The sequence below is a fragment of the Pseudomonas sp. R2-7-07 genome, from assembly GCF_003852355.1.
GTDB lineage: Bacteria > Pseudomonadota > Gammaproteobacteria > Pseudomonadales > Pseudomonadaceae > Aquipseudomonas.
Genome location: NZ_CP027759.1, coordinates 870,578 through 1,331,950, shown reverse-complemented (window position 1 = coordinate 1,331,950; position 461,373 = coordinate 870,578). Strand labels below are relative to the sequence as shown.

Here is a 461,373-nt window from a genome sequence, read left to right as displayed (position 1 = left end):
GCGCGTTCAACACCTGGCTCCAATTGCCCAGGCTGCTGCTGGCGTCAATCCCAAAACGCCCGCCCGTGTCCTGGCCCTGGCCGCCGTTAAGGTTCAGTTGGTTACGCACAATCAGGCCTGCGCTGCCCTCGTGGGGAAGCTCGTGGTAACGCCGGCTTTCGGTGTCGCGCTCGGCGTTCTCGGTCAGCAGTGAGACCAGGGATTTTTCCAGGTTGTAGTGCACGGCCAGCAACTGGTCGGGGCAGTTACTCTCGCAGGCGCCCAGTGGCACTTGCTGCTTGAGGTACTCGGCCCAGCGCTCACGTTCATCGTCCTTGACCGGGCTTCCTTCATGGTCGTTAAACGAAAGAAGGGTCAGGGTGTCTTCACGAGACAAGACAATCATTGCCTCCCCTACGAACTCTTGGTCACGCTCAACTCGAACGGCCAGGGGCACATCGAAAAAGTGCTCTTCAAAGTCCGCCGGCAAACCCTTGGCCTGAGCCAGCAAACTGCGCGGTGTTGTGCCATCGGCCACTGGAGCAGCTAACGCACCCGCACAAAACAACAGGGCAAGCGCTGCCGCGATGGGAGTCATCGGGAACATGAACGGAATACTCTGAATACGGATTTTCAACACAATAAAGGCCGATCAACCGACAGGGACACTGCCTGTTGATCGGTAATCGCTACCCAATAAAACGACGCTTACGGGTCAACTTATTGCGCTCACAGGGTGACGCGAGGCTCGTGGTCGAAGACCACGGTGAAGTTGGTGGTGAAGAGACCCGCATCCGTGTCGGCAGGTTTGGCTGGAACAATAACCAGGTCAGCCTGGGTACCTGGAGTGGAACTGGCATCATCGACAACTTCCAGCGGCGAGCCGGTCAGGGTGACGCCGTTGAAGGAAGTGGTCAGGGCAATGGACGCAGTGCCGTTGCTCAGGGAAGCTGGACCGCCTTCGATGTAAGCCTTGACCGAACCGTCGGTATTTTTTACCGCGTAGGTTTCGCGCAGGCTGCTCAGGTTACCGGTCACAGTGTTGTAGGTCATGGTCTCATCGCGACCGAAGTCCGGGTTGAGCGGTTGTGCATGGAACTGTTTGGTAGGAATGGTTGCCTTGATGTTGATGACGCTGGTGGCTTCACCGGCGGCAAAGACGCTGGAAGAACCGAAGGCCAACATAACCAGTGGCAGTACGAAAGCAGTTTTCTTAAGCATTATTAGGTACCTGTATATCGCTTTAATTGAGTTGAAAGCCCGATCAGCTTGCAACTTTCTCACGCATTTAAAGAGCACAGCTTTGCAAGATCCGACTGTGTCTTAGGACGCAGGCATATCTTCCACCGAATTAAAATCAAAGTAAGCCAGAGCCTTCTCTAAAGCATGTAGCCATAGGCCATATGGCCAGTGAGACAAAAACAAAAAAGCCAAATAATGCCATCAGCACCTGTAATACATGTCCTACAAAGACACTATAAACTCATGACTTTCGCGCGCTAAAAACCCGGACTGTCAGAAACGTATTACATGGCGATATAACGAGGCTTAATTAAACATCTAATTAGAGTATTAACTCAATCTTTTAATCCTGGCTTAGTTTTTTAATAACTCGGTATGTTAGTCGTTACCAGTCCGTCATCGCCTTTGGCGGCCGCCGAACCGCTCATCGGAGAAGGCCTTTACGCAGGATAAGATATATCTTAAGTTGTATCTTGATTTTTCAGAGAGCACGACAATGAAAGACCCTCACTCGCACCGCGCAACCGGTAGCGGCCGCGACATCTTTGACAAACGCTCCAGCCGCGAACGGGCCGAGCGTGGCCCGCGCGTCTTTGCGCCGGGTGATCTGAAATTGCTGCTACCGGCGCTGATCGCCGAAATGCCCTGCCACGGCTACGACCTGATCCGCCGGATCGAAACCCTGTTCGACGGCGCCTACAGCCCCAGCCCCGGGGTGATCTACCCCACGCTGACCTTTCTCGAAGAAAGCGAATTGATCACGGGCGACGCCGAGGGCGGAAAAAAACGCTACACAATCACCGATGCCGGTCGTCTGTTATTGAGCGAACAGGCGGTTGCCCTCGAAGGCATTCGCATGCGCATGGACGTAAGCAAACGCTCGCTGCGCGGCCACGACCGGCCACCGGAAATCCACGAGGCGGTGCACAACCTGCGCCATGCCTTGCATTCGCACCACGGGCGCTGGAGCCCGGACGAAATCACGCGTGTCGCGGCGCTGCTCAACCGCACCGCGCAAGCCATTGCCGACGGGAAAGACCAATGAACACACAAGCCATTCATCGCGTGACCCACGAAGTCAAACGCCGCCGCCTGCAGGTACTGCGGGTGGTGGACATCACCCCGCGCATGCGCCGCATTACGTTGGGCGGCCCGGAACTGGCGGGCTTTGTCAGCCTGGGCAGCGATGATCACATCAAGCTGCTGTTCCCGCAGAACGCCGCCGAACAAGCGGCCCTGGAAAGCCCGACGTTCACCATCAAGGGCGACGGCCCACAACCGGCGATGCGCGATTACACGCCACGGCGTTACGACCTGAGCATTGGCGAACTGGATATCGACTTCGTGCTGCACGGCGATGGCCCAGCGTCCACCTGGGCCGAGCAGGCGCAAGTCGGCCAGCACCTGTATATCGGTGGGCCACGAGGTTCGATGATCGTGCCGGATATCTTCGACAGCTACCTGCTGATCGGCGATGAAACCGCCCTGCCCGCCATCGGCCGGCGCCTGGAAGAACTGCCCGCCGGGCGCAAGGTGCTGGCGGTGATCGAAATTGCCGATGCCGCAGAGCAGCAAGTGCTGGAGAGCGCGGCGGATGTCGAGATTATCTGGGTGGTGCGCGGCGAGGCAGACCTGCTTGAGGTCGTGCGCAACCTGACGTTGCCCGGCGGAAAGTTGTACAGCTTTGTCGCGACCGAAACCAAGCTGTCGCGCCAGGTGCGGCGGGTGTTGCTGGATACGCACAAGGTCAATGAGGAGTTCTTGAAGGCGGCGGGCTACTGGCGTGCGGAAGGCAGCGAAGAAGATTAACCCTGAACTCGGTCAAAACTGTGGGAGGGGGCTTGCTCCCGATGGCGGTGGATCAGTAAATAAATTTGTTCTGACACACCGCCATCGGGAGCAAGCCCCCTCCCACACTGACTGTGCCCACTTTAGATCGTGGGTCACCTTTTCAGGCGGTTATCCAGCCCCACTACCGCCAACGCAATGACGATAAACCCCAGCAAAATCCCCCCGGCATTCAAGAACACCTGCGGGTAACCCAGGCTGCCCACATCCATGAACGGGTATTGATACTGCCCCAGCAAATGCCCGCGCAACAGCACATAGGCGAAGTACACCAGGGGGTAAACCACCCACCCGGCAATGTGCTTGAGGCGCAAGGTGCCCTTGGGCACGCACCGCCACCAAAAGATCAGAAACAGCACCGGCATCACGTCGTGCAGCAATTCATCGGCAATGAATTGAAAGCCCTCGGGGCTCCATAAGTGCCGCAGCAACAGGTTGTAGGCCAGGCTTACCACGACAATGCTCGCGGCAATACCACTGCTGATACCCGGCGCGAGGAAAAACCGCTTGCCGGCCGATTCGCGCTTGACCAGCCAATAGCTCAGCACCACGACGACCAAGGTATTGGTCAGTACCGTGAAAAAACTGAAGAAACTGATCAATCCGCCCAGCAAGCTGGCACCGCTGGACCAGCGCGAATACAGAATCAGGTATTGCTGAATCGCCAGCCCCACCCAACCGGCCAACGCGGCCGCTGTCACAAAACGCTTCACGGGCTCAGTCCAGCGGGCGTTTGGTGCGCATCAGCTTGACGTACAAGCCTTCAACTTTTTCCCGCGCCCATGGGGTCTTGCGCAGGAAGGTCAGGCTCGACTTGATGCTGGGATCGCTCTTGAAGCAGCGGATATCAATGCGTTCGGCCAGGCCTGCCCATTCGTAGTGTTCCACCAGGGTAGTGAGGACGTGTTGCAGGGTCACGCCGTGAAGTGGGTCGTTGCTTGTCGCGGTCATGCCGGGCCTTTTGCGAGAGAGAAAACACAGCCGCGCACCTTAGCGGACGGGGCGTACCGGTGGAAGCACTGCATTGAATATAGCCCGTCGGTAAAAGTTCCCCTTTTCAGCGAAAAAAGAGATGTTATATTGTAACGATACTTATCAAGATCCTGCCAAGGAATGTCCGATGTCGCTCTCCTGTCTCTGGCGCCTGTCGCCCCTCGCCGCCGCCCTGCTGATCTGCTCCGAAGCCCACGCCCTGGAACTGCCATCGCAAATCATCACTGGCAATCCCCTGGGCAGCGCGCAACTCGCCTCGCCCACCACCGTGCTGGAGGGCGACGACCTGACCCTGCAACAAAAAGGCAGCCTGGGCGAAACCCTGAACAAACAGCCGGGCGTATCGTCTTCGTACTTTGGCCCCGGTGCCAGCCGGCCGATCATTCGTGGCCAGGACGGTGACCGTATTCGCCTGCTGCGCAACGGCGTGGGCGCGCTGGATGCGTCATCACTGTCCTATGACCACGCCGTGCCGCTGGACCCGATCAACGTCGAGCGCATCGAAATCGTGCGCGGCCCGGCGGCCTTGTTATACGGCGGCAGCGCCATCGGCGGGGTGGTCAACACCTTCGACAACCGCATCCCCACCGCAGCCATCGAGGGCATCCACGGTGCCGGTGAACTGCGCTACGGCGGTGCCGACACCACGCGCAGCAGCGCGGGCAAGCTGGAAGCCGGCGACGGCACCTTCGCCTTGCACCTGGACGCCAACGCGCGGGAGTTCAACGACCTGAAAATTCCAAGTGATGCGCGCAGCCGTCATGCGCCCGAAACCGACGCAGGCCCCGGCAAAAACGGTCGCCTGGGCAACAGCGATGGGCGCCAGGATGGCGGCGCGGTGGGTGGGTCCTACACCTGGGATGATGGCTACGCGGGCCTGTCCTACAGCAACTACGACAGCAACTACGGCTCGCCCGCCGAGCAGGACGTGCGCATCCGCATGCAACAGGAGCACTACGCGTTCGCCTCCGAAATCCGCAACCTGCAAGGCCCGTTTACCTCGGTGAAAATCGACGCAGGCTACACCGACTACCAGCACCGCGAGATCGAAGGGGGCGAGACCGGCACCACCTTCAAGAACAAAGGCTATGAAGCCCGCGTGGAAGCCCGCCACCAGCCCATCGGGCCATTCGACGGCGTGGTCGGCGCGCAAGTGACCCGCAACGAATTTTCGGCCCTGGGCGAAGAAGCCTTCGTGCCCCAGACCGATACCAACGCCGGCGCACTGTTCATTCTTGAGCAGATGCACGCCACCGAGCGCCTCACCCTCAGCCTCGGCGGGCGCCTGGAACATACCAGCGTTGACCCGGATGCCAAGGGCAATGCGCGCTTCGCCAATGCCGACAAGGCCAATGCCTTCACCGCAGGCAGCCTGTCGTCCGGCGCGGTCTACAGCCTGACGCCGATCTGGTCGTTGGCCGCCACCCTGGGCTACACCGAGCGCGCCCCGACGTTCTACGAGCTGTACGCCAATGGTGCTCACGTCGCCACCGGCACTTATGAATTGGGCGACGCCAACCTGTCGAAGGAAAAAGCCGTGTCCAGCGACCTGGCCCTGCGCTTTGACAATGGCATCCACAAGGGCAGCTTTGGCGTGTTCTACAGCCGCTTCTCCAACTACATCGGTTTGCTCGGCACGGGGCGTACGTTGAACGATGAAGGTGAAGAAGACGCAGGCGGTATTCCCGAGTACACCTACTCCGGGGTACGCGCACGTTTCGCCGGCTTCGAAGCCCAGGATCACTGGAAACTTGGCGAAAGCGCCTACGGCAAGTTCGCCCTGGAGCTGTCGGGCGACTACACGCGTGCAACCAACCTGGACACCGGCGAAGCCCTGCCGCGCATTGCGCCGCTGCGCTTGAACAGCGGTTTGCTATGGGAGCTGGATCGCTGGCAGGCGCGCATCGACGTAGAACATGCCGCCGGCCAAGGGCGCGTGCCGAGTAACGAAAGCGGCACCGATGGCTATACCACCCTCGGCGCGAGCGCGGGTTATCACTTCAACGTCGGCAGCAGCCAGTGGCTGGCGTTCGTCAATGGCGAAAACCTGACCAACCAGACCGTGCGCTACGCCAGCTCGATCCTGCGCGATATTGCGCCGGCGCCGGGGCGCAGCGTGCAAGTCGGCATCCGCACCACTTTTTAAACCGCGCCGAAAATCCCCTGTGGGAGGGGGCTTGCTCCCGATAGCGGTGCGCCAGTCGGCACATTAAATGACTGACCCACCGCCATCGGGAGCAAGCCCCCTCCCACACTGTTTTGCCGCGACACTGAGTCACTGTTACCAAATCTGAAATGATGCATCTTGCGATTCACCCTTTCTCTAAACGCCCCGCCGCATTATCCTTCGCAACAACCTGAAACGCTTCACCCCCCGGTCTGACCCCATTTGCCGAATCTTCCCTTCACGCAAAGACAGCGCTGTCTTAAATCGACCTGCGCCTGGGGGTTTATTGCCCGCCTGTGGATAACCGAGTTATCCACAGAAAAAACCAAAAATAACGCTGAACCAAGCCCGCGCCGAATCGTCATCTACAGTGAGTGAAGCACGGGCTTACATAATTCCAACGTAACGGAGAAACACACTATGAGCACTGATGGTGCCTCAAGCCCAAGCCGCCTGCTGCCCAGGTTGCTAGGCGTCTTGCTGCTGATCATGGGGCTGGCCTTGCTGGCCGGTGGGGTCAAGCTGAGCATGCTCGGCGGCTCGCTGTATTACCTGCTGGCCGGTATCGGCATCGCCTTGACCGGCGTTTTGCTGCTGGCCACCCGCCGCGCTGCGCTGGGCCTGTACGCACTGGTGCTGTTCGCCAGCACGGTGTGGGCGCTATGGGAAGTCGGCTTGGACTGGTGGCAGTTGGTGCCGCGCCTGGCCCTGCTGTTCGCCTTGGGCATCGTCATGTTGTTGCCATGGTTTCGCCGTCCGTTGCTGCGTGGTCAAGCCGCGCCGTTGGGCACCGGCGCCCTGAGCGTGGCCGTGGTGCTGGCGGGCGCTGCCGCCCTGGCCAGCCAATTCACCAACCCCGGTGAAATGGTCAAGACCGGCCAACTGGACCGCGATGCGGTGCCGGGCATGGCCAGCGCTGCACCTGCCCAGGCCGATGGCGACTGGAATTCGTACGGCCGCTCGGCCTTCGGCGACCGTTACTCGCCACTGGCCCAGATCACGCCGGAAAACGCGCACAAGCTGGTGCCGGCCTGGACCTTCCGTACCGGTGACATTCCGGGCGCAGGCGATCCCGGTGAAACCACCGCGGAAAACACCCCGCTGAAAGTCAACGGCATGCTGTACGTGTGCACCCCGCACAGCCAGGTGATTGCCCTGGACCCGGACACCGGCAAGGAAATCTGGCGTTTCGACCCGAAGATCACCACCCAGGGTGCCGAGAACTTCAAGGGTTGGGCGCACATGACCTGCCGTGGCGTGTCGTATCATGATGACGCCGCCTACGCCTCCGAGCAGAGCCCGACTGGCAGCGCCAGCCCGGCCGCCGCGCCGACCGCCTGCCCGAAACGCATCTTCGTGCCGACTGCCGACACCCGCCTGATCGCCCTGAACGCCGACACCGGCAAGATGTGCGAAGACTTCGGTGACAAAGGCCAGGTCGACCTGCGTGCCAATATCGGCACCTTCGCCCCAGGCGGTTACTACTCCACCTCGCCACCGGCCGTGACCAAAAATCTGGTGGTGATCGGCGGTCACGTGACCGACAACGTCTCCACCGACGAGCCAAGCGGCGTGATCCGTGCGTTCGACGTGCACACCGGCAAGCTGGTGTGGAACTGGGACAGCGGCAACCCGGACGACACCACCCCGTTGGCCGAGGGCAAGACCTACACCCGCAACTCGCCGAACATGTGGTCCATGTTCGCCGTGGATGAAAAACTCGGCATGCTCTACCTGCCGATGGGCAACCAGATGCCCGACCAGTACGGCGGTGACCGTACCGATGACTCCGAAAAATACGCTGCCGGCCTGACCGCCCTGGACATCGACAGCGGCCACGTGAAGTGGACCTTCCAGTTCACCCACCACGACCTGTGGGACATGGACGTGGGCGGCCAGCCTTCGCTGATCGACATCAAGACCGCTGACGGCGTCAAGCAAGCGGTGATGGCGTCGACCAAGCAAGGCAGCATCTACGTGCTGGACCGTGCCACCGGCCAACCGGTAGTGCCGATCAATGAAATCCCGGTACCACAGGGCGCCGTTGCCGGCGATCGCACCTCCCCTACCCAGCCGAAGTCTGACCTGAACTTCATGCCGCCGCCGTTGAAAGAACGCGATATGTGGGGCGTGACACCGTTCGACCAGATGCTGTGCCGGATCGACTTCAAGTCGATGCGCTACGACGGCCCGTTCACGCCGCCGTCGCTGCAAGGCTCGATCGTCTACCCAGGTAACTTCGGCGTGTTCGACTGGGGCGGCATCTCGGTTGACCCGGTCCGCCAGATCGCTTTCGTGAACCCGAGCTACATGGCGTTCAAATCGAAACTGATCCCGGCCGCCGATATCGCCAAGCAAGGCCCACGTGTCAGCGAAACCCAAGGCGTACAGCCGAACAAAGGCGCGCCGTACGGTGTGATCCTCGAAGCGCTGCTCTCGCCGCTGGGCCTGCCGTGCCAGGCGCCAGCCTGGGGTTACGTGGCGGCGGTCGACCTGACCACCCACCAAACCATCTGGATGCACAAGAACGGCACCGTGCGTGACAGCTCGCCGGTTCCGATCCCGCTGACCATGGGCGTGCCAAGCCTGGGCGGTACGTTCACCACTGCAGGTGGCGTAGCGTTCCTGAGCGGCACCCTCGACCAGTACCTGCGTGCCTACGACGTAAAAAACGGCAAGCAACTGTGGGAAGGCCGCCTGCCTGCAGGCGCGCAAACCACCCCGATGACCTACACCGGCAAGGACGGCAAGCAATACGTGCTGGTCATGGCCGGCGGTCACGGTTCCCTGGGCACCAAGCAGGGTGACTACGTGATGGCGTTCAAACTGCCGGATTAAGTAAACCCGGCGGTAAAACAAAGGCGGCTACCTGATGGGTAGCCGCCTTTTTTGTGCACGCCTGATAAGCCGTCGTGGGTTTTACAGGCAACGTGCGCGCATGAAATCGCCCCAACGGCGCACCAGGTAGTTGTGCTCGTCCATCACCGAGTTCCACACCGCAATGTGCCCCATGCGCTGCTCATAGGAGCCGCCGTCGCGCACCTCGCCGATGTCGATCAATGGCAAGCCATCGCTGCCCGACAGCTCTTCACGCGCAGGCTTGCCGGCGTACCAGTAATCCCACTCCGCGCTGCTCAGATGATCGCGGGTACGCGCCGGGTTACCGATGTAGTAACCCTGGCGCGCCATCACCGCCCCAGGCCAGCCGGACAACCACCAGTTCAGGTAGGCATAGGCCGCATCCAGCACCGGCCCCTGGGCATGGCGCGACAACGACAAGCCGCCGAACCAGGCGCGATAGCCTTCGCGCGGCACGGCGAGCCGGTATTTCACCCCGGCACGGTGCAGGCGCATCAAGGTCGGCGACCACAGGCTCTGGATGTCGATGCTCGGGCTGAGCATCAATTGCGCGGCTTCTTCGTCGTCCGACCAGAACGCCGCAAAGTGCCCCTCCTTCTGCTTGCGCACCAGGATCTCGGCCAGCACATCGATCTCCTCGATGCTCATGTTGCCGATGTCCCGGAACTGCGCCAGCCCCGCACCCTGCACGGCGAGCGCGGCATCCAGGGCACCGATGGCGGCGTCGCTTTGCAGGGCGGTGCGCGCGCGCCACGCCGGGTCGAGCAGCCAGCCCCAGCTTTCGTTGCCGTGGCAGAAACCTTCGGGCAAACGCTCGGGGCGATAGGCAAAACTGTCGGCGTTGTGGGTCAGCGGCAGCATGCTGATGCGCTCGGTTACGCTGCTGCCGAGGCTGCCGTCGTGCTGCACGAACAGCCGCTCACTCGGCACGCTGCCACTGCCCAGGCGGTCGTTGGGCGAGAGTCGACCGCGCTTGGGCAAGTCGTTGATCTCATGCCACAGCGCGATGCGCCGCGTGTCGATCGGCTGGATCGCCCGCGCCGGCCACACAAAGTCGACGTTGTGGAACCACTGGTCGTAGAGGTCGTAGCTGTCCGGCTGCATCACCGCAATACGCTGGGCTTGTTCCACATCATGCACCTGGTACACCAGGCGAATGCCCAGCTCCTGCTCGGCCCGCACGCGCAGGCATTCGAGCAAGGTCACGGAGGTGCCGAGCACGCGCAGTGTGATCATGCCGCGAACCGCCGCGCGAACACGTCGAAGGAACGGCGCAACAGCGCGGGGTCGAGGCCGCGCAGGATAAACACCAGGCGCGACTGGCGCTCAGTGCCAGGCCAGGCAGGCAAATGCACCGGGGCATGCAGGCAGTGCTGTACACCATGGATGACGATGGGGGCCGAGCTTGCGTTCACGTTGAGCAGTCCTTTGACGCGAAGGATTCGTTCGCCGTGGCATCTTAGCAGCATCGACAACCACACCCCGAACCCGACCCAGTCCAGCGGTTGCTCGAAAGTCAGGCAGCACACCTGCGCCGCGCCGTGGTTGGCGGTGGCGGGTTGATGCAGTTGCCAGCGACTGACCTCGACGGCGGGCTCGGTGCCGCGCACGCCCTCGCCGAGCAGCAGTTGATCGCCGCTGTGAATCGCCTGGGTATCGAGGATCAACGTACCGCCGTTGAGGGCGTGCAGGTGCTCGCGCAGCGCGGCGCAATCGTCGACCAGGTCGGTCTTGCTCAGCAACAGCCGGTCGGCCGCCGCCACCTGGGCCAGCCACTCCGGGTGCAGGCGTTCCTGCAAGGCGGCATGGCTGGCATCGACCAGGGTGATCACCAGGCCGATATGAAAACGCCCGCGCAGTTGCATGTCGTTGTTCAGCGTGGCGAGGATCGGCGCCGGGTCGGCCAGGCCGGTGGTTTCCAGGATCACCCGTTTGAAGGCCGGGATTTCCCCGCGTTCACGGCGTTGCAACAGGCCGAGCAGTGCGTCTTTCAACTCGCCGCGAATCGAGCAGCACACACAGCCGCTGGGCAGCAGGACGGTGTCTGGTGCGACTTCCTCCACCAGCAGATGATCAATGCCGACATCGCCGAACTCATTGATCAGTAGCGCGGTGTCGCCCAGGCTTTCGCCCTGCAACAGGCGCTTGAGCAAGGTGGTTTTGCCGCTGCCGAGGAAACCGGTGATCACATTCAGAGCAATGCTCATATTTACCTCCGCCCCCTGTAGGAGCGAGCTTGCTCGCGAAAAACCCGAGAGCGCCAGGTACATCCAGACAACACGCGTTAGGGTTGACGTTTTTCGCGAGCAAGCTCGCTCCTACAGTGGGGTGTTTTCCAGGTGGTCAAGTAGACGCGGGTCAAGGGGATCCAGCGGGCGGCCGAGCATGGTTTCGGCCGCCTGCCAGAGTTGATCCAGGCCGCTGGCCAGGGCCTGCTTGCCGGTCGCGCCGAGCAACAGGTACGACGCGCCCTGGAAATCCTCGACCTTGAGCCGAAACACCGCCAGCACCTGGTTGATCGCCGCGATCCGGCGCAGGCGCTCGCGACGCCTGGGCAGTGCATCGCCCAAGGGGTCGCTCCAATGCAAGTCTTCGCCGAGCAGGCCGCAGAGTCCGCACATGGCTAAGCCCCGCTCATGGCATGACATCGCCGGCGTTCGGGCCGAGGGTCTGGCCGACGAACAGGTTACCGCCCGGGGTACTGGCCAGCAGCACGGCGGTGGGCGCGACTTCGTCCGCCAGGCCGAACCGGCCCAGGGGCAGTTCGGCGGCCTTGGCGCGTTTCCAGCTGTCGCTGATGCCGCCCACCAGCGGGGTTTCGATCGGGCCTGGGGCGATAGCGTTGACCAGCACATTGTCCTTGGCCACTTCCAGGGCCAGGGACTTGGTGAAGCCGATCACCCCGGCCTTGGCCGCGGCGTAGTGGCAAAGCTCGGCACCGCCCTTGATGCCCAGTTGCGAGGCAACGTTGATGATCCGCCCCCAGCGCTGCGCGAGCATATGCGGCAAGGCGCGTTGGCTGGCGATGAACACGCTGGTGAGGTCGACCCGCAGCATGTCGTTCCACATCTCGAGGGAGAGATCGACGCAACGCGCCTGGGTCAGCATGCCGGCATTGTTGACCAGGATGTCGATCCCGCCGAAGTGCTCGACGCACCGGTCGACACTGGCCTGGGCGCCTTCGACGGTACCGACATCGGCCAGGCACTCGAACACCTCGGCACCCAGGTTGCGACAGGTGATCGCGACTTCGGCCAGGCTCGCGGCGTTGCGGTCGGCCAACACCAGGCGAGCGCCCTCGACCGCGTAAGCCTGGGCAATGGCGGCACCGATGCCGCTGCCGGCCCCGGTGATGACGGCGCGGCGGTTAGTCAGTTGCTTCATACAAAAACTCCCGAAAAAACACAGTTCCCCTGTGGGAGGGGGCTTGCTCCCGATAGCAATGGCCCAGACAAAACATCAGCGGCTGACCCACCGCTATCGGGAGCAAGCCCCCTCCCACATTTTTCGATTGAGTACATTCAGTCAGGCCAGCGCACGGTCAGGCCGCCGTCGATGATGATGCTTTGCCCAGTTACGTAGCTCGCTGCATCACTGGTCAAGAACTGCACCAGCGACGCCACTTCATCCGCCCGCCCTACCCGACCCAGCGGGATTGCCTTGGCAGCCTTGGCCAACCCTTCAGGCCCCAGCGAATTCTTCGCATCCAATGACTGCGGCGTCTCGATCAACCCCGGGATCACCGCATTGCACCGAATGCCCCTGGCCGCCAGTTCCACCGCCAGCGAACGACACAACCCCGGCACCCCGGCCTTGGCCGCCGCGTAATGGCTGTGTTCCTGCCAGCCATACACGCCGCCGGCAATCGAAGAAATTGCCACCAGCGCGCCGCCTTCGGTCATATGCCGGGTCGCCGCGCGGAAGGTGCGCATCACCCCCGTGAGGTCGATATTGAGCATCTCATCCCACAACGCATCGCTCATTTCCAGCAACGGCGCGCGACGCAACAAGCCGGCATTGGCCACCGCGTAATCGAGGCGCCCAAAATGCTGCACCGCTTGCTCGGCCATGGCATCCACCGAGGCGCTGTCGCCCACGTCCAGCGCCAGCATCAGGCATTCGCCGCCGGCTGCTTCCACCAGGGCAACCGTGCTTTGCGGGTCATGGGGATCGGCCGGGTAATACCCTCCCACCACCGCCACGCCGCTGCGCCCGTAGGCCACGGCAAGGGCTTGGCCGATGCCGCTGGCAGCACCGGTAATCAAGGCAACTTTACGGCTCATCGAGAACTCCTTACTGAACGGTTTCCGGACGCACATGGCGCGCGGCAAACATCAACGCGCCGGACAAGAAGCACGGCAGCGCGCCGAACCACAGCGCGGCGGTCTGCCAGTCGCTGCCGGCGGACAACACCTGGGTGGCGCCAAACCCGGCCAACACGGCGCCAATCGGGCCCATGGCATGGATGATCGCGCCACCGGTGGCGCGGATGCTGGTGGGGAAGCTTTCGCTGATGAAGAACAGCGCTGCCGAGTACGGCCCGATCAGGAAGAACAGGCCCAGGCTGTACAGCCCGACCACCATCGGCATATTGCTCGGGCCGAACAGCATCCCGGCGAATGCCAGGCCGCCGAGCATCCAGCCCAGGCCGATCACGTTGCGCCGCCCGATCTTGTCGCCCATCCAGCCGTGGCTGAGGTACCCGCAATAGCCCACCAGGTTCGACAGCACGAGGATGATCAGCGAGTTCTCGAACGAGATGTGGTGCACGCTGATGATCACGGAGGTGCCCAGCACGCTGAACACCTGAATCGCCGCCCAGTTGAGCAACAGCGCGGCGCCGATCACCAGGGTGGCGCGCCGCGCCGGGCCCCGGAATGCAGCCTTGAGGCCGGCCTTGCTGTGTTCGTCATAATCCACGCCGTAGGTCACGGCGACGTTCTGCGCCTCGCTCACCGCACCGCGTTTACGCAGTTGGCTGATGCGCTGGTGAATCTGGAACTGCGGGCTCTCCTTGAGCTTGCGCGCCATGATCGCGATCACAATGGCCGGGATCGCGGCGAAGACGAAACAGCCCTGCCAGCCGATAATCGGCAGCAGCAGCGCGGTCAACCCCGCGGCGATCAAGGCCCCGACCGGCCAGCCGCCTTGTACCAGGCTGTAAATGAAACCGCGACGCTTGGTCAGTTTCGGGTCTTGCGAGGCGCCGTACAGCTCACTCAGATACGTCGCATTGACGGTTTCCTCGGCATACCCCAAGCCACCCAGCGAGCGAATCAGGATCAGCGGCGACTTGCCCCACGCCCCGCCAATCGCGGTGAGCGCCGAGCACAGCGCGGAGCCGGCCACGGTCAGAATAATCCCCTGGCGGCGCCCCAGTTTATCGACGACGGGACCAATGGCGAACGCGACCACCGCCGTGCCCACCGCCACCCAGGTCGCGATTTGCGCCTGCTCCACTTCACCCCAGCCAAAGTGCCGGCCGATCTCCGGCAGCAAGGTGCCGAACAGGATGAAGTCATACACCGCGAACACCCAGGCGAAAAACGCGATCCAGGTGGCGAAGCGCACTTCCTGGGACGTCAGTTGCCGGGGTTTCCAGCCAGTCAGGTCAAGCTTGTTGTAGATAGACATGGAGCGCGCCTCGGGGTGGGGGTCAGGTGCGGGGTTGACGGCGGATAAAGTCGTCGGCGATTTCATCGAAGGTGACGAAGCGCACACCGGCATGGCTCTGGATGTGTTCGATCAAACGCTCAAGCATCAGCAGCACTTGCGGGCGGCCGGACACGTCGGGGTGGATGGTCATGGTGAACACCGCGTGTTCATGTTCGCGGTAGACCCAGTCGAACTGGTCGCGCCACATTTCTTCCAGGTGACGCGGGTTGACGAAGCCGTGGCTGTTGGGGGCTTTCTTGATGAACATCATTGGCGGCAGGTCGTCGAGGTACCAGTTGGCCGGGATTTCCACCAGGTCGGTTTCCTCGCCGCGCACCAGGGGTTTCATCCAGGTGTCGGGGTGCTGGCTGTAGTCGATCTTGGTCCAGCTATCGCCCTTGCGCACGTAGTAGGGATGGAAGTCGTTGTGCATCAGGCTGTGGTCGTACTTGATGCCTTTCTTCAGCAGCAGCTCGTTGGTGACTTTGCTGAATTCCCACCACGGCGCGACGTAGCCGGTGGGGCGCTTGCCGGTGACCTGGGTGATCAGTTCGATGGATTTATCGAGGACGATTTCCTCCTGCTCGGCGGTCATCGCGATGGGGTTTTCGTGACTGTAGCCGTGCACGCCGATTTCATGGCCGGCGTCGGCCACGGCCTTCATCTGCTCGGGGAAGGTTTCCATCGAGTGGCCGGGGATAAACCACGTGGTGCGCAGGCCGTAGCGCTCGAACAATTTGAGCAGGCGCGGCGCGCCGATTTCACCGGCGAACAGGCCGCGGGAGATGTCGTCCGGCGAGTCTTCGCCGCCGTAGGACCCGAGCCAGCCGGCGACGGCGTCAACGTCGACGCCAAATGCACAGAGGATGTCTTTAGCCATGGTGTGTCTCCTTAGGGTTGAGGGCGGTTTCGACCGACAGCGCGGCCCTGAGCAAGCGCGCGTCTTCGCCGCAAGGGGCGCTGAGCAGCAGCCCGGTGGGCAGGCCCAGGGCATCGCGGCCGCTGGGCAGGCTGACGCCCGGCATGTCGAGCAGGCTGCCGGGCATGGTCAGGCGCAGGGTTGCCAGGTTGGTGCTGACGAACAATTCGTCGTCGGCCTCCAGCGGCGCCAGCGCCGGGGCGACGTGAGCGACGGTCGGGGTGATCAGCAGAGCGCCGTCGAGGTCGTCGCTCAGTTGGTTCTGCAGACGTCTGCGGGCGTCGGTCAGGTGGATCAGTTGGCTGGCTGGCAAGCCGCGCGCGGCTTCGAGGCGGCGACGCACGCGGGGGTCGAGCTGCTCGGCGTCAGGGCTGTCGAGCAGGGCCTGGTGCAGGGCGAAGGCTTCGAAAGCGCCAAGCCAGCCGTGCTGCCGGATCAGGTCGAGGGCGGCCTGGAAGGCGGCGCAGGGGCGCAGGTCGATCAACGCGCCGGCAGCCTTGAGCTGGTCCACCGCGCGCAGCAGGTTATCGCGCACCGCCGGTTCAATGCCTTCCAGCGCGCCTTGCTCGAGCACGAAACGCTGGCCCTTCAGGCTGCGGGCAACGTGGGTTTGCGCACGGCCATGGAGCAGGTCGTCGATGGCCAGCGCATCGCGCACGCTGCGGGTCAGCGGGCCGAGGCTGTCGAGGCTGCGGGCCAATGGAAACACGCCGTCGCGGCTGTAGCGGCGGCAGCTACTGCGGTAGCCCACCACGCCATTCAGGGCGGCGGGAATGCGGATCGAGCCAGCGGTGTCGGTGCCCATGGCAATCGGCACGATCCCGGCTGCCACGGCCACGGCCGAACCGGATGACGAACCGCCGGGAATCCGCGGCTGGTCGCTGCTGTTGGGGTTGTGGGGCGTGCCGAAATGCGGGTTCAGGCCCAGGCCCGAATACGCCAGCTCACTGAGGTTGGTCTTGCCCACGCTGACCATCCCGGCGCGGCACAACAGCCCCACGCTTGGCGCATCGAGCAAAGCGGCCGGCGCCTCGCGGCGATAAGCGGCGCCTGCGGTGGTGATGCTGCCGGCCACGTCAAACAAGTCCTTCCAGGCCAGGGGCACACCGTCGAACACACTCAGCGGCTGACCGGCACGCCAGCGCGCGGCGGACGCTTGCGCCTCACGCAAGGCACGCTCGGTGCACAGCGAGATGAACACGCTGGGCGCCGTGCTCGCGCGGGCAAGCGCTTGTTCGAGCACTTGCACCGGGTCGCTGCGACCGGTGGCGAACGCTTCGGCCATTGACGTGGCGTCTGACATGAAGATCACCTCATAAAACGTATATATTTATAAAATGTACGTTTTGTAGAGGCAGCTTTCGTGCCAGTCTCTTTGTGTGTCCGCGCGTATTATTTCGGCTTTTCGCCAATATCCACGGGATAGAGGCTTTTGTAAGAAGCAAAATATTTGAAGGTCAGCGGTGGGTCTGCCCTTCAATGAAATAACGTATCTTTAATTAATACATACATTTTGGTGCAAAAAAGTAACAACCCGGTGCCAAAGGCCCCAAAAAAGTGCCACCGACGTGGCGCGGAGTGACAGGCCCATCTATGAGAGAATCCCCAGCCATCGTCACGCCCTAGCACTCATGACCCAGAGAAGCAGATGAAACCAGTGTCCGCCCCGGCATCCCGTTACGCGATGATTCACAAGGTAATGCGTGACGCAATCGTCAACGGCACCGCGCGCCACGGGCTTGTGCTGCTGGAGGCGCCGCTGGCCGAGCTGTTCGGCACCAGCCGCGTGCCGGTGCGCAAGGCGCTGGACCTGCTGCACGATGAGGGCCTGATCTGCCGCTTCAACGGCCGTGGCTACCTGATCAATCCCGAAGGCCTGGCCGTGGAGCCGCTGCGCCTGCCCCTGAGCCACGCGCACCTGGGCCTCAACGGCGACGACGAACTGGTGGACACCCGGCCCCTGGGCGAGCGGATCGTCGAGGAAATCGGCGCAGCACTGTCCACCTGCATCGCCTTTGGCCATTACCGCCTGGACGAACAAGCCGCCGCCGACCACTACGGCGTCAGCCGCGCCGTGGTCCGCGAAGCGCTGATGCGCCTGCGCGACCGTGGCCTGGTGGAGAAAGAGCCCTACTCCCAATGGTTGGCCGGGCCGTTGACCGCGCGGGAAGTCACCGAAGACTACGAACTGCGCGCCTGCCTGGAACCCGAGGCCTTGCGCCAGAGCGCGCCGGGCCTCGACCGGGAAGTCCTCGAAGCCATGTTGCAGCGGGTCACGGCGGCCCAGCAGAACCCGCAATGCAGCCTGGAAGCCATCGAGCAGATCGAAGAGGACTTGCACCAGCGCTGCCTGGCCGGCCTGCAGAACCGCAAGATCGCCGCGCTGATCCGCCAGGGCCAGAGCCCGATGATCATCAGTCGGATTTTCCATCGATTGCTGGGAATCGGCGCCGATCCGGCCATGCTCGCCGAACATCGCCTGATCCTGGAGCTTTTGCTCCACGGCGCCTTCGATGCCGCCGCGCTGAACCTGCGCGAACACCTGCAACGGGCGCGGCAGCGAATGTTGCAGCGCTTGAAGGTGCTCTCGGTACTGCCCGAGCAGCCACTGCCGGCCTACCTCCACAAAATCAGCTGACCGCGTCGCTGCAGTAACTTTATGTAATATGTTCCTATCTCACCCCTACCATTGAAACCACCGCTGCCCTGCCCCATCTAAGCTGCATACTTCCTTATGCAGGTGCCCCATGAGCGACCAGCAAGACGTCCCTGATTACGACCTGAACGACTACGCCGACCCCGAAAACGCTGAAACTTCGTCCAACACCGGCCTGGCCCTGCCTGGGCAAAACCTGCCGGACAAGGTCTACATCATCCCGATCCACAACCGGCCGTTTTTTCCGGCGCAGGTGTTGCCGGTCATCGTCAATGAAGAACCCTGGGCCGAAACCCTGGAACTGGTGAGCAAATCCGACCACCATTCCCTCGCCCTGTTTTTCATGGATACACCGCCCGAAGACCCGCGCCATTTCGACACCTCTGCCCTGCCGCTGTACGGCACCCTGGTCAAGGTGCACCACGCCAGCCGCGAAAACGGCAAGCTGCAATTCGTGGCCCAGGGCCTGACGCGCGTGCGCATCAAGACCTGGCTCAAGCACCACCGCCCACCGTACCTGGTGGAGGTCGAATACCCGCACCAGCCGAGCGAGCCGACCGACGAGGTCAAGGCCTACGGCATGGCGCTGATCAATGCGATCAAGGAACTGCTGCCGCTCAACCCGCTGTACAGCGAAGAGTTGAAGAACTACCTCAACCGCTTCAGCCCCAACGACCCGTCACCGCTCACCGACTTCGCCGCTGCGCTGACCTCGGCCACCGGTAACGAGTTGCAGGAAGTGCTCGATTGCGTGCCCATGCTCAAACGCATGGAAAAAGTTTTGCCGATGCTGCGCAAAGAGGTCGAAGTCGCGCGCCTGCAAAAAGAACTCTCCGCCGAAGTGAACCGCAAGATCGGCGAGCATCAGCGCGAGTTCTTCCTCAAGGAACAGCTCAAGGTCATCCAGCAAGAGCTGGGCCTGACCAAGGACGACCGCAGCGCCGATGTCGAACAATTCGAGCAGCGACTGGTGGGCAAGACGCTGCCGGCCCAGGCGCAGAAACGTATCGATGAAGAACTCAACAAGCTGTCGATCCTCGAAACCGGCTCGCCGGAATACGCCGTCACCCGTAACTACCTGGACTGGGCCACTTCGGTACCGTGGGGCGTGTATGGCGAAGACAAACTCGACCTGAAACACGCGCGCAAGGTGTTGGATAAGCATCATGCGGGCCTGGATGACATCAAGAGCCGCATCCTCGAGTTCCTCGCGGTAGGCGCCTATAAAGGTGAGGTCGCCGGTTCCATCGTGCTGCTGGTGGGCCCGCCGGGCGTGGGCAAGACCAGCGTCGGTAAATCCATCGCCGAGTCCCTGGGGCGGCCGTTCTACCGCTTCAGTGTCGGCGGCATGCGCGACGAGGCCGAGATCAAGGGCCACCGCCGCACCTACATCGGCGCGCTGCCGGGCAAGCTGGTGCAGGCGCTCAAGGATGTGGAAGTGATGAACCCGGTGATCATGCTCGACGAGATCGACAAGATGGGCCAGAGCTTCCAGGGCGACCCGGCCTCGGCGCTGCTTGAAACCCTCGATCCCGAGCAGAACGTCGAATTCCTCGACCACTACCTGGACCTGCGCCTGGACCTGTCCAAGGTGCTGTTCGTGTGCACCGCCAACACCCTGGACTCGATCCCCGGCCCGTTGCTCGACCGCATGGAAGTGATTCGCCTGTCGGGCTACATCACCGAAGAAAAAGTCGCCATCGCCAAGCGCCACCTGTGGCCCAAGCAGCTGGAAAAAGCCGGCGTGGCAAAAACCAGCCTGAGCATCAGCGACGGCGCCCTGCGTGCGTTGATCGATGGCTATGCGCGGGAAGCCGGCGTGCGTCAGTTGGAGAAACAGCTGGGCAAACTGGTGCGCAAGGCGGTGGTCAAGCTGCTGGATGAGCCGAATTCGGTGATCAAGATCGCTAACAAGGACCTGGAAGCCTCCCTGGGCATGCCGGTGTTTCGCAATGAACAAGTGCTGTCGGGCACCGGTGTGATTACCGGCCTGGCCTGGACCAGCATGGGTGGCGCGACCTTGCCGATCGAAGCGACGCGCATCCACACGCTCAATCGCGGCTTCAAGCTCACCGGGCAACTGGGTGACGTGATGAAGGAATCCGCAGAAATCGCCTACAGCTTCATCAGCTCCAACCTGAAGTCGTTTGGCGGTGATCCGAAGTTCTTCGATGAAGCCTTCGTCCATTTGCACGTACCGGAAGGCGCCACGCCAAAAGACGGGCCGAGCGCGGGCGTGACCATGGCCAGCGCGCTGCTGTCCCTGGCACGCAACCAGCCGCCGAAAAAAGGCGTGGCCATGACCGGCGAACTGACGTTGACCGGGCATGTGCTGCCGATTGGCGGCGTGCGGGAAAAGGTGATCGCGGCGCGGCGCCAGAAGATTCACGAGTTGATCTTGCCGGAGCCCAATCGTGGCAGTTTTGAGGAGTTGCCGGAGTACCTTAAGGAAGGGATGACGGTGCACTTTGCCAAGCGCTTTGCGGATGTGGCCAAAGTGTTGTTCTGACAGTTATGTAGTGTCTGAGCTGGCGCTATCGGGGGCAAGCTGAACTGGTCAAGTAATCCCGGACACCGATTACGGTGTTTATGCCGCTTTTTGCTCCATGGCTATTGGCGACAGGTAGTTGTTGTAGCTGTGGAGCCTGATTCGGTTGTATCGCATGAAGAAGCTGGTCATATCCTGCTTGGCTTCTTCAACTGTCATATAGCCCTTGGTGGGCACCCACTCTGATTTGAGCGTCCCAAAGAAACGCTCTGTTGGTGCATTGTCCCAGCACTGCCCTCTGCGGCTCATGCTTTGGGTTATCCCATACTCCAGCAACGCGGACTGAAAGAGCTGGCTGGTGTATTGGCAGCCTTGATCCGAATGAAACATCAAGCCTGCATGTTTGCCTCGAACCTCCACCGCCATTCTCAGCGCCTTGCTAACCAGGTTGGCGTCATTGATCAGAGAAAACGCCCAGCCAACGATTCGGCGGGCGAACAGATCAATGACCACTGCCAAGTGATACCAGCGTTTCCCAACCATTAGGCTGGTAACGTCGCCGCACCAGACTTGATTAATTGCGGTTGGCTCGAAGTTACGCTCAAGCAGGTTCTTGGCCACAAATGCTTCAACGCCTCTAGAGCGATATTGATGGCGGCGGCGCTGTCTGCTGGCCAGATTTGCCTCCGCCATGAGTTTTCCGGCCAGATGCCGACCTACCTTGATCTGCTGGGCCTTCAAGTGCTGAGAGATCATCCGTGCACCTGCACTTCCCCGGCTTTCGTCATGCAGTTGCACGACTTTTGCTCTAAGCGCGTCACGCTTGGTATTCGGCTCTGAGCGACGCTTAAGCCAGTCATAAAGCGCGCTGCGGGAAACGTTCAGCGCACTACAAAGAAGGCGGGTCGGATATGAGCTCGACTCTCTCAGCTCCTCGATCAGGAAAAACGATCGGGATCCGACATCAAGAGAGCCGTAGCTTTTTTTAAGATTTCAGCCTCGGTCTCCAGGCGCTTGACCTTGGCTCGCAGCTGTTGAAGCTCTCGCTGTTCGTCGCTGATTGCCTTGGTACCTGCCACTGGCTGCCCTTTCTGACGCTCTTTGCGAACCTGATCAATCCAACGGCGCAGAGCCGTAGGCCCAACGCTCATCGACGCGCAGACGTCAGGAACTGAGCAGTTATCATCAAGAACCATACTTGCAGCACGTTGCTTGAACTCGCGGGTGTAGGTCTTTCGTTCTTGCATGGAACCTCCTGATTGGGCGAATCATATCGCCCTTAAGAGGTGTCCGGGATCATTAGGCCAGTTCAAGCCCCCTCCCACATTTTGACCGCATTCCAAAGAATGTACCCGGTCAAGTGTGGGAGGGGGCTTGCTCCCGATGAGGCCAGACCTGCCAACACAACCCCCCTCCTGTCACACCTTGTCTCATCTTCGGTTATGCTCGCCCTTCGTCGTGTACAACCGGAGCCCCCATGACCGTTGCCCGCCTGTTTCTCCCCTTGAGCCTTGCCCTGCTGGCCGCATGCGCCAGCGCGCCGAAGCAAAACATCAGCGTGGACGACCAGAGCGCCTGCCCGCTCCAGCTCACTTCCGGTCAGAACCTGATCCTCACCCTGCCCAGCAACCCCACCACCGGCTACCGCTGGGCCATCCAGGACTCCGCCGGCGGCGTGTTGCGGGCGCTGAGCCCGGAGGTGTACAGCAGCAGCGAATCCGGCGTGATCGGTGGCGGCGGCCAGTCCACCTGGCGTTTCCAGGCCTTTACCGCCGGGCAAGGCCGTTTGCGCCTGACCTCCCAGCAACCGTGGGAGCCGGAGGCCGAACCCGCCCAGACGTTCGACTGCGCCATTACGGTGAACTGACGGGCTGACCTCAGCCGCTGCCGGCCTCGGCTTTCCATCAGACAACCCGCGCATCCGCGGGCCAACTTGGCTAAAATGCCGGCCTTTCCTTCCTCGTCGCCGGAACAACCGTGAGCAAAGAACCCGATCGCCTATTCGCCCAGCCCCTGCCCCAGGTGCCGGACTTCGCCTTTAACGAAGACGTGGTGCGGGTGTTCCCGGACATGATCAAGCGCTCGGTGCCCGGTTACCCGACCATCGTTGAGAACCTCGGCGTGCTCGCCGCCCAGTTCGCCCAGCCGGGCAGTGTGCTGTATGACCTGGGCTCGTCCCTGGGCGCCGTGACCCAGGCCCTGCGCCGCCATGTGCGTACCGACGGGTGCCGGGTGATCGCGGTGGATAACTCGACGGCGATGGTCGAACGCTGCCGCGAATACCTCAATGGCCAGGATTCGATGTTCCAGGAATTGCTGCCGGTGGAGGTGATCGAGGGCGATATCCTCGCCCTGCACTTCCAGCCGGCCTCGGTGGTCGCGCTGAACTTCACCCTGCAATTCATCGCCCCCGATGAACGCCTGGCGTTGCTCGGGCGCATCCGTCAGTCGCTGCTGCCGGGCGGTGCACTGATCCTCTCGGAAAAGCTGCGCTTCAACGATGCCCAGGAACAGGCGCTGCTGACCGACCTGCATATCGCGTTCAAACGCGCCAACGGCTACAGCGAACTGGAAATCGCCCAGAAGCGCAGCGCCATCGAAAACGTCATGAAGCCCGACAGCCTCGAAGAACACCGCGAACGCCTGCTGGCGGCCGGGTTCTCGAAAGTCGTGCCGTGGTTCCAGTGTCTTAACTTTGCCTCGTTGATTGCCTTGCCATGATTGATTTGTCTCCCCTCGCCCGCCATCTGGTCGGCACTCCCTTGGCCGTGTGGGCCCAGGGCCTGCAAGCGCAGCTCGATAGCAAAATGGAAAAAGGCCATGGCGACCTGGAGCGCTGGCAAAGTGCATTGGACGCATTGCCCAACATCCAGCCCAGCCACGTCGACTTGCTCACAGGCCTGGTGTTGGACACTGAATGCGATGACGCCACCCGTGCGCAAATGCACACCGCGCTGATGGGCCTGAGCCCGTGGCGCAAGGGGCCATTCCACCTGTTCGGCGTGCATGTGGACACCGAATGGCGCTCGGACTGGAAGTGGTCGCGGGTGGCGCCGCACCTGGATTTGAACGGCAAGCGCATCCTCGACGTGGGCTGCGGCAACGGCTATTACATGTGGCGCATGCTCGGCGCCGGCGCGGACAGCGTGATTGGCGTCGACCCGAACTGGCTGTTTTTCTGCCAGTTCCAGGCGGTGCAGCGGTACCTGTCAGCACCCAGGGCCTGGCACCTGCCGTTCCCGTTCGAAGACTTGCCGGCGAACCTTGAAGGCTTCGACACGGTGTTTTCCATGGGCGTGTTCTATCACCGTCGTTCGCCGATCGAACATCTGCTGGCGCTGAAAGACACCCTGGTCAAGGGCGGCGAACTGGTACTGGAAACCCTGGTGGTGGAAGGCGACCAGCAACAAGTGCTGGTACCGGAAGACCGCTACGCGCAGATGCGTAACGTATGGTTCCTGCCCTCGGTCCCGGCATTGATGCTCTGGCTGCGCCGCGCTGGTTTCAGTGATGTGCGTTGCGTGGATGTGAGCGTGACCACGGTGGAGGAACAGCGTGGGACAGCTTGGATGAAATATCAGTCGCTGAGTGATTTTCTCGATTCAGAAGATCCCAGCAAGACGATTGAGGGGCTGCCGGCGCCGATGCGGGCGGTGATCATCGCCAGAAAGTAACCCGATCTCCCTGAAACAACATGGATCTAAATGTGGGAGGGGGCTTGCTCCCGATGGCGGTGGGTCAGCTACAACCATGCTGACTGACACACTGCTATCGGGAGCAAGCCCCCTCCCACATTTGCTTATCAGTGTTCTAGAGCGGTGGCTTGGCTCGGCGGGCCTTGAAGAACTCGCTCAATACCGTTCCACACTCTTCAGCCAGCACCCCACCCTCAAACAACACCCGATGGTTCAGAAAGCCCTGGGTAAAAAACTGCCCCTGGCTCTGCACAATCCCGGCCTTGGGCTCCAGCGCGCCATACACCACCCGTGCAACCCGCGAATGCACGATCAGGCCGGCGCACATGCTGCACGGCTCCAACGTCACATACAGCGTGCTGCGCACCAGGCGATAGTTGCTGATCGCTTGCGCAGCGGCGCGGATGGCGACCATCTCGGCATGCGCGCTGGGGTCATTGCCGCTGATCGGGCAGTTGAAACCGCGGCCAATGATCTCACCGTTTTGCACCAGGACCGCGCCCACCGGCACTTCACCCAGCGCCGCGCCCTGGGCGGCAAGTGCCAGGGCTTCGCGCATGAAGGTTTGGTCGCGGCTGCGGTCGATGATCGCCGGGCGAATCTGGCGCATCACGCCACCTCGATGGCGGCCATCAGGCCGGTTTCCATATGGTCGATCACATGGCAGTGGAACATCCACACGCCCGGGTTATCCGCCACCAACGCCACGCGGGCGCGTTCGTTCTTGCCCAGCAGGTAGGTGTCGGTGAAATACGGGATGACCTTGTGGCGGTTCGAGGCAATCACCTTGAAACTCATGCCGTGCAGGTGGATCGGGTGCTGGTACTGGGTCATGTTCTTCAATTCGAAAATATAGCTCTTGCCCTTCTCCAACTTGGCGATCGGGCGGTCGGCGCAGGTTTTGTCGGTGATGTCCCAGGCCTGGCCGTTGATCTGCCACAAGCTCGGTGGCTTGCCGTTGTCGACGTTGACCGACACCGAACCGACCCACTCGAAGTTGAAGTTGAGTTTCTCTGCATTGGCCAGGTCCGGTTCGGCAACCGGGTTGGGCGGCAATGCGGGCGGCCATTCGCTCGGCGCGTCGGTATTGGCCACCGAGCGGAACGTACCCAGACGCACCGGGCCATTGCGGATCGACAGCTCTTCGCCCGCCGGCGGCGCCTTGATCGCCAGGCAAATACGCATGCCAGGGCCCAGCCAGTATTCCTTGCCCAGCGGGCGCGGCTCGATGGGGTTGCCGTCCAGCGCGTAGATCTGCGCTTCGACATCCGGGATGTTGAGGCGATAAGTCAGGGTGTTGTCGAGGTTGAGCAGGCGCACTCGGGTGATCTGCCCGGCCGGCAGGTCGATCACCGCCTGGGCCACGCCGTTGATGGTGGACAGACGCCCTGCCGTACCGCCACGCGCCGCCTCACGGGGAATACTGAACGCCACGAAGGCGCCCTCTTCGTCCACGTGCCAGCTTTTCAGGCTGAGGGTGCGCTCGTGCTTGAAGCCGGTGGGCTCACGCTCTTCGATGATCAACGGCCCGACCAGGCCACGGCCGAGTTCTTCGCTGCTGTTCACATGGGGGTGGTACCAGTAGCTGCCGGCGTCGGGCACGCGGAACTTGTAATCGAAGTATTCCCCTGGCAATACCGGCAATTGCGAGACGTAGGGCACGCCGTCCATTTCCAGCGGCAGGCGGATGCCATGCCAGTGGATGGTGGTGGCGACCGGCAGGTGGTTGATAAAGCGCACCCGCAGCCATTCGCCCTGGCGTACGCGCAGCTCGGTGCCAGGCGCAGAGGGGCCGAACGCCCAGGCTTGGGTGGTGTGGCCCGGCACCAGTTCCACATCGAGCGGCGCGGCGATCAGTTGGTAGTCGCTTCCTGCGTTGGCATCGGCAACCTTGCCCAGCCAGTAGCGATAGGCGCCACCGGCGCCCACACCTACGACGGCCAGGCCGGCAAGGCCACCGAGGATCTGTCGACGGGAAAACGATTGGGACACAACAACCTCACGTATCGGTCGCAGGCCAGGGCCCGCAAAGGGCAGATACGATACACCTGCGCGGGCTAAACAGTAAGGGTTCGCATGTGAGAGGGGGCTTGCCCCCGATGGCGGTGTATCAGCCATAGGTGTGTGGCTGACACTCTGCTATCGGGAGCAAGCCCCCTCCCACATTGGATTTGCATTGTTTTCTAGTGCTTGGCGGCGGCCAGGATCAGGGCTTTCATCTCGGCCACGGCGCCTTTGAACCCGACGAACAGCGCATGAGCCACCAGCGCATGCCCGATGTTCAGTTCGTTGATGCCCTTGATCGCGGCCACGGCTTCGACGTTGTGGTAGTGCAGGCCATGGCCGGCGTTGACGATCAGGCCTTCAGTGAGGCCGCAGTTCACACCGTCGATGATGCGTTGCAGCTCCTCGGCCACTTCGGTCGGCGTGGTGGCATCGGCGTAGCGGCCGGTGTGCAATTCGATCGCCGGCGCGCCGACACGGCGCGAGGCTTCGATCTGGCGCTCGTCGGCGTCGATGAACAAGGACACTTCGCTGCCGATCTTCGACAGGCGCTCCACGGCAGCCTTGATCCGCGCTTCCTGGCCAGCCACGTCGAGGCCGCCTTCGGTGGTCAGTTCCTGACGAGTCTCCGGCACCAGGCAAATGTGCGCCGGGCGGATGCGCTCGGCGAACGCCATCATTTCCTCGGTGACGCCCATTTCGAAGTTCATGCGGGTCTGCAGCACGTCCTTGAGCAGCAGCACATCGCGCTCCTGGATGTGGCGGCGGTCTTCGCGCAGGTGCACGGTGATGCCGTCGGCACCCGCTTCTTCGGCGTCCAGTGCAGCCTTGACCGGGTCAGGGTAACGGGTGCCCCGGGCCTGGCGCAGGGTGGCGACGTGGTCGATGTTGACGCCAAGAAGAATGCGATTGCTGGTGCTCACGGAAGCGCTCCTGAAAAGGGAAAGAATCGGTGCACAGCATACACGGGGATGTCAGGGCTTTCGAAACAACTCGCGACTGACCAGCGGCCGTCCGCCCAGGTGCACGGCCAGGGCCTGGCGCATCAGGCGCTTGGCGGCGGACAAGGCGCCGGGGGCCGTCCAGTCCGCCTCGCTCATGGCCAGCAGTTCGGTGCCCTGGAACAGACCGGGTTGCAACAAGTACACACGTTCAAGGCCTGCGTCCACTTGCAGGCGATACATGCCATCGGCGGCGACGGGATCACCGTGCAGGTCGTTGTGCAGTTCAAAACCGTAGCCCAGATCATCCAGCAGGCACCATTCGAAGGCGCGCAGCAGCGGCTCCAGGGGACGGCCTTCAGCGAGGGCGAGCAAGGTGGCGGCGTAGTGATCGAAGACCGCCGGGTGCGGGTCTTCGGCGGGCAACAGGCGGATCAGCAGCTCATTGAGATAGAGCCCGCTGAACAGCGCATCGCCATTGAGCCAGGCAGAGGTGCCAACGCTTTCCAGGCGGCCGACGTTCTTCAACTCGCCCTTGCCACGAAACTCCACGTCCAGCGCCACGAAGGGCCGCGCCAACGTGCCGGCCTTGCCCCGCGCACTGCGCAAAACCGCGCGCAGGCGACCTTGAGGCGTGAGGAAATCCACCAGCGCGCTGGTCTCACGGTAGGCGCGGCTGTGCAGGACGTAGGCGAGCTGGCTGGGGGGTGGGGTTGGGGACATGGGTTCTCGATCTTGAAAACAACACAAACCTAATGTGGGAGGGGGCTTGCTCCCGATAGCGGTGGGTCAGTTAACACATAAGTGACTGACAGACTGCCATCGGGAGCAAGCCCCCTCCCACATTTTTTATCCTGCGGTGTGCTTACAGGTCGCCGTAGCCGAGGGAGCGCAACGCACGCTCATCATCGGACCAGCCACCCTTAACCTTCACCCACAGGTTAAGCATGATCTTGGAATCGAACAGCAATTCCATGTCCTTGCGCGCTTCGGTGCCGATGCGCTTGATGCGCTCGCCCTTGTCGCCAATGATGATTTTCTTCTGGCCGTCACGCTCAACGAGGATCAAGGCATGAATGTGCAGGGTTTTGCCCTGCTGCTTGAACTCTTCGATTTCAACGGTGATCTGGTACGGCAGCTCGGCGCCCATCTGGCGCATGATTTTCTCGCGCACCAGTTCGGCGGCAAGGAAGCGGCTGCTGCGGTCGGTGATCTGATCTTCCGGGAAGAAATGCTCGTTCTCCGGCAGGTAGCCGGCGATCACGCGCTCCAGGGCTTCGAGGTTGTGGCCGTGCTGCGCCGAGATCGGCATGATCTGGGCGTTCGGCAGTTGCTCCTGCAGCCAGCTCAGGTGCGGCATCAGCTCGGCTTTGTCTTCGATGCGGTCGGTCTTGTTCAGCGCGACGATCAAGGGGCCGGTGACGTACTGCACACGCTCGAGGACCATCTGGTCTTCGTCGGTCCACTTGGTGCGGTCAACCACGAAGATCACCACGTCGACGTCTTTCAACGCCGCCGAAGCGGTCTTGTTCATGTAGCGGTTAAGCGCTTTTTCGCCGCCTTTGTGCATGCCGGGGGTGTCCACATAGACCGCTTGCACGTTGCCTTCGGTCTTGATGCCCAGCATGTTGTGGCGGGTGGTCTGCGGCTTGCGCGAGGTGATCGCGAGCTTCTGGCCGAGGATGTGGTTCAGCAGCGTGGACTTGCCCACGTTCGGGCGGCCGACGATGGCAACATAGCCACAGCGTGTTGCGGTTGAATCAGTCATGGCCATTCTCCACGCCCAGGGCAATCAGTGCTGCAGCGGCCGCTACCTGTTCGGCAATACGACGGCTCACACCCTGACCTCGGCTTTTTTCGTTCAGTAAGGTGATTTCACATTCCACGAAGAACACGCGGCAATGCGGCTCACCCTGGATATCCACCACTTCGTAGCGTGGCAGTTCGCAACCGCGCGATTGCAGGTATTCCTGCAGGCGGGTCTTGGGATCTTTGTTGGTGTCGACCAGCGTCAGGCTCTCGATTTCCGACGCCAGCCAGGCGACCACGCGCTCCTTGGCCGTTTCCATCCCGGCATCGAGGTAGATCGCACCGATCAATGCTTCCAGGGCATCAGCCAGGATCGACTCGCGCCGGAAACCGCCGCTTTTCAATTCACCGGAGCCCAGCCGCAGGTACTCGCCCAGGCCGAAACCTCGGGCCAGCACGGCCAGGGTCTCGCCTTTCACAAGGCGTGCACGCAGGCGCGAAAGCTGGCCTTCACGGGCCTGGGGAAAACGCTCGAAGAGCGCCTCACCGGCGGCGAAGTTGAGGATGGCGTCACCAAGGAATTCCAGGCGCTCGTTATTGCGCCCCGCGAAGCTGCGGTGTGTGAGGGCAAGGACCATCAATTCCTGGTCCTTGAAGGTGTAGCCGAGCTGACGCTCGAGACGACTGAGAGAAACGGTCACGGTTTATCCATATCTAGTTGGTGGCACCGGCGGCCATCGACGATTGACGCAGTGTTCAAATTCAAATCCTGATGGGTGCTGCGGGGCAGCGGAAAATGTCCAAGCCCCAGAAAAGCATTCGGCGCTGTGTTCACAGCGCCGCTTGTATTACTTGATCAGCCCTACCCGCGAGAAGTTCGGCAGGTGGCTGAGCTTGGGTTCCGGCCAACTCATCCAGACCGCGAAGGCTTTGCCGACAATATTCTCGTCGGGCACCATGCCCAGCAGGTCCTTGGGAATACTGGGGTCGTCCCAGTAGCGGCTGTCATTGGAGTTGTCGCGGTTGTCGCCCATCATGAAATAGTGCCCGGCTGGCACTTTCCACTGACCATCGGGCATCGCGCGGTAGCGGCTCATTTCCTTGCGGATCTGGTGCTCTACCGTACCGAGTTTTTCCTGGTACAGCTCGGCGCTGCCCAAGGTATTCGGCTCGGCGCCCAGCAGTTTCTCGGCCACTGACTCACCGTTGACGAACAGGCGCTTGTCGCTGGTGTAGCGGATCACGTCGCCCGGCAGGCCGACCACCCGCTTGATGTAGTTGACGTTCGGGTCGCTTGGGTAGCGGAACACCATCACATCACCGCGCTGGGGGTCACCGACTTCGATGACCTTCTTGTCGATCACCGGCAAGCGGATCCCGTAGGAAAACTTGTTCACCAGGATAAAGTCGCCCACGTCCAGGGTAGGTTTCATCGACCCCGATGGGATCTGGAACGGCTCCACCAGGAACGAACGCAGCACCAGCACGATGAACAACACCGGGAAGAACGACTTGCCGTATTCAACCAGCAAGGGCTCCTTGTTCAGCTTCTCGACCACCACCGCATCAGGCTGGCTGACGCTGCCCTGATAGGAGGCGATAGCCGCCCGCCGACGCGGGGCGAAGAACACCAGATCGAGCAACGCCAGGAGGCCGCAAACGGCGACGGCGATGACCAGCAACAGCGGGAAATTTAGTGACATAGGACCTAACTATCCAACCTGAGCACCGCAAGGAAGGCTTCTTGTGGAATTTCCACGTTGCCCACTTGCTTCATGCGTTTTTTACCGGCCTTTTGCTTCTCAAGCAGCTTGCGCTTACGGCTTACGTCACCGCCGTAGCATTTGGCCAGTACGTTCTTTCTGAGTGCCTTGACGGAGGTCCGCGCAATGATCTGGCCGCCGATGGCGGCCTGGATCGCGACGTCGAACATCTGGCGCGGAATCAGTTCTTTCATCTTCTCGGTCAACTGGCGACCTTTGTAGTGCGCATTGTCCTTGTGCACGATCAGTGCCAGGGCATCGACCTTGTCGCCGTTGATCAGCACATCCAGTTTCACCAGATTAGCCGATTGGTAACGATCGAAATGGTAATCCAGCGAAGCATAGCCGCGGCTGGTGGATTTGAGACGGTCGAAGAAGTCCAGGACCACTTCGTTCATCGGCAAATCGTAGGTCACTTGCACCTGGGTACCGAGGAACAACATGTCGTGCTGCACGCCACGTTTTTCGATACACAGGGTGATGACGTTGCCCAGGTGCTCCTGCGGAACCAGGATATTGGCCCGCACGATCGGCTCGCGCATATCTTCGATGGAAGACAGATCCGGAAGCTTGGACGGGTTGTCGACGTAAATCGTTTCACCGGTTTTCAGCGCCAGCTCAAAAATAACCGTCGGCGCGGTGGTGATCAGGTCCAGGTCGTATTCGCGCTCCAGGCGCTCCTGGATGATCTCCATGTGCAGCATGCCCAGGAACCCGCACCGGAAGCCGAAGCCCAGGGCGTCGGAGCTTTCCGGGGTGTACTGCAGGGACGAGTCGTTGAGGGTCAGCTTCTGCAGGGCTTCGCGGAAGTCTTCGAAGTCGTCGGAGCTGACCGGGAACAGGCCGGCGTAGACCTGCGGCTGGATGCGTTTGAAGCCCGGCAGCACGTCGACATCGGGGGTGGAACTCAAGGTCAGGGTGTCACCTACCGGCGCGCCGTGAATGTCCTTGATACCGGCGATGATGAAGCCCACTTCACCGGCTTTCAGGTCCGTGGTGGCGGTGTGCTTGGGGTTGAACACACCGACGCTGTCCACCAGGTGGATCTTGCCGGTGGATTTGACCAGGATCTTGTCGCCCTTCTTAACGCGGCCGTGGCGTACGCGCACCAGGGACACGACGCCCAGGTAGTTGTCGAACCAGGAATCGATGATCAACGCCTGCAGCGGATCTTCGTAGTTACCGGTAGGGGCCGGGATGGTCTTGACCAGGCGCTCGAGCACTTCGTCGACGCCAAGGCCCGTCTTGGCGCTGCACTCGACGGCGTCGGTGGCGTCAATGCCGATGATTTTTTCGATTTCTTCTTTTACGCGGTCCGGATCGGCCTGGGGCAGGTCGATCTTGTTCAGCACCGGCATGACCTCCAGGCCCTGCTCGATGGCGGTATAGCAGTTGGCTACGGACTGGGCCTCGACGCCCTGGCCGGCGTCGACCACCAGCAAGGCACCTTCACAGGCCGCCAGCGAGCGGCTGACTTCGTAGGTGAAGTCAACATGGCCGGGGGTGTCAATGAAGTTCAGCTGGTACTTGATACCGTCTTTGGCGGTGTAGTACAGGGTGACGCTATGGGCCTTGATGGTGATCCCGCGTTCACGCTCGAGGTCCATGGAGTCCAGGACCTGGGCTTCCATCTCACGCTCGGCAAGGCCGCCGCACATCTGGATGAATCGATCGGCCAGCGTCGACTTGCCATGGTCAATGTGGGCGATGATGGAGAAATTGCGGATATGACTCAAATCACTCACGGATCAACACTCAAAAAGGCTGCAGGCAGATTGCCCGCTGAAAAATAGCCGGGAATTGTACCTGATGCTCAGGCCAGACGTCATCTTTGCTGACCAGAACAAAAATGCCCCGCTGGGATAAGCGGGGCATTTTTTATGCATAAGCGCGCAATCAACCGGCTCGGCGCAACAACCAGAACCCGGCCACGGCGCAGATAAACGTCGGCACCAGCACCGCAAACAGCGGCGAGAAGCCGAATACCAGGCTCGACGGCCCCAGCAGGTCCTGGGCGATGCGGAAGGTGAAGCCCACCAGCACGCCGGTGAATACCCGCTGGCCGAGGGTCACGGAACGCAACGGGCCGAAGATAAAGGAGATCGCCATCAACACCAGCGCGGCGGTGACCACCGGCTGCAGCACCTTGACCCAGAACGCCAGCCAGTAGCGGCCATTGTTCAGGCCCTGGTCCTTGAGGTAGTGGATGTAGCTCCAAAGCCCCGAGATCGGCAGGGTTTCCGGGACCATGATCACGGTATTGAGCAGTTCCGGCTTGAGCGCGATGTCCCATGCCTGGGTGGGCTCATTGACCACTTCGGTACTGGACTTGATGCCCTGGCCCACGTTATGGAAGAGCGTGGTGGTGACGTCGCTCAGTTGCCATTTTTCACCGTCATACTGCGCGCGCTTGGCGAAACTGGAGCTCAGCATGTGCCGCTCCTTGTCGAACGTGTAGCGCGTCACCCCGACCAACAACCCACCGGGCTGCACGGCGTTGATGTGGATGAACTGGTCACCCTGGCGATGCCACAGGCCGTGCTTGGAACTTTGCGCATCACCCGAACCCTGAGCCAGGGCGCGATTGGCCTGGGCGGTGGCTTCGGACGGTGGCGCGACGTATTCGCCGATCAGCACGCTGCACGCCATCAGCAGCAGCATTGGCTTCATCACCGCCCAGACGATACGCCCGATGGACACGCCCGCCGCGCGCATGATGGTCAATTCGCTGTTGCTGGCCAGGGTGCCCAGGCCGATCAGGCAGCCAATCAGGCCGGCCATCGGCATCATGTCGTAGAGCCGGCGCGGCGCGGTCAGCGCCACGAAGCTCAGCACGTCGGTGACCGTGTAGGTATCGGTGACGTTGCCCACTTCGTCGATGAACGCAAACAGCGAGGCCAGGCCCAGGATGATGCCCAATACCGCCAGAATGGCGATCAGTACGCTGCTACCAATGTAGCGATCGAGCTTAGCCACGAGCCAACTCCTTCAGGCCACGACGGCTCTTCATTTTCAAACGGATAGGCTCCCAATAGAGAAGCCCCAGGCCGATCACCAGGAAAATCCCGTGGACCCACCACAGGCCCAGGACGGGCGAAATCTTGCCCTTCTCCAGGGAGCCACGAGCGGAAATCAGGATGGTCAGGTACGCCATATACAACAGGATTGCCGGCAGCAGCTTGAGGAATCGGCCCTGACGCGGGTTGACGCGCGACAGCGGCACGGCCATCAAGGTCACGATGAATACCAGCAGCGGCAGCGACAGGCGCCATTGCAGCTCGGCGATGGAGCGCAGCTCCTGGCTACCGAACAGCGATGCGGTCGGGAGCGCATCGCGGTCGGTGACTTCGTCGCTGATATCGGGCTTGGGCAGCATGACGCCGTAGGTGTCGTACTTGATCACACGGTAATCGGCCAACCCCGGGCTGCCATCATAGCGATAGCCGTTGTCCAGGATCAGGTAGCGGCTGCCGTCGGGGCGCACTTCCTGGCGGCCGCCGTCGGCCACCAGGATCGAGATGCCCCGGTCTTTTTGGTCCTTGCCGAGGTTTTTCTGGGAAATGAACACGCCGCTCAGGTTGGAACGGTCTTCGGTCATTTCTTCGGTATAGGTCACGCGCGTGCCGTCGTTGAGCGCCTGGAAGCGCCCGGGTTCGAGGGTGTCGAACTCGGTCATCGCGTCCTGTTTGTTCAGCAACAGCTGAAACTGCATGGCCCCCTGAGGCGCCAGGCTCAGGCTCAACCAGGCCACCAACAGGGCAACGCCGGCGGCCGGCACCATGGTCATGGCCAGCAGGCGCTGCTGGCTCATGCCGGTGGCCGACAGCACGGTCATCTCGCTTTCGAGATACAGCCGGCCATATGCCAGCAGGATGCCAAGGAACAGGCCGAGCGGCAGGATCAGTTGCAAGAAGCCCGGCAGGCGAAAGCCCATGATCAGGAACAAAGAGCCCGGATCCAGGGCACCCGAGGCGGCCTGCGCAAGGAATTTAACGAAACGACCACTCATGATGATGACCAGCAATACCGCACTCACGGCACTCAGGGTCAACAGGACTTCGCGGGATAGATAACGGAAGACGATCAAACCAGACACTCCAGGGTTGTCAGGCTAAGGCGGCCAAACAAGCAAGCATACCGAGTCGACCCGTTTGCGCGGGCCGGCTAAAAAGATGGCGCATTATCCTGTGATTGACCGCGCCTGTCACTGCGCAACCTCATGCGCACGCACAAAGCGTGCTTCGAGGGTTGTCAGGCTCCGCCGCCGAGGTTCAAACTGCGGCCTTTGTCGCTGGCGGTTTACAAGGCTGCCACGCTTTAAAGCCTGGGTACACATGCCAGGCTCACCGACCGTATAAGGGACCCGAAAATGGAATTGGTTGTAAAAAGCGTTAGCCCCGAAACGTTGAAAACCGCCACCCTCGTGGTCGCTGTCGGCGAAGGCCGCAAACTCGGCGTTGCCGCCAAGCAACTCGATGAACTGAGCGGCGGCGCCATCAGCGCCGTGCTCAAGCGCGGCGACCTGGCCGGCAAAGTCGGCCAGAGCCTGCTGCTGCAGAGCCTGCCGAACCTCAAGGCTGAGCGCGTATTGCTGGTGGGCGTGGGCAAGGACGCCGAACTGGGCGACCGTCCGTTCCGCAAGATCATCAGCGCCATCCTTACCACCCTTAAAGGCCTGGGCGGCAGCGATGCGGCACTGGCACTCGATGAAATCGTCGTAAAAGGCCGTGACAGCTACGGCAAGACCCGTCTGCTGGCCGAAAGCCTGGTGGACGGCGGCTACGTTTTCGACCAGTTCAAGAGCCAGAAAGCCGAACCGCGCGCGCTGAAAAAAATCACCCTGCTGACCATCAAGGCTGCCCAGGCTGAAGTCGAGCGCGCCGTCACTCATGCAACGGCTATCGCCAACGGCATGTCGTTCACCCGCGACCTGGGCAACCTGCCGCCGAACATCTGCCACCCAACCTTCCTCGGCGAACAGGCCAAGGCGCTGGGCAAAGAATTCAAGGGCCTCAAGGTCGAAGTGCTGGACGAGAAAAAGATCAAGGACCTGGGCATGGGCTCCTTCTATGCCGTAGGCCAGGGCAGCGACCAGCCGCCACGCCTGATCGTGATGCAGTACAACGGCGGCAAGAAGTCCGAGAAGCCGTACGCGCTGGTCGGCAAGGGCATCACCTTCGACACCGGCGGCATCAGCCTCAAGCCGGGCGCCGGCATGGATGAGATGAAATACGACATGGGCGGCGCCGCCAGCGTGTTCGGCACCCTGCGCGCCGTGCTGGAACTCAAGCTGCCGATCAACCTGGTGTGCATCCTGGCCTGCGCCGAGAACATGCCGAGCGGCGGTGCTGCGCGCCCAGGCGATATCGTCACGACCATGAGCGGCCAGACCGTGGAAATCCTCAACACCGACGCCGAAGGCCGCCTGGTGCTGTGCGACGCGCTGACCTACGCCGAACGCTTCAAGCCGCAAGCGGTGATCGACATCGCCACCCTGACCGGTGCCTGCGTGGTTGCCCTGGGCGCCCACACATCGGGCCTGCTGGGCAATAACGACGAGCTGATCGAGCAATTGCTCAGCGCCGGCAAGGCCGCCGACGACCGCGCCTGGCAACTGCCGCTGTTCGACGAGTACCAGGAGCAACTGGACAGCCCGTTCGCCGACATCGCCAACATCGGTGGCCCGAAAGCCGGCACCATCACCGCAGCGTGCTTCCTGTCGCGATTTGCCAAGAACTTCAACTGGGTGCACCTGGACATCGCCGGTACTGCATGGACCAGCGGCGGCAAGGTCAAGGGCGCTACTGGCCGTCCGGTCCCCCTGCTGACCCAGTACCTGCTGGACCGCGCCAAGGCCTGAAACTGAAGATCCCGGGCGGCTATTCATATAGCCGCCTCGGGCTCCAGGAACCGCAATGACCCAAGTCGATTTCTACATCCTGCCCAGCGCCGATCCTTCAGCGCGGCTGGACTTTGCCTGCAAGCTCACCGAAAAAGCCTGGCGCATGGGCCATCGCATCTACCTGCATTGCAGCGATGCCGCCCAACGCGAGGACCTCGATGCCCGCCTCTGGCGCTTCAAGGGCGAAAGCTTCGTGCCCCACGGCCCCGCCGAATCCGAACCCGACGGCTTGGTCGTGCTGGGTCTGGGCGACAGTTGCGGCGACCACCATGACCTGCTGGTCAACCTCGACCTGAAAGTGCCGGCCTTCGCCAAGGACTTCGCCCGTGTGGCGGAAGTGGTGGTGGAGGACCCGGCTATTCGTCAGGCCGCGCGGGAGAGTTTCCGTTTCTACCGCGAACAGGGCTATTCTCTGCAGGATCACCGGCTACAACGACTTTGAGTACATGATGGACACGCCCAACCCGATGAAAAAAGACGACCACTTGCTGGACGACCTCGAGTCCATCCGTCAGTTGCTCGGTGATGATGACCTGCAACCGCCGCTGTTGACCGAATCGGTCGAGGCCGGGGTACAGATTCCATTGTTGTCCGACATGGTCGACCACCAGCCGGCTGCGCCCAAGCCCGTGGCCACGCCGCCCGCTCCCGCCGCAGAAAAAGCGCCCGACGCATTGCTGCTGCACCTGGACAACGAACTGCGCGCCGCCGCGCAACTGATCATGCAAGACGTGATCGCCGACTTTGCCCCGCACATCGAAGCCGAGATCAAGCGGCGGATGGATGCGCGGATGGAGCGACTGCTGAGTCAGTACCAATCCTGAGCCAGACAAAGATCCAATGTGGGAGGGGGCTTGCTCCCGATAGCTGAGTGTCAGTCAGTGATGTTGTGACTGATCCACCGCTATCGGGAGCAAGCCCCCTCCCACATTGGATCGCGTGCACCTCAAGCCTGTCTTCGCCTCGCCCTTCGCCCTATCCCCCGTTATACTTGCCGGCTTTCCTGAATAAATGCCAACTAGGGTCCCGCCGCGCATGGATAAGACCTATCAGCCCCACGCTATCGAAACTTCCTGGTACAACACCTGGGAGTCCGAGAACTATTTCGCCCCACAAGGTGCGGGCGACTCGTACACCATCATGATCCCACCGCCGAACGTCACTGGCAGCCTGCACATGGGCCATGGCTTCAACAATGCGATCATGGATGCGTTGATCCGTTTCCGCCGCATGCAAGGCCGTAACACGCTGTGGCAGCCGGGCACCGACCACGCCGGCATCGCCACCCAGATGCTGGTGGAACGCCAGCTGGAAGCCACCGGCCAAAGCCGTCACGACCTGGGCCGCGAGAAATTCCTGGAGAAAATCTGGGAATGGAAAGACCAGTCCGGCGGCAATATCAGCCGTCAGATCCGTCGCCTGGGTTCGTCCGTGGACTGGAGCCGCGAGCGTTTCACCATGGATGACGGCCTCTCGGAAGCGGTGAAGGAAGCCTTCGTGCGCTTGCATGAAGACGGCCTGATCTACCGCGGCAAGCGCCTGGTCAACTGGGACACCAAGCTGCACACGGCGATTTCCGACCTCGAAGTGGAGAACCACGACGAGAAAGGCTTCCTGTGGAACCTCAAGTATCCGCTGGCTGACGGCGCCAAGACCGCTGAAGGCAACGCTTACCTGATCGTCGCCACCACCCGTCCGGAAACCATGCTCGGCGACGCCGCTGTCGCGGTTAACCCGAACGACGCGCGCTACCAGGCCCTGATCGGCAAGTTCGTCGAGCTGCCGCTGGTAGGCCGGCGCATCCCGATCATCGCTGATGACTACTGCGACCCTGAATTCGGCACCGGCTGCGTGAAAATCACCCCGGCCCACGATTTCAACGACTACGAAGTCGGCAAGCGCCACAACCTGCCGCTGCTCAATATCTTCGACAAGAACGCCGCCGTACTGCCGGCCTGCCAGGTATTCAACCTGGACGGTACGCTGAACGAGAGCATCGACGGCAAGATCCCGGCCGAATACGCCGGCCTCGACCGTTTCGAAGCACGCAAGCAGATCGTTGCCGCTTTCGATGCCGCAGGTTTGCTGGTGAGCGTGGACGACCACGGCCTGAAAGTGCCGAAGGGCGACCGCTCCGGCACTGTGATCGAGCCGTGGTTGACCGACCAGTGGTACGTGTCGACCAAGCCGCTGGCCGAGCCTGCGATTGCCGCCGTTGAAGACGGTCGCATCCAGTTCGTGCCCAAACAGTACGAGAACATGTACTTCTCGTGGATGCGCGACATCCAGGATTGGTGCATCAGCCGTCAGTTGTGGTGGGGCCACCGCATTCCGGCCTGGTACGACGAGTCGGGCAAGGTCTACGTAGGCCGCGACGAAGCCGAAGTGCGTGCCAAGCACAACCTCGGCGCCGACATCGCGCTGCAACAGGACAACGATGTACTGGACACCTGGTTCAGCTCCGGCCTGTGGACCTTCTCCACCCTGGGCTGGCCGCAACAGACCGAATTCCTGAAGAAATTCCACTCCACCGACGTGCTGGTCACCGGCTTCGACATCATTTTCTTCTGGGTTGCCCGGATGATCATGCTGACCATGCATTTGGTGAAGAACGAAGACGGCACGCCGCAGGTACCGTTCAAGACCGTCTACGTGCACGGTCTGGTACGCGATGGCCAGGGCCAGAAGATGTCCAAGTCCAAGGGCAACGTCCTGGACCCGCTGGACATCATCGACGGCATCGACCTGGAAACCCTGGTGCAGAAACGCACCTCGGGCCTGATGCAGCCGAAGCTGGCGAAAAAGATCGAAAAGCAGACCCGCGACGAGTTCGCCGACGGCATCGCCAGCTACGGCACCGACGCCCTGCGTTTCACGTTCTGCTCGCTGGCGTCCACCGGCCGCGACATCAAGTTCGACATGGGCCGCGTCGAAGGCTATCGCAACTTCTGCAACAAGATCTGGAACGCCGCGCGCTATGTGCTGGATAAAGGCGAAGACTGCGGCCAGAACGGCGAAGCCTTTGAGCTGAGCCTGGCCGACCGCTGGATCATCTCGCAGCTGCAGCGTACCGAAGCCGAAGTGACCCGCCAGCTCGACCAGTTCCGGTTCGACCTGGCCGCACAAGCCTTGTACGAGTTCATCTGGAACCAGTATTGCGACTGGTACCTGGAACTGTCCAAGCCAGTGCTGTGGGACGAAAACGCGCCGCTCGAGCGCCAGCGCGGCACCCGTCGCACCCTGGTGCGCGTGCTGGAAGTGGCGTTGCGCCTGGCGCATCCGTTCATGCCGTTCATCACCGAAGAAATCTGGCAGCGCCTGGCGCCGCTGGCCGGTATCGAAGGCAAGACCATCATGCTGCAACCTTGGCCTGTGGCCAACGAAGCACGTATCGATGAGGCCGCCGAAAGCGATATCGAATGGCTCAAGACCTTGATGCTCGGCACGCGCAACATCCGCGCCGAGATGAATATCGGTCCGGGCAAGCCGCTGGCCGTGTTCGTCAAGAACGCCAGTGCCGAAGACCAGCGTCGCCTCAGCGAGAACGATGCGCTGCTCAAGAAGCTGGCGAAACTGGAGTCGATTACCGTATTGGCTGATGGCGCCGAAGCACCGCTGTCGGCGACCGCGCTGGTCGGCGACATGGAAGTACTGGTGCCGATGGCCGGCCTGATCGACAAGGGCGCGGAACTGGCCCGACTCGACAAGGAAATCGCCCGCCTGCAAGGCGAAGTGCAGCGAGTGGGCGGCAAGCTGTCCAACGCGGCCTTCGTCGACAAGGCGCCGGCCGAAGTGATCGACAAAGAACGCGCCAAGTTGGCCGAGGCTGAACAAGCCCTGGGCAAGCTGGCGGAACAACATGCACGGATTGCCAGCCTGTAAGGGCCAAACCGTGTGAAAAAAAAGAGACCTTCGGGTCTCTTTTTTTGTGCATGCGGTCAATGTGGGAGGGGGCTTGCTCCCGATGGCGGTGGGTCAGCTGGCAGATAAATGACTGACATACTGCCATCGGGAGCAAGCCCCCTCCCACATTTGAACGAGTTGGGCTCAGGATGTGTGACAATGCCCATCACTTTGAGCCAACACCAGAATCATCATGACCGCCCCCACTACGCCAAAACCTCCACGCAAGAAGCCTAAAACCGCAGCCACGGCCAAACCCGTCGCGCCGCGCAAAGAGGCTACCCTGCACCCGCGCAACCGCCACACCGGCCGTTACGACTTCCCGGCGCTGATCAAGACCACGCCGGAACTGGCGCAATTCGTGATCATCAACCCCTACGGCAAGGAAAGCATCGACTTCGCCAACCCGGACGCGGTGCGGGTGTTCAACCGGGCGCTGCTCAAGGCTTTCTATGGCATCCAGCACTGGGACATCCCGGCCGATTACCTGTGCCCGCCGGTGCCGGGGCGTGCCGACTACGTGCACTGCCTGGCCGACCTGCTGGCCAGCGTCAACGACGGCAAGATTCCGCGCGGTTCCATCGTCAAGGTGCTGGACATCGGCATGGGCGCCAATTGCGTCTACCCGCTGATTGGCTATATGGAGTACCGCTGGAACTTCCTGGGCTCGGAGGTCGATCCTATCGCCGTGGCCGCCGCCAAGGCCATCGTGCAGTCCAACGACCTGAGCAAAGTCATCCAGCTGCGCCTGCAACCCAACCCCAAGCATATTCTGCTGGGCCTGCTGGAGCCTGCCGAGCGCTTTGACCTGACCATGTGCAACCCGCCGTTCCATGCCTCGATGGATGAAGCGACCAAGGGCAGCGAGCGTAAATGGCGCGCCTTGGGCAGAGCCGATCCCAAGCGCAAGTTGCCGGTGTTGAACTTCGGCGGCCAATCGGCCGAGCTGTGGTGCGAGGGCGGTGAAGCGCGTTTCGTCACGCAATTGATCGCTGAAAGTGCGCACTTTGCCCACAAGGTGTTGTGGTTCAGCACCCTGGTGTCAAAAGCGTCAAACCTGCCGGCGATCGAGACCGCGCTGAAAAAAGCCGGCGTGTTGGAAAGCCAGGTGGTGGAAATGTCCCAGGGGCAGAAGCAAAGCCGGTTCGTCGCCTGGACCTTCCAGACCAAGAACGAACAGCAGCTCTGGCGCCAGCGCTGGGTTCGCGACTAGCCCCTCATCCCAGAAAAACCGCAGGCAACAAAAAACCGTGCCCGGATCGCTCCGGTGCACGGTTTTTTTTACTGCGTCTTACTTGTTAACAGCGTCGGTCAGGCCTTTGGCCACAACCAGCTTGATAACTTTCTTGGCAGCGATTTCGATGGCAGCGCCAGTCGAAGGGTTACGGCCAGTACGGGCAGGACGCTCGGTCACTTTCAGTTTGCCAACGCCTGGCAGAGTGATTTCGCCGCCGTTTTCCAGCTGATCAGCAACAACCTGGCTCAGTTGGTCCAGCAGAGCGCGCACGGTAGTTTTCGGTGCGTCTACTGCTTCAGCCAGGTCGGCGATCAGTTGGTCTTTAGTAATAGCCATTGTGGTGTTCCTTCCCTATCAAATTCATATGGATTGCAGAGTGCAGTGTCAGCCGTCGAGCCCGACCTTCTTGGCCTGGCACCCCGGCTATAACCTCGGAGAACGGGGTTATAGATGCTTGAAACGGGGATTGGTTCGACCTGACAAATGCTGAATGCACGCTTAACGCCGAGACTTGGCGTAAGACCGGGCAAAACTAGCACAGAGACGGGGAAATATCCGCCTCAACATACCCATTTGGTCAGCTTTATCGCTCTAAACCGTGAAAAAAAGGCATATACCCGGTCGGACAACGTCCAAAACGCCCTTCCAGGCGCGTCTTGACCAATGGGTGCGGTACACTGGGCAACTTTTTGGGGAGGCTCACCGCTCCCCTTCAACCAGCCGAGAAGCCTATGCCGATCCGTCATTGCATCGTCCACCTGATCGACAAAAAACCCGACGGCACACCCGCAGTTCTGCATGCCCGTGACTCGGAGCTGTCCGAATCCGCCGCCATCGAGAACATGCTCGCCGACCTCAACGAGAGCTACAACGCCAAACAAGGCAAGGCCTGGGGTTTCTTCCATGCCGAGTCCGGCGCGCACCCGTTCAGCGGCTGGTTGAAGGAATACTTTGACGGTGGTCAGGATTTCACCGCTTTCAGCCGTACGGCTGTGGAGCATCTGCAGAAGCTGATGGAAGAGTCCAACCTGTCCACTGGCGGCCATGTGCTGTTTGCCCACTACCAGCAAGGCATGACCGACTACCTGGCCATCGCCCTGCTGCACCACAGCGAAGGTGTGGCGGTGACCGACGAGCTGGACGTGACTCCCTCGCGCCACCTGGACCTGGGCCAACTGCACCTGGCGGCGCGGATCAACGTCTCCGAGTGGCAGAACAACAAGCAGTCCAAGCAATACATCTCCTTTATCAAAGGCAAGAACGGCAAGAAGGTCTCGGAGTATTTCCGCGACTTTATCGGCTGCCAGGAAGGTGTCGACGGCCCGGGCGAAACCCGCACCCTGCTCAAGGCGTTCAGCGACTTCGTTGAAAGTGAAGACCTGCCTGACGAATCGGCCCGCGAGAAAACCAAGACCCTGGTGGACTACGCCAGCAGCCAGGCCAAGCTCGGCGAGCCCATGGGCCTGGAAGAGCTGTCCGGTTTGATCGATGAAGATCGGCCCAAGGCGTTCTACGACCACATTCGCAACAAGGACTACGGCCTGTCGCCGGAAATCCCTGCCGACAAACGCACCCTCAACCAGTTCCGCCGTTTCACCGGCCGCGCCGAAGGCTTGTCCATTAGCTTTGAAGCGCACCTGCTGGGTGACAAGATCGAGTACGACGAAGCCGCCGGTACCTTGATCATCAAAGGCCTGCCGACCCAACTGACCGATCAGCTCAAGCGCCGTAACTGATGCTTGGCGGCGTGCTCAAGAAAGTCCTGCTGGTGCTGCTGGTGGTCGTGGTGATTCAGAACTGGGGCAAGATCGAGCGGCTGTTCAACCCCTCGCAGGTTGTTTCGGAGCAGGTACGCGCCTCGGCGCGCGTGGTGCTCTACGCCACCGAGTGGTGCGGCTATTGCAAGCAGACCCGGCGTTTCCTGGACCAGAAAGGCATTCCTTACCAGGCCTTCGATATCGAGAAGGACGCCCAGGCGCGCAAGGCGTATGAAGCGTTGGGTGGGGGCGGGATTCCGTTTGTCGACGTCAATGGCACGTTGATCCGCGACTACAACCCGGATGCGATCATGGCCGCGTTGAAGTAACACCGCAGATCAAATGTGGGAGGGGGCTTGCCCCCGATAGCAGTCTGTCAGCCAGCCTATGGGTAGCTGACCCACCGCAATCGGGGGCAAGCCCCCTCCCACATTGGTTTTGTGGTGAGGGCTTAACGCACCACAATCATCCGGCCCAGCACTGTGTGCTGCTCAAAGCCCAGCACCGCTTGCAGGGCGTTGAGCACCGCTAGCGGGTCCTTGCTTGGAAAGCTGCCGCTGACGCGTTTGGCGCCCATCTCGTCATTGAGCAACAGGATGCGGCCGGGATAATAGCGCGCCAAATCCTCGATCACCTCGGCCAGCGGCGCCTTGTAGTAATTGAGCCATCCATCGCGCCAGGCCAGGCGTGCTTCGCTGTCTACCGCATGCAGCGGCTCGGCTACACCCTCGGCGTAGGCTACTTGCTGGCCTGCCGTCAGAATTTGCTGCGGCGCCTGTTTGGAGGGCGTCACCCCAACCCGGCCGGACAACACGGTCACCTGTGCCCCCGCCGGTTGCAGGCGCACTTCGAACTGCGTGCCCAGCACCCGCGTTTCTCCGCTGCCCGCCTCGACCATAAACGGCTGGCCGGTGTGGACAACTTGGAAAAACCCGGCCCCTCGACGCAGCTGGACATGCCGCTCGCCGTGGCTGAAATCCACGGCAATGGCGCTGTCGGCGTCGAGGGTAACCTGGGACTGATCGGCCAGGGTGACGGTGCGCACCTCCCCTGGCGCCGTCACATAATCGGCGCCGAAGTCATCGACCCAACGCGACGGCTGCCAACCCGCGCCCATCGCCACCATCAACAACACACAGGCGGCCATGGCCAAGGCGCCAGACCAACGCAACGTGCGCGAGCGCGTGGAACGGTTCATCGCATAGAGATAGCCCTGCAACGCCTGCGCGTCTTCGTCCGCCAAGGCGCGTGCCGGTACTTCGCTCAACTCCCACAGCACCTGAGCCTGGGAATAGGCGTGGACATGGGCGGGGTCGGCCCGCAACCATTGGCTGAAGCTGGCTTGATCGCCACTGCTGGGCTGGTCGTGCAGCAGGCTCAGCCAGGCGAGCGCGGCCTGTTCCTGGGCGGGCGTGGGCGTCACGTTCATGGTGCTTTCCCTGGCGTGCGGGAGGGCGACGGTTCGCTCAGGCTCGCCTTGCAGGCTTGGAGGGCACGCATCATGTGTTTCTCCACAGCGCTTTGGGACACGCCCATCGCCTTGGCGATTTGCGCGTATTTGCGGCCGTGGATGCGGTTGAGCAGGAAAATCTGACGGGTGCGCTCGGGCAAACTACGCAAGGCGGCTTCGACATGGCGCAAATCATTGCCCGCTTCGAGGGCCGCCTGGGGTTCGCAGCCCTGGTTGCCCTGCTGTTCCGGCAGCCAGCCTTCATTACTGCGCACGCGGGCGCCTTCGCTGCGCAAATGGTCGATGGCGATATTGCTGGCGCAGCGCAGCAGGTAGGTGCTGAGCTCTTCGACCTGCACCAGCGGGCGACGCCAGAAGCGCAGGAACAGGTCCTGGACCAGATCCGCCGCCGTGGCGCGGCAACCGACACGGCGGCTGACCAGCGCCTCCATCTGCGAACGCTGGGACAGGAACACCTGCAGGAAATGAGCCCGCCCACCGGCGGCGTCCGGGTGCGAACGGTCTTGAGGTTTCGGCGCAGGGCTGATCATCATGGGCAACTCAGAACAGACCGAACGCCGCGACCGGGCTGGCCAGCAGGCCTACGCCCGCGAGGCTCAACGCCAGCCGAGGCCGATACGGCAGCAACAGCACCAGCAGCAAGGCGCTGAGCATCAACACCGCGCACCACTCCACCAACCCCTGGCCCCACCCCGTGACGGCCACCGCCGGCCAGGGCGACAGCGTCAGCAGCAACCAACCGGCCGCACGCAACCCCAGACGCCGTAAAGGCGAAGGCTTGCTGCGCAGCAACTCGCCGTGATGACGGTCGGTCGACAGGCACAGCGCGGTAAACCCGGCGTAGCACATGAGCAGCGCGAGCAGCATTCAGCTGGCCTCCTGTTTGAACGTCAATGCACCTGCGCGCGGCGCCTTGGGCTGCGTCGCCGCGCGGCGCTGCATCTTCCAGGCGGCCCAGCCCAGAAACAGGCCGCAGGCCAGGCACGTCAGGTCGAAGCCGGCCATGGCCCAGTCGCCACTCACCAGGGAAACGCCCAAATGGTGGGAGGTGGTCAGTGCATTGACCAACGGGATGGCCACCAACAGCAGCGCCCCCACGCTCAATTGCTCGACCCACGCCGGGCGGCCGCGCCGCAACAGCGCGTGCAGCAGGCTCAGGGCCCAGGCGATAAAGAAGGCGCGCACTTCCCAGTCGGAACGCGCGGAGAAGCTCACCGGCAACAACCGGTTCGCCCAGAAGAACAGTGCGATGGCGATCACCAGGCCGGACATGCTGGCGACATTCAGCACTTCCACCAGGCGCAGCTCAAACGGCATCACGCCGGTTTTGGCGTGCTTGAGCTGGCGCTTGCCCAGCCAGATCACCAGCCCGGTGCCGATCATCGCCGTGCCGGCCAGGCCACAGACAAAGTACAGCCAGCGCAGCACCGGGCCGGCGAAATGGCCCATGTGCAAACCGTAGAAACCGCCGCCGATGACCGCCGGCAACGACGGCTCGCTACTGGCCCGCAACAGCTCGCCCGTGGTGCCGCTGAACGATAGGCTGCTGGCGAAATTCTGCACCACGCTGTCGGACCCGGCGCGGAACACATTCACCGAGGCGTTGACGTCACTCGGATTATTCACCGCCAAGCGTCCGACATGCCCACCCGCCCACTGTTGCTGCGCCTGCTGATACATCGGCCACAATGCCAGCAAGGTGCCCGGCTGGCCGAGCGCCGGCGCATTATCGGAACTGGGGAACACCTCATTGAAGAACGCACGGCTGTCGCTGCCATACGAGGCCATGATCGGCGCCGGCATCACCATGTTCATGAAAATCACCAGGCTGCTATAGGTGATCATCAGGTGGAACGGCAACACCAGCACGCCCACCGCGTTGTGCCCGTCCAGCCAGGAACGCTGGCCTTTGCGCGGACGGAAGGTGAAGAAGTCCTTGAAGATTTTCTTGTGGGTGATGATGCCGGTGATCAGCGCGACGAACATCACCATGGCGGCGATGGTCGACAGCCAGCGGCCCCACGGGTAAGGCATTTGCAGCTGGAAATGGAAACGGTAGAAGAATTCGCCGCCCATGCTTTCACGGGCTTGCACCGCTTGGCCACTGGCCGGGTCGAGGATTTTCTGGGTGAAATTGCCGCGCTTGCCGGGGTCGACCTTGTCTTGCCACATCACCGACAGGCCGGGGTCGCGGCGGGTGGGCAAGGTGATGAACCAACGCGCGGCGGTGGGCGCCTGTTGCTGCAGATAGCGCTGCGCCACGCCGAGGCTGCGCGCGTCGTCCAACGGGTGGGCCTGCACTTCGGGCTGCATCCAGTGGGTTATTTCGTCCTTGAAATAAGCCAGGGTGCCGGTCAGGAAAATCGCGAACAGCAGCCAGCCGAAGATCAACCCCGCCCAGGTATGCAGCCAGGCCATGGCTTGGCGAAAGCCTTCCTTCATGTGCGCGCCACCCAGAAACCGATGCCCGCCAGGGTGGCGAACAGCGCGCTTGGCAGCATCACCCCCACCCAGGCACGCCATGCCGTGCGGCAGGCAAAACACCAGAGCACCGCCAGCAGGTAGAACACGAACGAACTCATCATGCCGGTGATCACCGCATCGGCGCGGGCCGTGGGCAGCCACAGTGCGAGGCAGATAGCGGCGAGGGAGGCCATCAGATAACCGCCGACCACCGCCGCCAACACCCGGGAGGTGACGGCAAGGCGATAGGACGCGGGCAGTGGGGTTTTGCTGTTCATGCGACAGGCGCCAAGTTCATCAGCACGCAATATTAATGATAAATATTCTCATAAGCAAAAGAGAACGGATGAATCACCGGCTTCGCGGATTGCCGAACCGCGCCCCCGCCCCTACAATGCGAACAATTCTTGTTCTCTAAAGCATGCCGATGCTGATGGAGTGATCCCGTTGCCGCCGTCCAACACCGTCGAAGTTCTGTATAACGACCATCATCACTGGCTTACCGGCTGGTTGCGACGCAAGCTCGGCTGCCCGGAAAGCGCCGCCGACCTGGCCCAGGACACCTTCATCCGTGTACTCAGCGCACGGGAAGCGCCAACGCTGAACGAGCCCCGCGCCTTTCTCACCACTGTCGCCAAGCGCGTGCTGTTCAACTTTTACCGTCGCCAGGACCTGGAACGCGCCTACCTCGATGCCCTGGCACAATTGCCGGAGCAGGTGACGCCGTCTGAGGAAGACCGCGCCATCATCCTGCAAACCCTGGTGGAGTTGGACCAATTGCTCGACGGCTTGCCGGTCCAGGTCAAGCGCGCCTTCCTGCTGGCCCAGCTCGATGGCCTTACCTATGCGCAAATCGGTGCGCAGCTGGGCATCTCCATTGCCACGGTCAAACGCCATCTGCATAAAGCCGCCCTGCGCTGCTACTTCGCCCTATGAACATCTCGCCCCCCGTCGCCGAACAAGCCGTGCACTGGTTGCTGCAAATGCAGCAAGGCACGCTCGACCCGCGCCAACAGGCCGCCTGGCAGCAATGGCTGGATGCGCACAGCGAGCACCAGCGCGCGTGGGACCAGATCCAGCGCGTCAACCAGCGCCTGCGCGGCGTGCCTTCGCCCCTGGCGCACGCGGCGTTGAATGCACCGACGTCCAACAGCCGGCGCCAGGCGCTGAAGCTGTTGTTGATCCTCGGCGCCGGTTCGGCGGCAGCCTGGAGCCTGCGCCAGCAGCGTATTCTGCCGCCGCTGACCGCCGACTACCGCAGCCCCGTCGGCCAGCGCCGCACCGTGCAGTTGGCCGACGGCAGCCAGTTGCAGCTCAACACCGGCAGCGCGGTGGATGTGCATGTCGATAGCCAGCAGCGACTGATCCGCCTGCTCGAAGGTGAAATCCTGCTGACCGCCCGCGCCGGTGCCACGCCGCTGCGCGTACTCACCAGCCAGGGTCTGCTCAGCAGCCAGGCGGCGCGCCTGAACGTGCGGCAGTTCAGCGACCATACTCAATTGGCGGTGCTCGACGGCCGGGTCGATGTGATGCCCAACCACTACAGCGGCCTGCCGCTGAGCGTCGAGACCGCGCATCAGGTCAATTACACCCGCAAAGGCTGGGACAGCCCTCGCCCCACTGACGCCAACAGCGGTGCCTGGGCAGACGGCATGCTGGTGGCTGCGCATATGCGCCTGGAGGATTTTCTCGGCGAACTCGGGCGCTACCGTCGCGGCCAGCTCAATTGCGACCCGCAGGTGGCAAACCTGTTGCTGTCGGGCAGCTATCCACTGGATGACAGCGAACGCATCCTCGACCTGTTGGAAGTCAGCCTGCCGGTCACCGTGCGACGCTTCACCCGCTACTGGGTGACGGTTCAGGCCCGCGCCTGAAATTATTCAGAAAAACAGTGAGCCGTTTTCCCGTCCTCGCGTGACAGAGAAGGAAAGCCATCTTGATCCTTCCTTCTCAGGACCGCCCTTCATGCCCCTGCAACCGACGCTTCTTGCCCGTACCCTGCGCCAATTCCTCCTCGGCGCCAGCCTCAGCCTGACCGCGCTGCCCCCAGTGATGGCGGCCGAAGCCAAGGCCTATCACATCGCACCGACGAGTCTGGAAGCGGCCCTGAACCAGTTCGGCCGTGAAGCCTCGGTGCTGGTGTCTTTCGGCTCCGAGGTCACCGCCGGCCTGCAAAGCCCCGGCTTGTCGGGCACCTACAGCGCCGCCGAAGGCCTGAATAAACTGTTGGAAGGCAGCGGCCTGCAAGCCCGCGCCGAGGGCGACAACGCCTACAGCCTGCAGCCGGCCAGCGCCCCGGCTACTCTAGAACTGCAGACCTCTAACGTGGTCGGCGACTGGCTTGGCGATGCGGCGCAGACCAACGTGTTCGAACACCCCGGCGCGCGCGATGTGATCCGCCGCGAAGCCTTCGAACGCCAGGGCGCGACCCAGGCCCGCGACGTGCTCAACCGCATCCCCGGCGTCAACGCCCCGGACAACAACGGCACCGGCAGCCACGACATGGCGCTGAACTTCGGTATTCGCGGGCTCAACCCACGCCTGGCGTCGCGCTCCACGGTATTGATGGACGGCATTCCCGTGCCTTTCGCACCATATGGCCAGCCGCAACTGTCATTCGCACCGATCAGCATGGGCAACATGGACGCGGTCGACGTGGTACGCGGCGGCGGCGCGGTGCGCTACGGCCCGCAAAACGTCGGCGGCATCGTCAACTTCGTGACCCGTGCGATCCCGGATGCGCCCACCGTCAAAGGCGGCCTGCAAACCGAAACCAGCCCGTCCTCCAGCCACGACGGCTTCAAGACCACCGGCAACCTGCTGGCCGGTGGCACCGCCGACAATGGCCTGGGCGGCGCGCTCCTGTACTCCGGCACCCGTGGCGGCGACTGGCGCGAAAACAGTGACACGCGCATCGACGACCTGATCCTCAAGGGCAAATACCAACTGGACGACGCCAACAGCTTCAACGCCATGGCGCAGTACTACGAAGGTCAGGCCGATATGCCCGGCGGCTTGAACGTCAAGGACTACAAGGCTGACCCGTACCAGTCGACCCGCCCCTACGATAAGTTCTGGGGCCGCCGTACGATGGTCAACTTAGGCTACCGCTACGAGCAGGACCGCCGTGAGTTCACGGTCAACAGCTTCTTCACCAAGACGCTGCGCAGCGGTTACCTCGACCAGGGCAACTTCCTCTCGCTGTCACCGCGCGAGTACTGGGTACGCGGCCTGGAAACCCGCTTCGCCCAAGGCTTCGACCTCGGCCCCACCACACACGAAGTCGGCGTCGGCTACCGCTACATCAATGAAGCCGGCCACGAGCTGCGCTACCGCACGCCGATTGCGGCCAACCAGCAAATCCCGACCACCGACAGCCGCAACGACCGCGACACGCGCGGCGGCACCGAGGCCAATGCGTTCTTCATCGACGACCGCATCGATATCGGCAAGTGGACCCTCACGCCGGGCATCCGCTACGAGATGATCAAGTCCCAGCAGACCAACAACCTGAGCAACGTCAACTACAAGGGCGACTACAACACTGCGCTGCCGGCGTTGAACGTGCTCTACCACCTCACCGACGACTGGAACCTCTACGCCAACACTGAAGGCTCGTTCGGCAGCGTGCAGTACAGCCAGATGCCCAACCGCGTGAGCAGCGGCGAAGTGAAACCGGAAAAAGCCCGCACCTGGGAGCTCGGTACGCGCTATGACAACGGCAGCCTGCGCGCGGAAATCGGTGCGTTCCTGATCAATTTCGACAACCAATACGACAGCAACCAAACCAATGACACCGTGATCGCACGCGGTGAAACGCGGCACCAGGGCATCGAGTCGAGCATCAACTATGCCCTCGACGGCTTGAACCCGGCACTGGCCGGCTTCGATTTGTACGCCACCTATGCGTATGTCGACGCGACCATCCGCGAAGACGGCCCGAACAAAGGCAACCGCGTGCCCTTCTCGTCCAGGCACAAAGGCACCCTCGGCGTGGGTTACACCGAAGGCCCGTGGAAGCTCAACCTGGACAGCAGCTACCAGAGCAGCCAATTCGCCAACAACGCCAACACCCAGGCCGAAAGCGCCGACGGCGCGAATGGACGCATCCCCGGCTACATGCTGTTCAGCAGCCGCGCAGCGTATGACTTCGGCCCACAGCTGTCGGATTTGAACGTCGCGGTCGGCGTGAAAAATATCTTCAACAAGCAGTACTACACGCGCTCGTTCGACGATAACAACAAGGGCAAGTACGTGGGTGAGCCGCGCACGGTGTACGTGCAAACGTCTATCGCGTTCTGACTGCCTGCCTTTGTAGATCACAACAAATCCAAATGTGGGAGGGGGCTTGCTCCCGATGGCGGAGTGTCAGTCAGTATATTTTTAACTGACCCACCGCTATCGGGAGCAAGCCCCCTCCCACATTTGGACCGAGTACCGCTTAGAGATCCGATGAGGTCCTTTAACTCCCCGCCAGGCAACTGGGGGTGGCCGCGACCAGCGCATCAATGGCGCATCGGGTCTTGGCCGGCATGTGCGGCGCCGTCGGCCAGATCACATGGATGGGGGCCGGCTGTTCGCGGAAATCGGCCAGCACCGCCGCCAGTTGCCCGCGCAGCGCATAGTGGGCGATCAACCAACTCGGCAACCAGGCCAGCCCCACACCCGCGATGGCCGCATCGGCCACGGCCTGGAGGTCGTCCAGCACCAAGGGCGTGATCAGCCGCGAGCGATAGGCGCTGTTGCTGCGGTAAGCAATGCCGCGATGAGCCGACAAGTCTTCAATCCGTTCAATGGGCTCCGCGCACTGCAAATACGCGGGCGACGCCGCCAGGCCCATGACCTGCTCGCCCAGGCGCCGCGCACTCAGGCGGTCGGTATCTGGCAGTGGGCCGATGCGCACGGCAAGATCGAAGCCTTCCTGCGCCAGATCTATCATGCGGTCGGAGAAACTGATATCGATCTCCAATTGCGGATAGCGGTCCATCAAGCCCCACAGCGCAGGCGCGGCATAGTGGTGACCAAACGCCAGTGGCAAACTCGCCCGCAAGCGCCCGCGTGGCTGCTGGCGGCCGCTTTCCAGCACCGACTCGGCCGCCTCCAGCTCTGCCAGCGCGCGCAGACAGTGTTCGTAGTACGCCTGCCCATCCTCGGTCAGACGCTGGCGGCGCGTAGAGCGTTGCAACAGGCAAGTGCCCAGCCGCGCTTCCAACCGCGCCAGGCCCTTGCCCACTGCCGAACGGGTGAGATTCAGGCGCTCGGCGGCTGCGCTCAGGCTGCCGCTCTCGACGATTTGCACGAACAGTTCGACGCCATCAAAACGTGGAGTAGTCATGTTAATTTGTCGCCCTGTATTCCCTTATCCATGGAAAAATCATCGCAAATAAAGAACCAGATTCCCGAGAGAATAATCCCTCCCCCTCTCGAAAGGAACATCCCATGCCACCCGTCGCCACGCTATCGGCCCTCAGCCCACCGCATGTCGCCAGAAACGGTCTGGCGCTCACCGCCGTATGCCTTGTGGCCCTGATGTTCGGCCTGGAAATCTCCAGCGTGCCGGTCACCCTGCCCACCCTGGAACGCGAACTGGGCACGGGGTTTCAAGATGCCCAATGGATCATGAATGCTTACACCCTGGCCTGCACCAGCGTGCTGATGGCGGCGGGCACCCTGGCCGATCGCTTTGGGCGTCGACGCATGCTGGTGCTGTGCCTGTGGGTCTTCGGCCTGGCCTCGCTGGCCTGTGGCTTGGCCAACGACGCACCGACGCTGATCGTGGCGCGTTTCGTCCAGGGCATCGGCGCCGGCGCGATGATGATCTGCCAGTTCGCGATACTGTCGCACTTGTTTCGGGAACCGGCGGCACGCGCCCGGGCATTCGCGATCTGGGGCGTGATTGCCGGCGTGGGCCTGGGGTTCGGGCCGATGGTCGGTGCGCTGATCCTGGCAGTCGCGGACTGGCGCTGGGTGTTTCTTGCGCATGTGCCGCTCACCCTGTTCACCTTGGTGCTGTTGCGCATCAGCGTGCAGGAATCCCGCGACCCGGCCAGCCATCGCCTCGATATCGCCGGCATGCTGACCTTGACGCTGGCGGTGTTCGCCCTGGTGTACTTCATCACCCAGGGCACCGAGCATGGCTTCACCACACCGGGCATGCTCGGCTGGGCGGGTTTGGCGCTGGTGGCGTTGCTGCTGTTCATCGTGGTTGAAAAACGCAGCGCCCATCCGATGTTCGATTTTTCGGTGTTGTGCATCCAGCGCTTCACCGGTGCACTGATGGGCTCGATCGGCATGAACTTCAGCTTCTGGCCGTTCATGATCTACCTGCCGCTGTATTTCCAGGCCGGCCTGGGCTACGACACCCTGACCACCGGCGGCGCCCTGCTCGCCTACACCTTGCCCACCTTGCTGGTGCCGCCGCTGGCCGAGCGCCTGGCCCTGCGCTACGGCGCCGAACGCATCATCCCGGTGGGCCTGGCGACGATGGGCGCGGGGTTTCTGGCAATGGCCGCCGCCAATGGCGCCGCGCAGCCAAGCGCGCTGATGGTACTGCTCAGTTGCGTGATCGCCGGCATCGGCCTGGCGCTGACCAACTCGCCGACCACCAACACCACTACGGGCGCCGTCTCGGCTGACCGCGCGGGCATGGCCTCAGGTATCGACTTCAGCGCACGGCTGATCACCCTGGCGCTCAACATCGCGTTGATGGGCCTGGTGCTGTTGCTGGGGATCAGCCATTACCTGGCCGAGGTATTGCCGCCAAGCACGGCAATGGATTGGCCGGCCCTCAGCCAGCACATCGCGGCGGGCAAGCTGGACGCGCCGGGATTGGCGTTCAACGAGGCCCAGGCGGCGCTGCGCAACGGCGCCGGCTGGGCCATGCTCTTTGCAGGGTTGGGTGCTTGCGGGCTGGCGATGCTTAGCGGGTATTTCTTCAAACAGCGCCGTTAAACGAAAAACGGGCCTGCATGTGCAGGCCCGTTTTCAATGGGGAGTGAAAAAAACTATCAGCCGTTGAATACGGCCCGTTCTTTTTCCAGAAACTCCTGTTCAAGCTCATCTTCATTGACTTTGGTGGTCGGCTGGTTTTTACCGGCAGCGCGGGGCTTGCCTTGCAGTTTGCCGAACAGATGGTCCAGCGCGTGGTCGAGCTTGGTGGCCGCGCCATCGATCGCTTGTTCCAGCGTATCGGCTTTATGGCAGACCGAAATCGCTTGATGGCCTTTTGGACGTGCCTCCAGACGGCAACTTAAATCGTGGGGACCGGGCTTGTCGCCGTTCTCATCCCGCAGGTAGACCTCGACACGGGTCAGGTCTTCTTCATAACGTTCGAGCGTGCTCTCAATGGTAGTACGTACCCACTCCTCCAGTCGGATGCTGCTTTCAATATGGTTATCGCTATTGACTTGGATTTGCATAGTTCTTCCCTTATTTCAGCTAGCTCGCCAGAGATCACAAACTGCAACACCGGGGTGGTGAAACCATGACCTCCTGATTACACAATTGAGCACTCGCTGAAACAATTCAACCCCTTTGCAAAGATAAATCCTACATTACAAATTAACCCTGACGACAAGCAGAAACGCTGTTAGGGTGGGGAGTTAGTTACATCTTCTTACCCCTGAAGATCCTCACAATTGCCCCGCTCCCATTGGGTGCAATGCCCGGAAAACCCCCGCCTCCTCCACCAGCCAATCATGCACTGCGCGCACGCCCGGATGGTTCAATGCGCCTGGCGCATACAGCAGCACGTAGCGTTTGTGGTTGGGCACGGCCAGGCCGAACGGCACGATCAGGCTGCCGCGTTCCAGTTCATCGTTGAGCAATGTGCGTCGCGCAATCGCGACGCCCATACCGGCGATGGCGGCTTCGATGGTCAGGTGGTTGCGGTTGAAGGTGTGCCCGCGGCGTACATCGGCGTCGTGGTAACCAATGGCATCCAGGTAAAACTCCCACTCGGCATACTCATAACTCCCACGCCAGGCGGTGATGTCGTGCAACAGCGGGAAATGCACAAGGTCCGCCGGCCCATGCAGCGGCGGGCGCCCGCGTAGCAGGCTGGGGGCGCAGACCGGAAAGATCTGTTCGTCCAGCAGCGCTGTGGATAACAGGCCTGGGTAGCTACCGTCGTTCAGGTCGATGGCCAGGTCGAAGTCGCCCTCGTGCAGGGCGATGCTGCTGTCTTCGGCGACCAGGCGCAGTTGAATGTCTGGAAAGCGCTGCTGCAAGCGTGGCAGACGCGGGGTCAGCCATTTGCCAAGAAACGACGGGATCGAACGCAGGCGCAAGGTGCCGCTGATCATCCCGGCGTCCAGACGCTGTAATTCGGCGTCAATGCTGCCATAGGCCTCCCCCACCACCGCCGCCAGGCGTTGCCCTTCGGCGCTGAGCTCCACGCCCCTGGCGCGCCGATGAAACAGTCGAAAGCCCAGGCGCTCCTCCAACTGGCGAATCTGCTGGCTCACCGCCCCCGGCGTGATGTGCAGTTCTTCGGCGCAGCGGGTGAACGACAAATGCCGTGCAGCGCATGAAAACACATGCAGCCAGACATACGTCTGGCCATGAAGGGGACGGGTCATAGCGTTTAGTCCTGCTAAAGAGTGTCTTAGGATAATTCGTTGGTCAGTGCCGATCCAGAGGCTCAGTATCGCGTCAATCCCGACTGCTCTACAAACATGGCAGCGATTTCTACTCCATTGCTTGTAAGGCTTTAGCATGGCTATCAGCGTTTTCGATCTATTCAAGGTGGGCATTGGCCCGTCCAGCTCCCATACCGTCGGCCCGATGCGCGCTGCGGCGACCTTTGCTCAGGCGCTGACCGACCAACGATTGCTCAGTGAAACCCGCCGCGTCGAAGTGCGTTTATACGGTTCGCTGTCAGCTACCGGCGTCGGCCACGCTACCGACCGCGCCTGTGTGATGGGCTTGATGGGAGAATGGCCGGATCGCATCGACCCCACCTCGATCAACGCACGCATCCAGCAACTGCGCGAGTCCGGCCAACTGCTCCTCGCCGGCCAGCAGAACATTGCCTTCGACTGGCACACCGACCTGCTGCTGCTCGACGAAAGCCTGCCCTACCACCCCAACGCCATGTCCCTGCACGCCTATGGCGACAGCGGCCTGCTAAGCGAGCAAACCTATTATTCGGTGGGCGGTGGTTTCATCATCGAAGCTGCCGAAGCCGCGTCGGGCATTGCGCCCACCAGCGATGTGCAATTGCCCTACGAGTTTTCCAGCGCCGTCGAGCTGTTGGCCTTGTGCAACCAGCACGGCCTGCGGGTTTCGCAGTTGATGATGGCCAACGAACGGGCATGGCGCAGCGACGCAGACATCCGCAGCGGCCTGCTGCATATCTGGTCGGTGATGCGCGAGTGTGTGGAACAAGGCCTGCGCGATGAAGGCATTCTGCCCGGCGGCCTGGATGTACCGCGTCGCGCTGCGAAATTGCACCGCAGCCTGTTGGAAATCGGCAAGCCCAACGTGATCACTTCGACCTTATCAGCCATGGAGTGGGTCAACCTGTTCGCCCTCGCCGTCAACGAAGAAAACGCCGCTGGCGGACGCATGGTCACCGCACCGACCAATGGCGCGGCAGGGATCATCCCGGCGGTGCTGCATTACTACATGAAGTTCAACGCCGACGCGTGCGATGACGACGTCGTCAATTTCTTTCTGGCTGCCGCCGCCGTCGGCATCCTCTGCAAGAAGAACGCCTCGATCTCCGGTGCCGAAGTCGGCTGCCAGGGCGAAGTCGGCTCGGCCTGCGCCATGGCCGCCGCCGGGCTGGCAGAGATCCTCGGCGCTACACCTGAGCAACTGGAAAACGCCGCCGAAATCGGCCTGGAACACAACCTCGGCCTGACCTGTGACCCGGTTGGCGGGCTCGTGCAGGTGCCGTGCATCGAGCGCAACGCCATCGCGGCGGTCAAAGCGATCAATGCCACCCAAATGGCCCTGCGCGGCGACGGCAAGCACTTCATTTCCCTCGACCGGGTGATCCGCACCATGCGCGATACCGGCGCCGACATGCATGATAAATACAAAGAAACGTCACGGGGCGGCCTGGCGGTCAGCTGGGTGGAGTGCTGACCGGGATGACTGCGCCGTCAGCGGTCGTTTTTTGCGTACTGCCCTGAAACGGATCACCGTTCCCAGGCACAACCTGTATCAAATGTGAGAGGGGGCTTGCCCCCGATAGCGGTGTGTCAGCCAATAAATGCTCGGCTGGAAGACCGCTATCGGGGGCAAGCCCCCTCCCACATGGGTTGCTGATCGTCTGGCAGTGCGCTGTACGGCACGGCCCTTGCTGTACAGCCTCTGAGGAAAACGGACTTTGGCCGGTGGTCAGGCACCACGAACTATTCCCGACACCGGTCGTCAATGACTGCATGTTCTTATCAGGCGGTAACGCACCATGGACAACCCTTTTCAGATCATCACCGACACCTTCAGCCCGCAATACCGCGTCAACCTGAGCATCCAGCGGCTGGACGGCAGCATCATGCTCACCCTCTCCGATGACAGCGGCGTAGTGGCCAAACGCATGATCAGCGCCGAACAACGCAACGACCCGCAACGGCTCAAGCGCCTGGTGCAAAGCATCCAGTTCGGCATCGCCATCGAGCAGGGTCACAGCGCCATGGAAATCCTCGCGGTGATGACCGATGGCGACAATCACAAGCTCTTGCAGCCACCGCCCACCCGTAACCTGCCGTTCAGCGTCGGGCTTTAAAGCTCGCCCTTCTCGGTTTCCAGGCTCGCCTCCCCCTTGCGACGCGGGCCTTCGACCTTCACCGACGGAAAGGCCGACGACGCGTAGCGCACCACCAGAATCGCGAAGGCCAGCAGCAGAATCCCACCGCACAGGTAGATAATGCCCACGTCCGGCGGGTTGTGATGGGACACGTTGGAGATCAGCAGACGCGTCAGCGCGGTGATTGCCACGTAGATCAGGAAACGCACCGGCATGTGGTTGGTCTTGAAATAGATCCCGACCATGGCGCCCAATTCCAGGTAGATGAACAGCAGCAAGATGTCATCGATCTTGATATGCCCGTTCTCCAGCATCCCGAGAAACTCCATCACCGCCGCCCAGGCAGTGACCGCCCCGATGGCGAACAGCGCCAGGTAGTGGAACGACTCCACAAACAGATTGCCCAGCGACTCGGCCAGCCCATGGACTTGTTGACGCAGCTTTTCGGCCCAGTTGATTTTCACGATGATGTTTCCTTAGGTCGGCTCGACCGGATAATGCGGGAGGGACGTGACGGTTGTTCTGCATGCAGAAAAAAGGCCAGAGGCCGGGTAGTGAGATGGTGGCAGGCTGATATTAGGCACTTAATCGGCTTGATGGAGTGAAAGCTTCGACTCGATGAGTGCGTTCATCTCGCTCATGACTTCTTCATGAGAAATGCCTGAGCATGGGTCATCCAAGGCTTTTTGCACCTTGGCTCGAAACCATTGGTCGTAGGCCGGCTCGTCATCCCAGCTTTGAGGGCTTTCAAAACACTCATTTTTCATATGAACGCCTCTTGTGTGGCGAGGGAGCTTGCTCCCGATGGGTGCGCAGCGCCCCCAATGCCTGTCACTGTGATCTCTCTCGAAGTACACCTTTGCCTGAATTGGGGCTGCTGCGCAGCCAGCGCGAGCAAGCTCGCTCGCCACAACCAACTCGCTCGGCAAAGGTGTTGAGGGCCTCAGACGGGCGCGACTTGTTCCAGCGCCCGGTCCACCAACAAACCGCCTAGTTCTAACAGTTGGTGAATAGCCAACGCCAAGCTTCGTTGAGGACCTTCAAGGTCGAAGGCCAGCGTGTCGGCCATTTCACGGGCGCTGTTCAAGGTTTCACTGGCGTTGGCCAGCAAAGTTTCCGTGTCATTGTTAGGGGTTACACTGAAAAGCGTGACAGGCGGCTCTAGATTCAGATGGTCGGTATTGACTGAGGTATTTCTTTCCATGGTACGACTCCAAAAGTAAACACGTAGGTTCTCCTTCCCTTAAATCGAGCCGCCAAGCTCGGCCATGCGAATGCAAAGCCCGTGAAAGGTAAGCCACCGTAGGATTGCTCAGCAACCTCGACGTGCTGTGCGAAATTTCCGCTGTAGCAACCCCCCATTTCCCAACTACATTAAAAACCTACTATCCAAACCCCGGCGTTTGGCTTATGCTTTTCGCTGTATATAAATACAGTAGTCGCAAAAGACAACTATCGTGAAGGCATGTGAGGTGGTGAATGGCCGTCGAAGTGGTATACCGCAGCAGCCGAGATCTGGAGCGTTTGTTCATGGATAAAGCCGAAGCTGACCGTCATGACAAGATGCTTGAACTCGCTGAGTTGCTGGCAGAAGTGTTGCAAAAAGCCGTGCCGTCCTTGAGCGAGCAGCAGGTGGAGGAAGCCGGGATCTACATGGCGAAGAACCGCGATGTATTTGCCAAGGCGTTCAAGAGCCAGCCGGACGCGTTGTCCGAGTTGCTGAACGCGGCGGCGGAATAAAGCCCGAATTGAACAGGCCCTGAATCATGGATTCAGGGCCTTTTTAATGCCTGGTCATTGGTACAGCAGGCGCTCGGCGAGTTCGTCCGCGACCCGTGCCGGGGAGCGTTTTTCGGCTTGGGCATGAGCGTAGACTTCGGTCAGGCGCTTGCCGATGTTGGACAGGTGCGCGGTGATGCTCGGCAGCTCCGCGCCGCTGTGTTTGAGCGCGACGTAGATCAGGCCGCCGGAATTGATCACGTAGTCAGGGGCGTAGAGGATGCCGCGCCCTTCCAGTTGGTCGGCCACTTGCAGGTTGGTCAATTGCGCGCTGGCGGAGCCGGCCACGGCGGCGCAGCGCAGCTGGCCGACGCTCTGGCGATTGAACACCGCACCCAGGCCGCAAGGCGCGAGGATGTCGCAGGGCGTGCTGAGCAAAGCGTCGTTGGCGATGGGGTGGGCGCCCAATTGCTCCATGGCCAGTTGCACCTTGCCGTGGTCGATGTCGCTGACCAGCAGTTCGGCGCCTGCCGCGTGCAGTTGTTCGGCCAGGGCGTAACCGACATTGCCCAGGCCCTGCACCGCCACGCGCAGACCTTCGAGGTTGTCGCTGCCCAAGCGGGCCATGGCGGTGGCGCGGATGCCGGTGAACACCCCCATGGCCGCATGCGGTGCAGGGTCGCCGGCGGCCGTGGTGCTGGTGACGAACCGGGTGTGTTGGGCGATGCAATCCATGTCGGCGACCGAGGTGCCGCTGTCGATGGCGGTAATGTAGCGCCCGCCCAGTTGCTCCACACAGCGACCGAAGGCTTCAAACAGGCTTGCGCGGCTCTCCACATGGGCGGGGCGCAGGATCACCGCCGTGCCGCCGCCCACCGGCAAGCCCGCCAAAGCGGCCTTGTAGCTCATGCCTTGAGCCAGGCGCGCGGCATCCGCCACGGCACTTTCATCATCGGGGTAGGCAAGATAGCGGCAGCCGCCCAGGGCCGGGCCCAGGCGGCTGTTATGAATGGCGATGATCGCCTTCAGCCCGCTCACCGGGTCGACGCTCAGGTGCAGCGATTCCAGGCGGGTGCTGTGCATGAGCGCAAACATCGTCGTGCTCCCGAATCACTTCTGGTAGTGGCCCAAGTATAGGCTGACAACAGCAAACTGCTCGATCGCACTGGAATAAGCGTCCCCGTTTCGTGGGACTCGCGGCATAAGAGCGTGGGATATTTACTTAAGATGCTGGACGAAAATTCGCAGCAAGGCTAAAACGAGGGCATCCGCCGGAGAATGCAATGAATCCCCGCACAGCCTTTTTCGCCTGCCTGGACCGTTCACCCCCTGCGCTGTTCGAAGCCGCGCTGTGGATTGCGGCCGAGCATGATGCTGGCGTACAGCCACAACTGATCCTGCAGGCGTTCGGCCTGCTGCAACAACAGGTCAGCCTGGGCATGCCCACGTTGCCGGCCGATGAACTGGGCCAGCCGCTGCTGCGCTGCATGAACGACCTGGGCTTTGCCCAGGATGACTTCACCCCGCTGCGCCCCGCCGCCGCGTTGCTGGACAAGGTATTGCAACGTAAACGCGGGCAACCCCTGGCCCTGGGCCTGATCGCGCTGGAGCTGGCGCGGCGCCTGGAGATACCCCTGGTCGGGGTGAATTTCCCCGGCCACTTCCTGCTGCGGGTACCCGGCGCCGATCACCTGCTGGACCCCTGCGGCGGTCGGCGGCTGTACCCCAACGACTGTCGCGAACTGCTGCACCGCCAGTACGGAGCCAATCTCAAACTGCAGGCAGAGCACCTGCACAGCGCCGATCCGCGCGCGATCCTGCAGCGGCTGTCACGTAACCTGCGCCAGCTGTACCTCGCCAACGACGAACCACTGGCCGCCCTGGCGGATGCCGAGCGTGTGCTCGAACTGGGCAATGCCAGCGCCGCCGACTACCTGGCGCGGGCCAGCCTGTATCAGCGCCTGGACTGCCCGAGCGCCGAGCGGTTTGACCTGGAACACGCGCTGATGCTCAGCGAAGACCCTATCCAGCGCCTGCGCCTGACCGAGCGGCTGGGGCACCTGCCGCCCAATTCAGTGGGGCATTAACGCGCCTTGAGCAGGTCGCCCGGCGACGGCTTCATGGCTTCGCTCACGCCGGGCGATCGCACCTGAATAATCAACAGCGCCGCAATCACTGCTGGGATCGCACAGAAGAAGAAAATCTGCTGCACCGGAATATGCATCGCCAGCAGCAGGCTGCCGAACAACGGCCCCAGGATCGAGCCGAATCGCCCCACACCCAATGCCCAGCCCGTGCCGGTGGCGCGCACGTGCGCCGGGTAGAAATTACTGGCGAACGCATTGAGGGTCAGTTGCCCGCCGATGATGCAGAACCCGGCGGCAAACACGCACGCCACCAGGTAACGCGGATTGTCATGGTTCAGGCCCAGCAGCACAGTGCACACCGCCGCCGCTGCCAGCACAGCGGACAACAGGCGCACTTTGCTTTTCAGCCGATCGGCGAACCAGGCCATGCCGATGGCGCCCACTGTGCCGGCAAACAGGAACAGCGAGGTCACCAGGTTGGCCTGGTTCAGCGCCAGCCCGCTTTCAAGCAACAGCGACGGCAGCCAGCTGATCATGAAATACAGCAGGATCAGGCTGACGAAAAAGGTCGCCCAGATCAGCACCGTGGGGCGCGCGTAGCCGTTACGGAACAGCTCCACCACGGTCAACCGGCCGCCCTGCTCCTGGCGATTCTGCGCCTCGCTCGCCAGGGGCGCCCGCCAATCGGGCAACATGCGCGCCGTGACCTTGTGCAAGCGCGCGTAGGGCGGCGCATCGCGCAGCAAGCGCGGCAGGGATTCGGGCAACCGCCACACCAGGAACGGAAACAACAGCAGCGGCGTAACACCGCCCGCCAGGAACACCGCCTGCCAACCGAAACCGTCGATAAACCCCGCCGCCACAAACCCACCGGCCGCGCCGCCGAACGAGAAGCCACAGGCTGCCAGGGTCACCATCAGGGTGCGCATGCGTGGCGGCGAATATTCCGACATCAAGGCCATGGCGCTGGGCATCGCGCCGCCCATGCCGATGCCGCAGATAAAGCGTGCGGCCATCAGCGTGGTCAGGGAGTTGGCGAACACCATCAATACGGTGAGGCTGGCGTAGATCAGCACACAGGCCAGTAGAATGCGCCGCACACCGAACCGGTCCGCCAGTGGCGTCACCAGCAGCGAGCCCACTGTGAGGCCGAGCAGGTTGGCGCTGAATACCGGGCCGAACGCGGCTTTTTCCAGGCCCCAGTCCTTGGCCAATGCCGGCACGACATAGCCGAGCACCTGGGCGTCGTAGCCATCGGTCACCAGTAGCAATGCCAATAGCAGGAGAATCAACCACTGATAGCGCGACACCGGACGGGCGTCGAGTGCCGCGCGAAAGCTGGCAATCTGATTGTGCATCGCAAGGTACCTTTCATTATTTTTATTGGCTGGCGCTGATCAAAAACTGTGGGAGGGGGCTTGCTCCCGATGGCGGTGTGCCAGTCGACATATTCATAGCTGGCACACCGCTATCGGGGGCAAGCCCCCTCCCACATTTTGTTTCTGTGCAAGTTATGGGAATTATGGTGTGTCAGGTTGATTGGCCGGGTGCGCCTGCACGAACGCCGGATGCTGCGCCGCCAGTGCGGCCACCCGCCCGATACGCGGGTACGCCGCCAACGGCACCTTGAAACGCTCGGCTGCATACAGCTGCGGGATCAGGAACGCATCGGCCATGCCCGGCTGTTCGCCAAAGCAGAACCCGTGATCGCCAATCAACTGCTCCACCGCACCGAGTCCCTGGCTGATCCAATGCGCGATCCACTCGAGCAATTGCGCCTCATCATGGCCCCACTGGCGCAGCAGGTTCTGGGTGCTGGAGTTGTGCAACGGGTGAATATCACAGGCGATGATCGATGCCACGGCGCGTTCGTGGGCACGCGCCGCCAGGTCTTTGGAGAGCAGCGGTACCTGGGGATAACGTTCCTCCAGGTATTCGACGATCGCCTGGGACTGAATCAACAGTTCACCGTCGCTGCGCAAGGCAGGCACACGCCCTTGTGGATTGATCGCCAGGTACTCGGGCTGGCGATTGGCTCCACCTGCCGGCACCAGCAGATTGATCGGCACCGCCGTGAAATCCAGGCCCTTGAGCGCCAGGGCGATGCGCACCCGGTAGGACGCGGTCGAACGATAGTACGTATAGAGTTCCATCACCCCGCCCCCTCAGCGTGCGCCGACCACAGTGCCACGGCATTCGCCGAAACCGATGGAGGCAAAGCCTTCGCGGTTGCAGCGCGCACGCAGGATGATTTCATCGCCGTCTTCGAGGAATTTGCGCACCTCGCCGGAGGCCAGTTCAATCGGTTTTTTGCCGCCTTCGGTGATCTCCAGCAGGCTGCCGAACTGCCCTGGCTGCGGCCCCGACAGCGTGCCCGAACCAAACAGGTCACCGGCCTGCAGCTGGCAGCCGTTGACGCTGTGGTGCGCAACCATTTGCGCCACGGTCCAGTACATATGCTGGGTGTTGCTCAGGGTCAGGCGATGGGCCGGCAGGTTCTGCTCACGCATCGATGCGGTGGTCAGCAGCACTTCCAGCTCGATATCGAAGGCGCCGGCCTTTTGATCGCGAGGGTCCAGCAGGTAGGGCAACGGCTGCGGATCGCCTTCGGGTCGCGGCGGTTGCGCCTTGCGGAACGGCTCCAGCGCTTCGGCCGTGACGACCCAGGGCGAGATGCTGGTGATGAAGCTCTTGGACAGGAACGGCCCGAGCGGCTGGTATTCCCAGGCTTGGATATCGCGTGCCGACCAGTCGTTGAGCAGGCAGAAACCGGCGATATGTTCGGCCGCTTCGCCGATGGCAATCGCGTCGCCCATGGTGTTGCCCTGGCCGATCCAGATGCCCAGTTCCAGTTCATAGTCCAAGCGGGCGCAGGGGCCGAAGGTGGGCTCGGCCTGGCCGGCCGGCAGTGTCTGGCCCTTGGGGCGGCGCACATCCGTACCCGAGGGACGAATGGTCGAGGCACGGCCGTGATAGCCAATCGGCACGTACTTGTAGTTGGGCAATAGCGGGTTGTCGGGACGGAACAGTTTGCCGACGTTCTGCGCGTGTTCGATGCCGACATAGAAGTCGGTGTAATCATTGATTTTGGCAGGCAAGTGCATCTGACAATCGGCGGCACGGTGCAACACCTGCGCCTCGCGGGTTTGCAGCTTGCTGCCTTCGGCGAGCAGTTCCAGCAGGCGCTCGCGCAAGGCCACGCGTGGGCCGCGGCCGAGTTCGAAAAAGGCGTTCAACTGGCCGCCCGCAGTCGCCTCGACCGCACGCCGCGCTTCACCGTCAAACTCATCCAGGGCGGCGTGCAGGTCAAGGATCGCGTCGCCAATCGCCACGCCACTGCGCGGCGCCGAGCCGTTGATGCTGAACACCCCCAGCGGCAGGTTCTGCAGGGGGAAATCCGCGTGACCGTTGGCGGAGGCGACCCAGCTGCGGGTCTGTGTGGGTTGAGTCATGGGTTATCTCCGATTCGGGTTGAAGGTGGCGGGCAGCGAAGCCCAGCACGCGTCATAAGCGGGTTGCAGTTGCGGGCATTCCAGGGCGAACTGGGTGGGGCGCAGCACCTGGCTGGTCTCGAACATGAAGGCCATGGTGTTGTCGATCTTGTGCGGCGCCAGGTCCGCGTTGATCGCTTTGGTACAGGTCTCGCCGTCCGGGCCATGGGCGCTCATGCAGCTGTGCAGCGACGCACCGCCGGGCAGGAAACCCTCGGCCTTAGCGTCGTAGGCACCCTGGATCAGGCCCATGTATTCATTCATCAGGTTGCGGTGGAACCACGGCGGGCGGAAGGTGTTCTCGGCCACCATCCAGCGCGGCGGGAAGATCACGAAGTCAAGGTTGGCCAGGCCGTGCACGCTGGTGGGCGAGGTCAATACGGTGAAAATCGACGGGTCCGGGTGATCGAAACTCACCGTGCCGAGGGTGTTGAAGCGACGCAGGTCGTACTTGTACGGCACGTTATTGCCGTGCCAGGCGACCACGTTAAGCGGCGAATGGTCGAGCTCGCAGGCCCAGAGTTCGCCGAGGAATTTCTGCACCAGCGTGGTCGGCTGCTTGAGGTCTTCGTAGTGGGCGACCGGGCTGAGGAAGTCGCGCGGATTGGCCAGGCCGTTGCTGCCGATGGGGCCCAGGTCCGGCAGGCGCAGCGGTGCGCCATGGTTTTCGGCGACGTAGCCACGAGCTTGGGCGTCGAGCAGTTCGACGCGGAACTTGAGCCCGCGTGGCAGTACCACAATCTCCAGCGGCTCGACCTCCAGCACGCCCAGCTCCGTGGCGATACGCAAACGGCCCTGTTCGGGCACGATCAACAGTTCGCCGTCGGCATTGAAGAACACGCGCTCCATCGAGCGGTTGGCGCGGTAAGTGTGGATGCTGATGCCTGACGGCTTTTGCGACCCGGCGTTGGCGACCATGCCTACGAGCCCGTCGATAAAGTCAGTCGGCTCGCCTGGGATGTCCAGCGGGCTCCAGCGCAGCCGGTTCGGCGTCACCGCGCCCAGAGGTCCGCCGGCCAACTGCCGCTCCAATTTGCTAAAGGCCGGGTGATTGGCCGATGGCTGGATGCGGTACAGCCAGGTACGCCGGGCTTCGCTGCGCGCCATGGTGAACGCGGTGCCGGAGAACAGTTCGGTGTACAGCCCGTAGGGCGCTTTCTGCGGCGAGTTCTGGCCGACGGGCAGCGCGCCGGGCAGGGCTTCGCTGGCGAATTCATTGCCGAAGCCCGACAGGTATTCGAGGTTCATGGAGCATCCTCTGGGGGTCAGTTGTTTTTATCGTAATCGAGTTACGCTTAACGTAATTTGATCGCCATGGACCGTCAAGCTATAAAGACGCCCACTCATCTCTCGGATTCTCGCACCCCCATGGAAAAGCCCCGCGACACCGGTAAACAGAAAGTCCGCTCGGCCGAAGTGGGCACCGATATCCTCAAGGCCCTGGCCGAACTGTCGCCGGCCACTTCACTGTCGCGCCTGGCCGAGCATGTGCAGATGCCGGCGAGCAAGGTCCATCGTTACCTGCAGGCGCTGATCGCCTCGGGCTTTGCTGAACAGAACGCCGCCACCAACCACTATGGCCTGGGGCGCGAAGCCTTGCGCGTAGGCTTGGCTGCGCTGGGCAGCATGGATGTGCTGAAAGTCGGCGCGATGCCCCTGGCGGAGCTGCGCGATGACTTGAATGAAACCTGCTTTCTGGCGGTGTGGGGCAACCAGGGCGCGACCGTGGTGCACATCGAACCGGCGGTGCGCGCGGTTACGGTGGTGACGCAACTGGGTTCAGTCTTGCCGCTGCTCAGTTCGTCCACCGGGCTGGTGTTCAGCGCCTATCTGCCGACTCGGGAAACCGTGGAATTGCGCGAGCGCGAAATCCAGGCCGGCACCGCCCATACCCTGGCGGACGACCAGGCCTACGCCATCACCTGCGAGCAGATCCGCCAGCGTGGCCTGCACTTTGTGCATGGTTTGCTGATGCCGGGGGTGGATGCGTTGTCGGCGCCGGTGTTCAACGCCGTGGGGCACGTGGCGGCGGTGATGACCGTGGTCGGCCCTACTTCGCTGTTCCACGCCGATGAAGACGGCCCGGCGGCGCAGCGCTTGCTGGCGGCGACCCGGGCCGTGAGTTGGCGTATGGGTTATCAGCCCTGAGTCAGTCGTGCCACTGCGCCAGAGCCACGGCCAGGCGGTTTTCCAGAGCATGGATGCTGGCGGTGTCGCTCAGGTAGTTATTGCTGATCATCGCAAACACCAGTCGCCGTCCTTGGGCATCTGTGAGGTAACCGCTCAGGGACGACACCCCGCTCATGGAACCGGTCTTGCCGTGCAGGTTGTTCTCGGCGGCCGTGGCGTGCAGCCGATAGCGCAAGCTGCCGCCGGTCATACGATCGCTGTTGCCGGCAATTGGCAATGCGTTGTACCAGGCATCGAACCACGGCTGTTTGCTTGCGGCCAGCAGCAGGTCGGTCAGGGTTTGCGACGACAGCAGGTTACGCCGTGACAGGCCCGAGCCGTCCACCTGGCTCAAGGTACTCGTATCCACCCCCTGTCGCTCGAGAAACCCGGCCACCGCCGCCACGCCCGCCGCCGCCGTGCCGCTGTTGGCGGTCTTGCGGCCCATGGCTTTGAGCAAGGCTTCGGACATGTTGTTGTTGGAGAGCTTGAGCAGCGGCGTGATCAATTCCTGCAAGGGCGCCGATCGATGCTCGACCAGCACGTTCGCCGTGGCCGGGCTCGCAGCACCGATCACCCGGCGCCCCATCACCTGGATGCATTGCCGCGCCAGCGCCTGCTCGAACAGGTTGGCCACCAGTTGCGTCGGCTCCCATACGCTGACCAGTTGCTCGCTCTGCCTGCCCGGCGCAACGGTGCCGCTGAGCTGCAACAGGTTGGTGCCATGCCGGCGGTTGACGCCATAGGTGTTGCCCGGCCCGCTGAGGGCGCGGTTGCTCAGTTGAAGGTAGTCGGTGGGCGGATAAATCTCGACCGTCACCGGCAGGCCGGTCCGCATCGGTGCCGTGGCCGTGACCAGCACGCTGCCGGCGTCGAAATCGGCGTTGGGCGCCACGGTCAGCGCCGAAATCTGCGCGCCGTAATAGGTTGTTTCATCATCCTGGGACCAATCGACCCCCAAGCGCTCAGCGTCGAACCAGGTGTCGTCGAACACCAGGTCGCCCTGGACCTGGCGGATGCCCTGGCTGGCCAATTGCGCCGCCAGGGCCTGGTAGTCGGCGAGCTGCAAGGTCGGGTCGCCGAGGCCGCGCAGGTACAGGTTGCCGGTCAGGCGTTCGCCCTGGCGCGTGCCGTCACTGAGCAGCTGCGTGGCGAAGCGGTATTGCGCGCCCAGCACATCCATCGCCGCCGTGGTGGTCAGCAGCTTGAGGTTGGAAGCCGGCACCAACCGCGTGCTCGGATTGTGTTGATACAGCATGTCGCCGCTGCGTACGTCGCGCACCGTCAGTGAAACCGTGGCGCCACGCAACGCCGGGTCGGCCAACAGTTGGTCGAGCGCCGCTGGGGTGGCGAGGTGTGAAACGCTGGCGCAGCCGCCCAGTAACAAGCTCAAGCCGACCAGCAGCGCGCTGGTGTGTAACCATCGTCCAAAGTGCATCAGTAGCGTTTTCCGTAGGCATCGAATGCCGGCAACGCTAACAGCTCAGGTGTCAATGTGGGAGGGTGCAATCCCCCTCCTCCCACAAAAAAGCAAATCCGGTCAGAAGGTAAGGGTGCTGGACACCGACACCTGCCGCGCATCACCGATGGACACGAACTGTGTGTTCACCGAAGAGGTGTAGTAAGTGCGGTCGAAAAGGTTTTTCACATTGAGCTGGAACTTGACCTTCTGCCCGTCGATTTTGGTGTCATAGCTGGCGAACGCATCGGCCACGGTATAGCTCGGCAATTCGAAGCTGTTGGCCGCATCCCCTGCCCGCTCGCCCACGTAGCGCGCACCGGCACCGACGCGCAGCTGATCGCCACCCAGCAGGCTGCCGAAGTCATACACGGCCGACAGCGACGCGGTATTTTTCGCCACGTTTTGCAGGCGATTGCCTTTGAGCGTCGGGTCGTCGGTGACCTCGGCATCGGTGTAGGCGTAACTGCCGATCAGGCTCCACTTATCGCTCAGTTGGCCGCTGGCATCCAGCTCCAGGCCACGGGAACGCACCTTGCCCGCCACGCTGTAGACCGAGGTCAGCCCCTCGCCCACCTGCACCAGCACGTTGCGCTTATCGATGGTGAACAGCGCGGCGCTCGCGGTGATGCGCCCCGGCAGGTCGAACTTGGTACCCAGCTCCCAGGCCTTGGATTCTTCCGGCTGCAGGCTGCCCTCCAGCACCGTTTTGTTGGCCAGCGGCGCAATGGTGGAGTTGGGTTTGAACGACTCGGTGTAGCTGCCGTAGAACGACAGTTCGTCGGTGTAGCGATACACCAGCCCGGCACGCGGCACCCACTTCTGGCCGTTGCCGTCGGTGTTGGCAGTGAACGGCACGCCTTTGCCGGCGTATTGGTCGTACATCTGGTAGCGCGCGCCGCCCACCAGGATCCATTGGTCGTTCAGGTGGATGGCGTCCTGGAAGAACAGCGAATCGCTGCGCAGCAGATCGGTCTGGTTGCTGTCCGGCGCGCTGACATTGGAGCCCGCCACTTCGTTGCCGTAGACCGGATCGTTGTAGTTGAAACTGCCGCGTGGCGCCTGGCGAATCAGCTCGGCGCGGTGGATTTTGCGGTATTCATCGTCCAGCCCGAACACCAGGTCGTGGCGCATGCCCGCCACATCGACCTTGCCTTCAAGGCTGGCGGTGGCGAAGCGGTCAGTGGTCAGCGCGCCTTGGGTGCCATCCATGCTGCGGGTGAGGGTGCCGTTGGTGTTGACCTTGACCACGCGCACCTGGCTGGCGTCATAGGTTTCACGGTTCCAGCTGTAGCCGAAGTGGGCCTTCCAGTCGTCGTTCAGGTCGTGGTCGACGGTCAGGCGGTACAGGTCGGAGCGGCCTTCCATATTGTTGAACGGCTCATCCAGGCGGCGCGTCGCAGGGATGTTCAGCGGGTGATTGGTTTTTGGATCGATGGCCGTGCCGCGGTCGAACGGCGACAGAAACTCGCGGTGCTCATAGGCGAACACCACTTGGGTCGAGTCGCCATACCAACCCAGCGACGGCGCCACCAGCGTTTCGCGGTGGGTGCCGTAGTTGCGCCAGTAGTCTTCGTCTTCATGGTCGACGATCAGGCGATAGGCCAGGCCGCCGTCGCCAATCGGGCCGGTGGTATCCAGGCTGCCGCCACTGCCATTCTTGCCGCTGCCGAAGGTCGAGCCGCGCGCGGTCAAGGACGTGGACTGCACCAACTCGGGCTTTTTGCTGACGATGTTGACCACGCCGCCCGGGTCCTGGATGCCGTACAGCAACGACGACGGCCCCTTGAGCACTTCCACGCGGTCGGCGGTGGCGTTCAACGCACGGCCCTGCACCACCGGCATGCCGTCCTTCATGATCGAGCCGTTACGGTTGTCGCCGAAGCCGCGCAGCATCACCGCGTCCTGGGTGCTGCCAAGGGTGTTGGACTGGGTGATGCCGCTGATATTGCCCAGCGCGTCATCCAGGTTGCGCGGTTGTTGATCGCGCAAGACCTGGGCGGGTACCACGTTGACGGTTTGCGGGGTTTCCAGCAGCAGGCCCTGGGAGCGCATCACCGAGCTGGTCGGCGGCGGCTGGTAGCTGGTGCTGTCCTGGCCAGGGCTGGCAGCGCTGATGGTGGTGGCGCCGAGATTGACCGCGCCGTCGGCGGGCAGCGGTTCCAGCGCCAGGGTACGGGCGTCGATCTGGCGGAAGGTGAAGCCGGAGTTGCCCAGCAGGCGTTGCAGCGCCTGGGTCGCGCTCATCTGCCCGTTGAGCGCCGGGGCGTTGAGGCCGTAAGGCGCTTCATCGGTATAGATCACGCTGATCCCGGTGACCCGGCTGAAATCACTCAGCGCCTGGGGCAGTGGTTTGGCCGCCAGAGCAAACGTGAACTGGGCGCTTTGCTGTTCCTGCGCCTGTGCCACGGCCAGGGGCAGCAACGCCAGCGCCGAGACTGAAAATACCGAGGCTCCCAGCCATTGTTTGAGCCTACCGCCCGCCGTCGATTTCATGCTGTGAGCACCCGTGTAAAAACGCTGTTAATGCGAATTGATCGCAGTTTCAAGCACTACACGGATGGGCGAGCGGTTTACCTCACCCTTGTTTGCAAATATTTTGTTATGGCGCCTGATGGGAACCTGTCAGTCAGCCTGATGAAGCACTGGTCGCCAGGCACTCCTTGGCGCTCTTCTTCAATTTCTTGATCAAGCGTTCCTGGCGCAGTGCTTCGCCTTTGCTCGCACATTGCTCGGTATACACCAGCGCAACGGCCGGGCTGGAGAGGAAAAACCGCGCGCCCTTGCCGCTTTGATGAGTGGCGAACCGGCGCACCGGGTCATTGCTGATGCCGCAATACAGCGAGCCATTGGCGGCGCGCACCAGGTAGACGAACCAGGGTTTGGATTCAGGCGTGTTCACGACGGGATTCGGCACTGTACAGAAGCACCCAGCTTATCAACGACCGGCCTGGAATGCCTTCAAACCTTTGCGCGCCTGGGCGCGTACGGCGTTTTTCACCAAGGGCGTCCAGCCCAGTAACAGGCCCTTGGTGCCCAACGCCTGGCGCGACCAGCGCCACAGGTCGAAATGGTCGTGATGCTCGCAAATCCTGCCGTCACGAAACACGAAGCGCGCCTGAATATCGTTGACCACCGTATTGCCGGTTGCGCTGAACAGGTAGGTCGCCACCCAGTGCGCGCTGCCCGCGTTGCCCTCGCTGCGCACGTTGTCAAAGGTCAGGGAAAAATCCTTGGCCCGAGTGGTGAGCATGCGCCACATGTCGCCGGCGTCCTGCCCGCGCAGTTCGCCGAAGGCCGGATCGCTGAACACCACGTCCTGGGTATAACAGGCGGCCATGGCTTCGGCATCCAGGCGCTGAAAGGCGCTATAGAACTCAGTGATCAGGGCGTTATGGGCATCACTCATGGGCAGTTTTCGCAGGATGAACAGGGATGCCGAACGATAGTCCGCGTAACACGAGAATGCCATTGCTTTCTACGGCACCATTCCCGTATCGCGCGCATAAGCAAACAAATCGACATCCGTCGAAATACTCAAACGTTGCATGGCCGTGCTTTTCTGCTTGCTGATGGTGGAAATACTGCGGTTGACCTGTGCCGCAATCTGGCTGACTGTCATGCCGCTGGCCAACATTCGCACCACCTCGCGTTCCTTGTCGGACAATTTAGGCTGCCCGGACTGGTCGCCCACCCCCGACTCCACCAACTGCAAGCGCAGGGATTCGCTGGTGAAGGTCTGGCCCGCACACACGGCCTTGATCGCCTGGGGCAACTCCTTGGCCGAAGCACTCTTGGCGACCACGCCGCGCACACCATGGGAAAAAGCTGCACGCAAGATGGCGATGCTGGCGAACATCGTCACCACAATCACCGGCACCTGCGGATACTGGCGATGCAGCAGGCCCAACAAACCGTAGCCATCGGCCTGCTGGCCGCCTGGCATGGCGAAATCCGTGACCAGCACGTCGCACGGGGTTGTGCTCAACACGTCAAGCAACTGATCAGGACCTTCGGCCTCACCGACCACTGTGCATCTTCCATTCGCCTCGATCACGACCCTTTGCCCGATGCGAACAATAGGGTGATCGTCAGCAATAATTACTCGAAGCATAGGTACCCACGAATGATTGCAACTTGAATCAGCGCAAAATACCTCCGCCGGCAATCATCAACAACAGCTAACAAAGCGTCACTTGCAGCCACGCCCAATGTTCTGTACTAGCTAAATTTTTGCCTACAAAACAACAGGAAAACACCTACAGTCAAAACCAGCTCACTCGGAAACGAAAAGCCCTTGCAGGCGCGGATTCAGAGACGGGACAAGTATTCGAGATAAACGCACAAACGTGCCTGGAACAGCTCCAGTTGCACCGAGTGGGAAGCAACATCGCCGGACTGGACCTGCTCGATCAATTGCGTGGCAGTGGACTCAAGGTCGCTGCCGCCCAGAAATACCAGGCTACCCACCAGGCGATGCAGGCGTTCGGCAGCCAGTGAGGCGTTGCGCGTTGAACAGGCTTGGCGCAAGACGCGATAGTCTTCCCAGGCTTCCACCAGCAGGCCTTCGAGCAGCTGATCGACGATCGCGTCGCTGCCAAACGTCGCGACAAGCGTGGCGCGGGTTGGCCAGCCAGGGGCTGGCGCAGTCTCCTGGCCGGCTTGCGGAGCATCACTGCCAGGCAGCCAGTGCATCAGCACGGCGTGCAATTGTTCCAGGGTCAGTGGTTTGAGCAGCCAGGCATCCATGCCCGCTTCGCGACAGCGCCGGGGGGTATCGTTTTGCAGATTGGCGGTCAAGGCAATGATCGGTACTCGCCTCAATCCGTGGTCGTGCTCATGCTGGCGAATGGCGCTGGCCATGCTGTAACCATCCATAAACGGCATCTGGCAATCGCAGATCACCAAATCAAAGGGCCGGCGGGTAAACGCCTTCAGCCCCATGAACCCATCGGCGGCCAACTCGTACCCCAGGCCCAGCTTCTGCAACATCCAGCCCAACAGCAGCCGGTAGGCTGAATGATCCTCCACCACCAGGATATTCATGTGCTGCCAATGAAGCGGGGGGACAACCGGCAGATCTGGTTTGCGGCTCGCTCCTGGGGTTGAACCTTGCGGCGAAACCATCACTCCCTCTCCATGGCTATTGATCCAGCGGCAACCTGTGACACTGATGCAATCGCCATGGGGGCCCTATGCAGGAATGATTGCCTAATCCTGTTGGGCGTTATCGACCAGAAACAGATAACCTTTTGAGTGATTGAAAGCCGATACAACAACTACGAAAAAGCCACCATCCACTGGCAGCGCACTGGAGTGGCGTGCCATGCAGGCACTGTCGAAAGTGTCTGCCTTCAGACTTTCTCGCTGGTGACGTTTACGTAGCGTGCACGACCGGCGCCAAGGCCCGCGATAATCGCGCCGAGGCCGATCACGGCGAAGATCCAACCGATCGCCGCCCAACCGCCGGTCCAGTCATGCACCAGGCCGACCGCAAACGGGCCCATCGACGCGAGGGTGTAGCCAATGCCCTGGGCCATGCCTGACAGGTTGGCGGCAACATGGGAATCCCGGGAGCGCAGCACGATCAAGGTCAGCGCCAGGCTGAAGGTACCGCCCTGCCCCAGGCCCAGCAGAATCGCCCAGCCCCACAGGCCATCGAGTGGCGCATACAGGCAACCGAACAGACCGCCGAGCGTCAGCAGCATCACCACCACGATTGCCAGGCGCTGGTCCTTGCCGCGTGTGGCCAGCCACGGCGCGGCCAGGGAACTGAACAACTGCAGGATGATCGAGCCCGACAGCGCCAGCCCGGCCTCGGTGGCGCTCAAGCCTCGACCGATCAGGATCGACGGCAACCAGCCGAACACGATGTAGGCCAGGGAGGATTGCAGGCCCATATACACGGTGACCTGCCAGGCCAGCGGGTCGCGCAGCAAGCCCTTGACCCGGTAAGCCACCTGATGGGCGCCTTGTTTCTGGCCGACCTGGGGCAACCAGAACAGCGCCGCCACCAGGGCCGGGACCATCCAGAAGCCCAGGCCGATGGCCCAACTGCCCGCGAAATAATGGCTCAAGGGCACGGTCGCGCCAGCAGCCAGGGCCGCGCCCAGGCACAGGGCCATGGAGTAGACACCGGTCATGGCGCCGGCCTGCCTGGCGAAATCACGCTTGACGATGCCCGGCAGCAACACACCGATGATGCCGATGCTCGCACCGGCCAGCAGGCTACCGGCGAACAGCCCGAATTCCCCGAGAGAACTGCGCAGGATGATGCCGCCGGCGAGTGTCAGCAGAATCCCCAGGACCACGCGCTCGGCGCCAAAACGCCGGGCCAGGATCGGCGCCAGCGGCGCGAACAGCCCCAGGCACAGCACCGGCAAGGTGGTCAGCAAACCGGCCCTGGCCCCCGACAAACCCAGGCTGGCGGACACTTCGCTGAGCAGCGGCGACAGGCTCGACAACGCCGGGCGCAGGTTCAACGCCACCAGGACCAGGCCGAGCAGCAACAGCCACGGCCGGCTGACCACCGGCTCGTGCTGCTGGACCAGCTCGTCGTCGGCTTCGGCATCGATCAGCAATTCTTCCAGTTCGGCTGCACGTTGCTTGTTTGGGGCTTCAAGGTTCATTGATTAACTGCCGGCAGAGGGATTTGGCGCGTTCCGGGTCTTGGTGTTCCACGGCGTCGAGCAGGGCGATATGCAGGTCGAACACGGCCTGGCGACGCGGCGAGGTGTTCAGGGTCTGGCGCAGTTGGGCGCCGACGATGCTTGAAAAATAAAGGTACAGCTCGCTTAGGGCTGGGTTGTGCGCCGCGTCCACCAAGCATTGGTGGAACACCAGGTCGGCGCTGATGTAGGCCTCCAGTTCACCGTGATACAACGCGGCGCTGGCCTGGAGGGCTTGGCGTAGCGCGACGAGGTCGTCATCGCTACGGCGCAACGCCGCGAGCCCGATGGCTTCCACTTCGAGGATCTGCCGCGTTTCCTGCGCCTGTTCCAGCGAGCAATGGGACAACGCACGCATCGCCCCCAGCGGGTCGGTCATCGAGCGCAAATAGCTGCCATCGCCCTGGCGGATTTCGATCAAGCCGGAAAACGCCAATACACGCATGGCCTCTCGTACGGTGTTGCGGCTGATGCCTAGCTCGGCGGAGAGCTCCGGTTCGGTGGGCAGGCGTTCGCCGATGGCCCATTTTCCTTCGGTTATGCGCCAGCGCAACTGCTCCAGGGCCTGGTCCACCAGGGAGCGTTTGATCAACGGGGCGATGTCTGTCATGAGCTTTGCGCTTTCGTCCAATCATAGGATGAATTTTCCTACAGCCTATTCGGAGTTGCCTACAAAGGCAACGCACTAGGATTTTCAGGCAGGAAAAAGAACAGAATTTTCGATTGGTAAAATTACCCTCAGAGGGTAATTATTGGACTCAGGTGTCTTATGGAAAAGTACACACCTCATTACGATCTGGCGGTGATCAAGGCGGATGTCAGGCGGCTCGGAAATCGGGCCTTTACGCTCGCGGCAAAGGAAACGGGTTGGCGTCTCGGCCTCGACATCCCTGAGATGCAAGAGGTCATTTTCGAATTGCAAAACAGGATGTTGTACAAATCAATGACCACCTATGCCGATCATCGGGTGTGGCAGGACGTGTATCACATCAATTCACACGGTCTGGAGATTTACATCAAGGTCACTTACTGCTCAGTCGGTAACCCTCCAGTGATCTCCTTTAAGAAGAAGAGCTCATGAGAACTCAACATTGCTTCATCTGCGGTGCACCCGACGCTATGACGCGCTTCGAAAACCGCAGCGAAACCCTGCGTGTCAACGGTATGGAGCGGCGTGTCGATAATTTGTCGGGTTGGGAATGCCAGCAGTGTGGGGACGGCATGCATGATCCTGACAGTGCTGAGCGCCACGGCGCGGCCGGTGATGAACTCGTCCACGCCGCACGGCAAATGATCGGCACCGAAATGAAACGCATCCGTCGCAAGCTGCACCTTACGCAAAAGGAAACGGTCGAGCTGCTATCCGGTGGCGGTCACAACGCTTTTTCACGCTACGAGCGCGGCGAGCTTCTGCCCTCCAAACCCTTGGTGCTGCTGATGCGGCTATTGGATCGATACCCGCACTTACTTGCCGATGCCAGAGTATTGGCCGAGGGCGCTGACATGCGCGGATTCAGCCACACCATCAATACGGACCGGGAAGCGCTCAAGGCCTCCTGAACCCTCTAAAAAAACAAACCCGGCCAGGCCGGGTTTATTTTTTCAAGCATCCATCAATGCAGAATCTGGCTCAAGAACAACTTGGTCCGATCGTTCTGCGGGTTGTCGAAGAAATCATTCGGCGCCGCCTGTTCTACGATCTCGCCCTTGTCCATGAAGATCACGCGATTGGCCACGGTGCGGGCAAAGCCCATTTCGTGGGTCACGCACAACATGGTCATGCCGTCTTCGGCCAGGCCGATCATGGTGTCGAGTACTTCTTTCACCATTTCCGGGTCGAGGGCCGAGGTCGGCTCATCGAACAGCATGATTTTCGGCTTCATGCACAGCGCGCGGGCAATCGCCACGCGCTGTTGCTGGCCGCCGGACAGTTGCCCCGGAAACTTGTGGGCCTGCTCCGGAATGCGTACGCGCTCAAGGTAGTGCATGGCGATTTCTTCGGCCTTGCGCTTGGGCATCTTGCGCACCCACATCGGCGCCAGCGTGCAGTTCTGCAGGATGGTCAGGTGCGGGAACAGGTTGAAGTGCTGGAACACCATGCCGACTTCACGGCGGATCGCCTCGATCTGCTTGAGGTCGTTGGTCAATTCCACGCCATCGACCACGATGCGGCCCTGCTGGTGTTCTTCCAGACGGTTGAGGCAGCGGATGGTGGTGGATTTGCCCGAACCCGACGGGCCGCACAGCACGATACGCTCGCCCTGCTTGACGTTGAGGTTGATGTCTTTCAACACATGGAACTGGCCGTACCATTTGTTGACGCCCTGCATCTGGATAATGCCTTCAGGGCTCACAGGCTGTTTGATCGCTTCGCTCATCACATCAACTCCTAACGCTTGTGGCCTGTGTCGAGCTTGTGTTCCAAATGAATGGAATAGCGCGACATACCAAAACAGAAAATCCAGAACACCAGGGCGGCGAACACATAGCCTTCAGTGGCCATGCCCAGCCATTTCGGGTCGGCGGCAGCTTGCTTGACGCTGTTGAGCAGGTCGAACAGGCCGATAATGATCACAAGGCTTGTGTCCTTGAACAACGCGATAAACGTGTTGACGATGCCGGGGATCACCATCTTCAAGGCTTGCGGCAGAATCACCAGGCCCATCGAACGCCAGTAGCCGAGGCCCATCGCTGCGGCCGCTTCGTACTGGCCCTTGGGAATCGCCTGCAAACCACCGCGCACCACTTCAGCCACATAGGCCGACTGGAACAGGATCACGCCGATCAATGCGCGCAGCAACTTGTCGATGCCCATGCCTTCGGGCAGGAACAACGGCAGCATCACGGAGGACATGAACAGCACGGTGATCAACGGCACGCCGCGCCAGAATTCGATGAAGGTCACGCAGACCACACGAATGGCCGGCATGTTCGAACGCCGTCCCAGCGCCAACATGATGCCCAGGGGCAAAGCGCCGGCGATGCCGACGGTAGCGATTACCAGGGTCAGCATCAGGCCGCCCCATTGGCTGGTCGCCACGTTGGTCAGGCCGAAGATCCCGCCATGCAGCAGGAAGAACGCGATGATCGGGTACAGCACCAGAAAGCTCAGGCCGTAGACCGCCTTGCGTTGAAAACGCGAGATGAACAACGGCGCCACGCCGACGATGGCCAGCCATACGGTGAGGTCCACGCGCCAGCGCAGGTCGCCGGGGTAGTAGCCGTACATGAACTGCCCGAAGCGCTGTTGGATGAACACCCAGCAGGCGCCCTCCTTGGTGCAATCGGCGCGCGTGGTGCCGACCCAGTTGGCGTCGATGATCGCCCAGCTCAGAATCGGCGGCACCACCAGGTAGATCAGATAGAACGCCAACAAGGTCAGCAGGGTATTGAGCCAACTGGAAAACAGGTTGGCGCGCATCCATGCCATCGGCCCGAAGACTTTGCTCGGCGGCGGCATATCAGGTTTGAACGTATGCGAACTCATGCAGGTTTCCTCACCGCTCGATCAGCGCAATGCGCTTGTTGTACCAGTTCATCAGCAGGGAAATGCTGATGCTGATCGCCAGGTACACGCTCATGGTGATGGCAATGACTTCGATGGCCTGGCCGGTCTGGTTGAGCACCGTGCCGGCAAACAGCGAAACCATTTCCGGGTAACCGATACCGGCGGCCAGCGACGAGTTTTTCGCCAGGTTCAGGTATTGGCTGGTCAACGGCGGAATGATCACCCGCAACGCTTGCGGGATGATGACCTTGCGCAACGTCGGCCCGGGGCGCAGGCCCAGGGAACGCGCCGCTTCGGTCTGGCCGTGGCTGACGGACTTGATACCCGAGCGCACGATCTCCGCGATAAACGCCGCGGTATAAACCGTCAGCGCCAGGGTCAGTGCCAATAGTTCAGGAATCAACACCCAGCCGCCGACAAAGTTGAAGCCTGAAAGCTTCGGCATTTCCCAGTGCAGCGGTGCGCCGAAGATCAATGCGCACAACGCCGGGATCACGATGAACAACGCCAGGCCCACCCAGAATTTATGGAAAGGTACGCCGGTGGCTTCAAAGCGCTTGTTGGCCCAGCGCGCCATCAGCACGATTGCCGCAATCGCCACCACGACGCTGACCACAAACGGCCAGAAACCGTCAGCGGCAAGCGCTGCCGGCATATTCAGGCCACGACTGCTGACAAAAAAGGTATCGCCGAAGTTATGGCTGTTACGCGGCCCCGGCATGGTCAGGAACACCGCGAAGTACCAGAACAGGATCTGCAGCAGCGGCGGAATGTTGCGGAACACTTCCACATACACCGTCGCCAGCTTGTTGATCATCCAGTTCGGCGACAGCCGCGCCACGCCAATGACGAACCCGAGCAGGGTCGCCAGGATCACACCGATAAAGGTCACCAACAGGGTGTTGAGCAAACCGATCACAAACACCCGGGCATAGCTGTCCGATTCGGTGTAGTCGATCAAATGCTGCGCGATGCCAAAGCCGGCACTGCGCTCAAGGAAGTCGAAACCCGAGGTAATGCCCCGGTGCTGCAGGTTGGTCTGGGTGTTATTGAAGAGGTACCAGCCCAGCGAGACCACCGCCACTATCGTGATGATCTGGAAGAGCCACGCACGCACTTTGGGATCGCTGAAGCTGAGCTTCTGCTTGGGTGCGCCGATTTGATTTTGCATGAAGTGCCCCGAAAAGAATGGAACAGAACATCACCCGGCGGTTGGCCCACCGGGTGACAGAACCATCAGCGATCAGCGCACAGGGGGTGCGTATTGAATGCCGCCGGCGTTCCACAGGGCGTTCAGGCCACGGTCGATTTCCAGCGGGGTGCTCTTGCCCAGGTTGCGCTCGAACACTTCGCCGTAGTTACCGACTTGCTTGACGATCTGTACGACCCAGTCTTTCTTCACTTTCAGGTCTTTGCCGTATTCGCCGTCAGCACCGAGCAGACGTGCGACGTCCGGATTCTTGGTGGACTTGGCTTCAGCTTCGACGTTTTTCGACGTGATGCCGGCTTCTTCAGCGTTGAGCATGGCATAGCCCACCCAGCGCACGATGGCCAGCCACTCGTCGTCGCCATTACGCACGACCGGGCCCAACGGTTCCTTGGAAATGGTTTCCGGCAGAACCACGTAGTCCTTCGGCGCGGCCAGCTTGCTGCGCTGGGCGAACAGTTGGGACTTGTCGGAGGTCAGTACGTCGCAACGCCCGGATTCCAGCGACTTTGCGCTTTCATCGGAGGTGTCGAAGGTGATCGGGGTGTATTTGAGGTTGTTGCCACGGAAGTAGTCGGAAACGTTCAGCTCGGTGGTGGTACCGGCCTGGATGCAAATGGTTGCACCGTCCAGTTCCTTGGCGCTTTTCACGCCCAGCTTGTTGTTAACCAGGAAGCCGATGCCGTCGTAGTAGGTGATGAAGCCCGGGAATTTCAGGCCCATGCCCGCATCGCGGGAGCTGGTCATGGTGGTGTTGCGCGACAGGATGTCGACTTCGCCCGATTGAAGCGCGGTGAAACGCTCCTTGGCGTTCAACTGGCTGAACTTGACCTTGGTTGCATCACCGAAAACGGCGGCGGCCACGGCGCGGCACACGTCAGCGTCGATTCCGAGGATCTTGCCGCTGGCATCCGGCACCGAGAAACCCGGCAGGCCGTCACTCACGCCACACTGCACGAAGCCTTTCTTCTGCACGGCATCCAGGGTGGCGCCAGCTTGGGCAAAACCACTGACACCCAATACAGCGGCCGCGGTCACGATGGCCAGGGTGGATTTCAATACCTTCATTCAAACCTCCAGTTGCTCTTGTTGTGTCGGAGCTCCAACCTCAGCGCACCCTTATGAGGCGATATCGACCCGTGTTGGCTTTTTTTGGGGTCGAGCAGCATGAGATTTTTGCGGTAATTCCAGTTGCTTTCCCACAAGCGGCAGTCACTGATAGTGTTACCGCCCTAGGAGAGTTCTGACATCGACCTACACATAGCAAGGCCCGTACCAGAGTGCTGGCTGAGTCGCTGACGGCGATGTTCAATGGCAAAAGATTCACCCTTGCGACATTCTCTTAACAGATCAACCTGTCGCGCACCGTTCCGACGCACTTAATCGGAGCGCCCGCACAGCTATGGAGCAGACATGACCGAACCCTTGATACTTGAGCCCGCCAAGCCCGCAGATGCCTGTGTTATCTGGCTGCATGGCCTGGGCGCCGACCGCTACGACTTCCTGCCGGTAGCCGAAATGCTGCAGCAAACTTTACTGACCACCCGCTTCGTTTTGCCCCAGGCGCCCACCCGTGCGGTGACGATCAATGGTGGCTACGAGATGCCGAGCTGGTACGACATCAGGGCCATGAGCCCAGCCCGTTCCATCAGCCTGGAAGAACTGGAAGCGTCGACCACAATGGTCACGGATTTGATCGAGGCGCAGAAGAGAACCGGGATAGACGCTTCGCGGGTTTTCCTGGCGGGCTTTTCCCAGGGCGGCGCAGTGGTTTTCCACACTGCGTTTAAACAATGGCAGGGCCCGCTGGGTGGCGTGATCGCCCTCTCCACCTACGCGCCAACCTTCGACGATACGCTGGAATTATCCGCCAGCCAGCAACGCATCCCTGTCCTGTGCCTGCATGGCCAGTATGACGAGGTGGTGCAAAACGCCATGGGCCGCAGCGCCTACGAGCATTTAAAGCACCGTAGTGTCACCGTGACATGGCAGGAATACCCAATGGGCCACGAAGTGTTACCCGAAGAGATACGCGATATCGGCACCTGGCTGACCGAGCGCCTGCGCTGAAACCCGCGTTGATGTAGTTGTATGACAGACGCACTACGCCGCGCCCGATTCTTGCATTACACTGGCCGGCGTACATTCCTTAACCAATTAATGAGATGACCGTGCTCAAAGCACTCAAGAAAATGTTCGGCAAAAGCGAGGCTGAGCCGCTCGCGCCTGTTCCCAGTGCTCCCGCCCCCAAGCCCGGCAACCGCAATGACGCTAGGCAGCCCGAGCGGATCGCACCTGCCGCCGCACCGAAAACAGCCTCGGTGACACCGCCCGAACAGGCCGAGCCCGCAGAGATACTCGCCGCGCCTGTCGCTAAGCCACGCCGCGAACGCGCGCCCAAGCCGCCCGTGACGCCGTGGAAACTCGAAGACTTCGTCGTCGAGCCCCAGGAAGGCAAAACCCGCTTCCATGACTTCAACCTGGCCCCGGAACTGATGCACGCCATCCAGGACCTGGGCTTCCCGTACTGCACGCCGATCCAGGCGCAGGTGCTGGGCTTCACCCTCGCCGGCAAAGACGCTATCGGCCGTGCCCAGACCGGCACCGGCAAGACCGCCGCGTTCCTGATCTCGATCATCACCCAACTATTGCAAACGCCGCCGCCGAAAGAGCGCTACATGGGCGAGCCGCGCGCGCTGATCATCGCCCCTACCCGGGAGCTGGTGGTGCAAATCGCCAAGGACGCTGCCGACTTGACCAAGTACACCGGCCTCAACGTGATGACGTTCGTCGGCGGCATGGACTTCGACAAACAGCTCAAGCACCTCGAGGCCCGTCATTGCGACATCCTCGTCGCGACCCCAGGCCGCCTGCTCGACTTCAACCAGCGCGGCGACGTGCACCTGGACATGGTCGAAGTGATGGTGCTGGACGAAGCCGACCGCATGCTCGACATGGGTTTCATCCCACAGGTGCGTCAGATCATTCGCCAGACCCCGCCAAAGGCCGAGCGCCAGACCCTGCTGTTCTCCGCGACCTTCACCGAAGACGTGATGAACCTCGCCAAGCAGTGGACCACCGACCCGTCCATCGTCGAAATCGAAGCACTCAACGTCGCCAGCGAAAACGTCGAACAACACATCTACGCCGTCGCCGGTGCCGACAAGTACAAGCTGCTCTACAACCTGATCAACGACAACGGTTGGGAGCGCGTGATGGTATTTGCCAACCGCAAGGACGAAGTGCGCCGCATCGAAGAGCGCCTGGTGCGTGATGGCGTCAACGCCGCGCAACTGTCGGGCGACGTGCCGCAGCACAAGCGCATCAAGACCCTGGAAGGCTTTCGCGAAGGCAAGATCCGCGTGTTGGTGGCCACCGATGTGGCCGGCCGCGGGATTCACATCGACGGCATCAGCCACGTGATCAACTTCACCCTGCCGGAAATGCCGGACGACTACGTGCACCGCATTGGCCGCACCGGCCGTGCGGGTGCGGCGGGCGTTTCGATCAGCTTTGCCGGGGAAGATGACTCGTATCAGCTGCCGTCGATCGAGACGCTGCTGGGGCGCAAGATCAGTTGCGAGACGCCACCGACGCATCTGTTGCGGGCTGTGGAACGTAAGCACCCGTAAGGAACATGCCCCTGTGGAGCGAACTCGCTCCACAGGGGGGCCACGCCGGCAAACGCTGGCACTACCCCCGATACAATTCCCCCATGATGGGCTGGCGAACGCGCGACGCCTCGTCTCTGAATGCCTGGTAGTAGCCGGCACTGCCGCTCGGCATATCGACCAACCGCCTAACAGCAGGTTGCGATTGGGGCTGGGTCGAATCAGCCCCGCCATCCCCGCCCCCCTGCGATGCGGGTGTGACCGGCGAGAAGAATCTACTTTCGATCGAGCGACCAAGGTTAGTAAACCTCAACACCGCCCGCGTAGCCCCGAAAGTCTGGCTGAATCGGGTGATGCCGGTTTTATCAGTGAACTTGTAGGTTAAGCCCACCATACGCTTGCCTGCGGCGGATAGCGCAGTGCCGACGGGTGCGTTTTTCAGTGTGCCGACACCTGAAAACTTTGCAGCAGCAGAACTGTAGGCCATATGCGCCGAGGTATAGGCCCCCGCCACACTCACTGCCAATGAGGCCAAAGAGAATCCGAAGGATGCCCAACCAAGATTTCGGATGTGGCCCGAACGGTCCCACCCCATGGCTTTGTCGACCTCGGCAATAGTCATCGCTGTGATACTCAGCGTCCCGTTTACCAGACCAAGCCCCGCCCCGACAGTAAGCGCTGTCTTGGAGGCAATAACCCACGCCGCTGCGGCTGCCGTAGCCGCAACGGCAGTCGCAGCGGCTGCGGCGCCCGCCCCGGCCAAAGTTCCGGTAGCGGCTGGCACCGCCACAGCCGTCGCCGTCGTTAGAGCCGCTGCGAGTCCCGTAGCCATAGACGCTGCCCCATACACCGCCACCGCTCCCGAAAGAGCAACTGCCCCAAACCCCAGTGTTACTACCGACAGCGCCAACGCAACGCCGGTCAACGTCCACTTCAACCAAGTTGGCAACAACCCGCTGGGGTCCATCAGGTTGATCGGGTTACCGGCACAATAGGCGTAGCTATTGATTCCCCCCTCATCAAATGGACTCAACGGATCGGGCTGCAAGAACATCATCAGGTCTGGGTCGTAGGCACGCTGCCCGTTGCCCAGGAAATACAGGTTGATCGCCGCATCCAGGCGCTGGCCGTTGAATGCAGGCAGTTGCAAATCGGCCATGGTGCGGGGTTTACCGTCATCCAGAGGGATCTGCGTATCACCATAAGGCGTGTAGTGGCGACCCACAGGTGCCTGGCCCGGGGACGAAATCCCGCGGACGCTGCCGGCGGCATCGTTCATATGCAGTTGCGGGCCTTCCACCCCGCCAGTACGCGCCATCACCTGGTCCGCACCGTCGAAGTAGCGAATCTTCCTGCTGCCTTCAACCAGGGTATCAAGGCGGTCCCCGGCGTATGCCAGCATCACGGGCGGCTCATTGCTGCGGGCAGCGACGACCTGCCGGGCTTCGGCATCGTACCGATAGCTATAATTGAAGGCATTGGCCTGCACAGCAGTCAGTTGCTCGAAACCATCATAGGTATAGGCCTGGCCTGCAGGACTCGCCTGCAAGTTGCCGGCGGCATCATAGGCCGCTGTGAAACTCTGTACCGGAAGCGTGTGGGTCAGGCGGGTCAGTTGGGTGGGGTCGGCGCCGGTGAAAAAACGCTCGCACGTATCTTGGGTGCCATCGGCAAAAGTGGTCACTACCCGTGTGATGTTATTGAGGTTATCAAAGCTGAAGTCTTGCCCGGTGATGGCACGCCCCAGTCGATCCTTCGGATGTTCAAGGCCTTCACAGCGGTAGGTTCTAAGTCGCAGGTAGGCATCGTAGGCGAAGGTTTCACCGATCACCACCTGCGAACTTGCATTCCGGAGAAACCGAGTCGCCAACATACTGTTGGTGTGATAGGTGCTGCTCATCACCTGCAACAGCGCGCCGTTTTGCTCAAAGCGGCGCTCGGCTTCCCGCCCCAGCGAATCGTAGGACACCTTGGTAACGACTCGCGTATTGTCATAGGCGGTGGTCAGGCTATCGGGTCGGCCCAACGTATCGTAGGACTGTTCAATGACCATGGGTCCGGTGGTCATCCGGGAGAATCGTCCGTGGGTATCGTACTCAAGTAGGCTGCTCTGGCCATCGGCAGCCGTTTGATGAAGCAGGCGCCCTGCCGGGGAATAGCTGTACTGCGCGGTCAAGGTGGTGCCGCTGGCGGTTTGAACGTCCTTTTCGGTATGGCCGTTGGCATCCAGAAAGAACTCATGGATAAGGCCATTGGTCTCCGAACGGGTCAACGCTCCGTTAATCGGGTCATGCCGATAGGTGCTCACGGGGAGCCCTGTCATCTCAATCCGACTCGCTACATCCAACTCCTTGTCATAGGTCAGGCTCTGACGAACTCCACGGGGGGTCACCATGGCGATCGGCTCGATCCACCCCGCCTCATACTCCCAGGTCGTAGCCTGCCCCGTCCCTCGCGCCTGGCTGGTCATTCGGCCCAGGCTGTCGTAAGTGCGCGTCCCCAGCCGCCTGCCATCGACTGTAATCGCAGTGGCCAGTTCAGCGCTGGTACCTGGGGCATAGTCCGTTTTGCGCAGCCGCTGCGGGGTACCATCTACCGGTTTTTGAAGAACCGTCTGCAGTCGGCCAAACGTATCGTAGGCATATTCAGTACTGTTTTTGTTGACGTCCAGTACCGACAGGCATCGGCCCAGGCCATCGTAGGTGCGCGACTCCACTTCGACTTTATTATTATTGGCGTCCAGCCGTTCCACCTTTATCGGTTGGTTATGCGCATTGAAATAGCTCACCAGCCGCTCACCGCCTGCAACGCCTTCCTCTGTTTGATTCAGCAGCGGGTCGTACTCATTGATCTCGACGCTGCCATCAGAACGAGCCACACGGCTGGCATTGCCCCAACGGTTGTAGGAATGGGTGCTCTTCAGTGAAATCTGTCGGTCGGCCAGGTAATCGAAATTGACCGTCTCCACGGTTTGCCCAAGCGCGTCATACCGCCACGTTGCGGTGGCACGCTCCTGGTCCTGGTTCGGGCCAATCAGTTGAGCCTCGGATACCTGACGACCAGCGCCGTCGAAGTAGGTAATGGCCTTGTTACCTTGTGCATCCGTGGTGATCAGATGGGCCCGTTTAGCCTGCGTCGCAAAATGGTAGGCATAGCGTCGACTCGCTTGCAGTGGTTTTCCAGGGGAAACCGTTTCTTCCGTCAGCCGGCCGCTTATATCAAACGCCAAGGCGAGAGTGCTGCCACCGTCTCGCGCCATCGACAGCAGGCGTCGATTGAGCAGCGAAAGCGTGCGTACCGCCTCAAGCCACTGCCCCTCGCGCCCCGTCAGGCGTCGGGTTTCCACAAGATTGTCACCTGTAACGGTGTAACTGAAATCACTGACCAATACCTGCCCGTCGACCGTACTGATGCTGCTCTTCAGCCGGCCAGCCAACTCGCCGGGGGTTTCGTAGTAGCTTTGCTGCATCGAAAATACACCGGCCTGGCTGCTCGACTGCTGCAGAACAAAGTAACTGCTGCCCGTCTGCGGCACGCGGGTATGGGTGTACTCCGTGAGCACGGGTGCAGGCGTGCCTCCCACAGGTATGAGGCGCTCTTGCTTGAGGTAGCGCGGGAATAAATTATGAGGGTCAGCCGGGCACTTGCCGCTCTCGCCGGCAATCGGGTAATAGGTGTATTCGGTGCGAATCCCGGATGCCTCGGTGCGGCTTAGTTCGTTGCCGTAGTCGTCTGTCTCGATCTGCTGGATTTCTTCACGCGCCGTGCCACCGGCCACCAGTTCATAGCGCTTGGTGATGGTTTTCGGCAGTTGGAGGTTGGGGGGCTGGGCGGGGAACAGGCCGGGGACCACGTTATAGGCGATGGTAGTCTTGGCCCGCGTACCTTCACGCAATACCGATTCTTCGGTCAGCAGGTGGAACTTGTTGTAGGTGGTACAGGTAACGGTCAGCACGGCATTGTCATTTGCCGAGTCGATGACTTGCTCCTTAGTCCAATAGTCATAGGCGCCGCCAATCAGATACAGATTGTCCTCCCCTTCATGAAAACCAGCGGAATAGGGGAACCCGGTAAAATTTGTGCCAGAACTATAACTATAAGTCCGGATCATGGGAGGTTGATTGGCACCTGGGGTTTGCGTCCAACTGGACACCCGAGGGATGAACTGGTTATTGCCATATTGATGGCCGTTCTCGGTGTAGCTGATCCGTTCATCCCCGCCCATAGGCAGTTGCATCCGCTCGATCGCCACCAGGCCATTACGAAACGGTGTCCGGTAGGTAAATTGATAGGCCGCGATCTCAGGTGGGCCACTACGGTCATAAGGTGCGGTAACACTGGTGAGGCGAGCATTGGTCTGAGTAAACCGCATGCGCGCGTAACGACCACCCTCCACTCGCGCATCAGCCGTTTGCAGGGCTCCACTCGCATAGGTCAGCACCAGCAACTCTTCCTGCTTGTGATTGAGAACCCGCTCGAGAGCGCCGCCCGCGGCGTAGCGGAAGGTGAACACTTCACCATTTTCGAATCGTATGGAAGTGATCCGATAAGGGAGTGTGCTGCTGGTACGCTGCAAAACTTCGACAGTGCCATCCCGATAAATCACATGGAGTGTGGTTTCATCTGTGCGTCTTACTACCAGATCTTTAAGTTTTCGATCTTTGAACACCATCACGCCGCCAACTGAAGGCATACCTTGTGTTTTAAACTGCTCGCCGCTGAGCAAGGTAAGTTGGGCGTTGCTGAGATCAAACTGCGTATTACTCAGCCGCCAACCCAATCCATATGGCGTACTTTCAGAGCTGAGCATGGAGAATGACAAAACAATGCTGCGACTGACTTCAATAGGCCCTTGAGGGGAGAATTGCGCCAAACGGATCTGGCATCCATATTGACCTGTACGCGGATCGACTGAACCGCTTAAGTACGAGGAAAAATTAAATGCATTGGAATAGACATTCATGTCAAGCTCCTGCGCTCAAGAAAAATCACGGCAATTTAATCAGTTCTCATAATCCAACAACTCAATATTATTTCCACGTCGTTGCATCGTATATGCATGCATGCAACCATAATTATCCAGCAGGCGCCAAGGTGTTCTGGCGTCTCCCTCAGGCATGCCTTTCTTACCGGAAACCCACATCGCACGCATAATCGTATTTACTCGATTAAATGGCACTCTGTGAGTAGGATCTGGCAATGTTCTGTGAATATCATAAATCTTAGGATTTGCTCCAGGGATATCGTGCCCTATGACGACGCCAACCTTTCTATAATGCTTGTCAGCTCTATGAACGAAGGTTGTCTGAAAGTATATTCCCTCATCAAAGAGCCACATAGGTGAGTCCAGCCCCATTTGGGAGACAAACTTCAATCCCGGCGGTGGCAGCCAATACCAAACATCAATATCGGTATCCGTACTAAACTCCCAATAAGCATGATCCACAGTACGTACAAGATCAGCAACCCTTACTCGAAATGGTTGCCGAGGCGAAATATGCACCCAACTATCGAAATTGATTTCAGCATCAGAAAAGTTTGTAGTATAAACCTTGCCATCTATAACGATTCTGGCCATTAACCTTCTGGCCTCCATTGAGGCGCCCGTCTCTAAACGCATAAAACGATCAATTATCTCTATAGCATTCGGCAACCCCATTTTTTGCGTAATTTGCTCCTCTGCCTCATCCCCTTTTCCGCCTTCTACACTTCGATTCCACAGTCCGATCTCATATATATTTCGAGCTGTATCGCACGCCCACCCGGCAGGCAAAGGCTCATTCGCATTAGCCGAATACAGCGTGATCGTAGCACTGTCTTTCTCATCCGCCCGTGGCCGTACTTCCTCCCAAAGTCCATCAACTCCTTCCTGCTCCACACTGAGTTCAATAGAAACTTTGCATTGGTGGCGGCTATTGGCATATAGCGCATCAGTTGTATCCTGGCCATTGGTAAGGATGATTTTTAAGTGTCTAGGCCGCCGTTTCAATTGAACGGGTTCGACTGTCAGGCGGTTACCACCTTCAGCAGGCACAATCTTGAACGCATGAGTCGTTCCGAAATTATCTCGCAGGTACCATCTACTCTGTGTATCGCGCTGCGGAAGGTCCGGTATCGGAGTAGTAAGTTTAACGGCGCACATGACGCGACTATTCAATCGTCGAACAATCGGATTTACATTCGGATCGACTGACGGAAGATTCTGGTGGATCATATTCAAACGCAATTCTTCATCGGGTCGGTGTTTGAAGACGCCCCCTTTGAATATTCCCGCCAAACCATAAGACGTTTGAAAAAAAGTCCCTTCATTTGGTACCTGCAACGGCTCGACCAATCCATAACTATGAACAAAATACAAGCCGTTCACACCCTCCCAGTAGTACATATCCACATCAACGGCATACGCACTCAAAGCGTCGTAGTCAGTTATCAAGTCAAGTTCTGTAGAGAGCAATACGGGCGGCGCGACGGGAGCAATAAACACCGACGACTGAAAGTCAGTCGGGTATTCGGAATAGCTACGGGTGACGCCTTCGCCATCCAACATAATGGTTGCCATTAACTGTATAGGTTCAAGTGATGAAATCTCCTCGACGCGCACATATCGGCGGATAATTTCTATACGCGGATCAACAATAACACTATTTGGCCCAGGCCCGCCTGGTGCTTCCCCCGTGCGATTCCAAAGCCCTGAATCGTATTCATTTTTCTCGGTATCGAAGGCCCACCCGACCGCTTCACTTTGATCCACCGACATTAATACAGGTACGATTTTTATACTAGCGCGCTCGCTATCAGTTAACGCGACATTGTTCCATGAACCCAGCCTCCCTATAACCTCTTTTAAAACTTCAACAACAATTTCAACCTGATGATGCCCATTGGCATACAGCGCATCCGTATAGTCGGTACCGTCAGCAAACCTGACTTTAAAGTGTGAAAGTCTCATATTATTTGATTGTCTGATCATTTTACTCTCCAAAACTCAATATCAGCCGACGCACAGAGACTGGTCAAAATCAATTCGATTGAGAAACATCACACACTTAAATGCGGGGTGTTTAAGGAGATTAGAGATCAATAAAAAAACAAAGGTAACTGTCAGAATTGACAGTCAGATAGATCAAATCGAAATAGTTTAATAAGGCGTCATAATCGTAAACACCAGCGATGGCTACTTATTTATGCAAGCACCACCGACTGAAAGTCAGGCTTTCCAACGATCCGCCGCCACATGATCACTGTCCCGCCCTTCCACCCAGCGCGGCCCTTCACTGGTGTTTTCCTTCTTCCAGAACGGCGCGCGGGTCTTCAGGTAGTCCATCACAAATGCACAGGCATCGAATGCGGCCTGGCGGTGGGCGCTGGCGGCGGCTACAAAGACAATGGGCTCGCCGGGTTCCAGGGCACCGATGCGGTGCAGCACCTCCAATTTGAGCAGCGGCCAGCGTTGCTCGGCCTCGACGGCGATCTTGGCCAGGGCCTTTTCGGTCATGCCGGGATAATGCTCCAGGAACATCCCCGCCACTTCGCGGCCATCATTGAAATCGCGCACATAGCCGACAAAGCTCACCACCGCGCCCACGCCCACATTGGCCGCATGCATCGCGTTGACTTCGGCGCCGGGATCAAAGGCTTCGACCTGCACACGAATGGCCATGTTCAGCCTCCGGTCACGGGTGGGAAAAAGGCGACTTCATCACCGGCCTGCAACGGCTCGTCGAGGGAGCACAGCTCCTGATTGCGGGCGCACATCAGGCTGGTCTCGTTGAGCACTTCAAAACCCGGATCCCCAGCCAATGCAAGGCGCACCGCGTCGACGGTCGCGAAGTCACCTTCCATCTCCAGCGAATCCAGACCGATCGCTTCGCTGTAGCGCGCAAAAAACAATACGTTGATGCTCATGCCTGGTCCGCCTTGAAATGCCCGCTTTTACCGCCAAGCTTTTCCAGCAGGCGAATACTTTCGATGGTCATGCCCCGGTCCACGGCCTTGCACATGTCGTAGATCGTCAGCGCCGCGACGCTGGCGGCGGTCAGGGCCTCCATCTCCACGCCGGTCTGGCCGGAGAGTTTGCAGCGCGCCAGGATGTACACGGCGTCGGCGCCTTCGGCACGCAGTTCGACCTTGACGCCGGTAAGCATCAGCGGGTGGCAAAGAGGGATCAGGTCGCTGGTTTTTTTTGCCGCCTGGATCCCGGCGATGCGGGCCACGGCGAACACGTCGCCCTTGGGATGGGCGCCGTCGACAATCATTTGCAGGGTTTCGGGCAACATGCGCACCCGCGCTTCGGCCACCGCCTCACGGAACGTCATGGCTTTGTCGGTGACGTCGACCATGTGGGCGCGACCTTGGGAATCTAGATGAGTCAGCACAGCGATACTCCTGATCAGGAGCAGCGATTGTAAACCATGTGGGAGGGGGCTTGCTCCCTCCCACATTGACCGCGTTTACAGGTGTGATTCGGCGTATTCGGCCAGGATCGAACGTGGCACCCCTTGCAGCGCGATGTGCACGCCGTTCGGGAAGTCTTTGAAGCGTTCCGTCAGGTAGGTCAGCCCGGAGCTGGTCGCGGACAGGTAAGGGGTGTCGATCTGTGCCAGGTTGCCCAGGCACACCACTTTGGAACCGGCGCCGGCACGGGTGATGATGGTTTTCATCTGGTGCGGGGTGAGGTTCTGGCACTCATCGATCAGGATCAGGCTTTGCTGGAAGCTGCGGCCTCGGATGTAGTTGAGGGATTTGAACTGCAACGGCACTTTGCTGAGGATGTAGTCGACGCTGCCATGGGTGTTTTCGTCATCCATGTGCAAGGCTTCGAGGTTGTCGGTGATCGCCCCCAGCCACGGTTCCATTTTTTCCGCTTCGGTGCCGGGCAGGAAGCCGATTTCCTGGTCCAGGCCCTGCACGCTACGGGTGGCGATGATGCGGCGATAGCGCTTGGTCACCATGGTCTGCTCGATAGCAGCCGCCAGGGCCAGGATGGTTTTGCCGGAGCCGGCGGCGCCGGTCAGGTTGACCAGGTGGATGTCCGGGTCGAGCAGCGCGTACAGCGCCAGGCTCTGGTAGATATCGCGCGGTTTCAGGCCCCAGGCTTCCTGGTGCAACAGGGGTTCCTGATGCAGGTCGAGGATCAGCAGCTTGTCGACCTGGATCTCTTTGATCCAGCCCACGAAGCCCTGTTCGTCGACGATGAATTCATTGATATGCACGGCCGGCAGGTTGTCGATCAATTGCACCTGGTGCCAGGTGCGGCCATGGTCCTGGCGGGTTTCGACCTTGCTGACGCGGTCCCAGAACGAGCCGGTCATCATGTGATAGCCGCGCGACAACATCGACACGTCATCAACCAGTTGGTCGGTGCTGTAGTCCTCGGCCGCGATCCCACACGCTCGGGCCTTGAGGCGCATATTGATGTCTTTGGTCACCAGCACCACGCGCAGGTCCTTGTCGCGCGCATGCAGGTCGATCAATTGGTTGATGATCTTGTTGTCGTTGAGGTTTTCCGGCAGCAGGCTGTTGGGCTCGTTGCGCTTGCTCATCAGGATCGACAGCAAACCCTTGGGCCCGCTTTTGCCGCGCTGGATCGGTACGCCGACTTCAACGTCCTCGGGCGAAGCTTCACCCAGGGTCTTGTCGATCAGGCGGATGGCCTGGCGGCATTCGGCGGCGACGCTGTGATGGCCGCTTTTGAGTTTGTCGAGCTCCTCCAGCACGATCATCGGGATGGCGACATGGTGTTCTTCAAAGTTAAGCAGTGCGTTTGGATCGTGAATCAGTACGTTGGTATCAAGCACATAAAGGATTGGCTGGTCGGAAGAAGGGGTGCGTCCATGATCATCCATACTCGGTCACCTTTGTGGGAGCCAGTCGACGCAATACCTGGGCGGTGCTGCGCCTCGATTCGACCACCGACCGCAGCTTGAGTGACGTCAAGCGCGGTGCCCACATGAGGAGTCTTGGAAGACGCCACCTGTGTTGCAGGGTTCGGCGATCTGACTTCGTAATACCGCAAAACCCATGACAGGAAAAAGCACTTTGACGCTTTTTTGAAGTTTATTTTTCAGGATGACGAATAGCACTAGCCGAGTACCAGGCAGGCCGTTAAAGTCGGAAGTCCGCCTGCTGCGAAATGTCGCAGCAAATTACCCCGAAAATGCCTCTCGCCCAACAGGGCCGGGCATTTTCAGCGAAATGCCTCGCGACACTCCTGCCAACCCAGGCCACTTTGCGCCGTTGCCTGCAACAGCAGCGGCAATGCCACTCGCGCCTTGTCCTGGGTGTCGTGAAACACAATCACCCCTTTGCGCCACAACAGCATCAGCGTCAGCACCCGTTGCGCCGATTCCTCGGCCTTGAGCTTGCCCGGATCGTCCTGGGAATCGATATCCCACAATGCCACTTGCAGACCTTGCGCCTGAAAGAACCCCTGGCTGTCCGCACGGCGCTGCCCGTAAGGCGGCCGGAACAGCGGCACATAGTTTTCCGGCAGCAGGTTCTGCACCAACGATGCGCTGCGGATGATCGAGTCTTGCCAGTCGACCCAATGGCTGTGGGAGCGATATTGCCAGCCCTGGCTGCCCACGCACTGCCCCTGGTACAGCGCCTGCACATCGGCGGCCGAGCTGCGTTCCACACGGGTCTGCAGGCTGCTGCCGAGGGCGAAGAACGTAGCGTTCATCTTTTGCTGGCGCAGGTAGTCGGCGAGCCAGTCGGTATTGCCACCGACCGGCGCCGGCCCGCCGTCGAAGGTCAGCAGGAACATCCGGTCATTAAGCTCGTCACCATTGCGTTCATGGTCACCAAAGCGCGCGACTTCGCTGCTGATCTGCGGCAACAGCGCGGCCTTGCGCAGCAGTTCATCCAGATAGCGCCCATGGAACTGCCGGCTGGGGGCGGCCCAGCCTATATAGAAAGAGTTGTCACTGACTTCGAATTTGCCGGCCTGCTCGCGCAGGTCATCGATGTTTTCCACCAGATAGCAGAACGAGGCGTCCTGCTCGCAGCTCTGCTGGGCAAAGTCGTAGTTCTGGAGCAAACGCTGCCAGAGCTGGCGGCGCAGGTCGTCGATGGCCGCCAGGTTGATGTTTTTCAGCCCCAGGCGTTGCTTGAGCGCGGTTTCGTCCTGGGCTTCGCTGAGGATCAAACCATGGGCAAACATCAGGATTTCCGCACGCGAGGCGACGTCGAACAGCGCCGGGCTGCCGAGTTTTTCCGGCCAGGTGGCGCGGTCGAGGCTGGCGACATCAACCGGCGCGGCCTGCACATTCAGGCACCACAGGCACGCCGTCACAAAAAGCGCTAATCGCACTTGGGGTCTCCCTCTCCAGAGTTGCCGGCCATCATAGCGGATCGCGCCTATCACCATCATAGGTGGAGTCAAACTGCCCCAACCCCTAGAATCGCAGCCACGCTACACGCCACGATTTCTGGAGCCAACTTCATGCTGATGGTGATTTCCCCCGCCAAGACCCTCGACTTCGAGTCCAAGCCGGTAACCCCGCGCTTCACCCAGCCGCAATACCTTGATCATTCCCAAGAACTGATCGAGCAACTGCGCGAACTCAGCCCGGCGCAGATCAGTGAGTTGATGCACGTGTCGGACAAGATCGGTGGCCTCAATGCCGCCCGTTTCGGCAGCTGGACGCCCGCTTTCACGCCGGCCAATGCCAAACAGGCGCTGCTGGCGTTCAAGGGCGACGTATACACCGGCCTCAACGCCGAAACCTTCAGCGACGCCGATTTCAGCTACGCCCAGGATCACCTGCGCATGCTTTCCGGCCTGTATGGCCTGCTGCGCCCGCTGGACCTGATGATGCCGTATCGCCTGGAGATGGGCACCAAACTCGCCAACGCCCGTGGCAAGGACCTCTATGCCTTCTGGGGCACGCGCATCAGCGAGTGGCTCAATGAGGCGCTGGCCGAACAAGGTGACGATGTGCTGCTCAACCTGGCGTCCAACGAGTATTTCTCGGCGGTCAAGCGCACGGCCCTGAATGCACGGGTCATCAACACCGAGTTCAAGGACCTGAAGAACGGCCAGTACAAGATCATCAGCTTCTACGCGAAAAAAGCCCGGGGCATGATGAGCCGGTTTGTGATTCAAGAGCGGATCAACGACCCGGCCAGGCTCAAGCAGTTCGATGCGCAGGGTTATCGCTTCAATGCGGAGCAGTCCAAGCCGGACAACCTGGTGTTTCTACGCGATCACGCACCGGAATAAGGCCAGCCAGGCACTGAATTACAAATGTGGGAGGGGGCTTGCCCCCGATGGCGGAGTGTCAGTCACTGAAGTATTGACTGATCCACCGCTATCGGGGGCAAGCCCCCTCCCACATTTTGATGGTATTCCAGGCCGGCAAATCGTCATTAATTTGGCGCCAGAAAAACTTCCAGACACAACTCTAACAATTTCTTCACTCGACACTCGTCGGTTTTTTTCGTAGTGGCACCAGTTTTTTTAAACAGTAGTGGCACAAAACTATCTCAACGTGCCAACTCCCCACAACTACTGGCCTAAATAGCAAGTGCTATCACTATAGTACCAGTGCCATCTTTCCTAATATTTCAAAAAATTTCCGGAAACAGGATGAGCGGCCAGGAACTTCATCCTGAAGCACCGCTCATACCACCGGTAACGAAATTCTCTGCTGCTGTAAGAGATGACTTACATAACGACCAACGGAAGTAGTCAAGTTGTCACAGAACACTTTGACTCTATGGTCACAACATCAACTGATCGAGTTAAGGGTGGCGATAAGTACGCATTGCTATCCCCTACAGGCCAAGGCAGCGCCTGACCTAAATGAGCCGTGCATGCATTCAAGGCATTGATAAAAAAGGCATTTTTCCTGCATCAAGACCTTGCAGCACCGGCGCCGGAGCCTTCCTCCAAGGGAGCCCGGCTGCATTTCAGGGCAAGCCCCAATAATAAGGCCTGGTCGCGCACAACTTGAGTGCAATAGTTAGTCACTCGTTATTCAACATGCCTGCACGCGGTAAGTCGGCGTCTATTCGCCCAACTTTCGCGGCATCAGTGACGCTTGCAAACATGAACTCCGGCCATCTAATGGCATGATTTAAATACAGAGGTAATTGCGATGCGCATCAGCATATTTGGTTTGGGTTACGTTGGCGCAGTGTGTGCCGGTTGCCTGTCTGCCCGTGGCCACGAAGTGGTCGGCGTAGACATCTCCAAGGAAAAGATCGACCTGATCAACGCCGGCAAATCGCCGATCGTTGAACCGGGTCTGGGCGAGCTGTTGAGCCAGGGTATCCAGACGGGCCGGCTGCGTGGCACTACCAACTTCGCCGAAGCCATTCGCGATACCGACTTGTCGATGATTTGCGTCGGCACGCCGAGCAAGAAAAACGGCGACTTGGAACTCAACTACATCGAATCGGTATGCCGCGAGATCGGCTTTGTCCTGCGTGACAAGACCACCCGCCACACCATCGTGGTGCGCAGCACCGTACTGCCCGGCACCGTGGCCAACGTGGTGATCCCGATCCTCGAAGACTGCTCCGGCAAAAAAGCCGGTGTCGACTTCGGCGTTGCGGTCAACCCGGAATTCCTGCGCGAATCCACCGCCATCGCAGACTACGACCAGCCGCCAATGACGGTTATCGGCGAATTCGACACAGCCTCCGGCGATGTCCTGCAGTCGCTGTACGAAGAACTCGACGCGCCGATCATCCGCAAGGACATCGCTGTCGCCGAGATGATCAAGTACACCTGCAACGTGTGGCACGCCACCAAAGTCACCTTCGCCAATGAAATCGGCAACATCGCCAAGGCCGTCGGCGTCGATGGCCGTGAAGTGATGGACGTGGTCTGCCAGGACAAGACCCTCAACCTGTCCCAGTACTACATGCGCCCAGGCTTCGCGTTCGGCGGCTCGTGCCTGCCAAAAGACGTGCGCGCCCTGACCTACCGCGCCGGTTCCCTGGACGTGGAAGCGCCGCTGCTCAACTCGCTGATGCGCAGTAACGAGTCCCAGGTGCAGAACGCCTTCGACATCGTTTCCAGCCACGACAAACGCAAAGTCGCCCTGCTGGGCCTGAGCTTCAAGGCCGGTACCGATGACCTGCGCGAAAGCCCATTGGTGGAACTGGCGGAAATGCTGATCGGCAAGGGCTACGACCTGAGCATCTACGACAGCAACGTCGAATACGCCCGCGTACACGGTGCGAACAAGGACTACATCGAAGGCAAGATCCCGCACGTGTCGTCCCTGCTCAACTCGGACTTCGACGCTGTGATCAACAACTCCGACGTGATCATCCTGGGTAACCGCGACGAGAAGTTCCGTGCCCTGGCGCACAACGCCCCGGATGGCAAGCAAGTGGTCGACCTGGTGGGCTTCATGTCCAAGGCCACCAGCGTAAGCGGCCGTACCGAAGGTATTTGCTGGTAACAGCAACGGCAAGTTTCAGGCTGCAAGTGTCTTTATCCCCAGCGCTTGCAGCCTGAAACCTCCTCTCCTTGCGGATGACGCTTATGTCCAAGTTAAAACATGTATTCCTGCAAGCCGCCGGTTGGCTGTTGTTCCTCAGCCTGCTGATGGGACTCGCCCTGGCGTTGCCGGCGAGCACCTTCGATTCGCAATCGAAGAACTTTATTTTCCTGATTGGCGCCGTCGGTATCTGGCGCTACTCGATGGGTGCAACGCATTTCTTTCGCGGCATGCTGTTCCTCTACGTGGTCTACCCGCACCTGCGCCGCAAAGTGCGCAAGCTGGGCAAGGCCGCCGACCCATCCCATGTGTTCCTGATGGTCACCAGCTTTCGTATCGACGCGCTGACCACCGCGCAGGTCTACAGCTCGGTGATTCGCGAAGCCATCGAATGTGGCTTCCCCACCACCGTGGTCTGCTCGCTGGTGGAAATGTCCGATGAACTGCTTGTCAAGAGCCTGTGGGAAAAACTCAACCCGCCGGATCACGTCAAGCTCGACTTCGTGCGCATCGCCGGCACCGGCAAGCGTGACGGCCTGGCCTTCGGTTTTCGCGCCATCTCGCGCCACCTGCCGGATGACCGCGCCGTGGTGGCCGTGATCGATGGCGACACCGTGCTCGCCGAGGGCGTGGTGCGCAAGACCGTGCCGTGGTTCCAGTTGTTCGGCAATGTCGGCGGCCTGACCACCAACGAGTTCTGCGAAGTGCGCGGCGGCTACATCATGAGCGAGTGGCACAAACTGCGCTTCGCCCAACGCCACATCAACATGTGCTCCATGGCCCTGTCCAAGCGCGTGCTGACCATGACCGGGCGGATGTCGGTGTTCCGTGCCAGCGTAGTGACCGACCCGGGCTTTATCGCCGACGTGGAAAGCGACTCGCTGCAACACTGGCGCCTGGGCCGCTTCAAGTTTCTGACCGGCGACGATAAATCCAGCTGGTTCAGCCTGATGCGCCTGGGCTACGACACCTTCTACGTGCCGGATGCCGCGATCAATACCGTGGAGCACCCGCCGGAAAAGAGCTTCATCAAGGCCAGCCGCAAGCTGATGTTCCGCTGGTACGGCAACAACCTGCGCCAGAACTCTCGCGCCCTGGGCCTGGGTGTACGCCGCCTCGGCCTGTTCACCAGCGTGGTGCTGTTCGACCAGCGCGTATCGATGTGGACCTCCCTGCTCGGCCTGACCGTGGCGATCATCGCCACCTTCAAGTACGGCGGCGCGTTCATCCTCGCGTACCTGCTGTGGATCGGCATCACCCGCCTGATTCTCACCCTGTTGCTGTCGTGCTCCGGCCACAAGATCGGCCCGGCCTACCCGCTGATTCTCTATTACAACCAGATCATGGGCGCGTTGGTGAAGATCTACGTGTTCTTCCGCCTTGATCAACAGTCCTGGACCCGCCAGGACACCAAACTGACCCGCGATTTGGCCAGCTTTCAACGTTGGTTCAACACCTGGTCGTCTCGGACCATGACCTTCTCCGCCGGCAGCATCTTCGTTGCCGTGTTGCTGATGATGGTCTGACCCTGCCAAGCCTGAATTAACCAAGGAATTACACCGTCATGAACAGCCAAGTAAACGCCAACGTTGTCCACGAATCCGAAGCCCAGCGCCAGCACGCCCGGGTAAAAATCCCGGCCAAGCTGCGCTTTTTCAACAGCGACCGCACGCCGACCGAGGCCAAGGTCATCGACCTGTCCGCCGGCGGCCTGGCGTTCACCGCCACCCAGCCGCTCACCGTCGGCCAGGTGCACAAGGGTCGTCTGCAATTCGTCATCGATAACCTCGGCCTGGCGATGGACGTGGAGCTGCAGATCCGCTCCTACGACCGCCAGACCGGCCGCACCGGTTGCCAGTTCCAGAACCTCGATGCCCAGGACATTTCCACCCTGCGCCACCTGATCACCTCGCACCTGTCGGGCGACATCGTGACCATGGGCGACGTGCTCGCCACCCTGCAACGCGACAACTTCACCAAGGCGCGCAAGGTCAAGGACGGCGGCAGCGGCATGACCGCGTTCGGGCGCCTGCGCGCCGTGACGTTCAGCCTGGCGATCTTCCTGGTGGGCCTGGCGGCCTTCGGTTTTGTCTTCAAGTCGCTGTACGGCATGTATTTCGTCAGCCACGCCCAGGCCGGGCTTGTCAGCGTGCCGGGCATGAACGTGACCATGCCGCGCGACGGCACCGTGCAAAGCCTGCTCAAAGGTGACGCGGTAGCGGCCAAAGGCGCGCCACTGGCCACCTTCAGCACCAGCATGCTCGACGTGCTCAAGGGCCACCTGGACGAAGACCAACTGCAACCGGCCAAGGTCGAAGAGCTGTTCGGCAAGCAAATGACCGGCACCCTGACCTCGCCATGCGATTGCGTGGTCGCCCAGCAATTGGTCGCCGACGGCCAGTACGCCAGCAAGGGTGATGTGATCTTCCAACTGGTGCCACGCGGCAGCCAGGCCAACGTGGAAGCACGCTTCAGCTATCGCCAATTCGGTGATGTGCGCCCAGGTACGCCGGTGAGCTTCCAGGTCGCCGACGAAGAACAGGTGCGCACCGGCACCATCGTCAGCAGCACCAGCCTGAACAGCGCCGACCTGTCTTCGGACATCCGCGTGCAGATCAAGCCTGACGCCCCGCTGGACAGCACCTACGCCGGCCGCCCGGTAGAAGTCACCAGCGACCGTGGCCCTTCGCTGAACTGGCTGATCGATAAAGCCATGGCTCACGGTCTGTAAGCGAGGACATGCCTGTGAACCCTATTTCAAGAACAACACAATCCCTGTGGGAGCGGGCTTGCTGTGGCGAGGGAGCTTGCTCCCGCTCGACAGCGCAGCTGGAGCCGGCTCTTGGGGGCGCTTCGCACCCCAGCGGGAGCAAGCTCCCTCGCCACAAACGCCGGTCCCACATGGGTTCGGTAGCGTTGCTGGCGATTGCGGTGAGCCTGGCCGGTTGTGCCGGCCTGCCTGACCAACGCCTGGCCAACGAAGCACTGAAACGCGGCGACACCGTCACCGCGCAACAGAACTACCAGCAACTGGCCGACCTGGGCTACAGCGAGGCCCAGGTGGGCCTGGCCGACATCCAGGTAGGCACCCGTGACCCGGCGCAAATCAAACAGGCCGAAGCCACTTACCGTGCTGCGGCGGACACCTCGCCCCGCGCCCAGGCACGCCTGGGCCGCCTGCTGGTGGCCAAGCCCGGCGCCACCGAAGCCGAGCACCACGAAGCCGAAAGCCTGCTGAAAAAAGCCTTTGCCAATGGCGAAGGCAACACCCTGATCCCGCTGGCGATGCTGTACCTGCAATACCCGCACAGCTTCCCCAACGTGAATGCCCAGCAGCAGATCAGCCAGTGGCAAGCCGCCGGTTATCCGGAAGCCGGTTTGGCCCAGGTGTTGCTGTACCGCACCCAGGGCACCTACGACCAGCATCTGGATGATGTGGAGCGCATCTGCAAAGCCGCGCTGAACACCACCGATATCTGCTACGTCGAACTGGCCACGGTCTACCAGAAAAAAGCCCAGCCGGAACAACAGGCCGAACTGCTCAAGCAGATGGAGGCAGGCTACAGCCGTGGCACCGTCACCGCCCAACGTGTCGACAGCGTCGCCCGTGTGCTGGGCGATGCCACCCTCGGCACGCCGGACGAGAAAACCGCCCAGGCCCTGCTGGAAAAAATCGCCCCTGGCTACCCGGCATCCTGGGTCAGCCTGGCGCAACTGCTCTACGACTTCCCCGAACTGGGCGACGTCGACCAGATGATGAAGTACCTCGACAACGGCCGCGCCGCCGACCAGCCGCGCGCCGAATTGCTGCTGGGCAAGCTCTACTACGAAGGCAAGTGGGTGCCGGCCGACGCCAAGGCCGCCGAAGCCCATTTCGAAAAAGCCGTGGGCCGTGAAGTGGCCGCCGATTACTACCTCGGCCAGATCTACCGCCGTGGCTACCTGGGCAAGGTTTACCCGCAAAAAGCCCTGGACCATCTGCTGACCGCTGCGCGCAACGGCCAGAACAGCGCCGACTTCGCCATCGCCCAACTGTTTTCCCAAGGCAAGGGCACCAAGCCCGACCCGCTGAACGCCTATGTCTTCAGCCAGCTGGCCAAGGCCCAGGACACGCCAGAGGCCAATGAGCTGGCCACCCAGCTCGAAGCCCCGCTGACGCCTGAGCAACGCGCCGAAGGCCAACGCCTGGTGCAGCAGGAACTGGCCGCCCGCGGCACCCTGGCCCAAAGCACGCTGCAACTGCACGCCCTGCAAGAAGAAGACGGCGAGGAATCCCTATGAAGCTCAACCCATTCGTCAAGGCCGGCATCGGCCTGTCCTTCGCCCTGCTGTGGTCGTGCCCGACCCTGGCCGCGCTGACCGAAGCCAAGAACTTCGGCCTGGAAGTCAAAGCCACCGCGCAGTCCGAAGACGACCGCGACCTGGGTACCCAGAAAGGCGGCGACGTCAACGGCATCGGCCTCGACCTGCGCCCGTGGATCTACGCCGAAAGCGGCGCGTGGAGCGCCTACGCCATGGGCCAGGCGGTGGTGTCCAGCGACATCATCGAGACCGACACCCTGCAGCAGTCGGCGGATGACACCACCGAACAATCGAGCAACGACGACCGCAAGGCCAAGAAAAACTACCTGGCCCTGCGCGAGTTCTGGGTCGGCTACAGCGGCTTCACGCCCTACCCCGGAGAACTGCTCAAGTTCGGTCGCCAGCGCCTGCGCAATGACGACGGCCAATGGCGCGACACCAATATCGAAGCGCTGAACTGGACCTTCGACACCACCCTGCTCAAGGCCAACGTCGGCGCCGCCGAGCGTTTCAGCGAATACCGCACCGACCTCAAGGAACTGTCGCCCAAGGACAAGGACCGCCAGCACTTCTACGCCGACGCCGCCTACCAGTGGACGCCGGGCCAGTGGATCGGCCTGCGCGGCCACCACACCCATGACGACGGCAAGCTCGACTACGCCGAACCGGGCGTGGCCAGCGACCCGTTGGACAAGCGCGAAAACGGCGACCTGACCTGGCTCGGCATCGAAGCCAACAGCGACGCCTATAACTGGCGCAACACCAACACCGTCAACTACTGGGCGAGCATCACCGGCATGCGCGGCGACCGCGACACGGTCAACGCCTTGAGCGCCGACGGCACCCGCCCGACCAACGCCAAGCGCAGCGATGACGTGAGCGGCTGGGCCACCGATATCGGCGTGCGCCTGCGTCTCGACCCGCAGTGGCAAGTGGGTGCGGCCTATTCGCGCGCCAGTGCCGAGTACGAACAGAACGGCCTGCAAAGCAACCGTTCGAACTGGACCGGTACCCAGTCCCGCGTGCATCGCTTCGGCGAAGCGTTTCGCGGCGAAATGAACAACATGCAGTCCATGAGCCTGTTCGGTTCCTGGCAGCTGCGCGAGGACTACGACGCCAGCCTGGTGTACCACAAGTTCTGGCGCGTCGACGGCAACAAGCCGGTGGGCAGCAACGGCATCGATGCGGTGCAGAACAACACCGATGACGTGACTGGCGCGATCCTGTCCAGCACGTCCCTGCCCCTTGAAGATGGCAAGAAAGACCTGGGCCAGGAGATGGACCTGGTCGTCACCAAGTACTTCAAGAAAGGCCTGTTGCCGGCCGCGCTCAGCCAGTCGATCGACGAGCCGTCGGCGCTGGTGCGCCTGCGCGCCGGCGTGTTCAAACCGGGCGATGCCTATGGTAGCCAGGTCGACTCGTACATGCACCGCGCCTTTGTCGACGTGATCTGGAAATTCTGATGGGAGCCTGCGCAATGAATGCTCAAAGCCTACTCGTCGCGGCAATGCTGGTGGCCAGTGCCCCAGCGTTCGCCGATACGGCGGCCAAGGCGCCGACCATCGCCAAGGAACTGCAACAGGCCAAGACCTACACCATTTCCAGCCCGCCGACCGCGCCGCTGGAAATGGCCAAGCCGGCGCTGCCCGATCTGTCGGGCTATACCGCTGCGGCCATGGAAAAGAAAATCGTCAGAAGCAAACCGGGCAAGGTCAGCATCCGCCGCATGATGCAGGAAGACGCCCTCAAGGACTTTATCGGCGGCGATAACAAGATGGCCGAATGGGTGGTGCGCCAGCATGGCATTCCCCAGGCGATCTTTGTCGACGATGGCTACATGAACCTCAAGGACCTGCTGGGCAAGGTGCCCAAGCAGTACTTCAGCGAGACGTCGCCGGGTGTGTTCCTGGCCAAATTGCCAATCGTGGTCGGCCGTAAAGGCATCCTCGACATCGACAAACAGACCCAGGAATTGCGCCTGTCCCAGCAAGCCGGTTCGTTTCTGATCAACGACGGCCAACTGTTCGTGCGTGACACCAAGGTCACCGGTTGGGATGAAAAAACCAACGGCCCGGCGCTGTTCAAGTCACCCAAGGAATTCCGCCCGTTCCTGCTGGCCTGGGGCGGCACCGAGACCTACATTTCCAAGACCAAAATGGCCAGCTTCGGCTACGCCAACAGTAAGTCGTACGGGGTGAGTATTTCCCAGTACACGCCGAACATGGCCAAGGTGCTCAAGCGTCCTGAACCGACCGGCTGGATCATCGATTCCGAGTTCTCGGACATGTGGTACGGCTTCTACTGCTACGAAACCACGGGCTTTGTGATCAAGGGCAATACCTACAAAGACAACATCGTCTACGGCATTGACCCCCATGACCGTTCCCACGGCCTGATCATCGCCGACAACACCGTGTACGGCACCAAGAAGAAGCACGGCATCATCATTTCCCGAGAAGTGAACGACAGCTTCATCTTCAACAACCGCAGCTATGACAACAAGCTCTCGGGCCTGGTGATCGACCGTAACAGCGTCAACAACCTGATCGCCGACAACGAGATCTACCGCAACCACACCGACGGCATCACCCTCTATGAGAGCGGTGACAACCTGTTGTGGGGCAACAAGGTGATCAGCAACCGTCGCCACGGCATCCGCATACGTAACAGCGTGAACATCAAGCTGTACGAAAACACCGCCATGGCCAACGGCCTGACCGGTGTGTACGGCCACATCAAGGATCTGACCGACACCGACCGCGACATCGCCCTTGACCCGTTCGACGCCAAGGTCTCGCTGATCGTGGTGGGTGGTGAACTGGCGGGCAACGGCAGCGGGCCGTTGTCCATCGACTCGCCGCTGAGTATCGAGTTGTACCGCGTGTCGATGCTGGCGCCGACCAAATCCAGCGGCATCAGCTTCTCCGGCGTTCTTGGCGAGCGCCAGGAAGAGATTCTCGACCTGCTGGTACGCCAGCAGAAAGCCGTGCTGATCGACCCTGTCGAACGCCAGACCGAAATGCAGGATTGAGGATGACCCTTATGCACCCACACATGATCAAATTGCTGAGCCTCTCGGGTCTGACCCTCGGCCTGCTCGCGGCCAGCCAGGGCGTGCGCGCCGACGAGGTGAAAGCACCGACGTTCACCGCCGAGCCGTGCTGCAGCCTGTGCCCGGCGGCCCATGACGCGAAGAACTACACCACGCGCTACCAGCAGAACTTCACCACCCTGGTGCAAGCCCAGGGCGACTGGCTGTTCCGGACCCAGGAAGACCTGCGTACCGAATTCGACACCACCCCGGCCGGCTACAAGCGCATGCAGCAGTTGCACGATGCGTTCAAAGCCAAGGGCGTGGAACTGGTGGTGGTCTACCAGCCGACCCGTGGCCTGGTGAACCGCAACAAGCTCAACCCCGAGGAAAAGGCCAAGTACGATTTCGACAAGGCCCTGACCAACTACAAGACCATGCTCGGCCGTTTCGCCAAGATGGGCTACGTGGTGCCGGACCTCTCGCCGCTGACCAACGAGCAGTTGCCGGATGAACTGCCGGCCCACGACTTTTACTTCCGTGGCGACCAGCACTGGACGCCGTACGGCGCCCAGCGCACCGCGAAAATCGTCGCGGCCAAGGTCAAGCAGATGCCGCAATACGCGGAAATTCCCAAGCGCGAATTCGAGACCAAGCGCTCGGGCCGCATGGGCAAGACCGGCACCCTGCACAACATGGCCGGGCAGCTGTGCGGCACCAGCTATGCGATCCAGTACATGGACCAATTCACCACCGAGCCCAAGGGCGAAGCCGGTGACGGCGACCTGTTCAGCGATTCGGGCAACCCGCAGATCACCCTGGTGGGCACCAGCCACAGCGGCAAGAACTACAACTTCGCCGGCTTCCTGCAGGAGGAAATCGGTGCCGACATCCTCAACGTCGCCTTCCCCGGCGGTGGTCTGGAAGGCTCGATGATCCAGTACCTGGGCAGCGAAGAGTTCCAGAAAAACCCGCCAAAGATTCTGATCTGGGAATTCTCGCCGCTGTACCGTCTCGACCAGGAAACCATCTACCGCCAGATGATGGCGCTGCTCGACAACGGCTGTGAGGGCAAGACCGCACAGATGTCAGCCAGCACCACGCTCAAACCAGGCAAAAACGAACTGATGGTCAACAGCGCGAACAAAGACCTGCGCAACGCCAACCATCAGGTCGATATCCGCTTCGCCGATCCGTCGGTGAAAACCTTGCAAGCCACCCTCTGGTACATGAACGGGCGCCACGAGGACATCAAGATCGAAAAACCCGAGACATCCGATACAGACGGGCGTTTCGCCTTTGAATTGCGCACCGATGAAGACTGGGCCTCGCAAAACTTGCTGGCCGTGGAAGTGCAGGGCCCGGAAAAGGGTGCTGCGGCGCAGAAGGTCGAAGCGAAAATTTGCACACGCAACGTATTCCCAAGCGGTGGTCAGCAGACCGCCCAGCTCGGGAAGTGAGGTTACTTATGCAAAAGTTATTGCTGCCCACCCTGCTAGGCCTGGCGATGTTTGCCGGCTCCGTCAACGCCGCCGCACCCCTGCGGCCGCCCCAGGGTTATTTCGCGCCGATCGAAGCGTTGAAGACCGGCGACTTCAAGGAAAACTGCGACGCCATGCCGACGCCCTACACCGGGCCTCTGCAATTTCGCAGCAAGTACGAAGGCTCCGACAAGGCGCGTTCGACCCTGAACGTGCAATCGGAACAGGCCTTTCGCGACAGCACCGCCGACATCACCAAGCTGGAAAAAGACACCAGCAAGCGCGTGATGCAGTTCATGCGCGACGGTCGTCCGCAGCAACTCGAATGCACGCTGAACTGGCTGGTGTCGTGGGCCAAGGCCGACGCCTTGATGTCCAAGGACTTCAACCACACCGGCAAATCCATGCGCAAATGGGCGCTGGGCAGCATGGCCTCGGCCTATGTGCGCTTGAAATTCTCCGACTCGCACCCGCTGGCCAACCATCAGCAGGAATCGCAACTGATCGAGGCCTGGTTCAACAAGCTGGCCGATCAAGTGGTGAGCGACTGGGACAACCTGCCGCTGGAAAAAACCAACAACCACTCGTACTGGGCCGCCTGGTCGGTGATGGCAACGTCCATCGCCACTAACCGTCGCGACCTGTTCGATTGGGCGGTCAAGGAATACAAGGTCGGGGTGAACCAGGTCGACGACCAAGGCTTCCTGCCCAACGAATTGAAGCGTCAGCAACGGGCTTTGTCGTACCACAACTACGCCCTGCCGCCGCTGTCGATGATCGCCAGCTTTGCCCTGGTCAACGGTGTGGACCTGCGCCAGGAAAACAACAGTGCGCTCAAGCGCCTGGGCGACAAGGTGCTGGCCGGGGTGAAAGACCCGGACATCTTCGAACAGAAGAACGGCAAGGAGCAGGACATGAAGGATTTGAAGCAGGCGATGAAATTCGCCTGGCTTGAGCCGTTCTGCACCCTCTACACCTGCGCCCCGGATGTGCTCGAACGCAAGCATGGCATGCAGCCATTCAAAACGTTCCGCCTGGGTGGTGACCTGACCAAGGTCTACGACCCGACGCACGAAAAAGGCAACAAAGGCAGCTAGTCGCTGATCGTTCCCATGCTCCGCGTGGGAATGCAGCACGGGACGCTCTGCGTCCCAAAGCGTGACGCAGAGCGTCACAAGAGGCATTCCCACGCAGTGCGTGGGAACGATCAAAGCCTCCCCCGAAATCGTGGGGGGGTTTGGGGGGGCTCTGGCCCTTGACTGTTGGTTAAACATGGAGAGATCGGGATGGTTTTCTCGTCCAATGTGTTCCTGTTTCTGTTCTTGCCGATCTTTCTCGGCTTGTACTATTTGAGCGGGCAACGCTATCGCAACCTGCTGCTGCTGATTGCCAGCTATGTGTTCTACGCCTGGTGGCGGGTGGACTTCCTGGCTTTGTTCGCCGCAGTGACCCTGTGGAATTACTGGATCGGCCTCAAGGTCGGTGCCGCCGGTGTGCGCACCAAGCCGGCCCAACGCTGGCTGTTGCTCGGCGTGGCGGTCGACCTGTGCATCCTCGGCTACTTCAAGTACGCCAACTTCGGCGTCGACAGCATCAACGTGATGATGAAGTCGATGGGCCTGGAGCCGTTCATCCTCACCCACGTGCTGTTGCCGATTGGTATCTCGTTCTACATTTTCGAGTCCATCAGCTACATCATCGACGTGTACCGTGGCGATACGCCGGCGACGCGCAACCTGATCGACTTCGCGGCGTTCGTGGCGATCTTCCCGCACCTGATCGCCGGCCCCGTGTTGCGTTTTCGTGACCTGGCCGACCAGTTCAACAACCGCACCCACACCCTCGACAAGTTCTCCGAGGGCTGCACGCGGTTCATGCAGGGTTTCATCAAGAAGGTGTTTATCGCCGACACCCTGGCGGTAGTCGCGGACCACTGCTTCGCTCTGCAAAACCCGACCACGGGCGATGCCTGGCTCGGTGCGCTGGCCTACACCGCACAGTTGTATTTCGACTTCTCCGGCTACAGCGACATGGCCATCGGCCTGGGCTTGATGATGGGTTTCCGCTTCATGGAAAACTTCAAGCAGCCGTACATCAGCCAGTCGATCACCGAGTTCTGGCGGCGCTGGCACATCAGCCTGTCGACCTGGCTGCGCGACTACCTGTACATCACCCTGGGCGGCAACCGTAAAGGCACGCTGACCACCTATCGCAACCTGTTCCTGACCATGCTGCTCGGTGGCCTGTGGCACGGTGCGAACATCACCTACATCGTGTGGGGTGCCTGGCACGGCATGTGGCTGGCGATTGAAAAAGCCATCGGCCTCAACACCGCGCCGCGCAGCTTCAATGTGCTGCGCTGGGCCTTCACCTTCCTGCTGGTGGTGATGGGCTGGGTGATCTTCCGCGCGGAAAACCTGCACGTCGCAGGCCGTATGTACGGTGCGATGTTCAGCTTTGGCGAATGGTCGCTGTCGGAACTCAACCGCGCCAGCCTCACCGGGCTGCAAGTGGCGACCCTGGTGGTGGCTTACGCAACGCTGGCGTTCTTCGGCCTGCGCGATTTCTACCGCAATCGCCCTGCCGACAAGACCAAGCCGAGCGATCCGAGCCTGATCAAGGCCGTACCGGGCGACAACCCCGGCAGCATCCACGAGCCGGGCTTCAGCGTGGGCCGTGACGCCGCCGTACAACCGGCCTACTGGACCGCTGACTGGCCGCGCTACGCCATGCGCGCCGCCGTGCTGCTGCTGTTCGTGGCTTCGATCCTGAAACTGTCGGCGCAGAGTTTCTCGCCGTTCCTTTACTTCCAATTCTGAGGGAGCCGACCATGACCCGTTCATTACGCGTCCTCTATATCGCCCTGTTCCTGGTGCTGCTGTTGGCACTGGGGGCCTGGTCGCTGCGCAGTTTCTTCGGTTTCAGCACCAATGCCGATGCCACCGTGCTCAACGGGCGCTGGACCAAAGCCGTCGAGACCCATTACGACGACGAGTTCCCGATCAAGCGCCTGGGCACCAACCTCTGGGCGGCGCTGGACTACAAGCTGTTCAATGAAGGCCGCCCTGGCGTAGTGCTGGGCCGCGATCACTGGTTGTACAGCGACGAGGAGTTCAACCCTGCCGTCAATGAAGACCAGAACCTGCAAGGCAACTACGCGCTGGTCGAGGGCGTACGCCAGAAGCTCAAGGCCCAGGGCATCCAACTGGTGATGGCGATCGTGCCGGCCAAGGTGCGCCTGTACCCGGAGCACCTGGGTGAAGTGAAACCGGCGAGCATCCACGCCAACCTGTACCAGGACTTCCACGCCCGTGTCGCGGCGGACAAGATCATCGCCCCGGACCTGCTCGGCCCGCTGCAACAGGCCAAGCTGGGCGGCAAGCAAGTGTTCCTGCGCACCGACACCCACTGGACCCCGGACGGTGCCGAAATCGCTGCCAAGCAACTGGCCAAGGCAATTGCCGACAAGACTCCGCTCAGCGGCGAGCCCCAGCGCTTCGTTACCGAGGCGGAAAAGACCGAACCGCATAAAGGCGACCTGCGTCTGTTCCTGCCGCTGGACCCGCTGTTCGAAAACCTGATGCCGCCTAAAGAGCCGCTGGAAAAACGCGTGACGCACCTGGCCCAAACCCAGGGCGACGACGCGCTGTTCAGCGACAGCGAAACTCCGGTGGCACTGGTCGGCACCAGCTACAGCGCCAACCCCAACTGGAACTTCGTCGGCGCCCTCAAGCAAGCCCTGGGCAGCGACGTGGTCAGCTACGCCGAAGACGGCCACGGCCCGATCCTGCCGATGCTCAGCTACCTGAAAAGTGATGACTTCAAGAACAGCCCGCCGCAGGTGCTGATCTGGGAGTTCCCTGAACGCTATCTGCCCGTCAACAACGAAATCGGTGATGCCGACCCATCGTGGGTTGCGCAACTTAAACAAGCCGGTTCGCGCCAACAAAACATGGCACAGAACACCCCCGCTTTTAAAAATCAGAAATCCGAGACGCCCGACCGGGCGCAAAACTGAAAGAGAGGTAACTCACATGACTTTCACTACAACTCCTCGTCGTCTCGCCAAGACCCTGGCTATCGCCGCCGGCCTGAGCTTCGTATCGATGTCCGCCTTCGCCGGTGGTGACGCCGCGCTCTACGGCCCTACCGCGCCAAAAGGTTCGAGCTTCGTGCGCATCTACAACGCCAGCAACCAGGAAGTCAGCGCCACCGTCGGCAGCACCAATCTCAGTGACGTCGCACCGTTGGCCAGCAGCGACTTCAGCTTCATGCCCGGTGGTGACTACAGCGCCAAGGTCGGCAGCCAGACCGTGCCGGTCAAGCTCGCCGCCGATCACTACTACACCTTGGTCAACAACAGCAGCGGCCAGCCGCAACTGATCGAAGAGCCGCCGTTCAAGAACAAGCAGAAATCCCTGGTTCGCGTGCAGAACCTCAGCGACAAGGCCCTGACCCTGAAAACCGCCGATGGCAAGACCGACGTGGTCAAGTCGGTGGCCGCCAAAGGCCGTGGCGAACGTGAAATCAACCCGGTGAAGGTGAGCCTGGCGTTGTATGACGGCGACAAGAAGGTCGGCGATGTGAAGCCGGTTGCCCTGGAGCGCGGTGAAGCAGCGGTGCTGTACGTCACCGGTTCGGGTTCGAGCCTGTCGCCAGTCTGGGTGAAACGCCCGGTGTCGACCCGCTAACTATTTCCCGGACTGAACGCAATCTACTGTAGGAGCGGGCTTGCCCGCGAAGAACGTCAACGATGACGCAGCGCCTTTGGTTTATCGCGGTGCTCTCAGGTTTTTCGCGAGCAAGCTCGCTCCTACAGGGATCGAGGCGCCGGTTCGGACACGAGACAAAAACAAGAGTGAAACGACAAACCTTCGTAGCTCTGACCCAAATTGATTCAAGGAGAAACACATGATCCCAGTAATCCTTTCCGGTGGTAGCGGCTCACGTCTTTGGCCGCTTTCCCGTAAACAGTTCCCAAAACAATTCCTGGCCCTGACCGGCGAGCACACGCTGTTCCAGCAAACCCTGGAGCGCCTGGTGTTCGAAGGCATGGACTCACCGATCGTGGTCTGCAACAAGGATCACCGCTTTATCGTCAACGAGCAGTTGAGCGCGCGCAAACTTGAATGCCAACGCATCCTGATGGAACCGTTCGGCCGCAACACCGCGCCGGCCGTGGCCCTGACCGCGATGATGCTGGTCAATGAAGGCCGTGACGAGTTGATGCTGGTGCTGCCCGCCGACCACGTCATCGACGACCAGAAAGCCCTGCAACGCGCCCTGGCCCTGGCCACCGTGGCGGCCGAGCGCGGCGAAATGGTGCTGTTCGGCGTACCGGCCACGCGCCCGGAAACCGGCTACGGCTACATCAAGTCCACCAACGATTCGCTGCTGCCCGAAGGCGTGAGCCGCGTACAGCAGTTCGTGGAAAAACCCGATGAAAAACGCGCGGTCGAGTTCGTCAAAAGCGGTGGCTATTTCTGGAACAGCGGCATGTTCCTGTTCCGCGCCAGCCGTTTCCTGGAAGAGCTGAAAAAGCACGATCCGGACATCTACGACACCTGCGTCCTGACCCTGGAGCGCAGCGAGCAGACCGCCGACACCGTGACCTTCGACGAAGCCACCTTCGCCTGCTGCCCGGACAACTCCATCGACTACGCGGTAATGGAAAAAACCCAGCGCGCCTGTGTGGTGCCACTGAGCGCCGGCTGGAGCGACGTCGGTTGCTGGGCCTCGCTGTGGGCGGTCAACGATAAAGACGCCAACGGCAACGTGAGCAAGGGTGACGTGGTCATCCAGGACAGCCGCAACTGCATGGTGCATGGCAACGGCAAGCTGGTCTCGGTGATCGGCCTGGACAACATCGTGGTGGTGGAAACCAAGGACGCGATGATGATTGCCCACAAGGACAAGGTCCAGGGCGTCAAGCAGATGGTCAACACCCTCAATGAGCAGGGCCGCAGCGAAACCCAGAACCACTGCGAAGTGTATCGTCCGTGGGGCTCCTACGACTCGGTGGATATGGGCGGGCGGTTCCAGGTCAAGCACATCTCGGTCAAGCCGGGCGCCTGCCTGTCACTGCAGATGCACCACCACCGCGCCGAACACTGGATCGTGGTCAGCGGCACCGCTGAAGTCACCTGTGACGACAACGTGTTCCTGCTGTGCGAGAACCAGTCCACTTACATCCCGATTGCCTCGGTGCACCGCCTGCGCAACCCGGGCAAGATCCCGTTGGAGATCATCGAAGTGCAATCGGGCAGCTACCTGGGCGAAGACGATATCGAGCGGTTCGAAGATATCTACGGCCGCTCGACGCCGATTGAACGTGGTGTTTCCGTGAAAACTATCGCGCAATAAAGGAGTCGTACAGAAAGCCCCCGCCCAGCCGGCTGCGTCCCCTATCCGCAGCCGGTCAGGCGGGGGCTTTTTAATGCAATGAATGTCCCACGGCGTCGCACCTTGCCAACCCGAACTGTTGGCCGTGCAGTGCATCAAGATGCCGACCCAGGCAGCGGGCCCGCAGCTCAATAGCAGGCCACCATGGGTTACTTGGCCCAGTTCCGCGGGGCAAAGGCATTGTAATCACCCGCCCCGTGATCCTTGCCAGCCTCTTTATAAGTGCCTTTGCCAATTTTTTCAGCCGTTTTGCCTCCCCATATCAAAGCCGTACCCACCGCTTTGGAGCTTGCACCACCTGATTTCGTCATGCTCTGTCCAAGCACTTTTGCCATCCCCCCAGCTAGCGTCAAGGCAGCCCCTTTGGTTTGTTCCGAGTTCATCGAAAGCCTAGGGGAAACGTATGAACTGAGTTGGTCGCTGATACCTTGCATGACAGTCTGCCGCAAGCTCGTCAGCCCCAGGTTCTGCATACGCGGCAATGATGTTGAGCCGACCTCTGGATTGGGCGCTTGACTGATTGCTGCCGACACTGCGGGCGGTACCGGCGCCATAGGTGCGCTGAGGGAGGTCAACACGGGTGTGGCGATATTTGAAACGGTCATATAAAGCACCTGAATTCATGAATCTACGGTTGGGCACCTTCCTGGTTTTCAAGGACATTCCTTGTAAAGACTTCGTGGCAAAAGAGAGCGACGCAGTTCCTGCATCAGAGGGAACAGATACCTGCGCACGAGGGAAAGCAGCGCTGCACCATAGGCAATCGGCCCGCCCCACGAGTAGGATGTTTTATCCCTACGCGAGGTTGTGTGTATGTTCTTTGGTGTGTTGCTGATCATCACCTGGCTGGTCCTGCTGCTGCGCTATCCAGCCAAGGCCCTGCCGGTGTCGCTGGCCGCTGCCGTCGGCCTGGGTTTGGTGGCAGTCTGGGTGGCGTGGCTCGACAACCGCGAAGCCGCGCAACTGGCCCGCCTGGAACTGCGCGTCAGCTACGCTGCGCAGGAATGCCCTGCCGACCGCCCATTGAAGCTGACGCTGAACAACGGCAACGATGTACCGCTGACCGAACTGCGCTGGCGTATCGCCGCCTACGCACCCGGCGACACCGTGAACCTGGCCGACAACGTGTACGCGGCCCCACGCTATCGCGGCCCAGGCGACCTGCAGGCCGGCGCCACTTGGGAAGACTGCCTGCCCGTCCCGCCGTTACGCCCCGGCTACCGCCCACAAACCCTGGAATTTCGTGCCGAGCACCTGCAAGGCAGTTTCTCGGACTGACAAAGGATTGATGCATGCCCAACGTACTGATCACCGGTTGCTCCAGCGGCATCGGCCGCGCCCTGGCTGATGCCTTCAAGTCCGCCGGCTTCGAGGTGTGGGCCAGCGCCCGTCGCACAGACGATGTCGCCGTCCTCGCCGCCGCCGGCTTCAACGCCGTACAGCTGGACGTCAACGACCCTGGCGCCTTGCAGCGCCTGGCCGAACAACTGAGCGAGCTCGATGTGCTGGTTAACAACGCCGGCTACGGCGCCATGGGCCCGCTGCTCGATGGCGGCACCGAGGCGATGCAACGCCAGTTCGAGACCAACGTGTTTTCCATCGTCGGCGTGACGCAGGCGCTGTTTCCCGCCCTGCGGCGCGGCAGAGGCCTGGTCATCAATATCGGCAGCGTCTCCGGCGTACTGGTCACCCCCTTCGCCGGGGCCTACTGCGCGTCGAAAGCCGCCGTACATGCCTTGAGCGACGCCCTGCGCATGGAACTGGCGCCTTTTGGCGTGCGCGTCATGGAGGTTCAACCCGGTGCGATTGATACACACTTTGCAAAGAATGCCGGAGCCCAGGCCGAGCTGTTGATCAAAGAACAGTCGCCGTGGTGGCCGTTGCGTGAAGGCATTCGTGCGCGCTCCCAGGCCTCGCAGGACAAGCCGACTTCGGCTGACCAATTTGCCGCCAAAGTACTCAAAGCCGCGCAACAGCCGACACCGCCACGCCTGCTGCGTGCGGGCAATGGCAGCCGGGCATTGCCGTTGATGGCAGCCCTGCTGCCCAAAGGATTATTGGAAACCGTGTTGAAAAAACGCTTTGGTTTGAATGGGAGTTTATAAATGATCGACTACAGCGACTTTTTCGAAGAAGTGATCCAAACCCACGTCGAGATCGAACAATGGTTTGCCGGCGTTGCGCCTGAAGGCACCCTGCAGAGTCTGCTCGCGCGCTTCTCACCCGAATTCAGCATGGTCGCGCCCGCCACGGGTACGCGGGTCAACACAGCCGGGGTAAATGCCCTGTTCACGCGCCTGGGTGGCATGCGTCCGGGGTTGAAAATCACTTTGAGTGAAATGGCAGGGATTGACCGGCATGCACGCGGTGCCACGGTGACTTATCGCGAGCATCAGGTTGATGATAGCGGTACGCAGACGGATCGACGGGCCACGGTGATATTCGAGAAGCAGGCCAGTGGTGCGCTGTTGTGGCGCCATTTGCATGAAACTTTTATCAAGGCCTGACTCGATTGAAGAATGTGGGAGGGGGCTTGCTCCCGATAGCGGTGATTCAGTCATGGATTCAGTGACTGACACCGCGCTATCGGGGGCAAGCCCCCTCCCACATTTTAGTTCTGTGCTGGATTGACGATCACGGTGCAGGTGATGCCCGCCGCCAGCAGCACGCCTTCCGGCACTTCATCAATGTGAATCCGTACCGGCACGCGCTGGGCCAGGCGCACCCAGTTGAAGGTCGGGTTCACATCGGCGATCAGTTCGCGGCTCTCGGGGTTGTCGCGGTCGTAGATGCCGCGCGAGATGCTTTCCACGTGGCCCTTGAGGGTCTCGCCACTCATTAACTGCAGGTCGGCTGTGTCGCCGACCTTCACGTGGGGCAGCTTGGTTTCTTCGAAGAAGCCATAAACCCAGAACGAATTCATATCCACCACGGCCATCTTCGCCTCGCCGATACGCGCATAGTCACCGCGGTGCACGTTGAGGTTGGTGACATAGCCGTCTACCGCCGCCACGACGTGGGTGCGTTTCAAATTGAGTTCAGCCGCTTCCAGTTGCGCCAGCGCGTGCTGGTAATCAGCCAGGGCCGAGTCGGCAATGTTGCTGGCGTCGTCGCGGTTTTCCCGGGAGATCACCAGCGCATCGAGGTCGGCGCGACGGTGTGCGTTGACCTTGCGCATTTCCCAGGTGGCTTTGCGCGACGCCACCAGCGACTGCGCTTGCTTGACCGCGATGCGGTAGTGCTCGGGGTCGATCTGCATCAGCAGGTCTCCCTTCTTCACCAACTGGTTATCACGCACCGGCACGTCCACCACTTCGCCAGTAACGTCGGCAGCGACGTTGATGATATCGGCGCGTACACGGCCGTCGCGGGTCCACGGCGTTTCCATGTAATGCACCCACAACGTGCGGCCAATCCAGATCGCCAACGCCAGCACCAGCAGGGTCGCGAGCAGGCTGAAAAACTTTTTCATCGGGGCATTCTCAACGGTAGACGCTCAGCGCCAGGGCGCCGAACAGGCAAACGAACAGGCTCAGGCGCAGCAACGCCGGGTGCCAGAAAAACCGGTACAGGTCGAATCCGGCCAGGAAACGGTCCAGGGCCCAGGCCAGCACAGCCGCGATCAGGAACATCAGGGTCATGCTCGGCATGTAGAGGCCGTGGAAGGCTATTTCACGGGGCATTCGAATGTCCTTTAAGGGCCGCCAGCGGCGATTGCGGGTCCAACAACGAGGTGCGGATAAAGTGCAGGTAGCTTTTCACGCGGCGCAGGGCCGAGGTGTCGAAGTGCGGTGCGAACGGTTCATCGGTGGCCTGCACGCGGCTGATCGCATGGTCGACGGCGATCAGCCCGCGCTCCAGGTTGCTGGCGCTGGGCTGCAGGAACAGCCGCACCAGCGAGCGCCCCATCACGCGGATCGCCTGGCGCCAGGGCTGGGATTCGGCGTACGCCGGGTGCACCGGCAGGATCGCCTGTTCCTTGCGCAATTCGATGATCGCGTGGCCGACCTCCAGCACCACGAACATCCAGCGCAGCAGCTCGCGTTGCACCTGCGGCTGGCCGGCGGCGAGGCCATAGGCCTGGTGCAGCAGGTCACGGGTGCGGCTTTCGAAACTCGACGCCAGGCCCTTGAGCTTGCCGCTGATCGCGTACACCACTTGCTCGCGCAGGTCTTGCTCGAGGCGACGCCACAGCCAGCGGCTATTGGGCGGCAGGATGATTGCCCCGGCCGCCGCGCACACCAGCATGCCGATGACCATGGCGATGTAGTCGTTGATAAAGCTGTAAGGGTTGTAGAGCGTCAGGTTATCCGGCACCGAGCCGGTGCTGAAGAAGATCAGCAGGCCCACGCCGACCCCGGCGTACTGCGGGCGTGAGGCGAGAAAGGCGCCGAAAATGATCACCGGCGCCAGCATCACGCACAGCAGCGCGAAGCCATCGATCAAGGGAAACACGAAGAACATTTCGACGAAGCCCACCAGCGCACCAATCATGGTGCCGCAGGCCATCTGGAAGGCCATGCGCTTGGGATTGGGCGTGGCGGCGGACAGGCCGACGGTGGCGGCCGCGATCAAGGTCATGGTGGCGCCGCTGGGCCAGGCCGTGGCTACCCAATAACTGCCGAGGACGACCAGGATGAACGAGGCGCGTATCCCGGCGGCGGCGCAGGCCAGCCAGTTGGTTTTCGGCGTATAGGCCTGGTCCCAGTCTTCCCGCGCGTGGCGGTGATCGGCCAGGGACGCATGGGTTTGCGCATAGCTGTGCAGGTCGTCGACGAAGCGGTACAGCAGCTCGTAGGCGGTATGAAAATCCAGTTGTTCGGCTTCGGTGGGGGCACTTTGCTGGAAGCCGGCGCGCAGGCTGCGCACCTTGGCAGGCAAGCTGTCCTTATAGGCACCGAGCAAGTTGACCAACCGTGCCGCGTCGGGGCTGGTCAGCGCCTGGCCGGAAAACCCGTCGAGCACTTCGGCCAGGTCCTGCAGGCCGGGCTTGATCGCCGCCACCACATGATCGGCTGCGTCGGCGCGCAACCGCGCCAGCAACTGGTGCAAGGCGTTGAAGCGCGTGGTGATGCTCATGAACTCGCTGTTGAGACGATTGAGCCGGCCGTTGCGCCGGCGCATGTGCGGGTCTTCGAACACGGTGACGCTGCGCAAACCTTCCAAGCCCACTGCCTCGGCGATAAAGCGCACGTTGGTGCTTTCAAAGCCTTCACGCTGACTGCGACCGCGCAGACCGTCGGTGACGAACAGCGCGAACACCCCAAAGCGTTGATACAGCGCATTGCGCATCGCGGCGCTGGAGGTCTGCGGCAGTATCGCGGCGCTGACCAGCGTCGAGCAGAGAATCCCCAGGGAAATCTCCAGCACGCGCCACACCGCCGCCATAAAGGCGCCGTCCGGGTGGGCCAGCGCCGGCAAGCCGACCATCGCCGCCGTGTAGCCGGCGAGCACAAACCCGTAGGCGCGAAAGTTACGGTTACGCGTCGCACCGGCGGTGCAGATACCCACCCAGATGGCCAGGGCGCCGAGGAACAGTTCGGTGTTCTGCGCAAACAACGCGATCAGCAACACCATCACCGCCGACCCGGCCAAGGTGCCGAGAAAGCGGTAAAAACTCTTGGCGAATACCTGGCCGCTCTGCGGTTGCATCACGATAAACACCGTGATCATCGCGGTGCGCGGCTGCGGCAGTTCCAGGCGCATCGCCAGCCACAGCGTGAGGAACGCAGCGAGCAGCACCTTGAAGATATACACCCAGGTCACGCCATCGCTGCGCGCCCAGTCGAAAAAACCACGGCGCCACTCAAGGGCGTGCAGCCAGCGCAGGGGTGCAGGCAAGGGAATCATGGCCATCTACTCAGTGATCGAACACGGCCAGCGCCGCGGGGGGCTTGCCGGGGAGGGTCTTGTCGTTGCGCGGTACATCGTCGTCGGCACCGAGGCCACCGCCCAAGGCAGTCACCAGTTCGGCGTGAGCACTCAGGCGTGCGGCCTGTACGTGTTGCGCTATCTGCTGCTGGCGAAACAGCAGGGTCTGGGCATTCAGCACATTGAGGTAGTCGGTGAGGCCGCGTTGATAGGCGATGATCGCGATGTCGTAGGTTTTCTGCGCCGACGCCACCGATTGCGCGGCAAACGCGGCCTGCTTGTCCATGGACTCGCGACGGATCAGTTGGTCACTGATGCCCTTGAGCGCATTGACCAGGGTCTGGTTGTAATGCGCCACGGCGATGTCATAACCGGCGCTGGCTTGCCCCAGCTGCGCACGCAGGCGCCCACCGTCGAAGATCGGCAGGGTAATGGCCGGGCCGACGTTGTAATTGAATTTGCTGCCCGCAAGGAACTCCAGCATGCCGCCACCGGTGGCCATGAAACCGAGGCTGCCGACCAGATCGACGTTGGGGTAGAAACCTGCATGGGCGACATCGATGCCACGCGCCTGCGCCGCCACCTGCCAGCGACTGGCGACCACATCCGGTCGCTGGCCGAGCAATTGCGCAGGCAAATTCGAAGGTAGTTTCAACGCAGCGGCCAGCGACAGGCTGGGGCGCCGCAACCGGGCGCCCTCCCCCGGACCTTTGCCGGCCAGCGCCGCCAGCTGGTTGCGGCTCAGGGCGATTTCCTCATCGAGCGCGTCCAACTGACGGTGGGTTTCCGGCAGCGGGGTCTCGGCCTGGCTGACGTCGAAGTGCGTGCCGATCCCGGCGTCCAGGCGTTTGTTGGCCAGCTCCAGCATCTGCTGTTGCTGGGCCAAGGTGGCGGCGACGATGTCACGATCGGCGTAATGCAGCGACAACTGAATATAGGCACGCACCACGTTGTTCTGCAGCTCGAGCTGGGCCTGGCGCGCTTGGGCGACGTTCATATGAGCCAGGTCGACGGCACGCTCGGTGGCGTTGCTTTCGCGGCCCCACAGGTCGAGTGCGTAACTCAAGCCCAGGGATGAATTGTTATCCCAGGTGTTCGCACCGCTCAATTCGCCGGGGCCGTAGAACTGGTCCTTCGGCCAGTTGTGGCGTTTGAGGGTGGTGTCGCTGTCGATCTGCACGGACTCGGCAGACTCCGCCAACCCGGCCATGGCGCGCGCTTCACGCACCCGTGCGGCGGCCATGGCCATGCTCGGATTGTTTTGCGTGGCAAGTTCGACCCAGCGGTTCAGTTGCGGATCGCCGTAGGCCTGCCACCATCGGGCGGTGGGCCAGTGGGCGTCGCTGGCGGTGTTCTGGATCGCTTCGTCCGTGGCCAGCTCGTTTGCATTCAAGGATTTGCTCTGGGGGCCGATTCCTGCGGTTCCGATACAGCCGCTGATGGCGAGCGTAAAGGCCCAAACACTGAGAGTCTTCAGCTCTCTGCTGATGCAACGCGGCACGCTGACGAATTCCTGAGAGGGTGTTACGGGGAGAGGTGGCGCAATTCTAGGGCCCGCGATGAGCGCCGATAAGCTGTCATTCCTGTGAATCTTTGTTACCGTTAAGGCGATAATCCGTTGGTAGGGATCACTGGACGGCGCAACTTTCTGTCACAATTTGCCATCTCCCTTGAGAACACCCCATGGACACTTTGCAAAACATGCGCGCGTTCAGTTGCGTTGCAGAGGCCGGCAGCTTCACCGCCGCCGCCGCGCAGCTGGACACCACCACCGCCAACGTCTCGCGCGCGGTCTCAAACCTTGAGGCCCACCTGCAAACCCGCTTGCTCAACCGCACCACTCGCCGCATCGCGCTGACCGAGGCCGGTAAGCGCTATTTGCTGCGCTGCGAGCAGATCCTCGCCTACGTCGAGGAAGCCGAGGCGGAAGCCAGCGACGCCCATGCGCGTCCCGCCGGGCAATTGAAAGTGCACACCATGACCGGTATCGGCCAGCACTTCGTGATCGACGCGATTGCCCGCTACCGCCGCACCCACCCCGACGTGACCTTCGACCTGACGCTCGCCAACCGCGTGCCGGACCTGCTCGATGAGGGCTATGACGTGTCCATCGTGCTGGCCAGCGAACTGCCCGATTCCGGTTTCGTCTCGCAACGCCTGGGCATCACCTACAGCATCGCCTGCGCCTCGCCGGAGTACGTCAAGGCCAAGGGCTGCGCACAACGGCCCCAGGATTTGCTCAATCACGCCTGCCTGCGTCTGGTCAGCCCGGTAATCCAGCTGGATAAATGGACCTTCAACGGGCCCGAAGGCCAGGAAAGCGTTGCGGTGAACAGCTCGCCGTTTTTGGTCAACTCGGCCGACGCGATGAAAACCGCGATCACCAGCGGCATGGGCGTCGGCCTGCTGCCGGTGTATGCCGCGATAGAAGGTTTGCGTAACGGCACGCTGGTGCGGGTAATGCCCAACTACCGTTCCCAGGAGCTGAACCTGTACGCCATCTACCCGTCGCGCCAATACCTGGATGCGAAGATCAAGACCTGGGTGGAATACTTGCGCGGTTCGCTGCCGGAGATTCTCGCGGCTCATCAAGCGGAATTGGTGGCATACGAGTTGAGCGGCACCTTGAGCGGTGCGCGTTTGGCCAACTGATTCCTGGCAGACAATAAAGAACCTTGTGGGAGGGGGCTTGCCCTCCCACATGGTTCAACGGGGTCCTGACAATATGTTAGGTTGCTTGGCATTCTTCCGTAGTCGATGAGCCCGCCTGCCATGAAAAAGACTGTCCTTGCCTTCAGCCGTGTCACCCCGCAAATGATCGAACGCCTGCAACAGGATTTCGAGGTGATTGCGCCCAACCCCAAGCAGGGGGACATCAACGCCCAATTCAACGAAGCCCTGCCCCATGCCCACGGTCTGATCGGCGTTGGCCGCAAGCTCGGCCGCGAACAGCTTGAAGGCGCGCGTCGGCTGGAGGTGGTGTCCAGTGTGTCGGTGGGCTACGACAACTACGATGTCGCCTACTTCAACGAGCGCGGGATCATGCTCACCAATACCCCCGACGTGCTCACCGAAAGCACCGCCGACCTGGCCTTCGCCCTGTTGATGAGCAGCGCACGCCGCGTGGCCGAACTGGACGCCTGGACCAAGGCCGGCCAGTGGAAAGCCAGCGTTGGCGCCCCGTTGTTTGGCTGCGATGTACACGGCAAGACCCTGGGCATCGTCGGCATGGGCAATATCGGCGCGGCCGTGGCCCGGCGTGGGCGACTGGGCTTCAATATGCCGATCCTGTACAGCGGCAACAGCCGCAAGAGCGCACTGGAACAAGAGCTGGGCGCACAGTTTCGCAGCCTGGACCAGTTGCTGGCCGAAGCGGATTTCGTTTGCCTGGTGGTGCCGCTAAGCGACAAGACCCGTCACCTGATCAGCAGCCGGGAGCTGGCACTGATGAAGTCCAGTGCGATCCTGATCAACATCTCCCGTGGCCCGGTGGTGGACGAGCCCGCGCTGATCCAGGCCCTGCAGACCCAGCGCATTCGTGGCGCCGGGCTGGATGTGTATGAAAAGGAACCGCTGGCCGAGTCGCCCCTGTTCCAGTTGAGCAACGCGGTGACGCTGCCGCATATCGGTTCGGCGACCCATGAAACCCGCGAAGCCATGGCCAACCGCGCGCTCGACAACCTGCGCAGCGCCCTGCTCGGCCAACGCCCGCAGGACCTGGTGAACCCACAAGTGTGGAAAGGCTGACACCCCGCCCTGTTGGAACGCGCTTGTTGTGGCGAGCGAGCTTGCTCGCGCTGGAGTGCGTAGCGCTCCCAGGCTTTTTGGGGCCGCTTCGCAGCCCAGCGGGAGCAAGCTCCCTCGCCACAGGTCACACCTTTAGTTTTTCGTGAGAGGGTCGATAACCTTCCATAGATCGCCACCCCTGATCCACAGAAGGTTTTTATGCCCACCACCAAAGCCCGCGCAGACTCACTTTCGCTTCTGCTCTTTACCTTGCGCAGCGGCAAGCTGATGGCGATCAACCTGCTGAAAGTCAGCGAAATCATCCCCTGCCCTCCGCTGACCAAGCTGCCGGAGTCGCACCCCCACGTTAAAGGCATCGCCACGTTGCGCGGTAACTCGTTGGCGGTGATCGACTTGAGCCGCGCCCTGGGCGAGATGCCGTTGCAGGACCCGAACGGCGGCTGCCTGATCGTCACCGATGTCAGCCGTTCCAAGCAGGGCTTGCATGTGCAGGCGGTGAGCAAGATCGTGCATTGCCTGACCACCGATATCCGCCCACCGCCCTATGGCTCCGGCGGCAATCGCGCATTCATCACCGGGGTGACCCAGGTGGAAGGCGGCCTGGTGCAGGTGCTGGATATCGAAAAAGTCATCCATGGCATCGCCCCGGCGCCGATAGAAGCCGCACCGACCGACCTGACCATGGAAGAAGCCGAAGTCCTCGGCCATGCACGCATCCTGGTGGTGGACGACAGCCAAGTGGCGCTGCAGCAATCGGTGCATACGCTGCGCAACCTCGGGCTGACCTGTCACACCGCGCGCAGCGCCAAGGAGGCCATCGATGTGCTGCTGGAGCTGCAAGGCACGGGCGAGCAAATCAATGTGGTGGTGTCGGACATCGAAATGTCCGAGATGGACGGTTATGCCCTCACCCGCACCCTGCGCGAAACCCCGGACTTCCAGCAGCTCTATGTGCTGCTGCACACCTCCCTGGACAGCGCGATGAACAGTGAAAAAGCGCGCCTGGCCGGCGCCGATGCGGTGCTGACCAAGTTTTCCTCCCCCGAGCTGACCAAGTGCCTGGTGGTGGCTGCGCAAACCGTGGCGCAAAAGGGTTTGTAAGCCTTGGCTGAGTATTTCCAACTGCTGCGACGCGACCTGACCGGCAGCCTGCCGGCGCCGCAGTGGCCGGCCACTACCCAGCTGGATCACTATCGCGATGAACTGGCCCCGGCGATTCACGCGGTATTGCGCATGACCCAGGACCAGGGCGGTGGCCGTGTCGCGGGCCTTGAGCAATGGCGCCAGCAATTCGTTGCCGATGCCGAGTTCGACCCCTCGTTGTGCCTGGTAGCCAGTAACGCCGAGGGCATTCTCGGCGTGGCGCAATGCTGGACCAGTGCCTTTATCAAGAACCTCTCGATACACCCCTGCGCCCAGGGCCAGGGGCTTGGCCGAGCTTTGCTGCTGCATGCCTTCCACGTTTTCAAGCAGCGTGGCGAACCCTATGTGGACCTCAAGGTGCTGGAGAGCAATCTGCGCGCGCGGCAGCTGTATGAAAGTGCAGGCATGCGGTTCGTCCTGCGCGACGTGGTTCCTGAGGACTGAGGTGCACTGGCGCATAACTTGCTTCCAGAGAGCCCAAGCGGTGGATAGAGGTAAAAACCCGTCACCGCCCATGCTTGCCCTCTGACCTTGCCCGGTGAAAGATCCGCCATGAACACTCACTTTTCCTGCGTAGGTTGCGGCAAATGCTGCTCCGATCACCACGTACCCCTGACCCTCGACGAAGCCCGGCAGTGGGCGGCGGACGGCGGCAATGTCATTGTTCTGGTAGAAGGTTTTCTCGCCAGCGGCCTGGGTTTGCCCCAGCAGCAGCGTGAACATGCCGAACGCCGTTCAGTGGTGGTGCCCAGCGGCAATACCCAGGCATTCGTGGCGATCACCTTTGCGGCCTACAACGCCGGGCGCTGTCGGAATCTTGACGAAGACAATCGCTGCGGCATCTATGAACGACGTCCGCTGGTGTGCCGGATCTATCCGATGGAGATCAATCCGCACATCCCGCTGAACCCGAGCGCCAAGGATTGCCCGCCGGAATCCTGGGAACAGGGGCCGGCGTTGATCGTGGGCGGGGAATTGATGGATGCTGAACTGGCTGAACTGATCCGCCGTTCACGCCAGGCCGACCGTGACGATGTGCAAACCAAGGAGGCCGTGTGTGCCTTGCTGGGGATTCGTACCACCGCACTCAAGGGCGACGGGTTCACGGCGTATTTGCCGGATATGAATGCGTTTGCCCAAGCCATTGCGTTGGCAACTGACCAGCCGATCACGGCCAACGAGTGGGTGTTTCACGTCTCCGGGATGGATATTGCCGAACAACTGCTGGATGCCGGCGCGCAGATTGCTACCGAAGTGCCGGCCAATTACGCGTTTATCCCGTTGCGGGCGGCTTGAGGCTCGACGGGTTAACGGGCGCGGTGTCGAGGCGGTAGGGCTGGAGGATGCGCTGGTACTCGCCGTTCTGCTTGAGTTGCTCAAGGGCATGGTTGAGTTCGGTACGCAACACGGTATCGGTTTTGCGCAGTGCAATCGCGACACTGTTGCCCAACAGGTCAGACGATACCGGCGGGCCCATGAAATCGAAATCCATGCCTTCAGGCGTATCGAGCAAGGCCTCTCGGATTTCCACCGCCCCCTGCAGCGTCGCATCGATCTCGCCTGCAACCAGGCCGCGCACCAGTTGGTCATTGAGCCAATAGCTCTCGATGATCACACCGGCCGGCGCCCACTGCGACCGGGCAAAGGCTTCGCGATTGCTCCTGACCAACACTCCGACCCGCTTGCCCTTGAGTAACCGCTTGTGTGGGCTCAGGCCAGAGTTTCTGCGGGCCACCAGCCAGGTGGTGATCGGGTAGAGGTCATCGCTGAAATTGACTCTCTGCTGTCGACTCACGGTCGGTGCCATCCCCATGATCGCGTCAAATTGCCGGGCATCGAGGGCGGGGAAGTTTTCCATGACGATCTGGTCGACCCAGGTGCAATGCACATTGAGCTGCACGCACAGGGCGTTACCCAATTCGATATTGAGCCCCACCAATTGCCCTTGCGGATTACGGCTTTGAAAGGGGGGAAAATGCGCCGCGACAGCGAAGCGGATTTCGCGTCGCGGCGGCTCGGCGGCGGCCACGGCCTCCACCGATAACAGGAGGGCAAGCGCCACACAGAGATGTATCAAAGCCACGGGAAACGTCCTTTTCCGGAGAGAGCTGCGTCGCCATGTCCCGATACAAATGATCAGGGCAAGGCGATGCTGCGCAAGCTTTCAAGAAACGGTCGCGGACCTACAATAAGAAATATCGACGCGAGTTGTAGGCAACTGCCTATACGGCGAATATGCGCATTACTCTCAACGTTTACCCATCGAACGACGCGTACCCGGCGGCGCCATGCCTGGCGTTTTGGTATGGCCATTCTTCGCGCCACCTTTGTACCAGGGCTGGGCGGCCTGCTTGGCCCCGGCCAGTTCACCCGGGTTGAAAGGGAACTTGAACGCCGGGATTTCGGCTTTTTCAACGCCGTCGGCATCGACCGAATCGACGAGGTCGACCGCTTCAACGGCGGGTTGGATCGGGGAAGTCATGGGGTGCTCCGAGGTGCGCAAAAGATGAAGCGGGCCCGGCAAGCGGGCCACAGTGGCGCGCAGTATACCTGCGCGCCCCGGATCTTTAAGCGTCGTCGTACGAATGGTCGCCGCTTAACTGACAGCGCTGTCAGATAGCCGTCACTCTGCTGACCCGATCAAAAGGCTATAACGGTCATTCCACGTTTCCAATCCTTTGCCTGGCGCCACCTCTATGCCCACAAAACGAAACACGGCCCTGCTGGTGGGCGCCCTTCTGGTCCTGGCGCTGGCAGCCTGGACCTTGACTCGGCCCGCCAAGGCCCGGCTGGCGGCACCCAGCGCCATTCCCGTGCGCGTGGTAAGCGTGGCGCAAGAGGATGTCCCGCGGTTCGTCAGCGGCATTGGCACCGTGTTGTCGTTGCACAGCGTGGTGATCCGCCCGCAGATCGACGGCATCCTCACCCGGTTGCTGGTCAAGGAAGGCCAACAGGTAAAGGCCGGCGACCTGCTGGCGACCATCGATGACCGCTCGATCCGCGCCAGCCTCGACCAGGCCAAGGCCCAGCTGGGGGAAAGCCAGGCGCAGCTGCAAGTGGCGCAGGTCAACCTCAAGCGCTACAAGGAACTGAGTATCGACGACGGCGTATCGAAGCAGACCTACGACCAGCAACAAGCCCTGGTGAACCAGCTCAAGGCCACCGTGCAGGGCAACCAGGCGGCGATTGATTCGGCTCAAGTACAACTTTCCTACACCCAGATTCGTTCCCCCGTCAGTGGTCGGGTTGGTATTCGCACGGTGGATGAAGGCAACTTCCTGCGCATGAGCGATACCCAAGGCTTGTTCTCGGTCACCCAGATCGACCCGATCGCGGTTGAGTTTTCCCTGCCGCAGCAGATGTTGCCGACCTTGCAAGGCCTGATCGCCGCCCCGCAAAAAGCCAGCGTCGATGCCTACCTGGGGGCCGATACCGACGGCCACACCGGCGACCTGCTGGGGGAAGGCCACTTGAGCCTGATTGACAACCAGATCAGTTCCACCACCGGCACCCTGCGCGCCAAGGCCGAGTTCCCGAATGGCACACAGAAGCTGTGGCCGGGGCAACTGGTGACCATCAAGATCCAGACCGCCGTCGACAGGAACGCCCTGGTAGTGCCGCCGACGGTGGTGCAGCGTGGCCTGGACTCACATTTCGTGTACCGGCTCAACGGTGAGCAGGTGGAGGTGGTGCCCGTGCAAGTCACCTACCAGAACAGCGAGCTGAACATCATCAAGGGCGTGCAGGCCGGGGACGTGCTGGTCAGCGATGGCCAGTCGCGGCTCAAGGCGGGCGCCCAGGTGCAAGTGCTCAAGGAGCCGCCGCAGGTGATCCAGACCGTCGACGCCAAGGTGCAGCCATGAGCGGCAGCCGCTCGCCTTCGGCCTGGTGCGTCGATCACCCGGTCGCCACCCTGCTGCTGACATTTGCCTTGGTGCTGCTGGGGATCATTGCCTTCCCCCGGCTGGCCGTTGCGCCACTGCCGGAAGCGGAATTTCCGACGATCCAGGTCACTGCGCAATTGCCCGGCGCCAGCCCGGACACCATGGCCTCATCGGTGGCGACGCCGCTCGAGGTGCAATTCAGCGCCATCCCCGGCATGACCCAGATGACCTCCAGCAGCGCCTTGGGCTCAAGCCTCTTGACCCTGCAATTCACTCTGGACAAAAGCATCGACACCGCCGCCCAGGAAGTGCAGGCCGCGATCAATACCGCCTCCGGCAAGCTGCCCAGCGATATGCCGAGCCTGCCGACCTGGAAGAAGGTCAACCCGGCCGACAGCCCGGTACTGATCCTCAGCGTCAGCTCCGCGAGCATGCCGAGCACCGAACTGAGCGACTACGTGGAAACCCTGCTGGCGCGTCAGATCAGCCAGATCGACGGTGTCGGCCAGATCAACATCACTGGCCAGCAGCGCCCGGCGATTCGTGTGCAGGCCTCGCCCGACAAGCTCGCGGCAGTCGGCTTGACGCTCGCGGACATCCGCCTGGCCATCCAGCAATCGAGCCTGAACCTGGCCAAAGGCGCGATTTACGGGGCCAACAGCGTGTCGACCCTGTCGACCAACGATCAACTGTTTCACCCCGACGATTACGGTCAGTTGATCGTGTCCTACAAGAACGGCGCACCCGTGCAACTGCGGGATATCGCCAAAGTCGTCAACGGTTCGGAAAACGCCTACGTGCAGGCCTGGTCCGGCGATACACCGGGGGTCAACCTGGTGATTTCGCGCCAGCCGGGGGCGAATATCGTCGACACGGTCGACCGCATCCAGCAAGCACTGCCACGCCTGGAAGCCATGCTGCCGGCCTCGGTGCAGGTCAGCGTACTGACCGACCGCACCAAAACTATCCGCGCCTCGTTGCATGAAGTGGAAATGACCCTGTTGATCGCGATCCTGCTGGTGGTGGCGGTGATGGCGCTGTTCCTGCGCCAGCTGTCGGCGACGTTGATTGTGTCTGCAGTGCTCGGTGTATCGCTGGTGGCCAGTTTCGCGCTGATGTATGTGATGGGCTTCAGCTTGAACAACCTGACCCTGGTCGCCATCGTGATTGCCGTGGGCTTTGTGGTGGACGATGCGATCGTGGTGGTGGAAAACATCCACCGTCATCTGGAGGCCGGCCTGGGCAAGCGCGAAGCCGCGATCAAAGGCTCCGGCGAAATCGGCTTTACCGTGGTGTCCATCAGCTTCTCGCTGGTGGCGGCGTTTATTCCACTGCTGTTCATGGGCGGCGTGGTCGGGCGGCTGTTCAAGGAATTTGCGCTGACGGCCACCTCGACCATCCTCATTTCGGTGGTGGTTTCGCTGACCCTGGCGCCCACCCTCGCCGCACTGTTCATGCGTGCGCCAACCCATCACGCCCATGCCAAACCCACCTTCAGCGAGCGCCTGCTGGCCGGCTATGCGCGCAACCTGCGGCGTGCCCTGGCCCATCAACGCAGCATGGCGGCGATCTTCGTGGTGACCCTGGCCCTGGCCGTGGTCGGCTATGTGTTTATCCCCAAGGGCTTCTTCCCGGTGCAAGACACCGGTTTCGTGCTGGGCACCAGCGAGGCGGCAGCCGATGTGTCGTACCCGGACATGGTCGCCAAGCACAAGGCACTGGCCGACATCGTCAAGGCCGACCCGGCGGTGCAAGCCTTTTCCCACTCGGTGGGTGTGACCGGCAGCAACCAGACCATCGCCAACGGGCGCTTCTGGATCGCCTTGAAAGACCGGGGTGATCGCGATGTGTCGGCCAGCCAGTTCATCGACCGCATCCGCCCGCAACTGGCGAAGGTGCCGGGCATCGTCCTGTACTTGCGCGCCGGCCAGGATATCAACTTGAGCTCCGGCCCCAGCCGCGCCCAGTACCAATACGTACTCAAGAGCAACGACGGCCCGACCCTGAACACCTGGACCCAGCGCCTCACCGAAAAACTGCGCAGCAACCCGGCCTTTCGGGACCTGTCCAACGACCTGCAATTGGGCGGCAGCATCACCCACATCACCATCGACCGCCAGGCCGCGGCGCGTTTCGGCCTGACCGCCACCGACGTCGACCAGGCGCTGTACGACGCGTTCGGCCAGCGCCAGATCAACGAATACCAGACCGAGATCAACCAGTACCAGGTGGTGCTGGAACTGGACCGCCAACAGCGCGGCAAGGCCGAGAGCCTGAACTATTTTTACCTGCGCTCGCCGCTGACCAACGAGATGGTGCCACTGTCGGCGCTGGCCAGGGTCGACCCACCGAGCGTGGGGCCGTTGTCCATCAGCCACGACGGCATGTTCCCGGCCGCCAACCTGTCGTTCAACCTGGCTCCCGGCGTGGCGCTGGGCGATGCGGTGATCATGCTCAACCAGGCCAAGAACGACATCGGCATGCCCAGTACGATCATCGGTAATTTCCAGGGCGCGGCCCAGGCCTTCCAGAGCTCGCTGGCCAGCCAGCCGTGGCTGATCCTCGCGGCACTGGTCGCGGTCTACATTATCCTGGGCGTGTTGTACGAGAGTTTCGTGCACCCGCTGACGATCATTTCTACCTTGCCCTCGGCGGGCCTGGGCGCGTTGATCATGCTGTGGCTGCTGGGCCAGGACTTTTCGATCATGGCCTTGATCGGCCTGGTGCTGCTGATCGGCATCGTCAAGAAAAATGGCATCCTGATGATCGACTTCGCCCTGGAGGCCCAGCGCGTACGCGGCCTGGCGCCTGAGGACGCGATCTACGAAGCCTGCGTCACGCGGTTCCGGCCGATCATCATGACCACTCTCGCCGCCCTGCTTGGCGCGGTGCCGTTGATGCTCGGCTCAGGCCCTGGCGCGGAATTGCGCCAGCCATTGGGCATCGCCGTGGTCGGCGGCTTGCTGGTGAGCCAGGCGCTGACGCTGTTCACCACGCCGGTCATATACTTGTACCTTGAACGACTTTTCCACAGGCCCAAACCAGCGATCGAGCTGGCGACCACACACTGAGGCCAAGGCCCCGCCCTGGAACAAAAGGCTGATGCGCGTCCTGATTATTGAAGATGAAGAAAAAACCGCGGACTACCTGCACCGCGGCCTGACGGAGCAAGGTTACACCGTCGATGTGGCGCGCGAAGGCGTCGAGGGGTTGCACCTGGCGCTGGAGAACGACTACGCGGTGATCGTGCTCGACGTGATGCTGCCGGCGCTCGACGGGTTTGGCGTATTGCGTGCTTTACGCGCACGCAAACAGACACCGGTGATCATGCTCACCGCCCGCGAGCGCGTGGAAGACCGCATCCGTGGCCTGCGCGAAGGCGCCGACGACTACCTGGGCAAGCCGTTTTCCTTCCTGGAACTGGTGGCGCGCCTGCAGGCGTTGACCCGCCGTAGTGGCGGCCATGAGCCGGTGCAGGTGACGGTTGCCGACCTGTGGATCGACCTGATCAGCCGCAAGGCCAGTCGCAACGGTGTGCGCCTGGACCTGACCGCCAAGGAGTTCTCGTTGCTCAGCGTATTGGCGCGGCGCCAGGGCGAAATCCTGTCCAAGACGGCGATTGCCGAGATGGTCTGGGACATCAATTTCGACAGCGACGCCAACGTGGTCGAAGTGGCGATCAAGCGCCTGCGCGCCAAACTCGATGGGCCGTTCGAGCACAAGCTGCTGCACACCATTCGTGGCATGGGCTACGTGCTGGAGAACCGCAGTGCCGACTAACTCCATCGCCCTGCGCCTGAGCGGGATGTTCACCCTGGTGGCGCTGCTGATCTTCGTGCTGATCGGCGGCGCGCTGTACCAGCAAGTGGATCGCGGCCTGGGGCTGTTGCCGGGGGCCGAGCTGGATGCGCGCTACAGCGTGCTCGAATCCTCGGTGAACCGCTTCGGCACGCCCGAGCATTGGGTCAAGATCAAGGCCAAGCTCAAGCTGCTGGGGGAGGAAGACAAGCGCATTCGCTTCTGGGTGGTCAGCAGCGACCCAAGTTACGAATACGGTGAACCGGATGCGCAGATTCGCGCCTTTGCCCAGGGCCCGACCGGTAAACGCGACCTGCACCTGCCCGGCCACGATTACCCGTTCAAGGTGCTGGTGAGCCAGTTTGCCGCCAAGGATCAACGCCCACCGCTGCGCTTCATGATCGCCATCGACACAGAGAATTTCCGCGCCACCCAGCATCATCTGCTGGTAGCGCTGATCAGCCTGGCGCTGGTCGGCGTGGTGATGGCTTCGTTGCTGGGCTTCTGGGTGTCGCGCATCGGCCTCAAGCCACTGGAAAAACTCTCGGACGAAGCACAGAAACTCGCGCCGCCCAAACTCTCCGGGCGCCTGCAACTGTCACCGCTGCCGCCGGAACTGAGCCAGTTCGTCAACTCGTTCAACGCCACTCTCGACCGCGTCGAACTCGCCTACTCGCGCCTCGAATCCTTCAATGCCGACGTGGCCCATGAACTGCGCTCGCCGCTGACCAACCTGATCGGCCAGACCCAGGTCGCGCTGACGCGCGGGCGTTCGGCCGAGCATTATTTCGAGGTGCTGCAATCGAACCTGGAAGAGTTGGAACGGCTGCGCTCGATTATCAACGACATGCTGTTCCTCGCCAGTGCCGACCAGGGCAGCAAGGCCACCAAGCTGATTGAAAGCTCCCTGGCCGATGAAGTCGCCACCACCCTCGACTACCTGGATTTTATCTTCGAAGATGCCCAGGTTCAGGTGCGGGTACAGGGCGACGCCCAAGTGCATATCGAAAAAGCCCACCTGCGCCGCGCACTGATCAACCTGTTGAGCAATGCGGTGCAGCACACCGCGCCTGGGCAGGTCATCGACGTGAACATCGATGTGCTGGAGCATCAGGTAACGATCGGCGTGACCAACCCAGGCGAGGTGATTGCCAGCGAGCACCTGCCTCGACTGTTCGAACGTTTCTATCGGGTGGATGCGTCGCGCAGCAACAGCGGGGCCAATCACGGGTTGGGGCTGGCTATCGTCAAGGCGATTGCGTTGATGCATGGAGGGGATGTGTTCGTGCGCAGCGAAGGCGGCGGCAATACCTTCGGCATCACCCTGCCCGTCTGACACGCCCCTCCCACCCTTGACTGTGCACAGCCTCAAGCCAACTGTTACGATTTGGGCAACAGTCATTATCTTGTTACACTCTGTATCGCACCGCTCGCCTGCGTTACTTTGACGCATCGATGAGCGCGACGGTAAAGACAGCCGAACCCTCACCCGAATTTCCCTCGACTTATTTCCAGGGCTCTACACTGGGAATCTGTCTTAAAGCCGCTGACTTCAGCGGCTTTTTTTTGCCGTAAAAAAGGCCAGGCACACCCCACGACACTGGCCGTTCATGATTGATCAAAGGAGCTCCACCGGTGAAGAACTCGCTGACACTCACCCCGTTATTCCTCGCCATCGCAGCAACGATCACTCCCCTTGCCCACGGGGCAGACGCCACGCCCACCGAGGGTTTCGTCGAGGGTTCGCACCTCACGATCGACACCCGCAACTACTACATGAATCGCGACCGTCGCGACCTACATACCGATGACAGCAAGGAATGGGGCCAGGGCTTTATCGGTACCTTCACCTCCGGCTACACCCAAGGCACCGTAGGCTTCGGCCTGGACCTAAACGCCATGCTCGGTCTCAAGCTCGACGGCGGCGGTGGCACCGACGGTTCCAGCATCCTTCCGTACGGCAGCGGCAACGGCAAGGCGCCCGGCACGTTCTCCACCGCTGGCGGCACCTTGAAACTGCGCGCGTTCGATACCGAGCTGAAGGCCGGCGACCTGTTCCTCAACAACCCGGTGATCGCCGGCGGCATGACCCGCATGCTGCCGCAGACGTTTCGCGGCGTGAGCCTGGCCAACCACAGCCTCGACGGCTGGATGTTCGAAGGCGGCCAGGCCAGCTTCACCAAGCTCTACAACCAGAGCGGCCAACGGCGCATCGGCACCAGCTACGGCGCATTGCCGGCCAACGCCGACGCCCAGCACCTGAACTGGGCTGGTGTAGCGTTCAACGGCATCCCCGGGTTGACCAGCAACCTGTACGCCGCTGAACTCAAGGACGTGTGGCACCAGTACTACTACGACCTCGAGTACACCTATGCACTGAACGACCTGGTCAGCCTGACCCCCGGCCTGCATTACTACCACACCCAGGACACCGGCCAGGCACTGCTGGGTGCTATCGACAACAACACCTACAGCCTGCATATGACCCTGGGCGTGGGCAACCACAGCGTTACCGCCGCCTACCAGCGGGTCAACGGCAACACGCCGTTCGACTACATTACCCAGGGTGACAGCGTGTACCTGGACAACTCCCAGCAATACTCGGACTTCAACGGCCCCAACGAGCGTTCGTGGAAGCTCAAGTACGCCTACGACTTCGCCGGTCTCGGCCTGCCCGGCCTGACATCCGCCGTGTCGTATATCAGCGGCAAGACCGACCTGACCACGGTAGACCCGAACAGCCGGGGCTACAGCAGCTGGTACAGCGCCGACGGCAAGAACGCCAGGCACTGGGAGCGCGATATCGACCTGAAATACGTGGTGCAGGGCGGCAAGGCCAAGAACCTGGCGGTACGCCTGCAATGGGCGACCAACCGTGGCGGCAATGGCTACGCGGCGGTGGATCGGGATGTGGATGAGTACCGCGTGATCGTCGACTACCCAATCAACGTGTTCTAACCCCAATCTGAATAACAATGAAGGCCCAATGTGGGAGGGGGCTTGCTCCCGATGGCGGAGTGTCAGTCAATAATACTTTGACTGATTCGCCGCCATCGGGAGCAAGCCCCCTCCCACATTTTGCTTCTGCGCCATTTCCAGAGTAGCTACTACGCTAAAGGCATCCTCAGAGCAGAAGTACGCCCGATGAGTTCAAGCCTTGCCCGCCCTACCCGCCGCCCGGAACGCCTGCTGATCCTGAGCAGCACCCTCACGGTGTTGCTGATCGTGGGAATCGTCACCGCACTGTTGAATCGCGAACACGCCAACACCTTGCAGACCGCCAAGCGCACCGCCACTACCATTACCCAGTTGATTGATGCCGATGTGCTACGCAACGTCGAGCTCTATGACATGGCCCTCAAAGGCCTGATCGCCGCGACCGAGCGCACTGACCTGCAGGGCGTGTCCGCGAGCATTCGGCACCTGGTGCTGTTCGACCGCTCCGCCACAGCGCCGTACAAGGGCGACATCCTGTTGCTGGGCCCGAGCGGCGAGGTGATTGCCGACTCGTCCCTGCTCACGCCCAAGGCCGGCAACTTCGCCGACCGCGACTATTTCCAGGTTCATCGCGCCAATCCCGACATCGGGCTGTATATCAGTCGCCCGTTCAGGGCCCGCTGCGAATGCGATGACCCGTGGCGCATTGCATTTAGCCGCCGCGTTTCGTCGTCGGACGGGCGCTTCCTGGGTGTGGCTGTCGCCTCCATGCGTCTGTCGTACTTCCACCAACTGTTCAGCAGCCTGAATATCGGCAGCGACAGCACCATCAACCTGCTCAACCACCAGGGCATCCTGCTGGCGCAAGAGCCGTTGCTGGAAGTGGATATCATCAACAAGGACCTGAGCCAGCGGCCCAATGTGGCGCGCATGCTGCGCGAGCGAGACGGCACTTTCCACAGCGTCTCCAGCCTCGACCAGCAGCCTCGGCTCTACAGTTTCTCGAACGTGGGCGAATTACCGCTGATTGTCGCGGTGGCGTTGGCCAGCGATGAAGTGTTCGCGCCATGGCGAAGGGCGGCGTGGCTGGTCAGCCTCGCGACCGGGGTGCTGTGCATTGGCCTGTTGTGGCTGACCTGGGCCCTGTGCATGGAGCTGCGACGGCGCCACCGGGCCGAGCAGGTGCTGTCAGAACTGGCAGGTACCGATGCCCTCACTGGCCTGGCCAACCGCCGCACTCTCGACGAACGCCTGCGTCTGGAATGGGATCGCGCGCAACGTTCAACCGAGCCGTTGACGGTGCTGATGATCGACGTGGACCACTTCAAGGCCTTCAACGACCGCCACGGCCACCAGGGCGGCGACGATGCGCTGCGCACGGTGGCACAGGTGATCGACAGCAGTATCCGCCGCCCGGCCGACCTGGCGGCACGTTACGGCGGTGAAGAATTCGCGGTGGTGCTGCCCGATACCGACGCCAAGGGCGCTTGGGTGATCGCCGAGCATATCCGCAATGGTGTTGAGCACCTGCCACGGCCGGCATGGGACGAGCAGCCGATTACCGTGAGCATCGGCATGAGTACCTGGGAAAAGCGCAGCGGCCTGTCCCTAGAGGACTTGCTACTCAGGGCCGACCAGGCGTTGTATGAGGCCAAGCACAGTGGCCGCAATCGGACGATCAACGCCGGGACATAAAAAAAGGCCACCCGAAGGCAGCCTTTAAAACTAAAGAAGAGAGTTGTTACTTACACCGCCGCAACGGGACGCATGTAAGAGATCGGTGCGGTGCTGGCATCTTCGAAGGTCACGACTTCCCAAGCGTCTGTCTGCTCAATCAACTTGCGCAGCAGCTGGTTGTTAAGGGCGTGGCCCGACTTGAAGCCTTTGAACTCGCCTATCAGGCTATTGCCCAGCAGGTAGAGGTCACCGATTGCATCGAGGATCTTGTGCTTCACGAATTCGTCTTCATAGCGAAGGCCGTCTTCGTTCAGTACACCATCCGCGTCGACCACAATGGCGTTTTCAACGCTGCCGCCGAGTGCGAGGTTGTGCTTGCGCAGGTACTCGATGTCACTCATGAAACCAAAGGTACGGGCGCGGCTGACTTCTTTTACGAACGAAGTGCTGGAAAAATCCACGCTTGCACTTTGGATGCGGTCACGGAATACCGGGTGATCGAAATCGATCTCAAAGCTCACTTTAAAGCCTTCGAACGGGACGAAGGTGGCGCGCTTGTCGCCGTCTTCTACTGTCACTTCCCGCAGAATGCGAATGAACTTCTTGGCTGCGTCCTGTTCTTCCAGGCCGGCAGATTGAATCAGGAATACGAAGGGTCCAGCGCTGCCATCCATGATCGGGACTTCGGACGCGGAGAGCTCGACGTAGGCGTTATCGATGCCCAAACCGGCCATGGCCGAGAGCAAGTGCTCCACCGTGTCCACTTTGACGTCACCGTTGACCAATGTGGTCGACATAGTGGTTTCGCCAACGTTTTCCGCGCGAGCAGGTATCTGCACCACAGGGTCCAGGTCGGCACGCACAAACACGATGCCGGTGTCGACAGGTGCAGGCTTGAGGGTCAGGTATACCTTTTCCCCGGAGTGCAGACCTACACCTGTGGCACGAATAATATTCTTCAGGGTGCGTTGTTTAATCATGGCTTGGACCGCTTCAGCGCAAATTGCGAACTGGTATCAACAAAGGCTGGCGATAATAGCAGACCAGACCTTTGCTGAACACCAATCACCTTCATAGCCCTGATACATTCCATTAATCGGCCTGACGACGCAGGAATGCCGGGATGTCCAGGTAGTCCAGATCGTCTTGCGGATTCGGGCTACGGGACGCCGCAGCACCGGCCTGAGCCTGGTTGCGCATCACGGTCGGACGGTCCAGGTCACGGTAGTTCACCGACGGCAGTTCCTGGCGCGAAGGCGCTGGAGCGGCCGCTTGCTGGCTGGCGTGGCTGGTATGGACGGTATTGTCGATGACCTTTACAGGCTTCTCGATTTTTGCACCCAGGCCGGTCGCAACCACGGTCACGTGCAGTTCGTCGCGCATGTCCGGGTCGATAACGGTGCCGACCTTGACCATGGCGTGCTCGGACGCGAAGGCTTCGATGATGCTACCCACGTCGGAGTACTCACCCAGGGACAGGTCAGGACCTGCGGTGATATTCACCAGGATGCCGCGCGCACCTTGCAGGTTCACGTCTTCCAGCAGCGGGTTGCGGATGGCCGCTTCGGTAGCTTCGCGCGCACGGTTCGGACCGCTGGCGCAGCCGGTACCCATCATCGCCATGCCCATTTCGCTCATCACGGTACGCACGTCGGCAAAGTCGACGTTGATCATGCCGGGACGCTTGATGATGTCGGAGATACCGCGAACGGCACCGGCCAGTACATCGTCAGCCTTGGCGAACGCGGACAGCAGGCTGGCGTCCTTGCCCAGGATGGTCAGCAGCTTCTCGTTGGGAATGGTGATCAACGAGTCGACGCTTTCAGACAGCAGACGGATGCCTTCGTCGGCGATCTGCATGCGCTTGCGGCCTTCGAACGGGAACGGACGGGTCACAACAGCGACGGTCAGAATCCCCATTTCCTTGGCCACTTCGGCAATGATCGGCGCTGCACCGGTACCGGTACCGCCGCCCATGCCGGTGGTGATGAACACCATGTTGGTGCCTTGCAGCACTTCGGCAATACGCTCGCGGTCTTCCAGGGCGGCTTGACGGCCGACTTCCGGATTGGCGCCAGCGCCGAGGCCCTTGGTCACGGCTGTGCCCAATTGCAGGATGGTCCGCGCGCCGATGCTTTTCAGCGCCTGGGCATCAGTGTTGGCGCAGATGAATTCAACGCCTTCAATGTTGCTCTTGACCATATGGTTGACAGCGTTGCCGCCGCCACCGCCGACACCGATTACTTTGATAACCGGGCTAGCGGGGATGTTGTCTACGAGTTCAAACATGTTCCCTCTCCTTTCGTTTTCTCTAGTTTTTTCGCCTACTGCTTATTACGGGTGTTGCGGTGTCGCGGTAAATCTTCAGAAATTGCCTTTTACCCAAGCCTGCAGCCGCTCGAACAACGGCGCTTTCGCTTCGTCATCGCTGCGGTAGCTGTCACGGATGCTCGGGCCCGACAGGGAAATGCCATCGGTCTGCTTTTGCAGCCCGTACAACAGCAAGCCCACACCGGTGGAATAAATCGGGTTGCGCACCACGTCGCCGAGGCCTTTGACGCCATGGGGCACGCCCAGGCGCACCGGCATGTGGAAGATCTCTTCGGCCAGTTCGACCGCGCCTTCCATTTTCGAGGTGCCACCGGTCAGCACGATGCCGGCCGGGATCAGATCTTCGTAGCCGCTGCGGCGCAATTCGGCCTGGATCAGGGTGAACAGCTCGTCGTAGCGCGGCTCGACCACTTCGGCCAGGGCCTGGCGCGACAGCTCGCGCGGTGGACGGTCGCCGACGCTTGGCACCTTGATGGTTTCACCGGCACCGGCCAGCTTGGCCAGGGCGCAGGCGTAACGGATCTTGATTTCTTCGGCGTACTGGGTCGGTGTGCGCAACGCCATGGCGATGTCGTTGGTTACCTGGTCGCCGGCAATCGGGATCACGGCGGTGTGACGGATCGCACCCTCGGTGAAGATCGCGATATCGGTGGTGCCGCCGCCGATGTCCACCAGGCACACGCCCAGTTCTTTTTCGTCGTCGGTCAGCACCGAGTAGGCCGACGCCAACTGCTCAAGAATGATGTCGTCGATTTCCAGGCCGCAGCGACGCACGCATTTTTCAATGTTCTGCGCGGCGTTGACGGCGCAGGTCACTACGTGGACCTTGGCTTCCAGACGCACGCCCGACATGCCCAGTGGCTCGCGAACGCCCTCCTGGTTATCGATCACGTAGTCCTGGGGCAAGGTGTGCAACACGCGCTGGTCAGCCGGGATCGCCACGGCCTGGGCGGCGTCGAGGACGCGCTCAAGGTCGGCCGCACTGACTTCACGGTCGCGGATCGCCACGATGCCGTGGGAGTTCAGGCTGCGGATGTGGTTGCCGGCCACGCCGACGAACGCCGAGTGAATCCGGCAACCGGCCATCAGCTGCGCTTCTTCGATGGCGCGCTGGATCGATTGCACGGTGGACTCGATGTTCACCACCACGCCCTTCTTCAGGCCCCGGGACGGATGCGTGCCAATACCGACGATTTCGATCGTGCCGTCTTCACCGACCTCGCCCACCAGCGCCACCACCTTGGAGGTGCCGATATCGAGACCGACGATCATTTTGCCGCTTTGCACGTTTGCCATGGGTCCTGCCTCTTCTTAATTCTTCGCGACAGCGGGTTGTGCTGCCGTGGGCGCTACCGGTACACGCCAACCGACGGCCAGGCCGTTGGCGTAACGCAGGTCGACGCTCGCAATGTTCGTAATCTGTTCTTTCAAGGTTTTTTCATAGATGGCAATAAAGCGGCGCATCTTTTCCACCAAGCGGTCGCGTCCCAGCAACAACTCGATGCCCGGGCCGGAACTGCCTGCCCCGGTCGTCAGAAACCAGCTGCCCCGCTCACGCAATTCCAGGCGTGCGATGGAGAAGCCCAGTGGCCGCAGCATCTGGCTCAAGGCCTGGTACTGCTGCATCACTTGCTGTTGCGCCCGCTGCGGCCCGAACAGCTGCGGCAGGTGCTCATAGTTCGCTACTTCACGCGGCGCAAATGCCTGGCCCTGGTTGTTCAACAGCGCACCATCGCCCCAGCGGGCCACGGGCAGCTGTTCTTCCAGGCGGATCGTTACCTGGTCCGGCCATACGCGGCGGACTTCGGCGTGGGCGATCCACGGCATCTGTTCCAGCTCCGCGCGCATGCCGGCCAGGTCAATGGTAAAGAAGCTCGCCGCCAGGAACGGGCTGATGCGCTGCTGCACCGCTTGCTGGCTGATGTAGCTCAAGTCGCCCTGCACGCTGATCTTGGTGATCGGCCGATCGGCATACGGCAACAGGCGCTGCGCCCCTTCGTAGGTGCCAAAGCCCAGTACCACCAGCAACACCGGCCAGAACAGCGCCTTGATGAAACCAAAGTTGGCTTTGGGCAGGCGCGCCGACATCGGCTCTTTGGCCACCATGCGGCTGGCACCCCGTGGCACCGGCTTGCGGCTCGGTGCTTGTGCGGGCTGATGACGAAGCGATGCGCCTTTCATGTGCTTAGCCTCTTGGCTCAATGCTGTCGGCCAGGATCGCCAGCACCAACTGCTGGAAATCCAGGCCGGCGGCACGGGCGGCCATAGGGACCAGGCTGTGGTCGGTCATCCCGGGTGCGGTGTTGACTTCCAGGAACCAGAAATTCCCTTGGTCATCCTGCATCACGTCTGCCCGCCCCCAACCGGCGATACCCAGCGCCTCACAGGCTTGCGCCGTGAGGTCCATCAATTGCTGTTCCCTGGTTGCGTCAAGGCCGCATGGAATCCGGTACTGGGTATCGGAAGCCACGTACTTGGCGTCGTAATCGTAAAAAGTGTGGGGCGTGCCCAATGCGATAGGCGGCAATACCTGGCCACGCAGGGTGGCGATGGTGTACTCGGGACCCTGGATCCACTGTTCCACCAACACTTGCGAATCGTAGGTACTTGCCGCTTTCCATGCGTCGATCAATTCAGCGGCCGAGTTCACTTTGGCCATGCCGATACTGGAGCCTTCATGGGCAGGTTTGACGATCAAAGGCAGGCCCAGTTCCTTGGCTGCGCAAATACAATCTTCCTCGCTGCGCAACACGGCGTGACGTGGTGTGGGAATGCCCAGGCTGTGCCACACCTGCTTGGTGCGCAACTTGTCCATCGCCAGCGCTGAAGCCAGGATGCCGCTGCCGGTATAGGGGATGCCGGCGCACTCGAGCAGGCCCTGCATGCTGCCGTCTTCACCGCCACGGCCGTGAAGAATGATGAAGGCGCGGTCGATCTTTTCGGCCTGCAGGCGGGCGAGGAAATCATCGCCCACGTCGATACCGAAGGCGTTCACACCGGCGCTTTGCAGCGCTTCAAGCACCGCATTGCCAGACTTGAGCGACACTTCGCGCTCGGCGCTCTTGCCGCCGAACAGCACGGCAACGCGGCCGAAGTCGGCAGGCGCGACAGTGGAGAACAGGGAGGCGTAGTCAGTGATCATTTCGACTTCCCCTTTTCGGCCGCAAGCGCTTCTTTTACGAACAATGGACTGGCCAGCAATTTGGGCGCGAGGCCACCGATATCACCGGCACCCTGGCACAGCAGGATGTCGCCGGCGCGCAGCAGCGGCTTGACGATCGGCGCAAGGTCGACGCCCCGCTCAATGTAGATCGGGTCCAACTGCCCACGCTGACGGATGCTGTTGCACAGCTTGCGGCTGTCGGCGCCCGGAATCGGTTCTTCACCGGCCGGGTACACCTCCATCAGCAAGAGCACGTTGGCATCGGCCAATACATTGACGAAGTCGTCGTACAGGTCACGGGTGCGGCTGTAGCGGTGCGGCTGGTAGACCATCACCAGGCGACGCTCCGGCCAGCCACCGCGCACGGCCTTGATCACGGCGGCGACTTCGGTCGGGTGGTGACCGTAGTCATCCACCAGCATCACCTCACCGCCTTCAACCGGCAGCTGGCCGTAGACCTGGAAGCGGCGGCCGACACCGGCAAAGCGCGACAGGCCTTCGACGATGGCTTCATCGCTGACGCCTTCGTCGGTTGCGATGCAGATGGTCGCCAGGGAGTTCAGTACGTTGTGGTTGCCCGGCATGTTGACCGACACATCCAGCGGCTCGCGGTCGGGGCGCAGCACGGTGAAGAAGGTCTGCATGCCTTCCTGGCGCACATTGATCGCGCGCACGTCGGCGTCTTCGCTGAAGCCGTAGGTCACGGTAGGACGCTTGACCTGCGGCAGAATCTCGCGCACCACCGGATCGTCCAGGCACACCACGGCCAACCCGTAGAACGGCAGGTTGTGCAGGAAGTCGACGAAGGTTTTCTTCAATTTGTTGAAGTCACCGTCGTAGGTTGCCATGTGGTCTTCGTCGATGTTGGTGACGACGGCGACCAGCGGTTGCAGGTGCAGGAAGCTCGCGTCGCTTTCATCGGCTTCGGCGATCAGGTAGCGGCTGGTGCCGAGCTGGGCATTGGTGCCGGCTGCATTCAGGCGGCCACCGATGACGAAGGTCGGGTCCAGGCCACCGGCGGCGAACACCGAGGCGATCAGGCTGGTAGTGGTGGTCTTGCCGTGGGTACCGGCGACGGCGATGCCGTGGCGGTAACGCATCAGCTCGGCGAGCATCTCGGCACGCGGCACCACCGGGATGCGGCGCTCGAGGGCGGTGGCCACTTCCGGGTTGGACGTGTTCACAGCGCTGGACACCACCAGCACATCCGCCTCGGCGGCGTTTTCGGCGCGGTGGCCGATGAAGATCTGCGCGCCAAAGGACTTCAGGCGCTCGGTGACCGGCGACTCTTTCAAGTCAGAGCCGGACACCTGATAGCCCAGGTTCAGCAATACTTCGGCAATCCCGCACATGCCCACGCCGCCGATACCGACGAAGTGGATGCGACGGATGCGGCGCATTTCCGGTTGTGGCATGGCTTTCTGATTCTCAACCATGGGCCACCTCCAGGCAGATATCGACCACGGTGCGGGTTGCGTCAGGTTTGGCCAGGCGGCTTGCGGTGCTCGCCATGCTGTTGAGTCGTTCCGGTTGCATCAAAACCTCGGTCAGGCGTGCGGCCAAATCGGCGGCGCCAGTCGTTCTTTGCGGCAGCAGGAAGGCAGCGCCCTCCCCGGCCAAATATTCGGCGTTGCGGGTCTGGTGATCGTCGATTGCGTGGGGCAGAGGCACCAGCAACGACGGCAGACCGGCGGCGGCCAGTTCACTGACGGTCAGCGCACCAGCGCGACAGACCACCAGGTCGGCCCAGCCATAGGCGTGGGCCATGTCTTTGATGAAGGGCTGCACAGTCGCCTCGACACCGGCCTCGCGATAGCGCGTGGCGGTGACTTCATCGTGGTGCTTGCCGGCTTGGTGGAAGATCTCAGGCCGCAATTCCACAGGGAGTTGCGCCAGCGCCTCCGGCAGCAATTTGTTCAGCGGCTCGGCGCCCAGGCTTCCGCCGAGGATCAGCAGGTGCGCCTTGCGTCCGACCAGCGCTTGGCGGGCGATGTCCATGAACAGCTCGGTGCGCACCGGGTTGCCGGTGGTACGGCGCTTGCTCGACGCGCTGAAGGTATTCGGGAACGCTTCACACACCCGCGCGGCCAGTGGCACCAGTAAACGGTTGGCGGTACCGGCGACGGCGTTCTGTTCATGCACGATCACCGGTACGCCGGCGAGTTTTGCCGCCACGCCACCGGGCCCGGTCACATAACCGCCAAAGCCGAGCACACACACAGGCTGCAACTCACGGATGACCTGGCGTGCCTGCCATACCGCCTTGAGCAACACGAACGGCGCCTTGAGCAGCGACAATTTGCCCTTGCCCCGCAAGCCCGTGACGTTGATCAGGTGCAGCGGCAAGCCGGCGTTCGGCACCAGCTCGTTCTCGATGCCACGCGGCGTTCCCAACCAGTGCACGCTGTAGCCACGGTTCTGGAATTCGCGCGCGCAAGCCAGGGCCGGGAACACATGGCCCCCGGTGCCGCCCGCCATGATCAGCACGTTAGCGCCCATGGGTCGGCTCCTCGGCGAAGTCGCTTTCGCTGAACTCCATCTCTTCGCTGCCCAGGTGAGTGCGACTCTCCCACTCGATGCGCAACAACAAGCCAAGGCAGGCGCAGCAAATCACCAACGAACTGCCGCCGTAACTGAGGAACGGCAAGGTCAGGCCCTTGGTCGGCAGCAGCCCGACGTTCACGCCGATATTGATCAGGAACTGGCCGATCCACAGGAACGACAAGCCGTACGCCACATAAGCGGCGAAATACTGTTTGGCCCTCTCGGCCCACAAGCCGATGTACATGCCGCGTACACACACGAACACGAACAACGCGACGGTGCACAGCGAACCGACCACGCCCAGTTCCTCGGCCAGTACCGAGAACACGAAGTCGGTGTGCGCTTCGGGCAGGTAGAACTGCTTCTGCACACTGTTGCCCAGGCCCACGCCCAGCCACTCGCCGCGACCGAAGGCAATCAGCGCCTGGGTCAACTGGTAGCCGGAACCGAACTGGTCGGACCAGGGGTCGGTAAAGGTAATCAGACGGGCCATCCGGTAGGGTTGCGCCTGCACCAGCACCGTCACGGCCGCGACCGCCAGCACCACCATCAAGGTGAAGCGGAACAGGCCGACGCCGCCCAGGAACAGCATCGCGGCGGCGGCACCCATCATCACCACGGTGGCGCCGAAGTCGGGCTCCATCAGCAGCAGGCCGGCCATGGGCAGCAGCACGATGAATGGCTTGAAAAAGCCCATCCAGCTTTCGCGCACTTCTTTCTGACGGCGCACCAGGTAGCCGGCCAGGTAGATCACCACGAACACCTTGGCGATTTCCGAGGGTTGCACGTTGAAGGCACCGAAGCCGATCCAGCGCATCGAACCGTTCACCTCGCGGCCGATGCCGGGCAGGATCACCATCACCAGCAAACCAAACGCCCCGATCAGCATCAGCCAACCCAGGCGCTGCCACGTGGCGATCGGGATCATCATGGTGACGATGCACGCGCCGAGGCCGATCACCAGGTACACCAGGTGACGGATCATCATGTACAGGGTGTTGCCCGACTGCACCGCGGCCACTTCGGAGGACGCCGAGGTGATCATCACCAGGCCCAGGCCGAGCAGCGCCAGGCAACCGGCGAGCATCGGGAAATCCAGGTCGATGCCGCGCCCGGTAATGATCGGCGACGGGTACGGCTTGATGATGTTTTTCAGGTTGAGGCTCATGCCAAAGCCTCCACGGCGCGGGCGAACAGCTGGCCGCGCTCTTCATAGTTCTTGAACATGTCGAAACTGGCGCAGGCCGGCGACAGCAGCACCGCATCACCCGGCTGGGCCAGGGCTTTGCACTGGGCAATCGCGTCGTCCAGGGTAGTGGCGCGCACATGCGGCACCGCGTCGCCCAGGGCTGCGGCGATCAGGTCCGAATCACGGCCCATCAGCACCACCGCGCGGCAATGCGCAGCGACCGGCACTTTAAGGTCCTTGAAGTCGGCGCCCTTGCCGTCGCCACCGGCGATCAGCACCAGCTTGCCGTCGATATCGGCACCCAGGCCTTCGATGGCCGCCAGGGCAGCGCCGACGTTGGTGGCTTTGGAGTCGTTGTAATAGCTGACGCCGTCGAGGTCGCGCACCCACTGGCAGCGATGTTCAAGGCCGGCGAAGGTGCGCAGGCTGGCGAGCATGGCGTCGAAGGGCAGGCCCACCGCGTGGCCGAGCGCCAAGGCCGCCAGAGCGTTGGACTGGTTATGGGCGCCACGGATTTTCAACTCGCGCACCGGCATCAGGTTCTGGAATTCAAAGGCCAGGTATTTCTCGCCGTTCTCTTCGCGGATACCGAAGGCCTTGAAATCAGGCTTGCTCAGACCAAAGGTCCAGCAAGGCATGCCTTCGCCTATCAGTGGACGGCTCAAGGCATCCTGGCGGTTGACCACAAACTGCTTGGCGCCCCGGAAGATACGATGCTTGGCCAGGTGATAGGCCGGCAGGCCGCTGTAGCGGTCCATATGGTCTTCGCTGACGTTCAACACGGTCGCCACTTCGGCGCCGAGATCATGGGTGGTTTCCAACTGGAAGCTCGACAATTCCATCACGTACAACTCGACGTCGTCGCTGAGCAGGTCCAGTGCCGGCACTCCAAGGTTGCCGCCCACCGCCACGCGCTTGCCGGCAGCCTTCGCCATTTCACCGACCAGGGTGGTCACGGTGCTTTTCGCGTTGGAACCGCTGATGGCCACGATCGGCGCCTTGGCGTGACGCGCAAACAGGTCGATATCGCCGGACAGCTTCACGCCACGCGCCGCTGCCGCTTGCAGCGCCGGCGTGGCCAACGCCAGGCCGGGGCTCACGTAAAGCTCATCGGCACGGCACAGAAATTCGACATCCAGTTCGCCACAACGCACTTCCACGTGCGGATAGTCACGGCGCAGCGTGACCAGCTCCGGTGGATTTTCCCGCGTGTCGGCCACGGCAAACGACGTGCCCCGGTTCGCCAGAAAGCGAACCAGGGACATGCCGCTCTTGCCGAGGCCGACAACGATGCGGAAGTGGTCTGAAGCGATCAGGGACACTCGTTTCTACCTCAGTTTCAGGGTGGCAAGGCCGACCAGTACCAGAATCACGGTGATGATCCAGAAACGGACGATCACGCGTGGCTCGGGCCAGCCCTTGAGTTCAAAGTGGTGGTGAATCGGCGCCATGCGAAATACACGGCGCCCGGTCAATTTGAAGGAAGCCACCTGGATGACCACCGACAGGGTTTCCATCACGAACACACCGCCCATGATGAACAGCACGATTTCCTGGCGCACTATCACCGCAATAGTGCCCAGCGCCGCGCCCAGCGCCAGTGCGCCGACGTCGCCCATGAACACTTGTGCCGGGTAGGTGTTGAACCACAGGAAGCCCAGGCCGGCGCCGATCAGCGCGCCGCAGAACACGATCAGCTCACCCGCACCCGGTACGTAGGGAATCAGCAGGTACTCGGCGAACTTCACGTTACCCGAGAGGTAGCAGAAAATGCCGAGGGCGCCGCCGACCATTACCGTCGGCATGATGGCCAGGCCGTCGAGGCCATCAGTCAGGTTCACCGCATTGCTGGAGCCGACGATCACGAAATAGGTCAGCACCACGAAACCGATGCCCAGTGGAATGCTGACGTCCTTGAGCATCGGAATGATCAAGGTGGTTTCCACGGCGCTTGGCGCGGTGGTGTACAGGAAAATCGCCGCCCCAAGGCCGAACACCGACTGCCAGAAGTACTTCCAGCGGCTCGGCAGCCCCTTGGAATTCTTCTCGATCACTTTACGGTAATCGTCCACCCAGCCGATGGCGCCGAACAGCAGGGTCACCAGCAGCACCACCCACACGTAGCGGTTGTGCAGGTCAGCCCAGAGCACGGTGCTGACGCCGATGGACGACAGGATCAACGCACCGCCCATGGTCGGGGTGCCGGACTTGGACAGGTGCGACTGCGGGCCGTCATTGCGAACCGATTGACCAATTTGCAGGTTCTGCAGGGTGCGGATCATCCACGGCCCCAGAAACAGCGACAAACACAGCGCGGTCAGCACACCCAGGATCCCGCGCAGGGTCAGGTACTGAAAGACCGCGAAGCCTTTGTGGAACTGTTGCAGATACTCAGCCAGCAGCAGCAGCATTAATGTTTCTCCGTACTTGAGCCACACAAGGCTGCGACGACGTTTTCCATCACCGCGCTGCGCGATCCCTTGATCAAAATGGTTGTGTGTGTGTCGTGTTCAGCCGCAGCCAACGCCTGGATCAATTCGCCCTGGGTCGCAAAGTGCCGCGCACCGGGGCCGAAGGCGTTTACCGCGTGCGCCATGTTCGGGCCGACGGCGTAGAACGCGTCGACTTTATCGGCGGCATAGGCGCCGACTTCGCGGTGCCCTTGTTCAGCCCAGTCGCCCAATTCGCCGATGTCGCCGAGTACCAGCACCTTGCGGCCATCAAAGCCTTTGAGCAGATCCACGGCGGCGTTAACGGAAGACGGGTTGGCGTTGTAAGTGTCATCGATCACGCGCATGCCGTTGGCGGCCAATTGCGCAACGGTGCGTCCTTTGACCGGCTGCACGGCGCCCAAGCCTGTGGCGATGCCGAACAACGACACACCCAAGGCGTGGGCGGCAGCGGCAGCGGCCAAGGCGTTGGCGACGTTATGGTTGCCCAGCAGGTTCAGTTGCACGTGTTCACTGCCTTGCGGCGTGTGCAAGGTGAAGGACGGGCAACCACGCGCATCAACGGTGATGTCGCTGGCATGAAAATCGGCTGCGGCGTTGTGCACCGCAAAGGTCAGCACCTTGCGACCGGCCGCGCGTACGCGCCAGGTCTCGAAAGCCTTGTCGTCAAGATTCAGTACAGCGGTGCCCGAAGCGTCGAGGCCTTCGAGAATTTCACCCTTGGCTTCGACGATCTTTTCCGGGCCACCGAATTCACCGACGTGGGCAGTACCGGCATTGTTGATAACCGCGACATGGGGCTTGGTCAGCGCCACGGTGTAGGCAATCTCGCCGACGCGGGAAGCGCCCAGCTCGATGACTGCCGCCGTGTGTTCCGGGGCCAGTTCGAGCAGGGTCAGCGGTGCGCCGAAATCATTGTTCAGATTGCCACGGGTGGCGAGTACCGGCCCGCGCGTGCGCAGTACGCCGGCCAACAGTTCCTTGACGGTGGTCTTGCCACTGGAGCCGGTGATCGCGGCAACCGGCTTGTCGAACGCGGCACGGTTCAGCGCGCCCAGTTGGCCCAAGGCCAAGCGGGTATCGGCGACCAGCAACTGCGGCAACGTCGCGTGCGCCACTTCACGTTGCACCAGGGCACCCACGGCGCCTTTGGCGGCGACGTCGTTCAGGTAGTCGTGACCGTCAAACCGCGGGCCTGTGAGTGCGATGAACAGCTGGCCGGGCTGGATGTTGCGACTGTCGATACTGACGCCGTCGAACGTGCAATCGCTCGACAGCACACGGGCCGACAACGCCTGAGTCAGTTCGCTGAAGGTCATCGGCTTAAGCATGGGCGACCTCCCAAGCGGTCAGGGCGTGACCCGCCTCGACCAGATCGGAGAAGGCATGGCGCTCGCCATTGATTTCCTGGTAATCCTCATGCCCCTTGCCGGCCAGCACCACCACGTCATCCGCGCTGGCACTGGCGATCAATTGGGCAATGGCTGCGCCGCGACCCGCCACGAACGTGACGCTGGCAGTGTCTTTGAAGCCTTCGCGTATATCGTCGAAAATCCGGCTGGGGTCTTCGCTGCGCGGATTGTCGTCGGTCACCAGCACGCCATCGGCCAGGCGCTCGACGATCTCGGCCATCAACGGACGCTTGCCGCGATCACGGTCGCCGCCGCAGCCGAACAGGCACAACAGCTTGCCCTTGGCGTGCGGGCGCAGGGCCAGCAGGACTTTTTCCAGTGCATCAGGGGTGTGGGCATAATCGACCACCACCAACGGTTGCGTACCGCCGCCCAGGCGCTGCATACGGCCGGCCGGGCCTTCCAGTTTGGGCAGTACTTTCAGAATTTCGTCGAGGGCGTAATCCAGGCCGAGCAAGGCGCCGATGGCTGCCAATACGTTGCTCAGGTTGAAACGCCCGAGCAGCGTGCTGCGCAAATGGTGCTCGCCTTGTGGCGTTACCAGGGTGGCGCGCACGCCTTCGTCGCTGAACTGGGCTTCGCGGCAGTACAGGTACGCACGGGTGTCTTCCAGGCTATAGCTGATCAAGCGCGCTTCGCTGTCTTGAGCTGCCAGTTGTCGGCCGAAGGCATCATCCAGGTTCACTACCCGGCACTTCAGGTGATTCCAGGCGAACAGCTTGGCCTTGGCCGCTGCGTACGCGTCCATGGTGCCGTGGTAATCGAGGTGGTCGCGGGACAGGTTGGTCATCACCGCCACGTCAAACGCCAGGGCCGTGACACGGCCCTGGTCGAGACCATGGGACGACACTTCCATGGCCACCGCCTTGGCGCCGGCTTTTTTCAGGTCGGCCAGGGTCGCCTGCACGGCAATCGGGTTCGGCGTGGTGTGCAGGCCGCTTTGCAGCGCACCATAGAAGCCGGTGCCCAGGGTACCGACGATGCCGCAGTGCTGACCCAGCAGGTCCAGGGCCTGGGCGACCAATTGAGTCACGCTGGTCTTGCCGTTGGTGCCGGTCACGCCCACCAGGTTCAGGTGGCGGCTCGGCTCACCGTAGAAGCGCCCGGCAATATCGGACAACTGCGCGGCCAAGCCCTTGACTGGAATCAACGGCACATCGGTGATCGGCAGCACAGTAGCGCCTTCCACTTCATAAGCAACAGCGGCAGCACCACGTTGCAGGGCGTCGGCAATATGCGCACGGCCATCGAACTTGCCACCGGGCACGGCCAGGAACAGGTCACCGGCGCGCACGTTGCGGCTGTCCAGGCTCAACTCGCGAATCAGCAGATCGCGGCCGGCGTGGGCAAAAATCTTGTTCAGGCTAAGAGACATCAGCCGCGCCCTCCATTGGCTTTTACAGCAGCGGCCGGGGGTGCGGCGTTCGCTTGCTGGGTTGGCGCAAGATTGTCCGGCGTGATGTTCATCAGGCGCAGGGTGCCGGACATCACTTTGCTGAACACTGGCGCCGAGACCAGGCCACCGAAGTAACCGGCCTTGCTCGGTTCATCGATCACTACGACGATGGCGTAGCGCGGGTCGCTCATCGGGCCAAAACCGGCGAACAATGAACGGTAGGAATTTTCCGCATAACCCTTGGTGCCCACCGAGGTTTTACGCGCGGTACCGGACTTGCCGGCCACGTGATAGGCCGGCACCTGGGCGCGGAATACGCCACGCGGCGCCTCGATTACTTGTTGCAGCATGCCTTGCATGGTCTTGGCGACTTTTTCCGGGATCACCTGGGTGGCTTTCGGCGCTTCGTCCACATGGATCAGGCTCAGTGGAACCATTCGGCCATTATTCGCCAATACCGAGAAAGCGTGGGCCAGTTGGATCGCAGTCACCGACAGGCCGTAGCCGTACGACAGCGTGGCGGTCTCGGCCTTTTTCCAGTCGCGGTAGTTCGGCAGGTTGCCGACGCGCTCACCTGGGAAATCGAGCCCGGTAGGCTGGCCCAGGCCGATTTTTTGCGCCAGGTGATAGATGGTTTCGCCGCCGATATCGAAGGCGACCTTGCTCATCCCTACGTTACTGGAGTTGATCAGGATGCCGGTCAGATCCAGCACCGGGCCCTCGGTGCGCGACACGTCGCGGATGGTGTACTTGCCCAACTGCAAAGTGCCTGGATACACCTCGACCTTGTCGCTGGGCTTCCAGCGTCCGGTTTCCAGGGCGGCACTCATGGAGATGGCTTTCATGGTCGAACCCGGCTCGAACACGTCGATCATTGCGCGGTTGCGCATCATCGCCGGCTGCAGGTTGCGACGGTTGTTCGGGTTGTAGGTCGGCTGGTTGACCATGGCGAGAATCTCGCCGGTCTTCACGTCCATGATCACCAGGCTGCCGGCTTTGGCGCCGTTTTCGATGATCGCGTTACGCAGTTCGCGGTTGGCCAGGTACTGCAGGCGCAAGTCAATCGACAACGCCAAGGGCTTGCCGGCCTTGGCGTTCTTGGTGACCTGAACATCCTTGATCAGCCTGCCGCGCCGGTCCTTGATGACCTGGCGCTTGCCGGGAACGCCGGCCAGCCACTCGTCATAGGCCAGCTCGACACCTTCGCGGCCATGGTCGTCGATATCGGTAAAGCCGACCATGTGCGCGGTGGTTTCACCGGCCGGATAGAAACGACGAAATTCCTCGATGCCATAGACACCCGGAATTTTCAGGTCGAGCACTTGCTGGCCCTGTTCCGGGGTGAGCCCGCGAACCAGATAGATAAATTCTTTATTGGCCTGGGCTTCCAGGCGTTCGGTCAGCGCTTTGCGGTCTTGCCCCAGGGCGGCGGCGAGTTCGGGCCACTTGTCCTTGGCCACCTGCAGTTCCTTGGCGTTGGCCCACAGGGTGGTGACCGGGGTACTCACGGCCAGAGGCTCGCCGTTGCGGTCGGTAATCAGGCCGCGGTGCGCAGGAATCGGAATATGCCGCAGGCTACGGGCATCGCCCTGGCCGATCAGGAAGTCACGGTCGACGACCTGCAGGTCGAAGATCCGCCAGACGATCGCACCCACCATCAATGCCAGCAAGCCGAGCATCAGGCGGAAGCGCCATGGATAGAGTGCGCCTTCAAGTTTCATCATGGCGCCACCATGCGTACGTCGGCCGCGCCCGGAATGTGCATTTTCAGTTGTTCGGTGGCCAGCACTTCGATGCGGCTATGGGCCGTCCACGTGCTCTGCTCCAGGATCAACCGGCCCCATTCCGCCTGCGCCTTGTCGCGCACGCTCAACTCCCCATAGAGGGTATTGAGCAATTGACGATTCCAGTGCGCGCTGTAGGACACCGCAATCGCGGACACCAGCACGCCGATAAACAGCAGCAACATAAAGAAGCTGCCGCCCGGCAGGGGTTTGGCGAAAAGCTTGCTCACCGCAACTTCTCCGCGACGCGCATGACGGCGCTGCGCGAACGTGGGTTGGCCTTGAGTTCGGCTTCGGAGGCGAACTGCGCTTTGCCATGGATTTTGATTTTCGGCACAAAGGCTTCGAAACGCACCGGCAGATTGCGCGGCAGGTTGTCGGACTCTCCCTTGACCAGACGCCGCATGAACAGTTTGACGATACGGTCTTCCAGGGAATGGAAACTGATCACCACCAGGCGACCGCCCACTTCCAACGCGTCCAGGGCAGCCTCGAGGCCAGCCTCCAGATCGCCCAATTCGTTGTTGACGTGAATGCGCAGGCCCTGGAACGCACGGGTCGCCGGGTTCTTGCCCTTCTCCCATGCCGGGTTGGCGACCTTCAGCACTTCGGCCAGGTCAGCGGTGCGTTCGAACGGCTGGATTTCGCGGCGCTCGACCACGGCGCGAGCCATGCGACCGGCGAAGCGTTCTTCGCCGTACTCCTTGAACACCCGGGCAATTTTTTCCACCGGCGCGGTGGCGATGAACTGCGCGGCGCTGACGCCACGGGTAGGGTCCATGCGCATGTCGAGGGGGCCATCGTTCATGAAGCTGAAGCCGCGCTCCGGGTCATCGAGCTGCGGCGAAGACACGCCGAGATCGAGCAGAATCCCAGCCACCTTGCCCGCCATGCCGCGCTCGGCGACTTCGGCGCCCAGCTCGGCAAAGCTGCGCTGCACAACGACAAAGCGGCCGTCTTCGGCCGCTAGCGCTTGCCCGGTGGCAATCGCTTGAGGGTCTTTGTCGAACCCGAGGAGTTTACCGTTGGGCCCGAGCTGGCTGAGTATCAACCGACTGTGCCCGCCCCTGCCGAAGGTGCCATCCAAATAGCAGCCATCCGCGCGTACGGCGAGAGCCTCAACGGCTTCGTCAAGCAGTACGGTGATGTGGTTAAAGCCGCTATCAATAGTCACAGGATCAAATCACGCAGTTCATCAGGCATGGCGCCCGGTTGTTGAATAGCAGCCAGGTCAGCTGCAGAAACAGCATCCCAGGCATCTTCGTCCCACAATTGGAACTTGTTCAGTTGGCCTACCAGCATTGCGCGCTTGTCGAGCCTGGCGTATTCGCGCAAACGCGGCGGCACCAGGAAACGACCGCTGCCATCGAGTTCAAGGTCGACGGCATTACCGATCAGCAAACGCTGCAGGCGGCGGTTTTCTTCACGCAATGAAGGCAGCGCGCGCAATTTGGTTTCGATCAACTCCCACTCATCGAGGGGGTAAACACACAAACAAGGGTCAACCGCGTCAATCGTGATGATTAACTGCCCCGAACTTCGCGAAATGAGCTCGTCACGATACCGGCTCGGCATGGCGAGACGGCCTTTTGCATCGAGACTGATAGCGTTAGCTCCGCGAAACACAGGTGCGTTTCTCCAATTTTTAGCGTTTTACGTTCAAAAAACCCACTTTGTGCCACTTTCCGCCACTTGCGCACACTATAGGAATGCGCCCACCACACCGTCAAGGCGCGGATACAAGGAAAAGCCTTACAGAACGGAGATTTACGAGCGTAACGGGAGGAGAAACCCGAGTTCAGCGTGGTTTTTGACTCAACAAGCACAAATAACTCAAAGCGCTATGGCTCAGAGTTAAAGTAATTTATTAAGAGTAAGATTTTTTTGGTATTACGAAGACGCATCTGCCAATGATTTGGCAGGGAGGGATTCTTGCGTTACTACCGGGTTTTCTGCCCGAGGTTCAGGCAGAAGGAAAAAAGGTGGAGAGTCGATCTGTAAGCCGGGTTCTGTCTTGAACAGTCATTCGTCTACGATGGCCATCACTGGACATCTTTAGCAACCTACCCGGTCCCAGCGCGGGCCACGCCTTGGGACCCTATTTGGTCTTGCTCCAAGTGGGGTTTACCTAGCCACGAACTGTTGCCAGTCGTGCGGTGCGCTCTTACCGCACCTTTTCACCCTTACCGGCACCGAAGTGCTTAGGCGGTTATTTTCTGTGGCACTTTCCGTAGGCTCACGCCTCCCAGGCATTACCTGGCACTTCGCCCTATGGAGCCCGGACTTTCCTCCCCCCCCTAATTTTCATAGAGGGCAGCGACTGTCCAATCGACTCTCCGCCGCGCAGGTTAACGGCACGACGGCCTCAGGACAAGTATTAAAAGTGCAGCATTGCCATCACCATCGGACGAAACACCGGCCCGGCCCCGGAACTATTCGGCTTTCTGTTTATCCAGCGCCGCCTGATACAACACATTCTTGCGTACCCCGGTAATTTCTGCGGCGAGGGCGGCAGCCCGCTTGAGCGGCATCTCCTTGAGCAGCAAATCGAGGATGCGCATGGCTTCGCTACCGACTGCATCTTCATCCTCTGGAGCCGTCCAGCCGGCCACCAGCACCACGCACTCTCCGCGCTGCTGATTGCTGTCGCCTTCGACAAACCCGCGCAGCTCTTCCAGCGGCAGGCCCTTGAGGGTTTCAAAGGTCTTGGTCAACTCGCGAGCCAGCAGCGCCAGGCGCGCGCCGCCGAACACCAGCTCCATGTCCTGCAGGCACTCAAGGATGCGGTGCGGGGCTTCGTAGAAAATCAAGGTGCGCGGCTCTTCCTTCAGCGCCTGCAGACGCGCGCGACGCCCTACCGTCTTGGCGGGCAGAAAGCCTTCGAAGATAAAGCGGTCCGACGGCAAGCCCGCTGCAGATAATGCTGCAATCAGCGCGCACGCGCCTGGAACAGGCACTACATTGATACCAGCGGCGCGCGCCTGGCGGACCAGATGGTAGCCCGGGTCGGAAATCAGCGGCGTGCCCGCATCGGAGATCAGCGCAACATCATCCCCTGCCAGCAAACGGGTGATAAAACGGCTGCCCTCCTCGCGTTCGTTGTGTTCATGGCAAGCCGCCAGAGGCGTGGGGATTCCAAAATGCTGCATCAACCGTTGGGAGTGTCGCGTGTCTTCCGCCGCGATCAATTTAACCTCGCGCAACACTTTCAATGCCCGGGCACTGATGTCGTCCAGGTTGCCAATGGGCGTCGCCACGACAAAAAGCGAGCCTGCAGTGGAATTCAAAGGACCTGGAGCAGTCAAAACGCACACCTCGATGGTTGGCAAAAGCCACATTGTAGCGCGTCAACGCGCTGAAAATATGCCGTCACGGCGGATGTCGTTTCAGCCATTGTTAGTAAAACGCAACAATTGCACGACCTAAATCCACGGTTTCACGCCACGAACATCGCGCCTGGGCCAGTGCTTGGGTACACTTCCACGCTAATTTGATCGGTATCAGGAACACTTACATGATCGCTTGCCTGCGGCTGCTCTCCGCCCTCTGCCTCGCTGCCTTGCTGGCCGCTTGCGCCAGCTCGCCCTCGTCCAGCCTTGGCGACCTACCACGCACGCCCGACGCCAGTATCGAGCAACTGCTCGAACAGGCCACGGCCGCCAAGACGCCAGAAAAGGCCGCATTGCTGCGCCTGAGTGCGGCTGACCTGGCCTACCAGCAGAACAACCCCGGCCGTTCCTCGCAGATTCTTGCGCAGGTGCCTCTGGATGTCCTGAGGCCAGCCGCGCAAGTGTTTGCCAGCACCCTGGCCGCCGAGCTGGCGATGACCCGCAACCAGCCCAAGGCGGCATTGACGGCGCTGAACCACCCCAGCCTGCAAAGCCTGAAGGAGCTGCCGGTCGATCAACAAGTGCGCACCGGCACCGTGCATGCCCGTGCTTATGAAGCCGACGGCCAGACCCTGGCGGCAGCGCGGGAGCGTGTCGCCATGGCGCCGCTGCTCACCGGTGACGCCGCCAACAGCAACCACGAAGCGATCTGGGTGTTGATTGCCGCTCTGCCCGCCGAGCAGCTGCAAGCCACCGGCAACCCGACGCTGGACGGCTGGATCACCCTGGCCCAGGCGGTCAAGGGCGCCGGCACGCTGGAGCAGCAACAAACCGCCATCGACACCTGGCGCGCACGCAACCCGGGCCATCCGGCGGCCGTGCAATTGCCAACGCCCTTGACCAAACTCAAGGAACTGGCCAGCCAGCCTCTGACCAAGATCGCCCTGCTGCTGCCGCAGGAAGGCGCCTTGGCGTCGGTCGGCAAGGCATTGCGTGAAGGCTTCATGGCCGCTCACTACCAGGCCGAACAGGCCGGGCAAAAGCCGCCGGTGATTGAGTTCTACGACAGCTCGCGCCTGACCTCCATCGACGACTTCTACGCCAAGGCCCAGGCCGCCGGCGTGCAGCTGGTGGTTGGCCCGCTGGAAAAACCACTGGTCAAACAGCTCAGTGCACGCCCGCAATTGCCGATCACCACCCTGGCGCTGAACTACAGCGAAGGCGATCAAGCCCCGGCGCAGTTGTTCCAGTTCGGCCTGGCCGCTGAAGACGAAGCCCGTGAAGTGTCGCGCCGCGCCCGTGCCGACGGCCTGCATCGCGCCGCCGCCATGGTGCCCCGTGGCGAATGGGGCGAGCGTGTCTACAAGGCCTTCCGCCAGGATTGGGAAGCCAACGGCGGCACCGTCATGGGCGTCGAGTATGTCGACCAGCCTGTGGCCCTGGCCCAGCAGATCGCCGACCTGTTCCAACTGCGCAAAAGCGAAGGCCGCGCCAAGAGCCTGCAAGACACCGTCGGCACTGACGTTGCCGCCCAGCCTTCGCGTCGCCAGGACATCGAGTTCATCTTCCTGGCCGTCACCCCGCAACTGGCCCAGCAGATCAAGCCGACCCTGAACTTCCAGTACGCCGGTGATGTGCCCGTCTACGCGACGTCCCACGTCTTCAGCGCCAGTGGCGACCGCAACCAGTACCTGGACATGACCAACGTGATGTTCTGCGAAACCCCTTGGTTGCTCAACACCACCGACCCGTTGCGCAACCAGGTCGCCGCACAATGGCCGCAGGCCAATGGCAGCCTGGGTCGCCTGTATGCGATGGGCGTCGATGCCTATCGCCTGGCGCCACGCCTGGGCCAGCTCAAGGCGTTGCCGGACACCCGTGTCGACGGCCTCTCCGGTAACCTGGGCATCAGCGCCAACCAGCGCGTTGACCGCCAGATGCCGTGGGCGAAGTTCGTGGGTGGCGAGATCCAACGCCTGCCGGATACCCCGCGCTGATGCCCGAACCGTCCAGCGCACAAAGCGGCAAGGATGCCGAACGCTACGCGCTGAACTATCTGCAACAACAGGGTCTGCGCCTTCTGGCGCAGAACTGGTTATGTAAACGCGGTGAGCTTGATCTGGTCATGCTTGACGGCGATACAGTAGTATTCGTCGAAGTCCGCTACAGAAAACACGCACAATGGGGTGGCGCGCTCGCCAGTATCGATGGGCGCAAGCGTCAAAAGCTGATACTCGCCGCGCAGTTTTTCCTGCAGAAAGAGCATCGCTGGGCCGATAGCCCCTGCCGTTTCGATGTGGTTGCCATGGAAAGCACACCGTCGGGCCCAACTGACCTGAATTGGCTCAAAGATGCCTTCGACAGCTGACTCACCCGGCACCTTCACCCCACACTTTTGCTCTTTGCTTTGCGGGCTGCACATTTCTGTGCCAAACAGCCGCGCTCATTAAGGTCACACAGATGGACATGCAATCCCGAATTCGCCAGCTTTTCCAGGCCAGCATCGACACCAAGCAACAGGCGATGGACGTACTTGCACCGCACATCGAGCAAGCCAGTCAGGTCATGGTCAACGCCTTGCTCAACGAAGGCAAAATGCTTTCGTGCGGTAACGGCGGCTCGGCCGGTGACGCCCAGCATTTCTCCTCCGAGCTGCTCAACCGCTTTGAGCGCGAGCGCCCGAGCCTGCCGGCGATCGCCCTGACCACCGATTCGTCGACCATCACCTCGATCGCCAACGACTACAGCTACAACGAAATCTTCTCCAAACAGATCCGCGCCCTCGGGCAGCCGGGCGATGTGTTGCTGGCGATTTCCACCAGTGGCAACTCGGCGAACATCATTCAAGCGATCCAGGCCGCACATGATCGCGAAATGATTGTCGTAGCATTGACCGGGCGCGACGGCGGCGGCATGGCCTCGTTGCTGCTGCCTGAGGACGTGGAGATTCGCGTTCCGGCCACTGTCACTGCACGCATTCAAGAAGTCCACCTGCTGGCGATCCACTGCCTGTGCGATCTGATCGACAGCCAACTGTTCGGGAGTGAAGAATGACCGTTAATCGCCTCAGCCTTTTGGCCATCACGCTGTGCCTCGCCATCAGCGGCTGCAGTACGGCAATCACCGCTACACGGGACACCCCCATCCAGGATGACCGGGGCACACGTACCTTCGGCAGCACCATCGACGACTCGCTGATTGAAACCAAGGTCAAGGTCAACGTCGCCAAAGCGGCTACGGACCTGGGCAATGGCGCGTCACGCATTGTGGTCACCAGCTTCAACGGCGTCGTGCTGCTGGCCGGACAAACCCCGCGCGCCGAACTCAAGGCCCAGGCTGAACAGGCCGCCTCGGCGGTGCAACGGGTCAAGAAGGTGCACAACGAACTGCAGGTCATGGACCCGATCACGCTGCTGGCCATCAGCAACGATGCCTTGCTGACCACCAAGATCAAGGCGCAGATGCTCACCGACAGCGCCGTTCCGGGCTCGCGCATCAAGATCGTCACCGACAACGGTATCGTCTACATGATGGGCCTGTTGACCCAGGCGGAAGCCACTCGCGCGGCCAACCTGGTACAGGGTGTGTCCGGTGTGCAGAAAATCGTCAAGGTGTTCGAATACATCGACTGATGTAACCGAAAGCCAAAAAAAGGGCGCCGTGCAGTCAATGCACGGCGCCCTTTTTTGTGGCGGTGTTTACTGGTATTGCGAGTACGGGTTGCCCTGGAACTGGTTGTTCTGTTGTGGCGCCTGTTGCTGGGCGCCCGGCTGGCCGTACTGCTGGCCGGGGATCGGGCCGAGGTTCACTTCTACGCGACGGTTTTGGGCACGGCCGTTGACGTCAGCGTTACTGGCGATCGGATTATCCGGGCCGGCGCCGCGTGCGCTCAGGTTGGCGGCACTGACGCCCTGAGAGGTCAGGTAGTTGGCCACGCTCTGTGCACGGCGCTGGGAAAGGTCCATGTTCAACTGACGGCTGCCGGTGCTGTCGGTGTAGCCGACGATCTGGATGGTGTTCTGGTTGAACTGCTTGAGGGAGTTGGCCAGGTTGTTCAGCGGCTGGTAGAAGCTGCTGGAGATGGCGTCGGAGTTGGTGGCGAAGGTGATATTGCCGGGCATGATCAGCTTGATCTGGTCACCCTGGCGCTGCACTTCAACCCCGGTATTGGCCATGCTTTCGCGCAGTTTTTTCTCTTGCTGGTCGGCGTAGTAGCCATAGCCGGCGGCGCCGGCCCCCGCAACGACTGCACCGATCAGCGCGCCCTTGCCACGGTTGTTGTGGTCGATGGCCGCACCGGCCAATGCCCCGGCCAGCGCGCCGAGGCCGCCGTACTTGGCGGTCTTGCTCATGCCGCTTTCGGAACCATTGCCGGCCTGTCCCTGGCTGCCGTCATAAGGGTTGGGTGAAGCGCAGCCGGACAACAGGGCTACGGCGGTGGCGACAACAAGCAGACGACGCGGAGTGAACATGAAGGAAGCTCCTACTTTTGCATTCTGTGATGCAGAGGACATGGGCAACGGACCTGTGCCGGGTTTGGAACATGGCAAGCGGTAAAAATTCCGTGAGCGCGGCCCTTGCAGGATAAAAAAGCCAGCCACTCTGGGCGCTACGTAGACCGTAGCAGACACCGGCTGAACACGAGCTGGGGTTTTGTTGCAACGCTTGTTAGACGCTACTGCCAGCCGGCAATCGCTTGGCACATAAACACCAGAACTGATCGAGCCCGCCGTATGTTTAAGAAGGGTTAATGTTCAGTCCATAAACTTTGAATCTATGACGTTTGTCGTTAATGGTCTGCTATAGATATCGAGCTTCAAAAAGACGTACGCAAATGTCGACGATCCGAAACGAAGATATCGATCGGGTGACCGCCGCACTAGAACGCGCCGCTGATTAATATCCCTCTGGCTATCAGACTGTCGATTCCACAAGGAAAGAACCCATGTCTTCACCATCGTCCGCGAGCCACGCAACTGGCAACGGGCTATTCGGCCTGTTTTGCCTGGGCAGCTATCTACTATCCCTGTCCTACGGCACTACGTTCTTATTGGCCATGAAGCTGCGGGACAGCGGCGGCAGTGAGTCCGACGCCGGTACGATTATCTCGGTTGCGATGCTCAGCACGTTCCTGGCAGTCATATTTTCAGGCCACTTGACCGATCTGATCGGTGCTCCCAGAGCCATCGCAGCGGGTGCTGTGCTGCTGGCAGCGGCTTGCCTGGGCTTCGCGACCGTGCCAGCTTTCGGCGTGGCACTGCTGGCCAGCGGCTTGATCCTGGGGTTTGGATGGGGCGTTTTCTACACCCTTGGGCCGATCATTGTGGCGATGATCATAGAGCCCGCCCGGCGCGTGAAGTATTTTGCGTTGCTATCGGGCAGTATGATGAGTGGTATCGGCACGGGGCCGCTGGTAGGGCGAGCCGCCGAGGCGCTGGGCCATTCGGTGGAGTCCGCATTTATCGTCGCCGCCATTGCCAGCCTGGCTGGAGGGGCATTGTTTTTCCTGCTCGCCCCAAACATCAAGCAGCAGCAAGCACGTCTTGGGCCGGTGACAGTGTGCAAGATCAGCGCCCGGGCAGCACAGGCGGTGCTTGGTTCCAAGGCGGTATTTGCCATCATCATGGTCGGCCTCGGCGGCGCAATCTTCGGCGGGCTTTCGAGCTTCCAAACCTCCTATGCCGCACTTAACCATCTCGATTATTCCCTGTTTTTCCTGGGTTTCATGAGCGCGGCGATCTCCTGTCGCCTGCTGGTCGCGGGGTATATCGTCAAGCGCGATCCCTACCTGATGTCGAGCCTGTTAAGTGCGCTGATGGTGATTTCGGTATTGATGTTCACCTTCTTCGTACACTCTTCGGCGGCGTATTTGCTGGCCGCCATTGTGCTCGGGGTAGGTTACGGGCTGACTTACTCTGTAATAAACGGGCTGGCAGCCAATGAAGCTCCCGCGGGCCAGACCGCGCAATCATTGGTTTTATTCAGTCTTTCCTACTTTGTCGGCGTGTTCGGCTTTCCGTTGTTGGCCGGTCAAATAATCGTCAACCATGGCATGTCGACGTTGCTCTCTATCATCCTGGTTGTTGCCTTGTGCAACTGGTCGATCACGTTGGCGCGTCTGATATGGCGACGCACAATGCTCGGCGCAACAGCGTAACCGTCAATGCCTTAGAAAGGAGAGGATGCCGAGTAATAGGTAAAACGGTGGCATCGGCTGCTAAGCTACGCAAACGCGATTGGCTCTCCGGCAACGGCCAGCACCCTGGCCAGTCGCTTTTGGAGCGGCCCTATGGCGAATCAACAGATCATCTGCGAACACTGCGACTGCGTGTACCAGAAAGTCACGCTCGCCAAACATCAGAAAGCCCTGTGCGTACGCTGCGCCGGGGTACTGCAGCGCTACAATGGCCTGTCGGTGCAACAGCGTCTCGCGTTGACGCTCACCGCTGCGGTGCTGTGGGCGTTCGCCAATTTTTATCCGGTGATGAGCATCAGCCTGCAGGGCCTGAAGAACAGCGCCACACTCTGGGATTCAGTGGTTGCCCTGAGCCAGGGGCCGATCACATTCATCGCTTTGGTGGCAGCGATTTCCATGATCATCGCGCCAGTGTTTCAGCTACTGCTGCTGATCTGGGTGTTGAGTTTTGCCCTCTCCGGCAGGCGCTCACCGGCCTTCAAGCTGTGCATGCGCTGGCTGGAAGCCCTCAGGCCCTGGAGCATGCTGGAGGTGTGCCTGTTGGGCGCGATGGTGGCGGTCTTCAAGCTGGCCGGCATGCTCGATGTGATACCCGGCATCGGCCTGTTCGCGCTGGCCGCCCTCAGCCTTTTGCTGATCCGCATCGCCGGGCGCGATGTGCGTGACCTGTGGGACACCCTATGAATTCACCGCCCACCGCCCGCGAACTCAACCTGTGCCTGTGCCACACCTGCGGCCAGCCGTGCGACATGCGCAGCGAACCCACCGAGTGTGAGCGCTGCGGCGCCCCGTTGCACCGGCGCAAGGTTCAGTCCCTGACACGCACCTGGGCCTACCTGCTCACCGCACTGGCATTCTATGTGCCGGCGAACATATTGCCGGTGATGAACACCACCATGCTCGGCTCCGGGGCGGACAGCACTATCATGAGCGGCGTGCTGGAATTCTGGCAGCATGGCGCCTGGGACATTGCGCTGATCATTTTCATCGCCAGCATTGCCGTGCCGGGCATCAAGTTCGTATCCCTGGGGCTGCTGCTGATCACGGTGCAGCGCAATAGCCAGTGGGCGCGCAAGGAGCGCTCGAAGCTGTTCCGGTTTATCGAGCTGATCGGCTATTGGTCGATGCTGGATGTGATCGTGGTGGCACTGGTGGCCGCGCTGGTGAAGTTCCAGGCCCTGGGCGACATCGAGCCGCGCCTGGGCATTCTGTTTTTTGGTCTGGTGGTCGTGTTCACGATGCTCGCGGCCATGAGTTTCGATCCCCGGCTGATCTGGGAAAATCCACACAATGAGGAGACCTCGGATGAGCTCATCCAAGGCTGATGCTGACACCCCTGCGGGAACACCCGTAATCAAGACGCGTCGCTTCAGCGTTTCGCTGGTTTGGATCGTGCCGATTGTCGCCGTGCTGGTGGGTATCTCCCTGGTGGTCCATAGCGTGCTGCAACAGGGCCCGACCATCACCCTCAACTTCAAGACCGGCAGCGGGCTGGTCGCCAACAAGACCGAGGTCAAGTACCGCAACGTGGTCATCGGCCAGGTCACAGGCGTTGCCTTGAGCGATGACCAGAAAAGCGTCAACGCCACCGTCGAGCTGGCCAAGCAGGCGGAGAGCTTCACCCGCGAAGACTCAAAGTTCTGGGTGGTGCGCCCGCGCATCGGCGCCGGCGGTGTGTCCGGCATCGACACCTTGCTCTCCGGCGACTACATCGGTGCCGATATCGGCCAGTCCGACACCCGCGCCAAACAGTTCAAAGGCCTGGAAAACCCGCCGCCCATCACCTACGGCGAGCCAGGCAAACGCTTCACCCTGCATACCCAGGGCCTGGGGTCGCTGGATATCGGTTCGCCGGTCTATTACCGCAAGATCCCGGTCGGCCAGGTTGTTGCCTATGAATTGGACAGCGAGGGCAAGGGCGTGAATATCGAGGTGTTCGTGCATGCGCCCAATGACGCGTATGTCACCGAGAACACGCGCTTCTGGAACGCCAGCGGTGTCGACCTCAGCGTCGGCGCCAATGGCTTCGCGCTGAAGACCGAATCGTTGTCGTCCATGTTGATGGGCGGCGTCTCCTTCCAGGCACCGCCCTACAACCCCAACGACAAGCCCGCCGAGGAAAACCGCAACTTTGAACTGTTCGAAGACCAGCAAAGCGCCCTCGCCCCGCCCAATGGCAAGGGGCAGTACATGGTGCTGCGCTTCGATCAGGCCCTGCGCGGGCTGAAGGTCGATGCACCGGTGGAATTCCTCGGCGTCGAGTTTGGCAAAGTGGTCTCGATCAACCTGGATTTCGATGCCAAAAAGCGCAGCTTCCCGGTCAACGTCGGCATCGTGATCTACCCGCAATTGCTCGGCCAGGCGCACACCAAGCTGCTCAAGGCGATGAACAATAACCCTGACGATGAAGCGGCCGGCGTACGCCTGATCGGCAGCTTCATCGAAAACGGCCTGCGCGCCCAGGCGCGCAGCGGCAACCTGCTGACCGGCCAGCTGTACATCGCCCTGGACTTCTACCCCAAGGCCGAGAAAGTCGCGTTTGACCCGAACCAGCGCCCCGTGGGCATCCCCACCCTTCCCGGCAACCTGGAACAACTGCAAGAGAAATTCGAAGGCATCGTCAACAAGATCAGCCAACTGCCGGTCGAGCGTATCGCCGGCAATCTCGATGCCAGCCTGGTCGAGCTGCGCAAGGGCTTGGCGCAATTCAATGCAAAGACCCTGCCCGGTGTGCAGACGACCCTGGGCGACGTGAGCAAGACCCTGCAGTCGGCCAGTTCCACCCTGGCCGAAGACTCGCCGCAGCGCGAACAACTGACCCAGACCCTGGATGAACTGGCGCGCATGTCGCGCTCCCTGCGCGAACTCTCGGATTACTTGGGCCGGCATCCGGAGTCGCTGATTCGCGGTCGCGCCGATAATGCCGCGCCCCTGGACCTGCAAGGGCCACCCCGCAAATGACCATTGGAGCCGCCATGACAGTGCCGTTGAAAATCACCCTGGTGACCGCCCTGCTGTTGCTCGCGGCATGCCGCAGCGAGCCGATTGCATTCCATACCTTGACCCCGGCGCACTGGGATAACGCCACTCGCACGGAGGGGGGTGGCATCAGCATTGAAAGCATCACTGTGCCGCCCCAGGTCGACCGTGCGCAGATCGTGATCCGCCAGGGCGACAGCGGCCTGGCGATCCTCGAAACCCAGTGGTGGGCCGCCACCCTCGCCGATGAGCTGAGGAGCGCGCTGGTCGACCAGTTGGCCGGCAGCGATACCCGGCAAGCCGTGTCGTTGCGCGTGGAAGTGCAGCGCTTCGATTCGGTGCCTGGGCAATACGCGCTGCTTGACGTGCGTTGGCGCCTCAGGCCGGCTGGCGGCGGTGATCGACCTGCGCTGACCTGCCGCTCGACCTTGCAGTCACCGGCGGGCCCGAGCATCGATGACGTGGTGGTGGCGCACCAGAACAACCTCAAGCGCTTCGCCGCGCTGATCAACCGCGCCGCGGGCTCGTCCCTGAAGCAGTGCCCGAGCGCGCCATGAACGGTTGCGCAGTCAAGCCAGCAAGCCCATCGACTTGGCCCGCGCCACCGCCTGGGTGCGGCGCTCCACGCCCAGCTTGCTGTTGATATGGCTGGCGTGGGTTTTCACTGTGTGCAGGGAAATGAACAACTGGTTGCTGATCTCCTGGTTTGAACAGCCTTGGGCGATCAACTGCAGGACCGCCAGCTCCCGCGTACTCAGGGCTTCATGGTGAGGCGCGATCGCGACGACGGCCCTTGCCGGTAGCAGCGCCAGCAATGCCTGGTGCAACGGCTGATGGGGCGGCTTGCCCAACTGCTCGCGCAGCCAATCCGGGTAGTCCTCGAGCAACCGCTGGAACGGTTGCAACGCGCCGCCCGCGCCGGCTTCGAGTGCGCGGGCCACTATCGGCCTGGCCTTGGCTTCCTGGCCACACGCCAGCAGCACCTGGGCCTGCTGGGTCAGCGCCATCAGGGCAATCATCTGGCGGCCACTGCCGAGCGCCTGTTGCGCCAGGTCCTCAAGCCGTCGCAATGCCCTATCGGGTTGATGGCGAATGGCGTCCAGCGCGGCCTGTTGCAGCTCCACATGTTGTGGCAAGTGCGGATGAAACTCCGGTGCGGCGGCCGCCTGCTCGCCCGTGTAGGTCTGACCCAGCCGGGTCAGCCAGGCATCGGCCAGGTCGGTACGGTCCTGGGCCAGCCACAACTCGCATTTGATCAGGGTGATCATCGCCAGGTAGTAGATCGGCGGCACGTCCCAGATATGCATCAAGCGCTCAGCCTCGGCCAACTCGGCAAAGGCTGCGGAGAAATCGCCTCGCCGCCCTTCGAAGCTGGCGATCACGCAATGCCCGATCAGCACACTGATATCCCGGCAGGCACGGGCTTCGGTCAGGCCGGCACGCAAACGCGCAAGCCCGGCTTCGGGCTGGTAACGCAGCAGCAGCAGGTAGCCTTCATACAACGACAACCGCGCGCGTACGGCGTACAGCCGCTGGGGTGCCAGCCCCTGCAGGCGCAGCAGGCCCTGGCGCACTTCGTCCAGGGCGCGCAGGATCTCGCCCCGCGCCTGCAGCACCCGCGCCCGGTCGTAATGGGCCAAGGCTTCAAACAGCGGGTTGCCGACGCGCTGCGCCAGTTCCAGGGATTCGCGGTTCAGGCCACGAGCGCGCCACAGATCGGCATCGACGATCGCCAGGTTGGAGAGGGTCGACAGGCACATCAAACGTTGACCGTAACGCTTGTGCGGCAGGCTCTCCAGCGCCTCGTTGCAATAGCGCTGGGTCAATTCGCGGTCCCCTCGCCCACGGGCGATGATCCCGCTCAGTGCCAGCCATTGGGCCAGCATGGATTTTTGCGCGGTGGCCGACGGCGCCGGCAGGAAGCGACTGAGGTAGCCGGACAGCTCCTGCGCCGCATCCAACTGGCACGCCAGCCCCAGCGCCCAGCTGTACAGCACGATCAAGCGCGGGGTGCTGATCAGCAGGCTGTCGGGCAAGTCCATTTTCCAGCGCAGCAGCATGCCGACATTCTGCTCGGCCAGCAGCTGCTCCTCGGAGAGGTTCTGCACCAGGTTCGCCGCCACATCCAGATGCCCGGCCCGCAGCGCCTGCTCCACCGCCTCATCGATCAGGCCCTGGGCGTTGAACCAGCGACAGGCGCGCAGGTGCAGACTGGCCAACGGTAACGTGGCGCTCTTTTCGCGGCGGGCGCGCAACAGGTCGGAAAACAAATGGTGATAACGGTACCAGTGACCGTGTTCATCCAGCGGCACCAGGAACACCTGATGGGCCTGCAGGTAGCGCAGGATTTCCGGGCTGTCATGGGCCTCGCGGACCGCGTCGCACAGCTCGCTGCAAAAGCGCTCCTGGGGTGCGGTGTCGTAGAGGAACGCTTGCACCTCCGCAGGCAGGCAATCGATGACCTCTTCCAGCAAGTAATCGCGAATCAGCCCTTCGCCACCGTTCAGGCCCTGCGGCAGGGCGCCGTCATTGCCGGCTTCGGAAGCGGCCAGCAGCCAGAAGCGCAGGCCGGCGACCCAGCCCTCGCTGCGCCGAATCAGGTTTTCCAGGGCTTCGCCACGCAACGAACTGCTGTGCCGGTCCAGCACGGCCAGGGATTCGTCATGGGTCAGACGCAGGTCTTGCTCATGCAACTCCAACAGGTGCCGCGACAGGCGCAGGCGCGCCAGGTGCCAATCCGGGCGCTGGCGGCTGGTGACCAGCACCACCAGGCCGTCGGGCAAATGATTGAGGAAAAACTGCAGGCAACGGTCCAGCACCGGCCCCTGGGCCAGGTGGTAGTCATCCAGCACCAGTAACAACGGCGCCTGGACAGACAGGTGCACCGTCAGCTCATCGAGCAGGCCGTCGAGCCATTCTTCAAAGGCAAAGGGTTGGTGACGCTGACGCATTTTCAGCAGGCCCAGGGACTGGGCGCCGAGTTGCGGGAAGTACTGGCGCAAGCCTTCGAGCAGGCGTTCGAGAAAACGGCCAGGGTCGCTGTCCCGTGGGCTCAGGCCCAGCCACAGGTTTTGCCAGTGGGTGGGCAGGCTCTGGCAGAACTCCACCGCCAGGGAACTCTTGCCGAACCCCGCCGGCGCGCTGACCAGCAACAGTCGCCCTTCCAGGCCGGCGCCCAGGCGTTCGCACAGACGTGGGCGCAGCACGTAGCCGTCAGGCAGCGGCGGCCTGTAGAAGCGGCCTTCCAGGGTCGGAATCACCGCGCTGGCAGGCCCTTGGATTCGGGACAGATCAGTCATCGCCGGGCTCTTGTAGAAGGCTGTTGTCGGCATTGCAGATGTCCGCAGACTAGCGGTAAAAGCGGCGGGATTGTAGATCTTTGCAACAAATGCCTGAAAAAGAACTGCGACAAAAAATATCCCGTAAACGCCCCAAACAAAAATGTGGGAGGGGGCTTGCTCCCGATGGCGGCGGATCAGTCAACGTATTCATCGACTGTCAGACCGCTATCGGGGGCAAGCCCCCTCCCACAGGGGTATCAACACAGGTTCAGGTTAGCGCACGCCATCCTGGCGCAGGGCCGCTGGGGTGAAGTCGCTGGTGGTGGCGGTGAAGCCGAAGTCATAGGCCTGTTTCTCTTCGTTCTTCATGCCCAGGGCCAGGTAGCGGCCGGACTGCAGGTCGTAGAGGGTTTCCAGGGCGTACCACGGCACTTGCTTGTCGTAGTAGTTCTCGGCATGGGCTTCGGCGACGCGCCACAGTTGGCCACGGCCGTCGTAGTGGTCGATCACCGCCGCTTGCCAGGTGTCTTCGTCGATGAAGAAGTCACGCTTGGCGTAGATGTGGCGCTGGCCTTCCTTCAAGGTCGCGACCACATGCCAGACGCGGCGCAACTCATAGCGCGCCAGGTCCTGGTTGATATGGCCGGCCTTGATGATGTCGGCGTACTTGAGCTTCGGATCATCGATCTTGTAGCTGTTGGAGGCGATGTAGATTTCCTTCTTGCCTTCCAGTTTCCAGTCGTAGCGGTCCGGCGCGCCGTTGTACATGTCGAGGTTGTCGGAGGTACGCAGGCCGTCGGCGGCAGTCCCCGGCCCGTCATAGGACACTTGCGGTGCCCGGCGCACACGGCGCTGGCCGGCGTTGTAGACCCACGCCGAACGCGGCTCCTTCACCTGGTCGAGGGTTTCGTGCACCAGCAGTACACCACCGGCCAGGCGCGCCGGCGCGGTGACTTGCTGCTTGAAGTAGAACAGCACGTTGCCTGGGTTTTTCGGGTCGAAGTCCTTCATCTTGTCGCGGAACACGAACTGGTCGCGGAAGTACACCAGGCTGTAGGAACCGTTGGTTTGCGGTGTGGCCTGGGTGACCAGGCGGGTGACGCTGCCGCCGCGATAACGGGTGATGTGGTTCCAGATGACCTCCACGCCGCTTTTCGGAATCGGGAACGGCACGGCCGTCTCGAAGTTTTCCAGGCCGTTGCCGCCAGACACCAGGTTGGTGGTGGTGGCGTTTTTCTTGATCGCAGCGAATACCTCCGCTGGCACCGTGGCGCCACGATGGGTCGGATAGACCGGCATCTTGAACGAGTCCGGGTAACGCTTGAACATCGCGTACTGCCCCGGCGCCAGCTTGTCTTTGTATTGCTCGACGTTTTGCGCGGTGATGGTGAACTGCGGTTGTTCACTGGCATAAGGGTTGGCCAGGAAGCCTTTGGCATCCACGGCGCCGGCGTTGGTCGGCATCGGCGTCCATTTCGGGATGGTGCCGGCCGCGTTACCGGCCATTTCGGCGCCCATCGGGGTCAGGCTGGTGCCGAGCTTGGCCGCTTCATCGGCCGAGACCGCCGCCATGACGTTGCTCGCCAGGATCGACAGTCCAAGCACACCCACGTGCAACAGACTTTTAGTTATTTTCATACTCTGGTCTTCCTGAATACATGCCACTTGAAAAGAGTGTGCTTAGAAGTTGGCGCCAAAGCTCAACGCGACAAAGTCACGGTCATCCACGGTGCTGAACTTGCCACCAAAGAAGTTGGTGTAGGCCAGGCTCGCGGTGTAGGTGTTCTGGTATTCGGCATCCAGGCCCAGACTGACCGCCTTGCGGCCTTCTTCGAAGTTGGCGCCAGGGCCCGGCGAATAACCTTTGACGTCATGGGACCAGACCACGTTGGGCTTGAGGTTGACGCCAGCGAACACGTCCGGGTATTCCCAGATGGCACGGGCGCGATAACCCCAGGAGGTGGCGGTGGTGTAGCCGTCGTTGTTGCAGTTGGTGTTCAGGCCAGCCGCGTTGGGCAAGCCGGCGCCGTTGGCGGTGGAGTTGTTAAGCGCGTTGCAGAACCCACCTGGCAAGGTGCCGGGACCGAAGACCGGGTCGCGGCCGTAGCGGGCCTGGGATTTGCTTTCCAGGCCACCCACATGGGTCACGCCGATTTCACCGACGGTGGTCAGGCGGCTGGCGCCCATTACCTGGTCGAAGAAGTGCGTGAAAGTGGTCTGGAACTGGGTCACTTCCTTGCGGTTGTAACCGTGCAGGTCCTGGCCTGGCGAGCCCTTGAGCACCGACGCATTGCCAAAGCCCGGGATCGGCGTGACACCGGCATACAGGATGTCGGTGGTGCTCAACTGCACCGGCGCATTCGGACGGTAGCTCAACTCACCGCTCCAGGCGGTGCCGGTAGGCAGGGTGGTGGAGAAGCTCAAACCGTAGAGGCGGATATCTTCCGGGTACTCGACGAAGTAGTTGGAGCTGCCCGCCACGATCAGCGGCCGCAGGGCGCCCAGCGGACCCAGTGGACGGGTGTAGGCCGACGACGGCGCGCCCTGTGCACTGAAGATCGGCGCACGGCTGTGGTAGTTCATGAAGTAGGCGCCGAATTCGGTATCCAGCGGCTCGAAGTTGTAGTGCATGGCCATGCCGAACTGGCCGCTGTCGCGGGCATCGCGGTCCGGGCCACGGCGCACGAGTACGCCTTCGCTGTTCACGTCCACACCCAGGGCGCCCAACGTCGGCAATGCTGCGCCGGGGATGGTCGAGCGCTTGTTCAGTACCCGCAGGTTATTGCTGCAGCCATCGGAAATCACGTCTGGCTGGGAGAAGAAGGTGCCGCAGTTATCGGTGACGGTCTGGTCCCATTCCAGCTGATAGAACGCCTCGGCCGACAGGTTGTCGGTGAGCGTCTGGGACACGTAGAACATGTTGACCGGAATCAAGCCTTCCTTGATCTCGGCCCCTGGACGACGAAACGCCGACACGTCGATCGGGTTGATGGAGTTGATACCGCCGCCAATGAAGGTGCTTTCGCCCCAGCTCACCACCTGCTTGCCAAACCGCACGGAACCCGGCGCGTCGGCGATCGAGTAGTTATGGTAGACGAACGCATCGAGGATCTGCCCGCCCGACGACTTGGCGCCTTCCTTGCGGTTGTTGTCGCTGATGTCCTTGAACAGACGGCTTTCGTCCTTGAGCTCAAAGTCGTACCAGTACTTGCCACGCACAAACACACCGGTGTCGCCGTACTTCAGTTCCAGGTCGTGGATGCCCTTGAAGATCTTCGAGAACGTTTCTCCGCGCTTGAAGTTCAGGTGCCCGTCATCGGAGGTCTGGGACAAGCCCTTGCCGCCGTTGTTGGCGCCGATCAGGTCGCGATTGGCCTTGGACGTGCTCCAACTGGCGCCTACCGACAGGGATGAGTCAAAACTCCCTTCGATTTCACCGATGTTGAAACTGACGCCGAATGCGGGCCCGGCGAGCGTAGAAGCGAGACTGACGGCCAGGGGCAGACGTGCCCGGCGCCAGAACTGGTTTACTGAGGTCATCGACGCTACTCCATGTGCATTTTATTGTTATGGCAGTGAGCTCTTTCGGAAGATGCATGTAACGGCCGGGATACAACGATTCCAATGCCGAGCGACAACCGGGCGACCCTCGCCCGAAGCGCAACATCCACGAAAAACTCTGGAAGGGACTATAGCCAGCAGGGGGTAGTGCTTGATCCCTCTAAAGTGTGATTTGCATCACCAACCCGTCTGCCACAACCCTTTCGCCACGCCGACGAAGGTCGACGCGGCAAGGATGGCTGAAATTCGGCAAATCACAAGTAAAGGCTTGAGATAGAGCAGCGCGCGCCCGAACGGGCGCGGCGAGCGCTGTCAGAGGGTCGACAGGAAGGTGCTGTTGTTGGCCTGCCATTGGATGATGTCGATACGGATACGTTTTTTGTCGAGCTTGCCGACGCTGGTCTTGGGAATTTCCGTAACAACGGCGATCTGGCTCGGAATCGCCCACTTGCTCAAGTGGCCCAATTCAACGAACGGCTTGAGGTGCTCCTTGAGCTCACGGGCGCCTATCACATGGCCATCACGCAGCACCAACAGGGCAAACGGGCGCTCGCCCCACTGCGGGTCGGCAATGCCCACCACCGCTACTTCACGTACCGCCGGGTGGCGGCTGACCAGATCTTCCAGGGCCAGCGAGGAGATCCATTCGCCACCGGTCTTGATCACGTCCTTGATGCGGTCACGGATATCGATCACGCCGAACGCGTCCAGGGTGGCGACATCACCGGTGTGCATCCAGCCACCGGCCCACAGCTCGGCGCCCTTTTGCGGCTCGTTGTAATAGCCCTCGGTGAGCCAGGGCGCACGCAGTACCAGTTCGCCCTGGGATTCGCCGTCGGCCGGCAGAAAGTTGCCGTCGGTGTCCATGATCGCCGCTTCAACCAACGGGCCGGGCACGCCAGCCTTGATGCGGTAGGTGGTGCGTTCATCTTCGCTGCCGGCCATCAGCTCGGCATTGAGGTGGGCACAGGACACCAGCGGCCCGGTCTCGGACATCCCGTACGCGGCCGTCAATTGAATGCCACGGGCCTTGGCGGCTTCGTACAGCGAACGGTTGAGCGCGCTGCCGCCAATGACGATTTTCCAACCGCCGAAATCCACGCCCTGGGCGGCCTTGGCATTGAGCAGCATTTGCAGGATGGTCGGCACGCAGTGCGAAAAGGTGACCTTTTCCTGGCGCCACAGCGCCACCAGGTATTCGGGGTCGTAGCGGCCGGGGTAGACCTGCTTCAGGCCGAGCATGGTCGCCACATACGGCAGGCCCCAGGCGTGTACGTGGAACATCGGCGTGATCGGCATGTACACGTCGTTGGTGCCGAGCAAACGCACGCTGTCGACGCTGCCCATAATGGTGGCCACGCCAATGGTGTGCAGCACGAGTTGGCGGTGGGTGAAATACACGCCCTTGGGATTGCCGGTGGTACCGGTGGTGTAGAAGGTGGTGGCAACGGAATTCTCGTCGAAATCCTCGAAGGTGTACTTCGGGCTCGCCGCAGCCAGCAGGGTTTCGTACTCGCCCACCAGGTTGGGCAGGTCGGCGGTCTTGCTGTCGTCGTCGGTGATCAGCAAGGTCTTGTCGACGCTGGTGAGTTGCCCGGCGATGGCCTGGTAAAGCCCCACGAACTCGCTGTTGACCAGCACAAAGCGGTCGTCGGCATGGTTCATGGTGTAGAGGATCTGTTCCGGCGACAGGCGCACGTTGATGGTGTGGATCACCGCGCCGATCATCGGGATGGCGAACATGCATTCCAGGTAGCGATGGCTGTCCCAGTCCATCACCGCCACCGTGTCACCGGCCTTGACCCCGGCTTCGGTCAGCACATTGGCCAGGCGCGCGACGCGCTCGATCAAGGTCGGGTAGGTGTAGCGCAGTTTGTCGCGGTAGATGATTTCGCGAGTCTTTTCGTAACGGGTCCCGGACATCAACAGGCGTTTGATCAACAGCGGGTACTGGTAAGCGCCTTCGGCGGGGGGAATGACACGGGTCTGCAACATACGAATCCCTTTTATGACTGCGCGGTCTTGGCGTTAAGACCTGCACTGTAGAGACGTTATGTTTCAACCAAATCAGCCAAAGGAATGATTTGCACGGCCCAGTAAATGCTAGCTTTGCGCCATCATTCTGGATTCATGAAGATCAAATGTGGGAGGGGGCTTGCTCCCGATAGCGGTGTGTCAGCCAAGTATTCATCAGCTGATCCACCGCCATCGGGAGCAAGCCCCCTCCCACACAGATCAGGTTTACTTCATGCTGGTAAACGCCAGCTTCACCCCGATCGCAATCAGCACCGCGCCCATGGTGCGATCGAACCAATGCCCCATCTTCGCAAACCCGGCGCGCACGCGCTGCTGGCTGAACAGCATGGCCACCAGGCAAAACCACAGCGCCGTCGCCACCGCCAGATACACGCCATAACCGGCCTGCACCGCCAACGGTGTGTGCGGGTTGATCACCACGGTGAACAGCGACAGGAAAAACAGCGTGGCCTTGGGATTCAAGCCGTTGGTCACGAAACCCGCCGTGAACGCGCCGCGTGGGGTGCGCTCGCCCGCCTCGCGATGCAGCTCGCCTTCGGCCACAGGCTTGGCCGGCTGCGCGCGCAGCGCCTTGAAGCCGATATACAGCAGGTACGCCGCTGCCGCCCATTTCAGCGCATTGAACAGCACGATGGACTGGGACACGATCAAGCCGATGCCCAGCAACGAGTAACCGACGTGCAGAAAAATCGCCGAACCGACGCCCAGCGCGGTCCAGGTACCGGCCCGACGGCCGTGGGTCACGCTTTCGCGCACCACTACGGCGAAGTCCGGCCCGGGGCTGGCCACCGCCAACAAGTGAATCAAGGCTACGGTTAAAAACTCGGCGACGTACATGCGCGCTCCATGAAGTAACGGATTATTTCATCTGATAGGCTCAGCAGATTACGCCTTCGAACCTCGTCGCAAAAGGTACAGTTGATCATGAACAATCGCCGCGCCGTCTTCCTCGATCACCCCTCCCTGGACCTCGGCGACCTCGACCTCAGCGGGCTGCGCGACTGCTTCGGCGAGCTGCAGCTGTTCGAGCAGACCACGCCGCAGAATGTGCTCGAACGCTTGCAGGGCGCTCACGTCGCCATCAGCAACAAAATACCGCTCAACGCCGAGACTCTGGCCGCCTGCCCCGACCTCAAGCTGATCCTGGTGTCGGCCACCGGCACCAACAACATCGACCTCGACGCCGCCCGCACCCAAGGCATCACCGTGAGTAACTGCCAGGGCTACGGCACGCCGTCGGTGGCCCAGCACACACTCATGCTGCTGCTCAACCTCGCCACACGCCTGAAGGATTATCAACAGGATGTGGCCGCCGGCAAATGGCAACAGGCCAGGCAGTTCTGCCTGCTGGACTACCCGATTGTCGAACTGGAGGGCAAAACCCTCGGCCTGCTCGGGCATGGCGAGCTGGGCAGCGCCGTGGGGCGCCTGGCCGAAGCGTTCGGTATGCGCGTGGTGCTCGGCGCGATTCCCGGGCGCCCTGCCCGCGCCGACCGCGTGCCGCTGGATGAACTGCTGGCGCAGGTCGATGCGCTGACCTTGCATTGCCCGCTCAACGAGCACACCCGCGACCTTATCGGCGCGCGCGAACTGGCGCTGCTCAAGCCCGGCGCGTTTGTCGTCAACACTGCACGCGGTGGCTTGATCAACGAACAGGCGCTGGCCGATGCGCTGCGCAGCGGGCACCTGGGCGGTGCGGCCACGGATGTGCTGAGTGTCGAGCCTCCGGCCCAGGGCAACCCGCTGCTGGCCGGTGACATTCCTCGGCTGATCGTCACGCCCCATAACGCCTGGGGCAGCCGTGAAGCGCGGCAACGAATCGTCGGGCAATTGCGCGAAAACGCGCTGGGCTTTTTCAACGGTGCCCCGCTTCGCGTCGTCAGTTGATAAACTGCGCCCCTTTTCAAGGAGCAGACCATGGATCCGCGCAGTGAAGTACTGCTTCGCCAGGCCGAACTTTTTCAAGGCAACCTGCTGCTGGTCGGTTTGCCGGCCGACGATTTGCTCGGGCGCCTGCCCAATGCCCATGGCTGGTGCTGGCATGCCGGCGACCAGGCGGCGCTTGCGGCGCGTTTTCCCGAGCGCAGCCAGTTCGGCGTGAGCGTGCCCGAGCGCGCATTCGATGCGGCGGTGATTTTCCTGCCCAAGTCCAAAGACCTCACCGACTACCTGCTCAACACCGTGGCCGCGCGCCTGCCCGGTGCCGAGCTGTTTTTGGTCGGCGAGAAAAAAGCTGGTATCGAAAGCGCCGCCAAGCAGATGATCCCCTTCGGCAAACCGCGCAAACTGGATAACGCACGGCATTGTCAACTTTGGCAGGTCACGGTGGGCAACGCGCCGCAAGCGCGCGAACTGGATAGCCTGGCGCAGACCTTCGACGTGCCGCTGGCCGACGGGCCGCTCAAGGTGGTGAGCCTGCCGGGCGTGTTCAGTCATGGTCGCCTGGACCGTGGCACCGAACTGTTGCTGGCGCACCTGGACAAGCTGCCCAGCGGGCATTTGCTCGACTTTGGTTGCGGCGCCGGCGTATTGGGCGCTGCGGTAAAACGTCGCTATCCGCATAACACCGTGACGCTGCTCGATGTGGACGCCTTCGCCGCCGCCAGCAGTCGCCTGACACTGGCTGCCAATGGCCTGGACGCCGAAGTGTTGACCGGTGACGGCATCGACGCCGCGCCGATGGGCTTGAACGCGATTTTGAGCAACCCGCCGTTCCATGTCGGGGTGCACACCGATTACTTCGCTACGGAAAACCTGCTGCGAAAAGCGGCCAAACATCTGGCAAAAGGCGGCGAACTGCGCCTGGTCGCCAACAGTTTCCTGAAGTACCAGCCGCTGATCGAAGAGCATTTGGGCATCTGCGCAGTCAAAGCCGAAGGCAATGGTTTTCGCATCTACCGGGCCAAGCGCCCCTGACGGGCGTTTGAAAAAGAAGGCTTGCCGAATGGGTTTTGCCTAGGCAGAATCCGCTCCGTCCTAGGGGAGTAGTCTCCCACGAGCCTCACGCTCGTCCGGCATACGTCAACATACTTGGTCAGCAGACCATGGCGTATGCGACCCAGGAGTCCGCACAGACGGACCGGGGTTTGACAAGACCTATGACACGCACACCTTACCCGGGGCGGGAAGGCTGTACGTGTCATAGCCGTGTCGACCCGCCCCTGGAAACCTACCTGATGCTGGATTCACTGCTCGTTCCTACCGCAATCGTTGCCCTGGCCGAAATCGGCGACAAGACGCAACTGCTAGCGCTCATTCTCGCTGCTCGCTTTCGCAAGCCCTGGCCCATCATCGCCGGCATCGTCGCCGCGACCCTGGCCAACCATGCGGCGGCCGGTGCAGTAGGCGCCTGGTTCGGGAGTTTCTTCTCCGATGCGGTACTGCACTGGATTCTCGCGGCCAGCTTCTGCGCCACGGCGCTGTGGACACTGGTGCCGGACAAACTCGACGATGACGAAGCCAGCACCACGCGCAAGTTCGGGCCATTCCTGACCACGCTGATTGCGTTCTTCATTGCGGAAATCGGTGACAAGACCCAGATCGCCACGGTGATGCTGGCCGCGCAATACCCGGAACTATGGCTGGTGATTATCGGCACTACGCTGGGGATGTTGATTGCCAACGTGCCGGTGGTGCTGGCGGGGAATTTTGCGGCGGAGAAGCTGCCGTTGACGTTGATTCGTCGATTGGCGGCAACGGCGTTTTTCGTACTGGCGATTGTGGCGGTGTACAAGGCCATGCAAAGCAGTGGGTGGATCTAAATCTGCAAACCCAATCCAATGTGAGAGGGGGTTTGCCCCCTCCCACATTTTGATCCCATCAGGCCTTAGGACTTCTTGGCCTGTTGGTACAGCGGCATCACCTTCGGAATCGCCGCCTGCAACGAGGCGATTCGGCTGTCGGACGCCGGGTGCGTGCTCATGAACTCCGGCGGCGCGCCTTCCGAGGCCTTGGCCATCTTGTTCCACAGCGTGATGGCGGCGTTCGGGTTGTAGCCGGCGCGGGCGGCCAGCTCCAGGCCGATCAGGTCGGCTTCGTTCTCATTGCTGCGGCTGTTGGGCAAGGTCATGCCATAGTTGGCCACGGTATCGGCCAGCGCCAGGCTGTCCTGGCCCAGGCCGAACAATGCACCGGCGCCCTGTTTGGCCATCTCGATGCCGTAGGCCTTGGACATGGCTTCGCGGCCGTGTTCACGCAAGGCGTGGGCGATTTCATGGCCCATCACGGCGGCCAGTTCATCATCGGTGAGCTTGAGGTTGTCGATCAACGCGCTGTACACCAGGATCTTGCCGCCCGGCCCGCAGTTGGCGTTCATCTCATCGCTCTTGATCAGGTTCACTTCCCACTTCCATTGCGCCGCATCCGGGCGGAAGGTCGGCGCCTGGGCGATCAGGCGATTGGCAATGGCCTGCACGCGCTTGGCGTTGGCGCTGGTCTTGTCCAACACGCCTTTGCCGCTCGCCTCACCCAGGGTCTGCTGGTAGGACTGGGCGTACATCTGGTCGACTTCCTGGCTCGACAGCATGCTGAACATGTACTGCTTGCGCTCAACCCCAACCGCGCCGCCGCTGGTGGTGTTGACCGACTGACACCCGGCCAGCAGCATCGCTGCAACCAACCCGCTTACCGCCAATGACTTCTTCATGAACACGCTCCCTGGAAACATGGCGCGTATCGTAGGCGGACATTTGTATCGGCGCCAGATACATCAGACATTTAACCGCTGAATGTCGACGGTCAAGCCGGGGTCAGGCACTCCGGCCCATTGAGCTTGGGATCGTTGACCATATTGGCCAGGACCCGCTCGCGCAAAGCGGCGGGCTCACTGGCCAGAAGACCTTGCAGCACCGCCAGCGGTGTCGCGGGGTCCAGCCAGGCGGCCTGCCCTGCTTCATCCAGGATCAACGGCCGGCGCTGAGCCTGCGCCGCCTGAGTGACCACCGCCGTACTCAACCACACCTGCTCCTGCACCGGATACGCTTCCCAGATCGCCGCGAAAAACAACGTGGATCCCTCCCCCGGCGTGAGCCAGTACGGGCGTTTGCGCTGGGTGCCGCGCCATTCGTAAAACCCGTTGGCCGGCAGCAGGCAACGGCGTTGGCGAAACGCTTCGCGAAACATCGGTTGCTCGGCCAGGGTTTCGGCGCGGGCATGGGCCGGCGTGCGGGACAGGTCGGTGAGCCAGGGCGGCGTCAGGCCCCACCGTGCACGCGCCAGGGTGAGCTGGCCGTCGAGGGCGCGCTGGATCAGCACCGAATCATTGGGGGAAATATTCCACTGGGCCTGCTGGTCGGCCGGAAACCCCGGCAAGGCAGCAAAAGCGGGGGTCCAGCGAAACAGGGCATAACGTCCACACATGGGGCAACACGACTCTTGGGGTAAACCGACCGACAGCCTAACAGACCAATACGTCGGGGAAGCTGTCGGGTTCGTCGCCGGGCAAGGGTTGCGCGGCGTTATAGGCGGTAATGAGTTCGCGGGCGTAGGCGGCCTGATCATTGTCGACCTCCAGCCCCAGCAAGCCGAAGATCGGCAGTTCGCCCGTGCCACCGAGCAAATGGCGCCCCACCAGGTGCGCCTCGATGCCTTCGCTGGCGAGCATCTGTTGCAGCAGCTCGCCTTCCATGAGGTTTTCCGGTTCGTAGATTCGCTGCATCGCGTTACCTGTTGTTTATTCGTTCTCGCTGCGGGTCTCGAGCATCCACTCTTCGCCGTGCACCTGCAGGTTGAAACTGATCGGCCTGCAGCACACGTGACAGTCCTCGATGTAAACCTGATCACCGCCGGACAAATCCACCGTCGTTTCGACCGTTTCACCACAATAAGGACAATCGTACAGCGCATTTTCCAGCATCGCGGTCTCCTGAGTGACTTGTGCGTATAATCGCCGGTCTATTTACAGGGTTATATTTCGGCTGAGCCCATTACTCAGGCCGCACCCTGGTATTTCCTCTACTTACCCTAGCCGTTTCTAACAAGAGAGCATGATGGGCGAATTCGATACCATCCGACCTTACAACGACAGCGAAGTCCCGGCAGTGCTGGACCGGCTGTTCCGTGACAAGGCCTTTCTGGACATCCTGACCCACTTCCGCTTCCCGCGCTTCGCCGGCGCGCTGGGCTGGCTGCTCAAGCCGATGATCGCGCGCAAACTGCGCCGTGAATTCGCCGGTGTCACCACCGTGGCGACGCTGCAGGATAAAGTCGAGTATTACGTCGACCATACCATCGACCGCGCGACTGACGGCGTCACCTATACCGGCGTCGAGCAATTGAAATCCGGCAGCGCCTACCTGTTCCTGGCCAACCACCGCGACATCGTGATGGACCCGGCCTTCGTCAACTACGCCGTCTACCATGCCGGCCTGCCGACGCCGCGCATCGCCATCGGCGACAACCTGCTGCAAAAGCCGTTTGTCAGCGACCTGATGCGCTTGAACAAGAGCTTCATCGTGCACCGCTCGATCACCGGGCGAAAGGAAAAGATGGCGGCCTACCAGTTGCTGTCGGCCTACATCAACCATTCGATCCGCAACGACTGCCAGTCGATCTGGATCGCCCAGGCCGAAGGTCGGGCCAAGGATGGGGATGATCGCACCGAATCGGCGATCCTCAAGATGTTCCACGTCAGCCGCAAGGACGAGCCGTTCGCCGAAGTCATCCAGTCGTTGAACCTGACGCCGGTGTCGATCAGCTATGAGTACGATCCGTGCGACGCCGCCAAGGCCCGCGAATTGTATATCCGCGCCACCACCGGCACCTACTGCAAGGCGCCGGGCGAGGATGACGTCAGTATTGCGCTGGGCATCACCGGCTACAAAGGCCGGGTGCACGTGAACTTCGCGCCGCCAATTACCGAGCGCTTCGAAGACACCAAGCTACTGGCTGCCGAAATGGACCGGCAGATCCTGGGCGGTTATCGGTTGTTCCCGGTGCACTACCTGGCGTATGCCCAATGGAACGATGCCGACCCACAGCTTGAAGTGCCCAAGGCTGCGGACGTATTCCCGGCCGACGAGCTGGCCAAGGCGAAGGCAGAGTGGGAGCGGCGCTTGCACGAATGCCCGTCCGAGCATCGCCCGTACCTGGTGACGCAATATGCGACGCCTGTGCGTAATCAGTATCGGGTGAAGGCGGGGATCCCGTTGTAAACACCGGTCAAAAAATGTGGGAGGGGGCTTGCTCCCGATTACGGTGTGTCAGTGCAGGTATTTGCAACTGACCCACCGCTATCGGGAGCAAGCCCCCTCCCACATTTGTTTGGCGGCGTACTTACAAATGGGTACTGAACCAGGACAACACCAGCGCCAGCCCCAGGCCCGCAAACCCGGCGCGGTAAGCCTGGCGATAGGCCCGTTCGGTGCGCGTATCCAGGAACAGCATCGGTTGGTCGATGGCCCGCTCTTCGCTGCGCAGCGCGAGGTCGGCCATCGCACGTTGCGCGCGCAGGCGGGTCAGGAACAGCACTACGGCGCCCGAGCAGGCAATCAATAGGGCTACAGCATTGATGAGCAGCGCGGACAACGCCATCGCAAACCTCGGCGAAACAGTATTCGGGTATCGGTTCAGCTACAAACCTGAACGATAGTGGCTTCCTGCGCCGTTAATGCTCCCTCCCCGTTGACGGCTAATGTATCCAGTAATTTACAGCGTCACCTGAACGTCACCTTAACAAGCCACTCTGATGCCCTTCGACGTGAGGTGCTTGTCATGCTGCATGCGCAAAACCAGGACCGGCTGTATCTGATTGCCCCAAGCGATGAACAGGAGGCATTGGTCGGCGGCCTTGCGTTCAACGTCCAGGACCGCCACTGGCTGGTGTATTGCGCCCTCGCCGGGCAGGTGCATGCCGACCTGCCGGAGCTGGATTTACTCACTGGCGTGAGCATGTTGGATTTTTATGTCGACACGGCGGCGTGAAGCGCCAGGCGTAAAAAAACCGGGCTCAGCGATGAGCCCGGTTTTTTTTGAACAGCTTATTGCGAACTGAGCAACTGGCCGATGCTTGGGTCTTTGAACAGTCGGGTCAAGGCATCGCTGAGCACATCGCTGACCAGTTTGGTGTTGGTTTCCTGGTTCGGCGACATGCCGAAGCGCTGGTTGAGGGATGCGGCGTAGCGGCCGCTGTAGCGACGCGTACCGGCGCTGACGTCGGACTTGAAGGTCGCGCCGATGGACGCTTCGGTCACATACAGGCCTTCCTTGGGCGACTGGTATTTCAGCTCGGCCAGGGTGACGGTCAGTTGCGGCGCACCCGGCGTGTTGGTCGGGGTAAAGCCCAACAAGCGCACAGCGGCTTCAGCCTGGGCCTGCAGCTTGGGCAGCACGTCCTCGCCGGTCACCGAAATCAGCGCGGTCTCCGGGTACAGGCCGCCACGCGAACCCAGCGTAGGTGACGGACGGCCATCTACCACACGCACCGACACCGGCTGGCCGTGACCGACCGGGGCCAACTGCGCCGTGACTTTGGGTTGCGGGCTGAGTTGTTGCGGGCTGTTGGCGCAGCCAACCAAAGCCAAACTGGTCACAGTGATCAAACCGAACAACAGGCGTTGCAACATACTCATTTCTCCAGGACTAGGCGCACACAGGCCGCCAGTATAACGGTGCACGCGCGTCACTCACCAGCAATCCTGAACCGCAGCTGAAGGCATGGGGCAAATTACAATTTCACATAAAAGCGTCATTGCAATGTCATGGCAGACTGACAACCTTCAAGCATGTAACGCAACCGGTACATCGCCATGCGCCTTCTCAAGTCACTGTTCCTGTCACACGCCCGCCACCGCCACTTTGCCCTGCTCGACGCCCACGGCCATTGCCTGGCGTTCAAGCAATGCAGCTTGCCGCCCGTCGGTGAAGGCTGGGTGGAAGTTGCAGAGACACACCTTGGCTGGATGCACCGCCCGCTGCCGGCCAGTGCACGGGTCAGCCCTGAGTTTGTACGCGCATCTTCGCGACAAGCGTTGGCCTCCTGACCAGCGCACTAATAAAAGTCATAAAACACGCCCATTTCCCCGGCGTTCTTCGCTACAATCTCCCCCCGATTATAAGGACGTCTCCTGATCGGGCCCCGCAGCATCGTTATTGCCTCGGCATTAACCTCCCAATTGCCCACAGAGAGCCGCCCACACAGATCGAGTGAAGCTGGCGTGCTTGCTGTTTCCTTTGCAAACCACCCGTCTTTATCGAATCTGCCAGAGCTGCCATTGCGCTCGGCCACTTGAGTTTGTTGCCCGTTTCACGGGCCAGGTGCCAGGCTGGGCAGCCCTTTTTTGAGGTTCACGTCTTCAAAAGAGCGTGAAAAAACGGGTTTTCACAACTTCACAAGAGTGTGGCGAGCAAATGAATAGTTTGGCGTTTGTACAAGCACCATCAGCGTCTGGAACAGCCCAACACAGGATCGAGTACTCCTCAACAACCGGAGCTTGAGCCTGTCCGCTACGGATTGGTTGCACGAATCGCGCGCTTTGACCATAAGTCGAATTGCCACAGGCGCCCATGAATGCGTTCATAGGCAGATTAGCCGGGCAGGAAGCGTGCGCTGAAGTTGCAAAGAATTGCGAAACGGACATGGCAATCCTGGCCATGGGTAACCTGGGGCAACACGTGAATCGCCCCGTCACTCCTGGCAGCCATGCCGTCAATTTGGTGCTGCAGATTTTGGAGACGCGTTAAATGGCGCATAACGAAGCAGTCGACGTAGTTCTGGTAGGGGCCGGCATCATGAGTGCCACCCTGGCCGTACTGCTCAAGGAGCTCGACCCCGGCCTCAAGCTGGAAGTCGTTGAGCTGATGGATTCGGGTGCCGCGGAGAGTTCCAACCCGTGGAACAACGCCGGTACCGGCCACGCCGGGCTGTGTGAGCTGAACTACACGCCGCAGGCCGCCGATGGCTCCATCGACATCAAGAAAGCCGTGCACATCAACACCCAGTTCGAGGTGTCGAAACAGTTCTGGGCGTACCTGACCAAAAAAGGCACCTTTGGCTCGTCCAAATCCTTTATCAGCCCGGTCCCGCACCTGAGTTTCGTGCAGGGCGAAAACGGCGTTGCCTTCCTCAAGAAGCGTTTTGAAACCCTCAGCCAGCACCATGCGTTTTCGGACATGCACTACACCGAAGACCGCAGCGAGATGGCCGAGTGGATGCCGCTGATGATGCCGGGCCGCCCGCTGGACGAAAAAATCGCCGCGACCCGCGTGATGAACGGGACTGACGTCAACTTCGGCGCCCTGACCAACCAACTGCTCAGCCACCTGACCAGTTCGGCGGACGCCCAGGTCAAGTACTGCAAGCGCGTCACCGGCCTCAAGCGCAATGGTGCCGGCTGGACCGTCAGCATCAAGGACGTCAACAGCGGCAACAGCCGCGACGTGGATGCCAAGTTCGTCTTCCTCGGCGCCGGCGGTGCGGCGTTGCCGCTGCTGCAGGCGTCGGGCATCGAAGAAAGCAAAGGCTTCGGCGGTTTCCCGGTCAGCGGCCAGTGGCTGCGTTGCGACAACCCGGAAGTGGTCAGACAGCATCAGGCCAAGGTCTATAGCCAGGCCGCCGTGGGCTCGCCACCGATGTCCGTACCGCACCTGGATACCCGCGTGGTGGATGGCAAGAAGTCCCTGCTGTTCGGGCCATACGCCGGGTTCACCACCAAATTCCTCAAGCACGGCTCGTTCCTGGACCTGCCGATGTCGATTCGTGCCGGCAACATCGGCCCGATGCTCGCCGTGGCGCGCGACAACATGGACCTGACCAAGTACCTGGTCAGCGAAGTGCGCCAGTCCATGGAGCAGCGCCTGGAATCCCTGCGCCGCTTCTACCCCGAGGCGAAAGCCGAAGACTGGCGCCTGGAAGTGGCCGGCCAACGGGTGCAGATCATCAAGAAAGACCCGAAGAAAGGCGGCGTGCTGCAATTCGGCACCGAGCTGGTGGCGGCCAAGGATGGTTCGCTGGCGGCGCTGCTGGGCGCCTCGCCGGGCGCTTCGGTGACGGTGTCGATCATGCTTGACCTGATCGAGCGCTGCTTCCCGGAGAAAGCCAAGGGCGAATGGGCGACCAAGCTGCACGAGATCTTCCCGGCGCGCGAGAAAGTGCTGGAGACGGATGCCGAGCTGTATCGCAAGATCAATACGCAAAACAACATCAGCCTGGAGCTGGTAGATGGAGGTGCGAGCTCGCTCGCGAAAAACGATAACGATAACGCAGCGCATCTGGTTTGACGCGGCGCTCTCAGGTTCTTCGCGAGCAAGCTCGCTCCTACCGTTAAAAGCGAAACGCCCCGGACTCTTATGAGGTCGGGGCGTTTTTTTATGGCTCGGATAATCAGCTGCGGGCTTTGTCGATCAGCTCGATATACTCGGCGGCGTTGCGCTGGTCCTTGATCAGGTCGACAAAGGTCTGGCCATGCTCATCCTTGCCATCCAGGTCCAGACCGGCCTCCTTGAAGAAGCCCAGGAAGCGCTCGAAGTCGTCGATACGCAGGCCGCGATAGGCCTTGATCAGTTTGTGCAGGGACGGAGACGTCGCATCGACCGGCTCGAAGTTCAGGAACAATTTGATCTGGTCGTCGCCGATCTCGTCACCGATCACCTGTTTTTTATCTTTACGCATTACCGACTCCAGCCTGCAGACATTGATACGGGGGCTGAAGTCTACCTGTGGTGCACAGGCTTCGAAAGCGTAGAAGAGCCGCAGCTCAATCGAACTGGGCGAGCATCCAGCGTTGGTAGTCAGCCACACCGGCATCGCCCTCGCGGGGCGCCCAATCGGCCAATTCACCCTCGCCCACCGGTCGATAGGGCCCGGCCTTGCACTCGAACATCACCGTATCAGGCTCCAGCACCACCAGGCCATGGAACACGCCCGGCGGCAGGTCGACGCCCGCGCACTCGCCCCCTGCCTGCATCACGCGCTTGGTGATGACCTCACCGGTGTCGCTGAATATCAGCAGGCCCAGTCGCCCCTGGAGCACCAGCAAGGTTTCCGCCTTGTCCGCGCTCAGGTGCCGATGCGGCGGTACATAGGTACTCGGCTGCAGGGCCACGGCGAGGCGATGGCACGGCTCTTCCATCTGGTGGAAATTGTGATGGTGCCGGCCACGGGGGCTGTCGCCCGCTTTCTCGGCCAACTCTGCAAATAACGTCTGATCAAGAAAGCGGGCCATCGATTACATTCCTTTAACCGCGTAGATGCCATTGGCGTTGCGCCAGTAGCCCTTGTAGTCCATGCCATAACCGAAGATATAGCGGTCGATGCACGGCAGCCCGACAAAATCGGCTTTGAGCTCAGGGCGCGCCTTGCGGTCGTGGTCTTTATCGATCAGCACGGCGGTGTGCACTTTGCGCGCGCCGGCATGCTTGCAGAAGTCGATGATCGCGCCCAGGGTGTGCCCTTCGTCGAGGATGTCATCGATGATCAGTACGTCACGGTCGATAAACGAAACTTCCGGCTTGGCCTTCCAGAACAGATCGCCGCCACTGGTTTCGTTGCGATAGCGGGTAGCGTGCAGATAAGAGGCTTCCAACGGGAATTGCAGGTGAGTGAGCAATTTGCCGGCGAAGATCAGGCCACCGTTCATCACGCAGAACACCACAGGGTTGGTGTCGGCCATTTCGCGGGTGATGTGCGCGCCGACCTTGGCGATCGCTGCTTCGACTTGCGCTTCGGTGTACAGGCAGTCAGCCTCGTGCATGATTTGACGGATATGCTCGAGATCAGCGGACATGGCGCTCTCCAAGGGGTGCTGTGGCAAGAAAAGCGGGCGAAGTTACGCTTCTCGTGCGCTCCGAGCAAGCCTTAATGGACTAACGTGCTAGATGTCTATAGGACAACACCCTCGGATAGATTAATCTAGGCCGGTTTTTTTGCCCGCCGCCGGAGCCTTTCCCATGCCCACTCGCGAGATCCGCCACCCGCTGATCCGACACAAACTCGGCCTTATGCGCCGTGCCGACATCAGCACGAAGAATTTCCGTGAGCTTGCTCAGGAAGTTGGAGCGCTGCTCACTTACGAAGCCACCAAGGATTTACCCTTGGAAACCTACGAGATCCCCGGTTGGGCCGGTCCCGTACAGGTCGAGAAAATTGCCGGTAAGAAAATTACCGTGGTGCCGATCCTGCGCGCCGGTATCGGCATGCTTGAAGGCGTGCTCAGCCTGATCCCTGGCGCCAAGGTCAGCGCCGTCGGCGTGGCCCGCAACGAAGAAACATTGCAGGCCCACACGTACCTGGAAAAACTCGTCCCGGAAATCAACGAACGCCTGGCCATGATCATCGACCCGATGCTCGCCACCGGCAGTTCCATGGTCGCCACCATCGACCTGTTGAAAAAAGCCGGTTGCAAGGACATCCGCGCCATGGTGCTGGTCGCCGCGCCCGAAGGCATTGCCGCCGTCGAGAAAGCGCACCCTGACGTACAGATCTACACCGCCTCCATCGACGAGCGCCTGAATGAACACGGCTACATCATCCCAGGCCTGGGCGATGCCGGTGACAAGATCTTCGGCACCAAGCAGAAGGACGCGTGAGCATGCAGGATGAATTCAACGACCCGCTTTGGCGCCAGATCCTGTCTGGCGCACAAATGCTCTTCGTAGCATTTGGCGCGCTGGTGTTGATGCCGCTGATCACAGGTCTTGATCCAAACGTCGCACTGTTCACCGCAGGCTTAGGCACGTTGCTGTTCCAGGTGGTGACCGGGCGGCAGGTGCCGGTGTTCCTGGCCTCGAGCTTTGCATTCATCACCCCGATCATTCTCGCCAAGGGCCAATTCGGCCTGGCAGCGACCATGGGCGGGGTGATGGCGGCGGGTTTCGTCTATACCTTCCTGGGCCTTGCCGTGAAGGTCAAAGGCACCGGTTTCATCGACCGACTGCTGCCGCCGGTGGTGATCGGCCCGGTGATCATTTCCATCGGCCTGGCCATGGCGCCGATTGCCGCCAATATGGCGATGGGCAAGTCGGGCGACGGCGCCGAGCTGATCCACTACCAGACGGCCATGCTGATCTCGATGCCCGCGCTGCTGACCACCTTGATCGTGGCGGTGTTCGGCAAGGGCATCTTCCGCCTGGTGCCGATCATCTCTGGCGTGCTGGTGGGGTTTGCCATGTCGTTCTACTTTGGCGTGGTCGACACGGCGAAGATCGCCGCCGCGCCGTGGTTCGCCCTGCCCCACTTCACCGCGCCGGAGTTCAACTGGCAGGCGATCCTGTTTATCGTACCGGTGGCCCTGGCCCCTGCGATCGAACATATCGGTGGCGTGATAGCGGTCGGCAGCGTGACCGGTCGCGACTACCTGAAGAAGCCCGGTCTGCACCGCACGTTGCTGGGTGACGGGATTGCCACCACGGTCGCCGGCCTGTTTGGCGGCCCGCCCAATACCACCTACGCCGAAGTGACGGGCGCGGTCATGCTGACCAAGAACTACAACCCGAAAATCATGACCTGGGCCGCGGTGTTCGCCATCAGCCTGGCGTTTATCGGCAAGTTCGGCGCGCTGCTGCAGAGCATTCCGGTGCCGGTAATGGGCGGAATTCTGTGCCTGCTGTTCGGCTCGATTGCGGCGGTGGGGATGAATACGCTGATTCGCCACAGGATTGACCTGGGTGAAGCGCGCAATCTGGTGATTGTGTCGGTGACGCTGGTGTTCGGGATTGGCGGTGTACTGGTGGGTACCGGCACCGGCCCGGACGATTTCGGCCTCAAGGGCATCGCCCTGTGCGCGGTGGTCGCGATTGGCTTGAACCTGCTGTTGCCGGGCAATGATGGTTGGAAGCACAAGAAGCCGGATGAGCCGTTGCTCTAACTAATGTGGGAGGGGGCTTGCTCCCGATAGGGGTGTAACAGTCAATACATCTGTTGACTGACACACCGCCATCGGGAGCAAGCCCCCTCCCACATTTTTAGATCTTCAGTGTGGCTTAGAGCTCGCCAAGCCCATCGATCAGCGCCTGGTTCTGCTCCGGCGTCCCGATGCTGATCCGCAGGAACTGGGCAATCCGCTCCTGCTTGAAGTGCCGCACGATCACCCCTTGCTCACGCAGCTTGGCCGCCAGGCCAGCCGCATCATGCCGTGGATGGCGCGCAAAGATGAAGTTGGCTGCCGAAGGCAACACTTCAAACCCCTTGGCCTGCAACTGGCCGGTGAGTTTTTCACGGCTGTCTATCACCCACCCGCAGGTCTTCTCAAAGTATTCACGGTCCTCAAACGCCACGGCGGCGCCGACAATCGCCAGGCGATCCAGCGGGTAGGAGTTGAAGCTGTTCTTGACCCGCTCCAACGCTTCGATCAGGTCCGGATGTCCCACCGCCAGGCCAACCCGCAGGCCCGCCAGCGAGCGCGACTTGGACAACGTCTGGGTCACCAGCAGGTTCGGGTAATGATCCACCAGGGTGATTGCAGTTTCGCCACCGAAGTCGATATAAGCCTCGTCCACAACCACGACTGATTCCGGGTTGGCCTTGAGAATTTGCTCCACAGCGTCCAGCGCCAGCAGGCACCCGGTTGGCGCGTTCGGGTTGGGAAAGATGATCCCACCATTGGGCTTGGCGTAATCCGCCACGTTGATCTGGAACTGTTCGTCCAGCGGCACAGGATCAGACTTAATGCCATAAAGACCGCAGTAGACCGGATAGAAGCTGTAGCTGATATCCGGGAACAAAAGCGGCAACTCGTGCTGGAACAGGCCGTGAAAGATATGCGCCAGGACTTCGTCGGAGCCATTACCAAGGAACACCTTGTTCGCCTCGACGCCGTAATACTTCGCCACCGCTTGCTTGAGTCGGTCGCTGTTGGGGTCCGAGTACAAACGCAGGTCGTCGTTCAACTCGGCCCGCATGGCCTCTAACGCTTTGGGCGAAGGGCCATAGGGGTTTTCGTTAGTATTGAGCTTGATCAGCTTGGTCAACTTTGGCTGCTCGCCGGGCACGTAAGGCACTAGGTCCTTGACGAAAGGGCTCCAGAATTTGCTCATGCCTTACTCTCCCTTGAGGATGCGATATTCAGCGCTGCGCGCGTGGGCGCTCAGCGATTCGCCACGGGCCAGCACCGAGGCGGTCTTGCCCAATTCGGACGCGCCTTGGGGCGAACAGAAGATGATCGATGAACGCTTCTGGAAGTCATACACCCCCAGCGGCGACGAAAAACGCGCGGTGCCGGAGGTCGGCAATACGTGGTTCGGACCTGCACAGTAGTCGCCCAGGGCTTCGCTGGTGTGGCGCCCCATGAAGATCGCGCCGGCATGACGGATCGACGGCAACCAGGCCTGTGGGTCCGCTACGGACAGCTCAAGGTGCTCCGGCGCGATACGGTTGGCCACTTCGATGGCTTGCTCCATGTCGCTGACCAGAATCAGTGCGCCACGGCCATTGATCGATTTCTCGATGATCTCGGCGCGCTCCATGGTCGGCAACAACTTGTTGATGCTGGCGGCGACCTGATCGAGGAACGCGGCGTCGGGGCTGACCAGGATTGCCTGGGCGTCTTCGTCGTGCTCGGCCTGGGAGAACAGGTCCATGGCGATCCAGTCCGGGTCGGTCTGGCCGTCACACACCACCAGGATTTCCGAGGGGCCGGCGATCATGTCGATACCGACCTGGCCAAACACATGGCGCTTGGCGGTGGCGACGTAGATATTGCCCGGCCCCACCACCTTGTCGACCTTCGGTACGCTTTCGGTGCCATAGGCCAACGCTGCAACCGCTTGGGCGCCACCGATGGTGAACACGCGGTCGACGCCGGCAATGCAGGCGGCAGCCAGCACCAGCTCGTTGATTTCACCACGCGGGGTCGGCACCACCATGACCACTTCGGTCACGCCTGCCACTTTGGCCGGAATCGCGTTCATCAACACCGACGACGGGTACGAGGCCTTGCCGCCCGGCACGTACAGGCCGGCGCGGTCCAGCGGCGTGACCTTCTGGCCCAGCACGGTACCGTCGGCCTCGGTGTAGCTCCACGAATCCTGCTTCTGTTTTTCGTGATAGCTGCGCACCCGCGCCGCCGCCACTTCCAGGGCTTCACGCTGGGGCGCGGTGATGCGCGTCAGGGCCAACTCCAGGCGTTCACGGGGCAGAATCAGGTCCGCCATGGACTTGACGTCCAGGCCGTCGAACTGACGGGTGAAATCCACCAGTGCCGCATCGCCGCGCTCGCGCACGGCTTTGATGATCTCGAGCACCCGCTGGTTGACCGAGTCATCGGACACGCTTTCCCAGCTCAGCAGATGATCCAGATGATCGGCGAAATCCGGGTCGGCAGCGTTGAGTCGGGCAATTGCAGTGGACGTGGTCATAGCGAGGGCCTCAATAGAATTGGCAAAAACTCAGGCGCCCTAAACTAGCAGTCATTTCCGCTTGGGCACCTGAGAATTCTGGCTATGAGGCGGATAGACGGGCGCAGCCTTTGGGCTACGCGGGTGAGTCAACCGCGGTGTCGAGACTCCACTGCCGTGCGCAGGGTGTCGATCAACGCCTGGATACGGGCATGTTGCATTTTCATCGACGCTTTGTTGACGATCAGGCGCGAGCTGATGTCGGCAATGAAATCCTGGGGCTCGAGACCGTTGGCGCGCAGGGTGTTGCCGGTGTCGACCACGTCGATGATCTTGTCGGCCAGGCCGATCAGCGGCGCCAGCTCCATCGAGCCGTAAAGCTTGATGATATCGACCTGACGGCCTTGTTCGGCGTAGTAGCGTTTGGCGACGTTGACGAACTTGGTCGCCACCCGCAGGCGGCCCTTGGGCTCGACATCGCCGACACGGCCGGCGGTCATCAGTTTGCACAGCGCGATCCGCAGGTCCAGTGGCTCGTAGAGACCCTGGCCGCCGTATTCCATCAGCACGTCCTTACCGGCCACACCGAGGTCGGCGGCGCCATGTTCAACGTAGGTCGGCACGTCGGTAGCCCGCACGATCAGCAGGCGAACGTCGTCTTGGGTCGTGGGGATGATCAGCTTGCGGCTCTTGTCCGGATTCTCGGTCGGCACGATGCCCGCTTCAGCCAGAAGCGGCAACGTGTCGTCAAGGATGCGGCCCTTGGACAGTGCGATGGTCAACATGGGAAATGTCAGTCCTTCATCAGGCTATTGCTGTCCGGTCGCAAACGGCGCCAGACACAGATCGAGGCCCTTACAGCCTCGATTTGAAACAAACCAGTGTGTGCAGGAGCGAGCTTGCTCGCTCCTGCATTGCAGTCGGGGGTTAGCCCGGCACGCGGCGGATTTTGGCGCCGAGCATCTGCAGCTTTTCTTCGATGCACTCGTAGCCACGGTCTATGTGGTAGATGCGGTCAATCAGCGTATCGCCTTCGGCGCAGAGTGCCGAGATCACCAGGCTGGCCGAAGCACGCAGGTCGGTTGCCATCACTGGCGCGCCCTTGAGCTTGTCGATGCCGGTGACGATGGCGGTGTTGCCCTCGACCTGGATCTTGGCGCCCATGCGGTGCAGTTCGTACACATGCATGAAACGGTTTTCGAAGATGGTCTCGATCACGGCGCCGGTGCCTTCAGCGATCGCGTTCAGGGAAATGAACTGCGCCTGCATGTCGGTCGGGAATGCCGGGTACGGAGCGGTACGCACGTTGACAGCTTTTGGCCGCTTGCCGTGCATGTTCAGCTCGATCCAGTCTTCACCGGTGGTGATTTCTGCGCCGGCTTCCTTGAGTTTTTCCAGGACGGCTTCGAGGATGGTCGGATCGGTGTCCTTGACCTTCACGCGGCCACCGGTAACGGCAGCTGCAACCAGGTACGTGCCGGTCTCAATGCGGTCAGGCATGACTTTGTAGGTAGCGGTGTGCAGACGCTCTACACCATCAATAGTGATGGTGTCGGTGCCAGCGCCGGAAACCTTCGCGCCCATGGCGTTGAGGAAGTTGGCCAGGTCGACCACCTCGGGCTCGCGCGCGGCGTTTTGCAGAACGCTGCGGCCTTTGGCCAGGGCAGCGGCCATCATGATGTTCTCGGTACCGGTCACGCTGACGGTATCGAAGAAGAAGTTCGCGCCACGCAAGCCGCCTTCCGGCGCCTTGGCCTTGATATAGCCGCCTTCCACGTCGATGACCGCGCCCATGGCTTCAAGGCCACGGATGTGCAGGTCGACCGGACGCGAACCAATGGCGCAACCGCCAGGCAGGGCCACTTCGGCTTCACCGAAACGCGCGACCATCGGGCCAAGCACCAGGATCGACGCACGCATGGTTTTCACCAGCTCGTACGGGGCGATCAGGGTCTTGATGGTGCGTGGGTCGATTTCGACGGACAACTTCTCGTCGATCACCGGCTCGATGCCCATGCGACCGAACAGCTCGATCATCGTGGTGATGTCGTGCAGGTGCGGCAGGTTGGCCACCGTGACAGGGCCGTCGCACAGCAGGGTCGCTGCCAGGATCGGCAAGGCGGAGTTTTTCGCACCGGAAATGCGGATCTCGCCATCGAGGCGGGCACCACCGGTAATAATCAATTTATCCATAAGAATCTCGACGCCTTGGGGGCTCAGGTGCGCTCGGCCCAGGCCGCGCGGCTGAAAAATTTCATAGTGACCGCATGGATGCTGCCATCGGTGATCCATGGGTTCAAATGGGCATAGATCTGCTGCTGACGCTTGACCGGGCTCAATGCCGCCAGTTCATCGCTGATCACGTTCAGCTGGAAATTGCAGCCTTCGCCTTCAACTTCTACAGCCGTGTCCGGCAGCTTTCCTTCAAGGAAGCTCTTAACTTCTAGGGCCTGCATGCTCAACCTCTATCGGCGCCCAGTGCGCACGGGTCGCACATCATACAAAAAAAGCCCCGCGCCTGCGAACCCCGCATAGCAGGACTCTGACGGAGGGCTTCTTTGATAAATGTGTACTACGGGTGTGCCAACAGCTCGGTCAATCCGGAAACCTCGGCGATCTCGCGCATGTCTTCAGGCAACGCACGGAGACTGACCGGCTTTTTTACCGCAGCGGCATCGCGCATGAAGCACAGCAGCAACGACAGACCGACGCTGCTGGACTTGGTTACCGCCGAGCAATCCAGCACCAGCGCAGGCGCGGTGCTGGCCTTGATCAGGGCCTGGCCCTGCTTGCGCAGGTCAGGCCCGGTGCGGTAATCGAGCACGCCGCTGAGGAACAGCTCGCCGGCATCGCCGATACGAACAGCCGACTCGGTCATGGCGCTGGTTTCCCGGCTTCCTTATCGGAAGTTTCCTTGGCCTTGGCCACTTCGCCGGCCCAACCATTGATGGTCTTGTCCAGGTCGTTGCCATTGCGCTGCATCGCGTCGGCGAACTGGTCACGGAACAGCTTGCCGATATTGATGCCGTTGATGATCACGTTACGCAGCTTCCACTCGCCATTGACCTTCTCCAGCGTGTACTGCACAGGGTACACGGCGCCATTGGTGCCTTTGACGGTCATGTTGACGCTGGTGCGATCACCCGACTCATCACCGGCCGGAGCAACGGTAATCCCCTGGTTGTTGTACTCAAGCAGGGCGTTACCGTAGAACTGGAACAGGCCGCGCTTGAAGTTTTCCTGGAAACGCTGCATCTGCGCAGGTGTGGCCTTGCGCGAATACTTGACGGTCATGATGCTTTTGGAGATGCCTTCGGCATCCACCACCGGACCGACAATGGTATTGAGCGCGTTGTAGAACTGGCTCGGGTCTTGTTTGTACTTTTCCTTGTTGGCCGACAGGTCAGCCAACATTTTGTTGGTGGTGTCCTGCACCAGTTCGTGGGCAGAACCGGCTGCGTTGGCCATCAACGGCAGCGCTGCAAGCAGAACCAGAAGGCCACGTCGCAAGGTAGAGAGCATGAACAGATTCCTCATTTGGCGTCTTTATTGACCGTGTTGAGCAGGAATTTACCGATCAGGTCTTCAAGCACCAACGACGACTGTGTGTCGTGGATGGTCGAGCCATCCTTGAGCAGGGCTGTTTCCCCGCCTACGCTGACACCGATGTACTTCTCGCCCAGCAGGCCAGCAGTGAGGATAGATGCCGTGGAGTCAGTCGGCAGATTATCTACCTTCTTGTCCAACTGCATCGTCACTCGGCCGGTGAAGCTGTCGCGATCCAGATCGATTGCCGTGACCTTGCCGATGGTCACACCGGCCATGGTCACTTTAGCTCTGACCGTCAAACCGGCGATATTGTCGAAGTACGCATAAAGTTTATATGTGTCGGCGGTGGGGCTGGCCGACAGGCCACTGACCCGCAGGGCCAGCAACAGTAAAGCCAGGATGCCAGCCAGCAAGAAAAGGCCGACACCGATCTCCACAGTGCGGTTTTGCATCAGAAATCTCCAAACATCAAGGCGGTCAAAATGAAGTCAAGGCCCAGTACCGCCAGCGAGGCGTATACAACGGTCTTGGTGGTGGCGCGACTGATCCCTTCTGAAGTGGGCTCACAGTCATAGCCTTGGAATACGGCGATCCAGGTCACTACAAAGGCGAAGACGATGCTCTTTATGATGCCGTTGAGCACGTCACCCGTGAAGGTCACGCTGTTTTGCATGTTGGCCCAGTAGGAACCGTCGTAGACGCCCAACCAGTCCACCGCCACCCACGAACCGCCCCAGATCCCGACCACGCTGAAGATCATTGCCAGCAGCGGAAGGGAAATGAAGCCGGCCCACAGGCGCGGGGCAACAATGTACTTGAGCGGGTCCACGCCGATCATTTCCAGGCTGGACAGCTGTTCGGTGGACTTCATGTTACCGATTTCGGCGGTCAACGCAGAACCTGCACGCCCGGCGAACAGCAACGCGGTGACTACCGGCCCCAGTTCACGCAATAGCGTCAGGGCAACCATCTGCCCTACCGCCTGTTCTGAACCGTAGCTGGACAGAATGTTGAAGCCTTGCAGCGCCAGCACCATGCCGATGAACATCCCGGAGACCACGATGATCACCAGGGACATCACGCCGACCGCATGCAGTTGTTTGAGCAGCAAGCCAAAGCCGCCGCCGATGCCGCCGCGGCCGAGCAAGGCGTGAAACAGGAAAATAGTCGAACGCCCGAGGACTTCGACGATGTCGATGCCCGAGCGACCGAAAAGGCGAACCTTTTCGATAATAGATGTCTTGCGCATCAGCGCTTCCCCAGAAGATCTGCGCGGTAGTCCGCTGCCGGAAAGTGAAAAGGCACCGGGCCATCAGGATCGCCGGTCATGAATTGGCGAATGCGCGGGTTATCGGCGTTCATCAGCTCTTCTGGCGTCCCCTGCCCCAGCACCTGGCCATCACCCACTACATAGAGGTAGTCAGCGATGCTCGCGGTTTCGGCCAGATCGTGAGATACCACGATGCTGGTGATGCCCAAGGCATCGTTGAGCAGACGGATCAGGCGCACCAGTACGCCCATGGCGATGGGGTCCTGGCCCACGAAAGGCTCGTCATACATGAGGATCTGCGGGTCGAGGGCGATGGCTCGCGCCAGGGCGACACGACGCTTCATGCCACCGGACAATTCGTCAGGCATCAGGTCGATGGCCCCGCGAAGCCCTACGGCCTGCAGCTTGAGCAACACAATGTCACGAATCATCTCGTCGGACAGCTGGGTATGCACCCGCAGCGGGAACGCTACGTTTTCGAAAACATCGAGGTCGGTAAACAGCGCACCGCTCTGGAACAGTACCCCCATGTGCTTGCGCGCATCGAACAGATCGCTGCGCGACAGCGTCGGCAGGTTCTGGCCGTTGACCCATACTTCGCCGGCACTTGGGCGCAATTGCATGCCCATCAGGCGCAACAAGGTGGTCTTGCCGCAACCGGAAGGCCCCATGATGCCCGTGACTTTTCCGCGAGGAATGCGAATATCGACGTTATTGAAGATGCTGCGCGTACCGCGCTTGAAGGAAAGGCCCTTCAGCTCGACCGCGTAGGCGTTATCGGCACTCATCTAATCTCCTTGGGATGCAGCCTTTCACTCAGACACCATGTATGCGACTTTGGTTTGCAACGGATGTGCAATAGTTACGCCATGGGTTGGGCGGACCGAACTGGCCGCGAACTATATCACTGCTGGTGCAGAGCCCCCAAGGCCGGAACAGCGCTTGTTCAGATTCAGCACAGCGAAAAACGTTGCCAGCGATGTTATTCAGACGAATCCTGGAGACGCTCAGAATAAAGCCTGACGAACTTATGTGAGCGAATCGATCATTACCGCTATAATCGCCGACTTTTCGTCAGGCTATACGACTTCAGACATGAGCCAATCCAGCGACCTCATCCAATCCGCACAACGCACCATCCGCCTCGAGCTGGAAGCCGTAGAAGGTTTGCTGGCGCATATCGACGCAGATTTCGTACGCGCCTGCGAGATGATTCTGGCCAGCAAAGGCCGCGTTGTCGTGGTTGGCATGGGCAAGTCCGGCCACGTCGGCAACAAGATCGCCGCTACGCTGGCCAGCACCGGAACCACAGCGTTCTTCGTGCACCCGGCCGAAGCCAGCCATGGTGATATGGGCATGATTACCAAGGATGACGTGATTCTGGCATTGTCCAACTCCGGCACCACCAACGAAATCGTCACCCTGCTGCCGCTGATCAAGCGCCTGGGCATTAAGATGATCAGCGTCACCGGCAACCCGGAATCGACACTGGCCAAGGCCGCCGAAGTGAACTTGAACGTTCATGTCGCCCATGAAGCCTGCCCGCTGAACCTGGCGCCCACCTCGTCGACGACTGCGGCACTGGTCATGGGCGACGCGCTGGCGGTGGCGCTGCTTGAGGCTCGTGGGTTCACCGCTGAAGATTTCGCATTTTCGCACCCCGGTGGCGCCCTGGGCCGTCGCTTGCTGTTGAAAGTGGAAAACGTCATGCATGCGGGCGATGAACTGCCCCACGTGCAACGCGGCACCTTGCTCAAGGACGCGTTGATGGAAATGACCCGCAAGGGCCTGGGCATGACCGTGATCCTGGAAGCCGATGGCCGACTGGCCGGCGTGTTCACCGACGGCGATTTGCGGCGCACCCTGGACCGGGCCATCGACATCCATACCGCAACCATCGATGCCGTGATGACGCCCCACGGCAAGACCGCGCGCCCCGAAATGCTTGCAGCCGAAGCCCTGAAGATCATGGAAGACCACAAGATCGGCGCGCTGGTGGTGGTCGATGACCACAACCACCCTATCGGCGCCCTGAACATGCACGACTTGTTGCGTGCAGGAGTGATGTAAATGACCAGCGACCTGTTGCAACGCGGTAAAAACATCAAGTTGGCGATATTCGACGTCGATGGCGTGCTGACCGATGGCCGCCTGTACTTTCTCGAAGACGGCAGCGAATTCAAGACGTTCAACACCCTCGACGGCCAGGGCATCAAGATGCTGATGGCGGCAGGCGTGCAAACAGCGATTATCAGTGGTCGAAAGACCCCCGTTGTGGAACGTCGCGCACAAAACCTCGGAATTGCTCACCTGTATCAAGGCCGCGAGGATAAACTGGTGGTGCTGGACGAGCTTCTTGGCCAACTCAACCTAAGCTATGAACAAGTCGCCTATCTGGGTGACGATCTGCCTGACCTGCCGGTAATCCGTCGGGTAGGCCTGGGCATGGCCGTCGCCAATGCCGCAGCGTTTGTGCGTGAACACGCCCATGGCATTACCGCCGCCCGCGGTGGCGAAGGTGCCGCCCGCGAGTTCTGCGAGTTGATCCTGCGTGCCCAGGGCAGTCTTGAAGCGGCCCACGCCGCCTACTTATAGAGCGTTATATGCTGAGCAAAAAGATTCGCAACTTCCTGCTATTCGGGGTCATCGCCGCGCTGTTGCTCGCGGTGGGCTACTGGAATATCAGCCCGGAGCGCTTTCTCGACAAACCTGTCGTGCAGGTGGATGAAAGCATCATCGACAACTTCGCCACCAACACCCACACCGTGCAGTTCCTGCCCGATGGCAAGGTGCAGTACGAGTTGGTCTCCGACAAGGTCGAGCGCCTGAAAGCCTCGGAAGTCAGCCTGCTGACCAATCCGGACTTGAACATGTACCGTGGCACCGAACTGCCGTGGCACGTCACCAGCCTGCGTGGCGAGGTCAATCCGGACGGCACCGAAATCGAACTGATCGACTCGGTGCGCGTCGCACGTACAGACGCGCAGAACCGGGACACCATTATTACCAGCAGTCGCATGACGGTATTCCCACAACAGCAATATGCGCAGACCGAGCAAGACGTTAGAATCGACGGCGCTGGCGGTGTATCGACCGGCAAGGGAATGAAAGCGTATTTGAAAGAAAGCAGGATACACCTGCTATCGAACGTAAGAGGACAGTATGAGGCTCGTTAAAACCCTCCCTATTTTGCTCGGTCTGGGCGCAGCACTGGGAAGCGTGAGCGCCTGGGCTCTGCCGAACGATAGCCAGCAACCGATCCACATCTCGGCTGACGATGCGCAGTTGGATGACAAGCAAGGCGTCGCGACCTACACCGGTGGCGTGATCATCACCCAAGGCTCGATGAAGATCACCGGTAATACGGTGACACTGACTCGCACCCAGGCCGGCGATATCGACGTCGTGACCTCGGTGGGCAACCTGGCTTACTTCGAGCAGAAGCAAAAGGCAGAAGACCCAGGGCCGATGAAAGGCTATGGCAAGACTATCCAGTACCATGCCCAGCAAAATCGCATCGTATTGATCGACCAGGCCAAGGTGTTGAGTGCCGACGGTAACTCCACCGAAGGCGAGAAGATCGTCTACAACACCCAGACCCAGGTCGCCCAGGCGGGTCGCGCCAATGGCAACAAGGTCACCGCGCCTCGCCCACGGATCGACATGGTCATCCAGCCGAAGAAGAAGGCCGAGTAATGGCAACCCTGAAAGCCCAGCATCTGGCCAAGGCCTATAAAAGCCGTCAGGTGGTACGCGATGTGAGCCTGTCGATCGACAGCGGCCAGATCGTCGGCCTGCTCGGCCCCAACGGCGCCGGCAAGACCACTTGCTTCTACATGATCGTCGGGCTGGTCCAGGCGGACCAGGGGCGTGTATTGATCGATGACCTGGACGTCAGCCACCAGCCGATGCACGGCCGTGCGCGTGCAGGTATCGGCTATCTTCCGCAGGAGGCGTCGATCTTCCGCAAACTGTCGGTAGCCGACAACATCATGGCAATCCTCGAGACCCGCAAGGAACTCGACCGCGACGGCCGCCGCCAGGAATTGGAAAGCCTGTTGCAGGAATTCCACATCAACCACATTCGCGACAACCTCGGCATGAGCTTGTCCGGTGGTGAGCGTCGCCGCGTGGAGATCGCCCGCGCCCTGGCAACTGCCCCCAAATTCATCTTGCTGGACGAACCGTTCGCTGGCGTTGACCCGATTTCGGTGGGCGACATCAAGCAGATCATTCACCACCTCAAGGCCAAGGGCATCGGTGTGCTGATCACCGACCACAACGTCCGTGAAACCCTCGATATCTGCGAAACCGCTTATATCGTCAACGATGGGCAGCTGATTGCCGAAGGGGATTCCGCGACTATCCTGGCCAACGAACTGGTGAAAGAAGTTTATCTGGGTCACGAGTTCCGCCTGTAAACACGGTGATATCGGGCCATTTGCGAGCGCGCGAGCGAGTCAATAAAAAACTCAGCTTTTTTATTGTTACCGCGCTCTAGGCAAAGGCCCCGATATCAGGCATATAATTTGCTTATGTTTGGCGCTCACGCGCCCTGTCGTGGATGGCGCATTGCGCCGGCGAATAAGGTGTTAAGCCCCTGCCATGAAACCATCGCTAGTCCTGAGAATGGGCCAGCAGCTGACGATGACACCGCAGCTGCAACAGGCCATCCGCCTGCTCCAATTGTCGACCCTGGACCTGCAACAGGAAATCCAGGAGGCCCTGGAGTCCAATCCGATGCTCGAACGCCAGGAAGAAGGCGACGACTTCGACAACACCGACCCCTTGGCCGACAATATCGAGCAAAAGCCCAATCCTGATGTACAGGAACCGTCCTATCAGGAAACCGCCCCTACGGTGGACAACCTCGAGGACGGCGAATGGAACGAACGCATTCCCAACGAGCTTCCGGTGGACACCGCATGGGAAGACGTCTACCAGACCAGCGCCAGCAGCCTGCCCAGCAATGACGATGACGAATGGGACTTCACCACCCGTACGTCGGTCGGCGAGAGCCTGCAGAGCCACCTGCTGTGGCAGCTGAACCTGGCGCCGATGTCCGACACCGATCGCTTGATCGCCGTCACCCTGATCGACTGCATCAATAACCAGGGTTATCTGGACGAAACGCTCGAAGAAATTCTTGAGGCCTTCAACCCGGAGCTGGATATCGAACTGGACGAGATCGAAGCCGTCCTGCACCGTATCCAGCAATTCGAACCCGCCGGCATTGGCGCCCGTACGCTCAGCGAGTGCCTGCTGCTGCAATTGCGCCAGCTACCGGCCAAAACCCCGTGGCTCGCTGAAGCCAAGCGCCTGGTCAGCGACTACATCGACCTGCTCGGCAGCCGCGACTACAGCCAGCTGATGCGCCGCATGAAGCTCAAGGAAGACGAGCTGCGCCAGGTTATCGAGCTGGTTCAGAGCCTCAATCCTCGCCCGGGCTCGCAGATCGAGTCCAGCGAAGCCGAATATGTCGTGCCTGATGTAATCGTGCGCAAGGACAACGAACGCTGGTTGGTGGAACTGAACCAGGAGTCGGTGCCACGTCTGCGGGTCAACCCGCAATACGCCGGCTTCGTGCGCCGCGCCGATACCAGCGCCGACAACACCTTCATGCGCAACCAGCTGCAGGAAGCACGCTGGTTCATCAAGAGCCTGCAAAGCCGCAACGAAACCCTGATGAAAGTGGCCACCCAGATCGTCGAGCACCAGCGCGGCTTCCTGGAATATGGCGACGAGGCAATGAAGCCCTTGGTACTGCACGACATCGCTGAAGCGGTCGGCATGCACGAATCGACGATTTCACGGGTGACCACGCAAAAATTCATGCATACCCCACGGGGTATTTATGAGCTGAAATACTTTTTCTCCAGCCATGTAAGCACCTCCGAAGGCGGCGAATGCTCGTCCACGGCGATCCGCGCGATCATCAAAAAACTGGTTGCCGCGGAAAATCAGAAAAAGCCGTTGAGTGACAGCAAGATCGCTGGTTTACTGGAGGCACAAGGCATTCAGGTCGCCCGTCGAACCGTCGCCAAGTACCGCGAGTCTCTCGGGATCGCGCCTTCCAGCGAGCGAAAGCGTTTGATGTGACGGGCGGGGCACAGCGTTCCAGTGGCAGGCGCTTTTCGCCTGCCGCTTTATGCACTGGCAACGAAGGAGAAGCTGTATGCAAGTCAACATCAGTGGACACCATGTAGAAGTCACCCCACCCATGCGCGAATACGTCGAACAGAAGCTGAAAAAGCTTGAAGGACATTTCGACAAGATCACCAACGTGCAGGTCATCATGAAGGTCGATAAGCTTCAGCAGAAAATTGAAGCGACCCTGCAGATACCCGGTGGCGAAGTGGTTGCTAACGCCGAGCATGAAGACATGTATGCATCGATCGACTTGCTCACCGACAAGCTTGACCGCCAACTCAAAAAGCATAAGGAAAAGAATCTGCACCTGATGCAAGGTACAGGTCGTTAACTCTCCCCCCATGATCCGACTTGAAACCATCCTGACCCCCGGCCGTTCCCTTGTGAACGTGCCGGGCGGCAGCAAGAAAAAAGCCCTCGAACAAATTGCCAACCTGATCAGCAGCCAAGTGCCTGACCTGGAGATGCAAGATGTCTTCGAGGCTCTGATCGCCCGTGAAAAACTTGGCTCGACCGGTTTTGGCAACGGCATCGCCATCCCCCACTGCCGCCTCAAAGGCTGCACAACTCCGGTCAGCGCACTGCTGCACCTGGATCACCCCATCGATTTCGATGCCATCGACGGCGCTCCGGTCGACCTGCTGTTCGTTCTGCTGGTCCCACAAGCTGCCACCGATGCGCACCTGGAACTGCTCCGGCAGATCGCCAGCATGCTCGACCGCAAGGAAGTACGCGATAAACTGCGCAGTGCCGAAAGTAATGAGGCGTTGTATCAGGTCGTCCTGGATGAGCAAAGCGGGCAATAATCATGCGTTTGATCATCGTCAGTGGCCGTTCCGGCTCGGGCAAGAGCACTGCCCTTAATGTGCTTGAAGACAGCGGCTTCTATTGCATCGACAACCTGCCCGCCGGCCTGCTGCCGGAATTGGCCGAGCGCGCCTTGATCCATACCGAACTGGCGCAACCGCTGGTTGCCGTGTCAATCGACGCCCGCAACCTGCCCAGCCATCTCTCGCGCTTCCCCGAACTGCTTGAGGAAGTGCGCGCCAAGCATATTCATTGCGACGTGCTGTACCTGGATGCCGACGAAGAAACCCTGCTCAAGCGTTTCTCCGAAACCCGTCGACGCCATCCGCTCAGCAGCGCCAACCGCTCCCTGGCGGAAGCTATCCAGGACGAGACCAAGCTGCTGGGGCCGATCATCGATCTGGCCGATCTGAAGATCAACACCACCAACTTGAACCTGTACCAACTGCGCGATGCGATCAAACTGCGATTGCTGAACCAGCCGGAGCCTGGCACAGCGTTTCTGGTCGAGTCATTTGGCTTCAAGCGTGGCATGCCGGTGGACGCCGACCTGGTGTTCGACGTGCGTTGCCTGCCCAATCCTTATTGGAAGCCGGAGTTGCGCGATCAATCCGGGCTCGATCAACCCGTGATCGACTATCTGGCGGCACAAGCGGATGTGGAAGAGATGTTCCAGGACATCTCCACCTACCTGCTCAAATGGTTGCCGCGCTTTGCCGCGAGCAATCGCGCCTATGTCACCATTGCCATCGGCTGCACCGGTGGTCACCACCGCTCCGTTTACCTGACGGAACGGCTCGGCCAGGTGCTGCAACAAACCCTCAAGAATGTCCAGGTTCGCCACCGCGACCTTAGCTGAAAGGAACACCACTGCGATGCCGGCTCGGGAAATTGAAATCATCAACAAGCTGGGCTTGCACGCCCGCGCCTCAGCCAAGTTTGTCGGCGTTGCCGGGCAGTTCCCCTGCCAGATACGCGCCGGGCGCACGCCCGAATCGATGGTCGACGGTAAAAGCATCATGGCGATGATGATGCTTGCCGCAGGCAAAGGCACCAAGATCCACTTGGAAACCCAAGGCGAACAAGAGCAGGAAGCCATGGACGCGCTGGTGAAGTTGATCAATAACTACTTTGATGAAGGCGAATAACCGCCTTCCGCTGTAGGAACAAGCTTCATCCCAACGCCGTATCCATCACCATCATCAAGCAGAACCCGATGCACAGCCCCAGGCTGGCGAGCTTATCGTGACCGTTTCGGCGTGACTCGGGGATGACCTCATGGGTCACCACCAACAGCATCGCGCCAGCAGCCAGCGCCAGCCCCAGGGGCAACAGCACTTCGGCAAGGCTCACCAGCCACGCGCACAGCACTGCGAAGACCGGCTCGACTAAACCGGACGCAGCGCCGATCAGGAACGCCTTGATCCGCGACATCCCCGCCCCAGCCAATACCAGCGCGATCACCAGGCCTTCCGGTACGTCCTGCAGAGCAATGCCCATGGCGAGGCTGTCTGCATCTGCCATGCCGCCACCCGCAGAGACCCCCACGGCCATGCCTTCCGGGATGTTGTGGGCAATGATGGCAAACACGAAGAGCCAGATGCGCGGTGGGATAACCGGCTTATCCGGCGTGCCCACCAGCATTTCCGGGCTGGCGCCGGAGACCTTGCGGTCCACGAGATAGAGCCCGAATGCACCCAGCATAATGCCGAAGCTGATCAAGCCAGCCGCGCCCCAGGGCGACAATCCCAGGCTCTCAGCGGCGGCAATGCCCGGCACAACCAGCGAAAAGGCAGTCGCCGCCAGCATGACCCCCGCCCCAAACCCCAGCAAGGTATCGCTCAACGCCGCTGGCATTCGGCGGATCACCAGCACCGGCACCGCGCCCAGGGCGGTGCCGAGTGCGCAGATCGCCCCGCCCTGCAAGGCGCGCAAGATGCGTGGCTCCAGGTCGAGCCAGGCCAGCCCATTGGCCACCAGCAATGCCGTACCGACTAATACAAGCAGGGAGCCTAACGCGTAGCGAAATAATCGCACGCTGCTAATCGCCAGTGTTTCAGTACCCATAGTCGGCCTTAGATCTTGTTATAGGGTGAATATCAGGCCAAAGCGGCCTGGTAGCGCGCGGCAACCTCCGGCCAATTGATGACGCTATAGAATGCATTGATGTACTCCGGTCGTCGGTTTTGATACAGCAGGTAATAAGCGTGCTCCCAAACGTCCAAACCGAGGATCGGCGTGTTGCCGCTCATCAGCGGGCTGTCCTGGTTGCCGCTGCTTTCCACCACCAAGGTCTTTTGCGGGGTGACGCTCAACCAGGCCCAGCCGCTGCCGAAACGGGTCAACGCCGCTTTGGTAAAGGCCTCCTTGAAACTGTCGAAGCCACCCAGTTGCTCGTCGATCGCCTTGCCCAGTTCCCCCTCAGGTTTTCCGCCACCTGTGGGCGACATGACCGCCCAGAACAGCGAATGGTTGGCATGCCCGCCTCCTTGATTGACCACGGCAGCGCGTAATTGCTCCGGTAATTTTTCAACGCTGGAAACCAGCTTCTCCACCGGCCAGCCTGCGAACTCGGTGCCCTCGACCGCAGCATTAAGGTTATTGATGTAGGTCTGGTGATGCTTGGTGTAGTGAATTTCCATGGTTTGCGCATCGATATGGGGTTCGAGGGCGTCGTAGGCGTAAGGCAAAGCCGGCAGGGTGTAGGTCATATCAATGTGCTCCATAGTGAGAGGGGGTCGGCTGCGAAGCGGCGCTGCCCAGCAAGCGATGGGTGCGCGGGTACTCGCCGTGATCGCTGATGAAATTCAACAGTTCGACGTAGGTTTTGCTGCTCTGGCGCAACGCCGCCTCGCGCAACTGCGAACTGAGCCGCGCGTCCTGCATGGCCTGCAGTAGACGCTGGTGAATGGCGCAGAGGTATTCCGCGCTTTCTTCAGGCTGGTTCAGGCGCAGGTGCAGGTCTGCCAGGTTGTGATGGGAAATGACGCAAGCCGCCACGGCTTCGTCGGCATCCGCCCAGCGTTCGAACAACACCTGGGCGAGGGCCAGGGCTTGCAAGTAGGCCTCGCGGGCGTCTACCAGCTCGCCCGCCATAAAACAGCGATTGGCCCGTTCGATCGTGCGTTTCCAGTGCTCCATGGTGAGCCTCCAAAACAGGGTCGGTGATTACACGCCGCCCGCCGTAAGCTTTTCCGGGTCCAGCAGGACTTCCAGTTGGCTGCGCGGCAAGTCGGTGTGTTCGAGGGCGACATCGATCACCGGACGACCCTGCTGATAAGCCTGCTTGGCGATTTCAGCGGCCTTTTGGTAACCAATGATCGGATTGAGGGCGGTGACCAGAATCGGGTTGCGCGACAACGCCTCCTTGAGTTTGGCTTCGTTGACCTTGAAGCTGGCAATAGCCTTGTCCGCCAGCAAACGGCTGGCGTTGGCCAGCAACTCCAGGCTACTGAGCAGGTTCTGGGCGACGATCGGCAGCATCACGTTCAGCTCGAAGTTGCCGGATTGGCCGGCGACGGTGATCACCGTGTCGTTGCCAATCAGCTGGGCAGCCACCATGGCCGTGGCTTCCGGGATTACCGGATTGACCTTGCCCGGCATGATCGATGACCCCGGCTGCAGACCTTCCAGCTCGATTTCGCCGAGGCCGGCCAACGGGCCGGAGTTCATCCAGCGCAGGTCATTGGCGATCTTCATCAGCGATACAGCGGTGGCTTTCAACTGGCCGGAGACGGCGACGGCGGTGTCCTGGGAGCCAATCAACGCAAACAGGTTCTTGCCCGGCGTGAACGTCACCTGGGTCAGCTGGCTCAGGTGCTGGCTGAAGCGTGCGGCAAACTCCGGGTGTGCGTTGATGCCGGTGCCTACCGCCGTGCCGCCCTGGGCCAACGCCTGCAGCGCCGGCAGCAGGTCTTGCAGGTGGCCGACATTGGCCTTGAGCTGCTGCGCCCAGCCATTGAGCACTTGGCTCATGCGCACCGGCATGGCATCCATCAAGTGAGTACGACCGGTCTTGATAAACGGGTGGACCGCTTCGGCCTTTTGCTCCATCACCTGCACCAGGTGCAGCAAGGCCGGCAGTGTTTGCTCGTGCAGCACCAGCGCGGCGCTGACATGAATGGTGGTCGGGATGATGTCGTTGCTGCTTTGTCCGCAGTTGACGTGGTCATTGGGGTTGACCACCTCGCCCAGCAAGCGGCTGGCCAGGGTCGCAATCACTTCGTTGGCATTCATGTTGGAGCTGGTGCCGGAGCCGGTCTGGAAGATATCCACCGGAAAGTGCTGCATGTAGTCGCCTTCCAGCAAGCCTTGGGCGGCATCGACAATGGCCTTGCCCTGCCCTTCGCTGATCTGCTTGAGGTCGACGTTGGCCCTGGCAGCAGCGGCTTTGGCCAGGATCAGCGCGCGAATGAACTGCGCCGGCATGCGCTGATGGCTGATCGGAAAGTTGTTCACCGCGCGCTGGGTTTGCGCACCGTACAAGGCCTCGGCGGGGACTTGCAGTTCGCCCATGCTGTCGCGTTCGATACGGGTGTTACTCATCATCAGATCCTTGCACCAAGTCGGCGTGAGAGAGGGATGGCAGCAATTGGCAAGTCGCCAATTGCCAGGCGAAGGCCTGCCAGCGCTTGAGGCGGCAGGCACAGTGGGAGAGTTTTTCCAGGTCACGCAGGGGGCGCCAGGCCTGGTCCAGACACGAGGAGCGCCAATGCCAGGGCAGCGCGATATCGTTGGCGGTGTCGATGAGCAATCGAAATGACGTTTCGGCGATCGTCCACGGGTGGGTCGCCGTGCAACACGCCAGGTAGCGCCCCTCATTGAGGTAATGTTCGATCAGGCGAGGCTCATTGGGGTCGAGCCCGCAGCGAATCTGACGACTCATCCACCGCCAACTTTCCAGGTACGGGTCCTCACGCAAGACAGAACTCATGATCTACACTCATCCAGTAATGATATTCATTATTAAATGATATTAAGAATCAAAACAAGAACAGCAGATTAATCCTGTCTGCCAGCGGCACAAAAAAAGGCGCGCCATCATCGATATGGCGCGCCTTTTTTGGTGAAACCTCGCAGGTCAGCTACCGGCGACTGTCATCCGTTCGATCAACACGGAGCCCGTGCGGATATTGCTGCGCAATTCAAGGTCGTTACCTACGGCCACGATCTGCTTGAACATATCGCGCATGTTGCCGGCGATCGTCACTTCCTGGACGGCGAACTGAATCTCACCGTTTTCCACCCAGAACCCCGCCGCGCCACGGGAATAGTCACCCGTCACCATGTTCAGCCCTTGGCCCATCAATTCAGTCACCAGCAGGCCGCGCCCCATGCGACGCAACAGCGCCGCCTGGTCTTCATCGCCATGGGTCACGAACAGGTTGTGAACGCCGCCGGAGTTGGCGGTGCTTGGCAGGCCAAGCTTGCGTCCAGCGTAGGTGCCCAATACATAAGACACCAACTCGCCCTTCTCAACGAACGGCTTGGCATACGTGGCCAGGCCGTCGCCGTCGAACGAGGCGCTGCCCATGGCGCGCATCAGGTGCGGGCGCTCATCGATGGTCAACCACTCCGGGAACAGCTTCTGGCCGATCGCGCCTTCAAGGAATGAAGATTTGCGATACAGGTTGCCGCCGGAAATCGCCCCAAGAAAACTACCGAACAAACCACCGGCCAATTCTGCGGAAAACAGTACCGGCACTTCACACGTAGGCACCGGGCGTGCGCCCAAGCGACTGGCTGCACGCTGCGCCGCACGCTGACCAATGCTTACCGGGTCGGCCAGCAACTCGCCTTGGCGGTTCACGTCATACCAGTAATCACGCTGCATCTGGCCGCCGGCTTCGGCGATCATGACGCAACTCAGGCTGTGACGCGTGGACGCATAGCCACCGATAAAACCATGGCTGTTACCGTAGACACGGCAGCCCTGATGCGTACTCAGCGTGGTGCCGTCGGCGTTCTTGATACGCGCATCGGCGTCGAACGCCGCGGCTTCGCAGGTCAGCGCCTGTTCGATGGCTTGCTCAGGCGTGATATCCCAGGCGTGGAACAGGTCGAAATCCTGCAGGTCCTTGGCCATCAGCGCTTTGTCGGCCAAGCCTGAACTTTCATCCTCAGAGGTGTGCTTGGCGATTGCCAACGCGGCGGCAACGGTCTCGCGGATCGCCTCCGGGCCACTGGCCGAGGTGCTGGCCGAACCTTTGCGCTGGCCCACATACAAGGTAATCCCAAACCCTTGGTCGCGATTGAATTCTACGGTCTCCACTTCCCGCTGACGCACCGAAGTCGACAGTCCCTGCTCCAGCGACACCGCTACCTCACAGGCGCTGGCCCCCTGGCGCTTGGCCTCGGCAAGGATCTGCTCGACTTGTTCCTGCAGTGCCGGTAACGCTTGCGGACCGACGCTTTGGGCTGCACTCATGGTTTTCTCCACTCAAATTCTGCTCTCGGTTAAGGCCATCGAGCGACCGGGCCGGACAAGCGGCCCCCGACTGGTTATCATGGCGGCGTTTCTTTGCGGACTGCCACCATGGTTGATTCTTACGACGACTCCCTCGATGGGGAGAAAAGCAAAACCCAGGTCAAACGTGAGCTGCATGCTCTGGTTGACCTTGGCGAGCGCCTTACGACGCTCAAAAAGGACTTGATTGCAAAACTGCCACTGACCGACGAAATGCGTCGGGCCTTGGCCGATGCGCCTAAGCACACCGCGAATATCGCGCGCAAACGGCACATCATGTTTATCGGCAAGCTGATGCGCGATCAGGATACTGACGCCATTCTGGCCTTGCTCGATCAAACCGATGCCTCCACTCGCCAGTACAACGAACGCTTCCATAACCTGGAGCGTTGGCGTGACCGCCTGATCGAGGGCGATGACGCCGTGCTGGAAAAATTCGTATTGGACTATCCGGAAGCGGACCGCCAGCAATTGCGCTCCCTGATCCGTCAAGCCCAACATGAAATGGCGCATAACAAGGCGCCGGCCACCAGCCGTAAAATCTTCAAATACATCCGTGAGCTGGACGAGACTCAACGCGGCCTGCGTTGATCCTCTTCCCCGGGTGGCGACCTTCGCCACCCGAAGCTTGCGGGCTTACGAGCCCGTGCCACCCACGGTGATCGCATCGATTTTCAAGGTTGGCTGGCCCACGCCCACCGGCACCGACTGCCCATCCTTTCCGCACGTGCCCACGCCGCTGTCCAGCGACAGGTCGTTACCGACCATCGACACCTTGCTCATCGCCTCCGGCCCATTACCAATCAATGTGGCTCCCTTGACCGGCGCGGTAATCTTGCCGTCTTCGATCAAGTACGCCTCGCTGGTGGAAAACACGAACTTGCCGCTGGTGATATCCACCTGCCCGCCGCCGAGGTTGGCGCAGTAGATGCCGCGCTTCACCGAAGCAATGATTTCTGCCGGATCGCTTTGGCCACCGAGCATGTAGGTGTTGGTCATGCGTGGCATGGGCAGGTGGGCATAGGATTCGCGGCGACCGTTGCCGGTGCGCGCCACGCCCATCAGGCGGGCGTTGAGCTTGTCTTGCATATAGCCCTTGAGTACGCCGTTTTCGATCAGGGTGGTGCACTCCGTGGGCGTGCCCTCGTCATCCACACTCAACGAACCCCGGCGACCGGCCAAGGTGCCATCATCGACAATGGTGCACAGCTTGGACGCAACCATCTCGCCCATGCGCCCGCTGTAGGCGGAACTGCCCTTGCGGTTGAAGTCGCCTTCCAGCCCATGGCCCACGGCTTCGTGCAGCAGCACACCGGACCAACCCGAACCCAGCACCACCGGCAAGGTACCGGCCGGCGCCGGAATCGCTTCCAGGTTGACCAGCGCCTGGCGCAGCGCTTCACGGGCGTAGCCCATGGCGCGGTCTTCGGCGAGGAAATAACGGTAGTCGGTGCGCCCGCCACCGCCATGGCCGCCGCGCTCGCGGCGGCCGTTCTGCTCGACGATCACACTCACGTTGAAACGCACCAGTGGCCGCACATCTGCCGCCAGCCCGCCGTCGGTAGACGCGACGAGGATGCGCTCCCACACGCCGGCCATGCTCACGGTGACCTGCTGGATGCGCGGGTCCAGGGCGCGGGTCGCCGCGTCCACACGCTTGAGCAGCTCGACCTTCTCCGCGCGGCTGATCACTTCCAGCGGATTGTCCGGCGCGTACAACTGCGCCACGTCCTGGGTGCTGAATGCCTGCACCGTGCCATTCTGCCCTGCGCGGGAAATCGAACGGGCCGCACGCGCAGCCAGGCCCAGGGCCTCCAACGTAATGGCGTTGCTGTAGGCAAAACCGGTTTTTTCTCCGGATTGCGCGCGAACGCCGACACCCTGGTCAAGGTTGAAACTGCCTTCCTTGACGATGCCGTCTTCCAACGCCCAGGACTCGGAAATCTGCCCCTGGAAATACAGGTCGGCCGCGTCGATCCCGGGTCCGGCCAGATCGCCCAGCACGGTTTGCAGACTTTCGATGGTCACGCCACCGGGTGCCAGGAGATGTTCACTGACTGAGGACAACAACTCGCTCATAGGTTTGGCCTTAAATTCATCGTTCTGAAGCAGGTCGCTGTGCGCCCTGCGAGAAAAAGCGCCGGTGATTGACCACCGGCATGCGCGCCCGTATCGACGCCTGTTCATTGCTGTCGCGTTCGGTCACCAACACCGCTTCGCCTTGATCCTGTTGGGCCAACACCCGCCCCCAGGGGTCGACAATTGCCGCATGCCCGTGGGTTTCCCGTGGTCCCGGGTGCACACCGCCCTGGGCAGCCGCCAGCAGGTAACACTGGGTTTCGATGGCCCGTGCACGAATCAGCACATCCCAATGCGCAGCGCCGGTCACCGCCGTAAACGCCGAGGGCGCGCTGATCAACTCAGCCCCCGCCGCGCGCAACTCACTGTACAACTCCGGGAAGCGCAGGTCGTAGCACACCGTCAGCCCCAAGCGCCCCACCGGTGTATCCGCCACCACCACATCGCTTCCGAAAGCATAGTCGTCAGATTCGCGATAACGACCCCGGGCATCCGCCACATCCACATCGAACAAATGCAGCTTGTCGTAGCGAGCGACGATTTCACCGCGATCGTCGATCAGCAGCGAACAGGCGTTGGGCTTGGCGTTCGGTTGGTCCTTGGGTGGCAACGGTAGTGTGCCGGCCACTATCCATAAGGTGAGGTCGCGGGCGGCCTGTTTCAACCATGGCAGGATCGGGCCTTCACCCAAGGCCTCGGCCCGACCAATGTCAGCCATGTCACGGCGGCCCATGGCGGCGAAGTTCTCCGGCAGTACCGCAAGCCTGGCGCCATCCGCCGCTGCACGTTCCAGCAGGCGGCGAGCCTGGGCCAGGTTCGCCAGCACGTCACTCTGGCTGACCATTTGAATTACCGCAAAGGACATGGGCCGACACTCCGTAAAGGGCATGGGGCCATGCTACTCCACAGCCTCTCAGTTTGGCTTTTCAAATGGCTTGTCGAAGGTGATTTTCGGGTCTTTCCACGGGCCTTGCACGGTGTACTGCACGCTGGCGAAGCGCGATACCCGGTCGCCGATCAGCTTGTCGATCAGAAACAATGCGCCGCCAATGGCCGGCGCGCCGACAATCAACGCCGCGATGGGCAGGTTGTTGGTGACCGGCAGCGTCACCAGCAACTTGGCATCGACGCGATCCGCCACCAGATCCAGGGTGCCGTTCAGCTCAAGGTTGGTGGATGGCCCGGTCATGGTGATGGGCTCACGGGTCACGAACACGCCGTTACTGGCCGCGAGCAAGCCCTTGACCCGGTCATAGCTCAGGCCCTTGCCGAGCAAGTCGGAAAAATCCAGGCGCAAACGACGGCCGATGGAGTTGAAGTTAAGCAGGCCGAACACCCGAAGTGCCTGGGCGCCACCTTCCACTTCCACGAACTGGCCTTTACGGAACGCTGCGTCCAGGCTACCGGAGAACCGCTTGGGCCCGACCCACGCGGGCGAACCGGGCCAACGGCCATCCACGTCCAGGTGGAAGTCCTCGCTGGTCACCGTAGGCGCAAAGCCCCAGCCTTTGAGCACGTCGGCAATGTTCTTGCCGTCCAGCCGCCCCTTGTACCAGCTGCTGCTGGCCCCCGGCGCACCTTCCCAACCGCCGGCACCATTGAGTTGCATGCCCTTGAGGCCCAGGTCCAGGCTGTTGAAGGCCAGGCCCTTGGCGGTCGGCCGGACTTTCAGCGACCACGCGCCCACCAGGTCCGGGCCCTGGAAAAGTTGATCGATGGCGATATCCAATGCCGGAATATCTTTGGGGTCGACATCGGCCAACGGGTCCGGCGCATTCTCGTCCGCCTGTACGGTCGGGTCGACCGCAGGCAGCTTCACGTACTGCAGGTTGATTGCGATAGGTGCGCCCTTGGCGTCCGGCAGGTTGACCGTGCCCTTGGCTTGCTGGCTGTCGAACTGCAGGCCCCAGGCCACGGGCTTGCGATCCAGTTGCAGTTTGACCTGATCGAACCGAGTACCGAAACCGGTCAGCTTGCCTACCTTGAAATCAGCGCCACTGAGCAGCTGCTTGGCATTGCCGCCCGGATCGTTACCGGCGTAACGGTTGGCGAGTTGTTTCCACGGGTCGATGTCCAGTTCGGAGAGCACCCCGCGAATGCGCAGGCCCTTCGCGCCAGGCAACACCGCGTCGCCATCGCCAAGGAACAATTCGCCGCGGCCCTCATTGAAGTTGTCCGGCGGCGCCGCAAACGTGAAGTTCGCCAGCTCACCGTAGTCAAACCAGTAACGCCGTTCATCGCCCTGCAAGGTCATGCGGAACGTGCTGTCACGGCCCTGGCTCGCCGGCATGCCAAACGGCGCCGGCAGGTCCACCGCGACGCCCTTGAGGTTGGAGTTGACCATCAACTGGCTGTCCGCGCCGTCCAGGATCACTTGCAACTGGTACGGAATATCGCCGGAGACCGGCAGCGGCTGGCTGATCTTCAACCAGTCGGTGAGCCGCTTGACCGTCACCTGCCCCTTGGCGGTAACGCGGGTGTTGATATTGCCGGGTGTGCCCTCGGCAAAAATCTGCGCGGTGATCGGACGGTCGAACGCCTGGGCCGAAATATTCTGGCCACTCAGGCCCTTGGTGCTGTCGAAACGGAAGTCACCCTTGAGCTGGGTCAGGTCCAAGGTGGGCTCCGCCAGTTGCAGGCGCGCTTTGTCGGTCTTGAAGTCGACCACGATCTTAGGCTCGGTGCCTTTGGCCAGGGGCACGTCCAGGTCCAGACTGCCCTGCAGGATGCCCTCGCCCTTCCAGCCCGCAAAGGTGGATGCGGTGCCGATGGGGGCTTCCTGGAGGATTTTCAAACCGTCGCCCAAACCACCGGAAAATCCGCCGGTGAGCAGCAGGTGGCTGTCCTTGCCGGCCGGCGCGTGGGGGATATTGACGTAGACGTCCTTGACCTGGGTATCGAGCAGTTGGCCCTTGCTCGCCAGGATACGCACGCCGCTCTCCTCGACGAACACCTCACCATTGACCTTGTTCACATGGGGCCAACCCGGCTGGAAGGCCAGCTCGGCATCATGCACCTTGAAGAACAGGCTGATATTGCGCGAAGCCGGCACCGCGTTGTGGCTCAAGGAGCCCTGGTACTGGAAAAAACCTTCGTCTACCGCGCCTTTGAGGATCGCCGTGCGCAACCATTCATCCAGCGCCGGGCTCAGCACTGCCGGTAAATATTTGGGGGTAAAACGACCATCGCCATCGACCATGCCGACCCGCAGGTCCATGTAGTCCTCCTGGCTATGGTCGAAATGCAGGCGAATCAGGAAATCCGCCGCGACCTTGCCTTCCTCCCCCAACACCTTGATATACGGCGCGATCAGGGTGAAGCCCTGCTTGTCCAACGTCCAGGTCAGGCGCGCATTGGCCTGGATGTATTGCCATGGCTTGGCGAAGATCGGGAACAGGTGCAGGGAGAAGTCCTTGCTGTCCATGCGCAACTCGCCATGGCCCAGGTCGCCGCTGATGCTGCCGGACACATTGCGCGCAGCCGGCGCGCCGAAGTACGCGTCAAAACCGACACGCTCGAGGTTGGCGGCAAAACTGACTTTTTGATCGGTGGTGTCCTGGGGGCGGAAGTCCACCAGCACATTGCGCAACAAGCCGGTGGCTTTCAGGTGCTCGACAGCCTTGGCGAACCCTTCCGGCAGCGGCGCCAGGGCATTGAGTAATGGCGTAATGGGGGTCAGGTCGAGCCGATCGGCCTGAAGCTTCCACACTTCCTGGGCGTCATCGGTGGCCAGACTCTGCTGCAGTTGCAGGCGCGATTCCCAACGGGTTTCGCCGATGTTCATCGCCAGCGAATCCAACAGCACCTTGAGGCCGCTGTCGCTGCGTTGCACATACGCGGTCAGGGCCAGGTTTTCGATATGCACCGGCTGACGCTCGGCATAGCTGCCCTTTACCTGCGGCGAATTGAGGCGCACCACCGCGCTTTGCACGGTGCCATTGGCCCAGTTGAGCCAGAACTCACCGCCGGCCTTGAGCTGGGTGAGCTTCCATTGTTGGGTCAGCCGGGACGGAATCCACTTGGCCCAGTCGCTTTGAGGCAGGCTCAGGTAGGCCTCGACCTCAGCGTCTTTCCATTGGCTGGCGCGTATACGGCTGCGCAGGCTCAGGGCGAGCGGTTGGCCGTCGGGTAACGTCAGGCGCGCGTCCAGGCGTTGCCGGGCCATACCGGTGTGCAGGCTCAGGCCCACATACGTCACGGTCACCGGCACCCGGTCGAACGGTTGCAAGGTCACCTGGCTGTCGAGCACCGAGACGCGCTTGACCATTTGCATACGGGTGAGCAGTTGTTGCGGGTCCAGTGACGGGCTGTCCTGTAACGGCAAGCCCTGCAGCGTCCAGCGACCGTCCTGGTCTTCCTTGACGCTCAACTGCACGCCGCTGACTTGCAGATGGGCGATGCGCACTTCACGGGTCGTCAGGCTGGCCCAGAGGTCGGGCACCACCTCGACCTGGTCCAGGCGCAACGCACTGCTGCCCTCGCCGACCATCACGTCGTGGGCCAGCAATATCGGCGCAAAGCCACTCCAACGGCCTTCGAGGCTACCGATATGCACCGGCATCTGCAGCGCAGCCTGGGCCTTGGCCTGGACTTCAGCGCGGTATTCGGCCACCAGCGGGGTCAATTCACGCCCCAGGCTCACGTACACCGCCGCCAATACCAGCAGCAAGGCACACAGGCCCAGCCCCCAACGGGTCAAAGCGGCAAAAAAGCGTATCAGACGCTCCATGTCAGGCGACCCTCAAAGCGGTAGTCGGACGACAGATCATTGCCTGTCGGTCTCGGAAAAGAAAAACGAATGGGGATCAGAGCAGCACCACGTCGTATTGTTCCTGGGAATACATGGTTTCGACCTGAAAACGAATAGTGCGCCCGATAAACCCCTCCAGTTCGGCGACGTTGCCCGACTCTTCGTCGAGCAGGCGGTCGACCACTTTCTGGTTGGCGAGCACCCTATAACCTTCGGCCTGATAGGCGCGTGCCTCCCGTAGGATTTCACGGAAAATTTCGTAGCAGACCGTTTCCGGGGTTTTCAATTTACCCCGGCCCTGGCAACTGCTGCAGGGTTCGCACAGCACTTGCTCGAGGCTCTCGCGGGTGCGCTTGCGGGTCATCTGCACCAGGCCCAGCTCAGTGATGCCGATGATGTTGGTCTTGGCGTGATCGCGCTCCAGCTGTTTTTCGAGGGTGCGCAGTACCTGGCGTTGGTGCTCTGCGTCTTCCATGTCGATGAAGTCGATGATGATGATGCCGCCCAGGTTACGCAGGCGCAGTTGGCGCGCAATCGCCGTGGCAGCTTCGAGGTTGGTCTTGAAGATGGTCTCTTCGAGGTTGCGGTGCCCCACGAACGCGCCCGTGTTGACGTCAATGGTGGTCATGGCTTCTGCCGGGTCCACCACCAGGTAGCCACCGGACTTGAGCGGGACCTTGCGCTCCAGGGCTTTCTGGATTTCGTCTTCGACGCCATACAGGTCGAAGATCGGCCGCTCGCCCGGATAGTGCTCCAGACGGTCGGCAATTTCCGGCATCAGCTCGGCGACAAATTGCGTGGTGCGCTGAAAGGTTTCCCGCGAGTCGATGCGAATTTTCTCAATTTTCGGGCTGACCAGATCGCGCAAGGTACGCAACGCCAGGCCGAGGTCTTCATAGATGACGCTTGGCGCGCCAATGGTCTGAATCTGCGCCGCGATCTGGTCCCACAGACGCCGCAGGTAGCGGATATCCATCAGGATTTCATCGGCGCCCGCCCCCTCGGCGGCGGTGCGCAGGATAAAACCACCGGCTTCCTTGATGCCCTCGGCGGCTACACAGTCGCTGACCACCTTCTTCAAGCGCTCGCGTTCGGCCTCATCCTCGATCTTGAGGGAAATACCGACATGGGCGGTGCGCGGCATATACACGAGGTACCGCGACGGAATCGACAGCTGGGTAGTCAGCCGGGCGCCCTTGGAACCGATGGGGTCCTTGGTGACCTGCACCACTAGGCTCTGCCCTTCGTGCACCAGAGCGCTGATGCTTTCCACCGCCGGGCCTTCACGCAGCGAGATTTCCGAAGCATGAATGAAGGCGGCGCGGTCCAGGCCGATGTCGACGAACGCCGCCTGCATGCCCGGCAATACGCGCACCACCTTGCCTTTATAGATGTTGCCGACGATCCCGCGCTTCTGGGTGCGCTCCACATGCACTTCTTGCAGAACACCGTTCTCTACCACCGCCACGCGCGATTCCATCGGCGTGATATTGATCAGAATCTCTTCACTCATGGCTGGGTCTCGTTCAGGCGTTTTCACAATAGTGACCGATCGCTTATGGCTTGGCGCGCAAGTAGAGGCGTTCAGCGCGCGGTAAGGTTTTGCCAACAGGGTATGCCGAATTGGCCGAGCAGTTGCGCGGTTTCGCACACCGGCAGGCCGACCACGGCGGAATAGCTGCCATTGAGTCCGCTCACGAACACCGAGCCCAGCCCCTGGATAGCATAGCCGCCGGCTTTGTCCTGGGGTTCGCCACTGTGCCAGTAGGTCGTAGCCTCCTGGGCAGAAATCTCACGAAACTCCACGCGGCTGCTTACACAGCGGGTTTCACAGCGCTGGCCGTCGGTAACGGCGATGGCCGTGAGGACTTCATGCTCACGCCCTGCCAAGGCCATCAACATTGCAAAGGCGTCGGCCTGATCCACCGGTTTGCCAAGAATCTTGCCATCCACGATCACAGCGGTATCGGCACCCAGCACGCAGATGCCAGCGCTGTGCTCGAGCGCAGCCAGACCCGCCGCGGCCTTGCTGCGAGCCAGGCGCTCGACATAGGCCACGGGGGTTTCGTCAAAAAGAGGCGTTTCATCGATGGCGGCGCTGACCACGGTGAAAGGCACACCGATCTGGGTCAACAACTCACGTCGCCGCGGGGAGCCCGAGGCCAGATAAAGCACATTCATTGCAGACTCTCCCTGTAGGGTTCGGTAACCAGGCAGAGCCTCGCAATCCGTCAATTGATTTTGTAGCGACGACGTAGCCCGCGCAGGCCGAAGCTGACCCAAGGCCACAGCAGTGCACTGACCAGGGCCGGCAACACCAGGGCCAAAGTCGGCTGGCGATTGCCGGTCAGGGCGCTGAGCCAGAGCTGAACCAACTGCGCCAGGCCGAAGATCACCAGGATCACCAGGCACTGCTGCCACATCGGGAACATGCGCAAGCGCTGCTGCAACGACAGCACCAGGAAGGTAATCAGGGTGAGGATCAACGCGTTCTGGCCGAGCAAGGTGCCATAGAGCACATCCTCCGCCAAGCCCAGGCACATCGCCGTGACCATGCCTACCTTGTGCGGCAGGTTCAACGACCAGAACGCCAGCAACAGCGCCAGCCACAGCGGGCGCAGGATTTCCATGAATTGTGGCAGCGGTGAAACGCTGAGCAACAGGCCGATGGCGAAGGTCAGCCAGACAATCCAGCCATTGCGCGAATGAGTACTGGCCATTATTGCTCCCTCTGCCGCGTGGTGGCCGGGGCGGTTGTCGCAGGCCTGGCGGCAGGCGCGGTGGTCGCCGCCGGTTTCGCCGGACGTGCGCTGTGTGCAGCGGGCTTGGCCGGTGTGGCGACAGGGGCTGCGGTTGCGGGTACGACCGCAGGCGCCGGTGGCCCCACGAACGCCGGTTTCGGTACGGTGGCGGGAATCACAGGCGCGGTGCCGTTCTGCTTGTCTTCCGCTTCCTGGGCCTGCGCGGCGTCATTGGCGCGCTCTTCCGGGGTGCGGTTGTCGCTGAACACCAGCAGCAGATAGCGGCTGCGGTTCAGCGCGGCGGTCGGTACGGCACGCACAATGGCAAACGGCTGGCCGGAATCGTGGATGACCTCCTTGACCGTCGCCACCGGGTAGCCCGCCGGGAAGCGCTGACCCAGGCCGGAGCTGACCAGCAGGTCGCCTTCCTTGATGTCAGCGGTATCGGCCACGTGCCGCAACTCCAGGCGTTCCGGGTTACCGGTGCCGCTGGCAATCGCGCGCAAACCGTTGCGATTGACCTGCACCGGAATGCTGTGAGTGGTGTCGGTCAGCAGCAAGACGCGCGAGGTGTAGGGCATCAATTCAACCACCTGGCCCATCAGGCCACGGGCATCGAGCACCGGCTGGCCGAGGACCACGCCGTCGCGCTCACCCTTGTTGATGATGATGCGATGGGTAAAGGGGTTGGGGTCCATGCCGATCAACTCGGCCACTTCGACCTTTTCGTTGACCAATGCCGAAGAGTTGAGCAACTCGCGCAGCCGCACGTTCTGCTCGGTAAGGGCCGCGAGCTTTTGCATGCGGCCCTGCAACAGCAGGTTTTCGGTCTTGAGTTTTTCGTTCTCGGCAATCAGCTCGGTGCGGCTGCCGAATTGGCTGGCCACGCCCTGGTAGAGACGTTGCGGCAGGTCGGTGATCCAGTAAGTCTGCATCAACACCAGCGACATCTGGCTACGCACAGGCTTGAGCAGCGCAAAACGGGCGTCGACCACCATCAGCGCGACCGAAAGCACGGTCAGCACCAACAAGCGCACGCCCAATGAGGGGCCTTTGGCGAAGAGCGGTTTAATAGGCCGCTCCTCCCAGGCAAATGTTCTCTTTATTCATACGGCATCAAACCGGCCTGGATGCAGATTGAAGAAGATAAACGCCAGCAGGCAGCACTGCAAAGTGCTGCCTGCCGACCGAGCATGAACCATCCAGGCAAGCTTATTCGCTGGAGAGCAGGTCCATGGTGTGTTTATCCATCATTTCCAGTGCACGACCACCGCCACGCGCCACGCAGGTCAGCGGGTCTTCGGCGACGATCACCGGCAGGCCGGTTTCCTGGGCCAGCAACTTGTCGAGGTCGCGCAGCAAGGCGCCACCACCGGTCAGTACCAGGCCACGCTCGGCGATATCGGAAGCCAGCTCAGGCGGCGACTGCTCCAGGGCGCTCTTCACCGCCTGAACGATGGTGGCCAGGGACTCTTGCAGAGCCTCCAGCACTTCATTGGAGTTCAGGGTGAACGCACGTGGCACGCCTTCGGCCAGGTTGCGGCCGCGAACATCGACTTCGCGAACTTCGCCGCCCGGGTAAGCGGTGCCGATTTCCTGCTTGATGCGCTCGGCGGTGGATTCGCCGATCAGGCTGCCGTAGTTACGACGCACATACGTGATGATCGCTTCGTCGAAGCGGTCGCCGCCGACACGCACGGATTCGGCATACACCACACCGTTCAGGGAAATCAGGGCGATCTCGGTGGTACCACCACCGATATCCACCACCATCGAACCGCGGGCTTCTTCAACCGGCAGGCCGGCGCCGATTGCGGCGGCCATCGGCTCTTCGATCAGGAACACCTCGCGGGCACCGGCACCAAGGGCCGATTCACGGATGGCACGACGCTCCACCTGGGTGGACTTGCACGGGACGCAGATCAGCACACGAGGGCTGGGCTGCAGGAAACTGTTTTCGTGAACCTTGTTGATGAAGTACTGCAGCATCTTCTCGCAGACACTGAAGTCGGCGATCACGCCGTCTTTCATCGGACGAATGGCAGCAATATTGCCTGGTGTTCGGCCGAGCATCCGCTTGGCCTCGGTGCCAACGGCAACGACACTTTTCTGATTACCATGGGTCCGAATGGCCACAACCGATGGCTCATTCAGGACGATACCGCGCTCGCGCACGTAAATAAGGGTGTTGGCAGTGCCCAGGTCAATGGAAAGATCGCTGGAAAACATGCCACGCAGTTTCTTGAACATGGGAAAGGGACCCTAGGCAACGCGTGGGTAAAAAAGTGCGGCAAACTCTAACAACGACAGGGATTTTGGGCAAGGCGCCAATGTGCTAAATTGGCCGACTTTCTGTGCACCAACCCCCACAATCGCGGCCTTATGACCGTAGAAATGCGGTAGTGTTCCGACAATCTAACACACGGACGCCTTCCGTTCTGTTTTCCACTGGAGAATCCCATGGCGCTTGAACGCTCCGACGTGGAAAAAATCGCGCATCTGGCCTCGCTTGGCCTCAATGACGCCGATCTTCCACAGACCACCGCAGCCCTGAACAGCATTCTCGGGCTGGTTGACCAAATGCAGGCCGTCGACACCGACGGCATCGAGCCCCTGGCTCACCCGCTGGAAGCCAGTCAGCGCCTGCGCGCAGACGTCGTGACCGAGCGCAATAACCGCGAGGCCTACCAGTCCATCGCGCCAGCGGTCGAAAACGGCCTGTACCTGGTTCCGAAAGTCATCGACTAAAGGGAAAGAGCCTTTCATGCATCACATGACTCTGGCCGAGATCGCCCGCGGTCTCGCCGACAAAACGTTTTCTTCCGAAGAGCTGACCAAGACCCTGCTGGCGCGCATCGCCGCGCTGGACCCCAAGGTCAACAGCTTCATCAGCCTCACCGAAGAGCTGGCCCTGAGCCAGGCCAAGGCCGCCGACGTGCGTCGCGCCAACGGTGAGAACGGCGCGCTGCTGGGCGCTCCGATCGCCCACAAAGACCTGTTCTGCACCCAGGGCATTCGCACCAGTTGCGGCTCGAAGATGCTCGACAACTTCAAGGCGCCCTACGACGCCACCGTGGTGTCCAAGCTGGCCGCCGCCGGGGCCGTGACCCTGGGCAAGACCAACATGGACGAATTCGCCATGGGTTCGGCCAACGAGTCGAGCTACTACGGCGCGGTGAAAAACCCGTGGAACCTGGACCACGTACCCGGCGGTTCGTCCGGTGGGTCGGCCGCCGCCGTTGCCGCGCGCTTCCTGCCGGCCGCCACGGCCACCGACACCGGTGGCTCGATCCGCCAACCGGCAGCCTTCACCAACCTCACCGGTTTGAAGCCGACGTACGGTCGCGTATCCCGCTGGGGCATGATCGCCTACGCGTCGAGTCTCGATCAGGGCGGCCCTCTGGCCCGCACGGCTGAAGACTGCGCGATATTGTTACAAGGTATGGCCGGCTTCGATAAACAGGATTCCACCAGCATCGATGAGCCGGTGCCGGACTACAGCGCCAGCCTGAACACGTCGCTCAAGGGCCTGCGCATCGGCGTGCCCAAGGAATACTTCAGCGCCGGTCTCGACCCACGTATCGCCGACTTGGTGCACAACAGCATCAAGGAGCTGGAAAAGCTCGGCGCCGTGATCAAGGAGATAAGCCTGCCGAACAACCAGCACGCGATTCCTGCCTACTACGTGATCGCCCCGGCTGAAGCGTCCTCCAACCTGTCGCGTTTCGACGGTGTGCGCTTCGGCTATCGCTGCGAAAACCCGAAAGACCTCACCGACCTGTACAAGCGCTCCCGTGGCGAAGGCTTTGGCGTGGAAGTACAGCGCCGGATCATGGTCGGCGCCTACGCCCTGTCGGCCGGCTACTACGACGCGTACTACCTCAAGGCGCAGAAGATCCGCCGCCTGATCAAGAACGACTTCATGGCCGCCTTTGAAGAAGTCGACGTGATCCTCGGCCCAACCACGCCGAACCCGGCCTGGAAGATCGGCGCCAAGACCGGCGACCCGATCGCCGAGTACCTGGAAGACCTCTACACCATCACCGCCAACCTCGCGGGCTTGCCGGGCTTGTCCATGCCCGCCGGTTTCGTCGATGGCCTGCCGGTCGGCGTGCAATTGCTCGCCCCGTATTTCCAGGAAGGCCGCCTGCTCAATGTGGCGCACCAGTATCAGTTGAACACCGACTGGCACACTCGCACCCCTACCGGCTTCTGAGGAGAACACTATGCAATGGGAAGTTGTGATCGGGCTGGAGATTCATACCCAGCTCGCCACCCAATCGAAGATTTTCTCCGGTAGCGCCACCACGTTCGGCGCAGAGCCCAACACCCAGGCCAGCTTGGTCGACCTGGGCATGCCCGGCGTGCTGCCGGTGCTGAACCAGGAAGCGGTGCGCATGGCGGTGATGTTCGGCCTGGCGATTGACGCCCAGATCGGCCAGCACAACGTGTTCGCGCGCAAGAACTACTTCTACCCGGACCTGCCCAAGGGCTACCAGATCAGCCAGATGGAACTGCCGATCGTCGGTAAGGGCTACCTGGACATCCCGCTGGAAGACGGCACCATCAAGCGTGTCGGCGTGACCCGTGCGCACCTTGAAGAAGACGCCGGCAAGAGCCTGCACGAAGAATTCCCCGGCGCCACCGGTATCGACCTGAACCGTGCCGGCACGCCGTTGCTGGAGATCGTCTCCGAGCCGGACATGCGCAGCGCCAAGGAAGCCGTGGCCTACGTCAAGACGATCCACGCGCTGGTGCGCTACCTGGGCATCTGCGACGGCAACATGGCCGAAGGCTCGCTGCGTTGCGACTGCAACGTGTCGATCCGCCCCAAGGGCCAGGTCGAGTTCGGCACCCGCTGCGAGATCAAGAACGTCAACTCGTTCCGCTTCATCGAGAAGGCGATCAACAGCGAAGTGCGTCGCCAGATCGAACTGATCGAGGACGGCGGCAAGGTGATCCAGCAAACGCGCCTGTACGACCCGAACAAAGACGAAACCCGCGCCATGCGCAGCAAGGAGGAAGCCAACGACTACCGTTACTTCCCCGATCCGGACCTGCTGCCGGTGGTGCTGGAGGACTCGTTCCTCAACGATATCCGCGCCACCCTGCCGGAACTGCCACAGCAAAAACGCGAACGTTTCCAGGCGCAGTTCGGTCTGTCGGTCTACGATGCCAGCGTCTTGGCGTCCAGCCGCGAGCAAGCCAACTACTTCGAAAAGGTCGTGAGCATTGCCGGCGACGCCAAGCTGGCGGCCAACTGGGTGATGGTCGAACTGGGCAGCCTGTTGAACAAACAGGGCCTGGAAATTGACGCAGCACCGGTGAGCGCCGAACAACTGGGCGGCATGCTGCTGCGCATCAAGGACAACACCATCTCCGGCAAAATCGCCAAGACCGTGTTCGAAGCGATGGCCGCCGGTGAAGGCAGTGCCGATGACATCATCGAGAAGCGTGGCCTCAAGCAAGTCACCGACAGCGGCGCCATTTCGGCCGTGCTCGATGAAATGCTCGCGGCGAACGCCGAGCAGGTCGAACAATATCGCGCGGCTGACGAAGCCAAGCGCGGCAAGATGTTCGGCTTCTTTGTTGGCCAGGCGATGAAAGCATCCAAAGGCAAAGCCAACCCGCAACAGGTCAACGAATTGCTCAAAAGCAAGCTTGAGGGCTGATAGCGGTGAAGGAGCCGAGTGAGTGTTCATGCTCGACTCGGACCTCCTGTGGGAGGGGGCTTGCTCCCGATAGCGGTGATTCAGTCAACACATCAGTGACTGGCCCACCGCTATCGGGAGCAAGCCCCCTCCCACATTTGATACGGGAATACCTGGAATGAAGCGTCTACTCGGCCTCCTGGCTGTCTTTTCCCTGCTGACCGGTTGCGCCAACGGCCTCATCGACCCCAACGGCTACGATGAAACCGGCACCGCCTCCTATTACGGCGCCAAGCACCATGGCAAACGCACCGCCAGCGGTGAAGTGTTCAACCAGAACGGCCTGACCGCCGCCCACCGGCGCTTGCCCTTCGGTACCCAGGTCAAGGTGACCAACCTCGACAACAACCGGTCTGTGGTGGTGCGTATCAATGATCGCGGCCCCCACACCCGTGGACGCCTGATCGACCTTTCACGCAAGGCTGCCGAGCAACTGCGTATGCTCGGCAGCGGCACCGCGCGGGTTCGCCTGCAAGCCCTGAACAACTGATCGAGGCAGCCTTGAGCATTTTTGGATTGAACGCCCTCTCACCCTGGAGCCTGCTCGAACTGGTCAGCGGTTTGCTGCTGTTGATCGTCGGCGCTGAAATCCTGGTGCGGGCCGCAGTGCGCCTGGCCGCCAGCCTCAAGGTGCGGCCGTTGATCATCGGCCTGAGCATCGTGGCCTTCGGCAGCAGTGCGCCACAGATGGCCGTCAGTCTGCAGGCCACCCTGGCCGGCAACACCGACATTGCCGTGGGCAGCGTAATCGGCAGCAGCATCTTCAATATCCTCGTCACCCTGGGCCTGTCCGCGCTGATCATTCCGTTACGGGTGTCGCGCCATTTGGTGCGTCTGGATATTCCGGTGATGATCGTCGCCGGCCTGCTGGTGTTCGTCCTGGCTGCCAACGAGGCTCTGACGCCGTTCGACGGCCTGGTGCTGCTGGTTGCGCTGCTGGCCTACCTCGGCGTGCTGCACTACCAGACGCGCCACTCGCGTCGTCCACGCACGCTGGCCAGCATGACCAAGGCACCCTGGCTGAGCAGCGTGCTGTTGATGCTCGGCGGGTTGCTGGTGCTGGTGCTGGCCGGGCATTTGCTGCTGGGTGCGGCCGTGGAGGTGGCGGGCGATTTGGGCTTGTCGGAGCGCGTCATCGGCCTGACGCTGATCGGCGTCGGTACCTCATTGCCCTGCCTCGCCACCTCGTTGATTGCCGCCCTGCGTGGCGAGCGCGAGATTGCCGTGGGCAATGTGATCGGCAGCAACCTGTTCAACCTGCTGGGCGTGCTGGGCTTTACCGCCCTGGTGGCGCCTGCGCCGCTGTCGGTCTCGCCCAACGCGCTGGACTTCGACCTGCCGGTCATGCTCGGCGCCATCGTCCTGTGCCTGCCGGTGTTCTATACCGGCTACCGCGTCACGCGGGCAGAAGGCCTGGTGTTACTGGGGCTGTACCTGGCGTATGGCCTGCATGTCATGGCGTTTACCACCGGCATGCCCCTGGCCACCAAGCTTGAACACTTGATGCTGTTTTACGTCTTGCCGGCGTTAGGGATGGGGCTGTTGTTCACGTCGCTGCGCGCCTGGCACCGCCAACACAAGAGGGAATCGCAATAGCCGCTCAGAAAAGAGCTTAGATCCAGCCACCGGCCTGCAACACGAAGATCCCGATATTGGTGGTCACCGCGGCCATCAGCGTGGTGATCACGATAATCGCTGCCGCCAGTTCATGATTGCCTTCGGCGGCCCTGGCCATCACGAAGCTTGCGGCCGCCGTCGGCGCGCCAAAGTACAGGAACAAAATCCCCAGCTCCGGCCCCCGGAACCCCAGCAGCCACGCGCCCCCTGTGGCGATCACCGGCAGCCAGACCATCTTCATCAGGCTCGCGCTCAATGCCATCTTGCCGCTCTTGCGCAGCGCCGCCAGGGACAGGGTGCCGCCGATGCAAATCAGCGCCAACGGCAAGGTGGTGTTGGCCAGGTACTGCAGGGATCTTTCCAGCCAGCCGGGCAGGCCGAGCTGGAAATAGGCGAACGGCGCCGCGACGAACACGCTGATGATCAGCGGGTTGGCCACCACACTCTTGAAGATGCTCCATGGGTCGGACTTGATCACCGGGCTGTACACCGCCAGCACAATGGTCGACAGGGTGTTGTAGAACAGGATCACCAGTGCCGCGAGGATCGCTCCGAGGGAGATACCGTAGTCGCCGTACATGCTGGCAGCCAGCGCCAGGCCGATTACCCCGTTATTGCCACGAAACGCGCCCTGGGTGTAGATGCCCCGGTCTTCGCGCTTGCAGCGCATAATCGCCCAGCCCCACGCCATGGCAAAGCTCACCAGCGTGGCCACGGCAAAGTAGATCAGCAAACCCGGCTTGAGCGCTGAATGCAGGTCGGCATGCAGGATGCCGAGAAACAACAGCGCCGGCATGGTGACGTTGAACACCAGGGACGAGGCGGTATGGATAAAGTTGTCGTTGATCCAGCGGATGCGCTTGAGCAGCACACCGAGGAAGAGCATGGCGAACACCGGCGCGGTGATGGTGAGCGTGGTGAGGAAGATTGCCAGCATGCAGGGGAGAACCTTGGTGAGCGTCGTTAGTTGGCTAATGATAAGCCATACAGCTCGATGGTGCCTGGTAGACCGCTATCGGGGGCAAGTCGAATCGTCGCACCGCCCCTCCCACATTTTGACCGCATTTATCCTGTAGGAATGCGGTCGAGTGTGGGAGGGGCTTGCCCCCGATAGCAGGCGACCCGGTCTCAGGTTATTGGCGCCGGGTTGAACAATGTGATGTCGTTATGCAGCTTGTGCCGCTCCGCCCACGTCTGTTTCTTGCCGCTGGCCACATCCAGGTAGAAGTGAAACAGCTCCCAGCCCAGCTCTTCGATGCTCGCGCGCCCGGTGGCGATACGCCCGGCGTCGATATCGATCAGGTCCGGCCAGCGCTGGGCCAGCTCGGTGCGTGTCGACACCTTGACCACCGGCGCCATCGCCAGGCCGTAAGGTGTGCCACGCCCGGTGGTGAACACGTGCAGGTTCATGCCCGCCGCCAGTTGCAAGGTGCCGCAGACAAAGTCACTGGCCGGGGTTGCGCAAAAAATCAGGCCCTTGCCCTTGACGCGTTCGCCAGGGCCGAGCACGCCGTTGATCGCGCTGCTGCCGGATTTGACGATGGAGCCCAACGACTTCTCGACGATATTCGACAGCCCGCCCTTCTTGTTGCCCGGCGTGGTATTGGCGCTGCGATCCGCCTCGCCCTTAGCCAGGTAACGGTCGTACCAGTCCATTTCCCTGACCAGCTCCTGGGCGACTTCCTTGCTCTGAGCCCGAGACGTCAGCAGGTAAATAGCGTCACGGACTTCCGTCACTTCGGAAAACATCACCGTGGCCCCGGCACGCAACAACAGGTCTGACGCATACCCCAGCGCCGGATTGGCGGTGATGCCGGAAAAAGCATCACTGCCGCCGCATTGCATGCCCAGGATCAGCTCGGACGCGGGCACCGTTTCGCGGCGGCGCTGGTCGAGCTTTTTCAAGCGCACCTCGGCCAGCGCCATGATCTGCTCGATCATCTCGGTAAAACCGTGGCTGGAATCCTGCAACCGGTACAGCCAAGGCTCGCTCAGGTCGACGGAGCTGTCGTTGTCGTGCATCACTTGCCCGGCCTGCAATTTCTCGCAGCCCAGGCTGATCACCAGGGCTTCGCCGCCCAGGTTCGGGTTGCGCGCCAGGTTGCGCACGGTACGGATCGGGATGTAGGCGTCCGTGGCCGTGATCGCCACACCGCAGCCGTAGCTATGGGTCAGCGCCACGACGTCATCGACGTGCGGGTACTTGGGCAGCAATTCATCCTTGATGCGCTTGACGGCATGGTCCAGCACGCCGGTCACGCACTGCACCGTGGTGGTGATACCGAGGATATTGCGCGTGCCCACGGTGCCGTCGGCGTTGCGGTAGCCCTCGAAGGTAAAGCCTTCCAGCGGCGCCTGGGTTTCAGGCACCTCGGTGGACAACGGCAGGCTGTCCAGCGGCGGCGCGGTGGGCATGCGCAACTGGTCTTCCTGCACCCAGCTGCCACGCGGGATCGGCGCCAGCGCGTAGCCAATGGTCTGGCCATAGCGAATGATCTGGCCGCCTTCGGGAATGTCTTCCAGGGTTACCTTGTGGCTCTGCGGGATGAACTCCACAGTGACCAGGCCGTCCGGGAATTCGGTGCCGGCCGGGACGCCCTGGTCGTTCACCACGATCACTACATTGTCGCGCTCGTGCAAACGAATCGAGCGCGGCGAGTCGGCATGTTCAATCAACTGCATCACACGAACCTCAGGAATGCGCTTCGGTTAGGTTGGTCAACTCAGGGCCCTTGGCTGGCGGCTCTTTGAGTACTACACGCTTGATCGGGCCGACGATGACCAGGTAGCTGAACACCGCCACCAGCGCGTTGGCGCCGACGAACACCAGCGCCCACTTGAACGAACCGGTGGTGGCGATGATGTAGCCGATGACAATCGGCGTGGTGATCGACGCCAGGTTACCGAAGGTGTTGAACAAGCCGCCACTGAGGCCGGCGATTTGTTTCGGCGAGGTGTCAGACACCACCGCCCAGCCCAGTGCGCCAACGCCCTTGCCGAAGAAGGCCAGTGCCATGAAGCCCACCACCATCCATTCAACGTCGACGTAGTTGCACGCAATGATGCTGCTGGACACCAGCAGGCCGGCAATGATCGGCGCCTTGCGAGCGAAGGTCAGGGAATGGCCCTTGCGCAGCAGGTAGTCGGAAATCACCCCACCCAGTACGCCGCCGATAAACCCGCAGATGGCCGGCAGCGAGGCGATGAAACCCGCCTTGAGGATGGTCATGCCACGGTCTTGCACCAGATACACGGGGAACCAGGTCAGGAAGAAGTAAGTGATGCCGTTGATGCAATATTGGCCCAGGTACACGCCAAGCATCATGCGGTTGGTCAGCAACTGGCGGATGTAATCCCACTTCGGGCCGTCGGTTTTCTTACCCTTGCCCTTGTCTTGGTCCATGTCCACCATCGCGCCATTGGCCGCAATGTGATTGAACTCCGCTTCATTGATCATCGGATGTTGACGCGGGCTGTGGATAACTTTCAGCCAGATCAGCGAGAACACGATGCCGATCACGCCCATCACGATAAACACGTGCTGCCAGCCGAAGCGGTAAACGATCCAGCCCATCAGCGGTGCAAACAACACCGTGGCGAAGTACTGCGCCGAGTTGAAGATCGCCGAGGCAGTACCGCGTTCGGCGGTCGGGAACCAGGCCGCCACAATCCGTGCGTTACCCGGGAAGGATGGCGCTTCGGCCAGGCCCACCATGAAGCGCAGCATGAACAGCGCAACCACGGCCGTGGAGATACCGAACTCACCGACGTAGCCTTGCAGCACGGTGAACAGTGACCAGGTGAAGATGCTCAGGGCATAGACTTTTTTCGAGCCGAACCGGTCGAGCAGCCAACCGCCGGGAATTTGCCCGGCGACATAGGCCCAACCGAATGCGGAGAAGATGTAACCGAGGGTGACCGCGTCGATGCCGAGGTCTTTTTGCAGGCTGGAACCGGCGATGGCAATAGTTGCACGGTCGGCGTAGTTGATCGTGGTCACCAGGAACAGCATGAGCAGGATCAAATAGCGGACGTGGGTCGGCTTGGTCGCTTGCATGTAGAAGTACTCCCACTAATTATTTTTTTTGCGGGTAATGGTTTTCTGTTTTTGTCGTGGGGGCCGGCAGGCATCCGGCCCCCACTGGATGTTGCGTGTTACGAACCGATGTAGCTGGTTTTCACCACGGTGTAGAACTCTTGCGCATAGCGACCCTGCTCACGCGAACCGTAGGACGAACCCTTACGGCCACCGAACGGAACGTGGTAGTCCACGCCGGCGGTGGGCAAATTGACCATGACCATGCCGGCCTGGGAATGACGCTTGAAGTGGTTGGCGTACTTCAACGACGTAGTGGCAATGCCCGCCGACAAACCGAACTCGGTGTCGTTGGCCATGGCCAACGCCGCCTCGTAGTCGGCCACGCGCACCACGTTGGCGACCGGGCCGAAGATTTCTTCACGGCTGATGCGCATGGCGGCTTCGCTGTCGGCAAACAGCGTCGGCGCCAGGTAGTAGCCTTCGGTATCGCAGGTCACCAGACCGCCACCGCTGACCAGCCGCGCACCTTCGCTCTGGCCGATGTCGATGTACTTCATGTCCTGGTCCAACTGGGCCTGGGAGACCACCGGGCCGATGTCGGTACCGCTGTTGAGTGCGTGGCCGACTTTGATCGACTTCATGCGCTCGGCCATGGCCGCGACAAACTGGTCGTGGATGCCGGCGGTGACGATCAGGCGGCTGGATGCAGTGCAACGCTGGCCGGTGGAGTAGAACGCGCTCTGCACCGACAGCTCGACTGCCTGCTTGAGGTCGGCGTCGTCGAGAATGATCTGCGGGTTCTTGCCGCCCATTTCCAACTGCACCTTGGCCTGGCGCGACACGCAACTGACGGCGATCTGACGGCCCACGCCCACCGAACCGGTGAAGCTGATGCCGTCGACTTTCGGGCTGTTGACCAACACATCGCCCACAACGCGGCCGCTGCCCATCACCAGGTTGAACACCCCGGCAGGGAAACCGGCGCGGGAAATGATGTCGGCCAGGGCCCAGGCACAGCCGGGCACCAGTTCGGCCGGCTTGATCACCACACAGTTGCCATAGGCCAGGGCCGGGGCGATTTTCCAGGCCGGGATGGCGATCGGGAAGTTCCATGGGGTGATCAAGCCGACCACGCCGAGGGCTTCACGGGTAACTTCTACATTGACGCCCGGGCGCACCGACGGCACGTAGTCGCCGGACAGGCGCAGGCATTCACCGGCGAAGAATTTGAAGATGTTACCGGCGCGGGTCACCTCACCGATGGCTTCGGGCAGGGTCTTGCCCTCTTCCCGGGCCAGCAGGGTGCCAAGCTCTTCACGGCGGGCGAGGATTTCGCTGCCGACTTTGTCCAGCGCATCATGGCGCGCCTGGATGCCGGAGGTGGACCAGGCCGGAAATGCGGCGCGGGCGGCCTCGATAGCGGCGTTGACTTGGGCGACGTCGGCCTTGGCGTATTCGCCAATCACATCGGAAAGGTCCGACGGGTTGATATTGGTGCAGTAGTCGGTGCCGGTAACCCATTCACCGTTGATGTAGTTCTCGAAACGTTTTGCTTGGGACACGAATCTTCTCCTGACGCAAAAGGCCGCTGATTGCTCAGCGGCCTTGTTGATAAGTTATTGCGCGCCTTGCTTGTCGATCAGCGCGGCCAGGGCTTCGTATTCTTCCGGCAGCAGGTCGGTCAGCGGGGTGCGCACCGGGCCGGCGTCATAGCCGGCGATTTTCGCACCTGCCTTGACGATGCTCACGGCGTAACCGGCCTTGCGGTTACGGATGTCCAGGTAGGGCAGGAAGAAATCGTCGATGATCCGGGAGACAGTGGCGTGATCATCCTTGGCGATCGCGTGGTAGAAATCCATCGCGGTTTTCGGGATGAAGTTGAACACCGCCGAGGAGTACACCGGCACGCCCAGGGCCTTGTAGGCAGCGGCGTAAACCTCTGCGGTCGGCAGACCGCCGAGGTAGCTGAAACGGTCGCCGAGACGACGGCGGATCGACACCATCAACTCGATGTCACCCAGGCCATCCTTGTAGCCGATCAGGTTCGGGCAACGCTCGGCGAGGCGCTCGAGCAGCGGCGCGGTCAAGCGGCAGACATTGCGGTTGTACACCACCACGCCGATCTTGACCGATTTGCACACCGCTTCAACGTGGGCGGCAACCCCGTCCTGGCTGGCTTCAGTCAGGTAGTGCGGCAGCAGCAGCAAGCCCTTGGCACCCAGGCGCTCGGCCTCTTGAGCGTATTCGATGGCCTGACGGGTCGCGCCGCCGACACCGGCAAGAATCGGCACGCTGGTGGCGCAGGTATCAACAGCGGTCTTCACCACTTGGGAATATTCGCTGGCGGCCAGGGAGAAAAACTCACCGGTGCCGCCCGCAGCGAACAGCGCGGTGGCACCGTATGGGGCAAGCCATTCCAGACGCTTGATATAGCCCGCTTGGTGAAAGTCACCCTGGGCGTTGAAATCGGTCACCGGAAAAGACAGCAGACCGTGGGAGAGGATGGACTTCAGTTCTTGTGGATTCATTATTCGAACACCCTGGGTAAAGACTTTCTGTCGAAAGGTTATTGTTGGTTTTGGTGATGTCGTACGTCATCGTACAACTATAAAAAGATTCGTCAACTGCAAATCGTCAGTGTTCACCTCAAGCTTGCCGATGAAGCAGAGTTCTTGATCTACGGGTTTTTCCTCAACTCTCGGCCTGACTGTATATGCACACAGCCAACTAGAACGATGTCTTACGACATAGCGCGGCCTTGCAACAGGCGGTGGCCGCTCATCAAACCGGTACCGACCAGGCATTGGAAATGGCGTACGCCATGAATTGCGCCGCAAGGATGTGAATGATCTGAACGACAAGCTGGACAGGTGATAGGGGGCGGTGGAGTACGCACGAGTTACTCAAGGATGACAAAACCGGCACGCCTCTTCCGTCGGTGGGCAGGACCATGGCCGTGCTTGATACCGCTCGTCAGAACTGTGAATTCTGACAGTACCCTCCCCACCCTCAGGCCCCCTAACGTGGTCAAGCCCACGTGCACTTGCAAGGAGCATAGGCAACGTGCGGGCACTACCCTATTTTGTTCCTGCTCAATGAGGCTTGATCATGACAACTAAAATCCCGGTCAAATTCAAAGGCACCAAGAAAAATAGCACTGCGAACATTAGTATTGAGGAATTACCGAACAAAGGTGATTTTCTGAATCTGGATGGGCAGGTTTGGGAAGTACTGAAAAAGACGTTCGTTTATGACGCTGATGGCAGCGTTACAGGAATAGAATTCGATCTAGCCTGAACACGTCAGCTCACCCACGCTGCGCCTCTGCCTCTTCATGGGCATGGCGCAGCCGCTCCCGACTATTCGTCAAATGCAAACGCATCGCCGCACGCGCCGCATCCGAATCCTGGCGCGCGATCGCCTCATAAATCTCTTCATGCTCGCGACTCAGGCGCCCCATGTAATGCTGCTGGTCATCATGGGCCAGACGCGCCGAATTCAGGCGGGTACGCGGAATGATGCTGGTGCCCAGGTGGGTCATGATGTCGGTGAAATAACGGTTGCCGGTGGACAGCGCTATTTCCAGGTGGAACGCAAAGTCTGACGCCACCGCATCACCCGCATGGGCCGCGCTTTCATTCAAGGCATCGAGGGCCGCACGCATCGCCGCCAGCTGCTCGTCACTGCGGCGCAAGGCAGCCAGGCCTGCCGATTCCACTTCCAGGCTGATCCGCAACTCCAGAATCGCCAACACATCGCGCAACGTCACCACGGTGGCCGGATCGATCCGGAAACCGCTCGGGCTTGGCGTGTCCAATACAAACGTACCGATGCCGTGACGCGTCTCCACCTGCCCCGCCGCCTGCAAGCGCGAGATGGCCTCGCGCACCACGGTACGACTCACACCATGGGCATCCATGATCGCCGACTCAGTGGGCAGCTTGTCGCCACGCTTGAGCTGGCCGTCGCGGATTTGTTCGGACAACACCGTGACCAATTCCTGGGCAAGGCTGCGGCGCTTGCGGGGCAGACGTGGGGCGGCGTTGGCGTTTTCCATGATGGATCATCTTTCTCGGCGAACTGAAGACGCATCATAGCCCATGGCGGTTGTACGATCACCGTTCCTGTCGAGACTTTCACTTCTGCGCGGCAGGCAAAAAAATGCCCCGGCAACCGCCGAGGCATTTTTCAGGCTCGCCCGAAGGCAACAGCCGCTTACTTCACCACTTTCAAGCTCGGCCGGCCCGTAGGGCGCGGTGGCTCGTTATCGGGTGGCGGCACATCATCGCCGCCTTCGCCTTCGATCGTTTCGTCATCCTCGAAAGGCGACTCCAGATCGAACACCATGCCTTGGCCATTCTCACGGGCATAAATCCCGAGGATGGCGCCAATCGGCACGAACAGCGTATGCGGCACGCCGCCGAAACGCCCTTCGAAGCTGACCGCTTCGTTGTCCATGTGCAGGTGGCGCACGGCACTGGGCGATACGTTCAATACAATCTGTCCGTCACTGGCAAAACCCTGCGGAACCTGCACCGCAGGAAATTCGGAATTGACCAGCATGTGCGGGGTGCAATCGTTGTCCACAATCCACTCATAGAGCGCGCGGACCAGGTAGGGTCGACTGGAGTTCATCAGCGGCTCCTTAAGCCTTAGCGCATATCGCGTTCGACACCAGACAGACTCGCCTGGAAAGCCTCACGCGCAAACTGGCGCTCCATGTAATCAAGCAGCGGCTTGGCAGGCCGCGGCAGTTCAATGCCCATAATCGGCAAGCGCCAGAGTATGGGTAATAGGCAGCAATCCACCAAGCTTTGTTCCTCACTGAGGAAAAAAGGCTTGTCGGCGAACAGTGGCGAAACGCCGGTCAGGCTTTCGCGCAATTCCTTGCGCGCCACGACACGGGCCGGCTCTTTGCTGCGTGAATCCAGAATCACATCCACCAGCCGGCACCAGTCACGCTGGATCCGATGGATCAGCAGGCGGCTGTTGGCACGCGCTACCGGGTACACCGGCAGCAAAGGCGGATGCGGGTAACGCTCATCCAAGTATTCCATCACCACGGTTGACTCCCACAACGCCAGGTCACGATCGACCAGGGTGGGCAAGCTGCCGTAAGGGTTCACTTCGATCAGTTTCGGCGGCTGACGGCCCGCTTCCACACTGATGATCTCGGCGCTGACACCCTTCTCTGCGAGCACGATGCGTACTCGGTGGGAATAGTGGTCGGCGGGGTCGGAGTAACAGGCCAACCGGTTGGTCACGCCCATGGCGGTCCTCCTCGCTTGTTGAAATTATCGAAAGCTCAAAAACGAGCGCGCCCAGGGAGCATCTCTGTAACGTCTGGAACAACCGACGCTACGTGTTCAGAGATGCCGCTGGGCGCGCAAGATTAACAGCAATTGCTTACGGTTGGATCAATGCACATCCTTCCAGTACTCGCGTTTGAGCAGATAGGCGAATACGAAGAAGAAAGCCAGGTACAGCAAGACGTACGTACCGATGCGCTGGTGCTGCAGTTTGACCGGGTTGGCCGAGTAGGCCAGGAAAGTCACCAGGTTCTTGACCTTCTCGTCGAACTGCTCTTCATTCAGCGTACCGGTCTTGGGCACGATGGTCAGTTGATCGCACGCCTCATGGGTCAGCGGCGTGCCGGTCAACGGATCATATTGCTTCTTGCCGTCTTCAACGACCTGGACTTGCTTGCATCCTACCACTTGGCGCCCCTGCAGGCCGACCAGAACGTTAGGCATGCCGACGTTCGGGAACACTTTGTTGTTCACGCCCCAAGGCCGGGCGGGGTCTTCGTAGAAGGATTTGAGGTAGCCATAGAGCCAGTCGGTGCCACGCACGCGCGCCACCAGGGTCAGGTCGGGCGGTGCTGCGCCGAACCAAGCCTTGGCGTCTGCCGGTTTCATGCCGATGTTCATGTGGTCGCCGACCTTGGCCCCGGTGAACACCAGTTTCTCCAGCATCAACTCATGGGGAATGCCCAAGTCATCGGCAACCCGCTCGTAGCGCTGGAACTTGGCGCTGTGGCAGCCCATGCAGTAGTTGGCAAAGGTACGTGCACCATCTTGCAAAGCGGCTTTATCGGCGACGTCGATGTCGACTTTTTCCAGTTCCGCGCCATGCTCGGCAGCCAAAGACAGGAGCGGCAGGGCCGCAAGCACTAATGCAGCAAATAATTTTTTCATCAGCCAGTCACCCTTTCCGGAACCGGTTTGGTCTTCTCGAGCCGGGTGTAGAACGGCATCAGAATGAAGTAGGCGAAGTACAGGAAGGTGCAGACCTGCGACAGCAACGTGCGCTCAGGGGTCGGCGCCAATACGCCCAGCACGCCCAGGATCACGAATGCAATGCAGAACACCCACAGCCAGATCTTGCTCAGCCAGCCCTTGTAGCGCATGGACTTGACCGGGCTGCGATCCAGCCACGGCAGCACGAACAGCACCGCGATCGCCGCGCCCATGGCGATCACGCCCATGAGTTTGTCGGGGATCGCACGCAGGATTGCGTAGAACGGCGTGAAGTACCAGACCGGGGCAATGTGCTCGGGCGTCTTGAACGCGTTGGCTTGTTCGAAGTTAGGCTTCTCGAGGAAATAACCACCCATCTCCGGGAAAAAGAACACGATCGAGCAGAAGACGAAGAGGAACACGACCACGCCGACAATGTCTTTCACGGTGTAATAAGGGTGGAATGGAATGCCATCGAGCGGGATGCCGTTCTCGTCCTTATGCTTCTTGATATCCACGCCATCCGGGTTGTTGGAGCCCACTTCATGCAGCGCCAGGATGTGCAGCACCACCAGGCCCAGGATCACGATCGGCAAGGCGACAACGTGCAAGGCAAAGAAGCGGTTCAGGGTAATGCCGGAGATCAGGTAGTCACCACGAATCCACTGGGTCAGGTCGTTGCCGATCACCGGGATCGCCCCGAACAGCGAGATGATCACCTGGGCACCCCAGTACGACATCTGGCCCCACGGCAGCAGATAGCCCATGAAAGCTTCGGCCATCAGCGCCAGGTAGATCAGCATGCCGAACACCCACACCAGCTCGCGCGGCTTCTGGTACGAGCCGTAGAGCAAGCCACGGAACATATGCAGGTAGACGACGATGAAGAACGCCGACGCGCCGGTGGAGTGCAGCAGGCGCAGGATCGAGCCGTACTCGACGTCACGCATGATGTATTCGACGGAGGCGAACGCCTCTTCCGCAGACGGCGTGTAGCTCATCGTCAACCACACACCGGTGACGATCTGGTTGACCAGCACCAGCAGTGCCAGGGAGCCGAAGAAGTAGAAGAAGTTGAAGTTTTTTGGCGCGTAATATTTGCTGAGATGGTCTTCCCACATTTTGGTGGCGGGGAAACGCGCATCCACCCAATCCATGAACTTGCTCATCACGCGTTCTCCTTATCGAGGCCAATGACAATGAGGTCGTCAGTTTCGTAGGTGTGCGGAGGAACCGGCAGGTTCAGGGGCGCGGGCTGAGACTTGTAGACACGGCCGGCAAGGTCGTAATGAGAACCGTGACACGGGCAGAAATAACCGCCGACCCAGTCCTTGCCCAAGTCGACAGGAGCGACTTCCGGGCGGAAGGTGGGTGAGCAACCCAGGTGGGTACACAGACCTACCAGCAACAGGATCTCTGGCTTGATCGAACGCACTTCGTTCTTGGCGTAGGCGGGCTGGTCGGAATTCTCGGATTTAGGGTCAGACAACTGGCCTTCGATCTTTTTCAGATTCCCCAGGATTTCCTCGGTACGACGAACAATGAATACCGGCTGGCCGCGCCATTCAGCAATCATCTGCTGCCCTGGCTCGATCTTGCTGACATTCACCTTCACCGGTGCACCTGCGGCTTTCGCCTTGGCACTGGGAAACCATGACCCCACGAACGGGACCGCAGCCCCCACCGCTCCTGCAGCACCCACCACGGATGTGGCTGCTACCAAGAAGCGACGCCGGCCTGCATTCACGCCGTCATTGCTCATTCAGTCCTCTCCCATCAGCTTTTTGGCCTGTTAAATCAGGCGTCTACTAAGTGTTGAATCTTTACTTATAAAAATTTTGACGGATGGTAATGAAAAGCCCCACGGATGACAAGGGAATTGCCCAGGCCACCACCCCCGGGCCTTGTAGTATAGGGGGTCTGTGGATGTGGCAAGTTGTCACGGCGAAAAATGTGCATAAATCGCAGGCAATAAAAAACGCCCAGCTCCGTGAGGAGGCTGGGCGTTTTTGTGGAACGTAAAGCGAATTAACGCTTCGAGTACTGCGGACGCTTACGCGCTTTACGCAGACCGACTTTCTTACGTTCAACTTCACGAGCATCGCGAGTAACGAAGCCAGCTTTGCGCAGAGCGCCACGCAGGGTTTCGTCGTACTGCATCAGAGCGCGAGTGATACCGTGGCGGATTGCGCCAGCTTGACCACTTACACCGCCACCGATAACGGTGACGTAGATGTCGAACTTTTCAACAGTCTCGGTCAGTTCCAGCGGCTGACGAACTACCATGCGGGCAGTTTCGCGGCCGAAGAAATTTTCCAGAGTGCGGTTGTTGATCGAGATGTTACCAGTGCCCGGACGCAGGAAAACGCGTGCGGTTGCGGTTTTGCGACGGCCAGTGCCGTAATTTTGAGTCGCCGACATAATGAACTATTCCGTTAAAACTTCAGTTCTTGGGGCTGCTGAGCAGCATGAGGGTGTACAGCGCCCGCATAGACTTTCAGCTTGCGAAACATATCGCGACCCAGTGGGCCCTTAGGCAGCATGCCTTTGACCGCGATTTCGATCGGGGCTTCAGGCTTCTTGGAGATCAGGCCTTCAAAGTTGGAAGACTTGATACCGCCTGGGAAACCGGAGTGACGGTAGTACATTTTGTCTTGCGCTTTGTTGCCGGTAACACGTACCTGCTCAGCGTTGATGATGACAATGTAGTCACCGGTATCAACGTGCGGGGTGTATTCAGGCTTGTGCTTGCCACGCAGACGGCTGGCGACTTCAGTGGCCAGACGACCCAGGGTCTGACCAGCGGCGTCGACGACAAACCAGTCGCGCTGAACTGTTTCCGGTTTTGCAGTAAAAGTTGTCATTCTTTAATAGCCTCAGGGGCCGCCCTGTAAATTAGACGGCGGATCTTACTGAATAGTGCGTACTTTGACAAGGTCAAAGGCAGCCGGATACAGACGCTATCGGGGGCTCGGGTCAGCGCGTCCGTTCAACGGCAAGATTCTTCGGCAGACGGCGCATCACTTCCACTGCAGAAAGAGGTGGGCAATTATGCAGATTGCGAAAAAAAATTCAACCTGCTTTTATGAATGTTTTCCCCTGAAGGAGTACCCGATGGATTATCGACAGCTGGGCCGGACCGATCTGAACGTGAGCGCGATTGCCTTGGGCACCATGACCTGGGGCGAGCAGAACAGCGAGCCAGAGGCCTTCGCACAGATCGAACGGGCCAAGGCCGCGGGCATCAACTTCCTCGACACGGCAGAAATGTACCCGGTACCGCCCAAGGCCGAGACCTACGCTACCACCGAGCGTTATATCGGTAATTACTTCAAGAGCCGTGGCGATCGCGCCGACTGGATCCTCGCCAGCAAGATCGCCGGCCCCGGCAACACCATCGACCATATCCGCGATGGCTACCTGCGCCACAACCGCAAGCATATCGTTGACGCCCTCGACGCCAGCCTCAAGCGCCTGCAGACCGACTGGATCGACCTCTACCAGCTGCACTGGCCGGAGCGCAGTACCAATTTCTTTGGCCAGTTGAGCTACAAGCACAAGGACGAAGATGACCTCACCCCACTGGAGGTAACCCTGGAAGCGCTGGATGAGCAGGTCAAGGCCGGCAAGATCCGCCACATTGGCCTGTCCAACGAAACCCCGTGGGGCACCATGAAATTCCTGGCCCTGGCCGAAGCCCGTGGCTGGACCCGCGCGGTGTCGATCCAGAACCCCTACAACCTGCTCAACCGCAGCTTTGAAGTGGGCCTGGCTGAAATTGCCATCCGCGAACAATGCGGTTTGCTGGCCTACTCGCCACTGGCATTCGGCATGCTCAGCGGCAAGTACGAAGGCGGTGCGCGCCCGGCCAAGGCGCGTCTGACGGAGTACAGCCGCTTCAGTCGTTATTTCAACCCACAGTCGGAAGCGGCGTGCAGCCGTTATGTGGCACTGGCGCGGGAGCATGGGTTGGACCCGGCGCAAATGGCGTTGGCGTTTGTGACGCAACAGCCGTTTGTGACCAGCAATATTATCGGGGCCACGAGCCTGGAGCAGCTGGACAGCAACATTGCCAGTGCTGACCTGAAGCTGTCCAAAGAGGTGCTGGAAGGGATTGAGGCGATCCAGAAGGATCATCCGAATCCGGCGCCGTGATTGATCGTTCCCACGCTCTGCGTGGGAATGCCGGCTTGGACGCTCCGCGTCCGCTGCAAGAGCCATGACGCAGAGCGTCATCTGAGGCATTCCCACGCGGAGCGTGGGGAACGAGCATCAAAGCGCCCGCGCAATAATCTCCTTCATGATCTCATTGGTCCCCGCATAAATCCGCTGCACCCGCGCGTCGGCCCAGGCGCGGGCTATCGGGTATTCCCACATGAAGCCGTACCCGCCGTGCAGTTGCACACACTCATCGAGCACCTTGCATTGCAGGTCTGTGGCCCAGTATTTGGCCATTGCAGCGGTGGGCACATCCAGCTTGCCTTCCAGGTGCAGCGCCAGGCATTTGTCCACGAACACGCGGCCGATCTGAATCTCGGTGGCCATTTCTGCCAGCTTGAAGCGGGTGTTTTGAAAGTCGGCTATCGCCTTGCCAAACGCCTTGCGCTCGCGGGTGTAATCCAGCGTCCACTGCAACGCCGCTTCAGCGCAAGAGAGCGCGCCAATCGCCACGGTCAGCCGCTCCTGGGGCAACTCCTGCATCAGGTAGGCAAAGCCCATGCCCGCCTGGCCCAGCAGGTTTTCCCTGGGCACGCGTACATCCTGAAAGAACAACTCCGAGGTGTCCTGGGCCTTCATGCCGACCTTCTCCAGGCGCTTGCCCTTATCGAAGCCCGGCGTGTCGGCCTCGACCAGGAACAGGCTGGTGCCCTTGGCGCCGGCCTTGGGGTCGGTCTTGGCCACCACAATGACCAGGTCGGCCAGATAGCCGTTGGTGATGAACGTCTTGGAGCCGTTGATCACATAGTCATCACCGTCCAACACAGCCGTGGTCTTCACCCCTTGCAGGTCGGAACCGGCCCCCGGCTCGGTCATGGCGATGGCCGTGACCATCTCGCCGGAGATCAACTTGGGCAGGTACTTGTGCTTCAACGCCTCACTGCCGTAATGCAGGATGTACGGCGCAACAATGTCCGAATGCAGGGAAAAGCCAATTCCGGTCAAGCCCAGGCGGCTGATCTCTTCGATCACGACAGCGCTGTAAAGGAAATCCGCGCCCAGCCCACCGTATGCTTCCGGTACGTGCGAACAGAGCATCCCCGCCTCCCCCGCCTTGTTCCAGAGGTTGCGGTCGATGTAACCCTGTTTCTCCCACTGCCCATGGAATGGCGCGGCGTCTTTTTCGAGGAAGGTACGCACGCTTTCGCGGAAGAGTTCGTGCTCCGGGCTGAACAAGGTTCTGGGAATCATGGCTCACCTGTGAGGATTGTCGGACAAGAACGGACTCACAGAGCCTATGCCGCGAATGCGTCACGGGACACTGGACACATGCGACAAAAAATAAGACGATCCAGCCGTCTGGTGACCACTTTCCCCTATAAGAATAAATGAAATTATGTCTAACCAAATCTCCACGCCCTTGCGGCGCGTCAGCATCCTGGCCGTCGATCGGGTCTTCGCTTCAACCCTCATGCAAGCCAAGGATTTCTTCCATCTCGCCAGCCTGCGGTATGGCAAGCAACAGGGCCTGGGCCTGACGCCCGCATTCGAGACGCGCCTGGTCAGCCCCGACGGGCAATCGGTACGCAGCTTCAGCAATGTGATCATGCCGGTGGACGGCGGCCTGGAAGATGCCGACATCATCGTGCTGCCCGCCTTCTGGGACGACTTCGAGGCCTTGTGCACCCGCTACCCACAGGTACTGCCCTGGCTGCGCGAACAGCACGCACGCGGCGCCGTGCTGTGCGGGGAAGCCACCGGTGTGTTCTGGCTGGCCGAAGCCGGCCTGCTCGATGGCAAGGAAGCGACCACCTATTGGCGCTTCTTCACCGCCTTCAGCGAACGCTTCCCCAAGGTGCAGCTCAACCAGGACAAGCACCTGACCGACGCCGATAACCTGTATTGCGCCGGCGGCACCACCTCCGCCTGTGACCTCTACATTTATTTGATCGAACGCTTCTGCGGCGCCAACATCGCCCAGGCCGTGGCCCGCGACATCCTGTATGAAGTGCAGCGCAGCTACTCGCCAGGGCGTATCGGTTTTGGCGGGCAGAAGCTGCACCAGGATGTGATCATCCTGCAGATCCAGCATTGGCTCGAAGAACACTTCGCCGACAAGTTCCGCTTTGAAGACGTCGCCCGCGAGCACGGCATGAGCATCCGCAACTTCATGCGACGCTTCCAGACCGCCACCGGCGACAAGCCGCTGCATTATCTGCAACGCCTGCGCATCGAGACGGCCAAGGGCCTGCTGTCGGGCAGCCGCAAGAGCATCAAGACCATCAGCTATGAGGTGGGTTATGACGATGCGAGTTTTTTTGCGCGGTTGTTCAGGCAGCACACGGAGTTGTCGCCGAATCAGTATCGCCAGCAGTTCCAGCAGGCTGCGTAAGCAGGGGTTCATACAGGACAAATGTGGGAGGGGGCTTGCCCCCGATAGCAGTGTGTCAGTAAGCACATCTGGCACTAATACACCGCAATCGGGGGCAAGCCCCCTCCCACATTTTTTACTGTGTCGGTCTCAGGGTTTGTGGCCGCGCGAAAGGAACTCGTGGGACTGCATTTCCAGCAAACGACTCAAGGTGCGTTGGAATTCGAAGTTCAAGCGACCGCCCGTGTAGAGGTCCTTGAGCTCGACTTCCGCCGAGATGATCAGCTTGACGTTACGGTCGTAGAACTCGTCGACCATGTTGATAAAACGTCGCGCGATGTCGTCGGTGGTCACGCCCATCTGTTCCACACCGCTCAAGATCACCGCATGGAAGATCTTGCCCAATTCGATGTAGTCGTTCTGGCTACGCGGGCCGTCGCACAGTTGGCGGAATTCGAACCAGGCCACGTCATCGCAGGTACGTAAAGCGATAATTTCGCGGTTTTCGATCATCAACTTATCGTTTTCCACGGCCTGGGTGCATTCCGGCGTCAACGCGCGGAAGCTTTTCTTCAGGCTGTCGTGGGCCGCTTCGTTGAGCGGGAAGTGGAACAGCTCCGCTTGCTCGAGGTGACGCAAACGATAGTCGACGCCGCTGTCGACGTTGACGATATCGGTGTGCTGCTTGATCAACGCAATGGCCGGCAGGAAGCGTGCGCGCTGCAGGCCATCCTTGTAGAGACCATCGGGCACGATGTTTGAGGTGGCGACCAGGGTCACGCCGTTCTTGAACAGCTCTTCCATCAAGGTGCCGAGGATCATGGCATCGGTGATGTCGGAGACGAAGAACTCATCGAAGCAGATCACCCGCGCTTCGTCGGAGAAACGCTTGGCGATGATCGTCAGCGGGTTCTTCTCCCCCGGCAGGGTCTTCATCTCTTCGTGCACGCGCTTCATGAAGCGGTGGAAGTGGGTGCGGACCTTTTCCTTGAACGGCAGCGCTTCGAAGAAGGTGTCCACCAGGTAGGTCTTGCCCCGGCCGACGCCACCCCAGAAGTACAGGCCCTTGACCGGCGTGCGGTCTTTCTTGCCAAACAGCTTGCCGAGCATGCCCTGCTTGCTTTGCGAGGCCGCGACCAGGTCTTCGTACAGGCGCTGCAAATGACGCACCGCATTTTCCTGGGCCGCGTCATGGAAGAAGTCAGGGCGTTTCAGATCAGCTTGATATCGTTCTAGGGGCGTCATAATTTCGTTAGCAAGGCAACAAAAACGGGCCGTCACTGTAACGACGGCCCTGGATAATGGCAATCAACCCTTGGTCGGGTTAATCCTCGGAGGGTGTCAGCGCGACGCGCAAGGCGGCGATGGCGGCGTCACGGGACGCGCTGTCGGCGAACTCGGCGCTGTCGGCCACGGCCGCGTCGCCCAGCCATACGCTGAAGCCCTGGGCTTGGGTGCGTATGTCCAAGGTACCGCCGCTTTGCAATTGCTTAGTCACCGCGCCCGCCGCCTTGCCGTCGGCGAAGGTGCGCGACAGCAGCAGTTGCTCGCCGTCGGCGGCCAGCAGGCGGAAGCGGAAGCTGCCGTCGTCTTCACGAAAGCTCACGAAGCGCGCGGCCTTCGCCGCCTTTTTCTTGGTGGCAACCGGCGCCGCAGCCTGGTTGACGAACGAACGCAGGCCCACCGCTTCGCGCAGTTCGGCGAGGAACGGTGCCGCCACGGCACGGGCTTTTGTGGCGCCAACCTGCAGCAGATCTTCCATGTCTGACGGGCGCGACATCAGTTGGTGATAACGCTCGCGCGCTTCACCCAATTGACCGTCCAGCAACTGGAACAGACGATTCTTCGCCTCACCCCAGCCCAGGCCTTGCAGCAGTTCACTGCGCAGCTCTTGCTCCTGGGCCTTGCTCGCAAATGCCTGGTACAGGGTGAACAAGTGGGACGTGTCCGGGTCCTTCGCCTCGCCGGGCGCGCGTGAGTCGGTGACGATCCGCGAGATCGCCTCCTTCATGTCCTTGGCGCTGGTGAACAACGGGATGGTGTTGTCATAGCTCTTGGACATCTTGCGGCCATCCAGGCCCGGCAAGGTGGCAACGCTTTCTTCGATCAACGCCTCGGGCATGGTGAAGAATTCTTTACCGTTGCCGAACAGGTGGTTGAAACGCTGGCCGATATCACGGGCCATTTCCACGTGTTGGATCTGGTCACGGCCCACCGGCACCTTGTGCGCGTTGAACATCAGGATGTCCGCTGCCATCAGCACCGGATAGCTGTACAGGCCCATGGTGATGCCCGCATCCGGGTCTTCGCCGCTCTCTACGTTTTTGTCCACCGAGGCTTTGTAGGCATGGGCGCGGTTGAGCAGGCCCTTGGCGGCCACGCAGGTCAGCAGCCAGGTCAGCTCGGGAATCTCGGGGATGTCGGACTGGCGATAGAACGTCACCCGGTTCACATCCAGGCCACCGGCCAGCCAGGTCGCGGCGATTTCCATACGCGAGCGCTGGATGCGCTGCGGGTCATCGCATTTGATCAGGGCGTGGTAGTCGGCCAGGAAGTAGAAGGAATCGGCATTGGCGTCCTGGCTGGCAAGGATTGCCGGGCGAATCGCACCGGCGTAGTTGCCCAGGTGCGGCGTGCCGGTGGTGGTGATGCCGGTGAGGATACGGGTACGCGTCGTCATGGGTAATCGCTTATCAGACTGCTATCAATTCGAGAGGCGCGGCAGCACCAGATCCTTCAGATCGGTGAGCTTGCCGTGAAAAAAGTGTCCGCATTCTGCCACTTTCAGCAGCTCATGGGGGCGTTTCAGGGCGCCAGACCAGTCGTAGACGACTTGCGGGTCGACCACTTCGTCGGTTTCCGGCTGGATTAGCGTCAACGGGCAATCATGTGGCAGCACATCCGTGTCACGCAGGCGCATCACTGCGGCAGCCACCATGAACAGGTGCGCCAGCTTCTCGCCCTTGGCTTCCAGGCGCCCGCCGAGGCTGGCGGCCACGTAGCCACCGAAGGAAAAGCCCAGCAGGGTGAGCGGTAGATCAGGGTGTTTTTCCCGCAGCCACGTGGCGGCCGCTTCGGCATCGTCAACTTCGCCGCTGGCCATGTCGTGGCTACCGGCACTCGCGCCGACGCCACGATAATTGAAACGCAACGTAATCAAGCCGGCATCACGGGCGGTGCGTTGCAGGGTCGAGACAACTTTATTGAGCATGGTCCCGCCCTGCACCGGGTTAGGGTGGCAGATCAGCGCCAGGCCGCGTGGGGCGGGGTGATCCAGGTACAGGGCTTCCAATTGACCCACCGGGCCATCGATCAAAACGGGGGTTTCACGCATGAGCAAGGATGAACTCCGTGACCTCTCAAGGGGTCGACTCGTCTAGCTAAAAGTCTGTGCATGGCATCATTGCGAGCTTAATCGCGGTATACAGCGCAGGTTTGAGCCGTTAACGTAAAGCAAAGCCGTTTATAGAGGAAGGACTCGTGGAACACTCGCTCTTAGTTTGGTTGTTGCCGACTCTTGCCCTGGTTGCCGGTGTCGCCATTGGATTCCTGGTTGCTCGCCTGCTGCCGAATGCCGCGCCTAACCGCACGCAGCGTCAGCTGGATGACATTCAGGAACGTTTTGACAGTTATCAGAACGAGGTTGTTACCCACTTCAACAGCACCGCGACCCTGGTCAAGAAGCTCACCCAGAGCTACCAGGAAGTACAGGATCATCTCGCCGATGGCGCTAACCGCCTGGCCCTCGACGACATCACCCGCCAGCGCCTGCTGGCCGCGTTGCATTCCGATGCACCGCAGACCCCACGGGAACGCCTGACCCCGCCCCGGGAAAACCAGGAACCGCCACGGGACTACGCGCCAAAAACGCCGGACGCCCCAGGCATGCTGGATGAGCATTACGGCTTGAAGAAGTAAGTTAGCTTCCAGCAACACAAAGCCCGGCTGATCGATGATCAGCCGGGCTTTTTATTGGGCCGTTTCTGTTGCTCAGTGAAGATCCAATGTGGGAGGGGGCTTGCTCCCGATGGCGGCGTGTCAGACTCAAAGTAGGTGACTGACACACCGCAATCGGGAGCAAGCCCCCTCCCACACTTGACCCCACATGACCTTAGGCCGGTTGCTGTTCCTGCAACCGCCCACCCTCTATACGCACATGCCGCCCATGGAAGCGCTTGAGGCTGCTGCGATGACCAACGCTGACGATGCTCAACCCCGGCAGTTCATCGATCAACGCCTGATACAGCGTCGCTTCATCCTCTTCGTCCATGGCCGAGGTGGCTTCGTCCATGTACAGCCATTGCGGTGCGAACAACAAGGCGCGGGCAAAGGCCAGGCGCTGCTGCTCGCCGGGCGAGAGCATGCGCTGCCAGTGGTTGGCTTCATCCAGACGGCTGACCAGATGCGGCAGGCGGCAGGTTTCCAGTACCTGTGCATAGCGTTGCGCAGGGTAAGCGCTGTCCTCTTGTGGATAACTCAACACGGCCTTCAACGTGCCAATCGGTAAATAAGGCTTCTGCGGCAGAAACAGATAACGCGTCGCCGGCAGGCGAATGCTGCCATGCCCTGCCGGCCACAAATGGCCCATTGCGCGCAGCAGCGTACTTTTACCACTGCCGGAACGCCCGCTGAGCATCACGCGCTGACCCGGTTCCACGGTCATGTCGGCGTCGGTAAGCAAGTGACGACCATCGGCCAGGTCCATGCCCAGATTCTTGATCACCAGGTGTTCGCCTTCAGGGCGCACATCGATGGCCGGGGCACGCTGCTCGTTGTCGCTCATGGCCTGCTGGAAACTCAGCAGACGGTCGCTGGTGGCACGCCACGCCGCGAGTTCCGAGTAGGCGTTGATGAACCAACTAAAGTTTTCCTGCACATTGCCAAACGCCGAGTTGATTTGCATCAGCTCGCCCAGTTCGATCTTGCCGGTGAAGTAGCGCGGCGCGGCGACGATAAACGGGAAGATAATCGCTATCTGGCTGTAGCCGGCGGTGAAGAAGGTCAGGCGCTTGGACACTTTCATGATGTCCCAGAAGTTGTGCCAGACCTTGCCGAAGCGCGAGCTCAGGCGCTGCTTTTCATTCGGCTCGCCGTTGTAGAGGGCGATGCTTTCAGCATTTTCACGCACCCGCACCATGGAGAAACGCAGGTCCGCTTCGAAGCGCTGTTGCTGGTTGTTCAAGCCGATCAAGCGCCGCCCGATCAGGTGCGTCAGCCAACTGCCCACGGCGGCATACAGCAGCGCACACCAGAACATGTAGCCGGGAATGGTGATGCCAAATACTTCGATGCTGCCCGACACGCCCCACAGGATGATCGAGAACGACACCAGGCTGACTACGTTGCGCAGCAGTCCCAGGCCCAGGCTCAAGGTGCTGGTGGTAAAGGTATTGAGGTCTTCGGAAATCCGCTGGTCCGGGTTATCGGTGTAGCCGCCCTGCTCCAGCTGGTAGTAGTTCTTGTGGGCGAGCCAGCGCGCGAAGTGCTTTTCGGTCAGCCAGGCACGCCAGCGGATGGTGAGCATCTGGGTCAGGTACAAGCGATACACCGCGCCGAGGATCGCCACGGCCGCGATGCCGCCGAAGTAACCGATCAATTGCCAGAAGGCGGCCGTGTCCTTCTTTTCCAGGGCGTTGTAGAAATCCTTGTACCAGTGGTTGATCCACACCGAGATCGCCACGCTGAACAGCGACAAACCAATCACGGCAGCCAGCAGCAACCAGGCCCGGCCCTTCTCTTCACTACGCCAATACGGCGTGATCATCGCCCAGGTTCGGCGGAAGAATTGCCCACGCACCGCATCATTGACCGCGGAGTATTCAGCGTTCTGATTCATCGTTCAGGCTCGGTAGGAAATTATGACAGGCGTTTGAACCGATCATAGGCGATCGGTTCACGGCTCCGTGCAGCCTGAGGCAGATTGTTCAGTCTTCGTTCAGCGCCGTACCGGGCGTTTCTGCAGTTTGCGCTGCAACGTACGACGGTGCATGCCCAGGGCGCGAGCAGTGGCGGAGATGTTGCCTTCGTGCTCGGTCAGTACGCGCTGGATGTGTTCCCACTGCAGGCGGTCGACCGACATGGGGTTTTCCGGCACCAGGGTGTCGAGGTCAGCGTGCTCGGAAAGCAGCGCGGCGAGCACGTCATCGGCATCCGCCGGCTTGCACAGGTAGTTGCACGCGCCACGCTTGATCGCTTCGACGGCGGTGGCGATGCTGGAATAACCGGTGAGGATCACCACGCGCATTTCCGGGTCGAGTTCGAGCAGCTTGGGCAACAGCACCAGGCCCGAGTCGCCGTCCATTTTCAGGTCGAGCGCGGCGTAGTCCGGCAGGTCGGCCTGGGCGATGGTCAGGCCCTCTTCGGCTGAGCCCGCAGTGCTGACGCGAAAACCGCGACGGCTCATGGCGCGGGCCATCACGCGGGTAAAGGTGGCGTCATCATCTACCAGCAACAGATGCGGCAGTTCTTCGCCTTCGACTTGGATCTCGTCACTCATCGATATCTCCTCGTGCGACACGGGGCAGGCGCAGCTCGGTGAGCGTGCCACCTTCCTCATGACTATAGAGCTTCACTGAGCCGCCCGCGCGGGTCACGCTGGCCTTGCTCAAAAACAGGCCGAGGCCGAAGCCTTTGCCCTTGGTGGTAAAGAACGGTTTGCCGATCTGCTCGGCAATGGCCAGCGGCACGCCCGCGCCGTGGTCACGAATGCTGATGGTGACGTTTTCCGCGTCCCAATCCAACTGCACGCCCAGGCCTTCGGGGCAGGCGTCGGCCGCATTGTTCAGCAGGTTGAGCAAGGCCTGGGTGAGGTCCGGCGGCGGCGCCATGCGTGGCACGCTGCCCTGGCCCAACAGGCTGAACCGGTAACTGGCTTCGGGACGCATCAGGTGCCAACGGTTCAGCGCTTCGTCGAGCCACTGGGTGACATCCTGCATTTCTACCGCCAGGCGTCGATTGGCTTCGGCGGCGCGTACCAGTTGCTGCAGGGTCAATTTGCACTGCTTGACCTGTTCCTGCAGCACGCTGAGGTCATCCTGCAACGCCGGGTCGTGATGGTCCTGGGTCATCTCCTTGAGCAGCACGCTCATGGTCGCCAGCGGCGTGCCCAACTCATGGGCAGCACCTGCGGCCTGAGTGGCGACGGCCAGCAATTGCTGGTCGCGCAGGCCTTCTTCACGGCGAATTGCGCGCAGTTCTTCCTGGCGGCGCAACTCTTCGGCCATGCGCGCGGCAAAAAAGGTGATCACTGCGGCGGACAGCGCAAAGCTCAGCCACATCCCGTAGATCTGCAGGTTTTCCCGGGCGATGGGAAACGTCTGCAAAGGATAGAACTGCGCCAGCAGCAAGGTGTACAGCGTCAACGCGATGCCCGACAGCACCACCGAATAGCGCCACGGCAACGTCACGGCGGCAATGGTCAGTGGCACCAGGTAATAAGAAACGAACGGGTTGGTGGAACCGCCGGAGAAATACAGCAACACACTGTGGATAAACAGGTCGCACGCCAATTGCAGGGCATATTCCAATTCGGTGACCGGCCATGTGGTGCGCAATCGAATCGCGGTAAACGCACACAACACGGTGGAGAAGCCGAGGGTCACCGCCAGTTGCAGCCAGGGCAGCGGCAACAGGTCGAACCAATAGGCGAGCCCGACGGAACCCGCCTGTGCGGCCAAGACCAGGGTGCGAATGAACGTCAGGCGCCAGAGGTTCTGGCGGGTGGCGGAAGTCAGTTTTACGGCGGCGAGCATGAGCTCTCCCGATGAGCGCTGCAGGCGGATCGGCACGAGTATAAACGAAGCAGCGCCTCGGCATTCGGTGTGTGGCTCTTTGACGCAGTGGGCGCTGTAGCTATAAGCCACAAGTTGAAAGCTGCAAGTCAGCCTCGCTTTCACTTGTAGCTTGTAGCTTGAAACTTTTTTCTAATTCATAAACCCGAAGAACCCGATGCCACCGTCTACAGTCATACCGAACACGACAATCCCAAGGAGCTTTCATGTCTCGTTTCACTCGCAGTGCAGCGGTTCTCACCCTCGGCGCCAGCGCCCTGGCCAGCCTGCCGGCCATGGCCGCCGATGAACTGCATTACAACCAGATCTCCCTGCGCGCCGAAGTCAGCCAGGAAGTGGCGCGCGACAAGATGATCGTCACTCTTTACACCGAAGCGCAAAACGCCGACCCGGCCAAGCTTGCCGCTGAAATCACCACCACCATGAACCAGGCGTTGGGCCAGGCGCGCGAAGTCAAGGCCGTGACTCTGCGCCAAGGCAGCCGCAACAGCTACCCGATCTACGACAGCAAGAATCAGAAAATCACCGGCTGGCGCGAACGCGCCGAACTGCGCCTGGAAAGCGCGGACTTTCCGGCGCTGTCCAAACTCACCGGCGAGCTGTTGAACACCCTGAAAATGGACAACATGGACTTCGCCATCGCTGACAGCACGCGCAAGGCCAGCGAAGACGCGCTGCTCAAAGACGCGGTTGCCGCGTTCAAGGCCCGCGCGCAACTGGCCACCGATGCGCTGGGCGGCAAGGGTTACAAGATCGTCAACCTGAACTTCAACACCAATGGTTATCCACAGCCGTATGCGCGCGGCGGGATGATGATGAAAGCGGCCATGGTGGATTCGGCGCCAACGCCTGAAGTGGAGGCCGGCACCAGTCAGGTCAACATGAGCGCAGACGGTGTCATTGAAGTTTTGCAATAAGTTTTCGACATACCAACAAGGCGTAATCCTTTAAGGGTTACGCCTTTTTTATTGCCGCCTACGGAACACTAGGACCGTTACGACAAACTCAAAGGCTTTAGACTACAGTTACTTTTCTCCAACGCCCCCGTTACACCCTAGAGACTTCTCGTTAAAAAGCCTCGATATAAGCTCGGAACTTAAGCCGCCTAATTATCCACCCACTGTAGCGACCACGATTACTTTGAAACAGAGCCTCGAACAACCATCCAACTAACACACATCCCACCCACAGAACATTGCGCACAACGATTCTTTTGTTTTTCGGTCAACGGCGATTATTAATCCAATCATTAATGTGAGTTGATTATGAATATAGCGGCGGCTCTCGTTCCCACGCCAACCTCCTTCCCCACACCGCCCACGAACAATCGTCAGCAACGGGGAATAGATGACTCGCACACAACGCAAAAGAGGGCACTGGAAGAAAGGGTAGACCCACCCCCTCCTAAAAATTCGCTCGGACTGCATCCAGTTCCAGCACCGACACCCGAGCATGAGCTTGATACTTCTAAGACCATCATCTACGGTTCAGTCAACATTATTCCGCCAACTGCGAACTATACGCAGCGCGAACGCGAGCAGCGTATCCACGCCTACGCCGATCGTGTCGCCACACAAATCAAGCACATCGAAAGCGGCAGCGAGGGTGAGCGCAATACCAAGTTCCAGCACACTCGCCCGTTCCTCGAACCTGCCGGTTACTTCAGCGGTGGGTTGTTGGCAGCTGGCTACGACCCCCACGAGAAAGTCACGGTCACCTTCTACTCCTATGTAGGAATGGGCACACCCCAGGAGGAAACCAATAGGGACGTACGCACCTACTTTGCCTGGGAGATTGCCGCCGGAGCATTTGCCCATGACAAGGTGCCAAGGGGTGGCCCGCTGAACTTCCAGGGTATGCAAATCAGTGCGCAAGACAAAAATAAAATCGACGAACTGGAAGTGCTGGGCAGCCATTTGCAAGATCATTGGGAACATGATGTCGCCGCCCCCCTGCGCGACGCTTCGGGAGCACTTGCAAAACGCTCGGGCGAAGCAGACGCCTATGTGTTGCAGGGAACATTGCAGAGTCTACGTAACGACAAACACAGTTATGAACGTTTGTCCCCTGCCGCTCAGGCTGCCATTACTCGCACACTGGAAAACCGTGGAAACGCCGTCATTCCGAACCTATACGGCTATCCATTGGCCGGGTATGCCTTTATTCCGTACATCAATTACCACGGTGATTACGATCACCGCCCCAACAAAGGCCTGATGATCGATTTGAAGAACGGCACCGTCAGTGAAATAGACGGAGATGACAACTTCGCCTACTGGGCTAAACATAACCATGCCCAATTACTCAACCGTTTCAACGCCCGCGATAGGCAAGGCGGTCACGACGCTCACTGGGTAAGCGCCGGCTACGTACTCACCGCTTTGATTCTAGACAAGCATTCCACGTTTCCGGGGAGAAAAAGCGCCCTCTCGGATAAGGCCGTGCCGGTCCGAGAATTATTCAATTACGCACAATCGCGCGACAGCGATTACTACCTGAAATTCGGTGACCTCAAAAACGGCATTGCCCCTCACTATCAGGCGATGAATGCGAAAAATGCATTGTGGGCAGACCAAACCGAGGTATTTGGCGCCTCTCAGCAACACTGGAAAGAGGCAAAAGAGTTTTGGGGCAACACCTTTGGTTACTTACCCATCGTTGGCAATGCAGGCAATATCGTTTTCGGCGTGCACGATGGCCTCTATGGCCAGACCGCAGAGGATCGGGTTGGCGGCAATGCCGCAGCAGTCATATCCGGCCTGCAACTGGCGCACGAACTTGCACCCATTGGAGTGCACGGGGCAGAAGAACCGCCGGTGAACTTCTCTAATGGCGCGCATTACAGGTGGCAGTCCGATGAGCAAACACATCAGTTGGAATTAGTGCGGGTGAGGCAGGCTTCAACCCAAACAGACCCCGTCGATGTCGGGCTAACGCCCTCGCCAGACAATGGCATCCCGCCCACACCCACGCTAACCGACGAAAAAATCGCCACCCTCAGACAACTGATTTCACGCCAGGACTCGCCAAGCATTGATGAATTATTCTCCGATAAAAACAATTTCAGCACGCTGGATGGAAAAATAAGCCAACTCAAGGAAATCGATGAGCAACTCTACACCTTTGTAGATAGCACCAAGCTGGGCAAGGACACTCGTTTGAACATACTGGTGCATGGCCTATCCGACCCCACCACAGGTATCGCTAAAGTTATATATGACGGGGAACTTAATACCCCACAGGATTTACTCGACACCTTACGTTTTCAAGGCATTAACCCACAAGACTATGGAAACATTCGCCTTCTATCATGCGGCTCTGCAGATGGCGGTACCGCATCGTTTGCCGCCGAGTTCCAGCGACTCATAGATCGCCCTGTAAAAGGTTATAAAGGCACGGTAACGGTGGGCGTGACGCCGGAAGCAATAAAGCGCTTCACCGACACAATTGAAAACCACTATGTACACCAAGCCAAACAAAAAAACCTCACGATGACGGACAGCCTCAGAAATGACATCAGACTTCTCGCCGAACGCGATGTTAATGAAGATGTAATGAAGCACTTCAGAACCTTGAAGAAAAACCCATACTGGAACCCTTGGAAGTGGTGGACCTTTGAATACAACCCCGTTCGCTTCGACCAACGTAGCGCATCACGATGATGGTGGTGCCTCTTTCCATGTACACCCTTACATCGTCAAACTTTCGCTCTCCGTGCAATTTTTTATAACCTGATCCTAAGCGCCCTGACCAAAACATGTGCGCTGCCTGAACCGTGCAGACGGTAATTTAACCTATCGTCACTCCCACACTGACGACAACCTCGGTTATCTTCGTTTGAATTCGGGCAGCGCTTTATGTCTGTCACTTCAGGGGGCATCATGGAAAGAATCTTCTTCAAACCGCTACTTCTCGCCGTCGGCGTTCTGGCCTTCACGCCACTGGCCCAGGCGGCCACCACCCTGGTCTACTGCTCCGAAGCCAGCCCCGCCGGCTTCGACCCGAGCCAATACACCAGCGGCACCGAGTTCGACGCCTCCGCCGAAACCGTGTTCAACCGCCTTACCCAGTTCAAGCGCGGCGGTACCGAAGTCGAGCCCGGCCTCGCCACCCGTTGGGAGGTGTCCGAAGACGGTCTCACCTATACCTTCCACCTGCGGGACGGCGTCAAGTTCCACACCACCGATTTCTTCACCCCCACCCGCGACTTCAACGCCGATGACGTGGTGTTTACCTTCAACCGCCTGCTGGATGCCGAGAGCCCGTTTCGCAAGGCCTATCCCTCCGAATCGCCCTACTTCACCGACATGGGCTTGAACACCACGATCAAGAGCCTCGACAAACTCGACGAACACACCGTGCGCTTCAACCTGAACAACGTTGATGCATCGTTCGTGCAGAACCTGGCGATGAGTTTCGCTTCGGTGCAATCGGCCGAATATGCCGCCCAGCTGTTGAAGCAGGGCAAGGCCGAGGACATCAATCAGAAACCGGTCGGCACCGGCCCGTTCGTGTTCAAGCGCTATCAGAAAGACTCGCAGATCCGCTACGTTGCCAATAAGCAGTACTGGAAACCCGAGGACGTGAAGCTCGACAACCTGGTGTTCGCCATCACCCCTGACGCCGCCGCGCGCGTGCAGAAACTCAAGGCGGGTGAATGTCAGGTCAGCGGCTACCCGCGCCCGTCCGACATCGAGGTGATTAAGCAGGACCCAAACCTGCGCGTGCAGCAGCAGGCCGGCTTCAATTTGGGTTTCCTGGCGTACAACGTCACCCACCCGCCGCTGGACCAACTCAAGGTGCGCCAGGCGCTGGATATGGCCATCGACAAACCGGCCATCATCAAGGCCGTTTACCAAAGCGCCGGACAATTGGCGCAGAACGCTCTCCCTCCCGCGCAGTGGTCTTATGACCCGACGATCAAGGACGCCCCCTACGACCCGGCCAAGGCCCGGGCGCTACTAAAAGAAGCAGGGGTTGCACCAGGTACCACCATCAACCTGTGGGCAATGACCGTGCAACGCGCTTCCAACCCGAACGCGCGCATGTCGGCACAAATGATCCAGCAGGATTGGGCCAAGGTCGGCATCAAGGCCAACATCGTCAGCTATGAGTGGGGCGAATACATCAAACGCGCCAAAAATGGCGAGCATGACGCCATGATCTACGGCTGGACCGGCGATAACGGCGACCCGGATAACTGGCTCGGCGTGCTCTACAGTTGTGCCGCGGTCAAGGGCAGCAATTACGCCAAATGGTGTAACCCGGCCTATGACAAGCTGGTGCAGCAGGCCAAGGTCAGCAACGACCGCGAGCAGCGCATCAAGTGGTATCAGCAGGCTCAACAAATCCTTAAGGAACAAGTACCTATAACGCCTATTGCGAACTCGACGGTTTTCCAGCCGCTGCGCAAGGAAGTTCGCGATTTCAAGATCAGCCCCTTTGGGCTGACACCGTTCTATGGCGTGAGTCTAGATAAGTAACAACAACGCCCCAACCGAGTGCACTAGACACGTCGGTTGGGCCTTTTCGGTGCGCGCGGCGCACCGAAAAAACCCGCCAAATAGATGCATTTATGTCGAAACTTTCATAAATGCGACATTCTTGTACGCCCGTCCCACTGTTTGGCGCTTGCAACCGTTCAACATCTTGCAATGGGTATGGCGCCTGCATAAGTATCCGCAGGCCGACTCACGAGGTCGCCCTCACCACCAAAAATGACAACAAATCATGAGGCCAACATGCTTAAACACGCAGTCCTTCCGTTCTTAGTGAGCGCTGGCCTTATGGCCGCAGCCCCGTTTGCCCAAGCGGCAACTAACCTGGTGTTCTGCTCCGAAGGGAGCCCGGCCGGTTTTGACCCAGGCCAGTACACCACCGGAACAGACTTCGATGCCTCGGCCGAAACCATGTTCAACCGCCTGAGCCAGTTCGAACGTGGCGGCACCGCCGTGATTCCTGGCCTTGCTACCAGCTGGGACGTGTCCCCGGACGGCCTGACGTATACCTTCCACCTTCGGGAAGGCGTCAAGTTCCACACCACCCCGTATTTCAAGCCGACGCGTGAATTCAATGCCGATGACGTGCTCTTCACGTTCAACCGCATGATCAACAAGGACGACCCGTTCCGCAAAGCCTACCCCACTGAGTTCCCGTACTTCTCCGACATGGAGATGGACAAGAACATCAAGAACATCGAAAAAGTCGATGACCACACCGTCAAGTTCACCCTTGGCACCGTGGACGCCGCCTTCATCCAGAACCTGGCGATGAGCTTCGCCTCGATCCAGTCGGCCGAATACGCCGCCCAGCTGTTGAAGGAAGGCAAGGCCAGCGACATCAACCAGAAGCCAATCGGCACTGGCCCGTTCGTGTTCAAGAGCTACCAGAAAGACTCCAATATTCGCTTCACCGGCAACAAGGAATACTGGAAGCCTGAAGACGTCAAGATCGACAACCTGATCTTCGCAATCTCCACGGACCCTTCGGTCCGCATCCAGAAACTGAAGAAGAACGAGTGCCAGATCACGGCCTATCCTCGCCCGGCGGACATCAAGCCACTGGAAGCGGACAAGGACATGAAGATGCCGCACCAGGCCGGTTTCAACCTGGGTTACATCGCCTACAACGTGATGCCTGTGCTTAAAGGCCAGACCACGCCGAACCCATTGGCTGACCTGCGGGTTCGCCAGGCGCTGGACATGGCGGTGAACAAGCAGCAGATCATCGACTCCGTGTACCAGGGCGCTGGCCAATTGGCCGTCAACGCCATGCCGCCAACCCAGTGGTCGTATGACACCACTATCAAGGATGCCAAGTACGACCCGGCAAAAGCCAGGGAACTGCTCAAGGAAGCCGGCATCAAGGAAGGCACCGAGATCACCCTGTGGGCCATGCCAGTACAGCGTCCGTACAACCCGAACGCCAAGCTGATGGCCGAGATGCTGCAGAGCGACTGGAAACAGATCGGCCTGAAGGTCAACATCGTCAGCTACGAGTGGGGCGAGTACATCAAGCGTTCCAAAGGTGGTGAGAACCAGGCCATGATCATTGGCTGGAGCGGTGACAATGGTGACCCGGACAACTGGCTGGGCACGCTGTTTTCATCCCCGGCATTGAACGGCAACAACTTCTCCAAATTCGTCAACAAAGACTACGACGCCCTGATCAGCCAGGCCAAGGCGACCACAGACGTTGCCAAGCGCACCGAACTGTACAAACAGGCGCAACAACTGCTTAAACGTGAACTGCCTTACACACCTATCGCGCACTCGACGGTGTATCAACCCATGCGCAACACCGTGCAGGACTTCAAGATCAGCCCGTTTGGCTTGAACTCCTTCTATGGCGTCAGCGTAAGCGGCAAGTAAGGATCGATACGGCGACGCTCATAACGTCGCCGTTATTACATCTGCCAGGCCCGTAGGAAACAGACCACACCCGCAAGCGTTGCCGCCTTACAGCAATGAACTGCGCTTCGTGCCTCCGTTGCCTACAGGGTCAATCCGATTTGGCGCATTTACTGTGAAGTCCGCGACCCATAACGTCGTAGGACTACAGAGGTACCAATTCGGGAAAGGCACTTACCGCATGTGGGACCAGTGATGTCCCCTTGGCTACAGGCCTGAGGGATTGCTCGCTGTTGATAACTACACACAAGGATTGGAATCGTCATGCGCCATACCACCGTTCTATCCGCAATGTTTGCCGCCAGCCTGCTGGCTGTGGCCACCACGGCTCAGGCCGCCGAAAAGAAGAGCCTGGTGTTCTGCTCCGAGGGCAGCCCGGCGGGCTTTGACACGGCGCAATACACCACCGCCACCGACAACGATGCCGCTGAGCCGTTATACAACCGCCTTGTCGAGTTCGAAAAAGGCGCGACTGACGTAGTGCCTGGGCTGGCAACCAAGTGGGATATTTCCGAAGACGGGCTGACCTACACCTTTCATCTGCGCGAAGGGGTGAAGTTCCACAGCAACAAGGAGTTCAAGCCGACGCGCGACTTCAACGCCGACGACGTGCTGTTCACGTTCAACCGCATGCTTGACCCTGACCACCCGTTCCGCAAGGCCTACCCTACCGAGTTTCCGTACTTCAACGGCATGAGCCTGAACAAGAACATTGCCAAGGTTGAAAAAACCGACCCGCACACCGTGGTGATCACCCTGAATACGGTGGATGCCGCGTTCGTGCAAAACATCGCCATGAGCTTCGCCGCAATCCTCTCGGCCGAGTATGCCGAGCAATTGCTCAAGGAAGGCAAACCCAGCGATATCAACCAGAAGCCCATCGGCACTGGCCCGTTCGTGTTCCAGCGTTATCAGAAAGACTCGCAGATTCGCTATGTGGCCAACAAACAGTATTGGGACCCCAGCAAGGTCAAGCTCGACCAGTTGATCTTCGCCATCAATACCGACGCCTCGGTGCGCGTGCAGAAGCTCAAGGCCGGCGAATGCCAGGTCACCCTGCACCCGCGTCCCGCTGACGTCGACGCGCTCAAGGCCGACCCGAACCTGCAACTGCTGACCAAGCCCGGCTTCAACCTTGGCTACATCGCCTACAACGTGCGCCACAAGCCCTTCGACCAGCTCGAAGTGCGCCAGGCGCTGGACATGGCGGTGAACAAGCAGAGCATCCTCAATGCGGTGTACCAGGGCGCCGGGCAACTGGCGGTCAACGCCATGCCGCCGACCCAGTGGTCTTACGACGACAGCATCAAGGACGCCGCCTACAACCCGGAAAAAGCCAAGGAACTGCTCAAGGCCGCCGGCGTGAAGGAAGGCACTGAGATCACCCTGTGGGCGATGCCGGTGCAACGGCCGTACAACCCCAACGCCAAGCTGATGGCGGAAATGCTGCAGAACGATTGGGCCAAGATCGGCCTGAAAGTGAAGATCGTCAGCTATGAGTGGGGCGAATACATCAAGCGCACCAAGAACGGTGAGCACGATGTCAGCCTGATCGGCTGGACCGGTGACAACGGTGACCCGGACAACTGGCTGGGCACTCTCTACAGCTGCGACGCCATCGGCGGGAACAACTACTCCATGTGGTGTGACCCGGCGTACGACAAGCTGGTCAAGCAAGCCAAGGTCGTGACCGACCGCGAACAAAGGACTGTTCTGTACAAACAGGCGCAGCAACTGCTCAAGCAGCAGGTGCCGATCACGCCAATCGCCCACTCGACGGTCAACCAGCCGTTGAGCGCCAAAGTCGAAGGCTTCAAGGTGAGCCCCTTCGGCCGCAACGTGTTCTCGGGCGTCAGTATCACCCCATAAGAAAAAATAACCGGATGGCGAAGGGCCAAGCGGCCCTTCGGCAAACGTGCAGCCTTTTGTTGGGATTTTTCCTACGCCAAACGTTTGCAATAGTTTGAACGAGTTACACACCCAATAGCCGGTTCACCTAAAAAGACCGGCATAAAAAAGAGAACCAAAGGAGCTTCACCCATGAAACTGAGCAGCAAAGCGCTTCTGGCCTTGGCCATCAGCAGTATCACGGCCACCGCCTACGCTGAAACGCAGAGCCAGGACTTCGTTCCTACCACCCTGGCCGGCACCAGCGCGCAAAGCGAAGCCAAAGGCTTTATCGAAGATTTCAGCCTGGGCGGTACCACGCGTAACTGGTACTCCCATGAAAGCAAATACCGTGGGGGCACCTTCGCCTACCAGAAGCATGGCCAAACCCTGACCGACCGTAACCGTACCAACTGGGTACAGGGCACCATCCTCAACGCCAGCTCGGGTTTCACCCAGGGCACCGTAGGCGTCAAGACTGAAGTGGCGGTGTACAACGCGCTGGTGCTGGACCGCAGCAAGCGTGACATCAAAGGCGGCTCCAACCGCACCCTGGCCGACTCCAACGGCGACGCTGTAGATCAGTGGAGCAAACTGGGCCTGGCCAACGTGCAGTTCCGTGTGTCCAACACCACCTTGACCGCCGGTCGCCAGAACTTCAGCAGCGGCATCGTCGATACCATCGGTAACCGTGCGCTGCCTTCCAGCTTCCAGGGTGTGAGCTTCAACAGCGAAGAGTTCAGCAACCTGTCGTTCCAGGGCGGTGTCTTCGATCGCGTGTCACCGCGTAGCGAACAGAGCCTGTCGAAATTCCGCAGCGAATACGGCAATGGCGCAGAAACCGATAAAGTCTCCACCCTGGGTGTGAACTACCAGCCGTTGAAAAGCCTGAAGACCAGCTTCTTCGCCGCCAACGTGAAGGACTTCTGGAACCAGTACTACTTCGGTGCTACCCACGAATTGGGCGACGCCAAGCAACTGGGCCTGACCACCGGTTTCAACTACTACAAGACTGTCGATGAAGGCAAAAAAGAGATGGGGGAAATCGACAACGATACCTTCTCCCTGTCCCTGGGCCTGACTCACCAGGCACACAGCCTGACCTTCGCTTACCAGCAAGTGAACGGTAACGAGTACTTCGACTACCTGCACGAAACCAACGGCATCTACCTGGCCAACTCCCTGACCTCGGACTTCAACGGCCCGAACGAGAAGTCCTTCCAGATCGCCTACGCCATCAACATGGCCGAATACGGCGTGCCAGGCCTGAAGTTCAACGCCTACTCGGCGCGCGGCTGGGACATCGACGGCACCCACTACACCGGCAACAACGGCCGGGCCAAGTTCGCCTACGACGGTATCCAGTCCCAGGACGGCGAGAAGCACCAGGAATACGGTGTAGGCGCTTCTTATGCCCTGCAAAGCGGCCCACTCAAAGCCACTACCGTGCGCGCAACCTATGTTGAGCACCGTGGCAGCGAGTTCCAGTCCGACGGCAGCATCAAAGAGTTCCGTCTGGTCACCACCATTCCGTTCAACATTCTTTAATTAGCGCCAGGCAGGCGGCGGGCTCAGGACGAGCCCGCCGCCTACGCGTTTCTGGCTCCATCGATTGCAGAGGGCTCTGAATGAAAATGCTCCCGTTACAAGCTGCCATGGCCGCTGCGCTGCTGAGCGTGGCGATCGGCGTTTCGGCCAAACCGCTGGTGGTCTGCACCGAAGCCAGCCCGGAAGGTTTTGACCCGGTCCTGTACACCACCGCCGTGACCGCCGACGCCGCTGCGGAAACCATGTTCAACCGCCTGGTGGACTTCAAGCCTGGCACCACCGAAGTCGTTCCCGCGCTGGCCAAAGACCTGCCCGAGATCAGCGCCGATGGCCTGACCTACACCTTTCACCTGCGTGACGACATCAAGTTCCACACCACCGACTATTTCAAACCCACGCGCAACCTGAACGCCGACGACGTGCTTTGGAGTTTCCAGCGTCAGCTGGACCCGAATCACCCTTGGCATAAAAAGTCCCTCGTGGGCTACCCGTATTTCGAAAGCATGGGCTTCAAGGAACTGCTCAAGAGCGTAGAGAAGACCGACGACTACACCGTTGTCTTTACCCTGACGCGTCCTGAAGCACCCTTCCTGGCCGACCTGGGCATGGCATTCTCTTCAATCCATTCGAAGGAATACGCCGACCAGTTGCTCAAATCCGGCAAGACCGAAGACCTCAACGCAAAGCCCATCGGCACTGGCCCGTTCATCTTCACCCGGTATCAGAAAGACGCCCAGGCGCGCTTCAAGGCCAACCCCGACTACTTCCGTGGCAAACCGGCAGTCGACCCGCTGATCCTGGCGATCAGCACCGATAACAACGTGCGCCTGCAGAAGCTCAAGGCCAATGAATGCCAGATCGCGCTGTTCCCCAAGCCGGATGACATTCCAAGCATCAAGAAAGACCCAAACCTGAAAGTCGATGAACTGGCGGCGATGACCACCAGTTACACCGCGTTGAACACGACCCACAAATACATGAGCGATGCGCGGGTGCGTCACGCGATCAACATCGCGTTCGACAAGGCCGGCTATACCGAAGCCCTGTTCGGCAAAGGCAATGCGGTGGTAGGCACCGGCCCTTATCCGCCGACCTTGCTGGGTTTCAGCGACAAACTAAAGAACCCGCCTCGCGATCTGGACAAGGCCCGCGCCCTGCTCAAGGAAGCCGGCGTGCCGGAAGGCACCGAATTCACCCTGTTCACGCGTAACGGCGGCGGCCCGACCAACCCCAACCCGATGCTCGGCGCCCAGCGCATGCAGGCGGATCTGGCGCAGATTGGCCTGAAGGTAAATATCAAAGTCATGGAATGGGGTGAGATGCTCAAGCGCGCTAAAAACGGCGAGCACGACATGGTATCGGCTGGCTGGGTCGGTGATAACGGCGACCCTGACAACTTCCTTACGCCAAACCTGAGTTGCGATGCAGCGAAAAACGGCGAAAACTACGCGCGCTGGTGTAACAAAGAGTTCCAAGACTTGATCGACAAAGCGCGCGCCACCGCTGAACCCGCCCAGCGCGCCGCACTCTATGAACAAGCCCAGGACGTTTTCGACAAGGACCAACCATGGCTTCCCATGGCTTATCCGAAACTGTTCACCGCCATGCGCAAGAACGTAGAAGGCTTCACCCAAAGCCCTCTGGGGACGAATAACTTCGCCACCACCCAGGTGAAGTAAATAAGAAAAACGCTCGGCGCCGTCGACCCTGACGGCGCCGAACCTGCCTAACCGGCTGATTGAGGTACACACCAAGATGTTTAGTTTTATTGCCCGCCGACTGGGGTTATTGATCCCCACGTTCTTCGGCATCACGTTGCTGACCTTTGCGTTGATTCGCATGATTCCAGGCGACCCCGTAGAAGTCATGATGGGCGAGCGGCGGGTTGACCCCGAAATGCATGCCCAGGCAATGGAGCGCCTTGGCCTTAACAAGCCGTTGTATGCGCAATACCTGGATTACGTCGGCAAGCTCGCCCAGGGCGACCTTGGCGAATCGCTGCGTACCCGCACCAGCGTGTGGACCGAGTTCACCGCACTCTTTCCGGCGACCCTGGAACTGTCCATCGCCGCCCTGTTGTTCGCCGGTATCCTGGGCCTGTTGGCCGGGGTGATCGCGGCCTTGAAACGAGGATCCCTGTTCGACCATGGGGTGATGGGCATCTCCCTGGCGGGATATTCGATGCCGATCTTCTGGTGGGGCCTGATCCTGATCATGTTCTTCTCGGTGAGCCTGGGCTGGACCCCGGTTTCCGGGCGTATCGACCTGCTCTACGACATCGAGCCGCGCACCGGCTTCATGCTCATCGACACCCTGCTGGCCGACGAGCCGGACGCGTTCTGGGACGCACTGCACCACCTGATCCTGCCGGCCATCGTGCTGGGCACCATCCCGCTGGCGGTGATTGCGCGGATGACCCGCTCGTCGATGCTCGAAGTGCTGCGCGAAGACTACATCCGTACCGCCAAGGCCAAGGGCCTGTCGCCGGCGCGCGTGGTGTTCGTGCACGGCCTGCGCAATGCGCTGATCCCGGTATTGACCGTGGTCGGCCTGCAAGTCGGCACGTTGCTGGCCGGTGCGGTACTGACCGAAACCATCTTCTCGTGGCCCGGCATCGGCAAATGGCTGATCGAAGCCATTGGCGCGCGGGACTACCCGGTGGTGCAAAACGGCATTCTGTTGATCGCCTGCCTGGTGATCCTGGTGAACTTCGTGGTGGACATCCTCTACGGCTTCGCCAACCCACGCATCCGTCACCAGCGCTGAGATCATGACCATGACTACCTCTACTCCAGTGTCAGCAGTCGATCAGAGCCTGCTGTACCCGTCTCCGTACAAAGAATTCTGGCAAGCCTTCTCCAAGAACAAAGGCGCAGTTGCCGGCCTGCTGTTCATGTTGCTGATCGTGTTCTGCGCGATCTTCGCCCCTTGGGTTGCACCGCATAACCCGAGCGAGCAATACCGCGACTTCCTGCTCACCCCGCCATCATGGCTGGAAGGCGGGCAGATCCAGTTCCTGCTGGGCACCGATGAACTGGGCCGGGATTTGCTCTCGCGCCTGATCCAGGGTTCGCGCCTGTCGCTGTTGATCGGCTTGTCCTCCGTGGTGATGTCGCTGATCCCGGGCATCCTGCTCGGCCTGTTCGCCGGGTTCTTCCCGCGCCTGCTGGGCCCGACCATCATGCGCTTGATGGACATCATGCTGGCCCTGCCGTCGCTGCTGCTGGCCGTGGCGATTGTCGCCATCCTCGGCCCTGGCCTGATCAACACCGTGATCGCCATCGCCATTGTGTCGCTGCCGTCCTACGTGCGTCTGACCCGCGCCGCAGTGATGGGCGAACTGAACCGCGACTACGTGACCGCCGCGCGCCTGGCCGGTGCCGGCCTGCCCCGCCTGATGTTTATCACCGTGCTGCCCAACTGCATGGCGCCGCTGATCGTGCAGGCCACCTTGAGTTTCTCGTCGGCGATCCTCGATGCCGCCGCCCTGGGCTTCCTCGGCCTTGGCGTACAACCGCCAACGCCGGAGTGGGGCACCATGCTGGCATCGGCCCGCGACTATATCGAACGCGCCTGGTGGGTCGTGAGCTTGCCGGGCTTGACCATTTTGCTCAGCGTGCTGGCAATCAACTTGATGGGTGACGGCCTGCGCGACGCGCTGGACCCGAAACTCAAGAACGCCGCCTGAGGAGATTCCCATGTCACTGTTAGAAATCAAGAATCTCAACGTTCGCTTCGGCGACGAGACCGCCGTGCCAGTGGTCGATGGCCTCGACATTACCGTCGACAAAGGCGAAGTCCTGGCCATCGTTGGCGAGTCGGGCTCGGGTAAATCCGTGACCATGATGGCGCTGATGGGCCTGATCGAGCATCCCGGCATCGTCACCGCCGACGCCCTGAACTTCGACGGCAAGGACATGCTCAAGCTGAGCAACCGCCAGCGTCGCCAGATCGTCGGCAAAGACCTGGCGATGGTGTTCCAGGACCCGATGACCGCGCTGAACCCCAGCTATACCGTGGGTTTCCAGATTGAAGAAGTGCTGCGCCTGCACCTGAAAATGTCCGGCAAGCAAGCGCGCAAGCGGGCCATCGAACTGTTGGAAAAAGTGGAGATCCCTGGCGCCTCCAGCCGTATGGATGCCTACCCGCACCAGCTGTCCGGCGGTATGAGCCAGCGCGTGGCAATCGCCATGGCGATTGCCGGCGAGCCGAAACTGCTGATCGCCGACGAACCGACCACCGCGTTGGACGTCACCATTCAAGCGCAGATCATGGACCTGCTGCTGGCCCTGCAAAAAGAGCAGAACATGGGCCTGGTGCTGATCACTCACGACCTCGCGGTGGTGGCTGAAACCGCCCAGCGCGTGTGCGTGATGTATGCCGGCCAGGCCGTTGAAGTCGGCCAGGTCCCGCAACTGTTCGACATTCCAGCGCACCCTTACAGCGAAGCGCTGCTCAAGGCGATCCCCGAGCACAGCCTGGGCGCCACACGCCTGGCCACGCTGCCGGGTATCGTGCCCGGCCGTTACGACCGCCCGCAAGGTTGCCTGCTGTCGCCGCGCTGCCCGTATGTGCGTGAGAACTGCCGTACCGAGCGCCCTGCGCTTGACCCGAAAACCAACAGCCTTGCGCGCTGCTTCTACCCCTTGAACCAGGAGGTGGCGTAATGGCCGTCGTTCTTACCGCCCGCGACCTGACCCGTCACTACGAAGTGTCCCGTGGCCTGTTCAAGGGCCACGCTACGGTGCGTGCCCTCAATGGCGTGTCTTTCGAACTGGAAGCCGGCAAGACCCTCGCCGTCGTGGGCGAGTCGGGTTGCGGCAAGTCCACCCTGGCCCGCGCCCTCACGCTGATCGAAGAGCCATCATCCGGCTCCCTTAAAATCGCCGGCCAGGAAGTGGCCGGTGCCGACAAGGCCCAGCGCAAGCAGTTGCGCAAAGACGTACAGATGGTGTTCCAGAGCCCGTATGCCTCGTTGAACCCACGGCAGAAAGTCGGTGATCAGCTCGGCGAGCCGCTGCTGATCAACACCAACCTGTCCGCCGCCGAACGCCGCGAAAAAGTGCAGGCGATGATGAAGCAAGTGGGCCTGCGCCCTGAGCATTATCAGCGCTACCCGCACATGTTCTCCGGTGGCCAGCGCCAGCGGATCGCCCTGGCCCGGGCGATGATGCTGCAACCAAAAGTACTGGTGGCGGATGAACCGACCTCGGCACTGGACGTGTCGATCCAGGCCCAGGTGCTCAACCTGTTCATGGACCTGCAGCAGGAATTCAACACGGCCTACGTGTTCATCTCCCACAACCTCGCGGTGGTGCAGCACGTTGCCGATGACGTGATGGTGATGTACCTCGGCCGCCCGGTGGAAGTGGGGCCCAAGGAAGACATCTACGCCCGCCCCTTGCACCCGTACACCCAGGCGCTGCTGTCGGCCACGCCGACCATCCACCCGGACCCGAACAAGCCCAAGATCAAGATCGTCGGCGAGCTACCCAACCCGCTGAACCCGCCGTCAGGTTGCGCCTTTCACAAGCGCTGCCCGTACGCGACGGCACGCTGCAGCACCGAGGAGCCGCTGTTGCGGCCGTTGGATAATCGCCAGGTGGCTTGCCACTATGCGGAGCAATTCGTGGCCTGACGATCATTCCCACGCTCCGCGTGGGAATGGCGCCTAGGACGCTCCGCGTTCCGCCGTTGAGGTGACGCGGAGCGTCAGGGATGCATTCCCACGCGGAGCGTGGGAACGATCAAAGTCTGAGTTCTACAGCCCTTCCCGCCAGGTTGCGCATCAGCCGGGCGGGAGGGGCTTCTTTTTGCGCACGGCCTATGTCTGGCTGTCGCCTTCGTCCGAATCGTCGCGGTAGTTTCCACCCAAACAATTACAAACTTCCCACACGACTTCCACGCTCTAACTTCAAGCCAAAAAGAAAACTTCTTAAATATGTAACAGCAACTAAAAAACAAAGATAATGCGCTTCTAATTCCATAAAGCCTGATTAAGAATGCCCGACTCTCATCATTAACAAACGGGCTATCTCATGACTGTCATCCGCGAAAAATGCTCTATCTCCAAATCCTTGGAAACCCTTCTTAACGACATCTATGCCGATGATGAGGTTTCAATGGCCGAATACAAGACCCTCCAAGCCGAAGCCGACCTTCGCTGGCAGAAGGTCATTGACGAATTAGGGCCAAACAACACGCTTAAATCGTTTCAGAACTCGATGGATATCTCCATGCATTTGCTGTACCTGAGCGCAGAGTATGCTGCATCGCAGGAAGTTACAGACCTGGGGGAAGCCTATGTAAAAGATGCGATGTATGCACAAGTTGAATACATCCAGGCGGGCACCCAACTGGCATTGAAACTGTTGCGAGTGGGGCAAAACCACCCGTAACTAACCGTCATTTCCTAAATACAAAAAAGGGCGAAGCCATGACAGCTTCGCCCTTTTGTATGCCTCATCAGGAATTGCGGTCACCCTCAGGGGCATCAGGTTTCGCCGTCGTCGAAGGTCACACTGTCTTCCCCTTCATTGATGGGGTTTTCCGGATCCCTGACGTCTGTGGGCTGGGGCTGCGGTTTCCAACTGCCCGAGTTGACCTCGTTCTGCTTTTTCTTGGTGACCGGGCCGGTGTCTTTCCACTGGGGCGCCCCGGCGTCGGCCAACGCCGGAAGGGCCGTCACTCCCAGGATGGCCAGCAACACCAAAGGGATGACACGTTGAGCATTTCGCACGGTAGTCTCCTTTACAGTCGGTGGGTAAACGCTAGACCCGAAGCCGGGTTCTCGCCAATTCATGGCGTTATGAAGATCCAAATGCGGGAGGGGGCAAGCCCTCAATACTGTAGGAGCGAGCTTGCTCGCGAAGAACTCAGGGCCCCCGCGTTTATCCAGAATGAACGCGTTGCCTGGACGTTTTTCGCGAGCAAGCTCGCTCCTACAGTGTGCCCCCTCCCATATTTTGGCTTTGCAGCAGGCATAAAAAAGGGCGAAGCCATCACAGCTTCGCCCTGTTCTTTACCGCTCAGCCCTTAATGATGCTCGCGAGTCGCCCGGAATTTCACATCCGGCCAGCGCTCTTCCATCAGCGCCAGGTTGACCCGGGTCGGCGCCAGGTAAGTCAGGTGACCACCGCCGTCGATCGCCAGGTTTTCCACCGCTTTGTTGGAAAACTCTTCCAACTTCTTCTTATCGCTGCAATCGATCCAGCGCGCGGAGTACACGGTGATCGGCTCGTAGGAGCACTCGACCTTGTATTCCTCTTTCAGGCGGCTGGCGACCACGTCGAACTGCAGCACACCCACGGCGCCGAGGATGATGTCGTTGCTGCGCTCGGGGAAGAACACCTGAGTGGCGCCTTCTTCGGCGAGTTGCTGCAAACCTTGACGCAGTTGCTTGGATTTCAGCGGATCGCGCAGGCGTACGCGGCGGAACAGTTCCGGGGCGAAGTGCGGGATGCCGGTGAAGCCCAGTGCTTCGCCTTCAGTGAAGGTGTCGCCGATCTGGATGGTGCCGTGGTTGTGCAGGCCGATGATATCGCCGGCGTAGGCTTCTTCGAGTTGTTCACGCTCGGAGGAGAAGAACGTCAGGGCGTCGCCGATGCGCACGTCCTTGCCGGTGCGCACGTGGCGCATCTTCATGCCTTTTTCGTAGCGGCCGGAGCAGATACGCATGAAGGCGATGCGGTCGCGGTGCTTGGGGTCCATGTTCGCCTGGATCTTGAACACGAAGCCGGTGAATTTTTCTTCCACCGGTTCCACGGTGCGCTCGTTGGCGACACGGGCAAGGGGCTTTGGCGCCCAGTTCACGACGGCGTCGAGCACGTGGTCGACACCGAAGTTGCCCAAGGCAGTACCGAAGAACACCGGGGTCAGTTGACCGTCGAGGAATTCCTGCTGGTTGAACTCATGGCAGGCGCCCTGTACCAGTTCGAGCTGGTCGACAAAGCGGTCGTACTCGTCGCCCAGGTGGGCGCGGGCTTCGTCGGAGTCGAGCTTTTCGATGATTTTCACATCGGTGCGCTCATGACCATGGCCGGCGGTGTAGACAATGATGTAGTCGTCGGCCAGGTGGTACACGCCCTTGAAGTCGCGGTAGCAACCGATCGGCCAGGTGATCGGCGCGGCCTTGATCTTCAGGACGGCTTCGATTTCATCCAGCAGCTCGATGGGGTCACGAATATCGCGGTCGAGTTTGTTGATGAAGCTGACAATCGGCGTGTCGCGCAAACGGCACACATCCATCAACGCGATGGTGCGTGGCTCGACGCCTTTACCGCCGTCGAGGACCATCAGCGCCGAGTCCACCGCAGTGAGGGTGCGGTAGGTGTCTTCGGAGAAGTCTTCGTGGCCTGGGGTGTCGAGCAGATTGACCATGTGGTCGCGATACGGGAACTGCATGACCGACGTGGTAATGGAAATACCCCGTTGCTTCTCCATCTCCATCCAGTCGGATGTCGCATGGCGGTCGGATTTGCGGGATTTCACCGTGCCGGCCACCGCGATTGCCTTGCCCATCAGCAGGAGCTTTTCGGTGATGGTGGTTTTACCGGCATCGGGGTGGGAAATAATAGCGAAAGTGCGGCGTTTCGCGACTTCGGCGGCCTGGTGGGTCATGGGAAATCGCCTGGCAGGTGAGTCAAAAAAGGGCGGCGAGTATAGCGCAAACCCAGGGTTACAGACCACCGTTGAGCCCATTGGGGGTGGCTAAATGCTCCCAAGTGTGGAACCTTTTAAAAGGTAGAGACGTCCACTCCCCTGCTATCGCACTCGGAACAGGGGCTGAAAAATCAGCAAGTTAGCCTGACGAGGCTGCGCTCATGGCTCGATCGCATACTGCGTTGCCAGTATCGGCGAGCTGCTTTTCGCGAACTCATTCAGAGGCAGCCAGCCATGGCATTGCCACCGGAGAATGTGTTCGCCGACAAAAGAAAAAAAGGAGTCCGCCTGTGGCTATTCGCTATGGCAAAGGGCTGATAGGAGGTGCGGTTGTCGTCGCGCTCCTGGCCCTGCTGGTCCACTGGATCGGCATCAACACGATCGAACTGTACCGCGACGATTTGTTGTTTTACCTGCAAGCTCATCTGATTCTGGTTTTAGTTTCCATGCTGGCCGCCCTGATTGTGGGCCTCCCCGCCGGCATCCTGCTCAGTCGACCGAACATGGTCGGGCGTGCAGAACGCTTCATGCAGATCTTCAACATCGGCAACACCGTCCCTCCCCTGGCCGTACTGGCCATCGCCCTCGGCGTCCTCGGCATCGGCAGCGGCCCGGCCATTTTCGCGCTGTTCCTCGCCTCCCTCCTGCCCATCGTGCGCAACACGTACGAAGGCCTGAAAAACGTTCAAGGCTCGCTGAAAGAAGCCGCCACCGGTATCGGCATGACGCCACGCCAGGTGCTGTTTCGCGTGGAGTTGCCCAACGCCGTGCCGATCATCATCGGTGGCGTGCGTGTGGCCCTGGCGATCAACGTCGGCACCGCACCGCTGGCGTTCCTGATCGGCGCCAACAGCCTGGGCAGCCTGATCTTCCCCGGCATCGCCCTGAACAACCAGCCGCAACTGCTGCTCGGTGCCGCATGCACCGCACTGCTGGCATTGCTGCTCGACGGCCTGGTGACCATGGCCAGCCGCCTCTGGCTGGAACGCGGGTTGCGTCCGTCTTAAGGCTTGGCAAAGGAAATCACATGAAAAAACTGACCTTGATATTGAGCTGCGTCCTGCTGTTTGCAGGTTTTGCGCAAGCCGCTGAAAAACCGGTAATCCGCATCGGCGCACGGGTGTTCACCGAACAGACCCTGCTCGCCGAAATCACCTCCCAGTACCTGCGCACCAAGGGCTACGACGCCCGCGTGACCGGTGGCCTGGGCAGTAACCTGGCGCGCAGCGCCCAGGAAAGCGGGCAACTGGACCTGATCTGGGAATACACCGGCGTGTCGCTGGTGGCGTACAACCACATCGACGAGAAACTCGACAGCGCTCAGTCCTACGCTCGCGTGAAGGAACTCGACGCAAAAAAAGGCCTGGTCTGGCTCTCGCCGTCGCGCTTCAGCAACACCTACGCCCTGGCGTTGCCGGAGAAAGTCGCCAAGGAACATCCCGAAATCAACAGCATCAGTGACCTCACCCACGCCATGGCCGCAGACACCCGGGAACACCGCCTGGTCGCCCTGGACACCGAGTTCGCCAACCGCTCCGACGGCCTGGCCGGCATGGTCAAGCTGTACGACATGAACCTCACGCGCAAAAACACCCGGCAGATGGACGCCGGGCTGGTCTACACCGCGCTGCGCAATGGCCAGGTGTTTGCCGGCCTGGTCTACACCACCGACGGTCGCCTGAATGCCTTCAAACTGAAGCTGCTCGAAGACGACAAGCACTACTTCCCGGACTACACCGCCGCCCCGGTGATCCGCCAGGAATATCTCGACCAGCACCCGCAACTGGCGGCCGAGCTCAAGCCACTGGCCGCGCTGTTCGACGACGCAACCATGCGCCAGCTGAATGCGCGGGTCGACGTCGACCATGAAAGCCCGTCCGCTGTTGCCGCAGATTTCCTGCGCCAGCACCCGATCAATCAATAAGAGGAAAAGACATGGAATTTCTCAACGCCTTTTCTCATCTTGATTGGGCCCAAGTCCTGCAACTGACCTGGCAGCACATCACCCTGGTCGGCGTCGCGGTTGTCCTCGCGATCTTGATCGGCGTGCCCCTGGGCATCCTGATGACGCGTTTCCCGACCCTGGCCGGCCCGCTGCAGGCCAGCGCTACGGTGCTGCTGACCGTACCGTCCATCGCGCTGTTCGGCCTGTTGCTGCCGTTCTACTCCAAGTTCGGCCAGGGCCTGGGGCCGATGCCGGCGATCACCGCCGTGTTTCTCTATTCCCTGTTGCCAATCATGCGTAACACCTACCTGGCGCTCACCGGTGTCGAACCGGGCATTCGCGAGGCCGCCAAAGGCATCGGCATGACCTTCGCCCAGCGCCTGCGCATGGTCGAGCTGCCGATTGCCGTGCCGGTGATCCTCGCCGGTGTGCGCACCGCCGTGGTGATGAACATCGGCGTGATGACCATCGCCGCCACCATCGGTGCCGGCGGCCTGGGTGTACTTATTCTGGCTTCCATCAGCCGCAGCGACATGTCGATGCTGATCGTTGGCGCCGTACTGGTCAGTCTCCTGGCCATCTTTGCCGACCTGCTCTTGCAATGGCTGCAACGCTCGCTGACTCCAAAAGGATTGCTCAAATGATCGAACTTCAAAACCTGTCCAAGACTTTTCAAAGCAACGGCAAGACTGTCACCGCCGTCAACGATGTCAGCCTGACCGTCAACGAAGGCGAGATTTGTGTGTTCCTCGGCCCTTCGGGCTGCGGCAAGAGCACCACGCTGAAAATGATCAATCGCCTGATCAAGCCCACCTCGGGCAAGATCCTGATCAACGGCGAAGACACCACCGACCTCGATGAAGTGACCCTGCGGCGCAATATCGGCTATGTGATCCAGCAGATCGGCCTGTTCCCGAACATGACCATCGAAGAAAACATCGTCGTGGTGCCCAAACTGCTCGGCTGGGACAAGCAGAAATGCCACGACCGCGCCCGCGAGCTGATGAGCATGATCAAGCTGGAACCCAAGCAGTATCTGCATCGCTATCCGCGTGAACTGTCGGGCGGGCAGCAACAGCGCATCGGCGTGATCCGCGCCCTGGCGGCGGATGCCCCGTTGCTGCTGATGGATGAACCGTTCGGCGCGGTCGACCCGATCAACCGCGAGATGATCCAGAACGAGTTCTTCGAGATGCAGCGTGCGCTGAACAAGACCGTGATCATGGTCAGCCACGACATCGACGAGGCCATCAAGCTGGGCGACAAGATTGCGATCTTCCGCGCCGGCAAGCTGCTGCAGATCGACCATCCCGATACGCTGCTGGCGCACCCGGCGGACGAGTTCGTGAGCAATTTCGTCGGCCAGGACAGCACCCTCAAGCGCCTGCTGCTGGTGAAGGCCGAAGATGCCGCGGACAACGCGCCGTCGGTGAGCCCGGAAACGCCGGTAGCCGATGCACTGGAGCTGATGGACGAGCACGACCGGCGCTATGTGGTGGTCACCTGCGCCGAGAATAAGGCGCTGGGCTATGTACGCCGTCGCGACTTGCACCGTCAGACCGGTACCTGCGGCCAGTACCTGCGCGAATTCAACGCCACCGCCGCGTATGACGAGCACTTGCGCATCCTGCTGTCGCGGATGTACGAGTTCAACCGTTCGTGGTTGCCGGTGATGGATGCGGAGCGGGTGTTTTTGGGTGAGGTGACCCAGGAGTCGATTGCCGATTATCTGAGTTCCGGTAAGTCGCGTGGGGGCAAGACCAGTATCGTTTCGCCTGCAGAGACCGCACTGGCCTGACACAAAGCGGTAAAAAAATGTGGGAGGGGGCTTGCTCCCGATAGCGGTGGGTCAGTCACTGAGGTATTGGCTGACCCACCGCTATCGGGGGCAAGCCCCCTCCCACATTGGCTCTGCAGGGTGTCAGGGAAATGCACTCAATTCGCCCATCCGGGGAACATCAATCCGTCACACCGGTCGGTTACATAGTAGCTGCACGGGGTCGCGCGACGAACGCGTGCAAAAACGCGACATTTTTAGTTGATCCCACGCCCATCAAGCCCTAAAGTTCGCGCCGAACGTCCATGCTGGAAACGATCCATCCGGCTCAAGTACTGACGACGAGACAGCAAGGCCAAGGGACGCGTATCCCATGGCCTTTTTGCTTTCGGCGACATGCCTTGGGAAGTAGGCGAACCAAAGTGGGGATACGGAGGACGTTCAGTTGCACCCATTGATTACTACAGTTTGCCCTTAGGAGTTCCCAGCATGTCGATCAACGTCGAAGACTATTTCGCGCGCGCCACGTTTGACAAAATGAAGGCGTTCGCCGACAAGCAAGAAACCCCGTTCGTGGTGATCGACACCGCGATGATCAGCCAGGCCTACGATGACCTGCGCGCCGGTTTCGAATTCGCCAAGGTGTATTACGCGGTCAAGGCCAACCCGGCTGTCGAGATCATCGACCTGTTGAAAGACAAGGGTTCGAGCTTCGACATCGCGTCGATCTACGAGCTGGACAAGGTCATGGACCGCGGCGTCAGCGCCGACCGTATCAGCTACGGCAACACCATCAAGAAGTCCAAGGACATCCGCTACTTCTATGAGAAAGGCGTGCGCCTGTTCTCCACCGACTCCGAAGCCGACCTGCGTAACATCGCCAAGGCCGCGCCGGGCTCGAAAGTCTATGTGCGTATCCTCACCGAAGGCTCCACCACGGCTGACTGGCCGTTGTCGCGCAAGTTCGGCTGCCAGACCGACATGGCCATGGACCTGCTGATCCTCGCCCGCGACCTGGGCCTGGTGCCTTACGGCATCTCGTTCCACGTCGGCTCGCAGCAGCGCGACATCAGCGTATGGGATGCGGCGATCGCCAAGGTCAAAGTGATCTTCGAACGCCTGAAGGAAGAAGACGGCATTCATCTGAAGCTGATCAACATGGGCGGCGGCTTCCCGGCCAACTACATCACCCGCACCAACAGCCTGGAAACCTACGCCGAGGAAATCATCCGTTTCCTCAAGGAAGACTTCGGTGATGAACTGCCGGAAATCATCCTCGAACCCGGCCGCTCGTTGATCGCCAACGCCGGCATCCTGGTCAGCGAAGTGGTGCTGGTGGCGCGTAAATCGCGCACCGCCGTCGAGCGTTGGGTGTACACGGACGTGGGCAAATTCTCCGGCCTGATCGAAACCATGGACGAAGCCATCAAGTTCCCGATCTGGACCGAGAAAAAAGGCGAGATGGAAGAAGTGGTCATCGCCGGCCCGACCTGCGACAGCGCCGACATCATGTACGAAAACTACAAGTACGGCCTGCCGCTGAACCTGGCCATTGGTGACCGCATGTACTGGCTGTCGACCGGTGCCTATACCACCAGCTACAGCGCAGTTGAGTTCAATGGGTTTCCGCCGTTGAAGTCGTTTTACGTGTAAGCACGCTGCGTATAAAAAACCCATGACGTGTCATGGGTTTTTTTATGGCTGTCAGGTGGAATGTCGCGCATTTCGTCAGGCAGATAGCTCACGCAGCGCTGCCGTCGCCAGAAAACCTGACCGCGACGCATACCGATGATCCTTCAGCACCCGCTCGTCAATGCGCAACAGCAACTGTTCCGGCAAGGAAGCGTTAAAACGGACTGACTTGCCCAGATAAGGCGTGAGATCAAAGTCGACTATCGCCCATACACCGCCGACAAAATCCGGATTATCCAAATGTGCATCGACCTCCAGCGCCTGGGGGAGCACTTCCTGATCGGCAACCAATCCTTCCAGATGCAGCGCGATCGCCTCACGCACATTGTCCAGCGCTTCGGAAAAAGATCCTCCGGCCGAGAAACATCCCGGAATATCCGGAACCGTCACGCTGTAATCCGAATCAGCATCTTTATGGACTACCACGGGAAATTTCATTGTTCCTCCTCTGAATGAGCTTCTCGGAGCTCATTCAACTTATCAATCGGGGCCATCATTTCAGGCCTGCCGATCTGAAAATACTATGCAGAGTGCCCTTTGCAAGTTCTGACTTGGGATGAGGGACCGTCACCCGCCCTCGCTTCACTGGATGTTTGAATTGGTGATGACTACCCTTCACCGCCACCTCAAACCAACCGTCCGCCACCAGTAGCTCAATCACCTCTCGACTTCTCATCGCCTCACCCTTGGTGTGTATATTACACACGCCAGTCAGCAATGCGCTTTTTTATACACACGAGTCACACCAATGAAAAAGCCCGCTTAACCTTCAAGCGGGCTTATGTGACGGAATGATGACGATGTGCGAGCTATTTTCGCCACCGATCAAGTGTCAGTTTTTGTGCCCCGGTCTGGCTCAGATGAGTTAAGAGAGATCGGCAGCCCGGTGCCGAAAGGCTTCAGCCATCGCGCGAATCTGTGGATGGTTGGCCGCTGCCAGCGTCTGGTGTGCTATCCGTAAGAACTTGAGATTCCCGCCTGCCAGCGCCTTGTACAACCACTCCAGTGCCGCTTCGATTCGGCCACTATCCGCCAACACCGCCGCATAACTGAACTGCCCACGAAAATCCCCGGCTTCGGCTGAACGCCGGTACCACTCAACGGCCGCTTCAAAATCCCTCGGGCAATACTGCCCGTCTTCCAGATAACGCCCCACCAGGTTCATCGACTTGGCATGGCCCTGCTCTGCCGCCTGGCGATAAAGCATCAGCGCTTGGGCCTGATCTTGCACAACGCCACGACCGGTCGCCAATAGGTTGGCATAGTTGTACTGCCCCCAATCCAGCCCGGCCTCTGCTGCCAACCGGTATTCACGCGCAGCCGCCGCCTCATCCACCGTGCAACCCCAACCATGCTCCAGACACCGCCCAATCATATTGCGCGCCATCAAATGCCCGCCCTGGGCGGCAATCCGGAACCAGCGCAACGCCAGTGTTTCATCGCGTGCGATGCCGCGTCCTTCCAGCAGGATCTGCCCGAGCAAGGCCTGGGCATCGACCACGCCTTCCCTGGCCGCGATCAGGATCGCCTGGGCCGCGCGCACCGGGGAATCATCAAGCATCGATTGCAGCTGCTCGACGTTGAGCACTTCCTGGCGACGCAATAAAAAGCCCATCTCAGACCTCGACCCAACGACGCAGCAGGTTGTGATAGGTGCCGGTGAGCTGGATCAGCGCCGGGTGATCGGGCACGTCGCGGCTCAGTTGCTGGATGGCGCCGTCCATTTCGAACAGCAGGGTGCGCTGGCTGTCTTCGCGCACCAGGCTCTGGGTCCAGAAAAACGAGGCGTAGCGCGCGCCGCGTGTCACCGCGTTGACCTTGTGCAGGCTGGAGCCGGGGTACAGCACCATATCGCCGGCGGGGAGCTTGACGCGCTGCAGGCCGAAAGTGTCCTGGATTTCCAGCTCGCCGCCGTCGTAGTCGTCGGGGTCGCTGAAGAACAGCGTGGACGACAGGTCAGTGCGCACGCGCTCGTGGCTGCCTTTGGGTTGGCGCACGGCGTTGTCGATATGGAAGTCGAAACTGCCACCGGCGGTGTAACAGTTGAGCAACGGCGGAAACACCTTGTGCGGTAACGCCGCTGACATAAACAGCGGGTTGCTCCACAAGCGCTCCAGCATCGCCGCGCCGATTTCCTTGGCCAACGGGTGGCCTTCGGGCAATTGCAGGTTGTGCTTGGCCTTGGCCGATTGATGGCCGGCAGTGACTTTGCCGTCGGCCCATTCGGCCTCCTCCAAGGCTTGGCGAATGCGCTGCACTTCCTCGCGCGAGAACAGGCCGGGAATATGCAGCAACATGGGGCAATACCTGCGATCAGAGGGGTGCCAATGATATTGATTCTTATCCTCTGTGTAAAACGTCGAGACGAACGAGACTGTAAAAACCGTAAGCAAAAAGTGTAAAGAATGTAAATTCGATGCGAATAGCAATGTATCGCAATTGATAGAAAGTCTTGTTAGCCCTATATTCCGCGACCTCACATCCTTGGGGAAAGGACACGTCATGTCGCGCATCACACCAACAACCACCGCCAGTTCACCACGCATGCTGGCTTCGGCCATCGGCGTTGCCCTCAGCGCCAGCTCTGCCGCCCACTTGGCGCAGGCGGCTGAGAACACCGAACAACAAGGCGAGCGCAACCCTATCTCCCTCGGCGCCACCAACATTACCGGTCAGGAGCAGGTCACCCCTTCCTATCAGGTAGAAAAAGCCGCTTCACAGAAATACACCGCACCGCTGGTAGACACACCGCGCTCGGTCACCGTGGTCCCGCAGCAAGTGCTCAAAGACACTGCCGCCACCTCGCTGCAGGATGCCCTGCGCACCGTACCGGGGATTACTTTTGGCGCCGGTGAAGGCGGCAACCCCCAGGGCGACCGTCCGTTCATCCGTGGTTTCGACGCCCAAGGCGACACCTACCTGGACGGCGTGCGCGATACCGGCGGCCAGAGCCGGGAGATCTTCGACATTGAATCGATCGAAGTCAGCAAAGGCCCCAACTCGTCCTTCGGCGGTCGCGGCTCAGCCGGGGGCAGCCTCAACCTGGTGAGCAAAACCCCACAAGCGCGGGACTTCACCAACGGCGGCTTCACCTACGGTTCCGACCAGACCCGCCGCTACGTGCTCGACGTGAACCGCCAGTTCCTCGACGACAGCGCGGCATTCCGCCTGAACCTGATGAGCCACGAACAAAACGTGGCCGGCCGCGATGCGGTCAATTACGACCGTTGGGGCGTGGCGCCATCGCTGACCTTTGGCCTGGGCACACCGACCCGCGTCAACCTCAGCTACTACCACATGGAAAGCGACGACCTGCCGGATTCGGGGATTCCCTATGGCTACGGTTCGGCGACCGCCACCGCCCACGTGCATGACAAGCCCAACGACGGCGGCGACAGCAACAACTTCTATGGTTTGAAGAGCCGTGACTTCCGCAAGACCCGCGCCGACATCAGCACGTTCTCCATCGAGCATGACCTGAACGACAACATGACGCTGAAGAACACCCTGCGCCACGGCAGCACCGGCCAGGACTATGTGCTCACCCAGCCGGATGACAGCAAGCTCAACGTCAACAAGTTCGGCACTGTCTGGCGCCGGGCCAACAGCCGCGTGTCCACCACCACCACGACCACCAACCAGACCGACCTGTTCGGCAGCTTCCAGGCGCTGGGCTTCAAGAACACCTACTCCACCGGCCTGGAATTCACCGGTGAAGAAACCCGTGTCAGCGGCTACACCGTCAGCCCCAACGCCAACCCGGTGTGCACCGTGGCCAAGGGCAGCCTGGGTGGCCAGTGCACCTCGCTGAGCAACCCGAACCCGGACGATGCCTGGAACGGCAGCGTCGCGCGCAACTACAACGGCACCAACACCAAGGCCACCAGCCGCGCGGCCTACGTGTTCGACACCATCGAGCTGGATCCGAAATGGCTGCTGAACGTGGGCCTGCGCTACGACACGTTCGATACCGAAGCCAACACCAACGCCATCACCGGGCGCAGCAAAATCAAGGATGACAGCCAGTTCTTCAACTGGCAGGCGGGCCTGGTGTGGAAGCCGCTGGACAACGGCAGCATCTACGCTTCCTACGCGACGTCGGCCACCCCGGCCGGTGGTCTGGTGGGTGAAGGCGCCGATGGCAACCCGCTGTCAGCCGGTGCCGCCATCAGCGACCTGCAGCCGGAAGAGACGGTCAACTACGAGCTGGGCACCAAGTGGGACCTGTTCCACGACCGCCTGTCCCTGACCGCCGCCGTGTTCCGTACCGAGAAGAAAAACACCCGCGTCCTGGTTGATGCCCTCACCTACGAGAACGCCGGCGAATCACGGGTCGACGGCGTCGAGTTGTCCGCCAGCGGCAAGCTGACCGAGCACTGGCAAGTGTTCGCCGGGTACACCTACCTGGACAGCGAACTGGTCAAGTCCGGCCTCAACGGGCGTAACGGCGTGGTGAGCGCCGGTTCCAATACCGGCAACCAGATGCCCAACACGCCGAAGAACTCGTTCAGTCTGTGGACCACCTACGACATCACGCCCAAGCTGACCGTCGGCGGCGGCGCCTTCTATGTCGACGAGGTTTACGGCGATGCGGGCAACACCGTGTACGTGCCGTCTTACACCCGCTACGACGCCATGGCCAGCTACAAGCTGACTAAAAACGTCGACCTGCAATTGAACGTGCAGAACCTGACCGACAAAACCTACTACGACAAGGCTTACGCCTCGCACTTCGCCAACCAGGCGGCCGGTCGGACGGCGTTGCTGACCACCAGCTTCCACTTCTAAGCGCAAGCGCGCCACGACTTGAGCCCCACGCATCGGATGCGTGGGGCTTTTGCATGCTAAACAGAATATTTCTCGATAAGCCACGGCATAATGCGCGCCGTGACATTCATAACCAGTTGAGCGAGGCGGTCCGACGTGTTGAAGAAAACCCTGTTCCAGTTGCACTGGTTCTTCGGCATCACTGCCGGGCTGGTGCTGGCCTTGATGGGGATCACCGGGGCTGCGTACTCCTTCCAGGATGAAATACTGCGGGCGCTGAACCCGCAGGTCTTGCATGTTGAAAAGCGCGAAGCCGGGGTGCTGCCGCCCGCCGAACTGGTGCGCAAACTGGAAGCCACCGAAGGCAACACCGTGGCGATGCTCTGGGTGGAACGCGACAGCGGCAACGCCGGGCGCGTGTCCTTCACCCCGCCACCGGGCGAGCGCCGGGGCCCGCTACGCTACTTCGATCCGTATACCGGCGACTACCTGGGCGACGCCGTCGGCCAGGATGTATTCGGCTTCATCCTGCAGTTGCACCGCTTCCTGGCCATGGGCGACACCGGGCGCACGATCACTGGCGCCTGCACCCTGATCCTGCTGTTCTTCTGCCTCTCCGGCCTGTACCTGCGCTGGCCGCGCCAGGTAAAGAACTGGCGCGTGTGGTTGACCCTGGACTGGCGTAAAAAAGGCCGCAGCTTCAATTGGGACCTGCACTCGGTGTTCGGCACCTGGTGCCTGCTGTTTTATCTGCTGGCGGCACTGACCGGGCTGTATTGGTCGTACGACTGGTACAACCGAGGCGTGACCCAACTGCTGTCCGACGCGCCGCAGAACGAGCGCACGCTCAAGCGCGGCCCGCCGCCGGCTGGCCCTGCGCCCGTGGCCAACTACGTGACCAACTATGAAGCCATCTGGAGCAGCATCTACAGCAACGCGGGGCCTGGCTTGAGCGCCTACAACATCCGTCTGCCGGCCGTCGCCGGGCAACCGGCCACCGTGTATTACCTGCTGGAAGACTCACCCCATGACCGTGCACTGAACCAGATCAACCTGGACCCGGCCACCGGCGAGGTCAAATCCCATGAGCGCTACGCCAGCAAAAGTTATAAGTCGCAGTTGTTGACCAGCGTCTATGCCCTGCACACCGGCAGCTATTGGGGGCTGGCAGGACGGATCGTGCTCACCCTGAGCGCGTTGTGCATGCCGCTGTTCTTCATTACCGGCTGGTTGCTGTACCTCGACCGGCGCCGCAAAAAACGCCATGTAAGGGACGCACGCAAGGGTCTTGACGCCCACTCCAGCGATGCCCCGGCCTGGTTGATCGGGTTTGCCAGCCAGAGCGGTTTCGCCGAACAATTGGCTTGGCAGACGGCCGGGCAATTGCAGGCGGCAGGTTTGCCGGTGAAGGTTCAACCCTTGGGCACGCTTAGCCAGCACGACCTGAGCCAGTCGGAAAATGCCTTGTTCGTGGTCAGCACGTTCGGCGACGGCGAAGCCCCCGACAGCGCCCGTGGCTTCGAACGCAGCGTGCTCGGCCAGGACGTGTCCCTCAAGGGCTTGAACTACTCGGTACTGGCCCTGGGTGACCGGCAGTACGAGCACTTTTGCGGCTTTGCCCGGCGCCTGCATTTCTGGCTGACCCACCAGGGCGGCAACCCGCTGTTTGCGCCGGTGGAAGTCGACAGCGGCGATACCGAGGCCTTGCTGACCTGGCAACAGCAGCTCGGCCAGCTCACCGGCCACACGCCGACAGCGGCCTGGCAGACCGCCCAGTTCGAACACTGGACCCTTAGCCGGCGCACCCTGCTCAACCCTGGCAGCGTCGGCTCACCCGTGTACCTGCTGGGGCTCACACCGCCCTCGCCCCTCGTTTGGCAGGCCGGTGACCTGGTGGAAATCCTGCCGCGCAATAGCCCGCGAGCCGTTGAGCACTTCCTGGCAGGGCTGGGCCTGGCCGGCAGTGATGGCGTGCTGATTGAAGGCCTGGCGCAAACGCTCAACCAGGCCCTGGCCACGCGCCAACTGCCGGATAACCGCACCCACTTGGTCGGCCTGCATGCCCAGGCACTGGTCGATGCGCTGATACCGCTGGGCCTGCGTGAATATTCGATCGCCTCGATTGCCAGCGACGGTGTGCTGGAGCTGATCGTGCGCCAGGAACGCCACCCGGATGGCAGCCTGGGCCTGGGTTCCGGCTGGCTGACTGAACACGCCGCCATCGGCGCGGGCATCAGCCTGCGCCTGCGGCGCAACAGCGGTTTCCATCTGCCCGAAGCAGCGGTGCCGCTGATCCTGCTGGGCAACGGCACGGGCCTGGCCGGCCTGCGCAGCTTGCTCAAGGCGCGCATCGCCGACGGTCAGCAGCGTAACTGGCTGCTGTTCGGCGAACGCCATATCGCCCACGACTACCTGTGCCAGGCAGAACTGCAAGGCTGGCTGGCCAGTGGTGATCTGGCCCTGCTGGACCTGGCGTTTTCGCGGGACCAAGAGGAGAAAATCTACGTGCAGGACCGCCTGCGTGAATCGGCGGATGTGCTGCGCAAATGGCTGGCCGATGGCGCAGCGATTTATGTGTGCGGCAGCTTGCAGGGGATGGCGACGGGGGTGGATCAGGCGCTGGTGGATATCCTCGGCAGTGAAACAGTGGAGCGCTTGATCGAGCAAGGCCGCTATCGCCGGGATGTGTACTGATCCCTCACAGACACTGAAGATCAAATGTGGGAGGGGGCTTGCTCCCGATAGCAATCTGACAGTCTACTCATCAGTCGACTGATACACCGCTATCGGGAGCAAGCCCCCTCCCACAGTTTTTTACCGCGTTCTAGGTCAGACAGGTTGCAGCTTTTGCTCGAACACCGAGACACCATCGAGATCGCGCAAAATCACCGTCAACTCCGCCGTCTGCCCATCAATCTGCACCTCGCCAAAAAACTGAAACCCGGCAAACGGCGAGGTGTTTTGCGCAGGCGGTGCCTTTTCGAACACCACCTCTGGCCCAAAGGTCTTGTCCAACGGATTCGGCCCGAAGCTGCCTGCATTCAACGGCCCTGCGACGAACTCCCAGAACGGTTCGAAATCCTGGAACGCCGCCCGATCCGGGTGATAGTGATGCGCGGCGCAATAGTGCACATCAGCGGTCAGCCACACGTGGTTGCGCACCTGGTGTGCGCGCAGGAATCCCAGCAGCTCGGCAATTTCCAGCTCACGCCCCTGGGCCGGGCCGGGGTCACCGTTGGCGATCGCTTCCCAGCGCGGCACGCCAGGGCTGACCTCACCGTCCGGCACACCGAGGCCGATGGGCATGTCGGCCGCGACTACCTTCCACTGCGCTTGGGAGGCCTTGAGTTCGCGCTTGAGCCAGTCCAACTGGTCGCGCCCCAGGAAGGGTTTCGCGCCGCCCAGGTTGTCGTCGTTGGGGCCGCGATAGCTGCGCATGTCCAGCACGAACACATCCAGCAGCGGCCCATAGCTGAGCTTGCGATAAATCCGCCCGCCGCCGTCGGCGCTTTGCCGGCGCATCGGTGAATATTCCAGCCAGGCCTGGCGCGCGCGGCCGACCAGGGTATTGATGTCGCGGGTCTGGTAGCGCTCGTCCAACTGTTTACTTGATGACCAGTTGTTGATCACCTCGTGGTCGTCCCACTGCCAGATCTGCGGCACCTCGGCATTGAAGCGCCGCACGTTTTCATCCAGCAGGTTGTAGCGGTAATTGCCGCGATATTCCTCAAGGGTTTCGGCAACCTTGCTCTTGGCTTCGGTGGTGATATTGCGCCAGATGCGCCCGCCCTCAGTGGCCAGTTGCGCCGGCACCGGGCCGTCGGCGTAGATGGTGTCGCCGCTGTGGATAAAGAAGTCCGGCAGGCGCAGGCGCATGGCTTCGTAGATGCGCATGCCGCCGATGTCCGGGTTGATACCGAAACCCTGGCCGACGGTGTCGCCGCTCCACACAAAGCGGATGTCGCGACGCTGTTGCGGCACGCTGCGCAAGTGGCCGAACCACGGCTCGCTGGCGATGCCGGTCTGGGCGTCTTCGAAACGCACGCGGTAGAAAATCGCCTGATCGGCGGGCAGCCCGGTGAGTTCGACGCGGGCCGTAAAATCGCTGCGGTTATCGGCCAGGGGCGAGATGAACCGGCGTGGGTTGCTGAACACACTGCGGGTGTCCCACTCCACCACCATCCGCGCGGGGCGGTCGCTGCGGCTCCAGATCATCGCGCGGTCGCCCAGCAGGTCACCGGACTGCACGCCATCGGTGAGCAGCGGACGGTCCTTTACCGACGCAATCACCGCCGGCGCCAGGCCCGGCAACAACAGGCCCGCCCCGACAGCTTGCATCACGCGGCGACGGCCGAGATCGAAGTGGCTCATGCGGGTGCCCTCTTGAGTATCAAAAGGACAACTTAAGCAGGCGACGATGAAACAGTTATGACACCGTCCTCACAGACACTGAAAATCCAAATGTGGGAGGGGGCTTGCCCCCGATGGCAGTGTGTCAGGCACCAGATGCACTGGCTGACAGACCGCTATCGGGGGCAAGCCCCCTCCCACATTTTCAGCCCGCCGCCAACTCGGCCGCTTCCGGCCGCTTGATCAGCGCATACACCAACCCGGTCAGCACACTACCGGCCACAATCGCCAGCAGGTACAGCAGCGCATGATTCATCGCGTTCGGAATCACCAGCACAAACAAGCCGCCGTGGGGCGCGGCCAGTTTGCAACCGAAGTACATCGACAGCGCCCCCGTCAGCGCGCCGCCCGCAATGCTGGCCGGGATCACCCGCAACGGGTCTTTGGCCGCAAACGGGATGGCCCCTTCCGAGATAAAACACAGGCCGAGAATCATCGCGGCCTTGCCAGCTTCGCGCTCAGTCTGGGCGAACTTGCGGCGGGCCAGGAAGGTCGCGATGCCCATGCCAATCGGCGGCACCATGCCGGCCGCCATGGTCGCGGCCATCGGCGCGCCGCTCGACGCCGCCAGCAGGCCGACGGAAAACGCATACGCCGCCTTGTTGATCGGCCCGCCCAGATCGACACACATCATGCCGCCCAACAGGATGCCCAACAGCACCGCGTTGGTGGTGCCCATGGTGCTGAGAAAATCCGTCAGCCCAGTCAGCAAGCGTGCCACCGGAGGCCCGACCAGATAGATCATCGCAAGGCCAGTGAACAAACTTGCCAGCAACGGGATGATCAGGATCGGCTTGAGCGCCTCCAGGCTTTGCGGCAAGCGCACCGCGCGTGAGATCAGCTTGACGCTGTAGCCGGCGAGGAAACCGGCGAAGATCCCGCCAATGAACCCGGCGCCCAGGGTGCCCGCGAGCAACCCGCCGATCATGCCCGGCGCCAGGCCGGGGCGATCGGCGATCGAGTAGGCGATGTAGCCCGCCAGCAACGGCACCATCAGCATGAACGCCTGGTCGCCGACGGTTTTGAGTGCCGCCGCCAGGGTGCCCTTCTCCTCAAAGGCATGAATGCCGAACACGAAGGACAAGGCGATCAACAGGCCGCCCGCCACCACCATCGGCAACATGAACGACACCCCGGTGAGCAGGTGTTTGTACACGCCGGTTTTTTCCGACTTGGCCACCGCACCGCTGGCGGCGCTTTCCACCGCGCCCTCGGCCAGCGCCTTGTTGAGCGTGGCTTCGGATTGCTTGAGCGCAATGCCGGTGCCACAGCGGTAAATCTTCTTGCCGGCGAAGCGCTCGGTGGCGACTTCGATGTCCGCCGCCAGCAGCACCACGTCGGCGTTGGCGATGGCCTCAGGCGTCAATGGCGTGCGCGCACCCACCGAGCCCTGGGTCTCGACCTGCAAGTCGTAGCCCAGGCGCTTGGCGGTCTGCTGCAAGGCCTCGGCGGCCATGAACGTATGGGCCACGCCGGTGGGGCAAGCGGTAATCGCGACAATGCGCGGGACATTCCCGACCGGCGCCTCGGTCGCCACATACACCTGCGCCTCCTCCGCGCCGCGACGCAACACCGCGTCGACATCCGCCAACGCCTGGGCCGGCGTGCTCTGGAACACGCGCTTGCCGACAAAACGCTGCATATCCACCGGCGTGCTGCTGACCAGCAACACCCACTCGGCGTCATCGAGGGTCGCCTGGGACAGCTGGCTGTCCGGGCGTTGCACGTCCACCACTTCGACACTGGTGCTCCAGCCCTGGCGCTGTGCGGCGGCGTCCAGCAAACGGGCGCACAGCACACTGGTAACCATGCCGTTCGGGCAGGCGGTAACAATGGCTAACTTCATCACAAACCCTCTTATTGTTCTGTCAGCGCGTGTACATCGACACCGCTTTCAAGGCGCGCCAACTGCGCGTCATCGCTGATGCCGAAACCGATTTGCGTCACCGCCATCGCGGCAATCGCCGTGGCGCGGCGCAGGGTCTGCTCGGGCGCTTCGTCGCGCAGCAGGCCGTGGAGCATGCCCGCCAGCAGCGAATCGCCGGCGCCTACGGTGCTGGCAACCGTCACCTTGGGCGGCGTGGCATGCAGGGCCGCGCCCGCGCTGTACCAGTTCACGCCGGCAGCACCGTCCGAGACCACCACATGCTCCACACCCTGCTGATGCAGCTGGCGGATGCCGTCGGCGGCGGCGTCCAGCGCTTCGGCGAGCTCTTCAGTATTGGGTTTGACCATCCACGGGCCTGCCTTCAAACCGGCGCGCAGCGCTTCGCCACTGGTGTCCAGGGCCACTTTCAAACCGAGGCCTTTCAATTGCTCGAGCATCTGCTGGAACCATTGCGCGGTGACGCCACGCGGCAAGCTGCCGGCCACCACCACCGCGTCAAAGCCTGGCGCGATCCGAGCCAGTTTTTCGAGCAGCGCGTTCTGCGCCTGCACCGACACCTCAGGCCCCGGTGCATTGATATCGGTGACGCGGCCATCGTGCTCGGCAATCTTGATGTTGCTGCGGGTGTCACCGGGCACGCGAACAAACGCGTCGGTAAAGCCCCGTTGTGCAATCAGCGCCTCGAAGGCCTGCGGGTTGCCCTCACCCAGGAAGCCGCTCACGGTCAGCTCATGGCCCAGATCGGCCAGCACCTGCGCCACGTTCACGCCCTTGCCGGCGGCATGGGTGAGCAGGGTTTCGCTGCGGTTGACTGCGCCGGGTGCCAGGTGCGCCAAGCGCACCGTCAGGTCCAACGCCGGGTTCAGCGTCAGGGTCAGAATCTTTGCCATCTACACGGCCTCCACAAGGGCACGCACTTCGGCGGGCGAACCCACCGCCAGTGCTTTTTGCGCCAGGCTCTGGGCCTCGCTTAAGCTGAATTCGCGCACGCGCGCCTTCACTTCGGGAATGCTGCGCGCCGACACACTCAACTCGTCCACCCCCAAGCCGACCAACACCGGCACCGCCAGCGGGTCGGCCGCCAACTCGCCGCACACGCCGACCCATTTGCCATGGGCATGGGCGGCGCGCACGGTGATGTCGATCAATTGCAGGACGGCCGGGTGCAGGCCATCGGCCTGGGCCGACAAGGTCGGGTGGCCACGGTCGATGGCCAGGGTGTATTGGGTCAGGTCGTTGGTGCCGACGCTGAAAAAGTCGACTTCCTTGGCGAGTACCGGTGCCAGCAGCGCGGCCGAAGGCACTTCGATCATGATCCCCAGTTGCAGGTCGGCCACCGGGATTTCCAGGCGCAGGCGCTCGGTCATATCCCGGGCGGCGCGCCATTCATCCACGCTGCCGACCATGGGAAACATGATGCGCAACGGCCGGTTGTCCGCCGAGCGTAACAACGCACGCAATTGCGCCTCCATGATCTGCGGGCGCTGCAAGGTCAGGCGAATACCGCGCACACCGAGGAAGGGGTTTTCTTCTTCGGCAATCGGCCAGTACGGCAGCGGTTTATCGCCGCCCACGTCGAGGGTCCGCACCACCAGCGGACGCCCGTCGAGGCCGTCGAGTACGCGACGGTATTCGGCTTCCTGGGTGGCCTCGTCCGGCGCTTGCGGGTGGGCCATGAAAATCAGTTCAGTGCGCAACAGCCCGATGCCCTCGGCGCCCTGCTCCACCGCAGCGGCAACCCCGGCGCTTTCGCCGATATTGGCAAAGACTTCCACCGCGTGGCCGTCGCGGGTCAGCGCCGGTTCATGGCGTTGCGCCGAGGCGGCTTGCAGGCGTTGTTCGCGGGTGTCGCGCTCGACTGTCGCGCGCTGCAGGGTGGCGGTGTCGGGGTCGACGTGCAGGCGGCCGCGCTGGCCGTCGAGCAATAAAGGTGTGCCGGCGCCAAGCAGCAACACCGCCGCCCCGGCGCCGACCAGCGCGGGAATGCCCAGGGCACGGGCGACGATGGCGCTGTGGGCCGTGGCACCACCACGGGCGGTGAGGATGCCGGCGACACGGGCCGGGTCCAGGCGCGCGACGTCCGAAGGGCCGACTTCGTCCATTACCAGGATGTAGGGCTCATTCGGTTCCTGAGCGGTGTCGACGCCGCACAGTTGCGCCAATACGCGACGACCGATATCGCGCAGGTCAGCGGCGCGTTCGGCGAGCAGGGCGTCCTGCAATGATTCCTGTTGCTTGGCGGCGGCTTCGATCACGCTCATCCACGCGGCTTCGGCGCTTTCGCCTTGCTTGAGGCGGGTGTCGACTTCGTCGGTGAGTTCCGGGTCGTCGAGCATTTCCTGGTGGGTGATGAAAATCTCGCGGATGGCCTTGGATTGGCTGCGTTCGATCAGGCCTTCTATATCGCGACGCACATCACTCAGCGCGGCGAGCAGACGCTGGCGTTCAACGGCGCAGGTCTCACCGCGCAACGGGTAGTCGAACACCTGTTGCACCTGGATATGCGCGGGGCCGATGGCGATACCGGGCGCGGCGGCAATTGCCTGGATCTGGCTGCCGGGCAGTGGCGCGCTGATGACCGGTTCGATGTCGACGGTGACGGGCTGGGCGCTGACCGTCGGCAACGGCTCGACTTCTTCGCCCAGGCCTTCGTCAATGGCAGCCAACAGCGCCGGCAGCGCATCGCCCGCGATCGTCGGCTCGGCGACAAATTCCAGCACCTGACCACGCCGCGCGCCGAGGCTCAGCAACTTGCTCAGGCTTTTGACTGATACGGCGCCGACCGGGCCGTCGACAATGCGCACGCGGATATCGCCGTCAAACTGCTTGGCCAGTTGCGCCAGGATCTTCGCCGGCCGCGCGTGCAGGCCGTGGGCGTTGGCCAGGGTGACGCGGGCGCTGGGCCAGTCGGGCGGCAGCTCGCCACCCAGCACTTCAAGCACGGCACGACTGCTGGTGGCGCGGCCCAATTCCTGGCCGCGTCCTTCGATCAGCAAGGCGCACAGGCGCTCGAGCAGCGCCTGATGCGCTTCGCCCAGGCTGGCCAGGCAGAACAGGCCATTAAGCGGCTGGCCCAGGTAGCGCATGGGTTTGTCCGGCGTGACGAACGCCAGGCCCGGACGCTTGACCGTCTGTTCGCTGTGCAGCCACCACAGGCCATCCCCCAGGGGCAGCGCATCGACTTGCTGCAACACGGCGGCAAAGCCGTTGCTCACGCAATCGGCCTGGCGCAACAGGCGCGCGCCGCGCCACACCAATTCCTCGAAATCATCGGCCGATACGCCCAGGCTGATCATCTGTGCATCCAGCGCCAGTTCCTGCGGCGCGCCTTGCAACAATTTCAGCAAGGCCTCCGCGGAGCCGGCACGGCGCAACGCCTGGCCGAGGTCGGTTTCACCCAGGGCGCGGGTCAGCAGTTGCAGCAGGCGCAGGTGTTCATCGGATTTGGCGGCGATGCCGATGGCCAGGTAGACGACCTGGCCATCGCCCCAGTCCACGCCTTCGGGAAACTGCAACAGGCGCACGCCGGTGGAAAACACCTGATTGCGGGTTTCCGGGGTGCCGTGGGGAATGGCAATGCCTTGGCCGAGAAAGGTCGAGCCTTGGGCTTCACGGGCTTGTAAACCACTGAGATAACCTTCGGCGACCAGGCCATCGGCCACCAGTTTTTCAGCGAGCAGGTGCAAGGCAGCAGATTTATCCACCGCCACCTGGCCCATGGATATCTGCTCTACAGTGAGCTCGAGCATGCCGTTCTCCTAGTTAGTGCGAGGTGCGCACTAGGTATTGTTTTGAATAAATCAGCTTAGCGGTGTTCGGAAACAACTGACTGAGCAGTCAATTGGCAGTAGCTACTCAGTGGCGAACATCGTAAAAATACGCTTGCTGAAACGTTTAATCTAGAATTTATGGCAGATTACGCGTTAATTGCGCAAGCTTGAAGGGCCACTCGGCGCCTGCTGTGGGACATTGGTCGCAGGCTGGAATCGGTTAGGATTGAACAAAATGTCGGGGCACGCTCTAAAAAACAAGGAAATCCCGGTTTGAAACTCAGTGATATTGCACGTCTGGCCGGTGTGTCCGTGACCACCGCCAGCTATGTCATCAATGGTAAGGCCGAACAACAGCGCATCAGTCACGCGACTGTCGAGCGAGTGCGGGCCGTGGTCCAGGCCCATGGTTTTACGCCTAACCCACAAGCCGCCGGATTGCGCAGCCGGCACACACGCACCTTGGGCTTTATCCTGCCGGATCTGGAAAACCCCAGTTACGCACGCATTGCCAAGTTGCTTGAACAGGGTGCGCGGGCGCGCGGCTATCAATTGCTGATCGCCAGCTCCGATGACGAGGCCGACAGCGAGCGCCAACTGCTGCAACTGTTCCGCGCACGGCGTTGCGATGCGTTGTTCGTCGCCAGCTGCTTGCCAGCCAGCGATGATAGCTATCGCGAGCTGCAGGCCAAAGGCTTGCCGGTGATCGCCATCGACCGGGTCATGGAGCCCAGCGAGTTCTGCTCGGTGGTCAGCGATGACCGTCAAGCCTGCCAGCAACTCACCAGCAGCCTGCTGCAGCCGTTGCCCAAGCAAATCGCGCTGATCGGCGCGCGCCCGGAGCTGAGCATCAGCCAGGAACGCGCCGCGGGTTTCCGTGAAGCCCTGCACGGCTTTACCGGAGAGGTGATCATCGAACAGGGCGAAGCCTTCAGCCGAGACTGCGGGCGACAGCTGATGGAGCAATTACTGCAACGCCTGGGGCACTTGCCTGACGCCCTGGTGACCACGTCCTACGTACTGCTGCAAGGCGTGTTCGATGCGCTGCACGACGTCCCACTCAAGTCACGGCCACTGCGCCTGGGCACCTTCGGCGACACTCAGTTGCTGGACTTCCTGCCGCTGCCGGTCAACGCCATGGCCCAGCAGCATCAACTGATCGCCGACACCGCCCTGCGCCTGGCGCTCGCCGCCATTGAAGAAGAACACTACCAGCCCGGCGTGCACGGGATCAGCCGCACCTTCAAGCAGCGCATTCACGAGGCCTGAGCGTGGAGCTGATCGACACCCACACCCACCTGGACTTTGCGGACTTCGATGGCGATCGCCACGAAGTCCTCGCCCGCAGCCGCGATCAGGGTGTGAGGCGCATGGTGCTGCTCGGTGTTTATCAGAAAAATTGGCAAAGGTTGTGGGATCTGGTGCTGGAGGATGAAGGCTTATTCGCCGCCTTCGGCCTGCACCCGGTGTATCTCGATGAGCATCGCCCCGCCGACCTTTTGGAGTTGGGCGACTGGCTGACGCGACTGCAGGGCCATCGGCAGCTCTGTGCCGTGGGTGAAATCGGCCTGGATTACTTTCTGGAGCACCTGGACCGCGAGCGCCAGCAAGCGCTGTTTGAGGCCCAGCTGCAATTGGCGGTGGACGTTCAACTGCCGGCCTTGCTGCATGTACGCCGCAGTCACGCGGCAGTGATCGCCACGCTCAAGCGCATCCGCCTACCGCGTGGCGGCATCATTCATGCGTTCGCCGGCAGCCAGGAAGAAGCCCGCGAGTACATCAAGCTCGGCTTCAAGCTCGGCTTGGGCGGCGCCGCCACCTGGCCGCAGGCCCTGCGCATGCACCGGGTGCTGGCCCAATTGCCCCTGGAAGCCGTGGTGCTGGAGACCGACGCCCCGGATATGGCCCCGGCCATGTACCCGGGCCAGCGCAACAGCCCCGAGCACTTGCCGGCTATCTGCCACGCCCTGGCCGAACGAATGGGTATCAGCGCTTTACGGCTGGCTGAGGCGAGCACACGCAACGCGCGCGAAGTGTTCAATTGGTAGCGGGCTGACGGCTTGCAGGTTCAAGGTCATCATTTGTCGATGACGGGCGTAGCGCAGCACCAGGCAATGGATCAACAGCGTCGTCAGGGAAATATTGAACTGCCCGATCACCGTGAGCAGCCCCAGCCATTCAGCAAACAGTGCCGCCAGCAAGGTCGCGCACGTCAGCATGATCATGCTCGGCCGCACCAGCGCCCAATGGTCCAGGGCGCGGAATTGACTCAGCTGTTTCTGGCAACACCGCTGCAGGCACGCATGGCAATACGTACAGACAAAGGGTTCGTCGATAGCAATGGCGTTCAGTCACGCCAGACAGCATCAAATCCGAACGAAAATTCCTACACGCGAAACGCGCCAATCAATTGCTTCAATTGCGTCACCTGCAGCGACAACTGGCGGCTGGCCGCTTCGGTCTGGTCGGCGCCCTGCGCCGCGTGTTCGCCCGCACGATGAATGGCGACGATATTCTGGTCGATATCATGGGCGACGGCCGTTTGCTGCTCCACGGCGGCGGCGATTTGCTGGTTCTGATCGACGATCATTCCTACCGCGCCAAGAATATTTTCCAGAGCCTGCTGGACTTTTTCCGACTGCCCCACCGTGCCACTGGCCGTGTCATGGCTGGCGCCCATGGCCTTGACCGCTGCGCCGACGCCGCTGTGCAGGCGTCCGATCATCTGCTCGATTTCTTCGGTGGACTGCTGGGTACGCTGGGCCAGCGTACGCACCTCGTCGGCCACCACCGCAAAACCACGCCCCTGCTCACCCGCGCGCGCGGCCTCGATAGCCGCGTTGAGCGCCAGCAAGTTGGTTTGCGCGGCGATGCTTTTGATGACTTCCAGGACGCTGCTGATGGCCTGGCTGTCGGCCGCCAACTGGTTGATCACCCGCACCGACTCATCGATCTCCGTGGCCAGGCGCGCGATGCTGCCTTGCTGGGATTGCACCAGCCCACGGCCGCTGACGGTTTCATCGTTGACACTGCGGGCGCTGCCGACGGCGGCTGCGGCGCTGCGCGCGACCTCCTGCGCGGTAGATGACATCTGGTTCATCGCCGTCGCCACCTGCTCGATCTGACTGCGCTGGCCGGCCACTGCCTGGTTGCTCTGCGCCGACACCGTTTGTACCTGCCCGGCTTGCAACTCGACCTGGGCGACCGTGTGCCCGACGCGCTCGATCAAGTCGTGGATCTTGGCCACGGTGCCATTGAATACCTGGCCCAGGTCCCCCAGCTCATCGCGACTGTCGGCAACGAAGGTGACTGTCATATCGCCCGCCGCCACCTTGTCCATCATCGCCCCGAGGCTGCGCAAGGTCATGCGCGTGGACGCATAGAAGCCCGCATATAAATAGAAAATCAGCGCAAACACCGCCGCCAGCGCCGTGACCAGCAGCAGCATGTGCAGGCGCTTTTGTTCCAGGCGTTGCTCCAGTTGCTGCTTGAGGAATGCCAGGGTGGCGTCATCCAGTTGATAGGTCTTGGCCATCAGTTGGCTGACGCCGTCGTAAAAGCCCTGCCACGGTGTGTCGAGGGTTTCAGCCACCACCACTTGTTCTTCGAACAACTCCGCACCCTGCTTGAGGCTGGCCCGGCTGGCCTGCGCCGCAGTATCGAGTGCTGCCTGCGCGGCATGACTGGCGCCAAGCGCATCCTGCAGCTTCAAGGCATATTCGCCCTGGAGTTTTTCCAGCTGCTGCAGCAGTTCGTCGAAGCGTGTGCTGGAGGATGAATTGATAAAACCCTGGCCGAGGGAATACGCGCCCATCGCCCGGCCCTCCCCCAGCAGCTGAGTGACTTGTGGAGTGACGGCGGTGATCAGGTCGCTGAGCTGGCGCAGATCGCTCTGGGGATCACGGCTCAAGCCGGATTGACTGGCGATGATCTGGCTGAGTATCTGGGCCTGGTTGAGCAATTTGCCGATCAACGCACTTTTGTTGAGCAGTGAGGTTTCCTGTTGCTGAGCCTTGAACGCGGCAATCAGTTCGTCACGCTTGGTGTCGAAGGCCGCAACCTGTTCAGGCTGGGTAGCCATCGCGCTGAGCCCCTGCACACGGCTGAGCACGCTCTGCTCCACGGCAACGATCCTGGCTTCCAGGTCGCCGGCCTTGCCGGACTGGCCGAGGGTCGTATTGATCTGCACCTGGTTATTGAGCGCCTCCAGCTCGCGACGCACTATCAGGCTGCTGCCGAGTAGATCGAGGCTCTGCAGTTCGATGCGGGTGCCCTGGAATTCAGCCCAGGCGTCACGCACCAGAAAGTAATTGGTCGCCAGCATCGGCAGCAGGAACAGCACGCTGATCAGACTGAATTTCATGCCGAAACTCAGGCGATTCATCAATGCGACGGCGGGATAGAGCAAGCGCTTCACGGGTGATCCCCCTTTCTTTTATTTTTATTGAGGCGCAGGGCGGCGGCAGATAGCCACTATTTGGCGCTCTGTCTGTATAGCTCAATTTGAAAGGGAGTTTTGTAACGTAAGGTTAACGGCAGGGGGTTAACCCCTGCCGAGTGGCTCAGGGCAACACGGTCCAGATGGCAAAGCCGGCATACCACAGCACCGCCGCACGCAGCAGCAGTTCCCACAGGCGATCAAGGCTGTTGATGCCTTCGGCGCCCACCGCCGGCGGCGGTATTTCCGCAGCGGCCAGGCCGACTTTTTCCACCAACTGTGCTGCGCTGATATCCCAGTTCAGCAGTTCGTGGAGCATCACCCGACTGACCCCGACGAAATTGCCCACCAGGGCAAAGCTCGCCGCCAGCAGGCGCACCGGCAGCCAGTCGAAGGCATGACGCAATTGCGTGGCGCGCTCGGCCACCAGCGGGTTCTGGCTGTGCTCACTGGCCAGCGCCAGCAGGCGGTAGGCCAGAGCGGCCACCGGGCCCAGCAGGAAATACCAGAAAATCACTGCGAAAAAGCTCTGATAGGCCTGCCACAGCAAATAGCCCTGAACCCGCTCGAGCAACTGCGCGCCGTTGTCGGCACCCAGCGTCAGGTCACGCTCGGCCACATGCTCGGCGGCTTGCAGATCGCCCCGCCGCCAGGCATCACGAAACGGCCCCAACGCGGCCAGCAGATCGCTACGGCCCAGGCTGTAGATCACCACCAACACGTGCACCGGCAACGCCAACAAGCCATAGGCCACGGGTTCCAGCACCAGCAGCAACAAGCCCAGCAAGGCCACGGGCAGCACCACCAACACCAGCAGGATCAGCCAGGGCCGCGTCCCCATGCGCGGGCTCGATTCAAGCTTGGCCAGCTCACGCAGCCAGCCGCCGTCGCGCTGCAACCGCTGGCGCAAGGCCGAGAACTTCTCGATCCACACCGCCAGCACCAGCACCAGAAAACTCATTGTTTATATCCTCCATCCTGCAGCGCGCTGCGAAAGCGCATCCAATCAAAAGCCGGGCCCGGGTCGGTTTTGCGGCCGGGGGCGATGTCGCTGTGACCGCAGATACGCTGGGCAGTGATCCCAGGGTAGGCTGCGAGCAACTGGCGCGTCAGGTCAATCAGCGCCGCGTATTGGGCATCGGTGAATGGCAGCTCGTCGGTGCCTTCCAGCTCGATCCCCAGGGAGAAGTCATTACACACTTCACGCCCATCAAAGCTGGACACGCCTGCATGCCAGGCCCGGTCGCGGCACGCGACAAATTGCGTGACCGTGCCGTCGCGCTCAATCAGAAAATGCGCAGACACCCGTAGGCTGGCAATGCCTTCAAAGTAGGGGTGTTCCGAGACATCCAGGCGGTTCTGGAAAAATTCCTGCACTTTGCCCGTGGCGAACTGCGCCGGGGGCAGGCTGATGTTATGTATCACCAACAGCGATATCTCGCCTGCCGGGCGCTCGTTGAAGTTGGGCGAGGGGCAATGGCGAATGCCCTCGAACCAACCGCTGACGGGGTCCAACTGCATACAGGCTCCTTGAATGAGACGAAGTGTTACCAGTATGCCGCGTTCCGCCCTGCCGTTGCGATCACTTGCCGCGATTGAGTTGACGCAGGTTGCCAACCACCGCAGCCAGCGCGCGCTCGAACAGCAAACCCTCGTCCAGGCTGCGCAGGCCGCCCTGCTTGAACGCCATGACCAATTGGCCGGCGGTTTGCTCCAGCACTTTAAGCCCCGTGCGACTGACGAAAATGTAACGATGAGTTGGCGCCATGATCGCGGTGAGCTTGCACCGCAGCGCGGTGTCCGGGCCCTGCTGGAACTCCACCCAACCGCCGATCCGTAACTGGTGAACCTTGAGCAGGTCCGGGTCATCTTCGGGCAGATCTTCCAAGGCGTCCGACAACTGGCTGCCGAGAACCAAGGGCTCGCGGACTTCAATCAGCCTGTCGTCGCCCTCGCCTTCGCAGGCCTGAACGTGAAAGGCCTGCAAGCGCAAAAAGAATTCACGCGTACTGAAAGGATCGAACGCCGCACCGGCCAACCCGTCGCGTAATGCCTTGAGCAACCCTGGCAATTGCTCGAGCAAATGCCGGCCGGCCTCGGTGTCTTCGCGCAGGCCGACGCTCCAGATCAAGTCGTCCATGGTGCGCAGTTCGGTCTGCCATTGCACCGATTGTTCGCCATGCTTGAGAGTGGCCAGCAACAGTACCTGGCTCCAGGTTTGCTGCAGGAATTGCACCACGAACGGCGGCAAGGCCTTGCCCAACAATCGCCGGTTGAGCGCCTGTGCCACACGCTGGCGGGCCACCTCGGTACGCAGGCGCCCTTGCTCGACGTCACGGGTGTGCTGTTCGAGCAACTCGCTGCGCTGGCGCTCTTCTTCAATGAATGTGCTCAGTTGCGTCAACAACTGCGAAAAAATCGCCGGGTCTTCAACGAACTCAGTCAACAGGCGCTGGATGACCTGTTCGATACGCAGGTACAGGCTGTCGTTCTGATCGCCATTCTGCGGGCTGTAACCCAGGGCGGCACTGGCGATCTCGTTGAGCAAGCGGCGTGCCGGATGCCCGGCGCAGCTGAACAGGCTCTTGTCCAGCACGGCGACTTTCAATATCGGGATCTGCAGGCGCGCGATCAGGGCCTTGAAAGCGTGGGGCAGACTGCGGTCATTGAGGATGAACTCAAACAGCAGGGCGACGAGGTTGATCACATCCTCGTCTGCCGTCTCCACCACCCGCGACTTGCCGCTCTTGACGCTGACCCGGGTCAGCAACTGTTCGAGCTGGTTGCGCAGGTCGAAGTCGTCCTCCGCCGCAGGCTCCGGTACATATTGTTGCAAATGCGAAAGCAGGCGCAGCAGGTCTCGGGTGGCGATGGGTTGCGGTTGTGCAGTGGCTTCAAGCGTCGGCGCTACGCTACCGCGCACCGCGACCAGCAGGGCTTGCAACGCGGCAAAGGCTTGCTGGCCGTTTTCGTCGCACGGCGGTTCGGCAGCCGGCGCACGGGCCTGGTATTGAAGCTCACGCGCCGCACGCCCACCTGCACGACGGGACGGCACGCTCTTGAGTTCAGGCAGCACCCCGGTAGCGACCAGCAATTGATTGGCGTCGCCATAGAGCTGGTCGGCATCGCTGAGTACATATTTCTCGAACAGCTTGAGCATGATCAGCTTGACCCGGATCTCCACCCCCAGGCTGCGGCCCGCCTGCAGAAAAAACTGGCAAAGCCGTGCCGGGCCCAGTGGGTTCTCCTGATCGCTCATGCACCTGCCCAACACCTCACTCAACCGCGCGCTCAATTGCCCGAGCGCCAAGCCGTCACGGTGTTGCACGCGACCGAGCATCGCCTCCAGCGCCACGGCTTTTTCCCGTGCATCCGCCCGCGTACCGCTGGTCACCTCGTAGGACACCACCGGCACCGGATGCAACCCGACGCTATCGGCCTGGCCCAGGTTGGCGAAGGCCGCAAACAGCTGTTCCATGAACACGCGTTCGAAGTTCTTGCGCTTGAGGCGCAGGTCGCGCATGGCCTCGAAGAAAATATGCTGGTCGACGGTGCTACGGGCCTTGTCGGCCATTTCGAACAATGTGTCGTCGGCGTTATCGAACAGTTCCTGCAACCCCTGCTGCAGGTGTTGCGCGGCTTTATCACGCACCTGCAACACCACCACCGGCAGGCGTGCGAGCGGCGATGGCGTGGCTTGAGCCTGCTTGATCGGCACCACCTTCCCGTCATTGTGCATCCTGGCCTCCTGAAACGGCGGGTGTTGAGATGGGCAAGGAACGCAGGCAAGCCCTCTGGGGCGCTGCCAATACCTGGTCACCATCAGGACGTCAAAGCTATGACGCCAATTGCAAGGCGCGAGATTATCTGGCAAATGAGGGCGGTTGCGCCAGCAAACTCTGCCCCTATGCGCTAAATGACTGACCAGCCTGGGTTCCAATCCACACAACCCCTATAATCGCGACACTTTGTTTGTGGAGCCTGTTATGCCGAATCTGCGTCTTGCTGACCTCACCGCCGAAATCGAAGCCAACGTGCGCCGCGCACTGCTGGAAGACATCGGCAGTGGCGATATCACCGCACAGCTGATCCCGGCCGAACGGCTGGCCAAGGCCACGATCATTACCCGTGATGCAGCCGTTATCGCCGGTACCGCCTGGGTGGATACGGTATTCCGCCAACTGGACCCGCGCGTCGCGGTGCATTGGCAGGTCGCCGATGGTGAGCGTGTCAGTCCCGACCAGCCGCTGTTTCACCTTGAAGGCCCGGCGCGTTCGCTGCTCACCGGTGAACGCAGTGCGCTGAATTTCCTGCAGATGCTGTCCGGCGTCGCCACCCGTGCCCAATACCTGGCGGATTTCGTCGCCAGCACCCAGGTCAAGCTGCTGGACACCCGCAAGACCCTGCCGGGCCTGCGCCTGGCACAGAAATACGCCGTCACCTGCGGCGGCTGCCACAATCATCGCATCGGGTTGTATGACGCTTTCCTGATCAAGGAAAACCATATCGCTGCCTGCGGAGGCATTGCCCAGGCAATTGGCGCCGCCCACAAGATTGCGCCGGGCAAACCGGTGGAAATCGAAGTGGAGAGTCTTGAGGAGTTGCGCGAAGCCTTGGCGGCGGGCGCCGACGTCATCATGCTGGATGAGCTGAGCCTGGACGACATGCGCGAAGCCGTGCGGCTGAACGCGGGCAAGGCCAAGCTGGAAGCCAGCGGCGGGATCAATGAAAGCACCCTGCGGCCCATCGCCGAGACCGGCGTGGACTACATCTCCATTGGCGCGATGACCAAGGATGTGAAGGCGGTGGATTTGTCGATGCGGTTGAGTATCTAAAGCGCCCTGACTTTAGGAGCGAGCTTGCTCGCGAAAAACTCAAAGGCACCGCGTGCATTCAGAGTTCACGCGGTATCGTTAACGTTTTTCGCGAGCAAGCTCGCTCCTACAGGCTGCCTTCAAACTACGAGATTGTTCATCTCGCAGTACTCTTCCCATTCGACGCCCAGCACTTCGGCGGCCTCCTTGTGCAAGACAAGGCGTGTGGCTTCGAACTCTTCCGGTGTAGAGGTGTATTTGAGGGTCAGTTCCCAAGGCTGGAGGCCCTGGCTTTCTGCCTCGTCCTCGAATGCCCACTGGACCTGATCACGCTGGTCATCCGCGCTCAGGTCCTTGATCTCTTCTTTAAGCTGCGGCGTTGCCTCGAGGTATTTGTCGAGGGCTGCTTGGTGCCGAACTTCCTGGGTCATCTCAGTCGTGGTCATGTCGTTCTCTTAGATCGAGGAATGGGGATGCATCTGGGTCATCAAGGTTGCGCAGATACAAAAGAGTGGGCGCGAATACCCGCTCGTCTGGCCTTCAGAACCATTCTGGGATCATCTGAAAACATTGCCTTTGAAACAGGCCTTTGAAACAGGCCCTTGAAACAGTGCTGCCTTGGTGCCCGAGACAGGAATCGAACCTGCGACCTTCGCGTTACGAGTGCGCTGCTCTACCGGCTGAGCTACACGGGCGGTGGGCTAAAGCTAGCACCGCATTGAACATGCGGCAACCGGCTCGCTCACCGCCCGGTCGCCGTCATGCTCCGTTGGCGCCACAGCCCTTGGCGACGTATTGCGCATCGGCCGTGGTTACACAGGTCCAGCCGGTGTTGGCGCTGCGCGTCAAGGTGATGGTCTTGCCCAGCACGGGCGCAGGCGCATCAAGGATTTCACAGCTGATGGAGCCGCTACCCGTCGCAACATCGCCTGTCACGTCGATCCTGCAATTGGCGGTGGGACTGTTGCCGCCGATCAGATCAAGCTTGGGCACCGTGCCTTGGTTGATGACATCCTCGTAGCCGGCCTTCAACGCGCTGATTTCCGCCAACCCCGCCGTGAACTTGGCCTTGGCCTGGTGCTTGGTGTACATGGGCAAGCCAATCGTGGCCAAAATGCCGATGATCGCCACGACGATCAACAATTCGATCAAGGTAAAGCCTTTCTGACGCATCACTTTCACTCTCCAGAATAGAACCATGACAAGGCGCGTCCTGCGCCCCGTATTGTGCAGCGGCGCCAGTGTACTCATCCCTGCGTGGCCCATCGCGTACCAGACGCACAATCTGACATTTTATCGGCCAACGCCAGCCTGGCCTGCATCCGCCCTCTGACTAAGCTGTAAATTCTCAACCTGCATGTGCGAAGGCGACATGAACGACACCTCAACGATCTACACTTGGCAAGGCATCAACCGCAAAGGCCGCCGGGTGTGCGGGCAAACCACGGGGCATGACCTGGCGCTGATCAAGGCGCAACTGCGCCAGCAAGGCATCTGCCCCGAGCATGTGCGCAGAAAATCGTCGGGCCTGCCAAGCCTGGCTCCGCCGATTCAGTCCGCCGACATCGCCCTGTTCACCCGCCAGCTGGCGACGCTGTTTAAGGCTGGCATCCCCTTGTTGCAAGCTTTCGACATCATCCGCGAGGGCGTCGAGAACCGAGCGCTGCGCGAGTTGGTCGAGGGTTTGAAACAACACGTCGCCGCCGGTAACAGCCTGGCCAGCACGCTGCGCCAATACCCCCGTTATTTCGATGAGCTGTACTGCCATTTGATTGCCGCCGGTGAACAGGCAGGTGCCCTGGAAACGCTGCTGGAGCGAGTGGCCATTCATCTGGAAAAAAGCCAACGGCTCAAGACCAGAATCAAGAAAGCCATGACCTACCCTCTCGCCGTATTGGTGGTGGCCAGCCTGGTCAGCGCAGTGTTGCTGATGCAGGTGGTGCCGCAATTCCAGAACCTGTTCGCCGGGGTCGACAGCCCATTGCCCGGTTTTACCCTGGGGGTCATCGCCCTCTCCGACTTTCTGCGACAGGCCTGGTGGATGCTGGCGCTGAGCCTGGGCGTGGCAATAGGCGCCTGGCGCCACGCCTACCGTGTTTCGCCGGGTTTTCGCCACGGGCTGGAGGCGGGTTTGTTGAAAATCCCCCTGGCAGGCAAACTGTTGAACAAAGCGGCCGTCGCCCGCTACGCCCGCACGCTTTCAACCACCTTTGCGGCAGGTGTTCCCCTGGTGCAGGCACTGGGCTCAGTGGCCGGCGCCGTCGGTAACGGCCCTTTCAAACAGGCAATCGAACATATGCGCCACGATGTATCAACGGGTATGCAGTTGAATCAATCCATGGCCGCCAGCGGGCTGTTTCCAGGCATGGCGATCCAGATGACAGCAATCGGCGAAGAGTCCGGCACGCTGGACCGCATGCTGGACAAGGTCGCGAGCCATTACGAGGCCGACGTAGAAACCCTCGTCGATAACCTTACCAGCCTGATGGAACCACTGATTATGGTCGTGCTGGGGAGCATTGTCGGTGCATTGGTGATTGCGATGTACCTGCCGGTGTTTCAATTAGGGTCGGCATTTTGAGTGCGTTGCTGGGCGAGCAGCCCTGGGTGTTTGTGGGCGTGGCGCTGCTGCTGGGCCTGATCGTTGGCAGTTTCCTCAATGTGCTGGTCTGGCGCCTGCCCAAAATGCTCGAGCGGGAATGGCGCGCCCAAGCCCATGAAATTCTCGGCCTGCCCGTCGTACCGGCGGGGCCGGTCTATAACCTCATGCACCCCGGCTCGTGCTGCCCGCGCTGCGACCAGCGGATTCGCCCCTGGGAAAACATCCCCGTGCTCAGCTACCTGATGCTCAAGGGGCGTTGCAGCCATTGCCATGCAACCATCAGCGCGCGTTACCCCCTCACCGAACTGGCATGCGCGCTGATCAGCGCGAATGTCGCTTGGCATTTCGGTTTCAGCTGGCAGGCGGGCGCGGTGCTGCTGCTGAGTTGGGGGCTGCTGGGCATGAGCCTGATCGATGTGGATCACCAGTTGCTGCCGGATGCATTGGTGCTGCCACTGCTATGGCTGGGGCTTATGGTCAACAGCGCGGGCCTGCTGGCGACATTGCCCGATGCGTTATGGGGCGCGGTGTTTGGCTACATGAGCCTGTGGAGCGTGTTCTGGCTGTTCAAGCTGGTCACCGGCAAGGATGGCATGGGCCATGGTGACTTCAAGCTACTCGCATTGTTGGGAGCCTGGGGTGGCTGGCAAATCCTGCCGATGACGCTGTTGATGGCGTCACTGCTCGGCGTGTTCGTCGGCGTGCTGCTGATGCGCTGGCGCAAGACCGGAGCGTCGGTGCCGATGCCATTTGGCCCCTGCCTGGCAATTGCCGGCTGGATTGCATTGCTCTGGGGTGGTCAAATAACCGACTTCTATTTGCAGTCTGTCGGTTTCAGATGACCACTCCTGTTGCAACACCCTGGATTCTCGGCCTTACGGGCGGGATCGGCAGCGGTAAAAGCGCTGCGGCCCAGCACTTCACCAAGTTGGGTGTCGACCTGATCGACGCCGATCATGCAGCCCGCTGGGTGGTAGAGCCCGGCCGGCCGGCACTGGCGCGCATTGCCGAACATTTCGGCAGCGGCGTGCTGCAACCGGACGGCCAGCTGGACCGCGCCGCGTTGCGAAAATTGATTTTTGACGTACCCGCCGAACGTCTCTGGCTGGAAGGCTTGTTGCATCCGCTGATCGCCGAAGAGATTCGCGACCATCTGGCGCGCGCCCGATCACCCTACGCGATTCTGGTCTCACCGCTGCTGATCGAATCCGGTCAATACAGCATGACCCAACGGATCCTGGTGATCGACGTGCCGCAATCCCTGCAGATTCAGCGTACCCTGCAGCGCGACGGCATCAGCGAGCAACAGGTGCAGGCCATTCTCAAGGCCCAGTCGAGCCGCGAAGACCGCCTGAACCATGCCGATGACGTACTGGTCAATGACCAGGACCTTGCCTGGCTGCACGGCGAGGTCGAGCGACTGCACCACTTTTATCTCACTTTGCGTGGAGGCCGATCATGAGCCAACCCTTGACCGTCGATTGCCCAACCTGCGGCGCCCCCGTGGAATGGAAACCCGACAACCTCAACCGGCCGTTCTGCTCGGACCGTTGCAAACTCATCGACCTGGGCGCCTGGGCTGCTGAAGAACATAAGATCCCGGTGGCCCCGGACGCCGAAGACGAGTTGTTTTCCGAAGACCTGCCGCCGCGCCATTAAGGCCGCATAAAGGCGTATTCCTGCTGGTCGTCGAGGTTTTCCGCAAGGTATTGCAACTCGTCGGCCAGGTCTTCAAAGCTGCGCACGCCCTTGCTCTGCTCCACCACCGCGCTGAGCATGGCGCGCAGGGTCAGGCCCGGATCAAACCCGATTTCCTGTGCGGCATCCTGGCTCCTGCGCAACTCCTGCCGTGCCCATTCGTACACACTCATGATTCGTGCTCCTGAAATTTCGACGAGCATGGGCCCGTGCGGCCATCCGGTGTTTGATCTGGATCAACCCCGCGAATCGTCATCCTTCCACGGAGCCGAGAGATAGCGGGTGCGGTTGAACGTCTCCAGCCAGTCCGGGCAGAACACCACCAAGGCACTGATCACCATGCCGTTGATAAACGCTTCGGGAAAGATGATCAGCCACAGGTAGCCTACGAAGTCTTCCAGCCATTCCGGCATCGCAAATCGTCCATCGAACCATAGCAGCCCCAGGCCGGCCAACAGGCAGAGCAACGCCGACAAGGCGGCAGCCAAAAAACCGGAACAGAAAATGTACACGAAAGGGTTTCGCGGTTGCGCCCGCTCTACCAGCGCCGCACAGGTTTCGGTCACCAGCACCGGTAGCCCAATCAACAGCAGGCCGTTCACACCGATTGCGGCGAGGTCCTGACGACCTAGCCATATCAATCCCAACTGCGCGGCACACCCACCAACGATCGCCAACGGCCAGTCCAGCAGCAAGGTCACGGCGGTCATGCCGATAAAATGGTAAGACACCCCCGTATCGAAATCCCGCCGCACCAGCCATAACATGAACAGCGCGAACACCGTGCCGAACAGCAAATGCTGGCGCCGTCGGTCAGCAAACAACTCGACCCAAGGCGCACGCCAGATCGCCCAGAGCACCAGCGGGGCATACAACAGCCCGCCGATGCCAAGGGTCTGCGGCGTCAGTACCGCCGCGCCGATCACCGTTTCACCTGCCTAGCCGCCTCATAGCCCGTCATGGGCCTGGCCGCATTGATCCTGTACATGAACGCCTCGAATGCGGAGTCGCTGCCGGATGGTCAGATTACATCGCCAGGTTATAGGGTAGCCAGCTGTAAGGCTGAGCAACGCTGGGCCCGCAACGAGTCTTCCTGCGGTCATCATTTGAACGCTAAGCTACGCCTATGGATGACTCAGATTATTTGCGCCTGCTCACCGTAGCAGCCGAACAAGCCAACGCGTTCCTGTCCAATGCCCGCAAATGGGAGCGTGAGCGTTGGGTCTGTCAGCGCCTGCTGCAAGGCTTGAACGTGCCCTATCGCGCCGAGGAGTTCCACGCCGCCGGCCAGGAACCGCCGGACGTGCTGTTTCGCGACGCCAGTTTCGAGGTGTTCTTTGTATTGGACGAAGGCCGCCGGCTGAACGACGAATGGCGCGACGAATTGCTGCGCCGACGCAGCGCCTTTTCCTCGAGCCAACTGGTGCGCCGCGAAGCCAAGCCAAGGCGCATCCCTGCCCACGAGTTCCTGCTGCGCCTGGCCCCGACCCTGCGCAAAAAAGCGCATAACTACAAAGAACGCGGAATGGACCTGGGGGAACTGGACCTCATCGCCTTCACCAGCCTCAAGCGCGAAGTGCTGGACCTCAACAGCCACTTCCCACCACCCACCGAATATCTGCGCCAGGGCTGGCGCTCGCTGTCGCTGGTGGGGCCAACCTTTGCGCGGGTACTGTTCGCACATCCGGACGCGCCGGATTTCTTGCGCAACAACCTGGGCCGCAGCATAGTGTTCGATGTGGGCATCAGCCTTTGATGCCCCGGCTGTAACGTGGCGCCCTTTTGCAACGTCTACCTGACGAGGCCTTTATGACCAGCCGCCTGAACCCCGATGACCAACAGCATGTCGAAGAGTACCTGCAACTCTCCCAGCACAGAGTCGAGCGCAAGCCTTTCAGGCCGTGGCTGCTCCTTGGTGTGGTGCTGGTGGTGGTGATCGGGCTCGGTTTGCTGAGCCGCCTTTTGAGTTACCTGACGCTATGAGCTGCCTGGCGCTCGCGGGGGTAACTGCTCCGATTTCTTTTAGCCTTGCGAGATATCCCCATGACCCATCGTATTATTGTCGTCGGCGGCGGTGCCGGCGGCCTGGAGCTAGCGACCCGCCTGGGTAAGACTCTGGGCAAACGCGGCAAAGCCAGCATCACGCTGGTGGACGCCAACCTGACGCATATCTGGAAACCGCTGCTGCATGAAGTCGCGGCCGGCTCGCTGAACTCTTCGGAAGACGAACTCAATTACGTCGCCCAGGCGAAATGGAACCACTTCGAGTTCCAGCTGGGGCGTATGAGCGGGCTTGACCGTGAACAGAAGAAAATCCAACTGGCCGCCACCCTCGACGAAGAGGGCCGGGAGCTGGTACCTGCGCGCGTACTGAGCTACGACAGCCTGGTGATTGCCGTGGGCAGCACCACTAACGATTTCGGCACCGAGGGCGCGGCGCAGCATTGCCTGTTCCTCGACACCCGCAAGCAGGCCGAGCGCTTCCATCAGCGGTTGCTCAACCATTACCTGCGCGCCCACGCCGGGCAAACCGACACCGTTGAACAGATCAGCGTCGCCATCGTCGGCGCCGGCGCCACCGGCGTCGAACTGGCCGCCGAACTGCATAACGCAGCCCATGAGCTGGCAGCGTACGGCCTGGACCGTATCAAGCCGGAAAACATGCACATCACCCTGATCGAAGCCGGCCCTCGGGTATTGCCCGCGCTGCCGGAGCGGATTGGCGGGCCTGTGCATAAAACCCTGGAAAAACTTGGGGTGACCGTGCTGACCAACTCGGCCGTCAGCGAAGTGACCGCCGACGCGCTGATCACCAGCAGCGGCCAAGTGATCCCGGCCAGCCTCAAAGTGTGGGCCGCCGGGATTCGCGCACCGGGCTTTCTCAAGGACCTCGATGGCCTGGAGACCAACCGCATCAACCAACTGCAGGTGCTGCCGACGTTGCAGACCACCCGCGACGAAAACATCTTTGCCTTTGGCGATTGCGCCGCCTGCCCACAGCCGGGCACCGACCGTAATGTGCCGCCGCGCGCGCAGGCCGCTCACCAGCAGGCCTCTTTGCTCGCCAAGTCGCTGAAGCTGCGGATTGAAGGCAAGGCGCTGCCGGCCTACAAGTACACCGACTACGGCTCGCTGATCTCGCTGTCGCGCTTTTCCGCGGTGGGCAACTTGATGGGCAACCTGACCGGCAGTGTGATGCTGGAGGGTTGGTTGGCGCGGATGTTCTACGTGTCGCTGTACCGTATGCACCAGATGGCGCTGTATGGCTTTTTCCGCACGGCGATGCTGATGCTGGGCAGCAAGATCGGTCGGGGGACTGAGCCGCGACTCAAACTGCACTAACAACATAAAACCATGTGGGAGGGGGCTTGCCCCCGATTGCGGTGGGTCAGTTAAGTAATGACTGACTGACACACTGCTATCGGGGGCAAGCCCTCTCCCACATTTAATCTCCACTGTTTTACCGAGTTTTGCGCAGACAAAAAAAATCCCCGTATCTTTCGATACGAGGATTTTTAATATGGTCGGGGTAGGGGGATTCGAACTCCCGACATCCTGCTCCCAAAGCAGGCGCGCTACCGGACTGCGCTATACCCCGGTAATAAAAAGGCGACCTTTCAGTCGCCTTCTTCGATCAGTGCTTTTGGCCTCTGATCTTAAGATCTGATTCCAGCGTTAACTGGTCTCAAAAATGGTGGGTCGTGTGGGATTCGAACCTACGACCAATTGGTTAAAAGACAATTGGTTTTAGTGCTTCAAAGCCCAGGATCGTGTTCGCTACACATAGCTGTTTCCGTGGCCTCGCAGCCTCTAATGAACCCACATTAGAGGCTCCAAACCATGAAAATCTCTGCGGTCGTTTCGACCAAAGGCGGCGTAGGCAAAACCACCATTGAGGCCAACCTGGGCGCTTTTTGTGCGGATGCAGGTCTGCGCGTGCTCCTCATCGACCTAGATCCTGCACAGCCCTCACTCTCCTCGTATTACCAATTGGTCGATGAAGCTCAGGGCGGCATCTACGATCTGCTGGCATTCAATATCACCGAATCAGCCAAGATCATATCCAGCACCGCGATACCAAACCTGTCGCTTGTCATTTCCAACGACATCAACAACCAACTGAACAGCCTGCTCCTGCAAGCACCTGATGGACGGTTGCGACTCGCCAACCTGATGCCGGCGTTCAAAGATCATTTCGACCTGGTACTGATTGACACCCAAGGCGCCAGATCGGCCATGCTCGAAATGGTGGTCCTAGCCTCTGATTTGGTCATATCCCCACTTCCGCCCAATATGCTCGCTGCACGGGAGTTCAGCCGGGGAACCATGCAGATGTTGGACGGCCTGCGCGCCTATGGGCGCCTGGGCATGAAAATCCCTCCCGTGCGGATCGTCGTCAACAATCTCGACCAGACCACCGACGCGCAGATGATCGAGCAGTCGGTACGGGAAATTTTCCAGGACAATGACGAAATCAACGTTCTGGATAGCGTAGTCCCCAGCGCAGTGGTGTTTCGTAGCGGTTCTTCCCTGGGCGTCCCAGTACACCGCCTGGAATACCGACAGCCTTCCAACCGCATATCCCCGGCAGCCCTAGTCGTCATCCGCCGTTTGGCCATTGAGCTTTTTCCAGAATGGCGTGACCTCTTCGAGGCCATGACCGAGGAAAAGGTAGCCAACTTGGTGCGGGAGGGTCGTTGAAATGGCGAAGCCCTCCATTACCGACGCCCGCAGTATTACTGCAGATGTCATTCTAGAGGTTGGCAAGTACTACAGCGCTCAGCAATTGCGCAGCTTGCAAGCCAAGCTAAGTGGAACCGCACGAGAAATCCAAGCCCTGACAAGCGGTTGCCATCTACCCGGTCGGATTGGCGCTCAGTTGAGCGTTGAACAGCGTCAGCTTTTGCAGGACGCCGCGAAGCTTATCGAGTCAGTGAACTCGAACATAAAGCACGCAAAGGAAAAGCGCGGCCGCGACGAAAGCCTAGCCAAACGCCGTCAGCAAGCTCGATATGCCGAAGCCAAACGCCTGGTAGCTGAAACATATCTAGAACCTTTTGTTCCTGAGTCAACGGCTTTGGACCCCCTCCTAGATATTCTTAAAACAGCGCTGACGCTCAATCGCGCAGACGTTTTCAGGAATGGTTATTCCCCTAGGGAGTTCAATCTCAGGCTCCGTGATTACCTGTCGCCTGCCAGAACTCGAAAGCTTATTGGCTGGACCAGCCCAAGTGCTTCCTGGATAAGCACGGTTCTCTCTCTGCGTAATGACGTTGTGCAAACTGTTGAGCAAGAGATTGCTTACGACGATGGCTCAAGTGTTCAAGACCGCCTTGAGGCCTTGAAACAGAAGGTTGCGGACTGTCTTGCCCGGACTCACGTCTCATCTGATGAGGAAGAAACACTTCGCCTGTGGTCAGACGCGCTCTCCCCGCGACTCCAACAGGAAGGGGGTGAATGATGGACAAGCAAAAAGTCCTCAACAAGGTCGCTAAACTTACGGCGCTTGCCAAGTCACAAGGCGCTGCCCCCAACGAAGTGGAAACTGCACTTCGTCAAGCTCGCCACTTGATGAAGCAGTACAACTTGGAACACACCGAAGTTGCTGCCCATACAATCGAAGAAGCCATAGTGGGTATCAAAACCCGTCGGGCGCCGCAGGATTGGCTGCACAGCCTTGCCTCAATCTGCTCCCAAGCCTTCGATTGCAGCCACTTGGCCTACTTCAATCCGCTACTCGGCTGGTCCTTCAAGTTCTTGGGGAAAGGTATTTCACCCGAGCTGGCCGCTCACACCTATTCAACGCTGCATCACCAGCTTGTCGCAGCCCGACGAGCTCATGTTGCCCAGCAGAAGCGCTGCCAACTAAAAACCAAACGTCACCGCGGCCAACTGTTTGCCGAGGGCTGGCTAAATGCCATCGCCTCTAAGGTGAACCAGTTTGCAGGCGGGATAGACGACAACACAGCGCTGGAGATCCAAGCCTACCTAGAATGGCATCACCCAAAACTAACCCTGGCCATTATCAAGCCCATCGAAGCCAAAGGTCATGACACCCGCTCTTTGCAAGCGGGATGGGACCAGGGCAAGCATGCCAGGCTGCATCGTGGTGTTGGACAGCAGTCACAAGGAGCCCTTGGGCATGGGGGGAGCCAATGAGAACTCATTCGCTTTCACCTTTGGCCATGGCGGCGCTGGAACAAGCCAGATCCCAACTTGGGCTTGCCCCGATTCACAAACACCATGTTTGGAGTGAGGAAGAAGAGCGCACGCTCATTGCCCGCTATTCCGATGAATCGACTCAGGTCCTAGCCGGTGAACTGGGGCTCAGCGTCTATCAGGTCTATGCCAAAGCCAAACGGCTGGGTTTGAGCAAAAGCGCCGAGTTTCTTCGCAGTAGTCTCTGTGGCCGGCTTGACGGCAAGTTGGGCGCTGAATTCCGCTTTCCCAAGGGTTTCGTCCCATGGAATAAGGGCCTTAAGGGGCTCCCCTCCTCTGGCCGCATGACTCAGACGCAGTTTAAGGCGGGCAATAAGCCGGAGAACTGGCTCCCTATTGGCAGCCTGCGCACGACTCCTGACGGCTATCTGCAGAAGAAAATCACCGATACCGGTTACCCACCCGTCGACTGGAAAGCCGTGCATGTACTGCTTTGGGAGGAGCATCACGGGCCGGTCCCTATAAACCAGTGCGTGTGCTTCAAGGACGGTAACAAAGCCCATATAGCCCTCAATAACCTGGAGTTGCTGACGAGAGCAGAACGCATGCGGCGGAACACCATTCATCGGTATCCGGAAGAGCTGAAATCTACCATCCGTGCCGTCAGCAAGCTTAAACGCGCCATACGGGAGGCCGAACATGAAAAACAAGATTGAAGATCTACGTAATCATCTGTTCGTCGCGATTGAGGGCCTCCTGGATCCAGACAGACCTATGGAAATCGAGCGGGCCAAAGCCGTTGCCGAGGTTGCTCAGGTCATGATCAATTCAGCGAAGGTTGAAGTCGACATGGTCAAAGCTCTGGACGCAATCAACGGCACTGGTTTTATCCAGATCGGCGAGGAGTCCGGGAAATGAATCATCTTGACCTCTCACCGCCCTACTCCGTAGAGGCTGAACAAGGTGTGTTAGGTGGGCTACTGCTCGACAACAACACCTGGGATCTCGTCGCGGACAAACTGGATGCCTCTGATTTTTTCCGACACGACCATCGGTTGCTATTCCGGACAATGGCGAGCCTTGCTGACAAGTCCATTCCGTTCGACATCGTCACCGTCCACAACGCCTTGGAGGAGCCAGACGAAGCCGGAGGGCTGAGCTATCTGGGCGAGCTGGCCAAAAACACGCCGTCTGTAGCCAACATAGAGCATTACGCATCTATCGTGCGTAATCGCTCACGGCTCAGACAGCTCATGTCCCTTGGATACCAATGCTCTCGCGAGGCGACAGACCCGCTGGCAAGTGCGGAGGATGTTCAAGAATCAATTGAACAGCAGCTGTTCGCTCTGGGTGAAGGCAAGAGCGCAACGGAATTCGTCAACATCAACCAATGCCTGACGAACGTCGTCGAACAAATAGACGAGCATTTCAACGGCAATGTCACCGTGACCGGCTTGCCTTCAGGCCTGGAGGACCTGGACGAGCTGACGTCGGGTTTTCAAGAAGCCGACCTGATTATCCTCGGCGCGCGCCCGTCTATGGGGAAGACCTCTCTGGCCTTGAACTTCATAGATACGGCTCTGCAGGCAAAGCTTGATCGTACAGTTCAGGTTTTCAGCATGGAAATGCCGGCCAAAGCACTGATGTATCGATTGATGGGCATCCTAGGCCATATTGATCTGGGCAGGCTATTGAAGGGCAAGCTCGATGATGATGATTGGCCGAAGCTGACTGCAGCGGTTTCTCGTATTAATGGATATGGAGAGCGGCTGGTCATCGACGACTCATCAGCGCTCACGCCTGCAGTAATCAGAGCTAAATCTCGTCGAGCAGCTCGTCGCTTCGGACACCCGAGCTTGATCCTGATCGATTACCTGCAGCTCATGCGCTGCCCAGGTCAGGAAAACAGGGCCAACGAGATCAGCGCTATATCCCAGTCCCTCAAGGCCCTAGCGAAAGAGATGAATTGCCCGGTGGTTGCGCTTTCCCAGCTCAACCGAGAACTGGAGCGACGGCCAAATAAGCGTCCGATCAACGCAGACCTCCGTGATAGCGGTGCGATTGAACAGGACGCTGACCTGATTATGTTCGTCTACCGGGACGAGGTGTACCACCCTCAGAGCGAACACAAAGGCATTGCAGAAATCATTCTCGGCAAGGCGCGTAACGGTCCAACTGGGACCGTACGAACAGCCTTCATCGCCAATCAGACCCGGTTTGCCAACCTCAGTCCCAACGCCGGCTGGCAAGGGGCTCAACTATGAATAAGCACTCCTCAGCGATGAATACTCTCGTCCGCATCACTCACTGGTGCCTTCAATGCGATAGCCATCACCCGAAACATCAAGTGAGTGGCGCTCCAGCCTTACCCGGCGGTGAAGTGGACGAGCTTATTTGCCCTACTTGCAATAGCTATGACATCGAGGAGCTTCAGGAGGTGTCGGATGCACAGTAGCGCCGAGCTATTTCCTAGTATCCATGCCGGTGCCGTGTTCGAAGCCTCTGCCGTGGCTCATGCCCATAAATCTGGGATCAACCCAGTGGAGCTCGATGCATTAGCTCAAGCGATCGGCCGTCTTGCTCGTGACCACAGCACCGTGGTCCCCATGAGCATGCGAGAGGATCTGTTGGAGTTTGAGAGGCTCGGCTACGTCGAGCTGATCAACACGCCCAGCGCAGCAATTACCGTTGAACTGGTCTGCGCGGGCGCCTTGCTATCCAGCTACTTCTGGTCGGTTTGGGTGCCCCGCTACCTCCAGTGCTGCTCGCTGAAAGTGGCCGTCATGTCTCACTTGCAACACCCCGCGGAAGTTCAGCACTGCAGCGTGGTGTTCCGCGTGCCTGGAGCACGTGAGGCTACGCGTCACTTTTTGCATGAGCTCGGTACCAAGTTTCCTGGCGACCAGGCTGAAATCATCGCGATCCAGGCCGGTAACGTTCTGGCAGACAGGGATGCAGAGCTATGACCACTAATCTCCTACGCGGAAAAAGCGAGAGCCTTCGTGTACTCGTGAAGTTTGCTGAAGCGAATGGCTGGACGGTGTCTCGCACTCAAGGTGGCCACATCAAGTTCACGAAATCTGGCCTTGGATCGATTTACACCTCATCAACCGCAAGCGATTACCGCTCAGGCCTCAATGCCAAAGCCCGTATTCGTCGTGCTGATCGAGCTCAAACCATACACTCGCAGGAGGCAATCTAATGCCTATCCGTCATTGCATCGTCCACCTGATCGACAAAAAACCCGATGGCACACCAGCTGTTCTCCAGGCACGCGATTCGGAGCTATCCGAATCGGTCGCCATCGAGAACATGCTTGCCGACCTCAACGAGAGCTATAACGCCAAACAAGGCAAGGCCTGGGGTTTCTTCCATGCCGAGTCCGGCGCGCACCCGTTTAGCGGCTGGTTAAAGCAGTACTTTGAAGGTGGCCAGGACTTCACCGCCTTCAGCCACACGGCGGTCGAGCATCTGCAAAAGCTGATGGAAGAATCCAACCTCTCCACCGGTGGCCACGTACTGTTTGCCCATTACCAGCAAGGCATGACCGACTACCTAACTGTCGCCCTGCTCCATCACAGTGAAGGCGTGGTGGTTACTGACGATCTGGACGTCACTCCTTCACGCCACCTGGACGTTGGCCAGTTGCACCTGGCGGCGCGTATCAACTTGTCCGAGTGGCAGAACAACAAGCAGTCCAAGCAGTACATCTCGTACATCAAAGGCAAGAACGGTAAGAAGATCTCGGGGTATTTCAGCGACTTCATTGGCTGCATGGAAGGCGTCGACGGCCCGGGCGAAACCCGCACCCTCCTCAAGGCGTTCAGCGACTTCGTTGAAAACGAAGACCTGCCAGACGAATCGGCTCGCGAGAAAACCAAAGCCCTTGTGGACTACGCCACCAGCCAGGCCAAGCTCGGTGAACCCATGGGCCTGGAGGAACTGTCGGGCTTGATCGATGAAGATCGCCCCAAGGCGTTCTACGACCATATCCGCAATAAGGACTACGGCCTGTCGCCGGAAATCCCCCTGGATAAACGCACTCTCAACCAATTCCGTCGGTTCACCGGCCGTGCCGAAGGCTTGTCCATCAGTTTTGAAGCGCATCTGCTAGGGGACAAGATCGAGTACGACGAGGCGTCCAATTCATTAGTCATCAAGGGGTTACCTACCCAACTCACTGATCAGTTGAAACGTCGCTGAACACATTTTCTACCCTAGGCATCGGAGCCCACCATGAGTAACAAACCAAAGCGTCTGCATGAAGAAAAATTCGTTATTCGCCTTCCCGACGGGATGCGCGAACGCATCGCGTTGGAAGCACGTGACAACGCCAGGTCGATGAATTCAGAAATTGTTTATCGGCTGGAAACAACTGCCGAACTTGAAGCCGCTCTTGATCGTGCTTTAAAAATCATTGACCAGCTTTTGGCGGCAAGCCCGGCTTACGAGCAGCCAGGAGCCAGAGTATGAAACCGTCTTTGGCCCAAACCATGAAAGATAAGCTGTTGCTGCCGGCGTTTGAATCGAAGTCGCCGGTGGCAGCGCGAATGAGCGACCCCATCGTCGATACCCCCATGCTGTTGACCCTCGACGAAACGCTGCCGTATGACGAAAACCCAAGGACGACTCGTAACCCGAAGTACGATGAAATTAAAGAGTCGATACGAAATCGGGGACTTGATACCCCACCTCCCGTCACCCGTAAACCTGGGGAAGATAAGTACCGAATCCGCAACGGCGGCAACACTCGCCTGGCGATTTTAAACGAGTTGTATCGTGAGACCGGCGACGAGAAATTCTTCAAGTTCCACTGCCTATTCCGCCCCTGGGACGCCGTTCGGGGCGAAATCATCTCTCTCACCGGCCACTTGGCTGAAAACGACCTGCAAGGCCAGCTCCTGTTCATTGAGCGGGCTATTGGTGTCGATAAAGCAAAAGTGTTGTATGAGGCTGAAGCTGGAGAATCGATCTCTCAACGTGAACTTGCTAGGCGGCTGGCTGCTGACGGATATCCAGTTTCACAATCACACATCAGTCGCATGCAGGACACCATTCGGTACTTACTACCAGCAATTCCTACAGTACTTTACTCCGGACTAGGCGTAGACCGGATCTCGAAACTGCTTGCGCTACGCAAAACAGCTCTTCAGTGCTGGGATCGAAATTATCAAGATCAGGAGCAGAACCTCGATTTCGAAACGATCTTCCATGATGTACTGGCCCAGTTTGAGGGAGACGCCGAAGAGTTTCTGTTCCAGCGATTTCAGGACGAACTGATTGATCAGCTCAAAAAGCCCCTGAACCTCGGCTACGAGAAAATATTGCTGGAAATTACCCAGAATCAGGACCAACTGCGTCGTTCAACGCCGGTACTTGAGCTGCCTCAGTACCCTGCATCGCAGTTTGAGGGGGCCACTCAACTTAACGCTTCAAACAATGGCACTGAGACTAATCAGAACCCTCTACAACTACCCCCTACTCCTTCGGGAGGCAGCACACATAAGACTACGTCCTCCATAGAAAGTCCTCCACCTCAAGGGGTGCAACAGCAACTGGCCCCTACTCCGCAGGATCAAATGAGCCCGCAAGAGCGCCAAGCACGTATCGATGGGCACGTTGCGAGTCCTGTGAAGACTTCTCCCAGAGTCGACAAGATGAAACGGGAGCTCGCTGCGCTTGACGGTGAGGTCTTGCCCGACTTCGCTTCCAATGCCTTGGTGGCCATCCCTGTTCAAGCTGGCGGACTCAATCCCATTTCTGACCTTTGGTACATCGAACGCGAAATTGACAATACCGCGACCCTGCGTCAGCACATTGCTCAATTGGCTCGCGAAATAGCCAGCTCGGTCAAAGCCCCAGGTCAATTTATCGATATTGATGGTGGAGTCGGGTTCAGCTACCGACACCCCGAAGCGGAAGTCGAAATTACTGCGACAGCTCAGCATACCTTGACGCTGCTCCAGTCCTTGAGCGGCTCGATGGCCATCGTACTGAAAATGATTCAGCAGCAACCCGAGCTTCAAATCGACGCGTTAGCCGACTTCGAATTCGCATCCGGGCTGGGCCAGATCTTGCTTGGACAGCCTCAAACAAAAGATCAGTCCCCAGAAAGTGAATGCCGTCTCAGCGACGGCGCTCTAGTGAAGCTGTTCCGCATCATTCGTCTCGCGAGACGTTTGATTGACCTGGAAATCCAGTCAGTCGCCAACAACGGTCCGAATTCAGCCAGTTAACACACGGACTCTAAAGGGGGAGTCGTCATGTCCAAGACACCGATAAATGAAGCAATCCTGTCACAGGTGCTTCATCACATGCGTAATGGCCAACTTCGGCGCTGCATCGAGATGGGTCTTGAGCCAGAGATACTGGCTCAGCTCCAACAACCTTCAGTACTGAGTTTGTTGCTCAATACTCCCGTGTCCTGGTGCAGCGTCACCATTGATGGGGACATGGTAAAAAAACTTTTGTCAGGCGCGCAGCGTTCTGATGAAGAAGTGCGCATGATCGAACGTGCGCTGCGACTTGGCGCGACAACTCAGATGTTGCAACAGTTCTTTGGGCTGTCTCCGCAGGATGTAGCCCTTCAACGCCTCATGATCGGCGTGACGGCACGCCGTGGCCGGTGGCGAGAATTCAGTGAGGAGATGGACGCTCAGCTTTGGTACCGGTGGACGCACCTTATGCAAGAGCATCAGGTTGAGCTTGGGGACAGTCTCGCTTTGCTGGATATCGCCATGCTGGTCGCCGAGGAACTCAACGCTCCACAGGATACCAGCGCAGATGAACCCCAAGAAAACCTCAGCTTGGCAATCATCTGGCATCGCATTCAGTCTTGGATAAAAGAAGGGCTTTATCCTCCCTCAAACTCTGGCCTCCCGAGGAGGCTACAGCTTGTGTCCTCTCAACGACTTGCACAGCCTGCAGCGACATCGGTGGAAGGTGACTCTGTACTATGAGGTTGTCTCGGCTGCCCTTGTCGACGCTTTTAGACTCGGCCTCGGGCCATCTTGAAGCTCACTTGCTTCAGAAAAAAGTGTCAGCGCCACCGGGGATTGAAGGGTCTGCACCCTACTCCGGAATTATATTCAGCGGGAACCCACACGAGACGGTACCTCGCCGACTGCTTCTGGATGATCGCTTAACCCCGCTTGAAAGAAATACCTGGCAGGTATTCCGCCTACTGATCAATGACGACGGCCTTACGGCGTTCCCTACCTATGACCAACTGAGGCCATATTTGGGTATGCAACCCGGCAGGCCGGCTTCGCGTGAAACTGTATCCAAAGCACTAGTGACCCTTCGGCTTACCCGTTGGCTAAGTCTGGGACGCCGGGTGCGCAATGATCTGAGTGGACAAGTACAAGGCAACGTCTACTTGCTTCATGACGAACCGGTAACACCCTCCGAAGCTCTAGAGTTCGACAAGGACTACTTACAGCTACTCACGCAGTCCATGCAACACCAGACCAAGGTGATCCGCGAAGTGGCGGAAATTGCCTGGAAAGAGTTTGCCGCTGATTCAGATGTTGGCCAGCGTTTACCCAGCCGGTTGGACATCATCGAATCCCGCATGAACAGCCAAGCCTGGACAAAAGCGCAAGCTCCAATCGCCCTAAAAGCGCCTGAGTTCGGAATCCGAACTCAGCAAAATATTGCTCTATCTCAACTGAGTTCGGATGCCGAACTCAGTAAAAACGACGAAGAGCGATTCGCTTTTGAGCCGAGTTCGGATGCCGAACTCAGCCGTAAATCACAGAGTTCGGACTTAGTTCGGCATCCGAACTCATATAGTACGTATACAGATACACACAAAGATGTTTGTAAAAGCTCTGTACATGTACCGCCCGCACCAAACGACATCGCTGCCGATTTGCTCGATGCACTGCATCGACTACCGGTCGAGCAAAAACAGAACGCGGTCCTGGCACTGCAAAAGGTTCCAGCAGAGTTGAAAACGGCGCTCATCAAACAATGGGTCCACCGATGTGACTCGGGAGGGGTCCGAAACCCGCTGGGATACTTAATGACGCTCGTCGGCATGGCCGTTCGCGGCGATTTCAACAGCCAATGGAGCCCTGACGACAAGGTAAAAGCGGGCCCCGAGCGTCAAGACGCTTCAGCCCCGCCAGAGGGCGCAGAGCAACCAACAAAGACGGTAGCTCAGCCGCGTAGCCCTGAGTCGATACAAACGGCAAAACACACACTCAGCGGAATGCTGCATCTGCTGAAGCCTAATCGGGGTACGCATCCATGATGTTAGGCGGACAACCAGAATATCGTGGTAATGCGGCCCACAGCGAAGCAGTCGTGACCGGAATATATACCGGCGACACGGCAAGTGTTGTGGCCCACAACACCTTGTCAGAATCCGGCACCGGTGGCGGAAGTCTTGGAAGTGATGCGGCCCGCATCACCCCGGCAGGATCCGATATCGGCGCCGGCAGCACTACAAGTGATGCGGCCCGCATCACCCCGGCAGGATCCGATATCGGCGCCGGCAGCACTACAAGTGATGCGGCCCGCATCACCCCGGCAGGATTCGGCATCCGTGCCGGGGACACAGCATGTGTTGTGACCCACAACACCCTGACAGGATCAGGCACCGGAGGTGGTAGCCGAATAAGTGTTGCGGCCCGCAACACCTTGGCAGGATTCAGCACCGGTTGGGCAGCCCTGCAAGTGATTCTGCCCGCACCTCCATGAAGGAGTCCGAAATCGGTAGTGGCTATCAGCTCACTGGCGAATTACAGCTCTTCCTATATAGAAGCCCCAACAAATCCCCTTCCATCGGGCTACGTATTTAATGCTGCGTCTCCTATAGCCAAATTGCAGCATGGGTACGTCAATCCTCTTCCCAAGGAAACACTGCACCATGGCTGATAACTTCCGGCTCAACATCGGTTCACTGCGCAGCGATGTGAAGCTCACCCTTCACACTCATCATGCCGCACGTATATGGATGGGGCGCCCTAAAAATGACCTCAAAGCCGGCATCATCGGTCTGTCAGGGTTCTGCACTGTCGTCAATCGAATGTCTCGTGGCGCCCAACAGGACGACCCCTACTCTGATTGGTGGATGATCCTCCTCGAAGAAAAGATCAACGATTCCAAGGAAGCGCTAAAGACTATCGAAGATCGCTTGGACACAGCCATGGCCTCCCTTCCTCCGGCCATCAGCATTAGCGAAAACCTGTCGATCCAACCTGTCAGCCTCCCGCTGTACATCTCCAATCCCCTCGGATTTCAGGCTGTGTACCTGCTGACGAACTACGACGAAATAGTCAGACGCATTCTGCTGGCCCAGCACGTTGGTCTTGTCGGGCGGCACGATATGGAAACCTGGATCGATGAGGGCGCAGCGGTACTGCGGAGACTGTTTGGTCTGGCCCAGATCTATAAGTACTCAGGCGCTGCCCGCGACGACTTCGCTGCAAACAATGCCAAGGCTGAAGCAGCCCGCAAAATGTACGAGCGCTACGGTGAGCTACCACAGGACATCCTGGAAGGCACCCGCCGTTCGAATTTCGCGCCACCGATCATCCGCGGTCAGCAGCAAACCGAGACGGATGATCATCTCGATGACTCCGTTGAGGGTTAAAGAGTATGGGCCAGATTCCCTCCAATGATGGGGCGCTGCAACAGACCGCCTTCCGGCCACTGCAACAGGAAGCCTTTCAGCGGCTGCAACAGGCTGCCTCACTAAAGGGCCTTTTAAAGCCTTTTAAAGGTAAGGGGGAGCTGACCCAATTTGCCGATCTTTGCCGGGCTCAAGAATCGGACTTAAAAGCTCTTGCCCAGGAAGTGCTGAGCCAGGCCCGTCGATATCCATTCACCCTTGTTCCAGTGCGGTTGACTGAGCAGAACACCCAAGCCGGTACCCAGTTTTTGAGATGGCAGCAGGTGACAGATCGGAGGATGGGCGTCGGGGTTTGGGCAGAAATGATGGGCTCACCCAGAACACCGGAATCCATGCTGCAGGATCTTTACGTGATGGAGCTGCAGCGCATCACCTTGAACATGCAAATGAGTTTGTTGCACTCGATTACCAAACAGGCCGCCGAGTGCGCGGAAAAAATGGGCCAGGCAGAGGCCGTGTATACCGCTCGGCTGCAGCAGCTCAACAACCCAACGCAATACCAATAACCTCGGAGAATACCCATGGGCACGCCCGTACAAGGCTGGGAAGGCAATATCGGTTCTGCACCGGAATTCAAAGAATTCCCTAACGGCAATAAAGACCCACGTCGACTCATGCGAGCCAACGTTTACTTCGACAATTCGATTCCGGATGGCAAAGGCGGCTACGAAGATCGTGGCGGTTTTTGGGCGAATGTGGAGTGGTGGCACAAGGACGCCGAGCATTATTCGCAACTGTTCCAGAAAGGTATGCGAGTGCTGGTTTCCGGTCGCGCAGTTATGGACCGTTGGAAGAACGACGATGGCGAATTCGAAGCTTTGAAAATTCAGGCCAGCCGGGTCGGCATGCTGCCGCACCGCGTGACCATGGTGAACCTGGCGCCTTCGCAAAACCAGAATTCGCAACAGTCCAACAGACCCGAATCGCGGCCGCAGCCAGCTCCAGGCCCGGATGAATATCCAGATACCGATCCGCCGCAATTCTGAAAACAGGGGCTTAATTTTTCGGCCCATTCGTGTAGCTGTCGGTGTTGGGGGAACAGCTCATCGTTTCCCCCAACCTGATCAGGAAACCACTATAAAGTAGGACGTGCCGATGGATGATGTTTTGAGGGACCCAACTGGGTACGTTGTCATTGGCGCAGAGCACCCAGCTTTAGGCCGTGTGTACTGGGCATACTTCGATGAGAGCGAAGTGAATGCTCCGGACTACTACGGACTCACCCTGGATCTAGACCGAGCATCATGGGCTCCAGTTGGGTGGCGAACGGGGGAACATCTTATGGGAGGCCGTGGAGAAACCGACCTTGATACCTGGCGAGCCCGCCGATTTCTCAACACCTTGCTCGATGAATTCCGCTTAGATACTGAATACCGCGTCGACTTTGACGACGACGACGAAATGACTGAACACTTATACGGTAAGCTGGAACAATTACGTGTTCAAAGCGGACAATCAACTCAGGACTTCATCGCGTGGATCAGAACTGCGAACTGGACGGACGAGCCAGCTACGAATTGATATAAAGCGCGCCAATTGGTTGGCAAAAAATCGCGCCATTCGTTAACTTTCAGGTTGGGTCATACTTCCATTCGGCTATCTCAGGCACAGAAGTTTAAAACTTCCGTTTTTGAGGCCAAAAATGCCCTATCCGTGATGTTACTGTCTGATAGATCTGTTCTTCGGGGACCGATAGCCAATGGCGCAATCTCGAACTTCTTTGAAACCAGCAGATAGGCGGCAATTCAATAACCCTCATACTGCCGTTCATACAGCCGGTGCTGACGCCGCCCGAAAAGGGCTACGGGTGTATGACTGCCCTTACCACCATCCTGCGATGCGCGCGTCGTGGCTAAAGGGCTTTGCCCAGGAACAGCAGCTGACGCTGAACCTCTAGCCGCTAAAAGCCCCCCGTTGTGCATTGACCATTTCCCATTGAAGCCCTACCTGCCATGACGTGACAGTCCCTCTTTGCATAATTGAGAAGGGGCACACCGTGAAGCTATTGATCATCGAGGCACCTGGGAAGCTGAAAAAGCTTCAGCCAATGATAAAGAAGCTGCGCCCAGGCGAAGACTGGTTGGTTGTCGCCAGTGGTGGGCACATACGTGACTTGCCGGCCAGAGGGCAGGACGACAGCATGATCACCACAGGCGTCCGCAAAAATTACACACCGGTGTACGAGATCCTGGATAAGAGCGCCAAGGCCGTGCGGACCATCAAGGCCGCAGCTAAACAGGCCGATGAAATCTACCTCGCAACCGACCCGGATCGCGAAGGTGAAAGCATCAGCTGGCACATCCAGCAGGTACTGGCGGTCAAATCCTACAAACGCATCACCTTCAATGAAATCACCCTGAAGCGTGTCGCAGAGGCTCTAGCCAATCCTCGCCAAATCGATTTGAACAGAGTCGCGTCACAAGAATGCCGGCGTGTACTTGATCGCTTGGTGGGTTATCTGGTGACTCAGGAGCTACGCCGACTGATGGGCAAGCCCACCTCTGCAGGCCGCGTGCAATCGCCTGCCGTATACCTGGTAGTTTTGCGCGAGCGCGAGATCCGTAACTTTCAGGTAGTCAACCACTTCGGTGTGCGTCTGAACTTTGTGAATATGAATCAGGGCACCACCTGGTATGCAGATTGGCAACCGGTACCGGATTTCGCGAGCAAAGACTTTCCTTACGTTCAAGATGCCAACTTGGCCCAACTCGTCGCCGGCACACGTAATGTCGTCGTCGAGTCCTGTGAAGACCGCAAGGCCGAGCGCCACCCACCCGCGCCCTTCATCTCTTCCACACTTCAACAAGCAGCCAGCAACGCCTTGAAATGGGACCCGGACAAGACCATGCAAGTCGCCCAGCGATTGTATGAACAAGGCGTCATTACCTACCACAGGACGGATAATCCCAACGTACCAGACGAGGCCATGGAGGATATTAGAACCGTAGCTAGATCTATCGGGTTGAAGACCGTCGACGTGCGACGTACATTCAAAGCCGCCGAAGGCGCGCAGGAAGGCCACCCCGCTATTACCCCGACGCATTGGGCTGATGCAAAAGCCGGTGAGAACGACGAGGAGCTCGCCCTGTACAAGTTGATTTGGGTCCGGGCGCTTGCCAGCCAGATCGAAGCGGCGGTATTCGACGTGCGTGCTGTAAAACTGCTCGCGGTTGGCCCAAATGGTAAGGCACTGCGATTCAGTGCAACTGGTGAAACCCTTTTTCATCCTGGGTGGCGGAAGCTGCTCAAGGGTGATGACACGGACGATGAGGAAGATGCGGCAGCGAGCAACCCAGTTCCTGCACTCTGCCCAAAACAGATCCTCTCTGTGCACAACGGAGAACTGCTGAAGAAGAAAACCCAGCCGCCATCCCGCTACACCAAGGCCAGTCTAATCAAGGAAATGGAGCGCCGCGGTATTGGCCGTCCCAGTACGTTCGCCTCGATCTTGAAGAACATCACCAGCAAAGGAATGATCGAGGAAAAAAGCCGCAAGCTGGTACCGGCGCCGCTGGGGGAGGAAACAATCGCGAAGCTGGAAGGGTTCTTCAGTTTCGTGGAGCTCGATTTTACAAGGGAGCTGGAGCGCGATTTGGACAAAATCGCCCAGGGCCAAGACACATATGGAGCTGTCGTTGCACGTCTGCATAGGCGCTTGGAAGAGGAGCTGTCTCAGCAACGTGGAATGCCGAGTGTGCCGATGGCGTCCGCTCCACGCCCAGCCACAGAAGGTGGCGCTTTCAACTGTCCCAAGTGCAATCAGCCCCTCGCAAGGCGACAGAAAAAAGGAGACGGTGGCTATGACTTTTGGGGTTGTACAGGCTTTAAATCGAATGGATGCAAGGTGAGTTTTCCAAACTTGAATGGCAAACCCGATCTCAGTAAACCCAGAGGGCTGTGACTTCTGCCATTGCCGATATAAATCACCGACAACGCCGTTACTCATTAACCCTGGAAGCCCACCATTCCTATACCTGACAGTCCTCTGCGAAATTGCAGAGGAGGTCATTGGTGAGCGTACAGAAGAGACAATCGGTGGTGGGGCTGCGCATCTTAGCGCCGAAGCTGGAGAAGTTCTCAGACCGGCAAATTGAAGTCGCCCAGACCTGGGCTTTACAATTTAACGTATCGCCCTCCCAGCTGACCTCCTTCATCGAGACCTATCTGAGTTCTACTGTCCATACTCGTTGCTGGTGCGTAGCCCTGCCCTCTACAGATGATCAAACACGGCCGGTCCTGGCCAGAATCGGCGATCACCTGCAGTACTTCGATGGTCATCAGGCTAAGGCCTGCAAAATTTTCAGCAAGGACCGCGTGCATAAGAGAAAACCCACCGCAATGGTGGCCCAGCAGCTACTGCTCAGGTTTGAAAAACGCTGGTATGCAGACGTCCTACTGACCTCCTTCTGCAAGTCGGCTGGAGAGAGGGCGAAAGCCCTATCGATTGAAGATCTCGGAAGCTTTAATCGCCGCGGTTTCGATTGGAAGGCGAGCAACAATCGGTACTTCAATCCCCGCACCCGATTTTACCTAAAGCAGATTGGCAGCACGCTGAAGCGGTTTTGCCATTGTCTGGACCAAGAGCTTTTATTCGCCATTCGTTCAGCGCAATGTCCCTCACCCAAGCTCTATAACTGGCTGGCTCAAGGTGACCGAAAACGCCGCCTCCAGGCCCTAAAAGCCCAGCCAGTACTGATTCCACTTCTGGTACTAGTAGATCAATGGCCGTGGCCGTGGGATGGGCAGCAGCAGGTATACATGAACTGCCCATGGGATGAACTTCAGGCGTGTCGCCCATACTGGTGTGAGGACCGTTATTTGATTTCCTCTGAAGTGTGCCTGATAGGTCGCATAGCCGACGCGGGCCTCCCCCTTTCCGACACACTGGCTTGGCTGCTACAAGCGCCGCGCACCGCAGTGCGCTACCTGGGTCAACAGCGGGTATTCGATACCGGCAGTGCATTGACCCGTATCAGCCGTGAGGGGCCACAAGGACCCTGGCATCGACTGCTGCTGGGAGCCTCACTGGGCAATCGCCGTCCTCTTAAAAAAGCGCACTGGATCGCTCTCTTCGCCCTGCTGGATAAAATTCCGTATCAACTGCTGGATCAAACACAGGACTGGAACAGGCTGCTTTCAGGGTGTCCAACTGATTGGTCGGACGACAATTGGTCCAAAATCGCCGACGACTTTCGAGACCTGAACGAGCTCTTTAACAACGTTGATGAGAGCGACGGACCAACTGCTGGTGAAGCACTGCAAAAACTCCAAAGCTTCATTGCTACTGCTTCATATCACCAGATCGCCAGCTTGGTGAATGGCTTTCACCTCGCGTTGATAGACATACGTGAGGCTTTAGATGCAGTAGATCCACAAACAAAAACAGACTCTTTAACGCCCTGGAAGCCGCTGCTTTATTCAACCGGCATAACCATCGTAAGTCCGAATGGACTGCAAATTATCGAGCTGAAGTGCCCCGCCGATCTTGATGCAGAACATCGAGCGCTGGCCCACTGCATTAATGGTTACGACTACAGTGCTTATCGGGGTATCTGCCGTCTTATTTCGGTTCGCGAAAACGGGAAATCGTTGGCCTCTGCAGAGATCCAAATGGATGAAAATGCCTGGGGCGAAACGTTAGCAAAATTGACTCCCAAACATCTGGTGACGATTCAACTGAGAGGGCTCCGCAATCGCACACCTAAGTCGGGCTCCAGGGTTGACCGGGCCTATCAATGGTTTTGGGCAAAGATCAAATCGAGTGAACTCGCCATTAACCTGGAATGGCCCGACCAAACACTATCCATGTCGCGCTATACAAATCGAAACCGGAAAAAACTGCATGCCCAGGCCTGTGCGGAATGGATCAACCAACGCTTGAGCAGGACATGAGTCGTCCACGTCTGATGAACCGCCGGCAGGACCTGGTCGAAAAAGTCATTTTTGACGGCTATGACTTCGGGGTCTTAATGCAATACGTCGAGGGTGCGAACCGGCTGTTTCTCGAACGTAATGGTTTCTATATTCGGCGTGCCGAGCATCCTCAACATCGCTATTGGCGATTACCAAAAGGCAAGTTGCTGGATGACCTGGATGTGCTCTTCCACCGTTTGATGGAGTTGTCCGAGGACCGTTTCAATGAAAGTTGGGAGACGTTTTCACATAAAATCACAGCCGCACAAAACGACCCAGATCGGCAGGCATTCACGTGGGGGCTGACCTTTCGGATAGCTCCACTCGTTCAGGGCGGGATCCTGCTGTCAGGTGACTACCATCCTGGCGCGGTCGCCGTTTCAAGGCGCATGCACGGCGTGTTTCTCGGGCATTCCAAGTCCTGGCGCATCGACGCTGGTGCGGAAGTGGTGCGAAGCAACTTGATCCTGGAGCTTGGGTTGTCGGAGGATCAGTTCGAAATCCTCGACACCGTACAAGAGCTACTGACCGACGGATCCGTTGTTCCCGCTGATGAAATCACCCGCATCAGTCTTGGTGGACCTCCACAAGAGCGCGCTGCAAAAGCGGCTGATGACAGCACCTCAACCGATGTGTATCTAGCCGCGGTGCCCTCAATCGAGCGCACCGGGTTCACCACCGAACAGATTAACCAGGCATTGGCTGGTTATTCTTTACTGGACCATCAACCGGCAGGCATCCGGCACTTGCTACAGCGCACAAGCGCCTTGCTTGCGGATGACATGGGGCTTGGCAAAACTCGCCAGGCAATCATTGCCGCTGCAATCCGAGCAGCTGATAGACCCATCTTGGTAATCACGCTGTCGACGTTGATCATCAACTGGCAACGCGAAATCCAGATGGTGTATCCCGAGGCCGCAATCGGCCAACAGGTCTTTGATCCCTCTTCGCAATGGATTATCACCAACTACGAACGCCTGGGCGATTTTGTTCTGCATGCAGGACACTTTGACGTGATGATCATCGACGAGGCGCACCGCCTGAAAGAGCCGACCGCCGCGTGGACACGTCACGGCTTCGACATTGCCGCCAAGATACCCAACCGCTACCTGCTGACGGGTACGCCAGTCCTCAACCGAGAATCTGAGCTGCACACGCTGCTACGGCTATCCGGCCACCCCGTAGGGAAACTGCCCTTGAAAGAATTCTGCGAACAGTTCGCCGGCAGTCAGGATTTCCGCATGAATCTGCGGGACGCAATCGGCGATTGGATGCTTCGTCGACGCAAGGATGTCCTGCCCGGTCTCAAAGGCAAACAGCGCCAAACGTTACCCATCGAGCTCACTGCTGCAGAGCGCAAGCAATACGATCAGATTCGGCTTGAAGACAGGCCTAGCCTCGCCAGGTTGGGATCACTGCGTCAGTTGCTTGAGCAGGTGAAGATTCGCGTCGTAATGGATCTGCTGTGTGAACTGGACGCCGAGGACAAAGTTATCTTGTTCTGTGAGTTCAAGGATACGGTAGGAACACTTCGCACTCGGTGCAAGCAAGCTGGGTACGGGTGCGTCACGGTTGTCGGCAGTGACTCTGTAGGCAAACGGCAGAAAGCGATCGATCAATTCCAAAGTGATCCAGAAACGCGCATCTTTGCCGCCACTACCTCCGCAGCCGGCACCGGCAACAATCTCACTGCGGCCAACTATGTCATGTTCCTGGGCTTGCCCTGGACGCCTGGGCTGCAGGACCAGGCAGAGGACAGGGCCTATAGGAATGGGCAATTGCGCATGGTCGTAGTGAAGATCCCGCTTGTGGAAAACTCCATCGACCAGATGCTCTGGCAAATGCTGCTGGATAAACGCCAGTTGGCAAGCGACCTTATTGAGCCTGATGCTGTCGCCAACGCCAGATCTGAATTACTGAACTACGTGTAACTTTACACTCTTGCTCCTGCACGATGCGGAAATCCAAGATTTAGGTCATGAGGCAAGGTTTTCATATGATTTTATTTATGAAAGAATTCTCGCGAGGCTATCAGCAAGGTACTTGGAGTTTTTATGCGCAAAACGGCTTTCCCCAACAAACTATATTTCTTAATAGCCACTGCCCTACTATGGGGAGTGCTCGCCTATCTAAGTCGTTATGAAACACATCTTCCCGTAAGAGAAGTATTCAAGCTCATCGGATTCGGCAATGCGAGCTTGATTGAACACTTCATAGGAGGATTTGCGGCCACTGCTGTCTTGCTGGCGATACTGCTTTTTGCAATGACCGTCACATCAAAAGCCCGCTTTATAAAAAGTCCTATTCGAGTATTGGCGTTTGGGAAGTTCCGCAGATGGTTAATGACCAAAACCCGCCCAGCTTACATCACTCATTGGACGGCAATCCTTGCAAGCGCTTACATCGTAGTATCAATAGCATGGGAGATAGACCAAATCAAAAAGCATGGTTTTTTCCAGCTCGATCAGTTCGGTATGGATCTCATGGGTGTTCTCGCATTTTGTTTATGCATGTGGGTACTTCTTAAAAAAAAACCTTCAGCACGCCAGAGCACACCGCTCATTTTCCTTGGTGTGAGAAATAGCAACGAGAGCCGTGGTAGCGGTTACGTAAATACCTAAAGACGCAGTTTTCTATTTCCTACTGCACAGCTGGTACCAGCCTGTCACCGTTCCCCTATCATTACAGGGGGCCTCTCGGCACATGATCAGGCACGTCACCACGCTCTCGCTGCTCGCGTTAATCGCCAGTTGCACGACCCAAACGGCGCAGACACCCAAGCCCGCATTCGACAGCAGTCGCAATCCGGACATGTTGACGCCAGACCTCTATCCTGGCGGCGCCGTTCCTGAAAAAGAACCAGTAGTGCGCTATGGCCGCTACACCCTCGTCAGCACGCTGCCAGATTCTGGCCAACGTGACCTGATGGCTCAGATTATCGACATCAGCATTCCTGCCAACATGCACCCAAATGTGCGTGAGGCCATGCAGTACGTGGTTGACCGTTCAGGTTATACGCTTTGCTCGGCAGACTCTGGCCACGTCAACATCCTTTACACCCGACCACTCCCAGCAGCCCAATATAAACTTGGCCCAATGACCCTGCGTAACACCCTGCAAGTGCTCGCAGGTCCGGCCTGGCAGGTGAAGGTCGACGAGGTCAACCGTCAGGTGTGCTACGTCCTGCGCCCTGGCTACCAGCTCCCGGACTCTCCACGTCCTACATCAACTCAGATTGCTCAGCTCAACACATCGACAGCTGCACAGCCTGTCGAAGCAAAGAGCAATAACAACGATGCGGGCAGCCAAGTAGTAGTCGCCGCCGTTCCGCAAACAGCGCCTTTCACAACAACTGCATCTTCCGCCACACCTGCGGCGAATGCTGCACCAACCAAAACCGTGGCCCCTCCTACGGTGAATACCAAGGACGGCTCTACCAAACAAACGTCTACCTTGCCGACTCCGAGTCCGGCCTCGACTACGTCCAGCAATGCCAATGCGAAGGTCGCTTCAACTCCGAAACTGATCACCGCGGCGTCTGCAGCTTCTGCAGCGCCAAAGCCGGTTGCGACGGACATAGCAGCGCCGAAGCCGCTGGCCCAGATATGGACGGCTTCAACTGGCTCAACCCTTCGTCAAACCGTCGAAGGCTGGGCTGAAAAAGCGGGCTGGAAACTGATGTGGCAGGTCGATGATTTGGATTACTCAATTGACGCTCCACTTCGATTTGAGGGCAGTTTCCAAGAAGCCATTGGGTCGATTTTCCCACTGTACGACTCGGCTCCACGGTCCTTTCTGGTCGATGTGGTCGACAGTAACTCATCACAGCGGCTGATTTTTATTACAGAGAGGAACAAATGATGACTGCTCGTCTCTGGATCAAAGGCACAGCCTTGTCATTTATGGTCGCGCTGGTGAGTTCCTGTTCGCTGCAGCGTGTAAATGAATCGGCCAGCCGAGCTGAAAATGACGCTGCGACAGCCTCCCAATACAGCCGATTTCTGAGAAATCAGCAGCAAGAGTCCGCGCGCGCGACGGTGGTGTACAGCGACAAACCATGGGTCTCCAAAAAACCGCTGGTCGCCAAGCGTGGTTTACCGCTGACCATGGATTGCGACATCACCTATCGCCCTTCGTATAACGTTGGGATCGCTGAGATCGCGCAGTACATCACTAGTGAATGTGGTGTTCCGGTCATCGTAGCCCCTGATGCAATCGACCCAAGTGTCCTTTCCAGTTCGACCCAGGGCAACTCAGGACCTGCAGTTCCACCTGGTATGGGCTCTGCCGACAACCTGGCCAACTTCATGCCCGCCGGCGTCATCGGCAATGTTCCGAGCAACGCCCGCACAATGAATTCGGTTGGGCTGACTGCGCCCAACACATTTCCCATTAAGTACAGCGGCAAGCTGTCCGGGTTGCTGAATCAAGCAACTTCCCAGTTGGGCTTAGCGTGGAATTATTCCTCCGATGATCGCAGCGTGCATGTCACTTACTTCGACACCAAGACGTTCGACGTCTGGGCATTTGGAGATGACCAAGTCATTGAAAGCACTGTGAAGTCGGGCTTGCTGACCGCCACAGGCAGCGGGAGCAGCTCCGGTGGTGGTGGTGGCGGATCTTCGTCAACAGGTGCATCGGGTGAATCAGGCAGCAACCAGAGCACCACCGTTACCATCAAAACCTCGCTGATCGGAGACATTGAAAAAAACGTCAAGGCGATGCTGAGCCAACAACCCCAAGGTCGGATGTTTCTCTCACGATCCACTGGCACCCTGACGGTAAGCGATCGACCAGAAGTACTCTCCAACGTTGCTAGATACCTGAATTCGATCAACAGCAGTATCACTCGTCAGGTTTTGTTCAATGTCAAAGTCTTCGAGGTAACTCTCACTGACACAGACCAGACTGGCCTGGACTGGACAGCTGTCTATACGTCCCTGAGCAACAAATGGGGCTTCTCCCTGAAAAATGCCACCACCGGCATAAGTACGGGCGCGGTGTCGGGCTCCCTGAGTATTTTGGACACGTCGAAGTCTCCCTGGGCTGGCTCCAACTTAATTATCAAAGCACTTTCAGAACAGGGCCGAATCTCAAACGTTCGCTCGCCGTCGGTCACCACGCTGAATCTGCAGCCGGCACCAATCCAGATCGGCAATGTGAAGAGCTATGTCGCATCTAGCTCGACAACTACAACGGCTTCCGTTGGATCGTCTACTTCGCTCACCCCCGCAACCATCACCAGTGGCTTCAACATGATGTTGCTGCCTCGAATCATCGACCAGGACAACATGCTCCTGATGATCACCCTGAGCATGAGCAGCAAACCGACGTTTACCACTTTTACGAGCAACGGCTCCAGTGTGCAGACAGCGGACTACGACACTAAGAACCTGTCGCCCAAGGTCAAATTGCGCAGCGGTCAAACCCTCGTACTGACTGGTTTTGAGGAGAACAGCGAAAACGCAACCAAGTCAGGCGTGGGGGACCCCGGGTTCTTCGGTTTGGGCGGCAGCCGTGTCCGCACCACAGGGCACAGCGTGCTCGTAGTGCTGATTACTCCTGTTGTTGATAGCGACACAGGCAGTCCCAGCGCGGTGATTTCACCTGCTGCCAACGAGCCTTGGGGCTCTTGCCCTACCCCACTGCTGCATTGCACAGGTTTCAAGGGGTAAGCCATGGTTGCGGAAACCTCAAAAAATGGACGCTCTGCTCGGGTCCAGGTACTCCAGTATCGAGGAAAATCATTTGTCACCGGTCTGCGCTGGCATCCGCTGGGCAGTGTCACCGGTCACATGAAGGAAGCGCGCCAGTACGGTCGTGAGCACCACCTCGACATTGTCGCCATTAGAAGAACACCAGCCATTATTCAGGCAGGTTTTGTAGCGCGCAGCGAGGAGGTCACAAAAGGGATGTACTCGCTCGCGGCCACCCTGGCTGGACAGCTGGGGGACTCATGGATCGCGGCCTGGAAAACTGAAAGCGAAATTGATCAGTATGCCCTCGTTGCTGTGTATCAAGGTGGCGTGATCTCTGGCTGCGACATGATCGGCACAGGTGCTGAGGTTCGCCGCCGAGTCGCGCAACAACGCAGTCGTGGCATCAATTTCGACAACGAGTACCTGCCCCCAGAGTTCGATATGGGTGGTCAACCACTGGACGTGGAAGAGCTACTTCAGCCGTCGCATCTAAAACGCGAGTACCGGCTACGGCCACTCGTCTTTGGGCTATCCAAACCCGAACTTGTGCAGCTGGCAGTTCTTGGCGTGCTGATCGCTGCCGGCATCATTGGATGGACTCAGTGGCAGAGCCATCAGGATCGGATAGCCAAAGAGGCGGCGTTCCAAGCTGAACAGCAACGCCTGGCAGAGTTGGCCAGGCTGCAAAAAGAATCCGGTATGGAGCAGCCCCCCAAGCGCTTGAACACCCCTGGGCCAAACGTCCATCTGTGGCAGATTTCTTGGAAGGTTGCAGCAACGTAATCTATCAGTTGCCTCTGTCCATTCAGGGATGGCAGTTCACGAGTGCCGTCTGCGACGGCGCACAGGTCTTGTCCTCTTATAAGCGCTCGGGCAATAGCACGGCCGACAAACTGATACAGGCGACTCAGGGTCACTTTTCTGATCGGCCGGCCTTCTTTGATGAGGGCAACTCGGCCACGTTGAAATTCGACATCTCGCTACCCGCAGCCGGTGATGAGTCTCTAAACGAAGCCATCGTGATATTGGCGAACCTGTCGTCTTGGCTGCATAGCTTCACTCAAACCCCAGTGCTGAAAGAAGTGCCGGTCGTTGTACCCATTCAACCAGCGATACCGGGCCAACCTGCTCCACCGCCGCCGCCACCGCCTCAATGGAAGCAATTCGAACTGAGCTATGCCACTGGCATTACCCCGCTGGACTCATTGTCCGGCGCACCCAGTCAGGGCTTACGGCTGCGTGAAATCACAACCAAATATGAGACCGGCCACCTTGTCTGGTCAGTAATAGGTGACCTTTATGCGAAATAAAGCGCTGTGCGTTTTGTGCTCCATCCTTGCGTTAGGGGCACCATCGAGTTGGGCAGATGAAAACACCCTATCTGGGGTGAACGTCGGCGAGCTTGCCCAGATTCAAAGCCAGACGATCTTGTTGAATGCCAAAGCCGAGAAGGCCAAGGCCGAAAGATCGATCAAGGGTGAAGACCAAAGTGCGACGACGCAGCCGTCAACTGTGTTTTTTTCTCAAGGAAACCTCACACAGCCGGCTGCAGCCTCGGGCCACAGCAGTGACACACAGTTTGATTTGCCTGTCGTGAAGGCGGTATTCGGCTCAGCAAAACGGCTCCGTGCAACCCTGCTCTACAGCAGTGGATTTGAAGTAGATGCTGATGCCTCATCTCGGGAATTACCCGGTGGCTACCGCGTGGCCATCCTCTCCGTCGAAAACGTGACCCTCGAACGTGATGGTAAGCGCTACCCCCTCGGCTTCTCCAGTATGCCCCCGGTCAGCTTGAGCAACGTCAACAGTCCAGCCCCCGGCATTACCCCATCAGCACCTATGCCGCCTGGTCTGATCCCTGGCCAACGTTGATAGAGAAGTTCGATGACGATCCTGACTGAAAAACCAGATGTCATAGAGCCTGACAGTGATGAGTCTGCTGCAGTCCTACTGACGTCGCACCAAACACTGCTGACGGCCCCTGGTGGACCGTTTGAGCTGAAACCCGAGCTGCGTCAACTGTGTGCGCTGACCAGCGACGGGATTTTGTATGTGTCTGCCCAACACCAAACGGATGCCTATGTCATGGCATTCGAGGACCAGCTGGAACACGAAAATCACCACTTTGAGGTCAAGGTCTGCTCAATGAGCACGATCAAGGCACTCTACCGCGCAAATGATGATGCAAACGGTAAAGCGCTGTCGGCGACTGAGACGAAGCGCCAAGCCCAGGTGGTGCAGCTTTTAGGAGAAGCCCACCGGCGCAATGCAAGCGACGTCCACTTTGTCGTAGGTCACGATATCACTCGAATCTTCTTTCGCATCCACGGGCTCTTGTGGGAGGCAGAGCAGCATCAGAGTCAGGTGGGCATGGAGCTCTGCTCATCCCTCTACAACAGCATGTGCGATGTCGCGAAAGATCACTACCAGCCGCAGGTGAGCCAGGACGCCAGGGTGAAACGCGCCTATGTCGACCAGCTCGGTTTGTTCGGTGCCCGAGTCGCCACTCGGCCGCTCGTAGATGGCCCCCTAATGGTTTTGCGTCTGCTGTATGACGACAAAACCAAAATGACGCTTAGTGATCTCGGTTTTCTGACGCAGCAAATTGATGCATTCAGCCGCATCCGCAGCTTGCCTTATGGGGTGAACCTGATCACTGGTCCCACCGGTTCAGGTAAATCGAAGTCGCTGCAGGTAAACCTGAACCTCTTGCATGAAGAGTGCGGTGGAACAAAACACATTCTGACGATGGAAGATCCACCTGAATATCCACTCCTCGCCAATCAGTCACCGCTGGGCGCCGGTGAAACCTGGAATGACGGTATTACCAATTCCATGCGGCTCGACCCTGACATTCTCATGTATGGGGAGATCCGGGACCTTGCATCAGCACAAGCGGCTTTCCGCGGCGGTATGACTGGTCACCTGGTGCTGACGACATTGCACACCAACAACGCTGTAGCAGCTCTTCAGCGACTGATCGACATGGGTGTAGACCGACACCTGGTTACTGATCCTGCATTGATGACAAGCGTGGTCAACCAATCCCTCTTGCCTGTGCTGTGTTCCCACTGCCGCGTACCCGCACGCGAGCATCTCGGGCAGCTAAACAGCGCGCTGGTGCAGCGCTTGCGCGATCTGGAAGCGATTGATGAGACCTACCTCAAAGGATCTGGATGCCCGCACTGCAAGGGCTTGGGCATCACCGGTCGCACAGTGGTTGCGGAAACTCTGCTCACCGACCTTGAGTTCATGCGCGTTTTCAATGGGCAGGGTGCAAGTGCGGCACGTCGCCACTGGGTCAAGGAAATGGGCGGTATTACCAAAACCGCACACACGATCATCAAACTGAAACAAGGCTTAGTAGACCCCCGCCACGCCGAAATGACGGTGGGGCCTTTGGACTTTGACCGGCAGATCCTGGAGCTCACTCATGCTGAGTGACGTCAGAGCGATGCTGAATCGTTGGGCAGAGACCTTCTATGCCAAGCAGTTCGGCAAAAACGAAAGAATCCAGTTCTACGAGAGCCTGATGGGCATCCTTGAGGACGGTGTGTCGCTTGAGGACGCGCTGCATACGGTGGCAAGAGCGTTCAGCGATAACGGCCAGAAGCTACATCCGGTATCCCTTGCATGCAGGGATATCGCGCAATCGGTGAAAGGCGGGAAATCCCTGAGCATTTCCTGCGAAGGCTGGGTTCCCTATGACGAGAACTCTCTGATCGCTTCCGGGGAAGACACCGGCAACCTGGTGCAGGCATTTCGGGACTGCGTGAGGATCATCGAAGTACGTCAGCGAATTAGCAAACTCGTGGCATCAGCCACAGTTTTCCCCTCCGTGGTGTGGAGCGTTATGGCGGCGTTGCTGTATGTGATTGCAGTGTGGATGGTGCCCTCCATGACACGACGCTCCAACCCCGAGGCGTGGACCGGTGTGCCGGCCTTCCTCTACGCCCTATCGAATTTCGTGACCCACTACGGACTTGTAACGCTGATAACTGTGATCGTCTTCATCCTCATATCGATCGTCACTCTACCCGTCTTTTGCGGACTTCAGATTACGGCCGCCAGCCCTTCGTGGAAGCTGCAGTTGAACAAGCTGCTCCAGATCCTGCGAGTCCGTGCTGAGAGGCTCCCGCCTTGGTCAGTCTACAAGGCACTCCACGGTTCGATCTTTCTGCTCAACATGGCTGTGATGCTGCGCTCCGGCATCAACCAACTCGATGCGTTGACCTCCCTTCAACGCAATGCCTCCCCGTGGTTGAAAGAGCGCCTGAGCGCCATTCATTACGGAGTGAGCGCCGGCAAAAACTTCGGTACTGCATTGAAGCTTGCGGGTCATCAATTCCCAGACCCCATGGCGATGCATTTTCTGGAAGTGCTCGCCACCCGCAAAGGCTTCGCCGAGTCGATGGAACGGTTTTCAAACCGGTGGCTGGAGCAAACGCTTCAGCGCGTCGAAGCCATCGCCAAATCTCTTATCGGCATGTCCTCCATGGCCATGGGGGTCATGATGATTCTGGTAGTGATCGGGATCTTCCAGTTGGCCGGCAATGTGACTGCAACGCTTTAAATCAAACCTAAATGAGGTACTGGAAATGCCAACAAACACTCCAAACAACCAACGCGGATTTCTCTCCCTGGACGGGATGTTCTGGTTGATGCTGATCGCGGTGGCACTTGGTTTCATCGTGTTCATGGGCTACAGAACGTTCGGCAGCTCGGACGTCACCATTGAACAGAGCAATCTCGGCACGTTGCTGAGCAATACCAAACGACTGAAAAGCACCACGGGTTACGCCACGGCAGGCACCAACTTGGCGCCTTCTTTGATCAACCTCGAGGCAACTGGCGGCATGAGCATCAACGGTAATGCCCTGTCCAACCGCTGGAACGGCGCAGTGACCGTGATGAGCAACGGCATGACCTTCACCATCACAGAATCCAACCTTCCGAAAAATGCCTGCATCACCCTTGCCTCGAACATGGCCAAGGACAAACAGACAACAACGGCGATCAATGGCGGCACTGCAATTGCCGGCGAAATCACTGCGGTGGCAGCTGCGACCAGCTGCTCCTCGGACGCCAATACCATCGCTTGGACTTCGTACTAAGGAACTCAGTGTGAGCGTGATCTCTGATGCTGAATTCGTCGACCTGTACCTCGGCGATGGATTTGCCGACGCCAAAGGTCTCCCTGGGCAGGCACGAAGGGTTGAAGCGCCCGCCGAATGGCGGTCAGACCTTGAGCGCTTACGGGCGCAGTGCGAGGAAAAGCACAAGGCAACCCAGGATCCAGAGTTCGCCCTAATTGAAGATGGCGTCGTCCTTCGTGTAACCCAGTTGCTGGATTTGAATGGCAAGCCTGTGTTTGTCGTAAGCAAATCCTCAGTCCAGATCCGTCCATTGGACATGCTGGGTCTGCCCGACTATCTGCAGGACGCGTTGATGAGCGACACGGTTCGCGGCCTGATATTCATTTGTGGGGAAATGGGCACAGGGAAAACCTCCAGTGCTGCATCACTGGTGAAAGCTCGCCTTGAGGCCTGGGGAGGCATTTGTGTGGCTGTCGAGGATCCTCCAGAACCGTTTTTGAATGGTCGGCATGGTAGTGGGCGCTGCATTCAAGTTCCGGTCTCTCGCCGGATGGGGGGATACGAGGAAGCGTTGATTCTAGCGCTGCGCACAAGAGCGGATTTCCTGTTCGTGGGAGAAATTCGCGACAGCTCGACAGCAGCACAAGTAATTCAAGCCTCGATCAATGGCCATCTCATCATCAGCACAGGTCATGCGGGCAGCGTTACTCAAGGCATTGAGCGTATATCAGCCCTGGCTCAGCCGTTACTCAATAACGCCCGAGAGCTGCTCTCCAAGGGGTTAGTGGCCGTTCTTCACCAGTCCTTATCAAGCGGCAACGAAGGGAGTCGTCGATTAACCCTGCAGAGCCTGCTTTTCACGGGCGATGACGGACCGGGCATCCGAGAGAAAGTCCATGCAGGAAAGATCACGATGCTCGATCACGACATCGCTCACCAATCATCAAGGAGTCTCTGGAATGACCAGTAGGAACAAGCAGCGGGGCTTCTTGAGCTTGGACATGGCGATCGGATTGGCCGTTTTCTCCGTTGTCGTCACTTTGGCGATCGCATGGCAAATCAAGCAGATGGACTCTCAGGACTATCGAATTGCTGCTGATCAACAGAGAACCATTTCAGAGGCATTGGCCAAATATCTGAAGGATAACTACAGCGTGGTGCTGGCCAACGCAGCAGCAACCGTACCGGTGCAAATAACCGTTCCGATGCTCGTCAACACCAACTACCTTCCTGCAGGTTTTAGCCCCACGAACGCCTTTGGGCAGACCATTCTCGGCCTCGCCCGGAAACCCAACCCTAATCAACTGGAAGTGATTGTGGTTACTAGTGGTGGGCAGACGATTCCTGAAATGGGTATCCGAACCATCGCTGAAAATCTCGGAGGACCTGGTGGCTTCATCTCTTCAGCCAACCCGAACATCGTCCAGGGCGTGCGGGGTGGATGGCAGGTAGCACTAAGTAACTATGCTATAGCTCCTGGCCCAGGACATACAGCTAGCGCACTTTTCCTTATGGATGGTGCGTTGGCTAATGACTATCTATATCGAAACGCAGTGCCAAACCATCCAGAATTCAACACGATGAATACTGATATCACGATGGGTAACCACAATATTAACAACGCAGGAAATATCACAGCCTCAGGCAACATAACAGCTAATGCCGACATTACAGCTCGAAACGTCATCGCCACAGCCAATGTAAATGCCGCTACTGCAACCATTACCGGTGATACCAGCACAGGTGGTTGGTTCAGAACACGTGGTGACACAGGCTGGTACAGCGAAAAATGGGGAGGCGGGTTTTATCAAAACAGCCCCAACTGGGTCCAAGTTTATAACGACAAAAACTTTTCAACCGGTGGTGAACTATGGGGTGGAAAGATAACCTCGACTGGCAAGATAACGGCCTATGATCGCATTCAGACAAATGAATATTTGTCCCTGGGAGGCATAGCTACCGAGGGGCAACAGTGTAGTGACCGAACCCTTCTTGCAAAAAGCGCCGCGGGAATAACGTTGTCCTGCGAACAAGGCTTATGGAAAAGACCAGGGGGGTGGGAATTCCAGCTGATCCAGGGCACCTGCCAGGCGCCTGCCAGAGGCAGTGTGACCTGCTCCCTTGGCGACACCACATGGAAATCATGCTCTTTAACTGGCGCTTTTGGCATCGGAGATAGCGAGACAGGCTACATCTTCAGAAATGCCAGTGGGTGGTTTCTCTCCACTTCTCGACTTTCCTGGCCAGGTCTTTTCTATTGGAGCTGCTTCAAATAAAGCAGCCGCTTAAAAAATTAAGAAACGCTATTTTTGTATGTTTATGGGGATTATTGCAGTGCAGACGCTTGAGAATGACGTTGAGTATAGTGCTGGAGAATTACAGACCTGGCTAAGCACCCGAAGCAGGATATGCTCAACTGTGCTATGGCGTCGCGCGCTAGAAGGAAAAGAAGTATTCGAGGTCGGTGATTTCACATACAGATTACACCCAACACCCTCTGGTCGTTATTTAGTAAAGAAGATCACCACTATGGAATTAATCAACCCAAAACCTAAATCAATGAGCATCAAGCGCGCCGCTAAGTGGACTGTGATTGCGCTTGGCCTCGCGGGAATTTGCTTAACATTGATTGCCCTTTCGAAATAGTTTTGTTAGAGGCACGTAGGTGGTAACAACCACCGTTCTGCAGATGGAGCTCATGTCATGACAATGCAATGGCTCGTTTTGATGGTGGTGCTCATTGCCTCCAGTATATTCATGGAGAACCAACATCAGGACCAACGTATATCCGACTACGCGACCCTCGACTCGCTGGGTCGCGGCTTTCTGGTGTACCGATCTGCAGCAACCGAATTTGCTCAGTCCAACCCGGGCTTCAGTGGAATACCGAACGATTCTGCGCTCAACTTACCTGGGTGGTTTGTCAAACCTATGGGCATAGGTTCTTACATCACAGCCGGAACGGCTTATACCTATTTTGATGGGGTTGCACCGTCAGGCTTGGCCTCGGTGCTGGTAGATCTGACAAAGACAACTACAGTTGGTGTAAAGCGTTCAGGGATGCTGATTTCACAGATATCTGGGACGACTGCTATAGCGATTCCTCCCCCCGTGCCCGAGGGTGCGATTGTCGCCATCAATTAGTCTGGAGTAGAGCGACTTTGAAAGGCACTGGGTTGCATAAGCTCCGGCCTATCAACATAATGCTCGCAACAACGTTTCCACCCCGTTGGCTACTGGCGGTCATCAGTAGCGCCCGGTGATACGGCTTGCCTTATCACCAACCCCAAAGCACGCATAGCTCCGGGAAGGGCGTGCGGACCTGGTTCAGAGCTCTCCCTGTGTCTCCCTGTTCAAGCCAGACACGCAGCCGTCTAACTCGTGAATTGCGAGTTCAAAGGCACATAGGGCTCTGTTGAGGTTCGAAGCACCGTAGTCTTAGGGCCACACTGGTGTTGTGGCCCACACTTTTTAAAGCTTACACAATAGGTAGCCTGATCATCTTGCAAAGGATGATCAGGCTACCTATTGGTAGCTGCTTTTCCTTGCCGGTGGCCCGCCGGCGAAACGCAGGGCTCCCTTTGTGCGCGGATGCGTGCCTTATGTTTGCTGGCCTCAGCCACGATAATCGGCCAGGTGTAGGAAGTGAGACGTTCAGATCACAGCCCAGGGATCGATAACGCCTTCATCCCACACAGGTGGTATTTTTTTCTGAAAGACGCTTCTTACTACATCCGAGAGTGACTGTTGACCCAGCTACTCTCGGTAGCTTCTCCTGTCGACATGAACCTGCTTCGCCCTCCCCGAAATTTCCCTCCCCGCTTGACACATCACCCTCTCCCCTTCGATGATATGAACGTGCTTTGCTGACGTCGTCAGCATCATGCCCAGGCAGTCAGGATCTTGAAGACTGCGACACGATTTTCGTGTCAGATCCGCCCAAGGCCGCTGAGCTTCTGGTAGCGCGGTCGGTCGACAATCGTCGATAGAAGCACCTTATGCAACTCACCTCGCGGGGAATCACTTCCCCGACAGGGTCAGTGGGTTCTCCGCATTCAACCTGCAGGAGAATCACCATGTCCAAACTTGCTTATGGCTTCGGTTTCGCGGTTGGCACCATCACGCGTCAGTTTCTGCGTGCGGTGAAGAAAACCAGCGCTGCACCCATAGCTATCCATACCAAAGCAGCTCCGTTGCTTCCACCGCCTTGCGTACCTGAGCGTCTCGTACGTGAGATGGATCATGTACCGGCAATAACTCGCAAAGGTGTCGACCTGAACCTTTGGTACGCGGCTAACACTCGAGTGGTCGAAAAGCCTGCTCGGAAATCGCGTAAGAAGCCAGCTGCACGCTCGTTGGCGCCAGCAACTTGCTAAGTCTGCGCCCTTCGCCTCTGTAGGGAGCCTTCCCAACGGGAAGGTTTCCTTAGAGTATTCACAGTAGGGGCTTGACAAGCGACAATCGTATTTCCATGATCTACACATGTATCGCTGACGTTGTCAGCAACATGCCCAAGTAGTCTGGATCCGCAAGACTACGATGCGGTTTTCCGCATTGATCCATTCCCAAGATCGCCATAGCTTCCGGTAGCGCGATCAGTCGACTTAGTCGATGGAAGCACCTTTCCCACCCATGACGGGCCTACCCGTCAGGGCAGGCCTCTCACTTTTGGAGGTCTGATGAAAACTGAACTGGCTCTCTACCAGGCGTTGATTTCTATTAACGTCCCGGAACAGAAGGCAAATGCTGTTATTGAAGCTTTGGAGACCGACATGCTTTCACGTTTGGCTACCAAGGCAGATTTAACTGCTCTTGCTGCAGAGTTCAAATCTGAGATTTCACAGCTTGAAGTCAAGCTCACCATTCGCATGGGCGTCATGTTGTCTGCAGCTGTCGGTGTAATGATTGCTGCAATGAAGCTGATGCATTAAACAACCTTAAACTCCACCCACCCTCGCGGGGAATACTTTTCCCCCCTAGGGCGAAGTGTTTCTCCGCTTTCTGTTATTTCGAAACTGGAGAATCACCATGAGCACTAATCAATCCAACGAAGCAAAATTCTTCGACCTTCACACCACTGGTATCGGTTATCTCAACCGTATCCGTGAAGTGAAACCTCGCGGCAAAGGTAAGCCATTCATGGCAGTTACCGTTGCGGCACTGCGCGGCTCGATGGATGATGCCGAGTATTCCTATATCGACTGCAACGTGGTCGGCGCTGAAGCTGAAAAGCTGATTCGTCGCAGCCAAGCAGCCGTTGAAGCCGGAAAGAAGGTCCTTGTGAGCTTCCGAATCGGTGATATCTGGACCGACGCATTTACCTACGAAAAAGGCGATAAAAAAGGTCAACCTGGAGCAAGCCTCAAGGGACGCCTGTTGTTTATCGGCTGGATCAAGGTGGATGGGGTAACTGTCTATGAAGCCAAACCGAAAGACTCTGCTGAGCCCCTTCCTGCCCAGGATGGTGCTGCTGGAGATGATTCGGATGACGCCCATGGACAACCAGAACCTGAACAACGTCAATCTGCATGATTGAAATCATGGCGCCCCCTGGGCGCCTTTCAATATTCGTACCGAAGGGAACGCCTCCCTTCGGGATTGGTGATTTCCGAACTCTGGAGATAAACCATGATGATGAATCCTCAACGACTGCCGCTGCTGACCGAAATTGGTCTTTTAGCTGCTCAAGCTAGTGTTTACAGCGAGCTGGATAAACTACTTCCGAGCAACCCGGCGCTCGATCCCGATGACGACCCGCGCTACACCCTTACTTCTGACCTTTGGTTAGAAGTTCTGGATGGCGTTATCTCATTGGCAAAGATGGACCATCGAGATGAATTCACTCCCAAAAACAGCCCACTGTTATCGGAGTACGGACTTCTCAAGGAATATCGAAGAGCTCGTTGGGAGTTGGAAGATGAGATCAACCACCCCGAGTATTACTAAATCGCCAACTGGCATTAGCTGACTCTCACACTGACTCTACAACAGCATAACCACCCAACGGGAAACCATCTCCCGAACGGGCCAGGTGGTTTTCGCACCTGGAGATAAACATGCAAACCACCACTAACCTCGTGTCGTCTGACCTGCTCAAGCTCCCGGTCGTTTTAACACCCCGGGCCTGGCAGGAAGCGGTGCATATTGAAAACCCACAGGATGCAAGTGTTGTCAGTGAGCGACTGGGCGATGTTGTCCTGGAGGCCTATCGAGAACTGCATTTGCAACCTGACAGCACACAGATCCATTTCGGCCTCTATCGTTTATTGCCTGCCGGCAATAACACCGATCGAGTCTGGCTGGACCTAAAACTTGACCGCATAGAATCACCGCCAGGCGTTTTCTATCTGTACATCTCACTCAAGGAAGAAACTCATACTTCTTGCCCATAATCCTTCGACATTCACAGCAATACCCAAAGCCCGACATCTGTCGGGCTTTTTTCATTCGTAGCAGTGTGGAGCTGCCCATGATCAACATCCCCGGCCAACTGGCCATCCGTACCATCAGTGGCCGCAATGGCGAATTCAACGTCGGACGGCTCTCGACCTCTATCGGTGAGTTCGTGATCAAAGACGCACTCCTTGATCAGTACGATGAAGGAAAATACCGAGGCGACTTTCTGATAACGGAGATCCGTCCTTCGTATTACTCCACAGCAGGTCGCCTGGTCGTTGAGATCCGTGCAAAGCTGGAAAGCATGAGCCTCGACGACGTGGACAATCTGACACCAGAAGACGCCGCCAGGCTCTCGCCAAACGAGCCTGACCCTATGGATGAAGAGTCTTCCTCCAACCTCTCCAAGCCAGTGCAGCGGAATAATCCGCCCGCAGTACCGGCCTCCAATAAACAGGTATCAAAAGAGGAAGCCCCGTTTGGGATGACCCCGACCGGCGGAACCAACGACCTCGAGGCAGATGCCGAGTTGTTCGGCACAATCTGGCCTCTAAGCGATACAGTCAGGCTGGACACAACTGTTGATCGTCAGCAACTACGCCAACAGTGCAGTCGGCTCTCTGAGCTCGGCTATGTACACAACTTCAAACTGCAGGTATGGAATATCTCCAATACCTGACGAAGCCCGCGATACGCCAAGCCAATCGGCATAACCCATGAGGGGCTCCCTCCTGGGCGCTCCTCGACTCAGCAGGAGCAGCACATGAATCCAATCTTCAATAACCTGACCCAAGAAATCCTTGAAAACATCGAAGATCAGCTCGCCAATAACGAGGTGTCGACGAATGAGGAGCTTTGGGACTTCTTCGTAGAGGAGCTCGAAATGACGGCAGAACAAGCCGATGCCGCCGTTGCCCTTCGCCCCAAATACCTGGGGCAAATTTTTCTCACTGGGCACAGCCCTCTATTTCAAGACGAGACGGTCTCGTTTGACCCGAACGATAAAACGTTCAAATCGGACAACCTGCTGTTTCCCAAGCAATAACACTTACTGCTAACACCCCCGAGGGGCTCACCGCCCCTCCGGGCGGGTTCCCCCTCCATTATGGAGGTTCCCATGCCCAGCCCTACCCCGCTCTTCCCAATCGAGGAGTGCAATGATCTTTTCGTCGACGCTTGCGCGTGTGACGAACAACGCAACCTGGTGTTCCTCTCTGCATGGGGTCGAGACACGGCGCTGCAGGAGTTCCTGGCCAGGCTGACCCTCGGCACGACAGAAGATGGTCTAAGCCAGTTTCACATCGTTGTAGATGGCCAAAGTCTTCCTGTTTTCCCCAACATCGATCTGTTGGAGAAGCGCACCACGCGACAAATGCGCGGTACGTTATTCGGCAGCTTGATTCACCTCTGGTTGTTTGACCGACGCTGCGTACAGCCGGATCGGGCCAACCACTTCGCCTACGCCCTTCTTGAGAACGGGCAGTCACCTCATCAACGGCTTTGGCCGTTGATACAGGACACCTGTCCATTACCGCTACTGCCTCATTGGCAGGAGCAGGTAATGGGGTTGCTCACCCAACACGACATGCTGCAGCTGTTACCTGGAACGTCCGGTGCTGTTGCGGCATGGCGTTTGTCGTTGCAACTCGACGTTCTCGAAACAGCCCTAGGCGAGCTCATTCGCCAGGGGCAGCTCTCAACCCACGCTCAGTTTGAGCATTGACCCAGGAGCCTCAACATGGCTTTGATGTTCCCACGATTGGCGCGCAACTTCGCTCGCAATGGCTACTACCCCACTGACGAAACGACGCTGGAACTCACCCTACAAGCGTTGGCACCATCCCCAAGCGGGAAGATGCGGATCTTCGATCCCTGTGCAGGTGAAGGCGTTGCCTTAGCTGAAGCTGCTCATGCACTCGGGCGTGACCGCGTTGAGACCTATGCAGTCGAGTATGACCAGGAGCGTGCCAAACACAGCAAGACACTGCTGGATTGCGTGCTGCACAGCGACTTGATGGACACCATGATCAGCCGCCAGGCCTTCGGCTTGCTCTGGCTCAACCCGCCCTACGGTGACCTGGTCGCTGACCATGCAGGTGCATCTCAGTACCAAGGTAACGGCCGTCGGCGCCTGGAGAAGTTGTTCTATCAACGGACGCTACCACTGCTGCAGTACGGGGGAGTCTTGGTGCTGATTGTTCCGCACTACGTGCTGGACGATGAGCTGTGTGGTTGGCTATGCAATCACTTTACTGAACTGCGGATCTACAAAGCCGCTGATCCAACCTTTAAACAGGTAGTGATCTTCGGTATACGAATCCGCCGGCAGGACCTCGCTCGAGCGCAAGAGGTCAAAAACGTACGCGCACGCCTTCAGGCGATCGGTGCCGGCACATTGAGCGCGGAAGCGTTACCAACCAGTTGGCCATGGGAGCCCTACAGGGTTCTCCCGGCATCCAACGAGCTGGAACACTTCTACCGTATCAGCCTTGAACCTGAACAGCTCAGCGAAGAAATCAAAAGACTTCGTGGCATGTGGCCTGACTTCACACTGCACTTTGGTCAAAGCGGCGCTCAGCCACGACCTCCCGTGAGGGAGCTGTCGCGCTGGCACTTGGCGTTGGCATTGGCTGCCGGTGCAATTTCCGGCGTAGTGAAATCCAAAACCGGCCGAGTATTGGTGCTCAAAGGCGATACCTACAAAGATAAGGTCCGCAAGACCGAGTTCACCGAGGATCAGGACGGCAACGTGTCCGAGGTAAGGATCCTGACTGATCGTTTTGTGCCCATCATTCGGGCATGGGACATGACGCCAGGCTCTGCCAACGAAGGCCGCGTGATCACCATCAGTTCATCGGCGGATACGCCGCATGAACCTGATGAGGCGCTGACACAACCAACACTGACCCCACCACCACGAGTGACATTTGAACCTGGCCGCTTAGTGCTGACCCAGTCAGTGCACCACCTGGTGGAGCATGGACAACTCGATCCAAGCACTTACTTGCGACGGCATTTCTCCGGTGACTGGGGGGAACTGCCCAATGAAGACTGGAGCAGTAACCAACAGGCTCTGACCTCCGGGGATCGATTGTTCTCCTGTTATGACATATGCGCCGGCGATGAGACCCGGCTCTGGATCATCACCGAAGCTGACCGCAGTTCAACAACCGTGTTGCTGCCATCGGACTACTGACCCACCACGCCACTTGGCCATCCGTTAACCAACCCGCAGGGTATTCACCATACCCGTCGGGGTGTCGTGCATGCCCTGTTTCGTTCCTATTGGAGAAACACTCATGAACGACCTATCCAAAGTCTCTGTATCGCCCTTGGCCATCGGCCTGACTGAGTTCATCGACGAATTCGGTGATGAATTACTGGACTCCCTCAACCGCTCTAACCCACCGGTCTATTCCGGCAACCTCAACGAAGCCCATCAACGGGTTATGAGCGAACTCAAACGCCAGCCTTTCCCTGCTCAAGCTGACGTAGTGCAGGCCGTTGCGGCTTTATTGCTAGACCGGAACGAGCAGGCTGCCGTTATCAATGCAGAAATGGGCACTGGGAAAACCATGATGGCCATCGCAGTAGCGGCTGTCATGCACAGTGCGGGCTACCGCCGCACTTTGGTTGTTTCTCCTCCACACCTGGTCTACAAATGGCGACGGGAGATACTCGAAACCATCCCAGACGCACGCGTGTGGGTTCTCAACGGACCCGATACGCTGGTTAAGCTGATCAAGCTACGTGACCAACTGGGGGATCCTTACGATGGCCGCAAAGAGTTCTTCATTCTCGGACGCGTGCGAATGCGCATGGGGTATCACTGGCGTACGGTATGTTGGCCACGTCGTGCCAGCGGCGGATACAACTTCGCAGGATGCCCCGACTGCGGACGCCTTCTGGAGGACTTAGAAGGCAACCGGGTCACTGTCGAAGAGTTTCACCGAGAGGAACGCCGTCGGAGCTGCCCTCATTGCCAAGGACAACTCTGGACGCTGATGCGCCCGGGCAAAGCCGAAAACGGAACTCGTCGTGCGACCATACTAAAATCGATGTGTCGGATTCCGACTATCGGTCCAGTACGTGCGGACCGATTGCTGAATGACTTCGGGGAGGACTTCCTCGCCTCTATGCTGATCGACAACGTTAGCGAATTCATCAACCTGATGGACGCCCAAGGCAATTTCATCTTCAGCGACCGCCAAGCCAAACGCATGGAGCGCGCCATGGCCAACATTGAGTTTGGCTTTGGCGAGGGCGGTTACCAACCCACCGAGTTCATCAAGCGCTACCTACCAGACGGATATTTCGACCTGCTGGTGGTGGACGAAGGACATGAATACAAAAACAGTGGCTCGGCCCAGGGCCAAGCCATGGGTGTATTGGCAGCGAAAGCACGTAAAACCGTGCTGCTGACCGGCACCCTCATGGGTGGCTATGCCGATGATCTGTTCTACCTCCTGTTCCGAATACTTACCCGGCGAATGATCGAGGACGGTTACAAACCAAACGCGCGCGGAAGTATGGCTCCGGCCGCGATGTCATTCATGCGCGACCACGGCGTATTGAAGGACATTTACACCGAGCGGGACAACGTGTCACACAAAACAGCCAAGGGAAAAAAACTCTCGGTGCGCACGGTGAAAGCCCCAGGCTTCGGCCCAAAAGGCATTCACCGCTTTGTGTTGCCGTTCACCGTGTTTCTGAAACTCAAAGATATCGGTGGCAACGTCTTGCCGACGTACCAGGAGGAATTTATCGACATCAGCATGTCTACAGAACAAGCGTCGGTGTATCAGCAGCTGGCAGGAAAACTGACGCAGGAACTTCGCCAGGCACTGGCCCGTCGAGACACTACCTTGCTAGGGGTAGTGCTCAACGTGCTGTTGGCATGGCCTGACTGCTGCTTTCGACCGGAGATCGTTAAGCACCCTCGTAGCAAAGATACCTTGGCGTTCGTTCCCTCGGTCTTTGCAGATGAACAAATAATGCCGAAGGAGAAAGCACTGCTCGACCTCTGCCTCACGGAAAAAGCCAAAGGCCGAAAGGTTCTGGCTTATACCGTGTACAGCGGCACTCGTGACACCACCTCTCGCCTGAAACGACTGCTGGAGCAATCTTGTTTGAAAGTAGCGGTCCTGAGGGCGTCAGTAGATACCGCCAGGCGCGAGGATTGGATCCTCGACCAGGTAGACAGAGGTGTCGACGTACTGATCACTAACCCGGAGCTGGTCAAGACCGGGTTGGATTTGCTCGATTTTCCGACCATTGCGTTCCTGCAGACGGGGTACAACGTATACACCTTGCAACAGGCAGCTCGACGGTCATGGCGGATTGGGCAAAAGCAGCCGGTGCGGGTTGTTTTTTTTGGCTATGCCGGCAGCTCTCAGATTACTTGCCTGCAGTTGATGGCCAAGAAAATCGCCGTGGCTCAAAGCACGTCGGGAGATGTGCCAGATTCTGGTCTCGACTCGCTGAACCAAGATGGTGATTCAGTTGAAATGACACTTGCAAGGCAGCTCATTGCTTCATAGTTTGACGGCCACCTTCGGGTGGCCATTTTTTTATAACGATCCCAATTTACCAGCAACCAACTCGACACTTCAAAAACCATGCGTCCTGGAAAACCTATTTCCTGATGCACCTAAGAGACCGGTTTGAGAGGGTGTATTCGCTTTTGCGCGAGGACGCCCATGAACCTACCACGCCCTACTCGAACCACAGCGATACTCAGTCTGTGCCTTGCATTATTGGCAGGCATTCTGGGTTATGAGCATCATCAACTCTCCCAACTCAGCAACAGCTTGGCTGCGACTGCAGACAAAGAGTCGCTCGATGCGTTGTTGACGCGGCTGGGCAAAGTCGATGAGCGACTGGACACGGTAGCCGGCAACCACCTGGTGACCAATGAGGACTTCCGGGCCGGGCAGCAGGCTTTATCGAATCGAATTGATGCCGCACAAGCGTATGCAAAGCAAGCGACGGAGTCAGCGCAAGAAATCTCTCAAAATGCTGCGTCTGCTGGTGAATTGGTAGTCCTCAAAGCCAGCGTCGAAACACTCGATAGCCGTCTTCAAGAACTCAGTCAGTCACGAATCAAACAAACCACTGCTGTTCCCCTCAAGCCCAAGCCTAAGCCCGTTGCCCGCCAAACAAAGCGGCCAACACCGCCCGCTACCACCACTGTCACACCGCAAACACCCCCTTTTACCGTTGTCGGTATCGAGTATCGCGGCGGTGAACGCTTTTTGTCCGTAGCACCGCCTGGCAGCACGCAGTTGAATCAAATTTACCTTATCCGACCTGGTGACGCTGTGGCGGGCACCGCCTGGCGACTCAACGCGCTGGACGGAAGATCCGCACGCTTTGACGTGGCCGGAACACCTCAAACCGTAACCGTCGCGCAATAGGACCTCCTTTATGCACTCCCCTACCACTTCCTCGAAAACAATGAAGCCCAGGAACATTTTGGGTTTCATTGCAGGCTTGGCCACCTTCGCGTTTGCATACGGCTGTCATGCGGCTTCAGGGCAATCAACGTCGATCTCGAACACTCAGAACAGTGAAGTTCACAACTCTTCTCAAGGAGCCAGTCAGACAGAAATCGCCCGCGAGTGGGGATTAACCCCCCAAGAATGGTCCCGCTTTCAAACTGTGATGGAGGGTCCTCGCGGAATCTATTCGCCAGGCCTGGATCCTCTGACAGCACTTGGCATCGAAGCGAAGTCGGAGGAGGAGCGCCGACGCTATGCAGAGCTGCAGGTGCGAGCCGAGCGACAGCGTATCGATAAGGAACTGGCGTACCAAAGGGCCTATGACCAAGCCTTCGCACGTCTTTACCCCAATGAAAAAGTCATCCAACTATCGTCCAACCCTGCATCTGCTCCAGGCTCGGGAGCGGTAACTGCTGTGAAAGGCACTGGACGACTAGCCGTTTTTGTTCAAGACAGTTGCAACGCATGTATTGACCGCGTCAAAGACTTACAAAACCATAAACAGTCCTTTGATCTGTACTTCGTTGGTAGTCAAGGTGATGACGAAATAATTCGCCGCTGGGCCATCTTGGCCGGAGTCGAACCGGCCAGCGTGCGAAGCCGACAGATCACACTGAACCACGATGCCGGTCGATGGCTTGGCCTTGGACTCGGCGGTGAACTGCCGGCCGTGGTACGCGAGGTGAATGGACAATGGCAGCGTCTGTAATTCGCGCGGCTTTAACGGGGGGGCTACTGCTCACCGCGGCATTTGCTAACGGTGCCGAGGTTCCGCCACCGGCCTATCAGTTGATTGCCCTGCCTGCCGGCGTTCCGTCCGAGGTGCTGTACTCCGTTGCACTGCAAGAGAGTGGCACCCGACTTCGCGGCCAGATCGTCCCCTGGCCCTGGACGTTGAATGTCGCCGGCGCCGGATATCGCTTTGCGACACGCAGCGATGCTTGCAGAGCGTTGATGATCGCCCTTCAGACCGCAGGCCCAAATAGAGTCGACGTCGGTCTTGGACAAACCAACATCGGTGCCAACGGCCACCGTTATAGCTATCCCTGCGAAGGGCTGGATCCGTACAAAAACCTCTCGGTTACGGCCCAGATCCTGGCTGAACAAAAAGCCAAAGGAGGCGATTGGATCACCGCTGCTGGCCGGTACCACCGCCCTGCCGGAGGTGAACCCGCTGCCCGCTACCGACGAGCTTTTGCCAAACACCTCAGCCGGGTCACCGGTATCAACCTGATGGCGAATAATCCATGAATAGATTGCTGCATCTGCCTGTTTTGCTGTGTTTGGCCTCCCCCATAGCGGTGCATGCCACCTCGCTGATTGTTGTTGAAGACCGAGGGGGTGTTTCCGCTCTGCCCTACTACCAGGACCTGGCTCCAGAACCTACCGAGCAGTCAGCACAGTCAGAGAATATTGGTGTGCGTGGGCAAGGCTCGTTTCCAGTGCGCTCTGACCAACTGACACCCGGGCAGGTACAGGGCCGGGTAATCAATGCTCCAGGCCTGCAACCATTGTTTCTTGTAGGCGACGATGAAAGCTCCAGAAAGTGGTTATCTCAGCGCCGCGATCAGTTACAGCAACTGCAGGCAGTTGGCCTAGTGGTTAACGTGGCCAGCGCCGAGCGGTTTGCCGAAATCCAACGATGGGCAGGAAATCTACAGTTGGTCCCGGCACCATCAAATGATCTGGCACAGCGCCTGGGAATTCAGCATTACCCGCTGTTGATCACTGCCACAACGATCCAGCAGTAACCAGGGTATGGCCTCTCTTACGCACATCACCTTGGTCATCAAGCAACCGGATGACCCACGCGCAGGCCAGCTGCTTTTTGAACAGGTCACCTATGTCGCCAAGCTCTATGGCGGCACCGTCATCGCTCGCGTACCTGGTGACGAGGTGGAGCTATGTCAGCGGCTGAAAGAACGCCTGCCTGAGGCAGTTGAGCAAGCGAGGCAAGAGTTGGCCAATTCATCATCACGCATCAAAGGAGGAGCTAGGTCCCATGAAGCTGACCAAGAAGCAACGCTGCGAGCTTCACGCTAAATTCGCAGGCCATTGCGCATACTGCGGTGTGCTGTTGGGTGACCGGTGGCATGCGGACCACAAGGAAGCAGTATGGCGAGAACCTGAAAGGGTGAACGGCAAGTACACCGGTGCCATCATTTTGGGGCTGCCAGAGAACCACGTCATCAGCAACATGATGCCCGCGTGCGTGCCGTGTAACTTGAGCAAGGCAGCGATGCCACTGGAGGTCTGGCGAGAGCGCATTGCTGGACACGTCAACTCCCTCAACAGCTACCACCCCATATACCGCCTGGCCAAGTCCTATGGGCTGATCGCTGAGACGGGCAGGCCTGTCGTTTTCCATTTCGAAACAGTGGGGCCACTGCCCCCCTTTCACTCATAGGAAGTGATCCATGGCGACCTCCTACACCATTGAGTCGTTACTACGCCCTGCCGTCGAGCTGTACACAGTTTGCGTATGTGCCGCTGCGGCATTGCTTTGTATTTTCGCGCCATGGGCGGTTGCTCTGACGCCCTTATTCGGCATGGTTGCCGGTGCAGGCTTTCTGGGTCTAGGGTTCGTCCGCCTGAAACAGGCGTTAGTGGTGCTGCGTTACCGACGCAATATTCGGCGCTTACCCCACTACACCATGACCAGCAAAGACATGCCGGTCAGCAATGAGCGGCTATTCATCGGTAAAGGCTTTCGCTGGACCCAAAAGCATACTCAGCGGTTGATGGAGACCTACCTACCAAAATACGCCGAGTATGTCGAGCCCACCTCTATCTATACCTTTGCTCGCAGAATTGAGGAGCGTTTGGAGTTCGCGCCCTTTCCACTCAAATTGCTGTCAAAGGCTACCTCATGGGATGTGCCATTTAACCCGGCGCGTCCACTTCCTCCTGTCGGGGGGCTACCGCGCTTACACGGTATAGAGCCGAACGAAGCGGATGTCAGCCTGCCACTGGGTGAGCGGGTTGGACACTCCCTTGTATTGGGGACTACTCGTGTTGGAAAAACCCGCCTGGCAGAGTTGTTTATCACCCAAGACATCAGGCGTACCCGCCGTAGCCCCCGGCGCCGCGTTCATATGGGGCGCCGCGTGCAACCCGTTCATCGAAGCCAGCGCAATGTAGAAATGAACCTGGACCGCGAGGTGGTAATTGTCTTCGATCCTAAAGGCGATGCAGACCTCCTGAAGCGCATGTACATCGAATGCAAGCGCGCAAACCGACTGGAGGAGTTCTACGTGTTCCACCTAGGCTGGCCCGATCACTCCGCGCGCTACAACGCCGTCGGCCGGTTTGGTCGGATCTCGGAGGTTGCAACCCGCATTGCCGGCCAACTTTCGGGGGAAGGCAATTCCGCGGCATTCCGGGAATTCGCCTGGCGTTTCGTCAACATCATCGCGCGCGCCCTCGTGGCACTGGGACGTCGGCCGGACTATGAACAGATCCTCAAGCATGTGACAAACATTGACGCGCTGTTCATCGAGTATGCGCAGAAGCACTTTGCTGAAAATGATCCCAAAGCTTGGCAAACCATCGTTGAGCTGGAAGGAAAAATCGATCGTAAGAACCTCAGTTTCGCCATGAAGGACCGACCGCTACGCGTGGTGGCCCTGGACATGTACCTCACTCAGCAACGCATCTCCGACCCAGTGATGGAGGGTCTGCGATCAGCTGTACGCTATGACAAAACCTATTTCGACAAGATCGTGGCCAGCCTTCTGCCATTGCTGGAAAAACTGACCACAGGCCGGATTGCAGAGCTGCTATCTCCCGACTACATGGATCTTGAGGATCCACGCCCAATCTTTGACTGGATGCAGATCATCCGCAAACGGGCAGTGGTCTATGTCGGCCTGGACGCTTTATCTGATACAGAGGTGGCTGCAGCGGTGGGCAACTCGATGTTCAGCGACCTGGTGTCAGTTGCGGGCCACATCTATAAGTTTGGCATCGATGATGGCTTGCCCAGGGCGACCGGCGGCAAGGTCGCAATTAACGTGCATGCGGACGAATTCAACGAATTGATGGGCGATGAATTCATACCGATGATTAACAAAGGCGGTGGTGCCGGCATGCAGGTCACGGCCTACACCCAAACCATGAGCGATATTGAGGCAAAAATCGGTAACCGGGCTAAAGCTGGGCAAGTCATCGGTAACTTCAACAACCTGTTCATGTTACGTGTACGTGAGACTGCAACCGCCGAGCTGTTGACCAACCAGTTGCCAAAGGTCCAGGTGTTTACCAGTACACCAGCGAGCAGTGCAAATGACGCTATTAACGGCAACACCGCTTTCACCTCTAACACCCACGATCAGATCCAAAGTGTCAGCGTACCGATGATCGAACCTGCGCATGTGGTTGCCCTACCCAAGGGGCAATGCTTTGCCCTGATAGAGGGCGGGAATTTGTGGAAGATTCGTATGCCGTTGCCGGCAAGCGATCCCGATGAAGTGATGCCCAAGGATCTTCAGGCCTTGGTTGAGGGCATGCGTAAAGGATCCGGAACCAGCAGCGACTGGTGGCAAGCTCCGGGATATCACGCATTAAGTGAGTCGCTTCCTGATGACTTGGTAGACGACTTCCGCCAGATGGCCAATAACGGAAAAGCCGCATAGGCCTGAGGGAACAGAGCCATGGCCGATATCGCGGAAAAAGCCCAGCAACAACAGGAAGGTCAAAAAAACTTCCTGGGCATGCTGTTCTCCACCCCTTTTCATTTCTTGGGGGTGATGTTCGGCTCCTTGCTCGGCGCCATCGTCGTTGAATGGCTGTGCGTGTACACGTTCTGGCCAGATGCCGGCTGGAAACATGCTCAGCAGATGTTCCAACACGAACTGGGCTGGCTGTCCCAGGATCTGCTGCACAGCGTTGTCATCAAAGAGCCGGGGCGTACGGCGACCTGGCTGGCACAAACGGTCTATGACTGGCTGATGGTGAAAACCGGTATGCAGGACAACATAAATGCACTGACACAGTACGCCCGCTCAACATCACCACAACAAGCGGGAACCTTTAACCTTCGCTACGAACTCGGTCGGGCGATGATCAATTTCCAGGACTATGGCTTAGCCGCGTTATACACAGTCCTGACCTTTTGCGTGCGGATGGTCATTCTGACGCTGACGATTCCACTGTTCGCACTGGCGGCGTTCACTGGCTTGGTCGATGGCCTGGTGCGGCGTGATCTACGAAAATTCGGCTCCGGCCGCGAGTCAAGTTACCTGTATCACAAAGCCCGGGGGACGATCATTCCGCTCACCATCGTGCCCTGGACGGTCTACCTGGCCATCCCCATCAGCATCAGCCCACTTTTGATTCTGTTGCCCTGCGCGGTGCTGTTGGGTGTATCCGTTTACATCACCGTCTCAAGCTTCAAGAAATACCTTTAGGAGCTGCCCATGCAGTGGACTCAAGAACAGCAGCCCATCATCCATTCCACGGCTGACAAGCTGCTGGTGCAGGCTTTCGCCGGTACCGGCAAAACCACAACACTGGTGGGCTACGCCACACAACACGCCTCGGTGAAAATGCTCTACCTCTGCTACAACAAATCCGTCGAGCTCGCTGCCAGAGGTCGCTTTCCACGCAGAAACGTGGTGTGTAAGACGGCGCATGGCCTCGCATACGCAGTCTATGGCAGTCAGTACGCCACCAAGCAGACTAACAACTTGCGCCTGACGGATATCGCAAGGGCCATCAACACCCAGGACTGGGAGCTCGTGCGGGACGTCCTCAGCACGCTGAACAACTTCATGGCCAGCGCCGACGACGAGTTGGGTCGTGGGCATTTTCCCAGGTTCCAGGGGCAACGAATGCTCACCAGTGCCCAGGAGCGGTTCCTGAACAGTGCTTTAAACGTGGCCAAAACTATTTGGAACCGGATGATCGATCTGCAGGACACTGGAATGTCGATCACCCATGACGCGTACCTGAAGCTGTATCAGCTAAGCAAGCCGGACCTGAGCGAACGATTTAACGCCATCCTTCTCGATGAAGGTCAAGACGTTAACCCGGTTATTGCCGACATAGTAAAAATCCAACGGATTCGCAAGGTGGCAGTCGGCGATCCCCATCAGCAGATCTATCGCTTCCGCGGTGCCGAAGACGCGCTCAACAGCGACTGGATGGCCGACGCCGAACGTCACTACCTGACCCAAAGCTTTCGCTTCGGCCCTGCGGTCGCGCACGTGGCCAACATCATTCTTTTTTACAAAGGTGAGACACGAAAGCTGCAGGGGTTAGGTTGCAATACCCTGGTTAAACGGGCTCTGCCTGAAGAGCTACCGCATCGCACGTTTATCCATCGTACCGTGACCGGCGTCATCGAGAACGCCCTGCAGCTGGTCGCAAGCAACCCCAAGATTTTCTGGGTTGGCGGTATCGACAGTTACTCGCTGCGCGACCTGGAAGATTTATACCTGTTCAGCCGCAACCGTAATCAGGAAGTGCAGAACCGCAAGCTGTTGCGAGATTACCGGGACTTTTCACAGTACGTGGAAATAGCCGAGGTAAGCCAGGACACGGAGATGTTGCGATCGATCAAGATTATTGCAGCCTATCCGGACCTGCCACAGCGGATCCAAACCTTGCGTTCCCGCTCGGTAGATAACGAGCTAGACGCCACCGTGACACTCACGACTGGGCACAAGGCCAAGGGGCTGGAGTGGGACTTTGTCAGCCTGTATGACGACTTTAGCGCTGACCCGCTTTCACCCGATATCGATCAAGGTCGCAAAGATGACGAGTTGAATTTGCTGTACGTGGCGGTGACGCGAGGAATGAAGATTCTAGCGCTGAATTCAATGGTCCTTTCTATCATGCAACGCTACGTCGATGCTCGGACCTCTCCACCCCAACCTCAGAAATCACGCGCTTAGCAACAAACTATTTCAGATTGCTGGCACGCGCTCAATATTGAAACCCTGGAAGCTCTGCACATTGAGGACGTCGCCATGGACCGTCAGAAATTTGAATACCACACTGAGTTCTCTCCTTTTCAGTACCTTGTCCGAACAAAAAAACTCCTCATGTTCAAGTCCGAAGAGCCCACCACTGAACCCGACACCCAGGGTTTCCTGGAAGATTCTGAACGTCAGAACCGCCTCGCTCATTTAGGCCGCGAAGGCTGGGAGCTGGTCAGCGTCCAACCCGTGGTCAAAGGAGAAATCAAGGTTGGCAATCAAAACGCCCAAGGATGGGCCTACGGATTCGCCTTGCCCACCGGGTATCTGCTGTTCTTCAAACGCCCTATCCACTGTGAATGATGGAGTCGGTACCGCCAGAAGAAATCCTTACAGCCCTGAATATGGTTTTCTTGCGGCGACCATAGCTTGATCACGGCAAGCTGACGGCATCAGGAATGACTAGAGCCCAGCCGTGATCCAGTACCCGCGTCTCACTGCACTCACTTGCCGACTTGCCTTGCCAGGCCTCATCGTACTTTTTGGATGCAGCTTGCCCGTCTCTCATGCGGCCGCTGCTTCAGCCTCCGAACAGGCAAACCTGGATGTGATGATCCGCCAGTTAAATGCCTTGGAGGACACTGCGCGTCGTAGCGCACAAGTGGCCGACGAACCTGGCAAGCGTTACTTCTTCGATTACCAGCGCCTAGCAGGTGATATCGCCCGAATTCGTCATGGGTTGGAGGGCTATCTCACCCCAACCCGAGCCCAGCCTCGTGATCCTGTTGAGCTGTCAGGCCAATACACGACTGAAGGACGCAAGCCATGAGCATGAGCGGCGCTCAGGCTGCTGCGTTCCAAGCGGCGGGAGGATTCCCTGCCTCGACGAGCTACCTGTTTTTCGTCGGCGTCGCTGTTGCCATCATCTTTATGTGGGGCGCCTGGGCTATCTGGAGCTGCTACCGAGGATGGGCCACTGGCAACCTTGATCGAACGATTGCCTCGACCTCAGTCGTCCGCATCCTACTGCTTTGCATGATCCTCACCACATTTGTTCTTAGTTGACCCTATGGGAGTTACACCATGACTACTTTTTTAAAACCGGGCCGCATGCTGATCGGGTTACTTGCTCTCCCCCAACTGACCATGGCGGCACTTCCGCAGTCTCAGCCTCCTACCCGAGGGGAAGGCTCTAACCTGATGCAAACCATGCAGAACTACGCCTTTGACGGTTTTTCTTTGCTTGGCCTCATCATCTGCGCCGTCATTTTCAGTGGCGTTGCTTGGCATGCCTTCGGCACCTACCACGAAATTCAACTTGGCAAGAAGAAATGGGGAGATCTGGGGGCGACAGCCGCAGTTGGCGTCGCCATCCTCGGGGTCGCCATTTTTCTGGTCACCAAGGCTACAAATATTCTTTAAAGAGCCGTGGCCATGACAGAACTCTCAGACGATGGGACCCTGATCTTCCTTCCAGTGCGATTGAACAATCAGCCAGTCATCATGGGCGGCCTTACCGCTGACGAAATGTGGGCCACCTTGGCGTTAAGTACCGGCGCAGGGCTGGTTATCGGTATTCCGGCCGCGATATTGACCCAGATTTGGGCACTTATCATCGGCGCCGCCATGCTCTGTGCTGTTCTAGGGCTGTTTCTTGCCAGTCGTTTCTTGCGTCGGTGGAAACGCGGTCGACCTGATACATGGCTATACCGCCAGATGCAATTGAACATCGCGCGGTTTTTTCCGACCTGGAATAAAGCCCTGCTGATTACTCGTACAGGTGCGTGGACCTGTCATCGAACGGAGGTTCAATGACTTACCGTAAAAAAGTAGACGCCCAACTGGCCCACATCAACAGCCTGCGCATGGTCATTGGCCTTCTCATTGCCCTGGGTCTGTACATGGCTTATGGCTGGCAGAGCGCACCGCGTGACCTAACTGTTCATGTACCTCCAGATCTACGTTCAGGTAGCACCCGTAAGTGGTGGGATATTCCACCGGAGTCGGTATACGCCTTCGGTCTGTACATTTTTCAGCAAATGAACCGTTGGCCCGTTGATGGTGAAACCGACTACGAGGACAACATTACCCGCTTGGAAAGCTACCTGACACCCAGCTGCAAAGCCTACTTGCAGAAAGATTTCGAGCTACGCCGCAATAGCGGGGAACTGCGCAAACGTGAACGGGGTGTATTTGAAATTCCAGGCAGAGGCATCGACGATAAATCTGAGCAACATATTGAACAGCACAGCATCAATGACTGGACCGTCAACCTGGATATCACCGCTGACGAGCACTACGGCGGGGAGCGCGTAAAGCGGGCATTTGCTCGCTATCCATTACGAATTATCCGATCTGACGTCGATCCCGAAAAAAACCCGTTCGGCCTGGCCTGGGACTGTTATAGCAGTAATCCACAACGCATCGAAGTCTCCGCAGAAACGACCAGAGCAGGAGGCAAATGATGACACGCCGCCTAATGATCATCGGGCTCTTAGCCCTTCACTTCTGCGGGTTGGCCAACGCCGTCGAAATCCTGCGCTGGGATCGAATCCCTATAGCACTGCCCTTGATCGTGGGTCGGGAGCGTATTGTCTTTGTGGACCAAAACGTACGGGTGGGTCTGCCTCGTAACCTCGTCGACAAACTGCGCGTGCAGAGCACCGGTGGAGCCCTCTACCTGTTGGCGAAAGAGCCGATTGAACCGACTCGCTTACAGCTGCAGAACATGAACTCAGGTGAGATCATGCTCGTGGATATCATCGCAACGGTAGGGAAACCGAATCAGGTCGCACCCGAGCCGGCTAAAATTGTAGCCGGGGACAGTCCCGCCCCGCGTTACGGCCAAGTCAACGCCAAACCTATAAGCAACCATGCAACTTCTTCCACGGCCCAAGCCAGCGCTCAAACCGAGGAGGATGAGGACGCGCCGAAACCGCGTCGTGAGACCCCACTTCCGGTGGTCATGACGCGCTATGCCGCACAGATGCTTTACGCGCCCCTACGCACCGTTGAGCCCGTGGAGGGGATTGCTCAGATCAATCTGAAGCGCGGTTTGGACCTCACCACCCTAATGCCGACATTGCCGGTCGAAGCCTATGCGTTGGGGTCGTGGCGGTTAGACGAGTATTGGGTCACGGCGGTTAAGCTACGTAACACGAGCGCCCAAAACCTCACATTGGATCCGCGTGACCTGATGGGTGACTTTGTCACCGCGACTTTTCAGCATCCCTACCTTGGCGCCAAGGGTGATGCCAGCGATACCTCGACGGTCTACCTGGTGACCCGTGGCCACGGTCTAGCCGAATCGTTGTTGCCGGCTGCCATCAGCCAGATCGATCCGAAGGGAGCCCGCCGTGAAGAATAATCCTTTGATTAAATTCCTGGTCATCCCGTTCGCGATCCTAGCAATTTTCGTCGTGGTTAAATTGTTCAGCCGCGGCAGTGCGGAACAACAAATCCATGCACCAGAAACAGTCGCACTCAGTACGGATGAGGCGAAGAAGCTGGGTGTTGACGGTGATACGCCTGGCGACACATTGCGCACCATTGTCGTTGAAAGCCGACAACTAAAGGACCAAGTCTCCAATGCTTTGAAGAACAATGACGAGCTCAAGCAACAGAACATCGAGCTGCAAAAACGCCTGCAGAACATCGATCTCAACGTCGATAACAAGTTGCAAAACGTTCAGCAAACGATGAAGCAGGAGGCGCAACAACAGAGCCAAACCCTCTTGGACACGCTGCAGCAGCAATACAATACCCTGAGCAACAAATCAGGCAGTGGCAATGAGTCTGGGTCTGATTTGCCGATCGGCTTCGGCGTTCAGCCCGGTGACGGTCAAGCCTTCAAAGGCGGGCCTGGCGCGGACGTTGTTTGGATAGAGCCGCAGGACGCAACGCCGGTCGATATCAACGGCAAACCCCTCGCTGCAGGGTCAAATCAAACGGCAAGCGGTTTCAACTTCCCGACCTCTTTTGGCGAGTCCGTGGACCGAGGTCAAAATGCACTGCGCACGGGCGCTCAAAGTGTTGCGAATGAAATCTCGCCACAGGAGGCCCGCAAACAGGTGCGTAAGGTGTACACCTTGCCGCAGAACTCGACATTGATGGGTTCGGTGGCCATGTCCGCGCTGATCGGCCGGGTACCCATCGACGGCACTGTAAACGACCCCTACCCGTTCAAGGTATTGATCGGGCCGGACAATCTCACAGCCAACGGCATCGACCTGCCCGACGTCGCCGGCGCGGTGGCCAGCGGAACGGCTTCCGGCGATTGGACCCTGTCTTGCGTACGCGGTCAGATCAAAAGCCTGACGTTCGTCTTCAATGACGGCACTGTGCGCACGCTGCCACAACCTCAAGAAGAAACGAATAGCAGTCAAAATAGTAACAACCAGAACAATGGCAACCAAACCACCATTCAGGGTGGCCTGGGCTGGATAAGCGATGCTTATGGCATCCCTTGCATCAGTGGTGACCGCAAAAGCAACGCCTCGCAATACATTGGCTCGCAGGTACTGATTACCGCCGCCGGCGCGGGTGCTGCCTCCCTCATCAAGTCAGATGGAAACAGCGGATCTTTTATAAACCCTCAGTCCGGGACCATCGGTTCTGTCGGCGGCTCGGGCAGTGAAGCCATGGGCAAAATCATTGGCCAGGGCGTCAATGACGTCTCCAGCTGGGTCAACAAACTCTACGGGCAAGCCTTCGCAGCGGTGTATGTACAACCCGGTGCAAAGATAGCTGTGCACCTGGACCAGCAACTGACCATCGACTACGAACTCAATGGCCGCAAGGTCAACTATCGCTCAGGAGCCCGTCATGTTTCGACTGCGCTTGACTAATCATGGCTTAAAACTAGGTGCATACCTGGCCATCGCCCTACTCGCCTCGGCATGTTCCACCAACAAAGACGAATTACTCCCCCATGGGGACCGCACAATGATGGACGTTTGGGATCAAGGTTCCAGCGGCTCAAGCAGCTCGAGCAGCCGCCAATTGCTCGATGCACGCCAAGATCTTCGTCGGCCTCTTGAGACGAGGGAAACAGACAACACCAGGTTCACACGTACCGCACAAAACGAGATCTACAGCCAATTTAAACGCCTACCCAATCCCGACCTGGTGATGTACGTCTTTCCTCATTTAGCGGGTTCAGACCCAGCACCGATCCCAGGCTACACCACGGTGTTTCCCCTGTATCAGCGGGTGCAATACGCCATGCCTGGCGAACGCACGGAGGCATATTGATGGGTTTTTTTGAACGATTCAAAACGCGGCGGGCGTCAGAGCGTGTGGAGCCTGGCGTAACACCAGGTGCGCCGGTATCTGACGACGTGCAGGGATCAGCAACCGAGACGTTTGAGGCCGCGATTGAGCGTTACTACGAGCGCCTTGCGGCCATGGGTATTCCCTCGCCGAGCGATTGGCGTAATCCAAAGAAAAAACCAGCCACGACCGCTGATGCTGACCGTCTATACGACGTCAATCCCTCCTTCGTAGACTTGCTGCCCTGGGTGGATTACCTACCTGCGGAAAAAGCCATGCTATTGGAAGACGGGGTGTCTCGCGCTGCATTTTTTGAGCTGACACCGATTGGTACTGAAGGTCGGGATCCCGAATGGTTACGCAAGGCCCGCGACGCCCTGGAAAACGCCCTCCAGGACTCCTTCGACGAGCTTGAAACCTCACCCTGGGTGGTTCAGCTCTATGCCCAGGACGAAACCAGCTGGGACGATTACCTTCAGCAACTGCATGACTACGTTCAACCACGCGCACAAGGCAGTGCATTTACCGAGCTTTATTTGAAGCTGATGAAGCAACACCTGGAATCCATCTCCAAACCAGGCGGGCTGTTTGAAGACACCAAGGTCAGCCAACTGCCCTGGAGGGGCCAGCAGCGCCGCGTCCGTGTTGTTGTCTACCGCCGTACCCAAGGCGCGCAAGCGGATGTGCGAGGCCAGGCGCCAGGTCCTTACCTGAAAATCATATGTGATCGCTTGGTGGGCGGCTTGGCGAACGCCGGCATTAAAACCCATCGCATGGATGGCCACGCCATCCGCCATTGGCTGATTCATTGGTTCAATCCACGTCCCGATCATCTTGGCCCTGCCGATGCAGATATTCGCCGCTTCTACGAATTGGTGTGCAAGCAAGCACCTGCTGCTGCAGAGGGCGAGCTGCCGCTCGCCAGCGGCACTGACTTCTCGCAAAACCTGTTTTATCGCGAACCACTGTCAGATATAGAGAAAGGTCTGTGGTATTTCGACGGCCTTCCTCATCAGGTGGTGATGCTTGACCGCTTGAGGGATGCTCCCAAGACCGGGCACTTAACCGGTGAAACCCGAAAGGGCGGTGATGCGCTCAACGCGTTGTTCGACAAAATGCCAGAGGACACCATTCTCTGTATCACTCTCGTGATCACCCCGCAGGACATTCTCGAAGGGCATCTGGAACAGCTTTCACGCAAGGCAGTTGGAGACACTCAAGCCTCGATCCTGACACGCGAAGACGTCGCCACCGCCCGTCAGTTGCTCGGGCGCAAGCACAAGCTGTACCGAGGTAGCGTAGCGTTTTACCTGCGGGGTAAAGACGATGCCCAGCTGCACGAACGCAGTTTGCAACTCAGCAGCGCATTGCTGGGTGCGGGCATGGAGCCGGTGGAACCTCGGGATGAAGTGGCACCGCTGAACTCCTACCTTAGATGGCTACCCGGCAACTTCGACCCCAATGCGCGCAAAGCACTGGAGTGGTACGCACAACTGATGTTCGCCCAACACATTGCGAACCTTGCCCCCGTCTGGGGTAGGTCGACCGGAACCGGGCACCCGGGTATTACCCTGTTTAACCGTGGGGGAGCGCCGATAACCTTCGACCCGCTGAACAAGCTGGACCGGCAGATGAATGCGCATCTGTTCATTTTCGGGCCTACGGGTTCAGGTAAATCGGCCAGCGCGACAAACATCCTTAGCCAAATCATTGCCATCTATCGGCCACGCCTGTTCATTGTGGAAGCTGGCAACAGCTTTGGGTTACTCGGTGATTTCGCCAAAAAGTTGGGTTTGACAGTAAACCGGGTTCGTCTTGCCCCTGGATCAGGTGTCAGCCTCGCGCCGTTCGCTGATGCTGTGAAGCTCATCGAACCCACCCAGAACGTGAAGATTCTCAAAGCTGATGATCTTGAGGCGTCGGACGAACACCTGACTAGCCAGACCGAGGATGAACAACGCGACATCCTGGGTGAGATGGAAATTGCGGCCAGGCTGATGATCACCGGTGGTGAAGAAAAAGAGGATGCCCGTCTTACTCGTGCCGACCGTAGCGCCATCCGCCAATGCATACTGAATGCAGCGAAAAAATGCGTGACGGAACAACGTATCGTTCTGCCCGAAGATATCCGTGAAGCGCTGCGAGAAATGGGACTCGAGCCCGGTATTCCAGACGCCCGAAGCACACGATTCTTGGAGATGGCGGAAGCCTTGTCCATGTTCTGTATGGGCACCGAAGGCGACATGTTCAACCGTCCTGGCACCCCGTGGCCTGAAGCGGACATTACCATTGTTGACCTGGCCACCTATGCGCGAGAAGGCTATAGCGCACAGATGGCCATTGCTTATATTTCCCTGCTCAACACCGTCAACAACATCGCCGAGCGTGACCAGTTTAAAGGCCGCCCGCTGATCTGCTTCACCGACGAAGGCCACATCCAGTTGAAGGTCCCACTCCTATCCCCCTACTCCGTCAAGATCACCAAAATGTGGCGAAAGCTCGGCGCCTGGTTCTGGATGGCCACCCAGAACGTTGACGACGTGCCGCCAGAGGCCTCAGCCCTGCTCAACATGATCGAATGGTGGATGTGCTTAAACATGCCACCTGATGAGGTGGAGAAGATCGCGCGGTTTCGTGAACTGACTCCTGCACAGAAGTCGATGATGCTGTCAGCGCGTAAAGAAAGCGGCAAATTCACCGAGGGCGTCGTGTTGTCAAAAAGCATGGAAATGTTATTCCGGGCGGTACCACCGAGTTTGTACCTGGCCCTGGCCATGACCGAGCCGGAAGAGAAAAAGCAACGCTTCGACATCATGCAAGCCAAAGGCTGCAGCGAGCTCGATGCCGCCATTGAAGTTGCTGCAACGCTTGACCGCTATCGCGGTATCGAACCTCACATCATTACTTTCCCCGAACAAGTCACGGCCTTGGAGCGCCAAGCATGAGAGCATTGAATTCCCTGACCCAGAATCTGATAGAAAGTCTGACCCAGCTGCTTGAACAACCGGGTGAAGACGCCCTTCAAACCCTTGAGGTGTGTGCCCCCGTTTTGATAGAGCAACTGCAACAGGTTTTGGTTCGTGCGGTGGATCGTCGTGACATCGAGTCCCAACTTCACGCGGTGTTAGCCAACTGGCTGCGACAGCACCCACAACCCGAGAATGCTGAGAACGCTCTGCTTGAGGCCCTTCGTAAACAAGCGCTTCTTTCATCGAAGCCAGCCGAGGCTCGGGCATGACAGGCCTACGCAAATATTGGGTGATGCTGGGGTGCGTTTTGGCAGGCACATCGATGGCCTGCTTAGCCCTCACTCGAAGTGAGATACCAGCCCAGCACAACACAGGCCCGTGGTTGTTTGGCCCTTCCGAAGCACGCTGGACTGTGACTGAGTTCGCGGACCTAGAGTGTCCCTACTGCAAGACGTACACACCTGCGTTGAAAACCTGGATACAGCAGCAGAAGAATGTAAACCTGCAGTGGCATCACCTGCCACTGGATGTGCACGGTTCGGCAGCAGTACACGAAGCCAAGCTCGCTGAATGTGCGGGTGTGCTTGGTGGCGCGCCTTCCTTCTGGCAAGCCATTGACCAAATCTTTGACCGGACCCGTAGTAACGGTCAGGGTTTCAAAGGGGATCTGAACGTTGTTGGTGTTACTAACCAGGCCCTGTTGTCCTGTGCAGCCACCGACAAAGTGATCGCACAGCATGTCGGCCAACAGGCCGATGAGGCCATCAAAGCCGGGGTTACGGCCACTCCGACCGTCATAATTAGAGACAACACGACTGGCAGCTCCGTAAAGCTTGAGGGCCCAGCTGATGGGGTGTTGTTGTTATCAGCCATTGATTGGCTAGCTCAGAAAAAGGAGCAGAACTCTGAAAAAGTTGGCCGATAAATGCGGCTTTTCTTTGTCAGCGTTTTGCTCACATTGGTAATGCTTCCCTGGCCTATACTTCCTCGGTCGAGCTTTCGCTCCCTCTCGATACTCGACGGCCCGCACGTGCGGGCCTTTTGTTACCCCTCATGTCTACACCTTTGACTACCTGACATTCACGAGGTCGACCTCGCTGATCGATTTGGTTGAAGCCGACCTTAAACCCCCCAATACTAATCAACCCGCTTTAGCTTGTAACGAGAACAAAATACTGACTTCGGTCATTTAACGACATAAACCACCACGCTGCTCGCCCGCCTGATAAGTCGTGATAAAATAGGTTATCGTCCCAAATGAGCAGGGTAGGCCGTATGTCGATTTTTGCGCTGGTGCAGGACCTTTTCCGTAGACACGCGACGAAAGACCTGATGAGCAGGCAGAGCGCGTGCTCCTGGTCAATCGCCGGCAAGAATCCCCGCGTGGCAACTTTGTCTTTCCCGGTACCGACTACCTGGACGTCATCGAGGTCAATGGCCAACGCGTGGGCCACGTCGATTACGGCATCAATCCGCTGGGCGATCGGCTGTACATCAACATGCTGGAAATTCAGCCTGAGCATCAGCGGCAGGGAATTGGCCTGGCTGTGCTGTGGCGGCTGTGGTGCACGCACCAGGTGCCCGTGATACCGCTGTATCACTACACCTCATCCGATGGGTTCTGGTACCGGGCGCGCCGGCGATTGGCAGCGGCCGGCGCCGCGATCGGGGACGAGCTGCGCGGCGTCGATCAAATGGACGTGGAACAGCAGCGCTGGCAGCACCTGGTGCCCGAACCTGAACACGAGCGGCTGATTCGCGAATACTGGGAATAGGTTGAGGCTGAGCACGCTGCAGGTCGACCGGCAGGACCGGGCATACGATGAACGACCTCACTTCCCCAGTCTCCGGCCATGCTAATGCCGGCCAGCGAACGTCGTCTTAGCGCCATCGAATTCCAGCAGCTGGCCGGTGTGCCGACAGCGGTGGAATGGTTCGCCAATATCGATAACCAGCGCACCCGCCGCGCGTACCAAAACGACCTGGAAGACTTCTGCAGCTTTGTCGGGCTCACCGGCGCCGAGGAATTCCGCGCGGTCACCCGCGCGCACGTACTGGCCTGGCGTGCCCAGCTGGAAGCCCGAGGCCTGGCCGGGGCCACCATCCGGCGCAGACTGGCGGCGCTGGCCAGCCTGTTCGCTCACCTCCTGGAGAACAACGCCGTCGCCGGCGGCAACTCTGTGCACGGGGTAAAACGGCGCAGGATCGAAATCAACGAAGGCAAGACGCCAGCACTCGGTGATGACTAGGCTAAATTGCTGCTGACGGCGCCGGACGGCTGGACGTTGAAGGGGATCCGCGACCGCGCCATTTTGGCGGTGCTGCTCTAACACGGCCTGCGCCGTGACGAAGCCGCGCAGCTGATGACTGGCGACCTGCAAATCAAACACCTGCAGGTGAGAGGGAAAGGCGGTAAGACCAGCTATTTGCCGTTGCACCCGGTTGCGGCCGAGCGCATTCATGAGTACCTAGAACGCGATAGTCAACGAGACTCAGGTAACTGCCAGCTTTTTCGCTCGATCCGTGGCTGTACCACCGGCGAGGCCGTTACGGATAATGGGATCTATAAGGTGGTGGCACGATGGGCGCACGCGGCGGGTATTAAGGTCGTGGGCTTAGGCGTGCACGGACTGCGCGCGACGGGGCCAGCGGCCGGAGGACTAAGCGACGTACAAGATGAAGTATTGAAGGGGCACCTACAGAAATCTAAAAAACGTACCCTAAGCAAATATCATCAGGGGATACATCAAGTCCTTATCCTGGTCGATTGCGCCGGGCTGTTACAAACGTCTTTTTCTAGACATGGCACAATGATGACCTGACAACCTCCAAATCGAGCTACGACGTTTGAGCACGGACCCTCTCCTACCCAAGATTTCTGAAGTAAAAGGCCAACCCACGTGGATTGATAGCAGTCTTCCCGACTTGCGTACGTTAGAGCGCGAGCTGCGTACACACGCTCTTGAGGAAGTTACCGCGGCGACCACACATGAAGATGCCATCGAGGTGACAGCTCTCCATCTGGGGTTCATTGACCCTGCGATCTTGTCCATAACCGTCGAGACGCCTATGGGTGTTGTGACGATCTTGCGCAGCAGCATCCATCACATCGTTGAAAAACGGCTGGATGCCCGTGAGCGCTACGTAAGATTGGCCTTGGATACGCTCACAGGCCCGCTGGAGGTCTGGAAAGTTGCGTTCACAGACGGTAGTGACCGCCTGGCTTTCATCGGAGCATATGAGTCGAAGCGGCAGATGCTCGTAAGCGTCGTGTTCTTCGAGGGCCAGATGCTCTGGAACTTTATGCACACGGACGCCAAATCGCTCAATAAGCATCGCCATGGCGAACTGTTATACAAGCGCTACACGCTTTTCTGAGAGCAAAGAAAAAGGGCTACTCATGAAAGTAGCCCTTAAATTTGAAGCTTGATATTCATATACACACCCTCAAGCAGGGGTGTGGAGGTCTCACCCTACGCCGATGTTCAGCCATCGCCGGGGTTCCTACGCCAGTCATTGCCGCTGAAGGCCACTGGTTTCGCGCTCACCTGCAATCATATACAAGGTGACACTTGTGTCAACCAAATTTGATGAATGGCCGTAATTTTCCGGGACTTCCGGTGATTCCGGATGAATGCTTTGCGTACGGATTCCCCAGCGTGCAAGGCGAAGTATTAAAGCTCAGGCACAGGCTTTTGCTGCACGGCCAGGAAGGAAGCTCGCATCAGCTGCGTGACCTGCAGTTGCAGATCCTCACAGGCTTCAAAAAAGCCAAGGGCGCGTCGTCGGTACCGTCCTTGAGCAGTTTGGCCATGTCCTGGACGAGTTCACCCATCTCCGGCAGCTGCTGTTTGATGTGAGCGGTGTTGAGCACGGTCATTATCTCCGGTGACGTTTATTGGTTAGTGCCGCGCCAGTGGGCTCAAGCGTGGCCAGCCAGAACGCACCTGCCGCCAAGCCCCCAGGGCCAGCGCGATTGCGCAATGCGATACCCACTGACGCCCAGTATTTAAACGGCTCACCGGCGACGGTGTACACTGTCCGGGGGCCATTTGTTGGTCGACAGGGTAGTCCCGCTTAGCAATTCTCAGGCGACGCTGCTGATCAGTAATGCGGTGGTGACCACCAGTAGGTAGCCCACGATGCGGGAGACCCAAGCCCCGGGCTTTGGACTCGACATGTCGATCTTTTTGGGGTGTTTTTGTCGCGATCCCCGTTACGCGTAACGCGCGACACGGTCAGGCCAAGGGACGGAAGGGCGTGCCATTTTTGGTCAGGGTGATTAACACAGGCATAGTGGATTCATTGGTAATGTCATACACCCAAAAATGTCGACCCTTTGGCCCCATGAGGTGCGATTTATCGGTCACCTGGTGGCGCATCCCCTCAGCTGCTGCTGAAATTTCATAACTGTACCTCGGTAATCCGGTCGCCATGTCGTACGGCCCGGCGCCCAAGCGGAACTTGGCTCCAGGTTGAATATCAACCGGGATATAAGCAGCACCAGTTTTGGCTATTGCCAAGATTCCAATGATAAGCTCCGGCGTACGCTGTGCTATCAAGGGAACTGTGTGGCTGGAATTGACGCCTGCTTGTTGCAATACTCCGCACAACCTGTCGCTTTCCTGGTTCAACTGTTGATAAGTCATTCTGGCATCACCATGAATGACGGCAACGTTTCTGGGATATCGGCGGCTTGTTGGATGAATTGCGACAACACATTACGCATTTTCTTCTCCCGCACTCTTGAAGATAAGATTTGTATTGATTTCGCAACTAAAAAATAAAACATACCTCGCGCATGAAGTACAAGCGCCATGAGAAAACAATCAAGCTATAGACGCCAAGGCTTATACAGTCGATTTCCCTCGAATAAAGTGATAGGCGCAAACAAAATCCCGCCATAAGAAAACGATCAATGGCGGACGGTTATTAATACGTTTAAGCTTTCATAAGCTTCGAACCACTTGCCCGGACATGGTGCCGCTGGCAAAAAGTCATTTGACCTGCAAAGAAAATAATTTGAGAACAGACTAGAGTTATACTTGCGTTCCTTTGCAGGATGGGAGCTACAATTCCTGTTAGCTATTTTAGCTTAGCGCAACCAATTTGATTGTTAAAGTCTAATTTCTATAGCTTTTTGCGATGACGTGCAAAATATAAATTCTAAGAGAGTGAAGATGAATCAAGCCGTCAGTCAGCGTGCTAGTTCGCGTCCAGCCACACCTGTGCTTCGCTCACAGCAAACAGCAGGTCGTGGTGCAAACTGCATAGCATAGGCCGGGGTAAATATACGCTTATCCCTGAGCTGGGAGAGGAGGCGAAACCCTATGCCCAGGCCATACCTAGTCTGAGCAAACTTAAATTTCCGAGCATGTCGGCGATTGGCAGCGGTCGGCACCGGGGGGCGAGGGTGAGCTGCGCGGCGTCGATCAATGGAAGTCAAACAGCAGCGCTGGCAGTACCTGGTGCCTGAGCCTGAACATGAGCGTTTGATTCGTGTGTACTGGGACGGGCCAACCGCCCGGCCGGGCCGGGCATCTGATGATACGAGTTGGTGACTCATTATGATCGGCGTGGTCAGCGCCCGGAAAATTCCCCGACGTACGAGGTGAAATATTAAAGGTCGGACACAGCCTTTTGCTGCACTGCCATGAAGGTCGCGCGCATCAGCTGTGAGAGCTGCAATTGCAGATTCGCACATACTTCTAAGAAGGCCAAGGGCGCATTATCTGTACTGTCCTCAAGCAGGTAGGCGATGTCCTGAATGAGTTCACCCATCTCCTGCAGCTGCTGTTTGGTATTGAGCATGGCAATCATCTCCGGCGGGGCTTTTGGGTTGGTGGATCGTCATTCGATTCCAGTCTGGCCAGCCATAACGCGCCTTTCGCCAGGGCGGTCGGTATCAATGCAATTGCGCAATGCGACCCCACTTAGGCCAGTCAAAAGGTTCGCGTGTGTGGCTGTACACCGTCCTGAGGGTCCATCTATCGGTCGGCATGGTGGTATCGCCAGGCAGTTCCTGGGCCGCGCTGAGAACCTATAAGCCAGTGGTAACCGCCAGAAGGCAACCCACGGCTTCGAAAAAAGCATTTCTCCAGCATTAGTAGCTACTTTCCAGCGCCACGAATTCTAGGATGTGCTCTGAGGGTTGAATGATGCGCCCGTAGTGCCTACGCTCAGATTCTCGACCGTGCTTCCCCACCGGTGCATTGAAGTGCGGCCGCGGACTTGCGCGCAACCTGACAATTTTTCGGTGGCCTGCGACAGTTCCAACTCCAACCTCACCAGCTCGGAGCTTGCATCAGCCTGGAGTTTTTTTATACGTTCGAAAATTTGCAGTTTTATATCGTCGGCGGAGCGCTTCAATCGCAACATTTCGATGGGTGAAGCACGCCCCTTATTAGCCAGCTGTTCGGCAATAGTAAGATCTCGCATAGAGACTAAATATTTGCGTTCCAACATCAGGATACTTTCATTAAGTGCACGCTTTTCTGATTTATAAATACGGATTTCCTGGTCCATCACCATAGGAAATCGCTTAACTATATTATCGAAAACCAGTGGCTGCTGGTAAGCCACGGAACGTAGACGGGTAATTGCCGCTTTCAGGCCGATCACCTTCAATAACGCTTTGCGATAGCCGGGGCTCGGGCAAACGGGATCGACTGCCAAATACTTTTTACCCTGCTCCACCACATCCCCCTGACCCACGTAAATTTCCGAAATAATTCCGGTCTCCAAGCCCTGGACTACCTGAACTCGGCTCAATGAGGCAATCTTGGCATCTCCCCCACCCATGTTTTCGACCTGGGTACAATTAACCGATATCACACCGCTGATAATCATCGCCGCAATAAAGTATCTTTTTATTCGGGGCATAACTTATGCTGCATCAATTTAGGCTCGTGCGCATCGCAAATCAAATAAGCGATACCGGACTTAAATACTGTGTAAACGTGACTCTACCAATTCTGATTGGTACGACGTAGACCTCACCAATATGAATGCTAATGAGGGCGGGAATCAATGATCATCAAAGACTGGTTGAGCAGAACAAATTGTAAATCAAAAAACGACTAACAAACGTTATCGCAACCTGAGACCCTTGTTAATCTCATACCCTAACATGTGATGCTCTATACACCTCAAAACTCTAGCCAAAATCGGAATATCAGCCCCTTCTAAGCTTGTAAAGTGACAGCCAGACAACCACGAGCATTGCGTCTTATATAAGCCCACACTATTATAAATCAACGAATGCCTGATACAGCCCCTATTATATAACACCAAGTCAAGTTCCACCCCTGCAAAAAAAAGAATTTCCTCGTCGATTACCAACAGATCAAACACATCGATCGCATTATCCATCAACACCGTCAACTCTCGAAAGGAAGAAAGCGGTACCAGCCGGTGATAACCTAAACTGCTAAGGTTTTTTTCAACTCGCACTCTTCGAGTGCTATCGCCATCAACTAAAATGATACGTAATCGCGGATTTTTCATAACTTATATTTGTCTATTCGTATTAAATAGAGCAGCGTAAGGCAACCAATGTGTCGGCATAGACCAAGGTACACCCATCAGGCCAACCATAGGATTAATTATATCGTGGAGCTTTATGCTATTCGCGCCAGACATGTCAAAACCACCCACTAATACGACAGGCACTTCCTACCAGACAAACAACAACCAATAGCGACAGCAACGGAAACACCCAAAATCGCGTAAACCATATTAGAGATAGCGAACCTGACACTTCAGGAAGGTAAGCTTTATCCTATATACACAGCACAACAAAGTGCTAATTGTATTCCAAGACCATCGTCATTACCGCATTAGCCACACCGGGCTGAATATTTCCCTCTTTTGGAATATACTTTGCCAGTCCATTGAAGCGGAAGACCTCTCCTAGCGGTTGAGAACTCTGCCAATCGACTGGTATGGCGTTAGCCCTATCAAAAGGTAATGCAACCCCCTTATCGTTTTCTAGCCCAATTACAACACCTTCAGCCACCCCAGAACTTCCCCTACCCGAAAGATTTAGAGTACCAGCGGCTGGAGAGTCACCGTCAAAATATACTTTTACCGGCAAAGGTTTTCCTGCAGGTACACCAGTGCAAGAAACATCAAAAGAAAATGACTTTGGCGCAGCGCTACTGGACCTCACTTGTCCGACAAAAACTTTCCCCAAGTGGACATCTAAATTTAGATTTCCGGCAGAACATATCATGTAATTGTTCTCAGTCAACTCTGTTGACACCTTCCCTTTATATGACGCAAGTTTCAGCCCTGAACCTCCAACTTCTACGGCCTCAATGTCCAAATCGAACTCTAGCCTATTTTTTCCAACCCCCGCACCTGTGCGTACTAACTCAATTACAATAGTAGTTTCGGCCACCATCGGCGGATGGAAAACAAAAGAATAAGGCAATGTATGTTTTGTGTACATACCTAACACAAACCTTATACCAACCCCTTCAACGTTGGTCTTATATACTTTAGAAATCCCGGACATTTCCATACCCGTTTTTTCTTCATACGATATGACATCTCCGTCCACACAGCCAAAGAAATAATCGCCAGGAGTGTACCATTTTATCTGCGCCAGCACTCCCCCAATAGGAACAGATGAAATTCTAACCGAGCTTGGAAATGTCACATCAAATGCTTTGAGCTTATCCGAACACTTAGCATGCGCCGACTCCACAGGAAAAATATATAAAAACAAGCAAGCCACTACAAAACTAAAAATACGCACACTCATGACCACTACCTTTCAGGATCAACCCCATCAGCTTACAGATTAAAAAAACGAAGCCAATAGGACAAAACCTTGCACCCACTCAGACAATTCTTACATCAAAGCATGTGAGGCGCGCAGCCGGCGTACAGTAGGGTCCTCTTAGCTGCGATCCACTCCGCTCCGGCACAAGAAGGTGAGCTGTAAACAGCCTTTTATTCTTTACTCACGCTATCATAACCGGCAAAAGCCAGAACTTCACTCCACATACCAACGCAAACAAGGTACTAGTTGTATTCCAAGACCATTGTCATTACCGCATTCGCCACACCGGGCTGTATGTCTCCCCCTCTCGGAATATACTTCGCCAGTCCATTGAAGCGGTAGACCTCTCCTAACGGTTGAGAATTCTGCCATTCGATTGGTACCGCATTAGCCCTATCAAAAGGTAAAGCAACCCCTTTATCATTTTCCAACCCTATTACTACGCCTTTAGCCACCCCAGAACCTCCCCTACCTGAAAGATTTAAAGTACCGGCAGATGGAGAGTCGCCGACAAAATATACTTTTACCGGAAGCGGCTTTCCGGCCGGTACACCAGTACAAGAGACATCAAAAGAAAATGATTTTGGAGCAGCACTACCGGACTTTACTTGCCCAACAAAAAACCTTCCCAACTGCACATCTAAACTCAGATTTCCGGCAGAACACATCATATAATTATTGCCAATTACGTCAAATGATAACTTTCCCTTATATGTCGCAACTTTACCACTCGCCCCTCCACCCTCCTGGCCGATCTCAATGTGGAGATCGGACTCTATCCTTTCTTTCCCGACTCCAGCACCTATGCGTACAAGCTCAATCACTATCGTACGATCCACAGACCCAGAACGAGAGAAAACCCTGGAAAAAGGCAATGGTATTCCTCTATTTCCCAGTAGGAATCTCATACCAATGCCTTCAACGTTTGTCTTATACACGCCAGGAATTCCGGACATCTCCATGCCCGTTTTTTCTTCATATAAGAGTATATCTCCTATGTCACAACGTATGGCATTACTGAGAGGGCTCTGCCATGCCGTCTGCGCCAACACCCCTCCAATGGGAACGGATGAGATCCTAAGCGTGCTTGGAAATGTCACTTCATATTTATAGTCATTGTCAACACAGACAGCGAGTGCCGACTCTGCAAGAAATATATAGGAAAGCAAGCAACCCATTACAAAATTTATAAGACGTACGACCAAGACCACCTCCCCCCAGAATCAAACTTACAGGTAGAAAAAAGAAGCCAACAGGACAAAGTCCTCCTCTCCCGGAACAATTCCTACACCAAAGCATTTCGTGCGTTTTTTGAGCAACAGACGCCGCCCGTATCTAACCTTTAGGCCGATGGTACCTTTGAGTATTACCAACCCGAGCAGAGTAGCTCTGCCATGAGCGTCGTAACAAGATGATACCTAACCATATGTTGACCTTATTGAGTCTGGCCGAGAAACTCGACAACACTTCACAGACCACAATCACAGACATGTGGCGGGACATAGCGCACTGATATTAGCGAGTCAGAGCGAAGGAAAATGCATACTGGATGAAACCGCTGAACAACATGCACATGGTCAAGTCCGCTTTAACTGTTAGGCGCGCAGACGGCGCACAATAAGCCCCTCTTAGCATGTGATACACTTCGCTACGACACAAGAAGGTGAGCTGCAAATAGCCTTTTATTTTTTACACACGCTTTCGACTCTTTCTACAACGTTATTTACAGGTTCTAAAAAACGCCAGATCATTAAATATCGATGAAAGACTTACGCCCTTCCAGATAACAACGACAGGAAGTCTACCGGATATAAAATCATACTGAGAATGCCCCCTTTGCGGGCCAGTGCTTCAAGCCAGCTACCTTACTGATGTTCAAGTTAAACTTTAGTTAAAATAAAGCCTTCACTTCATAATTGGCAATGACGTTCTCCAATTCCGCCCTAAACAAAATCAACATCAAATCCTCAATTGTGGAGCGCCACCTTAGAGCATAATATTACAGAAAAGCCAGAGCCTCGCTCCTACGCAAACAAAGGAACTAGCTGTATTCCAAGACAATTATCATTACCGCATTCGCCATACCGGGCTGTATGCTTCCCCCTCCTGGCATATATTTCGCCAAACCATCGAAACGGTAGACCTCTCCTGACGGTTGAGAGCTCTGCCATTCGATTGGTACCGCATTAGCCCTATCAAAAGGTAGAGCAACTCCTTTATCATTTTCCAATCCAATTACAACGCCTTTAGCCACCCCAGAACTTCCCCTACCTGAAAGATATAAAGTACCGGCAGATGGAGAGTCGCCGACAAAATATACTTTTACCGGAAGCGGCTTTCCGACAGGTACACCAGTACAAGAAACATCAAAAGAAAATGACTTTGGTGCAGCGCTACCGGATCTTACTTGTCCAACAAAAAATCTTCCCAGTTGCACGTCTAAATTTATATCTCCGACTAAACACATTGTATAATTATTTTCCTCCAATTGTGTTGATATCCTCCCCCTATATGTCGCAGCTCTTGAGGCCGTACCGTGACCGACCGAAATGTCAAAATTAGCCTCTAGCCTGTTTTTCCCGACAAACGCACCTGTGCGAATTAAAGAAATTTCTACCCCAATGTCCACACCAAGTGGCCGTTCGTAATGTAGTGCAAAAGGCACTGCTCTATTGGTATGAGGTTTCAATACAAACTTCAAACCAACCCCTTCAACGTTGGTCTTATATACCCCCGGAATCTGGGACATCTCCATACCCGATCGTTCTTCATATAAGACTTTATCTCCGACGCTACAGACTATGGAATACGAGCCAATACCCATCCATAACGACCGCGCCAACACTCCTCCTATGGGAATATTGGGTGAAATCACAATCGCGCTTGGAAATGCCGCGTCAAATGTCTTGTTATCATCAGAACACCGAGCAAGTGCTGATTCCACAAAAAAAACACAGGAAAGCAAGCAGCCTATTACAAAATTAACAAGACACACACCCAAGACCACCACCTTCAAGAATAGGACTTACAATTTACAGTTAGAAAAAAAGAAACCAACAGGACTAAACGCCCCACCCCCTCGGACAATTCCTACATCAAGGTATTTCGTGCAGCTTTTGGCTAAAAATGCCATCCAGTACCTGATTTATGGGTAGGTGGGGATGGTTTGCGTGCAGCGCCTTGCAGATGATCACCCACATCTAAGGAATCATTGTGCAGAAAGCTGTGAGAGCATTACCAACCCAAACGGAGTAGCGCAGTTTGAAATTAAAAATCAACCGCTTCCTAAGCATGCATTGGGCTTGTTGACTCTGATGGGAAACTTGACGGAACTTCACAGGCCTGCGCTGCGGATCGCGAGATATATCTATTGATATAGGCGAGCCGAAGCAATCAACAACGGTAAGCGGCTGGCAAATACACCTTTGGCTACGTGCAGCAGCTCTCGCCTGTCTGCATGACAGGAGTAGCATGAGGAATATATGTTTGTATGAAACCACAGTGCAGATAAAACGCGTCGCCTTGGGATATATCAGTTGATGTGCACGGCCCGAAAGCGAAGAGCCGCATGTCTCATAAGAGCTTTTACTAACGCTTGACCAACATGCTGCTCTCCTGATGAATTTTCGACATACACCCGGCGTAGCCTCGGCATATGGATCATATGGACAAGCCACCGATGCCTATCAGTTGCTGGTTCAAGCACGCAACTATAAGGCACTCACTGGGCGCATTGAAACGGTGCTTCCCTCGAAAGTTACTCGTCAATCAGCCGGATTGATAAACCTGAATCCGTCTTCAACCCCCTCTTTTTCCCAATTTCAAAATCTTCGATAGCAAGTGCGTGATCTGAGGAATCTCGAGTTATTCATTATCGGGGCGATTTATTAGTAATCGTACCTAGAGCAGGTCTCGTACAGATCAAGCGGGCATCCGCGCATCATGAGGTGCTGGCTCCGGAAGAAATCGGGAGCAAAGCATCGCGGATCAGGCTGATACGTTAAATGTGGGGATCATCGAGCGCTTACGCCACTTTGAGATAATGTTGGCGTTGATATCGAGGTGGATAACTATGATGGAAATCGTCGCTCCAGGTAGTAAGCATTCCTGGACGACCTGAGCTTTGAACGGTTTGGGGTATAAGCTTCGTTCGCGAATGAGAATTTTTGTGACAAAGGCTAGCGCGTCAGCTTAAAAATACTCGAACACCACCACCCTTAATGCTGGAGCTTGGCAGGTGAGTTGGCCAGAGCTTACCGATAACGCGTGCTGGATAAACGCCGCTTCACAGCTGCGCATGGCCAGTCCATTTAAACTGTGGGCTGCTTAGACGGGGCATATTAGCCCCGCCATGTGTTCCGCTTCGCTGCGACATAAGCCGGCGGGCTACAAAGAGCGTCTTATTTCTTACTCTCGCTTTCGATCCTTTCCACGACAGTATTTACCATCTCTAAAAACCGCTCTAGCTTATTAGACATCAATGGAAGACTTTTACCCTTTTTAAGAATGAGCTCAATTTCCAAACTCGCTTTTATCAAGTAGGGTATTTTGACGACCGCTAACGCCCCACGAATACGATGAAGCAAGAAAATCAGTTCACTCACGTCATCACTGGCCTTAGCAGCATAAACAGCATCTAAGTCTTTTTTCATGGAGTCGACGAAAAGCTTACGCATCTGCATTGGTAAACCCGACGCGTCGTCTTCGGCTAGAGGGATTCCGCTCCGAGAAGTCGCTTCACCCAGCCTGACAACCTTGCCTTCCGTCACAGCTTTTAAACAGCTGCGTAATGCAGCCAAGCTAACAGGCTTGGTCAGCCATGCATTCATACCAGCACTGATACAACGATCACCTTCGCCTTGTAATACATTGGCCGTTACTGCCACAATCGGTATTGAACTATCGGATGATCTTACCAATTTGGTAAGTTCATAGCCGTCCATCACGGGCATATTAACGTCCGTCAGCAACACGTCGAACTCACCCACCTCTAGCATGTGAAACGCACTTTCTCCATTGCTGACCGTAATTACCGAACATCCTAACCGCTCCAATTGTTCGGAGAGCAAAGCTTGATTAACCGGATGATCCTCAGCCAACAAGACCCTTAAACCGAGCGGGACTTCGGCAAGCTTATCGTCTTGCAGAACAGCCGATTCAACTAGCCAGCCCATTGATAACATGACGGCACGTGTAATCTCCAAACGGCTATGGATATTGACATGCCATCCGTGTACGTCGCGTAAAGGGTGGATGCTCGCATGCGCGGCAGCCAGGACACGAGGGCCGGACCATTCAATGGGGGGAATTGAATCGCCATACAGCTCCAATAATAAATCTTTATCGTTGGACGTTACCGATGCTTGCTCGCTCCACTCGATGACGCCTCCCATCGACATTTCCAACCAGTGACAAATCTCGCCAGTAAGATCCGCCTCCGGAGAGCGAACATGAACTTTCACAGTCCCCACCGGAATAGCGCGAGGAAGCAGTACACTGCTCTCAAGCTCAAGAAGCTGGACTTCAAAACTAAAATTACTTCCCAGTAGGGGCACACTCGAGACCTTTAGTTCTCCCCCCATCAGTTGGCTGAGTTGCCAACAAATGGTCAAGCCCAGGCCGGCTCCATTTGTGCCAGACTGTTGATTATCAGCCTGAAAGAAAGGCTCGAATAAATTAATTTGGTGCTCTTTGGAGATACCAACTCCGGTATCGACGACCTCCCATTGAAGGCGCACCCGCCCATCCTCACGACCAAGCACTCTTAAATGAAGCACGATTTTGCCTGTAGAGGTAAATTTGATGGCGTTGCTAAGCAGATTATTAACAATCTGACGCACTCGCATACCATCTCCCAGGACTTTGCCCGGTAAGTCGGTATCGACACAGCTGTACAATAACAAACCCTTCCCCTCAGCAGTAGCCGAATAACTGCGTATCGCCTCCTCCGCCAACTCCAAAGGTGAAAAAGACTGCAGATTCAAGGCTACTTCTCCAGCTTCGATCTTTGATAAATCAAGGATATCACTGATCAATTGCAATAGAACGTTAGAAGACCCTTTAATTATCTGTAGGTATCCTGCCTGTTGCTGGCTAATCGGGGTCAACCCCAACAATTCCAGCGTTCCAACTACGCCATACAGCGGCGTTCTGATCTCATGGCTCATACATGCTAAAAAACGACTTTTTTCCGCGCTAGCAAGATTAGCTAAATTACGCGCCCTAACAAGCTCCGACTCTGAGTTTTTATAAGCTGTAATATCAATAAACGCACACAAAGAAGCGGGGCTACCGTGGTAAGTCGTCGGGGCGAATCGGGCATGCAAGCAAAGCGCGTTTATCATAACGCATGCTTCACCGGACACCGGCTCACCGCCTTCAAACATGTGCCAGTCGAGCATCAAATGCGCCACAAACTTCAGGTCGCCGACCCACTCTGATGCTAATGAATTTTGCAAAACCACTTGTCGCCCACGCTCTTTTATGACGCACAATGCAACCGGCGTCGCCTGGATAACACCGTGGCTAAACTCATTCCTACTAATTAAAGAGCCATAATATCGATCTGCTGGATCTACGATATTCCGACGCTGCCATCGCAATAACAAATACCCAAGACCAAGACAGGAGATAAGTAAAAGCAGAACATTGAGCAACGACCATTTCGCGTCATGAAATAGCCGTTGATAGCCAATGTGGTAAAAAGCTTGCCAGCTTTTTTCAAACCCAGAGCTGCGCTTGATCAACAAACCAGTCTGGGTTAAAAAAATCCCGTTTCCATAGTCAGACTTAGACATATCTGCCCCTATGACTACCACTCCCTCAGGTGAAATAAGATCTAACGAATCGAATATCGCATTTTCAGGCTGACCATATTTATAAAGGCTATCCAGTTCAAATAGAGCGGCAATATTGAATTTTGACGATGTGCTGTTGATGCCCCAAGCCTTATCGGGAATAACACCGGAAACATAAGCCAGAGTTTCCCGCGCGCCCGCCCCCAGAAATTCAGAAGCTGGCCGCCAATGTACTCGACGGGAGCCGGAGTCCGAAGGCAAACTACGCACATTACGAGCGACTTTCTCAATGACCTGTCGAAGGCCGTTACGAGCAGTTTCGCCTCGCCCTGCTCGGCGGTCAATGGGAGGAATGGAGAAGCCAGCAACACTGCGACTATCTAGAACGAATAACTGCGGCGCCGAATAGGGGGAATCATCCCAGAAGCCCTTGCGAAACTTCGAAACTTTCATGGCCAACTCTAATTTATGCCTTATCGCCTGTCCATCAAGAATAGCCTTAGGCAACATCATGGAAAATGCAAGTTCGCGCTCACCGCCCTCGACGTCATAAAAATCATGATAATTTGAGATATAATGGTTGACGCTTGACAGCACTAATGGCTTATCAAATTTAAAAGCAGCAGACGTCAGCCGAGCAACTTGTAGTAAAAAAAGCTCATGCTCATGTATTGCACCAACCATTCTAAAATAATGGTAATTAACCTTGACGCGTTGCTCCTCTACGACCGTATAAATAGCCCAATAGCTGGTACCAAAAAAGAACAGCGTAAGAAGAAATGAATATAACAACAGCGAGTTGAAGCGCAACATAGACCTTGACAAATTCCGAAGCTTAGAACGCATTATTTTCATAGTTCGTCCAGTTAAAATTTGTGCAATTTTTCATTAATGTCAGGAAATGCTTCAGTATAGGACAAAATCGGAGACCAGGAAAGGAACAGCACCACACGAATATGTAGATAATACTAAAAATTAGGGACGCCGTCTCAGTTCACCCAATAGAAAGGGCTTGAGCAAAAAGTTATGCGGGCCGTCATATCAAGCTGTTCCGACTCAGGCGCGCCTACAGACATAAGCTTATGAATTCTGAATCATATCTCTAGCTAACCAATAGAATCGCCAATTTTTTGAAACTGAATAGCTTAATGCCTAGGATACGTTGCAGACGCAGCCAAACGGTATCCTTCGGGCAAGATTAATTGAATTTTCGCTTCAATATTTTATAACCGAGCATTAGGCTTAACGCCACCAAACGGCTATTTTCAGGAAATGCCATTGCGCTTGGCTAACTCAACTAGCGCCACAAGATTTGGAGCGTTAAGTTTTCGTTGTAATCTGACCTTATAGGTGCTCACAGTCTTGTGACTGATGATCAGTGTCTCGGCGATTTCCTGATTACCAAATCCTTGGGCGAGCAGCCTCAAGACAGTTATTTCACGATCAGAAAGGTCTCTGATAAGGGCACCTTCATCATGAGCACCTTGAGCGTTTTCCCTCAACATGAAAATGGTATCTTCTGGAAAATAGGAATACCCCGATAATACCGCCTTGACCGCGCCCGCCAGCTTGTCAAGGTTGTCCCCCTTGCTGACGAACCCAGCAGCTCCGGCCTGCAAACAACGCATCGCAAAATTGCGCGGCTCTCCTGAGGTAAGAACGAGTATTTTGACGGCAAGGCCAATCGACTTCAGGTGAGCAATCACCGCAAAACCGTCCTTGCTAGGGATGCTGAGATCAAGAATGATCAAGTCGGGAAGGAGCCTGCGGGCTATCTCCAAAGCGTCTGAGCCATTATCGACTTCTGCAAGAACGGTATGCCCCTCTTCTTCCAAAGCCACCTTAACCGCCAAGCGGATAAGCGGGTGATCATCCACAATAACAATACGTCCCATAGAGACCTCTCCGAAAAACGCACGAGCGTGAGGATAATCAACGGGGTAAATTCACCTTACCTCGCGGCGGATGGCATCCGCGTCCCCTGCGTCAGCGAGCGTATCAGAATTAGTTAGGGTAAATACTCAACGCTTATATTTTTTTAGCTCGTCAGCCTGACTCAGCCCTTTCGTAATCCTAAAGACCCCCGTTATAAATCAGCACCAATGTGCCAAGGCCGACGCGCTAGAGCGCCCCCCCTTACCTAGGCTAGTGACCTTAAAATCAACGATTGTAGTGCGCAGTCACCTTAACAAAGGTAGCGTACTCAGAAACGTCTCTGCCTTTCTGCCCTTTCCGAAATCTTAAAAACCAACAAATATTCGCCTTAAAAAGATAGTCTTTAAACGCATAAATCTACATGTGATTTTCGAATAAGCCTGTCTCCGAGGTGTAAAATTATAACGAGGTAGATAATTTCAACCAGAGAACAAACATAAAGATAAGAGCAATAAACTTTAGACTCCTCACACTTCCTCCGAAGATCCAGAATATACACAAGTATAATTAAATTTTTCGTAAGCAAGATTTTTATTAGCAACTGGCAGCGCATAATCGAATCTACAGCTATCTCGCCCCCAACGAACACTCAGAGTTCCGGAATCATCGACACCAAAAACAAGCAAACGGGATAGGCTATCAACAGCACCGAGAGCCTTACCTTTTTTATCATATGCCTGCGCGCCAAAAGGAATTTTCCCACCTGTATCAAGGGTTAAATTAAACTGAAGTCGGCGACCCGACTCAGCAGCGAAACGACTTTTGACGACTGCTCCTCGCGTGGGCACAACAATTTTACTGCTCTCGGCAACTTCCATATTGCTGTCAATTGTATTTGTGTCCAAATTCAGCCAATTGTAACGATAAGGCTGTACATAAGGGACCACGGCATAACCACTATTGTCAGTACGGACCGAGTTATAGCTATCAACTCCCACACCGGCAACGTTAGGAACTTCAACCAAAGCAAATGTTTCGCCGACAGGCTGACCGAAGGTAATACCACCCTCATGAGCCACTATAGAACCGGAAGCGCTGAGATCAACATGCTTACTGTCCGAACTCTGATTATAGCGGGCACCCAGCGTAGCAACTGGCGCATCCCAACCCACCCCAATGCCTCCAGAACTTCCACTCTGTTTACTATATCCCGATTGTGCGGAGTAATTAACAGTGTTTTTATCGTCTAAATAGCCAGACACGCCAGTTTGTAAAACCGAATCCCCGTGCTGCGATGATACAGCGCTAGAATTCACATAATGCGTGCTTGAGCGCTCACCAAGAGGAAAACTAAAAGATGCAGTAAGTTGCGTATCAGAACTATTTACATGATCAGAATTTTTAGTCTTAGACACTGCCAAGCTATAACTTCCTCTCGATAAGCTACCGCTATAGCCAGCCTGCCAACGTCGAGTACGCCCAACCACGTTCCAATAGCTTGTTTCACCCAAGCTCAAAAACAACGAACCATGCTTAGAAATAGCCTGACTGACATTCATATCAAAATGGCTTTTTTGTCGCCCGTTACGTCGCCCCATCGTGAGGTCCATCTCATCGACATGCTGATTCAGCGTACGGTAGCCGTCTGTAGAATAGCGATAGCCGACCATAGTGAACGTAGTGTTGGTGCTGTTGACCGTTTTTGAGTATAGAAACCGTGCGCTCTGCCCTTTATTTTTCTTACCGTGGTCATCCTCAGAAGCGCTGCTGGTAATATCGACGGAAACGCCCCCCAAACTAGAGTTGATCCCGACACCCACGTTCAACGCTTTATATTTCTGAGCAACCAGCAGGCCACCATAACCCGTGAAGTTATTGGTTAAGCCGTACACCAAGGTACTTTGGGTAAATTTTGGTGAGGGCCGCCCTGGAACGTTGTACTTACCGGCGGCCAAGCTATAACGCATACTGCCTCGTCGCGCCATAACCGGCAAATAAGAATATGCTTGAGAAAATTCGCGCTCACGCCCGTCAGCCTCGATAATTTTTACTTTAAGATCACCATTAGAGCCGCCTGGGTAAATATCGGATATTTCAAAAGCACCTGGCGAAACAGTAGTCGAGTAGATAACGTAGCCGTTCTGCCTCACTTCTACGGTAGCATTGGACTCAGCAATACCACGCACGACCGGAGCATAACCTCGCTCACCATCAGTTAGCATGCCTAAGTCCGACGTCACTTGAGCACCGCGAAAACGGACGCTGTCGAAGATATCACCTTGAGAATAAAGGTCGCCCATGGCGAGCTTGCCTTTTAGCGATGCAAGATCACGCTCAAGGTAGCTACGATTACTACTAAATGTATTAGGCCTGCCGCTCCCTCCGGACAATGAAGACTCATTGCGAAAACGCCAGCCCTTCAGGTTAAACCCATTCCGTAACCCGATGTACCGATAGTCCGAGCGCGCTCCCGAATTTTCATTACGATTGACGTTGATTTGATAATTTGTATACAAAGCCGTTATGCCCTGATCCCACAATGTAGGGTCAACATAACCTCGGGACCGACGCAAAATATAGGCGTGAGGAACACTGATGTGTAAAGCGAGGTTCGTCACATCAAAATCGACCGAAGCCCCTTCCAGCAAAGCAGCAATATTGATAAGCCGTGCGTCATCGCTGCTCGCAGGTATAAGCCCTTCCTTTTCCAGACGTACAATATCGACCCCTAACGCGCGAAGTGTTCCCAACGAAATATCTGGCCTGACTTCTCCGTCAGCGGCACCGCGAAAATCAACGTCCTGACGTTTAATCAGCACTTGGTTAAGATAGATATCTACGCCATAGGAGCCAGGCAAAACCCCATTGCCCTGTTCGAAAAAATGAAGCTCAACTGGCGCACCGCCCTTGGTTAAAAAGTGCTCGTTAAACTCTACAGCGCTAGCGACAACAGGGCATAGAAACCCAATCCCAACCAAACACGGGATCCGAGAATTATATTTCACCGTCAATACCTCGCCATCCCAGGCATTTTACAGAGCGCCAGGTCAAAAAAATAATTAGCTCTACGATCTATGAAGTTACTTAGAAAGCCCGGACTTCTGACTAATAACCCCACCGTAATCGTTGATAGTTTTAAATTCCACCTGAGTGGCTGCGGCGGAAAATTTTCCGTCTAACGCATTAATTTTAAACACCGACGTCTTGTATGGCGCCAGCATCTCAGGAACTACTTCATAAGTGTTAGAACCACTACGTAGCGTAATCTTTCCAAATGACACGTAATAGGCCGAATCATTTACTACTTCCAATCGCGCCTGAGCCCCTTGGCCTAGTACGCGCCATTTCAGATTTTTCTGTACATCTTCAGCCCCCTGTTTCAACCCAGACGGACGGTAGAACATTTTGATTCTCTGGCGCACCGCGATTTGCAAGGTGTTATCCACTTTGGCTTTTTGTGGAATTTCTTGGACATTCAACCAAAACACGGATTCCCGGTCTGTAGGCAACCCTTCTCCATAATAAAGAATACGGAGCACTTGCTGCTTCCCCCCCCCAGACGACTAAGCGACGGCGTAATTACAAAGGGAATATCTCCTTTTTCCTGCGGCGTCCCGGCCTCCAACCACGACTGGATCATGACATCCTGTCCGCCCCCATTCTTGACCATGATTGAAGCCTCTTTATTAGGGGCCTCAAATACTAACCGCGTGCCGCCCAATGAGATCCCCGCACTGCACCACCCTGAAAACAGCAGTAAGGTAGTCACCAGAAAACATCGTCTAAAAGATATAATTTTCATATTAAACTCACAGGGAGAGAGCGAGTAACCACTCTCTCCCAGTACTATCTAGACTTACTCGTAAGTCAAAGTAAATGGCAGAGTCCCGTTTGCGGTACCGGGTGCGACCGGACCGCCAGAGGCCACATAAGATGCTCGAAGAACGATATCAGCAGTATAGTTTGTCTCGTCCTCGCCTACTTCTTCCCCTACCAAAGGAGCAGTAATGGATTCGTTCGCGGAAAGGTTCAGCAACTCGTTTTCAGAATTGTAAACACCGATCCCCACACCTGTTGCAGTACCGACGGTCTTCAGCAAGCTCCCATTAACAAGATCTACACCCGAGCCCGAGAGCGGGTCGAATTTCATTTTTACGAAGTTCAAGCCTTCAGCAGTACCACCGCAATCCAATTTCACATTGATTGCAGTACCCGATACGATGCCTCCTTCAGAATTTTGAAGGGAGTCCATGGCAACTTTACCCAAATCTACATCAATATTTTGAGCGCTTGCATTGCCACCCGTTGAACCACCAGTAGCATCACACGTTACCGCAACAATTTCACCGGTAAAATTAATAACGCCATCAGCGGCCATTGCGGAGTTAGCGATAAAACCCGAAACAGCTATTGCCAGTAAAGTTTTCAAACTATTAGACATGCTTAACCTTCCTTTTACAGTAGAGTAGTTCTCAACACACGCCCCTGGAGAGCACGAAAATATTATCGCCCTTTAGCCTTGGAAAATAGTGCCAAGTTCTTACCCAGCCGCGGACAATTCGCCCCCCCCTATCAGATAAGTCCTACGCAGGCCGAGCTACTGCTGTTGTTTTTTAATTACAACTATTTAGCCCCCGCGAGAAGAAACTCCTTCTCCAAAGATTGACACCTCAATCGCAATCAATGCATTCGCTTATTTTTTATATTTTTTAGCTCATTACGTCATTAATCTTACAAACTGCCAGACATTTGACTTAATCAGACCAATCAGGATTCAGTACGAGACAATACGCCTTCACTAGCGCTATCAAGCGTCGGCGAATATCAATAGTGAATGTGCGATTTAGTTTTTTTGGGGGAAGTTTAACTGTACGGCTGTTCAGGTGATGCAAGCGCGTGCCTGGACTGCTTAACCAAAGACTTCGGGAACGTCGCCTAGTACTTACTAGGGTTCAAGCCCTCAATGACTGACTACCGTGGATTGATCCTTCGAGGCATCCGGGAAGCTGCATCTGACCATACCACCTCCTAAAAGAGACTCGACTCGGTGCCCGCTTTCCAAGACCTGCAACGGCGCCGCGGTGAAATGTGACGTATGGCAACGATGAGTAGCGCCGAAGATGATTCACTAATCTTTTTGCTGCAGGGGCTGGAGTCGGCGAAGCGTATAAATCCCACCCCTTTTGGTACAGGCCAGTCGCCTCAGGCAATCCACTTGCGATCGCCCGTAAAGCTGATCGTTAACCAGCGTGCCGGATCAACCTTACCGAGCTTCGCCGATATTTCTTCGCGGATGCGATCAAGCTGCCCTACACCGCGCAATTGATGCTCAGTCGGCAGCACAATATGGATTTCGATAAACCGCGCCCGACCATGCTTTTGTACATACGACACATATTCAATGAATCCATGCTCTATTTGAGTCTCATCCATCACCTTACGGACCTTTTCATCCAATTGATCGGGAGCAACCCCAAGCACGTCTCGCAATGCTGGCTTAAGTATTTTAAATGCAGGCATAAGCATGCACAGAGCCAACAGAATCAGAATCATTGGGTCGACATAGACCGCCCACTCGGCGTAACCCTGTTGCTTCAACAGCAATGCGGCGAGAAAACTCACCAGCAAACCCACTGAAAGCATCGCGTCCACCAACCAACTGACATTATCGAACTGGATAAGCGAGGACTTCAACGTACGATTGCGATGACGGATGTATAAGAAATAGCTGATACTAACTACGCTAAGCACCGCAGCAAAAGGAATTACCAGGTTCAGTTCGATTACGCGGCCACCATTGATGATGCCAAATATACCGCTGAGAAAAGCGTAAACTGAAATCAACAAAAGAAAGCTGCCTTCGATTAAGAGCACCATCGGCTCAAGGTGCCAGAAGCCAAACTGAAAGCGCAGATTGCTTCCCCTGGCGATCAGTTTTGCGGTGATCAGCATCAGCACCTTGATAAGGGTCGCGATCAGCGAGAAAAATCCATCGAACAGAATTGATTGAGAACCAGAAGCAACACCCGTGGCGACCGCAACGATCGCGACAACAAACATCAAAATGGTCGATTGTTTGAGCAGAACCTGCTCACCCCAATTACTCATAGTACCTCCTATTGAACCGTAAAGTAGTCGCCTCTGCGAGGTATTCCTAGTGCCTTTTGAAAGCAACGCCGTCTCGACTTTGTGTTCTTGACCGCCCTACGTTTACGGCAAAGTTTCGCTCACTTGAAATTGCGGAAAACCAGTAGAATCTAGGCTAGATAAAACTGGTTGAACAGCGCCGTACGTGGGTCATCCCCATAGCTCGAAACAGATGGTCAATAAACATCCGTGAATGCAAGTGAATTCTTTGGATTAAGAAATTGCGCTGTGGGGGCTTACAAGAAACACCCTTTTTATCACCTTGCCGGCCCGCCATCATATGGGACTTATCTAATATTCATCGCGATTATTCTGACCCATCCAACAGCGCGACTATTACGGGTGGTACGCTCACAACGCGCTGCGTGTCTGCAGTCCACGTCTATAGACACGCAGCGGCTGCCGCGGCCATTTTTAACTTGGTCAGCTCGCGGCCGAAACATGCTGTGACATCCCTAATTTGGCAGGAGTTTCGTTTGTAGGTTCAATGAGCTTTTTTACGGAGAGTTAATCATGCCTTTCGGATATCAGATATTCTTCATGATCATCTTTGCTGTCATCGTCCTCGCTGTCGGCGCTAGACTTGATATAAAGAACCACAAAGAAGAAACTGCGGCTAGACAGACGCAAAAAAAATCTAAACAATGATCCTACGGTTTCATTCCCAGATGCAGATTTCACTCGCAGAGCTCTATAAGGTTTTAAGACTGCTTAACCGACAATTATCCCAGCACGGATAGCGAAAACAGTGCATCCAACGCATGGGAAAGGTGGCGTATAAAAATGCTGCTAACATTGCTGGCGTACAGAATGTATATACATATCAAGACATAGAGGGTGCTGCTTGTTTTTAAGACTTATACTCTTCGCATTGCTGCTGACGCTTTCATCCTGCAGTTCTCCCTTCCCGGTCTTTCACAGCACCTCGACAAACAGGGATGCGCTCGGAGAATATAAGGTCAAACGAGGCGATACTTTATGGTCGATCGCTGCACATAACGGTCTGAAATGGAAGAACTTGGCTCGAAGCAACCGGCTTGCCTCTCCCTATACGCTAAAAGTCGATCAACTCCTACGACTTGAGGGAGCTCGGACACAGCCCAGAGGCGCCAGAAAAAGAAAAGTGGCTTCAATTAGCAAGTTTGGAACAGTGTCACTTCAGCCCCCCCCCACGAAAGAAACTCTGCAGGGTTGGAGTTGGCCAATCCATGGCGTATTGATCGGGCGCTTCTCCCCCGGCAGCAAACTAACCCAGGGAATCCGCATTGCTGCCGTCCAAGGGCAACCAATCTATGCCTCGCTGGGGGGCAAAGTGATGTTCGCCGGTTACATGCGTGGCTACGGTAACGTGCTAATCCTTCAGCACAGCCCTTCTTACACCAGTACCTATACCTACAATAGTCGATTGGTTGTCAAGGAGGACCAGATGGTGATCAAAGGACAGAAGATCGCCGAAGCCGGTGCGCAGGACACCAACCGTGCTCAGCTGTATTTCGAAATCCGTGTCAACGGCGTTCCGGTCGACCCGCAGCAGCTGCTACCGCCGGTTTGACCCACACCAAGGTGGCACTCAAGCAACTTTGACATTCGTTGTGTGACTTGAGCAATTGAGGGGCGAAGCCCAGTGGCGACTCCGCGCCGGGGTCGCGTCCTGAATTGCCCTGACGCTTCTACTACAAATGGTGTTGGACTTTCGTAGCCGTGCGGCAACTCACCTTTCTGACCTCAACGCCAAAGGCGAGGGTGTCCACTTAATTTGAATCTACCTGGGTTTTCTAGAAAAATAGCCTTGGCACCTGCTCCCTCCAAAGCCATGCTGACCACCGCCATAGTGTTTGGTCGTTACTTTGCATAGATAGCTAGGTTTGTATGAAAAGCAGCGCCGCATACAATATAGGTAGCAGGCCAGCGATACCATGGCTGCAAAACTTTTCGCCAGCTTGTCGCAGCAAGTGCGACTCTGCGGTTCTTTTTTGGTCAGCAAAATTACCCGTTCAATGATATTCCGTTGCCGATATTTTGGACTATCAGATAATCGAGGCAGCCTGGTCTGATTTTGCGCGGCATGGCGCGCAAGTGGATCTGGTTGCATCCGGTAACGGTCGCTGTAGTAAGGTAGGTGTTCTGCGTCATGGCCTTTGTCAGCCAGTACCAGCAGCTCTGCTTGCGTAATCGCCCTAGCTTACCGGTAATTCCTACTTGCTCCAGTAGCGGCCGGACGTGAGCGATATCGCCGGCGCGCCCCCGGCGGGGCATGAAGCGTAATGTCACGCCATTGGCGTCGCAGGTCACGTGAAACTTGTCAGGCCGCTTCGACTGCGCCCCAAGGCAGGGTCTATTGGTTCTTCAGCCTTTCTTTCCGACACCTGAAGAGGATCGGGTTGCACGTTCCGCTATGAATCGATAATCCAGGTGCCCCAGATCGATCAGTCGTCCTGACTCCACTTGATATGCGAACGTTCCAGTATCTGGCCGGACGTACCGCCATCGCGCCAGCACAAAAATGCTGATACACCGTCTACCAAGGCCCAAATCGTTCAGGCAGGCCACGCCATGCAGCGCCCGAGCACAGGATCCAAAGGATCCATAAAGTTCTAGACGATCATCGCTGTGTGGTTGACCCATTTTCTACTCGGAAGAAACCAGATCCTTGATCGATTCTAGGATGCATCGGAAAGTTCGTAACGCACTGCATGCGGATCTCTAGCCAATCATGGCGGCAATTTTACCGTACCCACTTTTCATGCAAAACCTAGTCAAAAACGGGCGCAGAAAAAAAGAGTGCAACTATTGATATCGCCATAGGGCGGAGAAACATAGATATTATCTGAAGCACCAAAATCCGCGATTAAGACGGCCGCCTCCGCATCCGGATACGCCGTATCCCGCAAATCATTAACATGCAGAGCGTTAGCAAGAATGGAATAAAAGCAATATTGATCACTTTCAGTTGTCGTCCTAAAGCGCCAATATCGCTATTGAGCTCATATTGCAACTCGCGTAACTGTTTACGGATATGGATTTTATTCCTCATAAACTCTCGAATCATGGCCTGTTGCCGCGCCTCAGATTCATCCGAGCTTTCGGCCGCTGAGGTGTGTATATCCTGCATCTTGCGCTCGGTTTCATCAAGCTGCTGCTGAAGTGCAGACTGCTTATCCAAAACGCTCATTTGCGCCTTGCGCTGCATTTGCTCCACACGCACAAAGCTGCGGTCGTGCCGCCCGCGAGCACGTAAGCCATTGAGCGTGTCCGATCCGCTTAAACTATCCAGTGCCCCCATCACGAACGCAGCGTTGTCCGACCATGGTTTCAGCCCTACGCTGATGTCCGGCTGGTGCAGCCACATCGAGTCACTCAGTAGATCCGTATCGGCTACTACAATGACATTTATTTGCTTCGCCTGCTTAACCCCCCCCTCATGATCTTCAATACCATCAGCAAAAGCAGATGCCACCGGCCCTTGGATTCTGGCAGCCACGATATATCGTTGCGTAAAGAGCTTTAGCATCTTCATCAGCCGATCATGATCATCTGATTTATCGAAATAGCTCACCTCCATCGGTAACGCATAATCAGAGCTGTGTATGAGCGGAGTAAAGTGCGTCGAAGCACCTGGTATTGACTCTATTATGCCGGCGGTACTCATACTTATAACTTCCAGCCCGGCCGTACTCGGATCGTTCTGATTGAATGCATTCCTTGAAAACTTGAGTGTGAATGGGAGTGGCGTTGCTACTACTTCCTCTGCGGTGCCACCAAGCATGGTGTAGGCGCCGTCAGCCAATATCTTTCCGGTCTGCATCCGAACCCCCCATGCTTCAAGCAGTGGTGCCAGATCAGAAGATTTGTCTTTACTCAAAATACCAAAGTGTTCGGCTCCGGGATCCAGCTCGCTCAATGGGTCGATAAAAGCCAGCAACTTGCCCCCCCTCAGAACAAACTGATCAATGGCGTAGAGCGTTGCCTTTGACAATTGCTTTGGATGAACCAGCATCAAGACACTCACATCTTTGGGTATTTCCTTGACATCCGCCGCTACCTCTCGCAAATCGTATGCTTGACCTATTTCTTCGGCCAGCATCCAGCGTTCGGCCATGCGTTTCGTACGCACATCGTAAGCGCCATTTAACGGCAAACTTGTAACCAGCCCAACTACGGGACGCTTAGGCTGATTTAGAACCTGGACAAGGCGGCTGATTTCATATTCAAGTCTATTCTCTTGATCTGGAAAAAAAAACGGAATAACGTGGGTGGTATTCTGCGAGTCGATGCCGGCCAGCCCCAAATAGACGGGCGCAGCGCCCTCTCCCCACAGCATAGGCTCAAGACCTAAACCATTTGCGCGATCCTCGTCATCGGAATACGGTACAGGATCTATGACATGCAGACGAATTGATCCTTTAGCCTCTCGCTCGTACACTTTGAGCAGCTCTTCTACACGCAATGCATAACTTCGTATAGCGCTCAACTCCCTTGAGCTGGAATTGGAGTAAAAAAAGTATAACTCTATAGGCTTCTCTAAGCCCATAATTATTTTTTGGGTATCCGAACCGATGGAATAGAGTTTATCCTCCGTCAAGTCCAAGCGAATGTTAGTCAGCCACTGCCCACCCAGCATATTGAACGCCAAAAAAAACAGAGCTATCAATAGAAGCCCCGTGCCAGAATATATAATTCGCCTCATATCCTTCCTTTATTCCGCTTTCTTCAGATTGACGACCACGGTGGTAGCGGTCAACCAAGCCGCAATTGCACTGAAAAAATATAGCGCATCGCGCACATCAATTACCCCCCTGCTGATTGCCTCAAAACGAGCCAGAATGCTAATCGAAGCTAATAAATCAATAGTCCATTGCGGGGCCCATGGATTAAGTGCGTCCAGTACAAGGGGAAATCCACTGACGACAAATAAAAAACATACGACAAGTGTTAGAATCAACGCGATTACCTGACTCTTAGCAAGCGCAGACATACAAGAACCGATCGAAAGGTAAGCCCCCACGAGCAACCAACTACCTATGTACCCCGCAAAGATAATTCCATTATCGGGGTTACCTAAATAATTTACAGAAATCACTAACGGAAATGTTAAAAGCAAACTAACTCCCGCCACCACCCACGCGGCAAAAAACTTCCCCAACACCACATTTCGCGTTGCTACCGATAACGTGAGCAGTAATTCGATGTTTCCGGACTGTCGCTCTTCAGCCCAAAGGCGCATAGTGAGCGCAGGAGCCAGAAATAAATACAACCACGGATGGATACCAAAAAAAGAGACCAAGTCAGCTTGATTGCGCTCAAAAAAACCTCCGACATAAAATGTAAGAACGCCGGACAGAACCAGAAACACCTCAATAAATATATAGGCCAAAGGAGAGACGAAATAGCCGCACAACTCGCGCTTAAAAATAACGAATATCGGCGTCATGGCTTACCTGCCTTGGTTATCTTCCTAAAAACTTCATCCAGACGCCCTCTCTCCAGCTCCAATGCTTTGACCTGCCAACCACGACTTGCTACCAACGCGCTTACCGCCGGAAAAATCACTGCACCTGGTCGGGCCAGTATTGTAAAACAATGCCCAGTCTTCCTTTCCTCCACTCCGGCAACTCCCGGCAGCATTGCTAGGGCCATCAGGTCTATAGGTCCATCAATCAATAGCGTGACGGCTTGGTAATAACGACAACGCCTTCGCAATTCTTCAGGCGAACTATCCGCCAAGACCTTACCTGCACCTAATATCACGGCACGACTGCAGATTGCCGAAACCTCTTCAAGCAAATGCGTAGAGATAACGACTGTTTTGTCCTGCCCATACCTCCGGATCAGCTCGCGCACCTTGTGTTTTTGATTCGGATCCAACCCATCTGTAGGCTCGTCCAAGATCAATATCTTTGGGTCGTGCAAGATCGCCTGCGCCAGCCCAACACGACGGACAAATCCTTTCGACAATTGCGTAATGGGCAATCCAACAACCCCCCCCAACTCCAGCATGTCTATCGCACGCTCCACTCGCTCACGCCTTTCGGCGCCACGGTATCCTCGGGCACCGGCAATAAACTCAAGAAATCCTCCTACTCGCATCTCCACGTAACAGGGCGCCCCTTCCGGCAGGTAGCCTATTTGCTGCTGCACTTGGAGAGTCTGCCTCCGAACATCGAGCCCCAAAATACGAATCGTACCTGAGGTGGGTGCCAGAAACCCTGTCAGCATTCTCATTGTCGTGGTCTTGCCTGCGCCATTGACTCCCAGAACGCCCAAAACCTCCCCGGATCCGACGTGAAGAGAGAGATTATCTACCGCAATATGCCGAGAGAAGCGCTTGGTAAGATTGAGTATTTCGATCATGGCTTCCCCTTTTCAAAAACTGTATTTGATAAGTCGTACGCCGCGCATAAAAAAGCGCACAGATGCATGCCGACCCACATGCGAGCGACGAAGGCCGCATAATTTATAAGTTAGGCCGACGATAAAGCTTGCGTCGTGCGGCTGCTGAGAAGAACAGACTCAATCAGATAAATCTGATTGATATTCAGATTTATCCCATCAGCAAATGCGCAACATCTTAGATCGCTGCGGGGTCCAGTCGTCATATCCTGTACCCTATGATTCCTCAACCCGATGGAGAGCACATGCTGGTATCAACTTTTTCAATCCAACACGACAACGAAAGCACGCTGACGGCTGTGCATTTATGTAGCTTCGCGGTCCACGACATCGAGCAAAACTTTCTCGTTTACAGTCTGAACGAAAAGATCGACGACAACTCTACCCGGGTCTATCTGACGTCACTGCATCCCGATGACGATGGCCACAGCTTACTCCGCCCTCTTACAACCAACGAACATTGGGAAAGAGCTTCGGAAGTGTTCGGCCTTATTCTGCAAGAGGCATTTACAGGCGAGACGAGTACCACTAATACCAGTTTTCACCTATTAGACTCAAGTGAATTGATTATTTCGCCGACCGTGTTGAATATGCACAATACTCTGGACATCACGGAAGCCCAAATTACTAAGCTATTTAGTTTTCAACCTTTAACCCCTTACGGGCCTGCATTTCAGACAGAAATCACACCTGTAAGTTATTCGAGTGTTGAACAATCGGAAGCGCCCACAGAACAGCCGGCTCGAGAGATTGAGGAGAAAACAGCTGTGCCCCTGTCAGAACCTGCCGAAACCGTCCCTGCCGCATCCACTTACACAGATATGGCTTCTTCTGCTGTAGCCTCCCCCCTTCAATCCACTACGGTTCAAGATGAGTTGATTCAGGAGCCCACTTATCAAGTGGCTGATGATCAACCAATGAATTTTTCAGCTGCGTCAACTCTCTCAAACGAGATATCCTGGCTTCCAGCAACAGACACTCTTGACAGCAAAGCTCCAGTGGACGACGGGGAAACCGTACTTCAGGAACTTGATAAACTGTCAGATTTGGCAGTAGAGATGACGACACAAAGAAAACAAAGCAAACTTCACCAAGAAACTTTGGAATCTAAAGAATTACAATTGCAAGAGCTAGAGCGCCTATATGAAAAGAAAAACGAGCTATTTCTGCAAAATGTTAAAAATTTAGCTCATCGACAAGCAGAGCAAAATAGAAAGCAGGCAGAACTAACCAACCGGGAGAAGGTCCTTCAACGTATGGCCGAGGTACTAACAGTAAAGCAGAAAAAATTGGAAGATGCAAAAAACAAGCTTAATAATATACTGAAAACACTACAACCAGGCGAACATGATGTTTAAGGCTCCCTTTTAGCATTACAGAAAATCGAACCTCCTTCGCTTCTTACAGCGTTAATTTTGTTATTCTCGATCAATGCGACATCGCTAGTACAGCCGCCCTTATTCCATAGTATAACTCGACTGTGGAGATTGTTATGCGCGACAGCATTAGCAACCCCGCCCACTCGAATATGTGAGAGTACAAATATTCACTCCACCTAGAAGCAGTACCAGCATGCTCGGAATTTTGAAGTTCAACTGATATTGCGATATGCAAATCCAAAACGGGACCCATTCAATGCTGGCGTTTCTATCGGTAGTTATTAGAAATATTCGGTGCAACGCCATCTGTTTGTCGCGGATATGCAGATGTTTGCAAACCTATTTGGCGTTGAGCGCAGCAACTTGCGTGCTGTCGCCCCATGATCTTGGCCAAATACATGTGCGACGGGCGAATAACTCATCTAGCGATATTAATCTCTCAAGGTAATCGGCCGCAGGAGAAGGTAAGCTAGCTGAGACCTGACACAAATAAGGTGTTTCGCACTACTATCGTTGATAACGGGACCGGGAAGGGTAACGCTCATAAAACCGGCCCGAAATTACTGTATTGATAGCCAGTTAACTGCGTACTCGCGGCGTCGTCAATTTGAGCCGACCAAGTGCCATCTCAAATCCAACCCACACGAATTCGTCGCTCTCAAATACCCGAAGGCTCCAAATTCCTATTTCTTACTGCGCTCAAGACAGCCATCCGGTTTTCTGTACCTGAATCCATATCAGGTACGGTGCCATGCTCCAGATCCTTACCCACCTTAGCGAAACGCGGCGCTGGCTGTTTTCACTGCTACTGTTCTTGTCCACTGCGTCCCACGCGGAGACGTGGGTCATTACAAACCGAGCACATCCAGTATCCGCACCTTCTGGCGCTCGCGTCATCTTCCTGGATGATCAGCAGCGCCTTGAAGAACTACTTTCTAGACAACTACCCGCCGATCCACGCCAGGCAGAAGCGGCCATTCAACGCTACCTGGTCAGCCCTGCAGGGAAGCATCTGCAAAACGAGCTGGCCCAGGCCCAGCAGGGCGTCACAGACGCCTGGAGCCTGCGAGTCGAAAAACTCCCAGCCGTGGTCGTAGATCGTCGCTACGTCGTGTACGGCGAGCCTGACGTAGCTAAAGCCGTCGCGTTGATCGAACGAGCACGGAGCCTGTCACGATGAGACGCTCACGTTTTGCGATCCGGCCTTTGTCGCTGGCTATCACTTTCAGCCTGTCATTCAGTGCATCGGCTGCGATCAACTCGGCAGCGATTATTGCCTCGACCCTGTCACCAACCTGCCTGGAGTACAAAGTAGTCGGCATCTGCTATTGGCTGCTCTGCACACCATTCGGATGCAAAGTCAAAACCTCGACCAAGGTTCGTCACTACGTACCGGACGCTGTGGTGTCTGCATATGCGAATACCGGGATGAACCCTTGGATCGAGATGTCACCTCTTGGCACCCCGAATCCGATCGCCCAAGCGGGTAACGACGGCACTACCAATCACGTTGCCGAGAACAACATCATCAAATTTAAGGAAGCCGATGTCATCGGCCATCCAGGTGGTGCGACGTTGAGTCAGTTTGCCAGAGCCTCGGGCTATGTATGCAAAGGCGCAACCTTACCGCTTGTGCCTTACTTTCTCAGCACCCTTGACCCCATTGCTTGGAGATACGGCGTCCCAGAATCCGTATACCCCGAAGCGCTCATTCCGGGTATGCGTGAAGTCGGTAGCCTGCTCTCAGCAAGCAGTTGGGGGAACGTCTACCCACGTAGCGGCTTCCTTAACCAGACTGACGACTACAAAACGGGCGCAGTTATTGCGCAGCGTGCCGGCGACGTGGTTACCCGTCCAGGCCAGGTACATGTCTACTTGCCGATGCTCGCCCTTCCATACCCCGGCTACTGGCCTGCGGGGCCGTTACGCGAAGGTGACGCGTCCACTGGCAAGTGGCAAGAGCTCACCCCAGTCCTCAACCCGACTTGCGCAACCTTTCCCACCATCGGTCCGAACATCGATGCGCAGGATGGCGGCTACGCCTGGGCACTCTGGCGCCCTTATTCGTGCTGCCAGCGTCGTGGCCAGACCTTCCTCGGCAGTACGGACTTCCAATGAAACAGCGATCGGAGCAAAGCATGAAACTCACTACCTTGGCGATAGGGCTCGCCTGCAGCCTCAGCAGTGCAATAGCGCTCTCTGCTGATCCAATCAACGTCTCATCCTCCGGAAGCGTTATTGGGGACAACGTGCTGTATAGCATTGGCGGCGGCAACGCAGTAACCATGGGGAGCGCAGGCAACATGGATAGTATTTCTGTGGGAGGCGGTTGGAATACCAACCTGATCTGCGGAAACATGAGCCTGAGCACAACCCTAGAAAACCAATTGAATGGTGCCACTTCCGGCTTCAAAAACATCATGAGCTCGGTGGTACAGAGCGCCACCAGCGCCGTGGCTTCGCTGCCGGCACTGATTCTTCAACGTGCGAACCCGGCGCTATACAACCTCATAACCAACGGCATTTTGCAGGCCCGCTTGGACTTCGACCGCTCCAAAGGCACCTGCCGCGCCATTGGCGAAAAAATGGCGGATATCGCCGGTAACCAAATGGGCTGGGGCAAGCTTGCTGAAGGTCAGGCTATGAGTCAGGCGCTAACATCCAACACGGACGCAGTATCGGCGGTGGAACAAGTCGAAAAGAAAGGTGGCAACGATGGCGTCACTTGGGTTGGTGGTGATAGAGCAGGTGGTTCCGGTCAAAAGCCAATTCGTATCGTAGGCGACGTCACCAAGGCGGGCTACAACCTTCTGAACAAGCGCGCGGCCGGCGACACCGCATCCATCAGCAAAGCGAACTGCAACAACGGCATGGTGTGCAATGTCTGGTCATCGCCCCAAGAAGCCACCACCTTTGCCACTCGTGTCCTGGGTGAACAACAACAGCAGACCTGTGACAGCTGCCCTAAAACGGTGACAGCCGCAGGCGTCGGCCTCACGCCGCTGATCCAGGAAACGTACGAAACCAAGCTGAAGGCCCTGCAGGAACTGCTGAGCGGAAGCAAAACGCTGTCGCTAGAAAACCTGGAAGCAGCGAGCAGCAACTCGTTACCCATCACACGAGGCGTTGTAGCAGCACTCAAGGATGAGCGCGACCAGGACGTACTCGCTCGCCGGCTTGCTTCCGAAGTCGCGTTGTCCGATGTGCTGGAGAAAGCCCTGACCCTGCAGCGCACGTTGATGGCAGGCAGTCGGGAACCGAACGTCGCGGCAAATGACCTCGCCGTGCAGGCAGTCGGCCAGCAGAGCTCATCCCTACAACAGGAGATCGGCAACCTCAAAATGGAACTGGACATGCGTCAGCAACTCGCCAAGAACTCGCCTCTGACCATCATTGAACGCAGCAAAGCACGGGCCGAAAACTCTCGTGGTGTGTCCCAGGGAGCCCCAGAAACAGATCGATTGGACCAGTTGCAGTCACCCGCCCAGAACAAACAGTGAGAAAGGCCATGACCGATATGCCGGAGCCTGTCACCGCCTCCAATCGCTCGCTGGTTCGACGAACCGGGAGGAGCATTCTGCTTGTTCTGGGTGTTTTGCTCGCGACTACCGCCCTCGTAGTACTACTCAGCGCTGTCTTGATGAACATGTTCGACAGCGCTGAGCAATGGCAAGCCTGGCGTACCGACCACTACTGGCCGCTCTTCACCTGGCGCCTGGTGCTTTATATCGCGCTGTCCGTTGCCTGGTTCAAATTCAAGGCAGGGTTATCGAACTCAGAACGCTCGAAACGGCGCAAAGGTCTGTTGAAGATCGAGGCAATGGTGTTCCTATTATTTCTGATGGTTGAGCTGAGCAAGGTGCTGTATGAGGCAGGGGGTGACTTGTGACGCTCTACACCAATGATTATTTGGAGTACTACCTGACGTTGGTCGGTTGGATCATCAACAATGGTATCTGGGCGATGATTTCAGATACGGGCCTATTCGCCCTGCCCTTCTGCATCATCGTTATTCGAGAGTGGCTGAAAGTCCGTGGTGAGGGGGCTGATGAGGGCAACAAAGGCGTTCTCTCACTGGCACGTATCGAGACCAATATCTATGTTGGCTACATCGTCGTCGCATTCTTCGCTGTACCAGCCGTCAATGTGAGTTTTGATACCTTGGCATTCGACCAGAGTAGAGCTCAGCAATGTCAATACAACTTACCTAAACCCACAGACACAGGCTGGAACACAACATTCAGCTCACTGGCAGGAAAGAGCGCCCAGATGCCCATGTGGTGGGCGTTAATGCATGCATTATCAAAGGGGTTAACCAGTGGCGCGGTCGCAGCAATTCCTTGCGGAACTGATTTGCGACAAGTACGCATGGAAGTTAGCAACACCAAGATCAACAACCCACTATTGGCTCAAGAAATTGGGGACTTCACGCACGATTGCTACGGCCCCTCCCGTGCTAGACTATTCATGCGTCAACCTGAACTGGGCGCGCAAGGGAATGACCCTCGTTTTGCGCAAGAACTCAGCTGGATTGGTTCTCACTTCTTATTGAACACCTCGGGGTATTACGACACGGACTACTCCAAAACTCCAAGGACTTCTTGGCCTTATAACGCATCTCGCGATGTGGGTTTACCAGAAGTGAGTGGAGGTGGCGGCTATCCAACATGCAAACAATGGTGGTCGGATAGCGGAGTGGGGCTGCAGGATCGTATCAAGGCTCAAGTGTCGCCGGACCTCCTGACCAAAATGCTCGGCTGGGCAAAGTGGCTATCCCCGGAAGAAGTGACTGACTCGCTTGTCCGGCAACTGGTCTCGCCGTCGAACCAGGTGAAAGGGGATGTTTATACGGATTACGGGGGGCAAATCAACGGAACCGTGTGGAATGGAGCAGCCCGGGCAGCGGGGACTCTCGGAGTTGCATTAGGATCTATGGCCTATTTCCCAGCGATGGACATGGTTCGCCAAGCGCTACCGATGGTCATGGCGTTCTTGAAAATGGCGATGGTGATTTGCATTCCATTGGTGCTAATTGTCGGGGCTTACCAACTAAAAGTGGCCATGACTATGTCCGTTGTTTTTTTCGCTCTGATATTCGTGGACTTCTGGTTTCAACTGGCTAGATGGGTCGATACCACAATACTGGACGCTTTATATGGAGCCGGCTCTCCGCATTTATCATTTGATCCTGTGATGGGTTTGAACACTGCCACCCAGGACGCAATTTTAAACTTCGTGATGGGCTCGATGTTCATCATCCTGCCAGTGTTTTGGATAGGCGCGCTGGGATGGGCAGGGGTGAGCGCAGGAAAAGCGTTGGAAGGCCTTACCAGCGGAACAAAAGATGTTCAAAAGGCAGGTCAGGAAGGGGTGAATACTGTCAAACGTAGCGTTATGTAACGTAAGGGTCTCATATCATTATATGAGTCCCTTAATCATCGTCGTCTACACGTTGACCAGCAACATAGTACCCATAGCCATCGGGGCCATAACATTGACCGTACTCTATTTGGTTTCTGCGAGGCGTAGGTTTGTGATTCAACGCCCAGAGCCCTCCACCCAAAACCAAGGTAAATACTGCAACGCTGATAATTCCGCTGAAAATGTCTGCAGAAAAATATAGGAGCACGGCAGCTACAACCAGACGCTTGACCCAACGCAGGGTACGGTTCTGACTGCACCAAACGAGGCGCGCAACCTGACCCAGGCCATAGCCTAAGCGACTTGCTACTCCCTGAGAGGTCTGTGCGGTCATGGTGCGTCTCCTTCTTACCCGATCTAGGGGCGATTTGACATTACTTATAATACCGATTTTTCTCTGCTGCAAGATCATGAGACAAACGGCCCTTGCCTTGCACCAGAAGCCCGCCCTTTTTCACAGCAAAATGGCCCAAAGGGTAAAAGGTTTTGTAGAAGCGAATGGAATGGTTAACAAGGGTAAAAGCCTTACCCGAAAGGGCCGCTTTCAGCGGAAAAAAGGACTAATCCCATCAACGCATCTCCCGAGTCGAATAAATTTCAACTAACTCGTCTTCTGTAAAATTACTAAGCAATGAAAAGTATTCAGCTCTGGACTCAACCGTCAACGGCTGGATAGAACCTAAATCAATAAGAGTTGAAACTGCCTCGTCAGGAGTCATTTCGCTAGTGAGTGAGCTCTCTGCTCAGAGTAATAAACCTTGTCTGACGCAATAGCTACATCCAGCAAGTCTCGTACTTCACCATAACGAGCGGGACGCGCAGCGGTTAAAAACACCCCATCAAAAACGACCAAGACGCTGTCAACGTGAGGAATAATATATTTAGCTAAGGCGACAACCAAAGGAAGGTTGTTGTCCCACCTTGCTTCTTCATCGTCAAGATCATTCCCTACGCTAGCAAAAAGAATGATCTCATCACACTTATTGTCACGTATCAAATCACAAAGTGCCCAAACATTATCTGAGGTTGATTTCGTAGCGTAGCGAAGTGAAACCATCATTTTTTCCTGACATGGTCGATCTGCGGCACCGTACCTTAGGCCGAAATGACGATAATTCTGCATTCCTTTCTCCGTCACCACCATAGAAAGATGGCTTTTCGCCAAAAGAAATACCCGAGACCACCAGTGATCCTTTCCCCTTGCTCGCCCCCCTTTGGATAGGAGAAAAGCATGGCCCATGAATCATTTATGGAGCAGGCGATGTTCTCTATTTTCCGCCGCAATAAAGCGCTACCCGCCCAAAGCCCCTCCCCTAACGGTTTTATACAGCCGGCCTCTAGCCAAGCACTACTGGCATCGCCACGCCGTCAGAAACTACTGGAGAACATTTGGCAGCGCGCATCGTTATCTCGCTCACAGTTTGTCGAGCTCTATCGGCGTCCACTTGAGCGCTACGCGGAGTTGGTCCAGCAGCTCCCTGCTTCGCAAAACCACCATCATGCACACCCTGGCGGCATGCTGGATCACGGACTTGAAATCGTCGCCTATGCCTTGAAGATTCGACAGAGCTACCTGCTGCCTATAGGCGCACCGCCGGAATCCCAATCAGCACAGGCTGAGGCCTGGACTGCCGCCGCGGCTTATGGCGCTTTGATACACGACCTGGGCAAGATCGCTGTCGACGTGCACGTCGAGTTGATAGGAGGGAAAACCTGGCACCCCTGGCACGGTCCAATCGATCGTCCCTATCGATTCCGCTACGTGAAAGGACGCAATTACCAACTTCACGGAGCCGCTGCCGCACTGATCTACGCGCAGATCCTCTCCTCAGAAATCTTAGATTGGCTCAGTAATTTCCCCGAAGTGTGGTCGCAGTTAATCTTCATTTTGGTTGGTCAGTACGAACATGCCGGCATTTTGGGCGAGATCGTGGTCAAGGCCGATCAGGCGTCCGTCGCACAGGAACTCGGAGGAAATCCAGCCCGCGCGCTGTCCGCGCCCAAACAGTCTTTGCAGCGTCAATTGGCAGATGGGTTGCGTCACTTGGTCCGAGATACATTCAAACTGAATCAACCCGATGGACCGTCAGATGGATGGCTGACACAGGATGCTCTTTGGCTGGTTAGCAAGCCTATTGCTGATCAATTGCGAGCCTATTTGCTGACCCAAGGCGTTGAGGGTGTACCCAGTTCGAATGCACCTTTCTTCAACATGCTGCAAGATCAGGGGGTGATCCAGACCAATGCCCAAGACAAGGCGGTCTGGAAAGCCACGATAGACAATGGTCGTGGCTGGCGAAACACCTTCACCCTGCTGAAGCTCTCACCGGCGCTGATCTGGAATGATCCAAATGATCGGCCCACAGCTTACCTGGGGACGCTTGAAGTAGAAGCTGGCAATCCGGCAGAAGACTCTGCAGCTGAAAATAACGTCACCTCACCGGCAAAAAATTTGCCTTCGGACATTCAATCCAGCTCTAAGTCGGCGCCTTTAGCACCGGCACAGCCATCGCCGTTCGAACTCCCGCAGCATTTCTCGAGCAGTAACGAGGAATTTGACGAGCTACTGGCGCTCCTTGGTAACATCAATGAGCCATCAGAAGACACCAAGAACAAAGAGGTCTCAGCGGCACATACCGCGCCTCCGAAACTGGATGACATCCAGCCTTCCCAAACCTCCAATCAAGGAGGTGCGCCTCTAGCAATAATCGAAGAAGTCACCCCGATGCCTAGCAATAACACCGAGATCGGTCAGGGATTTGTTGAATGGCTTAAGAAAGGCATCGCATCCCGGACCATCATTATCAACGATACCAAAGCGTTGGTTCATACCGTAGCAGGGACCGCTATGCTGGTAACGCCTGGAATTTTCAAACGCTACGTCCTTGAATTCCCCCATATCGAACAGCAAGCCAAAGTACAGCAAGTCAGCGCCTGGCAGCTGGTTCAACGTAGTTTCGAGAAACAGAAACTTCATCGAAAAACGCATAAGAGTCTGAATATTTGGACCTGTGACGTTGTTGGACCTCGAAAATCCAAGCAGCTCAAGGGGTACTTACTACTAGACCCGCGAACAATCTTCTCTGAGGTCCCCTTCGACAATATCAGCCTGTCCTTGAAGTCAGAAGCAACGGAGCCGCCACAATGACGACGCCCTCGAATCTGACGGAGGAATACATCTTTGCCCATGATCTGCGGCCTGCCAGTGCAAAGATCTATCGTGCCTCGACCAAAGCACTACTTAAGCATTTCCGAACGGCCTCAGTTGAGGAGATCGATCATCGTGCGATTCTGACATGGCGAAAAAAAGTATTTGAGAACGGATTATCCAAACGCAGCTGGAACACCTATTCAAATCACCTTCGAACTGTTTGGGGCTACGCCATAGAACACGGCCTGATGACCCATACCACGATCAACCCATTCAAGAAAACCAGCGTTATCCCACCAAAGCGAGCCAGCAAGACAATCAATGGAGACGCCATCCAACGAGCACGCAACTGGCTCATATCCCTTGTAGGCCAAGAACGTTGTACGCATGAACGTAGCCAGATCACACCAGCCTGGTTCTGGCTCAGCGTCTTCGAGATGTTTTATTACACAGGCATACGTCTGAACGCCCTGCTGTGCCTTCGCTACAGAGATATCGACTGGGGCAACCAGATGATCTTGGTCCGCGCTGAAACAGAGAAGACCCATCGGGAGTTTTTCCTACCCATTATGGAAGGACTAGCTCCGCACCTATCCAGGATCCTGGGGGAGGCCGAGAAAATCGGATTTTCACCAGACGATCAGCTGTTCAACGTCAACAGGTTCTCCCGTCACTACCATGGCAAGGAAATGAACATCGACCAGGTAGAGTCAATGTACGGCAAACTCACCGATAAGATCGGCGTGCGCATGACCCCTCACCGTTTCAGGCACACATTAGCAACAGACTTGATGAAGCAGCCTGAGCGAAACATCCATCTCACGAAAAGCTTGCTGAATCACTCGAATCTCGCGACAACGATGAATTACATTGAGGCAGACTACGACCATATGCGTGCTGTTCTGCATGAGCGAAGCCTGGCTCAGGGCGCTCTAAGCCGAGTGAGACGGGTTGATCCAAGTGGCACACCCTCTGCCCCCTTACCCGCCAACATAGGTGTGCATTCACAGGACACCGCTCAACCAGAGCCCAAGAAGCTGCCAGCTCCACAACAATCTAGCAGCACAGAGATCAGTATTGATCGGCCGACCAAGTCGACTGGCCGAAGCGCGCTACAGAGGGCTCTCGAGCTCGCATCTGCGCAACTGCATCGCGAGTCAATGACATGCTCTATGGACCCACCAGTAGATCAAGTAGAGCAGAGTCTACTATTGACGCTAATGGCGAGCGGGCTTGGTGTCGGCACATTCAGGAAACGCACCTCGACTGAGCATTCAATGCGAAGCTCATCCTTTTCTCGAGCATCGCCCTAGTACGCTTATAATCAAAGCGCACTGGCTATAGGGGATTCTGGTTGGCCAGAGGCTTTCGCTTGCCCGGAATAAAGCACTAGGTCGAGATCCGTATTTTTTTCAGACGAACGGTACGACTTTGCTCAAGGCACAAAAAAAGGCGCCATAAAGACGCCTTTTTTCATTAAATATGGTCGGGGTAGGGGGATTCGAACTCCCGACATCCTGCTCCCAAAGCAGGCGCGCTACCGGACTGCGCTATACCCCGGAATGCGCATCGCAAAACCGACGCACATTGACATCATGACGAACCGAAACTACTGTTCGCCTCAGACGGCTGCATGTCTACGGCGATATCTAAGTGCTGTAACACTTTCCAAAACCGTAAAACCGCCTCTATCAGAGCTTCAACCTCTGATTCTAAGATTTGATTCCAGCGTTAACTGGTCTCAAAAATGGTGGGTCGTGTGGGATTCGAACCTACGACCAATTGGTTAAAAGCCAACTGCTCTACCAACTGAGCTAACGACCCAAATATGGTCGGGGTAGGGGGATTCGAACTCCCGACATCCTGCTCCCAAAGCAGGCGCGCTACCGGACTGCGCTATACCCCGGTTTGAAATTGGCTCCGTGACCAGGACTCGAACCTGGGACCCAATGATTAACAGTCATTTGCTCTACCGACTGAGCTATCACGGAACTACATATTTCAAAGTGCAACTTTTACTGCGGTACTACCTTCTCTTCGACCCTGTCCGTATCGCTACGTTAGCGTCTCTGAGGCGCGCTATTCTACAATCTTAAAAACCCCTGTCAACCCTTTAAATTGCTTTTAAGACAATGATTTGCGCTTCTTTCTGATTTCTTCTTGGGGAGAAGAAACCCGTGGGCTGACGTTGCTGCGGGGCGCACTTTACAAGCCTTTGCCTTACAGTTCAACGCCCTATCGAAAAAAAAGGCCCCGCAATGCGGGGCCTCCTCTTTTAGCACTGGCTGCCGGGCTTAATGGAAGACGATTTCGTCGTTCTCCACCGTCGCCTTGACGGGAGTGCCGGGCATAAAGCTGCCCGACAGGATCAGCTGTGCCAGCGGGTTTTCGATCCAGCGCTGGATCGCACGCTTCAACGGCCGTGCGCCATACACCGGGTCGTAACCCACCGCGATCAGCTTGTCCAACGCCTCGCTGCTCAGCTCCAGCGCCAGTTCGCGCTCGGCCAGGCGTGCACGCAGGCGTCCCAACTGGATCTCGGTGATACCCGCAATCTGATCCCGGGCCAAAGGCTCGAAGATCACCACTTCATCCACCCTGTTGATAAATTCCGGGCGGAAGTGCGAGGTCAGCGCATCCATCACCGCTGCCCGCTGGGCCTCGCGATCGCCCACCAACTCCTGGATCTGCGCCGAGCCCAGGTTAGAGGTCATCACAATCACCGTGTTGCGGAAATCCACTGTACGGCCGTGGCTGTCGGTCAGGCGGCCGTCCTCGAGCACTTGCAACAGGATGTTGAACACATCCGGGTGCGCCTTCTCGACCTCGTCCAGCAAGATCACCGAGTAAGGCTTACGCCGCACGGCCTCGGTCAGGTAACCGCCCTCCTCGTAGCCCACATAGCCTGGTGGGGCGCCGATCAGGCGCGCCACCGAGTGTTTCTCCATGAACTCGGACATGTCGATGCGCACCATCGCCTCTTCAGTATCGAAGAGGAATTCGGCCAAGGCCTTGCACAGCTCGGTCTTACCCACGCCGGTCGGGCCGAGGAACATGAACGAACCACTTGGGCGATTCGGGTCGGACAACCCGGCGCGGGTACGCCGCACCGCATTGGACACCGCCACCACGGCCTCTTCCTGGCCAATAACGCGCTGGTGCAACAGGCTTTCCATCTTCAGCAGCTTGTCGCGTTCGCCCTCAAGCATTTTCGACACAGGAATGCCGGTCCACTTGGAGACCACCTCGGCTATTTCTTCCTCGGTCACCTTGCTGCGCAGCAACTGGTTCTCACTGTGCCCGTGCTGGTCGACCATCTGCAGGCTGCGTTCCAGGTCCGGGATCACCCCGTACTGCAACTCGGCCATGCGGTTCAGGTCGCCCTTGCGGCGCGCGGCTTCCAGCTCCTGGCGCGACTGCTCGATCTTCTGCTGGATCTGCGCCGAACCCTGCACTTCGGCTTTTTCCGAGGTCCAGATTTCTTCGAGGTCCGAATACTCCCGCTCCAGGCGGACGATTTCTTCCTGGAGTTTTTCCAGACGTTTCTTCGCCGCCTCATCCTCTTCTTTCTTCAGCGCCTGGGATTCGACTTTCAGTTGAATCAGGCGGCGATCCAGACGGTCGAGCACTTCCGGCTTGGAGTCGATCTCCATGCGAATCCGGCTGGCCGCTTCGTCGATTAAATCGATGGCCTTGTCGGGCAATTGACGATCGGTGATATAGCGATGGCTCAACTTGGCCGCCGCAATGATCGCGCCGTCGGTGATCGCGACTTTATGGTGAACCTCATAGCGCTCTTTCAGGCCACGCAGGATGGCGATGGTGTCCTCTTCGCTGGGTTCTTCCACCAGCACTTTCTGGAAACGCCGCTCCAGCGCCGCGTCTTTTTCAATGTACTGACGGTATTCGTTGAGCGTGGTGGCACCGACGCAATGCAACTCGCCTCGCGCCAGGGCAGGCTTGAGCATATTGCCGGCATCCATGGAGCCCTCGCCCTTACCGGCGCCGACCATGGTGTGCAGTTCGTCGATAAACAGAATGATCTGCCCTTCCTGCTTGGACAATTCATTGAGCAGGGATTTGAGGCGTTCTTCGAACTCGCCACGGAACTTGGCGCCGGCGATCAGCGAGCCCATGTCCAGGGACAGCAGGCGCTTGCCTTTCAGGCCGTCCGGCACTTCGCCATTGATGATGCGCTGGGCCAGGCCCTCGGCGATGGCGGTTTTACCCACGCCAGGCTCACCGATCAGCACGGGGTTGTTCTTGGTACGGCGTTGCAGCACCTGGATGGTGCGCCGAATTTCGTCGTCACGGCCGATGACCGGGTCAAGCTTGCCCTCTTCGGCGCGCTTGGTCAGGTCAACGGTGTATTTATCCAGGGCTTGGCGCGACTCCTCGTGGTTGGGGTCATTCACCGCCTCGCCGCCGCGCAGATTGTTGATGGCGTTTTCCAGGGCTTTCTTGCTCACACCCTGGCCCAGCAACAATTTGCCGAGCTTGCTGTTGTCGTCCATGGCGGCGAGCAGCACGAGCTCGCTGGAGATGAACTGGTCACCTTTCTGTTGGGCCAGGCGGTCAGCCTGGTTCAGCAGGCGCGCCAGGTCCTGGGACATATTCACGTCGCCGGTAGGATTCTGGATTTTCGGCAGTTGGTCGAGCTCTTTGCTCAACTCCTTGCGCAGGCTGTTAATGTCAAAGCCCACCTGCATCAACAAGGGCTTGATAGAACCACCTTGTTGCTCCAGGAGCGCCTGCATCAAGTGCGCAGGTTCAATTGCCGGGTGGTCGAGACCGACCGCCAGGGATTGGGAGTCCGATAAGGCCAACTGCAATTTGCTGGTTAAACGATCAATACGCATAAGTCACCTTCCTTTTGAGCAGGCCGGAGCTGTAGAAACATCCTGAATGAAGAAACCTGCCAGATACCCCTATAGATGGGGTGGATTCTGGGGGATTCAAGCAGCGGATGGTTGATACAGATCAGGACAGTCTAGCGTTCGAGCCAGATAAGGGAGGCGAATCGGCCCGTGCGTGGGCTGCGGCGATAGGAAAAGAAGCGCGGGTCGGTCACGGTGCACAAACCGCCACCATACACAGCGCTAATGCCCCGCGCAGCGAGGCGCAGACGAGCAAGCTGATAGATATCGGCCATGAACTTGCCGGGATTACGGCTGGGCACGAAGGCTCGGGCAGTCACGGGCAGTTGTTGCATGAAGGCTTCACGCACCTCGGGGCCGACCTCAAAGGCCTGCGGACCAATGGCCGGGCCGAGCCAGACCAGCACGTCGGCGGGGTCGCAACCCAGGCTGTCGAAGGCTGCCTCCAGCACCCCGGCCGCGAGCCCACGCCAACCGGCATGCGCCGCCGCTACTCGGGTGCCCGCTCGATTGCAGAACAATGCAGGCAGGCAATCAGCCGTCATCGCGGTGCAGGCGATACCGGGTGTGCTGGTCCAACTGCCATCCGCTTCGGCGATACGGCCCGGGTCGGCCTCGACCACAGTGGTCCCGTGGACTTGGCGCAACCAAGCCGGCTGGATACCGAAGGCATCGGTAAGACGGCGACGATTTTCCAGGACCGCCTCAAGGCTGTCCTCGACGTGATCGCCCAGGTTGAGGCTGTCGAACGGCGCCACACTGACGCCGCCCGCACGGGTAGTGACGCGGGCTTTGACCTGAGACGGCGCGGGCCAGTCAGGAATCAGCCAGTCACTCATCCGATAAACGCCTCGCGATCCTGCTTGAGCAGCGACAACAACCAGACCAGATCATCTGGAAGCGGCGATTCCCAGCTCATGCGCTTACCGCTCGTCGGATGATCCAGTTCCAGGAAGCGTGCATGCAGCGCCTGGCGCGGGAACGTCTTGAGCGATTCAACCATGGTCTGGCTGGCCGCCGGCGGAATACGGAAGCGACCACCGTAGGCCGGATCGCCGACCAACGGGAAGTTGATGTGGGCCATGTGCACGCGGATCTGGTGGGTACGACCGGTTTCCAGCTTGACCCGCACGTGCGTGTGGGAACGGAAACGCTCCAGCACGCGATAGTGGCTGACGGCCTGCTTGCCGCCCTCCATCACCGCCATGCGCTGGCGCTGCTGGCCGTGACGACCGATTGGGGCGTTGATCTTGCCCCCGGCCACCACGACGCCGATCACGATGCACTCGTAGATCCGGCTGACGCTGCGACTCTGCAATTGAGTAACCAGTTGCGTCTGCGCCTGAATGGTCTTGGCCACCACCATCAGGCCGGTGGTGTCCTTGTCCAGACGGTGCACGATGCCGCAGCGCGGCACATTGATGATGTCCGGTACGTGGTGCAACAGGGCATTGAGCAAGGTGCCATCAGCGTGCCCGGCAGCCGGGTGAACCACCAGGCCTGCGGGTTTGTTGATGACCAGGATGTCGTCGTCTTCATAGACGATATCCAGCTCGATGTCCTGGGCGACCCATTCTCCCTGGGCTTCCTGCTCGGCAGTTAGCTCAAGAATCGCACCGCCATGCACTATGTCTCGCGGGCGGATAACCGCTCCATCCACAGTCAGGCGGCCGTCTTTGATCCAGGCGGAAAGGCGCGAGCGCGAGTGCTCAGCGAATAATTGTGCGGCGACTTGATCGAGGCGTTGGCCGCCCAATTCGGACGGCACCTCTGCGCGAAGTTCAATTTTATCGGACATGCTCAGACTAGGCGTGGCACAGCCTTTGGTTTCGGCTGCGCGCTTGTGGTTAAATACGGCGTCTTTTGCCCCGAGGCTTTCAACGGGGCGCTCATCATAACAGGACGGCCCCGCCCAAGACAGCGGCCGTCATAGGGACGCAAGCCGCCATGCAAGTGAAACACCTGCTGCTGATCGCCATCCTCGCCATGACTGCTGCTTGCTCGTCAACCAAGGAGGTCGTCGACGAAAACCTGAGCGAAGTCGAGCTGTACCAGCAAGCTCAGACAGACCTGGACAATAATAGCTACACCAGCGCCACAGCGAAGCTGAAGGCCCTGGAGTCGCGCTATCCGTTCGGACGCTATGCCGACCAGGCCCAGCTCGAGCTGATCTACGCCAACTATAAAAACGCCGAGCCGGAAGCAGCCAAGTCCGCTGCCGAGCGTTTTATCCGCCTGCACCCGCAGCATCCGAACGTGGACTACGCCTACTACATGAAGGGCCTGACCTCGTTCGACCAGGACGTCGGCCTGCTGGCGCGCTTCCTGCCGCTGGACATGACCAAGCGTGACCCGGGCGCTGCCCGCGACTCCTACAACGAGTTCGCCCAGCTGACCAGCCGCTACCCGAACAGCCGCTACGCGCCGGACGCCAAGCAGCGCATGATCTACCTGCGCAACCTGCTGGCTTCCTACGAGATCCACGTGGCCCACTACTACCTGACCCGTCAGGCGTACGTGGCCGCCGCCAACCGTGGCCGCTACGTGGTGGAGAACTTCCAGGAAACCCCTTCGGTGGGTGACGGCCTGGCCGTGATGACCGAGGCTTACCAGCGCCTGCACCTGGACGAACTGGCAGGCACCAGCCTGGAAACCCTCAAGCTCAACTACCCGGACCACCCAAGCCTGAAAGACGGCCAGTTCGTGCCTCAGGTTGACGAAGCCGACAACCGTTCGTGGCTGAGCAAGTACACCCTGGGCCTGATCGAGTCCCGTCCACCGCTGCCACCGGGTGAAACACGCGCCAACCAGGACGTGATCAAGCAGTACCAGGACGCCAAGGACGCGATTCCTTCGGATCTCAAGCCGCACGACGAGAACGGCGACGTGATCGAAGAGGAAGAGCCGCAAGCCCTGGGCAACAACCAGGACCGCTCGTGGTTCAGCTACATGACCTTCGGTGTGTTCGACTGACCGTTCGACGCAACGCAAAAGGGAGCTCTCAGGAGCTCCCTTTTTCATGGGCGAGTATTTATTGCGCTGTGCGCCCATGGCGACCTTGGCTAAACTGGCGCATTCCTCATTGAGAAACTGCCCATCATGCTCCGTCTATTGTTCTGGATCGCCGTCATTGCCGCTGCGGTATGGCTCTGGCGCAAATTTAAAAGCCCTGCGGCCGGCCAATCCCGTACCGGCGAACCCAATGCCGCACTGATGGTGCGTTGCGCCCATTGCGGCGTGCATGTGCCGCAGGATCGTGCGCTGAGCTCGGGCCAGCAATGGTATTGCACCCAGGCGCACCTGCAGCAAGGGCCGAAGTCTATCCAGCGTTAAGTCGACCGGCGGGCGCGTAAGGTGCCGGGTCGATGATCGGTGCCTGCCCCAGCAACAAGTCGGCAAACAACTGGCAGGACGCCGGGGCAAGCACCAGGCCGTTGCGGTAGTGCCCGCAATTGAGCCACAGGCCTTTGAAGCCGGGCACCTCGCCGATATAAGGGATGCCTTCCGGCGAGCCGGGCCGCAACCCCGCCCAATGCCCCACCACCTCGGCGTCCGCCAGGGCGGGAAGCAGTTCCACCGCAGAAGCCTTGAGACTTTCGAGTGCGGTTTCGGTCGGCGTTTTATCGAACCCCTCATGCTCCAGGGTGCTGCCAATCAGAATGTGCCCATCCCGTCGCGGGATCGCATAGCGTCCTTTGGCCAGGACCATACTCGATAAAAAATCAGGCGCGCATTTGTAGAGGATCATCTGGCCCTTTACCGGCTCCACGGGCAGCGCCAAGCCCAGTTTTCCCAGCAACGCCCCGCTCCAGGCACCGGCCGCAAGCACCACCTGATCACCCGTGATGGCGCCAGCAGACGTATTCACGCCCACCACAGTGCCGCCTTCCACGATAAATCCAGCGACCTCGCACTGCTCGTGAATCGTCACACCGGGCAGCGCCGACAACGCCGCCTTGAGTGATTTGACCAGGCGCGGATTGCGCACATTGGCCACGTCGGCCATGTAGATCGCCCGCGAATAACCGCCGCCCAGCACCGGGACCGCGTCATGGGCGGCCGACACGTCCACTTTGCTCAAGGGCCGGCCTTCACGCGCAGCCCAGGCCAGAGCCTCGGCTTCGTCATCCAGGTCGAGCCAATACAGGCCCGTGGTATGAACCTCAGGATCAACCCCGGTCGCGGCGAACAGCCGTTGCGCCAGCTGCGGGTAGAAATCCTGGGACCAGTGGGCCAAGGCAGTCACCGCCGGGCTATAGCGCCACGGGTACAACGGCGAAACAATTCCGCCGCCGGCCCAGGATGATTCCTGCCCAAGCCCGGCGCGCTCCAGCAATATGACCGCCAGCCCCCGGTTCGCCAGGTTGTATGCCGTCAACAAGCCAATCACTCCGCCGCCGACAATCACTACTCGCTGTTGCTTAGCCATCATTTGATCCAGCCGATAAAAAGGGAAAAGCGCGCCCGGCGCCCATTCATCCAGTACTCTCATCACTGCCCCCAGCATGCCTTGAGCGACATCTCTGGCGGCGCTCCCGGATTGCTCCGCATGCCGGTGCTGGTCAAGCTGAACCGGCCACAGGCGTCGTCCGCCATGACAGAGCCCGTGGCAGGCGTGGCCAGCAAGGCAAAGTCCTGAGGGTTCAAGACTGAGCTGATTCTATAGTGATCGTTGCCTGTACTGACGCCGCTTGCATCAATATAAGTGCCGTTGCGCGTGTAAAAACGCTCCAGGTACTGAGCTTGCTCGGCCAGCAGCGCGACGATCTGCACCCGGTGGACCTTTTTCACCTGGACGGTATATGCGGGGTAAGCGATCCCGCCCAGCAACGCAATGATCGCCACGGCGATCAATAATTCGATCAGGGTAAAGCCCTGGCTATCCATGCCCATTCGATTGCTCCTTATTGAAGTTGCCGCCATAAGACTCGCCGAAACCGTTCGCCGTCGCCCTCCTCCACCCGCGCATACACAGCCTCCAGCACGGTGCGCGATCGGCCACCCAGCCCGACGGCCGTCACCCGGAAGAGCGCGGCTGGGGCATACGGCGGCAAATGTGCCTGGCCCGAACCCACGCCCAAGGATTGAACGCCATACACCCCGTCCTTGAACGCCACCCACGTCACCGCCGAGACCGGATTGTGTCCGGCGCCCACCACCGATGAAGCTTCATCGGGCGGCGCGCAACTAATGATCGACTGGCAAACCGGCATCACCTGCCCGCCCCTGCGCACCGCCGACTCCCCCAGCCGCAGGCCACTTTCAGCCGTCTGGAACGATTGATTACGCTGCCACAGGCTATTAGCCGCCTTCTGCTGAGCGAGCGCGCCCTGCATCGACGACAACCCCACCAGTGACAACAACAGCAGAAATACCAGGCTGATCAGCAATACCATCCCCGCCTGCCGCACCTGGCTACACCGCATCATCGTCATCGCCCTACTCCAGCCGGTTGCGCAGTGCCGCCACAACGGCGTAGGCCTGGTCCTTCACCCGACCGGTGGGGTCTTGCAGGGTCATGAGGATGCGCACGCTGCGTATCAACGATGCGTCGGCCGGGTGGCTGTCGTAACGCACCACGCCGGTCGATTCAGGCCTGGCCGCCACACCAAAACTGATCTCGAAGGCCCGTACGTTATCCATCAGTACGGCTTTGGCCGGAGCTGACGGGGTACTGATCTTTAACTGACCCGTCTCATAGGTGTAGGTGAGCTCGCGTATAGCGAAACGAATCTGCCCGGGCGCAATCCCAGACGGCGTCCCGGTATAGGCCTGGGCGGCCTCTTTGCAGTCGGATACCACCGTCCAGTCAGGCTTGCCTGTACTGTCGCTGGCATTGGCGGTCACCAGAGTCAGTGACTTTGCGCTTGCCGAAGCTTCCCAGCCAATCGGCCGATCAAAGGCCGCCGGGGCGTTGTCGATAAAAGCCGTGGCCAGACACCCCAGCATGCCCGTCTGGCGAATATCCTGAGTCATCTTGCTCAGGACGAACCGTGCATCGTCCTGCAGCACCATGGCGGCCTGCTGGCTGGCCTGGGTCAACCGCGAACCGATCAGCACCTGGCTCGCCCCAAGCACTACCACCAGCCCGACAGCCAGCGCCAGCAGCAACTCCACCAGCCCGAAACCTCGCACAGGACGGATCATTGCAACCGCCCTTGCCCATTGGCGATCCGACTGGTCAGGGTGAAGGTTTGCCGCTCACCCAGTCTGCTCCTGACATCCTCCCAACTGATGCTGACAGTGACCTCATCGCCGCTGGCCGCTATCGCACCCTTGGCGTCCTTGCCGGCAAAACCAGTGATATTGGCCTCGAAGTCACGCAGGTCCAGGTCACGTACGCTGGTAGCCGAGGTGCTGTCGGTGCGAGCCTGGGAGTAATCGACAGCGGCGTTGGCGCGAATACGGTCGAGCATGTCATAGGCAATAAAACTGGCTTGGCTGGTCATTCTTGCGCTGTCGGTGGTCTTGAGCGCGTTGAGCTGGATCGCCGCGGCCCCCAGCAGTCCGAGCGCCAGGACCAGCACCGCGACCAGCACCTCGATCAGCGTCATGCCGGATTGGTGCCGATAAAAAGCGCGTAGAGAAAATGTATTCCGGCAGAAAGGCATACCGTCGTCATCCATGTCGAAGGCCTTAGGAAACAGGAAAAACCTGCTGTGTGCCCCAAGCCTAGCGTCGGTTTTCGGCCGCTGCCGCTACCGGAACAAAGGGAAATACATTGGACGTAAAGGCCATCATTCAGCACCAGGGACCAAGCGCTATACCTATGCCTGCCACTTGACGATCACTCGCATCCACGGAGGGAGCACACATGACACAACGAGGTTTCACCCTGATCGAATTACTGCTGGGATTGATCGTGACGGGTGTTCTGGCGCAACTGGCCATACCCAACTTCAAAGGTTTGCTGGAATCGCAGCAGCGACAAAGCGTGGCCCAGGCACTGGCCGACGGGCTGCGTTACGCGCGCACCGAGGCGATTGCACGCAATCGTGCGGTGGTGATCCATGCGCGGGATGAAGACTGGAGCCAAGGATGGCGGGTGATACTGGATATCAGTGGGCGCGGCCACCTGGACGACGATAATCCGGTGCTACTGGAGCGACAGGACAGCGGGCAAGTACCGGTTGCCGGCAATGGCCCGGTCAGCAGCCAGGTTCGTTTCAGCGGTTTGGGGGAGCCGGTGTTTGCGGGCGGGGGATTTCGTGCCGGCACCGTGCATGTGTGCGACACACAACAGGCCCAGAGCCTGTATCAGGTCGTGCTCGCTCCCAGCGGGCGTATCAGCCTGCGCAGTGACAAGACCGAGCAGGCGCTATGCCGAGGTTAATCCAGCCGCCAGGGGTTCACAGCAGCGAGCGAACCCGTAATTCCTTGGGCATTGAAAACGTAATGTTTTCTTCCCGGCCCGCCAATTCGTCGGCGCCGGTGGCACCCCAGGCGTGCAATTGCTGGATCACGCCGCGCACCAAAACTTCCGGGGCGGAGGCGCCTGCCGTAATGCCGATGCGCTCTACGCCGTCGAACCAGCTACGCTGCATGTCCTCGGCGCCGTCGATCAGGTACGCCGGCGTCGCCATGCGCTCAGCCAACTCGCGCAAACGGTTGGAGTTGGAGCTGTTGGGGCTGCCGACCACCAGCACCACATCACACTCATCGGCCAGTTGCTTGACTGCATCCTGGCGGTTTTGCGTGGCGTAGCAGATGTCGTCCTTGCGCGGGCCGCCGATGGCCGGGAATCGCGTGCGCAGGGCGTCGATAACGCGGCTGGTATCGTCCATGGACAAGGTGGTCTGGGTGACGAAGGCCAAGCGTTCAGGGTTTTGCACCTGCAAACTGGCAACGTCTTTTTCGTCTTCTACCAGGTAAATCGCGCCGCCATTACTGGAGTCATACTGGCCCATGGTGCCTTCGACCTCCGGATGGCCGGCATGGCCGATCAGGATGCATTCGCGGCCATCACGGCTGTAACGCGCCACTTCGATGTGCACCTTGGTCACCAGCGGGCAAGTGGCGTCGAACACTTTCAGGCCACGGCCAGCCGCTTCAGTGCGTACGGCCTGGGACACGCCATGGGCACTGAAGATAACGATGACATCATCGGGCACCTGGTCGAGCTCTTCGACGAAGATGGCCCCGCGAGCACGCAGGTCTTCGACCACGAACTTGTTGTGGACGACTTCATGCCGCACATAAATCGGCGGGCCGAAGACTTCCAGGGCGCGGTTGACGATTTCGATCGCCCGGTCCACGCCGGCGCAGAAGCCACGGGGGTTGGCGAGTTTGATTTGCATGCTGTGCCTCGTGTCTTGCAGCCACTTAGAGTCGGGGGGTGTTGCTGACCTAAGGGACAATGGGGATCAAAGGTGGGAGGGGGCAAGCCCCCTCCCACATTTTAGACCAGCGCCTTGACGTTGATGATCTCGACGTCAAAGGTCAGTGTCTTGCCGGCCAACGGGTGGTTGAAGTCGATGGTCACTTGCGCGTCATCGAAGGCTTTGACCACGCCGGGCAATTCCGTATTCGCCGCATCATTGAAGATCACCAGCAGGCCTTCCGACAGGTCCATGCCTTCGAACTGCGAACGCGGGATGATCTGCACGTTTTGCGGGTTGGGCTGGCCAAAGGCATTTTCCGGCGGGATCTGCAGGTTGCGCTTATCGCCAGCCTTGAATCCGAACAGCGCCGTTTCAAAACCCGGCAACAGGTTGCCATCGCCGACTTTGAAGGTAGCCGGGGCTTTGTCGAAAGTGCTGTCGACCGTGTCGCCATTCTCCAGGCGCAATGCAAAGTGCAAAGTGACTTCCGTGTTCTGGCCGATGCGTTGCTCAGCCAATACCTGATCAGTCATTGACGGTCTCTCCGGTTTTTTTGCTCTTGAACATATCCAGCGCCAGCATGATTGCACCAACGGTGATGGCGCTGTCGGCGAAGTTGAACGCCGGGAAATAATGGCGGTTCTGCCAGTGCACCAGGATGAAGTCGATCACATGGCCCAGGGCAATGCGGTCGTACAGGTTGCCCAGCGCGCCGCCCAGCACCAGGGCGAGAGCGATGGCCAACCAGGTGTCATCACGGCCCAGGCGCTTGAGCCAGACCACCAGCACCGCACTGACCACCACGGCGATCAGTGCGAACAGCCAGCGCTGCCAGCCGCCGCCATCGGCGAGGAAGCTGAAGGCCGCGCCGGTGTTGTAGGCAAGGGTCCAGCTGAAGTAATCCGGGATCACCACGATTTGCTGGAACATTTCCAGGGTGCCTTCGAAATGAGCCTTGCTGACCTGGTCGATGACCAGGACCAGCACGCTCAGTACGAGCCAGCCAAGACGTCCGAAACGGCTGGCGTCAGGCATGCTTTTACTAGGCATAGTGGCGAACCTCGCCTTCACCGCTGATGTTATCCACGCAACGACCGCAGATTTCCGGATGTTCCGGGTTCACACCGACATCTTCACGGCAGTGCCAGCAACGCGCGCATTTAGGGAAGGCCGACTTGACCACTTTGAGCTTCAGGCCCGGTACTTCGGTCGCCACGGCGTCTGCCGGAGCCTGGGCGAATGGCGCCAGGCTGGCGGTAGAGGTGATCAACACAAAGCGCAGTTCGTTGCTCAGCTTGGCCAGGTCGGCGGTCAGGCCGTCCTCGGCAAACAGGGTGACTTCGGCTTGCAGGTTGCCACCCACAGCCTTGGCCGCGCGCTGCACTTCCAGCTCCTTGTTCACCGCAACCTTCACGGCCATCACGCCTTCCCAGTACGCGCGCCCCAGTTCGAAGTCGGCCGGCAGTTCGGTCAGGCCTTCGTACCAGGTATTGAGCATGACGGACTCGTTACGCTCGCCCGGCAGGTACTCCCACAGCTCGTCGGCGGTGAACGCCAGGATCGGTGCGATCCAGCGCACCAGCGCTTCGCTGATATGGTAGAGCGCGGTCTGCGCCGAGCGGCGCGCCTTGCTGTTGGCGCCGGTGGTGTACTGGCGGTCCTTGATGATGTCGAGGTAGAACCCACCCAGCTCCTGGACGCAGAAGTTGTGGATCTTCGAATAGACGTTCCAGAAGCGGTACTCGCCGTAATGCTCCTGCAACTCGCGTTGCAACAACAGGGTACGGTCCACGGCCCAACGGTCGAGGGCGAGCATGTCTTCGGCCGGCAGCAGGTCGGTGGCCGGGTTGAAGCCGGTCAGGTTCGACAGCAGGAAGCGCGCGGTATTACGGATGCGACGGTAGGCATCGGCGCTGCGGGCCAGGATCTGGTCCGACACGGCGATTTCGCCCGAGTAATCGGTCGACGCTACCCACAAGCGCATGATGTCGGCGCCCAGGGTGTCGTTGATCTTTTTCGGCTCGATCACGTTCTTCAGCGACTTGGACATCTTGCGACCGTTTTCGTCGACGGTGAAGCCGTGGGTCAGCAGTTCGCGGTACGGCGCATGGCCGTCGATGGCGCAGCCGGTCAGCAGCGACGAGTGGAACCAGCCACGGTGCTGGTCGGAACCTTCCAAGTACAGGTCGGCACGCGGGCCGCTGTCGTGGCCCATCGGGTGCGAGCCGCGCAGTACGTGCCAGTGGGTGGTACCAGAGTCGAACCACACGTCGAGGGTGTCGCTGATCTTGTCGTACTGCGGCGCTTCATCGCCCAGCAGCTCGGCGGCGTCCAGCTTGAACCAGGCTTCGATGCCTTCCTGTTCAATGCGCTGGGCCACTTCTTCCATCAGTTCGACGGTGCGCGGGTGCAGTTCGCCGCTTTCCTTGTTCAGGAAGAACGGGATCGGCACGCCCCAGTTACGCTGGCGGGAGATGCACCAGTCCGGACGGTTGGCGATCATCGAGTGCAGGCGCGCCTGGCCCCAGGCCGGGACGAACTGAGTGTCCTCGATGGCTTTGAGCGAGCGTATGCGCAGGGTTTCGCCGCTGGCCGGCTCTTTGTCCATGCCGATAAACCACTGTGCGGTGGCGCGGTAGATCAACGGGGTCTTGTGGCGCCAGCAGTGCATGTAGCTGTGCTTGATGGTGTCGGCCTGCATCAGCGCGCCGACTTCACGCAGCTTGTCGATGATCGGCTGGTCGGCCTTGAAGACGAACTGCCCGCCGAAGAACTCCAGCGACGGCACATACACGCCGTTGCTCTGTACCGGGTTGATGATGTCGTCGTTGACCATGCCGTACTTCTTGCAGGTCACGAAGTCGTCCACGCCATAGGCAGGCGAGCAGTGAACGATGCCCGTGCCCGAACCCAGCTCGACGTAGTCAGCCATATATACCGGCGACAGGCGGTCATAGAACGGGTGACGGAAGTTGATCAGTTCCAGCGCGGAGCCGGTGGTGGTGGCGATCACCGAACCTTGCAGCTCGTAGCGCGCCAGGCACGACTCGACCATTTCTTCGGCCAGCACCAACAGGCGATCGCCAACATCGACCAGCGCGTAGGTGAACTCCGGGTGCACGTTCAGTGCCTGGTTGGCGGGGATGGTCCATGGCGTGGTGGTCCAGATCACGATGGCAGCGGGCTTGGCCAGCGATGCCAGGCCAAAGGCCTCGGCCAGCTTGGCGTCGTCGGCGATCGGGAAGGCCACGTCGATGGTCGAGGATTTCTTTTCCTCGTACTCGACTTCCGCCTCGGCCAGCGCCGAGCCGCAATCGAAGCACCAGTTCACGGGCTTGAGGCCCTTGAACACGAAACCGCCCTTGACGATCTCGGCCAAGGCGCGGATTTCACCGGCCTCGTTCTTGAAGTTCATGGTTTTGTACGGGTTGTCCCACTCTGCCAGCACACCCAGACGGATGAACTCGGACTTCTGCCCTTCGATCTGCTCGGTGGCGTAGGCACGGCACAGTTCGCGGGTTTTATCCGCGCCCAGGTTCTTGCCGTAGGTCACTTCGACTTTGTGTTCGATCGGCAGGCCGTGGCAGTCCCAACCCGGGACATACGGTGCGTCGAAGCCCGACAGGGTTTTCGAACGCAGGATCATGTCCTTGAGAATTTTGTTCAGCGCATGACCGATGTGAATCGTGCCGTTGGCATAAGGAGGGCCGTCGTGCAGGACGAATTTCGGACGATCCTTGCCAATTTCGCGCAACTTTCCGTACAGGCCAATACTGTCCCAGCGCTGCAGGATCTGCGGTTCGCGCTGTGGCAGGCCGGCCTTCATTGGGAAGGCGGTGTCCGGAAGGTTTAGCGTGGCTTTATAGTCGGTCATTTAAGGCTCTTCGGTTAGCGATGGGCGCTAGGTGCGGCTAGTGCACGGGCGGCGGCGACATCCGCATTGATCGCCGTTTTCAACGCCTCAAGGGAGGCGAAACGCTGCTCTTCACGCAGCTTCTGGTGGAAAACCACCGTTAAACGCCGGTCGTATAAATCACCGGCAAAATCCAGAAGGTGAACTTCCAGGTGGGCCTTGCCATCACCTGCAACCGTGGGCCTGACGCCTATGTTGGCGACTCCCGGCCACGATTGGCCATCGATGTCGACGCTCACCAGATAAACCCCGGTGAGTGGCACACGACGGCGCTTGAGTTGCACGTTGGCAGTTGGCGTGCCCAGTTGGCGCGCCAGCTTCTGGCCGTGCAATACCCGCCCGGCGATGCGGAACGGGCGACCGAGCAAACGCTCGGCCAAGGCGAAGTCGGCAGCGGCCAGGGCGTTACGCACCTGGGTACTGCTCACGCGCAGGCCGTCCAGTTCGACGGTTTGCGCGGCTTCGACGGTAAACCCCTGGTTGACGCCGGCGTGTTGCAGGAAATCGAAATCTCCGACGCGGTCGCAACCAAAACGGAAGTCGTCGCCGACTTCCAAATGCTGTACGCCCAGGCCATCGACGAGGATGCGGTCGACGAACTCAGCGGCGCTCAGGCTTTGCAAACGCTGGTTGAAGGCCAGGCAGAGCACGCGGTCGACGCCTTCTTCAGCCAGCAGTTGCAGCTTGTCCCGCAGGCGGGCCAGACGGGCCGGCGCGGTCTCGGGAGTGAAATATTCCCGCGGCTGCGGCTCGAAAATCACCACGCAGCTGGGCACGCCCAACTCGACCGCACGCTCGCGCAGCCTGGCCAGGATAGCCTGGTGGCCACGGTGAACACCGTCAAAGTTGCCAATAGTGGCGACGCAGCCCCGATGCTCGGGGCGCAGGTTGTGGAGACCTCGAACCAGCTGCATAACGCGCTTCTTGCTCATAAAGTGGTCGATTATAACCACACCCGGCCCCGGACGACAGGCAACAGCACAGGCCAAATGGATCGATTCGATAAAACAGCCGTTTTATCGGGGCAAACTCTCTACCCCAGGGACTTGCGATTGAAATCGCGCAGGCGGAAACCCTGCAGCAGCAACATCCCGAAGTACACCACCACGCCCGCCACCACCAGCACGCCAAGGCGCATGAAGCGCTCCAGCATATGGCCCTGGTCCCAGGCCGGCATGACATGCATCAGGCCCAGCAACACGGCAGACATCGCGGCGACCGCCACGAGCAGCTTGAGGGTGAACCCCCCCCAGCCCGGCTGCGGCTGGTACATCTGTTGTTTGCGCAGTTGATAAAACAGCAGGCCGGCATTGATGCACGCACCGGCGCTGATCGCCAACGCCAGGCCGGCATGGGCCAGCGGGCCGATAAATACCAGGTTGAGCAGTTGCGTGACGATCAGCGTGAAAATCGCGATCTTTACCGGCGTGCGGATGTTTTGCTGGGCATAGAAGCCCGGCGCCAGCACCTTGATCACGATAATACCGAGCAAGCCAACGGAGTAAGCCACCAGCGCGTGCTGGGTCATCAAGGCGTCATGGGCGTCGAACTGGCCGTATTGAAACAGCGAGACCGTCAAGGGCTCAGCCAGGATTCCCAAGGCCAAGGCGCATGGCAGCACCAGCAGGAAGCACAGGCGCAGGCCCCAGTCGAGAATGCGCGAGTACTCCTGGCGGTCCTTGCTTGCATAGGTGCGCGCCAGGGTCGGCAGCAGAATTGTCCCCAAGGCCACCCCGAGTACGCCGGACGGCAATTCCATCAGGCGGTCGGCGTAGTACATCCACGACACCGAGCCGGATACCAGCAGCGAAGCGAACGCCGTATTGATGATGAGGGATATCTGACTGACCGACACCCCGAGGATCGCTGGCAACATATTGCGCATCACGCGCCAGACGCCGGTGTCCTTGAGGTTCAGGCGCGGCAGCACGAGCATGCCGATTTTTTTCAGATGCGGCAGTTGGTAGAGCAATTGCGCCAGGCCGCCGGCCAGGACTGCCCAGCCGAGGGCCATCACCGGTGGGTCGAAGTACGGCGTGAGGAACAGCGCGAAGATAATCATGCTGACGTTGAGCAGCGTCGGCACGAATGCCGGCACCGAGAAACGGTTCCAGGTATTGAGGATCGCCCCGGCGAGGGATGACAGCGAGATCAGCACTATATAAGGAAAGGTCACGCGCAGCAGGTCGGTGGTCAGCGCAAACTTTTCCGGGGTGTTGGCAAAGCCCGGCGCCGTGGCCCAGATCACCCAGGGCGCGGCAAGTATGCCGACCAGGGTCACCAGCATCAGCACCAGGGTCAGCAGGCCCGAAACGTAGGCAATGAACGTGCGGGTTGCCTCCTCGCCCTGCTGAGTCTTGTATTCGGCCAGGATCGGCACAAAGGCCTGGGAGAACGCGCCTTCGGCGAAGATTCTGCGCAGCAGGTTAGGCAATTTAAAGGCAATAAAGAAGGCATCCGTGGCCATACTGGCGCCAAAAATGCGCGCCAGCAGGGTGTCACGCACAAACCCCAAAACCCGGGAGATCATCGTGATAGAGCTGACGGCAGCCAACGATTTGAGCAGATTCATTGAAAGAGTTTGCGCCTATAGATAAAGAGCAGGCGAACAAAGCGCCTACTTATGCGATACTGCGCGCCTGCAACAGCACAGAGCCAAAGCTCGCGAGTTTACAGGTCAAGCGCCGGAAATAAATCACCCGCCTCTTCAGATCGACCACTCAGCAGTTCGCATCAGCCGCCCTTGACAACCCATCAAGTCATCGGCATGATTCGCGGCCTATTTTGTTTGCTATTTCCTAAAAAGTCTTTCGAGGAGCTCGACGGTGGCCAACACACCTTCCGCCAAAAAACGTGCAAAACAGGCTGAGAAGCGTCGCAGCCACAACGCCAGCCTGCGTTCCATGGTTCGTACCTACATCAAGAATGTAGTTAAAGCCATCGACACCAAAGACGCTGAAAAAGCTCAAGCTGCTTACGTTCTGGCCGTGCCAGTTATCGACCGTATGGCCGATAAAGGCATCATCCACAAGAACAAGGCCGCTCGTCATAAGAGCCGCCTGAATGGCCACATCAAGGCTCTGAGCGTTCCTGCTGCAGCCTAAGTGGTAACAACTGCTACGCAGCCCAGGTTGCGAAACAGTTAAGAAATGCCCCGTACCGAAAGGTGCGGGGCATTTTTGTTTTCTGGAGTGCATAAATCAAAATGTGGGAGGGGGCTTGCTCCCGATGGCTGAGTGTCTACCACTGCATCTAGTGACTGACCCACCGCTATCGGGAGCAAGCCCCCTCCCACATTTGAATAGTGGTGCATGTTCAACCGCGCAAAAAAAACGCCCCGAACCAGTCGGGGCGTTTTTGCTACCGCTTGATCAAACCACAATCAATGGTGATGACCGCCTTCACCGTGGACGTGACCATGAGCCACTTCTTCCTGGGAAGCGTCGCGGATGGCAACGATCTTCACTTGGAAGTTCAGGCGCTGACCAGCCAGCGGGTGGTTACCGTCAACGGTCACGTCGTCGCCGTCCAGGTCGCGGATGGTCACGATCTGCATTTGGCCGTCCGGGGCGGAAGCGTGGAACTGCATGCCCACTTCCAGCTCATCAACACCTTCGAACATGCTGCGGCTCAAGGTGCTGACCAGTTCGGCAGAGTATTCGCCGTAGGCCTCTTCAGGCTCTACGGCAACGGTCAGTTCGTCACCAACTGCCTTGCCTTCCAGCGCCTTTTCCAGGCCTGGGATGATATTACCCGCGCCTTGCAGGTAGACCAGCGGCGCGCCGCCGGCTGAGCTGTCGATGACCTCACCAGCGTCGTTGGTCAGGGTATAGTCGATGGAGACAGCCTTGTTAGCGGCGATCGTCATGGGGCGAGACCTTTTGCATAAGAATGAAGAACGGACAAGTCTAAACAAGGATTTGCCCGAAAGCGAACAGAACCCGGACAGACGGGGCCGACCAACGGTCGCGACGATCAGCGGATTCCACCAGGACGACGACCTGCACTGGGTCGTCGAGCTGTCCTGCGGCCACACCCAGCATCTGCGCCACCAGCCGCCATGGCAGTCGCGCGCCTGGGTGCTCGACCCCGCGCAGCGCCTTGAAAAAATCGGCCAGCCCTTTGCGTGCGGCTGGTGTGCGCAACACCCCGAATAACGATAACCTTGGCGCCTGATTCGCGGTAGGCACTCACGCATAGGGTGCCACCCCAGCCATGCACCTCCAGAGAATTCGCATGCAGACTTTTTTTATCGCGCCCACCGATTTTGGTGTGGGTCTGACCTCCATCAGCCTTGGGCTGGTGCGTACCCTGGAACGGGCCGGGCTGAAAGTCGGTTTCTTCAAACCGATTGCCCAGCCACACCCTGGCGATACCGGCCCCGAGCGTTCTACCGAACTGGTGGCGCGCACCCACGGCCTGAAGCCGCCGCAACCTCTGGGCCTGGCCCATGTTGAGCGCATGCTCGGCGACGGCCAGCTCGATGAGCTGCTCGAAGAAATCATCACGCTGTACCAGCAAGCCGCCGTGGGCAAGGACGTGCTGATCGTCGAAGGCATGGTGCCGACCCGCAGCGCCAGCTATGCGGCACGGGTCAACCTGCACTTGGCCAAAAGCCTGGATGCGGAAGTGATCCTGGTCTCGGCCCCGGAAAATGAAGTGCTCACCGAACTGTCCGGCCGCGTGGAACTGCAGGCGCAACTGTTCGGCGGCCCGAAAGACCCGAAAGTGCTGGGCGTGATCCTCAACAAGGTGCGCACCGACGAAAGCATGGAGGCCTTCTCGGCGCGCCTCAAGGAGCACTCGCCGTTATTGCGCAGCGGTGATTTCCGCCTGCTCGGCTGCATTCCCTACCAGCCCGAACTCAACGCGCCGCGTATCCGCGACGTGGCCGACCTGATGGGCGCGCAGATCCTCAACGCCGGCGATTATGAAACCCGGCGCATGACCAAGATCATTATCTGCGCGCGCACCATGCGCAACACCGTGGAGCTGCTCAAGCCCGGCGTGCTGGTGGTGACGCCGGGCGATCGCGACGACATCATCCTCGCCGTCAGCCTGGCCGCGATCAACGGCGTACCGCTGGCCGGCCTGTTGCTGACCAGCGACACCCTGCCCGACCCGCGCATCATGGATTTGTGCCGTGGCGCGTTCCAGGCCGGGCTGCCGGTACTGTCGGTGAGCACCGGTTCCTACGACACCGCCAACCAGCTCAATAGCCTCAACAAGGAAATTCCCATCGATGACCGCGAGCGCGCGGAGATCATCACCGACTTCGTCGCCAGCCACCTCGATGCGCGCTGGCTGCACCAGCGCTGCGGCACCCCACGGGAGATGCGCTTGTCCCCGGCGGTATTCCGCTACCAATTGATCCAGCGCGCCCAGGCCGCCAACAAGCGCATCGTGCTGCCCGAAGGCAGCGAGCCGCTGACCGTGCAGGCCGCCGCGATCTGCCAGGCCCGCGGCATCGCCCGCTGTGTGCTGCTGGCCAAGCCGGCGGACGTGGAAGCGGTGGCGCGGGCCCAGGGTATCGAACTGCCCGAAGGCCTGGAGATACTCGACCCGGACCTGATCCGCCAGCGCTATGTTGAACCGATGGTTGCACTGCGCAAGAGCAAGAGCCTGAACGCGCCGATGGCCGAGCAGCAATTGGAAGACACCGTGGTGATCGCCACCATGATGCTCGCCCTCGACGAGGTGGACGGCCTGGTGTCCGGGGTGATCCACTCCACCGCCAACACCATCCGCCCGGCCCTGCAGCTGATCAAGACGGCGCCGGGCTGCACCTTGGTATCGTCGGTGTTCTTCATGCTGTTCCCCGAGCAGGTGCTGGTGTATGGCGACTGCGTGATGAACCCGCACCCAAGCGCTGCGGAGCTGGCGGAAATCGCTCTGCAGAGCGCCGATTCGGCCGCCGCGTTCGGCATCGTCCCGCGCGTGGCGATGATCAGCTATTCCAGCGGCGAGTCGGCCAGCGGTGAGGAAGTGGAAAAAGTCCGCGAAGCCACCCTGCTCGCCCACGAGCAACAGAGTTCGTTGCTGATCGACGGCCCGCTGCAATACGACGCCGCCGCCAATGAAAGCGTCGCCCGGCAACTGGCGCCCAACAGCCAGGTCGCCGGCAAGGCCACGGTGTTCGTGTTCCCCGACCTGAATACCGGCAACACCACCTACAAAGCCGTGCAACGCAGCGCCGATTGCGTAAGCCTGGGGCCGATGCTCCAGGGCCTGCGCAAACCGGTCAACGACCTGCCGCGCGGCGCTCAGGTGGACGACATCGTGTACACCATCGCCCTGACCGCGATCCAAGCCGCCAACCGACCTATGGATATCTAAATGCTGGATTTTCTACCTGCCGCCGTACGCGGAGTAATCGCTTCCCTGCTGCTGGCGCTGAACACAATCCTGCTGTGCTCGTTCCTGTTTATCGTGGCGCTGTTCAAGGCCCTGCCCTTCGCCAAGCGCTTGAGCGAAGGCTTGATGAACCACACGCACGAAGCCTGGGTCAGCAACAACAAGGCTTGGATGAACCTGGTACGGCGCACCCGCTGGCACTTGAGCGGCCTTGAAGGCCTGGACTATCAACACTCGTACCTGGTCACCAGCAACCACCAGAGCTGGGTCGACATCATGGTGCTGCAATACGTGCTCAATCGACGCATTCGCCCGCTGAAGTTCTTCCTCAAGCAGGAGCTGATCTGGGTGCCGGTGATTGGTTTGGCGTGGTGGGCGCTGGGCTTTCCGTTCATGAAGCGCTATAGCAAGGCGTACCTGGAAAAACACCCGGAAAAGAAAGGCAAGGACCTGGAAACCACCCGCAAAACCTGTGCGAAGTTTCGCGACAACCCGGTGGGGATTTTCAACTTTGCCGAGGGCACACGGTTTACACCGGGCAAGCATGCACAGCAGAAGTCACCGTTTCGCTATTTGCTCAAACCCAAGGCCGGAGGGATTGCGTTCGTGCTGGATGCCATGGGTGAGCAGTTGAAGTCGCTGGTCAACGTGACCATTCACTACCCTGGCGGGCGTCCTGGTTACTGGGATTTGCTGTGCGGGAATGTGAAGGATGTGGTGGTGCAGTTCGAAGAGGTGCAGATTCCGCCCGGGTTTATCGGCAAGAATTATGAGCAGGATGGGGAATATCGGTTGGCGTTCCAGGGCTGGATCAACCGGTTGTGGGAAGAGAAGGATGTGTTGCTGGACAAGCTTCACACAGAATTTCCTGGCAAAAGGTGATCACCCTGTGGGAGGGGGCTTGCTCCCGATGGCGGCGTGTCAGTCAGTACAGCTGTTACTGATCCACCGCTATCGGGAGCAAGCCCCCTCCCACATTTGACTGAGTTGTTTTCAAGGCCCCATAAAAAAACCCGCCAACATGGCGGGCTCTTTTGTGCGCGTGACGCTTAGATCGCGCCGCGCTGACGCAACAACTCCAGCACTTGCTTGACGCTCTCTTCCAGCGACAACGCCTGGGTGTCGATCACAAGATCAGCATTCAACGGCACGTCATACGGGAAGGATTCACCGGGGATGTTATCCCCACCCGCCGCGTACAGCCCTTGCGGATCACGCTCGGCACACACCTGCGGCGACGCCTGCACGTACACGGTCAGCAAACGGTCGCTGCCGATCAGCACCTTGGCCTGTTCGCGGCCTTCGGCATCCGGGGCGACGAACGCGGCCAGGGTCAGCAGGCCGGCTTCGTTGAACTGGCGCGCCACATGAGCGGCACGGCGCCAGTTCTCGGTACGCCCGGCGCGGTCCTGCGGCAGACCTTTGTTGAGGTCGTGACGCAAGTTCTGGCCGTCCAGCACAAACACCGCACGCCCCATGTCGAACAGCCTGCGCTCGACCGCATACGCCAAGGTGCTCTTGCCGGCGCCGGACAGGCCGCTGAACAGCACGGTGGCCGGTTGCTGGCCGAAACGCAGGGCGCGTTCTTCGGTCGCTACATGGGCCAACTTGCCATGCTGCGCCGCGCTGCCATGGGTGACTGGCGGGGCGATGATCATGCCGGCGGCCACGGTGCCGTTGGTCAAGCGGTCGATGACGATAAACGCGCCAGTGGTGCGGTTGCTGTCGTAACCGTCCAACGCAATAGCCGCGTCAAGGCTGACCTTGACCCGGCCAATCTCGTTCAACTGCAGCGAACTCGCCGGGCCTTCGGCCAGGGTGTTTACGTCCACGCGGTGCACAATGCTGGTGATGGAGCCCGGCACATAGCTGGTGGCGCGCTTGATGTCGTACTTCTTGCCCGGCAGCATCGGTTCTTCGGCCATCCACACCAGCATGGCGTCGAAGGCGTCGGTCACTTGCGGCACGTTGTCGGCATGCACCAGCAGATCGCCACGGGAGATGTCGATCTCGTCTTCCATGGTCAGGGTCACGGCCTGGCCCGGGCCCGCCTGTTCCAGCTCGCCCTCGAAGGTGACGATGGATTTGACGCGACTGCTCTTGCCCGACGGCAGCACCACGACGTCGTCGCCCTTGTGCACGATGCCGCTGGCCAGGGTGCCGGCAAAACCTCGGAAGTTCAGGTTCGGACGGTTGACGTACTGCACCGGGAAACGCAGGTCGGTGTAGTTGCGGTCGTTGGCGATCTCGACGGTCTCGAGAATCTCCATCAGCGACTGCCCGGTGTACCACGGCGAACGCTCGCTCTTGTTCACCACGTTGTCGCCCTTGAGCGCCGACATCGGCACGAAGGCCAGGGTGCTCGGCTTGAACGCGATACCGTCGGCGAACTTCAGGTAATCGGCCTTGATCGACTCGAATACGCTCTGGTCAAAACCATTGATGTCCATCTTGTTGACGGCCACCACGATGTGTTTGATGCCCAGCAACGAGGCGATGAAGCTGTGGCGACGGGTCTGGGTCTGCACGCCGTAGCGCGCGTCGATCAGGATAATCGCCAGGTCACAGGTGGACGCACCGGTGGCCATGTTGCGGGTGTACTGCTCATGGCCTGGGGTATCGGCAATGATGAATTTGCGCTTGGCGGTGGAGAAGTAACGGTAGGCGACATCAATGGTGATGCCCTGCTCACGCTCGGCCTGCAGGCCGTCGACGAGCAGCGCCAGGTCGATGTCGTCACCGGTGGTGCCGGACTTCTTCGAATCGCGGGTGATGGCTTCCAAGTGATCTTCGTAGATCATCTTGGAGTCGTGCAGCAGTCGCCCGATCAGGGTGCTCTTGCCGTCATCGACGTTGCCGCAGGTCAGGAAGCGCAACATTTCCTTGCGCTCGTGCTGGCCCAGGTAGGCGAGGATGTCCTCGCTGATCAAATCAGATACGTGCGACATGACAACCCCTTAGAAATAACCCTGACGTTTTTTATCTTCCATGGAGCCGGCGCCATCATGGTCGATGACCCGGCCCTGGCGCTCGGAAGTTCGCGTCAGGAGCATTTCCTGAATGATGTCCGTCAGCGTTTCGGCTTCGGACTCCACCGCGCCCGTCAACGGGTAGCAGCCAAGGGTGCGGAAACGGACTTTCTTTTTGACGATTCGGGCTTTGTCTTCGTCGGACAGGTGCTCGAGGATGCGGTCGTCGTCGATCATGATCAACGTGCCGTTCTTCTCGATCACGTCGCGTTCGGCGGCGAAGTACAGCGGCACGATCGGGATACCTTCCAGGTAGATGTACTGCCAGATGTCCAGCTCGGTCCAGTTGGACAGCGGGAATACGCGGATCGATTCGCCCTTGTTGACGTTGCCGTTGTAGACGTTCCACAGCTCGGGGCGCTGGTTTTTCGGGTCCCAGCGGTGCTTGCTGTCGCGGAATGAGTACACGCGCTCTTTGGCGCGGGATTTCTCTTCATCGCGACGGGCGCCGCCGAAGGCTGCGTCGAAACCATGCTTGTCCAGGGCCTGCTTGAGGCCTTCGGTCTTCATGATGTCGGTGTGCTTGGCGCTGCCGTGGGTAAACGGGTTGATGTTCTGCGCCACGCCATCGGGGTTGATGTGGGTGATCAGGTCCAGGCCCAGTTCCTCGACCATCTTGTCGCGGAACTTGTACATTTCCTGGAATTTCCAGCGGGTGTCGACGTGCATCACCGGAAACGGCAATTTGCCCGGGAAGAAGGCCTTGCGGGCCAGATGCAGCATCACGGCGGAGTCTTTACCGATCGAGTAGAGCATCACCGGGTTATCGAACTCGGCGGCGACCTCGCGGATAATATGGATGCTTTCCGCCTCCAGCTGTTTCAGATGCGTCAGTTTGTCGACCATGGCTACTCACGGAAAAACGATCGTGTGGACGGCCAGCGGGCCGTGTTCGAGCGGGGCATGCTAGCACAGCACCTGCTTCTATTCAGGGCGCCAACTAGATCGAAACGGTATATGAATATACCGCTGAGTTTGGCCCCAAACGCGATCCAGTGTGACTCAGATCGGATTCGGGCAATCGATGAAGATATGCTCTAGGGCAAAGCGTCGTGCCAGGTAATCCCCCAACGCCTGCACGCCATAGCGCTCGGTGGCGTGGTGGCCGGCGGCGATGAAACTGATGTCGTTTTCCCGCGCGCTGTGGAAGGTCTGCTCCGAGGCTTCGCCGCTCAGGTACAGGTCGACACCGGCAGCCACTGCCTGGTCGATATACCCCTGGCCGCCCCCGGTGCACCAGCCGACGCGGCGGATCATTTCACTGCCTTCGATCAGCAGCGGCTCTCGGCCCATCACGTCCTGCACGCGACGGGCAAAGTCGCGCGGCGACAGCGGCTCGGCGAGCGAGCCGACCAGGCCGACGACCTTTGGGTTACCTGGGTCGAGCGGGCCTTCGACGGTGATGTCCAGTTGCTTGGCAAGCTGCACGTTGTTGCCGACATCGGGGTGCAGATCCAGTGGCAGGTGGTAGGCCAGCAGGCTGATGTCATGCTTGAGTAACGTTTTCAGGCGACGCTGCTTCATGCCGGTGATGCAGGGGTTTTCGCCCTTCCAGAAATACCCGTGGTGCACCAGGATCAGGTCGGCCCGCGCTTCGACGGCGGCGTCCAGCAGGGCTTGGCTGGCGGTGACGCCGCTGACGATGCGCATCACCTGCGGCCGGCCCTCCACTTGCAGGCCGTTGGGGCAATAATCGGCGATTTTCAAGCTGCCAAGGTAGCGGTCCGCTTCCTCGACGAGGGTGGTAAGGGGGACGGCCATAAAAGACTCCTAAATATCCCGTTCGCTGGCGTCGCAGCCTCGTATAATGCGCGTCATTATGGGCGCTCCCGCGCCCCCTGCAACCTGTCAGGACTTACTTGATGCTCAAGGCGCTGCGTTTTTTTGGATGGCCATTGCTGGCTGGCGTGCTGATCGCGATGCTGATCATTCAGCGTTATCCACAGTGGGTTGGCCTGCCCAGCCTTGATGTGAACCTGCAACAGGCCCCGCAAACCAGCACCGTGGTGCAAGGCCCGGTGACCTATGCGGACGCCGTGACCATCGCCGCCCCTGCGGTGGTCAACCTGTACACCACCAAGGTCATCAACAAGCCGGCGCATCCGTTGTTCGAAGACCCGCAGTTTCGCCGCTACTTCGGTGACAACGGGCCCAAGCAACGCCGCATGGAGTCGAGCCTCGGTTCCGGGGTGATCATGAGCCCCGAAGGCTACATCCTCACCAACAATCACGTGACCACCGGCGCCGACCAGATCGTGGTGGCCCTGCGTGATGGCCGCGAGACCCTGGCTCGCGTCGTGGGCAGCGATCCGGAAACCGATCTTGCGGTACTGAAAATCGACCTGACGAACCTGCCCTCGATCACCCTCGGCCGCTCCGATGGCCTGCGCGTAGGCGACGTCGCGCTGGCCATCGGCAACCCGTTCGGCGTCGGCCAGACGGTGACCATGGGCATCATCAGCGCCACCGGGCGTAACCAGCTGGGCCTTAACAGCTACGAAGACTTCATCCAGACCGACGCGGCGATCAACCCCGGCAACTCCGGCGGCGCGCTGGTGGATGCCAATGGCAACCTGACGGGTATCAACACGGCGATTTTCTCCAAGTCCGGCGGCTCCCAGGGCATCGGTTTTGCGATCCCGGTGAAGCTGGCGATGGAGGTGATGAAGTCGATCATCGAGCACGGCCAGGTGATTCGCGGCTGGCTGGGCATTGAAGTGCAACCCTTGACCAAGGAACTGGCCGAGTCGTTCGGCCTGACCGGGCGCCCTGGCATCGTGGTCGCGGGGATCTTCCGCGACGGTCCGGCGCAGAAAGCCGGCCTGCAATTGGGCGATGTGATCCTCAGCATCGACGGCGCTCCGGCCGGTGATGGCCGCAAGTCGATGAACCAGGTGGCGCGGATCAAGCCGACCGATAAGGTGGCGATCCAGGTGATGCGCAACGGCAAGGAAATCAAGCTGTCGGCGGAAATCGGCCTGCGCCCACCACCGGCCACGGCGCCCGTAAAAGAAGAGGAATAAGCGACATCGCCCAGGTGCCCGTTCGCGGGCACTTGAAAGATGATATTACATAACAATTCATCTCATTAGACATGTTATATTGTTTCAATACCGACATTGGAACGCTCTATCATGCCGTCTCGAAAGTTTGCGCCCCTGGCCGGCCTGGCCCTGGGCTTGCTGCTCGACCCCGCCTACGCCGAAGAAAACACCCTGGAACTGGACACCATCAGCGTCACCACCGACGCTTATGAGTCGGCGATCAGCCCGGTGCAGGGCTACCGCGCGACCCGCTCCGCCAGTGCCACCAAGACCGATACCGCCCTGCGCGACATCCCGCAATCGATCAGCGTGATTCCTGCCACGGTGCTCAAGGACCTGGGCAGTACCAGCGTGGAACGCGCTTTAGAGTTTGCGGGCGGCGTCTCCAAACAGAACAACTTCGGCGGCCTGACCCTTTACGAATACAGCGTACGCGGCTTCACCACCTCGGAGTTCTATCAGGATGGCTTCAGTGCCAATCGCGGTTACCCGAGCACGCCGGACGCCGCGAATATCGAGCGCATCGAAGTGCTCAAGGGGCCTGCCGCCAGTTTGTATGGGCGTGGCGATCCGGGCGGCACGGTAAATATCGTCACCAAGAAGCCCCAGCCGGAAGCCTTCACGACCCTGCAAACCAGTGCCGGCAGTTGGGACCGCTATCGCACAGCCCTCGACGTCAACACACCGCTGGACGCCGAGGGCAATGTGCTGTCACGGGTCAATCTGGCAGTGGAAGACAACCACAGCTTCCGTGATCACGTCGAGAGTAAGCGCGTGTTCGTCGCGCCTTCGTTCAGCTGGCAGCTGAACCCGGACACCCGCCTGCTGGTGGAAAGCGAATTCGTGCGCCACAGCTCGACCTTCGATCGCGGCATCGTCGACGCACCTGGGGTATCACGCTCCACCTTCCTCGGCGAACCCAACGACGGCGACATCGACAACCACAACAATCGCATCCAGGCCGCCCTGGAACATCACCTCAACGATGCCTGGACACTGCGCCTGGCCAGCCACTACAAACAGGGCAGCCTGTGGGGCGACGCGTCGGAAAACCGTGCACTGAATGCAGACGGCCACACCCTCAACCGCCGCTACCGCGAGCGCTCCATGGGTTGGCACGACAGCATCACCCAGCTGGAACTGCGCGGCCTGTTCGACGTGGGCAGTTGGCAGCATGAACTGCTGATCGGCACGGAATACGAGGACTACCGCAAGAAGGAGCGCGTGACGACCATCGGCGGCAGCGCCTACCCCATCGACCTCTACAAGCCGGTGTACGGCCAGACAAAACCCAATGGCACGCGCTCCGGCACCGATATCTTCGAACAGACCCAAAGCCATGCGCTGAACCTGCAGGACCAGATCATCTTCACCGACCGCCTGCGCGGCATGCTGGGCGCGCGCGTCGAGCATTTTGAACAGCGCACCGACGATTTTGCCCGCAACCACGCCAAAAGCCGGCAAACCCACGATGCCCTCACCCAGCGTGCCGGCCTGCTCTATCAACTGACGCCGCAGGTGGGGGTATTCGCCAACGCCTCCACCTCGTTCAAGCCCAACAGCGGTGTGGATGCCGGCGGTCAGACCTTCAAACCCGAAGAAGGCGTGGGGTACGAAGTAGGGATCAAGACCGAGCTGTTCGACGACCGCCTCAGCGCCACCCTCGCCGCCTTCCATATCGAAAAGGAAAACGTGCTGACCCTGGACCCGTCGACCAACACCAACCGCGCCATGGGCAAGGCGCGCAGCCAGGGGTTCGATCTGCAACTGACCGGGCAAGTCACCGACGCCATCCGCGTGATCGGCGCTTTCGCCTACATCGACGCCGAAGTGACCAAGGGTGATAACACCATTCCGGCAGGCAGCCGCATCCTCGGCGTGGCCAAGCGCAGCGGCAGTCTGTTGGGGGTGTATGAGTTCCAGGACGGCGCGTTACGCGGTTCGGACCTGGGGGCGGCGTTTACCTATGTCGGTGATCGCTCCGGTGAAGCGGGCACAGGCTTCGAACTGCCCGCCTACCACACCGTCGATCTGCTCGCGCATTACAAGGCAACGGAAAATGTCACCGTGGGCCTGAACCTCAACAACCTGTTCGATGAGCACTATTACGAGCGGTCCTACAGCAGCTACTGGGTCAACCCCGGTGAGCCGCGCAACCTCACGCTCAGCCTGACCCTCAATCTCTAGCCGGCACAGTACTAATGTGGGAGGGGGCTTGCCCCCGATGGCAGTGTGTCAGTCTCAACTTTCCTGACTGATGCACCGCTATCGGGGCATAGGTATCTACACAACTTTGTAGCAGCCTAAGTAACCACGATGCGAAGCGAGCCGCTCTTGATCTTGCTCTTGATCTAGGCGCCCCGTTAAACCACGCTGGCCGGAATTCGACAGTGATTTGGGGGGTAAACCGGCAGGGATGCCGGTTTAGCCGCCCCGCGCCATGGATGGCGCGTGGCGGCGGCCCCCCAAATCACTGTCGGATTACGGGCACACCGAGCCTAAGCGAGGTGCCGAGTGGTGGGGCAAGAGCGTTTTGCTTACTTTTGCGCTTTTCAAAAGTGAGACGCCGTAAGGGCGGAATCCATAGCAGCCGTTACCGCAGCAACGGATATGTACTCGCCCTGATCCAGCATCCTGGTCGGCTGTCAGGCCGCCATCGGGAGCAAGCCCCCTCCCACATTTGGATCGCGCGGCATCAGTCAGATAGCTATAGGCCGCCAGGTCGCCACGGGAGCAAGCTCCCTCGCCACAGGTTCAGGGCTACGCCAAAGTTGTGTAGATATCTATGGCTATCGGGGGCAAGCCCCCTCCCACATTTGGCTATTCGCACGGCTTAATTACAGTGAAACAGGCGCCCGTTCACACAAGGTATTGAGCGCCGCAGCCCATTGCGGGTCATCATTCAGGCAGGGCACCAACACCAACTCCTCGCCCCCGGCCTCACGGAACTGCTCCCGCCCGCGATCACCGATCTCCTCCAGAGTCTCGATGCAATCGGCGACAAACGCCGGGCACATCACCAGCAGTTTTTTCACGCCTTGTTGCGCTAACGCTTCGAGACGCGCCTCGGTGTAGGGCTCGATCCACTTGGCGCGGCCCAGGCGGGACTGGAACGCCACCGACCATTTGCCGTCCGGCAACCCCAGCCGCGCAGCCACGTCCCGGGCGACGCTGAAACACTGCGCGCGGTAGCAGGTGGCAAGCACCTCCGGGGACGCGTTCCTGCAGCAGTCAGCGTCTTTGAAGCAATGCTGGCCCGTGGGGTCGAGCTTGGTCAGGTGACGCTCAGGCAAGCCGTGGAAACTCAACAGCAGGTGGTCGTAATCCTGTTCTACATACGGCCGCACACTCGCCGCCAAGGCATCGAGGTACTCAGGCTGATCGTAGAACGGCTGCAGGATCGAGAATTGCACCTTCAGTTTCTTGTCGCGCACCACGCGCCTGGCTTCCTCGATCACCGTGGTCACGGTGCTGTCGGCAAACTGCGGGTACAGCGGCGCCAGGGTCACTTTCTGGATGCCCTGGGCGGCCAGGCGCGTCAGCACCGTTTCAAGCGAAGGCTCGCCATAACGCATCGCCAGTTCCACCGGGCCCTGGGTCCATTGCGTGGTCATCTGCTGCTGCAGGCGACGGCTGAGGACCACCAGCGGCGAGCCCTCCTCCCACCAGATGGACGCATAGGCATGCGCCGACTGCTCAGGGCGCTTGATCAGGATCAGCGACACCAGCAGGCGGCGCACCGGCCACGGCAGGTCGATCACATAAGGGTCCATCAGGAACTGATTGAGGTAGCTGCGCACATCGGCCACCGAAGTGGAGGCCGGTGAGCCCAGGTTGACCAGTAACAACGCGTGATCCGTCATGCAACATCCTATCTCTAGAGGCGGCTGGACAAGTCGTCCAGGGCCGCACGCAACTCAGTGAACTGGAAAGTGAAACCCGCCGCCAGCAGCCGCTCAGGCAGGGCCTTTTGCCCGCCCAGCATCAAGCCCGACAACTCGCCCAAGCCGACCTTCAACGCAAAGGCCGGCATCGGCATGAACGCCGGGCGGTGCAGCACCTGGCCCAACGTCTGGGCAAATTCGCGATTACGTACCGGGTGTGGCGCACAGGCATTATAAGGACCGCTGGCGTCAGCCTTGTGCAGAAGAAAATCAATCAGGGCGATTTGATCCTGGATATGCACCCACGGCATCCATTGCCGACCATTGCCGATCGGCCCGCCCAGCGCCAGTTTGAACGGCAGCAGCAGGCGCGACAAAAAGCCGCCCTCGGCCGCCAGCACCAGGCCGGTACGCACCAGCACCACACGAATGCCCAGGGCCTCGGCCCGCACGGCGGTTTCTTCCCAGGCGATACACAACTGGCTGGGGAAATCGTCCTGCACCGGGCCGCACGCTTCAGTCAGTTCGCGCTCGCCGCCGTCGCCATACCAACCCACCGCAGACCCGGAGATCAGCACCGCCGGTTTTTGTTCCAGGCCTTCCAGCCATGCCAGCAGGCTTTCGGTCAGGCTGATGCGGCTGCTCCACAGCAAAGCCTTGCGTTTGTGGGTCCAGGGACGGTCGGCGATGGGCGCACCGGCGAGGTTGACCACCGCATCGACGCCGCCGATCACGTCCTGCAAGCGCCCGACACCCGCCACTTGCGCGCCGCAGACCCGCGCAACGGCTTCGGGTTTGCGGCTCAACACGGTCAAGCGATGGCCCTGGGCAAGCCAGTGCCGGCACAGTTGACGGCCGATCAAGCCGGTACCGCCGGTCAGCAAAATATGCATGGGACGCTCCTCATGTAACGTTCGCCGCCGCTCACTGGTCTATTTTATAAGCAGGGATCAATTTAATAATCGAGCGTGGCGGCCATTCAGCCCTTAGCTTAACCATAGGTCACGCCACACAATCAGGCACGCCAAAACTTATACCAAAAAACAATATTGTACAGCTATTGGTGTCGGCGTAGTCTGTACCCAACGGTAAAACGAGGCCTCCCATGACTGTCCCCATTGCGATCATCGGTACCGGCATTGCCGGTCTCTCCGCCGCCCGAGCGTTACGAGACGCTGGGCACGTTGTACAACTCTTCGATAAAAGCCGCGGCAGCGGCGGCCGTATGTCCAGCAAGCGCAGCGATGCCGGTGCCCTGGACATGGGCGCACAGTACTTCACCGCGCGCGATCGGCGCTTCGTCAACGAAGTGCAGCGCTGGCAAAGCCATGGCTGGGCGCAACAGTGGAAACCCCAGCTGTACAACTTCAAGTCCGGCCAACTGACGCCCTCCCCCGACGAACAGATCCGCTGGGTCGGTACACCGCGCATGAGCGCCATTACCCGCGCCCTGCTCGATGATCTGCCGGTGGAATTCGGTTGCCGCATCACCGAGGTGTTCCAGGGCACCCAGCACTGGAACCTGCTCGACGCCGATGGCGGCCATCACGGCCCGTTCAGCCATGTGGTCATCGCCACGCCGGCGCCCCAGGCTACCACCCTGCTGGCCGCCGCACCGAAACTGGCGAGCGTCGTGGCCGGGGTGAAAATGGACCCCACCTGGGCCATCGCCCTGGCCTTCGACACGCCTCTGGATACGCCGATGGAAGGCTGCTTCGTGCAGGACAGCGCCCTCGACTGGCTGGCGCGCAACCGCAGCAAACCGGGGCGTGACGTCACCGTCGACACCTGGGTGCTGCATGCCACCAGCACCTGGAGCAAGGCGCACCTGGACCTGCCCAAAGAGGCCGTGATCGAACACTTGCACGGCGCCTTCGCCGAGTTGCTGCATTGCGCCATGCCCGCGCCCTCATTCAGCCTGGCACACCGCTGGCTCTATGCCAGACCGTCCAGCAGTCATGAATTCGGCGTGCTGGCCGATGCCGACCTGGGCCTGTTCGTCTGCGGCGACTGGTGTTTGTCGGGGCGCGTCGAAGGCGCCTGGCTCAGCGGCCAGGAGGCGGCGCGACGGTTGATCGAGCACCTGCAATGAATCGCATCAACCCGGCCAAATTGCTATTGTCGAAATGGACAGCCACCTTGCCGAAAAACAAGGAAAAACACTTCCTCGTCACCGAACTGTTTCGTGACGAGGAAGGCACCGTGCTGGAGATCGAGCTGCAAGCGGTGATGACCCGACGAACCGAGCGCGTTGGCTGGCAAACATTGCAGAATACGGATAGCTGGAAAATGGGATGGCAGTAAGCCCTGCGAAAATACCTGTACAAAATAATTGACTTGTACAAGATCAAATCTATGATGAAATTAGTTGTACAGTAATTCGCACCTGTACAGGAATTTCACAGAGGTTTGCCCATGCCCCATTCCGTGAAACCCAAGATCGGCATCAGTGCCTGCCTGCTGGGCGAGAACGTGCGTTTCAACGGCGGGCATAAACAATCCCTGTTGTGCAGCCAGACCCTGGCCGACTACTTCGACTACGTGCCGCTGTGCCCTGAAGTCGCAATCGGCTTGGGCATCCCCCGCGAAACCATTCGCCTGGTCGGCGACGCGGATAATCCCCAGGCCGTGGGCACCGTCCACCGCGAACTCAACGTGACCCAGCCACTGGATGAATACGGGCAGGCGATGGCGCGTGAACATACCGACCTGTGCGGCTACATCTTTATGCAGAAATCGCCGTCCTGTGGCCTGGAGCGGGTCAAGGTTTACCGTGAGAACGGCGCACCGGTGGATGGCGGGGGGCGCGGTGTCTACGCCCAGGCATTCTGCGCGCGCCACCCCAACTTGCCGGTGGAAGAAGACGGCCGTCTGAATGACCCGGTATTGCGAGAAAATTTCCTCACCCGCGTGTTCGTCTACGCCAGCTGGCAGCAACTGCTCGCTGATGGCCTGACGCGTCATCGCCTGCTGGCCTTTCACTCGCGCTACAAATACTTGCTGATGGCCCACAGCCCGGCGCACTACAAAAGCCTCGGCCAGTTGCTCGGCACCATGGGCAAGGATGACAAACTCGACGAGTTGGCCACCTGCTACTTCTGCGAACTGATGACGGGCCTTAAGAGGTGCGCCACCCGCGGTACCCACACCAATGTGCTGCAACACATCAGCGGCTACCTCAAGGCGTCGATCAGCGCCGACGACAAGCAGGAAATGCAAACCATCATCGGCCAATACCACCAAGGCATCGTGCCTCTGGTGGTACCGCTTACCCTGCTCAAGCATCACTTTCGTCAACACCCGGACCGCTACATTGCGCAGCAGGCCTACCTGCAACCGCACCCGGAAAATCTCAGCCTGCGTAATGCGATCTAAGCCATGAACGTTGCCCTGCAAGACGAAACCGGCGAAGACATCGCCCAAGCCCTGAAAAATGGCTGGTTACCGATCCGCGAGGTGGCGCGCCAGACCGGCGTCAACGCCGTGACCCTGCGCGCCTGGGAGCGCCGTTATGGCCTGATCGTGCCCCAGCGCACGCCCAAAGGGCATCGGTTGTTCAGCGCCGACCATGTGCAGCGCATCCACGCCATCCTCACCTGGCTCAATCGGGGCGTGCCGGTCAGCCAGGTAAAAGGTTTGATCGACTCCGCCCAGGCCAACCCCGAGCCGATGGAAAATGAATGGCACACCTTGCGTCAAACCTTGATCACTGCCATTGGCGAATTGGCTGAACGCCGGGTCGACGATGCCTTCAACCAAGCCATGGCGCTCTACCCGCCACGCACCTTGTGCGAGCAGTTGATGCTGCCGCTGCTTCGCGAGCTTGAACAAAAATGGCAGGGTCAATTCGGCGCGCAGATGGAGCGGGTGTTTTTCCTGTCCTGGCTGCGCAGCAAGTTTGGCGCGCGGATTTACCACAACAATCGTCAACTCCACGGCACTCCGTTGCTGCTGGTCAACCACTCCGACTTACCCCTGGAACCGCACCTGTGGCTCAGTGCCTGGCTGGCCAGCAGCGCCGACTGCCCGGTGGAGGTGTTCGACTGGCCGCTGCCCGCCGGCGAACTGGCCCTGGCGGTAGAACACCTGCAACCGCGTGCGGTGCTGCTGTATTCAAGCAAAGCGCTGCAGGTCCCGGCACTCACCAAACTGCTGGCCGGCGTTGGTTGCCCGATACTGATTGCCGGCCCCACGGTATGCATCCACCACGCCGAGTTGGCCGCACTCACCCATGACCTTCCCGACGTGTTCGTCGCCGAAGACCCGTTGTCGGCCCATCAGATATTGCTCCAGCGTGGAATTGTCTAAATGCACTTGATCTGGCTGCGCACCGACCTGCGCCTTCACGACAACACCGCCCTGGCTGCCGCAAGCCAGCGAGGCCCGGTCGCGGCGGTTTACCTGATCACACCGCAACAATGGCTGGCCCACGATGACGCGCCCTGCAAGGTCGACTTCTGGCTGCGCAACCTGCAAGCGCTGAGCCAGGCGCTGGCAGCCCTGAACATCCCGCTGTTGATCCGTCACGCCGACACCTGGGACCAGGCGCCCGGCGTATTGAGCCAGCTGTGTCGGGAGCTCAAGGTGCAATCGGTGCACGTCAACGACGAATACGGTATCCACGAGAGCCGGCGCGACGCCGCCGTGGCCCAGGCGTTGGAAGCCCAGGGCGTGACCTTCCAGCGTTACCTGGACCAGCTGTTTTTCCAGCCGGGCAGCGTGCTGACCCAGTCCGGCACCTACTTCCAGGTATTCAGCCAGTTCCGCAAGGTGTGTTACACCCGTCTGCACAGTGCCTTGCCGCGCCTGGTGGCAAGCCCCAAGGCCCAGGCCCGGCTCGACGTGAAAAGCGACGTCATCCCCACCCGCGTTGAAGGGTTCGCGCCACCCAGTGAAACCTTACGTGCCCTGTGGCCCGCCGGTGAAGACGAAGCGCGCCGCCGCCTCGACGCTTTTGCAGACGAGCAGATCAGCTATTACAAAGACGAGCGCGACTTCCCCGCCAAGCCCGGCACCAGCCAGCTGTCCGCCTACCTGGCCGCCGGAGTCGTGTCGCCACGCCAGTGCCTGCACGCGGCGTTGCAGTCCAACCAGGGCGAGTTCGAAAGCGGCGACATCGGCACGATCACCTGGATCAACGAACTGCTGTGGCGTGAGTTCTACAAACACATCCTGGTGGGTTACCCACGGGTCTCGCGCCATCGTGCGTTCCGCCCCGAAACCGAAGCCGTGGCCTGGCGCAACGCGCCCGAGGACCTGGCCGCCTGGCAGCAAGCGCGCACCGGTTTGCCGATTATCGACGCGGCCATGCGCCAACTGCTGGAAACCGGCTGGATGCACAACCGCCTGCGCATGGTGGTGGCGATGTTCCTGACCAAGAACCTGCTGATCGACTGGCGCGAGGGCGAGCGCTTCTTCATGCGGCACCTGATCGACGGCGACTTGGCGGCCAACAACGGCGGCTGGCAGTGGAGTTCGTCGACGGGCACCGATTCGGCGCCGTATTTCCGGATTTTCAGCCCGCTGAGCCAGTCGGAAAAATTCGACAGCGAAGGCCTGTTCATCAAGCACTGGCTGCCGGAGCTGGCCGCGCTGAACAAGAAGGACGTGCACAACCCGCAAGCCGCCGGCGGTTTGTTCGGCATCGCCGATTACCCGCGCGCCATTGTCGACCTGAAACACTCCCGCGAGCGCGCCCTTGCCGCCTTTCGCAGCCTGCCCACGCGTCCAGAGAGGAGAATGGGATGAGCCTGACACCGCCCCGTCGTTATTGGTTGACCGGCGCCAGCAGTGGCATCGGCGCCGCGCTGGCCGTGGAGCTGCTCAACAGCGGCGCCCATGTGGCGCTCAGCTCGCGCACTAAAGGCCCATTGGCAGCACTCGCCCAGCGTTATCCGGGGCAGGTGCTGGTGGTGGCCGGCGACTTGACCAACAGCCAGACCGTACGCGAAATCGGTGAACGAATCGGCGAAGCCTGGGGGTCGCTGGATACGGTGATCCTCAACGCCGGCACCTGTGAGTACGTCGACGCCCGGCAGTTCGATGCGTCGATTGTCGAACACGTGGTGCGCACCAACCTGCTGGCCAGCAGTTATTGCATCGAAGCCGCGCTGCCGCTGTTGCGTGCCGGGCGTACGCCACACCTGGTGGGCGTGGCCAGCGCCGTGACCTACCTGCCCATGCCACGTGCCGAAGCCTATGGTGCCTCGAAGGCGGGGCTGCGCTACTTGTTCGAATCCCTGCGTATCAGCCTGTCGCCCGAGAACATCGACGTCACGGTGATCAGCCCGGGGTTTGTCGACACGCCCCTGACCGAACGCAATGATTTTCCCATGCCGTTGAGCTGGTCGGCCGACAAGGCGGCGAAGCATATCTTCGCCAAACTGGAAAAGCGCCCGCTGGAGATCGCCTTTCCGGCCATGTTCATCGCCACCTTGTGGCCGCTGTCGAAGCTGCCTAACCGGGCCCAACTGATCATCGGCAAACGCATGTTGCGCAGCCCGCCGCCGCACAAGGACGACCTGTGAAGATCGCCATTATCGGCAGCGGCATCGCCGGGCTGACCAGCGCCTACCTGCTCAGTCGGCGCCACGACATCACACTGTTCGAGGCGGGTGACTGCCTCGGCGGGCATACCCATACGGCCAACGTGACGGTCGAGGGCCAACGCTATGCGGTGGACACCGGTTTTATTGTGTTCAACGACTGGACCTATCCCAATTTCATCCGCCTGCTGGAGCAGATCGGCGTCAGGTTCAAACCTACCGAGATGAGTTTCTCGGTGTGCGACCCGAGCGCGGGGTTCGAATACAACGGCAATAACCTCAACAGCCTGTTTGCCCAGCGTAGCAACATGCTGTCGCCAGGGTTCTGGGGCATGCTGCGCGATATTCTGCGCTTCAATCGCCAGGCGCCGCAGGACCTGCAAGCGCAGCGCATCAGCGCCGACATGACCCTGGGTGATTATCTCGACGCCGGCGGTTATGGCCCGCGCTTTATCCGCCACTACATCGTGCCGATGGGCGCGGCGATCTGGTCGATGTCCTTGGCCGACATGCTCAAGTTCCCCTTGCAGTTCTTCGTGCGTTTCTTCAAGAACCACGGTTTGCTGTCGGTGAGCAATCGCCCGCAGTGGTGCGTGATCGAAGGCGGCTCCAGCTGTTATATCGAACCGCTGGCCCGCAGCTTCCGCGATCACGTACGCCTCAACTGCCCTGTGCATAACGTGCAACGCACCGACGACGGTGTGGTTATCCACAGCGCGGCCGGCAGCGAGACGTTCGATCGCGTGGTCTTCGCCTGCCACAGCGACCAGGCCCTGGCATTGCTCGCCGACCCCAGCCTGGCCGAACAGCAAATCCTTGGCGCCCTGCCCTATGCCGACAATGACGTGGTGCTGCACACCGACACCCGACTGCTGCCCGACCGCAAGCTGGCCTGGGCCAGTTGGAACTACCGGCTGAGCGGCAGTCAGCAGCATCAGGCCGCTGTCACCTACGACATGAACATCCTGCAAGGCATCGACAGCGCCACCACCTTTTGCGTGAGCCTCAACCAGACGTCGATGATCGATCCGCTGAAGATCCTGGCGCGCTACACCTATGCCCATCCGCAATACAGCCTGGCAGCGGTGGCCGCGCAAGCGCGCTGGGAAGAATTGCATGGCGCGCGCAACACGTTCTACTGCGGCGCCTACTGGGCCAACGGTTTCCATGAAGACGGCGTGGTCAGCGCCCTGCGCGTGGCCCAGGCCTTTGGGGAAACCCTGTGAACAGCGCCCTGTACAGCGGCTGGATCGCCCATCGTCGGTTTGCGCCCAAGGCCCATGCCTTTCGCTACCGCATCGGCCTGCTGTACCTGGACCTCAGCGAAGAGGACGCGGTGCTCGCGCTCTCCCCCCTGGCCGGCGGGAGCCGCCTGGCGCCGTTCGGCTTTCGCCAGCAGGACTACCTGCGCCAATTCACGCGCCACGGCCTGGGTTTGAGCGACGCGGTGCGCCAGGAAGTCGGCAAGGCCCTGGGGCGCACCCCGCAGGGCGCTATCTACCTTCTGACCCAGGCCCGCAGTTGGGGCCTGGCGTTCAACCCGGTGAGTTTCTTCTATTGTTTCGAGGCCGACGGGCAGCTGGCGGCGATCCTGTGTGAAGTCACCAACACCCCCTGGCGCGAGCGCTATCACTACGTGTTGCCGGCCCAGGCACTGGGCGCCGATGAACACCAGCACTTCGCCGTGGCCAAGGCATTCCATGTGTCGCCCTTCCTGCCGCGCGACCTGGAATACCGCATGAGCTTCAGCCCGCCGGCCGCCCGGCTCGGCGTGCACATGGCCGATTGGCAAGGCGCGCATAAAGTCTTCGACGCCACCTTGAGCCTGCAAAAAGAGGCCTTGAACCGCGCCAGCCTGCATCGCTATCTATGGCGCTTTCCCTGGATGACCGCCAAAACTTGCCTCGCGATCTACTGGCAGGCCCTGCGCCTGCTGCTCAAACGCACACCGATTTTCCCCCACCGAGCCGCCGAAGGCGTCTCCAGCACCGCAGTCGGGTATACCAAGGACCGCCGCCATGAAATCCCCTAGCTTATCGGTCAAGACCAATCGCCTGAACGTCAACGGCCTCAGCGCTGCGCTATTGCGCAAAGGCGTGTTGCGCCAACTCAGCCAATTGCGCCATGGGCAATTGGTGATCGTCGAGGACGGCGAGCGACAAGTGTTCGGCGCACGGGAAGCGCAACTGCTGGGGGAGATCCAGATCCTGGATTCGGCGGCGTGGGGCCTGGTGGCCGCCAACGGCTCTATCGGCGCCGGCGAGGCATTCATCCACGGTTATTGGAGCAGCCCGGACCTGACCGCCGTGGTGCGGGTGATGGTCAGCAACCTCGACGTGCTTGATGCGATGGAAGGTGGCCTGGCCCGCCTGGCGCGGCCGTTCACCCAGGGCCTGCACTGGCTCAACCGCAACACGCGCAAGGGCTCGCAGAAAAACATCGCGGCCCATTACGACCTAGGCAACGACCTGTTCGAGGCGTTTCTCGACCCGACCATGATGTATTCGGCAGCGCAATTTCTCAGCGCCGACGACACCCTGGAACAAGCGCAACTGAACAAGCTGGAACGCATCTGCCAGAAACTGTCGCTCAAGCCCACTGATCACCTGCTGGAAATCGGCACCGGCTGGGGCAGCATGGCGCTGTACGCGGCGCAGCATTATGGTTGCAAGGTCACCACGACCACCTTGTCCAAGGAGCAGTTTGCCTACACCGCGCAGCGCATCGCGGCGGCGGGCCTGCACAGTCAGGTGACGGTGCTGCTGCAGGACTACCGCGACCTCACGGGTGAGTACGACAAGCTGGTGTCCATCGAAATGATCGAAGCGGTAGGCCATCGCTTCCTGCCCACGTATTTCAAGCAGTGTGCGCATTTGCTCAAACCCGACGGCCTGATGCTGCTGCAAGCCATCACCATCCGCGAACAACGCTTTGAGCAGGCCAAGCACAGCGTCGACTTCATTCAACGCTACATCTTTCCCGGCGGCGCCCTGCCCAGTGTGCAGAACATGCTGCAGATCGTCTGCCGCGACACCGACATGAACCTGCTGCACATGGAAGATTTCGGCCTGCACTACGCACGAACCCTGCGCCTGTGGCATGAGAACTTTCGCCGCGCCCATGGCCGCCTCGCGGAGCTTGGCTACGACGAGTACTTTCTGCGCTTGTGGGAGTTCTACCTGTGCTACTGCGAGGGCGGCTTCATGGAGCGCACGATTGGCACCGCGCAGTTACTGCTGGCTAAGCCTGCGGCAATCAACCCGCCGTTGCTCGGACGCTTCAGTGCTTAAATCCCTGGCGAATGCCGCGTTGTTCCAGTGCGGCTGGTTTGCCTGCGTACTCGGCGGCGATAGCCTGTGGTTGCTGGTGGGGTTGGCGGTACTGGTGATCAACCTGCTGTGGATAAGTCCGCTGGCGGATGAAGGGGTACTGATCATCGGCGTGACGCTCGCCGGCACGCTGCTCGACACGCTGTTGCGCACCCTGGGGGTATTCCACTTCAGCGAACCGGGGCCGTTGATTCCGTTCTGGTTGATGCTGCTGTGGGCATTGCTGGCCACCACCCTGCGCCACTGCCTGGCCTGGAGCGCCCGGCCGTGGTGGCGTGCCGCCCTGTTGGGGGCGGTGGGTGGGCCGTTGTCGTATTACGCCGGCAGCCAATTGGCTGGCGTGCAGTTTGGCTATGGACTGGGGCCGACGATGGCCGGGCTGGCGGTACTTTGGGCCGCAGTGTTTGTCGGCATGCAGCGGCTGGCTAACTGACGTCCGTCGCGCATTCCTACACCCATGGCCTGCTTGGCTTACACTGCGCGCCTATGACCAACATCCCTCACATTCAAATCACCGAACCCGCCGTCACCTGCTCGACGTGTGCGGCCTGCTGTTGCCAGTTGGAAGTCATGCTGATCACCGACACCGGCGTGCCGCAGCGCTATATCGATACCGACGACTGGGGCGGCGAAGTGATGCTGCGCCTGGATGACGGCTGGTGTGCGGCGCTGGACCGGAACACGATGATGTGCACGATCTATGAGCTTCGGCCGTTGATATGCCGGGAGTTCGAGATGGGGGCGCCGGAGTGCCTGGAAGAGCGTGCAGGTATTGCTACGGTTTATCGCTGAGACTGAAATGAGTGGGGATCCAAATGTGGGAGGGGGCTTGCCCCCGATAGCCATAGGTATCTACACAACTTTGGCGTAGCCCTGAACCTGTGGCGAGGGAGCTTGCTCCCGTGGCGACCTGGCGGCCTATAGCTATCTGACTGATGCCGCGCGATCCAAATGTGGGAGGGGCGGTGCGACGATTCGACTTGCCCCCGATGGCGGCCTGACAGCCGACCAGGATGTTGGATCAGAGCGAGTACATATCCGTTGCTGCGGTAACGGCTGCTATGGGGTCCGCCCTTACGGCGGCTCACTTTTGAAAAGCGCAAAAGTAAGCAAAACGCTCTTGCCCCACCACTCGGCACCTCGCCTAGGCTCGGTGTGCCCGGAATCCGACAGTGATTTGGGGGGCCGCCGCCACGCGCCATCCATGGCGCGGGGCGGCTAAACCGGCATCCTTGCCGGTTTACCCCCCAAATCCCTGTCGAATTCCGGCCAGCGTGGTTTAACGGGGCGCCTAAGATCAAGAGCAAGATCAAGAGCGGCTCGCTTCGCATCGTGGTTACCGTAGGCTGCTACAAAATTGTGTAGATACCTATGCCCCGATAGCGGTGTGTCAGTCACCTATAATTTGACTGACCGGCCGTCATCGGGGGCAAGCCCCCTCCCACATTGGTTTATCGGTGTTTCTTAAACCTTACAGCGGCATGGTGTAGTGCAGCGCGTAGCTCTCTACCCCATCGTTGTTGCTGCTGATCCCGGCGTTGGAATAGTGCGTGGCGCGAATGCCCACTTCATGTCCGCCGGCAAACCGCAGGCCGAAACCCAGGCGGTCTTCGAACTGGAAGGACTGGCCGATGTTGTTGTCTTCCAGTTTGGTGCGGGAGAACAACGCCACGCCGATCCCGGCCTCGATGTAGGGTTTGACCGACTCGCCGGCAAACTCATACACAAACACCGGCGAGAACGACAGGCTGCTGGCGCCTGCACGGTCATCACCTTCCCAATACGTATAAGCGCCGCTCCAGTAGCCTGTCAGGCGACCGACATTGCTCTGCATCCAGCTTTTGTCCCAATCCGAGGTCAGGCCCAGACGGTAGGTCAGCGTTGAATCGCTGGTGCTGCCCAGCCCGAACTCCAGGCCGGCGGCCTGGGTGGTAATAGAGTGTCCCACCATCACAGCCGCAATAGCAGCCATACAGAACAAGCGCTTCATAGAAACTACCTTTGCGAACGAAGTTGTTGGTTATTTACGGGCCATCTCGCTATAGAAGCTGACGTAGAGCCAGAAGTTCAGCGAGATTTCACGAAATTTTCACGAGGCGAAGCTTCGCACAACTCCAGGATGTTTCCAAAGTGTCGGTAGGATATTTCTTAGGTGATACACATCGCCGCTGGTCCAGAACTGTGCCGGGACATGTGCGCCGCTGGCCAGCAAGCCGCGTTCGCCCAGTAAGCGCTTGAGTTGTCGCGCGACGGCGGCGCCAGTGTCGATCAGGATGATGCTCGGGGGCAGCATCTGCGCCAGCAGTGGCTTGAGGAAAGGGTAGTGGGTACAGCCGAGGATGATGGTGTCGCAGCCAGCGCAGAGCAGCGGTTCGAGGTAGCCCTGCAATAACTGGCGCAGGGCCGGGCTGTTCAGGTCGCCGGTTTCAATCAGCTCTACCAGGCCCGGACAGGGTTGGGTAATCACCCGCACGTCGGTGGCGAAACGGTCGAGCAAGGCGGCGAACTTGGCGCTTTGCAGCGTGCCAGTGGTGGCCAGCACGCCGACCACGCCACTGCGTGTCGCGGCAGCCGCCGGTTTTACCGCAGGCTCCATGCCGACCAGGGGCCACTCGGGGTAGTCCTGGCGCAAATCGGCAACAGCGGCGACCGTCGCGGTGTTACAGGCAATCACAAACGCCTTGGCCCCCTGCCCGCGAAAAAACTCGGCGACCCGGCGCGAGCGTTCGCGGATGAAGGCCGGGGTTTTCTCGCCATAGGGGATGTGCCCGCAATCGGCCACGTACAACAGTGACTCCTGGGGTAACAACTGCTGGATTTCCTCCAGTACCGACAAGCCGCCGACCCCGGAATCGAACACACCGATGGGCGCGTCGTTAACCATGTTGCGTCCCGCACACGCTGCAACCAGGGTCGCGTTTGACGCGCAACTCACGAAAGCGCGTGGTCAACGCGTCGATCAGCAACAAGCGCCCCACCAACGGTTCGCCGAACCCGGCCAGCAGCTTCAACGCTTCCAACGCTTGCAGGCTGCCGACCAGCCCCACCAGAGGGCCGACCACGCCGGCTTCACTGCAGGTCAGTTCGGTGTCGCTGCCATGCCCGTATAAGCAGTGGTAGCACGGGCTTTCGGGGCGACGTGGGTCGAAGACCGACAACTGCCCTTCAAGGCGAATCGCCGCGCCACTGATCAAGGGTTTGCCGGCCATCACACAGGCCGCGTTAACCGCCTCGCGAGTGGAAAAGTTGTCGCTGCAATCAAGCACCACGTCGACGGCAGCGACGGCTGCCGCCAACGAATCGGCATCCAGCGCGGAACGGTGGGCGAGCAGCGCGACCTCGGGGTTGAGGGCGCTCAGCCGCCCCATGGCCGAATCGACCTTGGTCTGCCCCACGCTGTCGCTGTCGTGGATGATCTGGCGCTGCAGGTTGGTCAGGTCGACCGTGTCGAAATCCGCCAAATGCAACTCGCCCACCCCAGCGGCGGCCAGGTATAGCGCAACCGGCGCACCCAGCCCGCCCAGGCCGACGATCAGGGCGCGGCTGTTTTTCAAGCGCAACTGGCCGTCGATGTCCACATGCTGCAACAGAATCTGTCGGCTGTAGCGCAACAGCTCCTGGTCGCTCAGCACGAGCGGCGTCCCAAGGTGATGCGCTCATGGCCGCCAAGGTCGATGCGGCTGTGCACCTCTTCAAAGCCTTCACTGAGCAACAGCTCGCGCACGGCCGAAGCCTGGTCGTAACCATGCTCCAGTAACAGGCGGCCACCGGCATTCAAGTGGGCCGGGGCCTGTTTGATGATCAGGCGCAGGTCGTCCAGCCCGTCGCCGCCGGCCACCAGCGCACTGGCCGGCTCGAAGCGCACGTCGCCGGCTGCCAGGTGTGGATCGTTGGCGGCAATATACGGCGGGTTGCTGATGATCAGGTCATAGGTGTGGCCTTGCAACGCGCCGAACCAATGGCTAGTGAGCACCACTGCGTTATTGAGGTGCAGCCGCTGGCGGTTGCGCTCGGCCAAAGCCACCGCTTCAAGCACGCGGTCGACGGCCGTGACTTGCCACATCGGCCGTTCACTGGCCAGGGCCAGGGCGATGGCGCCGCTGCCGGTGCCCAAATCCAGGACCTCGGCGGGCGTGGCTGGCAGCAATTCCAGGGCGGTTTCCACCAGCAGTTCGGTATCCGGACGCGGGATCAGCGTGTGGGGAGCGACCTCCAGGTCCAGCTTCCAGAAGCCTTGCTGGCCGAGGATGTAGGCCACCGGCTCACCGACGCGACGGCGTTGCAGGTAGCCAGCAAAGGTCAGGGCGTGCTCGCTGCTGACGATCTTTTCCGGCCAAGTGTGCAGGTAGCTGCGGGACTTGCCCAACGCAGCGGCCAGCAGCAATTCGGCATCCAGGCGCGCGGTGGGCGAGTCGGGCAGGTCGGCGGCGCGCAACAGGCTGGCAATGATGGTCATTTATTCACCTATCGCCGCCAATTGATCGGCTTGGTATTCGGCGAGCAGCGGCTCGATCACGGCATCGACGCCACCGGCGAGAATTTCATCCAGGGAATACAGGGTGAGGTTGACTCGGTGGTCGGTGACCCGGCCCTGGGCAAAGTTATAGGTGCGGATGCGCTCGGAGCGGTCGCCCGACCCCACCAGCAGCTTGCGCTCGCTGGCAATCGCGTTGGCAGCGGCGCTGGTCTGCTGGTCATTGAGCTTGGCCGACAGCCAGGACATCGCCCGCGCACGGTTCTTGTGCTGGGAACGTTCTTCCTGGCATTCCACCACAATGCCGGACGGCAAGTGAGTGATGCGGATCGCCGAGTCGGTCTTGTTGACGTGCTGGCCGCCCGCGCCCGACGAGCGGTAGGTGTCGACGCGCAAGTCCGCCGGGTTGATCTCGATCGCTTCCTGCTCGTCCGGCTCGGGCAACACCGCCACAGTGCACGCCGAGGTATGGATACGGCCCTGGGACTCGGTCGCCGGAACACGCTGCACACGGTGCACGCCGGATTCGAACTTCAGCTTGCCGTAGACGTTATCGCCCTCGACCCGCGCGATGACTTCTTTATAGCCGCCGTGCTCACCTTCGTTCTCGGACAGGATTTCCACGCGCCAGCCGCGGCGCTCGGCGTAACGCGAGTACATGCGGAACAGGTCGCCGGAGAAAATCGCCGCCTCGTCGCCACCGGTGCCGGCGCGGATTTCGAGGAACACATTGCGCCCGTCGTTAGGGTCTTTGGGCAGCAACATGCGCTGCAGGTCGCCTTCCAGCTCGACGAGCTTTTCCTTGGCCTCGCGCACTTCTTCCACGGCCATTTCGCGCATGTCCGGGTCGCTGTCCTTGAGCAGCGCCTGGGCGCCCTCGAGGTCGGCCTGCACTTTGAGCAGGTGCGTGTAGGTGGCCACAATGGGCTCGACTTCGGCGTATTCCTTGGAATAGGCACGGAACTTGGTTTGATCGGCAATGATCTCGCCATCGCCGAGCAAGGCGGTCAGTTCTTCGAAACGGTCCTGGAGCACATCCAGTTTATTGAGCAGTGACGCTTTCATTGCGGTTTTTTATCCGAAGAGCTGTCTGACGCGCCCTCACCGAGGGCAAAGAGTTCCTGGGCCATGGCCAGCGCATCAAGGCGGCCTTCGGCAGTCAATTTTTTAAGCTGTACGCTGGGGGCGTGGAGCAGCTTGTTGGTCAGGCCACGGGCCAGCTGCATCAACACCTCTTCGGCGCTGCTGCCATTGGCCAACGAACGCTGGGCTTTGATCAGCTCCTCATCGCGCAGGCGTTCGCCCTGCTGACGATACGCCTTGAGCACATCCACCGCCGCCAGTTCACGCAGGCGCACCATGAAATCTTCAGCGCCGGTGCTGACCATTTCCTCAGCGGCCTGGGCGGCGCCCTGGCGACTCTTGAGGTTTTCGGCGACCACTTCGTGCAGATCATCGACGCTGTAGAGGTAAACGTCGTCCAACTCGCCGACTTCTGGTTCGATATCCCGGGGAACGGCGATATCCACCATAAAGATCGGTTTGTGCTTGCGCAGCTTCAACGCGCTCTCGACCGCGCCTTTGCCCAGGATCGGCAACTGACTGGCGGTGGAGCTGATGACGATGTCACTGCGCACCAGCTCAGCCGGGATGTCCGACAGCAGCACGGCATGCGCACCGAACTGCTCGGCGAGGATGCTGGCGCGCTCAAGGGTGCGGTTGGCCACCACAATGCGCTTCACACCCAGTTCGTGCAGGTGACGCGCGACCAGGGTAATGGTTTCGCCGGCACCGATCAGCAACGCCTGGCTGCGCTGCAAGTCGCTGAAAATCTGCTTGGCCAGGCTGACGGCGGCAAACGCCACGGATACCGGGTTCTCGCCAATGGCCGTGTCGGTGCGCACCTGCTTGGCGGAATTGAAGGTGGCCTGGAACAGGCGGCCCAGCAGCGGGCCGACCGTGCCGGCCTCGCGGGCCACGGCATAGGCTGATTTCATCTGGCCAAGAATCTGCGGTTCGCCCAGCACCAGCGAATCGAGACCGGCCGCCACGCGCATCATGTGACGAACGGCCGCATCGTCTTCGTGCACGTAGGCACTGGCGCGCAGGTCATCGAGGCTCAAATGGTGGTAATCGGCCAGCCAGCGCAGCACAACATCGGCAGACAGGTGTTCCTGCTCTATATAAAGCTCACTGCGATTGCAGGTCGAAAGGATTGCAGCTTCGCGGCTGTCGGTAAGCCGGCAGAGCTGCTGCAAGGCCTCAACCAACTGCTCTGGCGTAAACGCTACGCGCTCGCGCACGTCTACCGAGGCAGTCTTGTGGTTAATACCGAGTGCGAGAAAGGCCATTCACTATCGCTGATGATGTCGGGAAGCCGACAATTGTCCTACTTCGAAAGATCCAGAACAACCACCGTCGTCTATTGTCCCTATACGTTGTGCCTATAAAGGCATCCATTGAGACTCGGTTATGTTTGGCCGAAGGCTTGTGTCATGATGATCCGACCGCAGGTTAGTCGTCCTCTTCCTATATGAATAGATCTTCCGCGTTGCTCCTTGCTTTTGTCTTCCTCAGCGGCTGCCAGGCCATGGCACCCGTGTCGCCGGACGCTACAGCGCCGGTGGAAGACAGCACCCCCGCCCCTGAAAAGCCCAAGGTTTATTCCTCGTTCAGCGAAGAAACGGTCTACAGCCTGTTGACCGCAGAACTGGCCGGCCAGCGTAATCGCTTCGATATTGCCCTGGATAACTACGTGACCCAGGCCATCAATACCCAGGACCCCGGTATCTCGGAACGCGCGTTTCGCATCGCCGAGTACCTGGGCGCCGACCAGGCTGCGCTGGACGCCTCGCTGATCTGGGCAAAAAACGCCCCGGACGACCTGGAAGCCCAACGGGCGGCCGCTGTGCAACTGGCACGCGCCGGGCGCTATGACGATTCCATGGTCTACATGGAAAAAGTCTTGCAGGGCAAAGGCGACACGCATTTTGACTTCCTTGCGCTGTCAGCCGCCGATACCGATCAGGACACGCGCAATGGCCTGATGAAGAGTTTCGACCGCCTGCTGCAAAAGCATCCGAAGAACAGCCAGCTGATTTTCGGCAAAGCCTTGCTGCTGCAGCAGGACGATGAAGCCGACGCCGCCCTCAAGCTGCTGGAGCAGAACCCGCCGGAAGACGGTGAGATTGCACCGATCCTGCTACGCGCCCGCCTGCTGCAGAACCTCAACCGCGGCAAGGAAGCGATTCCACTGCTGGAAAAAAGCATCAAGAAATATCCGGACGACAAGCGCCTGCGCCTGACTTACGCGCGGATGCTGGTTGAGCAGGACCGCATGGAAGACGCCAAGGTGCAGTTCGCCAATCTGGTCCAGCAATACCCGGACGATGACGAACTGCGTTATTCCCTCGCGCTGGTGTGCCTGGAAGCCAAGGCCTGGGATGAGGCCAAGGGTTATCTTGAAGAGCTGGTCGCGCGCGAAAGCCATGTGGACTCGGCGCACCTGAACCTGGGCCGCATCGCTGAAGAACGCAACGACCCGCAAGCGGCCTTGCTTGAGTACGCCCAGGTCGGCCCGGGCAATGATTACCTGCCGGCCCAGTTGCGCCAGGCCGATATTCTGATGAGCAACGGTCGTACCGACGAAGCGGAGAAACGCCTGGCCGCGGCTCGCGATGCCGAACCGGACTACGCGATCCAGTTGTATCTGATCCAAGCCGAGACTTTGTCGGCCAATAACCAGGGCGAACGCGCCTGGAAGTTGTTGCAACAAGCGTTGCTGCAATACCCCGACGACCTCAACCTGCTCTACACCCGCGCCATGCAGGCAGAAAAACGCAACGACCTGGCGCAGATGGAGAAAGACCTGCGCCTGATCATCAAGCGCGACCCGGACAACGCCATGGCCCTCAACGCCCTGGGCTACACCTTGTCCGACCGCACAACGCGCTACGCCGAAGCCAAGGTGCTGATCGAACAGGCCCACAAGCTCAACCCGGAAGACCCGGCCGTGCTCGACAGCCTGGGCTGGGTCAACTATCGCCTGGGCAACCTCGACGAGGCCGAGCGCCTGCTGCGCCAGGCGCTGGAGCGCTTCCCCGACCAGGAGGTAGCCGCCCACCTGGGCGAAGTGCTGTGGGCCAACGGCAAGCAACGCGAAGCGCGACAAATCTGGGAAAAATTCCTCAAGGAACAACCCGAAAGCCCCATCCTGCGCGGCACCATCAAGCGCCTGACCGGATCCGAGACCCTATAAGCTTATGTTCTTGCGCCACGTTATCGTTTTCAGTTTCATCGCCCTGCTCGCCGGTTGCGCGGGCGTAGGCAACCGCGAATCCGTTGAAGGCCAGGGCAACCCGGCACAATGGCAACAGCACAAGGACCAGCTCAGCAGCATTGACGGCTGGCAGATCGAAGGCAAGGTCGGGGTGCGCGCACCGAAAGATTCCGGCAGCGGCACCTTGTTCTGGCTGCAACGCCAGGATTACTACGATATTCGTCTTTCAGGCCCGCTGGGTCGCGGTGCCGCGCGCCTGACCGGTCGACCGGGGCAAGTCAGCCTTGAAGTGGCCAACCAGGGCCGCTACGAAGCGACCTCCCCGGAAGAACTACTGGAGCAGCAGATCGGCTGGAAGCTGCCCGTTTCACACCTGGTCTGGTGGGTGCGCGGCCTGCCCGCGCCGGACAGCAAAAGCCGCTTGAGCCTCAATGGCGACAGTCGCCTGGCCTCCCTGGAGCAGGACGGCTGGCAAGTCGAGTACCTGAGCTACGTGCAACAGAACGGCTACTGGCTGCCCGAGCGCATCAAACTGCACGGCACCGACCTTGACGTCACGCTGGTGATCAAGGACTGGCAACCGCGTAAATTGGGGCAATAACGTGACTGTCGCAAAACTCACGCTGCCCTCTCCCGCCAAACTCAATCTGATGCTGCACATCCTGGGCCGTCGTGAAGACGGCTACCACGAGTTGCAGACGCTGTTTCAATTTCTCGACTACGGCGATGAACTGACCTTCGCCGTGCGTGACGATGGCGTGATCAAGCTGCACACCGCGTTCGAAGGCGTGCCCCACGACAGCAACCTGATCGTGAAGGCCGCGAAGAAGCTTCAGCAGCAATCCGGCTGCCCACTCGGCATCGATATCTGGATCGATAAGATCCTGCCCATGGGCGGCGGTATCGGTGGCGGCAGTTCAAATGCCGCGACCACCCTGCTCGGCCTCAACCACTTGTGGCAACTGGGCTGGGACCTTGATCGCCTGGCCGTACTGGGCCTCACACTCGGCGCCGACGTCCCGGTTTTCGTGCATGGGCATGCCGCATTTGCCGAGGGTGTGGGGGAGAAACTGACCCCCGTGGAGCCCGAAGAGCCGTGGTATCTCGTGCTGGTGCCGCAAGTATCTGTAAGTACAGCAGAAATTTTTTCAGATCCGTTGTTGACACGTAACTCTTCTCCCATTAAAGTGCGCCCCGTTCCCAAGGGAAACAGTCGAAATGACTGCTTACCGGTTGTAGCAAGGCGTTATCCAGAAGTACGTAACGCTTTGAATTTGTTAGGTAAATTTACCGAAGCAAAATTAACCGGAACTGGAAGTTGTGTGTTTGGGGGCTTCCCAAGCAAAGCTGAAGCTGATAAAGTCTCGGCCCTTCTTACAGAGACCCTTACAGGGTTTGTAGCAAAAGGAAGCAACGTTTCGATGTTGCATCGCAAGCTGCAAAATCTGCTCTAAAAGGAATCGAGTGTTAGGCACTCGTTGCAACAGATACAGGGGCGTCGCCAAGCGGTAAGGCAGCAGGTTTTGATCCTGCCATGCGTTGGTTCGAATCCAGCCGCCCCTGCCATTTTCTAATACTCATCCAGGTTACCCTCAGCCTCTAGGTACTGCGCGTGTCCAAGATGATGGTCTTTACGGGGAATGCCAACCCCGATCTGGCTCGACGTGTCGTACGTCAGCTGCATATCCCTCTCGGTGACATCTCTGTCGGTAAATTCTCCGACGGCGAAATTACTGCCGAGATCAATGAAAACGTTCGCGGTAAAGACGTCTTCATTATTCAGCCGACCTGCGCTCCGACCAACGATAACCTGATGGAACTCGTCGTGATGGCTGATGCCTTCCGCCGCTCCTCAGCGACTCGAATCACAGCTGTAATCCCTTATTTTGGTTATGCCCGTCAGGATCGCCGTCCGCGCTCCGCACGTGTGGCCATCAGCGCGAAAGTCGTTGCTGACATGCTGACCGTGGTAGGTATCGACCGTGTTCTCACGGTTGACCTGCACGCTGACCAAATCCAGGGGTTCTTCGATATTCCGGTAGATAACATCTACGGCTCCCCCGTCCTGGTGGATGACATCGAAGACCAACGCTTTGAAAACCTGATGATCGTGTCCCCGGACATTGGTGGCGTCGTGCGTGCACGGGCTGTCGCCAAATCCCTGGGCGTGGACCTCGGTATCATCGACAAACGCCGCGAGAAAGCCAATCACTCTGAAGTGATGCATATCATCGGTGATGTCGAAGGGCGTACCTGTATTCTGGTTGATGACATGGTCGACACCGCCGGCACCCTGTGCCACGCGGCGAAAGCCCTGAAAGAGCACGGTGCCGCAAAAGTCTTCGCCTACTGCACACACCCTGTGCTGTCGGGCCGAGCGATCGAGAACATCGAGAACTCCATGCTGGACGAACTGGTGGTGACCAACACCATCCCGTTGTCCGCTGCAGCTCAAGCCTGTTCGCGTATTCGTCAACTGGATATCGCACCGGTAGTTGCCGAAGCGGTTCGCCGCATCAGCAACGAAGAATCGATCAGCGCGATGTTCCGCTAAGGGTCAAACCTGCGGACCATTTCACTGACGAAAAGCGCCCCGCCCCAGCATTCCGCTGGGGCGGGGCTTTTTTGCCCATATCGCCTTTAGCGCTGGTCGCAAACGCTGGGGCGAATGTGGTTATTTTGGAGATACAACATGAACGATTTTACTCTGAATGCTGAAGTGCGTTCCGACCTGGGGAAAGGTGCGAGCCGCCGCCTGCGTCGTCTCGCAAGCCTGGTTCCAGCTGTAGTTTACGGTGGCGACAAAGCCCCTGAATCCATCAGCATGCTGGCTAAAGAAGTTGCCAAACTGCTCGAAAACGATGCTGCCTACAGCCACGTTATCGAACTGAACGTTGGCGGCACCAAGCAGAACGTGATCATCAAAGCCCTGCAACGTCACCCGGCCAAAGGCCACGTGCTGCATGCTGACTTTGTACGCGTTATTGCCGGCCAGAAACTGACCGCCATCGTTCCAGTGCACTTTGTTGGTGAAGAAGCTCCGGTCAAGAAAGGTGGCGTTGTTTCCCACACTACTACCGAGCTGGAAGTAAGCTGCCTGCCGAAAGACCTGCCTGAGTTCATCGAAGTCGACCTGTCGGCTGCTGAAATCGGCACCATCATTCACCTGTCCGACCTCAAGGCCCCTAAAGGCGTTGAGTTCGTTGCACTGGCTCACAACGACGACAAGGCTGTTGCCAACGTCCACGCGCCACGTGTTGTAGCAGAAGATGAAGCAGGCGAAACCGCTGCCGAGTAATGCTCTGTGCAGCGTCGGAGCTTGAGGAAACATCGCGGACCGAAACGTAGCGAGAAAGCGGGCGATAACGCGAAGTTTATCTCTGGATAAGTGAGCTCCTGTCGTCCACTTTCGCCGCACGTTGGTTGCGGCGATGTTATCCACAACTCCAAAGGAAGGGCCCCTGTCGTGACCGCCATTAAACTGATCGTTGGCCTGGGAAATCCAGGCGCCGAATACGAACAGACCCGGCATAACGCGGGGGCCCTTTTTGTTGAGCGCATCGCCCACGCCCAAGGCATCAATCTTGTGGCCGATCGCAAATATTTTGGCCTGACCGGGCGCTTCTCGCACCAGGGTCAGGATGTTCGTCTGCTGATTCCCACCACCTACATGAACCGCAGCGGCCAGGCTGTCGCGGCGCTTGCGGGGTTCTTCCGGATCAAACCCGAGGAAATCCTGGTGGCCCATGACGAACTGG

Annotated in this window: 429 protein-coding genes, 7 tRNA genes, 1 other RNA gene, 5 pseudogenes and 1 riboswitch (2 of these 443 only partly in view); of the genes and pseudogenes, 226 read left to right on the top strand and 216 right to left on the bottom strand. The window is 59.2% G+C overall.

The features are described from left to right. Both C4J86_RS05910 and C4J86_RS05905 read right to left on the bottom strand, forming a co-directional pair. Window positions 1-586, bottom strand: partial view of a CS1-pili formation C-terminal domain-containing protein gene (locus C4J86_RS05910; RefSeq protein WP_124369777.1) — the start only. 1,940 nt of this gene lie to the left of the window's left edge; 586 of the gene's 2,526 nt are visible here — the first part of the coding sequence; it begins with the start codon at window positions 584-586; its stop codon lies beyond the left edge, outside the window. A gap of 122 nt (window positions 587-708) precedes the next feature. Beyond that, complete coding sequence (locus C4J86_RS05905) at window positions 709-1,200, bottom strand: CS1 type fimbrial major subunit (RefSeq protein ID WP_124369776.1); 492 nt, start codon at window positions 1,198-1,200, stop codon at window positions 709-711. A 517-nt stretch (window positions 1,201-1,717) separates the two neighbouring features. On the opposite strand from C4J86_RS05905, the gene C4J86_RS05900 reads away from it, so the two are divergent. Together C4J86_RS05900 and C4J86_RS05895 are read left to right on the top strand one after the other, a co-directional pair. Beyond that, window positions 1,718-2,266 (top strand): PadR family transcriptional regulator, encoded by a 549-nt coding sequence (locus tag C4J86_RS05900; RefSeq protein ID WP_124369775.1) that lies wholly within the window; start codon window positions 1,718-1,720, stop codon window positions 2,264-2,266. Next, a complete protein-coding gene (locus tag C4J86_RS05895; RefSeq protein ID WP_124369774.1) occupies window positions 2,263-3,030 on the top strand; it encodes a siderophore-interacting protein in 768 nt (255 codons plus the stop codon). Before C4J86_RS05900 ends, C4J86_RS05895 begins: the two co-directional genes overlap by 4 nt. Window positions 3,031-3,164: 134 nt before the next feature. Here the strand turns inward: C4J86_RS05895 and C4J86_RS05890 are convergent, their stop codons facing one another. Together C4J86_RS05890 and C4J86_RS05885 are read right to left on the bottom strand one after the other, a co-directional pair. Next, window positions 3,165-3,782 carry a Pr6Pr family membrane protein gene (locus C4J86_RS05890; protein ID WP_124369773.1) on the bottom strand — a complete coding sequence of 206 codons (618 nt, stop codon included), beginning with the start codon at window positions 3,780-3,782 and terminating at the stop codon, window positions 3,165-3,167. Between the two features lie 4 nt (window positions 3,783-3,786). Next, the gene (locus tag C4J86_RS05885) at window positions 3,787-4,020 is read right to left on the bottom strand and encodes a VF530 family DNA-binding protein (RefSeq protein ID WP_024073644.1); all 234 of its coding nucleotides are present in this window, start codon (window positions 4,018-4,020) and stop codon (window positions 3,787-3,789) included. A 169-nt stretch (window positions 4,021-4,189) separates the two neighbouring features. Here C4J86_RS05885 and C4J86_RS05880 point away from each other — a divergent pair, with 169 nt between their 5' ends. Beyond that, window positions 4,190-6,208, top strand: a complete 2,019-nt coding sequence (locus C4J86_RS05880) for a TonB-dependent receptor (protein ID WP_124369772.1) — start codon at window positions 4,190-4,192, stop codon at window positions 6,206-6,208. Between the two features lie 441 nt (window positions 6,209-6,649). Beyond that, a complete protein-coding gene (locus C4J86_RS05870; RefSeq protein WP_124369770.1) occupies window positions 6,650-9,067 on the top strand; it encodes a glucose/quinate/shikimate family membrane-bound PQQ-dependent dehydrogenase in 2,418 nt (805 codons plus the stop codon). 81 nt (window positions 9,068-9,148) lie between these two features. Here the strand turns inward: C4J86_RS05870 and C4J86_RS05865 are convergent, their stop codons facing one another. The 8 genes from C4J86_RS05865 to C4J86_RS05830 form a co-directional block, all read right to left on the bottom strand. Next, on the bottom strand, window positions 9,149-10,324 hold the full coding sequence (locus C4J86_RS05865) for a PotD/PotF family extracellular solute-binding protein (RefSeq protein WP_124369769.1): 1,176 nt from the start codon (window positions 10,322-10,324) through the stop codon (window positions 9,149-9,151). Further along, the gene (locus tag C4J86_RS05860; protein WP_124369768.1) at window positions 10,321-11,295 is read right to left on the bottom strand and encodes a GTP-binding protein; all 975 of its coding nucleotides are present in this window, start codon (window positions 11,293-11,295) and stop codon (window positions 10,321-10,323) included. Before C4J86_RS05860 ends, C4J86_RS05865 begins: the two co-directional genes overlap by 4 nt. A gap of 111 nt (window positions 11,296-11,406) precedes the next feature. Further along, window positions 11,407-11,709: a hypothetical protein gene (locus C4J86_RS05855; protein WP_124361460.1), complete on the bottom strand. Its 303-nt coding sequence runs from the start codon at window positions 11,707-11,709 to the stop codon at window positions 11,407-11,409. A 13-nt stretch (window positions 11,710-11,722) separates the two neighbouring features. Continuing rightward, window positions 11,723-12,472, bottom strand: a complete 750-nt coding sequence (locus tag C4J86_RS05850; RefSeq protein WP_124369767.1) for an SDR family NAD(P)-dependent oxidoreductase — start codon at window positions 12,470-12,472, stop codon at window positions 11,723-11,725. Window positions 12,473-12,609: 137 nt separating this feature from the next. Next, complete coding sequence (locus tag C4J86_RS05845) at window positions 12,610-13,371, bottom strand: SDR family NAD(P)-dependent oxidoreductase (protein WP_124369766.1); 762 nt, start codon at window positions 13,369-13,371, stop codon at window positions 12,610-12,612. 10 nt (window positions 13,372-13,381) lie between these two features. Next, on the bottom strand, window positions 13,382-14,722 hold the full coding sequence (locus C4J86_RS05840) for an MFS transporter (protein ID WP_124369765.1): 1,341 nt from the start codon (window positions 14,720-14,722) through the stop codon (window positions 13,382-13,384). A 22-nt stretch (window positions 14,723-14,744) separates the two neighbouring features. Then, a complete protein-coding gene (locus C4J86_RS05835; protein ID WP_003234086.1) occupies window positions 14,745-15,623 on the bottom strand; it encodes a polysaccharide deacetylase in 879 nt (292 codons plus the stop codon). Further along, a complete protein-coding gene (locus tag C4J86_RS05830) occupies window positions 15,616-16,965 on the bottom strand; it encodes an amidase (RefSeq protein ID WP_124369764.1) in 1,350 nt (449 codons plus the stop codon). The genes C4J86_RS05835 and C4J86_RS05830 overlap by 8 nt, the downstream gene beginning before the upstream one ends. A 345-nt stretch (window positions 16,966-17,310) precedes the next feature. On the opposite strand from C4J86_RS05830, the gene C4J86_RS05825 reads away from it, so the two are divergent. Next, window positions 17,311-18,300, top strand: a complete 990-nt coding sequence (locus C4J86_RS05825; protein ID WP_124369763.1) for a GntR family transcriptional regulator — start codon at window positions 17,311-17,313, stop codon at window positions 18,298-18,300. Between the two features lie 109 nt (window positions 18,301-18,409). Further along, window positions 18,410-20,827: an endopeptidase La gene (gene lon / locus C4J86_RS05820; protein WP_124361454.1), complete on the top strand. Its 2,418-nt coding sequence runs from the start codon at window positions 18,410-18,412 to the stop codon at window positions 20,825-20,827. 78 nt (window positions 20,828-20,905) lie between these two features. Here the strand turns inward: lon and C4J86_RS05815 are convergent, their stop codons facing one another. Next, window positions 20,906-21,736, bottom strand: a complete 831-nt coding sequence (locus C4J86_RS05815) for an IS3 family transposase (RefSeq protein ID WP_256681421.1) — start codon at window positions 21,734-21,736, stop codon at window positions 20,906-20,908. 8 nt (window positions 21,737-21,744) lie between these two features. Next, window positions 21,745-22,053 carry a transposase gene (locus C4J86_RS26995; RefSeq protein WP_256660109.1) on the bottom strand — a complete coding sequence of 103 codons (309 nt, stop codon included), beginning with the start codon at window positions 22,051-22,053 and terminating at the stop codon, window positions 21,745-21,747. Between the two features lie 230 nt (window positions 22,054-22,283). Here C4J86_RS26995 and C4J86_RS05810 point away from each other — a divergent pair, with 230 nt between their 5' ends. From C4J86_RS05810 to cmoB, 3 genes are all read left to right on the top strand, one after another. Further along, window positions 22,284-22,673: a protease inhibitor I42 family protein gene (locus C4J86_RS05810; protein WP_124369762.1), complete on the top strand. Its 390-nt coding sequence runs from the start codon at window positions 22,284-22,286 to the stop codon at window positions 22,671-22,673. A 110-nt stretch (window positions 22,674-22,783) separates the two neighbouring features. Further along, on the top strand, window positions 22,784-23,527 hold the full coding sequence (gene cmoA / locus C4J86_RS05805) for a carboxy-S-adenosyl-L-methionine synthase CmoA (RefSeq protein ID WP_124365955.1): 744 nt from the start codon (window positions 22,784-22,786) through the stop codon (window positions 23,525-23,527). Next, window positions 23,524-24,480, top strand: coding sequence for a tRNA 5-methoxyuridine(34)/uridine 5-oxyacetic acid(34) synthase CmoB (gene cmoB / locus C4J86_RS05800; RefSeq protein WP_124369761.1), 957 nt, complete (start codon window positions 23,524-23,526; stop codon window positions 24,478-24,480). Before cmoA ends, cmoB begins: the two co-directional genes overlap by 4 nt. Before the next feature lie 136 nt (window positions 24,481-24,616). On the opposite strand, the gene tadA is transcribed toward cmoB, so the two are convergent. The 10 genes from tadA to lptF form a co-directional block, all read right to left on the bottom strand. After that, on the bottom strand, window positions 24,617-25,111 hold the full coding sequence (gene tadA / locus C4J86_RS05795; RefSeq protein WP_124369760.1) for a tRNA adenosine(34) deaminase TadA: 495 nt from the start codon (window positions 25,109-25,111) through the stop codon (window positions 24,617-24,619). Then, window positions 25,111-26,493 carry a multicopper oxidase family protein gene (locus C4J86_RS05790; RefSeq protein WP_124369759.1) on the bottom strand — a complete coding sequence of 461 codons (1,383 nt, stop codon included), beginning with the start codon at window positions 26,491-26,493 and terminating at the stop codon, window positions 25,111-25,113. The genes tadA and C4J86_RS05790 overlap by 1 nt, the downstream gene beginning before the upstream one ends. 191 nt (window positions 26,494-26,684) lie before the next feature. After that, window positions 26,685-27,428 carry a pyridoxine 5'-phosphate synthase gene (gene pdxJ, locus C4J86_RS05785; protein WP_124365952.1) on the bottom strand — a complete coding sequence of 248 codons (744 nt, stop codon included), beginning with the start codon at window positions 27,426-27,428 and terminating at the stop codon, window positions 26,685-26,687. A gap of 51 nt (window positions 27,429-27,479) precedes the next feature. Then, complete coding sequence (gene recO / locus C4J86_RS05780; RefSeq protein WP_124369758.1) at window positions 27,480-28,169, bottom strand: DNA repair protein RecO; 690 nt, start codon at window positions 28,167-28,169, stop codon at window positions 27,480-27,482. Between the two features lie 142 nt (window positions 28,170-28,311). After that, on the bottom strand, window positions 28,312-29,214 hold the full coding sequence (gene era / locus C4J86_RS05775; RefSeq protein ID WP_029297473.1) for a GTPase Era: 903 nt from the start codon (window positions 29,212-29,214) through the stop codon (window positions 28,312-28,314). Next, window positions 29,207-29,896, bottom strand: a complete 690-nt coding sequence (gene rnc / locus C4J86_RS05770; RefSeq protein WP_003188856.1) for a ribonuclease III — start codon at window positions 29,894-29,896, stop codon at window positions 29,207-29,209. Before rnc ends, era begins: the two co-directional genes overlap by 8 nt. A 147-nt stretch (window positions 29,897-30,043) precedes the next feature. Further along, window positions 30,044-30,898: a signal peptidase I gene (gene lepB, locus C4J86_RS05765; RefSeq protein WP_124369757.1), complete on the bottom strand. Its 855-nt coding sequence runs from the start codon at window positions 30,896-30,898 to the stop codon at window positions 30,044-30,046. 5 nt (window positions 30,899-30,903) lie between these two features. After that, the gene (gene lepA / locus C4J86_RS05760; protein WP_003210439.1) at window positions 30,904-32,703 is read right to left on the bottom strand and encodes a translation elongation factor 4; all 1,800 of its coding nucleotides are present in this window, start codon (window positions 32,701-32,703) and stop codon (window positions 30,904-30,906) included. Window positions 32,704-32,854: 151 nt separating this feature from the next. Then, the gene (lptG, locus tag C4J86_RS05755; RefSeq protein ID WP_124365949.1) at window positions 32,855-33,934 is read right to left on the bottom strand and encodes an LPS export ABC transporter permease LptG; all 1,080 of its coding nucleotides are present in this window, start codon (window positions 33,932-33,934) and stop codon (window positions 32,855-32,857) included. Next, window positions 33,927-35,045 (bottom strand): LPS export ABC transporter permease LptF, encoded by a 1,119-nt coding sequence (lptF, locus tag C4J86_RS05750; protein WP_124369756.1) that lies wholly within the window; start codon window positions 35,043-35,045, stop codon window positions 33,927-33,929. The genes lptG and lptF overlap by 8 nt, the downstream gene beginning before the upstream one ends. 282 nt (window positions 35,046-35,327) lie before the next feature. Here lptF and C4J86_RS05745 point away from each other — a divergent pair, with 282 nt between their 5' ends. The 5 genes from C4J86_RS05745 (at window position 35,328) to rlmF (ending at window position 41,976) form a co-directional block, all read left to right on the top strand. Continuing rightward, complete coding sequence (locus C4J86_RS05745; protein ID WP_124369755.1) at window positions 35,328-36,818, top strand: leucyl aminopeptidase; 1,491 nt, start codon at window positions 35,328-35,330, stop codon at window positions 36,816-36,818. A gap of 55 nt (window positions 36,819-36,873) precedes the next feature. Then, window positions 36,874-37,302, top strand: coding sequence for a DNA polymerase III subunit chi (locus tag C4J86_RS05740; protein WP_124369754.1), 429 nt, complete (start codon window positions 36,874-36,876; stop codon window positions 37,300-37,302). A 7-nt stretch (window positions 37,303-37,309) separates the two neighbouring features. Continuing rightward, window positions 37,310-37,684 (top strand): DNA polymerase III subunit chi, encoded by a 375-nt coding sequence (locus tag C4J86_RS05735; RefSeq protein ID WP_124369753.1) that lies wholly within the window; start codon window positions 37,310-37,312, stop codon window positions 37,682-37,684. A 211-nt stretch (window positions 37,685-37,895) separates the two neighbouring features. Continuing rightward, window positions 37,896-40,742 (top strand): valine--tRNA ligase, encoded by a 2,847-nt coding sequence (locus C4J86_RS05730; RefSeq protein ID WP_124369752.1) that lies wholly within the window; start codon window positions 37,896-37,898, stop codon window positions 40,740-40,742. 214 nt (window positions 40,743-40,956) lie between these two features. After that, a complete protein-coding gene (rlmF, locus tag C4J86_RS05725) occupies window positions 40,957-41,976 on the top strand; it encodes a 23S rRNA (adenine(1618)-N(6))-methyltransferase RlmF (RefSeq protein WP_124369751.1) in 1,020 nt (339 codons plus the stop codon). 78 nt (window positions 41,977-42,054) lie between these two features. Here rlmF and C4J86_RS05720 read toward each other — a convergent pair whose 3' ends face one another. Next, window positions 42,055-42,336 (bottom strand): HU family DNA-binding protein, encoded by a 282-nt coding sequence (locus tag C4J86_RS05720; RefSeq protein ID WP_003188840.1) that lies wholly within the window; start codon window positions 42,334-42,336, stop codon window positions 42,055-42,057. 395 nt (window positions 42,337-42,731) lie between these two features. On the opposite strand from C4J86_RS05720, the gene yejK (C4J86_RS05715) reads away from it, so the two are divergent. Beyond that, window positions 42,732-43,736 (top strand): nucleoid-associated protein YejK, encoded by a 1,005-nt coding sequence (gene yejK / locus C4J86_RS05715; protein WP_057701465.1) that lies wholly within the window; start codon window positions 42,732-42,734, stop codon window positions 43,734-43,736. Continuing rightward, window positions 43,736-44,086, top strand: a complete 351-nt coding sequence (locus C4J86_RS05710; protein WP_124369750.1) for a glutaredoxin family protein — start codon at window positions 43,736-43,738, stop codon at window positions 44,084-44,086. The genes yejK (C4J86_RS05715) and C4J86_RS05710 overlap by 1 nt, the downstream gene beginning before the upstream one ends. A 122-nt stretch (window positions 44,087-44,208) precedes the next feature. On the opposite strand, the gene C4J86_RS05705 is transcribed toward C4J86_RS05710, so the two are convergent. The 5 genes from C4J86_RS05705 to C4J86_RS05685 are packed head-to-tail and all read right to left on the bottom strand — an operon-like array spanning window position 44,209 to window position 47,969. Continuing rightward, on the bottom strand, window positions 44,209-45,186 hold the full coding sequence (locus C4J86_RS05705) for a FecR family protein (protein WP_124369749.1): 978 nt from the start codon (window positions 45,184-45,186) through the stop codon (window positions 44,209-44,211). Next, window positions 45,183-45,761 (bottom strand): RNA polymerase sigma factor, encoded by a 579-nt coding sequence (locus C4J86_RS05700; protein ID WP_124369748.1) that lies wholly within the window; start codon window positions 45,759-45,761, stop codon window positions 45,183-45,185. Before C4J86_RS05700 ends, C4J86_RS05705 begins: the two co-directional genes overlap by 4 nt. A 7-nt stretch (window positions 45,762-45,768) precedes the next feature. Then, window positions 45,769-46,095, bottom strand: coding sequence for a DUF3325 domain-containing protein (locus tag C4J86_RS05695; protein ID WP_124369747.1), 327 nt, complete (start codon window positions 46,093-46,095; stop codon window positions 45,769-45,771). Continuing rightward, entirely contained in the window at window positions 46,096-47,670 is a 1,575-nt protein-coding gene (locus C4J86_RS05690) for a PepSY domain-containing protein (protein WP_124369746.1), read from the bottom strand. Next, complete coding sequence (locus C4J86_RS05685; RefSeq protein ID WP_124369745.1) at window positions 47,667-47,969, bottom strand: DUF3649 domain-containing protein; 303 nt, start codon at window positions 47,967-47,969, stop codon at window positions 47,667-47,669. Before C4J86_RS05685 ends, C4J86_RS05690 begins: the two co-directional genes overlap by 4 nt. A 169-nt stretch (window positions 47,970-48,138) precedes the next feature. Here C4J86_RS05685 and C4J86_RS05680 point away from each other — a divergent pair, with 169 nt between their 5' ends. The 3 genes from C4J86_RS05680 to fecA all read left to right on the top strand — a co-directional run bounded on the left by C4J86_RS05680 (window position 48,139) and on the right by fecA (window position 51,993). After that, window positions 48,139-48,627, top strand: coding sequence for a sigma-70 family RNA polymerase sigma factor (locus C4J86_RS05680; protein WP_124369744.1), 489 nt, complete (start codon window positions 48,139-48,141; stop codon window positions 48,625-48,627). Further along, window positions 48,624-49,565 (top strand): FecR domain-containing protein, encoded by a 942-nt coding sequence (locus C4J86_RS05675; RefSeq protein WP_124369743.1) that lies wholly within the window; start codon window positions 48,624-48,626, stop codon window positions 49,563-49,565. The genes C4J86_RS05680 and C4J86_RS05675 overlap by 4 nt, the downstream gene beginning before the upstream one ends. A 91-nt stretch (window positions 49,566-49,656) precedes the next feature. Then, on the top strand, window positions 49,657-51,993 hold the full coding sequence (gene fecA / locus C4J86_RS05670; protein ID WP_124369742.1) for a TonB-dependent Fe(3+) dicitrate receptor FecA: 2,337 nt from the start codon (window positions 49,657-49,659) through the stop codon (window positions 51,991-51,993). 160 nt (window positions 51,994-52,153) lie between these two features. Here fecA and C4J86_RS05665 read toward each other — a convergent pair whose 3' ends face one another. Then, a complete protein-coding gene (locus C4J86_RS05665) occupies window positions 52,154-53,026 on the bottom strand; it encodes a LysR family transcriptional regulator (RefSeq protein ID WP_124369741.1) in 873 nt (290 codons plus the stop codon). A 104-nt stretch (window positions 53,027-53,130) separates the two neighbouring features. Here C4J86_RS05665 and C4J86_RS05660 point away from each other — a divergent pair, with 104 nt between their 5' ends. Continuing rightward, entirely contained in the window at window positions 53,131-54,642 is a 1,512-nt protein-coding gene (locus C4J86_RS05660; protein ID WP_124369740.1) for an MFS transporter, read from the top strand. Between the two features lie 56 nt (window positions 54,643-54,698). Here C4J86_RS05660 and C4J86_RS05655 read toward each other — a convergent pair whose 3' ends face one another. Beyond that, window positions 54,699-55,109, bottom strand: a complete 411-nt coding sequence (locus tag C4J86_RS05655) for an HPF/RaiA family ribosome-associated protein (protein ID WP_124365933.1) — start codon at window positions 55,107-55,109, stop codon at window positions 54,699-54,701. A 213-nt stretch (window positions 55,110-55,322) separates the two neighbouring features. Next, window positions 55,323-56,270 carry a LysR substrate-binding domain-containing protein gene (locus C4J86_RS05650; RefSeq protein ID WP_124369739.1) on the bottom strand — a complete coding sequence of 316 codons (948 nt, stop codon included), beginning with the start codon at window positions 56,268-56,270 and terminating at the stop codon, window positions 55,323-55,325. 136 nt (window positions 56,271-56,406) lie between these two features. On the opposite strand from C4J86_RS05650, the gene C4J86_RS05645 reads away from it, so the two are divergent. Both C4J86_RS05645 and C4J86_RS05640 read left to right on the top strand, forming a co-directional pair. Then, window positions 56,407-57,783, top strand: coding sequence for an L-serine ammonia-lyase (locus tag C4J86_RS05645; RefSeq protein ID WP_124369738.1), 1,377 nt, complete (start codon window positions 56,407-56,409; stop codon window positions 57,781-57,783). A 325-nt stretch (window positions 57,784-58,108) separates the two neighbouring features. Further along, on the top strand, window positions 58,109-58,426 hold the full coding sequence (locus C4J86_RS05640) for a DUF3509 domain-containing protein (protein WP_124369737.1): 318 nt from the start codon (window positions 58,109-58,111) through the stop codon (window positions 58,424-58,426). On the opposite strand, the gene C4J86_RS05635 is transcribed toward C4J86_RS05640, so the two are convergent. The 3 genes from C4J86_RS05635 to C4J86_RS05625 form a co-directional block, all read right to left on the bottom strand. Next, entirely contained in the window at window positions 58,423-58,911 is a 489-nt protein-coding gene (locus C4J86_RS05635; RefSeq protein ID WP_057724703.1) for a phosphate-starvation-inducible protein PsiE, read from the bottom strand. The genes C4J86_RS05640 and C4J86_RS05635 overlap by 4 nt on opposite strands. A 120-nt stretch (window positions 58,912-59,031) precedes the next feature. Next, the gene (locus C4J86_RS05630) at window positions 59,032-59,214 is read right to left on the bottom strand and encodes an antitoxin (RefSeq protein WP_124369736.1); all 183 of its coding nucleotides are present in this window, start codon (window positions 59,212-59,214) and stop codon (window positions 59,032-59,034) included. Window positions 59,215-59,390: 176 nt separating this feature from the next. After that, entirely contained in the window at window positions 59,391-59,651 is a 261-nt protein-coding gene (locus tag C4J86_RS05625; protein WP_124369735.1) for a DUF6124 family protein, read from the bottom strand. 275 nt (window positions 59,652-59,926) lie between these two features. Between C4J86_RS05625 and C4J86_RS05620 the strand changes: the two genes are divergently transcribed. Continuing rightward, window positions 59,927-60,187: a YebG family protein gene (locus C4J86_RS05620; protein WP_003171979.1), complete on the top strand. Its 261-nt coding sequence runs from the start codon at window positions 59,927-59,929 to the stop codon at window positions 60,185-60,187. 54 nt (window positions 60,188-60,241) lie between these two features. Here the strand turns inward: C4J86_RS05620 and C4J86_RS05615 are convergent, their stop codons facing one another. Then, a complete protein-coding gene (locus C4J86_RS05615) occupies window positions 60,242-61,261 on the bottom strand; it encodes a Glu/Leu/Phe/Val dehydrogenase dimerization domain-containing protein (protein WP_124369734.1) in 1,020 nt (339 codons plus the stop codon). A gap of 188 nt (window positions 61,262-61,449) precedes the next feature. Between C4J86_RS05615 and C4J86_RS05610 the strand changes: the two genes are divergently transcribed. Beyond that, a complete protein-coding gene (locus tag C4J86_RS05610; protein ID WP_124369733.1) occupies window positions 61,450-62,253 on the top strand; it encodes a SirB1 family protein in 804 nt (267 codons plus the stop codon). Here the strand turns inward: C4J86_RS05610 and C4J86_RS05605 are convergent. The 4 genes from C4J86_RS05605 to hmgA all read right to left on the bottom strand — a co-directional run bounded on the left by C4J86_RS05605 (window position 62,250) and on the right by hmgA (window position 66,992). Further along, window positions 62,250-63,611, bottom strand: coding sequence for an aromatic acid/H+ symport family MFS transporter (locus C4J86_RS05605; protein WP_124369732.1), 1,362 nt, complete (start codon window positions 63,609-63,611; stop codon window positions 62,250-62,252). The two genes, C4J86_RS05610 and C4J86_RS05605, sit on opposite strands and share 4 nt — an antisense overlap. 162 nt (window positions 63,612-63,773) lie before the next feature. Then, window positions 63,774-64,406: a maleylacetoacetate isomerase gene (gene maiA / locus C4J86_RS05600; RefSeq protein WP_124369731.1), complete on the bottom strand. Its 633-nt coding sequence runs from the start codon at window positions 64,404-64,406 to the stop codon at window positions 63,774-63,776. Between the two features lie 12 nt (window positions 64,407-64,418). Then, window positions 64,419-65,705, bottom strand: coding sequence for a fumarylacetoacetase (gene fahA / locus C4J86_RS05595; protein WP_124369730.1), 1,287 nt, complete (start codon window positions 65,703-65,705; stop codon window positions 64,419-64,421). 3 nt (window positions 65,706-65,708) lie between these two features. Then, complete coding sequence (hmgA, locus tag C4J86_RS05590) at window positions 65,709-66,992, bottom strand: homogentisate 1,2-dioxygenase (protein ID WP_124369729.1); 1,284 nt, start codon at window positions 66,990-66,992, stop codon at window positions 65,709-65,711. A gap of 120 nt (window positions 66,993-67,112) precedes the next feature. Here hmgA and C4J86_RS05585 point away from each other — a divergent pair, with 120 nt between their 5' ends. Continuing rightward, on the top strand, window positions 67,113-67,892 hold the full coding sequence (locus C4J86_RS05585; RefSeq protein WP_124369728.1) for an IclR family transcriptional regulator: 780 nt from the start codon (window positions 67,113-67,115) through the stop codon (window positions 67,890-67,892). 1 nt (window position 67,893) lies between these two features. Here the strand turns inward: C4J86_RS05585 and dacB are convergent, their stop codons facing one another. The 8 genes from dacB to C4J86_RS05545 all read right to left on the bottom strand — a co-directional run bounded on the left by dacB (window position 67,894) and on the right by C4J86_RS05545 (window position 76,650). Continuing rightward, window positions 67,894-69,351, bottom strand: coding sequence for a D-alanyl-D-alanine carboxypeptidase/D-alanyl-D-alanine-endopeptidase (dacB, locus tag C4J86_RS05580; RefSeq protein WP_124369727.1), 1,458 nt, complete (start codon window positions 69,349-69,351; stop codon window positions 67,894-67,896). A gap of 102 nt (window positions 69,352-69,453) precedes the next feature. Further along, a complete protein-coding gene (locus C4J86_RS05575; RefSeq protein WP_124369726.1) occupies window positions 69,454-71,868 on the bottom strand; it encodes a TonB-dependent receptor in 2,415 nt (804 codons plus the stop codon). Between the two features lie 133 nt (window positions 71,869-72,001). Further along, the gene (locus C4J86_RS05570) at window positions 72,002-72,274 is read right to left on the bottom strand and encodes a GIY-YIG nuclease family protein (protein ID WP_124361413.1); all 273 of its coding nucleotides are present in this window, start codon (window positions 72,272-72,274) and stop codon (window positions 72,002-72,004) included. A 36-nt stretch (window positions 72,275-72,310) separates the two neighbouring features. Continuing rightward, window positions 72,311-72,781: a nuclear transport factor 2 family protein gene (locus C4J86_RS05565; RefSeq protein WP_124361412.1), complete on the bottom strand. Its 471-nt coding sequence runs from the start codon at window positions 72,779-72,781 to the stop codon at window positions 72,311-72,313. 69 nt (window positions 72,782-72,850) lie between these two features. Then, window positions 72,851-73,486, bottom strand: a complete 636-nt coding sequence (locus tag C4J86_RS05560; protein WP_124369725.1) for a response regulator transcription factor — start codon at window positions 73,484-73,486, stop codon at window positions 72,851-72,853. Between the two features lie 197 nt (window positions 73,487-73,683). After that, window positions 73,684-74,499 (bottom strand): response regulator, encoded by an 816-nt coding sequence (locus tag C4J86_RS05555; protein ID WP_124369724.1) that lies wholly within the window; start codon window positions 74,497-74,499, stop codon window positions 73,684-73,686. A gap of 227 nt (window positions 74,500-74,726) precedes the next feature. Continuing rightward, a complete protein-coding gene (locus C4J86_RS05550; RefSeq protein WP_124369723.1) occupies window positions 74,727-76,001 on the bottom strand; it encodes a CynX/NimT family MFS transporter in 1,275 nt (424 codons plus the stop codon). Then, window positions 75,991-76,650, bottom strand: coding sequence for a FadR/GntR family transcriptional regulator (locus C4J86_RS05545; protein WP_124369722.1), 660 nt, complete (start codon window positions 76,648-76,650; stop codon window positions 75,991-75,993). The genes C4J86_RS05550 and C4J86_RS05545 overlap by 11 nt, the downstream gene beginning before the upstream one ends. Window positions 76,651-76,809: 159 nt before the next feature. Between C4J86_RS05545 and C4J86_RS05540 the strand changes: the two genes are divergently transcribed. Then, window positions 76,810-77,121: a type II toxin-antitoxin system MqsR family toxin gene (locus C4J86_RS05540; RefSeq protein ID WP_124369721.1), complete on the top strand. Its 312-nt coding sequence runs from the start codon at window positions 76,810-76,812 to the stop codon at window positions 77,119-77,121. Continuing rightward, complete coding sequence (locus C4J86_RS05535) at window positions 77,118-77,600, top strand: type II toxin-antitoxin system MqsA family antitoxin (RefSeq protein WP_124369720.1); 483 nt, start codon at window positions 77,118-77,120, stop codon at window positions 77,598-77,600. The genes C4J86_RS05540 and C4J86_RS05535 overlap by 4 nt, the downstream gene beginning before the upstream one ends. Window positions 77,601-77,653: 53 nt before the next feature. Here C4J86_RS05535 and C4J86_RS05530 read toward each other — a convergent pair whose 3' ends face one another. The 4 genes from C4J86_RS05530 to C4J86_RS05515 form a co-directional block, all read right to left on the bottom strand. Next, window positions 77,654-78,418: an amino acid ABC transporter ATP-binding protein gene (locus tag C4J86_RS05530; RefSeq protein WP_003171943.1), complete on the bottom strand. Its 765-nt coding sequence runs from the start codon at window positions 78,416-78,418 to the stop codon at window positions 77,654-77,656. An 11-nt stretch (window positions 78,419-78,429) separates the two neighbouring features. Then, complete coding sequence (locus C4J86_RS05525) at window positions 78,430-79,527, bottom strand: amino acid ABC transporter permease (protein WP_124361406.1); 1,098 nt, start codon at window positions 79,525-79,527, stop codon at window positions 78,430-78,432. A 10-nt stretch (window positions 79,528-79,537) separates the two neighbouring features. Continuing rightward, on the bottom strand, window positions 79,538-80,719 hold the full coding sequence (locus C4J86_RS05520; RefSeq protein WP_124365915.1) for an amino acid ABC transporter permease: 1,182 nt from the start codon (window positions 80,717-80,719) through the stop codon (window positions 79,538-79,540). A gap of 72 nt (window positions 80,720-80,791) precedes the next feature. Then, window positions 80,792-81,823, bottom strand: coding sequence for an amino acid ABC transporter substrate-binding protein (locus C4J86_RS05515; protein WP_048723770.1), 1,032 nt, complete (start codon window positions 81,821-81,823; stop codon window positions 80,792-80,794). A gap of 345 nt (window positions 81,824-82,168) precedes the next feature. Between C4J86_RS05515 and C4J86_RS05510 the strand changes: the two genes are divergently transcribed. Both C4J86_RS05510 and rhlB read left to right on the top strand, forming a co-directional pair. After that, window positions 82,169-82,825, top strand: a complete 657-nt coding sequence (locus tag C4J86_RS05510; RefSeq protein WP_124365914.1) for an alpha/beta hydrolase — start codon at window positions 82,169-82,171, stop codon at window positions 82,823-82,825. 95 nt (window positions 82,826-82,920) lie between these two features. After that, complete coding sequence (gene rhlB, locus C4J86_RS05505) at window positions 82,921-84,387, top strand: ATP-dependent RNA helicase RhlB (RefSeq protein ID WP_124369719.1); 1,467 nt, start codon at window positions 82,921-82,923, stop codon at window positions 84,385-84,387. 61 nt (window positions 84,388-84,448) lie between these two features. Here the strand turns inward: rhlB and C4J86_RS05500 are convergent, their stop codons facing one another. The 7 genes from C4J86_RS05500 to C4J86_RS05470 form a co-directional block, all read right to left on the bottom strand. Then, window positions 84,449-89,329, bottom strand: coding sequence for an RHS repeat-associated core domain-containing protein (locus tag C4J86_RS05500; protein WP_124369718.1), 4,881 nt, complete (start codon window positions 89,327-89,329; stop codon window positions 84,449-84,451). A gap of 39 nt (window positions 89,330-89,368) precedes the next feature. Next, complete coding sequence (locus tag C4J86_RS05495) at window positions 89,369-91,336, bottom strand: hypothetical protein (RefSeq protein WP_124369717.1); 1,968 nt, start codon at window positions 91,334-91,336, stop codon at window positions 89,369-89,371. 237 nt (window positions 91,337-91,573) lie between these two features. Then, a complete protein-coding gene (moaE, locus tag C4J86_RS05490; RefSeq protein WP_124369716.1) occupies window positions 91,574-92,026 on the bottom strand; it encodes a molybdopterin synthase catalytic subunit MoaE in 453 nt (150 codons plus the stop codon). A gap of 2 nt (window positions 92,027-92,028) precedes the next feature. After that, the gene (gene moaD / locus C4J86_RS05485; RefSeq protein WP_124369715.1) at window positions 92,029-92,271 is read right to left on the bottom strand and encodes a molybdopterin converting factor subunit 1; all 243 of its coding nucleotides are present in this window, start codon (window positions 92,269-92,271) and stop codon (window positions 92,029-92,031) included. Next, window positions 92,268-92,741: a cyclic pyranopterin monophosphate synthase MoaC gene (moaC, locus tag C4J86_RS05480; RefSeq protein WP_124369714.1), complete on the bottom strand. Its 474-nt coding sequence runs from the start codon at window positions 92,739-92,741 to the stop codon at window positions 92,268-92,270. The genes moaD and moaC overlap by 4 nt, the downstream gene beginning before the upstream one ends. 75 nt (window positions 92,742-92,816) lie before the next feature. Further along, window positions 92,817-94,211: a PhoH family protein gene (locus tag C4J86_RS05475; protein WP_057724660.1), complete on the bottom strand. Its 1,395-nt coding sequence runs from the start codon at window positions 94,209-94,211 to the stop codon at window positions 92,817-92,819. Between the two features lie 341 nt (window positions 94,212-94,552). Further along, a complete protein-coding gene (locus tag C4J86_RS05470; RefSeq protein ID WP_124369713.1) occupies window positions 94,553-95,677 on the bottom strand; it encodes a polysaccharide deacetylase family protein in 1,125 nt (374 codons plus the stop codon). 132 nt (window positions 95,678-95,809) lie between these two features. Between C4J86_RS05470 and yaaA the strand changes: the two genes are divergently transcribed. The 14 genes and pseudogenes from yaaA to C4J86_RS05395 all read left to right on the top strand — a co-directional run bounded on the left by yaaA (window position 95,810) and on the right by C4J86_RS05395 (window position 113,999). Further along, window positions 95,810-96,589 carry a peroxide stress protein YaaA gene (gene yaaA, locus C4J86_RS05465; protein ID WP_124365907.1) on the top strand — a complete coding sequence of 260 codons (780 nt, stop codon included), beginning with the start codon at window positions 95,810-95,812 and terminating at the stop codon, window positions 96,587-96,589. 877 nt (window positions 96,590-97,466) lie between these two features. Then, the gene (locus tag C4J86_RS05460) at window positions 97,467-98,783 is read left to right on the top strand and encodes a nucleotide sugar dehydrogenase (RefSeq protein WP_124365906.1); all 1,317 of its coding nucleotides are present in this window, start codon (window positions 97,467-97,469) and stop codon (window positions 98,781-98,783) included. An 83-nt stretch (window positions 98,784-98,866) separates the two neighbouring features. Further along, on the top strand, window positions 98,867-100,348 hold the full coding sequence (alg8, locus tag C4J86_RS05455) for a mannuronan synthase (RefSeq protein WP_164484512.1): 1,482 nt from the start codon (window positions 98,867-98,869) through the stop codon (window positions 100,346-100,348). 38 nt (window positions 100,349-100,386) lie between these two features. Further along, on the top strand, window positions 100,387-101,553 hold the full coding sequence (locus tag C4J86_RS05445; RefSeq protein ID WP_124365905.1) for an alginate biosynthesis protein Alg44: 1,167 nt from the start codon (window positions 100,387-100,389) through the stop codon (window positions 101,551-101,553). 170 nt (window positions 101,554-101,723) lie between these two features. Beyond that, window positions 101,724-103,103 (top strand): alginate biosynthesis TPR repeat lipoprotein AlgK, encoded by a 1,380-nt coding sequence (algK, locus tag C4J86_RS05440; RefSeq protein WP_124369712.1) that lies wholly within the window; start codon window positions 101,724-101,726, stop codon window positions 103,101-103,103. After that, window positions 103,100-104,587 (top strand): alginate export family protein, encoded by a 1,488-nt coding sequence (locus tag C4J86_RS05435; protein ID WP_124365903.1) that lies wholly within the window; start codon window positions 103,100-103,102, stop codon window positions 104,585-104,587. Before algK ends, C4J86_RS05435 begins: the two co-directional genes overlap by 4 nt. Next, entirely contained in the window at window positions 104,587-106,155 is a 1,569-nt protein-coding gene (gene algG / locus C4J86_RS05430) for a mannuronan 5-epimerase AlgG (protein WP_124361389.1), read from the top strand. Before C4J86_RS05435 ends, algG begins: the two co-directional genes overlap by 1 nt. Window positions 106,156-106,166: 11 nt before the next feature. Continuing rightward, the gene (locus C4J86_RS05425; protein ID WP_124365902.1) at window positions 106,167-107,615 is read left to right on the top strand and encodes an alginate O-acetyltransferase; all 1,449 of its coding nucleotides are present in this window, start codon (window positions 106,167-106,169) and stop codon (window positions 107,613-107,615) included. 8 nt (window positions 107,616-107,623) lie between these two features. Continuing rightward, a complete protein-coding gene (locus C4J86_RS05420) occupies window positions 107,624-108,733 on the top strand; it encodes a mannuronate-specific alginate lyase (RefSeq protein WP_124369711.1) in 1,110 nt (369 codons plus the stop codon). Window positions 108,734-108,922: 189 nt separating this feature from the next. After that, window positions 108,923-110,455 carry an MBOAT family protein gene (locus C4J86_RS05415; protein WP_124369710.1) on the top strand — a complete coding sequence of 511 codons (1,533 nt, stop codon included), beginning with the start codon at window positions 108,923-108,925 and terminating at the stop codon, window positions 110,453-110,455. 11 nt (window positions 110,456-110,466) lie between these two features. Next, the gene (locus C4J86_RS05410) at window positions 110,467-111,654 is read left to right on the top strand and encodes an alginate O-acetyltransferase (RefSeq protein ID WP_124369709.1); all 1,188 of its coding nucleotides are present in this window, start codon (window positions 110,467-110,469) and stop codon (window positions 111,652-111,654) included. Between the two features lie 16 nt (window positions 111,655-111,670). Continuing rightward, complete coding sequence (locus C4J86_RS05405; protein WP_043049782.1) at window positions 111,671-112,327, top strand: alginate O-acetyltransferase AlgF; 657 nt, start codon at window positions 111,671-111,673, stop codon at window positions 112,325-112,327. Window positions 112,328-112,367: 40 nt separating this feature from the next. After that, window positions 112,368-112,454, top strand: a pseudogene (locus tag C4J86_RS26990) (outer membrane lipoprotein carrier protein LolA); the annotation flags it as partial. A 93-nt stretch (window positions 112,455-112,547) separates the two neighbouring features. Beyond that, window positions 112,548-113,999, top strand: coding sequence for a mannose-1-phosphate guanylyltransferase/mannose-6-phosphate isomerase (locus C4J86_RS05395; protein WP_124369708.1), 1,452 nt, complete (start codon window positions 112,548-112,550; stop codon window positions 113,997-113,999). Window positions 114,000-114,187: 188 nt separating this feature from the next. Here C4J86_RS05395 and C4J86_RS05390 read toward each other — a convergent pair whose 3' ends face one another. Continuing rightward, window positions 114,188-114,643 carry a hypothetical protein gene (locus C4J86_RS05390; RefSeq protein ID WP_124369707.1) on the bottom strand — a complete coding sequence of 152 codons (456 nt, stop codon included), beginning with the start codon at window positions 114,641-114,643 and terminating at the stop codon, window positions 114,188-114,190. A 208-nt stretch (window positions 114,644-114,851) separates the two neighbouring features. Between C4J86_RS05390 and C4J86_RS05385 the strand changes: the two genes are divergently transcribed. From C4J86_RS05385 to C4J86_RS05375, 3 genes are read left to right on the top strand one after another with little or no spacing between them, the layout of a single operon-like run. Beyond that, a complete protein-coding gene (locus C4J86_RS05385; protein WP_124369706.1) occupies window positions 114,852-115,316 on the top strand; it encodes a multidrug transporter in 465 nt (154 codons plus the stop codon). Between the two features lie 14 nt (window positions 115,317-115,330). Next, on the top strand, window positions 115,331-116,143 hold the full coding sequence (locus C4J86_RS05380; RefSeq protein WP_124369705.1) for an SDR family oxidoreductase: 813 nt from the start codon (window positions 115,331-115,333) through the stop codon (window positions 116,141-116,143). Continuing rightward, window positions 116,144-116,545, top strand: coding sequence for a DUF4440 domain-containing protein (locus C4J86_RS05375; protein WP_124369704.1), 402 nt, complete (start codon window positions 116,144-116,146; stop codon window positions 116,543-116,545). 104 nt (window positions 116,546-116,649) lie between these two features. Here C4J86_RS05375 and C4J86_RS05370 read toward each other — a convergent pair whose 3' ends face one another. From C4J86_RS05370 to C4J86_RS05355, 4 genes are read right to left on the bottom strand one after another with little or no spacing between them, the layout of a single operon-like run. After that, on the bottom strand, window positions 116,650-117,510 hold the full coding sequence (locus tag C4J86_RS05370; RefSeq protein WP_124369703.1) for an HlyD family secretion protein: 861 nt from the start codon (window positions 117,508-117,510) through the stop codon (window positions 116,650-116,652). 10 nt (window positions 117,511-117,520) lie between these two features. Next, window positions 117,521-117,721: a DUF1656 domain-containing protein gene (locus tag C4J86_RS05365; protein ID WP_124361378.1), complete on the bottom strand. Its 201-nt coding sequence runs from the start codon at window positions 117,719-117,721 to the stop codon at window positions 117,521-117,523. After that, window positions 117,711-119,888 carry an FUSC family protein gene (locus C4J86_RS05360; RefSeq protein WP_124369702.1) on the bottom strand — a complete coding sequence of 726 codons (2,178 nt, stop codon included), beginning with the start codon at window positions 119,886-119,888 and terminating at the stop codon, window positions 117,711-117,713. Before C4J86_RS05360 ends, C4J86_RS05365 begins: the two co-directional genes overlap by 11 nt. Window positions 119,889-119,898: 10 nt before the next feature. Further along, a complete protein-coding gene (locus tag C4J86_RS05355) occupies window positions 119,899-121,410 on the bottom strand; it encodes an efflux transporter outer membrane subunit (RefSeq protein ID WP_124369701.1) in 1,512 nt (503 codons plus the stop codon). 182 nt (window positions 121,411-121,592) lie between these two features. Between C4J86_RS05355 and C4J86_RS05350 the strand changes: the two genes are divergently transcribed. The 5 genes from C4J86_RS05350 (at window position 121,593) to C4J86_RS05330 (ending at window position 126,095) form a co-directional block, all read left to right on the top strand. Continuing rightward, window positions 121,593-122,561, top strand: a complete 969-nt coding sequence (locus tag C4J86_RS05350; RefSeq protein WP_124361375.1) for a LysR family transcriptional regulator — start codon at window positions 121,593-121,595, stop codon at window positions 122,559-122,561. A gap of 120 nt (window positions 122,562-122,681) precedes the next feature. Further along, window positions 122,682-123,656 (top strand): D-glycerate dehydrogenase, encoded by a 975-nt coding sequence (locus C4J86_RS05345; protein ID WP_124369700.1) that lies wholly within the window; start codon window positions 122,682-122,684, stop codon window positions 123,654-123,656. A 198-nt stretch (window positions 123,657-123,854) separates the two neighbouring features. Continuing rightward, window positions 123,855-124,757 carry a chemotaxis protein CheV gene (locus C4J86_RS05340; protein ID WP_124369699.1) on the top strand — a complete coding sequence of 301 codons (903 nt, stop codon included), beginning with the start codon at window positions 123,855-123,857 and terminating at the stop codon, window positions 124,755-124,757. Between the two features lie 3 nt (window positions 124,758-124,760). After that, a complete protein-coding gene (locus C4J86_RS05335) occupies window positions 124,761-125,243 on the top strand; it encodes an N-acetyltransferase (protein ID WP_124369698.1) in 483 nt (160 codons plus the stop codon). Between the two features lie 108 nt (window positions 125,244-125,351). Beyond that, the gene (locus tag C4J86_RS05330) at window positions 125,352-126,095 is read left to right on the top strand and encodes a YkgJ family cysteine cluster protein (protein WP_124369697.1); all 744 of its coding nucleotides are present in this window, start codon (window positions 125,352-125,354) and stop codon (window positions 126,093-126,095) included. Here the strand turns inward: C4J86_RS05330 and C4J86_RS05325 are convergent. Together C4J86_RS05325 and C4J86_RS05320 are read right to left on the bottom strand one after the other, a co-directional pair. Continuing rightward, window positions 126,073-126,882 (bottom strand): transporter substrate-binding domain-containing protein, encoded by an 810-nt coding sequence (locus C4J86_RS05325; protein WP_124369696.1) that lies wholly within the window; start codon window positions 126,880-126,882, stop codon window positions 126,073-126,075. The genes C4J86_RS05330 and C4J86_RS05325 overlap by 23 nt on opposite strands. A 165-nt stretch (window positions 126,883-127,047) precedes the next feature. Beyond that, window positions 127,048-127,281: a hypothetical protein gene (locus C4J86_RS05320; protein WP_124369695.1), complete on the bottom strand. Its 234-nt coding sequence runs from the start codon at window positions 127,279-127,281 to the stop codon at window positions 127,048-127,050. A 214-nt stretch (window positions 127,282-127,495) separates the two neighbouring features. On the opposite strand from C4J86_RS05320, the gene C4J86_RS05315 reads away from it, so the two are divergent. The 6 genes from C4J86_RS05315 to C4J86_RS05290 all read left to right on the top strand — a co-directional run bounded on the left by C4J86_RS05315 (window position 127,496) and on the right by C4J86_RS05290 (window position 137,113). Continuing rightward, window positions 127,496-128,662, top strand: coding sequence for an efflux RND transporter periplasmic adaptor subunit (locus C4J86_RS05315; RefSeq protein WP_124369694.1), 1,167 nt, complete (start codon window positions 127,496-127,498; stop codon window positions 128,660-128,662). Then, window positions 128,659-131,754, top strand: a complete 3,096-nt coding sequence (locus C4J86_RS05310; protein ID WP_124369693.1) for a multidrug efflux RND transporter permease subunit — start codon at window positions 128,659-128,661, stop codon at window positions 131,752-131,754. Before C4J86_RS05315 ends, C4J86_RS05310 begins: the two co-directional genes overlap by 4 nt. Window positions 131,755-131,785: 31 nt before the next feature. Continuing rightward, window positions 131,786-132,463 (top strand): heavy metal response regulator transcription factor, encoded by a 678-nt coding sequence (locus tag C4J86_RS05305; RefSeq protein ID WP_124361366.1) that lies wholly within the window; start codon window positions 131,786-131,788, stop codon window positions 132,461-132,463. Next, window positions 132,453-133,817 (top strand): heavy metal sensor histidine kinase, encoded by a 1,365-nt coding sequence (locus C4J86_RS05300; protein WP_124369692.1) that lies wholly within the window; start codon window positions 132,453-132,455, stop codon window positions 133,815-133,817. Before C4J86_RS05305 ends, C4J86_RS05300 begins: the two co-directional genes overlap by 11 nt. A gap of 299 nt (window positions 133,818-134,116) precedes the next feature. Then, window positions 134,117-135,439 carry an OprD family porin gene (locus C4J86_RS05295; RefSeq protein ID WP_124369691.1) on the top strand — a complete coding sequence of 441 codons (1,323 nt, stop codon included), beginning with the start codon at window positions 134,117-134,119 and terminating at the stop codon, window positions 135,437-135,439. Window positions 135,440-135,625: 186 nt separating this feature from the next. Then, window positions 135,626-137,113 (top strand): sensor domain-containing diguanylate cyclase, encoded by a 1,488-nt coding sequence (locus C4J86_RS05290; RefSeq protein WP_124369690.1) that lies wholly within the window; start codon window positions 135,626-135,628, stop codon window positions 137,111-137,113. A 50-nt stretch (window positions 137,114-137,163) separates the two neighbouring features. On the opposite strand, the gene lpxC is transcribed toward C4J86_RS05290, so the two are convergent. The 18 genes from lpxC to rsmI form a co-directional block, all read right to left on the bottom strand. Further along, window positions 137,164-138,075, bottom strand: a complete 912-nt coding sequence (lpxC, locus tag C4J86_RS05285; protein WP_010565673.1) for a UDP-3-O-acyl-N-acetylglucosamine deacetylase — start codon at window positions 138,073-138,075, stop codon at window positions 137,164-137,166. 112 nt (window positions 138,076-138,187) lie between these two features. Beyond that, window positions 138,188-139,384 (bottom strand): cell division protein FtsZ, encoded by a 1,197-nt coding sequence (ftsZ, locus tag C4J86_RS05280; RefSeq protein ID WP_003216225.1) that lies wholly within the window; start codon window positions 139,382-139,384, stop codon window positions 138,188-138,190. Between the two features lie 75 nt (window positions 139,385-139,459). Continuing rightward, on the bottom strand, window positions 139,460-140,722 hold the full coding sequence (gene ftsA / locus C4J86_RS05275; RefSeq protein WP_057724626.1) for a cell division protein FtsA: 1,263 nt from the start codon (window positions 140,720-140,722) through the stop codon (window positions 139,460-139,462). 15 nt (window positions 140,723-140,737) lie between these two features. Further along, window positions 140,738-141,607: a cell division protein FtsQ/DivIB gene (locus tag C4J86_RS05270; protein ID WP_124369689.1), complete on the bottom strand. Its 870-nt coding sequence runs from the start codon at window positions 141,605-141,607 to the stop codon at window positions 140,738-140,740. 4 nt (window positions 141,608-141,611) lie between these two features. After that, window positions 141,612-142,568 (bottom strand): D-alanine--D-alanine ligase, encoded by a 957-nt coding sequence (locus tag C4J86_RS05265; protein WP_124369688.1) that lies wholly within the window; start codon window positions 142,566-142,568, stop codon window positions 141,612-141,614. Then, window positions 142,565-144,025, bottom strand: coding sequence for a UDP-N-acetylmuramate--L-alanine ligase (gene murC / locus C4J86_RS05260; RefSeq protein ID WP_124369687.1), 1,461 nt, complete (start codon window positions 144,023-144,025; stop codon window positions 142,565-142,567). Before murC ends, C4J86_RS05265 begins: the two co-directional genes overlap by 4 nt. Then, window positions 144,018-145,088, bottom strand: coding sequence for an undecaprenyldiphospho-muramoylpentapeptide beta-N-acetylglucosaminyltransferase (gene murG, locus C4J86_RS05255; RefSeq protein WP_124365877.1), 1,071 nt, complete (start codon window positions 145,086-145,088; stop codon window positions 144,018-144,020). Before murG ends, murC begins: the two co-directional genes overlap by 8 nt. After that, window positions 145,078-146,301, bottom strand: a complete 1,224-nt coding sequence (gene ftsW / locus C4J86_RS05250; RefSeq protein WP_124365876.1) for a putative lipid II flippase FtsW — start codon at window positions 146,299-146,301, stop codon at window positions 145,078-145,080. Before ftsW ends, murG begins: the two co-directional genes overlap by 11 nt. Then, complete coding sequence (gene murD / locus C4J86_RS05245; RefSeq protein ID WP_124369686.1) at window positions 146,298-147,644, bottom strand: UDP-N-acetylmuramoyl-L-alanine--D-glutamate ligase; 1,347 nt, start codon at window positions 147,642-147,644, stop codon at window positions 146,298-146,300. The genes ftsW and murD overlap by 4 nt, the downstream gene beginning before the upstream one ends. Before the next feature lie 6 nt (window positions 147,645-147,650). Continuing rightward, window positions 147,651-148,733 carry a phospho-N-acetylmuramoyl-pentapeptide-transferase gene (gene mraY, locus C4J86_RS05240; RefSeq protein WP_124369685.1) on the bottom strand — a complete coding sequence of 361 codons (1,083 nt, stop codon included), beginning with the start codon at window positions 148,731-148,733 and terminating at the stop codon, window positions 147,651-147,653. Further along, window positions 148,733-150,103, bottom strand: a complete 1,371-nt coding sequence (gene murF, locus C4J86_RS05235; protein ID WP_124369684.1) for a UDP-N-acetylmuramoyl-tripeptide--D-alanyl-D-alanine ligase — start codon at window positions 150,101-150,103, stop codon at window positions 148,733-148,735. The genes mraY and murF overlap by 1 nt, the downstream gene beginning before the upstream one ends. Further along, window positions 150,096-151,559 carry a UDP-N-acetylmuramoyl-L-alanyl-D-glutamate--2,6-diaminopimelate ligase gene (locus C4J86_RS05230; protein ID WP_124365873.1) on the bottom strand — a complete coding sequence of 488 codons (1,464 nt, stop codon included), beginning with the start codon at window positions 151,557-151,559 and terminating at the stop codon, window positions 150,096-150,098. Before C4J86_RS05230 ends, murF begins: the two co-directional genes overlap by 8 nt. Continuing rightward, on the bottom strand, window positions 151,559-153,301 hold the full coding sequence (locus C4J86_RS05225; protein ID WP_164485282.1) for a penicillin-binding protein 2: 1,743 nt from the start codon (window positions 153,299-153,301) through the stop codon (window positions 151,559-151,561). Before C4J86_RS05225 ends, C4J86_RS05230 begins: the two co-directional genes overlap by 1 nt. After that, a complete protein-coding gene (gene ftsL, locus C4J86_RS05220) occupies window positions 153,301-153,594 on the bottom strand; it encodes a cell division protein FtsL (RefSeq protein ID WP_124361353.1) in 294 nt (97 codons plus the stop codon). Before ftsL ends, C4J86_RS05225 begins: the two co-directional genes overlap by 1 nt. Further along, on the bottom strand, window positions 153,591-154,538 hold the full coding sequence (gene rsmH, locus C4J86_RS05215; protein WP_164487763.1) for a 16S rRNA (cytosine(1402)-N(4))-methyltransferase RsmH: 948 nt from the start codon (window positions 154,536-154,538) through the stop codon (window positions 153,591-153,593). Before rsmH ends, ftsL begins: the two co-directional genes overlap by 4 nt. Next, entirely contained in the window at window positions 154,535-154,990 is a 456-nt protein-coding gene (mraZ, locus tag C4J86_RS05210; protein WP_004371993.1) for a division/cell wall cluster transcriptional repressor MraZ, read from the bottom strand. The genes rsmH and mraZ overlap by 4 nt, the downstream gene beginning before the upstream one ends. A 356-nt stretch (window positions 154,991-155,346) precedes the next feature. Beyond that, an RNA gene (gene rnpB, locus C4J86_RS05205) (RNase P RNA component class A) lies at window positions 155,347-155,700 on the bottom strand. Between the two features lie 96 nt (window positions 155,701-155,796). Continuing rightward, window positions 155,797-156,702, bottom strand: a complete 906-nt coding sequence (gene rsmI / locus C4J86_RS05200) for a 16S rRNA (cytidine(1402)-2'-O)-methyltransferase (RefSeq protein ID WP_164485229.1) — start codon at window positions 156,700-156,702, stop codon at window positions 155,797-155,799. A gap of 176 nt (window positions 156,703-156,878) precedes the next feature. On the opposite strand from rsmI, the gene C4J86_RS05195 reads away from it, so the two are divergent. The 4 genes from C4J86_RS05195 to C4J86_RS05180 all read left to right on the top strand — a co-directional run bounded on the left by C4J86_RS05195 (window position 156,879) and on the right by C4J86_RS05180 (window position 160,325). Next, on the top strand, window positions 156,879-158,690 hold the full coding sequence (locus C4J86_RS05195; RefSeq protein ID WP_124369682.1) for a penicillin-binding protein activator: 1,812 nt from the start codon (window positions 156,879-156,881) through the stop codon (window positions 158,688-158,690). Further along, entirely contained in the window at window positions 158,690-159,061 is a 372-nt protein-coding gene (locus C4J86_RS05190; protein ID WP_124369681.1) for a YraN family protein, read from the top strand. The genes C4J86_RS05195 and C4J86_RS05190 overlap by 1 nt, the downstream gene beginning before the upstream one ends. A 92-nt stretch (window positions 159,062-159,153) precedes the next feature. Beyond that, window positions 159,154-159,747, top strand: coding sequence for a phosphoheptose isomerase (locus tag C4J86_RS05185; protein ID WP_024073509.1), 594 nt, complete (start codon window positions 159,154-159,156; stop codon window positions 159,745-159,747). Continuing rightward, window positions 159,744-160,325 carry a BON domain-containing protein gene (locus C4J86_RS05180; RefSeq protein WP_124361348.1) on the top strand — a complete coding sequence of 194 codons (582 nt, stop codon included), beginning with the start codon at window positions 159,744-159,746 and terminating at the stop codon, window positions 160,323-160,325. Before C4J86_RS05185 ends, C4J86_RS05180 begins: the two co-directional genes overlap by 4 nt. A gap of 66 nt (window positions 160,326-160,391) precedes the next feature. Here C4J86_RS05180 and C4J86_RS05175 read toward each other — a convergent pair whose 3' ends face one another. Continuing rightward, window positions 160,392-161,165, bottom strand: coding sequence for an OmpA family protein (locus C4J86_RS05175; RefSeq protein ID WP_057724610.1), 774 nt, complete (start codon window positions 161,163-161,165; stop codon window positions 160,392-160,394). 473 nt (window positions 161,166-161,638) lie between these two features. Here C4J86_RS05175 and C4J86_RS05170 point away from each other — a divergent pair, with 473 nt between their 5' ends. The 5 genes from C4J86_RS05170 (at window position 161,639) to C4J86_RS05150 (ending at window position 166,425) form a co-directional block, all read left to right on the top strand. After that, window positions 161,639-162,850: an MFS transporter gene (locus C4J86_RS05170; protein WP_124369680.1), complete on the top strand. Its 1,212-nt coding sequence runs from the start codon at window positions 161,639-161,641 to the stop codon at window positions 162,848-162,850. A 132-nt stretch (window positions 162,851-162,982) separates the two neighbouring features. Then, window positions 162,983-163,573, top strand: a complete 591-nt coding sequence (locus C4J86_RS05165) for a paraquat-inducible protein A (RefSeq protein ID WP_124361347.1) — start codon at window positions 162,983-162,985, stop codon at window positions 163,571-163,573. Next, window positions 163,570-164,214 (top strand): paraquat-inducible protein A, encoded by a 645-nt coding sequence (locus tag C4J86_RS05160; RefSeq protein WP_124365867.1) that lies wholly within the window; start codon window positions 163,570-163,572, stop codon window positions 164,212-164,214. The genes C4J86_RS05165 and C4J86_RS05160 overlap by 4 nt, the downstream gene beginning before the upstream one ends. Further along, on the top strand, window positions 164,195-165,850 hold the full coding sequence (locus C4J86_RS05155) for an intermembrane transport protein PqiB (RefSeq protein ID WP_124369679.1): 1,656 nt from the start codon (window positions 164,195-164,197) through the stop codon (window positions 165,848-165,850). The genes C4J86_RS05160 and C4J86_RS05155 overlap by 20 nt, the downstream gene beginning before the upstream one ends. A 14-nt stretch (window positions 165,851-165,864) precedes the next feature. Continuing rightward, the gene (locus C4J86_RS05150) at window positions 165,865-166,425 is read left to right on the top strand and encodes a membrane integrity-associated transporter subunit PqiC (RefSeq protein WP_124369678.1); all 561 of its coding nucleotides are present in this window, start codon (window positions 165,865-165,867) and stop codon (window positions 166,423-166,425) included. 12 nt (window positions 166,426-166,437) lie between these two features. On the opposite strand, the gene C4J86_RS05145 is transcribed toward C4J86_RS05150, so the two are convergent. From C4J86_RS05145 to C4J86_RS05125, 5 genes are all read right to left on the bottom strand, one after another. Beyond that, on the bottom strand, window positions 166,438-169,167 hold the full coding sequence (locus C4J86_RS05145) for a LuxR C-terminal-related transcriptional regulator (RefSeq protein WP_124369677.1): 2,730 nt from the start codon (window positions 169,165-169,167) through the stop codon (window positions 166,438-166,440). A gap of 255 nt (window positions 169,168-169,422) precedes the next feature. Further along, window positions 169,423-170,787, bottom strand: coding sequence for a DUF1329 domain-containing protein (locus tag C4J86_RS05140; RefSeq protein ID WP_124365863.1), 1,365 nt, complete (start codon window positions 170,785-170,787; stop codon window positions 169,423-169,425). A 42-nt stretch (window positions 170,788-170,829) separates the two neighbouring features. Then, window positions 170,830-172,689 carry a DUF1302 domain-containing protein gene (locus C4J86_RS05135; protein ID WP_124369676.1) on the bottom strand — a complete coding sequence of 620 codons (1,860 nt, stop codon included), beginning with the start codon at window positions 172,687-172,689 and terminating at the stop codon, window positions 170,830-170,832. A 333-nt stretch (window positions 172,690-173,022) separates the two neighbouring features. Beyond that, the gene (locus C4J86_RS05130) at window positions 173,023-174,705 is read right to left on the bottom strand and encodes a fatty acid--CoA ligase (RefSeq protein WP_124369675.1); all 1,683 of its coding nucleotides are present in this window, start codon (window positions 174,703-174,705) and stop codon (window positions 173,023-173,025) included. A gap of 246 nt (window positions 174,706-174,951) precedes the next feature. Further along, window positions 174,952-175,584, bottom strand: a complete 633-nt coding sequence (locus tag C4J86_RS05125; protein ID WP_124365860.1) for a LysE family translocator — start codon at window positions 175,582-175,584, stop codon at window positions 174,952-174,954. An 87-nt stretch (window positions 175,585-175,671) separates the two neighbouring features. On the opposite strand from C4J86_RS05125, the gene C4J86_RS05120 reads away from it, so the two are divergent. From C4J86_RS05120 to C4J86_RS05110, 3 genes are all read left to right on the top strand, one after another. After that, the gene (locus C4J86_RS05120; RefSeq protein WP_372239257.1) at window positions 175,672-176,634 is read left to right on the top strand and encodes a 2-hydroxyacid dehydrogenase; all 963 of its coding nucleotides are present in this window, start codon (window positions 175,672-175,674) and stop codon (window positions 176,632-176,634) included. 30 nt (window positions 176,635-176,664) lie between these two features. Continuing rightward, window positions 176,665-177,663 carry a class I SAM-dependent methyltransferase gene (locus C4J86_RS05115; RefSeq protein WP_124369674.1) on the top strand — a complete coding sequence of 333 codons (999 nt, stop codon included), beginning with the start codon at window positions 176,665-176,667 and terminating at the stop codon, window positions 177,661-177,663. A gap of 51 nt (window positions 177,664-177,714) precedes the next feature. After that, a riboswitch (yybP-ykoY riboswitch) is annotated at window positions 177,715-177,834 on the top strand. A gap of 89 nt (window positions 177,835-177,923) precedes the next feature. Continuing rightward, window positions 177,924-178,508, top strand: coding sequence for a TMEM165/GDT1 family protein (locus C4J86_RS05110; protein ID WP_124361337.1), 585 nt, complete (start codon window positions 177,924-177,926; stop codon window positions 178,506-178,508). Between the two features lie 65 nt (window positions 178,509-178,573). Here C4J86_RS05110 and C4J86_RS05105 read toward each other — a convergent pair whose 3' ends face one another. The 4 genes from C4J86_RS05105 to C4J86_RS05090 all read right to left on the bottom strand — a co-directional run bounded on the left by C4J86_RS05105 (window position 178,574) and on the right by C4J86_RS05090 (window position 180,601). Next, entirely contained in the window at window positions 178,574-179,392 is an 819-nt protein-coding gene (locus C4J86_RS05105; protein ID WP_124361336.1) for a M48 family metallopeptidase, read from the bottom strand. Between the two features lie 92 nt (window positions 179,393-179,484). Continuing rightward, window positions 179,485-180,105: an SOS response-associated peptidase gene (locus tag C4J86_RS05100; RefSeq protein ID WP_124365858.1), complete on the bottom strand. Its 621-nt coding sequence runs from the start codon at window positions 180,103-180,105 to the stop codon at window positions 179,485-179,487. A 37-nt stretch (window positions 180,106-180,142) separates the two neighbouring features. Continuing rightward, window positions 180,143-180,403 (bottom strand): putative signal transducing protein, encoded by a 261-nt coding sequence (locus tag C4J86_RS05095; protein ID WP_124361334.1) that lies wholly within the window; start codon window positions 180,401-180,403, stop codon window positions 180,143-180,145. Between the two features lie 15 nt (window positions 180,404-180,418). Next, window positions 180,419-180,601, bottom strand: coding sequence for a CPXCG motif-containing cysteine-rich protein (locus C4J86_RS05090; protein ID WP_124369673.1), 183 nt, complete (start codon window positions 180,599-180,601; stop codon window positions 180,419-180,421). A 133-nt stretch (window positions 180,602-180,734) separates the two neighbouring features. On the opposite strand from C4J86_RS05090, the gene C4J86_RS05085 reads away from it, so the two are divergent. Continuing rightward, window positions 180,735-181,898, top strand: coding sequence for a 1-acyl-sn-glycerol-3-phosphate acyltransferase (locus tag C4J86_RS05085; RefSeq protein WP_177413156.1), 1,164 nt, complete (start codon window positions 180,735-180,737; stop codon window positions 181,896-181,898). A 121-nt stretch (window positions 181,899-182,019) separates the two neighbouring features. On the opposite strand, the gene C4J86_RS05080 is transcribed toward C4J86_RS05085, so the two are convergent. Then, entirely contained in the window at window positions 182,020-182,277 is a 258-nt protein-coding gene (locus C4J86_RS05080; protein ID WP_124369671.1) for a hypothetical protein, read from the bottom strand. Window positions 182,278-182,457: 180 nt separating this feature from the next. Here C4J86_RS05080 and C4J86_RS05075 point away from each other — a divergent pair, with 180 nt between their 5' ends. Beyond that, window positions 182,458-182,667: a hypothetical protein gene (locus C4J86_RS05075; RefSeq protein WP_124361330.1), complete on the top strand. Its 210-nt coding sequence runs from the start codon at window positions 182,458-182,460 to the stop codon at window positions 182,665-182,667. A 56-nt stretch (window positions 182,668-182,723) separates the two neighbouring features. Here C4J86_RS05075 and C4J86_RS05070 read toward each other — a convergent pair whose 3' ends face one another. Beyond that, window positions 182,724-183,308: a YajG family lipoprotein gene (locus C4J86_RS05070; RefSeq protein ID WP_124361329.1), complete on the bottom strand. Its 585-nt coding sequence runs from the start codon at window positions 183,306-183,308 to the stop codon at window positions 182,724-182,726. A 183-nt stretch (window positions 183,309-183,491) separates the two neighbouring features. On the opposite strand from C4J86_RS05070, the gene C4J86_RS05065 reads away from it, so the two are divergent. Next, window positions 183,492-183,725 (top strand): hypothetical protein, encoded by a 234-nt coding sequence (locus C4J86_RS05065; RefSeq protein WP_124365853.1) that lies wholly within the window; start codon window positions 183,492-183,494, stop codon window positions 183,723-183,725. 700 nt (window positions 183,726-184,425) lie between these two features. Next, entirely contained in the window at window positions 184,426-185,961 is a 1,536-nt protein-coding gene (gene mqo / locus C4J86_RS05060) for a malate dehydrogenase (quinone) (RefSeq protein WP_124365852.1), read from the top strand. A 103-nt stretch (window positions 185,962-186,064) separates the two neighbouring features. On the opposite strand, the gene C4J86_RS05055 is transcribed toward mqo, so the two are convergent. The 3 genes from C4J86_RS05055 to C4J86_RS05045 form a co-directional block, all read right to left on the bottom strand. Beyond that, window positions 186,065-186,352 carry a PA4642 family protein gene (locus tag C4J86_RS05055; RefSeq protein ID WP_124365851.1) on the bottom strand — a complete coding sequence of 96 codons (288 nt, stop codon included), beginning with the start codon at window positions 186,350-186,352 and terminating at the stop codon, window positions 186,065-186,067. Window positions 186,353-186,437: 85 nt separating this feature from the next. Next, window positions 186,438-186,905, bottom strand: a complete 468-nt coding sequence (locus tag C4J86_RS05050) for a WbuC family cupin fold metalloprotein (RefSeq protein ID WP_124369670.1) — start codon at window positions 186,903-186,905, stop codon at window positions 186,438-186,440. 3 nt (window positions 186,906-186,908) lie between these two features. Next, entirely contained in the window at window positions 186,909-187,466 is a 558-nt protein-coding gene (locus tag C4J86_RS05045; protein ID WP_065885799.1) for a hypoxanthine-guanine phosphoribosyltransferase, read from the bottom strand. Window positions 187,467-187,629: 163 nt separating this feature from the next. On the opposite strand from C4J86_RS05045, the gene upp reads away from it, so the two are divergent. After that, window positions 187,630-188,268 carry a uracil phosphoribosyltransferase gene (gene upp, locus C4J86_RS05040; protein WP_017138223.1) on the top strand — a complete coding sequence of 213 codons (639 nt, stop codon included), beginning with the start codon at window positions 187,630-187,632 and terminating at the stop codon, window positions 188,266-188,268. A 2-nt stretch (window positions 188,269-188,270) separates the two neighbouring features. Continuing rightward, window positions 188,271-189,545 carry a uracil-xanthine permease family protein gene (locus C4J86_RS05035; RefSeq protein ID WP_124369669.1) on the top strand — a complete coding sequence of 425 codons (1,275 nt, stop codon included), beginning with the start codon at window positions 188,271-188,273 and terminating at the stop codon, window positions 189,543-189,545. A 115-nt stretch (window positions 189,546-189,660) separates the two neighbouring features. Here C4J86_RS05035 and hisC read toward each other — a convergent pair whose 3' ends face one another. From hisC to C4J86_RS04985, 10 genes are all read right to left on the bottom strand, one after another. Then, window positions 189,661-190,713 (bottom strand): histidinol-phosphate transaminase, encoded by a 1,053-nt coding sequence (hisC, locus tag C4J86_RS05030; RefSeq protein WP_124361323.1) that lies wholly within the window; start codon window positions 190,711-190,713, stop codon window positions 189,661-189,663. Window positions 190,714-190,716: 3 nt separating this feature from the next. Further along, a complete protein-coding gene (gene hisD, locus C4J86_RS05025; RefSeq protein ID WP_124361322.1) occupies window positions 190,717-192,033 on the bottom strand; it encodes a histidinol dehydrogenase in 1,317 nt (438 codons plus the stop codon). A 128-nt stretch (window positions 192,034-192,161) separates the two neighbouring features. Then, window positions 192,162-192,797 carry an ATP phosphoribosyltransferase gene (gene hisG, locus C4J86_RS05020; RefSeq protein WP_003171824.1) on the bottom strand — a complete coding sequence of 212 codons (636 nt, stop codon included), beginning with the start codon at window positions 192,795-192,797 and terminating at the stop codon, window positions 192,162-192,164. Window positions 192,798-192,939: 142 nt separating this feature from the next. Beyond that, on the bottom strand, window positions 192,940-194,205 hold the full coding sequence (gene murA, locus C4J86_RS05015; RefSeq protein WP_043050767.1) for a UDP-N-acetylglucosamine 1-carboxyvinyltransferase: 1,266 nt from the start codon (window positions 194,203-194,205) through the stop codon (window positions 192,940-192,942). Between the two features lie 23 nt (window positions 194,206-194,228). Next, window positions 194,229-194,468, bottom strand: coding sequence for a BolA family protein (locus tag C4J86_RS05010; protein WP_124361320.1), 240 nt, complete (start codon window positions 194,466-194,468; stop codon window positions 194,229-194,231). Window positions 194,469-194,584: 116 nt separating this feature from the next. Continuing rightward, complete coding sequence (locus C4J86_RS05005) at window positions 194,585-194,890, bottom strand: lipid asymmetry maintenance protein MlaB (RefSeq protein WP_124361319.1); 306 nt, start codon at window positions 194,888-194,890, stop codon at window positions 194,585-194,587. Beyond that, window positions 194,887-195,534, bottom strand: a complete 648-nt coding sequence (locus C4J86_RS05000) for a phospholipid-binding protein MlaC (protein WP_124365847.1) — start codon at window positions 195,532-195,534, stop codon at window positions 194,887-194,889. Before C4J86_RS05000 ends, C4J86_RS05005 begins: the two co-directional genes overlap by 4 nt. Before the next feature lie 11 nt (window positions 195,535-195,545). Further along, window positions 195,546-196,013 carry an outer membrane lipid asymmetry maintenance protein MlaD gene (gene mlaD, locus C4J86_RS04995; protein WP_003171814.1) on the bottom strand — a complete coding sequence of 156 codons (468 nt, stop codon included), beginning with the start codon at window positions 196,011-196,013 and terminating at the stop codon, window positions 195,546-195,548. Further along, window positions 196,013-196,810, bottom strand: a complete 798-nt coding sequence (gene mlaE, locus C4J86_RS04990; protein WP_124365846.1) for a lipid asymmetry maintenance ABC transporter permease subunit MlaE — start codon at window positions 196,808-196,810, stop codon at window positions 196,013-196,015. Before mlaE ends, mlaD begins: the two co-directional genes overlap by 1 nt. Next, on the bottom strand, window positions 196,810-197,619 hold the full coding sequence (locus C4J86_RS04985) for an ATP-binding cassette domain-containing protein (protein ID WP_057724577.1): 810 nt from the start codon (window positions 197,617-197,619) through the stop codon (window positions 196,810-196,812). Before C4J86_RS04985 ends, mlaE begins: the two co-directional genes overlap by 1 nt. A gap of 307 nt (window positions 197,620-197,926) precedes the next feature. Here C4J86_RS04985 and C4J86_RS04980 point away from each other — a divergent pair, with 307 nt between their 5' ends. From C4J86_RS04980 to C4J86_RS04935, 10 genes are all read left to right on the top strand, one after another. After that, window positions 197,927-198,901 carry a KpsF/GutQ family sugar-phosphate isomerase gene (locus tag C4J86_RS04980; RefSeq protein WP_124365845.1) on the top strand — a complete coding sequence of 325 codons (975 nt, stop codon included), beginning with the start codon at window positions 197,927-197,929 and terminating at the stop codon, window positions 198,899-198,901. Then, window positions 198,902-199,426 (top strand): HAD family hydrolase, encoded by a 525-nt coding sequence (locus C4J86_RS04975; protein WP_124365844.1) that lies wholly within the window; start codon window positions 198,902-198,904, stop codon window positions 199,424-199,426. Between the two features lie 8 nt (window positions 199,427-199,434). Next, a complete protein-coding gene (lptC, locus tag C4J86_RS04970) occupies window positions 199,435-200,007 on the top strand; it encodes an LPS export ABC transporter periplasmic protein LptC (protein ID WP_124365843.1) in 573 nt (190 codons plus the stop codon). After that, window positions 199,994-200,527: a lipopolysaccharide transport periplasmic protein LptA gene (lptA, locus tag C4J86_RS04965; RefSeq protein ID WP_043050759.1), complete on the top strand. Its 534-nt coding sequence runs from the start codon at window positions 199,994-199,996 to the stop codon at window positions 200,525-200,527. The genes lptC and lptA overlap by 14 nt, the downstream gene beginning before the upstream one ends. Then, complete coding sequence (gene lptB, locus C4J86_RS04960) at window positions 200,527-201,252, top strand: LPS export ABC transporter ATP-binding protein (protein WP_004372092.1); 726 nt, start codon at window positions 200,527-200,529, stop codon at window positions 201,250-201,252. The genes lptA and lptB overlap by 1 nt, the downstream gene beginning before the upstream one ends. Window positions 201,253-201,436: 184 nt before the next feature. Further along, entirely contained in the window at window positions 201,437-202,930 is a 1,494-nt protein-coding gene (locus C4J86_RS04955; RefSeq protein WP_124369668.1) for an RNA polymerase factor sigma-54, read from the top strand. Window positions 202,931-203,006: 76 nt separating this feature from the next. Continuing rightward, window positions 203,007-203,312, top strand: a complete 306-nt coding sequence (gene hpf, locus C4J86_RS04950) for a ribosome hibernation-promoting factor, HPF/YfiA family (protein WP_057724572.1) — start codon at window positions 203,007-203,009, stop codon at window positions 203,310-203,312. A gap of 10 nt (window positions 203,313-203,322) precedes the next feature. Continuing rightward, window positions 203,323-203,787 (top strand): PTS IIA-like nitrogen regulatory protein PtsN, encoded by a 465-nt coding sequence (ptsN, locus tag C4J86_RS04945; RefSeq protein ID WP_124369667.1) that lies wholly within the window; start codon window positions 203,323-203,325, stop codon window positions 203,785-203,787. Window positions 203,788-203,789: 2 nt separating this feature from the next. After that, entirely contained in the window at window positions 203,790-204,647 is an 858-nt protein-coding gene (rapZ, locus tag C4J86_RS04940) for an RNase adapter RapZ (protein ID WP_124361313.1), read from the top strand. Between the two features lie 16 nt (window positions 204,648-204,663). Next, window positions 204,664-204,936, top strand: a complete 273-nt coding sequence (locus C4J86_RS04935) for an HPr family phosphocarrier protein (RefSeq protein ID WP_124369666.1) — start codon at window positions 204,664-204,666, stop codon at window positions 204,934-204,936. A gap of 25 nt (window positions 204,937-204,961) precedes the next feature. Here the strand turns inward: C4J86_RS04935 and C4J86_RS04930 are convergent, their stop codons facing one another. From C4J86_RS04930 to pmbA, 6 genes are all read right to left on the bottom strand, one after another. Continuing rightward, a complete protein-coding gene (locus C4J86_RS04930) occupies window positions 204,962-205,855 on the bottom strand; it encodes a ZIP family metal transporter (RefSeq protein WP_124369665.1) in 894 nt (297 codons plus the stop codon). A gap of 32 nt (window positions 205,856-205,887) precedes the next feature. Further along, complete coding sequence (locus C4J86_RS04925) at window positions 205,888-206,499, bottom strand: superoxide dismutase (RefSeq protein ID WP_124369664.1); 612 nt, start codon at window positions 206,497-206,499, stop codon at window positions 205,888-205,890. A 1-nt stretch (window position 206,500) separates the two neighbouring features. After that, a complete protein-coding gene (locus C4J86_RS04920; protein WP_124369663.1) occupies window positions 206,501-206,929 on the bottom strand; it encodes a hypothetical protein in 429 nt (142 codons plus the stop codon). A 27-nt stretch (window positions 206,930-206,956) separates the two neighbouring features. After that, entirely contained in the window at window positions 206,957-208,333 is a 1,377-nt protein-coding gene (locus C4J86_RS04915; RefSeq protein ID WP_124369662.1) for a lyase family protein, read from the bottom strand. Next, window positions 208,326-208,721, bottom strand: coding sequence for a FagA protein (locus C4J86_RS04910; RefSeq protein ID WP_124361307.1), 396 nt, complete (start codon window positions 208,719-208,721; stop codon window positions 208,326-208,328). Before C4J86_RS04910 ends, C4J86_RS04915 begins: the two co-directional genes overlap by 8 nt. A 147-nt stretch (window positions 208,722-208,868) precedes the next feature. Further along, entirely contained in the window at window positions 208,869-210,215 is a 1,347-nt protein-coding gene (gene pmbA / locus C4J86_RS04905; protein WP_124365835.1) for a metalloprotease PmbA, read from the bottom strand. A 108-nt stretch (window positions 210,216-210,323) separates the two neighbouring features. Here pmbA and yjgA point away from each other — a divergent pair, with 108 nt between their 5' ends. Further along, window positions 210,324-210,845: a ribosome biogenesis factor YjgA gene (gene yjgA, locus C4J86_RS04900; RefSeq protein ID WP_124361305.1), complete on the top strand. Its 522-nt coding sequence runs from the start codon at window positions 210,324-210,326 to the stop codon at window positions 210,843-210,845. A 45-nt stretch (window positions 210,846-210,890) separates the two neighbouring features. On the opposite strand, the gene tldD is transcribed toward yjgA, so the two are convergent. The 8 genes from tldD to mreB all read right to left on the bottom strand — a co-directional run bounded on the left by tldD (window position 210,891) and on the right by mreB (window position 222,074). Continuing rightward, window positions 210,891-212,333 carry a metalloprotease TldD gene (gene tldD / locus C4J86_RS04895; protein WP_124361304.1) on the bottom strand — a complete coding sequence of 481 codons (1,443 nt, stop codon included), beginning with the start codon at window positions 212,331-212,333 and terminating at the stop codon, window positions 210,891-210,893. 16 nt (window positions 212,334-212,349) lie between these two features. Further along, window positions 212,350-213,198: a carbon-nitrogen hydrolase family protein gene (locus C4J86_RS04890; protein ID WP_124369661.1), complete on the bottom strand. Its 849-nt coding sequence runs from the start codon at window positions 213,196-213,198 to the stop codon at window positions 212,350-212,352. Window positions 213,199-213,246: 48 nt separating this feature from the next. Next, on the bottom strand, window positions 213,247-217,062 hold the full coding sequence (locus C4J86_RS04885) for a YhdP family protein (protein ID WP_124369660.1): 3,816 nt from the start codon (window positions 217,060-217,062) through the stop codon (window positions 213,247-213,249). A 76-nt stretch (window positions 217,063-217,138) separates the two neighbouring features. Beyond that, window positions 217,139-218,596: a ribonuclease G gene (gene rng / locus C4J86_RS04880; RefSeq protein ID WP_124361301.1), complete on the bottom strand. Its 1,458-nt coding sequence runs from the start codon at window positions 218,594-218,596 to the stop codon at window positions 217,139-217,141. A gap of 71 nt (window positions 218,597-218,667) precedes the next feature. Next, window positions 218,668-219,264, bottom strand: coding sequence for a nucleoside triphosphate pyrophosphatase (locus C4J86_RS04875; protein WP_124369659.1), 597 nt, complete (start codon window positions 219,262-219,264; stop codon window positions 218,668-218,670). Window positions 219,265-219,314: 50 nt separating this feature from the next. Continuing rightward, entirely contained in the window at window positions 219,315-219,803 is a 489-nt protein-coding gene (gene mreD / locus C4J86_RS04870; protein ID WP_124361299.1) for a rod shape-determining protein MreD, read from the bottom strand. Continuing rightward, complete coding sequence (mreC, locus tag C4J86_RS04865) at window positions 219,803-220,897, bottom strand: rod shape-determining protein MreC (RefSeq protein ID WP_124369658.1); 1,095 nt, start codon at window positions 220,895-220,897, stop codon at window positions 219,803-219,805. The genes mreD and mreC overlap by 1 nt, the downstream gene beginning before the upstream one ends. Window positions 220,898-221,036: 139 nt before the next feature. Next, the gene (gene mreB, locus C4J86_RS04860) at window positions 221,037-222,074 is read right to left on the bottom strand and encodes a rod shape-determining protein MreB (protein ID WP_002555108.1); all 1,038 of its coding nucleotides are present in this window, start codon (window positions 222,072-222,074) and stop codon (window positions 221,037-221,039) included. 210 nt (window positions 222,075-222,284) lie between these two features. On the opposite strand from mreB, the gene gatC reads away from it, so the two are divergent. From gatC to C4J86_RS04835, 5 genes are all read left to right on the top strand, one after another. Further along, a complete protein-coding gene (gene gatC / locus C4J86_RS04855; RefSeq protein WP_005784804.1) occupies window positions 222,285-222,572 on the top strand; it encodes an Asp-tRNA(Asn)/Glu-tRNA(Gln) amidotransferase subunit GatC in 288 nt (95 codons plus the stop codon). Between the two features lie 16 nt (window positions 222,573-222,588). Beyond that, window positions 222,589-224,040: an Asp-tRNA(Asn)/Glu-tRNA(Gln) amidotransferase subunit GatA gene (gene gatA / locus C4J86_RS04850; RefSeq protein WP_124369657.1), complete on the top strand. Its 1,452-nt coding sequence runs from the start codon at window positions 222,589-222,591 to the stop codon at window positions 224,038-224,040. 10 nt (window positions 224,041-224,050) lie between these two features. Beyond that, the gene (gene gatB, locus C4J86_RS04845; RefSeq protein ID WP_124369656.1) at window positions 224,051-225,496 is read left to right on the top strand and encodes an Asp-tRNA(Asn)/Glu-tRNA(Gln) amidotransferase subunit GatB; all 1,446 of its coding nucleotides are present in this window, start codon (window positions 224,051-224,053) and stop codon (window positions 225,494-225,496) included. Window positions 225,497-225,653: 157 nt separating this feature from the next. Next, the gene (locus C4J86_RS04840; protein WP_124369655.1) at window positions 225,654-226,025 is read left to right on the top strand and encodes a septal ring lytic transglycosylase RlpA family protein; all 372 of its coding nucleotides are present in this window, start codon (window positions 225,654-225,656) and stop codon (window positions 226,023-226,025) included. Window positions 226,026-226,075: 50 nt separating this feature from the next. Continuing rightward, window positions 226,076-227,131: a calcium/sodium antiporter gene (locus C4J86_RS04835; protein WP_164487792.1), complete on the top strand. Its 1,056-nt coding sequence runs from the start codon at window positions 226,076-226,078 to the stop codon at window positions 227,129-227,131. 16 nt (window positions 227,132-227,147) lie between these two features. Here the strand turns inward: C4J86_RS04835 and C4J86_RS04830 are convergent, their stop codons facing one another. From C4J86_RS04830 to kdgD, 5 genes are all read right to left on the bottom strand, one after another. Next, window positions 227,148-228,089 carry an AEC family transporter gene (locus tag C4J86_RS04830; RefSeq protein ID WP_124369654.1) on the bottom strand — a complete coding sequence of 314 codons (942 nt, stop codon included), beginning with the start codon at window positions 228,087-228,089 and terminating at the stop codon, window positions 227,148-227,150. A 191-nt stretch (window positions 228,090-228,280) separates the two neighbouring features. Then, window positions 228,281-229,834 carry a galactarate dehydratase gene (gene garD, locus C4J86_RS04825; RefSeq protein ID WP_124365826.1) on the bottom strand — a complete coding sequence of 518 codons (1,554 nt, stop codon included), beginning with the start codon at window positions 229,832-229,834 and terminating at the stop codon, window positions 228,281-228,283. 10 nt (window positions 229,835-229,844) lie between these two features. Beyond that, window positions 229,845-231,209 carry an MFS transporter gene (locus C4J86_RS04820; RefSeq protein WP_124369653.1) on the bottom strand — a complete coding sequence of 455 codons (1,365 nt, stop codon included), beginning with the start codon at window positions 231,207-231,209 and terminating at the stop codon, window positions 229,845-229,847. Between the two features lie 98 nt (window positions 231,210-231,307). After that, window positions 231,308-232,753 (bottom strand): aldehyde dehydrogenase family protein, encoded by a 1,446-nt coding sequence (locus C4J86_RS04815; protein WP_124369652.1) that lies wholly within the window; start codon window positions 232,751-232,753, stop codon window positions 231,308-231,310. A 54-nt stretch (window positions 232,754-232,807) separates the two neighbouring features. After that, entirely contained in the window at window positions 232,808-233,719 is a 912-nt protein-coding gene (kdgD, locus tag C4J86_RS04810; RefSeq protein WP_057724545.1) for a 5-dehydro-4-deoxyglucarate dehydratase, read from the bottom strand. A 580-nt stretch (window positions 233,720-234,299) separates the two neighbouring features. On the opposite strand from kdgD, the gene C4J86_RS04805 reads away from it, so the two are divergent. After that, the gene (locus tag C4J86_RS04805) at window positions 234,300-234,488 is read left to right on the top strand and encodes a hypothetical protein (RefSeq protein ID WP_124369651.1); all 189 of its coding nucleotides are present in this window, start codon (window positions 234,300-234,302) and stop codon (window positions 234,486-234,488) included. Between the two features lie 10 nt (window positions 234,489-234,498). Here the strand turns inward: C4J86_RS04805 and C4J86_RS04800 are convergent, their stop codons facing one another. The 8 genes from C4J86_RS04800 to rplM all read right to left on the bottom strand — a co-directional run bounded on the left by C4J86_RS04800 (window position 234,499) and on the right by rplM (window position 240,294). Next, window positions 234,499-235,248, bottom strand: coding sequence for a FadR/GntR family transcriptional regulator (locus C4J86_RS04800; protein ID WP_016971564.1), 750 nt, complete (start codon window positions 235,246-235,248; stop codon window positions 234,499-234,501). A 158-nt stretch (window positions 235,249-235,406) separates the two neighbouring features. Then, on the bottom strand, window positions 235,407-235,826 hold the full coding sequence (locus C4J86_RS04795; RefSeq protein WP_124361288.1) for a ClpXP protease specificity-enhancing factor: 420 nt from the start codon (window positions 235,824-235,826) through the stop codon (window positions 235,407-235,409). A gap of 17 nt (window positions 235,827-235,843) precedes the next feature. After that, window positions 235,844-236,461, bottom strand: a complete 618-nt coding sequence (locus tag C4J86_RS04790) for a glutathione S-transferase N-terminal domain-containing protein (protein WP_124361287.1) — start codon at window positions 236,459-236,461, stop codon at window positions 235,844-235,846. A 147-nt stretch (window positions 236,462-236,608) separates the two neighbouring features. After that, window positions 236,609-237,388, bottom strand: coding sequence for a cytochrome c1 (locus tag C4J86_RS04785; RefSeq protein ID WP_124369650.1), 780 nt, complete (start codon window positions 237,386-237,388; stop codon window positions 236,609-236,611). Next, window positions 237,388-238,599: a cytochrome bc complex cytochrome b subunit gene (locus tag C4J86_RS04780; protein ID WP_003171746.1), complete on the bottom strand. Its 1,212-nt coding sequence runs from the start codon at window positions 238,597-238,599 to the stop codon at window positions 237,388-237,390. Before C4J86_RS04780 ends, C4J86_RS04785 begins: the two co-directional genes overlap by 1 nt. Continuing rightward, a complete protein-coding gene (gene petA / locus C4J86_RS04775; RefSeq protein WP_034118089.1) occupies window positions 238,599-239,192 on the bottom strand; it encodes a ubiquinol-cytochrome c reductase iron-sulfur subunit in 594 nt (197 codons plus the stop codon). The genes C4J86_RS04780 and petA overlap by 1 nt, the downstream gene beginning before the upstream one ends. Window positions 239,193-239,458: 266 nt before the next feature. After that, window positions 239,459-239,851 carry a 30S ribosomal protein S9 gene (rpsI, locus tag C4J86_RS04770; protein ID WP_003216038.1) on the bottom strand — a complete coding sequence of 131 codons (393 nt, stop codon included), beginning with the start codon at window positions 239,849-239,851 and terminating at the stop codon, window positions 239,459-239,461. 14 nt (window positions 239,852-239,865) lie between these two features. After that, window positions 239,866-240,294, bottom strand: coding sequence for a 50S ribosomal protein L13 (gene rplM, locus C4J86_RS04765; protein ID WP_003171742.1), 429 nt, complete (start codon window positions 240,292-240,294; stop codon window positions 239,866-239,868). 250 nt (window positions 240,295-240,544) lie between these two features. On the opposite strand from rplM, the gene C4J86_RS04760 reads away from it, so the two are divergent. Beyond that, window positions 240,545-241,585: an NADP(H)-dependent aldo-keto reductase gene (locus C4J86_RS04760; protein WP_124369649.1), complete on the top strand. Its 1,041-nt coding sequence runs from the start codon at window positions 240,545-240,547 to the stop codon at window positions 241,583-241,585. A 117-nt stretch (window positions 241,586-241,702) separates the two neighbouring features. Here the strand turns inward: C4J86_RS04760 and C4J86_RS04755 are convergent, their stop codons facing one another. Further along, entirely contained in the window at window positions 241,703-242,839 is a 1,137-nt protein-coding gene (locus tag C4J86_RS04755; protein WP_124369648.1) for an acyl-CoA dehydrogenase family protein, read from the bottom strand. A 220-nt stretch (window positions 242,840-243,059) separates the two neighbouring features. Between C4J86_RS04755 and C4J86_RS04750 the strand changes: the two genes are divergently transcribed. After that, entirely contained in the window at window positions 243,060-243,980 is a 921-nt protein-coding gene (locus tag C4J86_RS04750) for a GlxA family transcriptional regulator (protein WP_177412769.1), read from the top strand. Window positions 243,981-244,109: 129 nt separating this feature from the next. Here the strand turns inward: C4J86_RS04750 and zapE are convergent, their stop codons facing one another. The 3 genes from zapE to C4J86_RS04735 all read right to left on the bottom strand — a co-directional run bounded on the left by zapE (window position 244,110) and on the right by C4J86_RS04735 (window position 247,293). Beyond that, window positions 244,110-245,204 (bottom strand): cell division protein ZapE, encoded by a 1,095-nt coding sequence (gene zapE / locus C4J86_RS04745; protein WP_124369647.1) that lies wholly within the window; start codon window positions 245,202-245,204, stop codon window positions 244,110-244,112. 79 nt (window positions 245,205-245,283) lie between these two features. Beyond that, window positions 245,284-246,639, bottom strand: a complete 1,356-nt coding sequence (locus tag C4J86_RS04740; RefSeq protein WP_124369646.1) for a tryptophan--tRNA ligase — start codon at window positions 246,637-246,639, stop codon at window positions 245,284-245,286. A 24-nt stretch (window positions 246,640-246,663) separates the two neighbouring features. After that, the gene (locus C4J86_RS04735; protein ID WP_124361281.1) at window positions 246,664-247,293 is read right to left on the bottom strand and encodes an alpha/beta hydrolase; all 630 of its coding nucleotides are present in this window, start codon (window positions 247,291-247,293) and stop codon (window positions 246,664-246,666) included. Between the two features lie 146 nt (window positions 247,294-247,439). Between C4J86_RS04735 and C4J86_RS04730 the strand changes: the two genes are divergently transcribed. Next, window positions 247,440-247,877, top strand: a complete 438-nt coding sequence (locus tag C4J86_RS04730; protein ID WP_057724532.1) for a YhcB family protein — start codon at window positions 247,440-247,442, stop codon at window positions 247,875-247,877. A 193-nt stretch (window positions 247,878-248,070) separates the two neighbouring features. Here the strand turns inward: C4J86_RS04730 and C4J86_RS04725 are convergent, their stop codons facing one another. From C4J86_RS04725 to C4J86_RS04715, 3 genes are all read right to left on the bottom strand, one after another. Next, window positions 248,071-249,795 carry an ABC transporter ATP-binding protein/permease gene (locus C4J86_RS04725; RefSeq protein ID WP_124369645.1) on the bottom strand — a complete coding sequence of 575 codons (1,725 nt, stop codon included), beginning with the start codon at window positions 249,793-249,795 and terminating at the stop codon, window positions 248,071-248,073. Between the two features lie 99 nt (window positions 249,796-249,894). Then, complete coding sequence (locus C4J86_RS04720; protein WP_003171731.1) at window positions 249,895-250,455, bottom strand: response regulator transcription factor; 561 nt, start codon at window positions 250,453-250,455, stop codon at window positions 249,895-249,897. Beyond that, entirely contained in the window at window positions 250,448-251,710 is a 1,263-nt protein-coding gene (locus C4J86_RS04715; RefSeq protein WP_057724530.1) for an ATP-binding protein, read from the bottom strand. Before C4J86_RS04715 ends, C4J86_RS04720 begins: the two co-directional genes overlap by 8 nt. Before the next feature lie 245 nt (window positions 251,711-251,955). Here C4J86_RS04715 and C4J86_RS04710 point away from each other — a divergent pair, with 245 nt between their 5' ends. The 12 genes from C4J86_RS04710 to C4J86_RS04655 all read left to right on the top strand — a co-directional run bounded on the left by C4J86_RS04710 (window position 251,956) and on the right by C4J86_RS04655 (window position 268,991). Next, window positions 251,956-252,666, top strand: a complete 711-nt coding sequence (locus C4J86_RS04710) for an SIMPL domain-containing protein (protein WP_124369644.1) — start codon at window positions 251,956-251,958, stop codon at window positions 252,664-252,666. A gap of 348 nt (window positions 252,667-253,014) precedes the next feature. Next, a complete protein-coding gene (locus tag C4J86_RS04705) occupies window positions 253,015-255,411 on the top strand; it encodes a hypothetical protein (RefSeq protein ID WP_124369643.1) in 2,397 nt (798 codons plus the stop codon). Between the two features lie 219 nt (window positions 255,412-255,630). Further along, a complete protein-coding gene (locus C4J86_RS04700) occupies window positions 255,631-257,232 on the top strand; it encodes an ABC transporter substrate-binding protein (protein ID WP_124369642.1) in 1,602 nt (533 codons plus the stop codon). 258 nt (window positions 257,233-257,490) lie between these two features. Next, window positions 257,491-259,119: an ABC transporter substrate-binding protein gene (locus C4J86_RS04695; RefSeq protein WP_124365814.1), complete on the top strand. Its 1,629-nt coding sequence runs from the start codon at window positions 257,491-257,493 to the stop codon at window positions 259,117-259,119. Between the two features lie 303 nt (window positions 259,120-259,422). After that, window positions 259,423-261,027 carry an ABC transporter substrate-binding protein gene (locus tag C4J86_RS04690; RefSeq protein WP_124369641.1) on the top strand — a complete coding sequence of 535 codons (1,605 nt, stop codon included), beginning with the start codon at window positions 259,423-259,425 and terminating at the stop codon, window positions 261,025-261,027. A 171-nt stretch (window positions 261,028-261,198) separates the two neighbouring features. After that, on the top strand, window positions 261,199-262,593 hold the full coding sequence (locus C4J86_RS04685) for an OprD family outer membrane porin (RefSeq protein WP_124369640.1): 1,395 nt from the start codon (window positions 261,199-261,201) through the stop codon (window positions 262,591-262,593). A gap of 80 nt (window positions 262,594-262,673) precedes the next feature. After that, window positions 262,674-264,272, top strand: coding sequence for an ABC transporter substrate-binding protein (locus C4J86_RS04680; protein ID WP_124365811.1), 1,599 nt, complete (start codon window positions 262,674-262,676; stop codon window positions 264,270-264,272). 76 nt (window positions 264,273-264,348) lie between these two features. Continuing rightward, window positions 264,349-265,359, top strand: coding sequence for an ABC transporter permease subunit (locus tag C4J86_RS04675; protein WP_124361271.1), 1,011 nt, complete (start codon window positions 264,349-264,351; stop codon window positions 265,357-265,359). Between the two features lie 10 nt (window positions 265,360-265,369). Then, window positions 265,370-266,281: an ABC transporter permease subunit gene (locus C4J86_RS04670; RefSeq protein WP_057724524.1), complete on the top strand. Its 912-nt coding sequence runs from the start codon at window positions 265,370-265,372 to the stop codon at window positions 266,279-266,281. Window positions 266,282-266,291: 10 nt separating this feature from the next. Then, window positions 266,292-267,260 carry an ABC transporter ATP-binding protein gene (locus C4J86_RS04665; protein ID WP_124361270.1) on the top strand — a complete coding sequence of 323 codons (969 nt, stop codon included), beginning with the start codon at window positions 266,292-266,294 and terminating at the stop codon, window positions 267,258-267,260. Beyond that, window positions 267,260-268,231 carry a peptide ABC transporter ATP-binding protein gene (locus C4J86_RS04660; protein ID WP_124361269.1) on the top strand — a complete coding sequence of 324 codons (972 nt, stop codon included), beginning with the start codon at window positions 267,260-267,262 and terminating at the stop codon, window positions 268,229-268,231. The genes C4J86_RS04665 and C4J86_RS04660 overlap by 1 nt, the downstream gene beginning before the upstream one ends. 400 nt (window positions 268,232-268,631) lie before the next feature. Further along, entirely contained in the window at window positions 268,632-268,991 is a 360-nt protein-coding gene (locus C4J86_RS04655) for a hypothetical protein (RefSeq protein WP_124369639.1), read from the top strand. Between the two features lie 95 nt (window positions 268,992-269,086). Here the strand turns inward: C4J86_RS04655 and C4J86_RS04650 are convergent, their stop codons facing one another. Further along, window positions 269,087-269,332: a hypothetical protein gene (locus tag C4J86_RS04650; RefSeq protein WP_124369638.1), complete on the bottom strand. Its 246-nt coding sequence runs from the start codon at window positions 269,330-269,332 to the stop codon at window positions 269,087-269,089. Window positions 269,333-269,628: 296 nt separating this feature from the next. Beyond that, window positions 269,629-271,212 carry a peptide chain release factor 3 gene (locus tag C4J86_RS04645; protein WP_073524000.1) on the bottom strand — a complete coding sequence of 528 codons (1,584 nt, stop codon included), beginning with the start codon at window positions 271,210-271,212 and terminating at the stop codon, window positions 269,629-269,631. 332 nt (window positions 271,213-271,544) lie between these two features. Here C4J86_RS04645 and C4J86_RS04640 point away from each other — a divergent pair, with 332 nt between their 5' ends. From C4J86_RS04640 to C4J86_RS04620, 5 genes are all read left to right on the top strand, one after another. Next, window positions 271,545-272,261, top strand: coding sequence for an ABC transporter permease (locus C4J86_RS04640; protein WP_124365807.1), 717 nt, complete (start codon window positions 271,545-271,547; stop codon window positions 272,259-272,261). Window positions 272,262-272,281: 20 nt separating this feature from the next. Next, window positions 272,282-273,178, top strand: coding sequence for a glycine betaine ABC transporter substrate-binding protein (locus tag C4J86_RS04635; RefSeq protein ID WP_124369637.1), 897 nt, complete (start codon window positions 272,282-272,284; stop codon window positions 273,176-273,178). Window positions 273,179-273,189: 11 nt separating this feature from the next. Then, window positions 273,190-273,843, top strand: coding sequence for an ABC transporter permease (locus C4J86_RS04630; RefSeq protein WP_124361264.1), 654 nt, complete (start codon window positions 273,190-273,192; stop codon window positions 273,841-273,843). Next, complete coding sequence (locus C4J86_RS04625) at window positions 273,840-274,997, top strand: betaine/proline/choline family ABC transporter ATP-binding protein (RefSeq protein ID WP_124369636.1); 1,158 nt, start codon at window positions 273,840-273,842, stop codon at window positions 274,995-274,997. The genes C4J86_RS04630 and C4J86_RS04625 overlap by 4 nt, the downstream gene beginning before the upstream one ends. Window positions 274,998-275,465: 468 nt before the next feature. After that, window positions 275,466-276,629: a type III PLP-dependent enzyme gene (locus tag C4J86_RS04620; protein WP_124361263.1), complete on the top strand. Its 1,164-nt coding sequence runs from the start codon at window positions 275,466-275,468 to the stop codon at window positions 276,627-276,629. Between the two features lie 75 nt (window positions 276,630-276,704). Here the strand turns inward: C4J86_RS04620 and C4J86_RS04615 are convergent, their stop codons facing one another. The 4 genes from C4J86_RS04615 to C4J86_RS04600 form a co-directional block, all read right to left on the bottom strand. Beyond that, window positions 276,705-277,106 carry a type II toxin-antitoxin system HicB family antitoxin gene (locus C4J86_RS04615; protein WP_124369635.1) on the bottom strand — a complete coding sequence of 134 codons (402 nt, stop codon included), beginning with the start codon at window positions 277,104-277,106 and terminating at the stop codon, window positions 276,705-276,707. Between the two features lie 55 nt (window positions 277,107-277,161). Next, window positions 277,162-277,344 (bottom strand): type II toxin-antitoxin system HicA family toxin, encoded by a 183-nt coding sequence (locus C4J86_RS04610; RefSeq protein WP_124369634.1) that lies wholly within the window; start codon window positions 277,342-277,344, stop codon window positions 277,162-277,164. A 189-nt stretch (window positions 277,345-277,533) separates the two neighbouring features. Further along, window positions 277,534-278,283, bottom strand: coding sequence for a tetratricopeptide repeat protein (locus C4J86_RS04605; RefSeq protein WP_124369633.1), 750 nt, complete (start codon window positions 278,281-278,283; stop codon window positions 277,534-277,536). Between the two features lies 1 nt (window position 278,284). Next, window positions 278,285-278,965, bottom strand: a complete 681-nt coding sequence (locus C4J86_RS04600) for a Fe2+-dependent dioxygenase (RefSeq protein WP_124369632.1) — start codon at window positions 278,963-278,965, stop codon at window positions 278,285-278,287. Between the two features lie 205 nt (window positions 278,966-279,170). Between C4J86_RS04600 and C4J86_RS04595 the strand changes: the two genes are divergently transcribed. Together C4J86_RS04595 and C4J86_RS04590 are read left to right on the top strand one after the other, a co-directional pair. Beyond that, entirely contained in the window at window positions 279,171-281,456 is a 2,286-nt protein-coding gene (locus C4J86_RS04595) for a TonB-dependent siderophore receptor (protein ID WP_124369631.1), read from the top strand. 135 nt (window positions 281,457-281,591) lie between these two features. After that, a complete protein-coding gene (locus C4J86_RS04590; protein ID WP_124369630.1) occupies window positions 281,592-284,129 on the top strand; it encodes a sulfite reductase flavoprotein subunit alpha in 2,538 nt (845 codons plus the stop codon). Between the two features lie 135 nt (window positions 284,130-284,264). Here C4J86_RS04590 and C4J86_RS04585 read toward each other — a convergent pair whose 3' ends face one another. From C4J86_RS04585 to ptsP, 4 genes are all read right to left on the bottom strand, one after another. Further along, window positions 284,265-285,806: an alkaline phosphatase gene (locus tag C4J86_RS04585; protein WP_124369629.1), complete on the bottom strand. Its 1,542-nt coding sequence runs from the start codon at window positions 285,804-285,806 to the stop codon at window positions 284,265-284,267. A 184-nt stretch (window positions 285,807-285,990) separates the two neighbouring features. Then, window positions 285,991-287,691 (bottom strand): PTS fructose-like transporter subunit IIB, encoded by a 1,701-nt coding sequence (locus C4J86_RS04580; RefSeq protein ID WP_124369628.1) that lies wholly within the window; start codon window positions 287,689-287,691, stop codon window positions 285,991-285,993. Window positions 287,692-287,702: 11 nt separating this feature from the next. Beyond that, on the bottom strand, window positions 287,703-288,623 hold the full coding sequence (gene pfkB / locus C4J86_RS04575) for a 1-phosphofructokinase (protein WP_124369627.1): 921 nt from the start codon (window positions 288,621-288,623) through the stop codon (window positions 287,703-287,705). Continuing rightward, the gene (gene ptsP / locus C4J86_RS04570; protein WP_124369626.1) at window positions 288,624-291,482 is read right to left on the bottom strand and encodes a phosphoenolpyruvate--protein phosphotransferase; all 2,859 of its coding nucleotides are present in this window, start codon (window positions 291,480-291,482) and stop codon (window positions 288,624-288,626) included. It lies immediately after the preceding gene. Between the two features lie 294 nt (window positions 291,483-291,776). Between ptsP and cra the strand changes: the two genes are divergently transcribed. Continuing rightward, on the top strand, window positions 291,777-292,772 hold the full coding sequence (cra, locus tag C4J86_RS04565) for a catabolite repressor/activator (protein WP_124361254.1): 996 nt from the start codon (window positions 291,777-291,779) through the stop codon (window positions 292,770-292,772). 2 nt (window positions 292,773-292,774) lie between these two features. Then, window positions 292,775-293,551 (top strand): TatD family hydrolase, encoded by a 777-nt coding sequence (locus tag C4J86_RS04560; RefSeq protein WP_124369625.1) that lies wholly within the window; start codon window positions 292,775-292,777, stop codon window positions 293,549-293,551. Here the strand turns inward: C4J86_RS04560 and C4J86_RS04555 are convergent. The 5 genes from C4J86_RS04555 to C4J86_RS04535 form a co-directional block, all read right to left on the bottom strand. Next, window positions 293,498-293,854: a hypothetical protein gene (locus C4J86_RS04555; RefSeq protein ID WP_124369624.1), complete on the bottom strand. Its 357-nt coding sequence runs from the start codon at window positions 293,852-293,854 to the stop codon at window positions 293,498-293,500. The two genes, C4J86_RS04560 and C4J86_RS04555, sit on opposite strands and share 54 nt — an antisense overlap. Window positions 293,855-293,889: 35 nt before the next feature. After that, entirely contained in the window at window positions 293,890-295,920 is a 2,031-nt protein-coding gene (locus C4J86_RS04550; RefSeq protein ID WP_124369623.1) for a methyl-accepting chemotaxis protein, read from the bottom strand. A 145-nt stretch (window positions 295,921-296,065) separates the two neighbouring features. After that, complete coding sequence (gene ampE / locus C4J86_RS04545) at window positions 296,066-296,902, bottom strand: regulatory signaling modulator protein AmpE (RefSeq protein WP_124369622.1); 837 nt, start codon at window positions 296,900-296,902, stop codon at window positions 296,066-296,068. Further along, a complete protein-coding gene (gene ampD, locus C4J86_RS04540) occupies window positions 296,899-297,462 on the bottom strand; it encodes a 1,6-anhydro-N-acetylmuramyl-L-alanine amidase AmpD (protein WP_124369621.1) in 564 nt (187 codons plus the stop codon). The genes ampE and ampD overlap by 4 nt, the downstream gene beginning before the upstream one ends. A gap of 61 nt (window positions 297,463-297,523) precedes the next feature. Continuing rightward, the gene (locus tag C4J86_RS04535; RefSeq protein ID WP_124369620.1) at window positions 297,524-299,680 is read right to left on the bottom strand and encodes a DUF1631 domain-containing protein; all 2,157 of its coding nucleotides are present in this window, start codon (window positions 299,678-299,680) and stop codon (window positions 297,524-297,526) included. A gap of 247 nt (window positions 299,681-299,927) precedes the next feature. On the opposite strand from C4J86_RS04535, the gene nadC reads away from it, so the two are divergent. After that, the gene (gene nadC / locus C4J86_RS04530; protein ID WP_124369619.1) at window positions 299,928-300,776 is read left to right on the top strand and encodes a carboxylating nicotinate-nucleotide diphosphorylase; all 849 of its coding nucleotides are present in this window, start codon (window positions 299,928-299,930) and stop codon (window positions 300,774-300,776) included. Window positions 300,777-300,895: 119 nt separating this feature from the next. Here nadC and C4J86_RS04525 read toward each other — a convergent pair whose 3' ends face one another. The 3 genes from C4J86_RS04525 to C4J86_RS04515 form a co-directional block, all read right to left on the bottom strand. Then, on the bottom strand, window positions 300,896-301,201 hold the full coding sequence (locus C4J86_RS04525; protein ID WP_124361246.1) for a DUF6388 family protein: 306 nt from the start codon (window positions 301,199-301,201) through the stop codon (window positions 300,896-300,898). Window positions 301,202-301,374: 173 nt separating this feature from the next. After that, window positions 301,375-301,450 (bottom strand) — tRNA-Thr (locus C4J86_RS04520). Between the two features lie 64 nt (window positions 301,451-301,514). Further along, entirely contained in the window at window positions 301,515-301,928 is a 414-nt protein-coding gene (locus C4J86_RS04515; protein WP_124372392.1) for a pilin, read from the bottom strand. A gap of 199 nt (window positions 301,929-302,127) precedes the next feature. On the opposite strand from C4J86_RS04515, the gene C4J86_RS04510 reads away from it, so the two are divergent. The 4 genes from C4J86_RS04510 to yacG are packed head-to-tail and all read left to right on the top strand — an operon-like array spanning window position 302,128 to window position 305,016. Continuing rightward, window positions 302,128-303,336 carry a type II secretion system F family protein gene (locus C4J86_RS04510; RefSeq protein WP_124369618.1) on the top strand — a complete coding sequence of 403 codons (1,209 nt, stop codon included), beginning with the start codon at window positions 302,128-302,130 and terminating at the stop codon, window positions 303,334-303,336. After that, a complete protein-coding gene (locus C4J86_RS04505; RefSeq protein ID WP_124369617.1) occupies window positions 303,333-304,199 on the top strand; it encodes an A24 family peptidase in 867 nt (288 codons plus the stop codon). Before C4J86_RS04510 ends, C4J86_RS04505 begins: the two co-directional genes overlap by 4 nt. Next, window positions 304,196-304,819 (top strand): dephospho-CoA kinase, encoded by a 624-nt coding sequence (gene coaE, locus C4J86_RS04500; protein ID WP_124365786.1) that lies wholly within the window; start codon window positions 304,196-304,198, stop codon window positions 304,817-304,819. Before C4J86_RS04505 ends, coaE begins: the two co-directional genes overlap by 4 nt. Then, window positions 304,816-305,016: a DNA gyrase inhibitor YacG gene (gene yacG / locus C4J86_RS04495; protein ID WP_065887991.1), complete on the top strand. Its 201-nt coding sequence runs from the start codon at window positions 304,816-304,818 to the stop codon at window positions 305,014-305,016. The genes coaE and yacG overlap by 4 nt, the downstream gene beginning before the upstream one ends. Here yacG and C4J86_RS04490 read toward each other — a convergent pair. Beyond that, a complete protein-coding gene (locus C4J86_RS04490) occupies window positions 305,013-305,228 on the bottom strand; it encodes a hypothetical protein (RefSeq protein WP_124361242.1) in 216 nt (71 codons plus the stop codon). The two genes, yacG and C4J86_RS04490, sit on opposite strands and share 4 nt — an antisense overlap. Window positions 305,229-305,291: 63 nt before the next feature. Next, window positions 305,292-305,981 (bottom strand): energy-coupling factor ABC transporter permease, encoded by a 690-nt coding sequence (locus C4J86_RS04485; RefSeq protein ID WP_124369616.1) that lies wholly within the window; start codon window positions 305,979-305,981, stop codon window positions 305,292-305,294. 200 nt (window positions 305,982-306,181) lie between these two features. On the opposite strand from C4J86_RS04485, the gene C4J86_RS04480 reads away from it, so the two are divergent. Genes C4J86_RS04480 through C4J86_RS04470 form a run of 3 tightly spaced genes read left to right on the top strand, consistent with a single transcriptional unit; the run spans window position 306,182 to window position 308,397 of the window. After that, entirely contained in the window at window positions 306,182-306,811 is a 630-nt protein-coding gene (locus C4J86_RS04480) for a DUF1780 domain-containing protein (protein ID WP_124369615.1), read from the top strand. A 53-nt stretch (window positions 306,812-306,864) separates the two neighbouring features. Further along, on the top strand, window positions 306,865-307,038 hold the full coding sequence (locus tag C4J86_RS04475) for a DUF3094 family protein (protein ID WP_044286631.1): 174 nt from the start codon (window positions 306,865-306,867) through the stop codon (window positions 307,036-307,038). Window positions 307,039-307,098: 60 nt separating this feature from the next. Then, on the top strand, window positions 307,099-308,397 hold the full coding sequence (locus tag C4J86_RS04470; RefSeq protein ID WP_124369614.1) for an NAD(P)/FAD-dependent oxidoreductase: 1,299 nt from the start codon (window positions 307,099-307,101) through the stop codon (window positions 308,395-308,397). A 179-nt stretch (window positions 308,398-308,576) separates the two neighbouring features. On the opposite strand, the gene C4J86_RS04465 is transcribed toward C4J86_RS04470, so the two are convergent. Beyond that, a tRNA-Pro gene (locus tag C4J86_RS04465) sits at window positions 308,577-308,653 on the bottom strand. 242 nt (window positions 308,654-308,895) lie between these two features. On the opposite strand from C4J86_RS04465, the gene C4J86_RS04460 reads away from it, so the two are divergent. From C4J86_RS04460 to C4J86_RS04135, 66 genes and pseudogenes are all read left to right on the top strand, one after another. Then, entirely contained in the window at window positions 308,896-309,756 is an 861-nt protein-coding gene (locus C4J86_RS04460) for a ParA family protein (protein ID WP_124369613.1), read from the top strand. A gap of 1 nt (window position 309,757) precedes the next feature. Then, a complete protein-coding gene (locus tag C4J86_RS04455) occupies window positions 309,758-310,516 on the top strand; it encodes a hypothetical protein (RefSeq protein WP_124369612.1) in 759 nt (252 codons plus the stop codon). Next, window positions 310,513-311,214, top strand: a complete 702-nt coding sequence (locus C4J86_RS04450) for a DUF2786 domain-containing protein (protein ID WP_124369611.1) — start codon at window positions 310,513-310,515, stop codon at window positions 311,212-311,214. The genes C4J86_RS04455 and C4J86_RS04450 overlap by 4 nt, the downstream gene beginning before the upstream one ends. Further along, a complete protein-coding gene (locus C4J86_RS04445; RefSeq protein ID WP_124369610.1) occupies window positions 311,211-311,930 on the top strand; it encodes an HNH endonuclease signature motif containing protein in 720 nt (239 codons plus the stop codon). The genes C4J86_RS04450 and C4J86_RS04445 overlap by 4 nt, the downstream gene beginning before the upstream one ends. Beyond that, on the top strand, window positions 311,914-312,132 hold the full coding sequence (locus tag C4J86_RS04440) for a hypothetical protein (protein ID WP_124369609.1): 219 nt from the start codon (window positions 311,914-311,916) through the stop codon (window positions 312,130-312,132). Before C4J86_RS04445 ends, C4J86_RS04440 begins: the two co-directional genes overlap by 17 nt. After that, on the top strand, window positions 312,129-313,478 hold the full coding sequence (gene dnaB / locus C4J86_RS04435; RefSeq protein ID WP_124369608.1) for a replicative DNA helicase: 1,350 nt from the start codon (window positions 312,129-312,131) through the stop codon (window positions 313,476-313,478). Before C4J86_RS04440 ends, dnaB begins: the two co-directional genes overlap by 4 nt. 180 nt (window positions 313,479-313,658) lie before the next feature. Continuing rightward, on the top strand, window positions 313,659-314,180 hold the full coding sequence (locus C4J86_RS04425) for a hypothetical protein (protein ID WP_124369606.1): 522 nt from the start codon (window positions 313,659-313,661) through the stop codon (window positions 314,178-314,180). After that, window positions 314,177-314,416: a type II toxin-antitoxin system HicA family toxin gene (locus C4J86_RS26985; RefSeq protein ID WP_083216575.1), complete on the top strand. Its 240-nt coding sequence runs from the start codon at window positions 314,177-314,179 to the stop codon at window positions 314,414-314,416. The genes C4J86_RS04425 and C4J86_RS26985 overlap by 4 nt, the downstream gene beginning before the upstream one ends. Then, window positions 314,416-315,417, top strand: a complete 1,002-nt coding sequence (gene yejK, locus C4J86_RS04415; protein ID WP_060763811.1) for a nucleoid-associated protein YejK — start codon at window positions 314,416-314,418, stop codon at window positions 315,415-315,417. Before C4J86_RS26985 ends, yejK (C4J86_RS04415) begins: the two co-directional genes overlap by 1 nt. A gap of 33 nt (window positions 315,418-315,450) precedes the next feature. Next, a complete protein-coding gene (locus C4J86_RS27225; protein ID WP_032877856.1) occupies window positions 315,451-315,687 on the top strand; it encodes an Arc family DNA-binding protein in 237 nt (78 codons plus the stop codon). Next, window positions 315,684-317,450 carry a ParB family protein gene (locus tag C4J86_RS04405; RefSeq protein WP_124369605.1) on the top strand — a complete coding sequence of 589 codons (1,767 nt, stop codon included), beginning with the start codon at window positions 315,684-315,686 and terminating at the stop codon, window positions 317,448-317,450. Before C4J86_RS27225 ends, C4J86_RS04405 begins: the two co-directional genes overlap by 4 nt. Before the next feature lie 27 nt (window positions 317,451-317,477). Next, window positions 317,478-318,173, top strand: a complete 696-nt coding sequence (locus tag C4J86_RS04400) for a DUF2857 domain-containing protein (RefSeq protein WP_124369604.1) — start codon at window positions 317,478-317,480, stop codon at window positions 318,171-318,173. Continuing rightward, the gene (locus tag C4J86_RS04395) at window positions 318,170-319,471 is read left to right on the top strand and encodes an STY4528 family pathogenicity island replication protein (protein ID WP_124369603.1); all 1,302 of its coding nucleotides are present in this window, start codon (window positions 318,170-318,172) and stop codon (window positions 319,469-319,471) included. The genes C4J86_RS04400 and C4J86_RS04395 overlap by 4 nt, the downstream gene beginning before the upstream one ends. Before the next feature lie 618 nt (window positions 319,472-320,089). After that, window positions 320,090-320,815, top strand: coding sequence for a PFL_4669 family integrating conjugative element protein (locus tag C4J86_RS04390; RefSeq protein ID WP_060765247.1), 726 nt, complete (start codon window positions 320,090-320,092; stop codon window positions 320,813-320,815). Window positions 320,816-320,820: 5 nt separating this feature from the next. Continuing rightward, window positions 320,821-321,360 carry a DUF3158 family protein gene (locus C4J86_RS04385; RefSeq protein WP_124369602.1) on the top strand — a complete coding sequence of 180 codons (540 nt, stop codon included), beginning with the start codon at window positions 320,821-320,823 and terminating at the stop codon, window positions 321,358-321,360. 15 nt (window positions 321,361-321,375) lie between these two features. After that, a complete protein-coding gene (locus tag C4J86_RS04380; RefSeq protein ID WP_008437336.1) occupies window positions 321,376-321,840 on the top strand; it encodes a single-stranded DNA-binding protein in 465 nt (154 codons plus the stop codon). Window positions 321,841-321,949: 109 nt separating this feature from the next. Next, the gene (locus C4J86_RS04375; RefSeq protein WP_124369601.1) at window positions 321,950-322,375 is read left to right on the top strand and encodes a hypothetical protein; all 426 of its coding nucleotides are present in this window, start codon (window positions 321,950-321,952) and stop codon (window positions 322,373-322,375) included. Window positions 322,376-322,553: 178 nt separating this feature from the next. Next, window positions 322,554-322,751 (top strand): CrpP family ICE-associated protein, encoded by a 198-nt coding sequence (locus C4J86_RS04370; RefSeq protein ID WP_124369600.1) that lies wholly within the window; start codon window positions 322,554-322,556, stop codon window positions 322,749-322,751. Window positions 322,752-322,850: 99 nt separating this feature from the next. Beyond that, window positions 322,851-324,755: a type I DNA topoisomerase gene (gene topA, locus C4J86_RS04365; RefSeq protein ID WP_124369599.1), complete on the top strand. Its 1,905-nt coding sequence runs from the start codon at window positions 322,851-322,853 to the stop codon at window positions 324,753-324,755. A gap of 110 nt (window positions 324,756-324,865) precedes the next feature. Next, window positions 324,866-326,746, top strand: coding sequence for a hypothetical protein (locus tag C4J86_RS04360; protein WP_124369598.1), 1,881 nt, complete (start codon window positions 324,866-324,868; stop codon window positions 326,744-326,746). Further along, entirely contained in the window at window positions 326,743-328,698 is a 1,956-nt protein-coding gene (locus tag C4J86_RS04355) for a DEAD/DEAH box helicase (protein ID WP_164485606.1), read from the top strand. Before C4J86_RS04360 ends, C4J86_RS04355 begins: the two co-directional genes overlap by 4 nt. A gap of 123 nt (window positions 328,699-328,821) precedes the next feature. Continuing rightward, window positions 328,822-329,388, top strand: a complete 567-nt coding sequence (locus tag C4J86_RS04350; protein ID WP_124369597.1) for a hypothetical protein — start codon at window positions 328,822-328,824, stop codon at window positions 329,386-329,388. 82 nt (window positions 329,389-329,470) lie between these two features. Then, window positions 329,471-330,628 (top strand): TcpQ domain-containing protein, encoded by a 1,158-nt coding sequence (locus tag C4J86_RS04345; protein WP_124369596.1) that lies wholly within the window; start codon window positions 329,471-329,473, stop codon window positions 330,626-330,628. Next, on the top strand, window positions 330,628-332,442 hold the full coding sequence (locus C4J86_RS04340) for a PilN family type IVB pilus formation outer membrane protein (RefSeq protein WP_124369595.1): 1,815 nt from the start codon (window positions 330,628-330,630) through the stop codon (window positions 332,440-332,442). The genes C4J86_RS04345 and C4J86_RS04340 overlap by 1 nt, the downstream gene beginning before the upstream one ends. Window positions 332,443-332,445: 3 nt before the next feature. Beyond that, window positions 332,446-333,249 (top strand): type 4b pilus protein PilO2, encoded by an 804-nt coding sequence (pilO2, locus tag C4J86_RS26975; protein ID WP_256681725.1) that lies wholly within the window; start codon window positions 332,446-332,448, stop codon window positions 333,247-333,249. Further along, the gene (pilO2, locus tag C4J86_RS26970; protein WP_372239255.1) at window positions 333,216-333,776 is read left to right on the top strand and encodes a type 4b pilus protein PilO2; all 561 of its coding nucleotides are present in this window, start codon (window positions 333,216-333,218) and stop codon (window positions 333,774-333,776) included. The genes pilO2 (C4J86_RS26975) and pilO2 (C4J86_RS26970) overlap by 34 nt, the downstream gene beginning before the upstream one ends. Continuing rightward, on the top strand, window positions 333,766-334,338 hold the full coding sequence (pilP, locus tag C4J86_RS04330; RefSeq protein ID WP_124369594.1) for a type IV pilus biogenesis protein PilP: 573 nt from the start codon (window positions 333,766-333,768) through the stop codon (window positions 334,336-334,338). The genes pilO2 (C4J86_RS26970) and pilP overlap by 11 nt, the downstream gene beginning before the upstream one ends. A gap of 12 nt (window positions 334,339-334,350) precedes the next feature. Next, on the top strand, window positions 334,351-335,910 hold the full coding sequence (locus C4J86_RS04325) for a GspE/PulE family protein (protein WP_124369593.1): 1,560 nt from the start codon (window positions 334,351-334,353) through the stop codon (window positions 335,908-335,910). Beyond that, window positions 335,900-337,039 carry a type II secretion system F family protein gene (locus C4J86_RS04320; RefSeq protein WP_124369592.1) on the top strand — a complete coding sequence of 380 codons (1,140 nt, stop codon included), beginning with the start codon at window positions 335,900-335,902 and terminating at the stop codon, window positions 337,037-337,039. The genes C4J86_RS04325 and C4J86_RS04320 overlap by 11 nt, the downstream gene beginning before the upstream one ends. Window positions 337,040-337,064: 25 nt before the next feature. Further along, window positions 337,065-337,580, top strand: a complete 516-nt coding sequence (locus tag C4J86_RS04315; RefSeq protein ID WP_173667485.1) for a type 4 pilus major pilin — start codon at window positions 337,065-337,067, stop codon at window positions 337,578-337,580. Between the two features lie 10 nt (window positions 337,581-337,590). Continuing rightward, a complete protein-coding gene (locus C4J86_RS04310; protein WP_124369591.1) occupies window positions 337,591-338,532 on the top strand; it encodes an ATPase, T2SS/T4P/T4SS family in 942 nt (313 codons plus the stop codon). After that, window positions 338,522-339,838 carry a shufflon system plasmid conjugative transfer pilus tip adhesin PilV gene (pilV, locus tag C4J86_RS04305; RefSeq protein WP_124369590.1) on the top strand — a complete coding sequence of 439 codons (1,317 nt, stop codon included), beginning with the start codon at window positions 338,522-338,524 and terminating at the stop codon, window positions 339,836-339,838. The genes C4J86_RS04310 and pilV (C4J86_RS04305) overlap by 11 nt, the downstream gene beginning before the upstream one ends. 427 nt (window positions 339,839-340,265) lie before the next feature. Then, on the top strand, window positions 340,266-340,706 hold the full coding sequence (gene pilM, locus C4J86_RS04300; protein WP_124369589.1) for a type IV pilus biogenesis protein PilM: 441 nt from the start codon (window positions 340,266-340,268) through the stop codon (window positions 340,704-340,706). Window positions 340,707-342,241: 1,535 nt separating this feature from the next. Continuing rightward, complete coding sequence (locus C4J86_RS04290) at window positions 342,242-342,493, top strand: hypothetical protein (RefSeq protein ID WP_008437363.1); 252 nt, start codon at window positions 342,242-342,244, stop codon at window positions 342,491-342,493. A 97-nt stretch (window positions 342,494-342,590) separates the two neighbouring features. Continuing rightward, a complete protein-coding gene (locus C4J86_RS04285; RefSeq protein WP_124369587.1) occupies window positions 342,591-343,094 on the top strand; it encodes an STY4534 family ICE replication protein in 504 nt (167 codons plus the stop codon). A gap of 96 nt (window positions 343,095-343,190) precedes the next feature. Beyond that, window positions 343,191-343,508 (top strand): hypothetical protein, encoded by a 318-nt coding sequence (locus tag C4J86_RS04280; protein ID WP_124369586.1) that lies wholly within the window; start codon window positions 343,191-343,193, stop codon window positions 343,506-343,508. A gap of 110 nt (window positions 343,509-343,618) precedes the next feature. After that, window positions 343,619-343,954 (top strand): hypothetical protein, encoded by a 336-nt coding sequence (locus tag C4J86_RS04275; protein WP_082236564.1) that lies wholly within the window; start codon window positions 343,619-343,621, stop codon window positions 343,952-343,954. Between the two features lie 77 nt (window positions 343,955-344,031). Then, entirely contained in the window at window positions 344,032-344,637 is a 606-nt protein-coding gene (locus C4J86_RS04270) for a DUF3275 family protein (RefSeq protein ID WP_124369585.1), read from the top strand. A gap of 84 nt (window positions 344,638-344,721) precedes the next feature. Beyond that, the gene (locus C4J86_RS04265; RefSeq protein WP_124369584.1) at window positions 344,722-345,003 is read left to right on the top strand and encodes a hypothetical protein; all 282 of its coding nucleotides are present in this window, start codon (window positions 344,722-344,724) and stop codon (window positions 345,001-345,003) included. A gap of 72 nt (window positions 345,004-345,075) precedes the next feature. After that, the gene (locus tag C4J86_RS04260) at window positions 345,076-345,681 is read left to right on the top strand and encodes a hypothetical protein (protein WP_124369583.1); all 606 of its coding nucleotides are present in this window, start codon (window positions 345,076-345,078) and stop codon (window positions 345,679-345,681) included. 15 nt (window positions 345,682-345,696) lie between these two features. Beyond that, window positions 345,697-347,154, top strand: a complete 1,458-nt coding sequence (locus C4J86_RS04255) for a DUF6094 domain-containing protein (protein ID WP_124369582.1) — start codon at window positions 345,697-345,699, stop codon at window positions 347,152-347,154. A gap of 103 nt (window positions 347,155-347,257) precedes the next feature. Further along, the gene (locus C4J86_RS04250; RefSeq protein WP_124369581.1) at window positions 347,258-349,498 is read left to right on the top strand and encodes a DEAD/DEAH box helicase; all 2,241 of its coding nucleotides are present in this window, start codon (window positions 347,258-347,260) and stop codon (window positions 349,496-349,498) included. 159 nt (window positions 349,499-349,657) lie between these two features. Continuing rightward, window positions 349,658-350,374 (top strand): methyl-accepting chemotaxis protein, encoded by a 717-nt coding sequence (locus tag C4J86_RS04245; RefSeq protein ID WP_124369580.1) that lies wholly within the window; start codon window positions 349,658-349,660, stop codon window positions 350,372-350,374. A gap of 40 nt (window positions 350,375-350,414) precedes the next feature. After that, a complete protein-coding gene (locus C4J86_RS04240) occupies window positions 350,415-351,167 on the top strand; it encodes a TIGR03759 family integrating conjugative element protein (protein WP_124372390.1) in 753 nt (250 codons plus the stop codon). Then, window positions 351,152-351,709, top strand: a complete 558-nt coding sequence (locus C4J86_RS04235; protein ID WP_008437382.1) for a lytic transglycosylase — start codon at window positions 351,152-351,154, stop codon at window positions 351,707-351,709. Before C4J86_RS04240 ends, C4J86_RS04235 begins: the two co-directional genes overlap by 16 nt. Beyond that, window positions 351,706-352,209: an integrating conjugative element protein gene (locus tag C4J86_RS04230; RefSeq protein WP_124369579.1), complete on the top strand. Its 504-nt coding sequence runs from the start codon at window positions 351,706-351,708 to the stop codon at window positions 352,207-352,209. Before C4J86_RS04235 ends, C4J86_RS04230 begins: the two co-directional genes overlap by 4 nt. 7 nt (window positions 352,210-352,216) lie before the next feature. Beyond that, window positions 352,217-352,501: a hypothetical protein gene (locus C4J86_RS26795; protein ID WP_164485553.1), complete on the top strand. Its 285-nt coding sequence runs from the start codon at window positions 352,217-352,219 to the stop codon at window positions 352,499-352,501. Next, window positions 352,461-352,865: an HNH endonuclease gene (locus tag C4J86_RS04225; RefSeq protein WP_124369578.1), complete on the top strand. Its 405-nt coding sequence runs from the start codon at window positions 352,461-352,463 to the stop codon at window positions 352,863-352,865. Before C4J86_RS26795 ends, C4J86_RS04225 begins: the two co-directional genes overlap by 41 nt. Window positions 352,866-352,875: 10 nt before the next feature. Then, window positions 352,876-355,092, top strand: coding sequence for a type IV conjugative transfer system coupling protein TraD (traD, locus tag C4J86_RS04220; RefSeq protein WP_124369577.1), 2,217 nt, complete (start codon window positions 352,876-352,878; stop codon window positions 355,090-355,092). Between the two features lie 18 nt (window positions 355,093-355,110). Beyond that, window positions 355,111-355,866: a TIGR03747 family integrating conjugative element membrane protein gene (locus C4J86_RS04215; RefSeq protein ID WP_124369576.1), complete on the top strand. Its 756-nt coding sequence runs from the start codon at window positions 355,111-355,113 to the stop codon at window positions 355,864-355,866. A gap of 9 nt (window positions 355,867-355,875) precedes the next feature. Continuing rightward, entirely contained in the window at window positions 355,876-357,354 is a 1,479-nt protein-coding gene (locus tag C4J86_RS04210; protein ID WP_124369575.1) for a UvrD-helicase domain-containing protein, read from the top strand. 75 nt (window positions 357,355-357,429) lie between these two features. Continuing rightward, entirely contained in the window at window positions 357,430-357,741 is a 312-nt protein-coding gene (locus C4J86_RS04205) for a hypothetical protein (protein ID WP_124369574.1), read from the top strand. Between the two features lie 157 nt (window positions 357,742-357,898). Further along, complete coding sequence (locus C4J86_RS04200; protein WP_256657715.1) at window positions 357,899-358,207, top strand: RAQPRD family integrative conjugative element protein; 309 nt, start codon at window positions 357,899-357,901, stop codon at window positions 358,205-358,207. Continuing rightward, window positions 358,204-358,443 (top strand): TIGR03758 family integrating conjugative element protein, encoded by a 240-nt coding sequence (locus tag C4J86_RS04195; protein WP_032877922.1) that lies wholly within the window; start codon window positions 358,204-358,206, stop codon window positions 358,441-358,443. The genes C4J86_RS04200 and C4J86_RS04195 overlap by 4 nt, the downstream gene beginning before the upstream one ends. Window positions 358,444-358,461: 18 nt before the next feature. Continuing rightward, entirely contained in the window at window positions 358,462-358,800 is a 339-nt protein-coding gene (locus C4J86_RS04190) for a TIGR03745 family integrating conjugative element membrane protein (RefSeq protein WP_124369572.1), read from the top strand. A gap of 12 nt (window positions 358,801-358,812) precedes the next feature. Continuing rightward, on the top strand, window positions 358,813-359,193 hold the full coding sequence (locus C4J86_RS04185; RefSeq protein ID WP_008437403.1) for a TIGR03750 family conjugal transfer protein: 381 nt from the start codon (window positions 358,813-358,815) through the stop codon (window positions 359,191-359,193). Continuing rightward, window positions 359,190-359,843, top strand: a complete 654-nt coding sequence (locus C4J86_RS04180; protein ID WP_124369571.1) for a PFL_4703 family integrating conjugative element protein — start codon at window positions 359,190-359,192, stop codon at window positions 359,841-359,843. The genes C4J86_RS04185 and C4J86_RS04180 overlap by 4 nt, the downstream gene beginning before the upstream one ends. After that, complete coding sequence (locus C4J86_RS04175; RefSeq protein WP_124369570.1) at window positions 359,843-360,745, top strand: TIGR03749 family integrating conjugative element protein; 903 nt, start codon at window positions 359,843-359,845, stop codon at window positions 360,743-360,745. Before C4J86_RS04180 ends, C4J86_RS04175 begins: the two co-directional genes overlap by 1 nt. After that, the gene (locus C4J86_RS04170) at window positions 360,735-362,225 is read left to right on the top strand and encodes a TIGR03752 family integrating conjugative element protein (RefSeq protein ID WP_124369569.1); all 1,491 of its coding nucleotides are present in this window, start codon (window positions 360,735-360,737) and stop codon (window positions 362,223-362,225) included. The genes C4J86_RS04175 and C4J86_RS04170 overlap by 11 nt, the downstream gene beginning before the upstream one ends. Then, on the top strand, window positions 362,203-362,631 hold the full coding sequence (locus C4J86_RS04165) for a TIGR03751 family conjugal transfer lipoprotein (RefSeq protein ID WP_124369568.1): 429 nt from the start codon (window positions 362,203-362,205) through the stop codon (window positions 362,629-362,631). Before C4J86_RS04170 ends, C4J86_RS04165 begins: the two co-directional genes overlap by 23 nt. Continuing rightward, complete coding sequence (locus C4J86_RS04160) at window positions 362,631-365,594, top strand: conjugative transfer ATPase (protein ID WP_124369567.1); 2,964 nt, start codon at window positions 362,631-362,633, stop codon at window positions 365,592-365,594. The genes C4J86_RS04165 and C4J86_RS04160 overlap by 1 nt, the downstream gene beginning before the upstream one ends. After that, on the top strand, window positions 365,591-365,887 hold the full coding sequence (locus tag C4J86_RS04155; RefSeq protein WP_032877928.1) for a hypothetical protein: 297 nt from the start codon (window positions 365,591-365,593) through the stop codon (window positions 365,885-365,887). The genes C4J86_RS04160 and C4J86_RS04155 overlap by 4 nt, the downstream gene beginning before the upstream one ends. After that, a complete protein-coding gene (locus C4J86_RS04150) occupies window positions 365,884-366,543 on the top strand; it encodes a thioredoxin domain-containing protein (RefSeq protein ID WP_124369566.1) in 660 nt (219 codons plus the stop codon). The genes C4J86_RS04155 and C4J86_RS04150 overlap by 4 nt, the downstream gene beginning before the upstream one ends. Before the next feature lie 424 nt (window positions 366,544-366,967). Then, window positions 366,968-367,393, top strand: coding sequence for a GNAT family N-acetyltransferase (locus C4J86_RS04145; RefSeq protein WP_256657644.1), 426 nt, complete (start codon window positions 366,968-366,970; stop codon window positions 367,391-367,393). Window positions 367,394-367,471: 78 nt separating this feature from the next. Further along, a pseudogene (locus C4J86_RS04140) lies at window positions 367,472-368,440 on the top strand (tyrosine-type recombinase/integrase). 25 nt (window positions 368,441-368,465) lie between these two features. Continuing rightward, complete coding sequence (locus C4J86_RS04135; protein ID WP_124369565.1) at window positions 368,466-368,996, top strand: PBECR2 nuclease fold domain-containing protein; 531 nt, start codon at window positions 368,466-368,468, stop codon at window positions 368,994-368,996. Between the two features lie 346 nt (window positions 368,997-369,342). On the opposite strand, the gene C4J86_RS04130 is transcribed toward C4J86_RS04135, so the two are convergent. The 15 genes and pseudogenes from C4J86_RS04130 to C4J86_RS04060 form a co-directional block, all read right to left on the bottom strand. Next, window positions 369,343-369,498 carry a hypothetical protein gene (locus C4J86_RS04130; protein ID WP_256657643.1) on the bottom strand — a complete coding sequence of 52 codons (156 nt, stop codon included), beginning with the start codon at window positions 369,496-369,498 and terminating at the stop codon, window positions 369,343-369,345. A 358-nt stretch (window positions 369,499-369,856) separates the two neighbouring features. After that, window positions 369,857-370,327, bottom strand: a complete 471-nt coding sequence (locus tag C4J86_RS04125) for an AMP-binding protein (protein WP_218566822.1) — start codon at window positions 370,325-370,327, stop codon at window positions 369,857-369,859. A 910-nt stretch (window positions 370,328-371,237) separates the two neighbouring features. After that, on the bottom strand, window positions 371,238-371,429 hold the full coding sequence (locus C4J86_RS04120; RefSeq protein ID WP_256657642.1) for a hypothetical protein: 192 nt from the start codon (window positions 371,427-371,429) through the stop codon (window positions 371,238-371,240). Between the two features lie 321 nt (window positions 371,430-371,750). Beyond that, entirely contained in the window at window positions 371,751-372,500 is a 750-nt protein-coding gene (locus tag C4J86_RS04115; protein WP_124369563.1) for a hypothetical protein, read from the bottom strand. Window positions 372,501-373,422: 922 nt separating this feature from the next. Continuing rightward, window positions 373,423-374,385, bottom strand: a complete 963-nt coding sequence (locus C4J86_RS04110) for a fimbrial protein (protein WP_124369562.1) — start codon at window positions 374,383-374,385, stop codon at window positions 373,423-373,425. A gap of 263 nt (window positions 374,386-374,648) precedes the next feature. Beyond that, entirely contained in the window at window positions 374,649-375,611 is a 963-nt protein-coding gene (locus C4J86_RS04105; protein WP_124369561.1) for a fimbrial protein, read from the bottom strand. Window positions 375,612-376,447: 836 nt separating this feature from the next. Next, entirely contained in the window at window positions 376,448-377,416 is a 969-nt protein-coding gene (locus C4J86_RS04100) for a fimbrial protein (RefSeq protein ID WP_256681735.1), read from the bottom strand. Window positions 377,417-378,393: 977 nt separating this feature from the next. Then, complete coding sequence (locus C4J86_RS27320; protein WP_372239265.1) at window positions 378,394-378,564, bottom strand: transposase; 171 nt, start codon at window positions 378,562-378,564, stop codon at window positions 378,394-378,396. A 242-nt stretch (window positions 378,565-378,806) separates the two neighbouring features. Beyond that, a complete protein-coding gene (locus C4J86_RS04085; protein ID WP_164487762.1) occupies window positions 378,807-382,016 on the bottom strand; it encodes a hybrid sensor histidine kinase/response regulator in 3,210 nt (1,069 codons plus the stop codon). 452 nt (window positions 382,017-382,468) lie between these two features. Further along, window positions 382,469-383,098 carry a response regulator transcription factor gene (locus tag C4J86_RS04080; protein WP_124369558.1) on the bottom strand — a complete coding sequence of 210 codons (630 nt, stop codon included), beginning with the start codon at window positions 383,096-383,098 and terminating at the stop codon, window positions 382,469-382,471. 507 nt (window positions 383,099-383,605) lie between these two features. Continuing rightward, window positions 383,606-386,083, bottom strand: a complete 2,478-nt coding sequence (locus tag C4J86_RS04075) for a fimbria/pilus outer membrane usher protein (protein WP_256657641.1) — start codon at window positions 386,081-386,083, stop codon at window positions 383,606-383,608. 75 nt (window positions 386,084-386,158) lie between these two features. Then, window positions 386,159-386,482 (bottom strand): hypothetical protein, encoded by a 324-nt coding sequence (locus tag C4J86_RS27220; RefSeq protein ID WP_305955297.1) that lies wholly within the window; start codon window positions 386,480-386,482, stop codon window positions 386,159-386,161. 33 nt (window positions 386,483-386,515) lie between these two features. After that, window positions 386,516-386,748, bottom strand: a pseudogene (locus C4J86_RS27215) (fimbria/pilus periplasmic chaperone); the annotation flags it as partial. Window positions 386,749-386,934: 186 nt separating this feature from the next. Then, a complete protein-coding gene (locus C4J86_RS04065; RefSeq protein WP_124369556.1) occupies window positions 386,935-387,519 on the bottom strand; it encodes a fimbrial protein in 585 nt (194 codons plus the stop codon). A 761-nt stretch (window positions 387,520-388,280) separates the two neighbouring features. Next, a complete protein-coding gene (locus C4J86_RS04060; RefSeq protein WP_124369555.1) occupies window positions 388,281-389,186 on the bottom strand; it encodes a cation diffusion facilitator family transporter in 906 nt (301 codons plus the stop codon). An 883-nt stretch (window positions 389,187-390,069) separates the two neighbouring features. On the opposite strand from C4J86_RS04060, the gene C4J86_RS04055 reads away from it, so the two are divergent. Further along, window positions 390,070-390,777, top strand: a complete 708-nt coding sequence (locus C4J86_RS04055) for a peptidoglycan DD-metalloendopeptidase family protein (protein ID WP_164485551.1) — start codon at window positions 390,070-390,072, stop codon at window positions 390,775-390,777. 312 nt (window positions 390,778-391,089) lie between these two features. Here C4J86_RS04055 and C4J86_RS04050 read toward each other — a convergent pair. The 4 genes and pseudogenes from C4J86_RS04050 to C4J86_RS04035 form a co-directional block, all read right to left on the bottom strand. Continuing rightward, window positions 391,090-391,936: pseudogene (locus tag C4J86_RS04050) on the bottom strand (IS5 family transposase); the annotation flags it as partial. A 137-nt stretch (window positions 391,937-392,073) separates the two neighbouring features. Beyond that, the gene (locus C4J86_RS04045) at window positions 392,074-393,912 is read right to left on the bottom strand and encodes a Gldg family protein (protein ID WP_124369554.1); all 1,839 of its coding nucleotides are present in this window, start codon (window positions 393,910-393,912) and stop codon (window positions 392,074-392,076) included. Window positions 393,913-393,921: 9 nt separating this feature from the next. After that, entirely contained in the window at window positions 393,922-394,656 is a 735-nt protein-coding gene (locus C4J86_RS04040; RefSeq protein ID WP_124369553.1) for an ABC transporter permease subunit, read from the bottom strand. Then, window positions 394,653-395,576 carry an ABC transporter ATP-binding protein gene (locus C4J86_RS04035; RefSeq protein WP_124369552.1) on the bottom strand — a complete coding sequence of 308 codons (924 nt, stop codon included), beginning with the start codon at window positions 395,574-395,576 and terminating at the stop codon, window positions 394,653-394,655. Before C4J86_RS04035 ends, C4J86_RS04040 begins: the two co-directional genes overlap by 4 nt. Before the next feature lie 284 nt (window positions 395,577-395,860). Here C4J86_RS04035 and C4J86_RS04030 point away from each other — a divergent pair, with 284 nt between their 5' ends. The 6 genes from C4J86_RS04030 (at window position 395,861) to C4J86_RS04005 (ending at window position 402,394) form a co-directional block, all read left to right on the top strand. Continuing rightward, a complete protein-coding gene (locus tag C4J86_RS04030) occupies window positions 395,861-396,973 on the top strand; it encodes a hypothetical protein (protein ID WP_124369551.1) in 1,113 nt (370 codons plus the stop codon). A gap of 772 nt (window positions 396,974-397,745) precedes the next feature. Continuing rightward, window positions 397,746-398,174, top strand: a complete 429-nt coding sequence (locus C4J86_RS04025; protein WP_124369550.1) for a TIGR03757 family integrating conjugative element protein — start codon at window positions 397,746-397,748, stop codon at window positions 398,172-398,174. Then, a complete protein-coding gene (locus C4J86_RS04020; protein WP_124369549.1) occupies window positions 398,171-399,112 on the top strand; it encodes a TIGR03756 family integrating conjugative element protein in 942 nt (313 codons plus the stop codon). Before C4J86_RS04025 ends, C4J86_RS04020 begins: the two co-directional genes overlap by 4 nt. Beyond that, window positions 399,109-400,494 (top strand): integrating conjugative element protein, encoded by a 1,386-nt coding sequence (locus C4J86_RS04015; protein WP_372239254.1) that lies wholly within the window; start codon window positions 399,109-399,111, stop codon window positions 400,492-400,494. Before C4J86_RS04020 ends, C4J86_RS04015 begins: the two co-directional genes overlap by 4 nt. An 8-nt stretch (window positions 400,495-400,502) precedes the next feature. After that, window positions 400,503-400,883 carry a hypothetical protein gene (locus C4J86_RS04010; RefSeq protein ID WP_124369547.1) on the top strand — a complete coding sequence of 127 codons (381 nt, stop codon included), beginning with the start codon at window positions 400,503-400,505 and terminating at the stop codon, window positions 400,881-400,883. Further along, window positions 400,880-402,394, top strand: a complete 1,515-nt coding sequence (locus C4J86_RS04005) for a conjugal transfer protein TraG N-terminal domain-containing protein (protein ID WP_124369546.1) — start codon at window positions 400,880-400,882, stop codon at window positions 402,392-402,394. The genes C4J86_RS04010 and C4J86_RS04005 overlap by 4 nt, the downstream gene beginning before the upstream one ends. Before the next feature lie 31 nt (window positions 402,395-402,425). On the opposite strand, the gene C4J86_RS04000 is transcribed toward C4J86_RS04005, so the two are convergent. After that, window positions 402,426-402,749, bottom strand: coding sequence for a hypothetical protein (locus C4J86_RS04000; protein ID WP_124369545.1), 324 nt, complete (start codon window positions 402,747-402,749; stop codon window positions 402,426-402,428). Window positions 402,750-403,130: 381 nt separating this feature from the next. Then, the gene (locus C4J86_RS03995; protein WP_177413155.1) at window positions 403,131-403,538 is read right to left on the bottom strand and encodes a hypothetical protein; all 408 of its coding nucleotides are present in this window, start codon (window positions 403,536-403,538) and stop codon (window positions 403,131-403,133) included. Window positions 403,539-403,676: 138 nt separating this feature from the next. Between C4J86_RS03995 and mobH the strand changes: the two genes are divergently transcribed. Beyond that, a complete protein-coding gene (gene mobH / locus C4J86_RS03990; RefSeq protein WP_124372387.1) occupies window positions 403,677-405,563 on the top strand; it encodes a MobH family relaxase in 1,887 nt (628 codons plus the stop codon). Then, window positions 405,560-406,879: a tyrosine recombinase XerC gene (gene xerC, locus C4J86_RS03985; RefSeq protein WP_124369544.1), complete on the top strand. Its 1,320-nt coding sequence runs from the start codon at window positions 405,560-405,562 to the stop codon at window positions 406,877-406,879. Before mobH ends, xerC begins: the two co-directional genes overlap by 4 nt. A 170-nt stretch (window positions 406,880-407,049) precedes the next feature. Here xerC and C4J86_RS03980 read toward each other — a convergent pair. From C4J86_RS03980 to rluD, 7 genes are all read right to left on the bottom strand, one after another. Further along, a tRNA-Pro gene (locus C4J86_RS03980) sits at window positions 407,050-407,126 on the bottom strand. 188 nt (window positions 407,127-407,314) lie between these two features. Continuing rightward, window positions 407,315-407,390 (bottom strand) — tRNA-Lys (locus C4J86_RS03975). A 5-nt stretch (window positions 407,391-407,395) separates the two neighbouring features. Further along, window positions 407,396-407,472, bottom strand: a tRNA-Pro gene (locus C4J86_RS03970). Between the two features lie 9 nt (window positions 407,473-407,481). Beyond that, window positions 407,482-407,557, bottom strand: a tRNA-Asn gene (locus tag C4J86_RS03965). A gap of 303 nt (window positions 407,558-407,860) precedes the next feature. After that, window positions 407,861-410,425: an ATP-dependent chaperone ClpB gene (gene clpB, locus C4J86_RS03960; protein WP_124361235.1), complete on the bottom strand. Its 2,565-nt coding sequence runs from the start codon at window positions 410,423-410,425 to the stop codon at window positions 407,861-407,863. A gap of 131 nt (window positions 410,426-410,556) precedes the next feature. After that, a complete protein-coding gene (pgeF, locus tag C4J86_RS03955; RefSeq protein WP_124369543.1) occupies window positions 410,557-411,282 on the bottom strand; it encodes a peptidoglycan editing factor PgeF in 726 nt (241 codons plus the stop codon). After that, window positions 411,279-412,241, bottom strand: coding sequence for a 23S rRNA pseudouridine(1911/1915/1917) synthase RluD (gene rluD, locus C4J86_RS03950; protein ID WP_016976299.1), 963 nt, complete (start codon window positions 412,239-412,241; stop codon window positions 411,279-411,281). The genes pgeF and rluD overlap by 4 nt, the downstream gene beginning before the upstream one ends. Window positions 412,242-412,390: 149 nt before the next feature. Between rluD and C4J86_RS03945 the strand changes: the two genes are divergently transcribed. Continuing rightward, on the top strand, window positions 412,391-413,416 hold the full coding sequence (locus tag C4J86_RS03945; RefSeq protein ID WP_124369542.1) for an outer membrane protein assembly factor BamD: 1,026 nt from the start codon (window positions 412,391-412,393) through the stop codon (window positions 413,414-413,416). 126 nt (window positions 413,417-413,542) lie between these two features. Then, complete coding sequence (locus C4J86_RS03940; RefSeq protein ID WP_124369541.1) at window positions 413,543-413,776, top strand: PP0621 family protein; 234 nt, start codon at window positions 413,543-413,545, stop codon at window positions 413,774-413,776. Here C4J86_RS03940 and thiO read toward each other — a convergent pair. From thiO to pilV (C4J86_RS03915), 5 genes are all read right to left on the bottom strand, one after another. Beyond that, a complete protein-coding gene (gene thiO, locus C4J86_RS03935; RefSeq protein WP_124369540.1) occupies window positions 413,763-414,872 on the bottom strand; it encodes a glycine oxidase ThiO in 1,110 nt (369 codons plus the stop codon). The genes C4J86_RS03940 and thiO overlap by 14 nt on opposite strands. 62 nt (window positions 414,873-414,934) lie before the next feature. After that, on the bottom strand, window positions 414,935-415,336 hold the full coding sequence (locus tag C4J86_RS03930) for a type IV pilin protein (RefSeq protein WP_124369539.1): 402 nt from the start codon (window positions 415,334-415,336) through the stop codon (window positions 414,935-414,937). Between the two features lie 11 nt (window positions 415,337-415,347). Next, complete coding sequence (locus C4J86_RS03925) at window positions 415,348-415,878, bottom strand: PilX N-terminal domain-containing pilus assembly protein (RefSeq protein WP_256681382.1); 531 nt, start codon at window positions 415,876-415,878, stop codon at window positions 415,348-415,350. 4 nt (window positions 415,879-415,882) lie between these two features. Continuing rightward, the gene (locus C4J86_RS03920; RefSeq protein WP_124369538.1) at window positions 415,883-416,590 is read right to left on the bottom strand and encodes a prepilin-type N-terminal cleavage/methylation domain-containing protein; all 708 of its coding nucleotides are present in this window, start codon (window positions 416,588-416,590) and stop codon (window positions 415,883-415,885) included. Then, complete coding sequence (gene pilV / locus C4J86_RS03915; RefSeq protein WP_124372385.1) at window positions 416,587-417,054, bottom strand: type IV pilus modification protein PilV; 468 nt, start codon at window positions 417,052-417,054, stop codon at window positions 416,587-416,589. The genes C4J86_RS03920 and pilV (C4J86_RS03915) overlap by 4 nt, the downstream gene beginning before the upstream one ends. A 203-nt stretch (window positions 417,055-417,257) precedes the next feature. Here pilV (C4J86_RS03915) and C4J86_RS03910 point away from each other — a divergent pair. After that, a pseudogene (locus C4J86_RS03910) lies at window positions 417,258-417,773 on the top strand (GspH/FimT family pseudopilin); the annotation flags it as partial. A 19-nt stretch (window positions 417,774-417,792) separates the two neighbouring features. Here the strand turns inward: C4J86_RS03910 and ispH are convergent. From ispH to murJ, 6 genes are all read right to left on the bottom strand, one after another. Beyond that, entirely contained in the window at window positions 417,793-418,740 is a 948-nt protein-coding gene (gene ispH, locus C4J86_RS03905; RefSeq protein ID WP_124365777.1) for a 4-hydroxy-3-methylbut-2-enyl diphosphate reductase, read from the bottom strand. A gap of 101 nt (window positions 418,741-418,841) precedes the next feature. After that, window positions 418,842-419,282: a peptidylprolyl isomerase gene (locus tag C4J86_RS03900; protein WP_177412767.1), complete on the bottom strand. Its 441-nt coding sequence runs from the start codon at window positions 419,280-419,282 to the stop codon at window positions 418,842-418,844. A 7-nt stretch (window positions 419,283-419,289) separates the two neighbouring features. Further along, entirely contained in the window at window positions 419,290-419,799 is a 510-nt protein-coding gene (gene lspA / locus C4J86_RS03895; protein WP_124365100.1) for a signal peptidase II, read from the bottom strand. Between the two features lie 7 nt (window positions 419,800-419,806). Next, on the bottom strand, window positions 419,807-422,638 hold the full coding sequence (gene ileS, locus C4J86_RS03890; RefSeq protein ID WP_124365774.1) for an isoleucine--tRNA ligase: 2,832 nt from the start codon (window positions 422,636-422,638) through the stop codon (window positions 419,807-419,809). 14 nt (window positions 422,639-422,652) lie between these two features. Next, a complete protein-coding gene (gene ribF / locus C4J86_RS03885) occupies window positions 422,653-423,591 on the bottom strand; it encodes a bifunctional riboflavin kinase/FAD synthetase (RefSeq protein ID WP_010213269.1) in 939 nt (312 codons plus the stop codon). A 119-nt stretch (window positions 423,592-423,710) separates the two neighbouring features. Beyond that, window positions 423,711-425,249 carry a murein biosynthesis integral membrane protein MurJ gene (gene murJ / locus C4J86_RS03880; protein ID WP_124369536.1) on the bottom strand — a complete coding sequence of 513 codons (1,539 nt, stop codon included), beginning with the start codon at window positions 425,247-425,249 and terminating at the stop codon, window positions 423,711-423,713. Window positions 425,250-425,502: 253 nt separating this feature from the next. Between murJ and rpsT the strand changes: the two genes are divergently transcribed. After that, on the top strand, window positions 425,503-425,781 hold the full coding sequence (rpsT, locus tag C4J86_RS03875; RefSeq protein WP_003188401.1) for a 30S ribosomal protein S20: 279 nt from the start codon (window positions 425,503-425,505) through the stop codon (window positions 425,779-425,781). A gap of 278 nt (window positions 425,782-426,059) precedes the next feature. On the opposite strand, the gene C4J86_RS03870 is transcribed toward rpsT, so the two are convergent. Then, window positions 426,060-426,545, bottom strand: coding sequence for a peptidylprolyl isomerase (locus tag C4J86_RS03870; RefSeq protein ID WP_124369535.1), 486 nt, complete (start codon window positions 426,543-426,545; stop codon window positions 426,060-426,062). On the opposite strand from C4J86_RS03870, the gene C4J86_RS03865 reads away from it, so the two are divergent. From C4J86_RS03865 to C4J86_RS03855, 3 genes are all read left to right on the top strand, one after another. After that, window positions 426,544-426,834, top strand: a complete 291-nt coding sequence (locus C4J86_RS03865; protein ID WP_164487559.1) for a DUF3565 domain-containing protein — start codon at window positions 426,544-426,546, stop codon at window positions 426,832-426,834. The two genes, C4J86_RS03870 and C4J86_RS03865, sit on opposite strands and share 2 nt — an antisense overlap. 79 nt (window positions 426,835-426,913) lie before the next feature. Beyond that, window positions 426,914-429,013, top strand: a complete 2,100-nt coding sequence (gene pta / locus C4J86_RS03860; protein WP_124369533.1) for a phosphate acetyltransferase — start codon at window positions 426,914-426,916, stop codon at window positions 429,011-429,013. Next, window positions 429,014-429,913 carry an acyltransferase gene (locus C4J86_RS03855; RefSeq protein ID WP_124369532.1) on the top strand — a complete coding sequence of 300 codons (900 nt, stop codon included), beginning with the start codon at window positions 429,014-429,016 and terminating at the stop codon, window positions 429,911-429,913. 167 nt (window positions 429,914-430,080) lie between these two features. On the opposite strand, the gene cysN is transcribed toward C4J86_RS03855, so the two are convergent. From cysN to C4J86_RS03835, 3 genes are all read right to left on the bottom strand, one after another. Then, window positions 430,081-431,979, bottom strand: a complete 1,899-nt coding sequence (cysN, locus tag C4J86_RS03850) for a sulfate adenylyltransferase subunit CysN (RefSeq protein ID WP_124369531.1) — start codon at window positions 431,977-431,979, stop codon at window positions 430,081-430,083. Between the two features lie 9 nt (window positions 431,980-431,988). Next, on the bottom strand, window positions 431,989-432,906 hold the full coding sequence (gene cysD, locus C4J86_RS03845) for a sulfate adenylyltransferase subunit CysD (protein ID WP_003171640.1): 918 nt from the start codon (window positions 432,904-432,906) through the stop codon (window positions 431,989-431,991). Window positions 432,907-433,062: 156 nt separating this feature from the next. Then, window positions 433,063-433,821, bottom strand: coding sequence for a Nif3-like dinuclear metal center hexameric protein (locus tag C4J86_RS03835; RefSeq protein WP_124365767.1), 759 nt, complete (start codon window positions 433,819-433,821; stop codon window positions 433,063-433,065). Window positions 433,822-433,922: 101 nt separating this feature from the next. On the opposite strand from C4J86_RS03835, the gene algW reads away from it, so the two are divergent. Further along, complete coding sequence (gene algW / locus C4J86_RS03830) at window positions 433,923-435,083, top strand: Do family serine endopeptidase AlgW (RefSeq protein WP_124361218.1); 1,161 nt, start codon at window positions 433,923-433,925, stop codon at window positions 435,081-435,083. Between the two features lie 111 nt (window positions 435,084-435,194). After that, the gene (locus C4J86_RS03825) at window positions 435,195-437,291 is read left to right on the top strand and encodes a TonB-dependent siderophore receptor (protein WP_124369529.1); all 2,097 of its coding nucleotides are present in this window, start codon (window positions 435,195-435,197) and stop codon (window positions 437,289-437,291) included. 650 nt (window positions 437,292-437,941) lie between these two features. On the opposite strand, the gene hemH is transcribed toward C4J86_RS03825, so the two are convergent. Together hemH and C4J86_RS03815 are read right to left on the bottom strand one after the other, a co-directional pair. After that, complete coding sequence (gene hemH, locus C4J86_RS03820; RefSeq protein ID WP_124369528.1) at window positions 437,942-438,967, bottom strand: ferrochelatase; 1,026 nt, start codon at window positions 438,965-438,967, stop codon at window positions 437,942-437,944. Window positions 438,968-438,981: 14 nt separating this feature from the next. Further along, a complete protein-coding gene (locus C4J86_RS03815; protein ID WP_124369527.1) occupies window positions 438,982-439,881 on the bottom strand; it encodes a TIGR01777 family oxidoreductase in 900 nt (299 codons plus the stop codon). A gap of 212 nt (window positions 439,882-440,093) precedes the next feature. On the opposite strand from C4J86_RS03815, the gene C4J86_RS03810 reads away from it, so the two are divergent. The 11 genes from C4J86_RS03810 to C4J86_RS03760 all read left to right on the top strand — a co-directional run bounded on the left by C4J86_RS03810 (window position 440,094) and on the right by C4J86_RS03760 (window position 449,654). After that, a complete protein-coding gene (locus C4J86_RS03810) occupies window positions 440,094-441,080 on the top strand; it encodes an NAD(P)/FAD-dependent oxidoreductase (RefSeq protein WP_124369526.1) in 987 nt (328 codons plus the stop codon). Beyond that, entirely contained in the window at window positions 441,077-441,292 is a 216-nt protein-coding gene (locus C4J86_RS03805) for a TIGR02450 family Trp-rich protein (RefSeq protein WP_124365762.1), read from the top strand. The genes C4J86_RS03810 and C4J86_RS03805 overlap by 4 nt, the downstream gene beginning before the upstream one ends. A 111-nt stretch (window positions 441,293-441,403) precedes the next feature. Beyond that, window positions 441,404-442,363 carry a DUF523 and DUF1722 domain-containing protein gene (locus tag C4J86_RS03800; protein ID WP_124369525.1) on the top strand — a complete coding sequence of 320 codons (960 nt, stop codon included), beginning with the start codon at window positions 441,404-441,406 and terminating at the stop codon, window positions 442,361-442,363. Between the two features lie 3 nt (window positions 442,364-442,366). Next, window positions 442,367-443,296, top strand: coding sequence for a MerR family transcriptional regulator (locus tag C4J86_RS03795; protein WP_124369524.1), 930 nt, complete (start codon window positions 442,367-442,369; stop codon window positions 443,294-443,296). Then, a complete protein-coding gene (phrB, locus tag C4J86_RS03790) occupies window positions 443,297-444,736 on the top strand; it encodes a deoxyribodipyrimidine photo-lyase (protein WP_124369523.1) in 1,440 nt (479 codons plus the stop codon). Beyond that, a complete protein-coding gene (locus C4J86_RS03785) occupies window positions 444,733-445,515 on the top strand; it encodes an SDR family oxidoreductase (RefSeq protein WP_124369522.1) in 783 nt (260 codons plus the stop codon). Before phrB ends, C4J86_RS03785 begins: the two co-directional genes overlap by 4 nt. Next, a complete protein-coding gene (locus C4J86_RS03780) occupies window positions 445,512-446,759 on the top strand; it encodes an NAD(P)/FAD-dependent oxidoreductase (protein ID WP_124369521.1) in 1,248 nt (415 codons plus the stop codon). The genes C4J86_RS03785 and C4J86_RS03780 overlap by 4 nt, the downstream gene beginning before the upstream one ends. Then, the gene (locus C4J86_RS03775; RefSeq protein WP_124369520.1) at window positions 446,756-447,565 is read left to right on the top strand and encodes a DUF1365 domain-containing protein; all 810 of its coding nucleotides are present in this window, start codon (window positions 446,756-446,758) and stop codon (window positions 447,563-447,565) included. The genes C4J86_RS03780 and C4J86_RS03775 overlap by 4 nt, the downstream gene beginning before the upstream one ends. Next, window positions 447,552-448,823 carry a cyclopropane-fatty-acyl-phospholipid synthase family protein gene (locus tag C4J86_RS03770; protein ID WP_124369519.1) on the top strand — a complete coding sequence of 424 codons (1,272 nt, stop codon included), beginning with the start codon at window positions 447,552-447,554 and terminating at the stop codon, window positions 448,821-448,823. The genes C4J86_RS03775 and C4J86_RS03770 overlap by 14 nt, the downstream gene beginning before the upstream one ends. Further along, complete coding sequence (locus tag C4J86_RS03765) at window positions 448,816-449,295, top strand: DUF2878 domain-containing protein (protein ID WP_124369518.1); 480 nt, start codon at window positions 448,816-448,818, stop codon at window positions 449,293-449,295. The genes C4J86_RS03770 and C4J86_RS03765 overlap by 8 nt, the downstream gene beginning before the upstream one ends. Window positions 449,296-449,348: 53 nt before the next feature. Continuing rightward, a complete protein-coding gene (locus tag C4J86_RS03760; protein ID WP_124361204.1) occupies window positions 449,349-449,654 on the top strand; it encodes a YkgJ family cysteine cluster protein in 306 nt (101 codons plus the stop codon). Window positions 449,655-450,333: 679 nt separating this feature from the next. Here the strand turns inward: C4J86_RS03760 and C4J86_RS03755 are convergent. From C4J86_RS03755 to hemA, 6 genes are all read right to left on the bottom strand, one after another. Further along, window positions 450,334-450,852, bottom strand: a complete 519-nt coding sequence (locus C4J86_RS03755; RefSeq protein WP_065888032.1) for an acyloxyacyl hydrolase — start codon at window positions 450,850-450,852, stop codon at window positions 450,334-450,336. Window positions 450,853-450,951: 99 nt separating this feature from the next. Next, window positions 450,952-451,746, bottom strand: a complete 795-nt coding sequence (gene murI, locus C4J86_RS03750) for a glutamate racemase (protein ID WP_124369517.1) — start codon at window positions 451,744-451,746, stop codon at window positions 450,952-450,954. Beyond that, a complete protein-coding gene (locus C4J86_RS03745) occupies window positions 451,739-452,494 on the bottom strand; it encodes a molybdopterin-synthase adenylyltransferase MoeB (protein ID WP_124369516.1) in 756 nt (251 codons plus the stop codon). Before C4J86_RS03745 ends, murI begins: the two co-directional genes overlap by 8 nt. Continuing rightward, window positions 452,488-453,318 (bottom strand): peptide chain release factor N(5)-glutamine methyltransferase, encoded by an 831-nt coding sequence (prmC, locus tag C4J86_RS03740; protein WP_124369515.1) that lies wholly within the window; start codon window positions 453,316-453,318, stop codon window positions 452,488-452,490. The genes C4J86_RS03745 and prmC overlap by 7 nt, the downstream gene beginning before the upstream one ends. Beyond that, window positions 453,319-454,401 carry a peptide chain release factor 1 gene (gene prfA, locus C4J86_RS03735; protein ID WP_124369514.1) on the bottom strand — a complete coding sequence of 361 codons (1,083 nt, stop codon included), beginning with the start codon at window positions 454,399-454,401 and terminating at the stop codon, window positions 453,319-453,321. Continuing rightward, a complete protein-coding gene (gene hemA / locus C4J86_RS03730; protein WP_124369513.1) occupies window positions 454,398-455,687 on the bottom strand; it encodes a glutamyl-tRNA reductase in 1,290 nt (429 codons plus the stop codon). The genes prfA and hemA overlap by 4 nt, the downstream gene beginning before the upstream one ends. 182 nt (window positions 455,688-455,869) lie before the next feature. Here hemA and C4J86_RS03725 point away from each other — a divergent pair, with 182 nt between their 5' ends. From C4J86_RS03725 to pth, 7 genes are all read left to right on the top strand, one after another. Then, window positions 455,870-457,594, top strand: a complete 1,725-nt coding sequence (locus C4J86_RS03725; protein WP_124361197.1) for a tetratricopeptide repeat protein — start codon at window positions 455,870-455,872, stop codon at window positions 457,592-457,594. 4 nt (window positions 457,595-457,598) lie between these two features. Next, on the top strand, window positions 457,599-458,216 hold the full coding sequence (lolB, locus tag C4J86_RS03720) for a lipoprotein insertase outer membrane protein LolB (protein WP_124365751.1): 618 nt from the start codon (window positions 457,599-457,601) through the stop codon (window positions 458,214-458,216). A gap of 49 nt (window positions 458,217-458,265) precedes the next feature. Then, window positions 458,266-459,069 carry a 4-(cytidine 5'-diphospho)-2-C-methyl-D-erythritol kinase gene (ispE, locus tag C4J86_RS03715; protein ID WP_256657489.1) on the top strand — a complete coding sequence of 268 codons (804 nt, stop codon included), beginning with the start codon at window positions 458,266-458,268 and terminating at the stop codon, window positions 459,067-459,069. A gap of 37 nt (window positions 459,070-459,106) precedes the next feature. Continuing rightward, window positions 459,107-459,181: transfer RNA gene (locus C4J86_RS03710), tRNA-Gln, on the top strand. 46 nt (window positions 459,182-459,227) lie between these two features. Continuing rightward, window positions 459,228-460,169 (top strand): ribose-phosphate pyrophosphokinase, encoded by a 942-nt coding sequence (locus C4J86_RS03705; RefSeq protein ID WP_003208392.1) that lies wholly within the window; start codon window positions 459,228-459,230, stop codon window positions 460,167-460,169. A 138-nt stretch (window positions 460,170-460,307) separates the two neighbouring features. Then, window positions 460,308-460,913 (top strand): 50S ribosomal protein L25/general stress protein Ctc, encoded by a 606-nt coding sequence (locus C4J86_RS03700; RefSeq protein ID WP_124361194.1) that lies wholly within the window; start codon window positions 460,308-460,310, stop codon window positions 460,911-460,913. 168 nt (window positions 460,914-461,081) lie between these two features. Further along, window positions 461,082-461,373, top strand: the beginning of a protein-coding gene (pth, locus tag C4J86_RS03695) for an aminoacyl-tRNA hydrolase (protein WP_003188350.1). 293 nt of this gene lie beyond the right edge of the window; only the first 292 of its 585 coding nucleotides appear in the window; the start codon lies at window positions 461,082-461,084; its stop codon lies off the right edge, out of view.

Excerpts from the sequence above, each read along its gene's own strand:
- zapE (WP_124369647.1), bottom strand. The coding sequence starts at position 245,204 with ATGACGCCCCTAGAACGATATCAAGCTGATCTGAAACGCCCTGACTTC.
- C4J86_RS03930 (WP_124369539.1), bottom strand. The coding sequence starts at position 415,336 with ATGGGCATGGATAGCCAGGGCTTTACCCTGATCGAATTATTGATCGCC.
- upp (WP_017138223.1), top strand. The coding sequence starts at position 187,630 with ATGCCCACTCGCGAGATCCGCCACCCGCTGATCCGACACAAACTCGGC.
- C4J86_RS05095 (WP_124361334.1), bottom strand. The coding sequence starts at position 180,403 with ATGCAGCGAATCTACGAACCGGAAAACCTCATGGAAGGCGAGCTGCTG.
- C4J86_RS03835 (WP_124365767.1), bottom strand. The coding sequence starts at position 433,821 with ATGGCCGTCCCCCTTACCACCCTCGTCGAGGAAGCGGACCGCTACCTT.
- C4J86_RS04955 (WP_124369668.1), top strand. The coding sequence starts at position 201,437 with ATGAAACCATCGCTAGTCCTGAGAATGGGCCAGCAGCTGACGATGACA.
- C4J86_RS05360 (WP_124369702.1), bottom strand. The coding sequence starts at position 119,888 with ATGATTCCCTTGCCTGCACCCCTGCGCTGGCTGCACGCCCTTGAGTGG.
- C4J86_RS04610 (WP_124369634.1), bottom strand. The coding sequence starts at position 277,344 with ATGAGAAGTCGAGAGGTGATTGAGCTACTGGTGGCGGACGGTTGGTTT.
- coaE (WP_124365786.1), top strand. The coding sequence starts at position 304,196 with ATGACCACTCCTGTTGCAACACCCTGGATTCTCGGCCTTACGGGCGGG.
- C4J86_RS05555 (WP_124369724.1), bottom strand. The coding sequence starts at position 74,499 with ATGGTTTCGCCGCAAGGTTCAACCCCAGGAGCGAGCCGCAAACCAGAT.
- C4J86_RS05290 (WP_124369690.1), top strand. The coding sequence starts at position 135,626 with ATGAGTTCAAGCCTTGCCCGCCCTACCCGCCGCCCGGAACGCCTGCTG.
- C4J86_RS04705 (WP_124369643.1), top strand. The coding sequence starts at position 253,015 with ATGAATATAGCGGCGGCTCTCGTTCCCACGCCAACCTCCTTCCCCACA.
- C4J86_RS05055 (WP_124365851.1), bottom strand. The coding sequence starts at position 186,352 with ATGCGTAAAGATAAAAAACAGGTGATCGGTGACGAGATCGGCGACGAC.
- C4J86_RS04975 (WP_124365844.1), top strand. The coding sequence starts at position 198,902 with ATGACCAGCGACCTGTTGCAACGCGGTAAAAACATCAAGTTGGCGATA.
- C4J86_RS04265 (WP_124369584.1), top strand. The coding sequence starts at position 344,722 with ATGAATCCAATCTTCAATAACCTGACCCAAGAAATCCTTGAAAACATC.
- C4J86_RS05310 (WP_124369693.1), top strand. The coding sequence starts at position 128,659 with ATGAGCGGCAGCCGCTCGCCTTCGGCCTGGTGCGTCGATCACCCGGTC.
- ftsZ (WP_003216225.1), bottom strand. The coding sequence starts at position 139,384 with ATGTTTGAACTCGTAGACAACATCCCCGCTAGCCCGGTTATCAAAGTA.
- C4J86_RS05385 (WP_124369706.1), top strand. The coding sequence starts at position 114,852 with ATGTTCTTTGGTGTGTTGCTGATCATCACCTGGCTGGTCCTGCTGCTG.
- C4J86_RS04080 (WP_124369558.1), bottom strand. The coding sequence starts at position 383,098 with ATGGGACGTATTGTTATTGTGGATGATCACCCGCTTATCCGCTTGGCG.
- ampD (WP_124369621.1), bottom strand. The coding sequence starts at position 297,462 with ATGCAGTTGGACCCCGTCAGCGGTTGGTTCGAGGGCATTCGCCATTGC.
- C4J86_RS04440 (WP_124369609.1), top strand. The coding sequence starts at position 311,914 with ATGAAAAACAAGATTGAAGATCTACGTAATCATCTGTTCGTCGCGATT.
- C4J86_RS04345 (WP_124369596.1), top strand. The coding sequence starts at position 329,471 with ATGATCAGGCACGTCACCACGCTCTCGCTGCTCGCGTTAATCGCCAGT.
- C4J86_RS05130 (WP_124369675.1), bottom strand. The coding sequence starts at position 174,705 with ATGTTGCAGACCCGTGTCATTCCCCCCGCCGAAGGCGCTTACCAGTAC.
- C4J86_RS04630 (WP_124361264.1), top strand. The coding sequence starts at position 273,190 with ATGGAATTTCTCAACGCCTTTTCTCATCTTGATTGGGCCCAAGTCCTG.
- C4J86_RS04020 (WP_124369549.1), top strand. The coding sequence starts at position 398,171 with ATGAGACGCTCACGTTTTGCGATCCGGCCTTTGTCGCTGGCTATCACT.
- cmoB (WP_124369761.1), top strand. The coding sequence starts at position 23,524 with ATGATTGATTTGTCTCCCCTCGCCCGCCATCTGGTCGGCACTCCCTTG.
- C4J86_RS04320 (WP_124369592.1), top strand. The coding sequence starts at position 335,900 with ATGCTGAGTGACGTCAGAGCGATGCTGAATCGTTGGGCAGAGACCTTC.
- C4J86_RS05545 (WP_124369722.1), bottom strand. The coding sequence starts at position 76,650 with ATGACAGACATCGCCCCGTTGATCAAACGCTCCCTGGTGGACCAGGCC.
- C4J86_RS05630 (WP_124369736.1), bottom strand. The coding sequence starts at position 59,214 with ATGAAAAATGAGTGTTTTGAAAGCCCTCAAAGCTGGGATGACGAGCCG.
- C4J86_RS05390 (WP_124369707.1), bottom strand. The coding sequence starts at position 114,643 with ATGACCGTTTCAAATATCGCCACACCCGTGTTGACCTCCCTCAGCGCA.
- lpxC (WP_010565673.1), bottom strand. The coding sequence starts at position 138,075 with ATGATTAAACAACGCACCCTGAAGAATATTATTCGTGCCACAGGTGTA.
- C4J86_RS05650 (WP_124369739.1), bottom strand. The coding sequence starts at position 56,270 with ATGACCCGTCCCCTTCATGGCCAGACGTATGTCTGGCTGCATGTGTTT.
- C4J86_RS05610 (WP_124369733.1), top strand. The coding sequence starts at position 61,450 with ATGAATCCCCGCACAGCCTTTTTCGCCTGCCTGGACCGTTCACCCCCT.
- lspA (WP_124365100.1), bottom strand. The coding sequence starts at position 419,799 with ATGCCTGACGCCAGCCGTTTCGGACGTCTTGGCTGGCTCGTACTGAGC.
- phrB (WP_124369523.1), top strand. The coding sequence starts at position 443,297 with ATGCACTTGATCTGGCTGCGCACCGACCTGCGCCTTCACGACAACACC.
- C4J86_RS03945 (WP_124369542.1), top strand. The coding sequence starts at position 412,391 with ATGCAAGTGAAACACCTGCTGCTGATCGCCATCCTCGCCATGACTGCT.
- C4J86_RS04910 (WP_124361307.1), bottom strand. The coding sequence starts at position 208,721 with ATGAGTTCTGTCTTGCGTGAGGACCCGTACCTGGAAAGTTGGCGGTGG.
- hemA (WP_124369513.1), bottom strand. The coding sequence starts at position 455,687 with ATGGCCTTTCTCGCACTCGGTATTAACCACAAGACTGCCTCGGTAGAC.
- C4J86_RS04515 (WP_124372392.1), bottom strand. The coding sequence starts at position 301,928 with ATGCGTCAGAAAGGCTTTACCTTGATCGAATTGTTGATCGTCGTGGCG.
- C4J86_RS05500 (WP_124369718.1), bottom strand. The coding sequence starts at position 89,329 with ATGAATGTCTATTCCAATGCATTTAATTTTTCCTCGTACTTAAGCGGT.
- C4J86_RS04375 (WP_124369601.1), top strand. The coding sequence starts at position 321,950 with ATGGATGATGTTTTGAGGGACCCAACTGGGTACGTTGTCATTGGCGCA.
- C4J86_RS05065 (WP_124365853.1), top strand. The coding sequence starts at position 183,492 with ATGCGCCTTCTCAAGTCACTGTTCCTGTCACACGCCCGCCACCGCCAC.
- C4J86_RS05585 (WP_124369728.1), top strand. The coding sequence starts at position 67,113 with ATGGAAAAGCCCCGCGACACCGGTAAACAGAAAGTCCGCTCGGCCGAA.
- C4J86_RS05070 (WP_124361329.1), bottom strand. The coding sequence starts at position 183,308 with ATGTTGCAACGCCTGTTGTTCGGTTTGATCACTGTGACCAGTTTGGCT.
- clpB (WP_124361235.1), bottom strand. The coding sequence starts at position 410,425 with ATGCGTATTGATCGTTTAACCAGCAAATTGCAGTTGGCCTTATCGGAC.
- moaE (WP_124369716.1), bottom strand. The coding sequence starts at position 92,026 with ATGGCCATTCGTGTGCAGGTCGAAGCCTTTGATCCCGGCGCCGAAGTC.
- C4J86_RS05315 (WP_124369694.1), top strand. The coding sequence starts at position 127,496 with ATGCCCACAAAACGAAACACGGCCCTGCTGGTGGGCGCCCTTCTGGTC.
- C4J86_RS05340 (WP_124369699.1), top strand. The coding sequence starts at position 123,855 with ATGCCCACCACCAAAGCCCGCGCAGACTCACTTTCGCTTCTGCTCTTT.
- C4J86_RS04370 (WP_124369600.1), top strand. The coding sequence starts at position 322,554 with ATGGCGCAATCTCGAACTTCTTTGAAACCAGCAGATAGGCGGCAATTC.
- C4J86_RS26995 (WP_256660109.1), bottom strand. The coding sequence starts at position 22,053 with ATGCAAGAACGAAAGACCTACACCCGCGAGTTCAAGCAACGTGCTGCA.
- C4J86_RS05160 (WP_124365867.1), top strand. The coding sequence starts at position 163,570 with ATGAATTCACCGCCCACCGCCCGCGAACTCAACCTGTGCCTGTGCCAC.
- C4J86_RS04045 (WP_124369554.1), bottom strand. The coding sequence starts at position 393,912 with ATGAGGCGAATTATATATTCTGGCACGGGGCTTCTATTGATAGCTCTG.
- C4J86_RS03855 (WP_124369532.1), top strand. The coding sequence starts at position 429,014 with ATGCTGGATTTTCTACCTGCCGCCGTACGCGGAGTAATCGCTTCCCTG.
- C4J86_RS04985 (WP_057724577.1), bottom strand. The coding sequence starts at position 197,619 with ATGAGTGCCGATAACGCCTACGCGGTCGAGCTGAAGGGCCTTTCCTTC.
- C4J86_RS04025 (WP_124369550.1), top strand. The coding sequence starts at position 397,746 with ATGCTCCAGATCCTTACCCACCTTAGCGAAACGCGGCGCTGGCTGTTT.
- C4J86_RS05695 (WP_124369747.1), bottom strand. The coding sequence starts at position 46,095 with ATGCTGCTCGCGCTGCTCATGTGCTACGCCGGGTTTACCGCGCTGTGC.
- C4J86_RS04795 (WP_124361288.1), bottom strand. The coding sequence starts at position 235,826 with ATGAACTCCAGTCGACCCTACCTGGTCCGCGCGCTCTATGAGTGGATT.
- C4J86_RS04120 (WP_256657642.1), bottom strand. The coding sequence starts at position 371,429 with ATGCTCAATACCAAACAGCAGCTGCAGGAGATGGGTGAACTCATTCAG.
- C4J86_RS05495 (WP_124369717.1), bottom strand. The coding sequence starts at position 91,336 with ATGATCAGACAATCAAATAATATGAGACTTTCACACTTTAAAGTCAGG.
- C4J86_RS04060 (WP_124369555.1), bottom strand. The coding sequence starts at position 389,186 with ATGAGTAATTGGGGTGAGCAGGTTCTGCTCAAACAATCGACCATTTTG.
- C4J86_RS04275 (WP_082236564.1), top strand. The coding sequence starts at position 343,619 with ATGCAAACCACCACTAACCTCGTGTCGTCTGACCTGCTCAAGCTCCCG.
- C4J86_RS04980 (WP_124365845.1), top strand. The coding sequence starts at position 197,927 with ATGAGCCAATCCAGCGACCTCATCCAATCCGCACAACGCACCATCCGC.
- rapZ (WP_124361313.1), top strand. The coding sequence starts at position 203,790 with ATGCGTTTGATCATCGTCAGTGGCCGTTCCGGCTCGGGCAAGAGCACT.
- C4J86_RS05005 (WP_124361319.1), bottom strand. The coding sequence starts at position 194,890 with ATGACCGAGTCGGCTGTTCGTATCGGCGATGCCGGCGAGCTGTTCCTC.
- C4J86_RS04510 (WP_124369618.1), top strand. The coding sequence starts at position 302,128 with ATGAACGACACCTCAACGATCTACACTTGGCAAGGCATCAACCGCAAA.
- C4J86_RS04875 (WP_124369659.1), bottom strand. The coding sequence starts at position 219,264 with ATGAATGTGCTTTATCTGGCCTCGGGCTCCCCGCGGCGACGTGAGTTG.
- C4J86_RS04270 (WP_124369585.1), top strand. The coding sequence starts at position 344,032 with ATGATCAACATCCCCGGCCAACTGGCCATCCGTACCATCAGTGGCCGC.
- C4J86_RS05410 (WP_124369709.1), top strand. The coding sequence starts at position 110,467 with ATGACCCGTTCATTACGCGTCCTCTATATCGCCCTGTTCCTGGTGCTG.
- pilP (WP_124369594.1), top strand. The coding sequence starts at position 333,766 with ATGCGAAATAAAGCGCTGTGCGTTTTGTGCTCCATCCTTGCGTTAGGG.
- C4J86_RS04615 (WP_124369635.1), bottom strand. The coding sequence starts at position 277,106 with ATGAAATTTCCCGTGGTAGTCCATAAAGATGCTGATTCGGATTACAGC.
- C4J86_RS04395 (WP_124369603.1), top strand. The coding sequence starts at position 318,170 with ATGAGGTTGTCTCGGCTGCCCTTGTCGACGCTTTTAGACTCGGCCTCG.
- C4J86_RS04040 (WP_124369553.1), bottom strand. The coding sequence starts at position 394,656 with ATGACGCCGATATTCGTTATTTTTAAGCGCGAGTTGTGCGGCTATTTC.
- C4J86_RS05170 (WP_124369680.1), top strand. The coding sequence starts at position 161,639 with ATGTCTTCACCATCGTCCGCGAGCCACGCAACTGGCAACGGGCTATTC.
- ftsA (WP_057724626.1), bottom strand. The coding sequence starts at position 140,722 with ATGGCAAACGTGCAAAGCGGCAAAATGATCGTCGGTCTCGATATCGGC.
- C4J86_RS04655 (WP_124369639.1), top strand. The coding sequence starts at position 268,632 with ATGACTGTCATCCGCGAAAAATGCTCTATCTCCAAATCCTTGGAAACC.
- C4J86_RS05850 (WP_124369767.1), bottom strand. The coding sequence starts at position 12,472 with ATGAAGCAACTGACTAACCGCCGCGCCGTCATCACCGGGGCCGGCAGC.
- rplM (WP_003171742.1), bottom strand. The coding sequence starts at position 240,294 with ATGACAACTTTTACTGCAAAACCGGAAACAGTTCAGCGCGACTGGTTT.
- C4J86_RS05045 (WP_065885799.1), bottom strand. The coding sequence starts at position 187,466 with ATGTCCGCTGATCTCGAGCATATCCGTCAAATCATGCACGAGGCTGAC.
- C4J86_RS05605 (WP_124369732.1), bottom strand. The coding sequence starts at position 63,611 with ATGCACAATCAGATTGCCAGCTTTCGCGCGGCACTCGACGCCCGTCCG.
- C4J86_RS04600 (WP_124369632.1), bottom strand. The coding sequence starts at position 278,965 with ATGTTGCTGCATATTCCCGGCCTGTTCTCGCGCGAGGAAGTGCAGCGC.
- C4J86_RS04700 (WP_124369642.1), top strand. The coding sequence starts at position 255,631 with ATGGAAAGAATCTTCTTCAAACCGCTACTTCTCGCCGTCGGCGTTCTG.
- rpsI (WP_003216038.1), bottom strand. The coding sequence starts at position 239,851 with ATGTCGGCGACTCAAAATTACGGCACTGGCCGTCGCAAAACCGCAACC.
- C4J86_RS05665 (WP_124369741.1), bottom strand. The coding sequence starts at position 53,026 with ATGACTACTCCACGTTTTGATGGCGTCGAACTGTTCGTGCAAATCGTC.
- murA (WP_043050767.1), bottom strand. The coding sequence starts at position 194,205 with ATGGATAAATTGATTATTACCGGTGGTGCCCGCCTCGATGGCGAGATC.
- era (WP_029297473.1), bottom strand. The coding sequence starts at position 29,214 with ATGACTGATTCAACCGCAACACGCTGTGGCTATGTTGCCATCGTCGGC.
- C4J86_RS04890 (WP_124369661.1), bottom strand. The coding sequence starts at position 213,198 with ATGTCCTTTGCGGTAATTCAAATGGTCAGCCAGAGTGACGTGCTGGCG.
- C4J86_RS05100 (WP_124365858.1), bottom strand. The coding sequence starts at position 180,105 with ATGTGTGGACGTTATGCCCTGTTTCGCTGGACCCCCGCTTTTGCTGCC.
- C4J86_RS05000 (WP_124365847.1), bottom strand. The coding sequence starts at position 195,534 with ATGCTCTCTACCTTGCGACGTGGCCTTCTGGTTCTGCTTGCAGCGCTG.
- C4J86_RS05375 (WP_124369704.1), top strand. The coding sequence starts at position 116,144 with ATGATCGACTACAGCGACTTTTTCGAAGAAGTGATCCAAACCCACGTC.
- murC (WP_124369687.1), bottom strand. The coding sequence starts at position 144,025 with ATGGTTGAGAATCAGAAAGCCATGCCACAACCGGAAATGCGCCGCATC.
- C4J86_RS04180 (WP_124369571.1), top strand. The coding sequence starts at position 359,190 with ATGACTTACCGTAAAAAAGTAGACGCCCAACTGGCCCACATCAACAGC.
- gatB (WP_124369656.1), top strand. The coding sequence starts at position 224,051 with ATGCAATGGGAAGTTGTGATCGGGCTGGAGATTCATACCCAGCTCGCC.
- C4J86_RS03925 (WP_256681382.1), bottom strand. The coding sequence starts at position 415,878 with ATGACGATGATGCGGTGTAGCCAGGTGCGGCAGGCGGGGATGGTATTG.
- C4J86_RS04925 (WP_124369664.1), bottom strand. The coding sequence starts at position 206,499 with ATGACCTACACCCTGCCGGCTTTGCCTTACGCCTACGACGCCCTCGAA.
- C4J86_RS04790 (WP_124361287.1), bottom strand. The coding sequence starts at position 236,461 with ATGGGCGTGACCAACCGGTTGGCCTGTTACTCCGACCCCGCCGACCAC.
- C4J86_RS05840 (WP_124369765.1), bottom strand. The coding sequence starts at position 14,722 with ATGTCTATCTACAACAAGCTTGACCTGACTGGCTGGAAACCCCGGCAA.
- C4J86_RS05330 (WP_124369697.1), top strand. The coding sequence starts at position 125,352 with ATGAACACTCACTTTTCCTGCGTAGGTTGCGGCAAATGCTGCTCCGAT.
- C4J86_RS04595 (WP_124369631.1), top strand. The coding sequence starts at position 279,171 with ATGTCGCGCATCACACCAACAACCACCGCCAGTTCACCACGCATGCTG.
- C4J86_RS04000 (WP_124369545.1), bottom strand. The coding sequence starts at position 402,749 with ATGACCGCACAGACCTCTCAGGGAGTAGCAAGTCGCTTAGGCTATGGC.
- C4J86_RS04085 (WP_164487762.1), bottom strand. The coding sequence starts at position 382,016 with ATGTTGCGCTTCAACTCGCTGTTGTTATATTCATTTCTTCTTACGCTG.
- moaD (WP_124369715.1), bottom strand. The coding sequence starts at position 92,271 with ATGAGCATCAACGTATTGTTTTTTGCGCGCTACAGCGAAGCGATCGGT.
- C4J86_RS04525 (WP_124361246.1), bottom strand. The coding sequence starts at position 301,201 with ATGACCACGACTGAGATGACCCAGGAAGTTCGGCACCAAGCAGCCCTC.
- C4J86_RS05880 (WP_124369772.1), top strand. The coding sequence starts at position 4,190 with ATGTCGCTCTCCTGTCTCTGGCGCCTGTCGCCCCTCGCCGCCGCCCTG.
- C4J86_RS05615 (WP_124369734.1), bottom strand. The coding sequence starts at position 61,261 with ATGTTTGCGCTCATGCACAGCACCCGCCTGGAATCGCTGCACCTGAGC.
- C4J86_RS04930 (WP_124369665.1), bottom strand. The coding sequence starts at position 205,855 with ATGGGTACTGAAACACTGGCGATTAGCAGCGTGCGATTATTTCGCTAC.
- murJ (WP_124369536.1), bottom strand. The coding sequence starts at position 425,249 with ATGAATCTGCTCAAATCGTTGGCTGCCGTCAGCTCTATCACGATGATC.
- C4J86_RS03785 (WP_124369522.1), top strand. The coding sequence starts at position 444,733 with ATGAGCCTGACACCGCCCCGTCGTTATTGGTTGACCGGCGCCAGCAGT.
- C4J86_RS04755 (WP_124369648.1), bottom strand. The coding sequence starts at position 242,839 with ATGATTCCCAGAACCTTGTTCAGCCCGGAGCACGAACTCTTCCGCGAA.
- C4J86_RS04190 (WP_124369572.1), top strand. The coding sequence starts at position 358,462 with ATGACTACTTTTTTAAAACCGGGCCGCATGCTGATCGGGTTACTTGCT.
- C4J86_RS05195 (WP_124369682.1), top strand. The coding sequence starts at position 156,879 with ATGATCGCTTGCCTGCGGCTGCTCTCCGCCCTCTGCCTCGCTGCCTTG.
- prmC (WP_124369515.1), bottom strand. The coding sequence starts at position 453,318 with ATGACCATCATTGCCAGCCTGTTGCGCGCCGCCGACCTGCCCGACTCG.
- C4J86_RS26795 (WP_164485553.1), top strand. The coding sequence starts at position 352,217 with ATGGCCTCTCTTACGCACATCACCTTGGTCATCAAGCAACCGGATGAC.
- C4J86_RS04235 (WP_008437382.1), top strand. The coding sequence starts at position 351,152 with ATGGCAGCGTCTGTAATTCGCGCGGCTTTAACGGGGGGGCTACTGCTC.
- prfA (WP_124369514.1), bottom strand. The coding sequence starts at position 454,401 with ATGAAAGCGTCACTGCTCAATAAACTGGATGTGCTCCAGGACCGTTTC.
- C4J86_RS04620 (WP_124361263.1), top strand. The coding sequence starts at position 275,466 with ATGTCGATCAACGTCGAAGACTATTTCGCGCGCGCCACGTTTGACAAA.
- C4J86_RS04230 (WP_124369579.1), top strand. The coding sequence starts at position 351,706 with ATGAATAGATTGCTGCATCTGCCTGTTTTGCTGTGTTTGGCCTCCCCC.
- C4J86_RS04455 (WP_124369612.1), top strand. The coding sequence starts at position 309,758 with ATGGCGAAGCCCTCCATTACCGACGCCCGCAGTATTACTGCAGATGTC.
- C4J86_RS04240 (WP_124372390.1), top strand. The coding sequence starts at position 350,415 with ATGAAGCCCAGGAACATTTTGGGTTTCATTGCAGGCTTGGCCACCTTC.
- C4J86_RS04255 (WP_124369582.1), top strand. The coding sequence starts at position 345,697 with ATGGCTTTGATGTTCCCACGATTGGCGCGCAACTTCGCTCGCAATGGC.
- fecA (WP_124369742.1), top strand. The coding sequence starts at position 49,657 with ATGCCCCTGCAACCGACGCTTCTTGCCCGTACCCTGCGCCAATTCCTC.
- C4J86_RS05175 (WP_057724610.1), bottom strand. The coding sequence starts at position 161,165 with ATGTTCACTCCGCGTCGTCTGCTTGTTGTCGCCACCGCCGTAGCCCTG.
- C4J86_RS03800 (WP_124369525.1), top strand. The coding sequence starts at position 441,404 with ATGCCCCATTCCGTGAAACCCAAGATCGGCATCAGTGCCTGCCTGCTG.
- C4J86_RS05225 (WP_164485282.1), bottom strand. The coding sequence starts at position 153,301 with ATGAAACTTGAAGGCGCACTCTATCCATGGCGCTTCCGCCTGATGCTC.
- recO (WP_124369758.1), bottom strand. The coding sequence starts at position 28,169 with ATGTCCCCAACCCCACCCCCCAGCCAGCTCGCCTACGTCCTGCACAGC.
- fahA (WP_124369730.1), bottom strand. The coding sequence starts at position 65,705 with ATGACTCAACCCACACAGACCCGCAGCTGGGTCGCCTCCGCCAACGGT.
- C4J86_RS05660 (WP_124369740.1), top strand. The coding sequence starts at position 53,131 with ATGCCACCCGTCGCCACGCTATCGGCCCTCAGCCCACCGCATGTCGCC.
- C4J86_RS05895 (WP_124369774.1), top strand. The coding sequence starts at position 2,263 with ATGAACACACAAGCCATTCATCGCGTGACCCACGAAGTCAAACGCCGC.
- C4J86_RS05575 (WP_124369726.1), bottom strand. The coding sequence starts at position 71,868 with ATGAAATCGACGGCGGGCGGTAGGCTCAAACAATGGCTGGGAGCCTCG.
- C4J86_RS05735 (WP_124369753.1), top strand. The coding sequence starts at position 37,310 with ATGGACACGCCCAACCCGATGAAAAAAGACGACCACTTGCTGGACGAC.
- C4J86_RS04805 (WP_124369651.1), top strand. The coding sequence starts at position 234,300 with ATGACAACTAAAATCCCGGTCAAATTCAAAGGCACCAAGAAAAATAGC.
- C4J86_RS05075 (WP_124361330.1), top strand. The coding sequence starts at position 182,458 with ATGCTGCATGCGCAAAACCAGGACCGGCTGTATCTGATTGCCCCAAGC.
- C4J86_RS27220 (WP_305955297.1), bottom strand. The coding sequence starts at position 386,482 with ATGTTCTACCGTCCGTCTGGGTTGAAACAGGGGGCTGAAGATGTACAG.
- C4J86_RS05050 (WP_124369670.1), bottom strand. The coding sequence starts at position 186,905 with ATGGCCCGCTTTCTTGATCAGACGTTATTTGCAGAGTTGGCCGAGAAA.
- ispE (WP_256657489.1), top strand. The coding sequence starts at position 458,266 with ATGCTGCACATCCTGGGCCGTCGTGAAGACGGCTACCACGAGTTGCAG.
- C4J86_RS04740 (WP_124369646.1), bottom strand. The coding sequence starts at position 246,639 with ATGACGACGCGTACCCGTATCCTCACCGGCATCACCACCACCGGCACG.
- C4J86_RS04380 (WP_008437336.1), top strand. The coding sequence starts at position 321,376 with ATGGGCACGCCCGTACAAGGCTGGGAAGGCAATATCGGTTCTGCACCG.
- tldD (WP_124361304.1), bottom strand. The coding sequence starts at position 212,333 with ATGAGCGAGTTGTTGTCCTCAGTCAGTGAACATCTCCTGGCACCCGGT.
- C4J86_RS05190 (WP_124369681.1), top strand. The coding sequence starts at position 158,690 with ATGCCCGAACCGTCCAGCGCACAAAGCGGCAAGGATGCCGAACGCTAC.
- C4J86_RS05705 (WP_124369749.1), bottom strand. The coding sequence starts at position 45,186 with ATGAACGTGACGCCCACGCCCGCCCAGGAACAGGCCGCGCTCGCCTGG.
- C4J86_RS05150 (WP_124369678.1), top strand. The coding sequence starts at position 165,865 with ATGACAGTGCCGTTGAAAATCACCCTGGTGACCGCCCTGCTGTTGCTC.
- C4J86_RS05860 (WP_124369768.1), bottom strand. The coding sequence starts at position 11,295 with ATGAGCATTGCTCTGAATGTGATCACCGGTTTCCTCGGCAGCGGCAAA.
- C4J86_RS05145 (WP_124369677.1), bottom strand. The coding sequence starts at position 169,167 with ATGACTGATCTGTCCCGAATCCAAGGGCCTGCCAGCGCGGTGATTCCG.
- C4J86_RS04245 (WP_124369580.1), top strand. The coding sequence starts at position 349,658 with ATGAACCTACCACGCCCTACTCGAACCACAGCGATACTCAGTCTGTGC.
- C4J86_RS05230 (WP_124365873.1), bottom strand. The coding sequence starts at position 151,559 with ATGTCTCTTAGCCTGAACAAGATTTTTGCCCACGCCGGCCGCGATCTG.
- C4J86_RS05345 (WP_124369700.1), top strand. The coding sequence starts at position 122,682 with ATGAAAAAGACTGTCCTTGCCTTCAGCCGTGTCACCCCGCAAATGATC.
- C4J86_RS03940 (WP_124369541.1), top strand. The coding sequence starts at position 413,543 with ATGCTCCGTCTATTGTTCTGGATCGCCGTCATTGCCGCTGCGGTATGG.
- C4J86_RS05745 (WP_124369755.1), top strand. The coding sequence starts at position 35,328 with ATGGAATTGGTTGTAAAAAGCGTTAGCCCCGAAACGTTGAAAACCGCC.
- C4J86_RS26985 (WP_083216575.1), top strand. The coding sequence starts at position 314,177 with ATGACCACTAATCTCCTACGCGGAAAAAGCGAGAGCCTTCGTGTACTC.
- C4J86_RS04840 (WP_124369655.1), top strand. The coding sequence starts at position 225,654 with ATGAAGCGTCTACTCGGCCTCCTGGCTGTCTTTTCCCTGCTGACCGGT.
- C4J86_RS04665 (WP_124361270.1), top strand. The coding sequence starts at position 266,292 with ATGTCACTGTTAGAAATCAAGAATCTCAACGTTCGCTTCGGCGACGAG.
- C4J86_RS05110 (WP_124361337.1), top strand. The coding sequence starts at position 177,924 with ATGCTGGATTCACTGCTCGTTCCTACCGCAATCGTTGCCCTGGCCGAA.
- C4J86_RS27225 (WP_032877856.1), top strand. The coding sequence starts at position 315,451 with ATGAGTAACAAACCAAAGCGTCTGCATGAAGAAAAATTCGTTATTCGC.
- C4J86_RS04150 (WP_124369566.1), top strand. The coding sequence starts at position 365,884 with ATGACAGGCCTACGCAAATATTGGGTGATGCTGGGGTGCGTTTTGGCA.
- C4J86_RS05135 (WP_124369676.1), bottom strand. The coding sequence starts at position 172,689 with ATGACCTCAGTAAACCAGTTCTGGCGCCGGGCACGTCTGCCCCTGGCC.
- C4J86_RS04250 (WP_124369581.1), top strand. The coding sequence starts at position 347,258 with ATGAACGACCTATCCAAAGTCTCTGTATCGCCCTTGGCCATCGGCCTG.
- algK (WP_124369712.1), top strand. The coding sequence starts at position 101,724 with ATGGGTTCGGTAGCGTTGCTGGCGATTGCGGTGAGCCTGGCCGGTTGT.
- C4J86_RS04130 (WP_256657643.1), bottom strand. The coding sequence starts at position 369,498 with ATGACCGTGCTCAACACCGCTCACATCAAACAGCAGCTGCCGGAGATG.
- C4J86_RS03815 (WP_124369527.1), bottom strand. The coding sequence starts at position 439,881 with ATGCATATTTTGCTGACCGGCGGTACCGGCTTGATCGGCCGTCAACTG.
- C4J86_RS04065 (WP_124369556.1), bottom strand. The coding sequence starts at position 387,519 with ATGTCTAATAGTTTGAAAACTTTACTGGCAATAGCTGTTTCGGGTTTT.
- lptA (WP_043050759.1), top strand. The coding sequence starts at position 199,994 with ATGAGGCTCGTTAAAACCCTCCCTATTTTGCTCGGTCTGGGCGCAGCA.
- C4J86_RS04285 (WP_124369587.1), top strand. The coding sequence starts at position 342,591 with ATGAGCACTAATCAATCCAACGAAGCAAAATTCTTCGACCTTCACACC.
- C4J86_RS05140 (WP_124365863.1), bottom strand. The coding sequence starts at position 170,787 with ATGAAAATAACTAAAAGTCTGTTGCACGTGGGTGTGCTTGGACTGTCG.
- C4J86_RS04225 (WP_124369578.1), top strand. The coding sequence starts at position 352,461 with ATGAAGCTGACCAAGAAGCAACGCTGCGAGCTTCACGCTAAATTCGCA.
- C4J86_RS05270 (WP_124369689.1), bottom strand. The coding sequence starts at position 141,607 with ATGAAAGGCGCATCGCTTCGTCATCAGCCCGCACAAGCACCGAGCCGC.
- C4J86_RS05655 (WP_124365933.1), bottom strand. The coding sequence starts at position 55,109 with ATGCAAATCCAAGTCAATAGCGATAACCATATTGAAAGCAGCATCCGA.
- C4J86_RS05835 (WP_003234086.1), bottom strand. The coding sequence starts at position 15,623 with ATGGCTAAAGACATCCTCTGTGCATTTGGCGTCGACGTTGACGCCGTC.
- C4J86_RS04635 (WP_124369637.1), top strand. The coding sequence starts at position 272,282 with ATGAAAAAACTGACCTTGATATTGAGCTGCGTCCTGCTGTTTGCAGGT.
- C4J86_RS05825 (WP_124369763.1), top strand. The coding sequence starts at position 17,311 with ATGAAACCAGTGTCCGCCCCGGCATCCCGTTACGCGATGATTCACAAG.
- C4J86_RS04670 (WP_057724524.1), top strand. The coding sequence starts at position 265,370 with ATGACTACCTCTACTCCAGTGTCAGCAGTCGATCAGAGCCTGCTGTAC.
- C4J86_RS04780 (WP_003171746.1), bottom strand. The coding sequence starts at position 238,599 with ATGAGCAAGTTCATGGATTGGGTGGATGCGCGTTTCCCCGCCACCAAA.
- C4J86_RS05640 (WP_124369737.1), top strand. The coding sequence starts at position 58,109 with ATGGACAACCCTTTTCAGATCATCACCGACACCTTCAGCCCGCAATAC.
- pta (WP_124369533.1), top strand. The coding sequence starts at position 426,914 with ATGCAGACTTTTTTTATCGCGCCCACCGATTTTGGTGTGGGTCTGACC.
- C4J86_RS04280 (WP_124369586.1), top strand. The coding sequence starts at position 343,191 with ATGATGATGAATCCTCAACGACTGCCGCTGCTGACCGAAATTGGTCTT.
- C4J86_RS03865 (WP_164487559.1), top strand. The coding sequence starts at position 426,544 with ATGGGGCGAGACCTTTTGCATAAGAATGAAGAACGGACAAGTCTAAAC.
- C4J86_RS05710 (WP_124369750.1), top strand. The coding sequence starts at position 43,736 with ATGCTTGGCGGCGTGCTCAAGAAAGTCCTGCTGGTGCTGCTGGTGGTC.
- C4J86_RS05445 (WP_124365905.1), top strand. The coding sequence starts at position 100,387 with ATGAACAGCCAAGTAAACGCCAACGTTGTCCACGAATCCGAAGCCCAG.
- pilM (WP_124369589.1), top strand. The coding sequence starts at position 340,266 with ATGACAATGCAATGGCTCGTTTTGATGGTGGTGCTCATTGCCTCCAGT.
- maiA (WP_124369731.1), bottom strand. The coding sequence starts at position 64,406 with ATGGAACTCTATACGTACTATCGTTCGACCGCGTCCTACCGGGTGCGC.
- murG (WP_124365877.1), bottom strand. The coding sequence starts at position 145,088 with ATGGGCGCTAACGTGCTGATCATGGCGGGCGGCACCGGGGGCCATGTG.
- cysN (WP_124369531.1), bottom strand. The coding sequence starts at position 431,979 with ATGTCGCACGTATCTGATTTGATCAGCGAGGACATCCTCGCCTACCTG.
- C4J86_RS04585 (WP_124369629.1), bottom strand. The coding sequence starts at position 285,806 with ATGAGCCACTTCGATCTCGGCCGTCGCCGCGTGATGCAAGCTGTCGGG.
- C4J86_RS03760 (WP_124361204.1), top strand. The coding sequence starts at position 449,349 with ATGACCAACATCCCTCACATTCAAATCACCGAACCCGCCGTCACCTGC.
- C4J86_RS05690 (WP_124369746.1), bottom strand. The coding sequence starts at position 47,670 with ATGAAGGAAGGCTTTCGCCAAGCCATGGCCTGGCTGCATACCTGGGCG.
- C4J86_RS04605 (WP_124369633.1), bottom strand. The coding sequence starts at position 278,283 with ATGGGCTTTTTATTGCGTCGCCAGGAAGTGCTCAACGTCGAGCAGCTG.
- C4J86_RS04290 (WP_008437363.1), top strand. The coding sequence starts at position 342,242 with ATGAAAACTGAACTGGCTCTCTACCAGGCGTTGATTTCTATTAACGTC.
- hisC (WP_124361323.1), bottom strand. The coding sequence starts at position 190,713 with ATGAGCAAATTCTGGAGCCCTTTCGTCAAGGACCTAGTGCCTTACGTG.
- C4J86_RS03995 (WP_177413155.1), bottom strand. The coding sequence starts at position 403,538 with ATGCAGAATTATCGTCATTTCGGCCTAAGGTACGGTGCCGCAGATCGA.
- C4J86_RS05510 (WP_124365914.1), top strand. The coding sequence starts at position 82,169 with ATGACCGAACCCTTGATACTTGAGCCCGCCAAGCCCGCAGATGCCTGT.
- C4J86_RS05685 (WP_124369745.1), bottom strand. The coding sequence starts at position 47,969 with ATGAACAGCAAAACCCCACTGCCCGCGTCCTATCGCCTTGCCGTCACC.
- kdgD (WP_057724545.1), bottom strand. The coding sequence starts at position 233,719 with ATGAATCCACAAGAACTGAAGTCCATCCTCTCCCACGGTCTGCTGTCT.
- C4J86_RS05380 (WP_124369705.1), top strand. The coding sequence starts at position 115,331 with ATGCCCAACGTACTGATCACCGGTTGCTCCAGCGGCATCGGCCGCGCC.
- garD (WP_124365826.1), bottom strand. The coding sequence starts at position 229,834 with ATGCAGTTGATTGAACATGCCGACTCGCCGCGCTCGATTCGTTTGCAC.
- lptC (WP_124365843.1), top strand. The coding sequence starts at position 199,435 with ATGCTGAGCAAAAAGATTCGCAACTTCCTGCTATTCGGGGTCATCGCC.
- C4J86_RS05185 (WP_024073509.1), top strand. The coding sequence starts at position 159,154 with ATGGACATGCAATCCCGAATTCGCCAGCTTTTCCAGGCCAGCATCGAC.
- C4J86_RS05405 (WP_043049782.1), top strand. The coding sequence starts at position 111,671 with ATGACTTTCACTACAACTCCTCGTCGTCTCGCCAAGACCCTGGCTATC.
- C4J86_RS04725 (WP_124369645.1), bottom strand. The coding sequence starts at position 249,795 with ATGAATCAGAACGCTGAATACTCCGCGGTCAATGATGCGGTGCGTGGG.
- C4J86_RS05120 (WP_372239257.1), top strand. The coding sequence starts at position 175,672 with ATGAACAATCGCCGCGCCGTCTTCCTCGATCACCCCTCCCTGGACCTC.
- mreB (WP_002555108.1), bottom strand. The coding sequence starts at position 222,074 with ATGTTCAAGAAACTGCGTGGCATGTTTTCCAGCGATCTTTCCATTGAC.
- C4J86_RS04625 (WP_124369636.1), top strand. The coding sequence starts at position 273,840 with ATGATCGAACTTCAAAACCTGTCCAAGACTTTTCAAAGCAACGGCAAG.
- C4J86_RS04480 (WP_124369615.1), top strand. The coding sequence starts at position 306,182 with ATGGATGACTCAGATTATTTGCGCCTGCTCACCGTAGCAGCCGAACAA.
- xerC (WP_124369544.1), top strand. The coding sequence starts at position 405,560 with ATGACGACGCCCTCGAATCTGACGGAGGAATACATCTTTGCCCATGAT.
- C4J86_RS05435 (WP_124365903.1), top strand. The coding sequence starts at position 103,100 with ATGAAGCTCAACCCATTCGTCAAGGCCGGCATCGGCCTGTCCTTCGCC.
- yacG (WP_065887991.1), top strand. The coding sequence starts at position 304,816 with ATGAGCCAACCCTTGACCGTCGATTGCCCAACCTGCGGCGCCCCCGTG.
- C4J86_RS05720 (WP_003188840.1), bottom strand. The coding sequence starts at position 42,336 with ATGGCTATTACTAAAGACCAACTGATCGCCGACCTGGCTGAAGCAGTA.
- C4J86_RS04030 (WP_124369551.1), top strand. The coding sequence starts at position 395,861 with ATGCTGGTATCAACTTTTTCAATCCAACACGACAACGAAAGCACGCTG.
- C4J86_RS05525 (WP_124361406.1), bottom strand. The coding sequence starts at position 79,527 with ATGAGTTCGCATACGTTCAAACCTGATATGCCGCCGCCGAGCAAAGTC.
- C4J86_RS04390 (WP_060765247.1), top strand. The coding sequence starts at position 320,090 with ATGGCTGATAACTTCCGGCTCAACATCGGTTCACTGCGCAGCGATGTG.
- C4J86_RS04820 (WP_124369653.1), bottom strand. The coding sequence starts at position 231,209 with ATGCAAGCGACCAAGCCGACCCACGTCCGCTATTTGATCCTGCTCATG.
- C4J86_RS05475 (WP_057724660.1), bottom strand. The coding sequence starts at position 94,211 with ATGGATGATCATGGACGCACCCCTTCTTCCGACCAGCCAATCCTTTAT.
- tadA (WP_124369760.1), bottom strand. The coding sequence starts at position 25,111 with ATGCGCCAGATTCGCCCGGCGATCATCGACCGCAGCCGCGACCAAACC.
- murI (WP_124369517.1), bottom strand. The coding sequence starts at position 451,746 with ATGGTTAACGACGCGCCCATCGGTGTGTTCGATTCCGGGGTCGGCGGC.
- C4J86_RS04715 (WP_057724530.1), bottom strand. The coding sequence starts at position 251,710 with ATGCTCGCCGCCGTAAAACTGACTTCCGCCACCCGCCAGAACCTCTGG.
- C4J86_RS04660 (WP_124361269.1), top strand. The coding sequence starts at position 267,260 with ATGGCCGTCGTTCTTACCGCCCGCGACCTGACCCGTCACTACGAAGTG.
- C4J86_RS05105 (WP_124361336.1), bottom strand. The coding sequence starts at position 179,392 with ATGAAGAAGTCATTGGCGGTAAGCGGGTTGGTTGCAGCGATGCTGCTG.
- mobH (WP_124372387.1), top strand. The coding sequence starts at position 403,677 with ATGTTCTCTATTTTCCGCCGCAATAAAGCGCTACCCGCCCAAAGCCCC.
- C4J86_RS04720 (WP_003171731.1), bottom strand. The coding sequence starts at position 250,455 with ATGAGTGACGAGATCCAAGTCGAAGGCGAAGAACTGCCGCATCTGTTG.
- C4J86_RS04675 (WP_124361271.1), top strand. The coding sequence starts at position 264,349 with ATGTTTAGTTTTATTGCCCGCCGACTGGGGTTATTGATCCCCACGTTC.
- C4J86_RS04580 (WP_124369628.1), bottom strand. The coding sequence starts at position 287,691 with ATGAAGTTAGCCATTGTTACCGCCTGCCCGAACGGCATGGTTACCAGT.
- C4J86_RS04405 (WP_124369605.1), top strand. The coding sequence starts at position 315,684 with ATGAAACCGTCTTTGGCCCAAACCATGAAAGATAAGCTGTTGCTGCCG.
- C4J86_RS04800 (WP_016971564.1), bottom strand. The coding sequence starts at position 235,248 with ATGGAAAACGCCAACGCCGCCCCACGTCTGCCCCGCAAGCGCCGCAGC.
- C4J86_RS05165 (WP_124361347.1), top strand. The coding sequence starts at position 162,983 with ATGGCGAATCAACAGATCATCTGCGAACACTGCGACTGCGTGTACCAG.
- lptB (WP_004372092.1), top strand. The coding sequence starts at position 200,527 with ATGGCAACCCTGAAAGCCCAGCATCTGGCCAAGGCCTATAAAAGCCGT.
- rsmI (WP_164485229.1), bottom strand. The coding sequence starts at position 156,702 with ATGTGGCTTTTGCCAACCATCGAGGTGTGCGTTTTGACTGCTCCAGGT.
- C4J86_RS04195 (WP_032877922.1), top strand. The coding sequence starts at position 358,204 with ATGAGCATGAGCGGCGCTCAGGCTGCTGCGTTCCAAGCGGCGGGAGGA.
- C4J86_RS04010 (WP_124369547.1), top strand. The coding sequence starts at position 400,503 with ATGACCGATATGCCGGAGCCTGTCACCGCCTCCAATCGCTCGCTGGTT.
- C4J86_RS05565 (WP_124361412.1), bottom strand. The coding sequence starts at position 72,781 with ATGAGTGATGCCCATAACGCCCTGATCACTGAGTTCTATAGCGCCTTT.
- hisG (WP_003171824.1), bottom strand. The coding sequence starts at position 192,797 with ATGTTGACCATCGCACTGTCCAAGGGCCGCATCCTTGACGACACGTTG.
- ispH (WP_124365777.1), bottom strand. The coding sequence starts at position 418,740 with ATGCAAATCAAACTCGCCAACCCCCGTGGCTTCTGCGCCGGCGTGGAC.
- lepB (WP_124369757.1), bottom strand. The coding sequence starts at position 30,898 with ATGTCACTAAATTTCCCGCTGTTGCTGGTCATCGCCGTCGCCGTTTGC.
- hmgA (WP_124369729.1), bottom strand. The coding sequence starts at position 66,992 with ATGAACCTCGAATACCTGTCGGGCTTCGGCAATGAATTCGCCAGCGAA.
- C4J86_RS05675 (WP_124369743.1), top strand. The coding sequence starts at position 48,624 with ATGAACATCTCGCCCCCCGTCGCCGAACAAGCCGTGCACTGGTTGCTG.
- C4J86_RS05865 (WP_124369769.1), bottom strand. The coding sequence starts at position 10,324 with ATGATCACACTGCGCGTGCTCGGCACCTCCGTGACCTTGCTCGAATGC.
- yaaA (WP_124365907.1), top strand. The coding sequence starts at position 95,810 with ATGCTGATGGTGATTTCCCCCGCCAAGACCCTCGACTTCGAGTCCAAG.
- C4J86_RS04035 (WP_124369552.1), bottom strand. The coding sequence starts at position 395,576 with ATGATCGAAATACTCAATCTTACCAAGCGCTTCTCTCGGCATATTGCG.
- C4J86_RS05905 (WP_124369776.1), bottom strand. The coding sequence starts at position 1,200 with ATGCTTAAGAAAACTGCTTTCGTACTGCCACTGGTTATGTTGGCCTTC.
- C4J86_RS05520 (WP_124365915.1), bottom strand. The coding sequence starts at position 80,719 with ATGCAAAATCAAATCGGCGCACCCAAGCAGAAGCTCAGCTTCAGCGAT.
- petA (WP_034118089.1), bottom strand. The coding sequence starts at position 239,192 with ATGAGCAATGACGGCGTGAATGCAGGCCGGCGTCGCTTCTTGGTAGCA.
- hisD (WP_124361322.1), bottom strand. The coding sequence starts at position 192,033 with ATGACCACGTCCACTGCAATTGCCCGACTCAACGCTGCCGACCCGGAT.
- ftsW (WP_124365876.1), bottom strand. The coding sequence starts at position 146,301 with ATGAGCCTCAACCTGAAAAACATCATCAAGCCGTACCCGTCGCCGATC.
- ampE (WP_124369622.1), bottom strand. The coding sequence starts at position 296,902 with ATGAGTTTTCTGGTGCTGGTGCTGGCGGTGTGGATCGAGAAGTTCTCG.
- C4J86_RS04160 (WP_124369567.1), top strand. The coding sequence starts at position 362,631 with ATGGGTTTTTTTGAACGATTCAAAACGCGGCGGGCGTCAGAGCGTGTG.
- algG (WP_124361389.1), top strand. The coding sequence starts at position 104,587 with ATGGGAGCCTGCGCAATGAATGCTCAAAGCCTACTCGTCGCGGCAATG.
- C4J86_RS04210 (WP_124369575.1), top strand. The coding sequence starts at position 355,876 with ATGCAGTGGACTCAAGAACAGCAGCCCATCATCCATTCCACGGCTGAC.
- C4J86_RS05365 (WP_124361378.1), bottom strand. The coding sequence starts at position 117,721 with ATGCCCCGTGAAATAGCCTTCCACGGCCTCTACATGCCGAGCATGACC.
- C4J86_RS05125 (WP_124365860.1), bottom strand. The coding sequence starts at position 175,584 with ATGTACGTCGCCGAGTTTTTAACCGTAGCCTTGATTCACTTGTTGGCG.
- C4J86_RS05740 (WP_124369754.1), top strand. The coding sequence starts at position 36,874 with ATGACCCAAGTCGATTTCTACATCCTGCCCAGCGCCGATCCTTCAGCG.
- C4J86_RS04215 (WP_124369576.1), top strand. The coding sequence starts at position 355,111 with ATGGCCGATATCGCGGAAAAAGCCCAGCAACAACAGGAAGGTCAAAAA.
- rng (WP_124361301.1), bottom strand. The coding sequence starts at position 218,596 with ATGAGTGAAGAGATTCTGATCAATATCACGCCGATGGAATCGCGCGTG.
- C4J86_RS04830 (WP_124369654.1), bottom strand. The coding sequence starts at position 228,089 with ATGCTGGCAATCTTCCTCACCACGCTCACCATCACCGCGCCGGTGTTC.
- C4J86_RS04735 (WP_124361281.1), bottom strand. The coding sequence starts at position 247,293 with ATGCGTGAAACCCCCGTTTTGATCGATGGCCCGGTGGGTCAATTGGAA.
- ileS (WP_124365774.1), bottom strand. The coding sequence starts at position 422,638 with ATGACCGACTATAAAGCCACGCTAAACCTTCCGGACACCGCCTTCCCA.
- C4J86_RS04325 (WP_124369593.1), top strand. The coding sequence starts at position 334,351 with ATGACGATCCTGACTGAAAAACCAGATGTCATAGAGCCTGACAGTGAT.
- mlaE (WP_124365846.1), bottom strand. The coding sequence starts at position 196,810 with ATGCGCAAGACATCTATTATCGAAAAGGTTCGCCTTTTCGGTCGCTCG.
- pfkB (WP_124369627.1), bottom strand. The coding sequence starts at position 288,623 with ATGGCAAAGATTCTGACCCTGACGCTGAACCCGGCGTTGGACCTGACG.
- C4J86_RS04785 (WP_124369650.1), bottom strand. The coding sequence starts at position 237,388 with ATGAAAAAATTATTTGCTGCATTAGTGCTTGCGGCCCTGCCGCTCCTG.
- mlaD (WP_003171814.1), bottom strand. The coding sequence starts at position 196,013 with ATGCAAAACCGCACTGTGGAGATCGGTGTCGGCCTTTTCTTGCTGGCT.
- C4J86_RS03805 (WP_124365762.1), top strand. The coding sequence starts at position 441,077 with ATGAATCGCATCAACCCGGCCAAATTGCTATTGTCGAAATGGACAGCC.
- C4J86_RS05810 (WP_124369762.1), top strand. The coding sequence starts at position 22,284 with ATGACCGTTGCCCGCCTGTTTCTCCCCTTGAGCCTTGCCCTGCTGGCC.
- C4J86_RS04445 (WP_124369610.1), top strand. The coding sequence starts at position 311,211 with ATGAGAACTCATTCGCTTTCACCTTTGGCCATGGCGGCGCTGGAACAA.
- hemH (WP_124369528.1), bottom strand. The coding sequence starts at position 438,967 with ATGACGGATCACGCGTTGTTACTGGTCAACCTGGGCTCACCGGCCTCC.
- C4J86_RS05460 (WP_124365906.1), top strand. The coding sequence starts at position 97,467 with ATGCGCATCAGCATATTTGGTTTGGGTTACGTTGGCGCAGTGTGTGCC.
- C4J86_RS04350 (WP_124369597.1), top strand. The coding sequence starts at position 328,822 with ATGCGCAAAACGGCTTTCCCCAACAAACTATATTTCTTAATAGCCACT.
- dacB (WP_124369727.1), bottom strand. The coding sequence starts at position 69,351 with ATGCACTTTGGACGATGGTTACACACCAGCGCGCTGCTGGTCGGCTTG.
- C4J86_RS05530 (WP_003171943.1), bottom strand. The coding sequence starts at position 78,418 with ATGAGCGAAGCGATCAAACAGCCTGTGAGCCCTGAAGGCATTATCCAG.
- C4J86_RS05010 (WP_124361320.1), bottom strand. The coding sequence starts at position 194,468 with ATGCAGGCCCTAGAAGTTAAGAGCTTCCTTGAAGGAAAGCTGCCGGAC.
- yejK (WP_060763811.1), top strand. The coding sequence starts at position 314,416 with ATGCCTATCCGTCATTGCATCGTCCACCTGATCGACAAAAAACCCGAT.
- C4J86_RS04385 (WP_124369602.1), top strand. The coding sequence starts at position 320,821 with ATGGGCCAGATTCCCTCCAATGATGGGGCGCTGCAACAGACCGCCTTC.
- ptsP (WP_124369626.1), bottom strand. The coding sequence starts at position 291,482 with ATGCTCGAGCTCACTGTAGAGCAGATATCCATGGGCCAGGTGGCGGTG.
- C4J86_RS04645 (WP_073524000.1), bottom strand. The coding sequence starts at position 271,212 with ATGACCCACCAGGCCGCCGAAGTCGCGAAACGCCGCACTTTCGCTATT.
- C4J86_RS03725 (WP_124361197.1), top strand. The coding sequence starts at position 455,870 with ATGAATAGATCTTCCGCGTTGCTCCTTGCTTTTGTCTTCCTCAGCGGC.
- C4J86_RS04260 (WP_124369583.1), top strand. The coding sequence starts at position 345,076 with ATGCCCAGCCCTACCCCGCTCTTCCCAATCGAGGAGTGCAATGATCTT.
- pgeF (WP_124369543.1), bottom strand. The coding sequence starts at position 411,282 with ATGAGTGACTGGCTGATTCCTGACTGGCCCGCGCCGTCTCAGGTCAAA.
- C4J86_RS04355 (WP_164485606.1), top strand. The coding sequence starts at position 326,743 with ATGAGTCGTCCACGTCTGATGAACCGCCGGCAGGACCTGGTCGAAAAA.
- rlmF (WP_124369751.1), top strand. The coding sequence starts at position 40,957 with ATGACCGCCCCCACTACGCCAAAACCTCCACGCAAGAAGCCTAAAACC.
- C4J86_RS04115 (WP_124369563.1), bottom strand. The coding sequence starts at position 372,500 with ATGCCCCGAATAAAAAGATACTTTATTGCGGCGATGATTATCAGCGGT.
- C4J86_RS05620 (WP_003171979.1), top strand. The coding sequence starts at position 59,927 with ATGGCCGTCGAAGTGGTATACCGCAGCAGCCGAGATCTGGAGCGTTTG.
- C4J86_RS04475 (WP_044286631.1), top strand. The coding sequence starts at position 306,865 with ATGACCAGCCGCCTGAACCCCGATGACCAACAGCATGTCGAAGAGTAC.
- C4J86_RS04425 (WP_124369606.1), top strand. The coding sequence starts at position 313,659 with ATGCACAGTAGCGCCGAGCTATTTCCTAGTATCCATGCCGGTGCCGTG.
- C4J86_RS04470 (WP_124369614.1), top strand. The coding sequence starts at position 307,099 with ATGACCCATCGTATTATTGTCGTCGGCGGCGGTGCCGGCGGCCTGGAG.
- hpf (WP_057724572.1), top strand. The coding sequence starts at position 203,007 with ATGCAAGTCAACATCAGTGGACACCATGTAGAAGTCACCCCACCCATG.
- C4J86_RS04685 (WP_124369640.1), top strand. The coding sequence starts at position 261,199 with ATGAAACTGAGCAGCAAAGCGCTTCTGGCCTTGGCCATCAGCAGTATC.
- C4J86_RS04400 (WP_124369604.1), top strand. The coding sequence starts at position 317,478 with ATGTCCAAGACACCGATAAATGAAGCAATCCTGTCACAGGTGCTTCAT.
- rhlB (WP_124369719.1), top strand. The coding sequence starts at position 82,921 with ATGACCGTGCTCAAAGCACTCAAGAAAATGTTCGGCAAAAGCGAGGCT.
- C4J86_RS05845 (WP_124369766.1), bottom strand. The coding sequence starts at position 13,371 with ATGAGCCGTAAAGTTGCCTTGATTACCGGTGCTGCCAGCGGCATCGGC.
- C4J86_RS05855 (WP_124361460.1), bottom strand. The coding sequence starts at position 11,709 with ATGTGCGGACTCTGCGGCCTGCTCGGCGAAGACTTGCATTGGAGCGAC.
- pilO2 (WP_256681725.1), top strand. The coding sequence starts at position 332,446 with ATGGTTGCGGAAACCTCAAAAAATGGACGCTCTGCTCGGGTCCAGGTA.
- C4J86_RS05265 (WP_124369688.1), bottom strand. The coding sequence starts at position 142,568 with ATGATCACTGACTACGCCTCCCTGTTCTCCACTGTCGCGCCTGCCGAC.
- C4J86_RS05155 (WP_124369679.1), top strand. The coding sequence starts at position 164,195 with ATGAGCTCATCCAAGGCTGATGCTGACACCCCTGCGGGAACACCCGTA.
- yjgA (WP_124361305.1), top strand. The coding sequence starts at position 210,324 with ATGGTTGATTCTTACGACGACTCCCTCGATGGGGAGAAAAGCAAAACC.
- C4J86_RS03825 (WP_124369529.1), top strand. The coding sequence starts at position 435,195 with ATGCCGTCTCGAAAGTTTGCGCCCCTGGCCGGCCTGGCCCTGGGCTTG.
- pmbA (WP_124365835.1), bottom strand. The coding sequence starts at position 210,215 with ATGAGTGCAGCCCAAAGCGTCGGTCCGCAAGCGTTACCGGCACTGCAG.
- alg8 (WP_164484512.1), top strand. The coding sequence starts at position 98,867 with ATGTCCAAGTTAAAACATGTATTCCTGCAAGCCGCCGGTTGGCTGTTG.
- yejK (WP_057701465.1), top strand. The coding sequence starts at position 42,732 with ATGCCGATCCGTCATTGCATCGTCCACCTGATCGACAAAAAACCCGAC.
- C4J86_RS04205 (WP_124369574.1), top strand. The coding sequence starts at position 357,430 with ATGGACCGTCAGAAATTTGAATACCACACTGAGTTCTCTCCTTTTCAG.
- gatC (WP_005784804.1), top strand. The coding sequence starts at position 222,285 with ATGGCGCTTGAACGCTCCGACGTGGAAAAAATCGCGCATCTGGCCTCG.
- C4J86_RS05515 (WP_048723770.1), bottom strand. The coding sequence starts at position 81,823 with ATGAAGGTATTGAAATCCACCCTGGCCATCGTGACCGCGGCCGCTGTA.
- C4J86_RS04165 (WP_124369568.1), top strand. The coding sequence starts at position 362,203 with ATGTTTCGACTGCGCTTGACTAATCATGGCTTAAAACTAGGTGCATAC.
- gatA (WP_124369657.1), top strand. The coding sequence starts at position 222,589 with ATGCATCACATGACTCTGGCCGAGATCGCCCGCGGTCTCGCCGACAAA.
- C4J86_RS04885 (WP_124369660.1), bottom strand. The coding sequence starts at position 217,062 with ATGGAGCGTCTGATACGCTTTTTTGCCGCTTTGACCCGTTGGGGGCTG.
- mqo (WP_124365852.1), top strand. The coding sequence starts at position 184,426 with ATGGCGCATAACGAAGCAGTCGACGTAGTTCTGGTAGGGGCCGGCATC.
- C4J86_RS05535 (WP_124369720.1), top strand. The coding sequence starts at position 77,118 with ATGAGAACTCAACATTGCTTCATCTGCGGTGCACCCGACGCTATGACG.
- C4J86_RS05080 (WP_124369671.1), bottom strand. The coding sequence starts at position 182,277 with ATGGCGTTGTCCGCGCTGCTCATCAATGCTGTAGCCCTATTGATTGCC.
- C4J86_RS05700 (WP_124369748.1), bottom strand. The coding sequence starts at position 45,761 with ATGATGATCAGCCCTGCGCCGAAACCTCAAGACCGTTCGCACCCGGAC.
- C4J86_RS05305 (WP_124361366.1), top strand. The coding sequence starts at position 131,786 with ATGCGCGTCCTGATTATTGAAGATGAAGAAAAAACCGCGGACTACCTG.
- C4J86_RS05550 (WP_124369723.1), bottom strand. The coding sequence starts at position 76,001 with ATGAACCTTGAAGCCCCAAACAAGCAACGTGCAGCCGAACTGGAAGAA.
- C4J86_RS05425 (WP_124365902.1), top strand. The coding sequence starts at position 106,167 with ATGCACCCACACATGATCAAATTGCTGAGCCTCTCGGGTCTGACCCTC.
- C4J86_RS04535 (WP_124369620.1), bottom strand. The coding sequence starts at position 299,680 with ATGCACAATGACGGGAAGGTGGTGCCGATCAAGCAGGCTCAAGCCACG.
- C4J86_RS05420 (WP_124369711.1), top strand. The coding sequence starts at position 107,624 with ATGCAAAAGTTATTGCTGCCCACCCTGCTAGGCCTGGCGATGTTTGCC.
- C4J86_RS03700 (WP_124361194.1), top strand. The coding sequence starts at position 460,308 with ATGAACGATTTTACTCTGAATGCTGAAGTGCGTTCCGACCTGGGGAAA.
- lon (WP_124361454.1), top strand. The coding sequence starts at position 18,410 with ATGAGCGACCAGCAAGACGTCCCTGATTACGACCTGAACGACTACGCC.
- C4J86_RS04450 (WP_124369611.1), top strand. The coding sequence starts at position 310,513 with ATGATGGACAAGCAAAAAGTCCTCAACAAGGTCGCTAAACTTACGGCG.
- lolB (WP_124365751.1), top strand. The coding sequence starts at position 457,599 with ATGTTCTTGCGCCACGTTATCGTTTTCAGTTTCATCGCCCTGCTCGCC.
- C4J86_RS04185 (WP_008437403.1), top strand. The coding sequence starts at position 358,813 with ATGACAGAACTCTCAGACGATGGGACCCTGATCTTCCTTCCAGTGCGA.
- C4J86_RS04680 (WP_124365811.1), top strand. The coding sequence starts at position 262,674 with ATGAAAATGCTCCCGTTACAAGCTGCCATGGCCGCTGCGCTGCTGAGC.
- C4J86_RS05560 (WP_124369725.1), bottom strand. The coding sequence starts at position 73,486 with ATGCTTCGAGTAATTATTGCTGACGATCACCCTATTGTTCGCATCGGG.
- C4J86_RS04460 (WP_124369613.1), top strand. The coding sequence starts at position 308,896 with ATGAAAATCTCTGCGGTCGTTTCGACCAAAGGCGGCGTAGGCAAAACC.
- C4J86_RS05900 (WP_124369775.1), top strand. The coding sequence starts at position 1,718 with ATGAAAGACCCTCACTCGCACCGCGCAACCGGTAGCGGCCGCGACATC.
- C4J86_RS04920 (WP_124369663.1), bottom strand. The coding sequence starts at position 206,929 with ATGGAGCACTGGAAACGCACGATCGAACGGGCCAATCGCTGTTTTATG.
- C4J86_RS05115 (WP_124369674.1), top strand. The coding sequence starts at position 176,665 with ATGGATCCGCGCAGTGAAGTACTGCTTCGCCAGGCCGAACTTTTTCAA.
- C4J86_RS04175 (WP_124369570.1), top strand. The coding sequence starts at position 359,843 with ATGACACGCCGCCTAATGATCATCGGGCTCTTAGCCCTTCACTTCTGC.
- C4J86_RS04915 (WP_124369662.1), bottom strand. The coding sequence starts at position 208,333 with ATGAGTAACACCCGTATCGAACGCGACAGCATGGGCGAACTGCAAGTC.
- C4J86_RS04490 (WP_124361242.1), bottom strand. The coding sequence starts at position 305,228 with ATGAGTGTGTACGAATGGGCACGGCAGGAGTTGCGCAGGAGCCAGGAT.
- C4J86_RS05090 (WP_124369673.1), bottom strand. The coding sequence starts at position 180,601 with ATGCTGGAAAATGCGCTGTACGATTGTCCTTATTGTGGTGAAACGGTC.
- ribF (WP_010213269.1), bottom strand. The coding sequence starts at position 423,591 with ATGCAGCTGGTTCGAGGTCTCCACAACCTGCGCCCCGAGCATCGGGGC.
- C4J86_RS04710 (WP_124369644.1), top strand. The coding sequence starts at position 251,956 with ATGTCTCGTTTCACTCGCAGTGCAGCGGTTCTCACCCTCGGCGCCAGC.
- C4J86_RS04695 (WP_124365814.1), top strand. The coding sequence starts at position 257,491 with ATGCTTAAACACGCAGTCCTTCCGTTCTTAGTGAGCGCTGGCCTTATG.
- C4J86_RS05645 (WP_124369738.1), top strand. The coding sequence starts at position 56,407 with ATGGCTATCAGCGTTTTCGATCTATTCAAGGTGGGCATTGGCCCGTCC.
- C4J86_RS03870 (WP_124369535.1), bottom strand. The coding sequence starts at position 426,545 with ATGACGATCGCCGCTAACAAGGCTGTCTCCATCGACTATACCCTGACC.
- traD (WP_124369577.1), top strand. The coding sequence starts at position 352,876 with ATGGCGACCTCCTACACCATTGAGTCGTTACTACGCCCTGCCGTCGAG.
- C4J86_RS05730 (WP_124369752.1), top strand. The coding sequence starts at position 37,896 with ATGGATAAGACCTATCAGCCCCACGCTATCGAAACTTCCTGGTACAAC.
- C4J86_RS03810 (WP_124369526.1), top strand. The coding sequence starts at position 440,094 with ATGACTGTCCCCATTGCGATCATCGGTACCGGCATTGCCGGTCTCTCC.
- C4J86_RS04690 (WP_124369641.1), top strand. The coding sequence starts at position 259,423 with ATGCGCCATACCACCGTTCTATCCGCAATGTTTGCCGCCAGCCTGCTG.
- C4J86_RS04750 (WP_177412769.1), top strand. The coding sequence starts at position 243,060 with ATGCAAGCCAAGGATTTCTTCCATCTCGCCAGCCTGCGGTATGGCAAG.
- mreD (WP_124361299.1), bottom strand. The coding sequence starts at position 219,803 with ATGGCCAGTACTCATTCGCGCAATGGCTGGATTGTCTGGCTGACCTTC.
- C4J86_RS05320 (WP_124369695.1), bottom strand. The coding sequence starts at position 127,281 with ATGACTTCCCCGATCCAACCCGCCGTTGAAGCGGTCGACCTCGTCGAT.
- algW (WP_124361218.1), top strand. The coding sequence starts at position 433,923 with ATGCTCAAGGCGCTGCGTTTTTTTGGATGGCCATTGCTGGCTGGCGTG.
- C4J86_RS04015 (WP_372239254.1), top strand. The coding sequence starts at position 399,109 with ATGAAACAGCGATCGGAGCAAAGCATGAAACTCACTACCTTGGCGATA.
- C4J86_RS03795 (WP_124369524.1), top strand. The coding sequence starts at position 442,367 with ATGAACGTTGCCCTGCAAGACGAAACCGGCGAAGACATCGCCCAAGCC.
- C4J86_RS05540 (WP_124369721.1), top strand. The coding sequence starts at position 76,810 with ATGGAAAAGTACACACCTCATTACGATCTGGCGGTGATCAAGGCGGAT.
- C4J86_RS04110 (WP_124369562.1), bottom strand. The coding sequence starts at position 374,385 with ATGAGTGTGCGTATTTTTAGTTTTGTAGTGGCTTGCTTGTTTTTATAT.
- rluD (WP_016976299.1), bottom strand. The coding sequence starts at position 412,241 with ATGTCCGATAAAATTGAACTTCGCGCAGAGGTGCCGTCCGAATTGGGC.
- C4J86_RS03755 (WP_065888032.1), bottom strand. The coding sequence starts at position 450,852 with ATGAAGCGCTTGTTCTGTATGGCTGCTATTGCGGCTGTGATGGTGGGA.
- cysD (WP_003171640.1), bottom strand. The coding sequence starts at position 432,906 with ATGGTCGACAAACTGACGCATCTGAAACAGCTGGAGGCGGAAAGCATC.
- C4J86_RS05625 (WP_124369735.1), bottom strand. The coding sequence starts at position 59,651 with ATGGAAAGAAATACCTCAGTCAATACCGACCATCTGAATCTAGAGCCG.
- C4J86_RS04315 (WP_173667485.1), top strand. The coding sequence starts at position 337,065 with ATGCCAACAAACACTCCAAACAACCAACGCGGATTTCTCTCCCTGGAC.
- thiO (WP_124369540.1), bottom strand. The coding sequence starts at position 414,872 with ATGGCTAAGCAACAGCGAGTAGTGATTGTCGGCGGCGGAGTGATTGGC.
- C4J86_RS05180 (WP_124361348.1), top strand. The coding sequence starts at position 159,744 with ATGACCGTTAATCGCCTCAGCCTTTTGGCCATCACGCTGTGCCTCGCC.
- C4J86_RS05870 (WP_124369770.1), top strand. The coding sequence starts at position 6,650 with ATGAGCACTGATGGTGCCTCAAGCCCAAGCCGCCTGCTGCCCAGGTTG.
- C4J86_RS05830 (WP_124369764.1), bottom strand. The coding sequence starts at position 16,965 with ATGTCAGACGCCACGTCAATGGCCGAAGCGTTCGCCACCGGTCGCAGC.
- mraY (WP_124369685.1), bottom strand. The coding sequence starts at position 148,733 with ATGCTGCTGCTGCTGGCTGAGTATCTGCAACAGTTCCACAAAGGCTTC.
- pilV (WP_124372385.1), bottom strand. The coding sequence starts at position 417,054 with ATGCCTTTCTGCCGGAATACATTTTCTCTACGCGCTTTTTATCGGCAC.
- C4J86_RS05395 (WP_124369708.1), top strand. The coding sequence starts at position 112,548 with ATGATCCCAGTAATCCTTTCCGGTGGTAGCGGCTCACGTCTTTGGCCG.
- C4J86_RS05370 (WP_124369703.1), bottom strand. The coding sequence starts at position 117,510 with ATGAAAAAGTTTTTCAGCCTGCTCGCGACCCTGCTGGTGCTGGCGTTG.
- ptsN (WP_124369667.1), top strand. The coding sequence starts at position 203,323 with ATGATCCGACTTGAAACCATCCTGACCCCCGGCCGTTCCCTTGTGAAC.
- C4J86_RS04760 (WP_124369649.1), top strand. The coding sequence starts at position 240,545 with ATGGATTATCGACAGCTGGGCCGGACCGATCTGAACGTGAGCGCGATT.
- C4J86_RS03920 (WP_124369538.1), bottom strand. The coding sequence starts at position 416,590 with ATGATCCGTCCTGTGCGAGGTTTCGGGCTGGTGGAGTTGCTGCTGGCG.
- C4J86_RS05885 (WP_024073644.1), bottom strand. The coding sequence starts at position 4,020 with ATGACCGCGACAAGCAACGACCCACTTCACGGCGTGACCCTGCAACAC.
- C4J86_RS05350 (WP_124361375.1), top strand. The coding sequence starts at position 121,593 with ATGGACACTTTGCAAAACATGCGCGCGTTCAGTTGCGTTGCAGAGGCC.
- C4J86_RS04155 (WP_032877928.1), top strand. The coding sequence starts at position 365,591 with ATGAGAGCATTGAATTCCCTGACCCAGAATCTGATAGAAAGTCTGACC.
- murF (WP_124369684.1), bottom strand. The coding sequence starts at position 150,103 with ATGCTTAAGCCGATGACCTTCAGCGAACTGACTCAGGCGTTGTCGGCC.
- nadC (WP_124369619.1), top strand. The coding sequence starts at position 299,928 with ATGCCGAATCTGCGTCTTGCTGACCTCACCGCCGAAATCGAAGCCAAC.
- C4J86_RS05415 (WP_124369710.1), top strand. The coding sequence starts at position 108,923 with ATGGTTTTCTCGTCCAATGTGTTCCTGTTTCTGTTCTTGCCGATCTTT.
- C4J86_RS05035 (WP_124369669.1), top strand. The coding sequence starts at position 188,271 with ATGCAGGATGAATTCAACGACCCGCTTTGGCGCCAGATCCTGTCTGGC.
- C4J86_RS04340 (WP_124369595.1), top strand. The coding sequence starts at position 330,628 with ATGACTGCTCGTCTCTGGATCAAAGGCACAGCCTTGTCATTTATGGTC.
- C4J86_RS03770 (WP_124369519.1), top strand. The coding sequence starts at position 447,552 with ATGAAATCCCCTAGCTTATCGGTCAAGACCAATCGCCTGAACGTCAAC.
- C4J86_RS05085 (WP_177413156.1), top strand. The coding sequence starts at position 180,735 with ATGGGCGAATTCGATACCATCCGACCTTACAACGACAGCGAAGTCCCG.
- pilV (WP_124369590.1), top strand. The coding sequence starts at position 338,522 with ATGACCAGTAGGAACAAGCAGCGGGGCTTCTTGAGCTTGGACATGGCG.
- C4J86_RS04935 (WP_124369666.1), top strand. The coding sequence starts at position 204,664 with ATGCCGGCTCGGGAAATTGAAATCATCAACAAGCTGGGCTTGCACGCC.
- dnaB (WP_124369608.1), top strand. The coding sequence starts at position 312,129 with ATGAATCATCTTGACCTCTCACCGCCCTACTCCGTAGAGGCTGAACAA.